We start from the raw sequence: 385,094 nt of genomic DNA on the forward strand, positions 1-385,094 counted from the left end.
CGCAAAGCAGAAAGCTGCACCTAAGTCAACTTGTCCAAAAATCCAAGCCCGGGATTTCCGGCCAAGTTAACTTAGGCTCCGCTTTCTAAGCGCTTTGCTCCGCTCACTTTATATTTGGAGGTATTATCTTGACTGAAACTTATTTGATTGGAACCTATACCAGAAGAATTAGTAAGGGTGTTTATCAGCTTGAATTAGATCCTGATAACCAGAAATTACAAAATTTGGAATTTGTGGGGGAGGCCATCGACCCAACTTACATAGCCGAATCAAAGAATAAACGGATTTATGCGATTACTAAAGTTAAGGATGAAAAGACCGGTGATGTGTCTGGCGGTTTCTATGAGTGGGATGGCACTCAAACGACGTATCCGCTGGCACCCATTGCGGGTATCCATGATCAAGAAACGTCACCGGCTTATATTGCCGTCGATGACAATCGAAAGCTGGTCTTTACCGCCAATTATCATGCTGGAATCGTCAGCACTTACAAAATCGCGGAAAATGGGGCAATTTCGCTTGCTGATCGGATTATGGACAAAGGGACACTAGGCTTTCGGCCAGAACAACAAGATGGCCCACATCCTCATTACATCAATTTGACACCTGATAACCGGCTTGTCGTTGTTGACTTAGGCGTTGATAAAGTCTATCTCTACGATGTGGATGATAGCGGCAAATTAACCCCCGTAAGTGAATTACAAATGGAGGACGGCTATGGCCCTCGCCACATTACTTTTGATGCAAAAAAGAACGTTGCTTATTTAGTGGGTGAACTTAGCAGCAATGTTGCCGTTTTGGATTATGATGCACAAGCTGGCAAACTCTCATTGAGAAATATTTTATCAACTATCCCTGATGATTGGACGGAACACAATGGCGCTGCAGCGATTAGACTATCAAGCGACGGCCGGTTCGTTTACGTTTCAAACCGGGGTAATAACACGATTGCCGTCTTTAGCTCAGATACCGCTGGCAATTTAACGCTTGTGCAACGAATTGCGACGGAAGGTGACTTTCCTCGCGACTTTAACTTCAGCGATGATGAGTCATTTGTGATTTGCCTAAATCAAAATTCAGATAATGCGACATTATACGCGCGAGATGCCCAATCTGGCAAATTGACGATGGTTCAAAAAGACTTCGCGGTACCAGAAGGCGTCAGTGTATTGCGCCGCCTGTAAACCATTACTTAGATAACTCACAATAAAGGTCGGGACAAAACGAATTGTTTTGCGCCGACCTTTATTGTGCTAAATATGAGCTAGCAGCTGAGCAACCCCAAGAATCGCTGATCCCCTGCGTTTTGCTAATTACTATCAACTAGTTCACATGCGTGGTAATGGTGCCAAGCCCCTCAATTTCGCTTGTCAACACATCACCGGATTTTAAGAAGATCTGTGGATCACGACCAACCCCAGTGCCACTAGGTGTCCCCGTGAAGATTAAGTCCCCTGGATATAACTCAATCACACTCGAAATATATGAAACCAGCGTTTGAATATCAAAAATCATTTGGCTAATGGATGCTTGCTGCATTACGTCACCATTTACTTTAGTGACGACTTGCTTGGAAACAATGTCATCGGTATCGGCAATCGTTGTTATGTAAGGGCCGATTGGCGAATAATTCTTAAATGATTTACCGAGGTCAAACTGCGTATTGGCGCCATCGATCGTTTGAAGACGACGGTCTGAGATATCTTGGCCGACCGTATAGCCAGCAATGGCATCTTCGGCGTCCTCGCGGCTAATATTGCGGCCGCCGCGGCCAATGACGACAACTAGTTCTGATTCCCAATCGACGGTCTCACTGCTTAAGTGAATTGCGTTTTTAGGTCCGGCCAACGAACTGACAAATTTGTTAAAGACATTTGGCCGTTTGGGTTTAGCCGTAGCCATTTCCTTCATATGATCGAGATAGTTAAAGCCGATTGCTGGGATTTGTTTTGGAAACTGGACTGGCTGTTCGAACTTGTTAGCATCTAGGATTTTAGAATGGTCGTTACTGATGATTCTTTCATCATTCACATCGATTAGTACGTTTGAAACAAAGTTCTGCCAGTCATTTAGAATACTGTCAATCGAATTGTAGCCGGTAATTGGGACGCCCCAGAATTGATCATTTTGGAGCGCCACCAACATTGGCTGATTTTCGTACATCGCTAATTTCAATCTAACCCCTCCTGACTTAGTGAGCGAAACAAAGACAATTAAAAAGCGGCATCTAAGCTGTTGTAAACGAGAAGCTCGGCTTGCTGCCGGCAGCCTAGAGATAACTTTTCACTTTACATAACTGTCCTAGTCCAATTAACGAACAGCGATATCAGTATACACCCAATCCTGCTAAAAGTAACGGGAACGCTTAATCGTTGCTGTTTTTCCAGAACTGTTGGAGGATCGTTGCTAATTGGTGGTCACTATTTGTAACTTTGATTGCCTGCCAATTGGTTGGAAAAATTTGGCGATACCTGGTTTGATTAAAGCGCTGATCCATCAAGACAATGACGCCCTTATCCGTTTTTGTCCTGATTAACCGGCCAGCGGCTTGAGAAACGTTGTTAAAGCCGGGAAGTTGGTAAGCAAACGAGAAGCCTTGGCCGTTTAGCTGGTCAAAATAATCACGAATCAAATCAGACTCTTCATTGATCCCGGGCAACCCAACACTGACGATTCCCACGCCAATTAAAGCATCATTTTTTAGGTCGATACCTTCAGAAAAGATCCCGCCTAGCAAGGCAAAGCCAACTTTGGTTTGGTGGTCCGATTGACGAAATTCAGCTAAAAATGCTTCTCTGGCTTCTTGGGACATCTCAGGCGTTTGGTTAATTACGTGGACATCAGGATAAGTTTCAACAAAGTGGTTGAGTACCAAATTTAAATAAGTCATTGACGGAAAGAAAACCAGATAGTGTCCGGCTTTTTGGGCAATTAGCGTGGCAATCGTGTTACAGATTGGCTGGATGCTATTCTGCCGGTTGGCGTAAACCGTATTAATGTTGTTTGCGACAATTACTTGGCAGTTTTTGGGCGGAAACGCGGAGGTGGAGATCATTGCTAAACTATCGGGTTCGTTGCCTAAAACTTGTTGGTAATAATTAATGGGACTTAGCGTTGCCGAAAACAAAATGGCTGCCCGCCCCAGATTAAGGCTGTCTTTGAGATGCTTGCTGGGATCCAAACAAAATTGGCGAAACGTGATGCGATCGTCGTTAACGATGATTCGGGTTCGGTAGGTTTCATCATAAAACTGACTAATCAAGTAATAGCTACGGCACTGAAAGTAATAATCGACGACGCTATCCACGACATCGCTAGGAGACTGGGCCGCCAACCATTGGTGAATGACTTCAATTAGGTCACCAAGTGTTTTATCAAAATTTGTCAGTGGCGCTAGTTGGGATACCTGTTTGGCAACGGTCGCCGCGGCAGGCTTACTGTAACGTTTAAATGACCGTTTAAGTGATTTGAGTTTACTGATGATTTTGGCATTGGTAGCTGGTTTTTGGTTTAAGGAATGAATTAAAGGATCGATTGGCGTCGACGCCAGTGTTGCCGAATACATTTCTCGAGAACGCTGCACTAAGTTATGAACTTCATCAATTAAGAAGCAGTTTGTTTTATCAGGAACTGAAAAGAAGCGTTGTAAGTGGACTTGGGGGTCAAACAAATAATTGTAATCACAAATAATGACATCACAGAACAAGCTAACGTCTAGGGAATATTCAAACGGGTCCACTTGGTGCTTTCTGGCGTATGTTTGAATCGTTTGTTTGGTGATTTGATCGACGTGGGTAATGAGATCCTTGATGGCTGGCCGCACGCGATCATAATAGCCAACCATGTAAGGATTTTCCTCTGGCAAAACGTTTTCTTCTTCTGGAAAGGTGATTTTGTCTTTAGCTGTTAGGGTGATTGATTTTAAGGCCAATCCTTTGGTACTCATGAGGCTGATCGTGTTTTCAGCTACGTGGCGGGTACTTTGCTTGGCTGTGAAATAAAAGACCCGCTTGATGAGTTCTTCACCCATTGATTTAATAGCGGGGAAAAGGGTGGAAATGGTTTTGCCTGTACCAGTTGGAGCTTCAACGAACAAGTGCTTTTCAAGCATAATTGCTTTGTAGACATTGGTGGCTAATTGGTGTTGGCCGGGTCGATACGTTTTAAAAGGAAACGCCAATTTTTTGGCAGTGGTAACCCGCTGTTCGTCCAAATCACGGCGCAACTTGAGCCATTCCTGGTATTCCTTGATGAGGTCATTAAAGAAGTCAATGGCTTTTGAACGCGTGATTAACTGTTGTTTAGTCGTAATGATTTCATCGGGCGTTTGAACGTACGTGAGTTGCATTGTGACCGAATCAATGTCTCGGTCTTGCATGACAATATAAGCATAGACTTTTACCTGTGCCCAATATAGCGCCAATGTTGAATCGGGAAGATTGGCATATTCCAAGTCAGATGTTTTGATTTCTTCAAGTAATAATTTGTCATCTTGAACATCAATCCCATCGGCACGCCCGGAGATAACGTAGTCGTCGCCAAGGTAATTAATGGTTGTTTTTAAAGCCACTTCAGATTGATAAGATGCAGGCCGGCTGTGTTGGAGTTTGCGATGGATTCGACTGCCTTCTTGGGGGGTGTTTTCGCTGCTGATGACCGGACTTAAGTCGCCAGTCCGCAATAAAAATTCAACTAATTCTCGAATGCCAATTTGATGGGTTGCCATGTGTTCCTCCTTTCAAGTGCGCGGAGCAAAGCGTTTAGAAAGCGGAGCCTAAGCCACTCCAGCCATAAATCCCGGGTTTGGATTTGTGGCTGGAGTGGCTTAGGTGCAGCTTTCTGCTTTGCGTAGCGGTCCTCGGCAAAGTAGTGGCGGGCAAATCATAAATCCCGGGTTTGGATTTGTGGCTGGAGTGGCTTAGGTGCAGCTTTCTGCTTTGCGTAGCGGTCCTCGGCAAAGTAGTGGCGGGTAAACCAGAAATCCCGGGCCTGGATTTTTGGCTGAGTGGCCTTAGGTGCAGCTTTCTGCTTTGCGCAGCGATCCTCGACTAGGTAGTAGCGAAGCTCGGGAATCCCCGGGCTTGGGATTTTCGTTAGAGGTGCTTACACGCAGATCCCTGCTTTGCTCCGCGGTCCTCGGCAAAGTAGTGGCGGGCAAATCATAAATCCCGGGCTTGGATTTTTGCTTGGGGGTATCTAGGGTTTCCTGCTTTGCGAAACAGTCCCATTCCCTGTAAAAGGGGATAGTCACCTAAACTTTGGCAAGACAGCCTGCTGACGTATGCTTCTATTTGATAAAACTGTTCTAAATCTAACCGCATTCTATTATACTAGAGAATAGCTTGTTCTTCAGCATTTGGCTGATATGTACAGAAGGAACCAATCATTATCCAATTAAATCATGACATATTAAAGGAGGAGGCCGCCATGAATCCCCAATTTGGTCAGATACTTAAAAGAAAACATGATCGCTATATTGCCCTTGGACGGGTGATTACCAATAACCCGCAATTAATCCTAGACAACGTTAATTATATTGGCAAAAAGAACTTTGTCATCCACATTAAATTCGGTGGCGGCATTACCAGAGTAGCCCATTTACTGGTTAAGCTTCCCAACAATGACTTGCCATCATACTTGAGCCAAACGAAGGTCACTAGTTTTAAGTCGGCGGTTGAGAATCATGAATTGGAACTGCTCAATATTGAAGCAAGTGAACTGGCAGATTTTCAATTGGTTGAAACGTTGGAAATTGAAGACCCAAAAGATGAACAAATTGCTTACCTTGCCAGCATTCGGGAAAATACAATTCAATTAGTAACGGCTTATTTAAAGGACTTACAGGCCAAAATTGATAAGCTTTCACAACGAAAGGCTAATCACTATTTTTCCAGTAAGGCGCACTATGAGCAGGTAAAGGACTTTTTATTGTCGGTCGCGCCTTATCTGGATTTACGATTAAACAAAAGCCAAGTTCGTCAAGATGAATGGCGACTAAAGTTAAAGTTGGGAGGCCAATAGTATGTTAAATGAACAGAAGTTGGCGATCATCGTTAAAACCTTTGCCCACTATCGCGTCGATATTCAAACCAACAAAATGACCCTCACTAAGATTAACGGTCAGCCAGTTAACTTTGATGCCACCAAGTATATGCAGGATCAATTAATTAACCTAATTTGCAAGGTGTTGGCCAATCAGTTAGTGGCAGAGGTGTGGCAGAACGAGCAGGCAGCGTTAGGCGACTAGAAAAATCAATCAGTTAAGTGGATGACCCTTAAGACTTGATTATCGAGAGTTCCTTTTGAAATCGATACTTTGAATGGATACGCTGAGATAGAAGCTTGCTTACTTTTATATGCTGATGGGGTTCACTTATAACAAAAAAGACGTCCTTGCACTGCGGGGCGTCTTTTTGTGCGTCATTATAATAAGTCATAGCTAAAACCGGCCGTTATCCAAGCTCCCTACAAATTCATCATAGGCATCTTGCTCGTCAGTTGCCGTCACAGAAGCACGGGTCAGGTCGTTTGCGTGTAGATCGGCTTCCGGGATTTCAATTTCATGGGTAAAGGTTGCGTTGCCAATCAAATCAACGGTATACTCACCGTCATTGTTATGAACGCGAGTCTTAACCATGCCACCGGGGTTATAGACGGTAATGGTTTTTTCAAATTCAGCCAACTCCGGCCGGTTCAGGCAAAACGCGATGCTGGCAGCTGACATGCCGGTACCACAGGCGTTAGTTAGCCCAACACCGCGTTCAAAGGTTTGAACAAACAACGTGTCGGGGCCCTGAATTTCAGCGAAACTCACATTAACACCATCTGGGAAGTAAGGGTTCCTTTGATTAAGCATGGTTCCCAAAACTTTCAGTCCGTCCGGCTTCATTGTCTTAAAGTTACCAAACCCAATCAAGTGGGGATTAGGAACCGCTAAAGCTGTAAAACGGACGCCAACACCGAATTCTGGAATTGGTTGATCAATAATTTGGTCAGCACCCAAATGGTCGAACGGTAGGGATTCTTTATTAAAAGTAACCGGCGAAATCTCAACGCTAAAGGTTGGCACACCAGCTGCTAAATCAGTTTCTTTGTGAACTGCTAAATCACTATCTTGGGTCGCTACCTTGAATGCGTCTTGACCGGTTTTCTCAGCCAAGTAACGCGAAACCGTTCTTAAGCCGTTGCCACACATTGAGGCGATACTGCCATCGGTGTTGATGACTTCCATGCTGCCAAGAGCGCCGTCATGGTCCGAGTCATCAATTACCAACAAGCCGTCAGCGCCGTGAAGCAAGCCGTCAGCGCCGTGAAGCAAGCCGTCATTTGAATCGGTGATGTGTTTGGCGAGGGCCACTCGTTCTTGACTTGATAATTTATGGGTTAACTGGGTTTGATCGAGAATAAAAAATTTGTTTTGTGAGCCGTGGACCTTTAGTAACTGCACCATCGTGGGTTCCTCCAATTTAGAAACTGATTTGAGCTAAATGGTTAATTTAGCTTTACTGAAAAAATGCTGATAAATGTACCTAACGGCATTATCGGCGTCGGATTCACGGGTACCCAGCATGATTGAGATGCGAGAAGCACCTTGGTTAATCATGTGAACAGCAATTCCGTGGTCAGCGAGTGGTCGAATAATGTTCTCAATAGTACCAATTTTAGCACGCATTCCTTCACCGACAACCATAATGATCGCATAATCATCAATCCACTCTAAAGTGTCGGGATGCAGTGTGTTGTTAATATCGGCACACATCTTGTGGATGGTGTCATTATCCAGTTGATTGCGGTCAAAAATAATCGTTAAATCATCGATTCCAGATGGCATATGTTCGTAAGAAACCCCGTATTTATAAAGAATTTGTAGGATTTTTAACGTAAAGCCAACTTGTTTGTTGAGCAGATATCGGTGAAGATAGAGAGCCGCAAACCGATTGGAGCCGGCAATGCCTGTGACTGGTTTTTTCGTGGTGACGTCTTTTTCAGGGACAATAAGGGTGCCGGGAAGATCGGGATGATTCGTGTTTTTGACATTGATAGGGACTTGGCCTTGGATGGCTGGGATGATGGCTTCGTCGTTAAAAACTGAAAAGCCGGCGTATGACAGTTCACGCATTTCCCTGAAAGTCATTTTGGTAATGGGTTCGGGATCGTCAACAATTTTAGGGTTAGCTGCAAAAATGGCATCGACGTCCGTGAAGTTTTCGTACAAAGAAGCCCCTAATCCCCTTGCCAAAATGGATCCGGTAATATCAGAACCACCGCGGGCAAAGGTGGCAATTTGGCCATTTTTAGTAAAACCAAAAAAGCCAGGGAAGACTAATTTCTCATTGCCAACGGTGAAATGATTGAGGTTATCATAAGTTTCTTCCAAAACGGAGGCCTGATTGGGATCGTCGCTTAGTAAAATGCCAGCTTCTTTAGGATCCACAAACCGAGCCTTAGTGCCTGCTTGAGTTAAACAAGCGGCAAAAAGTTCGGCGTTTAAGCGTTCACCGTGAGCTTTAAACGCCGCCATGAGGTAGTCATCGTTAGGGTACGTCTGAGTTGGTAGTGCGACTAACTTAGCTTTAATGTCTTGGAGAACCGTAGCAGGAACGTGAAAGGCATTGCCAATTTCTTGATAGCGGGAAAAGATGTCATCAACGTATTTAGGACTTTGATCATGAGCAAGCGTTGCGTTGGCATACTTGATTAACAGATCAGTTACCTTGATGTCACCTGAAAAACGTTTCCCTGGCGCGGAAGTCACGATCACTTGACGATCCGGATCCTCTTGGACGATTTGAACAACTTTTTCAACATGGGCGGCATCCGCAAGAGAACTGCCCCCAAACTTAACAACTTTCATCAATAAAATTTCACTCCCTGGCTACTCCCATTAATTAACAATTCGATTAGAAATTGTTAAAACGAATTTTAGCATTTTGGAGGAATTTTGCAAGTGCGCGGAGCAAAGCGGTTAGAAAGCGGAGCCTAAGGCCACTTGGCCAGAAATCCCGGGCTTGGATTTGTGGCCAAGTGGCCTTAGGTGCAGCTTTCTGCTTTGCGTAGCGGTCCTCAGCAAAGTAGTGGCGGACAAACCATAAATCCCGGGCTTGGATTTGTGACCAAGTGGTTTTAGGTGCAGCTTTCTGCTTTGTGTAGCGGTCCTCGGCAAAGTAGCGGTAGACAAACCATAAATCCCGGGCTTGGATTTGTGGCTGGAGTGGCTTAGGTGCAGCTTTCTGCTTTGCGGAGCGGTCCTCGGCAAAATAGAGCAGCCTAAAGATTCTGGGTTTTGATTTAGGGACGAAGCAGCTTAGCTACCTGTTTTTTACATTTATATCAAGATGGCTGACCGTTTGTACGGTTAGCGAGTAACTGCCCTTCAAAAGCAAATCCTTAAAAGCGCCATAGCGGTCAGCAATCCTATCTCCTAACAAACTATTGACACTTTATGAGAAACATTATAAAATTATGTCAATTAAATCATTAGAGGTTGCGACCAACATCAGTAACCAGTGGAGTTCCTACCTGAACTTTGAAGCTGGCGAAAGGGGCGGTCGCCGAAGCACCATAGGAGGTAGCCTGTGGCGCGCTGGGACATAGCTTAAGAGGCTATGGACTGTCGCCGTAGAAATCTACGGCGGGGCGCTAACGACAATTGATAAAGAATATTTATTGAAACTATAAAATTCTGAATCTCTTTGTTTGGCTAGCGCTGAATGAAGAGATTTTTTTGTAGCATGCTAAATCAAGTGCTGATGAAATCACCCTCTTTTCTAGGCGATTAATGCACATCAACCCTAGCCTGATGCTATACCAGTACTTAATCTAATCAGTTAAAAGGAGAACCCACCATGAGCCATCAACTCGATCAGTTACCAACCAATCAAGCCGGACACTTAGAAATTGGCGGTGTCGATAGTCTCGACTTGGTTAAGCAATACCACACGCCGTTGGTTGTTTACGACGTTAAAGCGATCCGAGATCAAATTCATCATTTTCAAAAGGTTTTTAATGATAACGGAGTTGATTACGCGGTCAGTTACGCCAGTAAAGCCTTTGCTTGTATCGCCATGTTTCAACTGGTTAATCAGGAAAACGCGCATATTGACGTTGTTTCCGGCGGCGAATTATATACGGCAATTAAAGCCGGCTTTCCAATGGATCATGTTAGTTTCCATGGTAATGATAAATCGGTTGAAGAATTGGAAATGGCTGTTGACCACCAGATTGGTGTGATTATTCTAGACAACTTTCACGAAATTGAGTTACTGAAGCAGATTTTAGCTGCCAAAGATGCCCACATGAACGTGATGCTCCGAGTGACCCCAGGAATTTCCGCGCATACCCATGAATATGATCAGACCGGTCAAGTCGATAGTAAATTTGGCTTTGACCTTCAAAGCGGCCAAGCACGAAAAGCATTGGATCTGGTTCTGGCCGACGATCGGATGAATATGTTGGGGATTCATTGCCATATCGGTTCACAAATTTTTGAAGTCAAGGGGTTTGAAATGGCCGCTACCAAATTAATTGACACGCTTGGCCAATGGCATAAAGAGGTTGGCTATGTTGCAAAGGTAGTCAACGTTGGCGGCGGATTTGGGATTCGTTATACCGAAGAAGACGATCCAATTGCCCCGGAGATGTTTGTTGATGCGATTGTTAAAGCCATCAAAAAACGGGTGAGTGACTTATCCTTACCAATGCCAGCCATTTGGATTGAACCGGGCCGCTCAATCGCTGGGCCGGCTGGTTATAATCTCTATACCGTTGGTAGCCGCAAAGATGTCCCTGGCATTCGCTCGTACGTTACTGTTGATGGTGGCATGGGCGATAACATTCGGCCAGCGCTTTACCAAGCCAAGTACGAAGCCGTTTTAGCTAGCAATCCCAAGGCGCCGATTAAAGAAACGGTTCGGATAGCTGGCAAATATTGTGAATCCGGCGACATTTTGATTCAAAAGCAAGCCTTGCCTGCTACCAAGCCAGGTGACGTGCTGGCAATGCTTTCAACCGGTGCTTATGGGTATGCAATGGCTTCTAACTACAATCGCAATCCAAGACCAGCAGTTGTATTTGTTGAAAATGGCCATTCGCAACTGGCGATTAAACGAGAAACGTTTGAGGATTTGATTTCATTAGATCAAACGTTTTCGTTAGGGGATTAGTAGGACAGCTGCGCAAAGCAGAAACTTCCGCATAAAACATCTTGTCCAAAAATCCAAGCCCGGGATTTCCGGCCAAGCTACCTTATGCTCCAGTTTCTAACCGCTTTGCTCCGCTCACTATTCTAGGACAGCTGCGCAAAGCAGGGATCTGCGCGTAAGCACCTCTAACGAAAATCCCAAGCCCGGGGATTTCCGTTAGAGGAGCCTTACACTCCGATCCCTAACCGCTTTGCTTCGCTCACTCATTTTAAGGAGAATTCAGCATGACACAGTTAAACGCAAGAGAAATTATTGATTTTATTGGTAACGCAAAAAAGAAGACCCCCGTTAAGGCTTACATCAAAGGCGCCGTAAATGATATCGCCTTTCCTGACACCATTAAAGCCTTTGCCGAGACCCATACAGCAACGTTATTTGGTGATTGGGCGGAGGTTAAGCCCTTCTTGACGAAATATCAAGACCAAATTGAGGATTATCAAATTGAGGCGAATGCCAGAAATTCGGCAGTTCCATTACTGGACCTCAAAGACATCAATGCCCGAATTGAACCGGGTGTCATTATTCGCGATCACGTGACAATTGGCAATAACGCCGTCATTATGATGGGAGCAATTATCAACATCGGCGCTGAAATTGGTGATAACAGCATGATTGATATGGGCGTTGTCATGGGTGGCCGCGCCATTGTCGGCAAGCACACCCATATCGGTGCTGGCGCCGTGTTAGCCGGGGTTGTGGAACCAGCTTCTGCCAAGCCGGTTCAAGTTGACGATAACGTCTTGGTTGGCGCCAATGCGGTTCTTATTGAAGGCGTTCATGTGGGCGAAGGCGCGGTTGTGGCCGCCGGATCAATTGTTACCAAAGACGTTGCTCCCCACACGGTGGTTGCTGGCGTTCCTGCCCGCAAAGTAAAGGACGTCGATGACAAGACAACTTCAGAAACTGGTTTGGAAGACGATTTAAGAAAGCTGTGATGAAATGGCTCAACTTAATAAGGAAGCATTAATTGATATTCGCCGTCATTTGCATGAATATCCTGAATTGGCGATGCATGAATTTGACACCCACGATTATCTGTTGGCAACAATTAAAGCAATGAATCAACAGTTTCTCGAAATTAGAGAAATTAAAGAATTGCCAACGGCTCTTTTGGTCTATGTTCACGGTAGCGATCCCAAGCGGACGATTGGTTATCGAACTGACATCGATGCGCTGCCCGTTACTGAGGAAACCGGCTTGCCGTTTGCATCAAAAAATGTCGGGGTCATGCACGCTTGTGGTCACGATATTCATATGACAACGGCATTAGGGGTTCTCAGCCACTTTACCGAACAGCAGCCAAAAGATAACTTGATCTTTTTCTTCCAGCCGGCTGAGGAAAGTGAAAATGGTGGCAAAGTCGCTTATGAGTTGGGTGTTTTTGAAGGTAAGTGGCGGCCGGATGAGTTCTATGGTCTCCATGATAATCCTGATTTACCTGCTGGCGCGATTGGCTGTCGAATGGGGACATTATTTGCCGGAACCACCGAGGTCAACGTTGATTTGATCGGTAAAAGTGGGCACGCAGCTTACCCGCAGAACGCCAACGATATGATTGTGGCCGCTGCCCAATTTATTAATCAAGTTCAAACGATTGTGTCACGAAGCGTTAACCCAATCGAAGGCGGCGTGATCACGTTTGGTAAATTGGATGCCGGCACGATTCGAAACGTGATTGCTGGTCAAGCTAGAATCGAAGGGACCATCCGCGGTTTAACTCAAAAGATGATTGAACATATTGTGGACCGCCTAAAGCAGGTCGCCAATGGAGTGGCCACCAGTTATGGCGCCAAGGTGGAAATTCAATTTAACCAAGGCGGCTATTTACCGGTAGAAAATAATGACGATCTAACTAGGCGATTCATTGAATTTGCCAAACAAGACTCACAAACGGATTTTGTTGAAACCGAACCGGCGATGACCGGCGAAGACTTTGGCTACTTATTATCTAAGATTCCCGGTACGATGTTTTGGCTGGGAGTTGACGATGATTCACAGTTGCATTCCGCCACATTGAATCCTAAGGAATCAGCCATCCCAAAGGGCGTTCATTCAATTGTGCGGTTCTTGGAATATCGAATGGCGAATGAGTAATCGAATCTGAAAAGACATTTAAAGAAAGCTGGGATTTTTATGATTAACGCAGACATTATAACAGCAATCATTACCCCGTTTGGAGCAGATGGCAGCATTAACTTTGACGCACTGGAACAATTGACAAATCATTGTATTGAAACCGGCAGCAAAGGCTTTGTGATTGGCGGTACCACCGGTGAAACCCCAACGTTGAGCCACGACGAGAAGATTGCGTTATATACCCGCTTTGCCAAAATTGTGAATGGAAGAGGCACGATTATTGCCGGCACTGGCAGCAATAACACGCGGCAAACCGTGGAACTGACCGCAGAAGTTGGTCGAATTCCTGGGATTGATTACGCGCTGGTAGTTGTGCCATACTATAATAAACCGAATCAGCGCGGAATGATTGCCCATTTTACGGCAGTTGCTGAACAGTCGCCAGTTCCAATTATTATGTATAATATTCCTGGAAGAACCGGCGTTGTGATGACACCGGAAACGATTGTTGAACTTTCCAAGAATCCAAACATTGCTGGCGTTAAGCAGTGTGGCTCAATGGCTGATCTGGAATATTTAGTTCAACATACCGCCGATGATTTTAACGTTTATACTGGTGAGGATGCTCAAGCATTGTTCGCCAAAGCGGTAGGGGCTAACGGTGTCATTTCAGTGGCCAGCCATATATATGGTCGCCAAATGCGTGAGATGTATGACGACCTTGCTGCTGGCAACGTTGAGGCTGCCGGACAACTCATGCGGGACCTAACGCCCAAAATGGCCGCACTGTTTATGTACCCGTCACCATCGCCCGTTAAGGCCGTTTTGAATGCCAATGGCTTTAACGTCGGTGATTGCCGGCTGCCAATCCTGTCATTAAACGCCGAAGAAGAAGCCAACTTAGCTGAGGCGCTAGGCGTTACCAGTTTGGCCGATATTAACTTGCGTGAAGCCAGAGTTTAACTAAATAAATAAACGAAAAAGGAGTTTTTTCGATGATCAAAGTGCTAGTTGCTGGATTTAGAGGATCAATGGGCCAAAAGACCGTTCAAATGGTTAATGATAATGAGGCGTTTGAATTGGTTGGCGCTTATAATCCTGGCGTGGATACCGCTCATCTGCAAGGCATGCAGCTAAGTGACAACGTGAAGGTATTTGGCAAATTGAGTGATATTCAAACTGATGCGGACGTCTGGATTGATTTTACCGTGCCAGCTGCCGCCTATGAGAACACCCGATTTGCAATTGAGCACGGGATCCATCCGGTTGTTGGGACTTCTGGTCTGAGTGAAGAACAGGTTAAACAATTACAACAATTAGCGGCCGAAAAGCAGATAGGTGGCATCATCGCGCCAAACTTCGGCATCTCGGCAGTCCTGTTAATGAAGTTTGCCAAGGAAGCAGCCAAGTATATGCCGGACGCCGAAATTATTGAAATGCACCATGAAGATAAACTAGACGCGCCATCAGGAACTGCTCTGTCAACCGCTCAAATGATTAGTGAAGCTAGGGGCGACCGTAAAGCCCCTGCCGCAGAAGAAACGCTAAAAGGGGTTCGCGGCGGCGACTTCCACGGCGTCAAGATCCACTCGGTTCGCTTACCCGGCTATGTTGCCCACGAACAGGTTCTTTTCGGCAGCAAGGGGGAGGCCCTAACGATTCGCCAAGATTCATTTGATCGGGCGTCGTTTATGAGTGGTGTCAAAATCGCGGTGCCATACGCGGCTAAAGCGACACAATTAATTTTTGGGTTAGAAAATATTCTATAATTAATTAAATGGAGGATAACAATGCCACAGTTAGATAGTAGACTTTCAGGAATCGTCAACGAGAACGTTGCTTCGGTCGCACCTTCCGGCATCCGGGAGTTCGACCAGGAAATTTCATCGGTTCCAGGAATTGTTAAGTTAACAATCGGTGAACCGGATTTTGACGTGCCGGAACATGCCAAACAGGCAGCAATCGAGAGTATTAAAGAAAACCAATCCCACTATTCCGCTCAAAAGGGAATCATTGAGTTGCGGGAAGGCATTAGTCATTATCTACAAAAACGGACTGGTGTCAACTATGATCCGGAATCTGAAATTATCGTAACTGTAGGAGCGACCGAAGCCATTTATTCTGCCTTGACGACCTTGCTTAATCCTGGTGACAAAGTCATCGTCCCAACCCCGGCCTTTGCGCTGTATTTCCCGATTATCAAGGTGGCGGGTGCTGAGTTGATCACCATTGATACTTCTAGCGATGGGTTTGTTTTAACTCCCGAAAAACTACAAGCAGCGCTTGATGAAAATGGCGATCGGGTCAAAGCGATTATCTTGAATTACCCGACTAACCCGACTGGGGTTGAGTATACTGAAGAGCAGCTTCAAGCATTAGCGGATATCATTGCGCAGCACAAGCTATTTGTCTTGGCTGACGAAATTTACTGTGAATTAACCTATGGCATTGAACACCATTCGATTGCCAGCATGTTGCCAGAACAAACCATTTTAATTAATGGCTTATCCAAATCCCATGCCATGACTGGCTATCGAATTGGCTATCTGGCGGCTCCAGCAGCTTTTGTTACCAATGCCTCAAAGATGCACGCTTTTGTCGTTACTGCCCCTTCCAATCCAGCACAATATGCGGCTGCGGAAGCTTTGAAGAATGGTTTGGACGATCCAATTCCGATGCGGGCAACTTACGAGAAGCGACGGAATTATATTGCTGATCGGCTCAAAAAAATGGGCATGCGGATTGCTTTTCCACAAGGTGCATTTTACATCTTCGCTAAGATTCCTGATACAATAAACGAAACGTCGGTCGAATTTGCGACTCGGTTGGCTAAAGAGGCTAAGGTCGGCGTTACGCCTGGTTCGGCATTTGGGCCAGGTGGTGAAGGCTGGATTCGAATGTCTTATGCCGCTTCTGATACAGATATCACCAAGGCAATGGACCGGATGAATCAATATTTATTGGAGTTAGCTGAATAATTAGGATAGCTGCGCAAAGCAACAATCTACGTGTAAGCACCTCGAAGAGAAATCCCAAGCCCGGGGATTTCCGTTAGAGGAGCCTTACACTCCGATCCCTAACCGCTTTGCTCCGCTCACTAGAAAAGGAGATTTGAGGATGAAAGAGTTTAACGTTGCAATTTTAGGTGCTACGGGTGCTGTTGGAACCCGGATGATTCAACAATTAGCGCAATCAACCATTCCGGTTAAAAGTGTTAAGTTGTTGGCGTCATCGCGTTCTGCGGGAAAGGTATTACAATTCAAGGGTCAAGACATAACCGTTGAAGAAACGACCCCGGACTCATTTGAAGGGATTGACTTGGTCTTATCGTCTGCTGGTGGTTCAACTTCTAAGAAATTTTTACCGGAAGCAGTCAAGCGTGGGGCTGTTTGTGTCGATAATACCAGTGCTTTTCGGATGGAAAAAGAAGTCCCGCTGGTTATCCCAGAAGTTAACGAAAAAGCGCTTTATCGTCATCGAGGCATCATTGCCAACCCTAACTGCTCAACCATTCAAATGGTCGTGTGCTTGGAGCCAATTTATAAGAAATTTGGCTTGAAGCAAGTTATCGTGTCAACTTACCAAGCCGTCTCCGGTGCCGGTCAATCCGCGTTAAATGAATTGATGGAAGAATCCCAACAAGTTTTAAACGGCGAGCCGACTGATCCCAAAATTTTGCCAACTAAAGGTGATAAGAAGCACTATCAAATGGCGTTTAACCTCTTACCTCAAATTGACGTTTTTGAAAAAGACGGCTATTACACCCACGAAGAGTGGAAGATGATTCATGAAACTAAGAAAATCATGCTAGATGACATGGACGCCAAAGATATCAAGGTAACGGCTACTTGTGTCCGGGTGCCGGTTCGAATTGCTCATGGCGAGACAGTTTACTTTGAAGTCGCTGACGAATCGGCAACGACCGACCAGATTAAATCGGTTTTGGCTGATGCTGATGGTGTGGTTCTCCAAGATGACACGGCTCACCAGATTTATCCGCAATCCATCGAAGCAGAAGGCAAACGAGAGACCTTTGTTGGCCGGGTTCGACCAGATTATGAAAACCAAGGCGCCTTTCATATGTGGGTCGTTTCTGACAACCTCTTGAAAGGGGCTGCATGGAATGCGGTTCAGATTGCGGAACGATTGGTTGCCGACGATTTGGTTCGGGTACCAGACAATCCATATTTGGGATTTAATCAATAAGATAGATTGATTTATGGGTCAAAGTCAAATCGTATTGATGGCGACTTATTAGAGAGCTTACCGCGGTGATGGTAGGCTTTTTTTGTTTTGAAAAAATGATTGCGCTACCCCGTGCAAATGACTAGCACAGGGCGTTTGGGCGTGATAGGATATAAACAAGTTCATGTGATTGAAAGCGCTTGTCCTTTTTGGGATCGACTAAGCGTTTGATGATCACTATTGGGTGCTAAGTATTGGAAGGGAGTGCTGGTTATGCAACCATTGGCAGAGCGATTAAAGCAACTATCCCCCGAGGAACTCGTTCAATTAACTTCTGGAGCGAACTTTTGGCAGTCGGCCGCCTTGCCGAACCACCAGATTCCGAGTTTTCGAATGAGCGATGGGCCAAACGGCTTGCGGTATCAAGCTGGTGAAGGCGACGCGCTGGGCATCAACGACAGCGTGATTAGCACGTGTTTTCCGACGGCTAGCGCGGTTGCCTGTACATGGGATCCAGAATTGGTTACTAAAATGGGTCAGGCAATTGGACTTGAAGCCCGTAGTTTAAACGTTGATATGGTTTTGGGCCCCGGTATTAATATCAAGCGTAATCCACTGTGTGGGCGAAACTTTGAGTATTTCAGCGAAGACCCGTATTTAGCTGGGATGATTGGCGCGGCTTGGATTAAAGGGGTGCAGTCAGAAGGAGCGGCCGCCTGTTTAAAGCATTTTGCCGGCAACAATCAAGAGAATGATCGGCTATTATCAGATTCACTGATTGATGCGACGGCCCTCCACGAAAATTATCTGGAAGCCTTTCGAATTGCTGTGCAAACTGCGCAGCCCGAAGGCGTGATGTGTTCGTATAATAAAATCAATGGGACTTACTCCAGTGACAACGCTTATCTGTTAACCGATGTGTTACGGCATCAATGGGGATTTAAAGGCGCGGTTGTGACCGACTGGGGGGCCTTAAACGATAAAGTTGCCAGTATCAACGCTGGCGGTGATTTAGAAATGCCATCAAGCCATAACATGTTTGACCAAGAAGCATTGGCTGCCCTAAAGGATGGGCAGCTGAAGTCGGCGGCACTTTTGCGGGCGGCTGAAAATGTTGTCCGGATAGCCGAAAAGCACCGGCCGGAATTTAAGGGAGACCGCCAGGATTTACTGAGCCAGAATGGTCAATTGGCTCAAACAATTGAAGAAAATGCGGCCGTCCTTTTGAAAAATGATGATCAGATTTTACCAATCGATCCAGCGAAAAAAATTTTGGTGGTTGGCCAAATGGCTGCTGAAACCCGCTATCAAGGTGCCGGTTCCTCTCACATCAATCCACCCGTGCAAACGTCGATTTTACAGGGGTTGACTAATGCAAAAATTGCCTACGATTACCAGCAGGGTTACGCGTTTTCAGATGAAAATAGCGGCCAGTTAACTAATGCGGCCGTTCAAGCAGTCAAAAATGCTGAAACGGTGGTGATCGTTGTCGGGCTACCGGAAAGCGCTGAATCAGAAGGCTTTGATCGGCAAACGATGCAGTTGCCGGCTAACCAAAACGCATTGATTGAGCGATTGGCGGCCGTTAACCCCAACTTAATTGTCCTATTAGTCGCTGGGGCGCCGGTTGAGTTGCCTTGGCGATCGAAAGTTAGGGGATTGCTCAACTTATATTTGGGCGGCCAACTAGTTGGCGACGCTGCCGCTCATCTCTTAACAGGTCAGGTGAACCCATCCGGAAAATTAGCTGAAAGTTATCCGATTGCCTATCAAGATGTGCCTTCAGCCGATATTTATGATAAGAATCCTCGGTCAGCTGCTTATGCAGAGAGTGTTTACGTTGGCTATCGGTATTACGATAAAGCTAACCAACCGGTGGCGTTCCCGTTCGGCTTTGGTTTGAGTTATACAACCTTTAAGCTAAGTGGGCTAAAAATAAGCCAACATCAAATTCAAGCCGGCCAATCCATTGAAGTGGCAGTGACACTCGAAAATACTGGTAAGCGCGATGGCGCTGAGGTGGTGGCGGTTTATGTGGGCAATTCTCCCAAGCGACCACTAAAACCGCTAAAGGAACTAAAAGGGTTTAAAAAAGTCTATTTGAAGGCCGGCCAAAGCAAACTGGTCACGATTGATTTACCCGCTCAGGCCTTTAGTGAGTGGGATGAACAGCAGCAGACTTGGCAGCTGCCCGCAGTTGATAAGTTTGTCACGGTCAATCTTGGCTCTGATCAAGAAGCGCTGTCTACACCGGTTAACGTCGCTGGCCAAGCCCTTTCGACTAAAGATGTACCAGAGTGGTATGTAACGCCGATCGAAAAACCTAATTTGAATGATTTTACAGAAATGAGTGGGTTGAAGATTCAACCGCCAATGACGATCCAGCCAGGTCAATACACCCGATTGAGCACGCCAAGAGAGTTAAGTGCGCACTCGATGATCATTCGTAAAATTGCGTCCGTGTTGAAAAATAGTCAGTCCAAAGGAATTTCCGATCCAAATAGTCCGGAAGCTAAGTTCATGGATGCCATTATTATGGATACGCCGCTGATTCGTTTGGCTCAACAGTCCGACGGTAAGCTGTCGCTTGGCATGGTTGATCGACTGGTTGCGCTTGCTAACCGGCATTATTTGAAACTGATTTGGGGGCAGCACTAACGGTGTTGGGGGCGAGGACAGCTGCGCAAAGCAGAAACCTGCGTGTAAGCCACCTCAGCCGCAAATTCCAAGCCCGGGAATTTCCGTCTGAGGAACCTTACACTCCGGTTTCTAAGCGCTTTGCTCCGCTCACTGTTTGAGGACAGCTGTGCCAGGCAGAAAGCTACACGTAAGCACCTTGGCGAAAAATTCCAAAACCGGGAATTTCCCGCCAAGGAGCCTTACGTTCCGCTTTCTAAGCGCCTGGCTCCGCTCACTGATTTTAGGACAGCTGCGCAAAGCAGAAACTTCCGCATAAAACATCTTGGCCAAAAATCCAAGCCCGGGATTTTCGGCCAAGATGCCTTATGCTACAGTTTCTAAGCGCTTTGCTTCGCTCACTGATTGAGGACAGCTGCGCAAAGCAGAAATCTCCGTATAAGCACCTCGGACAGAAATTCCAAACCCGGGAATTTCTGTCCGAGGAGACTTATACTCCGATTTCTAAGCGCTTTGCTTCGCTCACTATAAAAAGGGGGGATGCATCATGACACAAAGTCGGAGATGGCGGCTTGCGGTTGCCTTATTATCGATTTCGGTGCTATTAACCAGTGCTAACGCAATTGCGGGCACGATTCCGTTGATGGCGGCGAGATTTCAGTCAGTACCGCTAAGCCAAATTGAAAGTTTAACCACGGTTCCCAGTTTTAGTATCTTGATTTTTGTGGTTTTGAGTAATCCGATTGCCAACAAAATCGGCAATAAAGCAACGGTTTTGTTGGGGGTTTTGATTGTTTTGATTGCTGGCTTAATACCAATGGTGGTCAATTCATTCTGGCTGATTTTGGGATCTAGATTTTTGCTAGGAGCCGGTATCGGGTTATTTAATGCGATGGCCTACAGTTTGATCAGTACCTATTACGAAGGCACTCAGCGCCAAACCATGATGGGTTATCAAGGGTCAGTTAGTTCACTCGGCAATATCTTAATGTTTTTGATTTCGTCATTTTTGATTGGGTTTGGCTGGCGGCAGGTCTATTTGTATTATCTGATTGCGATTCCAGTCTTCCTATTATTTTGGTGGGGCACGCCAAATGATCGCGCAAAAAGCACGACCGAAGAAGCGCAGTCAGCCCCGCAATCTCCAATTAGTTTGGGGCAGCTACTCAAGGGACGATTGATGATTTATGCGTTATTAGTACTCTTTAGTATGATGATCGCTCAAACGGTGGTCGTTAAGATCTCGGGGTTGATCTTAGCTGCTGGCTATGGCAAAATCGCCGACGGCAGTATTGCCCTTGCCCTGTTAGGAATTGCAACGATGATTGGTGGCATGCTTTACGGCCAGATCTTTAAATTAATTCACCGATTAATTTTGCCAGCAGGATTATTGATTGCCGCAGTTGCACTGTTTGCATTGTCGCGATCGCAATCCCTAGCGCTTACCTATACGCTGACCATCATTGCCGGGTTAAGTACCTCACTGGTTGGCCCATATCTATTTGCCGGCTCGGCTGAAATTGCTGGTAAGGGAAACGAAACGCTGGCATCATCTATTTTGATTGTCGGCATTAATATCGGCGTGTTTATTACGCCCTATACGTTATCGGGACTCAGCCACTTAATTGGCAGTGATCAGCCAGCTCCCATTTTGGCAGCCGTCAGTGTCATCTTGGCAGTGATTGGTGGGTTGACATTCTTACTGAAGGAGCCGGAGTTGGCAGAGCATCGGCAATAGTATTTGGATATTTACGCAGGCACATTGATATATGTCAAAGCCGGGCAGATGCAAAAAGGATCAATCATATAGATATATAGATTAGTTTCCATTAAAAGATATTCAGAACTCACATCGTGGCTACTAGGATCCCGCCAGTAGCCACTTTATTTATGTAGTATTCCAGATGCCTGTGTAAGAATGGTTTAATCCCTTCGTCTATTAAATACGCTGGTAATAAGCAAAATTTTGCCAATATTAAACCTCACTAATGCGCTAAAATAAAGACAAACACAGAAATGAAGGGATTCATGATGCGCATCGGCTTTATTTCAGATCTTCACACTGATTTTAACCGGCAATATAACTTTGTGGCGGTCTTGAACCAGCTCATCTATACTAAGCAACTTGATCAGCTGGTGATCATGGGGGATTCGGCAAATGGGCTGCACCGTAACTTACAGTTTTATGACCAATTGGCTCACACATTACCCGTTTCGTTTCGGACGTTGATTGGCAACCACGATTGCTATGTCAACCAACCCCGTAAACGTTCGGTTGCCAGTATCCAAACCGAGTCTCATCAAACTTATCAGCGACTGGATCGCTTGGCAACATCGCTGACCCAATCACCGATTATGACCAAGCACTGGGTCATTACCGGGATTAACGGTTGGTACGATTACACGTTTGCAAAGCATTTTCAGGAACAAAAAGGGCAGGCTTACGCAACTAATTTGGTCGCCAAGCACATCTGGCCGGATCAGCTTTATATTAATGGTAATCAAATTGACTACCAACGGGATCGAGCGTGGGTAACGCGGCAAATTTTGGCGTGGCAGCACCAAATTAATCAACTCCAGCTCGGCTCGCGCAAATTACTTGTGGCGAGTCATATGCTGCCGACAAAGCGATTAGCTCGGCAACTGCCAATACCGTTCTATGACCGCTTTTTATACCCTTTGGGCAGCGAACGCTACCGGCAAATTTTTGAACAAAATAGCGTGGCGCTTGCAATCAGTGGTCACTCCCACATGCCAAATCGATTAACGTACCGGGGCGTCCAATACGTCAATGTGTCATTGGGCTATGATTTTCAGTGGCAAAATGCTGGTGATGCGTTAGGCGAGCTTGAACGGGTAATGTTCGTGTTAGAAGATTGAGGATGATGACATGATGAAACACTTAGAAACTTGGTTGTGCGATTTGGCGTTTTTCTTGGCGCGAGACTTGCACGTGCATCGGCGACGGCATTATTGAAGAATAGCCACAGGGTTAGCAGAGAGAATGCTAATCTTGTGGCGATTTGTTTGGCGTTATTTTTTGAGGTATTCAAAGTTGAAAAGGTTCTGGTTCGAAAATCGAGGTCATCAATTGAAGTGGCGACTCCCGCCAGAAATTGATTGGTCAGATCTTAGATACGACCTATTTGCCGAAATGGCACTATATGTCGTGTGTCAAATGGCGAATGAGTGATTTTGCCGATTCAGTTTTTCGTTATAAGTTTGACCTGTTCGGGCACATATCAAAATTATTGAATAATGGGGGAATTGATTCATTTCAATGGCACTTTTCTAGGCCGTCTGTCCTCCGTAAAAAGGATTAAAACAGCTTATGAAACACCAAGTTTTTGCTTCAAAGCATCAGTGAGCGTGGCAGAAAAGTTAATGTGATTCTGGTTACCTAAATCATTGAGATATTTGGGAATTGTAAGCGTTTTTTTGATGCTCCGGTTTTCTTCACGTTCTCTAGCAATTTTGGTATCCACCTCAATTGGAACCAGCAATTGATCCTTATCATGGACAATTGCTTTTGGACTAGCTGGTCTCGGCAACTCATCATGGCCATCTTCGGCGGTGAGCAAGTAGCCCTCTAACGCATCATGGGCCATGTGCAGCGCATCGGCGATACTTTCTCCAAAGGTCGCAACGTAAGGTTCAAAGTCTGGAAACGTCACTTCAATTTGGCCGTTTGAGTTTTGGGTGAACAATGCAAAATATAGATAGGTCATTTCTTTGCCTCCATTTTGATTATTTAGGTTAGTCGTTATTTAAGACCGGCTTGCTTCAAGATGCTATTGACTGTCCCTTTTGGAATATCTTTTTTCGGATAAGGAACGGTGACAATACCAGGAGGATTGTGATTGCGAAACTGCCAATGGTCGCCATGAATTCTGACATGGTACCAACCGTTGTTTTTAAGCAGTTTAATAATTTCTCGAGAATCTATGATAGGCTACCTCATAGATACCAATTTATTTTAGAACATATATTTGTACGTGTCATTAAATGAAGCGACTTAATAATGACGAGCTATTAAATTATTTAAATCAATAAAAAGCTTTGATGATTGCCACCTAAGTTTATACATATGGTTGATATATTGAAAAATTTTAAAATTCTCATTGGAGAAGGGGCGATGATTAACTTAGATATTTTCTTCAAAGAATTGATATAAAAAAATAAGCCCCGCAAGATCATTGGGAAAATGAACTTGTGAGACTTAATTAAATGGGAAGGTTATTTAAGGTTGAAGCTATCAAAAGCATGTAGCTGGGAGCGATCGGCGCTATGGTCATACGTGACTAAGAAAATGGCTGTGACGGTGAAAAAAGCTCCCCAGACAATGAAGAAAGGAAGCCATGAAGCAGCACCGTCAAAGTGGGTATTAACTGAGATACCAGCTTGCCAGTCAAAAAGAAAATGGGTCAGGACCGGCCACATCATTGTATTGGTGGTGATCCTGACGCTCCCCAACATTATCCCGAGCACGAAGGCGTAAATAACTTGCTGGAGAGTTGGTGTAAGTAATTGACCCCCAATCAGATTAACCAGATGGATTGAACCAAAACAAAGAGCAGAAGCGCAGACGCTAAACGTATACTTGAGGGCATTATTTTTGAAAAGCTGTATAAAGATTGACAACAGGATCCCCCGGAACAAGAATTCTTCAGCGAAGCCTGCCGACAAGGCCATCATAGTGTCAGCGATAAACGTATGAGAATGAAAAACCGCCCAAATATGTTGTGGAATTGGATCGAGAAGTAGAAATAAAATTAAAAAAGCAGCCAGAAAAATGATCCCCCAGATTTTGGTGGCTCTTGAGTAGGTAACGCGGCCCGTGCGAACCTTAGCTGTTCTTAATATGTAATAAATGATCCCAGAAGCAATTAGAGCGTATAACAGCCTGAAACCAGCGTGAACAAATGGGGTAGTTCCCTTTAGGACAACATCGGTCCCTAAGTAACAAATGATTAGCCCAATGGTAACGAGCAACGCCATTGGAATTGATAATCGACTTTTTGACATGATCTGTTCCTCCTAAAATGAATGATTCCATTATGACACTCTGGGGGGGGCAGAACAAGGGGACAAAAAAGGCCGGAACCTGATTAAACAGATGTTCCGGCACTCATGAGTCAATGATTAATGAACAAGCATATGGATAAAGATTGGCGTAATGTAAGTCTCAACAATCGCGGCGACAAACAATAATGGCGTCACGATTACTAATGTATCTGTAGCGGTCTGTTTGATTAGTTCACCGTACTGGAGGTCCTGCTTTTTTCGTCTAAAGAAGCGGTTCATTCCGTACCAAGCCAATCGGGCACTGATTGCAGCAGCGATTAGTTGGGCAGGAATTTCAAAAATGCCATGAGGCAAAATGCCAAGGGCAAATGTGGCAAAGGGATTGCCCATCACGGAGATAACTAACCCAACGCTGTATGCATTTGTCCAAATGTAGAACCAGTAAATCGGCAGTGGAATGAGGCCCAAGGCGATGGTGAGCAAGGCGCCGCTTTCATTCCAAAAGAATAGTGGTAGGAAGTTATGAGTGACGTTACCCTTCCCCAAAGTGGGGGCGAAGGTGTGCACCATTTGCTGAGGAGTCATCGTCATTTTGGCATAAATAACCACGCCAATCCAAATTAAGACCATGATTCCCAGGTACAGTAAAATGTGCTTAAGGTAGTTAGTTTTGAAACGCTCTTTGATAGCTGGTAACATAAATTTTTCTCCCCCTTTTTATGAAATAATCCTATCTTTTATTTGGCCGTTTAGCAATTAATTGCACGGGAGAGACTAACGATAGTTCACAAATTGATGAAATTAACTAAACAGGATTCGCCGATACTTATAAATGGGAGCGAGTAGCTTAATTCCACATCGATTGCTAAATTTCACAAAATATTCACTTATGATTGCGTATCTTCATTGAAGCTTCATAGAAGATTCAAATTATATATCTATTATATTATTGATTAATTATCTTTAACTGGCATTTTGCGGTTATTAGATTCTAAAGGAGCGATCGAAGTTGAAACTATTTGGTCGAATTAATAAAGCACAGGTAAGTAGTTTTGGGCTATTTTTTATCTGTAATTTACTTGCTTTTATACTGTATTTCAACTTTTTAAAGGAACAAATAAGGATTCTCGCAAGCAATTTTTTGGTTGGATTAGTGGTTTATGTACTAATCTATTTACTGTTTTTCTACTTCGCTAAGGTTGTTACTTATTTATTTAAAAAGGATTTAAGCAAGAAATGAACATTCTTAACCAAGGATGAGCTATGTACTAATTTATTTGAAGGAAAATCTGTACTTTTTACATAGAGTTCCAAATTATAAAAATTGAAATTGCGTTGAAACGTGTGAATTTTCTAAAAAGAAGATTAAATATACACTAGTCTGGCTAATACATTGCTTTAAAACAATGGTTGGTTCTAAATGTAACACCACCACAGGAGGGTATTAAAATGAATGACCCAATAATAAAAGCACAACATCTAGCTAAATCATTTGGAAAGCAATTAGTAATCAAAGATGTTTCATTAGAACTTAAGCAAGGCGATATTTATGGCTTCTTAGGAACAAATGGATCTGGTAAATCAACTACTATGAAGCTATTACTGGGATTACTTAAACCTGATGGTGGGGATATTAAAATCTTTGGAAAAGAACTTAGAAGTTATCGTGATACTATCCTAAGAAACACGGGGGCATTGATTGAGGAACCGTCCTTTTATCCTAACTTAACAGGCAATGAAAATCTTCAGATAATGAAAGATTTGCTTGGCTTGCCTCCGCGCAATGTAACTGAGGCACTGAGGATCGTTGATTTAGTTGATGCTAAAGATAAATTGGTTCAGAACTATTCATTAGGCATGAAGCAACGGTTAGGGATCGCATTAGCGTTGGTTAAGTTTCCGAAACTACTAATTCTTGATGAACCTACCAATGGTTTAGATCCAGAAGGAATGCACCAAATTAGGGAACTCATTAAAACTTTGCCGAAAGAATATGGGATGACTGTCTTAATCTCTAGTCATCTATTATCAGAGATGGAGCAGATGGCCCAGACAGTGGGAATTATTCAGAATGGTCAATTGATTTATCAAGGGAATATTCATGAATTAACCAAGTCACAACGATATTTCTTAACTACCAGTGATCCACGGCGTTCACAAGCAATTGTGAATAAAAGTGGTGGGACTAATATTTTAAATCAAGGTGCCAATGTCATTAGTTTCAACCTGTCAGACAAGCTAGAAGTTCCCGTAGTTGTTAAAAGGTTAGTGGCAGAGAATATCGACATTTTCTCTCTATACGGGAAGCATAAATCACTTGAAGATGTATTTTTAGAGCTAACAGGGGGTGATTGATATGCAAATTGTTGCGCTGGAGTTTAGAAAAAGTAAGCGGCGTAATTTTTGGTTCGCGATTATTGGCTTGTTTGTATTTACGTTAATTTGGTGTGTGGTCTCAACTAATACCCAACTAGCTAAAAATTCCTCACCGCTGATGAGAACAATCATTTTTAATATGATGACAATTGATAATTTAATATTCCCGTTCTTAATTGCGCTTTTAACCGTTAGGCTGGTTCAGCCAGAACATGACAACCGAATGGTTCAAGTTTTAATGACCAATGGTGAACGTCCTTGGACTCTTTTTCTTGCTAAATTTCTTACTTCATCAATTGTGTTGCTGATTGGTGAGTTGCTGCAGGCAATTACGATAATTATTTTTGGCATTTTAAAGGGCAACCAAGTCGAGCAAATGGGCAATATCCTGTTCTTTATAGCCGCTGTCTTTTTAAGTGGGTTGGTCATCACTTTAGTTCAATTAATAATTACTTTTTATGTCAAAAGGCCTAGTATGCCATTGTGCATTGGCTTGGCTGGTAGCTTTCTTAGTTTGGTGACATCAGGATTCTTACCAAAGCCACTGGAAATTTTCATTCCCTGGCAATATGTTGCATTGTTAAATCCCTTTCTCCTTCAAAAAATGGGGCTTGTATATAATAATTTGTGGCCAATATACATGTTATTAGCTGTTGGGATCATCGGGATATTGTTCATACTTGTGAAACATGAAATAGAAACTAGAGAGAAGGTGCCAGTATGATTTCACAGCTAAATCGTCGTCTAGGCAGTGAACTTATAAAACTGCGTCACTTACACTTATTACCAATAATCCTTGGCATTAATATCTTAGCTTTTTTCTTGGGATCGTTATTGTATTTTGAAAATCAGAATGTTTTCAAGGCGTATCATACGCAATGGTTTGCACTTTGGAGCGAAGTAGGGCTGTTTTACGCCCAGGTATTTTTTCCACTTTTGATAGCCCTCATTGTTGCTGCCACTATCAATTCCGAAAAAGAACGCAAAAATTTTTTACGAATGGCAATTGTACCAATAAGCGCCAAGAAGTTGGTGATTAATAAGCTTTTATCACTGATGGTGCTTTCTGCTCTGAGCCTTATCTGTTTTATGGCTTTATTTTATATGACTGCCTTTACGGCTCATTTGCCGATTAATACTAATATTACTAATTTCTTTTTATGGGGCATATTGGGGTGGCTTGGAACATTTCCGATCGTCGCGATCCAACTTTGGCTTTCAATTAAATTTGAACGTTTTACAACGCCAATTATTGTTGCGTTGGGGGCAAGTTTGTTAAGCTTTATTTTAATGACAATGAATGAATCGTTCTTAAAAGTTTACCCATACTCACAAATAATGGTGGGAATGCACGTTAGAACAGTGACTCAGTTTTCTATTAGTGAACTAATGGTTTTTCTGGTTATCGATATTATGTTCACTGGGTTGGGAATGTTTTGGAGTGTTCGTAATCTAAAGAAAAGAGGATTTGAATAAATGAAAAAAGTATTGATTCCTAATTTGTACCTCAGTAGTTTGGTTATGTTGATCCCATTATTGATATTATTAGCGGAGTTAGTTCATTTGTTGGTTACTTCGTCAGTGTTCATTTGGATAAATATGATTGTTGTCTTGTATACATTGGCTTGTTTAGGCATACAGTTGAGGAATAAATCAGAAAATAATAAATATTTTAGAACGTTTGTGACTCTGCTGAGTGTTGTCTATGGCTTGTCAGTTATCTTCACAATAGTTTGGATAGCTGTTGGTTGCTTTGGATTATGACAAATATGGCGTATTTGGGTTAAAAGAGTATATGTCCAACTTTACAAAGAATAAGGGAATCCGGTTACTATCATTCATAATCATTGAAAAAGCATTAGAAAATGGCGTTTTAGTGCCCTTAATTCTTAAAACTTCACTTTCAGATTATATTGGTAATTTGGTTTATAAAAGCGTTGAAGTATTGTTGGTATGTATCCTTAATATTTTGTTGACAAGGCAGTGCATCAACCTGAAAATCAAATTAACCGCAAAAACAGGGGCATGGCTTCTAATCATGATTTTATGCCTGGTACCTTTCATGAACTTCAAGCCAATCAACAATTTTTTGAGAGCATTAGTTTGGACACTCTTAGTCGCCATAGCCGAGGAGCTACTTTTTAGAGGTGTCATTCTTAAGGACCTCCTCAACTTACTGATAAGAAGTGGCCACTTAAAAAGCCATGGTGTTTTTATCGCAATTACCATATCGAGTCTGCTCTTTAGTGTGGAGCATCTAACAAACATCACCAATCAGTCTGGGGTAGCAACAATTTGTCAGATGATTCAGACCTTTGGAATGGGAACATTGTTTGCGGCGCTTTATATCCGAACGGGTTCTTTATTTTACCCGATTAGTTTGCATTTTCTAATTGATTTTCCGAGTCTTTACTTTGCACAATCATATTTGGCTAAACCTTCTGTTGCTTAGCCAAACGAATCAGGCGCCATTTCGCCAGCCGCCTATATTATCACGGCGATGATTGTGAGTGTTATTTATATGTTTGTGGCAGTGAGGGCTTTGCGGTCTCGGCACAATAAAAATCGATTGGTTGAAATTAGTTTGAAGGAAAATGAGTGAGGGTGAATTGCAGGTTTTAAAGTGTTGCGTGTCGGCCAAATCTGATTTTATTTGAACTTGAAAATAGTTGGAGAAGTTGTTTGAAATTGTTGAGGAATCAGGATACACTATCATTAAAATAGTTTAGGATTCTCCGTTCGTGGGGTGCTAATATGGATAAAGTCAAGAACAAAACGATTGAGCAAAAGCGAAATGCATTAGTTCTGAAAAAAGCGTTAAAAAATATGAATAAGCCAATGCCTAAAGTCGTTGATGGAAAAATGATTATTAATATTGACAATCAATGGCAGGAAGAAGTATTTGGTGATGGTAAGAAAATGTGATAATTGAGAACCGTATTTATCACTGGTATAGTGAGTATCAATCAGAAAAACAGCGCAATCATACATGGGGCGAGGTTCGTCCCTTTTTTGTTCTCAATGTTCAGCCAAAATATGTTTACTATTTGCCAATTGTAGGTCTGGAGCATCTAAAATACAAAAAGCAATCTATTCAGTCCATGGCTCTAAAGATTTTTGATTATCACAGGGCAGGGTTATCTAAAGCTTCATATATTGACGTTGGCCACGGGATTTTGAGAATTCCAACACAAGATTTGGAAGAAATTGTTGAAGAAGAACATAACGTGGGACTGGGGAAGCTAGATGAGCATCAATTGGATCAGCTATATGATTTGATTGCAAAGCTTTAATAGATGCTGCGGATGTAAGCTGCAAGGTTATATAAATGAAAATTGAAGAAGTACAGCAGTGGTGAAATGATTTAACCGTCCCCACTGCTCTTTGGTCTGTTCCGCTCACTCTGCAAGCCCAAAGATTTTAATCTACCATTTTAGGTGATTAATATATTATAATGTTGTTAACCACAAACTAATTTTTTAAAAAAGAAAGGTGATTCATTTAATGGCAGATAAGATAAATGAGGTTCCTCCCGACCAAAAGCTTTGGCAGTTAACCGCCGAGCAGCTGGCAGCCAAGTATCATACCAGCACTGAAGACGGCATTAGTGATCAAGAGGCGGAAAAGCGGCTCGCTAAAGATGGTTACAACGAATTGACCGCTAAAAAGAAGAGCAAGTTGGTGCAATTCCTGCTGCAATTCAATAACAGCATCATCTACATTTTGATTGCGGCGTTCATCATTACGTTTTTCATGCATCACTACTCCGACTCCGCGGTTATTGGAATTGTGATTATTGCCAATGCCTTTATTGGCTTTTTCCAAGAAATGCAAGCTGATAACGCCTTAACCAAGATCAAGGAATTACTTGTTAGTCAAAATTATGTCATTCGGGATGGTCACAAGATTGAAGTACCCGCCAGAGAATTGGTGGTTGGTGATTTGGTCAATTTGGAAGCCGGCGATGCGGTGCCAGCTGATTTGCGGTTGATTTCAGCCGATAATATGCGGATTCAAGAATCGACGCTAACCGGGGAAAGTAACTCCATCGAAAAGATTGAAGAGCCAATTGCCGCCGACTCAGTGCCTTTAGCAGAGCGGGCGAACATGGCCTTTGCTTCAACCGCCGTTACTCAAGGATCTGGAATCGGGATTGTCGTGGCAGTCGGTGAAGACACTCAGATTGGCCAAATTCAACGGAGCGTGTCGGAAGTTAAAGCGCAAGTAACGCCGTTGATGAAGAATCTCAACAAATTAGGCGTGAACTTATCGATTCTGATTGTGGCAATTGCCTTGGTGCTGTTCTTCTTGGGCCTCTATACCAAGATTTACAGTTTGCCAACGCTGACGATCGCCATTATTACGATGGTGGTCGGCTCGATTCCAGAAGGCTTGCCGGCGTCAACCTCGGTTGTACTAGCTCGGGGTGTCCAAGTGATGACCAAACACGGGGCCATTGTCAAAACCTTGCCAGCGGTTGAAACGTTGGGCGCTGTGGACATTGTTGACACGGATAAGACTGGAACGTTAACTAAAAATGAAATGACCGTTACCGACGTGATTACTGATAAAAACCACTATGAAGTCACCGGGGTGGGCTTTGTCGACAATCAAAAAGGAGTCGCTGGCGATGTTACCTTAAACGGCCAAAAATATGATTGGCAGCACGATCAGGATTTTCGCGAGTTAGTTGACATTGCCGGAACAACAACTGATGCCGAACTCGTTCAAACTGATGGCGAGTGGCAATTAACCGGCGAACCGACCGATGGCGCCTTGACAACGCTGTTTCATAAGTTAATTGGCCGCGAACCGGAAGTTGATGAATTAGATACCTTGCCATTTGATTCTGCCTATCGGTACAGTGCCCGTTTGATCAAAGAAACTGACCACAATGAGTTGATGGTCAAAGGGGCGCCGGGAACCATTTTTGACATGGTTAAGCAGTCTGATCCAAGCTTTGACAGTGACCGCTGGTATCAGCGAGTCGCCGAACTAACTGCTAAGGGCTTGCGAGTAGTGGCATTAGGCTCAAAGGATGTCTCATCAAGGATAGTAGAAATTCAACAGGACCAAATTGGCCAAGGCATCCAGCTGAGTGGCGTCGTGGGGATTATTGACCCGCCCCGTGAAGAAGTGATCCCGGCGATTCAAAGTCTCCGCCGGGCTGGCGTCCGGGTTAACATGATTACGGGTGATCATCCGGATACTGCCACGGCGATTGCCAAGAAGTTGGATTTGGACGAAAGTGTTCACGCCATCACTGGGCCTGAAATTGATGAGATGAGCGATGAGGACCTGATTAAAAATATTGGCCGTTATAATGTTTTTGCCCGAACAACGCCCGCTAACAAGTTGCGAATCGTTAAAGCCCAGCAGGCTAACGCCAAAATTGTCGCAATGACCGGTGATGGGGTTAATGACGCGCCGGCATTAAAACAAGCAAACATTGGCATTGCCATGGGGATTAAAGGAACCGATGTTGCCAAGGAATCCGCTGACATGGTTTTGGTCAACGATAGTTTTACGACGATTGTTGACGCCGTGGCAGAAGGGCGGCACGTCTTTGATAACATTCAAAAAACCATTCGCTTCTTGCTGCCGACTAGTTTTGCGGAAGGCTTAGTTGTCCTCATCAGTATGATTATGGGACAAGAATTGCCGCTTTATCCCACTCAGTTACTTTGGATCAACACGGTGTCGGCCCTGACCATTCAGTTCGCGTTTATCTTTGAGCCAGCCGAAGAATCAATTATGATTCGAGGACCGCGAGATGTTCGCAAGGGGATCCTTGGCAAGATGGATGTCTTTGAGATTGTTTACGTGTCGGTCTTGATTTCGGCACTGGGCATCTTCACTTTCGACCGATTTGTTGAAGGTGGCGTCTTAAGCGTTGTCCTTGGCAGCACCATGGCCGTTAACATTATCATCTTTGGTAAGATTTTCTATCTGTTTAACATTCGAAATTCCTACCCGATTATTTCCAAACACTTCTTTGAAAACAAGATGGCGTTTATCATCATTGCAATTCTGTTGGTCCTGCAGGCCGCAATGATTTATATTCCATTTATGCAAGACGTCTTCCACACTGGCAACGTGAACTTCTTCTATGGCTGGGTTGTGCCAACCATTGCTGGGTTCATCGTGCTAGTCGTTACCGAAGTGATTAAGCTTGGTAGAATCGAGTACCGGAAACGTAACGGACAAGCAACAAAGCTAAAATCGTAAGCACCGAACTAAAATAAGATTCAAAACTAGGGAACCCCAGCCGTGAGTAATCCGCACAGCTGGGGTTCCCTAGTTTTGAGTTATCAATAAAAAAGATAGTGGCCAACCTGATGAATAAGCAACTAACGATCAGAATCATGAATTTTGTTTCTCGTTGAGAATTAAGCAATCAATATAAGCTTTAAGAATCGGCGAGTTTAAGTGACTCGTTCATGCTAATTGTTAAGTTGGGATAACTGCTGACCACTGCCCTTTAACGATGATCATTATTAGTTATCAGCTTGAAGATTCTTAATTAAGAGGTTGCCCACTGCTTTAGCTGAAAAGGGGTTTTGACCAGTAATCAAATGGCCATCTTGAAGCGCGTATTCACGATAGAATCGCTTATGAAGAAAGTGCCCACCCCGTTGTTCAACTGCTGCTTTATTTAGAAATGGGACAACTGATTTTTTCCCAGCGATTATTTCTTCGGCGGTTGTAAAGCCGGTAACTGATTTGTTGGCAATTAAATAATGACCAGTGGCATTCTTAATGTTTAATAACCCGGCGATGCCATGGCAGACTGAAGTTATAAAACCGCCCTGTTGATAAATTGTCAAAGCAATTTGCTGGAGTGCTTGATTATCGGGGAAGTCCCACATGACACCATGGCCACCTGTATAATAAATCGCCGCATAATCTTTTGGCGATACTTGGTCAGGTTTCAATGACTGGCTTAATGCCCGCTTTTGAAAATCAGCCGTTCGTAAGTTTTCATAATTGCTTGATCGGTATATTTCATACTGCGCGGATCTAATGGGACAAATCCACCCATTGGGCTAACGTAATCGACTTGAATGTTGGCGGTGTGCATTGCATCGACAAACTCCGTGGCCTCGCCCAGCCATAACCCAGTCGCGTCATCAGTTCCTTTATACCGGGTTGTATTGGTAAGGACAACTAAAACTTTTTTCATTATTCGTTTCTCCCACTGGCATTAATAATTGCCGTAACGTGATCTAACAGTGTTTTAAGTTCATCAATTTCTTGAATATTGTGGGACAGATAATAGTAATTCTTGGTCCCTTCGCTTCTTGAACGAATTAAATGAGCCTGTTTGAGGATTTTGAGATGGTGTGAAACCGCCGGTCGTGACAGGTTGGTAGCATCAGTCAAGTCAGTCACGCGAAGCCCATTGCAAGTATTAGCCAGCAAAGCAATGATGATTGCTTGGCGCTTTTCGTCACCCAAAGCAATTAGGAAATCACTTAAATTAGTAAATTCCGTTTGTAATTCTTGAAGATTAGCCATTAGTTCAATCAGCTGCTTTCGTTTATATTTTTAAACCATTAAACCATTGATAGTCGGGCGTGTCAATTGATTAGCTCAAAGTCAATGAGTTGACGGATCCAGCTAAAGCGATTATGATACGGTTCATTAATCGTTTAAAAATTTAAACCAAGCAATCTAATGAACTTCAAAAGGAGTGTCCTCAATGACGCAACAAATGAAAGCCGCAGTGATTAACCATTATGGGCAATCGATTCCCAAGATTACCAGTGTCCCCATTCCCCAAGTAGGCGCAGGAGATATCTTAGTAAAAATAATTGCGGCCAGCGTGAACCCGATTGATTTGAAAACCCAAGCTGGTCAATTAAAGATGCTGCTCCATTATCAAATGCCACTGATTCTTGGCAGTGACTTTGCTGGCATTGTTGTTAAAGTCGGCAAAGGCGTGCGTCATTTTCAAGTTGGTGATCAGGTCTATGGCCGGGTTCCTAAAGATCGAATTGGCACGTTTGCCGAATACGTTGCTGTTGATGAAACGGCAGTTGCGATGAAGCCGGCTAATCTGACGTTTGCACAGGCAGCTGCGGTTCCCTTGGTGGGGTTGACCAGCTATCAGGCGTTGGTTGATATTATGCGGATTAGGCCTGGCGATAAAGTACTGATTCAAGCGGGGTCAGGCGGGATTGGGACAGTGGCGATTCAACTTGCCAAGCTCAAAGGGGCGTTTGTCACCACAACGACCAGTGCCAAGAACAGTGATTGGGTGCGCCAGCTGGGAGCCGATCAGATAATTGATTACCATCAAGAGAACTTTGCCGAGGTGTTGCGTGATTATGACGCGGTGTTTGATACGCTGGGTGGCCAAGCATTGGCCGATGCGTTTCGAATTGTTAAGCCGGGTGGTCAGGTGGTATCGTTATCGGGGATGCCAGATGAACGCTTTGCTAGGGCATATGGCCTGCCTCGGTGGAAACAATGGTTGTTTAGATTGGCAGCTCGAAAGTTCCATCGGTTAGAAAACCAAACCGGCGCTAGGTACCACTTCTTATTTATGACCCCCAGCGGCCGTGAGTTGACTGAGTTAACCAGCTTGATTGAACAGGGGAAGCTTCACCCAGTTATTGATCGGCAGTTTTCACTAACGGACATTCAAGCGGCGTTTGAGTATTCCCGATCACATCGAGCAAAAGGGAAAATTGTGATTGAAGTGGACACATCTAAAAACTAAAAGCCGACGTCTGATCTGACTAAAATCAAACGCCGACTGGCTTTTTCTGAAATCGGAACCAATTTATTTCAAATCCCCAGGTTTAACGTTCCTCCCTTGTAAGATAGACAAAATCAAGGCACCGATAATGATAATCAGTGAAATTGCGAAGGCGACGTGCATGCCAAAAATGAATGTTTCTGGCTGCTTGGGTAGATAAGTGGTGACATGAAAACCAGCTTTGATGCTCATCCCGATAAACAACGAACTGGTCGACAAGGCAGTACCGGAAATCATCCCAATATTTCGGGCAAGGGCGTTTAAGCTCCCGGCACTTCCCAGCGAATCCTTTGGTACGACTGACATGACGATATCACTATTGGGCGACTGGAAAAGGCCAGTGCCAATTGCCATGATGATTGTGATGACGATATAAACCCAAATTGGGCTGGTAAGTGTCAAGAAAATATATAATGATTGAGCGATAGCAACGATGAGCAATCCTAGTGAAGCGACGGTAGCCGGTGAAAATCGGTCGGCAAACCAGCCGCCCAGAGGACCGGCAAACACCATCACAACCGGAAAGATAATCAGCAACGTTCCCGCTTGACCCGCGGATAGTTGGCGAGCGTCTTCCAAGTAAAACGGGATAATTACTACCGTAAAGAAATTGGATAAGAAGATTAAGACAGCTGCCCCTAGGCCATAGGTGAATGGTTTAATTTTAAATAGTGATAGGGGCATCAAAGGGTTTTGGACGCGTTTTTCAGTCCGGTAAAAGCCGACTAAGGCAATGAGGGCAATCAAAAATAAAATAAGGGGAACCGGTGCGCCGTAACCAATTTCTTGGGCAATAAAGACGCCCAAAAATAGGCCGACGATCAGAACCGCAAAGTTGGTAAAGCCCAGCCAATCGATTGTCCCAGGCGTTGTTTGAAACTTTTTGGGCATCACAATTGCCCCTAAAATAATTGCAAAAATGCCAAATGGGAGGTTAACCCAGAAGATATACCCCCAGGAAAAGTGTGAGAGAATTAAGCCGCCGAGGCCAGGACCAGCGATTGCCCCCAGCGCTACAAACGTTCCGACAAATCCCATGGCCCGGCCACGTTCTTTAATTCCAAAGGTCGAGGTTGTAATGCCATACGTGTTGGAGAGCGTCATTGCCGCGCCAATGCCTTGGACGACTCTGCCAACTAATAGGAATGGAAAGTTAATCTGCAGGCCGGACAAAAATGATCCCAGTAAAAAGACGCCGGTGCCAATCCGAAAGACTTTGACCTTACCGTAAATGTCGCCTAATTTGCCAAAGAATAGTAGCAATGCGGTTAAGACAATGAGGTATGAGGAGACCACCCATTCAATCTCGTTCATTGGCACGCTTAACTGCTTAGCCATGATCGGCATCGCGATATTAACAATACTAGAATCTAGGTTAGACATAAATGCGAATGTCCCAATTGATACTAAAATCCACCAGCCATTCTTTTGAGTGGTTGAATTTTGTGCGGGTGTGTTCATGAAATCCCTTCTCTCTATAAGTGAGCGAAGCAAAGCGGTTAGAAAGCGCCAAGTAGGCTAGGCATTTGACGGCCGTCGGAGTGTAAGGCTCCTTGGCAGAAAATTCCCGGGCTTGGAATTTTTCGCCAAGGTGCTTACACGGAGCTTTCTGCTTTGCCCAGCTATCCTTGCTTAATGCATAAGCCCATTATGAAACAAGCATGATAAAAATGGTGAAATTTAGCTTGTTGAAAAGTAAACAAAGACCAAAGCATGCCAATAAAAAAGCAGCCCTGACACAATTCTTTAAAAACCTGTGTCAAGGCTGCTTAGTTTTTGATGAGGCGTTGCTGGTTCTTTTGGAGATAAGTAGATAACCAACCAGAAATGGACGCTTTAATCCCTTCTAATCAGTTCGCCAGCGTTCAAAAAAGCTGACATTTTTGCCTAGATAGTCAATGGCTTCGGTTGCTAGCTGATCGGCCTGTTTTTGGGCTTCTTCTGCGTCTAAATTGTCATAGTCGCGCAAAAAGCCTTCGCCGATGTTATAAAATTTGTTCTTGCGGCCAAACCCATTGTCCTTGAACAGGTCGTCCAGCTTGGTAATATCTTCTTTAGCTGTATCATAAACCAATTGGGAAAGATTCTTGTTTGGATCTAGGAGGGTTGCTGCATATGTGACGATAAATTCGTCCATATCGATGATGATTTCATTTCTCATTTGCTTCTTTGACGTTTTTGCCATTATTTTCACCTCAAGTAATAGTTTAATGCTTTTAGCCGATTATGACCAATCAATCTTGGTAATTAGTGGTGCATCTTAAACTCTAGATAAAGATCGTTATACTCCTGAACCTTTTCAGGGCTTAAGTTACTGTAAACCTGGAGCCGCTTTAAAACGGTTTGAGGCGGGTAGAACTGCTGGTCATCTCGAACTGATTTTGGCAGCAATTTTAAAGCTTGATTATTTGGGGTTGAATAACCGATGTAAGCAGCATTTTGCGCGGCGTTTTTAGGCTGGTTCATGAAGTTTAAAAAAGCGTAGATTGCTTTGAAATGTTTTGCTGTTTTGGGGATGACCAAATTGTCAAACCACATGTTGCTGCCTTCAGTTGGCACGACATAGTGTAAATGCGAATTTTGTGACATCATTTCGGAAGCTTCACCGGACCAATCGACAGCAACTGGTGCTTCTCCTTCTGCCATATACATTTTAATTTCATCAGCGACGACGGCCTTAACGTTTGGGGACAATTGAAAGAGCTTGTTGCGGGCTGCCAATAAATCAGCGGAGTTGGTGGTATTGACAGATTTATTGAGGGAAATGAGTGAAAAGCCCATAATATCCCGTGCCGAATCAATCAGCATAATGCCATCTTTATATTTAGGGTTCCAAAGTTGATTCCAGTGCGTTAAAGTGCCTGGTTTGACATCCTGGTCATTATAAATAATTCCAAGTGTTCCCCAGAAATATGGAATCGAGTAACGGTTGTTCGGGTCAAAAGACTTGTTTAAAAAGGCTGAACCATAATTGTTCATTCCAGTTAGCTTTGACTTATCCAGTGGAATCAGCATGTGATCGGCTTTCATCTTTTGGACCATATAATCGCTGGGAACGGTCAGATCGTAACTGGTGCCACCCTGTTTAATTTTGGTATACATAGCTTCGTTGCTGTCAAAGGTTTCGACGTTGACGTGATAGCCAGTCTCTTTTTGAAACTTGGTCAATAAGGCCGGGTCAATGTAGTCGCCCCAGTTATACAGATTTAAGACTTTATCACCAGAGTCTCCAGTTGACTTAGTAAGTTCATGGCTGCCATAACCCAGGCCGGCACAGAGAAGTAAAATCGTGATCATTGTGATAACAAATTTTTTCATCGATCAGGCACCTCCACTCTGTCTAAATCACGACCATTGGAAAGGTTGTGGTTTTCAATGAGGTAGTAAATCCCGACCAAAATCAGTGAGAAGATAAACATAATCCCAGCTAAGGCGTTAATTTCAAGGCTAATTCCCTGCCGAGCTCGTGAGTAGATTTCCACTGATAGGGTTGTAAAGCCGTTACCAGTGACAAAGAAGGTGACCGCGAAGTCGTCTAGTGAATAGGTAATTGCCATAAAGAAGCCGGCAATGATGCCTGGTTGAATGAATGGCAGGGTGATTTTACTAAGGACTTGCGCCGATGTAGCGCCTAAATCCAGGGCTGCGTTGACTAACGATGGGCTCATTTCATCAAGACGGGGTAGTACCATTAACAAGACAATCGGGATTTCAAAAGCAATGTGGCTGAGTAGGACCGACCAAAATCCCAGCGGTAGTTTGAGAGCGGTAAAGAAGATCAAAAAGCTGGCACCAATAATAACATCCGGGGAGACCAATAGAATGCTATTCAGTGACAATAATGTTTCCCGCTGGTGGCGGCGTTTCGTATTATGAACCGCGATGGCGCCCATTGTCCCGATGATGGTCGAAACCAGTGATGACAGCAGGGCAATCAAGATGGTATCTAAGAAAATTGCCAACATTCGTTTGTCAGCGAACAACTCACCATAATGGCTTAAGGTAAACCCATCAAAGTTCGCCATGGTTGTGCCCTTACTGAATGAATAGATAATGAGGTAAAAGATGGGTAGATACATTAACAAAAAGACAAAAATAATATAAAGTTTACCAAGCTTTGAAGCACGATTTGCCATTAAGCTCGCCTCCCTTTACGCTTGGTGCTGGTGAATAACATGACGACAACCATTGATACAATCAAGACGACGCCAATGGTTGAGCCCATTCCCCAGTTCATGGTCGTTAAGAAATGTTCCTCGACGGCCGTTCCCAGCGTAATGATTTTGTTGCCACCGATTAAACGGGACAGCATGAAGAGCGATAGTGACGGGATAAAGACAATTTGGATGCCGGATTTAATCCCTGGCATTGTCATCGGAATAATAATTTTGGTTAACGTTTGCCATTTGGTGGCGCCCAGATCACTGCTGGCCCGAAGATACGAGTCGCTAATATCCGTCAACGAATTATAGATTGGCAAAATCATAAACGGAATCTGAATGTAAGCGGCGACCAAGATAAAACTGGTATCCGTAAAGAGCATTTGTTGGGCGGGAATGCCAAAGAACGAAAACAGGCTGTTAACCAAGCCATCCCGGCTTAAAAGTCCAATAAATGCGTAGGCCTTAAGCAATAAGTTAATCCAAGTCGGTAAGATAACCAATAAAATCCACAGGTTGCGGTGTTGCAGCCGACTAATGACTAACGCCATCGGGTAACTGATTAATATCGAGATCAGGGTAATCAAAAACGCATATAAAACAGAGTTTGCCGTCATTGTCAGGTAAGTGCCGGATTCAAAGAAATCTTGGTAGTTTCTCAGGGTAAATTGGTGGTGAATATCAAAAAATGAATAATAAATAATCAGTGCAACCGGCGCAATCACGAATAGCGCCAGCCAAAGGAGATAAGGCGCGTAAAATAAACCCTTGTAGCTTTTCTTCATTGCCATTTTCACCCCTAATCTTCATAGCTTTCAAGGCGGCTATTAAATTTAGTTTCCGATTCGTTATAACGCATGACGTGCATGTCGGTGGGACCAAACGCTAGGCCGACCACCGCATTATCCTTGGTGGCGTTGGTGGAATGAATCAGCCATTCATTGTGCTGGTCATCGTAAGCCAGAATCTCATAATAATCACCGCGGAAAAGCTGGGTGTCGACTTTAACTTGGATTTTCCCTTTTTGTGGGGTGGTAATGACCAGGTCTTCTGGGCGAATGACGACTTCAACCGGCTCGTTTGGCCGCATACCGGCATCGGCACATTCGAATTGATGCCCTAAAAAGGCCACTTGGTAGTCGGCGATCATTTTGCCGGGGATAATATTGCTTTCGCCAATAAAATCGGCAACAAAGTGGTTAATTGGCTCGTCGTAAATGTCGACCGGGTCGCCTTTTTGCAAAATTTGCCCCTTGTTCATGACAAAGATTTCGTCACTCATTGCCAAAGCTTCCTCTTGGTCGTGGGTAACAAACAAAAAGGTGATGCCGAGTTGCTGTTGAAGTTCGCGGAGTTCATACTGCATGTCTTTGCGTAATTTAGCATCTAGGGCTGATAGTGGTTCATCTAGGAGTAGGACCTTTGGGCGGTTAACAATTGCCCGGGCGATTGCGATCCGCTGTTGTTGGCCGCCGGAAAGTTCAGAAATTTCGCGGTTGGCATAGGCTTCCAACTGGACGAGTTTGAGGGCATCGTGAACCCGTTGGTCAATTTCGTCTTTGTTAACGTTATGAACGACCAAGCCAAACGCGACGTTTTGAAAGACATTCATATTTGGAAATAGGGCGTAATCTTGAAAGACGGTGTTTAATTGGCGCTTGTTAGCGGGAATATCGTTAATGCGTTTGCCATCAAATAAGACTTCGCCGGATGTAACTTCGGTAAAGCCGGCAATTGATTGTAAAATGGTCGTTTTTCCACAACCGGAAGGCCCCAACAACGTATAAAATTCCCCTTGATTTAAGGTAAAGCTAATATCTTTGAGAGCCGTAAAGCCGTCATCGAAAGTTTTGTAGACATTTTTTAATTCAATAATGGTATTGCTCAACGGTTAGTTCCTCCTAAAGTAAGTGAGCGGAGCAAAGCGGTTAGAAAGCGGAGCCTAAGGCCACTTGGCCGAAAATCCCGGTTTTGGATTTTTGGCCAAGTGGCCTTAGGTGCAGCTTTCTGCTTTGCGCAGCTGTCCTAAAATAAGTGAGCGAAGCCAGGCGTTTAGAAAGCGGAACGTAAGGCTCCTTGGCGGGAAATTCCCGGGCTTGGAATTTTTCGCCAAGGTGCTTACGTGTAGCTTTCTGCCTGGCGCAGCTGTCCTGGTAAAGTGAGCGAAGCAAAGCGCCTAGAAACTGGAACATAAGTCTCCTCAACCAGAAATTCCCGGGTTTGGAATTTTTGGTTGAGGTGCTTATGGGGAAGTTTCTGCTTTGCGTAGCTGTCCTCAGTCAAAGTTTGAACATGTCAATTATACCGATTGTTTTACCTACTGGACAGCGAAACGATTAATGACCACTTGCTCGGTGGTTGCTAGTACCTTTCATCTTATGAATTTGGCGTTTGAAATGAGGGTTAGCGTTACTGGCTACAAATTTGAAGTGGGCCATTTTACCGTTGTAAGGCTGGCCGCTTAACCGAATTTGGAGCCACTTAGTCATGACGCTGATCATTGAATGGATAGAATCGATCCGTTCAGCGACGCCTTCTTTAACTGCGGCGGCTAAAATGTCGGTTTGCAGCCGGTTAACCAAGTTCTGATGGTAATCAACCAGCTCTTGGGTGATTGGTGCGTCTTTATATTTGTTAAATAGTTTTTCAATTTCTCTCATGGCATCTTTTGAATTTTGTGGTTGATAATATCTTTGTGATTTTGGCATGGGCGGGCTCCTTTTTTAATACGAAAATTAAGTTTCGACTGCTATTTTACGGTACAATAGTATGGATTAACAGGCTAATGGAGGATTAAGCAATATTATGAAAACAATTCTGGCAATTCATACGGGCGGCACAATTTCGATGTCGCAAAACGAAAAGGGCGAAGTGGTCCCAAACGATGATAATCCAATTGCGGATCAACAGGTAATTTTACAAGGACAGATTAATTTGATTACCGACGAGATGTTTAACTTACCGTCCCCGCACGTGACACCTGCTGTGATGCTTGCGATTAAGCAGCGGATTATGAAGGCCATTGATGAGGGCATTGACGGCGTGGTGATTACTCATGGAACGGATACGCTGGAAGAAACGGCATATTTTTTGGATTTAACGCTACCCAACACCATTCCGGTTGTAGTGACTGGTGCCATGCGCTCATCAAATGAAATCGGCTCTGATGGCCTGTACAATTTTAGAAATGCGATTCTAGTGGCTGCTACCGATGAATCGTATGGCAAGGGCGTTTTGGTGGTGATGAACGATGAAATCCATACAGCCAGGTATGTGACCAAAACGCATACAACCAATGTGGCAACGTTTCGGACACCAACTTTTGGCCCGATAGGTATTGTAACCCAAAATAAAGCAAAATACTTCCAAGAATTAATTAGAACGGAAGTCGCTGACATTAATCGGGTGGTCAAAGGGGTCTTTTTAATTAAGGCGTATGCGGGAATGGATGGCGAGTTATTTGATGCGATCAACCAGCCAACGACAAATGGGTTGGTCATTGAAGGCTTGGGAGCGGGTAATCTGCCACCGCAAACTTTACCGGCAATCCAGCGCTTGTTAGCCAAGCACATTCCAATCGTCTTAGTATCCAGATGTTATAATGGCGTTGCGCAAGCAATCTATGATTACGAGGGCGGCGGAATTCAGTTAAAGAAAATGGGCATGATTTTGTGTCAGGGATTAAATGGCCAAAAGGCAAGAATTAAGTTGTTAGTCGGATTGAGCGATGGCAAGCACGGTGAGAAGCTGGCGGAGTTTGTGAGGAATGCTATTTCGTAGAGAGCGTGAGACCAAGCGGTTAGAAACTGGAGCATAAGTCTCCTTGGCCAGAAATTCCCGGGCTTGGAATTTTTGGCCAAGGTGCTTATGCGGAAGTTTCTGCTTGGCGAGCGCGTTTCAGCAAAGTAGCCTAATCCATCCACCAAAGTAAAAGCATCCAAACACAAGATGCTTATGCGGAGGCTTCTGCTTAGCGGAGCGCGTTTCAGCAAAGTAGCCTAATCCATCCACCAAAGTAAAAGTATATAGACCTAGGGTGTCCATGCCCCATCCCCACCCAGTAAAACAATACCGCCACTTAGCACAACCAAGAAAGAAGGGACAACCGTGAAAACCATTTATGACAAGCTGCGAGCCGCACAGATCGATGAGGTATTGATCAATGCGTTTCAAAACGACAGTGATATTGTTTACACTGGCATTATCCAATATTTGAGTTCTAAGGATTTTATTATGGTCACTTATAACGACTATGGTCTCCAAGACGGAGAAGTTTACTTGAAGATTAGTTCAGTTAAGCGAATCGAGACTGACAGCTACGACTTGGCAAGTATGAAGGAGCGGATTGCCTTTGATGAGATGCATCATATGACGGTTAATCCATCGTTTGATATGCCGATTAAAATGAGCGATTCGCTCTTTGATCGAGTAATCAAAACCCTCCATGACGATCAGCGAGTGGCCCTGATTATAACGAAAGACACGGATAACTTGAAATATAACGAAGGTTTAATTGATTCAGTTCAGCCAGATGGCGTTATTTTTCAAAATATCAATAAGTATGATTTTTCAAAACGCCCTAAATACGTCATTAAATTTAATGATATTAGAGGAATTGAGTTTGGTGGAACAGAATTACAATTACTACAAGAAGCCAGGTCACTGATCACGCCAGCTAACCACGTTGATGAAACCATTATTTCTGATCCTGATGAGTTCAGAACCCAGGCCACTCAGTTTCGAAATAACCAACAATGGCTGATTATCGATACCAATGATCAGCGTCGATATTTTTACGTTGGCCAGATCATTGCCAGCAATCATAGCGAATTGGTAATGTTGGTTGTCGATATGAATGGTCGCTTTGGCGGCTACGTTTGGATCCGCTATGACGATATTCGGCGAATGATTGTGGCGGCCGATTATTTACAAGTTGTAAAAAACTTTGTTCAGGCTAATCAGGCGGCTAAACATTTCTCATTGCCAGTTTTAAATGCCGACCGGGCGTTTGATGACGCGGACAACATGATGGTGAACATTATCAGCCAAGCAATTAACTATCAAAAAATTATTCGGTTTGAAACCAATGATGAAGAAAATTTTGTGGGTTATCCATTATCACTGGACTTTCAAACCGGGTTGTTGACAGTGGCGCTGTTGGATGTTGACGATGAAGGCGAGGAGCAGACAAGACAAGTCGGGATTGAAACAATTCGTGAAATGGCTTTTGATTACTTAAAAGCTTATCTGGCTGAAAATGAAGTGGATTAATGTGTTCCATCAACTGTCCTGATAGCATCCTTAACATGTTAATGTTGTAATCGAGGTAATATTATGACGCGGACACAATTTGCCTTTTGCCCTTACTGTGGGGCTAAATTAACTGGTCATGAAACGGTTTGTCCTAACTGCGGCAAGCCTTTGTCACAAGCGACGACTTCTAAGCCATCATATAACCAACTATTTAGTAATCCCTATAAAGAAGGGATGAAACGGTATCAACAGCAGCGCGGCGGCAAAAAATCGCTCAAAGCTGCTAAACCATCGCTGTGGCAGCGGTGGTTCCATAAAAGGTGACAATCATGTGGGACAGGCTCATTTTGCATATATGCAAGTGATGCTTGGCCCACATTTTTAATTGGGACTTATAATGATTACGTTCTAAATTTTTGGTCAAAATAATTATATTAAAGATAAGTATCTTATATAATAGAGATGGATAAAATGTTGTCTGTGATAAGGAGGTATATGATGGCTAAGTTAGATGGTAAAGTTGCAATTATTACTGGGGCATCCCAAGGAATGGGTGCCAGTCATGCTAGGCTCTTTGTAAGTGAGGGAGCCAAAGTTGTCATTACGGATATCAACGAGGAAAAAGGACGGGCATTAGCTGATGATTTAGGGGACAACGCAGTCTTTATCAAGCAAGACGTTGCCAGCGAAGATGATTGGCAAAAAGTTGTTGACCAAACAGTTGATAAATTTGGTAAAATCGACATTTTAGTTAACAATGCAGGAATTAGTTTTAATAAATCGCTTGCTGAAATCACGACGGCGGATTACCTGAAGATTTTCCAAATCAATCAACTGTCTGTCTTCTTAGGAATGAAGACAGTTGCGCCAGTTATGGAAAAGAATGGTGCCGGCAGTATCGTCAACGTTTCATCAATGAATGGCTTAGTTGGTGGGGCAATTGGTTATACGGATACGAAGTTTGCGGTCCGGGGAATGACTAAAGCGGCTGCTTTGCAGTTAGCACATTCCGGGATTCGGGTAAATTCCGTGCATCCAGGGGTCATTTCGACGCCGATGATTCACCAAGGCGATAGCGAGGCTGTAATTAAAGAATTTGCCAAAGCCATTCCGCTTCAGCGAGTTGCGGAACCGGAAGAAGTTTCTAAGATGGTCCTCTTCTTAGCATCAGACGACGCCAGTTACTCAACTGGATCAGAATTTGTGGTAGATGGCGGCTTAACGGCTCAATAAGCGTGAGTCGTTCTCAAAAGGTGTTTTCTGATGAAGGGGCTTTGACCCCAGCACTAAAAAATAACTAGCCTAACCATTTGAAGTTTTTCTCAAAGGTGGTTAGGCTAGGTGTTTTTGTGTTGGGGTCAGTTTATATCAGGCAAATGCATTTTTTGATAAATAAGGCCGGGTAGTCCGAATCGTGATTAACAGTTATCCCAGCAATGCACCACCTAAAATTACCCCAAAATCATCGTAATCAACTGGGGCCAGCTTAACATGGAAACCAACTGCCAGTATGAGCGCAATTAACACCATTAAAATGAACACTAAGAAAAATAGTACATCATCCACCACTCATTCCCCCGTTCTCAATCTGTTATTGGTGACGCATCCACACAATAATTGATAATGAGTAATTAGTAAATCGTTTAATCTAACGCTTAAGGTTATTTTAAGTTAACTTACGTTTTGCTTATTTTCTTGATTTTATAATAAGAAAATCATAACTTTGGGTAAATTTATAAATAAAAGGCATAAAAGTAGTGCGTGGGTTATGATATTATGATGACTACCGGTTGATCGATCAATGGTAATTATTTAGGGAATGGAGTTGTTTGATATGAAACAATGGCTAATTGGTTTAGTCTGTGTTTTAGTGGGGTTGGTTCTTGTAGGTTGTAGTTGGCAGGCAATTGCAACAATTAATGGGGATTATATTTCAAAAGAAGCTTATTATAATCGAATGAAGAATAGCGCGGCTGGTAGGCAAACACTTCAAGAGATGATTCTTGAAAAAGCCCTTAACCAACAATATGGCAAGCAAGTGACGACTTCGGAAGTGAAGCGGCAATATCAACGCTATCAAAACCAATCAGGGATGTCGTTTAAAGCCTTTTTAACGCAAAATGATTTGACAGCCACTCAGCTGAAGAACCGGATTCGGGAAAGTTTGCTGCTAAAAGCGGCTGTTCAAGTCAATACTAAGTTGACACCTAAACTATTAAGACATCATTTTAAGACTTATCATCCCAAAGTTTCGGTTGCTCAAATTCTAACCAGTAGCCGAGCAACGGCTGAAAAAGCAATTCAACAATTGGCGGCTGGCAAATCGTTTGCCAGCTTGGCTAAGAAGTATTCAATCGATGCGGCTACTAAAGACAAAGGCGGGGAAATGGCATCGTTTGACAGCACTAATTCATCTTTGGACACTAACTTTAAGGCGGCTGCCTTTAAGCTAAAAGATGGCCAGTATACGACGACCCCAGTTAAAACGTCCTATGGATATGAAGTCATCAAAATGCGGCACCAGGCACGGAAAGGGACCGTTTCGGATCACAAAAAAGAGCTGACGGATCAAGTTGTTTCAGCAAAGATGAATGATCCAGAAGCATTGCGGGGGATTGTTACCAAAGTGTTGCGTCAAGCAAAAATCACCATCCATGATAAGGGAATGCAGCACGCTTTGGCCGGCTATATCAATCAATCTGCTAAAATGATGTAATGTGCTGGCTGTCGGCTAAGGAGCCCGTTAATAAATGGTCAAATAAGCGAGTCTAGTTGATGAACAACCAAACGGAAGAAGCAAACCACCCGTAATTACAACCTAAATCGCCGCCCATACTTGGCTTAAAGCTGGGCCAAATGGCAGCTGTCGGTCATTTAACAAAAGCCTCCAACCATTTCAAAACCGAAAATGGTTGGAGGCTTTTGTTAAATTCTGGGAGCAAAACGCTTTTTGTCCCAGTCGCTTTTATGTCAATTATTGAGTGTCTTTGCCACACAAATTATCAATGAGTGCTAAAAATGAGTGCTTGGCTTGGACAGTTGAGAGCGGATCAATTTCACGGGCAAGCTAACAATCGTGAGCAAGTGTTAAATCGGAGTTTATTGGTAAAGCGCCAATTGAATGCTAGATTATCTGACAAATGCTTCAATCACGCGCTTTTCGTCTGGAGTCGGTTCGGATTCCATCGATTTGATATCGTGGAGGCGTTCAACGGAAATGTGCAGGTTAAATGCTAACGCAGTATCAGGCATGTCATTTTTCTTTTGATAATTGATAATTTCTTCAGCAAGGGTACTAAATTGTTCTGCCATTATAATTCCTCCATTTGATAAACCTCATGTTGCCATATCTCTATTATAGCAATAAAACCCAAATGGCACACATATTAACGATGCTTTAGTCCATATTCCATCACAGCCGTGATAATGGCCACAATAATCAGCGCGACCCACGGATTGTTAGTTTGAATATAGAAGTAATACAGTAAGCCAAGGGAAACTACTGCTTCACCAAGGTATCGTTCAATACGGTTGGGCAATGACAAGAATGCTAACCCTAATAAGAAAGTAATACTACCAACTAAAACGGTCTTGCCGCTATCCAGCGACAAAAACTGATTAAATAACCCATACAGGTCAATAACAGCGCCTACGACTAACGCGAAGATCCCAAATACAAATGCAAACATGTTTGCCCGCAATTTAACCGCCTTCTTCCACTCTTTCTGTCTTAACATTATTATAATGCAAAACAGTTATTTCAGGAATATAAGCCGTTAATATCTAATGAAGAATAACAACCCCTGGACGATCGCGAATAAGCCGATAAACCAGCTCCAATCCAAGCCGGTAATGCGGATGACTCGGTAGTGGGTTCGTTTTTGATCTTCGACGAACCCATGAGAAGTCATCGCTTCGGCTAGATTCTGTGACCACTGAATGGACGATAAGATCGCCTTGAAATAAAGTTTAGGTGACCAAAAATGAAGGGCTTCGCCACGCATTAGCGCCGATGTTTTGATGATTTTAACCTCTTCGTTAATCTTGGGCATCAGATTAAAAGCTGCCAAGACACCGTAGGCAAACTTAGATGGCAAGCGAAAGTCCTGCTCCAAGGTGAGAGCCAAATCAGTAATACTACTGGTAAGCGTAAAGGTTGCCCCTAAGAAAACATAAGCATAGATCCGGGTGAACAGAATCCAGGCAAAATGAATGCCGGCAGTCCCGTACAGCCATTGGGAGACAAATAACCCAAGCGCTGGGAAGAACGGCCAAAGAATCAACCCTAGCAGTGCTTTGAAGCTGATTCGATGAATAAGAATGTAGCCAAAGCTGGCAATAATTAAAATCACGTTAACAATCAGCGATTGCGTAAATGAAATCTCCAAAGCAATCGCCATGACAAGGAGTAGTTTTAATCCAGGATTCATTTGATAACCTCCTGGTAAGTTAAGTTTTGATCAGCGAAATGAGCGTGGTAGTCAATCAGCGGGTCTAAGCCGGACAATTGATGCGAAATAATAATTTGGGTTTGGTGAAATTGGGATTTGGCCCGGTTTAAAAAGCCGACGACGACTTCCAGTGAATGATAATCCAACCCTTTAAATGGTTCATCCAGTAACAGGACGGGCGGATTCATGATTAACATTTCAATGATCTGAAGCTTCTTTTTTTGCCCTTCACTCAAAGAATAAACGACTTGATCTTCTCGTCCTTCAATGTTGAGCTGCTTGAGCATGCTAGCAACATCGTCATTGGTATAAGCTTGATTAGTCCGGTTCTTGAGGGATAAATCAAGTTCTTCTTTAACGGTGATGTTTAGAAATTGGTTTTCGGCATCTTGAAATAAAAGTGTGACGTTTTTAGCATATGACAAGGGACGAATCTTTTGAATATTTTTCCCCGAATATTCAATCGTTCCTTCGTATGGTAATAGTTTGGTCAGTGCGTTAAATAATGTCGACTTGCCAATCCCATTAGCCCCCGTGATTAAGGTTGTTTTCCCCTGGTAGAATTTGAATTTGCCAAGCGCAAGTAGCAGTGAATGGTGCGGCTGCAATTTAAAATCATTGATATCAATAACTGACGGCGTCCCTTTGGCTGGGATCTCAACTTGTTTATTAATTGTCTGCGTAGTCTTGAATTGATCGAAGAAGTGTTGAGCAGCTGGTGCAGCTAATAAATTAATCTGGTGAGAATCCGGGTCAAGATAGTAAAACTCGTCAATGACACCTTGATAATCGTTTAGGTCGTGGTCAGCCAGGATAATCGTTTTCCCGTGTTCTTGTTGGAGGAGTTTGAGTTTTTTGATCAAGTCCAGCCGCGAATCCGGGTCGATACTGGCAAACGGTTCGTCTAAGACAATCACTGGCGGGTCCATTGCAACGATGCAGGCCAATGCGACGCGTTGCTTTTCGCCGCCAGAAAGTGTGTTAATGACTCGTGACCGTAACTTTTCGATGCCGCAAAAGGCAAGGGCGTGGTTGATAATCTCGTCCATTTTGCTGGGATCAACCAGCATATTTTCCAACACAAAAGTTAGCTCGTGGATGACAGTGTCCATGGCGAACTGTTGGTTGGGGTTTTGAAACATCATGGCAACCGAATGGCTGATTTGATTCCTGGGGATTTGTTTGACGTCGACTTCACCAAATTTGATGCTTCCCAGCGCATCGTTGCCGATGAAGTGCGGATAAAGCCCCGCAATAAAATACAGCAAAGTAGATTTCCCACTGCCGGACGGGCCGGTTAATAGGGAAAAGTGGTTGTGCTTAAAAGTGATGGTCACGTCATTTAGAACCTTGACTTCGCTTTTAGGGTATTCGTAAGTGAAATGATTAATTGAAACGTCAGTCATGATTAGCTGTCCTTTTATAGTAGTGAGCGGAGCCAGGCGCTTAGAAATCGGAGTATAAGTCTCCTCGGACAGGAATTCCCGGGCTTGGAATTTCTGTCCGAGGTGCTTATACGGAGATTTCTGCCTGGCGCAGCTGTCCTTTACAACGAAAATGCGTTACTACGGTCCAAAAGTTTAACGATCATCTTGGTTAAAACGCCACCGAAGATGAAAGTTGAAATGTAGCGGGTAACAAAAAGCGCCAATAACAATGGGATCCCAAACTTGTTATAGCCGTTCTTAATCATATCCCAAGCAAAGGTGACGATAACGGTCGTAAAGATCGAAGCGTTCAAGCTGACCCAGTCATAGCGCTTATAACCGGTAAAGGCGAAACCTAACTCTGAACCGATTCCTTGGACGATCCCGGAAATAAAGGCGCCAGCACCCCATTGACCGCCTAAAAAGACTTCAACGGCAGCACCAAGAAATTCGCCAACAAACGCTGAGCCAAATGTCCGAACGACAAAGCCGGTTAAAGGACCTGCCATACACCAGAGCCCCATTAATAGGTCATTTGCAAATGGCGCGCCGCCAATTGGTGTAAGGGCAACGGTCAATGCAGTATATAGGAAACCGGCGCCCCAGAAAATAATTCCAGTAAAAATTGCGATCAAAGCAATCAAGATAATGTTTCGAAGAGTCCATTTGCTTTGATGATGACGATTCATGCTGGCTTGTGTTTTATTATCCATCAACAATACCTCCCAAATACAGATTTCATACAAAATTCAAAGGCTGTCCAAGCGGGCTGACTCCAACAACAGTCAATGTGTGCCGCTTATCAAAGCAATCAAAAAAGCCAGCGCAAAACGTGAAGTTTTACCCTGGCTGAAAAGTCATCTAAATGCAATTAATCCATTTAAATACAACGGAAGTATGCTCCCTTCGCTGGTACTAACCAGATCAGGTTCGATGGGTTTTTCTCAGCCGTTAGGCACCCCAGATAAGTTGTATGATCAAGTTCAGTATACTAAATTTAAAATCAATTTACAAACCATTTTCAGGCATTGTAGAATGGAAGAGGATAGTTGCTAAAGCAGAAACAGGAGGATTTAACGTGGTTAAAGTTATTGCAAGTGACATGGATGGCACCTTCTTAAATGATCAGGGGACCTTCGACAAGGTGGCCTTTCAACAACAATTAAATCAAATGACCCAAAAAAACATGCATTTTGTATGTGCCAGAAGTAATCAATATCAGCATTTGCTTGGGCTGTTTAAAGGAATTTCTGGGCCAATTTCTTATCTTTGTAATAACGGCGCTTTGGTGGTTGATGAGCGGGGCGTGATTGTCCAAGAAGAAGTGATTGACCATTTGGTATTGCGCAAAGCATTGGATTATTTGGAAAGCGATCCTCTTTTTGCCGGCGCAGAAATTATTTTGGCTGGGAGAAACGGGACTTATTGTAACTTGCCAGCTGACTCCAAGCGGTTTCAAGCTTCCCGGTATTTTTATGAGAATATGCAGGCGATGCCAGACTTGCGGCTCGTATTTGATTCGATTTATAAGATTGACATTACTTGGGAAGCCGGCGGGGTCACGAAGCGCCAAGATGAATTCAATCACCATTTCAGTGGCCGGCTGGCGGCTACGTCCAGCGGCATGAACGGCTTGGACGTCATGAACGACGGTGTCAATAAGACTAGTGGTCTTCAGCGATTATTAGACGATTGGCAGCTATCCTTTGATGACGTTGTGGCATTTGGTGATAACGGCAACGATTACGAAATGCTTCAAGCGGCTGGCATTGGTTTTGCGATGAAAAATGCGGCGGCTGATTTACTCGCAAAGGTTGATACAGTAACGGATGCGACTAATAATGAACAGGGCGTCCAAAAGCAGCTGGCCAAATATCTAAGCTAAAAATTGGTTTGTCCGTGGATATTGTTTAATTAACTGTGTCAATGAAAAGCTAAAGACCTGGTTGGAATCGTGATATCGAAAGAAATAGGTCTGATTGGTTGCATCCAGAATTGAGATATAGTGCGTATAGTTAAAACTGGGATGGTTGTTCATGGATGGTGTGTAAGGGATGGCCACAGCATTTAACGTGTTGAAGAGTCGATTTCTAGCCGCAAACTGATTAGGGGCATCGGCATTTCCCAATTTAATGATTGCCGCTTCTAGAAATCGCGACGTTGGCGTGTTGGTGGCTGCAGGAATTCGTTGGGTTAATACCAGTTGATTGGCTTTGCGACTCATCGCGGCCGATGTTGAATTAACAGCTAAAGTTTGCGCGAATCGCTTAATATGGTCTGAATAAGTCGGCGAGTTTGTCAGGACACCAATCGAGTCACTAATGACTTCAAGGCCATTGATGGTTGGCTCAACAATGAGTGTTTGACCAGTTTTATCAGCGAGAATCCAGTGAAAAGCAAAGACTTCGTTGCCTGCTAACCAATTTTTACCAATTAAAGCAATGTGGTTTAGGTCAGACTTGAGCGCTTGAATTGAATCGTGTTCGCCGAGAACCCAAGGGAGAAAATCCTGAGGTGTTAGGTTGAGCTTGTCAGCTACTTGGTGATCTTGATAGTGGGCCTTAATTGGAAACATCAATTCCGCGCAGATAAGGCCGGCAGTGTTTACGCCGTCGGCAACTAATAGTTCATGATCACCTTCGTGGCGGGCGCCGCCAATGTATGGATAGTTCAGCGGGCGCCTGCCAGCCAAAGCGGTCGGATAAGTTGTTGCGTTGACAATCGTTGGATGCCAGGCTGCTCGAACCGGGAAGTCCATGGTGCGACCGAGCAACATATGATGGTTGGTTGTTTGCAAAGTTAAACTGGTACACATATTGATCGCCTCTTTAGTTAAATTAAGCACTAAAACGTATGTTTAAGTTGTTATAATTGACATTTGTTTATTATAATTTATTTTACCGCTTACATTTTAGACCGAAGCGCCTTTTTTCGCACTTGATTAAAAAATAGTGTAAACTGAGAATAATGAACGGTTTTTAAGCGCATTGCACTGCTTAGGACAGCTGCGCCAGGCAGAAATCTCCGTATAAGCACCTCGGGCAGAAATTCCAAGCCCGGGAATTCCTGCCCGAGGAGACTTATACTCCGCTTTCTAAGCGCCTGGCTCCGCTCACTTTATTAGGACAGCTGCGCCAGGCAGAAAGCTACACGTAAGAACCTTGGCGAAAAATTCCAAGCCCGGGAATTTCCCGCCAAGGAGACTTACGCTCCGCTTTCTAAACGCCTGGCTCCGCTCACTTTATTTAGGACAGCTACGCAAAGCAGAAGCTTGCACCTAAGGTATCTTGCCCAAAAATCCAAGCCCGGGATTTCCGGCCAAGATACCTTAGGTTCCAGCTTCTAACCGCTTTGCTCCGCTCACTTTACTAAAAAGGGGAATGATTATGAAATCCGCCTGGAACCTTATCGGTATGGGAATGTGGCTCTTATTGTTAATCTATCTTGTTTGGATGATTCACGATATGCGAGCTCGCCGACTTAAATTAATTGTGACAACTAAAAAGTCATTTACATGGCATAACTTCAGCATTTCATGCGCAGAATTAATTGCCTTTTTATTGGTACTATGGGGGATGTCTTACGCGACATTTTTCCAAGATGTTGCCAAAATGAACAAGAGCCGCGTCACAACCAGTTATCAGTATAAGCCGTTGATTATTCAGTATCAAAACGACCAGTCTGATTACGTCCGGGTTAAAAATGGCGTCGGGAGAAATCCTATCCAACACTATACATATTATGTTGAAGGCCGTAAGTATCAGGTTGATAGCCTAAGTGCCACTGTGGTTTACGGTAAAAGCAATCTAAACTTGCAAGCCGAGACTTACAAGTGGAACAAAGAGTGGCTCAATCATTTAGACGACCGTTATCAAAAAGCTTGGGTAGCGACAGTCACGACAACTTACAAGAAGAATTGGTTTAACGGCATTGGTCTTCATGCTGGCCGGCAAGCTAATCGGTTTAGTTTGATCCGGATTCCGGACAAAACGTTTATGGCAGTTGAACCGACTAAGGCTGATGATTAGTGGTATTTAAAGATCACAACAAACCGGCCTTCACTCGAATTCAATGGAGTGGAGGCCGGTTTGTTGTGATTTGATGTTAAACTGTATTAATTCATTGCCACGTTATCGGCGGGCTTTAATCCTAAGATGGTTGCCGCAATTTTATCGGCAGTTTGGAGATTAATGTCATTGACGCCGGGGCGTGGGCTGGCATTTGTTGCGAACCGTAACCCTTCAAGTGGGACGCCCCAGATATAGAGGCTTTCTTGGCGCGCACCTTCCTGATTGACGAGTTGATCTGAATTAACTTGAACATCAACAGCTGCCAAACCAACGTCTTGGTTATCGACTCTCAAGGTTTTGATTCGGGCGAGGCCTTGATCAACTAAGCTCTCAAGCAATGGGTTAGCCGTTATATCCAAATCAGGCTTTGGCACGCGGGCCTCTAGCAAGGAAGCCGATTTGAAAACATCGGTATTACGTTTAGGCGCGGCGGTTACGTACCAACCATTTTGAGTTTTTAACTGCATCCCAGGCGCTAAGATGGTGACTACGCCGCTTCTGATGAGGGCGGATAGTTGCTCGCTTCGAAGAACTGGTGCGCCAACTGACAGGAAGCTAATGACCGAATTAAATTGACCAAGAAATTCATTGACATAATCCGCATTAGAGAACCGGTTATCGGCAATTAACTTTCGAAAAACTGGGCGAAAATCCCGTAGTAATTCAAGCGCAGAAGATGTTGGCCCGGTTTTGGATCCGGCTTCAGCGTCCGGCATGATTCGGGCTAGCCAATTAACTAGTACGGTTTGGTAATCTTCAGTACGGATAATTTGGACGTCTTTAAATGGATTGACAATGTAATCCCAGTCAAAGATATCTTCTTCTTGAAAGCCAAATGCGGCTAGCAAAGCAGGCCGATTATCGGATTTAACGAAGCGTTCTTGAAACTCACTAGCATTTTCATTAGGAAATTTTTGATTAATTAAAAGACGGTAATAAACCAATTCCAAATCTAATTGTAATAACCGCAAAAATTCTGAAAACGGTAATTTACCATCAATGGAAGCTTTGTCCATGTTTTCATCGGTTAAAAAGACGGGTTGAGTTTGTTCGCCGTAGCCCTTTTCACTAATCGCCTTTGGATAATAAGGAATCCCCCGACGAGAGCCAGCGATGATTCGGGGTTCACGTCCGCTGGGCTGGTAGGATAAACTTCCGTCGCTATTCTTCATATAGCTGCCGCCACGGCCAAGCGTGAGTTCTGAGACATAATCATAAAAGCTTAGCCCCAGCCCCCTAATGATAATTGGTTCGCCAGCTGGCAGCTTGCTGAGGTCGGCATCGCCCGGATGAGTGGGGGAAATATAGGTCAGATTGTTATCTTGAGCATAGGTTGCTAATTGCTGTTCCTCATCATTAAGGTAATTGTCTTGTTGGCCGAGGCTCATCACGACGCTATCAAATTGATACCGTTGTTCGTCAGTTTTAACAAGTAACTGTTGGTTGGAATCATATTTAAGATCGATTACTTCCGACTTCACCAGCTCAATGCTGGCTTGAACCGGGCACTGGCTTTGGAGTTCACCGTAAAACCAGTTAATGTAGGCGCCGTATAGAATCCGTGGTGCGTAGTCGTTGCCGGAAAGGTTGTCAGCCGCAGTCATAATTTCTTCTGGGTAGTTGTTATCCTTGAGATAGGTTTGCGCTTCGGCACTCGATGACCACTCAAATAAGGAAGGGCCGTCGAATACTTTGGCCGACATATTGACCGATGCATCGGTAAATAGCGTGATTTGGTCTGCCGGAGTGTTCATAATTAATCCTGACCACTGGTCTTTGCGCCAGACCCGGCCGCCAATGCCATAAGGATCAAACAAAGTGACGGTTAAATCGTTTGTCTGACTAGATTTGTACTTATACTGATTTAATAGCTGGGACGCTAAGATAACCCCCCGAGGGCCCGCCCCAATGATTCCAACGTTCATAATTCATACTCCTAGTTTTCTATAGAATTAGTAGTCTTTAGGATCCACTTGCAGCGGGCCGAATTCATCGGCGTCTGCGTCTCGGAAATCCCACCATTCATTTTCATAGCCATTAAAGCCGGCGTTTGTCATTGCGTCATTTAAAATATCGTAGTGCTTTTGGGCAGCCGGCGTCCACGAGTCGTATTGTTGCCGTTTTGCCAAACCGGTAAAATCATCAAACGGGGTTGGCATCTCAACATTTTCACCGGCTAGATCAGTCAGCGTTAAATCAAAGGTAATTCCCTTTTGGTGACTGAAGTTTGGATCAGGTTCGGCAACCCAGACTGGATCAGGGTAAACTTCAAATAACTTCTTCTGTGCGTAAATCGGTCGATAAGCGTCCCAAATTCGCAAGCGGTATCCTTGTGGCTTAAGCGCCTTGCTTGCGGCGGCTAGCTTATGGACTGTGTCAATTCTGGCAATTGCTTGATCAAAGTCATAAATGACCTGATGAGTGAAATTATCAGTGGTTGCGTACTTTAAGTCAACAATAATGCTTGGATCAACGTCGTGAACATTGATGTATCCCTGGTCCTTTTTACTTGCCATAATGGCACCTCCTAAAAATCAGTGAGCGGAGCAAAGCGACTAGAAAGCGGAGTGTAAGGCTCCTCAGCCAGAAATCCCCGGGCTTGGGATTTTTGGCTGAGGTGCTTACACGGAGCTTTCTGCTTTGCGCAGCTGTCCTAAAAAAGTGAGCGGAGCAAAGCGGTTAGGGATCGGAGCGTAAGTCTCCTTTGCGGGAAATCCCCGGGCTTGGGATTTTTCGCAAAGGTGCTTACGTGCAGATCCCTGCTTTGCGCAGCTGTCCTAAAAAAGTAAAGCGACAACAAGTTACTACCATAATAGGTTAATATTTATTCATTATCAAATGTATCGCCCTTGTAAATACCAATGTCATCAACAAAGAGCTTGCCGGTGTATGCGTTGGCGCCAGCCTTGACCATTCCTTGCTTGGCGTAAGCGATAGTAGAAGTGGACGTGGCTTTGATTGCCGTTCCCATTACTTCGCCGGTATCGCCGTTTAGGCCAGATGGAATATCAATGGCGTGAATTTTAGCGGTTGCGGCATTGGCCTTGTCAATGACGGTCGCAAAATCGCCGCCAACATTTCTGGAAAGACCGCTGCCGAATAAGGCATCTACCAAAGTCGTGTATTGATTGAAATCAGCATTCATGAAGACTTTGGGGATTTGGTAGTAATCACAGATCTTCTGCTGGTTGACGTGGTCTGGACTGGCATGATCTGGATTGCCAACTGTGAGAATTGACACGTTATAGTTATGGGTAGCCAGCAGGCGGGCCACCACTAGGCCATCGCCGCCATTGTTACCGGTGCCGGCCAAAATTAAAACGCGACTTAAATCAAGATCGGCGTTATGAACCATATCTTCATAGATTTTAAGGCCAGCGCGTTCCATTAAGACCATGGATGGGATACCAATTTGATTGATCGTTTTATCATCTAATTGACGAGATTCTGCTACTGAAACTGTTTGCATGATGACTATGCCTCCTTGTAAAATGAGCGGATCCAAGCGGTTTAGAAGCATTAGGTGGACTAAATATTTCATAGCCATTGGATTGTAAGTTTAATGGGGAGAAAGCACTCAGTTTGCAATGCTTTCTACCAGACTGATGCATAGCTTGCTGCTTGGATGAGTTGTTCTAAAAATAAGAGCAGTGTAAGGTGATTAGAACTCGGTACATAAACGCTACCGGTTGAAATTTTCAGCCTTAGGACTTTACCAGTGACGGTATGCACAATAATCGGCCTTGCACAGTTATCTGATAAAGGTGTAACAATATTATCCAACTATATGTTCATCTAAATGAGCGTGAATTGCAAGAAATAAACTGTTATCATAATTAATGGTAGACTAATGAGATGGGCGATGGAAAGCTTGAATCGATTAGCCGCTGTAGCAAGTGGCTCATCAGATATTGTCAGTCGAAAATAAAATGAGGTGATCAAATGTCGTTAGATTATCCAGAAAACATGCGTGAATTTGAAGATAAGTTCGCAATTGAAAAAGCCCGTCACCCGGAAACAACCAGGGAAGGGCTGATGAAGCAAGTAATTGAGGATGCCTTTCAGGGATATTTGGATGAAGCCGAAGAGGGTCACTACGATACTGGTAAATTAGTGGGCAACCAGATCCAAGTTATTGGCTTGAACAACCAGTTACTCAAAACAATCCAACCAATCGGCGATTCTTTCCAAACAGATTTTGAAAAGGATGGCAGCAAGTTAATGTGGTACTTAGAAGATCAGGCTGACCGGGTCGCCAGGGAATTTTCATAAAGTTGATGGTTGTATTAATATGCAAAATCAACTATAATAAATGTTTGTAAGGCGTCCTTAGTGTAATGGATAGCACATGAGATTTCGGTCCTCATGATCCGAGTTCGACTCTCGGGGGACGCATTGGTGTAGAACGTTGATATGCCGGGTAGTCAGAGACTATCCGAAGCATTTAAAAAGTAAAGATTGATTGGTTCTTGTCTAAATTCATGACGAGAATCATGACGAGTTTATGAGAATACCTTTATTGGTCAGCAAAGCCGCTTGGACTTGCTGGCTTATTTTGAAGGACTTTATCTTTAGTCTGATTTCTTTCTTTGCATTTTTAGTGACATTTTCTATACGCCCGTCATGGCTTTTGCAAACTCACTAATCTTAGTTGAATCAAGAGTGTTTGTATATTCTGTCAGCTTAGCCACCTTTTTAATAGCGACTCTGGCAAAGAATCCACATTTGTTCGGGTCGTAAATTCCTCCGACACATGATTTCGTTTTCGCATGAGCTAAGAGATCTTTAGGGAAATTTTGTTCTAGATATTCTTCCTCGTTATCCGTTTGTAATCCACATAAATAGATTCCTAAAGGTTTTGTCATAAGTTCATTTTTATTAGCGTTGATGAAATCTTTTATACTGGCCTTTACCATCCCAGCCGTCACTGGACTACCAATAATAACTGCATCAAACATACTCACGTCTGGAATTTTCTCTGTCTTTATATTTATGACGTCTGTTTCATCCAAAAGAGAATCTAATTTCTCTGCAACTTCTTTTGTTGCACCATATTTTGTTGCATATAATATTAAGTATTTCATTATCCTGTCCTTTCTCTTACCAAGACATATCTACTTTCTTCTTTAGGTTTCTTAGTTTTTGGATGCCTTTACAACACAATGTCATAATTTCCATTAATCCAGAAGCGATTATTAAGCCGACTATAACTTGTATCACTCCTGAAGCTTTTAGTAATCCAATAAGAAATGATGCATCTGTTATCCCTAGAAGATTTAGTATTGATGCCCCAGTATAGCAATAGCAGATACAAAGAGCATGATTTGACAATCCTAATATAATCATTTCTGATATTCTCATGAATCTAGAAACCCCTAGTTTAACACTATATTATCATTGTTCTTTTCTCTTTCTATTTCAAACCTTAATGAGATGTTAACTGAACGTTATTAGGCCTAACACCTCTAATCGCAAAAACTATATTTGCAAACGCAATGAGGTTAAACGTACCAAAAGCAATGATTTCGACTATGGTTGGCGGTACATTGTTTGCTGTCATTCCAATCATCATAGCAGTGATAGACACAAGCAGTGTCAGAGCTTTGACAGACAGAACTACGGAAAGAAAGTACCCAAGTGGATTCTTTTTTAGTGTAAGAATCCCACCTACTAACATTGCTGGTATCACAATTCCCAAGTCCATCGCCTGTATAATTAAGGTAGTATAATGTTCCAAACTTTCAGGTGTTGTTCCCGAAAGTAATGGCGGTACAATTTTTGCAAGCCACATTAACCCTACAAGGGTACCCATAACAATCATAAATCCTGCTGTGAAATTCAACTTTGTAACAGCGTTAAAACAATTCTTTAATCCGTAGCTTGTAATATCAATACATACAGAAATAAAAGTTACCAAACTACACGTCATCAGCAAAATGTAAACAAGAAACAGATTATTGAAATTTGCTGCAAATGAATAAGACATGTAAGTATATAGAAAGAATGCGAGGGTGCCAGCAAGTAGAAACATTCCTCTTAGTGATTTATTTGCATATAGTAACGAAAACAGAAGCCCAGGAATTCCTAATATCAAAATGACATAATCTTGAGCTATCACCTGAGATGCCATGGAAAGTGACTCATGTTTATATAATCCTAGCCCATAAAGGGTAACAGCTTGACCATCTATGGATGTGATGGTGTATCTACCGTTTCCATCATTTGAAAACACTCCGATTAAAGCGCATAGTGCTGAACCTATTAGTAAGGTTACAACTAGAATCGTTATCATCTTCTTGTTTTTCATGTTGTACCCCTTTCTCCATCCAAGATGCTGTTACCTTACCTAATTTTCCATCTTCTTTTGTTGATTACGTTAAACTATTTCCTGTGCTTGAATATAGAGATAAAAAAGAGGCTCTGCACCATTCGTTTTAAGGGCACGTCCACTCTTTGGAGCCACCCGAATAATCGCTCCCTCCACAACAGTAAATTCCTCATTGTCCACCATAAATTCGCCTGCATCACTTAAAATGATATATACCTCTTTATTAAATTTGTGGCTATGGACAAACGGAGTTGATTCACTCAACGGGACATAATTAAATGATATTTCACAACCAATTAATGCCGGCTGTTCACCAACCATTATTCGTTTATTCTTAACGAACCCAGTTGACAAATCACCAACGGTTATCACTGTATAATTTTTAGCCGTTCTAAGTCCTCATCATTTCGTGGCATTAGTATATCAAATTCAATGTTTACTGAATAGTAATATTTTTTCTATTTTTCCTGTTTTTACCGGTTTAGGGGTAGTGCAAAAATCTATTCTTGTAACTGAGGCTGCTGAAAAACTAAGAAAGCTTCAGGAAGGCCCCATCGAAAGCCTTTGTGTAATTATTTAAGAACTTAGGGATTGTTTTGACTTATAGTTAATCAAATACCGTATTATCCGAATAACAACATCTTGGAGATTGTCAAAAATGCAAAGAATATTTATGGTTGATTTGACGTTGCTAATATCATACAAGATGATGTTCTTCGGAGTTCTAAGATAATAGACTCTGGTCAAACCGATGTCTGTTCCAAATGTTTCGATATGCTTACCGACCTTCGTAAGTTTTTGAGCTGATCGAATAATTCTGATAGCACTTTACCGCTGATAGACCTGGCAAATGTATCATCTAAATAAGCTGCTATTAACCGGACATCATCCCTTGCCTCATACATAGAGGCTTGGAATGTAAATCATCGATTCATGATTTCCTTTTTAACATCGTTTAATGAATGCAAATTACCCTTTCGAGCGTGATCGACAATTTGGACTAATTTATTGGCGATTTGAGTTCGTTCGCATTTTTCGTACTCGGAAATATCAATAATGGCATACTTACCATAGCCGTTTTTGGTGAGAATGACAGGATTTTCAGGGGTTACTTTGTCTAATAGTTTATTATAGGAGCGCAATTCAGAAATTGGTTTAATATTGTTAATTCCAGAACTTGGTAATTTCATTTTGACCACCTCTCACGTAAAAGTACATAGAAACTGCTTAAAGTTTACAACAATTCATTAACGGGATCTTCAATTATTGTCTTGAGGAATTATCTTCCTTGAAGAAGCGTAATGATCTAATTGTCTCTTTTTACAAATGCTTAACACCTATTCAAAGCTCTTTTCAACAATTTCACTATTCCTTAGTGCTGTAATAAGTGTAAGTATAAAGTTTACGGAGTAAAAGCTGGTAATATTGTAATTTCCATTTAGGCTAGCACTAACAGTCCAATTCGATTTCATACTTTCGTTTTTAACTGGTTGAATTTGTTTATCATATTCATACGCGGCTAATTGGGTAGTATACAAAAAGTTACCTGAATCAAAATTGATAACAATACCGTGATCATTACTGCGAACCATTTTACATTTTGGATGATTGAGTTAATTTCAGAAGTATCGGTTATCTGTTGCTTACGCATTTGATCAAGGATCTGAGTGGACATTGATTCAACGGAGTTTACAATTTGTATCGTTTGATAATCTTTTGAGAGTAGTTAAAAATGAGGTGAAGTGAATTATGGAAGCCATTGAGTTTTCATCTGTCGATTTTTTAAATCCTGTAGAGGATATACGAATTGAATATAAGACTGCAAATTATAGTCTACCAAAAACCTTTTGGGAAACGTACAGTTCCTTTGCTAATACGGAAGGTGGCACTATAATTCTAGGAATCTCGGAAAATCCAAAGGGTCATTATCATGTTGTGGGAGTTGATGATCTCCAAGCGATACTAACTGAATTTTGGAATCAGTTACATAATCGAGAAAAGGTTAGTGCCGAGTTGATCAGGGATAACGGAGAAAATGTTCTTAAATATAAGCAATTCGGAAAAGTTATTGTTTGTATTTATGTTCCCAAGGCTACGAGCTATAGTAGGCCTGTGTATTTAAATGGTACTAAGGAAAATGCATTCGTGAGAACAGACGATGGCGATCGGCGAGTAACTGATGAGCAATTTAAGTACTTTATTGTTGATTCCCAAAACTCTATTGATGACCAATTATTATACAACTATACAATTGATGATTTGAACCTAGATGATGTCCATAAGTACAAGGAGGAGTTTGCTAAGAAGAGTAATAATCCTGATAAGATTAATACAAGTGATTTGGATTTTTTGAAAGATATTGGTGTGTTTAAAATTGATCGTACAAATAGTAATAGAGATTATTTTATGACCGTAGGCGGCCTCTTATTTTTTGGAAAATTAAATGCCATCACATCTCGTTTCCCGTTTTTTAAACTTGATTATTTTCGGTATCGAAATGATAGCGATAATGATTGGGAGGATAGGGTGTCTAGTGGTGATATGAATTTTCCGTCCCTCAATATTTATTCTTTTTATAATATCATATCGTGATAGAAAAGCTTCCTTTAGGAATACGTGATTACTTTTCCCAGGACGAAAAATTAACTCGTGGCTCATATATAGCTGATTTGAGACAAGCTGTAAAGGAAGCTCTTGTAAATTCCTTGATGCATCCATACTATGATTCGCACTCACCAATTCGAATTGTCGATCGTAAGAGTTACTTCGAATTTTATAATCCCGGAGACACGCGAATAAGCATTGATTCCTTTATAAGAGGAAATGACCCTCAACCACGGAACACAATCATTTCTACTCTTTTTAGAAAAGTAGGGATATCTGAAAAGGCGGGTAGTGGTGGACCGAGAATTTTTGAATCAGCTGCCCGTAATCATTTACATGTTCCGGATGTGGATCTTGGCTCATTGTCTACTAAAATAAGAATATGGAAAATTGATTTACTCTCAAGTTTAGAGGACGGATTGGATCTGACTGATGATGAAGCCTCGGTAATAAAAATAGTTGCTGATAGTAATAGTATCACCGTAAAAAAACTGGCAAAAATATTCGAGACAAAGTCAGAATACCAAATTCGCCAGTTAATTAACACTTTAATGGGTTATGGGGTTTGCAGAAAGTTGGGAATGGCCCTGCAACGCGGTACATGCTTAAAACAACTCCAGAACAAAACACGCTTGAAGCAACTAGAATGTTTAAGCAACTTGAAGATCGTATGTTTAAACGATGATAAAAATTTGATATGAAAACTAAGTGAGTCACCACCTGTTTAAAAAGTAACCAATATAATCAATTATTGCCGATAGATTCTATACTTAATTTTACGGATAATCATTTCAAACAGCTATTTTTCAGGTGAACTGAAGGAATAGCTGCTTTTATTTGGGCTTGAGGGGCTAACCAATATTGATTCTTTATGGATAGGCAGAGTAAGTATGATCTGAAAATAACTTATAAAATGGTTAAATCCGGCCTTCAAAAAAGTAAAATGAGAGGCTGCAAAATGGTAAAACACAAAATATGATTTTGGTTAAATCCAACCTTTGAATAAGAAAAACTGAAACTTGTTTACAATTAGCAAAGACAACATACAGCTTGGACAATGAAACAATTCGATTAATGTTAAAGGGCGATCCAGATGTCATATTGAAGGATGAAAAGCCAGTCCTATTAGATGAGTGGCAACTTGCCCCGGAACTTTGGTCCTTTGTTCGTCATCAAGTTGATGGGGGATTACCAAGCGGTAGTGTTCTCTTTACGGGAAGTAGTATTCGTGTTAATTCACGAATTCATAGTGGAGCTGGGCGAATTATCAGAATGAAGCTACGGCCATATACGATTGAAGAACGAAGAATGTCTAGTCAATATATCTCCATTCAGAATTTATTTGAGTTATCTAAAAAGGATAAAGTTTCTGGGCAAACCCATAATAATATTAACAATTATTTGGATGAAATCTTTAAGTCAGGTTTTCCAGGTATTCGAACGAAAGCGCCACACGCTAGAGAATTATTACTACAGAGCTATATTGATAATATTATTGAGCATGATTTCGAAGAAAATGGGTTTAAAATACAAAAGCCTGAAAGCTTGGTGGCTTGGCTGAAAGCATATGCGGCTGCCATTGGGACAACGACAAAGTTTCAGACAATTATTAGCACAGCAATGGCTAATAGTGGTGAGGCGCCAAGTAAACCAACAGCAATGAGTTATCGAGAAGCTTTAGAAATTCTCTATATTATTGACGAAATTCCACCATTTTTAGCTGCCGGTAAAATCTATCCTAATTTAGCGAAAGCACCAAAGCATTATATGCTTGATCCCGCCATTGTGCTAAAATTGTTAGGAGTAAACCGTGAGCAATTGGAAACCTATCAGATTCCGAAATATGTCGGTAAATTCAATCAAACTTTAATTGGTCAGCTGTTGGAATCTTTAGTTTATCAGAGCTTAGTAGTATACGCAGATGCTAATGACGTCAAGTTATCTCAGTTTAGAAATCACCAAGGAACCCGGAAAATTGACTTTATTTTGCAAAGAGGTAAATCTCTTGTTTTATTTGAGGTCAAAGCAGATCCAGAAGCGAAGGACAGCTATGTTCGTCACTTGAATTGGTTTGAGAATTTAGTCAAGGATGAATTTAATGTGACTAAGGTTCTTTTAAACACAGGCCATTTTGCATATACACGACAAGACCGAGTACATGTATTACCGATTGCGATGTTGGGAGTATGAGCTTTGTGCAGTCGATACTGAAATCGTGTATTTATTGGATTACGAAGGCCATGGTAAAAAAAGAGATGTGGCCGTCAAGTTCAATTGACCAAAGAGCACACATTAGTTTAGCAGTCACAAAAATAAAAAAGCAAGGCTCTTAGTCTTCGCTTTCATATGTATCTGCCCCGCCCGGACAATTGATTATTTGCGGCATTCTTGCGGCACTATTATTCAAGATAAGTGAAATTATGAATGCACAAGCTAGCAAGAATACTGTTATATCAATCATTCATGAAACTATGTGAATGTACGAAACCTGTCATTTAGTCCTCGGGGGACGCATCGATGTAGAACGTTGATATGCCAGGTAGTCAGAGACTATCCGAAGCATCTAAAAATACAGATTGATGGTTTCTTGTCTAAATTCATGACGAGAATCATGACGAGTTTATGAGAATACCATTCATTGGTCAGTAAAGCTGTTTGGATTTGCTGGCTTTTCTTTCTTTTGCCTTCATCAACTGGCTTTCAAATTTATTAAAAGTTGATAACGTGACAACGGCTGGAGTATCAACATAATCCCTAGTGGTCTTCGCATTAGAGTGGGTAAGCGCCTTTGAAATCTCTTCCATTTTTTGAGATCATTGAATAAATCAATAATTTATCAAAAGGTACGAAGAAATGAAATATCTACTACTAAAGTAATGTTTTAGTGCTGATAGAGCCAACAGCGGCGTCAAGATGAGCGACACCACTGGGATCGTAAAAGGATTAACCCGGTAGATTCACATATTGGAATCTGGACCAGCTACAGTGTTGGCAATGGGCATTTTAGTGCTTTTAGATTGATTTTCTGTGTTGTATGGCAGTCATAAGCGTGCCCATCTGAGGCTGGTATAATTAGTTTTTAAAAATCGGTCAAGCAAGGAGAACTCAATGACAATCGTTTATAAACAGATCACACCTAAGGATTTAAATGCTGCCCGCCAATTTGCCATTAAAGGAATGCACCTTAGTTGGTATGTTAACAATCAAATCGAACTATATTTTTACAGTTGGTATTTCCTGTATTCGGAAATTTTGCAAGCGACCATCGCGATTGGGGCGTTTGTAAATGGAGAACTGGTAGGAATGATATTGGGTAACATGGACAAAGCGCCTAAGTTGTTTAAATCAAGGCGGTGGAAATGTTTTGTGAAAGTTGTTGGATTTATCGTTCGTTATGGCTTCGAAGAGTCTTCAAACCCATACAATGAGGCTAATCAAAAGATGCTGGCGAACTATCAAAATTTATCTAAAATTGATGGCGAGCTAAATTTTTTTGCAGTGAATCCCGATGTGGTTGGCAAAGGAATCGGAACTAATCTGCTTAATGAGTTTGAACGACAAATTCCGGGTAAAACAATTTATTTATACACGGATTCTGGATCCACATATCAATTTTATGAGCATCGAGGATTCAACCAGGTAGGGCAGATGGAGATTGAATTGCCCATTAAAGGTAAGAAGACAGCAATGACGTGTATGTTATTTGCAAAAACAATCCGGTGACTGTAACTGATTTTTTCGAGATTATCTTTTATGAGTCTGCAAATTGCCTAATTAATGATTTTTCTTTTGTTCTCATTAATTGATCTTATGTGCCGTTATGCCGCCAATGGATCGCACTTCTGTGGTCATTGGAGGTAGTATTGGGATCACTTATCTATCCTTGACAAGTAGCATGCTATGTATTAGATTAGATAGCATGCTATTTTTTATTTGGAGGGAAAATATTTGAATACATTAACCAGACGGCTGTTGGTGGTCACAATCTTACTTGGCGGCTTTTTGTCCACATTAACCGAAACGATATTGAATAATGCTTTGCCTACAATCATGCAAGTATTTAAAGTTAGTCAGTCGATGGCCCAGTGGCTAAGTACTGGATATATTATGATTGTTGGCATCATTCTGCCAGTGTCAGGCTACTTTTTTAATCGTTTTCCATTGCGGCCACTATTTTTATCAACACTGGGTGTCTTTTTGGCGGGGACAACGCTCTCAGCTTTTGCACCAAATTTCTTCTGTTTGCTTATTGGACGGATGATTCAGGCAATTTCAGTGGGAATTAGCATGCCCTTAACTCAAAATGTCATGACACTGATTTATCCACCTGAAAAAAGAGGGGCCGCAATGGGGATGGCTGCTGTTGTGATTATTCTAGGACCTGCGATTGGACCAACACTTTCTGGCTGGATAGTGGATCATTATTCATGGCGCGTCTTATTTGCATCCCTCCTACCCGTTACGCTAATCATTATTGTATTGGGATTGTTTGCGTTACATAATATTAATAAGAGGCGTAAGTCACAGCTTGACGGTCTTTCCTTGTTTCTTTCAACCTTAGGATTTGGCTTGCTTTTGTACGGGTTTTCAAATATTGGCTCGATCGGCGGCATTGATTTAACAACAATTATCTCTATCCTAGCGGGGATTATTGGGGTGGCACTTTTTGTGTGGCACCAGCTTAAGTTACAGATGCCAATGCTTGAAATGCGCGTGTTTGCTTCTCCATCATTTACGAAAACAACAATTCTTGCTGGTCTTATTAATATTGCGATGTTAGGAACCGAACTGATTATCCCGCTTTATTTACAGTCGGTTCGTGGTATTTCGGCATTGGTGTCAGGGATTATGTTACTTCCTGGAGCAATTTTAATGGGGATGCTGACGCCAATTGCTGGTCGGCTATTCGATCAGCATGGAATTAAAAATTTGGCTATCGTCGGGTTTGGCATTCTATCTGCGGCGACTTTGCCAATGCTTCAATTTAATGCCACAACTAACATTGTTTGGATTGTGGTGTTGTACGCCCTTCGGATGGGAGCCATTTCTTTAGTGATGATGCCAGTGACGACGTCGGGGATAAATGCCTTGCCGCCAAGATTAATTGTCGATGGTAATACTGTGGTAGCAACGTTTAGACAAATTGCCAGCTCCTTGGGGACGGCTGCTTTAGTGACAATTTCGGCAATCGTATCACAAGGCCAGACAATGCGGACGGGTCTTACTCAGGGGTATCAAGTTGCTTTTGGTGTGACGTTAGCAATTTCACTGATTGGTTGGGGAATTGCCTTTACGCTTAAGAACCGAACCGTAGCCGAACTAGAATAAAAAGGAGTCGGATTACTAGTGATACACGAATATGGACGCAAAGTTAAAGCGCTGGATCTATTGTTATCTAAGCGTTTATCTCAAACCCTCACTGATCTAAAAGTACCATTTACAGACGCGCAAAGTGCACTTTTGATGGTGCTGTTTCATCATCAAGATAAGCCAGTTTACCAGCGTGATTTACCCCGAATTCTTGGTGTCAGTGGCCCCACAGGTAACGGGCTTGTAAAAAGATTAGTTCAAAAGAAAGCGATTCGGATGATTCCTGATGATCAGGACTCAAGACTCAAAAGATTAGTTTTGAGTGATAATATTCGAGTTGATATTGTTGCTCAACAGACGCAGTTTGAACTTGCATTCCAACGTACTGAATCGGAAATGACGAAGAATTTCTCGGATGCTGAAAAGCTGGCATTTGATGAACTTTTACGAAAAGCAATTCAAAATTTAAAAAGTAGTTTTTAAAAGTTGACAAATTAATGTTACATGGGGCAAAGATTGTCCAGCCGAGGTCGTCTGAAGTTCAAGCGGAATTCTTGAAAGTAGCGTCATTCAAATAAATAATTCGGTTAAAGCTATCAGTTATGGCTTTATCAATCCCTTGACTATTATCAATTTTCCTGATAATGGTCTTATTTATTCTGCTTGATTTTCCTTAAGATTCATATCAAGTGAATCGAATTTTGGTTGACCAAGTTTTACTGCGAGTTCGCCAAGTCGACATTCGCTGACGTTTCGCGGATTTTTAAATTGATTTTAAAAGCGAGACGCCCACTTAGGACGCTACTTTTAAAATCATAGCGGCTAAGCGCCTTAATATTGGAATGTCTTTGAGACTTCCACGAAATTATATCAATCTCGATAGCGTTAAAAGCCGGTCAATTTAACTAAAATCAGGCTGACCTTTGTTGAGGGATTAATAATTCGGGTTTGATATTGATCTTGAATTGGCCTTCAAGATCCTTTTGGAGGAGGGCTCGCCTGGTTGTATGACTTTAGAAATTGCTGCAAAGGGAGAACTTTTCGTTGCTTTAATATCCAATAATGCTCTAATTAGATTTTAATAATCACTGCTAGGTATTAAATGATAAAAGGCGAAGCAATTAGCTCAACAATATTCGTATTCATTCATGATAATGCGCCGATTTTTATCACGTTGTGGACTTATTTGTGCAACTACCGCATTATAATAATGAATTATAATGTATATTAAATTTACATATTTACAATTTTTACGTAGACATAGGCACTATAATTAAGCTATAATCATATTCACAAAAGAGGAAGATTCTCATTATAATATCATTTAATTCACATAAATAATGATTCGATTTTCATTTAAAGTTATCATTTTGGGGATCGTCACTTTGTTAGTTGTATACGATGATGGTGCTGTAGCACGGGCAATCTCAAACCAGATTTTGAGTTTTTTATATTATTAAATGTCCATATCAATGATGGTGATCAAATGAAAAACAAATTTAATTGGGTGAAATTATTAAAATTGTTTTTATTGGTAATCATAATAATGATCGTTTATGTGTGTTTGTATTGGTACGGTCGAAACTGGTAGATAGTCATTAAAGCTTATTTACTTGTTGAGCAATTAAGAGAAAACTCAGAAGCTAATCGTCTGGAATGCCGATGTTGTTTACTGCATCGAAGAGAAAGTAATGGGGGGATAAAGCCAAAGACATTGAGACAAAGGGGTAATATTTTTTAGGAAAAGCTGAAGATAAATTGTTAAATATTAACCTGAATCATTTATATCATCTCGTACATCAACGATAGTTACTGGTGTATCGACATTATATGATATTTCCTTTTTCACCATTGAGGGAAAAGAAAATGCGGTGATAGCCCAAGGATCACTTGCGATCGCTTTGTTGACATATTTGTTATTTAATGATGCCAATACTGTTAAAGGGGTTGGGGTTTATGAAATCAGTTTATTGTAATAAGGCATACCGAAAGTGGATAATAGCCATTGTGCTGTGGGTGTTAGCTATTTTGTTCTTAACCGAAACGTCAGCAGCTAGCGCCCAGGCGGTCAATCGGCTAACCACGATTCCGGCAATTCAAAATACACTATCAAAGGCTGTTAGCCATCAATATCAAACGGGATTAACCAGCTCAACGTTAAATAGTCCAGTGTCAGCTTCGTCAGCTATAGATTTGACCAACAGTACAGTTGAGTTCGATCCAACGGTCATTACAGATTCGAATCCCAGCTTTTATCCGAACCAAACCATTAATCTGATGGCCCTAATTGAGGCTCAAGGAACTGGGGAAGCCTATGTAAATGGAAATGTGAAAATTTTTCTCAATAAAGATATTTTTAAGCCTGTCAGTGCCAGTGACGTCTCGTCGAGTGAATTTCTAAGAGGGCAAGTAACAATTTCCGAGACAGACACTGATTATGTTATTAACCTTCCGATTGGGATAGTTCCAAGCGGGGCACACATTGGAATTCCATTTTTGGCAACCCTCAAGCCTGGCAAGATCCATCATAATCAGAATTATCAGATCCCCAGCGAATATTATGATGCCGATAATAACTTGCTGTTTAAGACAAATAAATTTGCGGTTCATACAGTGACTGATCCGCCAACCGCATCTGGGCCCGGAAAAGTTGATTCATTAAATGAGTCGTATTGGGACAATGAGAATAAACTTAAGACACCTCAGAAAATAAGTATTAATCAAGATAGTTCATATTACTACGATGCCAAAACCGAACCGGGGGACTATACTTTCACGGTTCAATTGCCAACAGGATATACGGTTCCCGATGGTGGTAGTGGGGGATGGACCTATCACCCAGACACCAACCAGCTAATTCAGCAGGTAACCATTAATACCAAGTCGGGGTTAGCCACTAACGGGTCGTTAGGAAGCTTTACGTTAACAATTCCTGCCGGATATGTTGCCGGGACTTCAACAAAATTGTTGATGACGGTGACAGGACCGAATGGAGAAGCTTCGGCAACTAGTAAAAGCGTCAGTATTTTTAAGGCACCGACCCCAACTAATTATTTCAGTATAACTGGTTCGAAACGAATTGCATTTGGCACTGGAAGTTGGCAGTCAGATGTTAACAAAATTTCGACTGATACATCTATCATCTCCACGATCACACCATTATCATCAATGACGGTTGGCAAATACGGTGGTCATGATACGATTGATTCGGCTGCGTTAGCCAGCGTAACCGATATACCACAATTTGATTATCCAATCTCCCAGATTGCGTTTAATAATACGACTTCGTTGAGTTCAGATCTCAAGCAAAAACTTGATCAGAATGAAATTGAAGGAGTATACAGCGAAAATGGTATAAGTAAAACTGTTAACTTGGGAAGTGTATCGTTTGATGACCCCCTAGAAATCAATGAAGCGAATCAGCGGGCATATTCAAGTATCAAAATAACATTTGCTTCGCCAGTCCAACTTAGCAAAGCAGGTACTGGTCAATTCTCAATTAAGACTACGGGTCACCTCACTCACGCTACAATTGACCAGTTTAAGGAGAGTCAAAGTTCTTCTCAATCCTATTATAACCGCATGTCCGCTCAGTTTTCTCCTTCAGGTTCATCAGTCTACACAGGAACAACTTCAAGCAGTGATTATATTAGTCTGACGAAGGACATGCCAAGCGTTGGTAGTCCTCGATTGACACTTCACGGTCAAAATGGCACGCAAATGCTGGGTGGGAAACCATTGTTGGTTAATTTTGACTTGAATGCATACAATAATGGAAATGATAAAATTCTCCCTCAAAATGGTAAGGTCATCTATTTGGTTCCGGATGGGGTTTCGTTGGATTCAACCGATACTGGCGACATTAAGAATCTGAAGAACTTAACCGTTCAAAAAAACTATGCTGGCTCTGGTAAGACGGCCATCATCGGCGAAATTACGAACGCGGCAGTTTTTGGGACCAGTAATGGATCGGTAAACTATCAAATTCCCCTCACCGCAGACGCTTCTGTGTACTCTGGTTCATATAATGTCGAGGCCTTCTTCGTTTTCACTAATAATAACGGCAAAGCTGGCAATAAAACTGATCTCAGTGTCGATGAGAACGCCGCTCGTATACCTGACCAATATGGACTGTATGCTTCTACTAATAACCCAAAGAGAATTATTTCTAATGAAGCTTCGTTTACCTACTTACCAGACCGAAAACTAGTTAATGCTAATAAGGTTAAGGTGTTTAATCCGGAAACCAACCAGTGGAGTGAGCCAGTTTCAGATACCGGGGATAACGCATTTACTAACGACAAACTGGAGTACGACAATTCAATTAAAAATGATGGCTTATCACCTTATACGTATCTTGATATTATTGGTGTTTTGCCGTATCCGGATGATGTGAAAATTAACGGGACTAGAGGTTCTAACGTTGCAATTCATCTCACCGGGCCAATCAGTCTTGATAATGACAGGTATACGGTGTCATATTCTACCGCGACTCCAAACAAGGACTTAGTCAAAAATTATGATGCTAAATTTGAGACCACTGAATCCGATTGGTCTAAAGCCACGATGATTCGAATTAAGTCAAAAACCGGAACCACTTTAGGGATTGGAGATTTAATCAACTTTACCTACCCAGCCCAAGTACCAAATATCAGTAAGGAGGCGCCTGATGCAAATAAGGCCCAGGGAATTAACACTTTCATTATCCGAACCAGTGACAATGACGTTAATTTGCTGGAGTCGACTCCAGCCACGGTTCGCGTTAAGCAGCCTTACGTTCCAGTTAGCCTACAGTTTTGGACCAAAGATCAGGATGGAACAGCGCATCAGATTAAGGATCCCCAGACAGTTACGGATCAAAAGATTGGCAGCACGTTTACCAAGAATGCTGCCGATTACCCGGTTGACCACTATGTTCCGGCCGATAGCAGTGATCACTCGATTAAAGTGAGTCGAGCAGCAAATAACAACGTTCTTAAATTGTGGTATAACCCAAAGTCAAGTGATGCGACGGTTAATGGCGTTGTTAAGTTCCAAGATAGCGCTGGCAATTCTCTAGATAAGGACATTTCTTTTAGTGGAGTAAGCGGCTACCGGTACGATGTAACGGCCATTTCCGCCGTGAAAGCTGCTCAAAAGAAAATTCAAGACGACGGTTATCAGCTGCAAAGCACGGTTGGTGATCCAAAGGGGATTTTTATTTTTGAGAAACCGGTAACGGTGATTTACAAATATGAAAAGCCAGTTACTTCACCAACCCCATCCCCTACACCAACCCCAATAACGGGCCCTAACCCGAATCCAATAACGTCCCCAAACCTAACGCCAACTCTACAGCCAACATCTCAACCGATCCTGAATCCTAACAAGTCAATCGCCGCAAAGAATGAAGCTGTTTATGCGTTGAAGAAGATTTATCTCTATCAAAAACCAACCTTCAAGAAATCACAACGCCAAGCTGGCTACGTGTCTAAGCCGCGAGTTCATCGCCCGATGTTTGTCGTGACTGGCTATGCCCGCTCAGCAAATGGGATTTTGCGTTACAAAGTTAGAGACGTGAACCATCTTACCAAAAATCGCCATAAGACTGGTTATATTACGGCAAGGTGGGCTTATATCCGGCCAGTCTATTATCAAAGTACGCACAAAACACTGACGGTTATTAATCCACGCGGTGTTAATGAGTATCGAGCCGTTAATCTAACGGGAAAGGTTCACAATTTTAAGCAGGGGCAAGTTCTTCAGGTGAAAAAATTTGTCCACCATAACTTGACTACCCGCTACGTGTTAGCGAATGGTCACTACATCACAGGGAACCGAAAACTGGTTCAAATGGGGGAAAAAGAATTCCCTAAGTATGTAAAAGCGAAGACTTCGATTAATCGTTATCGAACCGTTAACCTGACACAAAAAAATAAGCACTATAAGAAGAATAAGGTCTTCAAGGTGCGCGCGGTTGACTACTCATATGAAAATAGCGTGATAAATCACGGTACGATGCGTTACAAAGTTGCTGGTGGATACATTACGGCTAACGCTCACTTGGTTAAAGCCGTGAAGTAGCGCCAATCTAACAAATCCGCGAACCGAAAAGTCCGTGGATTTTGTTCTGTTCTTTTTACCGAACAAACGTAGGTCCCACGAACCAACCGGAAATCACTCATTTTAAACGGTTGGATAGATGTTACCCAGGAAGTGCAGCTGTAGCATGCAAGGATTATCAATTATTTCTAGAAAAATATGAGGTTATAACGGGGCGCTAATTAAAAACCGATCATTTTGTGATGGCTTAATGGGGGGGGACTGCAATGACAAAATTTGACTTAATGATGCAACTGCAGTTAACTTTTTTACAGTTTAATAGTTTTGCTATACAAACAAATCAGCCGGCATTTTTTACAAAGGAATTTAATGATACCGTGATCGTCTACACCGTGCCAAATGCTTGCGATTATTTCATACCGACTCACTTTTATGATTTGATCCAAGAGATAAAACGTTACGATGGTTCCAATTTATACTATGCCGACACGCTGTTTGATTTGGTGGAAATTGATATTCAGATAAGAAAAGAAGGTTTATCCGAGTGTAATTAATTTAACTAAACAAGAGATGAAAATATCAAAAGACTCATGGCACGCAATTGAAATGAATAGCGTGATAAATGGACTACGGCTTAATAATAGAAGAGCAATGGGCTTTATATTCGTAAAATGTTTCAGATAAAAAATGCCTCAGATCAATAGCGTTAAAATTCTATATCCGAGGCATATGCCAACAAGTATTTTATTTTGAAATCAGTCATTTACTGGTTTATTTTCAATTTCAATCCCAGCGTTTTTCCCGGCATCCAGGCTAACAGTCCGATCAACGGAGATGACCACGGCAGCGATTGCTTTGGGGAGTTTGTTCACCGATGCATATTCCTGCGCGTCGTCAAATATTTGATCATCTTGGTGAATCGTCGCCCGACCTTCTACACGAAACCCTTTTAAGCCAGGGTAAGGATGAAAGGCAGCCGCAATTTTAGGATTAACTTGAACGTTGTGCCATGACTGATGTCCGGTTTCTTCATTGTATATCAGGTGTTCATCATCAAAAACTCGCAGAGTCCCTTTAGGACCAATTTGGGGATTGCCATTTTCATCAACGGTTGCTACAAAACCAAAGGCATCATTAACTAATTGTTTTTGTTCGTCACTCAAAGTTGCCATTACGTAAACCTCCTATTTTGGATAAAGTAATAGTAGTCAAAATCCGGTCTTTCTTCATCAGGATATGGTCATGAACCAGTGGATTATTTGGCCTTATCGGATTAAGAAGCTACCACCTCCTTAATGTACAGCGCCTGTTAACAATTTGTAAAATACATTATTGGCTCATTTTTAGTAAGTGTCAATAAAAAAGTTTCTAAAGTTATCTTATCGCCGTCAGATTTACTAAAATAAATGTGTGGTAGTTTTATACACTTACACAGGAGAGGGTTACAAAATGGAACGCGAAGAAATTTTTGCATACGTTAATCAAAAATATCATTCCCAACCAGAGTATTTATGGAAAAAGTATCCCAGTTACGCGGTGTTAAGGCATCAAGATAATCGTAAGTGGTATGGGTTAGTGATGGAAGTGGCCAGGAAAAACTTGGCCCTTGGAGAAAGTGGTTCAGAAGACGTGATGGATATCAAAATGATGCCAGACGAAATTGACGCCTTGCAAAAGATGAACGGATTTCTGCCAGCCTATCATATGAATAAAGACAATTGGCTGTCTGTGAGGATTAGCCAAGTGCCAACGTCAGAAAATCACCAACTGATTGACGCCAGTTATCAATTGACTAACAAATAGTTTTAAATAATCAACAGGCCTCATTGCTTCCGGAAGTTTCTCGGAGAAGCAATGGGGCCTATTTGTCTAAAGGATTTTAACTTTTGCTAATAAAACTCATCTGAATCGTCATTGGCTAAGATGTGTTCAATTGATACTTGGTTGATAGTGGTCAAAAATGCCAGTTTCTGTTGCTGCAACTGCTGGATTTCAGGGTTAGCTTGGCGGGTTTTAAGTAGATGACCAAGGAAGGGGGATGTGAAGGACGCAAAAAGCGTCTTTTGTTTAAACAGCGTAAGGCCTCCTAGAGCATGTAGAAGATACGGAGCAGTTTTAGGGAAACCGGTTTCCAAAATGAAATTCAATAAGCGATTCTTTTATATGAGGGCTCATTACCTTGAGCCAAATTGTTTGACAACTTTTAGGAAAGCGTTTACCATACACGGTAATTAGAAACGATTATGTCGACAAATCAAAATCAGTTCTAATCCAATTCTCGTTGTTGCTGTTTCATTTATTGGAGGAATTTATCATGACATTAATTTTAAATACCTGGATTTTTGAAGATGATGTTCAAAATGGTGTCAAACAGGCTGACTTAGTGGATCGGGTTGCCAAGCTTGGCGCAGATGGCATTGAAGTCCGTCGCGAGTACTTTAAGGATTTTGATAGTGAACTATCAGCGGTTAAGAATCGAGCAAACGCTCACAATTTGATTGTGAATTATAGTGTACCAGATGTTGTCTTTGAGCCGGACGGTGCTGTTAATCCAAAGCTTGGTCAGTACTTCGAAGAGGGAAAAGCCATGGGGATTAGCAAAATTAAGTTCAACACTGGAAATTTTGATCACTTTGATGGGGATCTGAAGGAAGCATTAGGCCAGTTCCCAATCGATGATATTGAGATGAACGTTGAAAACGATCAGACAGCAGTTTCAGGCACGGTGGAGGCCATCAAGGCGTTCCTAACAGCTGCGCAAGCGGCCGGCCTTAGTCAACTGGGGTACGTGTATGACTTAGGCAACTGGGCCTTTACGCATGGCGACGCGGTTCTTGCCGCTAAGCAGTTAGCGCCGTTTACACACTACATTCACCTTAAGAATACGATTGATCATAATGGTGAATTAACCACTTCAGATGATTTAGATACTGGCATTTTTGATTGGCGCCAGCTGCTCACATACTTACCGACAGACGTCGCCTTCGCGCTCGAATATCCGATGAAATCTGATGAGCAAATCAAAAAACAAGTTAAGCTACTCAAATCAGAAATAGGGGATTAACTCATGACATCAACAATTATTTCAATCCTACTTTTAATCACGTTTGTTGGGTTTATCTGGTATATCGTCAGAGGCGGCAACCTAATGATTGGGTTCTTCGTGATGGCAATTCTTTGGTCGGTTATTGGCTTGGTACCTTTTAATACCGCCATTCAGAAAGTCTTTGCCGAACCGGCTTTAAATTATGGGCCAACGATTATCTACATCGTCTTTGGATCCTGGTTTGGCCGGGTATTAGTTGATAGCGGAATTGCCCCGGCAATTTCTGAGGAAACAAACGCGGTTGGCAAAAAGAAACCGTTAATTGCGGCAATCCTAGTTATTTTAGTGACAACACTTATTTTTGTTAGCGCTTACGGTGTTGGCTCCGTGATTGCAATTGGCGTTATTCTGCTGCCGATTCTACTTTCAGTTGGATTGCCGCGTGACCTTGCGCTTTCGGTTTTTTCCTTGGCAATTGGCGCGCCAATGTATATCAACGTTGTGCTGTTTAATCAGATTAAAGTTTTCTTTCCTAAAGACGTTTATGGCGGCAAATACCTTGAATTTGGGATAATTGCGACCCTTGTTCAGCTAGTTGCTGTGATCATCATGCTGATTATTCACAGAAAACGGATTAATCCGGCCAACGCGGAAGAAAATCTAAAAATTATCGGTGCGGCAGACGCTACCGAAGAGCAAATTAAACGAGTACCTAAGATTGCATACGTCGTGCCAATTATTCCGGTATTTATGAACATGGTGTTTGGCTGGGATGCAATCCCGGCCTTGACGCTCGCAACTTTAATTGCCATTTTTATTACTGGCAATGGCACAACCTTCAAAAAGTTCACTGATTTTTTGAATGACACGATTAAACAATCGATTGGTGACATTGCTGGCTTAATTATGTTTTTGATGGCATTAATTATGTTTGCCGGCGCCGCTCAAATTAACGCACCACGATTCCGACCAATCTTTGAAGCAATTTTGCCGAATAGTCATTTAATTTTAGCGCTCATGATTGGTGTCCTGGCACCACTCGCACTGTTCCGGGGCCCTTTGCATGTTTGGGGTGCTGGTGCTGCAACGGCTGCCGTACTTTCTGGTACGGGGTTGTTCAGCGATGCCTTCTTATTGCCCCTACTTTATGTACCATCTCTCATGGCGGTTTCAACTGATATTACCCAGTCTTGGAACGTTTGGGGGCTTGATTATATGAAGGTTGGTACCAAGAACTTCTTAAAATTGGGAATTCCGGTGATGTGGCTTGTTTCGATTATTAATGAAGTGTTGGTATTTTACTTCTTTGGTCGCTAAGATGAATTGAAAAATGATTAATGAATAACTTAATGAAAAGAGGAAATGAAAATGAGTGAAGTTATTACAGTTGGCGAGCCCGTTGTGACGTTTGCGTCCACTGATCCAGACGCATCCCTTTCAGATGCAGAACACTGGGTCAAAATCTTGGGTGGCGCGGAATTAAACGTGGCGATTGGTGTTAAGCGGCTAGGACATTCAGTTGAATATATTTCTCGAGTGGGTCAGGATCCACTGGGTGACTACGCGATTAAAACCATTCAAAGCCATCAAGTCGGTAGCCAATATATTTCAACAGACCCAACTTACTGGACTGGGCATCAGTTGAAGCAGTTAGTAACGAAGGGTGATCCGTTAACCTACAACTATCGGACCAATTCAGCTGCTGCTCATCTATCTGCCGAAATCATGGATCAAGTTGATTTGAATGGCGTCAAGATTGCGCATATGTCAGGGATCTTTCCAGCTATTTCAAGCGTTGCTGAAAAGTCGTTTCGTTCGTTGCTTAAGCGCTTGGTTGCCAAAGACATTTTGACCACTTTTGACCCTAACCTGCGGCCATCGCTTTGGAGCAGTCAAGAGAAGATGATTAAGACGATTAATGAACTAGCGGGTGCCGCTACGATTGTTTTGCCAGGCGTAGAGGAAGGTCGAATTTTAATGGGATCGGCTGACCCGGAAGCGATTGCGGACTTTTATCTGCAAGGCGAGCGGACTAAGACTGTCGTTGTGAAGCTCGGGCCAGCTGGTGTCTATGTTAAGAATCAGGATGGATCAGCTTATACGGTTAATGGCTTTAAGGTTGATCAAGTTGTTGATACGGTTGGTGCCGGCGATGGGTTTGCGCTTGGCGTCATTACCGCGCTGTTGGAAGGCAAATCGTTCAAGTCAGCGGTCTTAAGGGGAAATGCGGTCGGGGCTTTGCAAGTCCAAACACCGGGTGACAACGATGGGTACCCAACCCCAGCTGAACTAAACGCTTTTTACCAAAAAGAAGGAGTGTCTGAAGACTAATGAAATTACAAGTTGCAATTGATCGTGTATCATTGGGCGAAGCAATTACTTTGGCTCACAAGTTGGATGGGATCGCGGACGTAATTGAGTTTGGGACATCGTTGGTTAAGGATTATGGCCTGCTAATGATTAAAGAAAATCCCTTGAATCTCAAACAGGCTAAGTTACTGTTGGATTTAAAAACCATCGATGAAGGCCCCTATGAGTTTGAGCGTGGCTTTGAAGCCCATGGCGATATTTTAACCGTGATGGCTGGGTCTTCAGTCGATACCATTAGCAAAGTTTATGAGATTACCGAACAGCATCAAAAAGAGATGCTAATTGATTTGTTGGCAGTCGGTGACGATAAAGTCAACCAAATCGCTAATTTCGCCAACGCCATCTATGGACTACACCATTCAAGAGATGCCGCGGGTCATTTTGACGCAGTAAGCGCGAGTGCTGATTTTCATGAAAAATTCCCGGCGATTAAGCGAATTGCCGTTGCTGGGGGCATCGATCTTGAACAGGCTGAAGGGTTGGCTAAGCAGGGAGTGGTCGATACCGTGATTGTCGGCAGTAAGATTATCGGCACCGTCGACCCAGTTCAAGCGGCTAAGGAATTTAAGGAGGCAATGACGTTATCATGACATTAATTAATGATGTAATGCACGAAGTAAATGAGGTCATGGACTTAGTTAAAGAAGACCAAATTGACGATGCTGAAGGGCTGATTCAAATGGACCGGCGCATCTTTGTTTTGGGGGCCGGCCGCTCTGGGTTAATGGCCAAGGGGTTTGCAATGCGCTTGATGCACATTGGCTATACGGTCTTTGTGATTGGTGAAACCATTACGCCAGCTATCAAAGCCGGCGATGTCCTGGTTGCGGTATCCGGTTCTGGAAAGACTGGCAGCGTGGTTGAGCCAACTGAAAAGGCCAAGCAGGACGGCGTCAAGATCGTTGCCGTTACAAGTAATGCAGACTCGCCATTAGCTCAGCTAGGAGATGCGGTGATCATAGTACCCGGCGCAACCAAAGCTGGTGATGGGGTTCAATCGATTCAATTATTAAGTACGCTATTCGATCAAAGCGTGCACATTACCTTGGACATTCTTTGCCTCAAGCTCAGTCGAAGAGATCACGTTTCAAATGGGATGGCTAAAAGTACCCATAGTAATTTGGAATAAACTCGGGGTGATGAAAAGCTCATACCATGTCACGCCAGACCATTAGATTATGGTAAAATCAAGCTATAATTATTAAATGGGTGAAGGCTGATCGTACTTTTCACTAACGATCGTTGAATTGGGGAAAAGAGAAATGGAAAAGAATCGTCAAGAAAAAGGTCAATCGACTGTTAAGATGCGGGATGTTGCAGCCCTTGCCGGCGTTTCGATTGCAACGGTGTCGCGCTATTTAAATGGCAACTTGGATCGAATGTCGAAAGCCACCGCTGAACGCGTAGCGGATGCAATTAACAAGTTGAATTACGTGCCCAACTCGGCAGCAAGGCAGATGATCACCAAATCATCCGGTCTGGTGGCGGTTATTGCTGGAAATATTGACGATTTTTTTTCGACTGAGATGTTTAAGGGAATTAATGCCATGCTGGAAAGTGAAGGCTACATTGGTGTTTTATTTGATTCTAATTCCGACATGGCACGTGAACGCCACCTGATGCAAATTGTCAGCAACCAAATTTTTGATGGCGTTATCTTACAGCCTTATAACTCCGTTCAGGTAATCCAAGAAACAATTAAGCGGCCAATGCCAATTGTTTTGGCTGATCGAGAAATCGACCAGTCACCTTGGCCACAGATTGTCACCAATAATTATGAAATCTCTCGGAAAACAACGCAATATTATAAGGATCGGGGCTTTGAACGGGTGATTATGATTACGTCGAGCTTGTCCATGGCCGCTAATCGCCGGGATCGATATTATGGCATTCAGTCAGTGATTAATCATATTGATGTTTTAGAAGTTTCAGAAAACTCCTATAATCATCGGAAGGTCTTACAAGAATTAATGGCACTGATCAATGGGTCAAAGGAAAATACGTTGATTTTTGCGTTAAAGGAACGATGGTTAACGGAATTTATTCCACGATTATTTTATAAGGGATTGATTGATAATCAGCACGTGGCGGTAACTGGCTTTTCTGATACTGGGACAGCTCAATATATTGACCCGCAAACCAAGTTAATTGCCCAAAATCCGTATTTAATTGGTGCCAGTTCGGGAGAAGTGATGGCAAATTTGCTTCAAGGTAAACCACAAAAGCCCGAAAAGATTGTGGTTCCGGCAAAATTTGGCTAATAAAGGGTTATAAAAGGCTTGTTAATGGTTGAAGTGAAATAAGCTAAGGATTCATTTGGCTGGATTATGTGTTATGAACAGTTGCGTATCGCAAAAAACAGCACTTGGTTAGCGATCGTTTTGATTGCTTAATCAAGTGCTGTTTATTGTTATGTTATCAATAGAAGTGATGCGTGGAATTTTGCATTGATAGAAGATTACCCAAAATTCTTACTCCAAATTAGCATGTCGCGCTGACATTTCATGTTCACTAATCTGCCACTCTGAAATTAACCGCAAAACAACGGCTTCCAAATAGAGAAAGACGATTTGTTCAAAGGCCGCCCCCAACGGCTGGGAGCTAGTTGAATGGGTTGCGTATTTTTCCTTTCCACCAAGTGGGATGGTCTGATCTGCAATTTCAGCGATTGGGCTGACTGACTTTGTACTCAAAAGAATGGTTCTAGCACCAGTCGCTGCAGCTGTTTGAACAAAGGCATTTGTTTGCGCCGTCTTGCCAGAGCCTGATGCGACTAACAATAAATCATCCTTTTGAATGGGCGGGGCAGTTATTTGGCCAACCACCACGACAGGTTTGCCAAGTTGGGCCAAGCGCATTGCAAACATTTTTAATGCTAACCCAGAACGGCCAGCACCGTAGACAAAGATGCGATGAGCAATGGTTAGCTGATTGATTAATTGATCGTCAATTGTTAGTTGTTGGCTCATTTGTGAAAGTTCATCAATGATTTGTTTTAATGGCGCCAATTTGATTCACCTCGAATTTAGTGAGCTTGCTATTACTTAGGCATCATTTCTTTGATTTTTCGAGCCGCTTGCGTTGGGTTATCAACGGTTGAAATGCCGCCGCCAACAATTAAGAGGTCTGGGCCGGCCTCAATTATTTGAGCAGCTGTATCGACTTTAATACCACCAGCAACAGCCGTCTTGGTATGTTTAACCGCTTGCTTGATGGTGTTAAACGTTTCAAATGGTGTTTCACCAAGCGCCTGGAGATCATATCCCGTATGGGTACCAATATAATCGGGCCCCATTGCATCAATTGCTTGGGCACGGGCGGCAATGTCGTGAATGCCAATCATGTCAACTAACAGCTGCTTGTTAGCATCCCGAGCAGCTTTGACGGCATCTTTAATTGACTGGTCTTCCGCCGCCGCTAAAATTGTGGTAATATCTGCACCATATTGGTAAGCTTGGTTAACCTCATATGACGCCACGTCCATAATTTTAAGGTCCGCAAGCAAAGTAATATCAGGAAAAGCTTGTCTCACCTTAGCAAGGCCTTCCAAGCCAAAATTAATTACAAGCGGTGTCCCGTATTCAAAAATATCGACGTAGTCTTTTGTCTTGTCGATTAATCGAATGGCACCGTCAATGTCTTCGAGGTCAATTGCAAGTTGTAATTTCATCGTTAATGGTCTCCTTTATACTTTGTGAAGTGTCATTATTATGGCGGCTGAATGAAAAGTTGTAAATAAGTATCTTTAAAGTAACCTGGTTAGACCCCATGGCCGACAGGAATAGAAGGGAAGAATTAATTTGACAGATCCAATTAGACAAACGGTGTTAAAAAAATTAACGAACGGGGATTTTAACTGTGAAAAGGAATTTACCCTTTCAATGTTTAGTGGCAAATACAAGCTAGTGATTCTCTGGGAATTAGGGCATGTGAGCGAGATGCACTTCAACGAACTTTATCGATTGATTGATCATGTAACCAAAAAGGTATTGGCCAATCAATTGCGTGAATTGGTAAGCGATCAATTAATTAAACGAACGGCTTATGAACGAAACAATCAAAAATTGGTGATTTATCAGATGACTGAAATTGGGGAATCGTTACTGCCAATTATCGATCAGATGTACGAGTGGGGGAAACAGCGACTTAATGCTTACCAAATTCCAGCAGCCTTTAAGCTGGATGTTGCAGGTGATATCTCAAAGGACGCTTAATAAGGTTGATTGCCGCCGCAAAGCGATAACGCTGGGTAGATTGGAAAAGTTCTTAATAGCTATCTGGCTTCTTGCTCAATAATAGGTGTACAATACAATCAATTATCGTAGTCAAATTTAATAATCCGTTGAGAAGCTCTCTCAAACAGCTAACATTCAGTCGGCCTGAATTGTTGGCTGCTTTTGTTTGCACTTGTTTCGGGGGCTTGATTGATGGTTATTCGAGGGTGGTCGTCATGTTGATGTTTATGTTAATGGCATTAATTGCCGGTTTTTTATTGTCGAACCAGAGTCCAATTAATACTGATTTAAGCCGGATCGTGAACTCGCCGTTTATTGCCGGGTCAATTTCGTTTGTTGTTGGGACCCTCTTTCTAGGAATTTTAGCGTTAACCATGAGTGGGCGGCTTACTCCAAGCATTGGATTTATCCAAACCCAGCCAATGTGGATTTGGCTCGGTGGGGTTTTAGGGGTTATTTATTTGACTTCTAATATTTTATTATTCCCTAAGATTGGCGCAATTCAAACGACAATTTTACCTATTTTGGGCCAAATTGTGATGGGGTCGATTATTGATTGGCTTGGTTGGTTTGGAACGGCTAAAGTTGCGATGACACCATGGCGACTAACGGGGATTATGGTGTTGGTAGTGGGCGTTTTGGTCGCGGTGGTGTTGCCAAACAGCAGAAATCGAGATATACGGCAGTTTGACTCGGCCGTGACTCACAACCAGCGAACGGCTGTGGCTGGTTGGCAAATTTGGGGTGTCATCGTTGGCGTATTTGCCGCGATGCAACAGGCAATTAACGGCCATTTGGGGGCGCTGCTCAACTCCACCAGCCAAGCGGCGTTTATATCTTTTTTCATTGGGACGATTTTGATTATCATTGTGGCCCTTTTAATTGATAGACGGCTGCCAACGATTCGTGAGCTTAAAACCACGCAGCCATGGAACTGGCTTGGCGGCCTATTAGGTAGCTCATTTCTTTTCGTAACCGTTGTGGCAGTTCCACAAATTGGCACGGGGCTAACCATCATGATGGGGTTGATTGGCCAAATAATTGGCTCAATCCTAATTCAGCAGTTCGGCTGGTGGCGGTCAATCAAGCAGCAGATGGTACCGGCCCAAGTATTGGGGATTGTATTAATGCTAGTTGGCGTGGGCTTGATTAAGATGATTTAGCGGTGTTTGGCAGCTATTAATTGATAATTGCTTGGGTTAACCAGACTGCAGGATAGGCTTATAAATTGCTACCTTTCCTCATTAATGATTAAATGAGAAACGATCAATTAAGCGTTTCAAACTTAACTCATCCACTAGAATTAAAAGCGAGGTGCTCATAATGGACTACCAAGAATTAGTTGCCCAGTTGAATCAAAAGCAATTAACGATTACCTGTGCCGAAAGTCTCACGGGCGGTGAATTTCAAAGTAATCTATCACGGCAACCCGAAGCCGGGAATGTCTATGTGGGGGGCTTTATCACGTATGCAACGGCATCCAAAAATAAACTGCTGGGTGTTCCTAAATCGGTCATCGATAAGGCAGGCGTGGTTAGCTCCCTAGCAGCAAAGCAAATGGCTGAACGGGCCAGAACAATTGCTGAAACGGATATTGGCATCAGCTTTACGGGCGTCGCGGGGCCAGATCAATTGGAAGGCAACCCCGTTGGGACGGTTTATATCGGCTTATCAACTGTCAATCTTGAACAAGCCAAACAGTATCGATTCAGTGGCGATAGTCCGCAAATTGTCCAGCAAACGTGTGAAAAGGGCATTGAGTTGTTACATCGTTTATTGACAGCCGATGAGTGAGTTTGTTCTATACAAATTAAGAAGTGGTCTAATGTTCATGTATCAGCAACTTCTTTTGAAGCCAGCTGATAGTCAAACTTAGTCATTAAGTCGGCGCGAATGAAAAGCGGTTCTTCGAAGAAAATGTTCGAAGAGCCTTTTTTTAACCACAGTTCATTCGTAAACCTTAAATCGAAATGATGCGGCCGTAATGGTTGATTTTTTCTAAAGAGCGGTACTATCTAATGGCAGTCTTGTCGGCATGAGAGTACAATTCGGCTAAATTAAAATCAAATGACTATGAAAGGCTGGCGAGCTGACTTCATGCGAAAATTAATTGGCTATTTGTTGTCAATTGCCGTTGCTTTGGCAGTAGTGATTGACAGCTACATTGTATTTTTTAACGGTCATCGAAATAGCTCTGAGGCGAGTGAACCATCTGCTACGACTTCAACAACTGCAACGACTTCTTCAAAGCAATCAGGCGGTCAGTATCGAAACGGTACGTATACCGGCAAAAGTGTTCAAACACAATGGGGGATTGTCCAAGTGCGGGCAGTTATCCAAAATGGCAAGCTCACAAAAGTCAATGTTCTCAAATACCCTGATTCAGAAAATCGCTCCAGGCAAATTAATAGCCAGGCACTACCAGTTTATAAAGCTGAATCAATTAAAGCGCAGAGTGCTAACATTCAACATGTTTCTGGTGCTACCGAAACATACAACGGCTTTAAAGGTTCACTTCAAGACGCCTTAAATCAAGCACAAAAAGATAGTCAACAGAAAGAGAGCAGTAGGTGAAAAGCATGAGAACAATTAACTATCTCTTGAGGACAACTGTCATTGACAAAATGACGATTCCATTCACGATTAGAATTGCCTTAACGCAAGAGCCGGCTTTCTTTGCTGACTTATTTCAAAGGGTGCGAAAAGACATCGACCGTGACTTAACCAGAATTGATGATGAGTTTTCCCCCTTTAAGGCCACATCACTGCTTTCTCAATTTCGAGCCGGCGATTTAAGCCTGCTTGAATCATCCGCGAGGTTTGCGGAAGTTTTTACTTTGGCTCAAGCAGCTCAAGTTGAAACGGCCGGGTATTTCGACCCTAATTTTGATGGCGACTATAACCCAACCGGGCTGGTTAAAGGTTGGGCAATTAATCGAATTTTTGATCAGCGATTGCGGCCGCTGCTTCGCACACCGGAGATTGTTGGTGTCTCATTGAATGGCGGTGGCGATATCATGACCGCTATTAAGGCCACCACAGACTTTCGCTGGGGAGTCGGCATTGCCAATCCCTTGAATGATAGCGAGATTCTTGGCAAATATGACCTGGCAAATAACGGCATTGCGACTTCTGGGCTCAGCCGGCGCGGAGAACACATTCGCCGGCAGGCCAGTTCACTTCAACAGGTGACGATTGTGGATGAAAGTTTACTTTTCGCAGATATTTGGGCGACGGCTGGGATGGCTGCTGGAACGAAGACTTTGTTGAATCTTGCGGCCCGTCATCAGTTGAATGGCGTTCTCGTTGATGAGCAACTTGGGGTTGTTCATTTCTCAAAAGGGGTGAGCCAGCCATGATGAAGCATTATAATTATGCGCTTGGACTTACGTGGACAATCATCTTATTCGTGGTGCCGCTTCCGCTTATCCAAACGCTTGCGGCTGGGTTGCCACTAGCTTATTCTGATGAGTTTCAGGCGATTTACTTTGGTGCCATCGCATACGCTTGGATGTTAGCCGCCATCTATCTCAGTACGCGGCCTAAATGGCTGGATCGATTGATTGGGCTGCCGGATATGTATCTCATTCACGGCGTTATCAGCATTGCAGCGATTTTCTTAGCTTACCTGCATCAAAGCCAAACCCAGTCAGTCGGCTGGATCAAAACAACGGGTGATTGGGCCTACTGGTTATTGTTAGGCCTACTTGGTTATTCGCTGCTTTTTATGGCGGGATGGTTAACAAGTCGAATATCGGTTATCAAACGCATTAAAGCTTGGTTTGAACCAATATTTCGACATGAAGTTTCGGTTTGGATCCATCGGCTTAATTTAGTCGCAACGGTTCTGGTATTTATCCATGTTATTTTGATCAACTACGTTACGGCAATTAAACCGTTTATGATTTGGTTTTACCTATACAGCGTCCTGACGCTTGTCACTTATGTTTGGGCCAAGTATCGAGATTCAATGACGTACCCTCGAGCAACCCTCATTAAAAATACGGAAATTGCGGAAAATGTGCATGAACTAAGGCTTAAATTAACAACCAACTTAGAATTATTGCCGGGGGACTTCGTTTTTATTTCGTTTCCAACGATTCAAGGCCTAAAAGAATTACATCCCTTTTCCCTCGTGAATTCACCCACGAATAATAATGTCATTCAATTAGCAATAAGGGGTGATGGTGATTTTACCAAGGCGTTGGCTAATATCCCCGAGGGGACGCCGGTTCGGGTGGTTGGGGGCTATGGCCGCTACCAGCAGTTTTTAAATGAACGGTCTGAGTTCACAAATATCGTGATTATTGCTGGCGGAGTTGGAATCGTGCCGTTGCTTTCAATGATGGAAGCTAACGCCAATCGTGTGATTTCTTTGTTTTACACGGCTCATCGCGCTGAAGATCTATTGTACCCAGAAAAGATCATGGATTGGCAGCGTCGGGGTAAATTTCAAGCTTATCAGCAAGTTGGCCGCTTTGTAGATTCTGAAGTGTTGCGGCGGCTGCCTAAGGATTTTCAAACCAACTCACTATTTCTCATTGGCGGCCCCAGTGGCATGATGCGTCATTGGAAACGCGTCTTCAAAAAGTACGGGGTTCCAGCAGGCCATCTTTATGCGGAAGAATTTAATTGGTGAGGTTAACCCAATGAATGACCAAGTTGGCGGGTGGCTTGAAGGTAAAAATGCTTTAGTGTGAACCACGTCCTTTCGATATAATCGTTTTGGCTACCAACCAAAATGACAGTCGAAAGGGCGTTTTTGGCTTACCCAAAGTGCGCACCAGACACAGACAAAGCAGTGGATATGCAGTTTTAATTAGCACCGTTTTGCTTACCGGAATCGCGGTAATACTGATAGGGTTGGTTAGGGCGGCGTGGTGAAAAGATACTGTAGGTATCTGGTTTTGTTAAAGATCTAAGCATTGATACAAATATCTGTTGATTAATAACGCTCAAGTTAAATGGGCAAAGTTATAAACAAAATCACAAATATTTACTCTAGTAATATATATTTAGTTTTATTATGGTGCTATAATAATGGAGTGCTTTTGAGCATGTTAAACATATTTGAGGAGGTATTATTTTATGATAGAAAAGGTTCATGATGTGCATCGGCACGTCGTTCGAGGGGCGCTTACGTTTGCCGGAGCCCTCGCACTTGGTCTAGCTGTTGGGGGCGTCACAAATGCTTCTGCTGCAAGTTCGGTTAATCCTGTAATGTCATCTACGGGAACACTTGCTCAACAGCAAGCAACCATGGAAGCTAAAGATTTCACTGTTGCTTATGGCAGTGATTGGTATAAGCAAATGTATAATGGCATTACCAAACTATTAGATGCAAATGGTAAAGCGGTCGATCCAGCAGCTGCTAACGTTGATGTATCATTGGTTGATGCAAAGTACAAGCCGGCTGACAAAGTTGACACCAAGGATGCAGGTGCAGTCTACACAGTTACATACGCCTATCAGGGGATTTCCAAACAGGTTAAAGTAACGGTTGGGTCACGACTCACTGTTAAGGACTTCACTGTTGACTATGGCAGTGATTGGTATAAGCAAATGTATAATGGCATTACGGCGCTGTTGGACGTAGATGGTAAGACAATCGATCCAGCTGCCGCTAATGTTGATGTATCATTGACTGATGCAAATTATAAGCACGCTGATAAAGTTGATACCAAGGATGCAGGTGCGGCCTACACGGTTACATACGCCTATGATGGTCTTTCCGAACAGGCTAAGGTAACGGTTGGTCAAAAGCCAACGCCAGCGCCAACACCAAATAATGGCGGGACTGTAATTAATGGCACTGGCACTAATAGTACAAGCACTAATAGTTCAAGTACTAGCTCAAGTACTAATAATGCTACTACCAGCACAACACCGACAACCAACAGTTCCAATAATTCCGTAACGACGCCAAGTCAAACGAATAAAGCTGCGGCATCAACCGGAACAGTTACCAAAGGTTCTGTCGTATACGCTGTTAAGCCGGTTTACCTGTACAAGACTGCTAACTTCAAGAAGACACAACGCTTAGCTACTTATCCCAAAGCTAAGCGCGTTAACCGGCCAATGTTCGTGGTTCTTGGAACTAAGCGAGCCAGCAACGGGGCATTAAGATACAAAGTTCGCGATGTTAACCACGGCAAAAAGACGGCTAATAAGGTTGGCTACATTACCGCCAACAGTAAGTATGTTGTTAGCGTTTATTACCAGACCATGCCTAAAAACAAAAAAGTTACTGTGATCTCTACCAAAGGGGTTCACGCATACAAAAATACGAATTTAACCGGCAAAGCCAAGACTTACAAGAAAGGGACCCGACTTACGGTTAAGAAGATTGTTAAGCATAATCTAACCACTCGTTATCAATTGAGCAACGGTTATTATATGACAGCTAATAAAAAACTAGTTATTCAAGGTAACTACTAATTCAATAGTGAATTAAAGAACCCTCGGTGTTGATTCAATGCCGAGGGTTCTTTAATAAGCTCAGTTCAACTGTAAAAGCAAGGGGTAGTTTTGCCTAATCTTCATCCATAATGTCAATTAGCTTCATAAAAGCATCAATCAATCGATCTCGCTTTGTGTCCTCTATCGCATGTAATTTTTTCAAAAGCAGTTGCTCTTGAGAGGACTGCTTAGTCCCAATTACCGTTGGAACGCCTTTCAGTAAGTCGATCGGCTCCAACCTTAAGGCATCAGCGAGTTTAAGCAAAGTGGTGACACTAATATTTTGCTTACCTCTATTTTCAAATTTTGAGAGAAAGTTGATTGATAGTTCACTTAATTCTGCTAATTGATCCTGGGTCATTCCTAGTTGCTTGCGTCGTTGCTTAACAATGTCGCCGATACTAAATTTATTCATCGTATAATCTCCTCTATCGTTGTCTACAAGCGACTTTAGAGGAATTTTGGGCTTTGCAGAAGTGCTTCTTGTAAAAGTTTACACATTGTACTAGAGTATAAGTTAAGGCTAACATGAGGGTTAGAATCCTCAAAAACCATTGAGATAGAAGTCATGAGCAGGGGCGATTTGGGCAGCTGTTTTTGTGATGGGGTGTTGCCGGAGTGGTTGATAGTTAGTGCTCGCAAGATGCTTATGTAGCGTATAGCGAGTGCTACGGCGACCATATATCTAAGCATCACAGTCATTATGCTTATTAGTTGAGACGGAAATTGAAATGATTAACTGAAGCTATTGGCACTAAATTAAGTCGGTGGCGTGGTTGGTATTATCATATCAATCGGATAATTACGCGCCCCCTTAAAAGGCTTAGCTAACTATGATACATAACATTCATACGAGGAGTTTACGATGGAAAAAAGAAAAAGTTGGGTTAGTATTTTAGCACTAATCATTACAATAATTAGTTTGGCCGGTTGTGATAATGGCGGTGATCGCGCTAACAATGATACCAATGAGACGCCGCCACAGTCCTATAAAGGTATCGATGATGCGGTTTCAACTGTAAAAGAATCCCAGTCTGTGGTAAATGCACTTGGCGGGACTGGTACGTCCAAGGTTAAGGTTTATCTACTTGGAAATACCGATAACGATTCAACAACCTTTAGATTGAAAATGGACGATGGGAATACTTACTGGTTTTATCTGTACAAGATGTATTGGGAAAATGAATTGGATAATCAAAGCTACTCCAAGTATTTTATATGTATTACTTTCAAAAAAATGCCGGGATATGACAAGCAGAATGTTGGTGGGTTACTTGTCAAGCCAATTGATACGGCGACAGTGGAAAACTATTTGAATTATAAAACAATCCAGAAAATTGATGGCTGGCGTTCGGCGTGAGGAACTGACCATTTTTGGGGAGGGCAATGTAATGAATGGATGGGTGAAGTTCGGAATAGTTTGGCTTATTTATATGATGATGCCGGATTATGGTTTTGTTATGAAAACCGTTGTTGGAATGGTCGCTTTTTTAATCTTAGATGTGCTGTTTCCTGACAAAGCTAAGAAGAGTGAACAATCTTCTAATCAAGTTATGCCATCTTCTTCAACTCACAAGCCCCAATCTGAGCAACTTATTGTTGATGGGAAACACATGAAGGTCTGTCCATCATGTAATGCTAAAGTGAGCGCAGATGCTAATTGGTGTCCCCAATGTGGTCATCAGTTCAAGAAATGAGGGAGAAGCAATGTTTAAGAATTTAAGTACGGGGTGGAAAACCATTATTGTTGTTGCCTTGATTGGGGCTTTCTTTATTATCAAGGAGCGGCCATGGCAACCACGGGGGTATCAGGATGCTGATTCAGTGATGGGTTATGCGCTGGTAAATGACGATAGTATTCCAGCTGATATGGAACTTGCTTCCGTTCGTGAAGATAATAACGGTGACTACACGGACACTAATGTTGAGCGAGTATTCGTCATGAAAAACAAACGTCATGGCAATTATGTGTTCAGGTTCAAAAATCATTACGTGTACATAATTAAGACTGATGATTTTTCCAATAGCTCGTATTGGTTAGAGGCAATTGGAGTGCATAAGGATGACAACGGCAACATATATCAGCACACCCTAGACTCGAAATCTGATAGTGCCATGTTGAAATATTGTACCGAAGATAAGGGGTACAGTATTGATGACCTCAAATCTAATTACAGTGGAGCTCAAGCTGCTTTCGATAGGGGACAGCGAGCTGTCGTAAATGGCGACTTTAATTAGCTATGATGTCCGATGTTTTAAATGTTTAATTGAAAGGGGTAATCACATGAAAACTAAGACAATTATTGCAACAGCTTTATTGACCGCCGGACTTGGATTGGGAGCTTCTAGCGCAGCTGCTAATGCATCAAGTTGGCATAAAGGAACTCCTGGATTTTTACGAAATACATTTTATAGGACTAAGTTGGGTCCTAAATATGTAAAAATTGGTAATCAGTGGGGTAAAAATGGTCTGCATCGGTATGAGGGCTTTAAAACTTATCGGACTCAGGTAAAATTTTACGGTTATCAGTATAATTTGAAATTGAAAAGTTGCCATTATAAGCATTCTGGGCATACCTATGTAGTTCGAGGAAAGTATGGCTATGCACTTAAGATTGTTAGGACTTCTAAGAACCACCTTTATGCAAATACCGGAAACATTGATAGCTCTGGGAAAGGATATTTCACTAAGCTAGAACATATGGTTCGAATTTACTAAATTGTTAACTTGTTGGAGGATAAATCACATGAGAGGACTTAAAACAGGAATAGCAACACTGGCAGCAGTGTCAGGATTGGCAATGATTGGATTAGCGCCCAAGCCGGCCTATGCATATTGGGAAGAACATTATGTTGGTCACGAATACAAAGTTCGAATAGTTAAGCCAACAGAAGTTAACATGGTAGTCTTTGGCAAGTATTCTTATCAGAATCGTGAGTACCCATATTCAACCTTACACAAAGGTCAGGTCGTTAGGATTTTATATGGCGGTACGAGTGGCTTTGATTGGCACGTGATGGGTGGCAGATATGGTCATTATGGACAGCCTTATTACCAATTTAGTGCCAAGTTCAAATCACACAAATCCTTTAAGATTTTGAAAACTTATCACGGGACGAATTGGTTCTAGGAGGTATCAGTCGGGCAGATAGCACCGCAATTTTTGAACCTGATTTACCGCAAGGGCTGAGTACACCTTATGCGTCAGATGAAACGCCAGTTGGTACAACCGCGGAAATTACTCAAACTTATGAAAGGGAAACTGGGGGCGAAGACGATTCGGATGAAGAAGATGGCGTAGAAATTATTCAGAATCCCCAAACTAAGCGATACGTTTTTAATTACAAATTTAGAGGCCAATATCTACCAGTTTATGTCGTTTATGCCAGGAATTCCCCTAATACGACATATTTAGTTTACCTCGTTCCGGTTGGAGGCAAAACTAAATATCAGTGCTTAACGACGTTTCATCCAAGCCTAGTTGAGGATCAGTTAAGTTTCAGTAGATACGTGGGCTTTACGCAACAGGAGTCCATCGATGTTAGTGATTTTCAGCCTAAAAAAGGTCACATAAAGCAATATGGCAAGTGGTTTGCAGCATATCGATAGAACTTGAAAGTCTTAGAAACTTTGGATTTGAGGTAGTCAAAAGCAATTTGAAGGGGGTTACAAGATGAAAAGCTTAAAACTAGTATTAGCAACGGTAGCATTAACCTTAGGGTTGGGATGGGGATTTGCCAGCACGCCTGCAACTGCGGCAACTGAATTAGCAACGGTTCCCAAAAATATGCGGGGCGCGTGGAAGGAATATTCAGCAAATGGCCGCCAATATTATGACACAATTCATTACACGGCAACGACATCTTACTACTATTATCACAATAAGCATCACCAGTTAAAAAGAAAGTTGTACAATTTGGCAACTTGGGCACCGACAACTAAGCGGGTTCGGATTTCGAATCCAATTTATAGCGCTGGCCATGGTCGTTATTCAATTTGGTGGCAACTACATGGGGCAGCTGGTGCGACAATGCATCCAAATTATTATCGAATAACAACTAGAAATGTTTTGGGACATAGGCATAAGGTGCTAATTAGTTACAGCGGACCGCAATTTGGCGGACTTTATTCTATTGCGATCAAAAAATAAATAACGAGGGTCTAATGCAATGAAGATACTTAATTTGAAAGCAACACTAGTTACAGGGGTAATGATGACATTTGGAGTTGGCTTGATGATATTAGGTGATAGCACTCAAGTACAAGCTAGTACTTATACAACTGCCAAGAATATTAGAGGGCGTTGGTATCAATATCAGGGGAGCTATGGATATTTAGTTATGAATATTTGTGCGCATTCAGTTTCAACCTATCATGAAAGTTTAGCTAGAAAAATTGATAGTTATCGAGTCTACGCGCCACATATGAACGGATGGCATCAATTAGCAATAAAAATTGTAAAAAAAGGTCGCAAGGGTTCTCATAATGTTTATTGGTTGAATAGTAAATCCAAGTACGATTACTTATCAATTCCACAAGTTTGGTCAGCACATCTATACATTTTTGGTAAGAAAACCCATGTATTGAAAACCTATTACAATGGTGGCAATTTCCAGGTTTATTTGCATCAAAAGATGAGACACAGCTATGATTACACTCGAATTAAGCACTGGGAATATTTTTTGGGTAGGTAACTAATTTTAAAATCTCAATTGTCAGATTAAAATAAATAATTAATAGGCCCATCAGAGCTTTTGCTGACTTGGTAGCTTAACGTTCCACTCATTGACCAAGAAAAAACTTACGGATAGTGTGAATGAAATGTTGAATTGTGAAGGAGGGGTTAGGTTGGACAAGAGAATTCGAGAGTGTCCTCGATGCAACGCACAAGTTGATAGCAGTGCCAATTTTTGTCCGCGATGTGGGTTTAAATTTAGCGATAATTTTCAATCTAAAGGTGAACGGCATGTTGAAAAGGATGTGAAGATGAAAAATGCAGATGATGTAAAGCAATCAATGGATGAGAAACCTAACGTTTCGAAAAAAGATCAATCTATCTTTCAAGGTGAAAGCAAGGGGAAAGTCCCATATCGTGTGGTATCAGGGCCCCGGATCAATTTTTCAACGCTTGGCATGATTTTTGTTGAGCTTATCGTTAGTTACTTTGTAGTTATAATACTTGTTACAATTCTTGGCTTTTTCCCCGGAGACTTGTTCTATGACTTGACCAGTGGAAATTTTATGATGTTTAGTATAGTTGCCATAACCGTATTTCTTGAATATAAACGTGAAGTTTGGCTGAATAATAGCGATACTGAAAACAATCGTAATAGGTATTACTATGGAGCTCAAAATTATTCAAAATATGAAGATGTCATTGATCGATATGTGTATGATAATGAGATTATCAATATGAATGATCCTCTGTTTTCATTGAACAGTCACGTTAATATGGATGGTGAAGAAACTGCATATTTGCAACCTGATGAAGTTGTTTTATATTGTCAAACAAACGTTTTATATTATTCAATTCGCGAGTGGCAAGAAGATCCCGTATATATGACCCAACAGTCGGGAAATACAGCCGTGACTTTTAATGTTTCAGACGATGAGATTCATAAGGACTGGTCAATATTTGGAAACGGAACTCTTTATGTCACAAACCATCATATCTTCTATTACTCTCCTGCACGAGGTAAATATAATCGTAATATGATTGCAATGTCTCTGAACCGAATTAGTTTCATTAAAGGTCATGATGACTTAGGAAATGCCGTGAACTGTATTCATGTTCGTTGGAACGGAAATATTAATGAAAATATTCGCGATATGTATTTCGGCCCTGCAGAGTCTAATGATTCTGACACTCAACTCGTTGATATCTCCTTGGGACAAGAATTTGTTAAAGCGGTTCGGCAGGCGATTGCAAATGATATGCATTTTAATTCGAACAATTTGGCTTACATTTAATGCTTTTCATAAGGACAGTGTACTTGTGAAAAAAAGCACTAATTTGCTTTTAGACAAGTAAATTATGGATTAACTCACCAAAATATGTGACAGGAGATTGGGATCTTAAGGTTAGTATAAGTTTGAGCACTAAAATAGTGAAGCTAGCCTTTAAGGGAGATGAGCTTTAATCCTAAATCATTGAAAGTATTAGATCGTTGTACTAGAAGAAGTTAGTTGTGAAAAAACTTTTCGGAGGGGTAACAATGACAAAATCAACAAATTCAAAAATGACATACATAGGACTATTAGCTGCATCAATGGCGGTAGGGATGTTTGTGTCTCCTAATGGCTCAAATGCTCAAGCGGCCAGCAAAGTCAAAATCGTCTCGTCAAAAAAGATGGATAATACGCAACCTTACAATATTACCCAAGGGTATCTTTACAGTTCACCGAAGCTAAAAGTTCGTCTTCACAACGGCAAAAATTATATCCATACAACCTTTTACACCAATAAGGCGACGACCGTTAAGAAATCCTATGGAGTTAAATCTGTTTATTACTACGTCTTTAACAAATCCAAGACTGTATCTGGTTGGACATGGCATGGGAATTTGACTAAGGCTAAAACTTATGATCAAGAAAAATCAGACATTAGTGCCATGATTGGCATTATTAATACGATGGATTCGACTTCTAGAGGGGAATATTTATCGAAAATGAATGACGTAAGTGTACAAAATGCATACCGCGATATTAGTTCGATTATTAGAGAAATTGGTAACGATTATGTAGATCCGGATGATCTGAGTTTAACGGATGAAGCGACAATCGGAAAATTCTATGATTTGTTTAAGGATCGTTTCAGTTCATTTGATAGAGAAAAATTGGATTCCCTATACGATAATTATCAAGATACAATGAATAAGGCCGTTGCTGCAAGCAACAACCCTGATGATACCCAAGATATGCATGTTGGAAGTGATGATTGGTTGTATGGGTTGAATAATAATCCGAGTGAGCAGGATAACGTTGATCTGCATTTTGCGGCTTCTAATTTTGCCGATACATTAGCTAAAGATATCACTAAATTACAGGAGTAATTATGGTAAAAAAGGTGAAAAGAGTTTTAGAAGCTTTTACACTTAGCGCGGTGATCCTTTTTACGAATAGCATCCCTAATAATGCAAGGGCCGCAACATGGCACAACGGCACCCCTAAATGTTTCAGGGGAAATTGGCACGAAAAGCGGGTTCATTTTCCCTTTGGCCAAAATGACCCGAAAGAATATTGGCACTATGGGACTTATTCGTTTACCAGGTCCACGTTTCGATATGATATGAACACTGCATATCACTCAGGTAGGGTTTCTTGGACAACTAAGAAACATCGAATTACAGGCGATGGCGGCTATCATGCTCAGTATAAGAAGCAAAATGGTTTGTACTATTTTCGAGCTAAGGCAATTGGCCAAAAGGGATGGATCTATAGTTATTTCAAGTATCAAGGATATCGTTTGCAGCCTTGGTCGACGCCGACTGAATCTACTACTGCCTACGTTTATCGATATGGTATTCACTCGACGTTTCCTTCTTATGCACTGGGGTACTGGCACACACAAAAAAAGCATGGCGTAACGCTTTGGCTCCATGGAAAGTATTTTGAAATGCGTAACAGTGGTTGGCAAAACCATGGTGGTAAAAAGACTCGTTACGACTGGTACTATGGTCCAATTAAAAGAAAGCGATTCAGTAATCGTGATGTGGTTTGGGTTGCAGGGCGTAAAGGTGTCAACTCAATATCATTCGCCCTTCATTGGTCTAATAAAAAACATGCGCTTTATTCTGGTCATTCGAATGGTAGTAAATGGGAACGACTGTATCCAGGCGTGGGATAGAAAGTTTGGGCGGTGGCTATTCTTTCATTCTAAATCTGAGATTAAGTAAGAAAAAGTTCTAACTGAGGAGAGAGTGATGGTGAAAGTCAAAAAAGCATTATTTACAATATTAGTCACACTCGGCCTACTAACGGGTTTTGCGACCACTTTTCAAGACCCGGTAATGGCAAGTTCTTGGCGTACTGGCACCCCGGCAAAAATCAGAGGTCACTACATCACGACCAACCAATACCCTAACTTGCCAATGAAAATTACCAAGTACACTATTCAATGGAAATCTTCTTTGCGAGTTTGGCATGGCAGCGATCGGGGCAAATATAGAGTTATTAAGCCTAACTGGTACCAGTTAAAATTCATCTTTTCACAGACTGGTCAACCAGATTATTATATTGTGCATTATGTGAACAAACATCGACTGCATTTTAAAGAGCGCCAATCGTTTGAAAAGCACTATGCCCGGATGACAATTCTGGCGAGATAGGTTAATGCTGCTGAAGTCTCAGAGGAGATTAGCGGCATACATATAAGAAAATTTTCAGTGAAAATGGGGGATACTGATGAATTTTAACAAAGTTTGTACGCTATTATGTATTTCCACAGGAATCGGTTTAATTGGGCCTGCTGTTAAAAGCATTCCTGCGGCTGCCAAAATTTACACCAATCCGAAAGTATTGCGGGCTCAACAATTGGTATTCTAGGCATACTGGTCCGTTTGGTGGTGAGTACTACTACAAGCTGCATTTCACGTTGCACTCGGTTTATGAGTATAGTCGCAAGGTTGGTAGCCGGTACTGGTATCGCCAAGACTTTGTGAATGACAATTATTTCATTCGGCCAGCAAATGTGAAAGGGGCTTACACCTTTGGGCCGCAAGGAGAGGCTAATCTGTTGAAAGTTGAGACAGTCAGGCCGCGACATTTCGTCCTCTCTAATCATAAACGGTATTGGGGATTGGAATATTTTGATCATACCGATCATCAAGGCGGCATCGATAAAACGCCGCCATTTCGGACTTGGTGTTACTTTACCAAGATGAAATATGTGACAGGGGATTGGGGTTCGCAGGTTGATAAGTGGGTGTATTAAAAATGACCACCGATTTTGATTGAACGGCCAATCTTTCATAGGTAACCCGGAATATTTCAGTCATCACACGTTAGGAGGCGTCAGCCATGAAAAATACAGAAGAGTTAACCGGGACAATATTTTGTCCTCACTGTGGTCAAAAAGTATCAGTTGAGACAAAGTTCTGCCCTAATTGCGGGGCTCCGTTAAACACTACTCGGTTTGCCCAAAAACGCGATTCATCTACCGATCACACTGATTCAGGCTCAAAGTCATCGCCACAGCAATCCAGTAGCCGCAGCCAAACAAATGATGGCAATCCACAGACCACAAAGGCGCCGTTAGATCATTTTGCCCTCCTCGGAGTCATTTTCGGCGGCATTTCTTGGCTGTTGAACTTCTGGGGGGTTGTTGGCATTTTAGCGGTCGTATTCTCAATTTTGGCACTCAATCGTCATTTGGAAGGAACTAACAAAACAATTGCCATCATTGGGTTGGTTTCTGGGGTGATTAATATTCTTTATGCATTGTCGATTATAGGTAGCTATTAGCTAAAAAAATGCGCTGAATTGCGGCACCACTAAGATAATTCTTAATAATTAATCTATCAATCAAGGATAAATCTCTTTCTTAATAATGCAAGCAGCTTTCGATTGCAATCAACCTCCGCATATACTTTCGATTGCAATCAACCTCCGCATATAATAGTTACAATATTGATTCAATTCTTTCTTATGTTTTCAACCTGCTCCCAAAATATTTTCACTATTTTTACGAATTTTCAACACCAACTTTACATCCGTGCAGTAGCCTTATTGGTGAATAAGAAAGCATTGATGCGTTCTTATATCACTTGACTACATTAGGAGGTAGATTCATGTTGAAGAAAAGGTTGGGTTTTAGGATCTTTCATCGGTTATCATACTGGTTGATGGTTTCAACTTCGTTATTAGTAATGGGGTTCGTGAGTTATCAGCCGGCGTTCGCCGATGGCACTGCTACGGCAACCCAAACTGCAAAGACTAATTTACCATCAGTTGCCGATATTCTAAAACAAACTAACCAAAACAATCCGCTCATTTTTTCGCACCGTGGCAGTCCGTCAACCAGCCCGGAGCACAGCTTTGATGGCTACGATGAAGCAATTAAAGACGGCACGAAATTTATCGAACAAGATGTTTGGTTAAGCAAAGATGGCCAGCTCTATGTCTCTCACGACGATAATTTGGAGAGAACAACCGGCGATTCGATTAATATTAGTGATTCGACCAGCAGCCAATTGGACCAAGTTAAGCTGTTAAATGGTGAAAAGTTACATACTTTGGATGAAGTTTTTCAGCATTACGGCCGCAATATTCATTACATTATTGAAACGAAGAAGGATACAAACGACTGGTCAACGAATACTGAACAAGCTTTGAGTGACAAGCTGCGTCAGTATCATATGGAAGACAATGTCATTATCCAAGATGTGGATCTGTTTGGCCTCAAGAAGATTCATAGCTTAGATGGTGACGCTAATATTCCGCTGCTCTGGCTGGTTCCTGGTACGGATGACACCTCTTATGAATCTCAAATTAACTTAGCCCCAAATTACATTACGTTCTTATCGTTTAATGTCGCTAAAGTATCTCCAGCTGTCATTAATCTGGCGCACAGTCATGGTTTCTTGACGGATGTTTATACGTTAGATGGGTATACGGATAATTATGACGCTTTTAATAAATTACACGTGGATAGCGCCTTTACAAACAATACTGCCTTTACGAAGAAGTATCTTAGCAATAACTTGTCTTCGGGAAGCCAAGATTCAGCTAACCAGACAAGTACCGATTCAACAACCACAGCAAGTTCTAGCGTAAGTTCAGCTGCTTCATCAACTACGAAATAGGCTGCGAGATAACGCTAGGCTGCTTAATTGCCGATTAATTAAACAATTTCTATGACAGAGGGTCAACCACAATTAACGGTTGGCCTTTTTCGATTAGCTAAATTAAGAGCTAACCCGCTAGGCTTCCTAAATAAAGCCCAATGACAATCGCTGATAGTCCTAAGCCAATAGTTCCCAGGTAATAAATAATCGCTAATCGCCAACGCTTATTTCTCAGCAAAACGAAGGTATCAGTCGTAAAGGTTGAAAATGTGGTAAAGCCACCACAAACACCAGTTAACCAAAATAATGACCAGTTGCCGCTAACCTGGGTGCCTGCTAAGAAACCGGCAAATAAGGAGCCGATAACGTTAATGATCATGGTAGCAAAGGGCAGCTTGGGCCAATAATGTTTGCCAATCATGGTCATTAAATAACGCATGACCGCGCCGACGCCAGCTCCTAATGCAACTTCTAAGATTACCATATGCCTTTACCTCGATCCATGAGTCGGGCGGCCAGGTAACCAATTAGCGCGGTTATGAAGCCGCCAACCAGGTTAAGAAGTAAAAACAACCAAGTTTGAGTGGGATGTTGGAAAACCTGTTGCATGAATAAGAGTGCAAACGTTGAAAAAGTTGTGAAGGCGCCTACTACGCCGGTTCCAAATCCCAAAATCAACCACTCGGGCAGGTCGATCACCAAGTCCAAACCATAAATTGTGAAAGTTAAACAAAAGCAGCCGATAACGTTAGCTAACGTCGTGCTGGTCAAGGTATTCACATTTAACCAATTACCAACTTCATAACGCAGTCCGCCACCAAGCATGCCGCCGCTAAAAACGGCAGTCACTTGGCTAAGTTTATTCCAATTTAAATGCATCAAATGACTCCTTTTTGTATAAAGTGTGTGGCTCCGAGGACTTAGAAATTGCCGTATCAGTCTTGGCAAACATGCACTTCCAAGCTTAGCCAATTGACTGTAACGCTTATTCGATGGCCTAAGCCCAATAGAAAAGACGCCTACCCCAGATTGAATAGAGGTAGACGTCATCAACTCATTCGTTATGCGAGTATTAGGCGAACGTCATCGCCAAATTATTAATTTTAAGTATATCAAAAACAATGAAAATCAGCAATCAATTTCTCGAGGGGAGGTTCATTAGTTAATAAGAGGGTTCCAACACCAACCCATAACTTTTCTATGATAATATTAAATTGAAGATATGGATGGGGGGGTCATCGTGATGGTTAGTAACAAAAAGTTAATTGTTGGTCTACTGGCAAGCATGCTGCCGCTTTTTTCGATGGCAGTAGCTGGTATTGATACGCGTTATCCGGTGGCAATCATTGCCCGAGCGAACACGGCCGCTGACCAGCAGGCAATCAACGAGATAATGCCTAATCAGAAATTACAATTGTTGGTATTGCTAAATTTAAAGCGTGAGGGGATTGTCTCGAATGCTTTTCAACTGAGTGATTTTACGCTTGAGAGTTTTAAAGCGGATCTGGCGCAATTGAAAGCACTCCAGTGGCCGATTGGGACAAAAGCAGACAGCGACGCCACTGAACCGGTTGACGGCGGTAATGGCACCTTGGGACCAATCAATCCCGGCAACTATTCGCTAAGGGGAATCGAATACGCCACTAACTTAACCAAGCTAAGCATCAGCGTCAATTATGGCTATGGTCATCGATTTTATCACAACGATATTACTGACCTTTCACCGCTCAAAAACCTAACGAAGCTCACTTACATCGACTTAGTCGGCAATCGAATTTCGGATATTTCGCCAATCGCGGAGTTGCCAAACGTGACAACTTTATACATTAACGAAAATTGCATTACAAACCTGAATGTCTTGAACGCTAAGCAATATACCAATGGCTTTAATTATTTGAATCAAGTGGTCGTGTTACCGGCCGTGGATTTGCCAGACAATTCATACACTTGGCAAGCACCGTTCAAAAACGCACTGCCACAAAATACTGAAACTACTAATATCAAGCCGTACCAACCCTATGATCCAAAATGGATTGGCACGGGCACGACTGCCAGTGGGTTTCCCGTGGAAGCAAGCTCGCCTTACCAGCATATTCAGGTATTTCGCAATGGTATCTTTGGCAAAAACGTTCCTCCGGGCAAAGCGACTATAAATGGTGATGATATCGACTACAGTGGCTTGGCGCCGCAAATTCAGCCCAGTATGGACACGACTGATCCCTGGGGGTCATCGGCCACGGTTGTCCGTAATCCAGATACCTATTATATGATTGGTCAGTACCGTTATTTCTTGGGCAACAATGAAAGTAATCCGTTCCCAGTATTGACGTACTTTCTGCCGTACACAATCACACCGCGGGTAGCCAAATCGGTGACTGTCAATTATGTAGATGAGCAAGGTAATCAAATTCATGCGCCGCAAACGATTACCGGCTCGCTGGGACAAGCGTTTGATTTGTCAACCAGTCAATACAAACTCGCAATTGCGGGCTATACGTTTAAGGGATATGAACCAGCAGCGGTCGGTACGATTAGCGATCAAGCGCAAACGTTCAGATTGATTTATACTAAAAACGCCATCCCGGAAAACCCAACTGGTGAGATGACGACTACTGAATCAGGAACCCAGCCAACCGTCTCAAGTCAACCGCAAATACCGTTGACGCCAGCTCAACTTGGGGAAACGACGACTCAAGGTGCTGCGGCAACCAAAACGGCGGTGTATGCGTTAAAAAAGATTTACTTATATCAAAATGCTGATTTTAAAAAGTCTGAGCGAAAGGTTGGCTACGTTAAAAAGCCAAGAGTCTTTCGGCCGATGTTTGTCATCGATGGCGTACAGTATTCAAAAGCTGGTCGGCTGCGTTACCAAGTTCGTGACGTGAACCATGACAGTTCAAGCGCGGGAATGACCGGCTTGATTACCGCTAACGCTAAATACGTTCGCCCAGTTTATTATCAGACAAGCCATTCACGGCTGACGGTCATTAATCCAAAGGGCATTAATGCCTACCAGGACCAGAATCTAACCCGCAAAGTGAAGCATTTCAAGCAAGGACAAGTTCTCAAGGTTAAGGGAATTGTTAAGCATCGTTTAACCACGCGCTATCGACTAGCTGACGGCAATTACATCACTGGCAACCGTAAGCTGGTCCAGATGGGGCGCCAAAAGATGCCTAAACAAGTTGTCGTTAAACGGCCGATTAACCGGTATCAGGACGCTAATTTGACTAAGCGGAACGGTTCATTCAAAAAGGGTAGCCGAATAAAAGTGACCGGCTATACGTACAGCCACCCAACATCACTGAGCCAGTCAGGGACGAAACGCTTGCAGGTGGCGGGCGGCTACATGACCGCCAATAAGCAATTCGTGAAGGTTACTTATAAATGAAGCAGGGTTTCTTGATCGCTGCCAGTGAATCTTGGTTGAATAAACATTAATAACTAACGTAATAAAAACGCACGTAACTTGGACTAAGTCAGTTAACCAAAACATTAGTCCTAATTTTACTATGGAGGCAGCACATGAATGAGCGACAACGAATGCTAGCTGGAAAGCTTACCAATCCTCGCGACCCGGAATTATTAGATCGTCAGCGATTAGCCCACCGGCTGTGCAAGCAATATAATGATACGTTTGATGATGAGGATGATAAGCGCCATGCGTTACTGAAACAATTGTTGCCACATACGACTGGCCGTATTTATTTTCAAGGACCGATCTTTTTTGATTATGGCGACCACACAACGATTGGTGAACGTTTTTACGGCAATACCAATATTACAATTCTTGATAGCGGGCCGGTCACGATTGGGCACGATGTTTTGTTTGGCCCCAATGTCACGTTGGTAACCCCGATGCACCCACTGCGGTATCAGGATCGTAATTTTGTTCCCGACCCAACGTTGCCCGGCAAAGAGTATGCGAAGGCGATTACGATCGAAAGCAATTGTTGGCTTGCCAGCAACGTAACCGTGATTGGCGGCGTGACCATTGGTAATGGTTCGGTTATCGGAGCTGGTAGTGTTGTCACACGCGACATTCCAGCGAATTCGTTGGCAGTAGGCAATCCTTGTCGGGTAATTCGCCAGATTACGGCGGCCGATGATATTCGGCTGAAGCGGGAACTGTTTTGAAGTACAGTGCGAGGCTTTTTAAATTCAGGCAAGAATGGTGCTTCTTTTAAGCGTGGCGCTTCCTGCCTGAATCTAGTTATCTCTCAAGTACGGCATGACATTGGTTTATTGGCAAATTGTCTTGGGACTTGTACACTATGTATCAAAGGAGTGGTCAACAATGTGTACAAGTGTCACATTTTTATCAGAAACTGGCGACAATTTCTTAGCCCGGACGATGGATTTTGGGTTTGAATTAAAGGGGCGTCCCGTTGTGATGCCCCGTCATCAAACGGTTCCAAGTGATGTGGACGGTTTTGAGTATTCAATGAAGTATGGTTTTGTGGGGGCTGGTCGAGCGCTTGGTAACTACATATTAGTCGACGGCGTAAATGAAAAAGGGGTGAGCGCCGCTGCCCTTTATTTCAGCGATGAAGCAAAGTTTGCTGACAAACCTCAAGCCGGTAAAGTTAACATTGCCCCTCATGAAGTCCTTAATTGGATTTTAGGGAATGCAGAGAGTTGTGGTTCTTTAGCAAGGCTGGTTGAGCAACTGAATATTGTTGCTGTATCGGTCAAGGGGCTAGGGATAAACGGACCCGTGCCGCTTCATTGGATTATTACCGATAGAAGTGGTGACAGCTACGTGTTGGAAGTGATGGCCGATGGGGTTCACTATATGAAGAATCCAGTAGGCGTGATGACGAATAGTCCAGACTTTGGTTGGCATTTGAAGAATCTAAGTAACTACACCGAACTTCAGCCAACCCCACATCCGGCTAGAAGTTTTGATGGCTATCAGGTATCTTCGTTTGGCCCCGGTAGTGGTGCGCTTGGGATGCCAGGCGATTATACGTCCGTTTCACGGTTCGTCCGAACAGTGTATATGCGAGAATATACGGATCAAACATCAACTGACCAAACCGTCACGGAATTAAGCCACGTGCTAAACGCCGTTGAAATTCCCAAAGGTGTTAAAATTAAGCAAGATGGCAGCGAAGATTATACGCAATACCGGGGCTATATGGATACCCAAAACCTGACTTACTACATGCAGCCATATCATGATCAAACGATGTACCAAGTGACGTTGACTGAAGAGTTGATGAATCGGCCAAAGCCAACGGAGTTCCCACTTGCCGATCAGCAGCAGTTTCAGCAGTTGAATTAATTCATGAAGGCCTACCGTAAAATTAATTAGGCAATCTTAAAACGCCAATTTTCTGAAAATTATACAGAATGATTGGCGTTTATCAGTATCAATGTGGTAATAATTGTTTAGAAGTGGGAGATTATCATGACCAGATCAAATTAAGTTTCCGATTTTCGTGGGTCATTAAATTCCGTATCAGGTGACTCATCATTCCAAGCCGGTGACTTTTCTTGATCGTCATCCGTTGCTTCTTGGTTAGGAACGTCAATTGATTCTGGTTTGTGGCGAGGTTCTTCTTGAACTTGCTTTTGGTCTTCTTGGTTATTCAAAGCCTTCTTTGAGTTGTCAGATGTCATTGGGTTTCCTCCTTGTCGTAAGTAAAGTGGATAGCGACGTCTGCTTTGCGTAGCTACCGTTTCTTCTTAAACGGGTTATCTTTGCCCTTAGGATGGCGATCCTTATACCATTGCTTGGCCTTATCAGTTGCAATGGCAATCGCTTTTTGATCAGAAGCGCCTTCATCTTTTAAGGCATTAGCAATGGCGATTGCTTTATTTCGAACGACTTTTTTGAGATTCTTGAGCGATTCGGGATAATTGGTTTCAGTCCATGGCATTGAAAACCTCCTTTATACTCCTTTATAATTGAAGCGATCAATTGGTAAAACTTTCGCCGAGACACCAAGGGACGATCATTATACTGAATAAAATCGACCACCTTAATTTAGGCTTGATGATGTTAAAGCAAAATCATCTCAAAAAGGATCGAATTCGAAGCTTCTGGGATGATTTTCATTTAGTATATAATCACTTAGTTGCCTTGGTCAAAATTAATGATTGCTATTTAGTTATGATTTAAAGCGATTAGTTAACAATTATGATGTAATGGCATTCATATTTGAAATACGGATCGCTTTAGTTGAATAAATTTGGTAAACTTTACCGTATCTAATTGATATAGCGAGTATTTAGAAAGGTAGATTCAAGCATGACCCCTCAACAACTTCTAAAAACAAAATTTGGCTACGACAGCTTTCGGCCGGGACAAGAAACCGTCATTAACGATATTTTGGCTCATCGAAATGTGTTGACAATCATGCCGACCGGTGGCGGAAAGTCCTTGTGTTACCAGATTCCAGCTTTATTATTACCCGGTGTCACGCTGGTAGTCTCGCCATTGATTGCCTTAATGAAGGATCAAGTTGATGCGCTAAATGAAAATGGTATTGCGGCGACCTTCATTAATAGTAGCTTGGATTATGACGAAATTGACGAACGGTTCGCAAAAGCCGCAAGCGGTGAGGTGAAGCTTCTCTATGTTTCACCGGAACGACTAGATTCGGGGGCCTTTTTTAAGCTGGCCCAGCTACCGATTGATTTAGTGGCGGTTGATGAGGCTCATTGCATTTCACAGTGGGGCCATGATTTTCGTCCGAGCTATTTGGCCCTCACCGATCATTTGAATCAATTACCTTCAAAGCCGACGGTAGTTGCGTTAACGGCGACGGCTACCCCGCGAGTTGCTGCGGACATCAAGCAGCGCTTAGGAATGAGCGAAGAGGTTAAAACTGGTTTTGAGCGCGATAATTTATCCTTTAAGGTCGTTAAAGATCAAGATAGTGACCGATATTTGCTGGACTATTTAAAGCTCAACGCTAATGAATCAGGAATCATTTACGCTAGCACGCGCAAAGAGGTGGAGCGGCTAACTCATTTACTTGAGAAACACCATTTTTCGGTCACGATGTATCATGGCGGTTTATCAAAGGAAAAGCGACGGCAAAACCAAGACGATTTCTTATATGATCGAAAATTAGTGATGGCCGCAACTAATGCGTTCGGCATGGGGATTGATAAGAGTAACGTCCGGTTTGTCATTCATGACTCAGTTCCTGGTAGCTTGGAAGCTTACTATCAAGAGGCTGGCCGGGCTGGTCGAGACGGCCTTCCCAGTGAAGCAATTTTATTGTTTAAGATTGGTGACGTTCAAACGCAACGGTTCTTTATTGATCAATCGGAACGTGATGAGCAAAGTAAGCGCCGGGAATATGAGAAGTTACAGGTGATGACAGAATATGCCAACACGGAACAATGCTTGCAGCAATTTATTCTCAATTATTTTGGCGAAGAAGGACCCAAATGCGGTCGTTGCAGTAATTGCTTGGACACCCGCGAGTCGCAAGATATTACGATTGATACGCAAAAAGTGCTGTCGTGTGTTTACCGGATGCATGAACGCTTCGGCAAAAGCTTGGTCGCCCAAGTCTTGACTGGCTCTCAGGGACAAAAGGTGCGAAGCTTTCACTTTGATCAACTTTCTACGTACGGCCTGATGAAAGGACAATCGCAACGGGCAATTGTTGGACTGATTGATTATCTCACGGCGGCTGGGTATTTACTGGCGACAGGTGGCCAATTCCCGGTTTTGAAAGTATCCTCACTTGGCTTAGCCGTTTTGAAGGGCCAACAGAAGGTTTCTCGGAAAACGTCGGTTAAGGCAACCAAGAACCTTCCTGAAAATGACGATTTGTTTGAAGCGCTTCGAAAGCTGCGACGACAATTTGCCGAGGATCAAAGCGTCCCACCGTTTGTTATTTTTTCCGATAAAACCCTTCACGAGATGAGTGCGGTAATGCCAACAACGGCTGCTGAAATGTTGGATGTGAAAGGCGTTGGCGAAAATAAGATGGAGAAATATGGACAGGCATTTCTGCAGGAAATTGCGACGTTTAAGGAGAAGGCACTTAGTTCGACGACATCGAATGAGCGTTGATGATTGTCCAATGTCAAAAACCGGTTTGACAAGATGACTTTTTTGCAAATTAAAGAATCGCATTAAATTTTCTATTTTAACAAAACGGTACTTTGTTAAAATAAGCGTTAAGATAGATAGTCACAAGACCTTAAAGTGCTATTGGGGACGATCATTGACTAACACAAAATTAACTGTTACCAGTAATTTCCAACTAATTTTCGTGTATAATAAAAAGGCAGTTTTAATTAAATATAGATAACATTAGGGGAGCCATTTGGCTGAGACAGAGATTTCTGGACCCTTCGAACCTGATCTGGTTAGCGCCAGCGTAGGAAAGATGTTAGAAGCCAACTAGGCCTCCTGTTGTTATCTCAACAAATTGGAGGCTTTTCTTAATGAGAAAGAGTTCGACTTATCGGTTAGTATTAACAGCAGTACTATCAGCTGTTGGGGTTGTCGGCGGTAGTTTGTTTGAATTTACAATTGGGGTTGCCAAGGTAGCCCCAATGCAGCATTTGATTAACTTGATTTCAGGGGTCTTGGTTGGGCCTTGGTGGGCCCTGACGCAAGCATTCATCACTTCTTTGATTCGTAATTTGCTGGGAACCGGTACTATCTTGGCATTTCCCGGCAGCATGATTGGGGCATTTTGCGTTGGTTGGATTTTCCAAAAAACGCAGAAGCTGATCTTAGCCGCCTTTGGTGAATTGATTGGCACTGGCATCATTGGGGCAATTGTGGCTTATCCAATTGCAAAATGGCTGATGGGCGCTACTGGGGCGATTTTTCTGTTCATCCCAAGTTTCTTCATGAGTGCCTTAGTAGGGGTTGTTTTTGGTTACATTATTCTACAAAGCATCTGGAAGCGAGTTGTTGTACCCCAAAAAGAAAAATTGGGTATCGGCAATCAATCCGATCATGAGTGACTTTTTTAGCCATAAGCGTCGTTACTAACTTTTATCCCGTTTGGTGTTATAAATAAACGTGTAAAGAGTTAGGAGGGGTATCATGGATGCAAGTAGGGGGAAAAATCTGTCAATCATTTTTGTATTGGGTATGTTCTCGTTTCTGACATCTTTGTCAGGGTCGAGTACTAATTTGGCTATTCCCAAAATTGCGATTTCAATGGATATTTCAAGTAGCATGGCAACTTGGATTGTCCAAATCGGCTTGATTACAACGGCCATTTTATTGGTGATGTTTGGCCATATTGGTGATATTTTATCCAAAGATGCTGTTTTTATGGCTGGCGGGATTGGTTTTTTAATCGGTTCAGCAATCACCGGGTTTGCGCCTGATTTTGCGATTATCTTAGTTGGCCGGGTCATTCAAGCAATTGGTGCTGCGATGATTATGGCTAATTCAATGGGGATTGTGACCGAATACTTCCCGGATAAGCGCCGGGCTGAAGCACTAGCGATGATCTCAATGTTTATTTCAGTTGGCTCAATTTCTGGACCCGGAATCGGTGGGTTTATCATTTCAGTTTCTAGTTGGCGCTGGATTTATTGGATTAATATTCCACTGGGCATTTTGGTACTATGGTTGGGGTTTAAATTTTTGCCCGTGCCCCGTGAATCATGGGGGCACATTCGGCAAGTGACCAAAGGGGCCAATTGGACAGGTCAAAACTTGTTTACAGTTGGCATTATTATCTTCTTCTTAAGTGGTTCGTTCTTTCAAAGTGGCCGATCCCAATTACTAATGGGGTTGTTATTCTTTGCCATTGGAGGTGCTATTACGGTTTATTCATTTATCCAAGATGATAAAGCCAATTTACCGTGGATTGCGCCAGAAGTGCTTCATAACCGTGGCTTTATGACATCAATTCTTGCTCTGATGCTGGTTATGATGGTTAATTCATTTTCTAATATTTTATTGCCATTTTATTTGCAAAGCTATAATGGCATGAGCCCGTTTACCAGCGGGTTGGTGATTATGCTGCAATCCGTTACAATGTTGATGACAACGCCATTTGCTGGGGTCTTAGCTGACCGAATTAATCGAGAACTCATGACGGTGGTGGGGTTATTAATTTTGATGATCTCCCAAGTGGGGTATGCCTTTTTTCCCCAGGGACTTGATATGTGGAAAATTATTCCGCCAATCATTTTAAACGGGATTGGGATGGCGATCTTCCTGTCACCGAATAACGCGTTAACGATGGGCATGGTCGATAAAAAGATGTCGGGGATTGCCGGTTCACTGAACTCGTTTGCCCGGACACTGGGCATGACGGTCGGCATTAGTTTTGCTTCATCAATGTTATTCTTCCAGCTGCCAGGGGTCACGCGAATTAGCCCAGCGGTCGGGGATCGATTTGTTCGTGCATTTTATAACGTTTTTTGGTTGGCAACGGTCATATCAGCGATTGCCCTCATTGTTGTTTTAGTCAGGTATTTAGGCTCAAAAAAGAATTCGAATAAGGCTACTGTAAAGGAGTCCAATTAACGGATTCCTTTTTTCGTTTGCTTATTTTTTCGTATTTAAAGCTGAATTTGATGTATGATAACTAAGGGGAGGTGATGATAATGCCCACGACTTCCACTGAAGATCTGATTCTTTATAAACAGCTGCAAAAGGATAAGCAAGCTGAACAGAAACAAGCTACCGTGAAGCTGTACGGAATGATTTCGCTGATGTATATGTATTTAGGGGCATAGAAATGATTATTAATTATATTGTGGTAAATCACAAGTTTGTTTGTGGCTAGAATAAAATTAATAATCGGATCGTTGTGAAATGGGGATACCAAGTCGGTATTCCTTTTTTTGCTGCTGATTTCCTAATCCACTATTGTAATCAGTATGGGAACCCGTTTTGATTCCTGATCAAGTTTAGAAGGGCATGGTGGTGTAGCTGGTGAGAAATGGTAATTTTGATTAACCTCAATAATCTATCAGGTAAGCGACATAACTGCTACTAAAATAGCCAGGCCAAATCGCGCCACAAAGTGAAGCGGCATGTTAAAATCAAGCCAATAAATGAAACCGATTACAATTCATCGAGTGAAAGAAGTCCTTTCTATGGCCCGCCACACAACTACTAAACAACTTAATTTTCTCGGCGTTTTCCTATTAGGCGTTGATGGAATTATCGGCTCGGGGATTTTTCTGATGCCTAGTCGGATCTACGCTAAGCTTGGGGATTTGAGCATGGTTCTCATGCCACTGGCGGGGATTGCAGTGCTTATGATTGCACTATGCTTTGCGAATCTTGCCAGCAGGATTCCAGGTGATGGCGGTGCGTGGCTGTACACATATACAGCGTTTGGCCGGTTTGCCGGTTTTGAAATCGGGATTGATACTTGGTTGCTCGGCATTATCACGATGGCGACCGAAATTTCTGCGTTTGTGACGAGTTTGCGAAGTGTTTTTCCAAGCCTGAATAATCACACGGATTACCTGTTAGCGGCGCTTGGCATTCTAGTTGGGTTGACTGGTCTTAATTTAGCTGGCACGAACTTTATGGATTGGGTGGATAACATTTCAACCATTGCTAAAGTTGGCGTGTTAGTTTTATTCGTTGCCCTCGGGATTTTTTTCATTCATCCTGCCCAGTTTAGTGACGTGAGCGGCGGCCTTACCAACCAGTCGCCATTGTTCGGTAGATTTAACGATGGTTTTGGGATGGTCTTTTACATGTTTACCGGTTTTTCGTTCTTACCAATTGCGGCGTCTAAGATGAAGAATCCAGAAAAGACGCTGCCCAAAGCGCTGGTTAGTGTATTGTTAACCTCGGCGACACTATATTTAATCGTGCAGTTGACGGCAATTGGAGTAGCTGGAACCAAATTGGCAACGGCTAACGTGCCGGTTGCCACGGCTTTTTATCAGATTGCCGGGAACCTAGGCTATGATTTGGCTTTGGCCGGGATGTTAGTTTCGATTCTGGGAGTTGCATTATCAGTCTCGTTTTCAACCCCGACGATTGCCGCTTCACTGGCCTCCGAACATCAATTATTACCGCGAATGCTAGGACATCAAAATAAGCGAGGCGTTCCGCTGGCTGCTTTATTGATTTCGTCAGCGGTGTGTGCGTTGATGCTCTTTTCGGGGAATTATCTTTTCTTGGCATCCTGCATTGTTTTTACGTCATTTGTTCAGTACGTTCCCACCATCATGGCAACGATCAAACTACGACACCACAGTAAATTACCTCAAGGATTTAAATTGCCAGGCGGCCTTACCATCCCGGTCATTGCTTTATTGGTAACAGCGTACTTAATCCTAAGTTTTTCTATTAAGCTGATTATTGCCGGCATGGTTGTTTTTAGTTTAAGCGGCCTTTGGTATGTCTATGACGATCGCGATCGTCAAGCCAATGGGCTGGAACGCGACATTGCGGCTAAAGATCGACCATTTTAATCAATTGGTTAGGAATAATCAAAACTATTTTAATCATCGATCCTAAGCCAAGATAATTCAAGTAGACGACTATTATGATTTTATATTAGTCGTTCCTTTGTGAAGGCCAATAGAAATAGAAATCAAATTGATGAGGACGACGCCAATCAAGTAAATAAAGGCCAATTGGGCGCCATTAGTAGTGTTGGCTGCGTAATTGCCAGCGTTTCTTTGAAACAGACCGAAAATGACTGAAACAATCGAAGTCCCGACCGCGCCGGCAAATTGTTGGAGAGTGTTAAATAAGGCGTTGCCATCTGCATTTTGCTGCTTGGATAGTTGATTGCCGTTGGTCATGATATTTCCAGCAGCAAAGCCAATCCCAAGCATTGTCAAGGTGTAAGCAATCAGAATTAAAATAGTTGTCGCGTGGTCAGCAACAATTGCTAGGAGAACGACTGAAAGTAATTGAAGCACTAAGCCGAGTAAAATGGGCTTTTTAGGACCGAGCTGATCATAGATTTTACCGCCAATTGGCGCGAGGCAAGCGCCGATTAACGCTCCTGGCAATAATACCAAGCTAGCAACAATCGCCGTCGTGTGACTCACAATTTGCATGTAGTTGGGGAGAACAAAGGCAACCCCGACGACTAAAACTTGAATTAAGAAAAAGCTAAACAGATGGGCATTAAATTTTTCAGCGTGACGTGGAGCATGAATTTAACATTCAAAAATCTTCGGCGACAACGTTATTGGAAATGAGTTGCGTAGACGCCAACTCATTTCTGGATTATGATAAAAGTTATCTATGGATAAAGAGATGATGTGCGTTGCTGACGGAATTTTTAGTAGTATGTCCACTGGTCTTTTTGGCTGGGTTTGTCGATGCAATTGGTGGTGGGGGCGGGCTGATTTCACTGCCGGCGTACTTGATGGCTGGCATTCCAGCGCATTTTGCAGTTGGCACCAACAAGCTCTCTTCGGCAATGGGGACGACGATTTCGACGCTTGAATTTGCTCGCAGTGGTTATATTCGCCTTAAGCTGGCGGCATTTTCCGTGTTCGCCGCAATTTTTGGGTCATCACTTGGTGCACGCCTAGCATTACATATTGCCAACCATGTGTTTCATCTCATCTTATTGATCATTTTACCGGCAACCGCGCTGTATCTGCTGCTCAATCGACACGCCCTGAAGTCGCCGTTAGTTGAAAAATCGGTGTCATCATCCCAATTTATCATGACGCTGGCTATCTCCCTCAGCTTAGGGGCTTACGATGGCTTTTATGGGCCGGGAACCGGGACGTTCTTATTGATTACGTTGACTGGGATTGCCCATTTGCCGATTAACTTAGCTGCTGGCAATACCAAGATGATTAACTTGGCGACCAACGTCACTGCACTGGTCGTTTTCTTAATGAACAGCAAAGTTTTGATGTTGCTGGGATTAGTCGCCGGTTTATTTAGTATTGTCGGTAATTTCTTGGGAGCTCTATACTATAAGCGCTTCGGCAGCCGAATTGCCAGGCCGATCATTATTATTGTTCTGCTTATTTTTTTAGCCAAAACCATTTGGGATTTAGTTGGCTGAACCGCTAAATTGGCGTATGATAAGGGTACCTTGGCAGGGGCACTGATGTGTTCGTGGCGGCTGAAATAGGCAATTATTAAGCCTGTTTTTAGCCGCCTTTTTAAGTAAGGTGCTAGGGATAAATGGCGTTTGTAAACGCCGGCTATCTAATTTACAAGCTAATTCTTTGCTGGTATGATTTAGGAGAATAAAATAATTTGGGGTGCCAATTTTGGCTGAGATGATACTCATTGAACCTGATCTGGTTAGGACCAGCGCAGGGAAATTATTGCAGCAAAGAGCCGGATTACGCTGGTTATGCTGATTGCAATTATTGATGGCTAATTAATTTCACGACCTTGGTACCCCCAAATACATGGAGGGCTTTTTTTATGCGTAAATTTACGTTGAGAAACATCATCACGCTGACGTTAATTGCCCTGTTTTTTGGGGTGATTTATTGGATTATTGGACCAATTTATACGGCGTTAACGGCTGCTTTGACGCCATTTGGATTAGCGCCGGCAGCTAACGATATTCTAGAGGGTATCTGGGTAATGGCCGGGCCGCTTGCTGGATTGCTGTTTCGAATCCCCGGCTCTGCCACGCTGGTTGAAACGTTGGCATCAATTGTCGAAATGTTTATTGGCGGCCAATTTGGTGCGGCAGCGGTTATTGCCGGTATCGTCCAAGGTGCTGGCGCTGAGCTTGGATATCTAGTAACCGGCTATAAAGTTTGGAATTGGTTGAGCTTAAGCCTTAGTGTGGTTTTTGTAACCGTTGTGACGTTCATTCGGGAAATGATTTTCTATGGTTATTCGAAGTATTCGCCAACGCTTTTGATTGGCCTATTTTTGATTCGATTAGTTTCAACCTTTATTTTTAGCGGTGTCATTAACATGCTGATTATAAAGATGCTGCAAAGAAGTCACGCGGTTGATTAGGACAGTTACACGTACAAGCACCTCGAACAAAAAATCCAAGCCCGGGATTTCTGGCCAAGTTAACTTAGGCTCCGCTTTCTAACCGCTTTGCTCCGCTCACTGATGTGGGACAGCTGCGCAAAGCAGGGATCTGCGCGTAAGCACCTCAGCCACAAATTCCAAGCCCGGGAATTTCTGTCTGAGGAGCCTTACACTCCGATCCCTAACCGCTTTGCTCCGCTCACTTGTATTACAAAAGGAGAATTAACATGACAAAAAATATTCGTCTCGCCTTGGAATGGATTCCTAACACCAATCACACCGGTTTTTACACAGCAATTGATAACGGTTATTATGCCGATGAAGGTCTGAACTTGTCAGTCTTTATGCCAGATGATCACGGCGATGGTCGCGACTGGCTGCTCTCCGGGAAAGCTGATTTTGCAATCACCGAACAAATGTCGCTATCTGATATGTTTGTAAAGGACCAACAGACGCCATTAATTGCAATTGCGGCGTTGAGCGATCACAACCTATCAGGACTATTGACAAATCATAAAATTAACCGGCCTAAGGACTTCACTGGTCAAACTTACGCAACTTTTGGCTATCCAACTGAGCAGGCAATTATCCGCGACACGATTAATGCCGATGGCGGTGATTTCAATCAGGTCACGATTGTCCCTAATGACATGATTTTTGATCCAGTCAAGGATCTGGCGACTGGTAAATATGATGGGATCTTCGTTTACCATCACTGGGAAGGACTAATGGCTAAATTAAGTGATGAAGATGAAGACTACCATTTCTTTTATGTAAAAGATTATGTCCCGGAATTTGATTACTACACGCCGGTTCTGGCGGCTAACACCCACTTTTTGAATGAACATGGCGAGATTGCCCGCAAGTTCTTGCGAGCAACGCGGAAGGGGTTTGCGTTTGCCGAACAATTTCCGACAGCGGCCGCTCAGATATTGATGCGTTACGTTCCTGATCGGCGCCTGCAAGAAAAATTGGTGCTAACCAGCCAAGCTGAGATTAGTCAGCATTATCGGTTACCAAACGCGCTTTGGGGAGCGATTGATCAAACACGATGGCAGCAGTTTTATGAATGGCTCAATCAACAGCAGATGGGCAAGCCCATTCCAACTGAGATTGGGTTTACAAATCAGTATTTAGATTTATGAAAATAAATGAGCCTCAAGAAATCATTTAATGAAATAGCTGCTTAAAGGCCCCGCCGACTGTAATGTTGACGAGGCCTTTAAGCAGCTAACTGACTTTTGAATTAAATGGTGCCTACGTTCAGAAATCGCTTAAAGCTCTGGCGTGATTAATTCAACTGGACAATGGTCTGAACCAAACACGTCAGTCAAAATCTTAGCATCATTAAGCTTATCAACCAATTGATTACCGGTAATAAAGTAATCGATTCGCCAACCAGCATTGCGATCGCGGGCGTGGAACCGATAACTCCACCAAGAATAAATGTTGGTCATGTCCGGGTAAAAATGACGGAAGGTGTCGGTAAAGCCCATGCGCAAGAAGCGGCTGAATGATTGACGCTCTTCGTCGGTGAAGCCAGCATTATGGTGATTGGATTGGGGATTCTTAAGATCAATTTCTTGGTGAGCCACATTTAAGTCACCACAAAGAATGACCGGCTTGTCTTGATTGAGACGAGTCAAATAATCTTGGAAGGCCGCATCCCAACCCAGCCGAAAGTCCAGCCGTTTTAGTTTGGCTCCCGAGTTTGGCACATAGCTATTAACCAGGTAAAAATGCGGGTATTCCAAAGTAATTGCCCGGCCTTCATGGTCAAATTCAGCCGATTGAATCCCGTAGGAAACGGTTAGGGGGACCCGTTTGGTAAAAATTGCTGTCCCAGAGTAACCTTTACGTTCGGCATAGTCGAAATATTGGTGGTAGCCGGGCAATGCTAATTCGAGCTGGCCGGCTTGCATTTTGGTTTCTTGAATACAAAAGAAATCAGCGTCCAAGTCGTTAAACGTTTGTACAAAGTTCTTCTTAACGACGGCTCTTAAGCCATTTACGTTCCATGATATGAATTTCATCCTATCAGTCATCCCTTACTGTTTGTTCATACTCTAATCATACATGATTATGCGAAAATGTGGTCCATCATGACAATAAAAAGAGCTGGAACCGGCCTGACTTATATCTATGGCTGTAGCCTAGACTGCTACCCATGTTTGGAGAAAAAACGACGATGGTTGCCAAACAGCTAGCTTTCTTGGTAAATAGGCGCTGATGCTTACCACGGTGTCAGTCTGGCTAGCGAGTGCGGACTAGTCCTCAATTTTGACAGTATCGTTTAATTCCTTGGCTTGATAAAAGTCGGGGAAAATCCGGGCTGTCTTAATTCCCCAATAATAAAAGCCCAGGGAAGCAATAATGATAATTCCAAAATCATAGGGATAGTGAATCCAGTTGATTCCCTTAAATTGTTCACTGCCGATGTAAGACATGATCGAAATAAAAATCAGATAAACAATCATCCACATGCTTGAAAAGAACGCTTTTCGGGTATCCACAAAGCCGGCTTGGTACTCGTAATAAAAGTAAAATGGTAAGCCAAGTAAAATGACTAAAATGACTTCAACGGTGGTCGGCCACATTGCCCAATAAACGGCTAATGAGGCCAAAACAAATGATAATGGCGCCATCCAGCCCAAATTTTTCAATCTAACCGGCCGCTTGAAGTTGGGCGCCATCTTGCGAAAGGCAACGGCAGTCACTGGGCCAGTGAGGTAAGCAATTAAAGTTGAAGTGGAAATAACGGTCGCTAAAGTTGACCAAGATCTGAATACCGAAACCATTAGCATACTTAAAAGTAAATTAACAACCATCGCAACCCGCGGGATGCCATACTTTTCATTTACTTTACCAATAAAGCTGGGAATGTGCTGGTTGCTTTGCATCGCATACAAAGCACGACCGGTTGAGGCAGCGAAAGAGACACCAGTCCCAACCGGTGATACAAAGGCATCCATGTATAGTAAGACGGATAACCAGCGAATGCCCAACATGATGGCCAAGTCGGCAAACGGCGAATTAAAGTTAATGCCGCTCCAACCATATTGAGCCAGCATCGAAGGCTTTAACGCCGTAATATAGGTGCTTTGGATCAGAATATAGATAATGCCACTAATGAGTAATGAAATAAAAATTCCCCGGCCAATATTACGACGGGAATTCTTGATTTCACTTCCCATGTTAATGACAGTTTGAAAGGCGTTAAATGAAAAAATAATTCCGGCCGCAGACGTTGCCGCAAAAATGGGGGCTGTTCCATATGGCATAAATTCGTGAAGCGTGTGACCGTAATTTTGAGGTGAAAATCCTGAAACCGTCAGCATGATAATTGTCAGTGCTGGTACCCCAATTTTGAGGATCGAGATTAAACTGGTAAAGCTGGTTAACAGTTTCACTGACCAGAAGTTTAACAGCGTAAAAAGGATGATAAAGATGAAAACAACTAATAGTCCAAGTGTCGTAATCGTGCCGTTTTTCAAGAAAACGTGTGTCCAGTTGGCCCATGCCCAAGGCCAAGAACTCATGTATTGAACAGCCGCGACTGCTTCAATCGGAATTAAAGTAATTAAAGAAATCCAGTTCGCCCAAGATGCAATGAAGCCAAGCAAAGGGCCGTGAGAGTACTGTGCGTATCGGCTCATCCCCCCGGCTTCCGGGAACATGGCACCAATCTCGACATAATCATAAGCGACTGCCGCAATGACGGCGCCACCAATGACCCATGAAATAATGGCGGCTGGTCCGGCAATCTTGGTGGCTTCCCAAGAACCAAATAACCACCCGGAGCCAATCAACGACCCCAGTGTCAGCATAATCAGTTGAAAAAGTCCAATCTTTGTTGTGTTTTCTGAATCCATTGTGACCTCCTGTTTAGCGTTGACAACTAGTTTAACAAAGATAGCAATGAATGCAACTAAAATGGGGCGCATCGATTGGCCGTATTTCCCAGTATGGCGGTGCTAGTCAATTAATTTAATCATTTATAAGATACCGCTTGCAAAATGGCTAGCTTTCTTTTAAGATAATGAGTGAGAACTCACTTATTAAATGAAAAAAGGTGATCAGAATGACCAATACAATTCAAGTTTCGAATCTCGAACAGGGTTATGGGAGGACCGTTGTGTTAAAGGATATTAATTTAACGGTAACCAGCGGTGAAATTTTGGCGCTAATCGGTCCAAGTGGTGCAGGAAAGACCACCTTGGTCAGTACGATTATGGGGATGTTAAGACCAATGAGGGGACAAGTAGCAGTTTTAAATACGCCGATGCCCAATCGACCGTTACTTGCCAAGATTGGGTTTATGGCACAAACTGACGCGCTATATAGCAGTTTAACTGCTCAAGAGAATTTACTATTTTTCGGTGCGATGCAGGGAATTTCACGAAAAAAATTACGAGAACAAATCCCTCATGCGGCCGGGATTGTTAACTTAGTTTCAGACCTTACAAAACAGGTGAGTGATTATTCCGGTGGGATGAAACGGCGGTTGTCGCTAGCAATCGCGCTGGTATCTGATCCGGAAATCTTAATTTTAGATGAACCAACGGTCGGAATTGACCCGGAATTGCGCCAACAGATTTGGCATGAACTTCATCAATTGGCGGCAGCTGGGCGAACGATTTTGTTAACCACGCATGTAATGGAGGACGCAGAAGAAGCCGATGAAGTCATGATGATTCGAAACGGCGAAGCAATCGCGCAGGGGACACCAGCCGAGTTAATTGCTAATTATGGCGTCAGTTCCGTGGAAGAAGTCTTTTTAAAGGCAGGGAGGCAGCAAGATGCGACTACTCACAATGATTAAACGAATTCTAATTGAAATGCTGCGAGATAAGCGAACGTTAGCATTGATGTTTATTGCACCGCTGTTTATTTTGTCGTTGTTGTACTTTTTGTTTCAGTCCAATACCAACCAAACGGCAACTTTAGGGGTGCGAAACGTTAACTCAGCTTTGGTCAAAGCCATTGATAATAAGCATGTTAAGATTCGTCAAGTAACTTCTGATACAAGTGCCAAGTCAATTATTCGTGACGATGATTATGCTGGAGTGCTGACGCAAAAAGGTAACCACTTGACCCTAACGCTTCAAAATAGTGACCAGAGCAAGAGTGCCATTCTCAAGCAAAGTTTACAAAAGGGACAGATTCAATTAAAGTCAAAAGCAGCTGCCACTACCATCAAGGCCCAGGCCGCAGCGCTCAACAAAATGCAAAAAAGTCTTGCGGCCGTCACTCGACAAATGGGTGGTGCCAGCAAAGCAATCCAGCCAATTCGTGGTGAACAGAAACTAGCAGCACCAAATTATCACTTAGTAACCCACTATTTATATGGCAGCCAAGATTCCACGTATTTTGATACACTGTTGCCCATCCTCATTGGCTTTGTCGTCTTTTTCTTTGTTTTCCTGATTTCTGGAATCGCACTGTTGCGGGAACGGACGACTGGGACGTTGAACCGATTGCTGGCGACGCCGATTAAGCGAAGTGAAGTGATTGTCGGCTATTTGTTGGGCTATGGCATTTTTGCTCTAATTCAAACGATGCTGGTTGTTTTATTTACGATTTACGTGTTCAATATTCAGATCATAGGGAGTATTTGGAACATCTTTTTGATTAACATTATGCTGGCGGTAGTGGCTTTAACCCTGGGGCTATTAATTTCCACCTTTGCGTCATCGGAATTTCAAATGGTTCAGTTTATCCCGATTGTCGTGATTCCCCAGATCTTTTTTTCGGGCATTATTCCGGTTAACCAAATGGCCGATTGGCTACAGCCGGTTGCTAAAATAATGCCATTGTATTATGGTGCTCAATCGATGAGCAATGTGATTGAAAAGGGCGCCACATTTGTTAATATTGCGCCTAGTTTGGGAGTCCTATTGTTGTTTATGATCGTCTTTTTGGCGCTCAATCTATTGGCAATGCGCCGTTATCGACAGGTTTAGGTTCTAAAGCCTGCCCGATAAGCATCAGCAACTAATATGCCCCATCCGGAAATTACGGTTGATGGCGATTGGTTTACTGATTTTATGGGATGGGCCGGTTGGTGTAGGACAGCTGCGCAAAGCAGAAAGTTGCACCTAAGTCAGCTTGGCCAAAAATCCAAGCCTGGGATTTCTGCCCGAGATGGCTTAGGCTCCAGTTTCTAAGCGCTTTGCTTTGCTCACTGTTATTAGGACAGCTGCGCAAAGCAGGGATCTGCGCGTAAGCACCTCTGGAAAAAATTCCAAACCCGGGAATTTCCTCCAGAGGAGCCTTACACTCCGATCCCTAAGCGCTTTGCTTCGCTCACTGTTATTAGGACAGCTGCGCAAAGCAGAAAGCTGCACCTAAGTCAACTTGTCCAAAAATCCAGGCCCGGGATTTTTGGACAAGTTAACTTAGGCTCCGCTTTCTAACCGCTTTGCTCCGCTCACTTATTTTGGAGGTAACTTAATGGCAAATAAAGATTTTCAGACACTATTTTCAGAAAGCTTGGGACAATCCGATTTATCCGTAAAGCAACAAGCTGTTTTGCGGGCGAGCCTAGAGCTATTTTCAGAAAAAGGGTTTGATCGGACGAACACTCGGGATATCGCTGATCGCGCGAATGTTTCCGAGGGAACGGTTTATAAGCAATTTAAAACTAAAGAGGGGATTTTATCCGCCATCTTGGATCCCTTCATTCATCAGGTTATTCCTAAAGCGATTGCTGAGTTTTTAGAGGACATGTCAAAAACGGCGACGCCGACGATTGAGGATTTTTTATTAGTTGCCGTGCAAAATCGAATGAAATTTGCATTAGCCAATCGGCTTCAGTTAAGGATATTTTTACAAGAGGCTACCCGAGACCCCAGCTTGTTAAATGATTTGGGGGCAGAAGCCGTCAAAATTCTAGATAGCCCGATTGTAGATTTTTTGAGAAACTATCAACGAGAAGGACAATTGATTGACTGGCCGCTGCCACGAATTGTTCAGTACATGCTTGGGACGGTTTTAACGTATATCTTGCCTAAAGTTCTCAATGGCGGCGACTTAGATGTTAATAAAGCAAGCCACGAGACTGTTGAATTTGTTTTAAACGGATTAAAGCCAAGGAAATAAAAAAAGCGCGGCAAAACGACCTCACGACGGTCATTTTTGCTGCGCTTTGTGTGATTATTTCAAGATCTCATCAATTCGAGCTAATTCTTCTTTGGTAAATGTTAAGTTGGCTAACGCCTTTACGTTGTCAACAACTTGTGCTGGTCGGCTGGCCCCGACTAGGACACAAGCTACCTCCGGATCTCTTAGGTTCCACGCTAAGGCCATTTCGGCCAAAGATTGGTGCCTGGATTGGGCAACTTGGTTCAATTTTTTGACGGTGGCTAGGGTTTGCTCAACCTGATCTTCATGTAAAAACGGGCTGGTTGATTTATGAGCACGAGAGTCTGCTGGGATGCCGTTCAAATAACGGTCACTCAACAATCCCTGAGCGAGTGAGCTATAACTAACAGCCGCTTTGTGTTCTGCCCGAAGCACTGGGAATAAATCCTTTTCAGCTGTTCGATCAAACATATTATATCGCGGTTGATGAATGACAAATGGTGTCTTCAAATCGTTAAACACCTGCGTAATCGCCTTGGTTTGTTCGCCATTATAATTTGAAATGCCAATGTAGAGAGCTTTTCCTTCGTGAACCAATTCGTCAAGGGCAAGGGCAGTTTCTTCAATTGGCGTATTTGGGTCTGGCCGATGGGAATAAAAAATATCAAAGTAATCTAAGCCAGTTCGCTTAAGGCTTTGGTCGGCACTAGCAATAATATACTTTCGAGAACCCCAATCACCGTAAGGGCCAGGCCACATCGTGTAGCCGGCTTTGCTTGCGATAATCATTTCATCCCGGTAAGGCTTCATATCACCAGCCATAATTTGACCAAAGTTTTCTTCGGCGCTTCCCGGAATTGGCCCATAATTATTGGCAAGATCATAATAAGTAATACCGAGGTCGAAGGCTTGGTGAATAATAGCTTTTTGCGTTTCAAACGAATCAACGCTGCCAAAGTTATGCCAGAGTCCAAGACCGATTGCCGAAAGCTTCAAACCGCTTCGACCCACACGTTTGTAAAGCATTTTGTCATATCTTGTTTCTAAGGCTTGATACATATATAATAATCTCCTTTACGACTTCAATTAAGGCACACTTATAGAATAACACCTCAAGTGCACTAGAGGTAAAGGAATCAGCGACATGTCACAATCGGTATTTAGTTGTGGACAAACTAGCTGACTAATTCACGGTTGGCGGCTAGGGGATGGTTAATGGCGTTATGATTCATCAATGATTGTCACATCGTAACCCTTGCCCGCTAAAATTCTTGAAGCATTGTAAGGGGCGATGCCTTTTCTAAAAGTGATGTAAATTTTTCGATCCTTAGGAACTTCATTGATTCGCTCCCGCAATTGCGATAACGGAATATTAGCAGTCGGGGCGATAGAACCCGCTGTTGGACTATTGGGTTCTCGAACGTCTAGGAAAAAGGCGGTTTGTCGATCGGCGGCAGAAATATCGGCAGCCTTAATGGTTTTAGTGGTATTGGTGAGTTCTCGAATGGCAACGTAACCGGCAATGTTTAAAACGTCTCGAGTAGATGAATAGGGCGGTGAATAAGGAATTTCCAGGGATGGTAAGTCAAAGGCAGATAAATTACCGGTAATGGCGACCGAAAGTTCCGCAATGCGTTTATCGATACCAGAACGACCAACTGCTTGACCGCCGAGGATCTTTCCAGTTTTTTCTTCATAAATTAATTTAAAATTAACCCGGTCAGCGTTTGGAAAGAAGTAAGCTTTGTCATATGGCGTGATGAACACTGTTTGATAATTAGTAATGCTAGCCTGTCGGAGCATGCTCTCTGTATAGCCAACGTAGCTAGCAGTGAGGTCAAAGAACTTGGCAACCCCTGCACCAATAAATCCTTTGTATCTTACTGGAGCACCGGTCATGATGTCTGCCAATAAATGGCCTTGCCGGTTAGCAGGGCTTGACAACACACTTGGAATTGGCCTGCCAGTTATTAAACTGGTTGTTTCAATAACGTCTCCAATTGCATAAATATCGGCAAGGCTGGTTTGTAGCTGATCGTTAACAATAATGTGGTGATCAGCTGATAAGGCAATCCCGGCCCTTTCAGCAAGCTCGCTATTAGGATTGACCCCGGTACCCAAAAAGAGCATCGCGGTTTGGTGGAGGCTACCGTCTGCAAGAACCAAAGTGTGCCCATTATTGCGAACTTCTTTGATCCCGTTGTTTAAAATTAGGTGAATTCGCTGATTTTCTAGTTCTTTGGCGATAATTTTGGCAATTTCTGGATCGTATGGAGAAGCAACTTGAGGGGCTTGATCGATAATAGTAACGTCCATTTGTCGTCTGGCAAAAGCTTCGGCAACTTCGATTCCGATAGCTCCGGCGCCTAGAATAGTAACGGTTTTGGGGTGCTTGTCGTCTAAATAAGCTTTAATTTTGTCAGCGTCTGTGATTGCCCGCAAAACAAACGCGTTAGAAGCACTTTTAATCCCCTTGATTTGTGGGATGGCGGGGCTGGCACCAGTCGCAATCACAAGCTTATCATAGGTTTCTTGATAGATGTTATTGGTTTGGAGGTTTTTAACGGTGACCACCTTTTGGTCAGGATTAATATCGGTAACTTCATTGAATAAGCGAACATCAATGTTGTTTCGTTGTTTAAGTACTTCCGGGGTCCTTTCAATTAGTTTAGACCGATCGTCAATAACGCCGCCAAGATAATAGGGCATTGCACAGCTGGCAACTGAAATAGCTGCTCCCCGTTCAAACAGAATAATTTCGTCATCTTCATTAATCCGACGAAGACGCGTCGCAAATGACGGTCCCCCGGCAATACCACCAATTACTAAAACTTTCATTTTGTGTCCTCCTTGTTATAAGTGAGCGGAGCCAGGCGCTTAAAAATCGCCAGATAGGCTAGGCGCGTAAACACGGCCGTCGGAGTATAAGTCTCCTCTAACAGAAATCCCCGGGCTTGGGATTTTTGTTAGAGGTGCTTATACGGAGATTTCTGCCTGGCATAGCTGTCCTAGAAAAGTGAGCGGAGCAAAGCGTTAGAAACCGGAGTGTAAGGCTCCTCAGCCGGAAATTCCCGGGCTTGGAATTTTTGGCTGAGGTGCTTACACGGAGGTTTCTGCTTTGCGCAGCTGTCCTAAACCGCCATTTCACAACATTCAACTAATAGTATAACGCTTTCATTCGCGCTTTTAGTTTACCATAATCTGGGCGGCTAGGTTAGTAAGTCCAACAAGCATCTAACAATAAACGTTTTCAAGATTCAAAATACAAAAATGCCACCAAAACTCAATGATGAGTTCTAGTGGCAATTGTGTTATTGATAGCTTAGTCTTTAGGGAATGGCATATATGGCTTGTTCTCTTTGTTTGTTCGAACGACCATCACGTCACAGTGAGCACTGCGGTTCACAAACGATGACACGGATCCTTCCAATACCCGTTGTAAGCGACTCATTCCAGTAGCTCCCATCACAATTAAATCCGATTTGTGATCTTTGGGGAATTCGAATGCGATAACCGTTTTGGGGTTGCCAAACCGAATGTGAATTTGAACATCGTCAATTTCGGCTTCTTTTTTAATCTTTTCAACCAGTTTGTTCAAATAATCTGTGGTATCTTCAACCAAGTTATTAATGACGTCGCCGTCAACCATACCACCATAGTTATAGCCGTATTGTTGAGTACTCAGAACGTGAAGGACGTCTAGGTGGGCATTATTATTGTGAGCGATGAGTGCTCCCTTGGCTAAAGCGTCCTCTGATTGGGCTGACCCATCGACTGGGACCAAGATATTTTGATAGTTGGATTCCATGAAGCTGCCTCCCTTGTGGTAATTATGTGTTCATTATATCACTAATTAAAAATCAAAACTTGCCCCTTCCGGCATATTAAGCTTATGCTCTGGACGGAACGATAAATTCTGCAGTTTCTAGAATATGACCACGCATGGCGTCTTGTAATTCGTTTAGCCAAAAACCATCTTTTAATGGTAACTTGGAATCCAGTGCAAATACTGATAAATGGTAATTATGAGTTCTGTCAGGTGGGTTAGGGCCGTTATAATGCCAGGCAGTCTGGGGATCGCTGTTGCCGATTAAACCGCCAGCAGTACTATTGCGGCCTTGGATCATCTCAACCTTTAAGCTTTGACTGTTGTTTTCGGGAATTTCGGTAATTGTTGGGGAAATGTTGGCAGCGGTCCAGTGAATCCACATAAACCCACTAACGGGAATTGCATCCCAATCAAGCAGGGTTAAGGCAAGTGACTCGGCGCCTGTAGGAGCGCCAGTAATTTGAACCGGAAACGAAATGAGTGGTTTATCGCCTTTTTTATCCTCGGGTGCCGCATATTTACTGTATTTATCTGCTAATAAACCCTTTGTTAATGGTACTTGAACCTTCATATTGATCCCTCCTCGTTAATGAAAAGTGAGCGGAGCAAAGCGGTCAGAAAACACTCAGCAGGCCAGGGCTTTCACGGCCGCCGTAGCTAAGCATTTATTTGAAGCCTTCTACCTACTACAACTCTCTAAACTCAATCATAATATCTTTTAACTGCATAATAAATCAAAAACACGAGCTTACTTAATAAACTTTAAAATATAATAGCCTTGGCCGTTAGAGGTAATCGTGTAATTGACGTAACCGTCTTTGAGCCATTGCTGTTTGGTTGCATTAGCCCAATTTTTGGCGTCGTTAATTGATGAAAAGGTATGGGTCGTTGCAAACGGGTCAGTGGTTTTAGGCTTGGCGGGCTTAGTTTGTTGGCTTGCCTGATCAAGGAGTTTTTGCTGCCGGGATTTAACGGTTTGATTTTTTTCGGAATTAATCGCAGCTTGAAGTTTGTTGCGTTCCTGTAAGGTAAACCCATTGGATTTGGCTTGCTTGAGCTTGTCATTAAAGGCAGTCACTCGGTTGTCTTCAACCTTTTTAGTGAGGCTGCCTTTTTTTGTATGATCTTCAATTGCTTGCTTAGACTTGTTAATCGTTTTGCTAATGGAAGCCGTCGACGAGCTCGACTTATGGTCATTTCGGGTAACCAACCAATTAATTGAGACGGCCAGACCAATTGCGACAATTAAAATGAGCAGGGCAAACCACCAGCCGCTATACTGTTTTTTATGCCGGCTGCGGCGACTTTGCTCGGAATTAAAGTCATATTTTTTATATTTTGGTTCATCGTCATGCCTGTTCACATTAATACCCCATTTAAATCGGATGATTGCATATTAACCTGATTAAATATATTATAACAGAAAGCAATCAGGTTGTATTTTTGAAAAAGGTGGATTTCAATGACCCAAGTGGACGTGAAAAAGTTTTCAGAGTTGTCGACGCAGGAATTATTCATGATTTATAAGTTGCGGGTGGCCGTTTTTGTCGTTGAACAAAAATGCTACTATCGGGAGGTGGATGATGACGATTTGATATCAGTCCACGTGATGTTTAAAGGCGAGGATGGTCACCTCATGGCTTATGCCAGAATTATTCCGGAGCCAAGCAATCATGCGGTACGGATTGGCAGGGTGGTGGTTAATCCAGCCGACCGCGGGAATGGTCTAGGGCGGAAATTAGTCCAAACGACGATGGAAAAAGCCCAACAGCGATTTCCCAAGGCAGGCAAGATTGTCTTGGCTGGTCAAGAATATTTAAAAGATTTTTACCATTCATTTGGTTTTGTCGACGTATCAGCCGTTTATTTGGAAGATAACATTCCCCACATTGATATGGAATTGACGCTTTGAAATAAGATTGACATGCTTGTTCAATTCATTATACTTAATAGCAATGAAATGAATCTTTAAATCTGGTCCAGAGAGGCTGACAAGACGACGATATTGAACTGGGAGAACCCGGGAAAAGAAAGCTCGCCGATTGTTGGCGGGCTTTCTTGCGCTGTGCAGCAAATGTTTAGATAGATTAGATGGTTGTCGTTGTCAGAACACTAGCTGGTTCGACTGCTCACTAAAGTCGACTCTAAGATTAGTCAGTTGCGCTCTTGCCAAATTGGGATTCAAAAAGGAGTACACATATGGCAGACAGAAACGAGTTTCATGACGATCGGGCAATTTTGGATATTCATGATATGCCTAAATTTTTCCCATGGGTTGGCTTATCACTGCAGCACATGTTTTCAATGTTTGGGTCCACGGTGATTGTGCCGTTGTTGGTTGGTTTAAGTCCTAGTATTGCGTTGTTTGCTTCCGGAGTCGGTACGTTGTTACATATTATGATTACCCAACGGAAAATCCCGGCGTATATGGGCTCTAGTTTTGCATTTATCACGCCAATGCTGGCACTGATGAAAACAACGGGTTATCCGGGAATCGCCCAGGGCGTTATTGGTGTCGGGATTGTCTATATGATTGTAGCCGCAATTATTTGGGGGATTGGTTCGGCTTGGGTAGATAAGATATTGCCGCCAATTGTGGTCGGGCCAATTGTGATGGTGATTGGCTTATCGTTGGCCGGCAGTGCGGCTCAAGATGCAATGATGAAAAATGGTAAATATAGTTTATTGTACTTTAGTATTGCTTTAGCGACTTTATTTTTAGCCATTATTTTTAACATGTTATTTAAAGGTTTCATTGGCTTAATTCCGGTTTTACTCGCCATTGTTTGCGGCTACATTATTTCGGTTTTTTGCGGAATTGTCGATCTTCACACGATTGCTTCGGCACCCTGGTTTAAGATTCCGGCATTTGATATTCCCGGGATTGATTACCCCTTTAAGATTGACTGGGCAGCGATTTTTGCGATCACACCAATTGCTTTTGTTACGATGACGGAACACATGGGCCATATTATGGTTCTAGACGAACTGACCGGCCGAGACTTTTTCCGTGATCCTGGATTGAATCGGACATTGGCCGGCGATGGAGCCGCTTCGCTGTTTGCCGGCTTAGTTGGTGCACCAGCGATGACTAGTTATGGTGAAAATATCGGCGTTATGGCGATTACCAAGATTCACAGTGTTTATGTTTTGATGGGCGCGGCCATGTTTGCGATTTTATTTGCCTTTGTAAATAAATTAAACGTTTTAATTATGCAAATGCCGATGCCGGTCATCGGCGGGATTAGTTTCCTATTGTTTGGTACGATTGCAACGGCAGGAATCCAGGTTATGGTTGAAAATAAGGTGGATATGAATCTCAAACGGAATTTGATGATTGCTTCAACGGTTATGGTGATTGGGGTTGGGAATGCTTATCTGCAAATCAAGAGTTTTCAATTTACCGGCTTGGCTTTTGCAACGATCATCGGGATTGTCCTGAACCTGGTTTTACCGCAAAAAGCTGCCAGTGAAAGGGAACACGAAGCACAATTAGCCGATGAAAGAGCCGAAGAAGCCGAAAAACAGCGACTGTTGCACCAAAAACATTTGCGCGACAAAAAATAGCGGGTACAATAGTTGGTAACAAATTAGACGGGAGGGATTTGATGCAAGCACAAGTGGATCATAATTCGAAGGTTTGTTATCAGCATGCCAATAGTCAAGCGGATTTTCAAGCTGCTAAACAGCTCTTCATGGAATACGCACATTCACTTGACTTTGAGTTAACCTTTCAAGATTTTGCGGACGAATTGAACGATTTGGCAACCCGCTATCATCAACCTAAAGGAGATCTGATTTTAGCAGTCGTTGACCATCAACTAGCGGGCGTTGTGACTGTTCACGAATTTGAACCAGGAATTGCTGAAATGAAGCGGCTGTACGTGAGGGATGCCTACCGTCGATTAGGAATTGGCCAAGAATTAGTTGCCCGCATTTTAGCGAGTGCTAAGGCGTTGGGGTATCAGGCCATTCGCCTTGATACCCTCAAATCAATGCAAGGGGCCTTAAAAATTTATCGGGCAGCCGGGTTTCAACCGATTGCTCCGTACCGGTTTAATCCGCTCAAAGGGGCAATGTATTTTGAGTTGAAATTTCGTTAGCATTTAAATAAGAATCAATAACATTAAAATGATATATGAGATTGCGTTTCCCAAAAAGGCTTGACATCGAATTTGGATGTCAAGCCTTTTTGAGAAATGCAGTTAAACGGATGAACAAACTTTAAGCTGGGTAGTCGTCAAGATAAACACCTTGCCGGGAGTTTAAAGCTGTTCGGACTGGTTTTTCTAAAGTGACTAGAATGAGGGGAATTAAAACGGTGATGACAATTTGAGAAACCACGTTTGTAATTCCGGCTCGTTCAGTCAAGTCTAAAAGTGCATTGTTCAAGTACATAATAATCATGGTGTGTTTGCCAATCATTGATAAAATGAAGCCTGAAGCCATTTGCGTGGTGAGATATGAAAGACCCATGACTGTGAAAGACAAAATCAGTGGGATGGTTGCCAACATTAACACCTTGGGACCTGATGCTTGAATAAGATGTGACTTCATTGATAATTCAAAATTGAACTGGTGATTCAAGTACAGGCCAATGATGGTAATGGATGAAAGCGTGAGGCCAATAATTGGCAGCGGCTTTTCGATCCATTTCCAGTTAGTGTGGAAGAATAGGTAGCCCACATACGTGAAGAACGCGGCAATCAGGACAATATCGACATTCCACGGGAGGCCTTGATAATGATAAAGCGTTGACCACTCAATTTTGTCGTAACAAGTGGCAATGAAGAGTCCGCCTGAGACAATCCCCAGTTGTAAGAGCCGGGATTTCACGGCTGAAACTAATAGGGTCACAGCGGTAATCGATAACAGGTAAACGTTAACGAACCAAAAGGTGCTGGTATAAAGGTTGAGCGTTCGGCCACCGACAATCAAGCGAGACAAGTGGTTGACGACATAATCCCAGTCTTTGCTATAAAGAATGCTGTAAGCCAAGATAAGAAGAATGCCGGCGATAAAGTAAATTCGTAAGTCTTTATAAATTCGCTTATTGAAGAACTTTTTCCATTCGGATATCTTTTTTGAGTTGATCGGCTTCAAGAAAAAACCACCAATGATAAAGAATAACGGCATATGCCACCAGTAGATAATATTAGTTGAACTACCGCTAGCCAGGGCATGGCCAACTACAACGGCGATAATTCCATAGGCTTTAGCAATATCGATCCATTCAATTCTCTTCTTTAGCATAATAGTTCCACGATCACCTTCCATTATTGTTTATAGCATGATTGAGTGGGTTAATAAAATAAAATACCCATGTTTAGTTGTACAGGAGCAACCTTAAAACAGACTTAAGTGAGTGTTCAAAGTAAAGACATACGGTTTAGCCGGCGTACAGTTGTTAAGCTACGGCCTGGTTTGGCGGCCATTAAACGCAAATTGTTAATTTTAATTTAAGCTGGCAAAGTGCTCTTGTCATGAAGATACTGTAACTGATCGGCGTTAATTGACGCAATTTTGATGCTTTTGTCCTAGTGATAGTTTCGTGGGCTCATACTGACTAAATACGGCAGTTACGCATTATTTTGTTAGACAACAAAAAAAGGCTGCATACAATTTGTATGCAGGCCAATTGGTGACTAATGATTAGAAACTTTTGGGGCCATGAAAGCCACGATGCGGGCCGCCAAATGGGCCGTGATGGAAACCGTGGTGGTGACCACCAAAACCGTGAGGGCCAAATTCTCTGTCAGGCAGCTTGTCTTTGAGTGATGCATTGAGCTTATCAAATAGTTGACTTAACTCAGTAATTTCATCGTCGGATAAGCCGGCGAACAAAGTATCCAGCATTTTATCGGCTGAGTCATCGTCGTTTTCGATGATTTTTCGGCCGTCATCAGTAATCGAAACGTTAGTCACTCGCTTATCGTCTTCATCAGCAGCACGGGAGATCAAGCCGCGATCTTCTAATTTAGACAATAATTCAGTCATTGAAGCAGGGCGAATATCCAAGATTTCAGCCAGTTGTGACTGTGTCAAAGTGCCTTCTTTTGCCAAAACAACCAAGGCACGATGCTGGCCATGCATGTGATAGGGCCGATCTTGCATCTGAGCGAGCCGCTGGGTTCCGTGGATGTAACGGAAAATTTTTCTAAGAACTTCTGCTTTAGGATTGTTTGTCATCTTAATTCTCCTTTAAATTCTAAAAAATATAATTAGGTACCTAACGACAAGAAGTATACACCGTTTTTAATTGAAGGCAAGCAAAATGATTCGGTACCTAAATATGCTTGGCCAGCAGTCAGAACAATCCGTATTAAATGGGTTCAAAACTAAAAATGTAAATCCTTGAATAATTATTCTAATATTTTTACACTTAAAACGATAACTCAAGTAATAAAAAGAAGCTGATGGTTGTTTAGACTAAGCAATTAGGAAATGGTGGGCGGCTTGATTAAGTGAACGGGCCAACGATAAACTATTTCCTTTGCAAATTGCATTTTCAGGGGAGGGATTATTTTGAGAGCAAGACATTTAAGTACTTTCTTTATTTTCTTCTTTGGTGCATTAGGTGGCCTTCTTTTTGGTTTTGATACAGGGATTATTTCAGGCGCCTCACCACTGATCGAAAGTAATTTTAATTTGGGAACTGAGCAGACTGGTTTTATTGTGTCATCGGTTCTAATTGGGTCATCGGTTGGTGCATTGTCAATTGGCTCATTGTCGGATAGGTTCGGGCGAAAACGGTTGTTAGTTTTGGCCTCGATTCTCTTTTTAATTGGTTCCAGCCTGTCGATGTTTGCGGTTGGGTTTATCTCAATGGTCATTGCCAGAATCATTTTAGGCTTTGCCGTTGGGTCGGCTTCCGCGCTAACGCCCGCTTACTTGGCTGAATTAGCCGACGCGCCTCATCGAGGGTCTCTGGGTACCATGTTTCAGTTGATGATTACCCTCGGCATTTTATTGGCATACGTATCTAACTTATCATTTTTACATCATAATCTATTAGGATTGCGTGACTGGCGTTGGATGCTTGGATCTGCTTTGATTCCAGCATTACTGCTATTTATTGGTTCAATTATTTTGCCCGAATCACCTCGTTATTTGGTTGAAAAAGGCAACGTTGATGAAGCCCGGGATGTGCTGCATGAGTTGAGAAAGAATACCGATCAAGATCCTGATAAGGAATTGGCCGGTATTCAAGAAGTTGCCAATCAGCCGCGAGGTGGCCTCAAGGAGTTATTTACCTTCGCTCGGCCAGCAGTGATTGTCGCAATTTTATTGATGCTGTTACAGCAATTAGTTGGGATTAATTCTGTCATTTATTTCTTACCGCAAGTCTTTATCAAAGGCTTTAATTTCCCAGAAAGCAACGCCATTTGGATTTCCGTTGGTATTGGGATTGTTAACTTTGTCTGCACGATTTTGGCCTATAATATTATGGACAAATTCAATCGAAAGACGATTTTACTTTTTGGGTCGATTGTGATGTCAATTTCAATTGGCGTGTTATCCGTTCTAAACTTTACGCTGAACGTTCAGGCAGCAGCCGTGCCGACCATGATTTTGATCGGATTTTATATTTTTGGCTTCGCGGTTTCCTGGGGGCCGATTTGCTGGTTGATGATCGGCGAAATCTTCCCACTAAATGTTCGTGGTGTCGGTAACTCAATTGGCTCAGCTGCCAACTGGATTGGTAATTTCATTGTTTCACAATTCTTCTTGGAGTTACTGCACATGTTTAATAACAACGTTGGCGGACCATTTGCGGTCTTTACATTTTTCGCAATTGTGTCAATCTTCTTTGTCATTTACATGGTTCCAGAAACTCGAGGTAAATCACTGGAAGAAATTGAAATGGAAATGCGACAAAAGGCAGCGCTTAAAGCCGCAGCCAAAAACGCACCAAATGCAAAGTAACTTGTGATAGTTATCAACAGTTGCTTTAAATCGTATGAAAGGGACCTGATAGCCACAATTCAGCTGTCAGGCCCCTTTCATACGATTATTTTAATCTGTGCAGAGTCGTTTAATTGCTTCGGCGTAAATATCCATTGCTTTGAACATGCTCTTTAATTCCCAATTCTCATTAACCTGGTGCATGAAATCAGGTACTCCCGGCAGCATGGCACCATAAGCCACGCATTGATTCATCGTCCGAGCATAAGTTGCGCCACCAGAAATTTGGGGCTGCGTGTCATCGCCAGTTAGCTCTTGATAAACGGCCATTAAGGTTTTAACCAAATGACTGTCAGTTGGGACATAGAGTGGGGCAAGGTAATCAAATGCTTCATAATGAAGGTCGTAAGGCGCTACCGCCTGTTTGAGTTTTTCGATTAAGTCATCGCGATCAACGGTGACTGGAATTCGCATATCAATCTGCATCCGGGTTTCATTTTGATCAATCTTCAGGCTGGAAATATTGAAGGTCAGGTGACCGGATTGTTGGTCGCTCACATCTCCCAAGACATTGGTTCCGGTGGCGTCTTCTTTGAATAACTTGCCGATAAAGTCGAGCGGCTTACCTGCAAACACATCGTCTAATGCCATTGCAAGGCGCAACACGGCATTGGTTCCCTCTGGCGCGTTCATAGCGTGAACGGATTTGCCGACTACGGTAATGCCATCCTCGCCGTGGTCTTCATAAGCAAAACCGTGGTTATCTAAAGCCTGTTTGACCGCTGCTAGCTTAGGACCGTTGTAGGGCGCCTTGGCTGGGACGGCGTTAAAAGCATTTGCCAAATCAATTGATAAATCTGTCCTACCAGGCCCGACCAAATAAGCTTGCTCAAGTCCCTTTTCGGCATAGATTAGGGGAAATTCAGCATCCGGGGCAATCCCAAAATCGATTGGCGCTTCTTTTTTATTGTAAACGGCAATACCTCGCCAAAGCGTTTCCTCGTCGGTTCCAAAGATGAAGCGGATCCGGCAGTTAAACTGATAACCTTGATCAATCAAGGCTTTAACGGCAAACATCGCTGCCATGGATGGCCCCTTGTCGTCTTGGGTTCCACGGCCGTAAATGTAGCCATCCTTGACAGTCGCGGTAAACGGATCGGATTGCCAATCATTAGGGTCACCAGCTGGAACAACGTCTACGTGGCCGATGATGCCAAAGATTTTATCGCCCGAACCGACTTCGGCATAGCCATAATGACCTTCAGGATCTTTGTAAGTTTGAAAACCATTTTCTTCAGCGATTTTCAAAACTTCAGTTAAAGCATCGTCAATTCCCTTCCCAAACGGGGTGGTAGCTGATTGAGTAGCTTCATCGTTGACAGAAGGCTTACTGACAAGGCGTTTAAGGGCCTCAACCGCTTCATTCTGTTGCTTTTCAGTTACAATTTTGGTCATGATTGAAATTCCTCCCTTTAGATAATGAGTTGCTTTGTTAACATTATAACAAAGGACAATTATTGATGGGCATGAGCACGCAATCTCCCTTAGTGCAACCCATCGTTTAAAGTTGGCACTAAGGGAGACTTTGAGATGGCAACTAGTCACTTGGAGACGCAGGCTTTACATAAGTGCCAACGCTCCCAAGAAAATGGCTGTTGCTAAGAACAGGTAAATCATGAGTTTGAACATGAATTTCCACCAAGTCGTAATGTTGACATGGGCAATTGCTAATGCGCCCATTACAACGCCAGAGGTTGGGGTGATAAGGTTTACCCATCCGGATGCACTTTGATAAGCTGTGACAACCAGGCTTGGGTCAACGCCAGCGAACTTGCCCATTGGTCCAATAATCCCCATTGTGGCTGCGGCCAGACCTGACGTTGATGGAATCAGGAATGACATTGGGATGTAGAAGATATAAGCCAAAATAATGAACACAACGGAGCCTAAGTTTGACAAGCCCATTTCGCCCCAGTGAAGAACGGTTGCGGTGATGTTACCATCATTCATGATGACTTGAATCCCACGGGCGACTGCCACGATAATGGCAACACCCAAGAAATCGCTCATACCGTTTAAGAATGACTCGACGAAGGTTGATTCCTTCATCTTGAAAGCAAACATAATAATGACGGCCATCAAGAAGAATAGCGTGGTAATTTCAGTGAAGTACCAAGAACCAAATGGTATCAAATTAGAACCGAGTAGACTGCCTAAGAATGGGATGTTCTGAGCCCACTTTGTAAAGCTAACGAAAAATGTCCACTTGGAATTGATTTGATCCCATGGAATCAGCCCCATAATCATGATGAGGAAGGTTAAGCCAAACATCCAAAGAACGGCTTTTTGACGTCCAGACATTTTGGTACCCGGTTTGTCTTCGTGGTTTAATGCAAATCGCTTCAGATCAGCTTCTCGTTGTTCGAAAACGTAAGATTTAGCTGGGTCCTTTTCAATCTTAGCTGCGTAACTATAAACGAACCAGATACTAATTGCGACAACAATGACAAATAGGACAGCTCGTGAAAGAATACCATCACCTGGTGAGATGTTCAGTGTTTGAGAAGCCACCCCGGTTGCAAACGGGTTAACGGTTGAAGCCAGGCACCCAACTTGTGATCCCACTAAGACAATGGCAACCGCAACGAGTGAGTCAAAGCCGACACCAATCATCACTGGGATAAGCAATGGATAAAAGGCGATGGTTTCTTCGGCCATCCCATAAGTTGAACCGCCTAAGGCAAATAGAATCATCAGCAACGGAATGAGCACTTTTTCTTTTCCTTTGTAACGCGAAACAACGCTGGCGATCCCGTCATCTAGCGCTTTGGTTTGGTTGACAACGCCTAAGAAACCACCGATAACTAAGATAAACAGCGAAATTGAAATGGCGCCTTCAGTTGTGTCGTTACCAATCATGCCATAAATTGGGGCAGAAAAGACGTCCCAAATTCCTTGTGGATTGGAGGCAACGGCCTTATAAGTATGGGCAATAATGTTGCCCGCCTTATCCGTCGAATACTGACCAGCTGGAATAATCCAAGTTAAAATTGCAACGAAGATGATAATCAAAAATAGGATTGTATACGCGGAAGGCATCCTAAATTTCTTTTTTGGAGTTGTTTGCTGATTTTGCATGATGTTCACTTCCTTTTCTTTTTCTGATTAAATTTTACAAAACATCTATAAATTTTCCGTGAATAATTAGCGAAGAATTATATTAATCTTCACAATACGAAAACGATATAAACGTTTTGCATACCCTTAGTATAAATATAACGGCATGATTTTTAAAATGAATGCACTTATTAATCAATAAAAAATAGTTAGTTATTTGTTAAAGGTATTGTGGCAGTTGACATTCAGCACCTTGATCAAGTTATTAAACTAAAAGAAAAACGCCTTAATTGAGATGATTTTTCTCAGTTAAGGCGTTAAAGTTAAAATTCACAAGCGAGAAATAGCTTAACCGTCAAGATCGTTAAAAAAGCTGAGTAATTCTTCCTTGGTTAGGTTGTCCTTTTCATCGCCGGCAATATCATAAGTGATTTTCCCGTTGTCTAACACAATCAAGCGATTGCCATACTTTAATGCATCATCTAAATGATGCGTGATCATAAGACAAGTTAAGTGGTTACGAGTGATTTGATCGTTGGTGGCCTGCATCAATTCCTGTGATGTTTGCGGATCTAGTGCGGCGGTATGTTCATCCAAAAGCAGAATCTCAGGTCGCTTGATAGTGGCCATTAAAAAACTAAGCGCCTGTCGCTGGCCGCCGGATAGTTTACCAGTCGCCGTATTTAATCGCTCTTCCAAACCGTTATTCATAACCGACGTAATTTGCTTAAACTTAGCCATGTGCGTCTTGAGGTGGCGAGAACCCAAGCCACGATTTTGGCCGCGCTTTTCTGATAGCAGGAGATTTTCGGCTACCGTCATTCTTGGCGCAGTTCCCATTTTGGGATCTTGAAAGACCCGGCTAAGAAATCGAGTTCGCCGTTCGACTGACATGCTGGTAATATCTTTTCCGTGTAATAGGATCTGGCCGCTGGTGACTGGAATGTTGCCACCGATTACGTTGAATAGGGTCGATTTACCGGCACCATTGGAACCTAGAATCGTAATAAAGTCCCCGGGGTAGATGGCCAAGTTCACGTGATCCATAATGTTGATTTGCTCCGGAGTGCCGTGATTAACAGTGACAACGATATCGTTTAGTTCAAAGATTGGCTCAGTCATGTTTGGTCATCCCCTTTGCTAAGGTGTGGCGGATTCGGAAGCGATTTTCTAGTACCGGCAGCATCATAAAGATGGCCAGGACAATGGCCGAAATCAAGTTTAAATCATTAGCGTTGAAGCCTAATTTAAGGACAATCAAGATAACAAATCGGTAGAAAATACTCCCGATGGTCACGGCAATGAGTCGTTGATTCATCGTTAAATCGCCGAAGACAACTTCACCAATGATGATGGAAGCCAAGGCGACAACGATAACACCAATGCCCATATTGACGTCCGCAAAGCCATTGTTTTGAGCAACCAGTGCACCGCCTAACCCAATTAAGCCGTTGGAAACGCCAAGTCCCATAATTTGCATACCATCAGTACTAATACCTAGTGAGCGGGCCATGTTAGGGTTGTCGCCGGTTGCGATAAAGGCTTGCCCTAAGTTGGTCTGCAAGAAGTAAATAATGAGGGCAGTAACGATGATGACAACCACGATACCGAGCACGACACTGTCAAAATAAGGTGGCAGTGACGCCAAAAAATGATTTTTTAGCATTGTCGGTTTGCCAAATAAGGATAGGTTGGCGCGGCCCATAATTCTTAAATTAATTGAGTAAGCGGCGGTCATCACTAAGATGCCAGCTAATAAAACCGGAATTTTGCCTTTAGTGTATAGCAGGCCGGTTACCAAGCCAGCCAACATGCCAGCTAAAAAGGCGATTAGAGTGGCGACTAGCGGCGAGGCACCCGAATAAATCGCGGCAACACAGGCCGCCGCCCCCATTGGAAAAGTGCCCTCAACGGTCATATCAGGAAAGTCGAGGATTCTAAAGGTTAAAAATAGGCCGATGCCAACGATTCCCCAAGTGAGGCCTTGGCCGATGGCTGATACAATAATACTCATTTAATCAATTCTCCTTTTTGCTGGGCTTCTCTCAACAGAGTCGCTGGAATACGGATCCCAAGGTAGCTAGCTTGCTTTTCGTTGATAATCAATTTTCCATGACGGAAGAATTTAATTGGGGTTGTCGCTGGCTTGCGTTTACCTTTTAAGATTTGCGCACTCATTTTGCCAGTGGCAACGCCTAGTTGATACTGATCAACGCCATAAGTTGCGAGGCCACCTGCTTTGACCATCGTGTCAACGGCTGGGAAAACGGGAACCTTAGATTTATTGGCTGCACCGACTAAGGTTTGCATCGCCCCGGCAATGGTGTTATCGGTTGGGACATAAATTGCGTCAACTGAACGAACGGCTTGTTCGGCGACTTGGGTTAAATCGTTAGTGTTAGCGATTGAATAGGCTTTAAGTGGAATCCGTTCTTGTTGACATAATTTAGCAAATTTCTTGTATTGAGCAACGGCCGAATCATCGCTTGACGTGTAAATAATCCCAAGGGTCTTGAGCTTGGGCATTATTTGTTTAATTAAGCCCAGCTGTTCTTTTAGCGGTGCTTGATCTGAAACGCCGGTGATGTTGCCACCCGGCTTTTGATTGTTTTTAACCAGGCCAGCGCCCTTGGGATCGGTGATTGCGCCTAGGATAACCGGCTTTTTGTTGATAGTGTTGGCTAATGCTTGAGCTGATGGTGTCGCAATGCCAATCGACAGGTCGGCATCTTCATTGGCAAACTTAGTACTCATTGTTTTGAGGTTGCTTTGATCGTTTTGAGCGTTTTGAAAATCAATTTGAATGTTCTTGCCAGGCCGATAGCCCTCTTCTTCTAGGCCGTGAATAATGCCGCGATGAATTGCGTCCAAAGCCGGATGAGACATTAACTGTAAAATGCCAACGGTGGGTTTGGCAGGCGGCTTTTGGGCTTGTTTTTCTTGGAAAAAGGCGACGCCTAAAATGGCGACAAGGACCAGGATAACACCGGAAATTAAATAATTTTTCTTCATATCTATAGCTAACTCCCTCGATAATCAAATAAATGAATTAAATCAACGACCACAAGTAAAAACGCACACCCGGCTTTGACCGAAGCGTGCGTTTTTAAGTCGGCCTGTCGAGATGCTCTGTCCAGGCCGTTTCTTCGTGAAAAGATTGCCAGTCCAGATGCGTTCATGATCGCATACTGAAGATCAAGTCGCATCTGTCTGAGACAATGTGACTTGTTACCGGCTTTGCCAACTTCTAATAACAAGTGAATTCATTGCAATCTTTCCCTTCGTTTTGAATACTTTTAATTTTAAGGGATTGGTGGGAGTTCGTCAAGATGGGGGATTTAAAAAATGATTGATGACTACCTCGGATTTGGTGGGAAAAGTTTTGTGAACGCAAGGGGAAAGGTAATATGTTGACTAACTTAGGGAAACCAAAGGACAGTTTAACAGCACAAAGTAAGGCGTATTTGAACGTAATGAGGCTTTTGCCACGGGTTAGAAGGCATCACGTCACTTGCTCAATTCCTTCGCCAGCGCATACCCAAGCTTCTGGGCGGTTTGCGCCGTCGGGTGGATTTCGGCATCTTGCAAAGTGAGATCTTTATTTTGGGCGGTGATAATGTTTGGCGCAAATCGCTGGAAGTTGATCACCGTAGCGCCTAATTTACGATAAACAGCCGCCTCGGCAGTTCTTAGCTGGCCATAAGTATAGCCATACTGGTTATACATGTGTTCTCTGCTGGCACCTAGTTCATCATATCTAGAAATTGGTAAAACACCATAAATATGGGCGGTTGGGTTGATCTTCTTAATGAGTTTCACGTCTTGATACAAATGGCGGGTGACATTCTGCAAACTACCCGAGCCAGAAAGATTCGTGTAATCATTTGTACCCATGTGAATGAAAATCATGTTCATCTTTTTAATCTGAGCTTCATGATATTTAATCGCAACTGGCAAATCTTGGGCAACCCGTTTAGTACCCACATAGGCAAATCGGTGACCCACAATCTTAGCACTGGGAACGGCGTAATTCATCACCCGGTTATTCATCCCGAGGTATTTAGCAACCCAATCGAAATAGGAATTATTCAAGTAGAAGTGATAACCATCCCAACCGGATGGAATGGAATCGCCGAAAACGCCAAGCTGTTTGTTAGCAAAGCGGTTTCCTGCTTGTGGAAGTTTGACATTAAAGGACTTGCTTAAAATCCCTTTGATTTGGGAGTGAAGCACCCAATAAGTGTGGCGGTCGTTGGCACTGGTTAGCCGATAAATAATGACATTTTTACCATTGACGGTAATGTCGGCGACTTTATTACGATACCAAGTGGTGGTTTGAAAGGGCTTGCTGGAGACGGATTTTGTTAATTGTGGTGTCGTGTAAAGGACAGCACCCCTTTTTAGTGCATAGGCATGGGAATGGATTGGAAACTGAAAACGGATACTAACTTTGGCAGCGCCATCATTAGATGAAGTGTTGGCAGTTGAATGGCAGCCAGCACCAAAGCCTAAGGTGGCGACTACAAAAGCCCCCACTAAAATTGTTAAGCGTTTGTTGATTGAAACCATGTTATTTCCCCCGATTAATAAAGTGAGCGGAACGGAGCGTTTAGAAAGCACCAAGTAGACATAGGGGTGTCCTAAAAATAAGCATGTCATTGTTTTAAGAAGTGTTTTAAAACAATGAACAAACCGCTTACGCTTAGCCAGCTTACTTTTAAAATATTGATACATGTGAATTTCAAATCTATAGATAGCAAATTAACCTTTACCAATTGGTTACTATACGACAAAAAGCTAAAGAAAGTCATAAAAAATTGCTATAAGAGTATAAATTAATCAAATAAATGCGGTTAAGGCCGGATTAACAAGGCTTGATTTGAAAATTACTTAAATTGATAATGGTAATTTCTTCTTGACCAACTTATGATAGTAAGTGAGGTGATCGTATGGATTTCAAACAAGTTGTACTAGATGAAGCAAACGGCACTAAATTAGACATTTATAATAGTGCTACTGACGTTGATTTACCTGGAATTGTGATTTTGCCTGGTGGCAGTTACAAGCCATTCAAGCAACGGGACTCCGAACGCGTAGCTCTGACGTTCTTAACGCAAAGTTACCAAGCATTTGTTCTCGAATATCCAATTAATGAAAAGAAAAACTATCAAGTGGCCAAGCAAAGCATTACGACGGCGTTTGACTACATTATTAAACATGCAAACGATTTGAAAGTCAATCCTCAAAATATTGGCATCATCGGCTTTTCAGCTGGTGGTCAACTTGCAGCAGCTTATTCTTGTGAAGCTAACAACCATGCTCGCTTCGCTATCTTGGGTTACCCAGTGATCAATCAAGCTTTGGATGAAAAAATTGGCATTCAAAGTGAGGATGTTTCAAAGCTCGTCACCACAGATACTGCGCCAACCTTCATTTTTGGTGCCAGAGAAGATGGGCTGGCACCGTATGTTGATCACATTCAACCATACACAACGGCGCTGTTTGAAAATGAAGTGCCATTTGAACTGCATGTCTTCGGCTCAGGTGGCCACGGCTTTAGCTTAGGCAATCAATATACGGCAATCGTGAACCGCGACCGGGCGGATAAGCATTTTGCCAAGTGGTTCCCACTTTGCTTAGAGTGGTTGAAACAATTCAAATAAATCGTCATAAACCTGAAAATGCCCCCGACAAAAAATCATTTTTGCCGAGGGTATTTTGTTCTCCAAATAAAAGTGGCGTTTTTATAATGATCGTCAGTATTCAGGCATCGTAATTCTTATCAAACAAGAATCGCCGGGATAGTTCCATAAAAATAGGGGTCATCGGCGTTGAGAGTTCTTGCCAATTACGTTGAACAAATGGTGAGAATTTATTGAGGGCGCCACGTTCGAGCTTCTTGTTATCAGTGAGTAAATGGCGAAGGTCTAATGAAAATTCTTGAAGGGTAACTTGGTCCGCCTCAGTTTGCATTGCCGTCTTTGCAGAAATCAATTGAGCAAGGTAGCCATCGTATTTTTGCGCAGCCCGATTTTTATTGTTGGTAGATAGCTGGATAGTCGGTTGGCTGGCGGAGCCGTGTTTCAATTCTTGAAGATAGTTGATTCCCTTAGGGGTCAGCCAACGAGTAGCCTTGTTATTGAATAATTTAACCCCATCTACAAAATCAACGTCAAAAGTCGCAGTGAGAATGGCTTCATGCTTTTGATCCATCACCAACAGTTCATTTAAGATATTTGGCGCGCCATAATCATTATTCTTGCCATATCCAATTAGTTTACGGACGGTTGCAAGATTAACTTGATTCGGTTGGGTCTCCAAATAGCTTAAAATGAATTCTCGCATTTTATCAGTTTGACTCATGAGTTCTACCCTCTTTACGTAATTTATCGATTAACTATGAAATAACTTCATTTGGATATCCTGATCATAATTGCCAAAGCCAGCGCCAAAGATCGTGCAGCCCCCCTTATGCTTAGCATCTGCCTTAATGGCAAACCGAACGGTGATTGTGGGATCGTGCCAATTAATATCATTGATCGAAACGTCGGTAAACGGTTGGCCATCTAAATAGCTGCCGTGGTCGGTTAAACGAACGACTTTTAATTGGCCGTACTGATTGACGTTATCAGGCACCCAAGCTGGCGTGTACTTACCTCGAATATCTGAAAAATCGCCGGGACTCGTCCACGTGCCAATTTCAACGTTATTGATATAAAAAGTAATGTCGGATGGCCAAACGTTGTTAGAAAAGGGAAATTCGGAGCCAAGTTCCATTGAAAGATCCAGCATCTCCAAGGTATCTTTTTCTTCTAAATAATTAGGAAATTGATATTCGACAAACCCCTCGGTCCACCAAATCATGCCAGCCTTAATTCTATCTGGACTCATAAAGTAGGTTGGGTTATCGACCTTGCCAATGTAATCATTTTTGCCAGCCAAGCCACAAGATGGCGTTACCGAGTAGTTGGTAAATTGACCAACTGGCACGGCCGTATCATATTCGGCAAATGCCGGATAAATGGTACTTGGAAAATGAACATTAATGTTGTCGACTTTAAGGTAAGATACTTTTTGGTGCCCATGACGTTCAAAGCCGATAATGCCGGCTTCGGCAAGTTTACTTAGGTGCATCAAAACAATTGTACTGCTTAAATGCAATTGCTTTGATAGCTCCTGAACGCTGGTTCGCTTAGTTGACAATGCTTGAATAATCTTAATTCTGACGGGGCTGGCTAACGCTTTATAAACTTTTAGAGAATCTTGAGAGATATCTAGTTCCATAATTTTTAACTCCTAAAAAGTGAGCAGTTCAAAGTGGTTAAAACTACCATTGGTTAGATGTATGTGCGGCGTTACCAAGTAAAATTGCAAACGAATATCTAATGTGATTTATCCACAAACTCTGGTTTGGCACTACTCTCTAACAATAAGATAGCACTTCTTGTATAAACATTCACTACTAGAGTTGATATTAAAGCAATGAAAACACTTTAATCAACATCTTTATTGATCTTTAAAATTGTAACCGTTTTATTGACCCACTAATATTAGCAAAAATGTTTATTTAAGTCAAAAATATCCAAACCACTCACAAAAACCATTGTAATCGGTTTCCGTAAGCCATAATATAAAACACGTGCACAAGGACATAATAAAGCTACGTAGTGGAAAAGGAGCGTTTACATTGACTGAATATATTAACCCGTTGATCGTTCAGCGGGCCGATCCGTTCATTTATAAGCACACGGACGGTTACTATTATTTTACTGCTTCAGTGCCAGCATATAACCTAATTGAAATTCGGCGGGCCAAAACATTAGCCGGCTTAGCTCATGCAGCCCCGCGGACAGTTTGGCACAAGCATGAAAGCGGTCCCATGAGCCAACTCATTTGGGCCCCGGAAATTCATTACATTGACGGTAAATGGTTTATTTACTTTGCGGCAGCCGAAACCACTGCTTTGGATGAAAATGGGATGTTCCAACACCGAATGTTCTGTATTGAATGCGATAATGCTGATCCAATGAGAAGCGAAGACGATTGGTTTGAACATGGTCAAGTTGAAACAGGGATGGATAGTTTCTCACTTGATGCCACTTGTTTTGAGGCCAATGACACGCTTTATTACGTTTGGGCACAAAAGGATCCAGCCATTCGCGGTAACTCTAATATTTATATTGCTGAAATGGCAAATCCATGGACGTTAAAAACTAAACCAGTAATGCTAACAAAGCCAGAATTTGATTGGGAAACGATTGGTTTTTGGGTTAATGAAGGGCCGGCAGTGATTCACCGCAATGGTCGTTACTTCTTAACTTATTCAGCAAGCGCGACCGACGAGCATTATGCGATGGGGATGTTGAGCGTTTCGGATAACGCTGATTTATTGGACACTGCTAACTGGACAAAATCAAAGGAGCCAGTCTTTAAGAGTGACATGGCGACTCATCAATACGGCCCCGGTCACAATTCATTTACGGTAGCAGAAGATAATAAAACCGATATCTTGGTTTACCACTGTCGTGATTATACCGAGATTAAGGGCGATCCATTGTATGATCCAAACCGTCATACAAAAGTTCAAGCCTTTACCTGGAATGAAGATGGCACGCCTCACTTTGGCAAGCCGGTACCATATAATTACGATTAAAAATTTAATAGGACAGCACCGCAAAGCAGAAGCCTACGTATAAGCATCTCTGTTCAATTTCCAAATCTGGAAATTTGAGGCAAAAAAGATGTATCCTAGAACTTCTAATCGCTTTGCTGTGCTGACTTACTTGGAGGCATATTATTATGCAAAATGATGCACAAGCACCACAAAAGGAGAGCAAGCATTTCTGGGGATTCCCGTTTACCCACTTTACTTACTTCTTTATGTGGCAAATTATTTTTGGGTATTTAACCCTTTGGATGGAACAAGTTGGCCACATGAATGGTGCCGAAGCCGGGATTGTGTTCTCAGCTATGTCCGGATTATCACTTTTGTTCCAACCTGCATTTGGTGTTTGGTCAGATAAATTAGTCTTTAAAAAGAATTTGTTATTAATGATTTCCGTCGCTGCCATGTTAATTGGACCATATTTCCAGTGGGTCTTTCTACCGTTGATGAACATCAACTCAATGTTGGTTGCCGTCGTAACTGGAATTTATCTTTGCTTCATCTTCAATGGTGGGGTTTCAGTTATTGAACAGTACGTTCAACGGGCCAGCTTAGCCAATGGCTTTGAATATGGTCACTCACGAATGGGTGGTTCATTAGCTGGGATGGTTGCTTCATTTGTTGGTGGTCAGATTTTCTTGTGGCAGCCAAATTCAATCTTTTGGGCATGTACAATTTCAGCAACAATCTTAACTGGCTTAATTCTATTCAGCGATAAAATTGATATGGATAATGCCGCTGCTGCCGGTGATACTTCTAACTCACTTGACCTGAGTATGATTGGCAAAATCTTCAAAATGAAGAACTTCTGGTATCTTTCAATTTTCTATATTGGTACTTCAGCTATTTATGATGTTTTTGATCAACAATTCATTATCTTCTTCAAGTCATTCTTTGATACAGCCGCTGCTGGAACTCAGGCTTATAGTTATATGACAACTGCCCAAATTGGGTTGGAATTCTTACTGATGTTCCCAATGCCATGGATCATCAACCGAATTGGTTCACGAAATGGTTTGATTGCTTATGGGGTCATCTTGGCAATCCGGATCATTGGATCAGCATTATCGCCAAGTTTAATCTGGGTCATCTTTTTACGTTTATTAGCCGGATTCGAAATGCCTTTGGTACTTGTTTCAATCATGAAATACATTGCCGGCGCCTTCGATGTTCGGGTTTATGCCACAGTTTACGCACTGGCGTCGAACTTTGCTAAACAGATATCTGTCTTCATCTTCTCAGCATTTGCAGGTAGCATGTACGATTCCATCGGTTTCCACCACACATACTTGATTCTTGGTGCAATCGTTGCGGTTGTGACTATCTTTGCTGCACTTGTTTTGAAGAAAGAAAATCCACTTCAAGCTGGTGAACGTGACGAAGCAGGTAAGCCGAAAGCATAGCGATTAGACTAACCATTTGGGATTTAATGGCAACTAAATAGGGGGATGGACTTGTCATGATGAAGTGGCGGGTTGCATTCCCTTTTGTTGTGAAGAAAATGTAAGCGTTTGTTATAGTTGAGGAGGGATTTAATGAGCCTGTTAATTGAAAGAATTATTCAAATAGTAATTGGAACCGTTGGAATCGCAGTTCTTGGATTAAGCGTGGCGTCAACACTATTCACCAAAGTAAATGCGGCTGCAAATAGTGACAATCAAGTGGTGACTATCGCAACTAAAGATCAATTACCTGGGACTAAAGGACCTAATTTTTTGTACGGTCGTGGGATGGTTACGACTCATCAAAGTGATTCGTCATATAACGGTCGCCTGTACGCAACTTCAGAAAATTACGTTACTGGTACTCCTACTTTTAAAATTTTTGAAAGTACTAATCACGGCGCAACTTGGAGTAAAGTAAGTGAGGTTCAAGATACCCAGCATGGTTGGGGAATGCGATACCAACCGTATTTGTACGAATTACCCGAACAAATTGGCGATATGCCAGCAGGGACACTCATTTGTGCTGGAAATGCGATTCCAAGTGATATGAGTAAGACGTCAATTGATTTATACAAGAGTACTGATCATGGTCGGACATGGCGTTATTTGAGTACAGTTGCTCAAGGTGGGACGGCAACGACGACTACAAAAGGGAATGGTCCGGTTTGGGAACCATTTGTTAAAGTGATTGATCACCAACTTGTAACCTTCTACTCGGATGAGCGGGACAAACCAGCGCACAGTCAATTGCTGGCTCATGAGACTTCCACTGATGGCATCCATTGGAGCAGCCAAGTAAATGATGTCGTTGATTCCAATCCCGCAGGAAGGCCCGGGATGGCTACCGTTGCCCAAATGGCTAATGGCAAATATATAATGACTTATGAAGTAGCTGGTGAAGGTGGTAATCATTCAAACTTTAAAATTTCAAATGATGGACTGAACTGGAATGCTTCAGATATGGGCACCAAATTTGCGGACGGCGGTTCACCATATGTGACAACGCTAAACGATGGCACGGTGGTTGCCAACAGTACAGGTGGCAATGTTTATGTCAATACAAACAACGGGGTTGGTAATTGGACAAGCGTTAATACGCCAATGGCCGGTGCGTATTCTCGTTCACTGACACCATTAGCAAATGGTCAACTATTGATGGTAAGCGGTGGTGGTTATGCAGGCCCAACGTCTAACGCTAACCATACGTTGACTTCCATGGTGTGGGATCTGCCAATGCAATATCATCGTGCAACGGTTCAGTTTGCCAACCAGCCAGCATCTTTGGCCGCCGGTGAAACAGCCAATTTTACAGTTAAATTGTCCAATAACAGTGCTGGCGACTTTGATGTTACGACAGATGATCTTCAAAATGTCACCGTTGAAAAGCAATCGGATGGTAGTTACCGGCTAAGGGTCAATGCAAACTTTGTTGGCCAAAAAGAGGTAACTGTGACGGCGACAAAGAAGGGGGATTCATCGCTTAGTGCTAACTTTAAAGTTAACATTACTGGTCAAGCACCAACACCTGATCGCAATTCAACCAACGCGGCTGCGACTGGTTCAATTACCCCGCCAAGTTCAAATGAACAAGGGGCAACAACGACTTCAAGTGCGCCTGAATCAAACAAGACGAAGCAACCGACGACTAAGAAATTCAAATCCTTCAAAGTTTATGCCAAGCGCGCAATTCGCGTTTATCAAGACGTTAACTTAAAACGGGTTGTTAAAAGTTATCATCAACAAGTTCGGATGTATGCGCCGGTCTTTACGGTTATTGGCCAAGCAACTGCTAAAAATGGTGCCTTGAGATATCGAACAACTGCTGGTTATATAACCGCTAATCGGCGATACGTTGCGAAGCTTTATTACCAAGCTACTCCAAAAAAGGTAACTATTTTGGCAAAAGCGGGGGCCTATGAATACCCCAAACCAACTTTTAGTAAAGCCAGTCGAACAACTCATCTTAAAAAAGGTATGACGGTTAAAGTAAAGAAATTGGTTAAATTAGGCTCTGTGACTAAGCTTGTTTTGAACAATGGTCATTATCTAACAGCTAATAAAAAACTAGTCCTTGCTAAACCATAATTAATGATTCAGTTTGCTAAAACGACACCCGACCTATAGAAAAATAGGTTAGGTGTCGTTTTGATGGTTACAATCATTTTACTGTTAGTTAACCCAAGAGATAGCAAGGGGCGTTGTGAAATTGGTTATTTTCTTATCAGTTGTTTCAAAATTAAAGCTTACCCAAAAGCTTTTTGACCATTTAGCCAGGTTTCTTTGATTCTGACATCCTTGAGTTCTACTGCCGGAATTGAAAAGATATCTCTGTCCAAAACGACAAAATCTGCTGCCTTTCCGGGTTGCAAGGTGCCGTTATGAGTGAAGCCGCCAATTTCTGCTGGCCATTTTGTATAGGCCAAAACCGCTTCTGGAATCGTGAGCGCTTCTTCAGGATTAACGACATCACCATTAGCCGCTTTTCTAGTAACTGCCGCATAAATGTTGACAAATGGGTTATCAGGTTCGGCCCATGGGGTGCATGGCGCGTCTGAACTTAGCGCAAAGGCTGCGTTGGTTGCCAGCATTGATTTATCACGGTAAATCAGTTTAAACTGGTCAGGCGATAGATACTTACGATAAGATTCGTCTTCAGCAAAAAAGAAAATCGGTTGGGTAACCAATGCATAGGTCATCGTGGCATCGTTAATTTCTTTCAGCATCTGATCACTTAAAATCGAAGCGTGTTCGATTCGAATTGATGGCCGATCGGCTAACCAGGGAGTCAAATCATGGCTGACAGCTAAAACAAGTTGAATGGCCGCGTCCCCCATTGCATGAGCGGCGACTTGGAGCTGGTGCTGACGGGCATAATCGATGGCTTGGCGGAGTTTGGCGGCATCTGTCAGTGCCACCCCGCGGTTTCCACTGGGGTAGGGGGCTTGGTTATAGGCGGTTTCACCAGAGATACTACCGTCCATGAACACCTTGATGCCAGCAATGCGGAGCTGGTCATCATTTGTTGGCTTGAGAGTGGCATTGTTAGCCACTTCATCATAAACGTAATAAATGGCCACTTTGGGCTTAAAACCTTCCTTAGCGGCGGCTTGGTAAAGATGATAGGAGTCAGCAGGTTTCATTCGGCCCATTAACTCACCAATTGCGACAATGCCGTTTTCGAGATAATGAGTGGAGCTAGTAGCCATGTTTGAAACGTCGCCAGCGAAGCTTTGAGCTGACTTGGCCCGAATTAATAGTTGAGTGGCCGCGACTTCCTTCATGTAACCGTTTGGCCGGCCGTCAGCAAAGTGGCCAATAAAGCCGCCTTTGGGATCTGGGGTTGTTTGATCAATGCCGGCTAGTTCAAGCGCTTTGGAATTGCCGACCGAGGAGTGACAATCAGAACGGTAAATGAAAATTGGCTGGGTAGTTGAAACCGCATCTAAGTCATCAATTGTCGGCGTTCGATGTTCAGCGAGTTTAGTTTCGTCAAAGCCCCAGCCTTCAATCCAAGTTGTTTCGCCCTTCCCAAATTGAGGGGATTGGCGCAGGGCGGCTTTCATTTCTGTAATGCTATTCACATTCGGTGGCGTGCAGGCCACCCCATGCAACGCATCGGCAATGTATTTTGGATGGGTATGAACGTCAATTAGTCCGGGTAAGACAGTACGACCGTGTAAATTAATAGCGGCAGGATCGGTGACGTCATTTGCTGAACCGACCCAAGTAACTTGACCATTCGACGTTGTCATGGCTGTCGCAAAGCTATTGGCATCCGTTCCTAAAAATATTTTGGCGTTTGTAAATGTTGGCATTCGCTTGGCTCCTTTAGACTTTTGATTATATAGTAGCTGGTGGCGGGGCTAGAAGCAACTGTTCGTTGCAAGCACATTGAGTTATGATAAAAGTACGACTTTTTACCTTGGAGGTTAACGATGCAATCATTGGAATCCCACACGTTAAATGCGTTTTCAAAAAATGTGCAGCTCACGCAAAAGCAAGAGCAGGTGTTACAGACCATTAAAGCCTTTACCCGCGAACATTTAGAAAAGGCTGACCACGCGGTATTTGTCCTGATGGGGGATGCCGGAACCGGCAAAAGCCTTATTCTCAATCAATTGTTTACGGATTTGGCGCAACAGGTAGCCGATGCTTATTTTTTAGTCAATCATCCTGAATTGCTGAAAGTATACCGAGAATTGGCTGGCCAGACACCACATATGCTTAAAAAGTATTATCAGCGGCCAACGAGCTTCATTAATCAATTACATAAGTTGAATAAAAAGGTCAATTTGACGGTCGTTGATGAAGCCCACTTATTATTAAGCAAACCAGATCATTACAACAATTACTATGGCAACAATCAACTTGAAGATATCGTGAATTTAAGCAAGGTCACGATTGTCGTGTTCGACCCGCATCAAGTCTTGCGCACTAAAAGCTTTTGGAATAAGCAGCGGCTGCTAGACCTGATTGCCCCGCACCCCCATCAAGTGGTTCACCTCAAGCAACAGTTTCGAATGCAGGCCAGCCCTCAATTGATGGCTTGGCTGGATCGACTAGTTGATGGAGAAGTTATTCAACCGCTTCCCGAAGACATTGGTGACTATGATTTGCAGGTGTTTGCGGATGCTCAGCAAATGTTTCAACTGATTATCAAGAAAAACAATCGGGATGGGCTGGCCAGAATGACGTCGACCAGCGGCTATCCTTCAACTCTAGATGGTGGTAAGCACTTGGTAAACGAAGGCAACTTTCATCTGCCTTGGGATCAGTATAATTTTACCAGTACGCCATGGGCTGAACAGCCTCAAACAATCAATGAAGTGGGGAGCATTTACACTGTTCAGGGATTCGATCTGAATTATATTGGGATTATTATTGGCCCGCCATTTTATTTGACTAGTGACCATCGCTTGGGTGTTGATCCTAGTAAAGTGACTGATGTTGAAATTTTCAAGCATCGTGCGGATATGGATGAAAAAGCCTTTGAGCAAAGTAAAGAAGTATTATTACGTAATTCGCTGAATGTGTTGTTGCGCCGCGGGATTAAGGGGATGTATTTGCACGCCCATGATCAAAAGCTGGAGGCTTATTTGGAGCAAGTATTTGCCAAAGCGCGTATAAATCATTGACTTATCGTAGTTAACAAGATATAGTTACTTACATGAGTAACTAACCAAATAACAGGGGAGCGTAAGTCATGAAAAAGGGAACAATTATTACATTAATCGTGGTTGTGGTGCTAGCGGTTGCTGGCGGTGTGTGGTATCAATATGCTTACGGGAAGACTTGGTATTATGGTCAGGTTGGCAATATGGAACGTTACGAAAAGCAACCCGATGGTAATCCAACGACTTACTATTACATTATTAATGGTTGGAATAAGGATGGCCAGCATAAACGAATGGAAGTTGGCTCCGTTGGCGGTCATCGATTCGTAAAGGGCCGCTATATTAGAGTGGGTTGGTCAAAGGCCAAAGACGTTGTAACCTACGAACAGGTGCAGAGAAATGAAATCCCCAAGAAAGCACTTCGGCACATCGATCAACAAGCCAATCGTTAGCGCACATTGAACCAGGGATTAAAGATCGTATCAACCAATAGAAGCCCGTCATCCGAGTCAATTCGAATGGCGGGCTTCTATCATTAAATAATCGAGATTAAATTATTCATCATGTGTAAGGCAATGCTGTAACGGATGTCTCGAAAATGCATGTAGGTATACGCTAATAAGCTACCCAAGGCGGAATACATGAGCCAATTGACATCAAAGTTCATATCATGTAGGAAGCCAAATACTAATCCACTGGCAAGAATTGCCAACCAATTGTTCAACCGAGTGTCCCGATTAAAAAAATAATTCATGAAGATCCCGCGACAAATTAGTTCCTCAAAGATTGGGGCAAGAAAGACGGCAAAGAGATTATTCCAAAGTGGTAGGCGAGTGATTGCTTCATTAACTGCCTGCTGGTTGGCGGGCAAATCCAGGTAGTGGTGGATGACCAGCCAACCCCAAGTTGATTGAACCGCTAAAATAATGGCGAAAATGATGATTAATTGACCAACTCGCTTTAAGGTAAATGGCAATCTGCCAAATCGCCGGGGATTCGATAAGGTTAATTGGCGACCATAGCGCCAGCCGATAAAGCCTAACGTCGTGGCAATCATTAGCAACGAAATGCCAAGGACTTTTTGCAACTGGCTTAGGGCAATATAGCTGCCGGCAACGTCTAAAGTGCCGGATGCAACTAAGTAAATGAATAAAAAGCCGATCCACTTGATGATTTGAAGAAGTTTTTGGGCACCGTAACGGATAATATGAGTGGATTTCATCTTATCTAAATTCGTTGACTTCAATTCGATTCTGATCAGGGTCTAAAATCGTAATTGAGTTAACTTTTCTCCTTACTTCAGTTTTGGTTGTGGGTTCATCGACAATATCGACAAAGTAATTGATGAGGTGGGCCTTAATTGCCGCCATTGAATCTTTGGCAATCAACCCAAATGAAATCGGGTGGTCAACTCGATCCTCTAAGTGGAAGTCCAAAAACATTTTACGCAAGTCGGCTCCTTTATCACCATTTGGCAGATCAACGATTCTAAGGTCGAAGACTTCGTGGTAAAAACGTAAGCTGACCTCTAAATTAGATACGGGAATCGTAATATATTCTATTTCTCTGATATTCATTTCAACGACATCCTTTAAAAAGTAATGGGTATATTATATACCATTAGCTGGATTTGCAAACGGGTGATTGACTTGACCAAGGCTTTAATTAAGAGTAACGTAACAAAATGTATGTGTTATTCGAATGGGAGGACTGCTACGCAAAGCAGAAAGCTGCGTGTAAGGCGCCTTGCTCCGCACACTGATTAGGACTGCTGCGCAAAGCAGAAAGCTTCGTGTAAGCACCTCAGACAGAAATTCCAAGCCCGGGAATTCCTGTCTGAGGAGCCTTACACTCCGACGGCCGTGAAACGCCTAGCCTACTTGGCGCTTTCTAAGCGCTTTGCTCCGCACACTTATTTAGGACTGCTGCGCAAAGCAACAATCTGCGCGTAAACACCTTTGTGAAAAATTCCAAGCCCGGGAATTTTCCCCAAAGGCGCCTTACGCTCCGATTGTTAACCGCTTTGCTCCGCACACTTATTTAGAATAGGAAGTGAATTTTTTTGCCATTACTATCTGTTTCAGACCTTTCGATGAGTTTTGCTGAAAAGGATCTGTACAAAGACGCCGAATTTACCTTAGAAAAAGGCGAACACATGGGGGTTGTCGGCCAAAATGGGGTCGGTAAGTCAACGCTCATTAAAATTATTACGGGAAGCGAACTGCCATTATCTGGAAACGTTAAGTGGCAGAAAAATATTAAAATTGGTTACTTGGATCAGTACGCTGATATTGAAGATGATTTAACGCTTACGCAATTTTTACGGACAGCGTTTGCGGATCTTTATCAAAAAAGTGAACAATTAAATAAACTATACGCCGATTATGCCAATAATGGCGATGACAAATTGATGGAACGTGCCGGTCAATTGCAAGATGAGCTGGATTCTAATGATTTTTACGAAATTGATACGCGAATTGAGCAGACAATTACCGGTTTGGGACTGGATAATATTGGCCGGGATCATCTAGTCGGTAAGATGTCTGGTGGTCAACGCTCCAAGATTATTTTGGCAAAAATGTTATTGGCCGATCCTGATGTCATTTTACTTGATGAACCAACGAACTATCTTGATACGGCTCAGATTAACTGGCTCATTGACTATCTAAATGGCTTTTCCGGCTCTGCGTTAGTGGTTTCCCATGACTATGACTTTTTGGAAAAGATTACCAACTGTATTATTAACATTGCCTTTGGGAAAATTACGAAATACCGGGGCAGTTTCAAGCAAGCGATGCGTCAACGAGCTGAGCGCGAAGAATTTCAGCAACGGGAGTACGATAAACAACAAATTGAAATTGACAAAGCCGAGCGGTTTATCAGAAAGAATAAAGCCGGCTCCAAAGCAACGATGGCTAAATCGCGGGAGAAAAAGCTGGCCCATATGGATAAGATTGACCCGCCTTCGACTAACATCAAAGCTAGTTTTAACTTTCCGTATGAAGAAACTGGCTCTCATGAAGCCTTAACGGTTGATCATTTATCAGTTGGCTACAATAAGCCGTTATTAAAACCGGTTACCTTTACGATCTCAATGGGTGAGAAATTTGGCTTTGCGGGCTTTAACGGCGTTGGTAAGTCAACTTTGATCAAGTCGATTTTAGGTCAATTACCAGCTAAGGGTGGAACCGCAAAGTTCTCGCCGTCTTCTAGGGTGAGTTACTTTAGTCAGGAATTGGAATGGGATAATAACCGGATGACGCCGATGCAAATTATTTCTGACAAATTTACCAAACTGAATCAAAAGACAATTCGAACGAAGCTGGCAAAATGTGGCTTGGATTCGGCTAATGCCATGAAACCAATTGGCCAACTTTCCGGTGGTGAACAAACCAAAGTTAAATTGGCCATGATGGAATTTACGCCATCTAACTTTTTAATCATGGATGAGCCAACCAATCATTTAGACGAAGAGACCAAGGAAGCTTTAAAGCGGGCCTTGGATCGGTTCCCAGGCAATTTGATTATCGTCAGTCACGAGGATAGTTTTTATGATGGCTTGGTTGATAAGGTATTAAACGTTGAGCAATTGAGTTTAAGAGAAAAGCCCGTTATTAGAGAAGAACCTTAGGAAACGGGATCAAGCAAAGAACGTTTGAAACATAAGGTTTCATCGATAGCAATTCTCTGGCTTTTATTGTGCATTCTTGCCTTCAAATATTTTTGAAGCCTAGCAGGTTTTGGATGTTAGGCTTTTTGTCTGCGCTAAATTTAAAACTAGCTCTTGACATAATTATTCGAAGTGGTATTCTAACACCATCAACAAATTAAAAAACAATAATAAATATGAAGTTATGATTAGAAAAGTAATTGTTTGTATCACATAAAGAGAGCTTCGCTGGTGAGAAGAGGCTGTGATCAATGATGAAAACACATCTATGAACTGAGTGATTGAACCAAGTAGGTCACTCCGCTAGTGAGCGTTACCACGGCTACTATAACTGTTCTCTAATTTATTGGACGACTAGTTATTAGCAGCGTAAGGTCGTTTCATCGTGAGGTGGCGACGAAGATGAGGTGGAACCGCGACAGATCGTCCTCAGCTATTACAGATTGTAATAGCTGAGGACGATTTTTTGCGCTCAATCACAATTTTAATCATAAGCAACACATTTATAGAAATGGAGCGTGGCATTTATGCAAATTATTGAAGATTCATTAGATCAATTATTAAAGCAGGTTGCGATTCGAACCAACAAGGTGGCTAATCGCGCTGAGGTTGAACAAGCTGTCGACGAAATTATTGCCAACGTGATTGAAAATGGGGATCAGGCAGTTAAAGATTATGAGAAAAAGTTTGACGGTATTGATTTACAAGAACTCCGAGTTGGCCAAGCAGAAATTGAAGCGGCTTATCAGCAAACAGACCAAAAAGTTATCGATGCCTTGGAGCTTGCTAAAGAAAACATTACTTCCTTTCAACAAATGGCGGTTGAAGAAAGTTTCATTGACGCCAAGAAAAAAGGCGTTATTCGTGGTGAAAAAATTCAACCACTGGCTGCCGTGGGTCTCTACGTTCCTGGAGGGACTGCCGCTTATCCGTCGTCGATTTTGATGAACGTGATTCCAGCTAAGATCGCGGGGGTTGGTCGAATTGTCATGGTAACGCCGCCGCAAAAGGAAGGCTTAAGCAAAGCCGTTTTAGCTGCCGCCAAGATTGCCGGTGTTGATGAAATTTACACGGTTGGTGGTGCCCAAGCAATTGCCAGCTTGGCGTATGGTACTGAGACCATTCCCCGCGTAGACAAAATTACTGGCCCCGGTAACGTTTTTGTTGCCACTGCTAAAAAGAAGGTCTTTGGTCAAGTTGATATCGATATGATTGCTGGCCCTTCAGAAATCGGTGTCATCGCCAGTTCTCAGTCAGAGCCTAGCCAAGTGGCAGCCGATTTACTTTCACAAGCAGAACATGATAAATTAGCCCGCCCTATGTTGATAACGGATGATCGTCAGCTGGCCGAAGCGGTTAACCAAGAATTAGCTCGCCAAGTGGCCTTATTGCCGCGTCAAGCAATTGCCCAAGCAGCAATGGATAATGAAGGTTTCATTGCTGTAGTTGATGATATTGATGATGCCTTTACGTTGATGAACGCGGTTGCCCCCGAGCATTTGGAAGTTCAACTACCGGATGCAATCGATTACTTGAGCCAGATTAAAAATGCCGGCTCGGTCTTCTTAGGTTTTTCGGCATCTGAGCCGGTGGGTGATTATGTTGCCGGGCCTAACCATATTTTACCAACTGGCGGAACTGCCCGGTTCTTCTCACCGTTGGGCGTCCAAGATTTTGTTAAACGCACCCAGTTTGTTTCTTATACGAAAGAGGCGTTGGCAAAAGAAAAAGAAGCAATTACAACCTTAGCAAGGGTGGAAGGCTTAGAAGCCCACGCAAGGGCAATTGAGAGCCGGTTTAAGTAATAGTGAGCGGAGCAAAGCGGTTAGAAGCTGGAGCCTAAGCCATCTCGGCCGGAAATCCCGGTTTTGGATTTTTGGCCGAGATGACTTAGGTGCAAGCTTCTGCTTTGCGTAGCTGTCCTAAGAATAGTGAGCGGAGCAAAGCGGTTAGAAAGCGGAGCCTAAGGCGACTTGCCCGGAAATCCCGGGTTTGGATTTTTGGACAAGTCGCCTTAGGTGCAGCTTTCTGCTTTGCGTAGCTGTCCTAAGAAAAAGTGAGCGGAGCAAAGCCCTAGAAAGCGCCAGGTAGGCTAGGCGTTTCACGGCCGTCGGAGTGTAAGGCTCCTTGGCGGGAAATTCCCGGGTTTGAAATTTTTCGCCAAGGTGCTTACACGGAGCTTTCTGCTTTGCACAGCTATCCTACCCTACGTAAAAAGCCCCAAAATAAGAAAACAATGCTCAAGGAGACAATCCAATTACAGGTCTCCAAACCAATATTGCAGCAAACTAGAAATTTTGGACTTGCTGATTCATGGAAAGTTTTACAGAAGGAGCGTGGCTTATGAAGAAAATTGCAACCAATAAATTAACTTTAATGAGTGTCATGTTGATGATCTTTACTTCAACGTTTGCCTTTGATAATACATCGATTGCTTATTACACCATGGGGTATGCAGGAATTATTTGGTACGTCTTGGCCGCGCTGCTGTTTTTTGTGCCATCATCACTCATGTTCTCGGAGTATGGCGCGTCCTTACGGAATGAAGCCGGTGGCGTTTTTTCGTGGTTATCCAATTCACTTGGTACCAAATGGGCGTTTGTTGGCGGTTTTGTTTGGATTGCGTCATGGATTATTTTGATTGTGTCGACCGTTTCTAAAATTTGGATCATGTTATCCACAACGATTAGTGGTTCTGACCAGACGGGGCAATGGCGATTGGGGAGCCTAGATTCAACGGAGACAATTGGTTTGCTAAGTATTGGCTTCTTTTGCATCGTCACGTTGGTTGCCACTAAGGGGTTGACTAAGGTTGCAAAGTTGGCTGCTGTCGGTGGCATTGCTGCGGTTGTTTTGACCGTTTTCTTCTGCATTGCCAGCCTCATCTTGCTGAGCCTAAATGGGTTTCGGCTTGCAGAACCAATGAACTTGCCGACGAGCTTATTGAAATCGCCACGATCAAGTTATCAATCCTTAAGTTCAATTGTGTCGTTTCTAGTATTTGCGATTTATGCTTATGCCGGCATTGAGGCGATGGGCGGCGTTTCTGACAAGATGAAGAATGCCAAACGAAACTTTCCGTTGGCGATGGCACTGGGGGCGTTCTTAATTACGATGATTTATGCCTTATTTATCTTCCTCTGGGGAGCTTCAGCTAATTGGTCAAAGGTATTTAACGGTGCCGGGGTTAATTTGGGAAACACGACCTATGTCTTGATGAGTAACTTGGGTTATAGCTTGGGTCAGCAATTTTCACTGGGGGCAGCCGGTTCGCAGGCGTTAAGTTTTGGGTTTGCCCGGTTCGGTTCGTTTACGATGCTGATTAGTTACCTTGGCTCGTTTTTCGTGATTGTCTACATGCCAATTAAATCATTTATTTTAGGAACGCCCAAGGAATTGTGGCCAAAAGCATTACCAAAGCTAAATGCGTATGGGATGCCAGCCAATGCCATGTGGATGCAGGCTGGCGTTGTCAGTGCGCTAATTGCTATGACCTCGTTTGGTGGCAAGTCGGCCGTTGACTTCTACAATGTGTTGACGCTGATGGATAACTTGTCGTCAACGCTGCCTTACCTGTTCTTAGTGACGGCCTTTCCATTCTTTAAGGCCAACTCGACATTGGAAAAGCCGGTTGTCATTTTCAAACGTAAGTGGGTTTACCTGACAATGACCGTTGTCGTGGATTTGCTTTTAATGATTGGCGTGTTTTCAACGGCGATTTCAGCTATTTCTGAGAATCAATATTGGAACTTGACACTAGAATTAATTGGCCCCATCTTCTTTGGGCTGGTTGGTTATGTCTTGTTTAGGTTATATGAAAAACGAAGTGAACGGCTACTCGCGAACAGTGATGTTTCTGGGAGCTTGATGAAGTAAAGGAAAAGGCCGCTGGGAATTCATTTTCTCAGCGGCCTTTGTTAGGACGGACTATTGATTCGATTTTTGCTGCGGCACATCGATTTGATGACGAATACGGCCCTAAAGTGGTGTTTGGGGCCGTTAATTTGGGTATGACTTAACTGAGCAATGATCTAACGAAAAGCAGGAAATGGACAGCCAATTACTTGGCATGGCGGGGGGACACAGTCACTTAAAGAACAGGACGTTTATCCTAAGACGGATTATGGTGGCAGCAAAGCCTAAAAGAAAGATGCTGCAAGCGGACTATTGTTTCAATGACGGTAGCTGGGATTGCTGTACCAGCGCTTTCACAAACTGTTAGTGCCAAAGCAACGACTCCTTGGTGGGACAAAGTAGGTAACGAAAATGCCAAAGATTGGTAATAAGCAGGCAAAACGAGACGGCTTTATGGCCAAACATCCTGCTACCAAGCTTGGCAAGAAGAAGGCTGCCAAACTCACTTCTAATCAAAAAATGGACCCTAAAACAGTTCGGCTGATCAATAACGGCTATATTTATCGCAATCGTAATTTATCTTATGCCAGCCATTTTATTGTTAGTTTTAATGGCGATAAGTTTACGGCTAATCGCAAAACAACGGTCATTAGCCGCAATGGGAAAAGAGCTGTGTACTATCATGTTACCAATTCTAAACTTTCTGGATGGGTCTGGCATGGCAATACTGATAAGTATTAATCATAGTTAGATTCAAATAAATAACCGTCAAAGCATAAAAGCTAAGACGGTTATTTTTACCCTTATAAGAGCGGTTGTGAGATAATAATCTTTGTGGGAGTGATGACATGAATGCTGAACGAATAGAAAAACGTTTCTTGGAAGAATGTTTGTTAGTACGGCGGGCATAATTAAAGCGTTAAACCAATTACTTCACAAAATATCATGCGATCCAGTATCAATTAGGGTGAGTACGATCACTTCTTCATCATTCACCGTATAAATGACAATCCAGTTGTCCAAAACTTGATGGTTCCCCTTCGCTAACCGTCCGGGGTGAAAAGCCCGATAACCTTGCCAGTTATTTTTCAAAGGATGGTCGTTGGCCTTTTTTAGGAGCCGTTTATCCTGAGCTTCAATGGCATCGACAACTTTTCCGATAAGCTCAATTGGATAATGCCTTTTTGCCAACCTCTTTAAGGAATGCTTGAACCGGTTAGTTTGTTTCCTAATCATCAGAAGTTTCACTTTCTAATTTTTTGAGATATTTTTCAAAATCGGTGGCCGAACCATCACCGATCGTTTCAACTTCACCGTGTTCAGCTTGATATTTGGCTTCCAAGGCACTGGGAGAATTTAAGAAATCACTTTCGCCAGCAGCTAAGTTAGCTAACGCCATCTGAATATAATCAGATAAATTCAAGCCCACCTTAGCGAGTTGTTCTTTAGCGGCAAGTTTTACTTCTGGCGCAACCCGGACACTAATTCGATCAATCTTCTGCTTAGTCTTTGGCATGTTGCATCCTCCTCGTCATACGTATGTCACCCATAAAATCTACAACCTAAGTATATTTAAATGATTCGAGGTTGTCAACACTGCCAGTTTTTAACTTGCTGTGTTTAGAGTTGAATGGTACAATTTTCTTTGCAAAGAATGTCAATGATAACTCACCGTTCGTTTGACCTAGTCAATCAAATGAGCATTTCTGATTCATGAAGATCTTCAATCAGATAAAAAGCTGCTAGCCTTCGGATTGGCAGCTTTTTTGTACTCAAAAAGTAAAGCAGTCTTGCTAGAAACTATTCTATGGATTATTGGATGATTGTGAGATAATGCTCTTGAAAGGAATGATGTTATGAATGCTGAACAAGAGGAAAAACATTTTCTTAAACAATGCTCGTTAGATGATTCAACCATTATGGGCATTCAATTTAGCAGTGCTAATCATTTCTGGGAAACCAGAGATAGCATTATCTCCAGTATCTACGAAGGTGACCATCCTACCAAGGCTGATGTTAACGATGCTTATCAACAGTTGGAAGAACATGTTCCAACTGAAAAATTAATTGACCAGTTAGTCCATGAATATGGTGGTCATCAGTGAACACAAAAAAAGAGAGCTGCATTTTTGCTCCCTTAGTAAAAAAATATCTGCTGTGCTGAAATACGTTTGCTGATACTCATACTGAATGAATTATATATCATAATGAACTGATCACAGAATATAATTTAATCAGGTAAAAGAAATCAGTTTGCGTGCAATTGTACCACGTTATACATATATCAGAATTCGTAAAATAAATTGTGCCGTTTTTTGAATTCAAAATAGAATTGGTTATGTTCAAAAATATATTTTTCTTCCATATACTAATCACCTCAGTATAAATATACGTGAGAATGTATGGTAATTGTTCAAGTGCTTTTTTGTGAGTGTTCTCAGTTTATTTATTTTCTAGTGTTTTTTAATACTTTCTATGAAGCAGAATGCTGGTATATCGGTAATTGTTGTATCTTATTTATACTTGTTAATCTTATGTTGGGATTTACGGATCACCGAACCTAAGGACAAATCATTTCATAAAAAGGCCAGTGCCACAAGACGTCTAGTAATCTCATGGTACTGGCCCTTTTGCTATGGTAGGAAAGTGTCGCGGGGTCTCCCCCGCGTGAATCTATGAAACATTCAATCGAAGAAGTGATCTTACAAGTTATGCTTTGGGGCCATTTTATCATCATGAATTTTATATGGTTCTCGGTTAAGCAATGACTCATCGGCAGCCACTACAATCGCGGTGGTGGTATCGCCAACCACGTTAAGGACCGTTCGAAACATTCCCGAGAACCAATCGATTCCAGCCAAAATGGCAATACTTTGCAATGGCAGTCCCAGAGTTGGGACAACAATTGTCAGGGCTACCAGGCCGCCGCCAGGAACAACCACCGTTCCTAGGCAAGCGATGACCGATAGTAAGACAATTTTTACCATCGACATTGGCGAAACAGACATTCCATACAGTTGAGTGAGCGTCAGGCATGACAGCGACAAATACATTGCCAGGCCGTTACTATTTAACGCCATTCCCAAAGGTAAGACCAGTTGGCTGATTGATTTTTCAACACCCAGCCGGTTTTCTGCATCTGCCATTTCAATTGGTAATGAGATGGCAGAAGAAGTCGTTGTAAATGCAACTAAAATAATTCTTGAAAAGCCACGGACCAATCCTTTCAGCGGTACTTTGGCGTACCAGCTGATAAAACCAAACAGGACAACTAAGAAAATTACCGACCCGAAACCAAATGCCGTTAGAAACTTGAGCAGGGGTAAAATGACTTTAATTCCGCTGGTCGCGGTGACCCAGGCCATCAAGGCAGCAATTCCAATTGGGGCGAGCTTCATCACCAGCATCACCAGCTTGACAGTTAGCTGGTTCATCTGTTTAACAAAGCTCAATACCAAATTGAATTTACCGTCAGAATTGGCACGGTTTAAAACAATCCCGAACAGAATCGCAAAAATAATGACCTGAATAACATTCCCTTTGGCGAGGGCATCAAAGATATTTGTCGGGAAGAAGTCCAAAATAGTTTGGCTGAAACTAGTTCCCGCCTTGGCGACCGTTGTCGATGTACTAACCGAAGCTAGCTTGATGCCACTGCCCGGATTGACCGCGTAGCCAATTGCCAGCCCGAGGATCGCTGCAATTAACGTTGTGATCAAGAACCACATGGCAGTTTTGCCACCCAATCTTCCCAGTTGATCGGATTTGAGACTACCGAGGGCCTCGATAACAGCGCCGAAGATTAGCAGAACGACGGCCATTTGAATCAGACGGAGAAAAATATTTCCCAATAATTGGACGCCGGCAATTTTGGGACCAAATGCCAATCCAAGAAGTGCCCCGCCAAGCATGCCAATTCCGATTTGTGAAGTGATACTAATGTGTCTCACAAGGGTTCCTCCAGACTTAATAAGCTTGTTGATGGAGGCTTGCTGATAATAATTCAACGCCACGAAGTAAATCCGCTTGACTTGTGTTTTCTTCTGGCGCGTGACTAATACCGTTAATACTCGGCACAAAAATCATTGTTGTCCGAGTTACCTTGGCCATAATTTGGCTGTCGTGACCGGCACCCGAGGCAAGCTGAACTGATTTGAGGCCAAGCTGGTCAGCAAGCAGTTGATTATTCTGGGCCAATTGGTCATCTAAATGGGTGACATTGCTTTTAGCCCAACGGTTCACTGAACTTGATATCTTGGCGGCCGCTGGCGTTTCAACGATTTGATGAATGATGTGTTCAAAGCGATCCAATACAGCTTCATCGTTATTTCGGCAGTCAATGGTAAACGTGACCAGGCCCGGAACAACGTTAGACGTGTTGGGTGAAATGTGCATTTCACCAACCGTGAAGGTTAAATCTGGCTTTAACTGGTGAGCTGCATTTCGAAGCGCCAAGATGAGGTCAACTGCTTGTTGAAGGGCGTCTGCCCGGTCATTCATTGGCGTTGTGCCCGCATGATTGGCAATTCCTTTGACGGTGACCGTATACCGGCGCTGACCGACAATAGCGGTGACTAGGCCGATTTGAAGGCCTTGATTAATTAATCTTGGTCCCTGTTCGATATGCAGTTCGGTAAAGGTAGCCGGCAGTTGCGGCAATTCATGATTAGTCCCCGGAAGCATTAAGTTAGCAATGGCCGACTTTCTGGCATCGTCAAAATGGATGCCAGCAGGGTCTTGCATGTTCAGGTCAACGGGCTGACCCGTATAGTGTTTCGAGCCAGTAAAGGTGTCCGGGAAGCGGCTGCCTTCTTCTTCGCTAAATGAGATTAGTCGAAGGGTTTTCTTCGGCTGGCCGAATGCTGCTACCAGATTCTCAATTGATTGAAGGCCACCGAGAACCCCGTATAAGCCGTCATATTTACCGCCTTGAGCGACAGTGTCAATGTGGGAGCCCGTCGCAATGACATTTTTGGGCTCAGTTGTTCCCGGAATATCCAGATAAGTGGTGCCAAAATCATCAACGTTTACTTGAAACCTAAGCTCGAGCCCCCACTTGATGAGTTGCTTTTGGGCGTCAATCCAAGTTGGCGAATAAACGAACCGATTCTGACCAACCTCATTCGTCTTAAATTGATTGATCGTTCCCAATCGATAAGCTAGCTGTGTTAATTGGGGTGTTATCATATGACCGCCTCTATTTCACCGCGCTGACACCGGTAAGTGGGGATGAGGCAACCGCCCCGTGTTCGATAACCCGGCCTGGTTTTGCCAAATAGGCTTTGCGGCCGGCTTCAACTGCCAGTTTGAAGGCTTCGGCCATTAGAGGAATGTTTCCGGCAGTGGCCATTGAAGTGTTAGCCATGACGGCCGCAGCACCCATTTCCATCGCTTCAGCAGCTTGGCTTGGCCGGCCAATCCCGGCGTCGACAATGATTGGCAGGTCGATCTCATCGATTAAAATTTGGATGAGATCCTTAGTTGACAATCCCTTATTGGTCCCAATCGGGGCACCTAAAGGCATCACGGTTGCGGCACCGGCGTCCACTAACTGGTGAGCAACATTTAAATCCGGCAGCATGTATGGCATGACGATGAAGCCTTCATTAGCTAAGACCTCGGTTGCCTTGAGGGTTTCATAGTTATCCGGCATCAAATATTTCTTGTCGGGAACGACTTCCAGCTTGATAAAATCGCTGCCGCTGAGTTCACGGGCGATTCGAGCTGTCCGAATGGCTTCTTCAGCGTTGGTTGATCCGGAAGTGTTAGGTAAAATCGTAATGCCCTCAGGAATGTAGTTTAAGATATTTTCCTTACCGGTTTTATTCCGACGGAGCGCCATCGTGATGATTTGGGCCTTGGCATTGTTAATGGCTGAATCAATTAAATCGTATGAATATTTTCCTGAGCCTAAAATAAATCGAGATGTGAAGGCGTGACCGCCAATCATTAACGCATCTTTTTCATTTGCCATGAATAAATCCTCCTCAGATTTCTGTATCTCCTAAAATCAGCCGGGTAATCATATTGGCTTCGTGGCCGGCTGCAATCATAACCCGAGGGGCCATCAAACCTTCAGCCCCCATGGATTCGCCGTCACCTGCGATGTATAAATTCTCGCGGGGATGCTTGGTGGTAATCGTGTTGGAACTGTGAACACCGGCCATCCCGGTACCCATCACAATGGGTTTATCGGGATAGAACTCGGAGGCAGCATCCAGTAGCATGGCCTTGGCAGCCGGATTATCAAATGCTTCTGTGATGATGTCAGCGTCCGCAAACAACTCCTTCACGTTGTCATGGGTGACTTTTACCTGGTGAATTTTAATTTCTACAAATGGGTTGAATTCCTGCAGATTTTGCTTCAAAGCAACCACTTTTGGCATATCTACCTGGCTAAGCTTAAACTGTTGACGATTGAGATTGCTTAACTCAACCGTGTCAAAGTCCACTAGTGTCAAATGCCCAATCCCAATCCGAGTTAAAGCAATCGCAATGTTGGACCCCAAGCCACCAGCTCCAGCAATGGTGACATGAGCTGCCGTCAATTTATCAGCTGACCCTTTGACGTTCCGCTCTTTCATACCAAGATAAACGTCATCGTAACTCATTCCTTGAATCTCTGGTTCTTGCATGTTGTTAATCGACTCCTTTATAAAAGTGAGCGGAGCAAAGCGGTTAGAAAGCGAAACCTAAGTTAACTTGACCGGAAATCTCAGGCTTGGATTTTTGGGCAAGTTGACTTAGGTGCAGCTTTCTGCTTTGCGCAGCTGTCCTAGAAAGTGAGCGGATCCAAGCGGTTAAAAGTCGGAGTGTAAGGCTCCTTGGAAGGAAATCCCTGGGTTTGGGGATTTTCTTCCAAGGTGCTTGCACGCAGACTTTTGCTTGGAGGAGCTGTCCTAGAAAAGTGAGCGGAGCCAGGACGTTCCTAGCCACCACCAACAAACGAGATTAACTCCAATTTGTCGTTCTCACCAATTTTGGTTGTGTCAAATTCGGAGCGGTGGACGATCGTGCCGTTCTGTTCGACGACGATGTTGTCAATTGGTGCGTTTCGTTGCTTTAAAAACTCGGCGATTGTTTGACCAATCACACCGGATTCTTGTTCACCGTTAACCATTACCATACAAAAAGCCCCCTTTCTTCAGATTCCGAAGAAAGAGGGCATTAGCTGTCACTTCAACGTTAAGTTCCATTTACAGAAAAGAAAAGCCTTCTTTTCTGCAAAAAGAAGGTTTAAAGTCAAAATAAATTTAACAATAAATTCGCTCTTCCTTCGGCAGTACAAACTACATCAGGTTCGATGGGTATAATCTCAGCCATTTCAGGCACCCCAGACGAAATATTTAATTAGGCTTGAAACTTTGCTCAAGCTCGTAACCTATTTATAACTGCTTACAATCTGAAAGTCAAGTCAGAAATACGACTATACTTTTTTTCGAGGTTCATTTACACTGATGGCAAATGAAAAAATATTGGGGGAAATCATTGTGAAACTGACAAATCGACCACTATATTTGGTGACTGATCATACTGGCTTAACGGACAAACAATTTTTTGACGCGATTGAAGCCGGCTGCCAAAATGGGGTTGGCTTCGTTCAACTCAGGCAAAAAGAGGGCAGCAGTCGCGAAATCTTTGAACTAGCTCAAAAAGTGAAAGCGATCACCGATCGGTATAAGATTCCTTTGATTATCGATGATCGATTAGATATTGCTCAAGCTGTTGATGCAGCTGGGGTCCATCTGGGGCAAAGTGATTTGCCGGTGGCCGTTGCTCGGCAAATCTTAGGGCCAAAGAAGATTGTTGGTGCAACGGCTAAGACACTGAAGCAGGCCAAAGCAGCCGAAGAGATGGGAGCAGACTATTTGGGAACGGGCGCCATTTTCCCAACCACGACCCATGTTAAGACCGTTCATACCTCTGTTGAAACCCTTGGTAAGATCAAACGGCTGGTGGGGATTCCCGTGTATGCGATTGGCGGCTTGACGGCTGATAATGTTGAGGCAATTGATGGTGCGCACGTTGACGGGGTGGCCGTGGTTTCTGCGATTATGAAAGCTGAGGATCCAGCGGGGGCTACTCGGGCGTTGCGGGCGGCAGTTGAGGAAGTGATTGGGTAAAAATGCGAGGCAAGGTAATGGTTGATAAAGAGCTACTTGAAAGTAATGAAGCACTTAACAAATTTGATCATGGTGATGATTCTGAAGTTGAAGTTCAAAAAGTGTCCCTGGAAGTCCCGCAGACTAAGTAAAGTAATGTTAAGGAGCTTAGAAAAAGAGAGGCTCTTATCTAACAGTCATTCATTGCTTTTCTGGGAGTTGTCCAAAAATTATTAATGAATCTGAGATTAAGCGTTAATAAAAGCTCTCGACATTTCGCCGGGAGCTTTTATTAACGCTTAAGTTCTATTCATTATAATCCATCCGAATAATAACCGGATCCTGGGTCAAGAAATCACCAACGCCAGAAAGGAAGGCTTGAAAATGCGGGGTATTGTTGTGAAACGCAATCGCATCCGCGTCCTGCCAATGTTCAATAATCTCATACTCATTGTCGGAGCCGAGCTTTTTGTAATGATTGTAGCTCAGGTTGCCTGCTTCTTGGCGGGAGCCTTGAACTAATTGATCGATGAATCGTTCGTAATCCGCTTGTTTTCCTGGCTTCACCGTTAACTCAACGTTGATAACTTTCATGCATATCATTCCCCTTTTGTCCATTGCTTATAACCACTTTTAGTATAAGCGTTAGCGAAAGGGGAGACAATCGAAATTTCAAGTTGATTGACCGATTAGCAATGACAGGAAGGTGATTATTTATTATCCGCCACTTTTAATCGTTGTCTGAATCAGCGATTATTGGTTGAACGTCCCAGCTTCCACTTCGCGAATAAAGGTTGCCAAGTGATCGTAATAAACATCCGGGTTGTCAACCATATGATGGTGGCCGCCTTCAGGAGTTGAAACGAATTGCGCATTTGGAATCATTTTGGCCATTCGCTTACCAGTTTCCACTGGCATCGTTTCATGCTCACCAAAGGTTACTAAGGTTGGCACCTTAATGTCCTTTAAATGATCAGTAAAGTTCCACTCGGCTAATTTACCAGTGATGACAAATTCGTTGTCACCTTGAAAGGCACCATAAATATCCGTGTTAGTAACGTCGATTAAATGCGATAACTTGGAAGGTTGTTTGCGGTCAATATAGCCTTTGTTCAAAATGTCCACGTAGGATTGATACTGATCATTGTCATAGTCGTTGTTGGCTTCACATTTCTTCATGTAAGCCACTTGTTCAGGGGTTAAAGCTGCTTCACGAACCTTTTCGAGATGTTCCGTGTAGTCGTCAATTCGATCAACCATGGATGAGACGATGGCGCCCTTTAAATGCTTGCCGTATTTGGCCGCGTATTCTTGAACTAACAGACCACCCCAAGATTGGCCAATCAAGTAGAAGTTATCTAAGCCCAGCTTGTCTCTGACTTCATCGACTTCATCCAAGAAGTAGTCGTAGTTCAAAATGTCCTTTCGAACTTGCGGGTCACTGAAGTCAGGGCTGTCTGAGTACCAAGAACCTAATTGGTCGTACATGGTTACTTGAACGTCTAAGCCCTGCTTTTTTAGTTGTTGAGCTGCGTCTTCCCAGTATTCATGTTCGCCACCAGGGCCACCATGAAGGGCCAACAAATGGATATCGCCGACACCTTGGGTATTGGTCCACAAATGATAACCGTTATCCAGGGTAATGATCTTTGTTCCTTGTCGCATGTAATCACCTATCCTTATACGTATTTGTAAATAATGATACCACTTTTATTCATGATTGGCATCGGCACGCAACAACGGTAATTCAATGTTGGAAGCGCCTAAGTCAATTGCGTAAGTAATGTTTTGGTTGCCACGAATGGTGTAATCCATATCGGTTGCGTAAATGACGATCCCAAATTGATGACCAGCTAATAGCCGCCAAAAAGTTGGTTGAAAAAGCATTTCAAACGTGTATTTTTGGCTTGGCTGTAAGTCGTCGACTTTATAACTATTGGTTCGATTCTGCATATTCATGTGGGCATCGGTGAATTTCTTATAAGCCGACGCCTTTTTTTCAGGCAAAAATTCCTTGAGATCGTCTTTGCGCCACTGGTAGCCAGTAATGATTTTTTGTGCTTCAAGGACTTGGGGAACCGCGGTTAATCGTTTGGCCTTGCCATAATCGACCAGCGCAACGCTTAACAAGCCGACGTTAGCGCTGCTGGCAGCTCGCAGCGAAATCTTGGCCCGGCCGTCAACGATGAGGTCATGGCTGAGCGGCTCGGAAACCAGTTTGATGCAGTGTTGATCCATCTTGGTATGCCCCTTGGTTAATAAATCGTGGCGCCACTTGGCAGTGTTGGCCGTGTAATGTTTGAATAGATCGTCATCGAGATGATCGGAGAAACTGTTGTTTTCGTTTAGATCCGTGAAGCGTTTATCTGCCAAGGAAATCTTTTGGGCAGCGGCATCGCCCCAATCTTGATAAGGGTGCCATGTTTCTGGCGTTGCGTTATCTTGGACTAATACATCTGGGATAATTTGATTGGCTTGATTGTTAGTTCCTAGTAATTTATTAGTGAGCCAGAGGTTGACGATATCAGTAAAATCTACTGAACGAAAGTTGTTAAGGTACTCATGTTGACCTTGGTGAAGGACTAGTTTTTGAGTAATTGGTTCTTTTTTAAGCCGATTTCTAAGGTTATAGACATGGGAGAGCTTAACGTTCCAATCGTTTAAGCCATGGACGAGCAACATGTCGGCTTTAATGTTGACTTCTTTGAGCAGATTTCTGGCATCCCAAAACGAATTATAGTTACCGGACTTTCGGTCTTGACCACTGGTTAATTTCTTAAGTTGGGCCAACCAAGTGTCTTTGATTTTAAGATAGTCGGCAGCCGTTTGTTCCCGGCTGAAAGTCAATTCGCCAAGGACATCAGTGTCTTCGCCCTGAAAGCCGCCGGGGGCAACGACCAGGCCATTTTCTCGATAATACTCGTAATAGTTGGAAATGCCGGCTTCGACAACGGCAGTTTTTAATCCGTCAACCCCAGTTAGCGCGGCGGCCGTCGATAAAGTGCCCAGATATGAGCGACCAGTCATGCCAACGTTGCCGTTGCTCCACCACGCGCGAATAGCAATCTGGTCGTGTCGATTGGTGAAGGCTTGACGATCACCGTGCAGCCACTCAATGATTGCCGTAGCGCTGATTGTTTCATCTGGCGTGCCAGTTGTGCGAACACCATCAGAATCTTGAGTACCAATTCCCGATGAGTAAACCACGGCAAAGCCCCTGGCTAAAAAGTAGTCATTTAATGAATACGTCCAGTTCTTAACAAAGGTTTCCTCAGCAACTTCCGTAGTGCTTTTGGCTGACCGGGGGTTGGGTAAGTGATCGTTATGGTAAGTCACTTTCACGTCGTCATATGTAAGGTCATTTGGCGTCTTGCGGGCTAAGGGTTGATTGACTTGATGGGTCAAATCGTCGGCCTGCTTGTCATTGACGCCTTGATCGTAAGGGCTTTCGGTGAAAACAACTGGTACCTTTAGCCCAGCTTCGGTTTCAGCAGGGCGGATGATTTCGGCTTTTAGCAGGTCACGCTGGCCATCGTGGTCAGTATCCAGAGGTGCTTCAACGTAGACAACTTCGCGGATGAGTTTGCTGGTATCAAAGACAGCCTGGGCCTTGCCATTGAAGATTAATGGCCGTTTGAAAGACGTGTCTTCGATGAATTGATGGTAATAACCTTGCCCGGCCAGATAATCAATGAGTGTTTGCCCATATTTGGTCCGGGTGTTTAAAAGCCGATACCAAGCATCAATTAAGTGATCGCGGTCGAGAGTCCCGTCAATATCTGTCTTCGGTAAGTGATACTTAGTAATTGCTGCCAATGGCTGGTCAAGTTCAAAGTCTAAGCCAACTTGAAAGCCTAACAGCTGCAGGCCAACGTTATAGAACGCAACTTTAGTGACAGTGCTTTGGGTTGCCGTATAGTCGTAAGCGTTGAGATCCTTGGTTGCCATTAAGTTGGCAACTTTTTGAGTTCGGGTTGAGAGTCCCTGCTTTTCTAAATAGAACTTCAGTAAAAACTGGCGAAACAACATCACTGGGTCAGAAATCTTGGCTGTCCGTGAAGATAAAAAGCGGATATCCGCGAGTTCTTTGACAATTTGTTGGTGATTCGTTGGCACGTATGCGAATTGATTGATTTTCATTTAAGTACCTCCTGTTGATAAAGTGAGCGGAGCCAGGCGGTTAGAAAGCGCCAGATAGGCTTAGGTGCAGCTTTCTGCCTGGACTTGCTAACCTAAAAAGATTAGTTACAGGTATTATACATTAATTTGTGGGCATGAATGGGCTTAGACAAAATTAACAATCAGCTGGTTGGTTATTTTAGTCTTTGCCTTGGCCCACCTCGTTTCGATAATGCAGCGGCGTTTTACCAACCAATTTTTTAAACACCTTAATAAAGTAAGGGACGTTATTAAACCCGGTCATAAAGGCAATCTCAGTAATTGATAACGTTGGCCTTGCCAGATATTTTTTAGCTTCCGATATCCGACGCCGGTTCATATAATCGGTCACACTCATACCTACCTCCTCACTAAACTTTCGGGATAAATAAGAAGGGTTCGTCCCAACTTGATTAGCTAATTGGGAGAGCGACATTGCGTGGCCCAGATTTAGTAAAATCGTGTCAATCGTTCGCTTAATCATCGGCTGGTAACCGCTAGTTGAAACGGCGATAACAAGCTCGCAGTATTCTAACGCCATTGTGGCCGTTAATGTTCTTAAACCAGCCAGGGTAGTTTGCCGTTCGATTAATAGTGCATACTTTTCTGAAATGTCATTTAAATAAACCGGCTGGACGCCACCACGGTGAGCAGCAATTCGACACAATGTATTATAGACAAAACAGATGTTTTTTGTGGAGCGTAACGGTTGACCAGGGATGCGGCTGGAAAATAAGTCGGTGATTTTTGCAATGGCAGCAAATTGCTGCTTGACGCCGGTTTTATCTCCGGCGGCGATGGCGGCCATCAAGGCCTGTTCTTCTTCATAGCGCTTTTCAATTGCCGCTTGGCTAGCCGCGTGAATGCTCGTCACGGGTCGGCTGACAGCAACTTGCTGGTGGTCATGAACTTCGACTAGTGTCGGCGAAATGGGTGGTTGGTGGCAGAGGTTCACCAGTAAGGAGCCAAGGGCGGCCATTTTTTCGGTCGATAACATGGGGAGGCCTTGATAAAACTGCTTGAGATAGTGGCTGTCACTAACCGTTAACGATTGGTTAATCAAAATGGCGTTTAAGTCATCTGGCGTTAACGCCGCAGTTAAAAACGGACCAACAATGACGATGCCAGTCATTTGAGCATTACTGATTAAGTTAGCTGCCAAGTATTCAAGCTTTGTGGTGGTGACATAGTGAAAGCAGTCAGCAGCTTTTGCAGTTGCTAACTTGTTAATTAGTGACGACATTTCCAATGGATTGATGATCCCGGTAGTTGGTGGGGTGTTGTCGACACTGGCGATCCTTTGACCAGCGCGATCAAAAGCAGTGGTGTCGATGCCAGTGGCTGAATGAAATAAATGGGCAATTGCTTTAATTGAATGAGGTTGCAAGAAGCTCAACTCCTTTGGATGGGTGTTAGCGGTTACATAAAAGTAATCATACAACAATTTATGTAAAAATAGTAGAAGAAGGCAGGAAAGAATTCCGCTATTCTGTAACTAACTTAATGAATGATAACTTTGAATGGAGGAATTAATCGATGCTATACCCAATTACAACCCCTAGTCGGACGATTTTAGATTTATCTGGTCTTTGGAAATTTATGATTGATAAAGAAGTGGTCCCAATCGATGTCACGAAGCCGTTGCCAACTGAGAACGTCTTATCGGTGCCGGCATCGTTTAATGACCAAACGGCTTCTCAAGAAATTCGTGATCATTCCGGCTATGTTTGGTATGAAACGACTTTTAATATTGCCAAAGCTTTGCGCAACCAGCGGCTGGTTTTGCGGTTTGGCTCTGCAACCCACGAAGCTTGGGTTTACTTGAATGGCGTTGAAATTACGCATCATAAGGGTGGCTTTACACCATTTGAGGTTCAAATTAATGATTACTTGCAGGATGCCGATAACCGCTTAACGGTTAAACTCAGTAATTTGCTCGATTATACGACACTGCCGGTGGGCCATTACAGTGAATCAAAAGATGACGCTGGCCACATTGTTCGCAAAGTTGATGAAAACTTTGACTTTTTTAACTATGCGGGCTTACAGCGCCCAGTTAAGATTTATTCAACCCCTGATGCACATATCGAGGACATTACGCTTGTCCCCGATGTTGATTTGGCAACTCAGGCAGCAACTGTAAAAACGACCGTGAAGGCAACTGGTGAATTTGATGAAGTCAGAGTAGCCATTTTGGATCAAGCTGGCAAAGAAGTTGTCAGGGGGACAGGTGCTAATCAGGAGTTACAAATAGAGCAGGTTCATTTATGGCAGCCGCTGAATGCCTACCTATATGTTGCAAAGGTTGAGATCGTTAACGACGGTAAAGTGATTGATACTTATTCTGAGCCGTTTGGGGTTAGAAAGATTGAGGTCAAGCACGGCCAGTTCTTATTTAACGGTGAGCCGTTTTATTTTAAAGGCTTTGGCAAGCATGAAGACACCTATGTGCATGGCCGTGGATATAATGAGCCGGTAAACGTATTGGATCTCAATATCATGAAAGATATGGGTGCCAACTCATTTAGAACTTCCCATTATCCTTATTCAGAAGAAATGATGCGGTTGTGTGATCGAGAAGGCATTGTGGTGATTGATGAAACGACGGCCGTTGGCTTGATGGTCACGTTTGGCTTTGACGTGAATATGTTTGCTGACGATGATTATGAAGACAGTACGTGGAAAGAATTGAAGACGCAAGCCGCTCATCGGCAAGTCATTCGGGAATTAATTGATCGTGATAAGAATCATGCCTGTGTGGCAATGTGGTCGATTGCAAACGAAGCGGCAACTTTTTCGAAGGGCGCTCATGAATACTTTGAACCGCTATTTGAAGAAGCAAGAAAATTGGATCCGCAGAAGCGGCCATGCACGTATACCAGCATTATGATGGCAACCCCGAAGACGGATAACTGCATTGACTTGGTAGATGTTATTGCTTTGAATCGTTATTACGGCTGGTATATTGGTAATGGCGATTTAAAGACTGCTGAAAAAGCAACGCGTGATGAGTTGAAGACTTATCAAGATAAGTATCCCGATAAGCCAATCATGTACACAGAATATGGCGCTGATACGGTTGCGGGCCTTCATAGCAAATACGGTGAGCCATTCTCAGAAGAGTTTCAAGAGGACTACTATCGAATGGCCAGCAAGGTCTTTGATGAAATTCCAAATTTTGTCGGCGAACAATTATGGAATTTCGCTGATTTCCAAACCAAGTTCGGTATCCAACGGGTTCAGGGCAATAAGAAGGGAATCTTCACGAGAGCCAGAGAACCTAAGATGGTTGTGCGCTATCTAAAGCGAAGATGGACGAAGATTCCGGATTTGGGGTACAAAAAATAGAGTGCAAACCTAAGCGTTTAGAAAGCTGCACATAAGCGGCCCCACCAGAAATCCCCGGGCCTGGGATTTTTGGTGGGGCCGTTATGTGCAGCATTCTGCTTAGGTTTGCACGTTTTTAAATGGTCGACTGCCGCTTTTAGTACCAAGGACCACGCTGCCTATGGTAAACTAATGACAATATGATAGTTGATTTTAATGACTTAGAGACACGATAGATAGGAAGAGTTGAATGGGGTTTATTGGACAAATTGCACTAATTTTGATTGCGACATTGTTTGCGGCCGCGATCAGTCAGCGACTGGGGATGCCAGCAGTCATCGGCCAATTGGTTGCGGGCGTCATTCTTGGGCCGGGGATTTTTGATGTACTCCAAAATACCCACTTGATGCAAGCTGGTTCGGAAATCGGCGTCATTATTTTAATGTTTATTGCCGGAATCGAAAGTGACTTGGATCTCTTGAAGAAATATTTTAAGCCAGCGATTAGTGTTGCGGCCATTGGGGTTTTATTCCCGATGATTATTTTTTATGGTTATGGGGAGTTAATGGGTCAGGGATTTGAGCGATCGATTTTTTGGGGTGTCATTTTTGCGGCAACTTCGGTTTCAATTAGCGTGGAAGTTCTAAGAGAATTTAAAAAGTTAAATACAAAAGAAGGCGCAACGATTCTTGGCGCTGCGGTCGTTGATGATATTATTGCCGTTATTTTATTGAGTATTTTTGTTAGCTCGTTTGGTGTCGGTGAAACTCAAGGACCGAATTTGCTGGTTGCAACTATTTTCCAATTGTTATACTTTTTAGGTGTTGTAATTTTGGTTAAATGGGTTGCCCCGGTTATTTTACGATTTGCTGAAAGAATTCCGTTCACGGCTCGGTTGCGATTACCTCGTTATTTCTTTGTCTCTCGATGGCTTGGTTGGCCGATGTGATTGGGTTGAGTTCGGTCGTGGGGGCATTTTTTGCCGGGGTAGCCGTTTCGCAAACCAAGTTTCAAGATGAAGTTTCCAGTAGTGTAAGTTCAGTCGGCTACACGTTTTTTATTCCAATCTTTTTTGTAAGTATCGGCCTTGACATGGAATTTGGTGGCGTCATCAAAAACTTGGGGTTTATTGTCATCATGACGTTGCTGGCAATTGCAACCAAACTGTTTGGCGGCGCGGTGGGCGCGGCAGTTGCCAAGCTCGACTGGCCCAGTGCGTTTGTTGTGGGGTCCGGGATGGTTTCTCGAGGAGAGATGGCCCTCATTATTGCTCAAATTGGGCTTTCGGCTAATTTGATGGCCAAAAACCTCTACTCAGAAATTATTATTGTCATTGTATTGTCAACGATTGTCGCCCCCTTATTATTGAAACGGACGTTAAAGGTATAATGATTATAGGAGCAAAAGGAGCTTAACGATGATTACAGAATATGCAAGTGGTGCAGTTGTTTATGAAGTTAAGGATGGCGGCATTCGTTATCTATTATTAAGAAGTGCAACTGATGACTTTTGGGGATTTCCCAAAGGGCACGTTGAAAAAAATGAAAATTTAATTCAAACAGCGGTTCGAGAAATTCGCGAAGAAACCAATTTGAAGACGATTATTGACAGTAACTTCAAAGATAAGCTGGAATATGATATGAAAAATGGCCACCATAAAGACGTGACCCTATTTGTCAGCAAGGTTCACCCAGATGTTAAGGTTACCAAACAAGATGAAGAGATTAATCAGTACGGCTGGTTTACTTATCAAGAAGCACTTGCCACCTTAACCTATGACAACTTAAAGCAGCTCTTAAAACGGGCAGACGACTATATTCGCAATAAAGAAAATATTGGAGAATAGTTCATGACAAATCGAATCTTTGTAATTACCGGTGCAGCTGGTAGCGGCAAGACGACCGTTCGTAATTATTTGCATGATAAATTTCATATGACCCAAGTGATTACCCACACGACGCGAAAGCCGCGTGAAAACGAGCGAGATGGGGTTGATTACTACTTTGAAACGCAGGAATCATTCCCTAAGAATCACTATTTGGAGTCAGTTGTTTACGCGGGTAATCGCTACGGGTCATCTTATGAAGGGCTGCAGACGGCCTGGAAGAAGTCCCCGTTTGCCTGTATTGTACTGGACACGGCAGGAGCCATTACATATAAGCACCAGCTTGGTGATCAGGCAGTGGTCATTTATTTGAAGGTTGGCGATGTGTACGAATTGCAGAAACGAATGGCGACTCGCGGTGATAATTCAGCTTTAGTAACGGAGCGAATTCACAGCAAAGAATATTTACGCGATTTGGAAATGCCGGAGGAACTCGCTGGGCAAGCCTATGAAATTGTCAATACGGACTGGCAGAAAACAAAGCGAAAAGTAGACAAGGTCGTTACTCAATACCTTGTTTGATGGTGATTAGTTGTTGCAGCATACTAAGTGTGGTAGCATACATTTAAATAGTAATAGTTACTAATGTTGATTAACGAATTTTCGAGGTGAAGAATATGCCGTCAACAGTTGAAGAAGCAACAAGCGTATTAAAAAATAATCATCTAAAGATCACAAAGCAACGAACGGCGATGCTGGAGTTCTTGTATAATACTGCGACCAGAAAGTTTGTAGACGTGACCAGTATTGATAATTTTATGCGTAAAACATTTCCCAACATGAGCCATAACACCATCTATCGCAACATTTCAGAATTTGCCGATTTGGGAATTGTTGAGCGTCAAGTTCAAGGGGACCGGGCATCGGTTAAGTTTCAATGCGATTTTGAACATGAGCACCATCACCACTTTATTTGTAGTAATTGTGGTAAAGTGATTGAATTAAAGGATTGTCCACTGAGTAAAGAAATTACTGACCAGCTCAAGGGCTGTGAAGTCAGTGGCCACTTATTTCAAATTTATGGCTTGTGTCCAGAGTGCGCTCAACTTAACAAATAATTAATTAAAAATTTACCAATCGTTCAAATTAATGTGCGATAATTGGTCTACCAAATCTCAATAAGGAAGTTTTTGTGAATGGATAATAGAATTCCGCCATTAATAACACCGTTTGCGATTTTGTCAATTTCTTTAGCACTCGGAGCTACAAATGTTGTGGTTAACAAAGTAACGTCCACGAATGAAGGAACGCCTACTACCACTCAGACAACAAATCAAAAAAATACATCCAATCGAATATTTGGTACACCTAATAAGAAGAGCAGTTCAGATACTGACAAGCAAAAAGAAAAAGCCAAAGCCTCATCTGAAAAAGCTGCTAAGGAATCTTCTGAAAAGAAGGCTGAAGAGGAATCTAAGAAGAAGGCATCTTCGGCAAAGGATGCGTCATCCGACAACTCAACAGATGATACTGATACAGATACGACTACTACTAATAAAACGACTGGAACTAAAAAGTCAACTGGCACGGGGACTTCCAAATCGAAGAGTACTGCAAATAAGTCGACAACCAGTGGGACAACCAATAATAATTCGCAAACTAACACCAACGATGATACTCAAACCGACACGAACGACGATAATTCCGATACGACGGCTGGTAACCAAACAACCGGTACGACTGGGACGACAGGCAACACCGGTACCACTGGTAACACGAATCAAACCGGCAGTCCGACAACCACGCAAGGTGGCGGGCAAGGAGGTAATCAATAGTGTTTAGTTTTTTGGACATGATTAATCACTACCTTGGCTATTTTAATATTAACGTCAAGCTCAAAAGCCGAATTTATACGATTTTAGGAGCGCTTGGCGTCCTATACTTGATTTATATTAGTTTTCGTTTCTTAAAAAATGGCTATCTTAAACAGGGATCGCTAATTTTAGCGGTTGCGATTATTTTGTTGTACTTTACGGTCTGCAACTTCTTTTATTACTTCACTAAGCACCAGCCCTGGTTTGATATTTCGCCTAAGCTGGCTAAGTGGCTGCATATTCAAGAGCATACCCAAGAGACCCAGGTTAATTCCAAGATGGGTTCGACAGTGATTCAAGAACCCAGAAATAACATCGCGGCCAATGGATTATTTGACGATCAGCATTTATTGCCAGCTAAGATTGAGGTAACGGCCTCGGAGCAACAAAATATTAATCGACTGGCAGCTCAAATGGAGCACGAGGGCTTATTTAGAAGTGATTACGATGGTTTGGATGACCGCAAGCTTTATGAGCTGCTAAAAGTCAATGATGGCAACCCGATTTATGCGATTGGTAAGGGCATGACGTTACCTTATTTCGAAATGCGTCAACAGGGATTATCGTTGATTGTTTATTGTGGCATGAATCAGGCAGAAGTTTTTCCAGTAGGTGAAATTAAGCGAGTGGGTTTACAGTCAGTCAGGTCACTTGACCTCTCAGAGTTAAAACTGTATCTGGCATCGGTAACGTTAGTTGGTGGCGCCTATAAGCAAGTTGGCAGAGCTAGTGTTATTGAAGAGCAACAGCCTTATACGGTGCGGGCAATGGTGGCGTACAAACGAAAGTAAGGAACAAACCAAAAGGGCTTCTAAGTGACTATCTTACAATTAAATTATCAGTAGATACCAATTCAAAATAATGGGTTGGTATTTTTGTTTGCGTTTTATAATTATTCACTTATGTCAATAAACTTGATTACATTAGGGACTAATTTGAATTATCATGAATTATTAGATATAATTATTCAATCGATATTTAAATTATTTGCCAATTGAACGGGTTGACAGAAAACATGACATTACGATAAAATTTTTGTTACATTTTTTTGACCAATTAAACTTTTTAACATAGTATGGAATTAGTATTATTCTAAGACTTTTTTAATTTAAGCCTAGATATTGGAGGAAAATGATATGGCAATGATCGAATTTCAAGATGTCCAAAAGTACTATGGTGATTTCCACGCGCTTAAAGATATCAACTTAAAAATTGAAGCTGGCGAAACGGTTGTGTTAATCGGGCCTTCTGGTTCCGGTAAGTCAACACTGATTCGAACTGTTAACGGCTTGGAAACAATTCAGGAAGGCAAGTTGATTGTAAATGGCCAAGACCTAGCTGATCGTAAAACGGACATTAACCGAATTCGTAAGAACGTTGGCATGGTGTTCCAGCATTTTAATTTGTATGCGAATAAGACGGTTCTGGAAAATATTATGCTGGCCCCTCGAATCGTATTACACCGGCCTGAAGATGAGAATAAGCAAGTGGCAATGCAGTTATTGGATCAAGTTGGCCTTCAAAGCCAAGCTAATAAGTTGCCGGCGCAGCTTTCTGGTGGGCAGCAACAACGAATCGCCATTGCCCGATCACTGGCAATGAAGCCTAAATGCCTATTATTTGACGAACCAACCAGTGCTTTGGATCCTGAAATGATTGATGATGTGCTCAATGTTATGAAAGAAATTGCCACGGATTCAGATATGACCATGCTGGTCGTTACCCACGAAATGGGATTTGCGCGTGAAGTGGCCAACCGAGTTGTCTTTATGGATGACGGCCGCATTTTGGAAGATGACACCAGCGAGAAATTCTTTGATGGTGAGCCCACTAATGAACGTGCCCGACAATTTCTGGGTAAAATCATTACGCACTAATAAATTGGCTATTGGAGGGTCACATCATGAAAAAAATCTTTTCGAGGATTGGGTTATTAGTAGCCCTGGTCGTCATGGTCGTCTCACTAGGTGCTTGCAGCAGCTCGGCATCAAAGAAAAACGTATTGCGTGATGATCAACAGTCAAAAACCATTACTTGGGGTGTTAAAGCCGACACCAAATTGTTTGGTTTGATGGATGTGAAAGACAATCAGATTAAGGGATTTGAAATTGATTTAGCCAAAGCAATGACGAAGCAAATCTTGGGTAAAAACGGGAAAGCCCGTTTTATCCAAGTTACTAGCCAAACTCGGATGCCGCTCTTGCGAAACGGCAATATTGATGCCATCATGGCTACCATGACCATCACGCCTGAACGGGCCAAACAGGTCGATTTTTCACGATCTTATTTTGATGCCGGTCAAGCAATCCTGGTTAAGAATGGCAGCCCAATTAAAAACGTTCGTGATTTAAATAAAAAGGGTGCCGTGGTTCTGGGTGTCGTTGGCTCTAACTCCGTTCAAAACATTAAGAAGTTTGCGCCAAAAGCGAGGGTGCTGCAATTATCAGATTATTCACAAGCTTTAACGGCTTTGAAGTCTGGCCAAGGGGATGCCTTAACAACTGATAACGGGATTCTTTATGGGATGTCCATTGAAAATCCTGGCTATTCCGTTGTGGGCGGCACGTTTACTAACGAACCTTATGGGATTGCGGTCGATAAGGGTCAAGTCGGCATGCGAAACGCGATGAACAGCGCGTTAACCAAGGTTGAGAACTCGGGCGAGTATAACAAGCTTTTATATAAATGGTTCCACAAAGTTAAAGGCTTTGACTTGAAGGGGGCAGAACGATGATTAGTATCTTTCAAAATTACGGTGGCGAGCTCCTATACGGTTTGGGGCAAACCCTCTTGTGCAGTATTATCGCGTTGTTTTTTGCGTTGATTATTGGATCCGGGTTTGCCATCTTAGAAGTTGTACCGAACAAGTTTTTTAGAATTATTGCCAGAATCTACATTGAAGTCTTTCGAAACATTCCCCTGCTGGTTATCACGATGTTTTTCTATGTCGTGATTCCAATGTACATTGTCGAAATTAGTGGCTTTGTTTCCGGAACAATTGGGCTAACCCTTTATTCATCGGCGTTTATCGCTGAAACTGTTCGATCAGGTATTCAGTCAGTGGATCCTGGTCAAATGGAAGGGGCCCGCTCCACGGGATTAAGTTTTTGGCAGTCGATGAGATACATTGTGTTACCGCAAGCTTTTAGGTATGTCATTCCACCATTGGGCAATCAATTTATCAATTTGGTTAAGAATTCATCAGTTCTGGCCTTTGTTGCTGGCTTTGATTTGATGTATCAAGGCAATGTAATTGCGTCCGATTCATTACAAAGTATGAGTACGTATCTATGCGTCGGTGTTTTATATTTAATCTTAACCTTGCCGCTTAGTTACTATATGAGATATCTTGAAAAGCGGTTGGCTTAAAGGAGGAATTTAATATGTTAACAATTTTGGGTGCATATTCGTGGATTAACATCCGGTTCCTTCTTGAGGGTGCTTGGGTAACGATTCTAGTATCTGTTCTTTCGATCATTCTCAGTTACATATTTGGCGTGATTTTGGGAGTGATTCGATATGTTCAAATTAAGTACTTCTCAGCGATTGTTGGTTTCTTGATTGATATTATCAGGAACTTGCCGTTAATCCTCATTATCTTCTTTACGTATTTTGGTCTGCCGAATATCGGATTTAAACCAGACCCAATTTGGGCTTCGGTCATTGCGATGGCGGTCTTTGAATCGGCGATGGTGGCCGAAATTGTCCGGGCCGGGATTGCGTCAATTCCGGTTGGTCAAATGGAAGGCGCCCGAGCTAACGGCTTGTCCTATTGGCAGGCATTGCGTTATATCATCTTGCCACAAGCCATTAAAAACATGATCCCGGCGATTGTCAGTCAGTTTATTTCATTGGTCAAGGATACGTCGTTGGCAACCATCATTGTTTTGCCGGACTTAATGAACCATGCACAGATTATTTACGGGCAAAATACAAATTATACAATTCCGATGTTCATTGCACTGGCGGTGATGTACTTCATCGTTTGCTATTCGCTGTCGCTTTTATCGCGGTACCTCGAACATCGATTAGGAACTGCGAAGAACAAAGGAGCCGAAGAGGCCGAAATTGTGGCGCAAGAAACGCAACGGTAAAAAGCCGATTGTGTGAATACTAAAAAGAGCGAGCAACCTTCAGTGAGGCTGCTCGCTCTTTTTAGTATTTAAATTAAGCAGTAATTGAAATGATAAATTATCAGTCAGTTTTTGAAAGTTTATTATAAACGCAATTAACGCAAACGCCGCCAAGCTGACAAACGAATTACGCGTTTATCGGTTTGGCGGCTACCAGCGCATCCGAAGATTTTCCAGATGAACTTATTATTGATTCTAAATAGGATAGGGTCACTTGAAATTATTGAAAAGCGTATCCGTTTCCTCTTGAGAAGATACTCAAAAGTTGCCCAAAGGAAACTATGGCTTTAAGGATCAATTGTATTGTTGATTACAAAAGCGCTAAATTCAGGTCATCATTCATCAATTGGACCTCATATAATTCATCGGCTTTTTACGCCTTCAATCCAACACATCAATTTGCTTTACATCTGCCAAATTACTCATCTTCATAATAAAATCATCTGGATCAGCTCGGCGGACTAGTTTGATTTGCATTTCCAATGAAAATGAGTCCGGTTTATATGCAAGAATCCGCATTTTAACACTACTACTACCAATAATCTTGAGCCGATCAGGGAGGGCATCCATGTCGTTTAATTTACCTGTTAAAGTGACTTGCAGGCGAATCATCGATCGATTGGGATACCGTTTGAGCGCCCTGATTCTCCTGACAATGGTTTGGGTAATCAGGATGCACAGCGTCCCAGCGATGCCGATGACATACATGGCCGCGCCAATTGCCAAGCCAATCGCCGCAGTTGCCCACAAACCGGCTGCGGTGGTCAGGCCATCAATTTTATGGTTGCGGGTCATAATTGCCCCAGCGCCAATGAACCCAATTCCGGTAACAACTTGTGACGCCACCCGTGATGGGTCAAGGCTAATAGCGGTTGCGTGACTGGTTAAATCAAAGAAACCGTACTTCGAGATAATCATGAAGAGAGCGGCGCCGACCGCAACCAGCATGTGGGTTCGAATGCCAGCCGTCTTTAAGCGGACTTTGCGTTCGTAGCCAACCATACCACCACAGATAGCGGCCACGAATAGCCGTAATACCCATTCTAATTGATATAACCAGTAGTCCATTGGCAAACACTTCCTTAGTCGAATAATGATACATTCCTCATTATACCGCGGGAAATTTTGTGAGTAAAAATTCAACTTTTAACAACAATAAAACGCCCTATTATCCAGCTTTTACTGAATAGTAGGGCGCTTCGTTAAAAATGTGATTCAGTTAAACAGATATACTTTGCTTTCATATGGCCTTAATGTAACACCTTGGTCATTATCATAATTGCTAAGTACCAATTTAGCGGCCCTTGCCTGCCTATAATTGCGGGTAAGCGTCTTATCAGTAAAATTACTCATAACTAACAGCGTATCACCTTGATAATGACGGCGATAAGCAAACACCTCAGCATCATCCGGGTCAATTTCGTCGTAATTACCAAATTTGACTAAATCCGAATCATGCCGTAGTTGAATGAGTTTTTGATAATGATAGAAAACCGAATCTTTATCAGCCACCGCTGCCTTGGCATTAATCTGTTGGTAGGTTGGATTTAACGCAAACCAAGGCGTTGCATCTGAGAAACCAGCATTTTGGCTATCGTCCCACGGCATTGGCGTTCGGGCATTATCCCGGGAAATATTGGCTAAATATTTCAGCATTGTTGGCCCATCAACCAATTTCTTTTCATCGACTAATTCATGATAGGCGTTGATTGATTCCAAATCCTCATATTGATCAAGGTGGGTGTAATGAACGTTAGCCATTCCCAGTTCTTCGCCTTCAAAGACAAACGGCGTTCCCTGCATCATATGGAGGGTAGTGCCCAACATCTTAGCGGCCCGGACCCGATATTTTGGGTCATCGTTAGCGAAGCGTGAGACGGCTCGTGGTTGGTCATGATTGTTCCAGTATAAACTATTCCAACCTTTACCATCTAGCGCCTTTTGCCACCGGGACAGCGCCTTTTTGAGCTCTGGTAGCTTGACTGGCTGGTCGTTCCATTTGCCCAACCGCTTGTCTGGATTAGGTTCCAAGGCAACGTGCTGGAATTGAAAGACCATGTTAAGTTCGTGACTGTTGAGGCCGGTATAGTTGATCGCATCTTCCGGCTTGGAACTTGGCATTTCACCAACCGTCATGACATCGTAATGTGAGAGGACTTTCTCGTTCATTTCCCGCAGATAGTCGTCTAGCTTTGGGCCGTCTGCAACCAACCCTTCTGTTAATGGATAAGTACCGGGCTCGGGAGCGTCAGGTAATCCGGCTGGTTTGGAAATCAGGTTGATGACGTCCATCCGAAACCCATCGATCCCTTTGTCCAACCAGAAGCGCATGATGTTCCAAACGGATTCGCGGACGGCTGGATTTTCCCAATTCAAGTCCGGCTGGCCAGGAGCAAATAAGTGCAGGTAGTATTGCCCGCGTTCCGGAACAAATGTCCAAGCACTGCCGCCAAAAGCCGCGTGCCAGTTGTTGGGTTCATGGCCGTTAACTGGATCACGCCAAATATAGTAATCAGCGTATTGATTATCTTTAGACTGCTTGCTTTCTTGGAACCAGCGATGTTGGTCGGAGGTGTGGTTGACAACCAAATCCATCAGCAATTTCATTCCATGAGCATGGATTTGCTTGAGTAAATTGTCAAAGTCAGCCATCGAGCCATAAACGGGTAAAATCTTTTTGTAATCGGCAATATCATAACCGTTATCTTTGAGTGGAGATTGGTAGATTGGATTAAGCCAAAGGACGTCAACCCCTAATTTTTGAAGGTAGGGGAGTCGCTTGACAATCCCAGGCAAGTCACCAATACCATCGTTGTTGCTATCTTGGAAGCTTTGTGGGTAAATTTGATAAATTACGGCATTTTGCCACCATTTGTGTGTCAATGAAATTTCCTCTTTTCTAAAATTAAAGTGAGCGGAGCAAAGCGGTTAGAAAGCGCCAAGTAGGCTAGGCGTTTCACGGCCGTCGGAGTGTAAGTCTCCTTGGCGGGAAATTCCCGGGCTTGGAATTTTTTGCCAAGGTGCTTACACGGAGCTTTCTGCTTTGCACAGCTGTCCTAATAACAGTGAGCGGAGCCAGGCGGTTAGAAACCGGAACATAAGTCTCCTCTAACAAGAATTCCCGGGTTTGGAATTTTTGTTAGAGGTGCTTATGTGTAGGTTTCTGCCTGGCGTAGCTGTCCTAATTTCGCTTACATCTATTACCATACACTAAAGAACTTGTTGACTTAATTTCGAATGAATAAACCGAACTGAAAACGCCCCTAAAACAAGGGAAACGCCGCCGACTAAGAACATTGCTGGCATCGAGTGACCAACCATCGGGAAGATGAAGAAGCTGCAGAGCGAGGCAGCAATTTGGGGCAAGCAAATAGCGCAGTTGAATAGCCCTAAGTAGGCACCTTCGTTTTCACCGTTCAAAGCTTCGGTTAATAGTGAGAATGGTTGCGTGTTCATCGTAATGTAGGTAATCCCAATCAAACAGAATGGCAGAACTAACAACCACTTGCTGTGGATGAAGAAGATCAGGATGAACCCAAGGGCTCCAGCCAGGAGGCCAAAAACGTACCAAGCTTTTCGGTGTTCTGGCTTAGTTCGGGCTTGAACTAAGAGACCAAAGAGAACGGAAGCAACGGCTTGAATGCAGGTCAAAACGCCATACCAGTTGCCAGCAGCTTGATAACCGGCAGAAGAGGGGTTGGCTGTGTGCCAAACGTTTAGAGCAATGGCACCGGTTGCATATGTCCAGGAATAAAGAATGGCAAACCACGTAAAGAATTGAACAATCGAAATTTCCCAGAATACGCGAGGGGCTTTTTTAGTCAACGTCCACAAACTCGGCTGCTTCTTTTGGTCAGCTAAATCAATATTGTGATACGTCGCATATTCTTCTGGATTATACTCGTGAACCTTTGCAATCGTGTAAAACGATGTTAGTAGAAGAATAGCGGCTGCTAAATAGTAAGCTAATTTAACGGTAATTGGCACTTCGCCTTTTTGAGCGACGTTTGAAAGACCAAGAAAGGCCAAGAAGAAGGGGACTAGGCTAGCTAACACACCACCTAGATTAGAGAAGGATTGTTGCCAAGACCAAGCCATATCCTTTTGATCTTCGTTGACCATGTCGCCGATAACCATCTTGAACGGCTGCATGCAAACGTTGGATGAGAGGTCCATAAATAAAGTGGCGACCGCCGCGAACCACAGCGCGGCCGCAGAACCATAACCGAAACCGAATGACCCGGCATTTGGCAATAGTACCAGTACGATGGCAGCGACTGGCGCGCCGATGAACAAATATGGCATTCGGCGACCAAATCGTGTCCAAGTACGATCTGAATATTTGCCAATTAATGGCTGAATTACCATCCCGGCCAGTGGCGGTAGGATGAAGAAAAAGCCTAAATTATTGGGGTTGGCCCCAATTGTCTGAAAAATCCGCCCCATTTGCGATTGTTGCAATGAAAATGCCATGTTAACCCCGAAAAAACCAAATGTCATGGCAAAAATGGTGCTAACTTTCAACGTTGGTAGGTGTGAACCAAAACTTTTTGGTTCGGCTTGGGTGCCAACGTTGTCAGGTTTTGCTTTTGCGTCCATAAGTATTCCTCCTCGAAAAAAGTGAGCGGAGCCAGGCGCTTAGAAAGCGGAGCGTAAGTCTCCTCTAACGGAAATTCCCGGTTCTGGAATTTTTGTTAGAGGTGCTTACGTGGAGCTTTCTGCCTGGCGCAGCTGTCCTAATAACAATGAGCGGAGCCAAGCGCTTAGGAACCGGAACGTAAGCCTCCTTCAATAGAAATCCCCAGGTTTGGAATTTTTGCTGAAGGTGCTTATGTGGAAGTTTCTGCCTGGCAGAGCTGTCCTAAAACAAGCAAAACAACTACCAACTCCCAAAAGTGAACGATCCCCATAATCTTGGCCAAGAAATATTCTAAGGAAACGTTTACATCGATGATGATAACACTATAAAAAATCGCTTGCAATCCCTTTATAACGCAATCACAAACGTTTGTGTATTTTAGTAAAACTAAATATGGTAATATTAAAGGTAATAATCACTTTGTGAACGCTAATTGATGGACAAGTTTTTGTAGGCTGTATAAATTAAACTAAAAAACGGTCGTTGACATGTTCAGCTATATGTTATTGAGATTGAACTCAAACCAATTACTTGGAAAAGGGGTGAGTAAATGGCCGCAACTATTAAAGACATCGCCAAAAAGGCGGGAGTTTCGCCGGCAACCGTTTCTCGTGTTTTATCCAACCAAACGGCTTTTTATTCGGAAAAAACAGCTAAAAAGGTCAAAAAAGCGGCTAAGGAACTGGGTTATCAGCGAAACACCGCTGCCGTCGAACTAGTAACTCAACGGAGTAAAGTTATTGCAGCGATTGTCAGTTCAACCCAGACTAACTTTTCCGATCAGATTATCGATGGGATTCAACAAGTCGCCAACCAAAATAACTTGAATGTGATTATTTTGTACGCCGGCGAAAAAGATACCCAGATGCAACGAAAGGCACTTGAGACTGTGATTGAACGGTCAGTGATGGGCATTTTACTGATTGCTGTGGACCTTGATCCCAGTAACGAAGGCCTGTTGACATCCGCAAACATTCCCTATCTCTTTTTATCGATCACGTTGAAAAATCGTGAGTTACCATTCATTACTTCCGATGATTTTCAAATTGGTTATCAGGCAACCCATTATTTGATTCAAAAGGGGCATTCAAGAATTGGTCTGGTAGCCGCTGATTTGGAGTCGGTAACCGGCCATCTTCGACTGGAAGGCTACAACCAAGCAATGCATGATCATGGGCTGGTTATTCATCCCGAATGGGTTTGCGATGGCGACTTTGCATATGAAGACGGCGTGGTCGCGATGAAACAATACGGGCACAATCCCCCTGTCACCGCGGTCGTTGCTTCAAGTGATTTGGCTGCGATTGGCGTGATGAACCAGGCTCAAGAATTTGGTCTGAAGATTCCTGATGATTTGGCGGTTATCAGCGTTGATGGCACCAAACTCTGCCAGATCGTGCGCCCACAGATAACGAGCGTGACCCAAGCATTCTTTGAGATGGGCGTCCGCGGGATGAACCGGCTGATTAATTGGCCAGCGGCAGATGAAAAGCCCCTCTATACGCCGATTAAGATTGTCGAACGCCAAAGTGTTTAACTAAAAATGAAAGTAAGTTAATAAAAACCATTGGGCACATTGATTAAATGGATGAATTAATTGTCATTAAAGCCAGACAAAACGGGCACCATTATCCCAGCTGAGATAGTGGTGCCCGTTAACATGCCAACTAAATTGATTGTTTAATTTTCATCTTTTAACTCAGAGGAGTTTTTTAGTTCAGCCTGAACTTTAAAAGCTTCCCGGTTCTTCTTAGTTTCATAATAAAAGATTGGAATTCCAACACCAACCAACACAAATGACGTTAAAACGCCTGGCAGGTCTGATAAAATTTCACTGACAATCACGAACAATGAGCCGCCGATGGCGAGGATTGGTGTGATTGGGAAAAGTGGTGTTGAGAAGACCCGTTTTTGGTTCGGGTTGCGTTTTCTCAGCAAGAAGACGCCGACAAACGCCATCACATAGAAGCAGTAAACTGTGAAGATACATAATTCTGACAACCGATCAGCGTTGGAGAAAATAATCATCAACGCAACAATGATAAGTTCAGCGATTGTTGAAAAAATCGGGGTGTGTGACTTGGGATGTAAGTATGACAATGTCTTTGAGAACGGCAATTGACCACGCTTAGCCATTGCGTACATGATCCGAGGGAACGTCATAATTTTGCCGTTCATACAGCCGACGATAGAAATAATAATGCCAATACTAAGAATTTTACCGCCAATTTCACCGAATGCTTGGTTGGCAATGTATGGAATTGCGCTGGTGCCGAGCTTATGGATTTGTTCGGCAGGTACAGAACGGTACACGCCAAAGGAAACCAGCAGGTAAATGGCCATTACGGCGAGAATTCCAAACGTGATTGCTTGGGGCAGCCGTTTACGCGGATTCTTAATTTCACCACCCAAGTTGGCAACTAAAATCCAACCATCAAAAGCAAACAGAGTAGCCAAGATTGCCACTCCAAAATTGCCAGCGGTTTGATGAACGGTGACTAAGCTTTGGCCAAAGGCACGTTCATTGCCAAAGAAGAGGCCGAAGATAATCAAGGCTGCAACTGGTACTAACTTACAAATGGTCGTCACAATGGCAAAAGTTGCTCCGTAGCGGTTGGAAAAGAGGTTTAAGACGCCGACGGCCACAATGGTTCCAATGGCAATATAAACGTTATATTTACTGGAAAAACCAAAAAAGTCAGAAAGTAAAATAGCTAAATAAGCACCCAATGAGGCAATCATTGCTGGACCATAAAAAATAATCTGCATCCAACCTGATAAAAAGCCCCACATTTTGCCGTAAATCTTTTCCATGTAAACATAAAGCCCACCGGTTTCTGGCATCTGGGAAGCAATTTCTGCGATTGTTAAACCAGCTGTAATGGTTAAGAGACCACCGGCGAACCAAGCCAATAAGCCCATTGTGGTTGAGCCGGCGTCATCTAATACGGCTGATTGACGGACGAAGACACCGGCACCAATTATCGTTCCGATAACCAGCGCAAGTGCCGACCAAAGACCAAGATCGCGGTCAAGTGACACTTCTTTTTGTTGTTTCATAATTTTCAATTCTCCTTCTTGTAGTGAGCGAAGCAAAGCGGTTGGGATTTTTGTTAGAGGTGCTTACGCGCAGATCCCTGCTTTGCGCAGCTGTCCTAAAAATAGTGAGTGGAGCCAGGCGCTTAGAAAGCGGAGCGTAAGTCTCCTTGAACAGAAATTCCCGGGCTTGGAATTTTTGTTCAAGGTGCTTACGTGTAGCTTTCTGCCTGGCGCAGCTGTCCTAGACGTAATAGCCTATAAACACCTAAGCCAAAGTGATAACTAACTTACACGCGATACTTCGCTAAGCGTTTGACATCAGTTTCGTTCAATTCACTGGTAATGAGGGTCCCGTCGTCTTGGTACTCAGTCTTTAAGATGTTCGTGTTGTCATTGAGGTAAGAGACGACGTTTCCTTTACTAAACGGGATTAGCAACGAGACAGTTTGATAGTTTTTGAAAACTTTTTCTTTAATCATTTCAACGAGTTCGTTGAGGGAAGCTTCATCCATTGCTGACATGACCAAGTTATCGCCTTCTCTGGCAGGATAAGAAACGTCCAGCTTATCAGCTTTGTTCAACGCAACGATCATCGGCATGCCAGCAACTCCAATTTCGTTTAAGGTAGTCTCAGTTGTCTTCATCATTAGTTCACGATGGGGATCAGAATCGTCGACAACTTGAATTAACAAATCGGCGTTGGCAGCTTCAGCCAAAGTTGACTTAAAGGCTTGAACTAATTGGTGGGGTAATTGGCTAACGAAGCCGACGGTGTCACTTAATAGGAACGTTTTTTGATCAGGGAGGGTTAGTCGCCTAATCGACGTATCCAACGTGGCAAATAACATATTCTTGACCAAGACTTGTTTATCCGCGTCTTCGCCAAGCAGTTTGATCAACCCGTTCATCACCGTGGATTTGCCTGCATTTGTATAACCAACCAAAGCAACCGTGGGGATGTCACTGCGATCACGTTGCTTGCGTTTGGTTTGATCCGCCTTAGCGGCTTCCTTTAACTCTTGGTTAACGTGAGTGATTCGCTTTTCAAGGGTCCGACGGTTTAATTCATACTGAGATTCACCGGCCCCTCGGTTAGTGGCACCACCAGCCCCACTGGCAGTGCCCGTTTGCTGGTCAAGGCGTTGGCTGGCGCTGGTATGCAGCCGGGGCAGTTGGTACTTGAGCTTAGCCAGCTCGACTTGGAGCTTGGCTTCCCTTGATTGAGCCCGGTTGGCAAAAATCTCTAAGATCAAGCCGGTTCGGTCAATGATCCGGGCGTTGGTCGCTTTTTCAATGTTTCTGATTTGGCTGGGTGATAATTCATCATTAGCCACGATGGTGTCAACACCATCATCGATAACAACTTGTTTTAATTCTTCAATTTTTCCCTTGCCAAAGTAGGTGGCAGGATCTGGCTTGTCGAGCTTTTGAACCAGTGTCTCTGCGACCTGCATGTTGTTAGCTTCAACCAGGTTATTGAGTTCAGTCATTGAATAATCAAAACTGTTTGAGTTCCGGTTGAGTCCAATCGTGACAACAGGAGTGAGTTCGTCTGTTAAGTTCATAAGTACCTCCAAAGTGAGCGGAGCAAAGCGACTAGAAAGCGAAGGGTAAGTCTCCTTGGCGGGAAATTCCCAGGTTTGGAATTTTTCGCCAAGGTGCTTACACACAACTTTCTGCTTTGCGCAGCTGTCCTAAAAAGTGAACAGAGCCAGACAGTTAGAAACCATAGTCTAAGGCTTCTTAGCCAGAAATTCCTGGGCTTGGAATTTCTAGCTGAGGTGCCTATATGGGGATTTCTGTCTGGTACAGCTGCCCGCTTAAAATTACGTGTTCAAGTATAACACACAAGTGTAAAAAAATAATAAACAAATACTCTTTCGTTCAATTTAGCTTAAGTTGGACATGAAGGTTAAAATGATAAAAATACAAACTAAACTCATTGTTTATTAATGAATGTAATCGTTACTACAAAAGCAATGCAATGCAACGTGCAATAAACGAAGACTTTTCGATTATAAAAATTATGTTGATTTTAATCAAAATTTAATCTAAAATCTATCTGTTGCTGCGTTAAAGATCAAACACATTATTGAAGGGATGAATTCAAACATGAAGTTAAGCTCATTAATTAAGATTGGTGGCGTTGGACTGTTGTCGGCTGTCGTTCTGGCGGGTTGTGGCAGTAAGTCCTCACAATCGGGAGCCAAGAAGCAGACAGCTAATTGGATGGTCAATGCAAATATCAACACGATGGATGTCTCCAAGATGACAGATTTGATTTCCAGTCAAAATGTCAATGCGACCAATGAAGGGTTACTGCGGATGACAAAGAATAATGCCGTAATTCCCGGAGTGGCAAAGAATTATACCGTTTCAAAGGATGGCAAGACGTGGACGTTTAATCTGCGACAGTCAAAATGGAACGATGGCAAGCCAGTAACTGCTAAAGATTTTGTTTATTCATGGCAGCGAACGGTTAACCCCAAGACGGCTTCGCAATACTCTTACATCTTTTCAAATATTCAAAACGCCAACAAAATCATTGCGGGCAAATTGGCACCAACTAAGCTGGGTGTCAAAGCCGATGGCAACTATAAATTGGTTGTTCACTTAGTGAAGCCCCAAAGTTACTTCAAATATATGGTTTCGCAAAGCTATTACTTCCCAGAAGAAATCTCGATGGTTCAAAAGTATGGCTCGTCGTATGGGACGGACGCCAACAAGATTGGCTTTAACGGGCCATTTGTGTTGAAGGGCTGGAACGGCACCAATGATACTTGGAAGTTGGTTAAGAATGCTAAGTATTGGAATGCCAAGAACATTAAGTTGGATACGCTGAATATGCAAGCAGTTAAGGATCCCGCAACGGCGTTGAACAGTTATAACAGTGGCAAGCTTGACTTCACGACGTTAAGTGGCACTCAGGTGAAGAACTACAAGAATAGTAAGAACTATCATGTTTATAAACAAGCGTCAATCTACTACCTAGAAATGAACGAAAAGAAGTTCCCGATGTTTAAGAACCGAAACATCCGCAAAGCCTTCTCACTGGCAATTGATAAACAACAGTTAGTCAATAAGGTGCTGGCAGATGGCTCGCAGGCACCTAAAGGGTTTGTGGCCGATGATATGTCGAAACGTAACGGCAAGGACTTTGCTGACCAGTCTTATGTGAAGTCAGCAGTGGCTTACAATTTAGCCGAAGCCAAGAAGTATTGGGCAAAGGGCTTGAAGGAAACTGGCAAGAAATCCGTTAACCTAACGTTATTGTCTGATGATACGGACATTGCTAAACGCACGACCGAATTTGTTCAAAGCCAATTGACGAAACTGCCGGGCGTTAAGATTACCAATCAAAATGTCCCGTATAAGACCCGGTTATCCCGATCAGCAAGTGGCCAGTTTGATCTGGTAATTACTGCTTGGAACGCTGATTAACCAGACCCAAGCAACTTCTTGGATATTTTGACATCCAAGAATTCCTATAATAACGGTAAGTGGGCAAACGCAAAGTACGATGCATTGGTTAAGAAGTCAGAAAGTACGGATGCTGCCAATGAAAATGCGCGTTGGAATGACATGGTTCAAGCTGAAAAGATTTTGATGAATGATCAAGGCATTGTGCCATTGTATCAACCAGCCATTTCAACATTGATGAAGCCAAAAATTCATGGTGTCGAATTCTTCCCGACCGCACCACAATGGGACTGGAGCAAGATTTCGGTAAAATAAAGCTGCGTCTGCTAGCTCGACTCATCTAAAAATAGAATCTCAAAAGGTGGCTCAAATTACTGTGAAGCCACTTTTTTATACATAAAAAGGTGCATAAATCAAACTGACACTAACTTCTTATTATGTTAATAGGCTATGTGAGTCATTCGTAAATCGCCTTAACGAATTTTAAACTTAGCTCATTTATAATCAAGTATGTAAAAAATCGAAATATAATTTGTAATGAATCGGTAAGTGAACAAAAGTAAGCAAAAGCTGATGCTGCAGGTGATTACTGTTCACAAATCTGTTTCAACCAGTTAACTTCAACCCGTCAACTTCAAAAAAGTTGGACTGTGCATTGCTTTTAATCAAATTTTAATTTAAAATAGGTGCATCACAAAGGTTAGTAATTATTTTGAGGAAGGAAGTATTGCGACATGAAATTAAATTCATTAGCAAAACTTGGCGGGGTTGCTCTCTTATCGGCAGTTGTCCTCGCTGGGTGTGGTAGTAAATCTTCACAATCGGGTAGTAAGAAGCAAGAGATTAGTTGGATGACACCACAAAGTATTTCGACGATGGATACATCTAAAATGATTGATTTGTATTCAGCTCAAGTTGCCAACGGTACTAATGAGGGATTACTCCGAATGGCTAAGAACAACAAAGTTGACCCCGGAGTTGCCAAGAGTTATAGCGTTTCAAAAGATGGTTTGACATGGACATTCAACTTGCGTCATTCTAAGTGGAATGATGGGACTCCAGTTACTGCCAAAGACTTTGTATTTTCTTGGCAACGAACTGTTAAACCAAAGACTGCTTCACAATACGCTTACATATTCGCTAATATTAAAAATGCCAACCAAATCAACAAAGGAAAGATGTCTCCTTCAAAACTAGGGGTTAAAGCAGAGGGAAATTACAAGTTCGTTGTGACCCTTGATAAACCTCAAAGTTACTTTAAGTATATGGTTACCCAGCCTGAATTCTTCCCACAAAATTCTAAAGTGGTTAACAAGTATGGTGGCGATTACGGTGGTAATTCTACTAAGAATAGTTACAATGGACCGTTTATTCTTAAGGGATGGAACGGAACTAATGATACTTGGAAGCTTGTAAAGAACACCAAATATTGGAATGCTAAGAAAGTTAAGTTACAAACAATTAACTTCCAAGCTGTTAAAACACCGTCAACCGCTTTAAACAGTTATAACAGTAATAAACTTGACTATACGACATTAAGTGGTACATTGGCTGCCAATAATAAGAATAACAAGGCATATACGGTGTTCCCACAAGCTTCTACCACGTACTTGGAGTTTAATCAGAAAAAGATTCCTGCACTTAGAAATGTCAACATCCGTAAAGGTATGGCTTTAGCGATCGATAAGAAGCAAATGGTTAATAAAGTTATGCAAGGTGGTGATATTCTTCCTAAGGGGTTCGTACCTGCAAGCATGTCTAAACGCAATGGCAAGGATTTTGCCGATCAAGCGTATGTAAAATCAGGAACTGATTCGAACTTAACTGAAGCAAAGAAATACTTTGCAAAAGGCTTAAAGCAAGTCGGTAAGAAATCATTGTCACTTACTTTAATGGGAGCGGATGATGATGATAGTAAGCGAGCAACTGAATTTGTTCAGAGTCAGCTTACTAAACTTCCAGGGTTGAAAGTTACTAACCAAAACATTCCATTTAAGACGAAACTGACCAGAATGGAAAATCAACAATTTGACATTGGCCTTTCCGCATGGATTGCTGATTACCCAGATCCAAGTAACTTCCTTGATTTGATGGTTACCAACAACTCCTATAATGATGGCCGTTGGTCAAACAAGAAGTACGATGCATTGGTTAAGAAGTCTGAAAATCAAGATGCCAACAACGAAACTGCTCGTTGGAATGATATGGTTCAAGCAGAAAAGATTTTGATGAATGATCAAGGACTCGTTCCACTTTATCAACAAGGCCAAGCTGCATTACTTCGACCTTCTGTTAAGGGAGTTCAAGCCTTTACGACTTCACCACAATATGATTGGGCTAAGGCTTCAGTTAAGTAGTAATTTAATTTTACAGTTCAAAGTATTTGAGGCTGGTTATTGAATTCCAGTCTCTTTTACATTATTATGGACTTTATGAGAAAACAGTAACAACATAATTAGAATGTGAGGAACTCATATGGTAAAGTACTTGGGAAAGAGAATATTTTATATTATTTTGACCCTGTTTATCGTTAGTACGATCACCTTTTTTCTGATGAAGTTCATGCCAGGGACGCCCTTGACTAACCAAGCCAAGCTGACTCCTAGCCAAATTCATCAGATCTATAAGCAGTACGGACTTGATAAACCAGTCTGGCAGCAGTACCTCGTTTACTTAGCCGGTGTTGTTCACGGTAATTTCGGGGTATCCTTCCAATTTAGTAATCAAGCTGTTTCTTATTTGATCGGTAGCAGAATGGGGCCATCATTGATCATTGGTGGCCAGGGAATGATTGTCGGTGTCCTTTTGGGATTAGTTCTTGGATCTCTTGGTGCCGTCAAAGCTAATACATGGATTGATACGACTTCAACGATTGTTTCAATTTTGTTAGTGTCTATTCCATCCTTCGTTTTGGCAGTGCTTTTGCAATATTATCTGGGATTAAAACTGCGGTGGTTCCCAATTGCCGATTGGGGCGGATTTATATACACAGTCTTACCGACCATGGCACTAGCGGCTTCTCCTTTAGCTGAAACTGCACGATTTATGCGAACTGAAATGGTTGATGTGTTAAGCTCAGACTACATTGAGCTTGCAAAAGCTAAAGGACTAGGCAAAGTGGGAATAATCTATCACCATGCTCTACGAAACAGTTTGATTCCAATTATTACTATAATTGGACCGCTGACTGTTAATATCATGACCGGTTCAATGGTTGTTGAAAACATCTTCTCAGTGCCAGGAATTGGTGAACAATTTGTTAAGTCGGTTTTGACTAACGATTACCCAACGATCATGGGGCTCACAATTGTTTACTGTGCAATGCTTTGCGTTGTGCTGTTAATCACCGATATTTTGTACGGATTGATTGATCCACGAATCCGACTTAGCGGCCAAAGTAATTAGGAAGGAGAATAATAATGGCAGATAATGCAAAACCAATTTCGACTGGTGATTTTAAACCAGTCACGGCAGCTGACCGTAGTCATTTAGACAGTGAAAAAATTTCAGCGCCATCATTAACTTTCCTACAAGATTCGTGGCGCCGATTACGAAAAAATAAAGCAGCGATGATTGCTTTGATCGTTTTGATCATTTTATTTATCTTGGCGTTTGGGTCTGGCTTCTTTGAGACCCATAATCCTAACGCCACTAACCCCAACTTGGCAAACTTACCGCCAAAAATTCCGGGGATTGATATTAACGGGTTTAACGGGACGATCATGCAGTCCGGCACCCGAGTGAATGCTTATGCCCAAGCGCATGCTGGCAACGCCTATTATCTTTTAGGAACCGACTACCTTGGCCGGGACCTCTTCTCCAGAATCCTTTATGGAACTCGGATTTCGCTTGAAATTGCCTTGATTGCCAGTTTCTTTGACTTGGCATTTGGTGTGGTTTACGGCATTGTTTCCGGCTGGATGGGTGGTCGAGTAGATACCATCATGCAACGGATTATTGAAATTATGTTGTCAATTCCAAACTTGGTTGTCATGGTCCTATTAATCTTGGTCTTAAAACCAGGAATGTCTGCGATCATTTATTCCATTGCGATTACCAGTTGGATTAATATGGCCCGGCTGGTTCGAGCGCAAACCTTGGAGCTCAAGAACCAAGAGTTTATCTTGGCGGCCCGAGCGCTAGGCGAAAGTTCGCTGAAGATTTCGTTTAAGCACTTGCTGCCGAACTTAAGTAGTGTCATCATCATTAACTTGATGTTTACGATTCCAACGGCGATCTTCTTTGAAGCCTTCCTGTCTTATATCGGAATTGGGATTAGTGCCCCGCAAGCTTCCCTTGGTACTTTGATTAACGATGGGCAAAAGAACTTCCAATTCTTACCATATCAGATGTGGTATCCAGCCATCGTGTTGTCAGTCTTAATGATTGCATTTAATATCTTGGGTGATGGATTACGTGATTCATTCGACCCCAAGAGTAGAGAGTAGGTGTTTTGAGATGGAAAACAATCAAAATGTGCTTGAAGTCAGAAATCTCAAAATCAACTTCAATACTTATGCGGGTACTGTTAAGGCAATTCGAGATGTTTCCTTTGACCTTCGCAAGGGCGAAACCTTAGCGATTGTTGGGGAATCTGGCTCCGGCAAAACCGTTACCACTCGCAGCATTATGGGATTGAATTCACCAAATGCCGTGATTGCTGGTGGTAGCATCATGTTTAAGAACCAAGATTTACTCAAAAAGAGCAGAAAACAAATGGACGCAATTCGGGGCAACAACATTGCCGAAATTTTCCAAGACCCAATGACGTCACTAGATCCAACGATGAAAATCGGCAAGCAGATTGCTGAACCCCTAATCATTCATAAAGGAATGAAACGGGAAAAAGCCTATGCTCAGGCTTTGGAAATGATGAAGCTAGTTGGGATTGAAAATGCCGAACAGCGAATCAATAATTATCCGCACCAATTTTCAGGCGGGATGCGGCAACGAATCGTGATTGCGATTGCCTTGGTTAACTATCCGGAAATCCTGATTGCTGATGAACCAACTACGGCGCTGGATGTGACGATTCAAGCCCAGATCTTGGACTTAATGAAGGAATTGCAAACTAAAACCAACACGTCAATCATTTTTATCACCCATGACCTGGGTGTCGTTGCCGGAATGGCGGACCGAGTGGCGGTCATGTATGCCGGCAAGATTGTCGAATACGGGACGGTTGACGAAATCTTCTATAATCCAAAGCACCCTTATACTTGGGGGCTATTGAATTCAATGCCGACGATGGATACTTCCGGAACCGAATTGCCTTCGATTCCGGGAACACCACCAGATTTACTGGATCCACCAAAGGGTGATGCCTTCGCGGCCAGAAATAAGTATGCCTTGGAGATTGATACCAAGCAGCAGCCACCGTTCTTTAAAGTATCTGACACGCATTATGCGGCCACTTGGTTGCTTGATCCAAGAGCGCCAAAGATGACGCCTCCTGAACAAATCATTGAGCGCCAGAAACATTACGCTAAATTGACGCACGAAGCGATCGATGAGCACAAGGACAAACATGTCGAAGAACAGGAGGAACAGCTGTGATTGACTATTCCGATGAAAATAAAGTTTTACAAGTTGAGCATTTAAAACAGTATTTTAATATGGGAAAGCCCAATGAGGTTCGCGCCGTTGATGACATTTCCTTTGACGTTTATCGCGGTGAAACCTTTGGCCTAGTTGGTGAATCTGGTTCTGGGAAAACCACGGTTGGCCGGGCAATCATTCATTTGTATGAGCCAACTTCTGGCAAAATTATCTTTGATGGTGATGATGTTTCCAAGTTAAAAACCAAACAGCAGAAGCAACACTTCCGACGAGAGATGCAGATGATCTTTCAAGATCCCTATGCCTCATTGAATCCTCGGATGAAGGTTAAAGATATTGTGGCCGAAGGAATCGACATTAACCATTTAGCCAAAGATGACGCTGATCGAACGAATCAAGTTGAAGAATTGTTGGAGACCGTTGGTTTGAATAAGGATCACTCGAGTCGGTACCCCCACGAATTCTCTGGTGGGCAGCGACAACGAATCGGAATTGCCCGAGCACTCGCGGTTCAACCGCAATTTATCATCGCTGACGAACCGATTTCCGCGTTGGATGTGTCGATTCAAGCGCAAGTGGTTAATTTATTAAAGAAACTGCAGCGTGATCGAAATTTGACCTATCTGTTTATCGCCCATGACCTATCAATGGTGAAGTATATCAGTGATCGGATTGGCGTGATGCACTATGGCCGAATGCTAGAGATTGCCAGCTCAGATGAGATTTATGCCCACCCGCTGCATGATTACACGGCCAGCCTATTATCAGCTGTACCGGTGCCGGATCCTGAATACGAACGGGCTCGGGTTCAAATTCCCTACGATGCCAGCCAAGAATTTGATGGCAAATCGCGCCAACTAGTTGAAATCACGCCACATCACTGGGTAAGAGCCAGTGAAGATGAGATCCCGATGTATCAGAAACGGGCGCAGGAAAAGTCGCGGCTGAAGCAATAGGAAAGGTTAGAAGGTTTAATCAGTAGTTAAACCAGTTACAAATAATTTAAAATTAATTTTTAAGCTTTGGATGATTAAATGCATCTAAAGCTTTTTTTAGTAAATTAATTTGAGAAAATAAGTTGTGATTTTCTTTTCCTTACCGCCATCCACTAAGCCCCTTCTGGTAACCAAATACAAAATAAAAGTTAATTTTACGTAGTTAATATTTATCAGAAGTAATCATCAACAGTTCTGAAATAAGTCACAATACGAGGAGTAAGGAAATGGTCACTCAAGTTATATACCATGCGACGACTAGTATTAACTGGATGAAGATAAAAAGAAGTGGGTTTAAGCTTCCTATTTACAATCTCGGTGATTTCTATTTAGGGCAGCCTCAAAAGAAGCCTGGAAGTTTAGGGTATGGAATATACGGTTTTTTGGAGGATGCTCAATTAGCAAGTGAGTTTATAACCAAAACCACAAATGTACGAAAATATGCTACTATAATGCTAATTATCGAAGTAACTGAAGAACACTCATTGAATTTTATAGATAACTTAGCTGATATGAAGCTATTTAAAAGATTTTTGACGAGATTGAACATTCAAAATCGAATTGATACCTTCAACAGGGTTTACCATAACAGTTTCAAGCAGCACGCGCTTGATGGTGCATTACTTGAGTATTTTATTTTACAACTTCAGAAAAGTAATCAATTTTCTCGGATTGATTGTGTGTAGTGTGTGACGGCAACGAATATATACGGAAGAATTCATGTGTTTATTCCTAATGGCGTTGAATACTGTATTCGCAATGAACAAATAATTAGTAATTATGGACTGGGGTGATAAGTATGGTAAAGATTATTGGTTCTAAAAAAGAAGCATATGCCTATATTGATAAGATCGCTGACAATTTGACAGTAGACGATTTAGCTAAAATTATGGGATTACCACCAATTGCTGAGATGGAAAAACGGACGAAAACTAGAAATGAGCCACGAGTAGTATCGAATAAGAAAATTAAAGAATAATGTGCGAAAACACCCATTAATGATTTAGAAAGCTAATCAACATTTCTGAATCACTAATGGGTGTTTTGTCATAAATAGTCTGTTTGACTATCCGCCATAAGTATCACTCACGACGGTCCAATTGCCGGTCGTCGGGTTCATCTCTTCTAATTGGCCAGTTGAATTGACTCTGAAACTGGCAACTTTTGGATTAGTGTTTGGATCAACTTGATGGTTTTTAAAGATCGTCGCACTGTGATTTTCTAAAACGTCAAGGTACAGCATCCCAGCTCGTTTTTGTGGTAAGTAAGTGAAGTCCGTTGATTGGACGTTGGTATTTGGATACAATGCTTTTACTTCGGGCCAAACCCAATTAACCAGTTGCTGGTCGGTTAATTGAGCTGAATGACTGCTAGTTGTAGCGGCTTGCGATGATGAACTGCTGCTGTTAGCGGCACTTGACTGTGAACGGGTAGTAGAATTTGAATTCTGGTCAGTAGTCGGCATCGTGGCTGATTTAGAGAGGGTTAAAGGTGTGGAAGTCAAACCGGACACGCGAATTTGATTGCTGCTTAAAAGGGTCAATTGATAAACCGTTGGCGTGTGGCCGCTCGAATAGGATTTCAGCAGGTAAGTGTCTTGGCCGGCCAGCTGGTATGAAACTTGGTCGTTGTTAAGGTCGGTGCTGGAATTGTATAAGCGATGGTTTTGATCATACTGGTTGGTGACACTGCTAGTTGTCGATTCGGTGATCATCAAGAACCGTTTGGTATACGGTGTTTGCGAACTGCCAGTAGTCGTGTAAGCGGTTGCCCAAGTGCCTTGGAGTACTTGGGGAGCTCCGTCTTGCCAAGCATCAGTTCGCTGATTGGCATCAGCTAGAATAAAATTGGCATGGAAGTTGTGGTAGTTTGAATCAATGGTATAAGCTTGGTGGCCGCCGTTAATCCAGTTGAATTTGAGGGTATAATGTTTGTTTTGATGACTCTTTAACTTAAGTTGATAAACGTACTTAGTGCCAGTTGATTTGAGTGAGTTAACCTGGCTGTCGTCAATGGTGCCAGATTGGCTTGAAGACAGTTTCCAGTGCCAACGGCCGCCGGATTGATAAAATTGTGAAATTAATGATGACTGATTGCTTGAATCATCAGCCGGCACTTTCTTTTCTGCCGGAGAAAGTAATTGGTCGAGTTTTTGAGACGAATTGTTGCTCTTTTTCGGGGTATTATTTAAATCAGCTTGGTTACCCTTGCAGCCGGCAAGCAGCATTAAGCCGGCAAATGAGACACTGATAGCGATTAGTAATTTCTTCATTTTAAAGGCCCTCCTGGGAAGTGAGCGAAACAGCTTATTGCTTTGCACGGCTGTCCTAACAATTTTATTATACCAGAATGGTTCGTGGGGGAGCTCAAAAGAAGACATGAATTGTTTAGATAATTTTTATATTTTTATCACATTTTCTTCAAACTCAAGTTGTTATAATAAATAAGACGATTAAAAAAGAACTTGTGAGGCGACTATTACGAACGTTAAAAGATCTTATTGGAAATATTCTGTTTTAAGCTTAATCTCTTGTGCCTGTTTAATAGCGATTGAGGTGATGCTGTTTAAAACCACGACATTCGTGGACCGCATTGCCTTTGCCCTAAGCTTAATGGCGATTCCAGGCTTTTGGTATGATTTTGTATTTCGGTTTGCGGACACCAAACAACATTTGATTAGCGTAACGGAGCTGTTTCTGGCGGTCACGGCCCTTGTCGGCGTTTTGTATGCCGGAACAGCGGTGATGGTGCATTTGTCGTGAACGAAGGACAGTCATTATAAAGTTGGCGGTGGTTCCAATCGATCAATTTTGGATAAAGTTAAGCCGGTTCCCTCGGTTGAACATTTGGCTGTTTTTTACCGTGGCCTTTCTGGTTGGGAACTTTATTTGGACGACTATAATTCAGGGAGATTATCTTAATCAATTTTTAGGAGAGAGTGTTTTTGAGAGTGCAGTCATTGGACTGTTGCTGCTTGTGGAGTGGGGGTGGCAGGTTAAAAAATCCCGGAAGCAAAAATAAAATAGATTATGAAAATTGTCCTAAGGGTTGATGAACTTTTAGGGCATTTTTGCTGGACACATCTATTTATTGTCTAATCTTTCAATTACGCCTAAGATAAAGGTGTTCTTAGAATACGATCCAATTAGACCAACCCAAAAGGAAGTTATCGTCATGGCAGACCCATTGAATATCCTCCATACCATTGATTTAGAGACGTTGTACCCAATTGTTCGTTGCGAAATCACGTTAGCCCATCAGCTTGACGAGCATCGATTAGAAATGGCAGTGAAGCTTGCCGGTGAAGTGGTGCCAGAAATTTTTGCCAAGTATCGAATCGCTGATAATCACTTTGTATCATTGGTACATGATCCCAAACTGATTGTGATGCATGCCAATTCAGTTGACGAGAATCAAGTATCAAATTTTGATTTACTGATCGGTCCTCAATTAAGAATCATGGTCGTTGGCAATCAACTCATCATTTATTTGAGCCATATTTTGACAGATGGCGCCGGCAGTAAGCAGTTTCTCTATCTGTTGGCGGCTTGTTATAATCAATTGAAAGTCCCGGATGGGCTGGTCAACCATCAGGATATCGAAGAGATTAAGGCGCTCATTCACCAAACACCCGAACCAGCGTTAACCAATGTTGATCACCCCAGTCGGCCATTGTTTCTGCCTCAATTAGCGGATCACCAGCCAGCAGCCTACGAAGTGATTAAGATATCATTGGAGCCGGCGGTATTTGTCCAGCTTCACGAAGATACTCAAAAACTGGGATTCACTTTAAACGACTGGTTCATGGCCGCTTTTGGCAAAACGATCCAGCAATATTGCGGTGTGGCAACGATTGCGCTGGCTTGTCCGACCGATATGCGCCAATTTTTATCATTAACCGCAAGCAGCCAACTGCGAATCCAAAATCTTACGGCCCGGTATAATTTTGAGGTAACGTCTGACCCAGCCGAGTCGGTTAAGCAAACAGCCCAAAAAGTTCACAAGCAAATGCAGGCCAATAAACAAAATAAGCAATTCTTGCAATCAATTCGAGCGCTGGTGAAGGGGGTTGACCAGGGCAAATCGATTGAACAATTACAAGCGACCGTTGAAAGTAACTATCACGTTCGCCCGATTGCTTACACAAACTTTGGCGTTATCAGTACGAAACGACTGAAGTTTGTTAATAACATCGTTCAAAGCTGTGTGATGACCGGTTCGTTTAGACGGTTCCCGATGTACCAAGTAGCGGTTAGTACGTTTGGTGGTCAATTAACTTTAGCTGCCAATATGATTGGGAGCCCGGCTGAGCGTCAGTTTGGTAGGGCTGTGTTGAATCATTTGAAGTTGGCGCTATTAGCAACGTTGGATAGAAGTTAGCGATAAAGAATTTGTATCATTGTAAGGCTAAAGCATGGCTGAAATGGTTGTAGTTCGGATGACTATAAGTGCTTGTCTTGTCAGAAAAAATGAACGCATTATGGCGTTAAGTAGAAAATAAAGCCATCGCGGCAACTACCATCCTTGTAAGAGAGTAATGGCCACAATGGCTTTTTAATTTTTAGAGTTTATCGCTAACGTTATTATAATAGTCAATTGAAAACTGACCGTTATCGTAGTTCAACTTGGTGACACTACCGTTCTTGGTAGACACATTCACCGGGATATCACTCCATTTGCTGACGACGTTTCGAATGAGCGTCCCATGGGTTGCCATGAGAATTTGATCACCGTCGCTTGCGTTGGCAATTACTTTGTCGATTCCCGGTTGTAGGCGACCCCAAAAAGTTGCGCTGCTTTCCGCATCACCGTACGGGTCGGCTTTTGAAAACATGTCTTCGGCTTTATCAATTCCGTATTCGCCGATTAAACCGTGAAAGGAATTGACCCCAATTGGCCCGCCAATCGTATGCCAAGTTTTAACGTCGTCTTCGCCTTCATAATAGCCAAAGTTAAGTTCACGAAAGGCTGGATCGGGCGTCACTTCGTTAACCGTGCCCGAATTGGCCTTGAGAATCAAATTGCCAGTTTGGACGGCTCGGGAAGTATCACTTGAATAAGCAGCGGCAAACGGAATTTGGGCGAGTCGTTTACCAGCATCAACGGCATCGGCAATCCCTTTGTCAGTAAGCGGTGAATCCGACCAGCCTTGAATTCGATGGTACTTATTTAAGTAGGTTTGACCGTGGCGAACAAAGTAAAGTGAAATTGTCATGTGAATCCTCCTAAATATAGTGAGCGGAGCAAAGCGGTTAGAGTCTGCCAAGTAAACTAGGCATTTTATGACTGTTGGAACTATCCTAATCCAGATAACTAAGTAATTCCAGTCTTAACTTTTTAGTCGGCCAACACCACCCGCAAATTTCCACACACTCTAAGTATACAATTCTTAAAAACAACCCAATTATACCATATGATACCCAATTATTTGAACCTATACCAATTACAAATTTAAAAATAATTATCTTTTTATAGCCAAATTAACAGGCACATTTTTGAATTGATAACCGTTTTATGCTAAACTGTTAAGTCAAGTTGTAGGGGGTAAAATATGGCTGATAATATCAAAGTACAAGAGCAGCGCCATTTAGACGGCGTTATTAAAAAAATCAAGGTTGCCGAAAATAGCCTTCAAAAGAAGATTCAAGCAACCAAACGAGATGTTAAAGACATTAACGCCAATTTCAGCAACGATGTCCGCTTAAAGACCGAGACGTATAGCGGCATGATGGAAACGGCCATGTCAATTCGGCAGCAGCAACAGATGCTCTCTGAACGGGAAAACCGCCAAGAACATGCTGCCAGAGAATTAGGGACCCTGCAAAAGCTGGAGGTGAACCCTTATTTCGCGCGGATTGATTTTCGTGAAGGCGATGAAAAGCGTGATGAAACCATTTATATTGGCATGGCATCATTTACCGACCGACCTGATCACTACTTAATTTATGACTGGCGGGCACCAATTTCTAGTATTTACTACAACGGTGGCATTGGCGATGTCACTTACCAAACACCAGATGGCGAACAGACGGTTGACGTTAAATTAAAGCGCCAGTTCCAAATTGAACATGCCAAGATCAAAACGGTCTTTGATACTGAAGAAGTTGTCGGTGATCAAATGTTGCTGGATGCACTGAGCAACCGTTCAGATACTAAGATGAAGAGTATCGTAACAACGATTCAAAAAGAGCAAAACCAAATCATTCGCGATACGGATTCGGAATTGCTGTTTGTCCAAGGAGCTGCTGGTTCTGGAAAAACGGCCGCCGTTTTGCAGCGAGTTGCTTTCTTGCTTTATCAGTACCGGGGCAATCTGCATTCTGGCCAAATTATCTTATTCTCACCGAACCAACTTTTTAATGATTATATTAACCAGGTGTTACCAGAACTTGGGGAACAAAATATGGTTCAGATGACTTTTTATCAGTACAGTTCTCACCGACTGCCAAGTATTCAGGTTGAGACCCTGGCTCAGCGTTTTGACGAACAGTTCGAACCCCATGCTCAAAAAATTAACGATATTAAGGGTAGCCTGGATTATTTCAAGGCCGTTAGCGCGTATGCCAACCACTTAAATACCGAAGATATGCGTTTTCGAAATCTGATGTTCAACGGATCCGTTTTAATTCCAAAAGAAAAAGTTGAAGATATTTATTATAGTTTTAACGAGAACTACAACTTGAGGAATCGACTGGATGCCACCAAGGAACAGCTCTTAAAGATTTTAAACCGCAAGATTCATGTGGAAATGCGTAAAAAGTGGGTTGAGGATGCAGTCCAAAACCTGTCACGAGAAGAAATCCAACAAATGCACAAAGCGGGCGAAGAAGAAATCTTGAACTCTGATAAGGAATTTAAGTTCTTAGCCCGTCAAATCGTGGTTAAATCATTCCGGAAAGTGCAGCGCCAGATTGTTCGTAATCATTTTTTGAGCATCAATAATCAGTTTGTTCACATGCTGCGAAACATTCCTAACATTATTCAGCTTAAAGATTTTAACATTGATGATCAGGATTGGAACGCTGATATTAAGGCAACCGTTGGCCGACTTAAAGAGGGCCGGCTGTCTTTAGCCGATGCTTCGGCTTACATTTACTTATATGATTTAATGACCGGCAAGCGTGGTGATCGTGATATTCGCTATCTCTTTATCGATGAAGTACAAGATTACTCCGCGTTCCAATTAGCCTTTTTGAAATTTAGTTTCCCCCGGGCAAAGTTTACTCTATTGGGCGACTTAAACCAGGCCATTTTTACCCACGAGAATAGTCGTAAGTTATTGGGCGAATTAGGCAGCATGTTCCCACAAGACAAAACGCGGGTTGTTCAATTGACTAAGTCGTATCGTTCAACTGCCCAGATCACCAATTTTACCAAGCACCTGCTGACGAATGGCGAAGAGATTATTCCGTTTACCAGACAGGGTGATTTGCCACAGGTTTACGTTGAGGCGGGAATTGACTCAGCGGTTGAAGTTGTTAAACACCAAGCAGAGACAAACCTGCAAGATCATGAAACCACGGCGATTATCGGCAAAACACTTACTGAGTGTCAAGAATTGACCGATAAGCTGGGCGAAGCAGGAATTTCCGCGACCCTCATTAGGACTGAAAACCAACGTTTGGTCAAGGGGGTCATTGTGGTGCCGTCTTATCTGGCAAAGGGGCTGGAGTTTGATAGCGTCATTATGTGGGATGCGTCCAAGGCATGTTACGGTGAAGAACGTGACCGGCAACTGGTTTATACTATTTGTACCCGGGCAATGCATCGACTAACAATTGTGGCCACTAAGGAATTATCACCAATTTTTGATACGGTTCCAACAGAAGAGTATGAAATGTGTGAAACACCACAAAACAATTAAGTAAGTTTGATTGGCTGGGATAAAAGCGTCTCAGCCTTTTTAGTAGTCAGAATGCTGGAACGGTTTTGATGAGGGCGATAACGACTAGTTATAATGACGGTGAGCCAAACGAGCGCCTTGATGGTATAATAACGGAGACATTGATATTTTTGGAGATAAAATGGTAATCATGGATGATTTAATTAACTACTATTCGTTCACTAAGGAAGAATGGAGACATTTCCATAACGAGAGCGAAGCAAATTTGCCGCTAACCCCCAGTGAATTGAAGCACATCAAGGCTTTTAACGATCAAATTTCGATTCAAGACGTCGCTGACATTTACAAACCGTTGGTGCATATGATTCGCTTACAAAAAAATAACTTTGATGAGTGGCAAACCACGAAGGCAAGGTTTTTGCGCAAGCAAGTTCGAGCAGTGCCCTTCATTATTGGAATTTCTGGCAGTGTGGCGGTTGGTAAGTCAACGACCGCCCGAGTGTTGAAAGAATTACTGACTAACTATTTTACTGGCGAGCACATTCAATTAATCACCACCGATGGCTTCTTATATTCCAATGCCGAATTAAAGCAACGAGGTCTTTATAATAAAAAAGGGTTCCCGGAAAGTTACAACATGCGGGAATTGATCGCTTTTTTGAACGAAGTTAAGTCCGGCGTGGCGGTAACCAAATCGCCCGTCTATTCTCATCAAAGTTATGACATCATCCCTAACCGTTATGATATTGTCGACCGGCCGGATGTACTCATTATTGAGGGAATTAATACGCTACAGCTGCCAAGTAACGAACAAATTTATGTCAGTGACTTCACGGACTTTTCGATCTACATGGATGCCGATGTTCATTTAATTGAAAAATGGTACTTGGAGCGGTTTGGCCGCTTGATGGATACGGCCTTTCAAGATCCGGATAACTATTACTATGACTATGCGATGGGCGATCGGGACGAAGCATTTGCAATGGCACGGAATGTATGGAATACTGTTGACTTACCGAACCTTAAGGAAAATATTTTACCGACCCGGTCCCGGGCAGATATGGTGATGCATAAAACCGATCACCATTTAATTGATCGACTGTACCTTAGAAAGTATTAAATGTTTGGCTTTTCAAGAAAATGTTGACCAATGGCAGTTGAATCGTTTATTATTTAGGTAGTAACTTTGAAAGGGTGTATGATTTGGCAAACGTTGACTTATCAAGCTTTGATAAGATTTTGGTGCTGGATTTTGGTAGTCAGTACAACCAACTGATTACCAGACGAATTCGCGATTTAGGCGTATATTCCGAACTAAAGTCCCACGCATTGTCCGCAAATGAGATCAAAGCGATGAACCCCAAGGGAATTATTTTCTCAGGTGGTCCAAATAGTGTTTACGAAGATGGCGCGCTTAAGGTTGATCCAGACATCTTCAAGTTAGGAATTCCAATCCTGGGAATTTGCTATGGTATGCAAATCATGGCCTATACTCTGGACGGCGAAGTCGAGAAGGCAGATGATTCTGAGTATGGACATGCTGATATCCAAATCACCTCAGATGATGCGGTGTTGTTCAAGGGCACCCCAAAAGAGCAGCCGGTTTGGATGAGCCATGGTGACTTGGTCAACAAGGTACCATCAGGATTTACAACGGTGGCTACCAGTCGGAATTGCCCAATTTCGGCCATGCAAGACGTTGACCGCAACTTTTATGGGATCCAATTTCACGCAGAAGTTCGCAACACTAAGTATGGCAATGAGATTTTGAAGAACTTTGCCTTTAACGTTTGTCATGCGAAAGCTAACTGGTCAATGGATGATTTCATTGATTTGCAAATTGAACATATTCGAAAAGAAGTCGGTGACAAAAAGGTTCTGTTGGGCTTGTCCGGCGGAGTTGATTCCAGTGTCGTTGGAGTGTTATTGCACAAGGCAATTGGCAAACAGTTAACCAGTATTTTTGTTGACCACGGCTTGTTGCGGAAGAATGAAGCCCAACAAGTCATGGATAGCCTGGTTGGCAAGTTTGGTTTGAACATTATCAAGGTAGACGCGCAGGATCGCTTCTTATCTAAGCTAAAGGGCGTTGTCGATCCAGAGAAAAAGCGTAAGATTATTGGTAACGAATTTATCCAGGTCTTTAACGATGAGGCTCGCAAACTAGATGGCATTGACTTCTTAGCCCAAGGGACACTGTATACCGATGTGGTTGAGAGTGGGACAGATACGGCGCAAACGATTAAGTCTCATCATAATGTTGGTGGTTTGCCAGAAGACATGAAGTTCAAGCTGATTGAGCCTTTGAACACATTATTCAAGGATGAAGCCCGAGAAATTGGTGAAAAACTAGGGATGCCTGAACAGCTTGTTTGGCGCCAACCGTTCCCAGGCCCCGGTTTAGGCATTCGAGTTCTTGGTGAAGTAACCCCCGAAAAGTTACGGATTGTCCGTGATAGTGACTGGGTGCTTCGAGACGAAATTGCCAAGGCCGGCCTAGATCATGACATTTGGCAATACTTCACCGTTTTACCAGGCTTTAGAAGTGTTGGTGTCATGGGAGACGGCAGAACGTATGATTATACCATCGCCATTCGCGCCGTTAATTCGGTCGACGGGATGACCGCCGATTTCGCCAAGATTCCGTGGAACGTCTTACAAGATGTTTCAACTAGAATCGTCAACGAAGTTGATGGCATTAATCGCGTTGTGTATGACGTAACGAGCAAGCCGCCGGCAACGATCGAGTGGGAGTAAAGAGACATTGTTAGTTAGTATTGGAACACGTTCAACAGGAATAAAATTTACATGAAAAGGCATTAATTGACATGAAAGTATGCCAAAAAGAGAGCTCTCAGTTATGTTAAACTGGGGGCTTTTTTTTAAATAAATATAGATTATTGATTTAATGAATTTCTGAGTTTTTCTAGGAATAGATTACCTAAATTAGAAAGTTTGCGATTCTTTTTCCAAATAACGATATTAGGATCAGTAATCTTAGGTGAAAGGGGACGAGCAGTTAAGTTTTCTAAATCTTTATCATATAAGTTATTGTAAGTAACTTGAATGGCATGCCCTTCACTTGCTAGAAGAGAAGCAGTATATGATAGATTGCAATTAGCTATATTATTAACTTGATCATATAAGTTGCCCCACCAATCCCTAAATTTATTGTTGACTTGACCTTGTGCAGAAAAGATAACTGGATACTTAATTAGGTCCGCAGGGATTATTTTATCTTTTTTAGCTAAAGGCAAAGCCCGGTTAAAGATAGCATAGAATTGATTTCTTTCAGGCAAAATCAAGCTTTCAAAATCTTTTATTGGACGATTACCCATAATAATTCCAAAGTCAAGTGAACCGTCATTTACCTTAGCTTCGATATCATCGGCATAACCATCGTAAAAGTTAAAATGAACGTGAGAATTATTTTGAATAATTTGATCAATGATTTTAACTACTGGTCTAATCTCAAAGGACTGTCCCGTTCCAATGTTTAGATTTCCAATGACAATTTTGGAGCCGGTTAAAGCTTGTGTTGTTTGCTGCTCCATATCAATCATTTCCTGAGCACGGTCGCGTAAAAAATAGCCTTCTTCAGTTAAGGAAATTTGTCGATGACCACGAGTAAATAAGGTAACGCCAAGTTCATCTTCTAGATCTTTCATTTGCTTAGATAGAGATGGCTGAGCTATGTGTAGTCTTTCGGCGGCTTTAGAAATATTTTTTTCTTGGCAGACAGCTAAAAAATAGCGTAATACTCTAAATTCCATAATTACTTCCTTCCATAGGTGATAACTATACTTCGGTATATTTATTTAGTCTTTCACATAGCTAATCTTTTTGTTTATATTATAAATGTAAGTTAACTTACGAAAAGGGATGGTGAAGTAATTGAGTCTAAAAGATAAAGTAGTTATTATTATGGGTGCTTCAAGCGGTATTGGAGCAGCAACAGCTAAATATTTAGCAAGTCATGGAGCCAAATTAATGATAACTGCTAGAAGAAAAGACCGCTTAGATGAAATAAAAGATTCAATGCCTGAGAGTTGCATTAGTACACTTAAGGCAGATGTGACAAATTTTGAAGATGTTCAAGCAGTTGTTGATTACACTGTTGATAAGTTTGGCCATATCGATGTCATGTATAACAACGCTGGGGTAATGCCAGTTAATTCATTAATTAAAGGACAAAGACAAGAATGGCAACGCATCTTAGAGGTTAATGTTATGGGAGTTTTGAATGGAATCGCAGCTGTTTTACCAGTCATGGTTAAACAAAAGTCTGGTCATATCATTGCAACTGATTCAGTGGCAGGGCATGTTGTGGTGCCTAACTTGGCTGTTTATAACGGTTCTAAGTTTGCTGTTCGAGCAATTATGGAGGGTCTGCGCCAAGAACAACGCGTTAATGGCATTAAGACGTCAATTGTTTCACCCGGTGCGGTTCATACTGAATTATACAATACAATCAATGATCCTAAGAATAAAAAAGCAGAAATTGAAACTGAAAAATCCATCGGTCTTAATCCAAATCAAATTGCTAGGGCTGTTGCTTTTGCAATCGATACGCCAAAAGATACTGATGTCAATGAAATCATTGTTCGTCCAATGAAACAAACTGTCTAAGAAAGGAAAAATTAATGAGTAAATTAGCTAACGATACTAGAGTATTTAAAATAAATCCAGAAGTAAAAGTCCAAAATGTTCGCTTTGAAAACCGCTATGGTTTTATCCTAGCTGGTCATTTATATTTGCCTAAAAATTTTGAGGAAGGTAAAAAATATGCGGCTATTGCAATTTCAGGGCCCTTTGGTGCTGTAAAAGAACAAGCGAGTGGCCTTTATGCCCAAACATTAGCGGAACGAGGCTTTATTAGCGTAGCCTTTGATCAATCAATGACCGGTGAAAGTTCCGGTGATCGTCGTAATGTTGCCTCACCAGATATTTTTGTTGAGGACTTTAGTGCTGCAGTTGACTTCTTAGGTTCACAAAGATTTGTTGACCGTGAAAGAATTGGTGCCCTGGGCATCTGCGGGTTAGGATCACATGTATTAACTGCTGCTTCAATCGATGTCAGAATCAAGGCAGTCGCTACCTCAGTTATGTATGACATGGCCGAATCTATGTGGAAGGGCTTGAATAATTCTAAGACCGAAGCAGAACGCAATAAGGAAAAAGAATATCTGGCTCAAATGCGTTGGGAAGAAGTAGATAAGGGCAAGCAAGTCGGCGGCTTCCACGAATTGCCATTTGATGAAAATGATAATCCAGTTAGAGCTAACAAGTTGTTCCCTGACAAATTGCCAGCAGATGCCGATCCCGTTACTACCGAATTCTTTAACTACTATGTTGGTCGTGCTTACCATCCAAATTCAATTAATTCGACTGCAATCTGGGATGCAACTTCACCATGGGGTTACTACAACTTTCCACTGGAACAAAGAATTGAAAAGATTAAGCAACCTAAGTTGATTGTTGCCGGTGAAAAGGCTCACTCACGTTACATGTCAGAAGATGCCTTTGAACGCATGACCGATCCTAAGAAATTAGTCATTGTTCCGGATGCAACTCATACTGATTTGTATGATCAAATGGATAAGATTCCATTTGATAAGTTTGACGAATTCTTCAAGGAAAACTTATAAGATACTTAATGAGGTAAGAGATGAAACGTGCAAAGTTTATCGTTCATATGTATGTTTCAATCGATGGACCATATGGTGAAAATGCGTCGGGTGATTAAGATAATTAAGAAATTTTTAGGTTTAGTCGTGCCAATGCTAATGGGGCCACGACAGTAATTGGCTATGCGGCTAAAGGTAAACCAGATTTATCTAAATTCGATGACACCGGTACTAACTATGAGTTTTTTAATGATTTGGCAGCCTAAGCACCAACTAAAGCCATCAATAGTCGAAAGTGTCGTCAATTAAAAATTAACATTTGATTAATTTTTTCTTCATTTTTGTTAATTAAGAGAGTAAGCTTAGTGGTAACAAATTTGAATAGTGGGTGATTTTATGAAGAGGCGAGGAACTTTTTTATCTGTCATTATTTTCTCATTTTTACTTTTATTTTGTTTTAATATCAAAGCAAAGGGTGATACGGCCGGTGATTTACAGTCTGACTTCTCTCAGGCCGCAGCCAAGTATCAAGTCCCAGAAGCGATTTTAATGGCGGTTGCTTACAACGAAACCGTTTGGAATAATCATCAGTTTGAGCCCAGCATGAACGCTGGTTATGGGATGATGCACTTGACCGATGCCAAGGGGCTGGGCGATGACACAGACTCAGCGGCGTTGGAGACGGCCGTTGATGCTGCTAATTTAAGTGGGGAAAGCCTGACAGCAGTGAAGTCAACCGATGCCGGTAATATCAATGCCGGAGCGGCCTTACTTGCCAAATACCAAGCGGCGCTGGGCTTACCTTTAAGTTCGGATATTAATCAGTGGTACGGATCAGTGGCTAAATACAGTCAAAATACCGAACAAAGCGCCGCAGAACAATTTGCCAACAGTGTTTATGCAACCATCAAATCTGGTGCGAGTGAAAAGTTTACGGATGGCACAACTTTAACATTGACCAAGCAAGATACAGATCCCGACGTTACTCAAATTACGAAGTTGAATTTACAAAATACCGGGACTCAGGACCCTAACTACCCCAGTGGATTAAACGTCCAATATATTCCTGGCCTACACGCCGCGTTTGATGATAAAGGTGACTATGGTAACTTTGACCGGTCTAATCGACCCCAAAACGGGCTGGATATTCGCTATATCGTTATTCATAACACTGAAACGACATATGAGGACGCCCTCAAACTCTTTCAAGGTAAGAGTTATGCAGCAGCGAATTTTTTAATCCGCTCCAATGACGGGCAAATTGCTGAAGTTATTCGCCCAGAAAACGTTGCTTGGCATGCTGGGAACTGGTTTGTTAATTCCCATTCAGTTGGAATCGAGCATGAAGGCTTTGCCGTCGAGGGCGGTAAGTGGTTTACTGAGCCAATGTACGAACAATCGGCTAAGCTCGTTAAGCTGCTTGCTAAACGCTATAACGTCCCCCTTGATCGCCAACACATTATTGGCCACGATAATGTGCCGGGACTCGAGGCAAAGAATCAATCTGGGATGCACTGGGATCCGGGTTCGTATTGGGACTGGAATCACTATTTCAAGCTTCTTGGCGTGGACCTCAAGCACCCAACGGCTAAAAAGTCGAACATTGTGACAATTACGCCGAACGCCAAATATAATCTAAAGGGGAAAACAGAAAAACTTACTAATCAAGGGCATGAACTGACCGAGGTGGGGGCTAATTTTGTTTATCTTCATCAATCGCCTTCATTTTCGGCTAAGTTGATGACTGATCCTAACTTTAAAAAAGGTAAGTCTGGCACGACTGAAGAGGATGATTGGTCTGATAAGGCAGTGGCTGGTCAGCAATTTGTCAAAGCTGGTCAAAAGGGTTCTTGGACTGCGATTTACTACGACGGCAAACAAGCCTGGTTTTATAATCCAGCCAATCGGAACACAACTGTTGCAGATGGGGCAGAGGTCACTGCCAAAGGGAAAACGGCTAGCGTTTACGGTGCCGCTTATCCGTCCGCTTCAGAACTAACCAGCCATGGATTTAAAAACGCGGCTATTAAACCATTTGCTACGATTAAGTCTGGACAAAAGTACGTCGTTGGGGGGATCTATCTCGCTGATTATTACAACTCGACCTTTAGTGATCAGACACAGGAGCAATTTTTCACTGGCAAAGACCACTATGTGCAAATTCAATTTAACCATCGAATTGCTTACGTTAAGCAGAGCGAAGTTGAATTTACTAAGTGATCTTAAACTGTTAGTTATATCATCGGGTTTAGTAAATAGTGTGAAAGGCGTTTTGAGACTTTGTGATTAATAATTGGCTGCCGAGTTTACAGTTAAATATAATTAAACAACACTGACCTGTCTGGTAATCAGTGTTGTTTTTAATTTGAACTCTATAGAATTGAGGCGCAGGTCGAAATTCGAATCGTTATCAAGATGAGATAGCTAAATTATGCCCTTTTGAAAAAAGTAGCCCCAAAATTTGAATTACCGGTATAGTTGCCCTTCAAATGCCAGAAATGTTGATGCACTAGCCAGATGGTGTTTTTCGACCGTAATTGGATTTTTACGGGGTATTTTTTACCGTGATTGGTGGTCCTAAAATTAGCGTAATATGTGTGCGCGTTGGTCTTTCTTAAATTGTAAAAACGCCAAGTTTGAGTTCCTAAATATTTATTGTGAATAGTTGCCGTGCGATTTGTGAACGTAGTTTTATCGTGGTAGCCGCCTTGGGTGCCATCGGTAATTCTAACCCATTTATGACTTTGAATGTAGCGCGAGAATGTAGCTGCCTGGCTGGGACCAGATTTGGAAATTCCTAATATTAACCCTAATGTTAACGCAATCGTGCTAATTAAAAATGATTTTCTTAATGTCATGATTCCCTCCTGAAATTGAGTTTTTGTCGAGTTACCTAATTATTTTTTTGGGGGTATACAATGAAGCCCTACAACCTCATTTACGGCCGCGCATACTGGTTTCCCCGCGCTGCCCGAGTCGCACCGCTAGCCTCGGCCTTTGTTTGGCTCATGTATTGGTAATTACCCGGATTAATGACCTCTGAATAGAATTTATTACTGTCGGACACGAACACCATGCCAGCCCCGGCAACTGTCCATTGACCCTGCTTGGTTTGCGAATTGACTGTTTGATGAGCGGTTGACTGATGTTGATGGCGGCTGCTGGTAACGTTAGTGGTTGAATGATGGTAGGCTACCGAGTGATGGGTAATTGGTTTGGCATCGCTCGTCCCAGTTTGATAGTTAATTTTGATGCCTTCAACTGAGTTAAGCACAACAATTTCTGTGTTAATGGCGTCATCAGATGACTTAATATTCACCACGGAGCCACGCGGGATGGTTTCGGCCCCTTTATAAAGAGGGGTAGTTTCGTAGTCAATCGTGTGCTGGGTGCCGGGGTGGGCTTCCCAGTAGTTTTCGGCGGTTTCTTCAGCGTAGCGCATGCCGCCATCCTGGTTGGCGCCAACGTTTTGCGGCCGGGTGCCGGTAGTGAAGTTATATTCTGAAGTATACGACTTGGCTCCCAGTAAGCTGTCCGCAATCGAGTGACTGCGATTAAACAAATAACCATGGTACGTGCGACCGGTTAAACTGTAATGAATGGCGACTTCTGGATTGGTGGCTGGCCAAGCAGGCGGCGCAAGTGGCTCACCTTGGCGAGACCCCTGCGATGATTGATACTCTGAATAAGTCAAAACGGCGCGGGCAGTTGCCGATCGACCCTGACTGTCGCTAGAAAAGTGATAGTGACCTGCTTTGAGGTGGCGAAAGCCGGAAAGCTTTGCGCGGCCATTGACATAATAATAGTTCTGGGTTGGTCCGGCAGACTCGTGGTTCGTGTAATAAACGAGCCTGCTTAAGATTGTTCGACTACGTTGCGTTGCGGCCGCTTTATGGGCGGTCGCTTTTTTGCTTGGTTGTAATGATGTCGTACTGGATTTTTTAAACTTGCTGGTTTGGCTTGAGGCAACTTTTTGTGAGTGATGCTGCGATGCTTTTTGATGACTACCACTGCCGCAGGCTGCCAAACTTAAAGTGGTGAGCAAGGTGATGCCGATAGTCGCTATTTTTTTGAATGTCATGAATATCCCCCAATGATGAGACGTTACTCCATATCTGGTGCGGAGTCGTAGGTGTTAAAATGAGTTCACTTACGGTTCTCAAATATGTATACTTTAAATCTATCATGCTATTAGAAAAGTTCAATAGAAATAATTGGTAATGGTCATCATATTAGGACTGGATCGTTATGGTTTGCCCGGTGACTGATTTTGAGAGTCAGAGGAAGTAATGCTGTCTGCCATACTTTCAAAATGATTCGCGTAATCAAATAAAACGAGCCCTCGACATTGTAAAGTCAGGACTCGTTGCGTTTTGTTCAATTTTTCAGTTTCGTTTAGGGCGCGCCAGGTTGTTATGATGAGCCTATGCCTGGGAATGCTGATAAATGACGTAGATGATGTAGCCGATGACTAAAAGAATAAGTGGTGAAAACGCCACAGCAACGGTCATCGTCATGATAATCAGCAGAATTGTTGAAAGAATACCAACGACTAGCTTAACTAAGAACCAACTGGTTTTGAAGATGGCTGCCCCAAACAGGATCAAAATTAGCAATAACAAAATCATTTTTAATTTCCTCTCCATTGAAATTATCAGCAAACTTGGCCGGTAATTACGTGATTGAGTTCATCATACTAACAAAACGCGTTTGGCACAATTGTTTTTTTAAGTTGTGATTCAATCAGTCATCATCTATTCAAGTTAGTTTAGAACCGCGACGCCGGCAGCTAGGTAAGTGGCAAATGCTAACCAAAGTAAATAGGGAACTAGTAACCATGCGGCTACCGGATTGACTGGATGGACCTTGATCATCAACATGGAGACAATGATATCCATTATCACGATGATAATCAGCCCAGTTATTAATAAACTTCCCGAGAAGAAAACGATTGTCCAAATGAAGTTCAAAAAAAGCTGGGTTAAAAAAAGCCATAGCAGCTCTGGGTGAGCCTTTCGCGAATTCCAAATGGCGTATCCGGAAATACCAATTAGCACATATAAGATTGGCCAAACGATCCCGAACACGACTCCAGGTGGCGAAAATGCTGGCAGGCTGAGTGATTGATAAACTGCCCGAATATCGCCTGATAGCTGCGATGACAAAAAGCCAATTGCTTCGACGAGAATAACCCAGAACACTAATTTGACATAATTAATCCTTGTTTGAATTGCCATTGGTTAGAACCTCCCAGTATTAAATGAATTGATAATCGGCTGGGTAAAAGAATTGTTAAGTTACCGACAGATTATCATTACATTTATGTTAACAAAGCAATTCGAAAAAAATTAAGCTAATGCTTGAAAGTTTTATGAAGAGGTTTAAAAAACTGATTGTAATCAAAAGATTAATCTTTGGATCAGAGAAATCATCTGTGTTTATTCATCTGATGACCGTGAAACTGGACGATATTTTAAAAAAGGCGCGATAGGTACAAGAAGATTGATGATCGTGATGCCAACAAAAAGTATTAGAGCTGCCAAATGGACATGTTTTGGTCGTTAACGGATAAAAACAAACTAGTTAAAACTAAAGCCACGCCAGAATCTAATTAACTGGAGTGGCTTTAGCTTTAAAGTGGATCATTGTTAAGGTAACCATTGGGAAAACTAAGGTTACTGCTCGTGAAAATTGTGAATATTGAGAGCGAGTGTCATGACGTTTAAAAATAGTGAAAGTAGTGAGAGACTTAAAATAAGATGAGACATTGAATGCCGCATTGCTAATCGCCTTCCTTTAGAGGTGAGTTTGCTAAACTAACAACTAATACCAACATTAATTTATCACACTAATGACAAAATGTAACGTTAATTGTCGGGGAAGATAGGCTTACTTCATAGGGCATCCGCTAATTATTTATTAAGCGACAAGTCCGATAATTTGATTGTTCTTATTTATGGATATTTTCTGCCAATTCCGGCATATTATTTAAGTTTAATTAACGCAAACTGTATAATAAAGTTAGGTCTAGTTAAATGCGAATGATTGCCTTTTTTGAAAGGGGAGTTGGCCATGGCGATGTACGATAATATTTTGGTTCCACTGGATGGTAGTGCAAACTCCAAGAAAGCCTTGGATGTTGCGATCGAATACTCTAAGGTGTTTCACGCGCAAATCATTGCGCTGTCGGTAGTTCATCATATTAAATATGATTCTGATGCATTGTCGTCCGATATCTATAAGGGCCTATCAACAAATGCACATAAAATTGTTGAAAGCTGTCGGGATCGAGCTTGGAATCAGGGAATTACTATCAAGGGGGTCGTGGAAGACGGCAATCCCAAACAACGGATCGTTGAATTTGCCAAGGAAAATGACGTTGATTTAATTATCATGGGTAAGTCGGGGATGAACGCGTTTAACCGGCTCGTTTTAGGATCGACGACTAACCATGTTGTGAGGGATTCAGGCACCCAAGTGTTGGTTGTCAATGCTTGAAAACGATGATTATTTGCAAGACTTAGACAAAATTAGGTTGTCTGGGTCTTTTTTTGGTTGTAAATAGTATAATGTAGATAATTGTATGTTTTAGGACAGCTGCGCCAGGCAGAAAGCTGCGCCTAAGCTTACTTGCCCAAAAATCCAAGCCCGGGATTTCCGGTCAAGTAAACTTAGACTCCGACGGCCGTGAAACGCCTAGCCTATTTGGCGCTTTCTAAACGCCTGGCTCCGCTCACTTTAACAGGACAGCTGCGCAAAGCAGAAAGCTACACCTAAGCTCCTTTGTCCAAAAATCCAAGCCCGGGATTTCCGGCCAAAGAAACTTAGGCTCCGCTTTCTAAGCGCTTTGCTCCGCTCACTTTATTTTTAGGAGGCAATTCAATCAATGGCAGAATTAACCCATTTCTACGAAAAATTCCAACCAACTCATTATGACATTTATCTAGATATTAACCGCCAAACCAAGCAATTTTTTGGTAAATCAACGATTACCGGGAATGCTAAACAGCAGACCGTTTCAATTCACCAGAAATTTTTGACGATTGAAGCCGTTCAGGCTGATGGTAAGGATGTTTCGTTTCAAGTCGATAACGATAACGAGGCAATTAATATTGATTTGCCTAAAACTGGTGAAACCACGTTGGCTATCACCTTTAATGCCAAGTTGACTGATACGATGATGGGCATTTATCCGTCCTACTATGAGGTTGATGGTGTTAAAAAGCAACTCATTGGAACACAATTTGAAACTACTGCTGCTCGCCAAGCGTTTCCGTGCATTGACGAACCAGAAGCTAAGGCCACCTTTGATTTGGCAATCAAATTTGATGAACACCCCGGCGAAACCATTATCAGTAACATGCCTGAAATTCGAAGCGAAAATGGCGTTCACTATTTTGACACAACGCTACGGATGTCAACTTATCTCATCGCCTTTGGTTTCGGCGAACTACAAAGTAAGCAAACTGAAACTAAGAGTGGCGTTAAGATCGGCGTGTTTGCGACTAAAGCCCATAAAGCTGATGAATTAGACTTTGCTTTAGACATTGCCAAGCGCTCAATTGAATTTTATGAGGACTTTTATGATACGCCATATCCGCTGCCGCACTCTTGGCAACTGGCATTGCCAGACTTCTCAGCTGGTGCCATGGAGAACTGGGGCCTAGTTACCTATCGGGAAGCCTACCTATTATTAGATCCAAAGAATACGTCATTTGAAATGAAGCAATTGGTTGCCACGGTCATTGCCCATGAACTGGCGCATCAATGGTTTGGTGATTTAGTCACGATGAAGTGGTGGGACGATCTTTGGTTAAACGAAAGTTTTGCCAACATGATGGAATACGTTGCCGTTGATGCGATTCAACCAGATTGGCACATCTGGGAGGTCTTTCAAACTTCCGAGTCACCGGCGGCCCTGCAGCGGGATGCAACCGATGGCGTTCAACCGGTTCACGTGCAAGTTGAAAACCCGGCTGAAATTGATTCAATCTTTGATTCAGCGATCGTCTATGCTAAGGGAGCACGGATGTTGGTCATGGCCCGAGCGTTGGTTGGCGATGACGCACTTAAAAAGGGGTTGAAGCACTACTTTGACGCCCATAAATTCCATAACGCTACTGGGGCTGACTTGTGGGCCGCATTGGGCGATGCTTCCGGTATGGACGTTGGCGCAATTATGAATTCCTGGTTGGAACAGCCGGGCTATCCGGTTGTGACCGCTAAAGTTGTTGATGGCAAGCTGACGTTGTCCCAGCAGCAGTTCTTCATTGGTGAGGGCAAAGACGTTAACCGAAAGTGGCAGGCCCCACTGAACAGCAATTATGATGCCGTCCCAGAAATTATGGCTGATAAAGAACTCATCATTGGCGATTATGCCGAACTGCGGCAAAAGGCCGGCAAGCCATTCTTGCTTAACGTAGGTAATAATTCCCATTTCATCGTTCAATATGATGAAACGTTAATGACGGATATTTTAAATCATGTCAAGTCATTGGACGCCATCTCCCAGTTGCAAATTCTCCAAGACTTGCGCTTATTAGCGGACGGGCGTCAAAATTCTTACGCCACCCTAGTGCCACTGTTGCCGAAATTTGCGGGTAGTCAGTCAAACATTGTCAATGCGGCCTTATATCGGGTAGCCAATAATCTGAAGAAATTTGTGACGCCAAAGTCGGCTGAAGAAAAGCACTTACAGGCTTTCTTTGATCAATTGAGTGCTGATCAAGTTAACCGATTGGGCTTTGAGCCAATACCTGGCGAGTCAAATGATGATCAATTGACTCGACCATACGTTTTGAGTGCGGCGTTGTATGCTAAAAACGCAACCGCCATTCAGTCGGCCCATGATTTATTTGTCAAGAACCAAGACCACTTAGCTGCTTTATCAGCTGATATCCGGGTGTTTGTCTTGCGCAATGAAGTTAAAAACTTTGGAAGCGCGGACCTATTTAATCAACTACTGGCCGCTTATCGACAAACCAGCGATGCCAGCTATAAAGCTGATATTTGCGCTGCTTTGACCAGTACGACCGACTCCAAGCTGATTGCCCAACTAGTAGCTCAATTCGAAGATGCTGATACGATTAAGCCACAGGATCTGCGAGCTTGGTTCCGGGGCGTCCTGGCTAACGACGATGGGCAACAAGCTGCCTGGGATTGGATTCGCAAGGAATGGCAATGGCTGGAAAAGACTGTCGGCGGCGACATGGAGTTTGCCACCTATATTACCGTGATTGCTAACATTTTCCATACTGCCGATCGACTGGCAGAATTCAAAGCCTTCTTTGAACCAAAAATTAACACGCCAGGTTTAACCCGTGAAATCAAGATGGACATTAGCGTCATTGAAAGTCGGGTTCATTTGGTTGGAGATGAGAAGTCAGCGGTTAATGAAGCGGTTGAAAAGGTCGTTCAATAAATGAATCGGATTAGTTAAAACAAACAAAGAGCATGAACAGAGTTGAATCTGCACATGCTCTTTTTTGTTAGGACATGGCGTTATCAATGGAGTCGACTTTGATAACGTGACTGAAAAGGGGGTCGATACTATTCTAAGTAAACAGAGAATTAAAAAAATCATCATTGCCAGTATGATTGCCGATGCTTGTGGTGTTCCAGTGGAATCGATGAAACGAGGGACTTTTCAAGTAACGGGGATGACTGGTGGGGGAACTTATGATCAACCGGCTGGTAGTTGGTCAGACGACTCGTCGCTAACCTTGTGTCTAATGGATAATTTGGTAACCGGCGGCTCCTTGGCCGATTTATTTCAGAAAATGATTGCTTACATGATGAACGGTCGTTATACGCCGAGTGGCCAATTATTTGATATTGGCAATGCTACCCGTAAAGCGGTTTTTAACTTTGCTAAAGGAAGGCCACCCTTAAAATGTGGTGATCAGTCAATTTATGCCAATGGTAATGGCGCACTGATGCGAATTGCGCCCTTGGCAATGACACTGCTTGATGAAGCTAATTCAGCAGTTCGAATCCAAACAATCGTGCAATATACGCAAATGACACATGCCCACAACATTTCAATTGTTGGAAGTATCTTATACGTCGAATTATTACGAGCACTTTTAGGTGGTGCTGACTTGCGATCGGCTCTGGAGCCACTTTACCAAAAGGTTGCTGAAATGCCGGCTTATGCAAAGGATAGTCGTCAATACAAGCATTTGGCCGATCCTAATTTTGACCAGCAGCCGATTTCAGCAGTCAAATCAACGGGTTACGTGGTTGATTCACTTGAGGCTGCCGTTTGGGTTAATGAGCAAGCAAAGACATACCAAGAAGTCGTGCTTACCGCTGTTAATCTTGATGATGACACGGATACGATCGCCCAGCTGGCGGCATTTATGTTTGCTTGCAGCCATGAAATGATTGATATTCCAGCCGACTGGCAGCAGACATTGGTAATGACGGCTGAGGCTCGCCAAATTATGACTGCTTTTGCTGAGAAATTTGGCGAATAGGCAACCAATCGCATAAGTTGATTAGTAGACTAGGCAAAAATTGCTTGTTACAAAAACATAACACACTTGAAAAGAAACGCGTGAGGGACTATCTTGGCAGACTTTTGAAATGTAATATTTTTTGAGCCAGTGCCACCTCGTATTGTAACCTGAGCTAATTTATCGTAAGTTAGTACAGTGTTAGATCAACATGAACTTGATATGCGGAATTGCTGATTCAAAATGGTGAGTAATTGAATACATATCGCACGGAATAAACAATTAATATGAGGTGGCTTTTAAATGCAGACAGGAAAAGGTAAATTTAGAGTTGTTTTGCTATCGATACTGACGGTGATTCTTTCGTTCACATTATTTGGACAACTTAAGGCGTCAGCCAGTTCGACAATTATCCCTGATATTTCTGAATGGCAGGGAAAGCTAACAGACTCGCAGGTATCTCAGCTTAAGGGCCAAGTACCCTTCATTATCAATCGACGTCAATATGGCGCCAACTATGTTGATAAGTACGCTACTAGCAACACGAACTTATACGTAAAGTATGGAATTCCGTTTGGGGAATATGATTATGCGACCTTTACCAGTGCTGCCAGTGCTAAGAACGAAGCTAAATTGTTCTACCAACGATCCAATAAGAATGCCAAATTTTATGTACTGGATTATGAAGAAAATGACGTAACTTCTGGATCAACTAATTCAGCTGTTAAAGCATGGTATAATGAGATGCGGTCGTTGACTAGTAAAAAGTTAGTCTTTTATTCTTATCAATCATTTGCAACAACTTATGCTAATTCAGCTAGGAAGTCCTTTGATGCGCAGTGGATTGCCAATTATTCATCGAAGCCGACCATTCAAACTGATTTATGGCAATATACTAATAAGAAGTATATTCCTGCCCTTAAGGAATCCGTTGATGCCAGCACCATCCTAAATTCCAGCAAGCCAATTACTTGGTGGGTGGGGGGAACCCAATCCACAGCTGTAAAAGCCACGTACTTCTCTAGTGCGGTGACGTCGGTTACAACGACTAAGAAGATTTATCTATACGATTCAACTTCCTTTAAGAAGGCCAACCGGGTTACGGAAGTTGAGCCGGGCACCACTATTCAAGTGAGCGACTTAAAGCAACGCTCAACTGGTTCGTATTATTTTGTAACGGCTGATGGCAAATACCTAACTGCCAACAAGAATTACGTTGAATAGGCTCAACAGAGAAATGAACGACGGAGGTAAACAATGAAGTTATACAAATTAGGTGGCGTTTTATTACTCAGTCTCATCCTCGTAGGTTGCGGCAATAGCAGTAGTTCCAGCAAAGGAAATAATAGTGAGTCCAAAACGGATATGCAAAACAGCAGCTCTAAAAGTGCCAGCAGTTCTACTTCCACTCAGAGTAGTTCAAGCTCAAGCAGCCAGGCCAGCACGGCTTCAAGTACCATCCAATCCAAAACAGGTCAAAACCCGCAGACAACTAACGGCCGTTATGACTTTGCTTCATTAACGAAGCAGTTGGCTGCTAAATTGCCAAATACGTTGTTACCACAATCAACTGGTCTTGGGCAAACTGCTAAGGCGGTCCATATTCGTTATGAAGGGAACGCTACTAACAGTACCATTTATTATAGTTTAGGCAACAAGCCGCTCCAGTTAAATGATTCAAGCCTCAAGTCAGAGCAGCCTTACGCAACGTTAACTAAGAAGTCGTATGCCTCATCAAGTTCGGCTCAAAGTAACCTAGACTATACAAGCGCTAAGGAAAATGCCAGCTTGCCAAAGATTGACCTTGGTCACTCGATTACCGGCCATACCCAAGGTGGTGCTGGTCAGCAATACATTTCTTGGAATGAAGGTAACTGGTCGATCAATGTTCACGGCAGCAAGCTTAACAATACGTCACCGAAGCAACTGGCAACGTCAATGGTAACGATGTTTGAGAGCTATTCATTACCAGCGCCAAAGACTCAAGGAAGCATTAAGTTTAGCGTGGGAACGGGTCAAGACCAAACCATCTCATGGCAAGATAATAATGTGATTTACACGTTGAAGACTAATGACCATGCGGTTGGCATTCGAATGGCCGCAAGTATGAAATAACAATGATTGTTGAAAAATACTGGTAGATTGCCAGTATTTTTTTATAAGCTTCTGGTTTACATTTGTAACTTGATGGTTTACAATCGTAGCCGATAAGTGAAATTAATATTATTGAGTGAACAACAAAGATGGTATCCGATATGTGCCGATAATTAAAGGAGCATAATAATATGATTGATGCAAAAAACGTGACAATTTCAGATTCTGAATGGGAAGTGATGAGAGCCCTTTGGACAATGGGTAAGCCCACCAGCCGAGAGTTAATTGACGCGATGGCTGGATTAAAGGGCTGGTCTGCATCAACAACTAAAACGCTCCTTCACCGGTTGATTGAAAAGGGAGCGGTTAATAAAATTGGGGCGGCCCGTCCGTTTGTTTATCAAGCTGAAGTAGGGGAAGCACCCTCAATGGTTGCAGCTGCTAACGACTTGTTCGACCACATGTGCGCAATGCGGGCCGGCGCGACCATTGCCAGTGTCATTGAAAGTCGAGAGTTATCGAAAAACGACATTGCAAAGTTGCAGTCGATCCTAGCTGAAAAAGCCAAAACGGCACCGGAAAAAGTTGAATGTAATTGTTTGCCTGGACATCACATGTGTAAGGAGGTTGATGACGATGGCTAATAAGAAAGATCAACACAATCAGATGAAGATGAAGCATCCAAATCAAGATGCCGATGACCATGAGATGGCCGATGAAATGAAGCGTTCGAAATTAGAAAAACCGGTTCATCATCAGGCTGACCAGATGCGCCAAGGTGGTATGGATATGAACCATGCTCATATGCAGATGCATTCGGAAATGAATATGTCCCATGACGGCCAAATGCAAACAAAAGATCATCACCAAATGCAGATGGCTCACCATGATATGCAGATGACCGGAATGGATCACTCAATGAACATGGATGATAAGATGGACATGAGTAACGACATGATGATGCATGGCGGCTCGATGATGCATATGGGGAATTTGAAGCAAAAATTTTGGATTTCGGTTGTCTTGGCAATTCCAGTTTTGCTGTTAGCCCCCATTATGGGATTGAATGTTTCCCTACTAAACTTTAACGCGCCGCTTATTGAAGGGATCATCATTATTGCGTTTGATTCCGCCCTTTACTTTTATGGTGGCATGCCGTTTCTAAAGGGAGCTAAAGCAGAGATTCAAGATAAATCACCTGAAATGATGACTTTGGTAACTCTTGGCATTTCTGTTTCTTATTTTTATAGTTTATACGCATTTATCGCAAATAATTTCTTGAGTCCAACTAACCACGTCATGGACTTCTCGTTTGAATTAGCCACCTTGATCCTGATTATGCTGTTGGGACATTGGTTGGAAATGAATGCATTAATGGGCGCCGGCGATGCTTTACAAAAGATGGCGGCACTGTTGCCTAAAACGGCTCATTTGGTAACCGAAAATGGTCAAACTAGAGATGTTAAGGTGTCAGACCTTCAAGTTGGCCAATCCTTTCAAGTTCGTTCGGGCGAAAGCATTCCAGCCGATGGGACCATTACCGAGGGGCAGTCAACCGTCAACGAAGCGTTAGTGACCGGAGAATCTGCGGCAGTCGTTAAAAACGTTGGTGATCAGGTAATTGGTGGTGCCACTAATAACAATGGCACCCTGACTGTCAAAATTAGTGGTACGGGGGATTCCGGTTATTTGTCTCAAGTCATGAAGATGGTGCAAAGCGCCCAACAATCTAAATCTAAAGCGGAAGATAAAGCCGATCTAGTCGCCAAATATCTGTTTTACGCGGCCTTTCTGATTGGCATCGTGGCCTTCTTTGGCTGGCTGCCGCAAGGACTTGAAACGGCAATGACACGAATGGTGACGGTATTTGTGATTGCTTGTCCCCATGCACTGGGGTTGGCGATCCCCCTGGTCGTTTCACGATCAACATCAATTGGTGCCCAAAATGGCCTATTGGTTCGTAATCGACAAGCCATTGAAGCCAGTCAGCACATTAGTCATGTGTTATTGGATAAAACGGGCACGTTAACGGAGGGCAAATTTACCGTTAACGCATTGATACCAGCCCATGATGTTGACGAAAAGACGTTACTCGGTCAATTGGCAGCTCTGGAAAGCAACTCAACTCATCCGCTGGCCCAGGCAATTATTGCAAAAGCCCAGGAGGAGTCAATCACGTTTGCGGCGGCTGCCAACTCGAAAAACATCCCTGGAGTTGGAATTGCCGGGGACATTGACGGGCAAACTTATCTGATTGCTAATGGTAATTATTTGACCAAGCAAGGGATTGCGTTTGACCAGGCCGCCGCTGACCAGTGGGCTGAAAAAGGCAATTCGGTCAGTTTCTTACTACGCGATCAACAAGTTCGAGGGATGGTAGCTGAAGGTGACACTATCAAAGACAGTGCTAAAGCCTTAATTAATGGGCTTAAGCAGCGTGGTATTACCCCGGTGATGCTAACTGGAGATAATCAAAAGGCGGCGGATCATGTTGCGGCTTTACTGGGCTTAAGTGACTTTCACGCTGGCTTATTGCCGAATGATAAACAAAAAATTGTGGCCGACTACCAAGCCAAAGGTAATCGGGTCATGATGGTTGGCGATGGTGTGAACGATGCGCCAAGCCTAGCTGCCGCTAATATTGGTGTCGCGATTGGTGCCGGCACTGATGTTGCCATTGATTCTGCCGATGTCATTTTGGTTAAATCAGAGCCGAGTGATATTTTACACTTTTTGGACCTCGCCAAATTAACGAATCGTAAAATGGTTCAAAATCTTTGGTGGGGAGCTGGTTACAATATCGTGGCAATTCCGCTGGCTGCTGGAATCTTAGCCTTTGCAGGAATTGTTCTTGACCCAGCAGTGGGCGCTGCCGTGATGGCAATGTCAACGATTATTGTGGCGATCAACGCAATGGGTCTGACGGCAAAGAAGGTAACGACGGCCTAAAAAAGTGAGCGAAGCAAAGCGGTTAGAAAGCGGAGCCTAAGGCGACTTGGCCGGAAATCCCGGGCTTGGATTTTTGGGCAAGTGGCCTTAGGTGCAGCTTTCTGCTTTGCGCAGCTGTCCTAGAAAAAGTAAGTGAAGCAAAAGCCCAAAAATTGGACGAGACTCCAAGGATTAAATTATTTCGATCCTAGGCGGCCATTAACCATGTAATATTGCGGACAATTATGGACGCACAAAATCTGCGATCTGCTGTATCAAGAAATTGATCACAATTTAAAGCGGGACTATAAAGTTGATGATTTTAACTTTATAGCCCCGCTTTAACTCAAGCATTTTCCTGCTTCTTGGAAGTCTGCTGTGACTGTTTCTTCAACTTTTGGTGCAAACGAACGTCATATAGTCTGGTGATAGGCATTAAGGTGGCGATGATTCCACAAACCGCGGCGCCAATCCCAGCAATGACAAATAAGCGTTCAATTCCAATGATGTCCGCCAATGGGCCGGCGAAGACTAAGCCAATTGGTCCCGCCAGGTTTAAGAGAGAATTTAGAACACCAAGGACCCGCCCCAATTCTTTTGGCGGATAACTCTGCTGAATCATCGCCATCAAGAGGGTAGTGAAAAATGGGGTCGCGATTCCTTCAATCACGTTTAGCAGGGCGAACCATAAAAAGCCAGTTTGATTGCCCGGGAGAATCCCACTGATTCCAGTTGGAATGCCCACTAAGAAAAAGGCGATAATAACTGGTTTCATTCGGTTCTGCCACTTGCCAAAGACGCCAATAATTGCACCGCCAATAAACATGCCGCTAGAGTAAATGGCCTCAATCAGACCGGCTTGGCTGACGGTACCTTGGAAGTATTTCATCGTCATAAGTGGATACATGCTGGCTGCTGGCATGTAGGTGAGGGTAAATACCGCCCCAATCAACGTAATGTACCAAAGCCCCTTATTACCGGTTAGCTGTCGAATCCCCAATTTGGTGTTATGCAGTATTTCCATCGGCTGATCAATTTTTTCGTTATTGGGAATCTGAACCCAAACCAAAATGCAAATCCCGATGAAGGCGCCTAATACGTCGAGTAAAATTAAATATTGAATTGGGATAAGCGCAAATAAGAACGCGCCAAACGCCGGAGCGATAATCATATTGGCGGATTGAACCATCCCCAGCTGACCATTCATGCGGGTGAGTTCTTTGTCCGGGACCATGGTGGGCATGACTGATTGAATCGTTGGCATTTGAAAAGTTTGGGCACAGGAGCGCATTAATAGGGAAATAAAAATCAGCCAGATTGGAAAAACGTGAAAAACCGTTGCCGAAACTGACAGGATGATCGCAAAACAGGCAGCGAATACATCAGGAAAAATCAGTAAGCCCTTTTTGTTCCAGCGGTCAACTAACGGACCCACAAATGGGCTTAGAATAACCATTGGCAGCATGCCTAAAATGGTTGCGATGCTTAGAATTGTAGCGGAGCCGGTCTTTTTAGTGAGATACCAGATAATTGCGTATTGGACAATCATACTGGTGATTCCAGTTAGGAACTGGCTAGCTAAAAACAAATAGATATTACGTCGCCAATGTGCTTGATTGACTTTCATTTTAATGTTACCCCATCTTCGTGAAAATTTATACAAGTCAATTCTAACGTAATTGCGATCAAAATTGTTGATAAATCACTTCTTTTTCGCTGACTTTCCAAGGCAGGTATGATAAGCTTTGTCAGTATGTAAGAATGAACCAACAAAGGAGAAAAATAATGACGTTACCTCAATTAGACTTAGAACATGCGAAGGGCCCCAAAGCAACAATTGTCACCAACCATGGTGAAATTGTGGTGCAGTTATTTCCGGAACAAGCCCCCAAAACCGTTGAGAACTTTGTTGCCTTAGCTGAAAAGGGCTACTATAACGGTGTTACTTTCCACCGGGTAATTCCTGATTTTATGATCCAAGGCGGCGATCCAACCGGAACTGGCGCTGGCGGCCAAAGCAGTTTTGGCGGCAATTTTGCTGACGAATTTTCGCCCGAGTTATTTAATATTAATGGCGCTTTATCAATGGCCAATGCAGGTCCTGATACGAACGGCAGCCAGTTCTTTATTGTAACGAATGAACACGTTGACGATGGCATGGTTCAGCAAATGAAAACAGCCGGTTATCCAGAAGCGATTATTGATGCGTATAAGAATGGTGGCACGCCATGGCTTGATTTTAGACACACGGTCTTTGGCCAAGTGATTAGTGGCATGGATGTTGTTAAAGCAATTAGCCAAGTTGATCGCAATGACGCTGATAAGCCAAAAGAAGATGTGGTAATGGAAACTGTAACAATTGAAAAATAACCTGCAGTTTAAGTAGTTGCATTAACTCAATAATCCTAAGGTAACCTTGAAATTAATGAGGTTGTCAAAATGGCTCTCCTGACTATTGGGAGAGCCATTTTGTGTCCATCTGTCCCTAATCGCGTTACGATAAGAACATGGAATGGGGGAAGTTTGATGGCAAAATTTGATAAAGCATTCAGAAAAGAAGTTAACGAGGTCCATCCATATATTCAAGGAGAAACCGAGGCTGAGGTTAAACGGCGATACGGCTTAAAGGCAGTGATTAAGTTAGGCTCTAATGAAAATCCCTATGGCCCGTATTACCACGCCAAGCAGGCAATGATTAGAAGCGTGACGACATCAAATCGTTATCCAGAAGACGATTTTATTCAAATGAAAGCAGTGATCGCCCAACATGTCGGCTTGCAGCCAGAAAACGTCGCGTTGGGAAGTGGCGCGGGTAACCTGATTGAAAATATTGCCAAGATGGTCTTGAATACTGGCGATGAAGTTTTGATTGCCAAGCAGTCGTATCGTTTGTATCGAGAAGCTTCTAAATTAATGGGGGCCAAAGTGATTGAAATTCCATTAACCAATCACTTTCAATTTGATTTGGACCAATTTGCTGCTAAAGTGACTAAGCAAACCAAATTAATTTGGTTATGCAATCCCAATAACCCAACGGCGACAGTGGTTAATGCCCAAGAGCTTCGACAATTCATTGACCAATTACCCGATCACGTGTGGGTAGTGGTTGATGAAGCATACGCGGAGTTTGCCGACGAGGGGGCCATTCCAGATCTCACGAAATTGATTGGCAACAAACGCCTAGTTGTGCTGCGAACCTTTTCGAAATTCTATGGTTTGGCAGGGGCACGGCTGGCTTATCTGTTAGCGGCGCCGAAGGTCATCCAAGCTTACGATACTGTGACGGAACCGTTTAATACGAGCCGAATTGCGCTAGCAGGCGCCATTGCTTCGCTCCAGTTTGATCAGGCTCAGGCGCAATCAACGCTGGCAAAAATTCAAGGTGATCGCGAAGGGTTGATTGAGTCACTTGAAATCTTGGGATGCTCAGTAGCGCCTTCGCAAGCAAACTTTATCTTCGCCAAGCTGCCAGATGATGTGCCAAGTGCGACCGAAATCTGTGAAGAACTCATGAAGCGCGGCGTGATCGTGCGTGATTGTACGCCATGGGGCTATCCAAATCATATTCGAATTACGATTGGCAAGCACGCTGAATTGGAACGTTTTTTGAACGTATTTGCCGAAACGTTAGCCCGGGAATAACTAGAATCGGCTGAGCGGATAATCTTGCCAATCGGGATGGGGCTGATGATTAATCTGGGCGTCACGAATATCTGTGTAGTATTGAAGTTTTCGGCGAATGTGCCGCTGATTGTCCCTCAACAAAACTAATTGGTCATCTATTCGTTGGCAGTGAGTTCGTAATAAATCGATGACGTCATTGAGGTCGTGGTCCTGATCTTCGTATTGAAATAAGGTTTGTAGGTCTTTTAAGGTCATGCCAGTATTTTTGAAACAACAAATGGCCGCTAGTCGGTCAAAATTGGTTTGGCTGTACGCCCGGTTTTTACCATTCCGGGCAACGTTAGGGAGTAGGCCGATTGCTTCGTAATACCTTAAAGTAGGGATCGACAAATTAAATTTAGCAGCGGTTTGCGCGATTGTATAAGTTTTCATAGTAAGCTCCTTAAAGAATGGCTTTACCTCAAGTATACTTGAGGTGCTAGGGTAAGGTAAACAAGGACTGATTATCGTCCTTAGTGAATATGAGGAGGAGCAATTAAGATGAACTATCGGCATTTAGGTAAACAAGGATTGCAAGTCAGCGAGTTGGCATTAGGAAGTTGGATGACGGATGTCAGCGAACCGGCTAAGCAGGATTTGGCGGCTCAAAGTATTCGATTAGCATACGAAAATGGGATTAACTTTTTTGATTGCGCGGATGCGTATAGTGGTGGTGCTGCGGAACAATTTCTTGGTAAAACACTCAAGCAGTTCCCCAGAAAAGAACTGGTTTTATCTAGTAAGGTCTTTTTCCCAACCGGTGATGGGGTAAACGATCGGGGGTTATCCCGCAAGCACATCATGGAATCCATCGACACATCGTTAACAAACATGCAGACAGATTACTTGGATTTGTATTTTTGTCATCGATTTGATCCCCAAACACCACTGGCAGAAACGTTGCAGGCCTTAAGTGATTTAGTGGACCAGGGCAAAGTTCTCTATTATGGCGTCAGTGAGTGGCGGCCGGTACAGATTTTAGAAGCGCAATTAATTATTCAAGAGCGTGGTTTGCATCCAATGGCAGTCGTTCAACCACAATACAATATGTTTGATCGCTACATTGAGCATGAATTGTTGGATGTTTGCGGTAAGCTTGGCCTGGGCGTGGTGCCATTTTCGCCGCTTTCCCAAGGCTTGCTGACGGGGAAATATCGTAAGGGTCACCAAATTCCAGCCGGCTCGCGAGCAACTTATCAGGGCCAGATTAAGGCGCTTTTAACAGCAGATAATCTAGACAAGGTTGAAGCTTTAATTAAAATGGCCGCTGAATTGGGAACCGATCTATCAACGTTTGCGTTGGCTTGGGCATTAAGGGACCCGAGAATTTCAAGTTTGATCACTGGCGCCAGTAAACCGGCCCAATTAAAAAACAACCTTAAAGCGATTGATCTAAATATTCCAGCTGAGTATTATCCGCGGATTGACAAGTTATTTGGATTCAAGAAGTTTTCAAGAAAAATCGGCTAACTAAAAAAACATCTTCAAAGTGTCGTTATCAAAAACTCACAGCTTTGAAGATGTTTTTTGGTGGCTTAAAATATTGCTGATTGATTAGTCAAGCCCCAGGGCAGCCTTAATGGCCGGCTCAATTTTCTCCGGTTTAGTCGTTGGGGCAAACCGCGCAAGCACATTGCCGTCCTTGCCAATCAGGAACTTGGTATAGTTCCATTTGATTCGGCCGTGGCCAGCTGTTTTTTTGAGGTAGGTAAATAGGGGGTCTTCGCCGTCACCGTTGACTTTTACGTGGGTGGTCATTGGGAAGGTGACCCCGTAGTGTAATTTGCAATAGTCACTAGTTGCCTCATCACTATCAAGTTCTTGATGAAATTGGTTAGATGGTAGGCCAAGGACCTCTAAGCCTTGTTCATGATAATCTTTATACAATTTTTCCAAGCCTTCAAGCTGGGGAGCTAAGCCACATTTGCTGGCGGTGTTCACAATGAGGAGTACTTTTCCCTTGTATTGGTCAAAGTTAATGGGATTGCCGCTCATTTCAGTTTCGGTAAAATCGTAAATTGTTGCCATTTTATGCACTTCCTTTAAGTTTGAAACATTTAAGAAATAGTTGAAATTTAGTCAAGTGATCGCCGATAAATCGATTGTGTACAATCATTAAACTGACTATAGCACGGCATTGGGGGTAGCCGCAACTCTGAAATAAGAAAAAAAGACCTGAAGATTTCAGATCTTTTTTGGTAAAAGCATTATTTAAGCTGGCTAATTAGTTGTTTAATAGCTTGAGCTTGGAACTGCGCTTGAGCTTGTTTGGCAATCTTAGCACGTTGGTTAGCTGTCATCGTTGGAGCTTTCTTCATGGCAGCCATCACTTGCTTTTCGACAAAGGCCTTTCCAGCTGCTTTTAATTTAGCTTGATAAGTTTTGTCCGCCATTTTCTTTTGGAGCGCTTTGGCTTGCGTTGTTGAGAGAACTAGCCAGTTTTGATTGATGTAGAACGTATTCTTTTGTTTAATCAAATGATGACCTTCATCGGCAATTCCAAACCATAATTTAGCCGTGTTATCTTTGTATTGCCAACGGGTTGTCTTGGTAACGAGCCGTGATTGGCCACTGGTGCGGACAACCTTGTTGGAGGTATCGTCTTTAGCTCTTGTATGGGACTTTTTCTTGGTATCTGCCGATTTTTGATAGATGTAAACCTGCTTTTTATTAGCTGAGCCGACAGGTTGATACAAAATCATTTGCATCTGTTTAGACTGACCAACTGAATAAATTCGGCGACTCGTCGTTTGGGTAACTTGTTTCATACCGTAATGGTCGTGATCATTTTTAACAATGTAGAAGGTTGACAACACGGCCCCAATAATGGCGATGGCCGTTAAAAGATTACTCCAGGTTTTATTCTCAATATAAACAAAGAAAACAAAGCCAAGGATGACACTGATTGAAAGAGCTGCTAATATCATTAATCTTCGCCTCCTGCCTTGGTGTAGTCAGTTGAATGACCGCGATTTTTCAAGAAGAACGCGGTGATAAGTGCCAACAAGCAGAAGATCAGCGAAATCAAAAAGGCCGCGTGATAACCACTCAAGGTTGCGTTGATGGCGTTGGTTTGGTAATGAAGGGGATTTGTGCTTAGCAAATGTTTGGCAGGCATATTGTTATTGGTGACGTTGGTTAAAATACTAATCAAAACCGCCGTCCCAACTGAGCTGGCAATTTGGCGCTGGGTGTTGTTTACCGCCGTTCCGTGACTTAACAAGTTCAGAGGTAAAGAATTCATCCCAACAGTCGTTGCCGGCATCATTGACATTGAAATCCCAAACATCCGAACAGCGTAGAAGAACACAATGTAGATCGTTGAGGTGTTCTTGGTGATGAAAATAAAGGGTACTGAACCCAAAGTTAAGAAGAACATGCCAATAATTGACAGTCGTTTAGCACCAAATCGGTCAACTGCCCGGCCGGTGATGGGACTCATAATTCCCATCATTAAAGCACCAGCCAGTAACGTTAATCCAGATTCAAACGCTGACATGCCTTTGACGATCTGCAAATACAATGGGATCACCATTTCAACGCCCACCATGGCCATCATCGTTACCGAACTGAGAATAGCTGAGATGGTAAAGGGAACAGAGCGATAAACTCGGAATTCCAAAAATGGCTTTTCCATTTTAAATTGACGCCAGATAAATAAACTGATGAAAATGACGCCGATAATTAAAGTGCTGATAACAGAAGTGCTGCCCCAGCCGTCTTCACCAACGGATGAAAAACCGTAAAGCAAGCTTCCAAAGCCAACCGTTGACATAACGATTGATGCCAAGTCAGTGCCAACCTTTCTGTTGGGAAGGACGCTCTTAACAAAGAAGAAGCTAGCCAAGATGACGAGTAATAAAAGTGGCAAAATCATGCCAAATAAATCCCGCCACGTCCAATTGTCAATCACCCAGCCTGAAAGGGTCGGGCCAATGGCTGGTGCCAAGCCAATGACGATTCCGGCTAGGCCCATGGCTGTCCCGCGTTTTGCTGGCGGAAAGATTGACAGCATAATGGTTTGAAGCAATGGCATGGTGACACCAACGCCCAACGCTTGAATTAATCGCCCAATGAGTAGCATAGCGAAAGTCGGCGCAGTGTAGCAGACAATCGTGCCAATAAAGAACGTTGTCATTGCCGTAATATAGAGCATTTTAGAATTGAACCTTGTGCTTAACCAAGCACTAATTGGGATCATAATCCCATTGACCATCATAAAACCGGTGGTGAGCCACTGAACAGTTGAAGTTGAAACATCAAATGCCTTCATAATGGTTGGAAAAGCCGTTGACAGGATGGTCTGATTCAGAACAGTACAAAATGTGCCGATCAAAATGACAACGATCATTAATCCTCGATTATATGACTTCCCGTTTTCGTCTACCGCGTTTGCCACGAGTTATTACCTTCTTTACTTCAAAATTAAATTTCCTTCAAAAACGATTCCTGACTAATATAAGATTATTTGAAACGATTGTCAACTATCTTGACAACGATATTTAAGAATATATACTTAGTGTTAATAAATAGTCGATGCATTATAGACAATCTTATAATTAGAATGCCGATTTAAGGCCAATGAAACCAATTACAGGTTCCGATCATTAGAAATGAGGAATTGAAGTGGATAAAGAATTCAAACGAAAATTAGCTGAAATTGTAAAAGATAACGCTTGGTATATGGGATTGGGAGATGTTTCCCGAGCAACCGGTATTTCCCAAACCAAGTTACGTTATTGGGAGCGCAAAGGCTATATCACCAGTAAGCAAGGTAAGAACCAAAACCGAAAGTTTAGTTATAGTATGTTGATTAAGGCTTATCAGATTAAGTTGTTTTTAGATCAAGGGTATACGCTGGCAGTCGCCGCAGAAAAAGCCGCGGCCAAAAACAACGTGTTGAAATTGGTTCGAGAGATCATTTTTGATCGATTCGAAGACGTGGATACTTATGACAACCATCCCGCGATTAATTTAGGCTACTTTGATGAAGACAAAGATAAATTATTATACGCGGTTGTCTATGATGATGGAACGCAATTTAAGCTTGTTCCAGCTAAAATTAATAAGGATGATCAAGATTCTAAATAGTTAACGGTCGCTTTTTAGTTGAACGGGTGTAGAATATTTTTGGACAAAGTGTTTTTTGATATTTATTTTTAATTTGGGGTTGCTTTTATAACCCCTATAAGCGTTACACTGTATCTATTATCATATTTTGCTGGAGGTTATTTGATGTTAGAAAAAACGGTTTATCGGGAATTATTAAGTCGAGCGTTCGACATTCCAGTTTCGGTTACCTACTGGAATGGCAAGACTGAATCGTATGGCGATGGGGAGCCCGAGGTTAAAATTGAAATCAAAAAGGAAATCCCAATTAAAGAAATGACGTCAAAGCCGACTTTAGTATTGGCTGAAGCTTATATGAACGGTGATATTGAAATTGAGGGCAGCATTCAAGAATTAGTCGCTTCCGCCTTTCGCCAATCGGGTAGCTTTTTGACAAACAATCCATTCCTCAAACACTTGCCAAAAATTTCCCATTCCGAAAAGGAAAGCGAAAAGGATATCCAAAGCCACTATGATATTGGCAATGATTTCTACCAAATGTGGTTGGATAAATCAATGACTTATTCCTGTGCTTATTTCGAACACGACGATGATACCCTGGAACAAGCTCAGATCAATAAAGATCGTCATATCCTGCACAAATTAAATCCCATCGCTGGTAAACGCCTGCTAGATATTGGCAGCGGCTGGGGAACCTTATTGTTCATGGCAGCCGAAGAATTTGGCTTGAACGCAACTGGAATTACTTTGAGCCAAGAACAATACGATTATACAAAAGACCAGATCCAAAAGCGTCACTTGGAAGGTAAAGTGGACGTTTTACTGGAAGACTATCGAGAAGTTAACGATAAATTTGACTACGTGACATCTGTTGGGATGTTTGAACACGTTGGCAAGGAAAACTTAGGCTTATACTTCAAGAAAGTTAAAGATTTCTTGAAGCCGGATGGCCGCGCCCTCATTCATGGAATCACTGGTCAACACGTTGGCGCCGGCGTTGACCCATTCTTGAACAAGTATATTTTCCCCGGTGGCTATATTCCAAACGTTGCTGAAAACCTGACGCATATTATGGATGCCCAACTGCAATTAACTGACTTGGAACCACTCCGCCGCCATTATCAAAAGACTTTGGAGATGTGGTATGCCAACTACGTCAAGGTGATTGACAAGGTTCAAAAGAAGTACGGCGTGCCGTTCTCTCGAATGTGGTCGATGTATCTGCAAGCAAGCGCAGCGTCGTTTGAGGCTGGCAACATTGATGTCATGCAGTATTTGCTGACAAACGCGCCAAGCGGCACTGGGCTGCCGATGACCCGCCAGTATGTCTATAAACAAGAGCAGTAAGTGTCGTAAAGTGAGGAAGCCCAAAGCGTTTTTTGACTGATGGTTTTCTCATATTTGGAAAAGCTAAAAGCTGCGACGATGGCTAATTTTTGCCATTTAACTCAGAAAACCAACCATTCCAGAACTGAACCCCTTGAATTGGAGAAATCTAATTCAAGGGGTTTTACTGTGTTCTCTTATAAAGATAGGTTGGGCTGGTTGGCTTTTTTGGTTAAATTATGGGATCAAAGTGGTAATTATCCCCATTTTTTGTTAACTAAATTTTATATAAGGTAAATAATACTTTACTTTTATAAAACTAAGATGTACGATAGGGCTGTAAGGTGAGGTGGGGAAATGAGTAGAAAGAAATTTGACGATGATCAAATCATCAATAAGGTATATGAATACCGAGTGTTGAGCCACCTATCCCAAAAGGAATTGGCGGATGCGGTTGGTGTCAGCAAGCAGACCATTTTAGTGATGGAGAAGGGCAATTATTCGCCGTCGCTCAAGTTGGCCTTTAGGATTGCCAATTACTTTGATGTCCCAATCACGGACATTTTTAGTTACGCAAAAGGAGATGAAACCGATGAACATTAAATCAATTTCAGATATTCCAGCCTGGCTATTTTATCCGATTAAGTTATGGGCTGATAAGGATAGCGATAATTTTAATATTTTGGTTGGCACCGGAATGATTCTCCTTGTGTTGTCGCTCATCATGGTCTGGGTATTGGTTCGACGGCTTGGTGATTCAGATGAGCGAACAACGGGCGTGTATTTAAAAGCAACCTCAATTGCGTTTGTGGTAGTCATCATTTGTGAGATTATCTTTCCGTCAACGTATCTGGTAAATCAGTTTAAGCTATATAAATACGCCTTTGCGATGATTGCTGCGGCGATTTATTTGTTTGGAGAGTATCGAAAGGAGACGAAGTAAATGATGAAAGTCAAAACATTTACAGCAATGGGGCAAAAGGGATTAGATAAAAAAGTCAATCATTTTTTAGATGATCCAAGTCTCCACGTGGTCAGTATTAAATTTTCTAATTCATTTGGATATTTGGGAGCGATGGTTGTTTATCAATAATGACCAATCGTAAACGGGCCTAAAAGCATGATGTTAATTGCTTTTAGGCCCGTTTACGATTGGTATTTAAGATACGGCTAGAATTTGACTTACTCTGTATGACCCCGGTCCTTCACGTACTGTGAAAAGGGTTCATTGCCAACGGATTCGCCGGATTCTTTGGCTTGATACCAAGCAATCCGATCGTCAACAACTTGGAGATGCTGTAAGATTCGTTGATTTTTTTTGATAAACTCGTCCCGGGTTCGCTCTAATAAGGAGACCCGGTTTGGAATGGTTTGATCACCGAGATCCTGCCAAGCAACATACTCTTGAATATCTTTTAGGCTCATGCCGGCGGCTTTTAGATGAACCAGACACTTAACCCAATCGACGTCTTCGTCGGTAAAAACCCGCCGACCACTTTGACTATCGTGAGCTTTGATAATTCGCTGACGCTCATAAGCATGAATAGTGGGAATCGGTAAGTCAACGATTCTTGAGAATTCACTTAATGTATAGCCATGATCTGAATTGGTATTTGCCATGCCTCTGTCTCCAATCCTGTTAATAAACCTCTTTAAGTATACTTTAAAGTTACTGAAAGCGTTTGTAAAGAAAAAGTTGGCGGTCACTATTCTTCGTGACCCAGTTTCTCTAGGTAATCGGCAAATGGCTCTCGACCAGCTGTTTTGCCAGCTTCTTTTTGCCGATACCAGTTAATTTTGTCAGTTAAAATTTCTAAGTGATGCTGGACTTCTCGGTATTTTTTCGTGAAATCGGCTTGAGTTTTTTCCAAGAGGGCTAATCTGTTTGGAATGGTCCCGTCACCCATTGCCCGCCAGGTCACATATTGTTTCAGGTCACTAATGCTCATGCCAGTTCCCTTGAGATGTAATAGAAATTTGACCCATTTGATATCTGCGGTAGTAAAGTAGCGGCGGCCATTCGTGGTCCTTCTGGCTTTCAGGAGGCCTTGGCTTTCGTAATAACGAATTGTGGGTGCAGATAAATGGACTAAATCGGCAAATTCGCCGATGGAATAGCTTGGTTCAATTTTAATTGCTGGCATCTGGATTCCCTCCAATTTTTTTGAAATAAGTGATTGACTTAAAGTCCACTTTAAGTTGTAACCTGATGTTTGTAAAGTTAAATTTGACATTAAGAATCCAAGGAGGAATTTAAATGAGTGTTCAAGGCAAAGTAGTTATCATTACAGGCGCTTCATCAGGAATTGGGGAAGCTTCAGCTAAATTACTTGCGAAAAATGGGGCTAAGGTTGTCATCGGCGCTCGACGAGAAGCCCGATTAAAAGAGATCACTGACCAAATTATTGCCGGCGGCGGTCAAGCGGCATACCAGGTTACGGATGTCACTCAACCAGAGCAAATGCAGGCGTTGGTACAACTAGCAAAAGATCGGTTTGGTGGCCTTGATGTCATCTTTAACAATGCCGGAATTATGCCAAGTTCTCCAATCAGTGCGCTTCACATTAATGAGTGGCAGGCCATGATCGATATTAATTTGAAAGGGGTATTAAATGGCATTGCTGCAGTGATGCCAATCTTTACCAGTCAAAAGCACGGCCAAATTATCACGACTTCTTCAGTCGCCGGCCTCAAAAGCTTTCCGGGGGCGGGCATTTATGGCGCGACTAAGTTTGCAGTCCGAAACTTAATGGAAGTTATTCGGATGGAAAGTGCCCAAGAAGGCACCAATATTCGCACGGTAACCCTTTATCCGGCAGCCATTAACACGGAATTGCTGCACACAATTACTGATCAAAAGACACGGGCTGGAATGGATAGCTTGTACAATTCGGTTGGCATCAGTCCAGCAGCGGTTGCTCGGGTAGTTAATTTTGCGGTTGACCAACCAGAAGATGTTAATGTAAATGAGTTTACGATTTATCCAACCAAGCAAGCCTAGAAAGGAACGCATTATATGACGAAGAACGCAAACGTTCAAAACGGAATTATTTTTCCAGCAGGTAAACAAAATGACGCCTATGCAAAGTATTTTGTAGGTCAAAGTTATCTCCAGTCTTTAGTTAACGATCCCGATGTCACGGTCGGCGTCAGTAACGTTACCTTTGAGCCGGGGTGTCGAAATAACTGGCATATTCACCATGATGGCTTTCAAATTTTATTGGTAACGGGTGGTGAAGGTTGGTATCAAGAAGCCGGCATGCCGGCACGACATTTAGTCCCCGGCGACGTCGTAGTCACCCATGACGGGGTTAAACATTGGCACGGGGCGACCAAGGACAGTTGGTTCTCGCATATCGCAATTACGGCGGGAACTCCAGAATGGTTGGAACCAGTTTCAGATGAACTTTATGATCAATTGGAGGTAACAAAATAATGGCAAAGAAACAAACAGCGGGTCGAGACAACTTAGGGGATTTTGCCCCGAAGTTCGCTGAGTTAAATGATGATGTTTTGTTTGGCGAGGTTTGGTCACGAGAATCCAAGCTATCTGCCCGTGATCGCAGTATGATTACTTGTGCGAGCTTGATGTCTCAAGGGTTATTTCCTCAGTTGAAATCACATATGAAGATTGCCAAGCAAAATGGCGTTACCAAAGATGAAATGGTTGAATTGATTACGCACTTAGCTTTTTATGCTGGTTGGCCCAAAGCGTGGTCAGCATTTAGTCTGGCCAAAGAGCTCTTTGATGATTAGTAATCATGGTTAATAATCATTCTTGATTTTAAAATGCACTTACTGCCGATCAAATATAAATTGGTGACCTACTTGATGTTTCGTAAACGAAAGCTTTAATATAACATCACAGCAAAATATAGTGTGTAATAATCAGTATTACTTTAGAATCGTTATTGAAAACGTTGCGAGAATATCTTACACTGGAATTGGATCATTAATACACATAGTGGAGGGATCGCAAAATGAATTTTATTGGCAAAGAGATTGACGATTTTAAGGTTAATGCTTATCAAGATGGCGAGGTCAAACCAGTTACTAAAAAAGACCTATTGGGCCATTGGTCGATTATATTTTTCTATCCAGCAGACTTTTCGTTTGTTTGCCCAACCGAACTAGGTGATTTGGCGGATAATTATGATGCGTTTAAAAAGGCCGGGGCCGAAATTTATTCGGTTTCAGAGGATACCGAATTTGTTCATCAGGCTTGGCACGAACAAAGCGAAGAAGTTGGTAAAGTTCAATATCCAATGTTAGCTGACCCGGCCGGTAAATTAGCTCGGTTCTTTGAAGTGTTGGATGAAGATGCCGGCCAAGCTTACCGCGGGGTCTTTATCATCGATCCTGATGGTGCGGTTCGTTCTTACACGATTAATGATATGGGAATTGGTCGCAATGCCCAAGAAGTATTGCGAACCTTAGAAGCGGCTCAATTTGTTGCCGAACATGGTGATCGGGTTTGCCCAGCTAATTGGCAGCCGGGTGAAAAGACATTGAAGCCTGGGACAAAGTTGGTTGGTAAAATTTAAAATCGTGATTTGAAATTAATATAAGTCAATAAATGCTCCTTCAAGCGCCTTACTTTGGTTGGAAGAATCAAGGCCGCTTTGAAGGAGCACTTTTTGCGTTTAAAGCCAATTAGTGCGGATAAAGTCAAAAGAATGGCGATTTGGCGGTATCGTGTAACTTGTTAACAAGGGTGGAACAAAATACATCGTTGTTCTGTCAACGTCTATCAAGCCTCAAACTATATATTTTAGCGCTTACATCCGTTATATTGGGAGGCGTAAGGAAATCCTCGAGAATTTCTTAAAGATTCACGACAAACAAATTATAGGAGATGCCAATTATGAAACGAGACTTTATCGACACAAACACTTACACACGAGACGAAATTCAATATTTGATCAACTTAGGGTTGCAAATCAAGCGCGACATTAAGAACGGCAATTATCCAGAGTTATTATCACACCGCACACTAGGGATGATTTTTGAAGAATCATCCACTAGAACACGGGTTTCATTTGAAACTGCTATGACACAACTCGGAGGCCACGCCCAATATTTAGCCCCGGGCCAAATCCATCTAGGTTCCGCTGAAAGCGAATCTCTCGGTGACACCGCCATTGTTTTGTCCCGATTGGTTGATATCTTGATGGCTCGGGTCGCAAAACATGCAACTGTTCAAAAGTTGGCTGAGACTGCAACCGTGCCGGTGCTAAACGGGATGAGCGATTACAATCACCCAACTCAAGAAATTGGTGACATCATTACGATGGCCGAACATTTACCAGCTGGGAAGAAATTGAGTGACTGCAAGGTTGTCTTTGTTGGCGACGCGACTCAAGTTTGTGTTTCATTGATGTTTATTGCAACTAAGATGGGCATGCAATTTGTTCAATTTGGCCCTAAAGGTTATCAAATTAAGCCAGAGACGTTGGCAATTGGTCAAAAGAACGCCGAAGTATCTGGTGGTAGCGTTGAAATTACTGAAGACGCGGATGCCGCTATGAAGGATGCGGACTTTGTTTATACTGATGTTTGGTATGGATTGTATGAATCACCATTATCATATGATGAACGAATGAAGATTTTCTACCCTAAGTACCAGGTTAACGATGATTTAATGGCTAAAGGAACTAGTCATACGATGTTTATGCATTGCCTACCAGCTAACCGGGGCGAAGAAGTGACGGATAGTGTCATTGATTCGCCACATTCAATTGCCTGGGATGAAGCTGAGAATCGGTTGACGGCAATGAGAGCGCTACTTGTGTACTTAATGGCACCGCGAATGAATTACACTGAAAAACAATTGGATGATCTAAACGATCCGAAGTTAAAGTCAATGATCTTAAACTTAGTTGATGACACGACTCATTAATTGAGTTGACGTAACCGGTTAGCGAAGGTGAATGAAATGCAAAAAGAGAAAAAATTTAGGTTATTTGATGCCGTATTAATGTCGGTAGTGGTGGTTCTGGTGGTTGAGTCAGTTGCGCCGGCCGCAGCTATTGGACCATCGCAATTCTTTTGGTGGGGGATTCTCTTAGTCTTCTTCTTTCTACCTTATGGATTAATTTCTGCCGAACTTGGTACGACCTATGATGAAGACGGTGGCATCTATGACTGGGTTCGAAAAGCATTTGGACGGCGTTGGGGTGGTCGGGCCGCTTGGCTGTACTGGATTAACTTTCCAATTTGGATGGCCAGCTTGGCCGTACTGTTTACCGGCGTCATTGGGCAAGTCTTTCCAACCCACTTTGGTACGTGGACCAATGTTTTAATTCAACTGGTATTTATCGGGATCGTTACCTTGATTTCTTCTTATCCGGTTGCCGATAGCAAATGGATCTTGAATCTGGCAGCTATTGCCAAAGTGATCATCATGGTTAGTTTAGGGGCCCTTGGTATCTACGTTGCCTTCACAAAAGGCGTTGCAAGTAACTTTACCGTTAAGACGATGTTGCCACAAATGGATGTGAAGAGTCTTGGATATATTTCAGTGATTCTGTTTAATTTCCTTGGGTTTGAAGTGGTCACTTCGATGGCTAGCGAAATGCCAAATCCCAAAAAGCAGATTCCTCAAGCAATTATTTGGGGCGGGATCTTAATCGCGGTATTCTATGTATTTGCCGCCTTTGGGATGGGCGTTGCAATTCCAAGCAATGAATTGTCAACCTCAAGTGGTTTAATGGAAAGCATTCTCCTGCTAATTGGGGGTAACAACTGGTTTGTTATTTTGATTGCCCTGTTATTCATGTATACTTTAGCTGCAAACCTCATTTCTTGGTCGGCTGGGGTGAACTACGTTGCTTCTTATGCCGCTAAGAACCATGACTTACCAAAAATATTTGGAATTGAAAGTAAGAAAACTGGAATGCCGGTTGGGGCTAATCTCTTAAATGGTGGCATTGCCGCAATTTTAGTTGTTATTTCACCATTGATTCCTAACCAAAATATTTTCTGGGCCTTCTTCTCGCTGAATGTTGTCGCTTTGCTAGGTTCATATCTGTTGATGTTTCCATCATTTTGGCGGTTACGCAAAGTGGACCCAGATACTGAGCGGCCATTCAAAGTGCCGGGTAATCCGTTGATGATTAATTTGATGACTTGGATTCCCGTTGCTTTACTGGGGATTACTACGATCTTATCGGCCTTCCCACTTAATGGCAGTGCTGAGGAAATGAGCACTAAGATTCCGATTCTAATTGGCACGATTATCACGATTTTACTTGGCGAGGTCTGCATTAGAGCAGCAGAAAAGCACCACCCTTTAAAGAAAACCGTGAAAGCGAGCAGTCACCACACCGCGGAAGCCTTAAGTAAAAATTAGTACGAAGTTCGAAAATAAAAGGAGCAAACTATGATGAAAACTTTACAATCATCACCTAAAAAAGACGGCTATCGAATGCCTGGTGAATTTGAACATCACAAGGGTGTCTATATGCTTTGGCCGCAACGGCCCGATAACTGGCGGAATGGCGCTAAACCAGCTCAGCATACCTTTGCCAAGGTTGCTCAAGCCATTTCCCAATTTGAGCACGTGACCGTTGGGGTTTCAGATGCACAATATGCCAATGCACGACATTTGTTAGCCGATGAAGTTGAGGTTGTCGAAATTTCCAACGATGATTCTTGGATTCGCGACTGTGGGCCGACCTTTGTCGTAAATGATGAAGGGGATCTTCGCGGCGTTGATTGGACTTTCAATGCGTGGGGTGGCCTGGTTGATGGCCTTTATTTCCCTTGGGACAAGGATGATCGGGTCGCTCAAAAGGTGACTGAGCTTGAACACGCTGATCGCTATCGACTGGATGACTTCATCCTAGAAGGTGGCTCGATCCATGTTGATGGTGAAGGGACGTTAATTACGACCGAAGAATGCCTGCTGTCTAAAGGACGCAATTCGCAACTATCAAAGGAACAAATTGAAAATGTCTTGAAGGAATACCTCAATTTGGATAAGGTTATTTGGCTGAAGCGCGGTATTTACTTAGATGAGACTAATGGTCATGTGGATAATATCGCCAACTTCGTCAAACCTGGGGTCGTTGCATTGGCTTGGACCGATGATCAATCCGATCCTCAATATGAAATTTCAAAAGAAAATTATGAAATTTTAAGTCATGCGACTGACGCAAAGGGCCGTCAGATTCAAGTTGAAAAGCTCTATGTTCCTAAGCCGGTTACCATCACCAAGGAAGAAAGCGAAGGCGTCGACGCCGTGGATGGCACACTACCGCGTAAGGAAGGGGACCGTTTAGCCGCCAGTTATGTGAACTATTACACTGCAAACGGTGGTATTGTCTTCCCAACGTTTGATGATCCAAATGATCAAAAAGCTAAAGAGACTCTCCAACGTTTGTATCCAGATCGCAAGATTGTTGGCGTACCCGCTCGTGAGATTTTGCTTGGCGGCGGTAACATTCACTGCATTACACAGCAGGTACCATCAGGGAGGTAAGATACATTTGGCTAAAATTGTTGTTGCATTAGGCGGCAATGCGATTCTATCAAAAGACGCATCCGCCGAAGCTCAAATGAAGGCCGTTAAAAAGACGGCCCAGGAATTAATTAAATTTATTAAAAACGGTGATCAATTGATCATCACTCATGGTAACGGTCCGCAAGTTGGCAATTTGTTGCTCCAACAGAGTGCCGCAGACAGTAAGGAAAATCCAGCGATGCCATTAGACACCTGTGGGGCAATGACCCAAGGCAGTATTGGCTATTGGTTCCAAAATGCGATGAAGGAAGCCCTTCTTAATAATGGGATTGACAAAGACGTGATGGCGATTATTACCCAGACAATTGTCGATGAAAATGATCCCGCCTTTTTAAATCCATCAAAGCCAATTGGCCCCTTCTATAAGGAAGCCGAAGTACCCGAAATCAAAGCGCAGCATCCAGATTGGCAGATTATCGAAGATGCCGGCCGGGGGTATCGGCGAGTGGTTCCGTCCCCGAAGCCGTTAGTAATTAATGAGTACCCGGCCATTCAAAAAGTAGTCGACGCCGGGATTATCCCCATTGTTTCCGGTGGTGGCGGTATTCCAGTCGTTCGCAAAGGCAACCAGTTGATTGGTAAAGAAGCGGTCATCGACAAAGATTTCAGCGCTTCCAAAATTGCCCAATTAATTGATGCTGATAAGCTCATTATTCTCACGTCTGCCGGTGGCGTCTTTTATAACTACGGTAAGTCTAACCAAGTTGAGTTAAAAGAAGTTGGGGTTAATGAGATTCAACAGCACATTGATGCCAATGAATTTGCTAAAGGAAGTATGATGCCTAAAGTCCAAGCGGCCGTTTCGTTTGTCAAAACGACTGGCAACCCCGCAGTCATTGGTGACTTGGCCGACGTTCAAGAAATTATTGCCGGCAATAAAGGGACAACGATTGTCAAAGAAGCGATCGAGTCAGTTGTAAAGTAGTATTAAGCGAGGCTTGTTAATCTCTAGTTGAGATTTAACAGCCTCGTTTTTGCTAAAAATGAGGGTCATTGGAATAGATGATCGTGCTAACAAAGGGATCATGATATGATTGAATATAATAGAGGGGGAGCTAAATGAAGATTAAGGATACAACACCACAACAGGATCAGTTTAAGATCGTGCCCGAATGGCATCATCAGCGGCAAGCTTATTTGATGTGGCCTGAGCGAACTGATAACTGGCGGGAAGGGGCCAAACCTGCGCAGCGCGTTTTTGCGGAGGTGGCAATCAAGCTTCACCAATATGAACCGGTGACGATGTTAGTCTCGCGCGATCAATATAAACATGCCCGACAGGCACTGCCCCAAGCGATTCGAGTGGTTGAAATGAGTTATAACGATTCATGGATGCGCGATGTTGGCCCGGCTTATTTGATGAATGAGCATCAAGATGTTCGCGGGGTTAATTGGCAATTTAATGCTTGGGGCGGGCTAGTTGACGGTCTGTACTTTCCGTGGGACCAAGATAATTTAGTAGCGGAAAAGATGTGCGACCTCGATGGGCTGGATTATTATGACGTTAACTTTGTCCTAGAAGGATCCGCTTACCAAACGGATGGTGAAGGCACCTTGATTGCCACGAAAGAATCCGTTCTTTCCGAAGGCCGCAATGGCCAAGTTAGCCAAGAAGCCGTCGAGCAAGTGCTCAAGAAATATTTGAATGTTTCAAAAATTATCTGGTTAAATCAGGGCTACTTTATGGATGAAACCAATGGCGATGTTGATAACATGGTTAACTTTGTTCGTCCGGGAGAGGTTGCGTTAACGTGGACGGATGATCAATCTGATCCGATGTATGAGATTTGCCACGAGGGGCTTGCCATCTTGCAGTCGGCGACTGATGCGGCCAATCGTCATTTGGTGATTCATAAGGTCCAGATGCCAAGGCCGCTATTAATCACTCGAGAAGAGAGTGAAGGCGTTGACCCAGTCAATGGCCGCTTGCCACGCTATGAAGGTGATCGGCTAATGGCCACTTATATTAATTGCTACTTGGCTAACGGTGCGGTTATTTTGCCAGTCTTTGGCGATCCGCAAGATACTGTTGCCATTCAGCAGTATCAAGAAATTTTCCCGGATCGAAAGATTGAACCGGTGAATGCTCGCGAGTTGCTTCTTGGGGGCGGCGATATCCACTCGATCGTCCTTGGCGTTCCGGATTAGAGGGTCGATATGAATTTTTTTGAAATTATCAAACCATACGTTGAAAAATTGAATAAAAACGAATATGGCTTACTCGATTATGTCATTAAAAATATGGATCAACTACAAAATAAAAGTATTCGTGAGGTCGCAGCTTCTTGTTATGTTTCCACCACAACTTTTTTACGGTTTGTCAGAAAAATTGGGTTTGCCGGCTATAGTGAGTTTAGTACCGTTATTAAATACACCGTTTTAAATAGTGATAAACAAGAAGATAAGGCAGCCCCATTTGTCGTTGAACAATCAAAATATCGCGATGAGTACCTTAAAAATATTGAAGAAACGGTTCGGGTCCTTGACGAGCGAAAACTATTGAAAATTTGCAGCGCACTGGCTAGTAAACCGAACCTGTATTTTTTTGCCAAGGGGTTTAGCAAGTATTCAGCCGAGTATATTGAATATCTTTATACGTTAAACGGCTTCATTGTGATTTTCCCAAAGAATCATGAGCAGCGACGACTGGCCTATCGGAATATCAAGCGCGATGACGTGGTTTTTGTCTTTGACTATGAAGGCGAAGATGATGAGTTGATTTCGATTGTGCAAACCTTGCAGAGTAAGAAAACGTACGCCTTGTTGGTTTCAATCACGGGAGCCAATAATAATACGATTCAAAACATGAGTGACGAGAATCTGTATTTATTTACCGATGAGTTAAAAGTGAACGGGGTTGACATCACGTCGCATGTCTCACTAATTGTCATTATGGAGTTGTTGCTTTATCAGTTTATGGAGTATCAAAAGAAGTAAGTGGCTAAATGAGTTTGATTGAGTAAACGAATCAAAGCATCGTTAAAAAGCGCCGGTCCCAGTCGGTGATCAGTTGATCAGCGATGGATCGGCGCTTTAGTTGTTTGACAATAAATTGTTAATAAAACGATGGTTTATCCCAGTTGGTATTCGGTTCATTAACCCCCAAGCTCTTCCGGGCATACTTCCGAGAGTTATCGGTTAAGATGTCGATAATTAATTGGGCAACCGCTTGGCGAGTCACTTGGGTGCCGCCAAATGGCTGGTCGCTATCAGTGAGTTCATAGTTGGTGTTGCCATCCTGATTGTATAGCCAAGCCAAGCGCAGCAGGGTGTATGTCAAATCAGAATCCTTGATAACCGTTGCGGTTTTAATCCGCTTCGTAATCGAACTTTCAATCATGCTGGTATTCCACTGACCAAAGGCCCCCTTAACTTCGTTTTCGATGCCCAAAACGGTAGCGCCAATAAATTGACGAACGTGGTTGGCATCCATGGCGGCGACAATGTGTTTGACCGAATCCAGGTCACGCATTTCGTTTAGGTAAACTGCATCGACGCCATCCATTGCCTTGTTTAAGGTGTCAGTATCGTTAAAATCACCATCAATCACGGTTTCGCGGTTGGGATCACTAACTTTAATCCGCTGGTTTGCGTTCCGAGCGTATAGTTTCAAGTTAAAGTCAGTTTGTTTTAATAGTGCTGGAATCAAGTAGCTTGAAATTTGACCGGCTGCGCCAAGAATTAATATTGTTTTCAAATGATAACCTCCTTGTGAGCAAAGCGGTTGAAACTTTGTCTATAAGTCTTCTTGGATAGAAATTACCCCCAAGATGCTTATGGGCAAACTTTTGCTTTGTGTAGTTGTCCTACATATTTATACTATCTTAACTATAACGCATTCGGTTAAGAAACGACACGTCCAGTCAAGCAATAGCAAAATATTAGAGGGGGTTAGGTACCTCAACGTGGCTATCCTTGCCAATTGTTTCAAGTTCTTTAGCGGTCTTATCATCAATGACGACCCCTTGTTTCAAATTTTCATCATAGTGGCGATACTCTCGATCACCCGGAATCATAATGGTTGTGCCAGGAACTCGCTTGAGGTGGCGGATTCGGTCAAACATTTTTTCCGCTCGCTTTTCTAAGTCCGCCAGGTTGCCAAAAAGACCGGGGTTAATGGTCAAGAAGAATTGACTAAAGTCGTGATGCCCTGGTTTATTAGTATCCGCAGAAATTGACCCTTGGGCTAGAATACCGGTTAATAATTCAACGACTAATGAGTTGCCAAAGCCTTTGTAGTTGGAATTTTGCTCTAACAGGCCACCCAAGGTCAAGACGCCACCACCTGGTTCTTCTTCAGTGAAGGCCACTTTAGCTAAATTATCTTCAACCTTTTGGGCATCACTAACCACGTGGCGGTGATCATCGACAGCCCAGTCGCCAGGAATGGGTTTGTTATTTTTAGCGAGGACTTGAATCTTGCCACTGGAAACAATCGAAGTGGCCCCATCAAAAACGAAGGGATGTGGATCAGCCGGGAAGGTGAAGGCAAACGCATTTGAGCCTAAAAAGGCTTCGGTGGCGTTCGTTGGAACTACTAGTGGCCGGGTGTTGGTAAGAGCAATGCCAATTAAGCCTTGTTTGGCGGCTAGGCGGGCATAGTAGCCGGCAGTCCCAAAGTGATTGGAATTGCGAATGACCGCCAAAGAAACGCCCAGCTGTTTGGTCTTTTTAATTAAGCTATTCATGGCAAACGCTGACGCAATTTGGCCCATGTTCTTATTAGCATCGAGTAAAAGACTGGTGGGGGTCTCTTTTAAGACTTTAACCTTATTTTGGGGTTCGATAATGTGTTCCTTAATCATTCGGGTATACCAAGCCAGCCGCTGAATTCCGTGAGAGGAAATCCCCCGTAAGTCGGCATCGACTAGTGTGTCGGCCAAAAGGGCCCCGTCGTGTTTTGAAAAACCGTCGACGGCAAACACCTTCTCTAAAAATGTTTTTTCTGCTGAAGAACTGATCCGCATCAGATCCGCTTCCTTTCAATAATTGATTATTAGACGAAAAAATCCCTGTACAAAAATGAATTTGTACAGGGACGAATGGTTTCGCGGTGCCACCCATGTTCACTACTCAATGAAAATTGAATAGCCTTAAAATACGATTAATTGAACTCAATCATATCTAGGACGGTATCGGAGCCACCCGTGTAGCAAGCTTTCACTGACTACAAGCTTTCGAGTTCATCTTCACCAATCGTTTCAGCCCGTCTTTTCAGCTCCTGGCGGTCTCTTGTAGGAGAAACAAATTGGCTACTCTTCTCATTAACGCCTAATGTTTATTTAATATTGACGATAGTCCCGCTTTGCCACTTTGTCAATAACTGATTGGCCACTTTTAATTATTTTGCTATTAATAAATAATCGACGACAATTGCCCCAACAGCTTTGGCGCAATTAACAGGCACTTTTCGATGGATTGGGTCGTCTGCTTCTCTTTAAATGACAGTTCCGGATATTCATGAAGGTGACGGCGAATCCAAATCATTTCATCTTCATCGTTTTTTTACGGTGTATTAATTCTGGGTAAACATTATCCATGAAGAACATTCTTTTGAAATTATTTAGTGGGATCGGGTTGGACCAATCGCTTGATCAGTGGCTTAAGTCGGTAAAAAATAACTTCAGCAACCACAAAACCCACGGCCAGTGAAATGGCGATCGTTAGGGTGTTAAACAGATATTGAGATGTAAGCTGCTCGTGGCCGAGTGTGAAACTGCGCATGCATAGATACAAGATGCCGCCGGGAACCAATGAAACTAAGCTTGGCACGTAAATAATGTTTACTGGTACCCGAAACATCATGGCAGAAATGTTCCCTAAAATGCCGATGACAACGGCTGCCGTGAAGTTCGGCAAAATTAGACCGGGATCAACTTGAAGGACCAAATAGTAAGCGACCCAGGCAAGCGAGCCGGTAATCCCTGCTGGCAATAAGGACCGGCGGGGAACGTTAGTAATGAGGCCGAAGCCAACTGTTGAAAGAAAGCTAACAACGAATTCAACTAGAAGATGCATCAAAAGCCCCCAATCCAGTGAAATGCGATGCTGCACAGAGACGTGCCCAATACGACGCCAGCACCAATTGAGCCAGCAATAATGATGGCATCGACAGCGCGAACAACACCTGAAATGGTATTTTGGTCAATAACCTCTCTAAAGGCATTGGTGATTGCTACGCCTGGAACCAGCGGCATTAAGGCACTAACAATGATACTGCCAGAACTGGTTGCAATGCCGAGCAGTTCTAATCCCGCGGCTAATAAGCCAACGACAAAGCCACCACAGCCCGCTGCAACGTAGGGCGTTTTAATTCGGCGGCTGGCAAGTTGAGCAGCTAAATAGCCAAAGGTGCCGACAAAAAAGGCTAATCCCAAGTCGCCCCAAGTCGCCTTGAATAGTAACATTGGGGCAACGGAAACAACCGCGGCGCCAAAAATCTTTTGTGGCCAAGTGAAGTCAATTACTTTCTGGTCAATTTGGTTGATCGTTTCTTTAAGTTGCTCAAACGAGATTTTTCCTTCAACAAAGTTTCGTGAAGCGGTATTGATTTCGTCAACTTTTTCCAAATTAAAATCCCCGAGACGAACTTTAACCAAATGGGTATCGCTTTGCCGATTAGTGCCGACAAATAGGGCGGTAATTGTGGCATGGCAGCTGATATCAAAGTGCGCAGCTTTGCCAATATACTCAACCGTGCTTTCAACCCGAGCGGTTTCGGCCCCAGCGGTCAGTAAAATTTTGCCGACTTTTCCGCAAACAGCAATTAATTCATTTTCAGAAATGGATTGCGTCATAAGAACCTCCTATGAATAGCGGAGCCAGACCGTTTAGAAAGTGGCACATAAACTTCCTTGAACAGAAAGTCTAGGATTGGATTTTTGTCAAAAAGGTTTAGGCACAAATTTTTGATTTGCCCACGCCCCGCATCGTTAATAGATTTATTATAAACTCATTTTGTGTTAGATAACGTCAAAATTCTTTGAAAAACCTCCTTGACAATGTGGCAGTACGATGATATTGTTATGAGCAATTATTAAAGATAAATGAGACGTTGAAGAGAAGAGTAACATTTATGCCGGCAGTACAGAGAGCTTCGGTTGATGAGAGAAGTGCCTGGTAGCGATGCGAAGATGAGCTCGGAGTCAGACATCCGGTTGAAAGGCGGGGTGTTCGGTAGCCACCGATATATAGCAGGGTATTTTTAGAGCGTGCAGCTATGGCTTTTACGTTAAAGTTGGAGTGGATTACTTACGCATACTTTTTAAGTACTTATTGAGGCTGTTGTTGTGAAGCGACAGTAAATTAGGGTGGCATCGCGAAGCTTTCGTCCCGTAGTTATAAATGACTACGTGGGCGAAAGCTTTTTTATTTTGGGGATTTTTGTGCCGTGCCGTATTTTAGGACAGCTGCGCCAGGCAGAAACCTCCATATAAGCACCTCTAACAAAAATCCCAGACCCGGGGATTTCTGTTAGAGGAGCCTTATATTCCGGTTTCTAAACGCCTGGCTCCGCTCACTTTCTTAGGACAGCTGCGCAAAGCAGAAAGCTGCGTGTAAGCACCTCAGCCACAAATCCCAAGCCCGGGGATTTCTGTCTGAGGAGCCTTACACTCCGCTTTCTAATCGCTTTGCCTCGCTCACTTATTTTTTAGGAGATGAGTAACATGACGGTAAATGCATTAAATGGATTTAATCTCGCAAACGGTAAATGGCAGAATCAACCATTGAAGAACTCATTATCAATTTTGGTATTGAATTTGATGCCTAATAAGCAAATCACGGAGTTGCAATTTTTATCCGGGTTCAATGATTGCCAACGGGATATTCAATTAACATTTATGTATCCCGCTACTCACCACTTTAAAGGAGTCCCCAAGAAGTTGGTTGCAAAAAATTATGTCAATTTAGATCAAGTAGCCAATCAACATTTTGATGGCCTGATTATAACTGGTGCGCCAATTGAGACATTGCCATTTGAACAGGTTGATTATTGGCCAGAATTATTAAAGATTATTGATTGGGCTAAAAGTCATGTAAGCGAACAGCTATACGAATGTTGGGCGGCGCAAGCAGGGCTATACCATGATTTTAGAATTACCAAACATTTGCTACCGACTAAATTATTTGGCATCTACCAAGCCACTAAAGTAGACCACGAGTCACCACTTGCCCGTGGCTTTAGTGCCGGGGGTGTGATCAGGATGCCCCAGTCAAGACATACGGAAAGCAGCTTGGATGAAGCCCATCTGCCGGCCGGCTTAACAGTGATCGCCAGTTCAGCTGAAACCGGGGCGATGATTCTAACTGCTTCTGAAAAGCATACGACCTATGTAACTGGGCATCCCGAATATCAAGCACGAACCCTTGCTGACGAATATGAACGGGATCTTAACAAACATCTGCCGATTCAACTTCCTTCAAATTATTTTAAAGACCCGCTTGTAGGTGAAATCGACTATTCGTGGCGGGATGCCAGTACACGGTTTTACGATAATTGGACGCAACTTTTGGCTATTAAGAAAGTAGGTTTATCAATATGACAGAAAGCAATCATCAATTACATTTTGAAACGCTCCAAGTTCACGCCGGGCAAGTTGTCGACGAAACGGGTTCACGAGCAGTGCCAATTTATCAAACAACTTCATATGTCTTTGACAGTCCTGAACAGGCGGCCGGCCGGTTTGGCTTGACCGATCCCGGTAATATTTATACTCGGTTAACTAATCCGACAACGGATGTGGTGGACAAGCGGGTTGCCGCACTTGAAAATGGGACTGCTGGCGTGACTTTGGCAACCGGTTCGGCTGCTATTACGGCTGCAATCTTAAATGTGGCAAATAAGGGCGACGAAATCGTTTCTGCAAGTACGTTGTATGGCGGGACTTTTAACTTATTTAACGTGACTTTACCCAAATTAGGCATTAAAACTCACTTTGTAGATCCCGACGACCCCGAAAATTTTGAAACGCCCATTAATGAGCATACCAAAGCGTTATACGTTGAAAGTATTGGCAATCCAGGCATTAATCTAGTTGACTTTGAAGCAATTGCCCAGATTGCCCATCGCCACGGGATTATCTTGATTGTTGATAACACGTTTGGGACGCCCTATCTGGTTAAACCATTGGATCACGGTGCCGATGTTGTGGTTCATTCGGCAACTAAGTTTATCGGGGGCCATGGCACCACAATGGGCGGCGTCATTGTTGAAAATGGCAAGTTTGATTGGAAAGCGAGCGGGCGCTACCCTGGTTTTACCGAACCGAATGCGCAATATAATGGATTGGTATTTGCCGATCTAGGTGGTAGCGCGTTTACAACTAAAGTGCGGGCTGAGTCGTTAAGAGATCTTGGGGCAACCATTAGTCCGTTTAACTCATTCCTGCTACTGCAAGGATTAGAGTCGCTTTCGCTGAGGGTTGAACGACACGTTGAAAATACAGAAAAGATTGTCAACTTTTTAGCTCATCATCAAAAGGTAGCTTGGATCAATTACCCAGGCCTCAAAGATAGTCGCTATCATGCTTTAGCCGAAAAATACTTCCCCAAAGGCGTGGGTTCAATCTTTACCTTGGGGTTAAAGGGGGGCGAAAAAGCTGGCAAACAGTTAATTCAAAATTTGAAGCTGTTCTCATTGTTGGCAAACGTTGCCGATGCCAAATCCCTCATTATCCATCCAGCTTCAACAACGCATGCCCAACTTAATGAAGAAGAGCTCAAGGAAGCCGGGATTACTCCAGACCTCATCAGAGTTTCCGTTGGCGTGGAAAACGTGGATGACTTAATCGCTGACTTGAGCCAGGCATTGGATAAAATTCCGGTTGAAGCTGATCAACCAATCAGCGTACCAAAATAACCAGCACTGTTTATAACTATGTAAAGAGTCGCAGACAAGGTCGAGAAAATCTTGCCTGCGACTTTTATTTTCATGATATTATTCTTAAATTGAGATATTTATTCATATATGAATCGTTGATTTTTAAGGCCACCATCAAAGGACAATTTAAAATTATTGCATAAAAATTTTATAACTTGTGATTATATTGAATAATTTTAAAAATAAGTTGCATTTAATGAGCTGACGTTGTAAGATGTTTTCAATTCATTAATATTCGTGTAAATGAATATTAAGTGTGAGGCGATTAGATGCAAGTTGCGTTAGTAGGAATTACCGGTTACGCGGGAATGGTTCTTTATCAACTCCTGCAAAACCATCCGGCGGTTAGCGGGATTAATCTGTATGATCACAAATTGACCAAAGCGAGTGAATTAGACCAAGTTGTCCCGATTTTTAATGGCAATCAGACACCAGTTTGGCCATATGATGACGATGCAATCATCAAAGATAACCAAGTGGTTTTCTTTGCCACCTCGGCTGGGGTGACAGCTAAAGTGGCACCTAAATATCTGGCGGCCGGTTTTCCGGTCATTGATCTATCAGGAGACATGCGCTTGAAAAACGAGCGGCAATATCTTAAATGGTATAACAAACCAGCTGCTCCGGCTAAGTTCCTGCGGCAATCCCACTATGGCCTCGCTGATTTGGTGTCTGCCAAGGCCCAAACTTATGTTGCCAACCCTGGCTGTTATGCGACGGCTACACTATTGGGATTGGCGCCGCTGGTTCAAAATAATTTGATTGAACCAGATAGTATCATTGTTGATGCTAAGTCGGGCACGACTGGCGCTGGTAAAACACCGACGCCCAGTACGCATTTTACTCAAGTAGACGAAAACCTTCAGATTTATAAGGCAAATCGACATCAACACATTCCAGAAATGATGCAGGCGTTGAAACGTTGGAACGAACAAATTCCGGCCATTCAATTCATGACGACTTTAGTACCAATCAGACGCGGAATTATGAGCACGATATACGCCAAAGTTCGCGCGGATATCACTGAACAGATGCTGACTGAAGCATTCACCCAGACCTATCAGGATAAGCCATTTGTCAGTTACACGGGCAATCAACTGCCAGACATCAAGCAAACGGTTGGCACTAATCAATGTGCAATCGGGACGGTTTATAACCCCGTTACTAACACCGTGATGGTTGATAGTGTCATCGATAATCTATTAAAAGGGGCAGCCGGCCAAGCAGTTCAAAATTTTAATCAACTGTTCGATTTTAAAGAAACTCAAGGACTGAAATTACAACCGTTTTTACCTTAACCAAAGGAGCTTAAAAAGGATGCAGATGACAAGTGAAAATTCAATTCTAACGACTAAGTTTGCCTGGCCGTTGGGCTATTATTCTGATTCAGTTCATGTTGGTTTGAAACCCAATCAAGATGATATGGGGTGGCTTTATTCCAAGGTGCCGGCAGCAGCGGCCGGCGTCTACACGACCAATCAGTTCCAAGCAGCACCAACTAAACTCACTAAGCAAACGATTAATAGCCACCATCAGATTCAAGCAGTGGTAATGAATAGTGGCAATGCCAATTCATGTAATGGCCCGAGTGGTTGGGCTGATGCAATGACAATGCAAAAAATCGCTGCCAAAAAATTAGCCATCGATCCCAACCTAGTGGCGATTGCATCAACTGGTGTCATTGGCGAACCGCTGCCAATGGCCAAAATTCAAGCAGGAATCAATCACTTGGCCTTATCGCAATCAAAGGGCATCACTAAAGCAATTTTGACGACTGATACCCATCCCAAAACCATTACGCTTAAATGTGTCATTAATAATCGACCGGTCACGCTTACTGGTTTTTGCAAAGGATCTGGGATGATTCATCCTAACATGGCAACGATGTTGGGCTTCGTCGTCACTGACGCGGCAATCGAGGGATCCCAATTGCAAAAATTATTACGGACAACGGTGGATGAGACGTTTAATCAAATTACGGTTGACGGCGATACGTCGACTAATGACATGGTGATGGTGATGGCAAACGGATTGGCTGGCAATGAATCACTCAACGAGACTAATGAAGATTATCCAACGTTTGTAACCGCCTTTAAGCAAGTTTTGACCAAGCTGGCCCAAGAAATTGCCGGAGATGGTGAAGGTGCTTCCAAGTTAGTCGAAGTTAATGTTACTGGCGCTTACAATCATACGGAAGGCCAACAGGTTGCTAAGGCCGTTGTGGGATCTAATTTGGTGAAGGCAATGATTTTTGGCGCTGATGCCAATTGGGGTCGGGTCATGCAAGCGATTGGGCAGACAACGGCCCACGTGGATGTGAACGGCGTTCGGGTAGCCATTAATGGTACCCAGCTGGTGAAGAATAGTGTTGCCACTGAATTTGATGAGGCTAAAGTTGCCGCCAGTTTAAAAAACAGCCAAGTCACAATCGAGGTTGATTTAAATGCCGGCTCGGCAGCTGGGACAGCGTGGGGCTGTGATCTCACCTACAAGTACGTTCAAATCAACGCGTCGTATCGAAGTTAGGAGGTAGTTGGATGAGTTCAACGATTGTCATTAAAGTTGGGGGTCACGCAACGAATCAGTTATCGCCGACCTTTTATCAACAATTAACCGCTTGGCACCAGGCTGGCAAGCACATTTTGATTATTCATGGTGGCGGACCGCAGATATCTGAATGGAGTTCGCAGCTTCATTTACCAATCAATCAAGTTGACGGAATTCGAGTGACAGATTCAAAAACCTTGAAAGTCACCCAAGCAGTGCTACTGGGATTAGTGCAGCCAATGCTTTGTAAACAATTAGCAGATCATGGGCTGCCAGTTATGGGGTTAAACGCGTCAGGACTGCCGGTTATTTACGGTGACTATCTTGACCAAGCTGTTTACGGAGAAGTTGGTCAAGTGATAGGGGTTAACCGTCAGTACATAGATGATGCCTTGAGCGGCGGCCGCATCGGGGTGTGCGCACCGTTGGCGGTTAATGCTAGTGACCAACTATTGAACGTTAACGGTGATGCGGCCGCGGCTGGGGTTGCTAAATTGTTAAACGCTGAGAAGCTGGTTTTGCTGACCGATGTTCCGGGTGTGATGCTGGCTGACCACGTTGTTTCTCACTTAACGCAGGAAAAAGCGCAGCAACTTGTTGCCCAAAAACAGATTAAAGCTGGGATGCAGCCCAAATTAGCGGCAGCTTTTGAGGCCTTTAAAAGTGGTGTTAAAGAGGTTGCCATCACTAACGAATTAAAGCAACCAGGCACCAATTTGGTGAGTAAACAGATTGTGATGTAAAGGAGATTAAAAGAATGAATCATATTTTTCCCACGTATCAACAGTACCCAATGGAAATTGTCTCGGGCCACGATTGGCATTTGACGGATAATAACGGCCAAACCTATTTAGACTTTACCAGTGGCATCGGCGTTTGCAGCTTTGGTTATAGCAATACCTGGATTGAGCAGCGGGTTATTAATCAGTTAGGCAAAATTTGGCATACGTCCAATTTATATCCCAGCCAGCTTCAAGATGAAGTGGCTAGCCTACTTTGCCCGAAAGACATGTTGGCATTTTTTTGCAATTCAGGAACCGAAGCTAACGAAGCGGCGTTTAAGTTGGCAAGAAAATATACTGGTAAGCAACAAGTTTTAGCATTTAAGAATGGGTTTCATGGCCGGACGTTTGGCTCAATGTCGTTAACGGGGAATCCCTCAATTCAGACGGGCTATACGCCACTTGTTCCTGGGGTTCAGTTTGCGGATTACAATGATGATCAAGCCATCAAGCAAATTAACGAGAATTTGGCGGCCGTCATCCTAGAAGTCATTCAAGGAGAAGGCGGCGTTTACGCGGGAGATCCTGATTGGCTGCACGCAGTTTCGCAGAAATGCCAGCAAGAAGGGGTCTTATTAATTGTTGACGAAGTCCAAACCGGTATCGGTCGGACTGGGACCAAATTTGCTTATGAACAGTTTGAGATGAAGCCAGACATCATTACCAGCGCGAAGGCCTTGGGAAATGGCTTGCCGATTGGCGCCATGATTGGCAAAAAAGAACTTGCGACCGCGTTTGGTCCTGGGGCTCACGGCACTACTTTTGGTGGCAACAAATTGGCACTGGCAGCAGCTAAGGCAGTATTAGAACAACTAACACCGACCTTCTTAGCAACCGTTCAGCAAAAAAGCCAAGTGGTGTTCAAAGAAATTACGACTAAGCTGACGCCACTGGAAGCAGTCGCCAGTGTAAGCGGTCAGGGCTTGATGATTGGGATTCATTTAAAGGATCAAGTTAAAGTCGCCGACGTGATTGCTAAGTTACAAGCAGCGGGACTACTAACCCTACCGGCTAATCACAATACGCTGCGGTTGTTGCCACCCTTGGTTATGAGTGAAGCGGATTTACTTTTGGGAATTGATAAAATTGCAATTATCCTTGAAAAAATGGGCTCAAAGGTTCACTCAGAAGCTGAGTAGTTTTTAAAAAGTTATGTGTGAAGGCCACCGAAATATTGAGTCGCCTGTTGACAATCATTTTCAGTCACTATAAAAAAACGAAGCAATCAATGAAAAAATTGACTGCTTCGTTTTTGTTATGATCAATTAGAATTTAGTTATCAAGGGAAAAAGTCAACAAGCGTTAGCTGATCGTTCCCCAGATTCTTTGCATTATTTGAATTTAACGGCTGTTCCATAAGCGGCGACCGACTGCATATCAGCGCCAATTGAGCCGGAATCAAACCGCATCATGACAACGGCATCCGCGCCCATCTCTTTGGCATTAGCCTTTAAGCGGTCTACCGAGACGTTTCGAGCTTCGTCAAGCATCTTAGTATAATCCTTGATTTCCCCGCCAACAATGTTTTTCAAACCGGCACCGATATTTCTGACAACGTTTTTGGATTGGGTGGTCAAGCCAAAGACTTCACCAATCACTTCATAATCTTTTCCGGGAATATGTTCCGTCGTTGTTACAATAAATTGGTTGTTTGTGTCTGCCATGAGTTTCTCCACCTTTACAATTTAATTGAGTCAAGTATAACTCATCGCCAATCTGTCGCAAGTAAAGTGTGCCTGTGACAAAGCTGGGATTAATGACTAACCAGTTGTTTTCACTGGCTGAAGTAGTTGTTTTTTAACATAGAAGTAACCCAATCATTCCAAAAACGGCATGGTTGGGTCGCCCTTAAACACCGGCCCAGTCATTGCTGGAACCTGCATTGTGAGACTTAATGTGGTTTAGAAAGACCGTCATCACGATGCAACTATATTATAACGTGGTTATTTTGGTTTTACAAAGAACTGATTGGGCAATTTAGCCTCTCGGATTATGACCCAAGTGGCTGCTTATGCTAAGATGGTCAAGTAGCTAAGAGATGACCGAATCATGGTTAAGCGTCCATAATAAACGTAGTGATTGTATTTTCATTTTTGCTGCAAATAGATAAATCGTTAGCCAGCTGGACAATGTTCGTCACTGCAAAAATTGTTTGGACATTTGGGTTAAGCTTGTTAAAGTTTACTGGACTAGCATCAATAATCGTTATGGTTTGTTGATACGGTCGTCCAAATATAACGCAAAGCCACATGACAAAAAATGAGAGACGATCGTTTTTTCATAAGATGTCATTTGGATGGCCGGATATTTTGATCGGAATTGTTTGAATTTAGACAAATTAGGAGAGAATTGTGAAATTTACTTGGAAAAAAGTGGCTGCCGACCCTGAAACCCTTCGGAAATTTTTGAGCGTTCATGGAATTAGCCATCGAATGTATAAACGGATTAAAACGGGGGGCGGTGAAGTCAAAATCAATGGTCACCAGGTTGGTAACGCACAGCCATTGCGAACTGGTGATGAAGTCGTTGTTAATTTGCCAGATGAGGTCAGTGATCCCAACGTGGCAGTTAGTAACCAGCCAATTGAAGTGGTTTATGAAGATGATCATTGGTTGGTCGTTGATAAGCCAGCAGGATTAACGGTGGTGCCTGGGCCGAGCAATCATGATGATACGCTAGTCAATCGGATTAAGTATCATTGGGTACAGGAACACGCCAGAAATCTAGTTCCCCATATTATTACGCGGCTGGATCGATTTACTAGTGGTTTAGTTCTAGTTGCCAAACACCAGCTGGCCAACAGCTTAGCAAATGATATGTTGGCCGCAAAGACGCTTCATAAGAACTATTTGGCAGTCGTCGCTGGCAGTGGCTTGACGCAACACGGGTTCATTGATCGGCCAATTGCCAAAGACCCGGATGGCTTTGGTCAGATAATTGCCGCTGATGGGAAAAGTGCCCAAACTGAATACTGGGTGAAACGTGAATTTCGTGATCGGACAGTGGTAGAGGTCATTTTACACACGGGCCGAACCCATCAAATTAGGGTGCATTTCGCGTCAATTGGCCACCCGTTGTTGGGGGATGCGCTGTATCATGGCCCCCTTAATTTAGGAATTGATCGTCAGGCCCTTCATGCGGCTTCTTTAGCCTTTAACGACCCATTTTCAAAGCAGTTGTTTAAGTTCACGAGCCCGCTGCCTCAAGATATTTTGTCAATTATTGATTAGAAAAGAACTCATTTTATGTATAAGCAACCGTTGTTATAACAATAAGTCGTTGACCAGATCGATTAATCATTAGAATTCAATGAAAGCGGCACCATATCGGTTGCCTTTTCCCTGCTGCATGTTATGATTACGGTATCAAATTAAGGAGGAGACTAGATATGTCTACCAATGGTGAATCGGATCAGACGATTCAAAAAATTATTGCTGAAATGGAAACAAATTTAGCCGTATTATCATGGATGAAAGGGACGGCGGATAATGAGGAAGCCCAAGCACATATTCGTGCGTTAAAGGCTGAATTGTTAAAGACCAAGACCGACTTGATTAAGGCTTAATTGAACGTTGCTTTTGGATAGGCACTAGTTTTAGACGACTGTTATCAAATATATTTCGTGAATGAAAGTATCTTCTTGATATAATATTGAGGAGATACTTTTTATTATTGTCCAGTGGTCTGGCATCCGAGTTCTTAACCCAGCAATCACGAATCTCGGAAATTGTCGGTCCCAAAACAGTGTTGTCATTTTAAGTTGAAATGATTGGCTAATAACTATCCTGGAGGGGTGTCCATGATTGAAGAAAAAACTGCAATTTGTTTCATTGACCACAAACGACACATGGAAATTGATGGCCGTTATTTAAAGGATCTTGAGCCAGCAATTCGAAACTTGATTAAGGGAGATTATCCAAACGCAAAGGTGACTGACTTTATTTGTGATCATGATTTGCTGAAATATCAATTGATGAGAGTGGACGGTATGGTCAATGCGGATGTTAAGCAGACCAGAAAGATCAATCGCCGGCTGACCAAAGCGATGCAAAGTGATGATTATGACATTGTTGATGTCAATGATAATTTGGCCAAGAGTTTAACGTTTGGTCAGCGGGTTTCGGATGCCGTAGCTCGGTTTGGCGGTAGTTGGGGGTTCATCTTTGTTTTCAGTTTGGTTTTAGTTGCTTGGATGCTGATTAATGGCTTACAATTATTCGGCGTTCACTTTGATCCGTTTCCATTTATTTTGTTAAACCTTGGGTTAAGCTGTATCGCCGCGATTCAAGCCCCCATCATTATGATGAGTCAAAACCGGGCGGCAGATCGTGATCGAATGAATTCTGAAAATGATTATCATGTTAATTTGAAATCTGAACATGAATTAAGAATCTTGCATGCCAAGCTAGATAATCTGACCCAAAATCAATTGCCACATTCTTTAGAGATTCAGAAGTTGGAAATTGAGATCTTAGGCCAGATTAGAACGGAATTGGATTTAATTCAGCGAAGTCAGCCGGGTAACGTCAAAAGTAATTTAGATGAAAGTGAAACAAGAAATATTGAAAATTCATCTGAGAATAAGGGCTGATTTTTCATCCTTTTTGACAATTAATGAAAGTTTCAGTAGTATAAGGTGATGATGTAGTAGGATAGCTGCGCAAAGCAGAAAGCTGCACCTAAGTCAACTTGTCCAAAGATCCAAGCCCGGGATTTCCGGCCAAGATGCCTTATGCTCCAGTTTCTAACCGCTTTGTTTCGCTCACTTTATTAGGACAGCTGCGCAAAGCAGAAGCTTGCACCTAAGTTATCTCGTCCAAAAATCCAAGCCCGTGATTTCTGGACGAGATAACTTAGGCTCCAGCTTCTAACCGCTTTGCTCCGCTCACTATTTTAGGACAGCTGCGCCAGGCAGAAATCTCCGTATAAGCACCTCTAACAAAAATCCCAAGCCTGGGGATTTCTGTTAGAGGAGACTTATACTCCGATTTCTAAACGCCTGGCTCCGCTCACTTTATTTTTTAGGAGGATTTTTGTGATAACCGTAAGAGAAGCCCAACAAGATGACGCTGGGCAGATAGCCCCGTTGATTGATCTTATTTTTGATGAAATGGAACTTGACGAATTAGATGACGTTCCCGAACCTGGATTAGCCAAGGTCATCACGAGGGCTTACCAGACAAAAACATATTTGTCTAGTAAAGCATCTACCGTGGTGGCCGAGGCCGATGGTCAAGTTGTTGGCGTAGTGTTTGGCTACCCCAGCGAAAACGAGGACGACATTAATCGAGTTCTCATTAACCTATCAAAAAAGAGTACCGATTTTAAAGAGCCATACATTCCAGATTCAGAAACGCATTCGGACGAATGGTATCTGGATTCAATTGCTGTTGATCCGAAGTTTCAAGGTCGCGGGATTGGCAGCAAGCTGTTAGCAGCAGTTCCACGAATGGCGATGAACGATGGTAAATCGGTAATTGGGCTAAACGTTGATTTCGAAAATCCCGCAGCGAAAAAATTATATGCACGCAAAGGGTTCAAGACCGTGGGCACGAATACAATTGGTAATCATTTGTATGACCATATGCAAAAAGCGGTTGATCAACCAAGTTTACTTTATGTTTAATCAATAGATTAAATTGGGGAGCTGGAATTTTTTAATTCCGGCTCCTATTTTTCTTATCAAAATGATAACATCGATTTCTATGGGCGTAATAAGCGGCTAGACAGGATGGGGCTCTATTAAATTAAAATTGTGATCCACGTGATGGCCGTCATCGTTAAACCAATTGCCTTTAACTTGTTTTTTGAAGAGAAACCACCACTTTTCTGATAAACGACTAGGATAAATATTGATAAAACACCCAAGATATCTGGGGTGATCCCCAACCAAATGTTCGTGTCAGGGAATACGTTTATAAACAATAATATCTTCCAAACGAGCACGACAATCATTATTATAAAAAGGGATAGAAATGGAACTTTCCAGTTTTCTTTCACCATAACATCATTCCAGTCAATTAATATTAATTCTTTTGATATGATTATATCATCTAATTATACTAATAAAATAAGTAACAAATAAGGTTTGAAACGTTTACAAGATGATATAAAGGAAATGACTACATCACTAACACTACGCATTAATTAAGTAGCGATTGAATGAAAGATTGGGAATTTAATTTCAATCCCATTTGTCACATATAATTGACATTGTGTGCCAACTATTTTATATTATGGATGACACATATATATGACAATTTGAATTTGGAGGCCGGCTAAGTGAATAGAGTCAGGGAATATCGAAAACACGCAGGGGTTTCTCAGTTTGCTTTGGCAGAAAAAGTGGGGGTCGCCAGGCAAACAATTAATTTAATTGAGAATGATAAGTATAATCCGTCTTTGAAGCTTTGCATTCGTTTGGCCGAAGAGTTGGGGACCGATTTAAATACCTTATTTTGGAAAGTAGATGATATAAATTGAGAGAAGGATTCTTGATCAAAATCATGCGTTATTTCTTCAGTATTCGGGGCGTGCTAGACGAGCGTAATCGTCGAGAAATCAATCGAATTGCTACAAATGCGTTTATGTTTTTGTGGCTTTATACAGCAATTGCCAATATTGCATTTATCTTTTTACCACAAACCAAGCTCCCTAAATCTGCTTTTATAGGTTTTGCATTTCTTAATTTAGTGATTGGCTGGTATGGCGTGAGCGTTTATGTATCACACGGGATTTCTAAATTAAAGCTTAATTACCAGGAGGTATCAGTTGATGATTATCCTCGAGCTGTCCGAAAAGCTTGGCAACATGGCGCCTGGGTTGGCGTTGTGTCAGGGATTGTTGTGTATGTGATGGTTGCTAATATAAGTGGTTTTATTTCTTGGACGGCAATCGGGCTTAGCCTTTTAATCGTCTTAATCAATTGGACAATGGACGCGCAACGAGAAATTGGGCACATTGTGAAGGTTAAATGAGCAAAATTGAGGTACTGTGATAATTAATCAGCTAGGCTTGCACGAATGACAAAATCCAAGTAAGATGGTCTCTGCATGATTTTACCGAAATGATTAATCAAAGGGGACCGCTATGGAAGACAATATTAAATTGGGCGACAAAGTATTCGACAAGATGCTGTTTGTGCTGGACAAGCCCGTCAATGACAAAAATCACCGGGATTATCGGTTTGAAAACGAAGAATTGATTCAAATTAGTGATGGCATTTGGGCAATGCCAGCTTATATGAAGGAGGCTGATGACTTTAGCCTGTTCTTTATTATTACCGAAATCGATGATGGTCATACGGTGATGGCTTTTTCAACCGGGAATAAAAAGGGAGAGCAATTTTCGCTCAGCGAGCCAATGGTAACGGGTAAAGGGTTGAATTTACTGGTCAACCACGACCAAGATCGAGCTGCCTCAATTCTGCATTTTATCAATCAGATTTCAAAGGCCAACGAGGGTAACTGGCGAATGGTTGAATAGGGGTTGCATTTAATGAGAGAGCTGGTAAACTGGCTGTAATTTGAATTAGGACAGCTGCGCAAAGCAGAAAGCTGCGTGTAAGCACCTCAGCCACAAATCCCAAGCCCGGGGATTTCTGTCTGAGGAGCCTTACACTCCGCTTTCTAGGCGCTTTGCTCCGCTCACTATTTTAGGACAGCTGCGCAAAGCAGAAAGCTGCACTTAAGACCACTTGGTCAAAAATCCAAACCCGGGATTTCCGACCAAGTGGACTTAGGCTCCGCTTTCTAAGCGCTTTGCTCCGCTCACTTATTTTTAGGACAGCTGCGCAAAGCAGAAACTTCCGCATAAAACATCTTGGCCAAAAATCCAAGCCCGGGATTTCCGGCCAAGATGCCTTATGCTCCAGTTTCTAAGCGCTTTGCTCCGCTCACTTATTTTAGGACAGCTGTGCAAAGCAGAAAGCTGCACCTAAGACCACTTGGCCAAAAATCCAAACCCGGGATTTCCGGCCAAGTGGACTTAGGCTCCGCTTTCTAAGCGCTTTGCTTCGCTCACTTACTAGGAGAAGTCATCATGAAATTTACATTGAACGAATCTGCTCAGAAAATTAATTGTCAGCCTGGCGTTATTGCTGACTATATTAACCACGGCCTCATCCCGACAAAATCACAATTTGAGCCTGAGCCGATGCTTGACGATACGGACATGTACTGGCTGGACTTGGTACATTGTTTTATTCAAAATGGTTCATCGATAGAAGAAGTTAAACAATTGATTAAACACTGCAATATCTAGACAAAACGATTGTTAAATCGATAATCCAATGATATTCTAGGCATAGGGGAAGACTGGCATCCTATATCTTAATTAGATGATCGTTTGTATAACTGTTAGATTGCACAAGTAATGTGACAAAAGAGTTCCATCGTGCGAACAAAAGCACTTTGAGTATCCAATTAAAAATTGGATCAGTATTCGAGTATGAACGAAATGAAATTTGATTAAAACCGATAGGATGCCGGAATTTCTCTAATGGGTCGCAGCGAGCTATGCTTTGTTGCGGCCCTTTTAGTATCTGGGTACTTACTACCATAACTTTCAGTATCCCTAAAAATAATGTTAAACTTGTATGGAGTTTTTAAGGATGAAATGTAATAATAAGAGGTAGATTGGAGTGATTAATTCATGGCAGAACATAATCACGAAGAGTTAGCCGGTAATCGTTTCTTCTGGGTGACCATCTTGAATGTGGTGATTACAATTGCTGAATTTGTTGGTGGCTTTTTGTCAGGAAGTCTTTCTTTAATTTCGGATGCCTTTCATAATTTGGGCGATTCGTTTTCAATTGTGTTTAGTTATATTGCCAGTCGAGTTAGTAAACGTCGGCAAAACGCGCGGAATACGTTTGGCTACAAACGAGCGGAAATCATTACAGCTTTTTTGAATTCAATCGTTTTAGGGGTCGTTTGTTTGATTTTGATGATTGAAGCTGCTAAACGCATTAGCCAACCAGAACCTATTAACGGTAATTTGATGTTAACGATTGCTGTAATTGGGTTAGTTGCTAACTTGTTATCGGCGTACTTATTGAATGCTGGGTCGAAAAGCAATTTAAATATGAAGGCAACTTATCTACATATTTTAAGTGATGCGTTATCGTCGATCGCAATTATTATCGGGGGGATCTTAATTGATTTATTTAACTGGACCTTAGTTGATCCGGTTGTGACCATTTTAGTTGCCGCCTACATTATTTATGAGGCGATACCAATTGTGCGACAAACATTTAGAATTCTCATGCAAGGGGCGCCCAATATCGATTATGAAGCGATTAAACATGATTTATTGCAATTGGATGGTGTTTTTTCTGTCCATCACGTGCATGCTTGGTTAATTGATGAAAACAACATTATTTTCTCGGCGCATGTTAATATGCATGATATGAAGATTAGTCAAGTTCAACCGATTTATTTGGAAATTACAAAAATTTTGAAGAATAAATATCATATTTGTCACGTGACGATTCAAGCCGAAACTACTCGTGGAGAAGATGAAGATATCATTTATGATCGCGGCAATGATATTCCGTAAATTAGATTAGGAGATTTTCGTTTAAATGACGCCAATGAAGGAAGATTATTTAAAGATTATTTTTGAACTTGGTGGTGCCAGTAAGTTAGTTAGCAACAAACAAATTGCGATTAGCTTAAACGTGGCGGCCGGTTCGGTAACAGAAATGGTCAATAAGATGGTTGCCGAAAAGCTGGTAGAACACGAACCGTATTCAGGAATGCGATTAACAGCCAAGGGAACCAAATATGCTGAAGAATTAGTTCGTAAACACCGAATTTGGGAAACCTTTTTGATTCAAACGCTACACTTCGACTTACCGGATGTTCATGATGAAGCGGAGCGCTTAGAACACGTTACCAGCGATAAGATGATCGACCACTTAGATGATTTCTTGGGTCATCCAGAACGTTGCCCTCACGGTGGAATTATTCCGGATCGCAATGGCCATTACAAAAAAGATCATGACAAGATTTTGACAGAAGCAAAGGATGGGCAAACGGTCGTGGTTAATCGATTTATCGATAACCATGATTTGTTGACGCTTCTAGGAGATATCAAGTTGGATATTGGCGATAAACTCAAGATTATCTCTCATGACCCGTTTGAAGGCTCAGTAACTGTCGAAAACCTAACGGATAATAAGCGACTTGTGATTGGTTATAAGACCGCCCATTATGTGTTTGTAAAGTCGCAGTAGGTGTCGGAGTGCGCTGGCGGATGCTTTCTTGGCGGCTTTTTGTGAGCCATCGTGAGCTTATTTGTCGCTTAAAAATTTGAAATTGAGCTCCCTGTGCCTAACGATTGTTTAGTGTTAAGTAGCAAAGCTTGCGGCTAGGAGTGATTAGAACAAACCACTCCGCCACTGCCAAATTGATTATTAGCAGCTTATAATTAACGTAAAATTCATTCCTAAACACCGTATTTAACGAATGAGGTGATGACATGGCCGACCAACAGAATAATTACGATCATCTAGTGATTAATACATGCGTGCTTGCCGGTACGATTATGATTGAATCTGGATCGGAAATGACTCGAGTCAATGATACCGTATTGAGGATTGCCCGAAATGCCGGCTTGAAGGATGCCAATATTTATGCCACTTTGACCGGAATTATCGTCTCTGGAGGTACCCAAGATGTCGGTGCCCAAGTAGGGTCAATCGACAAGCGGGTTTTGGACATGGAAAAAGTCGCCAAGGTCAATGAACTTTCTCGTGAATATGAAGCGCAAAAAATCAGTATTAACGAATTTTATGATGACCTGCTGCATATTGATGAGCAGGTTGCAATGTTTCCCTTATGGGTCCAATTAATCGGTGCTGGGTTGGTTAGCGGTTCACTGGTAGTGGTTTTTCAAAATAATTTGCCTGATTTTGGCATTACGTTTTTAGTTGGTATGATTGGCTGGGCAGTACTTTACTTTCTAAATATTTACGTTCAAATTCGCTTTTTAAGTGAGTTTATCGCCGCCGCGGTGGTTGCGAGCTTGGCAATTTTGGCCGTTAAAGTTGGCTTGGGGATTAAGGCGGATGACGTCATTATTGGTGCCTTAATGCCACTGGTGCCCGGAATTCCGCTTACCAATGCGGTTCGAGACGCCTTATCTGGCAACTTGATCAGCGGCCCGGCGAGAGGAATTGAGGCGTTGATTAGTGCTTGTGCCTTGGGATTTGGTGTCGCGATCGCCCTACACTTCTTTTGAGGTAATGACATGACGTTTTTTATGATTAAGTGTGCCTGTGTTTATTTATCCGGAATTGGGTTTGGTTTAATTGTTAACTTGCCTCACCGGGCATTAAATATTGCGGGGATTAATGCAACAATTGGTTGGCTGGTTTATTACTGGATCTTTACCACTTGGGGTGGCTTAGGAGCTCCTAATTTCTTTGGGGGACTCGTTATCGGGATTCTATCGGTAATGATTGCTCGCTGGAAAAAAATGCCGAGTATTCTCTTTGATGTTCCCGGACTGGTACCACTAGTTCCCGGTGGTCAAGCGTATAATTCAATTAAAAACTTTGCTTTGGGTGACTATCAAACGGCTTTTAACTACCTCTCAGAAGTTGTCTGGATCGCCGGTTCTATTGCGTTAGGATTTATTGTGGCAGAGTTAGTTAATAAAATTAATCAGCGAATTCGGCGGGCCCAAGAAAAAGATGAATAAAGTAATGTAGCGACGGATTTCCTTTTTGTGGAAGGCCGTCGTTTTTAATTGACAAAAAATCTGATTGCGCTAATATGTATATGGAATCATATTATATGAAATATAATATTGTGGAGGTGACAATATGGCGATTCAAATAAGTTCCGAATTACTTGATGGTTGCGTCTTGGGGCTTTTGAGTAAAGAGGATTATTATGGTTACGCGTTAACCCAAAAAGTCCAAGAGTCCATTTCAGTCTCAGAATCGACGATGTACCCAGTGTTAAGAAGATTAAAAAAGAACCACTTGTTAACGACTTACGATGAGCCATATCAGGGGCGAAACCGCCGGTATTATAAAATTACTGCCGAGGGGAAGCGACAGTATCAAATTATCCAAAAAGAGTGGGCTGCTTTCAAAAAAGGAATTGAAAATATGTTAGGAGATGGGATGGCAAATGGATGATTATATTGAAGAGTTCAGGACGCTATTGGGTCAGCTTGATCAAGAGGAACGCGATGAAGCCGTTAACTTTTATGAAGAATATTTAGAGGATGGCCATTTTACCTCTTACAATGACTGTGTCCGTGAATTGGGGACGCCCAGGCAGCTGGCCAGAAAAGTGCTGGCGGATTATTCGATTAAGACGTTGGAGAACCCCCAGCCAAATGCAACGAGAAGCCAGCGCTCTAAAAATGACGTGAAGACAATTTGGTTAATCTTATTGGCATTGTTGTCGACGCCAGTAACGATTCCATTGGCAATCGTTGCCGCGGCGCTATTTATTGCCGGCATCGCTGTTACTGGCGCCCTGATTATTTCTATTGCAGCAGTCTTTTTCGCAGCAATTTTGACCGGTGTTGTATCCTTTGCTGTTGGTATTGGTATTATTATTAATTCGTTTTGGACGGGGCTCTTTTATTTGGGAATTGGCTTATTTGTCATCGGCTTTCTAATTATTTTAACGCCCATGTTTAAAGCTGTTGTAAATGGATTGATTCGCGGCGTTACGCTGTTTTCGAAATGGATTTATAACAAACTGGTGCCTAAAAATCGGGCTGAACGAAGAGAAAGGAAGGGTCAACGATGAAAAGGACAGTGATCATTGGGGTTTCAACCATGATAATAGGCCTCATCTGCTTTGCTCTCGGCCTGGGAAACGGTGGTAATCGTCCGGTTTATTGGGACCATGGCTTAAGTGTTGAAAGTAGTAGCCGATCGGTGGACAAGACCCCTCATAGCCAGCAATTTAATAAGGTTAAACGAATTAAATTAACCGCCGCTCATGCAGTTAAAATTCAGCGTGGCGATGTATCTAGCGTCCACGTCGACTACCATGGTAAAACTAAAGTTACGCAAACCGGCAGCCAATTGGTTGTTGCTGGTCCACAAGTACACACGCGTTGGCGAATTGCGATCTTTGGTGGTAGTGGCGGCTTTGAAGCAGTTGCACCCAAGACTGCTGGAACTGTTATTACCATCCCTAAGAGTACTAAACTTGATGCCATTGATGCTCATAGTGATGAGGACGGTCACAATGATAATGATGATTACTTTAATTTAACCGGTTTAACGGTCGGGAAAGTTTCCTATTCGGGTGATGGTGATCTTTCGATTCAACGAGTTCATGTGACCGATACCCTCACGACTTCTGGAATTGGCGATGTTAATCTCAGCAAAAGCCAGTTTGACAAAGCAAATTTATCAAGCGATGTTGGGGATGTCGATTTAAAATCGAATACGTTTAATAAATTAGATATTAAGAGTGATACTGGCGATATTTCATTCAATCCACAGGTCATCAAGCAAAGCTTTAGGGCTTATAGTGACGTTGGCGATATTGACGGCAGAATCTACGTCGATAAGCGAACCCATGTGACGTTGAATACCGATGTGGGGGATAAGTCCTTATTTGGCCATTCCAACAGTGAGTATGGGTTGGAAAACGGCTCCCACCCAGTTAATTATCGTTTTTCCACCGATGTTGGGGATATTACAATTAACAAAGCTTCGTAAAAGTAAGTTTGGTTATAAAAGCAGGCATCCTTTGAGGCGAGAACGTTCAAAGGATGCCTGCTTTAAGTTATGTTAATTGATTACCTCAAAATGCCAAAGACGAAACTAATCATCAAGATCACTAAAACAATGCTGGTAATGACAACGTATAGCAGATCGTGTTCTTTATAAAACGAATAAATCGATACAACAACTCGTAAAATTGGCGTTAAAATTAAACAAAAAATGCCTAACATCATGATTGAATAAGATTTAAATGAAAGCAATCCCTTGCCGATTTCTGTAAAATCAGTTGGATAAATACCAGCCGGATAGCCAGTAGATTGCGTAACTATTAGCAAGATGAGGCCGATCAACATAATGGCCGCTGAAATCAAAACGCCTAATTGAAGGATTTTGCCAATAATTATTTCAACGTCAGCCATTTCTTGATTAACCGGTTCATTTGACTTCTTCATTTTCTAAATTCCTTTCATAAACATCTGAATGCCAATATAAAGCAGAATTGGCACGAATACCATTCGAATTGCTCGAGCTGAAAGGTGTTGCATGACCCGAGAACCAATTGTGGCGCCTACCAAGATTCCCAGTGCAAGCGGAACGGCGATTTGTGGTTTAATTGACCCATTGAAGAAATAAACGGTCGCACTAGCAGCGGCTGTGACGCCCATCATCAAATTACTGGTAGAAGTTGATGCTTTCAATGGCATTTTCATGACGGTGTCCATGGCAATGACTTTAAAGGCTCCCGAACCAATGCCTAATAGGCCACTGGCAATTCCGGCGCCATACATCACGGCCAAGCCGCCTGGAATGTGTTCAACTTGGTAGTCCACCCGCTTCATCATTTGTTTATCATAATAAGCACTATCAAGTTTAAATTTGGCTGCTAGTCGATCAGGTTTGGCTCGCTGGAGCAGTTCATTGTGAGTTATTAATTTACGAATCATATTGTAACCGGAGAATAATAGCAGGAGCCCAAATAAAATATATAAATATTTAGGATTGATAACGCCCGTGAGCAGGGCACCGCTTAAGGCCCCTAAAGTGGTCGCAATTTCTAAAAACATTGCGACGCGAAGATTCAAAACTTCATCACGCAGATAGGCAATCGTCGCGCCTGAACTTGTCGCAATGACGGCAATAATGCTAGCGCCGATTGCGTATTTAATATTAACGCCCATCAACAACGTCAAGATCGGGGTTAAAATGATACCGCCCCCAAGGCCAAGAATGGCTCCGGCAATTCCGGCAAAGCAGCCAATGGCCATCATGAGTAATGCATAACTTATCAACTTTAGTCACTTCCTCTAATTTGTTAAACTAACGTCCCAAATTATACTCCCTAAAATGGCGGACACCAACTGAATCTGACTTTAGAAGCATGTCGTGATTGTGATATACTCAGTCTTGAGTTGATATTGAGGACAGCTGCGCCAAGTAGAGAGCTACTATAAGCGTCGCTAATAGAATTTTGGGTCCAGAGATTTCTGTTAGAGGAGACTTACGCTCCGCTTTCTAAGCGCTTTGCTGCGCTCACTTTACATTAGAGAGGATTGTTTAAAATGTATGGGAATGAGGATTATATGCTGATGCAAAGAGACCCCAATCGAATTATCAAATTGATTGTTAGCCTTTGTATGACGACGATCCTATCTTTGTCAGTCGCATTTAATTTTGATTATTTGCAATTTTTAGATTCAATTTTCACAACTGCCATTCAAGGATCCACGATAAATCAAGGAGTTGAAAAATTTTACTTAGTGGTCTCCTTTTTTGCCGCGCCCAAGTTAGACGTTTTTTGGATATTTATCATTGCCTTTTTCTTATGGGGATTCAAGTACAAAGTTCCCGCGTTGTGGGCGCTTTTCACAGTTGGCGGCGGTGACATCTTAGGGTTTGTTATAAAACACTTAGTCAGAAGACATCGCCCTCCGCTACATTTGGGTGTTGACAGTGGTTACAGTTTTCCGAGCGGGCATGTTTTGGGAATTTTTTTGGTAATTGCTGTTATTTGGATTGTCATCGTGCCATTAGTCGATCATGCGGCTGTTCGAGTTCTTATTCGAACGCTTTTGGTGGCCGGTTTGATTTTAGTGATGTTTTCTCGCGTTTACTTAAATGCCCACTACCCAACGGATACTTTAGGGGCAGCCTTAGTGGCTTATTCTTGGCTGCTGGTGTCAGAGATTCTTTACGTGAACTATGCACCCCAAATTGCTCGTTATCGATTCGTCGTCAACACGAAGATTTAGGAGGATCCAAGAATGAGCTTAGCTACTCATCGACTCACGATTAAGCAGCTCACAATGCAGGACTTTGACCGTTATTACCAGCTGATTTCTGATCCTCGGGTCGCAGAAGGCGCGGGATTTAATCTTTTAAGCAATCGCCAAATGTTGATGGAAGTTGCTAAGCGACAAATTGAAGATCCCGGTTCACTGGGTGTTTATCGTCAAGGAAAGTTGATTGGTGCCATCTTATTATTTCCAACGGTCGGGGCAACAGGAGGGCCAGATCAAAAACGGTTGGAAATGAGCTACTTTTTAGATCCAACCGTTTGGCGCCAAGGCTTGATGAGTGAAGCGGTTCGAGGGGTGGTTAAGGAGTTGCTTAACCAGCATAAGGTAGTGATTGCCGAAGCTTTTGCTGATAATGCAGCTTCCATTGCGTTATTAAAAAAAGTGGATTTCAAGCGAGTTGGTCAAACAAAAGACCCAATTGTTGGTAGAGAAAAGCTGATATTTACTGCTATGTAAGAGCTTTGAGCACTCAGTTTGTTATTTATACCAAATTGAGTTACACTTTTTACAGTTTAAAAGTTAAATCAATTGATATATTCGAATAGAGGCGCGTTCATAATGAGTCTATTTCAGGAACTTGAAAAGAAGTGATGACTGGGATAAAAAGGGATGAATGCCGAAATGGCTGACTGCTTTTCAAGTCAGCTGTTGGGTCTTAACTCAATAAGTTAAGGACTGTCGCGATTACTCGCGGAGCGCTATGCAGATGTTGATAACCAACACCCACTGAACGTCTCTTTCAATGTATATTGAGAGGGGCGTTTTATTTTGTTGATAACTTTTGAACTAAAGGAGTATTAGGACGGCTATGCAAAGCAGAAACTTCCACATAATCACCTCAATCAAAAATTCCAAGCTCGGGAGTTTTTGGTTGAGGAGACTTATGTTCCAGCTTCTAAGCGCTTTGCTTCGCTCACTTTGGTAGGACAGCTGCGCAAAGCAGAAAGCTGCGTGTAAGCACCTTGGCGAAAAATTCCAAGCCCGGGAATTTCCCGCCAAGGCGCCTTACACTCCGCTTTCTAAGCGCTTTGCTTCGCTCACTTATTTTAGGACAGCTACGCAAAGCAGAAGCTTGCACCTAAGCCATCTCGGCCAAAAATCCAAGCCCGGGATTTCTGTCCGAGATGGCTTAGGCTCCAGCTTCTAACCGCTTTGCTTCGCTCACTTTATTTTTAGGACAGCTACGCCAGGCAGAAAGCTGCACCTAAGCCCACTTGCCCAAAAATCCAAACCCGGGATTTCCGGTCAAGTGACCTTAGGCTCCGCTTTCTAAACGCCTGGCTCCGCTCACTTTATTTTTAGGAGACGAAATAGATGAAGGAAAATTCAAACGAAGAATCCACCGGTCAGGTACAGCGGGGCCTAAAAGCCCGTCACGTGTCAATGATTGCCTTGGGCGGCTGTATCGGGACTGGCTTATTCGTTGCCAGTGGTTCGGCGATTAGTCAAGCTGGACCTGCTGGCGCGTTGACTGCTTACACGTTAATGGGCCTGATGGTTTACTTTTTAATGACTAGTTTGGGCGAGATGGCCACGAACATGCCAATCTCTGGTTCATTTGCGGCATATTCAGCTAAATATGTTGATCCAGCGCTTGGCTTTGCAATGGGTTGGAACTACTGGTTTAACTGGGCCATTACCGTCGCTGTTGATATTAGCACGGCTGCTTTAGTGATGAAATTTTGGCTGCCTAACGTGCCTGCTTGGATTTGGAGTGCGATTGCGCTACTGCTCATTTTCTTGATTAACGCAATGTCAGTTAGTACCTTTGGTGAAACCGAGTTTTGGATGTCAGCCATTAAAGTAACGACAATCATTATCTTCTTGGCAGTAGGCGCCCTAACGATTTTTGGCATCATGGGTGGCCATTTTATTGGAATGCGCAATTTTACGATTAAACAGGCCCCGTTTGTTGGCGGGTTTCCAGCCATTTTAAGCGTTTTTGTCGTTGCCGGCTTTTCGTTTCAAGGAACTGAGTTAGTGGGGATTACCGCTGGTGAGTCTCAAGACCCACAACATAGTGTACCAAAAGCGATTAATGAAGTGTTTTGGCGGATTATCTTATTTTATATCTTGACGATATTTGTGATCGCGGCGATCATTCCTTACACTAGTCACTCATTATTGGGATCAAGTGCAACCGATATTGCCATTAGCCCATTTACCTTGGTCTTTCAACGGGCGGGTTTGGCTGCTGCGGCCAGTGTCATGAATGCCGTTATTTTAACTTCGGTCATTTCTTCAGCCAACTCTGGTATGTACGCATCAACCCGGATGTTGTATTCGCTGTCTAATAGCGGATACGCGCCTAAGAAGCTTGGAGAAACAGCTGCAAACGGGATTCCGTACTACTCGTTGCTTGCAACGACGGTGGTCTCGCTATTAACCTTTATTTCAAGTATTGCTGGCCCACAGATTTATATGTGGCTTGTGGCAGCTTCTGGGCTGACGGGCTTTATTGCCTGGTTCGGGATTGCCATTTCGCACTATCGATTTAGGCGGGCGTTTGTAAAGCAGGGGCATAATCTAAATGAACTTAAGTATCATGCCAAACTATTTCCGTTTGGTCCGGTTCTTTGCTTAATCTTGTGTATCTTAGTAATCGTTGGACAGAATCCAAGTGCCTTTGCCAACTTTGACTGGAAACAAATATTGGTAACGTACATGAGTGTGCCACTGGTATTGATCCTGTACATTGTTTATAAGTTAAAGCATCATACGAAAATCATTCCACTTGAAAAAGTAGATGTTTCCCCAGCTCATGAGGAAGAAAATTTGTCAAAATTAAATGAAAAATAATCGCATTTTTTAAAATTGGTCTATCCCTTAAGGTAGGCTTTTTTTTATTTATTTAAGCGTAAGTCTTGCAAAACCACCTCGCGAGTTGTTAGAATTGGAACAATTGGTATATTTAATAATTGAGGTGGAAAATATGACAAAAAAGTTTATGTCAAAAGAGAAGTATCATAGAATGATGGCTTTATCAGATGATCATGGCGTTATCAATGCGATGGCGCTAGATCAACGTGGATCGCTTGTGAAGGGCATGAAAACAGCTGCCGAAAAATACGGGAAAGTTTTCAAAATGGATATGGTTTATGACTTCAAAGAAATCGTTTCAAAGGAATTAAGCCAGTTAAGTTCAGCTATTTTGCTCGATGATCAAATGGGCTTTAAAGGCATTAAAGCTAAAAGTGAAGATACTGGGTTAATTATGTCGTATGAAAAAACGGGATATGATGCTGATACACCTGGACGGTTACCTAGCTTGATTCCAGATCAGTCTGCGCAAATTATGGTTCAACGCGGTGCGGATGCTTTAAAGGTACTGGTTTACTATAATCCCAATGACCCAGATGAAATTAATGACGTCAAAAAGGCCTTTGCGCAACGCTACGGAACGGAAGGACTTGGCGCACAGACCCCGACGTTCTTTGAAATTGTCACTTATGATGACAAATTGGACAGTAAATCTTTTGAATTTGCAAAAATCAAGCCGGAGCTCGTCTTGAAGTCTGTTCAAGAATTCACTCAAGATAAGTATCACATTGATGTCTTAAAAGTTGAAGTGCCTTTTAACCCAACCTTTGTAAAGGGCTGGTCAGATAGTGATAACTATGCTTATACAGAAGATCAGGCCAAGGATTACTTTAAACAACTTGATGACGAGATGACCCGACCATACATCTTCTTAAGCGGTGGCGTGCCAACCCCTATTTTTCAGCGTCAATTAAAATTGGCTGGTCAAGCCGGTGCCAAGTTTAACGGCGTCCTTAGTGGCCGAGCAACCTGGTTAGAGAGTGTTGATATCTGGATTAAGGATGGCAAGGATGGATTAGTTGATTGGTTGAGAAATAAAGGGGTTCAAAACGTAAAGGAACTTACTGAAATCTTATCTGAGAATGCAACCCCATGGTTTGAAGCATATGGGGGGATGGACAACATTGAAGTAGTAGATACGTCAGATTTAAAATAAAACGATACTAGATGTTGAACCTAAGCTGGCTAACTAGTACAATATGTTGAGTGTTACTCAATTATTTCACTTTAGTTAGGGGATTAAACATGCTTGTATTAGCTGGAACTATTGGCGCAGGGAAGACGTCGTTAACTCAAATGCTGTCAAAACACTTGGGGACACCTGCTTACTACGAATCTGTCGAGCATAATCGGATTTTGCCGCTTTTTTACAAAGATCCCAAAAAATATGCGTTTTTACTGCAAATTGATTTTTTGAATCGCCGCATGGATGACATTAAAAAGGCTTGGCAGAATGATGAAAGTGTCCTTGACCGCTCAATCTTTGAAGACTCGTTATTGTTTCATTTGAATGCCGATTTAGGCCGGGCGACCGAAACGGAAGTCACCATTTATGATTCTTTGCTTCAAAACATGATGCAAGAGCTTCCAGAGACACCCCATAGTAAGAATCCAGACTTACTGATTCATATCAATATTTCATTTGAAACGATGCTTAGAAGAATTAAAAAGCGTGGCCGAACGTATGAACAAGTTGACAAGGATCCTAGCCTTTATCAGTATTATAAAGACCTCAATGAACGCTATCAGCAGTGGTTTGCGGACTATGATAAATCTCCTAAAATTCAAATTGATGGTGATCAATATGATTTTGTCGAAAATGACCAAGATAAGGCTCGGGTGATTCAGATAATTGATCATAAAATAGCTCAGCTAGCGATTTAACGACTTGTAGTTTGGCCGCTGGTTAGTTATAATCAAATTAGATTAAAACGTTTCGTGCCTATTTAAGTAGACTTTAGAGAGACAATGGTTGGTGAAAATTGCCGTCGAACATTCCAGCATGAATAAACGGGCGGGTAATGCCGCACGGAGTATGCCGTTACCATACTAGAGAGCTCAGCGATTAGGTTAGCTGAGAACTTGGGTGGTACCGCGAAAAGGATCCTTCGTCCCAGTGACGTTGGGTCTTTCTTTGTGTTTTAGGACAGCTGTGCAAAGCAGAAAGCTGCACCTAGATCCTCTTGGTCAGAAATCCAAGCCCGTGATTTCCAATCAAGAGGACTTATGCTCCGCTTTCTAGACGCTTTGCTCCGCTCACTTTATTAGGACAGCTTCGTCAGGCAGAAAGCTACACATAAGCCTACTTGTCCAAAAATCCAAGCCCGGGATTTCTGGGCAAGTAAACTTATGCTCCGCTTTCTAAGTGCCTGACTCCGCTCACTTTATTCTTTGGAGGAATTTAGATGCTAGATATTAAACAAATTAGAAAAGATCCAGACTTTACAAAGAAAAAATTAGCAACCAGAGGTATTAAACCAGAAACAATTGATGAATTACTGGATTATGATGCAAAGCGTCGAGACTTAATTGTTCAGTCAGAATCACTAAAGGCGACAAGAAATGATGTCTCTGAGAAAATTTCACAGCTTAAACGTAATAAAGCGGATGCTAGTGATGCAATTGAACAAATGAAGCAGACTGGCCAAAAAATTAAGGCGTTAGATGATCAACTTCGCCAAATTGAAGAACAAGAACATGATTTAGCTGCTCACCTGCCAAATATTCCAGCTGATGGGGTACCAGTTTCGTTGACTGAGGAGGGTGCTGTTGAGCTTCGCAAAGTTGGTCAGATCCCATCATTTGGGTTTAAGCCCAAGCACCACTGGGAGATTGGTGAAGATCTTGGTATTTTAGATTTTGAACGGGCTGCAAAAGTTTCCGGCAGTCGGTTTGTTTATTACATCGGTGACGGGGCTTTACTCGAAAGGGCGGTTTATAATTTTTATTTGGATCAAAATACGGCTGCTGGCTACCAAGAAGTGATTCCGCCTTACATGGTGAATGATGATTCGATGTATGGAACTGGCCAATTTCCGAAGTTTTTGGAAACTAAAGCCGGCTATGAACTGGCAGGCACCGATTTAACGATGATTCCAACCGCAGAAGTGCCGTTGGTTAACTATTATCGAAATGAAGTTATCCCGGAAGAAAAACTGCCAGTATCCTTTACGGCTTTGTCACCAGCGTTCCGTTCCGAAGCCGGAAGCGCTGGTCGAGACACTAAGGGGCTTATTCGTCTCCATCAATTTAACAAGGTTGAAATGGTGAAGTTTACCAAACCGGAAGATTCTTGGAAGGCGTTGGAACAAATTACCCATCAAGCCGAAGAGAACTTGCAAAAATTGGGCTTGGCTTACCATGTCATCACGCTTACCACCAGTGACATGAGCTTCACAGCCGCGATGACTCATGATCTAGAAGTTTGGTTCCCAGCCCAAGACAAGTATCGAGAAATTTCGAGCTGTTCCAACACTACCGATTTTCAAGCCCGTCGTTCGCACATTCAGTATCGTGATGAAGATGGCAAACTTCACTTTGTGCATACTTTGAATGGTTCTGGCTTGGCAGTTGGCCGAACGGTTGCTGCGATTTTGGAAAATTATCAAAATGAAGATGGTTCGGTAACAATTCCAGAAGTATTGCGGCCGTACATGCACGGGAAAACTAAAATTGAAAAACAAAAATAATCACTGCAGAAATTGGCGTAGTTAATAGATGTAACCGGGAATGAGTTTTTCCGGTTACGCGGTCTTACTTAGATCCCCCATCTTTGTATATTCCGTTACCGTTTCCCAGTATCCCTTCTCTAGGATCATTGCTTAGAGAAGCTGAGCGGAGAGCAGAAATGTTCTTCGCTTTTTATTTTGTCAGAAAAGTTTCAAAAAAATGCAAATTGGACTAGCATTGTTTTCCAGGATAGGATATAATATTTTTTGTCGGAAAATGACTAGATCAACTAACTATTGTGCCAGTTAAAATTTTTAAAATAGTTCTTGACTTGTTTGAACTGGTAATGGTAAAATTTAATAGTTGTGTTGATGGTGTTGCTACCAACATGTTTCAATTAGTTTCATGGAGGATTAGCTCAGCTGGGAGAGCATCTGCCTTACAAGCAGGAGGTCACAGGTTCGATCCCTGTATCCTCCATTGAGCCGTTAGCTCAGTTGGTAGAGCATCTGACTTTTAATCAGAGGGTCGGCAGTTCGAGACTGCCACGGCTCATTGCCAGTTTTTTTGAACAATGCGGGCGTGGCGGAACTGGCAGACGCGCTAGATTTAGGTTCTAGTGTCTTATGACGTGGGGGTTCGAATCCCTTCGCCCGCATAGGTACTGGTTACCTAATAACATCATTATGCCGACTTAGCTCAGTTGGTTAGAGCGCTTCACTAGTAATGAAGAGGTCGGGCGTTCGAATCGTCTAGTCGGCATTTTGCGGAAGTAGTTCAGTGGTAGAACATCACCTTGCCATGGTGGGGGTCGCGGGTTCGAATCCCGTCTTCCGCTTCAATCAGCAAGTACATATATTGATTGAGGTTTAATTGAATAGTTTATTATGCACCCATAGCGCAACTGGATAGAGTGTCTGACTACGAATCAGAAGGTTGTAGGTTCGACTCCTACTGGGTGCATTTTTTGTTGCATTGTTTTCGGGAAGTAGCTCAGCTTGGTAGAGCACCTGGTTTGGGACCAGGGGGTCGCAGGTTCGAATCCTGTCTTCCCGACTTTTTTACCAGAATTATTTGTGGTATATTGGTGGTATTAGTTGAATATTGTTAATCATCGGGAAGTAGCTCAGCTTGGTAGAGCACTACGTTCGGGACGTAGGGGTCGCAAGTTCAAATCTTGTTTTCCCGATTTTTTTGTCCCCTCAATTATGATACGGCTTGCTGTTAGTAATCCAAAATAGATTATCAATGGGCACTTACTGAGGCCGCTGGATCAAAAAGATGTGCCATTAGGTAAAGTTTGATACCTAACTGCTGTTAGGGCTTAAGTTGTTAAACCAAGACGGGTAAACCAGCATAGAAACTTCTTTCTTTTATATAGAAGAAAGAATAAAGATATCAAGAATCCAAGCGCCCAGAGGCTGAGTAATTAAATCGAAGTGTGCCAAATCAGACAGAACCTGCGACATCAATCTTCTGTGGCGGGAATTCAGACTTGGGAATCGGGTGATTCAGCCTACCCAGGCAGGCCCGAGTAGAAAGCGATCCTTAAACTGTCGACCTAAAAGTTCAATTTAGGAATTTTCGACTAAGGTATTTAAGCGCCGTTTTTAACCACTTGAGTTTGTCCACTGAATCCTTTTCCTTGCACTTTCCTCATACATTCGTATAATAATAGTCAATATTAGTCAAAGAATGGGTGATGAAATGGCCGACGAAAATATTTCAGATTTAATTGAACGTTACTTAAAAGAAATACTTGCCGATAATGAACAGGTCAAGATTCGTCGTTCTGAAATTGCTGGTTTGTTTGACGTTGTTCCTTCCCAAATTAACTATGTGATTAATACGAGATTTACCATTCAAAATGGCTATATCGTGGAAAGCAAGCGTGGTGGCGGTGGGTACATTAGAATAGAAAAAGTCCGCTTATTAGATGATATTGACGTTTTAGACTCATTAATAGCCGCGATTGGAAACAAGTTATCCAAAAGAGATAGTGAAACAATCGTTCAAACGTTATATAATAATGACTTAATTAATCGTCGGGAAGCCAGCATTATTTTAGCGGCGATTGATAAAGATGCGATTGACCTGAACAATAGCGATTTAACAGATATTATGAGAGCGAATATAATGATCTCAATACTGAATCGTTTACGTTACGAAGGATAGAAAGTGAGGGTGTCTATGAATAATTTGTTTACTCCAAGCGCTAAGAATGTTTTGACCATCGCTCAGGAACAAGCCAAAAAGTTTAAGCATCAGGCTATCGGTACTGAACACCTTTTACTAGGCCTTTTGATCGAAACAAACGGAATCGCTTATAAAGCACTTCAGCAATTTTCAGTAACTGCAGAAGACATTACAGAAGAGGTCGAGCGCTTTGCCGGCTATGGCAATTTGAAGAATCTTTCAAGTAGCGATTATCTACCGTACTCACCAAAGGCAAAAGAAGTCTTGGCACAGGCGGGAGAATTTGCGAAAAAAAATGGTGTTCCTAAAGTAGGAACTGAGCACATTTTACTTTCACTTTTAACCGACGAAACAATCTTATCTTCAAGAATTTTAATTAACTTAGGCCTTGATTTATCACAAATCCGCAAGGTAACTTTGAGAAAAATGGGGATTAGTGGTGGCTCAATGGCTTCTAATATGGCTGCAAAGCAACGCGGTGGCCGTCAGTCGAAGCGAAATGAGTCTAAAACCCCAACGATTGATTCACTGGCCCGAGATTTAACTGAGCTGGCCCGCCAAGATCGACTTGACCCAACAATTGGCCGTGATTTGGAAGTTAAGCGGGTTGTTCAAATTTTGGCTCGCCGGACTAAGAATAATCCAGTTTTAATTGGTGAACCCGGCGTCGGAAAAACGGCGATTGCTGAAGGGTTGGCTGAAAGAATCGTGAAGGGCGAAGTCCCCGGCGACATGGTCAACAAACGCTTGATGATGCTCGATATGGGATCATTGGTTGCCGGCACTAAGTATCGTGGTGAATTTGAAGACCGGCTCAAAAAAGTCATTGATGAGATTTATCAAGATGGCAATATTATTCTGTTCATTGATGAATTGCATACGCTGATTGGCGCTGGTGGCGCAGAAGGGGCCATTGATGCCTCGAATATCTTAAAACCAGCTTTGGCCCGTGGTGAGCTTCAATTAATTGGGGCTACTACTTTAGACGAGTACCAAAAGTACATTGAATCAGATGCCGCATTGGAACGTCGTTTTGCCAAAGTAATGGTTGACGAACCAACCGCCGACGAAACTGTTCAAATTCTCAAGGGATTGCGGCCGAAGTATGAACAGCATCATCACGTTGAGATTACGGATGATGCTGTTGAAACGGCGGTTAACCTTTCGAACCGCTACATTAGCGATCGCTTCTTACCAGATAAGGCGATTGACCTAATGGATGAGGCAGCTGCCAAAGTTCGAATTGATCATTTACAGAATTCAGATGCCGTTGATGATCATAAGCAACTATCAGAATTGTTGTCACAACTAAATGAAGCATTGGTTGCCCAGGATTACGATAAAGCAGCTGAGCTTCGTAAAAAGGCCAACGCATTGCAAGATGAATTAGCCAAGGATAACCAAGTGGATGATGGTGACGAAACCCATTATCCTGTTAAGGAAACCAGCCAAGATGTTGCCCAAATTGTCGCTGAATGGACAGGTATTCCGGTTACCCGACTAAGCAGAAGTGAAGCAGATCGCTTAGTTAATTTGGAAAAAGTGCTTCATAAGCGCGTTGTTGGTCAAGAAGAAGCAATTTCAGCGGTATCGCGGTCAATTAGACGAGCTCGTAGTGGGCTAAAAGATCCTAATCGACCAATTGGTTCGTTCATGTTCCTAGGACCGACCGGAGTTGGAAAAACCGAATTGGCTAAGGCCGTGGCCGAAGCAGTCTTTGGTTCTGAAGACGATATGATCAGAGTTGATATGAGTGAATTCATGGAGAAGTACTCAACGAGTCGATTGATTGGGTCCGCCCCAGGTTACGTTGGCTACGATGAAGGTGGCCAATTGACTGAGAAAGTCCGTCAAAAGCCATACTCGGTTGTACTATTTGATGAAGTTGAAAAGGCACACCCAGATGTCTTTAACCTGTTACTACAAGTACTCGATGACGGGTACTTAACGGATTCAAAGGGACGCAAAATTGATTTTAGAAACACCGTTATCATCATGACTTCCAACTTGGGCGCCACGACCTTGCGAGACAAAAAGACCGTTGGGTTTGGTCAAGAGGACGCCAAGGAAGGCTACGATGAAATGAAAGACACGATTCAAGCAGCTTTGCGCAAGCAATTTAGGCCAGAATTCTTGAACCGAATTGACGAAGTCGTTGTCTTCCATTCATTAACCAAGGCGGAGTTGGGCCAGATCGTTCACTTAATGACCAAGCCGGTGGTCAAGCGCATTCATGACCAGGGGATTGATATTAAGGTGACTAAAACAGCGATTGGCATCATTGCGGATCGCGGCTATGATCCACAATACGGCGCACGGCCAATTCGGCGGGCAATTCAGACCGAACTTGAAGATAAGCTAAGCGCTAAGCTGCTCGCCAAAGAAATTGTTCCTGGTGATTCAGTAACCGTTGGTGGTCGCAACAAACAAATTACGATTTCGGTTAAAAAGCCGGATCGAAAGACACTGGTTAATAATAAAAAATAATTGTGGTTCAAAACAATATCAGTTGACATTTATGAAGTAAGTTGGTATATTGTTAGTTGTATTTGTTGTGAATCGAAATGGTCGATGCGATCTATTGTCCGGATTGGCCTGCATAAAAAACCAAAAGCAAGTTGAGCTTGTTTTTGGATTTTTTTTGCTCAAAATCAACCAAAAAGGGCATTTGTAATCAAACTGTAACATTTCGATTCCGGAATTTTTTGGAGAGGTGAAAAACTTGGCAGGACACTTAGTTAAATACGGAAAACACCGTACCCGACGAAGTTACGCACGGATTAAAGAAGTGCTTGATTTACCGAACCTTATCGAAATCCAGACTAATTCTTACAACTGGTTTTTAGATGAGGGACTTAAAGAAACTTTTGAAGGCATTATGCCAATCGATGATTTTCAGGGAAAGTTATCGTTAGAGTTTGTTGATTATCAATTATTAGAGCCAAAGTACACGGTTGATGAGGCTCGTGAACATGAAGCCAATTATTCAGCCCCACTTCACATTACCTTAAAATTAACCAATCACGAAACTGGCGAAATTAAGACACAGGATGTATTCTTTGGTGATTTCCCACTTATGACGGATCAAGGAACATTCATCATTAATGGTGCGGAGCGAGTAATCGTTTCCCAATTAGTTCGTTCTCCTGGTGTTTATTATCATGAAGATTCTGACAAGAACGGTCGAGTTTCTTATGGGACAACTGTGATCCCTAACAGAGGTGCTTGGCTGGAGTTTGAAACCGATGCAAAAAACATTGCCTATGTTCGAATTGACCGGACACGAAAAATTCCTTTGACCGAATTAATCAGAGCCCTCGGATTTGGTTCTGATCAAGAAATTAGTGATATGTTGGGTGACAGCGAAAGCCTTGGCCTAACGTTGGAAAAAGATGTTCATAAAGATACGGATGATTCTCGAGTTGAAGAATCACTGAAAGATATTTATGAACGTTTGCGGCCAGGTGAACCTAAAACGGCTGACTCTTCAAGAAGCTTGCTGACAGCACGTTTCTTTGACCCGAAACGTTACGATATGGCTCCAGTTGGCCGTTACAAGACTAACAAGAAGCTCAGCTTGAAGACCCGTTTATTAGGTTTAACGTTAGCTGAAACGCTAGCTGATCCAGATACTGGTGAAGTGATTGCACAAAAGGGGACCGTTGTGACCAAGGATGTCATGAAGGATTTGGCTCCATACCTGGATAATAAAGATTTTAAGGCCTATACCTTTAATCCATCAGACGAAGCGGTTGTTACTAAGCCAATGACCGTTCAAATCGTGAAAGTTCAATCAGTGAACGACCCGGATCGAGTTGTGCCAATTATTGGCAATGATAATATTCCGCTGAGCTTTAAGCACATTACGCCAGCTGATATCATTGCTTCTATGAATTACTTCTTTAATTTACAAGAAGGTATTGGCAGCATTGATGATATTGACCATTTGGGTAACCGTCGAATTCGTTCAGTTGGTGAGTTGTTACAAAATCAATTCCGAATTGGTTTATCACGAATGGAACGGGTTGTTCGCGAACGGATGTCAATTCAAGACACTTCAACCGTGACCCCACAACAATTGATTAATATTCGACCAGTAGTTGCCTCAATCAAGGAATTCTTTGGGTCATCACAGCTATCACAATTTATGGATCAAACCAACCCCCTTGGTGAATTAACCCATAAGCGGCGTCTGTCTGCCCTGGGACCTGGTGGCTTGACTCGTGACCGGGCTGGCTATGAAGTGCGAGACGTTCACTATACCCACTACGGCCGGATGTGTCCGATTGAAACACCTGAAGGCCCTAACATTGGACTAATCAACAGTTTGTCTAGTTATGCGCGGGTGAATAAGTATGGCTTTATCGAAACCCCATACCGTAGAGTTGATTGGACAACGCATAAAGTAACTGATCGAATTGATTATTTAACTGCTGATGAAGAAGATAACTTTGTTATTGCCCAGGCTAACTCACCATTGAACGATGATGGCTCCTTCGTGAATAACATTGTTATGGCACGTCATAAGTCCAATAACATTGAAATTAGCATTGATAAGGTTGATTACATGGACGTTTCGCCTAAGCAAGTTGTTGCCGTAGCGACTGCATGTATTCCATTCTTGGAAAATGATGATTCCAACCGGGCTTTAATGGGTGCTAATATGCAACGACAAGCTGTTCCGTTGGTTGATCCTCATGCGCCACTTGTTGGAACTGGGATCGAATACAAGGCAGCTCATGATTCCGGGGTTGCGCTTATCTGCAAGTACCCTGGAACCGTTGAATACGTTGACGCTCGAGAAATCCGCGTTCGCCGTGATGATAAATCACTCGATAAGTACAAATTAATGAAATTCCGTCGTTCAAATGGCGGCAAGAACTACAATCAACGTCCAATCGTCAAAGTTGGTGATCACGTCGATGCTGATGAAATTTTGGCTGACGGGCCATCAATGGAAGGCGGGGAATTAGCACTCGGCCAAAACCCAGTTGTTGCATTTATGACTTGGCAAGGCTACAACTTTGAAGATGCGATCGCCATTTCTGAACGATTAGTTAAAGACGATGTGTACACGTCAATTCATATTGAAGAATATGAATCAGAAACTCGGGATACGAAGTTAGGCCCTGAGGAAATGACTCGAGAAATTCCAAACGTTGGTGAGGACGCTTTAAAGAACCTTGATGAAGACGGGACTGTTCGCATTGGTGCCGAAGTTCATGATGGGGATATCTTGGTTGGTAAGGTAACACCCAAGGGAGTTACTGAATTATCTGCCGAGGAACGTTTACTTCACGCTATCTTTGGTGAGAAATCTCGAGAAGTTCGGGATACGTCACTGAGAGTCCCTCATGGTGGCGGCGGCATTATCCAAGATGTTAAGATCTTTACCCGTGAGAATGGTGATGAGTTATCACCTGGAGTTAATCGGATGGTTCGGGTTTATATCGCCCAAAAGCGAAAGATCCAAGTTGGCGACAAGATGTCTGGCCGTCACGGTAACAAAGGAACGGTTTCCGTTGTTATTCCAGAAGAAGATATGCCATTCTTGCCAGATGGAACGCCGGTTGACATTATGTTGAGCCCAATGGGTGTGCCATCACGAATGAACATTGGTCAAGTTTTGGAACTTCATTTGGGAATGGCTGCTAGAAGATTAGGAATCCACGTTGCGACGCCTGTTTTTGATGGCGCTCGGGACAAAGATATCTGGGATGCTGTAAAAGAAGCCGGGATGCCATCTGATGGTAAGTATATTTTGTATGATGGTCGAACTGGTGAACCATTTGATAAGAAGATCGCCGTTGGGGTCATGCATTACCTGAAGTTGGCCCACATGGTTGACGATAAGATTCATGCCCGTTCAATCGGTCCTTACTCACTCGTAACGCAACAGCCTTTAGGTGGTAAAGCGCAATTTGGTGGTCAGCGTTTTGGTGAAATGGAAGTTTGGGCACTTGAAGCTTACGGTGCAGCTTACACACTCCAAGAAATCCTAACTTATAAGTCTGACGATGTTGTTGGCCGGGTTAAAACCTACGAAGCCATCGTAAAAGGTGAGCCAATTCCAAAGCCAGGTGTTCCAGAATCCTTCCGGGTGCTAGTTAAAGAATTACAATCACTTGGACTTGACATGAAGGTTCTAGATTCCAGCCATAAGGAAATCGAATTAAGAGACCTTGATGATGACGATGATGTCGTTAATGTTGATGCTTTGAGTAAGCTAGCTCAAAAGAAAGATCAAGAGGCCAAAGACAAAAAGGCCGCTGTCGATCAACAAGAAGAAACAAAGTCAACCAACGTTAACAACAGTAATGACTAAGGGAGGTCAAATTAGTGGTCGATGTTAATAAATTCGAGAGCATGCAAATTGGCTTAGCCTCTCCCGATAAGATCCGTAGTTGGTCATATGGCGAAGTTAAAAAACCAGAAACGATCAACTATAGAACCTTAAAGCCTGAAAAAGACGGCTTGTTCGATGAGCGGATTTTCGGTCCAACTAAGGACTGGGAATGTGCTTGTGGTAAGTACAAGCGAATCCGCTACAAGGGGATCGTTTGTGACCGTTGTGGGGTTGAAGTAACCCGTTCCAAGGTTCGTCGTGAACGAATGGGCCATATTGAATTGGCTGCTCCAGTTACGCATATTTGGTACTTCAAGGGAATCCCAAGTCGAATGGGTCTTGTCCTAGACATGAGCCCACGGGCACTTGAAGAAATTATTTACTTTGCTTCATACGTGGTTACTGAATCAGGTAACACACCAATGGAGAAAAAGCAATTACTGTCAGAACGTGAGTACCGGGAAAAGAAGCAGGAATATGGGCCACGCTTTGAGGCCCAAATTGGTGCTGAAGCAATTAAAACCTTGTTAAATGATGTTGACGTTGATAAGGAAGTTGCCGAACTAAAGGACGAATTAAAGAATGCCACCGGCCAAAAGCGGACTCGAGCCGTTCGTCGCTTGGATATTCTTGAAGCGTTTGTTCAATCTGGTAATCAACTGTCATGGATGGTTATGGATGCAATCCCAGTTATCCCACCTGACTTGCGGCCAATGGTTCAATTGGAAGGCGGCCGATTTGCTACTTCTGATTTGAACGATTTGTATCGTCGGGTTATCAACCGGAACAACCGACTTAAACGCTTGCTTGATTTAAACGCCCCTGGCATTATCGTTCAAAACGAAAAACGGATGTTACAAGAAGCCGTTGATGCTTTGATCGATAATGGTCGACGGGGCCGCCCGGTAGCTGGTCCTGGTAATCGGCCATTGAAGTCCCTTTCACACATGTTGAAAGGAAAACAAGGCCGCTTCCGTCAAAACTTACTTGGTAAGCGGGTTGACTACTCCGGCCGTTCCGTTATCGATGTGGGTCCTCATTTGCGGATGAATCAAATGGGATTACCAGTTCCGATGGCAATGGAATTATTTAAGCCATTCATTATGAAGGAACTGGTTGGCCGCAACTTAGCTTCTAATATTAAGAACGCTAAGCGTAAGATTGAGCGTCAAGATGACGATGTCTTCAGTGTTTTGGAAGACGTTATTAAGGAACATCCAGTATTGCTAAACCGAGCACCTACGCTTCATCGACTTGGGATTCAAGCCTTTGAACCTGTTTTGGTGAGTGGAAAGTCAATGCGGTTGCATCCGTTGGTTTGTGAAGCTTATAATGCCGACTTTGACGGTGATCAAATGGCGATTCACGTGCCTTTATCGGATGAAGCTCAGGCCGAATCACGACTGTTAATGCTAGCTGCTGGTCATATCCTTGCCCCTAAGGACGGAAAGCCAGTTGTAACTCCATCTCAAGATATGGTTATTGGTAACTACTATCTCACGATGGAAGAAGCTGGTCGAGAAGGTGAAGGCATGATCTTCAACTCTCCCGACGAAGCCCAGTTAGCTTATAAGAACGGGATTGTGCATTGGCATACCCGGGTTGGAATTAAGGCAGACGCTTATCCTAAGAAGACCTTTACTAAAGATCAATTAGGTAAGATTTTGGTCACCTCAGTTGGTAAAATTATCTTTAACAAGATTTTGCCGGCAGATTTTCCTTATATTAACGAGCCAACTGAAACTAACATTAATGATTATGTTGATGATAAATATTTCCTTGAACCCGGTGAAGATATCCATGAGCATTTAAAGAATGCCCAATTGGTACCACCATTCAAGAAGGGCTTCTTGAGTGATGTTATTGCTGAGGTTTATAAGCGTTATAAGGTAACCGAAACGTCTTTGTTCCTTGACCGGATGAAGGATTTAGGCTACAACGAGTCAACCAAGTCTGGCTTAACCGTTGGAATTACCGATATCACTCAATTACCTGATAAACAGTCGATCATCGACGGCGCTCATAAAAAGGTTGATATGGTCACTAAGCAGTTCCGTCGTGGGTTAATTACGGACCACGAACGCTACGAACGAGTGATCGGTATTTGGAATGATGCCAAAGATGATATTCAAAAGCGTCTGATGGATGAACAAGATCCCCAAAATCCAATTTACATGATGAGTGATTCTGGTGCTCGTGGTAACATTTCTAACTTTACGCAGTTAGCCGGGATGCGTGGCTTGATGGCCGCTCCTAACGGTGAAATCATGGAGTTGCCAATTACGTCAAACTTCCGTGAAGGCCTATCTGTGTTGGAAATGTTTATTTCAACCCATGGTGCTCGTAAGGGAATGACTGATACCGCTCTTAAGACTGCCAACTCAGGTTACTTGACGCGTCGTTTGGTTGATGTTGCGCAAGATGTTATCGTTCGTGAAAAAGATTGTGGGACTGATCGTGGCTTAACCATCAGTGCAATTACTGAAGGAAATGAAATGATCGAACCACTTTATGATCGAATTGTTGGCCGATATGCGCACAAGACTGTTAAGAATCCTAAGACTGGTGACGTCATTGTGCCAGCCAATACGATGATTAATGAAGACCAGGCACAACAAATTGATGATCTTGGCATCAAAGAAGTAACAATCCGTTCTGCCTTTACTTGCAACACGGTTCACGGTGTCTGCGAGAAATGCTACGGCCGTAACTTGGCTACCGGTGATGAGGTTGAAGTTGGTGAAGCTGTTGGAACGGTTGCTGCTCAGTCAATCGGTGAACCAGGTACGCAGTTGACGATGCGAAACTTCCATACCGGTGGTGTTGCTGGTAACGCTGATATCACCCAAGGATTGCCTCGAGTTCAAGAAATCTTTGAAGCTCGTAATCCAAAAGGTAAAGCTGAGATTAGTGAAGTAACTGGTACGGTTGAATCAATCGAAGAAAATCCAGCTGAAAGAACTAAGGAAGTTACCATTAAAGGTGAATCTGATACGAGAACTTACACTGTTCCAATTACGGCTCAGATGAAGGTTGCGGAGGGCGACTTTATTCACCGGGGTTCTGCATTGAACGAAGGTTCTGTAGATCCTAAGGAATTACTGAAAGTTCGAGATGTTCTTTCAACTGAAAACTACCTCTTGCATGAAGTTCAAAAAGTTTACCGAATGCAAGGTGTGGAAGTGTCTGATAAACACGTGGAAATCATGATTCGACAGATGCTTCGAAAAGTTCGAATTATGGATCCTGGTGACACAGACGTTCTTCCTGGTACCTTAATGGACATCTTTGACTTTAAGAATAGTAACGCTGATACGGTTGTTTCAGGCGGGATTCCAGCAACGGCTCGTCCAGTTCTTCTTGGAATCACGAAGGCTGCTCTTGAAACGAATAGTTTCTTGTCTGCTGCGTCATTCCAGGAAACGACTCGAGTTCTGACCGATGCTGCTATTCGGGGCAAGAATGATCCATTAGTTGGTTTGAAAGAAAATGTTATCATTGGTAAATTAATTCCAGCTGGTACTGGAATGCCTGATTATCGTGGTATTAAACCACAAGAAATCGGCAATTCTTCTACAGACGGCGTTTATTCTATCAGTGAGCTTGAAGAAAAAATGAAAGCTGAAGACGCAAACAAGAGTAAAACAACGAAGTAATTCGTTAGTTTGAATTGTCTTTAGTAAGAGAAAAGAGACGTTAACCGATGTGGATAGCGTCTCTTTTTGTATACATAAGCTGATGATCATCATTAGCAAATCAGTGTTAACAACGGAACTTGATATTGATTAGTTATCATGTAGCCAACCATGATAAAGGGGACAAATGGAATTTGATTATTGCTTGGCCAAGGAAAGACTAATAGATAGAAAATCGCACTAACGCATGCGATACAAGTCGTCCAAAGCATTAGACTAATATTGGTTGCTAACCAAAGGCAAAACAAGATATCAATGTCACCATTACCGATAATCGATTGATTTTTATTAATAAATTGGCTAATTAAATATAGGATAAGGAAGATGCCAATTTGGAAGGGCGGATGGTGACTTGACAAGCCGCAACTTATCGCTAACGACCAAATACCTAAGCGTGGAATTTGTTGGGTAGCGATATCAAATCGGCTTAATCCCATTAGAATGGTTACGTTTGCTAAAAAAGAAAGGTTGGCTAGTCCCCACGATGTTTCAGCAAAAATCAACCCTAAAATAAGTTCCGTCAAAAAAAGCGCTTGAGGAATTTTACCTTTACAGTAGCGACATCTTCCCTTTAATAAAAGAAAGCTGACGACAGGAACAAGGTCATAATAAGTTAAAAAGTGACCACAAATGCCGCAGTGGGACCGCGGCTTAACAATGGATTGACCGATTAGGCCGCGATCAACGACGACGTCAATAAATGAAGCGAGACTAGCGCCAAGCATAAATTGTATAAATATCATTTCGTCACCTCTTTAATTTAAATACGAAATGAAAGGAGGCGTTATTTTTGCGCAGAGTTATTGACACAACCTGATAGGCATGATAAATTAGACAAGGTGCTTTTTGTGACAGATTCCTGAATCAAGTAATCAGACATGCTGACTGTTACTGACAAAAAGTGTTGGGCGGTACACATTTATTTTTACATAAAAAAGAACCGCCTGGATGTGTGGACTTACATTGAAACTCGAAAGGAGAACTTTTTAGATGCCTACAATTAACCAATTGGTCCGTAAAGGACGTCATTCTAGAACTTCAAAATCAAAGTCACCAGCTTTAAACTATGCTTACAATAGTTTTAAGAAGAAGGCCGTTACCGTTCCTGCTCCCCAAAAACGTGGGGTTGCAACCCGTGTTGGAACGATGACACCAAAGAAGCCTAACTCTGCTTTACGTAAGTATGCCCGTGTTCGTTTGTCTAACTTAATTGAAGTGACAGCTTATATTCCAGGGATTGGTCATAACTTGCAAGAGCATAGTGTTGTGTTGATCCGTGGTGGCCGTGTAAAGGATTTACCTGGTGTTCGTTATCACGTTATTCGTGGTGCTCTTGATACTGCCGGTGTTCAAGATCGTCGTCAAGGTCGTTCTAAGTACGGTACTAAGAAGCCTAAAGAATAATCTCACTAATGGAATCTAAATATTAGTTTTATAGAATCATGAGGAGGATAACGAAATGCCTAGAAAAGGAAATGTTCAAAAGCGGGAAGTACTTCCCGATCCAATTTATAACTCAAAATTGGTAACCCGTTTGATTAACCGTTTAATGTTAGACGGTAAGCGTGGAACCGCATCACAAATTTTATATGGTGCGTTTGATTTAATTAAAAAAGAAACAAACAACGAACCAGTTGACGTTTTTGAAGAAGCAATGAAGAATGTCATGCCAGTTCTTGAAGTTAAGGCTCGTCGAGTTGGTGGTTCTAACTACCAAGTACCGATCGAAGTGCGACCGGATCGTCGAACGACTTTGGGCTTACGATGGATTGTTAACTACGCTCGTTCACGTGGGGAACATACCATGACTGAGCGTCTTGCTAGAGAAATTATGGACGCTGCTAACAACACAGGCGCTGCTGTTAAGAAGCGCGAAGATACTCATAGAATGGCTGAAGCCAACCGTGCTTTTGCACATTATCGTTGGTAATAAAGGCATTTTAAACAGCTCAAACTAATAAGTGGCTGATTTAGCCACTTTTTGTACGAATCGGAAGGAGTTACACAATGGCTAACACACGAGAATTTCCGCTAGAAAAAACTCGTAATATTGGGATTATGGCCCATATCGATGCTGGTAAGACAACGACCACTGAACGGATCTTGTACTATACTGGTAAAATTCACAAGATTGGTGAAACTCATGAAGGAGCTTCCCAAATGGACTGGATGCCCCAAGAGCAGGAACGTGGGATTACGATCACGTCAGCTGCTACCACTGCTCAGTGGAAGGATCACCGGATTAACATCATTGATACCCCAGGACACGTGGACTTCACGGTTGAAGTTGAACGATCACTTCGGGTTCTAGATGGCGCCATTGCTGTCTTGGATGGCCAAGCCGGTGTTGAGCCTCAAACTGAAACAGTTTGGCGGCAAGCATCTGATTATGATGTTCCACGGATTGTCTTTGTTAATAAGATGGATAAGGTTGGTGCTAACTTTGACTTCTCAGTTAACTCAATTCAGGATCGTTTGAATGCTAAGCCTTTAGCAATTCAAATGCCAATTGGTGCTGAGGATAGCTTTGAAGGGGTTATTGACCTGATCGAAATGAAGGCTGACCTTTACGATGAAGATCAACTTGGGACTGAATGGGATACGGTTGACGTTCCTGACAAGTATAAAGAAGAAGCTCAAAAGCGTCGGGATCAGTTAATTGAAACCCTTGCTGACGTTGATGATGACATTATGGAAAAGTACCTTGAGGGTGAAGAAATTTCAATTCCTGAAATCAAGGCCGCTATTCGTAAAGCCACATTGAATTTGGAATTATTCCCAGTACTTGCTGGTTCAGCATTTAAAAACAAGGGTGTTCAGATGTTGATGGATGCCGTTATTGATTACTTGCCATCACCACTTGATGTTAAGCCATACAATGCGACCGACCCAGAGACAGGCGATAAAGTTGAATTAAAAGCTAACGACGATGCTAGTTTTGCGGCTTTGGCATTTAAAGTGGCAACTGACCCATTCGTTGGTCGTTTAACTTATATCCGGGTATATTCTGGTACTCTTGAATCAGGTTCATACATTTTGAATGCAACCAAAGACAAGCGTGAGCGGGTTGGTCGTTTGCTTCAAATGCATGCGAACCATCGACAAGAAATTCCAGAAGTCTTCTCAGGTGATATTGCGGCTGCCATTGGGTTGAAGAACACCACTACCGGTGATTCATTAACCGATGTTGACCACCCACTTCACTTGGAATCAATGGAATTTCCTGACCCAGTTATTCAAGTTGCCGTTGAGCCAAAAACTAAGGCTGACCAGGACAAGATGAACGTTGCTTTGCAAAAGCTTTCTGAAGAAGATCCAACCTTTAAAGCAACAACGAACCCTGAAACTGGTGAAACGTTAATTGCTGGAATGGGCGAGTTGCATTTGGATATCATCATTGACCGAATGAAGCGTGAATTCCACGTTGAAGCAACGGTTGGTGCGCCTCAAGTTTCTTACCGTGAAGCATTTACCAAGCCAACGAAGGCCCAAGGTAAGTTCATTCGCCAGTCAGGTGGTAAAGGTCAATATGGTGATGTTTGGATTGAATTTACGCCTAATGAAGAAGGTAAAGGATTCGAATTCGAAGATGCGATTGTTGGTGGGGTTGTTCCTCGTGAATATATCCCAGCCGTTGAACAAGGTTTGAAAGAATCTTTGGCAAACGGTGTTCTTGCCGGCTATCCGTTGGTTGACTTGAAAGCTAAGTTGTACGATGGTAGTTACCACGAAGTCGATTCTAGTGAAGCTGCATTTAAGGTAGCTGCTTCAATCGCTTTGAAGAATGCTGCTAAAAATGCTGCTCCAGTTATTTTGGAACCAATCATGAAAGTTGATATCAACGTTCCAGAAGAATACATGGGTGATATCATGGGTCAAGTTACCGCACGACGTGGCCGGGTTGATGGTATGGAAAGTCGTAGTGGTGCTGAAGTCATTCATTCATACGTTCCGTTAGCTGAAATGTTTGGTTACGCTACTACTCTTCGTTCTGCATCACAAGGCCGTGGTACGTTTACGATGACCTTTGATCATTACGAGCCAGTACCAAAGAGTATTCAAGAAGAAATTATTAAGAAAAACGGTGGCAATCCATCTGCCGATTAATCGTATAAAAGAGCTGACAGCTTAAAAAGTTGCCGGCTTTTTTTATTGTTCAATAATTAGATTCCCCAAGTGAAGGCATCATTGACGATATAAAGGAATGATTTTAAAATAAACTAGGGCTTTATAGACAAAGAAGATGCGTGGCTTTATATCAAAAGTATTACAGATTGAATTTATTCGTCATTGCCCTTGTTTTATGGGGCTTTTTTTAGTACAATACTTGAGTACTTGTTTTTAGGGATTAGTTTGCCTAAAAACTGTTACGTATTAGCTTTGATGTGAAAGGTTGCGACACACCCGGATGCTTTGCCATGGGTTTGGCGGTAATTTTCACGGAGTTAGTCATATTTTCAAAATAGACGAAGGAGGGAATACAATGGCAAAACAAAAAATTCGTATCCGTTTGAAGGCATACGAACACCGCATTTTAGATCAATCTGCAGACAAGATCGTTGCAACTGCACAACGGACGGGCGCCACAATCTCGGGTCCAATTCCGTTACCAACTGACCGAACAATTTATACGGTGCTCGCATCACCACATAAATTTAAGGATTCACGTGAGCAATTTGAAATTTTGACTCACAAGCGATTGATTGATATTTTAAATCCGACCCCAAAGACAGTCGATTCATTAATGAAACTCGACTTGCCTAGCGGTGTGGATATCGAAATTAAATTATAATAAAACAATATATTGGAGGTGTACTCATGACCAGAAAAGGAATCTTAGGAAAGAAAGTTGGAATGACACAGGTCTTTACTGAAAACGGCGAATTAGTTCCAGTGACCGTCGTTGAAGTAACACCTAATGTTATTATGCAAATCAAGACCGTTGAAAATGACGGTTACGAGGCTGTTCAATTAGGCTATGCTGATAAGCGCGCCGTACTTAGTAACAAGCCGGAACAAGGTCACGCAAACAAAGCAAAAACTACTCCTAAGCGCTTCATTAAAGAAATCAAAGATGTTGAGCTGGGAGATTATAAAGTGTCTGATGAAGTTAAGGCAGATGTCTTTAAACCAGGCGACATTGTTGATGTAACGGGTACAACAAAAGGTCATGGATACCAAGGAAACATTCATAAAGATGGTCAATCACGTGGACCAGAAACTCACGGTTCTCGTTATCACCGTCGTCCAGGTTCACTTGGGGTTATTATTAACCGAGTTGTTCCAGGGATGAAGTTACCAGGTCGAATGGGTAACAAGACAGTGACAATTCAAAATCTTGAAGTTGTCAGCACCGATTTAGATAACAACGTCATCCTAATTAAGGGGAACGTTCCTGGTGCAAACAAATCATATCTGACAATTAGATCAGCCGTTAGCGGCAAAACAAAAAAGTAGAAGGGAGGCAACCATAGATGACTGACGTAGCATTATATAAACAAGATGGTAGTAAAAATGGCACGGTTGCATTAAATGATGGTATTTTTGGGATTGAGCCTAACAATAACGTTGTCTTTGACGCAATTTTGATGCAACGCGCTTCTTTACGTCAAGGAACGCATGCCGTAAAAAACCGTTCAGCAGTTCGTGGCGGTGGCAAGAAGCCTTGGCGGCAAAAAGGAACTGGTAGAGCTCGACAAGGCTCAATTCGCTCACCTCAATGGCGAGGCGGTGGAATTGTCTTTGGCCCAACACCACGTTCGTATTCCTATCATTTGCCAAAGAAAGTTTCACGTTTAGCATTGAAGTCAGTATTATCTGAAAAAGTTTCAGATGATAAGTTGGTTGTTGTCGATTCATTGGTATTTGATACACCAAAGACAAAAGCATTTGCTGAGATGTTAACCAAATTGAATGTTTCAACTAAGACACTAGTAGTTTTGGAAGATGACAACGAAAAAGCATTGTTGTCAGCACGTAACTTGGAAAATGTAAAAGTTGTTCCTGCAAAGGGCATTAACACATTGGATGTTGCTGATCACGATAAAGTTATCATAACAAAAGCTGCTCTTTCTCAAGTAGAGGAGGTGCTCGCATAATGGAATCACGCGATATTATTTTACGTCCAGTTATTACTGAAGAGACAACCAGTAAGATGGATAACAAAACATACACATTTGATGTTGATTTACGAGCAACTAAGACCCAAGTTAAAAAGGCTATTGAAGACATTTTTGACGTTAAGGTTGTTAGAGTTAACATTATGAACGTTAGAGGAAAGTTAAAACGTCAAGGTAGATATGAAGGGTATACCCGCAAGCGTCGAAAGGCCATTGTTACCTTGTCCGAAGATTCAAAAGAAATTGAATTATTCAGTGAAGAATAATTATCATCTTACAAATTAGGAGGGAAACGTTGTGGCCATTAAAACATATAAGCCAACCAGTAACGGTCGACGTAATATGACGAGTTTGGACTACAGTGGCATTACGAAAACTAAGCCAGAAAAGTCCTTACTTGAATCAAAAAGCAAAACTGCCGGCCGTAATAACTATGGTCGAATGACTGTTCGTCATCGTGGCGGCGGAAACAAGAATCAATATCGAGTTATTGATTTTAAGCGAAACAAAGATAACGTTGAAGCAACTGTCAAAGCAATCGAATATGATCCAAACCGGACCGCCAATATTGCTTTATTAGTTTATGTAGATGGTGTTAAATCATACATTATTGCACCTAAAGGACTAAAGGTTGGGGATAAAGTTGAATCAGGAAGCGATGCTGATATTAAAGTCGGTAACGCCTTACCCCTTGCCAATATTCCTGTTGGTACAATTATTCATAACATTGAAATCAAGCCTGGAAAGGGTGGCCAACTTGCTCGTTCAGCTGGTGCCTCAGCTCAATTGCTTGGTCGCGATGGCAAGTATTCATTAGTTCGTCTTTCATCTGGTGAAGTTCGTTTGGTTTTGAGCACAAACCGGGCTTCAATTGGCTCTGTTGGTAATGAAGAGCATGAATTGATCAATGTTGGTAAAGCTGGCCGGACTCGTTACAAAGGTCAACGTCCACATGTTCGTGGATCTGTTATGAACCCTAACGATCACCCTCATGGTGGTGGTGAAGGTAAAGCACCAGTTGGTCTTCCATCACCATTATCACCATGGGGCAAGAAGACAGTTGGTAAGAAGACCCGTTCTAAGAAGGCACGTTCAAACAAATTTATTGTGCGTCGTCGTAAGGGTTCAAAGATGTAATTTAATTAATCATAATTAATACTGATACAGAGGAGGTTGCAAAATGAGTCGTAGTTTAAAAAAGGGACCATTTGCCGACGAGTATTTGCTTAAAAAGGTAGATGCTCAAAAAGATCAAGACAAAAAGTCCGTTATTAAGACTTGGTCACGTCGTTCAACGATTTTTCCAAGCTTCATCGGGTATACGTTTGCTGTTTATGATGGAAGAAAGCATGTTCCAGTTTATATCCAAGAAGACATGGTAGGCCATAAGCTTGGAGAATTTGTGCCGACCCGGACGTTCCATGGTCATAATACTGACGATAAGAAGACTGTTTAAAGCAAGGAGGATAACAAATGGCTGAACAAGTTACATCAGCAAAAGCAACTGCTAAAACTGTTCGCATTGCCGCACGAAAGGTCCGTCTTGTAGTTGATCTTATCCGGGGCAAAAGCGTTGCCGAAGCTGCCGCAATCTTAGATTTCACACCCCGCGGTGCTTCTCCAGTAGTTTCAAAAGTACTTAAATCTGCTGTTGCAAATGCAGAAAACAATTTTGATTTAGATAGCGAAAATTTGTTTGTAAGTGAAGCCTTCGTTAATGAAGGTGCAACTCTTAAGCGATTCAGACCACGGGCGAAAGGTTCTGCATCACCAATTAACAAACGAACAAGCCACATTACAATTGTCGTATCCGAAAAAGAGGAGGGGTAACGCGTGGGTAATAAAGTAAATCCTAATGGTTTACGAGTTGGAATCATTCGCGACTGGGAAGCAAAATGGTATGCAGGTAAGAACTATGCTGCATATTTACGCGAAGATTTGCAAATTCGTAAATATATTGAAAAACGACTTGCTAGCGCGTCAGTTTCTACTGTTGAAATTGAACGGGCTGCAAACCGTGTCAACGTTTCAATTCATACTGCTAAGCCTGGAATGGTAATTGGTAAAGGTGGATCTGAAGTTGAAAGTCTTAGAAAAGAACTCAACGACCTGACTGGCAAGCGTGTTCACATCAACATCATTGAAATCAAAAAGCCTGATTTGGATGCTAAATTAGTTGGTGAAAACATTGCTCGTCAGTTGGAAGGCCGAGTTGCATTCCGTCGGGCAATGAGACAAGCAATGCAGCGGACAATGCGTGCCGGTGCTCAGGGTATCAAGACTCAGGTTGCCGGCCGACTTAACGGTGCTGACATGGCTCGAGTTGAAAGTTATTCTGATGGTACTGTTCCATTGCATACTTTGAGAGCAGATATTGACTACTCATGGGTTGAAGCCTTTACGACATATGGTTCAATTGGTGTCAAGACTTGGATCTATCGTGGTGAAATTCTCCCTGAAAAGCCAAAGAACAGTGACGCTGATAAAGGAGGGAAATAAACATGTTAGTACCTAAACGTGTTAAGCATCGTCGTGAACATCGTGGCAAGCTTCGTGGTGCTGCCAAGGGCGGTAAGACGGTTACTTTCGGTGACTACGGATTACAAGCACTTGATTCTCATTGGATTACCAACCGTCAAATCGAAGCATGCCGTATTGCGATGACCCGTCATATGAAACGTGGAGGAAAGGTTTGGATCAAGATTTTCCCTCACAAGTCATATACTGAAAAAGGTGTCGGCGTTCGAATGGGGAATGGTAAAGGAACACCTGCTGGCTGGGTATCACCAGTTAAGCGTGGTAAAGTATTGTTTGAAATTGGTGGCGTTGATAAAGCAACGGCCCATGAAGCATTACGTCTTGCATCAAACAAGCTTCCTGTTCGGACAAAGATCATAGAACGTGAGGAAGTAGGTGGCGAATCAAATGAAGGCTAAAGATATTAGTAAGTTAACCACTGCTCAAATGATTGATAAAGAAAAAGATTACAAAGATGAATTGTTCAATCTTCGTTTCCAACTAGCCACTGGTCAATTGGAAAATACTGCACGATTAAAGCAAGTTCGAAAAAATATCGCGCGAATCAAGACGGCACTTCGTCAACAAGAATTAAACAAGTAGAATACGATAAGGGAGGTATAATTAATGGCTGAAGAACGCAACGAGCGTAAAGTTTATCAGGGACGGGTTGTTTCTGACAAGAGTAATAAGACCATTACGGTTGAAGTTTCGACTTACAAGACTCATCCGCGATATGGCAAACGTGTTCGTTACTCAAAGAAATTCACCGCTCATGATGAAAATAATGAAGCTAAAATCGGCGATACGGTTCAGATTATGGAAACTCGTCCATTGTCAAAGACAAAACGATTCCGTCTGGTCAAAATTGTTGAAAAAGCGGTTATCATTTAACTTAATTAATTATCAGTTAATTATCGTATTCTATATTTAACGATGAAGGGAGGATATACCTGTGATTCAACAAGAAAGTCGATTAAAAGTTGCCGACAACTCAGGTGCAAGAGAATTGCTTACTATTAAAGTTTTAGGTGGCTCAACTAGAAGGTATGCCGGAATCGGCGATACCATTGTTGCTACGGTAAAACAAGCAACACCAGGTGGCGTTGTCAAAAAGGGTGATGTTGTCAAGGCCGTTATTGTCCGTACCAAGGCAGTTACCCGCCGTACTGATGGTTCATATATTCGTTTTGACGAAAATGCTGCAGTTTTAATTCGTGATGACAAGAGTCCCCAAGGCACTCGTATCTTTGGCCCGGTTGCTCGTGAATTACGTGATAACAACTTCATGAAGATTGTTTCATTAGCCCCAGAAGTACTTTAATCACAACCAGGATATAAGGAGGTGCCATAAATGTTCATTAAAACTGGTGACAAAGTTCGTGTTATTAGTGGCAAGGACAAGGGTAAGGAAGGAACAGTTACCAAAACGATCACTTCAAAGGATCGTGTGATTGTTGAAGGCGTTAATAAGGTTAAAAAGCATACTAAAGCCTCTTCTACAAACCCACAAGGTGGAATTGTGGATGCTGAAGCACCAATCCACGTTTCAAAAGTCATGCTAATTGATCCATCAACAAATGAACCAACTCGGGTTGGTATCAAAATTGAAGATGGCAAAAAAATCCGTTACTCAAAGAAATCGCAAAAGGCGATTGATTAATCTATAACGAAAGGAGGATCCCCTTTAAATGACAAGTCGTTTACGAGAAAAATTCAATAGTGAAATCACTCCACATATGGTGGAAAAATTCAATTATAAATCAGTAATGCAAGCGCCAAAGATTGATAAGATCGTATTGAACATGGGTGTTGGTGACGCGGTTACTAATGCTAAAAACCTTGACGAAGCCGTTTCTGAACTTGCTTTGATTTCAGGCCAAAAGCCTTTGATTACCAAAGCCAAAAAGTCAATTGCCGGTTTTAGATTACGTGAAGGAAACGCTATTGGTGCCAAAGTGACACTTCGAGGAGACCGGATGTACGACTTTTTAGACAAGTTGATCAACGTTTCCTTGCCACGTGTTCGTGACTTCCATGGTGTTAGCACTCGGGCCTTCGATGGTCGGGGTAACTATACATTAGGTGTTCGGGAACAATTAATTTTTCCAGAAATTGATTATGATAACGTTAATCGCGTTAGAGGAATGGATATCGTAATCGTAACTACTGCAAACACTGATGAAGAGTCACATGAATTGTTGGCTCAATTCGGTATGCCATTCGCTAGATAATGAGGAGGTTTCACATTGGCTAAAAAATCATTAATTGTAAAAAGTGAACGCCCTGCAAAGTTCTCAACTCAGAACTACACGCGTTGTGAGCGCTGTGGACGACCTCGTTCAGTATATAAGAAATTTCATTTATGCCGTCTTTGCATTCGTGAACTTGCCCATAAAGGTCAAATTCCCGGCATGAAGAAAGCTAGTTGGTAATATATAAAAAGGAGGTTGTGCGCTGATGTCTATGACTGATCCAATTGCGGACTTTTTAACTCGCATTCGGAATGCGAACATGGTTTACCATGAAACAGTTGAAGTTCCCGCATCAAAAATCAAACGAGACATTGCTGAAATTCTCAAACGTGAGGGTTTTGTTCGCGATGTTGAATATATCGAAGATGACAAGCAAGGCGTTATCCGGGTTTTCCTGAAATATGGAAAGGATAAGCAACGTGTCATCACTGGATTGAAAAGAATCTCTAAGCCAGGTCTGCGTTCATACGTTAAAGCAGATGCTGTTCCTAAGGTTTTAAATGGCCTTGGAATTGCGATTATTTCTACGTCAAACGGTGTCATTACTGATAAACAAGCTCGCGCCCAAAAAATTGGCGGCGAAGTACTAGCATACGTTTGGTAATCATTTCATTAAATTGGAGGTGTGATTAATGAGTCGAATTGGTTATAAAACCGTTGTCTTGCCTAAAGGTGTTGAAATTAAGACCGATGGTAACGTTGTTACTGTTAAGGGTTCTAAAGGAACTTTAAGTCGTGAAATGACGCCACATGTCAAGATGAATGTTAAGGACAACGAAGTTAACTTCGAACCTGTTGGCGATTACAACGATAAAGTTCGGGCTTTACACGGAACTGCTCGTGCCAACTTCAACAACATGGTTGAAGGAGTTACCAACGGATTTAAGAAAACATTGAAACTTGTCGGTGTTGGATACCGTGCGCAACTTAAGGGTAAAACCTTAACGTTAAACGTTGGTTATTCAAACCCAGTTGAGATGCAGGTACCTGATAACATTACTGTTGAAGTACCTGACAATACAACAATTCATATTAGTGGTATCAGCAAACAGTATGTTGGCGATTTTGCTGCAGCTGTTCGTGATGTTCGTTCACCTGAACCATACAAAGGCAAGGGGATTCGTTACGAGAATGAACATATTATTCGTAAGGAAGGTAAGACTGGTAAGTAAACTATCAGCCTAATAAAATTTTGAGGTGACTATTTTGATTTCTAAACCAGATAAAAATAAGAGTCGGAAACGCCGTCATAATCGTGTCCGCAACAAAATTTCTGGTACTGCCGAGCGCCCACGCTTAAATGTTTATCGTTCTAATAAAAACATCTACGCTCAAGTAATTGATGACGTAGCGGGTGTAACGCTTGTTAGTGCCTCAACACTTGATTCTGCAGTCAGTGGTGAAAACAAGACTGAACAGGCAGCCAGTGTTGGTAAACTAGTAGCTCAACGTGCAAGCGAAAAGAATATCAAGACGGTTGTTTTTGACCGTGGTGGCTATTTGTATCATGGCCGGGTTCAAGCTCTTGCCGATGCAGCTCGTGAAAACGGGCTAGAATTCTAAAAAGGAGGAATAACCGCACATGAAGAAATTTATTGATCCCGAAAAGTTAGAGCTTGAAGATAACGTCGTATCAATTAACCGGATCACTAAAGTTGTTAAAGGTGGTCGTCGTCTTCGTTTTGCTGCCTTAGTAGTTGTAGGCGATAAGCACGGTCATGTTGGTTTTGGAACTGGTAAAGCCCAAGAAGTTCCAGAAGCCATTCGTAAAGCAGTTGAAGCAGCTCGCAAAAACTTGATTGAGGTTCCGATTGTTGGTACAACAATTCCTCACGAAGTTTTGGGAACTTTTGGTGGTGGCCGCATTATGTTGAAACCCGCTGAAGAAGGTTCTGGAGTTGCAGCCGGTGGTGCTGTTCGTTCCGTTATGGAATTAGCTGGCATTGATGATGTTACTAGTAAACGTTTAGGCTCCAACACACCAATTAACGTTATTCGGGCAACATTCCAAGGCTTAGTTGAACTGAAGAGTGCTGAAGAAGTTTCAGCTCTACGTGGTGTTTCGACCCAACATTTAGCTGAATAAGGAGGGTGTTTTAAATGGCTCAATTAAAAATTACTTTAAAACGTAGCGTAACTCACCGCCTCCCTAAGCAACGTAAAATTGTGAAGGCACTTGGCCTTGGCCGAGTTAATAGTACCGTTGTCAAACCAGATAACGAATCTATTCGTGGGGCTTTGTTCCAAATCGCTCATTTAATTGAAGTTGAACAAGTTAAAGACTAAATCATTTGTAAGGAGGTGCCAATTTCATGAAATTACATGAATTGAAAGCTGCAGAAGGTTCTCGTTCATTGCGGACTCGTAAAGGTCGTGGCCGTTCAGCAGGAAAGGGAAAGACTGCTGGTCGTGGTCAAAAGGGTCAAAAGGCTCGAAGTAAGACCCGGGTAGGATTCGAAGGTGGCCAAATGCCATTGTATCGTCGAACTCCTAAGCGCGGCTTCAATAATATTAATCGAAAAGAATATGCGGTCGTTAATGTTGCCAAATTAGAGAGTTTCGATGATGGTACTGAAGTAACGCCAGAATTGCTTCAAACTTCTGGAATTGTTAAAAATGTTAAATCAGGAATCAAAATTCTTGGTGACGGCAAACTTAGCAAGAAGTTAACTGTTAAAGCTAATAAATTTTCGAAAGCTGCACAATCCGTTATTGAAAATGCAGGCGGTAAAATCGAGGTGGTTTAATGCTCTCGACTTTGGCAGGTGCGTTCAAGGTTAAGGAAATTCGAAACAAAATTCTCTTTACGCTTTTTGTTTTAGTTATATTCCGATTGGGAGCATACATAACTGTTCCCGGTATTAACGCGAAAGCACTTCAATCGGTCGCTTCTTCAGGGCTTGTTAGCATTCTGAATACATTCAGTGGTGGTGGTCTTACCAACTATTCGATTTTTGCAATGGGGGTATCACCATACATTACTGCTCAAATTATCATCCAATTGCTCCAAATGGATATTGTTCCACGGTACGTTGAATGGGGTAAGCAAGGAGAGGTTGGTAGGCGGAAGCTAAATCAGCACACCCGGTACTTAACCGTTATCTTGGCCTTCTTCCAATCCGTTGGAATTACTGCTGGGTTTAACCAATTGAGTAGTTTGAATTTGGTTAATAATCCAAGTATTAAAACATTTGTGATCATTGGCTTGATTTTGACTGGTGGAACAATGTTGACCACTTGGATGGGTGATATGATTACCGAACGGGGAATTGGAAATGGTATTTCCATGATTATCTTCGCCGGTATCGTTGCTAGAATTCCAGTTGGACTGCAATCATTATGGCAACAATATTTTGTTGGCGTTAGTGGTTCGGATTTATGGCAACCGATTCTTTTTGCCATTGCACTCTTGATTATTGTTTTGGTAATTGTAACGTTTGTGACTTGGGTTCAACAAGCAGAACGGCGAGTGCCAATTCAATATACTAGAAGAGTTTCTGGTTCACCTGGTAGCAGTTACCTACCTTTGAAGGTTAACGTTGCTGGAGTTATTCCAGTTATCTTTGCAAGTTCATTTATTGCAACGCCACAAACCATTTTGATGGCATTTCAAAATAATTACTCAACTGCAACTTGGTTTCAAATATTAAACAACGTGTTTAATATGCAAACACCGACCGGAGCTGCATTTTATACGATCCTGATTGTCATGTTTACGTTCTTCTATGCTTTTGTTCAAGTAAACCCAGAGAAGTTATCTGAAAACTTGCAAAAGCAAGGAAGTTACATTCCGGGTGTTTGGCCGGGACATGAAACACAATCATACGTTTCCGATTTGTTGATGAAATTAAGTACAGTTGGTGCATTGTTCTTAGGGGTCGTGTCATTAATTCCATTGATTGCTCAAAACTTGTGGAATTTAGATGAGTCAATTGGCCTTGGTGGAACAAGTTTGCTAATCGTTGTCGGAGTTGCAATTGAAACCATTCGTCAGATTCGTGGTTTAATGATGAAGCGTGAGTATGTTGGCTTCATCCACGGGCCACGCCCAACTGATGAATAATTTAATCGGGGATAGTTGCAGGCAACGAGGAGGAAATGTCGCATGTCATTAAACTTAATCTTGATGGGCTTGCCAGGTGCTGGTAAAGGCACGCAGGCTCAATATATTGTCGATAAATATCAGATTCCACACATTTCGACTGGCGATATGTTTCGAGAAGCGATTTCTAACGAAACACCACTCGGTCTTAAAGCGAAGGAATATACTGATAAAGGTAATCTAGTTCCAGATGAAGTGACAAACGGTATCGTCAAAGAACGATTAGCAAAGGATGATACGAAGCCGGGATTCCTTTTGGATGGGTATCCACGGACTTTGGAGCAAGCTGATGCATTGGCTAAGATGGCGGATGAACTTGGTAAGCCGTTGTCAGCAGTCATTAATATCGACGTTGATCCCAAGCTGTTGACTGATCGATTAACCGGTCGCTTCATTTGTAAGAACTGTGGAGCAACTTATCATAAGTTGTACCACATGCCAAAGGTTCCGGGAACTTGTGACGTTTGTGGTGGTCATGAATTTTATCAACGTGAAGACGATAAGCCTGAAGCAGTTAAAAATCGGCTTAAGGTGAACATTAAGATGAATACCCCACTTATTTCATACTACAAGGATCGTAACTTACTATTCAACGTTGACGGCAGTCAATCAATTGAAGATGTTTGGCAAAATGTTAATCAGATCCTTAGCACTCTTTAATCACAATTCATCAGGTGTTGAGACTATTAGATTGATGAAATATGATGGATGTGTTAGACTATCAAAGGTTTGTCAAGTTAATTTATATGAATTCAATCTAATTTAACATTGGAGGTGTTATTGAGTGGCTAAAGATAATGTTATTGAAGTTGAAGGAAAAGTGGTAGAAACATTGCCAAATGCAATGTTTCGTGTCGAGCTTGAAAACGGACACGAAATTCTAGCCCATGTTTCTGGGAAAATTAGGATGCATTATATTCGAATTCTCCCTGGAGATAAGGTTACGGTTGAAATGTCTCCTTACGATTTGAGTAAGGGTAGAATCACTTATCGATTTAAGTAATTCTTGTCTTCATCATTTTTCGAGGAGGATTAAAAATGAAAGTACGACCATCAGTTAAACCAATGTGTGAACATTGTAAAGTAATCAAGCGAAAAGGCCGAGTAATGATTATTTGCTCAGCAAATCCAAAGCATAAACAACGCCAAGGTAAATAAACGTAAACAGGAGGTGTATGCTCAATGGCTCGTATTGCCGGAATTGATTTACCCCGTGACAAACGAATTGTTATCGGATTAACGTATATATTTGGTATTGGTACCTCTACTTCTGAAAAGATCCTAGCTCAAGCTGGCGTTTCAGAAGATGTTCGTGTGCGCGATTTAACACCAGATCAAGAAGACAAGATTCGAGAGATTGTCAGCAATCTTAAAATTGAAGGTGACTTACGTCGTGAAGTCAGCATGAATATCAAGCGCCTTCAAGAAATTGGTTCATATCGTGGAATGCGTCATCGTCGTGGCCTTCCAGTTCGTGGTCAACATACCAAGAACAATGCCCGTACCAGAAAAGGCAGCAAAGTTGCTGCAGGCAGAAGAAAATAATTAATAAAGGAGGTCATCTGTTTTTATGGTAAACAAAAAGACAAGTCGCAAGCGCCGGGCTAAAAAGAATATTGCGGCAGGAATTGCCCATATTCATTCAACTTTTAATAATACTTTAGTTATGATTACTGACGCCCAAGGGAATGCTGTTTCCTGGTCATCAGCTGGTGCATTGGGCTTCCGTGGAAGTCGTAAGTCAACACCATTTGCTGCTCAAATGGCTGCTGAAGCTGCTGCCAAGGCTTCAATGGAGCATGGCATGAAGTCCGTTGAAGTAGCAGTCAAAGGGCCAGGCTCTGGTCGTGAAGCTGCTATTCGTGCACTACAAGCTACTGGTTTGGAAGTCACTGCTATTCGTGATGTTACTCCGGTACCTCACAATGGATCTCGTCCTCCAAAGCGTCGTCGAGTTTAATTAGAGACATTCAATATAGTGAAGTTTATTTTGTTTGGGTATATTGATATTTTGCATGTAGACTCACGCGTTTTGAAAGGGGTTAATGATAAGAATGATTGAATTTGAAAAGCCTAACATTCATAAGATAGAAGAGACTAAGAACTATGGTGAAGTCGTTGTTGAACCACTTGAACGTGGCTATGGGACTACCCTTGGTAATTCACTACGACGAACCCTATTGTCATCACTCCCTGGTGCTGCAGTTACGAGTATTCAAATTGATGATGTTCTTCATGAATTTTCAACCATTAAGGGTGTCGTTGAAGATGTTACCCAGATTATCTTGAATGTTAAGAAAATTTCTTTGAAATTAGATGGGCCAGAAGATGAAGAAGAGAATTTAGAAATTGACGTCATTGGTCCTGCTGATGTTACTGCCGGTGATATCCAAGGTGATAGTGATGTAACTGTTTTGAATCCAGATTTACACATCGCTACTGTTGCCGATGGTGCTACCTTTCACATGCGCTTAACTGCCAATAAGGGTCGAGGTTACGTTTCAGCTGTCGAAAATAAGAAGCGTAGTTCTGAGATGCCGATTGGCGTTCTTCCGGTTGATTCAATTTATACCCCAATCGAACGTGTCAACTATCAAGTTGAAAGCACCCGGGTTGGCCAACGTGATGATTTCGATAAGCTTACTTTGGATGTTTGGACTGATGGGTCTATAACGCCAAGCGAAGCGGTTAGTTTAGCAGCTAAGATTTTAACTGAACATCTTGAAATGTTCGTTGATTTAACTGATGAAGCTAAAAACACCGAAATTATGGTTGAAAAAGAAGAGACCCACAAAGAAAAAATGCTGGAAATGACAATTGAAGAATTGGACTTATCTGTTCGTTCATATAATTGTCTTAAGCGTGCCGGTATTAACACTGTTCAAGAACTGACTGAAAAGACTGAAGCGGACATGATGAAAGTTCGTAATTTAGGTCGTAAGTCACTTGAAGAGGTCAAAGAAAAATTAGCTGCATTAGGCCTTTCACTTCGTAAAGAAGACTAATAAATTAAAAAGGAGGACATCTAAATTATGAGTTATCGGAAATTACAGCGTAGCAGCGCTCATCGGCGTTCATTGCTTCGTAATTTAACCACTGATTTGTTAATTCATGGTCAAATTGTAACAACGGAAGCAAAGGCTAAAGAAGTTCGTTCCACTGCCGATAAGATGATTTCACTTGGTAAGCGCGGTGACTTGCATGCTCGTCGTCAAGCTGCTGCATTTATTCGAGACGTTGTTGCTGATGTTAAAGAAGACGGTGATGATATTACCGTTACTACTGCATTGCAAAAAACTTTCGGTGAATTAGCTACTAAGTATGCTGATCGTAATGGTGGCTACACTCGCATTTTAAAGACCATGCCTCGTCGTGGTGATGGTGCACCAATGGTTATCCTTGAATTAGTTGACTAACCGTCTTTAGTTCAATCACATATTTTCACGAGAATCACTCAGGTTATTGGTATAGAACGCTATGATGGTGGAATCTTTCCTAGTCTAGTTTGAATGTGAGGTTTCGCTCACGCACTGATCTCCTGTAAGTGATTTTTTTGTACATAAATCTATTGAGTTGAGCAGTTAAATCATGAGGAACGCATCAATGAAAGACATTATTCAAATTCAAAACATTTCATTCAATTATTCCAACCAGCCACGCTTATTTGATGGGCTATCACTCGATGTTCATCAAGGCGAGTGGCTGGCACTTATTGGGCAAAACGGTAGCGGTAAAAGCACGCTGGCTAGGTTAATTGATGGCCTCAACGTCTTAACCAAAGGTCAAATTTTGGTAGCTGGGATGCCAGTTAATGATGCCAATGTTCTGAAAATTCGTAATAAGATTGGCATGGTCTTTCAAAATCCAGAAGACCAATTTGTTGGGGCCACGGTTGAGGACGACGTTGCGTTTGGGCTGGAAAATCGACAAGTTGATCGCCAAAAGATGCATGATATTGTTAAGCAAAGTTTAAAGAGTGTAAATATGTGGGAATTTCGAGACCGAATCCCGGCTAATTTATCTGGTGGTCAAAAGCAACGAGTAGCGATTGCCGGTATTATTGCGTTAAGTCCAGAAATTATTATTTTGGATGAAGCAACGAGTATGCTGGATCCACGTGGACGCCAGGATATCTTAAACTTAGTTCGGCAGATCAAGGAGAAGAATCACTTGACGGTTATTTCGATTACCCATGATATTGACGAAGCCGCTGGCGCAGACCGGGTTGTTATTATCAATAAGGGGCAAAAAATTGATGAGGATACGCCAGCCCAAATTTTCAAACATCCCAAACGACTTGAACAAATTGGCTTGGATGTTCCTTACACTTCCCAATTGATTGCGGCATTATCGAAGCGAAGCGTTCATGCAGCTAAGGAATACTTGAATAGCGAGGAGTTAATCACATGGATCAAGCAATTAGTTTCGACCACGTAACCCATACGTACCAAGCCAAAACCCCTTATGCCCAAGACGCACTTAATGATGTTTCGGTGACGATTGCCGAAAATTCATTTACGGCCATCATTGGGCACACAGGGAGTGGTAAGTCGACACTGGTCCAACACATTAATGCCTTGTTAAAGCCAACTCAAGGAACAATTAAAGTGCATGATAAGCTGATCACGCCGACAACTACTAACAAAAATTTGAAAGAATTTCGCCGCCATGTTGGCATGGTTTTTCAATTTCCTGAAAAGCAATTATTTGAAGAGACGGTGATTAAGGATATTATGTTTGGCCCAAAGAATTATGGGGTGAGCGAGGCGGATGCCAAGCATGCTGCTGTTGATGCAATGAATCTAGTTGGCTTAGATCAATCATTAGCTGAAAAGTCCCCGTTCGACCTTTCGGGTGGGCAAATGCGGCGGGTTGCCATTGCTGGGGTTTTGGCGATGAGACCAGAAATCCTAATCTTAGATGAACCAACTGCTGGATTAGATCCTCAGGGTCACAAAGAAATGATGACCTTGGCTCAGCGCCTGCATGATCACGATCAAATGACGATCATTCTAGTAACACATCAGATGGATGACGTTGTGAATTACGCTTCTCAAGTCATTGTCATGGATCGGGGCAAAATTGTAAAGACTGGATCGCCGGCTCAAATTTTTGCAGATCCTGAATGGGTATATGAGAGGCAATTAAACTTACCAAGCAGTACTGAATTTGCGCAAAGATTAATTGACGCTGGCATCCCTATGGGTAAGCTGCCGTTAACGGTCAATCAACTTGCTGATCGGATTGCTGAACTTGTAGCGAAGGGAGACAGTATGAATGAATAACTTCCTTTTTGGCCGCTATTTACCTGGGAATTCATGGATTCATCAGATGAGTCCGCAGTCAAAACTAACCCTGAGTTTCTACTTTGTGGTAGTCATCTTTTTTGCAAACAATTTAGCTTCCTATGGCGCTTTAGCTGCGCTGATTATAGTCGTTGTCTTACTTTCAGGAGTATCAATCACATTTTTTCTTAAAGGAATTCGGCCGCTAATTTGGCTGATCATTTTTACAGTTAGTCTGCAGATCCTTTTTAGTGCGGGCGGTCATGTTTTTTGGCAATGGGGGCCGTTTTCAATCTCTGATTTAAGCTTGATTAACGGTGGCTATATCTTTATTAGATTTTTGCTAATCATCATGATTTCAACGGTTTTGACACTCACAACGACCCCTTTAGCAATTGCCGATGGTGTTCAAACGGTTCTTAAGCCGCTTAAGAAGATCCATTTTCCTGTTGATACGCTTGCCCTGATGTTATCAATCGCGCTGCGGTTTGTCCCGACCCTAATGGACGAAATGGGAACAATTTTGAATGCCCAGCGGTCTCGAGGGGTTGACTTTGGGTCTGGCAGTTTAAAGCATCGGGTTCAAGCTGCTGTCCCGCTTTTGGTACCTTTATTTACAGGTGCCATCAATCACGCGGAAAACCTGTCAACGGCCATGGAAGCGCGGGGATTTTCAGATAGTGAGCACCGAAGCAAATATCGGGTCTACCGTTGGCAAGGAAAAGATACCATCAGCTGGCTTGCATTTTTAGCGGTTGGCGGGTTGGTTTTATGGATTAGAAAACATTGAGGTGATCACAATTCGGTATAAAGTTACACTGGCATATGATGGAACACTATTTAGCGGCTTTGAGCGCCAGCCAAACCAACGAACGATTGAAGGCGTTTTGACCCAAAAAGTGAATCTGATGGCTAAAAAGCCAAAGCCACCGATTGTTGTTTATGGATCGGGTCGAACTGATGCTGGCGTCCATGCATTAGGGCAAGTGGTCCACTTTGATTTTCCGTTTGATTTGCCAACCCAAGCTATTTACCGCGGCCTTAACAGCCTATTGCCACTTGACATGGAGATTAAAAAAGTTGAAATTGTGCCGGATACATTTCATGCCCGCTATGATGTTTCCGGCAAGCGCTACGTTTATCGATTGGATCTCGGTGAGTTTAGAGACCCTTTCAAGCGGAATTATACGGGTAATTGGCGCTTCCCGATTGACATTAACAAAGTTCAATCAGCCATGACTGATTTTATTGGTGAACATGATTTCACCAGTTTTGTTGCCTCTGGCTCGACTGCTCGTTCTAATTTTCGAACGATTTATGAAGCCAATGCAACCTTTGACAAGGCGGCCAATGAGATTCAACTTGTCTTTTATGGCAACGGCTTCTTATATAATATGGTTCGAATCATGGTGGGGGTGGTCGTTGAAATTGGTTCTGGAATGCGACCTGAAGGTGATATTCGCCGACTATACAAGGTACGGGATCGAAACCAAGCTCGTCGGACAATGCCCGCTTCAGGGTTGTATCTAAAGCGGGTCTATTATGAAGGTGATGATCCTGAACACCCGACAAAGTTACCAAAGCATCAGCGATAATTTGTGAAATCGATTGACTTTCGCGAAAATAATTTGTATTATGTTAGTTGGTATTGTTTGCCCCACGATAAGCCCCGGAATCTTATTTGGTGTCGAACAAACACAGGAACATGGAGGAATATAACGTGCGTACAACATATATGGCAAAACCTGGTGAAGTAGAACGCAAATGGTACGTTGTTGATGCAGACGGCGTTTCATTAGGACGACTTTCATCAGTTGTTGCATCAATTTTACGAGGCAAGAATAAGCCGACTTTTACCCCGAACGTCGATACAGGGGATAACGTTATCGTCATTAACGCAAGTAAAGTTAAACTGACTGGTCATAAAGATACTCGAAAAATCTATTATCATCACTCACGCTTTATTGGCGGCTTGAAGCAAAAGACAGCTGGACAATTTCGTGAAAAGAACCCAGAAAAATTAATCGAAACTTCAGTTAAAGGCATGCTTCCTCATGGAACATTAGGTCATAAGATTGGTTTGAAGTTACATGTCTATGCAGGTCCTGAACATGATCATCAAGCTCAAAAGCCGGAAGCATTTGACATCACTAACCTAATTTAAGGAGGAACTCGCATTGGCTCAAGTACAATATAGCGGCACAGGCCGTCGTAAAGATTCAGTCGCCCGAGTACGTTTAGTACCCGGCACTGGCAAAATTATTATGAACGATAAAGCAATTGAGGATTACATTCCATTTGCGAACTTGCGTGAAGTTGTTGTGCAACCATTTAACGTGACTGAGACTTTAGGTAACTATGATACGTTAGTTAACGTTAATGGTGGCGGATTCTCTGGTCAAGCTGGCGCAACTCGTCACGGAATTGCCCGAGCATTATTGGCTGTTGATCCTGACTTTCGTGGTCCATTGAAGCGAGCCGGATTATTAACCCGGGACGCTCGAATGAAGGAACGAAAGAAGCCAGGACTTAAGAAAGCTCGTAAGGCTTCACAATTTTCAAAGCGTTAATATTTACGTTGCATTCAAGGCACTTCTTATCGGGAAGTGTTTTTTTGTATTCTGAAGTTTACCTTAAAATTTGGCTGAAAAGGTACTTTAAAGCACATCAGTAAACTAGAATAGAACATGTTATTGTATAATAAACCCAATAAATTTAAAGGAGCGAGAAAATTGCCCAAACGAAACAATACCCTGAGACTTAATTTATTGGCAATGTTTATTGCAATTATTATTTTACAAACGTCTATTCCTCTTATTGGTTATATTCCAATTGGGCCACTTGCAATCACAATCATTCCAACCACCGTTGTCATTGCGACCGTTCTGTTGGGAACGGTGGATGGCGCAATTATTGGTGGTGTGTGGGGTATCATTACCTTCATTCGCGCTTACATCTGGCCAACCAGCCCACTGGCGACAATCGTGTTTGTTAACCCGATTATTTCAGTCTTCCCCCGAATTATGATTGGACTGGTGGCCGGGTGGGCATACGTTGCTTTAAAAAAACGCCTCAAACGCCAGTCAGTAAGTATTTCGATTGCAGCGGTCCTCGGGTCGCTAACAAATACCGTCTTAGTGCTTGGTCTCATTTATCTGTTTTATAAATCAAAAGCGCCACAGCTGTATCAAATTAACATGGAGAAGCTGTTGCCTTACTTGATTGGAGTGGTTGGCACAAACGGGGTGCCCGAAGCCATTTTTAGTGGCATCGTCACGCCCTTGATTGCCACGCCGCTTGATCGAATCATTAAGCGGCGGACGTAACAATTGTCAGCAATAAAAAGAGGATGAAACAAATCAAAATTTGTCTCATCCTCATGCTAACTGATCAGGATTTTTTATTAGACTTCTTTGTGTCCTTGGGATCCTTTTCGTCATCTTCATCTGAGTCATCTTCAACGCGAGGCGCCGCTTTAATCAGCTTCAGGTGGCGATTGTTAATCACAACTTTCTTGTGGTACTTATCAATGATTTCGGGATCATCTGATTCGAATGTAATCAGAAATGAATTGGTATATCCCTTATCGATATAACCTTTAAACGTTTTTCTTTCGATCTTGAATGAAACCTCATCACCAACGTGAAACTTAGATTGGGCTTCTGATACTTCGGTGTTTTTAGCCATTGGTTTCCATCTCCATAATTAAGTGTCAAGTGATAACATAACTGATATTGAGCCATTTGTCAATTATCCTTACTCAGATAGACGGGAATTCTGAAATAGTAATTGCTCTTATGAACATTTATCGTTAAAATTAATTAAAGTTAGAAAGTTTGAGGTTGGATTGGCTAAATACGGAAAACGACGGCGGGTGAAACGGTCTAATACGATTGTCATGTTGGTACTCATCTTTTTTGGCCTCATGATTATCTTAGGATTTAGATCATTATCGAATCCTTATCCTAATACTGGTAAACTTGATAACAACAATACTGAAATGGCCGTCGAACATCAAAAATTCATCAAGAAACTTGCCCCAGAGGCTCAACGACTTCAAGGACAGTACAATGTTTTGCCAAGCGTCACTTTGGCACAGGCAATCCTCGAATCGGATTGGGGAACTAGCAAACTTGCAAGCGAGTATCACAATCTATTTGGTGTCAAAGCTCAAGGGACTGGCGCCAGTAGCGATTCGGTCTATTTAGATACGCAGGAATTTGTTAACGGCCGATACGTGACTGTTAAAGCCCATTTTCAGGTTTATCAAGATTGGAACGATTCTTTGGCTGATCACGCCAGATTGTTAGCGTATGGCACCAAATGGAATCCAAATCAGTATCAGGATGTAACAGCTGCGACCAACTATATGCAAGCGGCTGATGCGCTTCAAAAGGATGGTTATGCAACCGATCCGACCTATACCCAAAAACTGGTTTCGATTATTAAGAAGTATCAGTTGTATCAATATGATGATTAGAAAGGAATTTTGTAATGGAGTTACTTAAGAAGCGAATTGTCGAGGACGGTACCGTTTTACCTGGAAACGTCTTGAAAGTGGATAACTTTTTGAATCACCAGGTAGATACGAAATTAATGGATCAAATTGGTGAGGAATTTGCCGAACTGTTTAAGCATGAAACGATCACTAAAGTCGTGACCGTCGAATCATCAGGGATCGCACCAGCTTTAATGACCGCCCTGCATCTAGGGGTTCCGTTAATTTTTGCTCGGAAGCATAAGAGCTTAACCTTGACGGATAATCTTTATACAGCTAACGTTTATTCTTACACCAAGCAGGTGAGCAACGATATCAGTGTCGACAAACGGTTTCTACAACCAGATGATCATATTTTAATCATCGATGACTTTTTGGCAAATGGTCAAGCAGTTCAGGGACTGCTTGAAATTGCGAAGCTTGCTCACGTTGAAGTTGCGGGTGTTGGCATTGTGATTGAGAAAAGTTTCCAAAAAGGCCGCTCAATGATTGAAAAAACGGGTGTCCGCCTAGAATCTTTGGCAAGGATTGCCTCATTGGATAATCAGAAAGTGACTTTTGTCGAATAGGGAAGTTGTAGTACAATCAATTCGGAGTGATTTGTGAATAAGAATAATAGGATGAAAGTAGTGAAGTAATTGGCAGAAGCAAGTGTTCTTTATCCAGGGCAGACAATTGGAATTCTAGGCGAGCGCGCAAGTACGCCGATTCTTTTAATGACTGCTAAAAAAATGGGCTTTAAAGTTGGGATGTATAGTGCAGATGAGAATAGTAAGGCGATGGTCCTTGCTGATTATCAATACATTGGCCCACTCGACGACAAACAAACTTTAAAGATGTTTGCTGAGCGTTGTGATGCGGTTATCTATGACGACGATTTCATCGATTCAGAAATTATTCGGTATATTTCTCAATTTACTTCGGTGCCGCAAAAAGATGGGTTATTAGATATTATTCAAGATCGTGTCATTGAGCGGAGCTTCTTTGAAACCCTCAACATTAACATGGTGCCATATTCAACAATCGTCACCTTGGAAGATATTTATCAGGCGATTAATTCGATTGGGTACCCGGCAATCTTAAAGCCCATTCAGCGGGGACTGTTGAATGGTAAAGAGTTATTGATCAAAAACCAGGCAGATATCGTTTTGGCATCCGGCTTTTTGGACGCCGGGACCTATATTTTAGAGTCATACGTTGAACACGATATTGATTATTCGATGATCGTCACCAGAACAGCCGATGGGAAGCAAGCTATTTTTCCCAGTGTTGAAGTGATGTATCACCAGAATCAACTCATGACGGCTTATACCCCGCCCCAGTTAGATCCCAGTGTCGATAAAGAAATGAAGCGGATTACCAAAGAGATCACCCATAATTTGGATTACGTGGGGACGTTTGAAGTGAGTCTCTTCTTGGCTAAGAGCGGCTCAATTTATGTAAGCCGAGTGGCCCCGTTGCTAAGTCCAGCTGGCTTTGTCTTTAACTATGCTGCCAATGTGGACGAATTTGAGCAGCATATACGGGCGATTGCCGGTTTGCCGCTCACAAAGATCGAAGCAGCAACCCCGACCGTTTATCAAACGATTCGCAAAAAAGATTATCAACGGGTCAAAACCCAGTGGGTGATTAAGGGCAATTGGCATTTTACCATTTACGGCAATCAGCCTAACGATGATGATCAACCAGTTGGCAATGTTTTAATTCCAACAACCTCACTTTCTGAAACACTGATGCAGCTGGAAGCGACTGGCATTTGGCAGGATATTGACTATCAAACTAAATATCAAAAAAAATAATTGTCGGATTTTCCGGCTTTTTTTATTGTTTTTCGTGGGGAGCCAAAGCCGCTAATCTTTGGTATAATTGACGAGATAAATATGAGAGGATGAAATTTTTAGTGGCAGAAGAAAATTTATTAAAAGGGTTAAATAAAGACCAAAAAGACGCCGTTGTTCATACTGAAGGGCCGGTTTTAATCATGGCTGGTGCTGGTAGTGGCAAAACACGCGTTTTGACACACCGAATTGCCTATATTATTGAGCATGATCACGTAATGCCGTGGCATATTTTGGCAATTACATTTACTAATAAAGCCGCTAAAGAAATGCGTGAGCGAGTTTCTAAACTATTAGACGAAAGCGGTAACGATGTTTGGGTTTCAACTTTCCACGCTTTGTGTGTGCGGATTTTAAGACGAAACATTGATTTGCTAGGTTATAATCGGGCATTCACCATTGCGGATACAAGTGAGCAGCGAACGTTGGTCAAGCGGGTGTTGCGTGACCTCAATATTGATCCCAAAAAATTTGACCCACGGGCGATTCTCTCCTCAATTTCAAACGCTAAGAATGATTTGCTAACACCAAAGGACTACAAAGCCCAGGCAGTGAGTGCCTTCGATCAAATTGTGGCTGACGTTTACGAACGTTATCAATCGGAGTTAAGGCAAAATGAATCCTTGGATTTTGATGATTTGATTATGATGACCATTCAGTTGTTTGAGCAGCATCAAGATGTTTTAGCCTACTATCAAGACAAGTTCCACTACATTCACGTTGATGAGTATCAAGATACCAATGAAGCCCAGTATCAATTAGTGAATACTTTAGCTCAGAAAAGTCAAAATATTTGCGTTGTTGGTGACGCTGATCAAAGCATTTATGGTTGGCGGGGCGCTAACATGCAAAATATTTTGAACTTTAAAAAAGATTACCCAGCTGCCCACGTAACGCTATTAGAGCAAAACTATCGGTCAACTAAGACAGTCTTAGATGCCGCTAATTCGGTCATTGCCCATAATGATAATCGGGCAGACAAAAATCTTTGGACTGAAAATGCGCAGGGAGATCAAATTTCCTATTATCGTGGCCAAACCGAAACTGACGAGGCGAGGTACGTTGTTGCCAAAATTCAAGAGGAAATGAGAAAGGCCAACCGCAATTATGGCAGCTTTGCGATCCTATACCGAACGAACGCGCAATCTCGAGTGATTGAAGAAACGTTGTTAAAGTCGAATATTCCATACACGATGGTTGGCGGGCACAAGTTTTATGATCGAAAAGAAATTCGAGACATTTTATCGTACTTAACCCTACTTGCCAATCCCAATGACTCAATGAGCTTTGAGCGGGTGATTAATGAACCTAAGCGAGGAATTGGTCAAACCAGCCTTGAAAAGCTTCGATTATTTGCGAACGATCATGGCTGGAGCTTGCTTGACGCTGCGCAAAATGTTGATTTAGCGAATGAAATTTCTGCGCGGGCTAAAAACTCGATTTCAACATTTGAACAAATGATTCGTAAAATTTATAACCAAATGGCGTCGATGACCATCACGGAACTCACGGAAGAATTACTTGATAAAAGTGGTTATTCAAGTAGCTTAAAGGCTTCTAAGTCGCTAGAATCCCAAACGCGGTTAGAAAACCTGGAAGAGTTTATTTCCGTTACTCAAAAGTACGATGAAGATAATACTGAGGCCACTGGTCAAGATAATTTAGTCAATTTCTTAAGCGACTTGGCCTTGGTCTCTGATCAAGATGATTTACAAGAAGATAATGCCCAAGTGACTTTGATGACCTTACATGCTGCTAAAGGACTCGAATTTCCAGTTGTCTTTTTGATGGGAATGGAAGAAGGTCTGTTTCCATTGTCACGGGCGAGCGAAGATGAGGATGAACTCCAAGAAGAACGTCGGCTTGCCTACGTTGGTATTACGCGAGCAAAGGAAAAACTATATCTCACGAATGCTTATTCACGAATGTTATATGGTCGGCGGCAAAATAACCCGGAATCGCGCTTTGTGAATGAAATCAAGCCGGAATTAATCCATTACGATAATCCACAACAAGCAAACACCCCACTTAGTACCCCCTTTGATCGGCGAACGGCCAGAGCAACGGCAACAACCTATCATCGACCGGATCAAATTGTCCAAAAACCAAAGGGAACTGGTGCTGATAAGAAGGCTTGGGAAGTTGGCGACAAAGTTTCTCATAAGGCTTGGGGAACGGGAACGGTTGTTAAAGTCAGCGGGACTGGCGAAGACATGGAATTAGACATTGCCTTTCAACAACAGGGGATCAAGCGGCTGTTAGCGGCGTTCGCCCCCATTAAAAAGCAGGAATCTTAATGAAATCAATTAACAGAAGGTGTTATCGTGGCTTTTGAAGGACTTAATGAAAAGCAGGCTGCTGATCAAGCAGCCCAATTACGGTCCCAATTAAATCAATGGGCGGATGAATATTATACTTATGATTCACCGAGTGTTGAAGATGCGGTTTACGATCGTACTTATCAACAATTAGTTGAACTGGAAACCAAATTTCCTCAAATTGTGACGCCTGATTCCCCAACCCAAAAGGTGGGGGATCACACGCTACCGGGATTCACCAAGGTTCAACATGACATTGCAATGTTATCTCTAGGCGATGTTTTTTCTAAAGAAGAGCTCGGTGACTTTGTTGATCGCCTGACGAGTACAGAATCAGTGCCGTTTGAGTACAATTGTGAGCTAAAAATTGATGGCTTGGCAGTCTCATTGAGGTATGAAAATGGCATTTTTGTTCAGGGATCAACGCGGGGAAATGGACAGATCGGCGAAGACATTACTCGTAACTTAAAGACCATCAAATCAATTCCTCGAAAGCTCAGCCGACCGATTAACATTGAAGTTCGAGGCGAATGTTACATGCCAAAAGCGTCATTTGCAGCACTAAACGAAGAACGGCAAAATAACGGGCAAGCGCCGTTTGCCAATCCGAGAAACGCGGCGGCGGGCAGTTTGCGCCAATTGGATCCTAAAGTAACGGCGCGGCGAAAATTAAGTACATTTATGTACAACGTGGCCGATTATGATGATCTAAAGGCCGATACCCAAAGTGGTTTGTTAGAGGAACTCAAAGCGCTGGGCTTTACGATTAATCCCAGTTATCAAGTTGCTCATTCAATGACGGAAATTGATACTTACGTTGATAAATACCAACAGCTTCGAGATGGATTGGCCTATGGGATCGATGGGATTGTGATTAAAGTTAATTCATTGCCATTACAACGCTCGCTTGGGGCAACCGTTAAAGTTCCTCGCTGGGCAATTGCTTTTAAGTTTCCACCCGAAGAAGTCCAGACGGTTGTCCGAGACATCGAATGGACCGTTGGGCGAACCGGGGTTGTGACGCCGACAGCTGTTATGGACGCGGTGACATTGGCTGGTTCAACGGTGAGCCGGGCTTCACTTCATAATCCGGATTATCTTGAAGCAAAGGATATTCGAGTTGGTGACACCGTTAAGTTACATAAAGCTGGCGATATTATTCCAGAAATCTCTCAATATATTGCTGAAAAACGGCCAAAGGATAGCCAGCCTTATCCCATTCCAACTCAGTGCCCTTCGTGTGGCTCTGAGCTCGTCCATTTAGACGAAGAAGTTGCTTTAAGGTGTATTAATCCACAATGCCCAGCCCAATTACAGGAAGGGCTTACCCACTTTGCTTCTCGGGATGCAATGGATATTGACGGCCTCGGGCCAAAGATTATTGCCCAATTGTTTAAAAAGCACATGCTAACCGATGTTGCCGGGTTATATGACCTGTCCTTTGATCAGTTGTTAACCTTAGACAAGTTTGGTGAAAAGTCGGCTACTAACCTACTTTCTGCAATTGATACCAGTCGAAACAATTCTTTTGAACGCCTCTTATATGGCCTTGGTATTCGCCACGTTGGCGTTAAAGCTGCTCGCCTAATTGCCCAACGTTTTAAAAATATTGATAAGCTTATGGAAGCTTCTGCCCCAGAGATTGCAGAAATTGATACAATGGGAATGATCATTGCCGATAGCGTGGTAACTTATTTTTCAATGCCGCAGTCAAAAGCACTGATTCAACAACTCAAGCAAGCTGGCGTTAACATGGATTATTTAGGGGTTAGCGATGAGCAACTAGAAAATAGTGACTCGTTTTTTAACGGTAAAAGGGTCGTCTTGACAGGTAAGCTGCAAGAAATCACGCGGCCAGATGCTACTGAGTGGCTGGAAAATCAGGGAGCTTCGGTCAGCAGTTCGGTGTCTAAAAAAACCGACATTGTGGTGGTTGGCCAAGATCCTGGCAGCAAATATGATAAGGCTAAGGATCTTGGAATTGAAATTTGGGATGAGACGCGTTTTCGAGAAGCAATGGCAAATGAGACGTAACAGTGGAGGAGAATCATGTTAAAAAAAGCACTTGTGGGCATTTCAATCATCTTGTCTGGATTCATGTTGGCGGCTTGTGGCAGCGTCGATAACCTCTCAAATGATACAAATAGCTCAGGTTCAAAGGCTAAAACGCAATTAACTGGCCAAACCAACAGTGATTACTATCAAGGTGTCATTAAGAATGGTCGTTATCGGACCAGCAAATCAAGGGGTGTTAGCGTCTCCCAGGAATCTAATCAGTTTAATATCAAGGGTTTCGAAAATGGTTTGCTTAATATTTCTAAGAAAGAATTTTCGACTAAAAAATATGTCTTTCAAGAAGGGCAGTATCTATCAACTTCCCAAGTTGAAAATTGGTTAGCCAGAAAATCCAAATCTAACCCAACGGGGCTTAACCCGGTCAAATCAAAGTCGACCAGCCCGACTCGGCGGAATCCAATTTATCTCTCTCAGATTGATGAACAGGACTTCATGGTCCAAAACGGGAAATCATTGAAATTATCGGCAATGACTATTGGGTTAGCGATTAATTCAGTGGATTATTATAAAAAGACCCAGTATGGACCGACTTATCAGACATCGATTTCTAGCGCTGAAGCTGAACAGCATGGTAAACAAATTGCCAATCAAGTTTTGCAGCGGTTACGTAAAAAGAAAGCCCTGAAGAACATTCCAATTGTGATTGCGCTTTATCGATCAGCCTCAGATGATAGTTTGGTTGGCGGGAATTTCTTTGCGTACTCGCTTAACGATGATTCAGCGACTAAAATTTCCAAGTGGACCAAAGTGAACCAAAAGAATTACGTTTTCCCATTGCAGTCAAACAAAAAGGGGCCAAGCACCAATGATGAGGATTCCTTTGATAACTTTAAATCAACCATTCAAGGCTTCTTCCCTAATTTGAGTGGGGTAACCGCTCAGGCACAGTATACGGATGGTTCATTGAGTGGGATGAACGTTGATATTACTACCCAGTTCTATAGTCAAACAGAAATTATCAGCTTTACTCAGTATATTCAAAATGCAGCTCAAAAATATTTGCCGGCCAATGCACCAATCGATATTACCGTTCAATCTACGGAAGGCATTCAAAGCTTCTTGAGCCGAAAAGCGAATGAAAAGAAATTTTCTGCCCACATATTCAATAGTTATTAATTTTACAAAAATGGCCAGATTTATATGGTAAAATGACTGTTGTGATTAAATTAAGTAATTCAGAAGAGAGAAGGATTTCAATGACTGAAAAGATCTCTGAAGATCAAGTAAAACACGTTGCTGAATTAGCAAAGTTAAAGATTGATGATACGCAATTGCCGTACTTTACAACCCAATTGGATCAGATCATCGGCTTGTTTGAAACGCTGAGTGAAGTTGACACCGATGGAGTTGAACCAACTAGCAGTGTTTCCGATCAGGTCAACGTTATGCGAGAAGACGTTGCTGAAAATTGGCATCAACAAAAGGCTTTGTTGGAAAACGCCCCCGACACCCAAGATGGCTATATCCGCGTTCCTACGATTATTGATGAAAGTGGGGAAAACGAATAATGAATTATTTCAATGAGTCATTGACCACCATTCACAGTAGACTTGTTAACAAAGAAATAACTGCTAAGGAGTTAACTCAGCAGACTTTGGCAAACATTCAAAACGTCGATGGCGACATCAATGCTTTTCTAACGGTAGCAGACGAAGCAGCTGAAAAACAAGCTGCTCAAATTGATGAGGCGGGAATTGATGCTGACAACCCATTATCTGGGGTCCCGGTTGCCATTAAAGATAACATGCTAACTAAAGGGATGAAGACAACTGCCGCTTCAAAAATTTTGGAGAACTTCACGCCAATGTTTGACGCCACAGCGGTTGAAAAATTGCGGAACTTAGGCACCATCAACGTTGGTAAGACGAACATGGACGAATTTGCCATGGGTGGGTCAACTGAAAATTCGGCGTTCAAGATTACTCATAATCCTTGGGATACGACAAAAGTGCCCGGCGGTTCATCAGGTGGTTCCGCTGCTGCGGTTGCCGCAGGAGAAGTATTGGCAGCTTTAGGATCAGATACGGGTGGTTCAATTCGCCAACCCGCTTCGTTTAACGGTGTTGTCGGCATGAAGCCCACGTATGGTCGGGTTTCTCGTTGGGGCCTGATTGCCTTTGGTTCTAGCTTGGATCAAATCGGCCCAATTACGCGAAACGTTCAGGATAACGCGACGGTTCTAAACGCCATTGCGGGTCATGATAGTCACGATTTGACGTCTTCGACCAAGGAAGTTCCCGACTTTACCAGTTCCCTTAATAAGGGCGTTAGCGGCATGAGAATCGGGATTCCATCAGAATTTATGGCGCAAGGATTGGATGACGGTGTTAAACAGACGGTTTTAGCTGCTGCCGACGAGTTTAAAAAATTAGGCGCAACGGTGGAAGAAGTTTCCTTGCCACATACTAAATATGGGGTTGCGGCATACTACATTATTTCATCTTCTGAGGCATCATCTAACCTACAACGATTTGATGGGATTCGTTATGGTCGAAGGGCTAAGGATGTTAAGAATCTCGAAGAGTTATATGTAAAGTCTCGTTCAGAAGGATTTGGCGACGAGGTTAAGCGCCGGATTATGTTGGGAACCTTCTCGCTGTCAGCAGGATTTTACGATGCCTATTTCAAAAAGGCTGCGCAAGTTAGAACGTTGATGAACAACGACTTTGCCAAGGTATTCAAAGACTTTGACTTAATTTTGGCACCAACTGCCCCAACCCCTGCTTATGGGATTGGTGAGGACGTTTCTGATCCAATGACGATGTACATGAATGATGTCTTGACATTGCCGGTTAACTTGGCTGGCCTGCCTGGGATGTCGATTCCTGCCGGCTTTTCAAAGGGCCTGCCAGTCGGTGTTCAATTGATTGGCCGCCCATACGATGAGTTAACGGTTTACCAAGCGGGTAACGCTTTTGAACAAGACACTGATTTTAATCAACAAACACCAAAGTTGGGAGGTAACAACTAATGAATTTTGAAACAACAATTGGGCTTGAAGTACACGTTGAGTTAAAGACACATTCAAAAATTTTTAGTCCGTCTCCCGTAGAATTTGGTGATACCCCTAACGCTAATACAAACGTGATTGATTGGGGTTACCCGGGGGTTTTGCCCACTACTAATAAGGGGGTTGTCCACGATGGCATTATGGCTGGATTAGCGCTGCATGCTCAGATCGAACCCACCCCTCACTTTGATCGAAAGAATTATTTCTACCCTGATAACCCAAAAGCTTACCAGATTACACAGTCTGAGACACCAATTGCCCATGATGGCTGGGTTGAAATTGAGGTTGATGGTCAAAAGAAAAAAATCGGGATTGCTGAAATGCATATTGAAGAAGATGCGGGTAAAAATACCCACGAGGCTGAGCATTCTTTCGTTGATTTAAACCGTCAAGGAACGCCGCTGATTGAAATTGTTTCTAAACCCGATATTGCTTCGGCTGACGAAGCCTATGCTTATTTGGAACAATTACGACAAATTATTCAATTTACGGGGATTTCAGACGTCAAAATGGAGGAGGGCTCCATGCGGGTTGATACAAACATTTCGATTCGCCCAGTTGGCCAAAAGGAATATGGTACTAAGGTCGAAATGAAAAACATCAACTCCTTTACTTACGTGAAGAAGAGCCTCCAGTATGAAGAACAACGTCAGCAACGAGAAATTATGTCTGGTGGCCGCATTCAACAGGAAACGCGTCGGTTTGATGAAACAACTGGTAAGACCGAACTGATGCGGGTTAAGGAAGGCTCTGATGATTATCGTTACTTCCCAGAACCAGATCTGCCTGTTTTGACAATTTCTCAAGATTGGATTGATCAGATCCAAAAGGAATTGCCAAAGCCACCTGCTGAGCGGCGGAAAGATTATGTCAATGAGTTGGGAATTACCGATTATGATGCCATGGTGATCACCCAGACCAAGGAAATGTCTGATTTCTTTGATGAGATGGTTCAAGCAGGTGCGGATGCTAAATTAGCTGCCAATTATCTTCAAGGGGACGTAAATGCCTACTTAAACGACAATCAAGTCGATTTGCAAAATACCAAGATTACCCCAGATCATTTAGCAACAATGATCAAATTGATTAGCGACGGGACAATTTCTTCCAAGATGGCTAAGAAAGTCTTCAAAGCCATTACCAAGGGCGAAGAACCTAAGAAGTTTGTCGAAGAAAAGGGCATGATTCAATTATCAGACCCTGCTAAGCTGCAGCCAATCGTTGATGATGTTGTAGCCGCCAATCCCCAATCGGTTGAAGATTTCCATAATGGTAAGGATCGGGCAATCGGTTTCTTGGTTGGTCAAATTATGAAACAGACGCATGGGAAAGCTAATCCTCAAGTGATTAACAAAATGCTAAAGGAATCAATGAGTAAGTAAATAGAAAGTCAGGATTGTAATGCGAAAACGGGCTAGGGTCATTTATAACCCCACTTCTGGAAGAGAGATTCTCAAACAGAAGATGGTGGATATTTTAAATATTTTTGAACAAGCTGGTTATGAAACCAGCGCCTATGCGACGACCCCTGCAAAGGATTCCGCAAAAAATGAAGCAAAACGGGCGGCTGAAGAGGGCTTTGATTTGGTTGTCGCGGCTGGCGGTGATGGCACCATTAATGAAGTTGTGAATGGCATTGCTCCGCTTAAACGGCGACCAAAGATGGCGATCATTCCGGCGGGAACAACGAATGATTATGCTCGGGCACTGCACATCCCGCGTGAAGATCCGGTTGAAGCGGCTAAAATGGTGTTTAAAAAGCAAACGATTCGAATGGATATTGGCAAAGCCGGCGATAATTATTTTATTAATATTGCTGCCGGTGGGCTGCTCACGGAACTAACTTATGATGTCCCATCCGATCTTAAAACGATCTTCGGTTATTTGGCTTATTTGGTTAAAGGCGCCGAACTATTACCACGAATCAAACCAATTGAGATGGATTTAAAATATGATGGTGGTGAGTTTAAGGGAAAGGCGTCCATGTTCTTTTTGGCCCTGACAAATTCCGTTGGTGGCTTTGAACAGATTGTACCGGACGCTTCCTTAGATGACGGTAAGTTTACGTTGATTATTGTCAAAACAAGTAACTTGGTCGAAATTCTCCACCTAGCTTCTAAAGTTTTAAATGGTGGCAAACACGTTGATGATCCACGGATTATTTATAAGAAGGTTCGTAAAGTGACTGCTAAGCCAGTTAATGATCGGATGCAGATTAATCTTGACGGGGAATATGGTGGTGACGCGCCGATGACCTTTGTGGATTTAAAACAGCATATCGAGATTTTTGCGAATACGGATGAAATTCCGGATCGGGCATACTCGGATGCTAACGATGAAATTCGTGAGGTCGAAGAAAACTTCGTCAAAGGCGTTGACAAACTGCCTGATAAGGAATAAGTTTATATGATATGTATGAATTGCGTTACGATGCTTTCGTTTCGCAATTTTTATTTCTATTGATATAATGAATCAAGCAAAGTAGTGGCGTTCGCCAAATAGGCGGGCCTTTTATGGTTGTTGAAATGTAGGCGTACTGGTGTAACGCCCTGACTGAGGGGGTTGCTTAGGTAATGCTGGGATTGCTTTGTCTGACGGTTTGAGAATTAATAAGGGTGACTAAATGAAAACAATTGCACCAGTAACTAAGAATGAAACTTATACAGTTGATATTTCGGATTTAACTTATCAGGGATTGGGCGTCGCTAAAATTGATGATTTTCCAATCTTTATTGAAGATGCCTTACCAACTGAGAATATTGTGATGAAAGTCATTAAGGTGAAGAAGAACTTTGCCTTTGGCCGCGTCATCAAAATCAATCAAAAGAGCCCGGATCGAGTTGAGTTGGTTGATAAGTCCTATACGCAAACGGGGATTGCCCCGCTACAACATCTAAAATATGATGCGCAACTTGAATTTAAGCGGCATCAAATTGAAGAAGACTTTAAGAAATTAAAGCTTGACGTTGAAGTGGCGCCAACGATTGGCATGCAGAAGCCTTATCAATATCGCAATAAGGCTCAAATCCCCGTTCGGCTGGTGAATGGGGAACTGCAGACCGGTTTCTACCGGAAGCACTCCCATGACTTGATCCCCATTGAGGATTTCTATATTCAAGATCCTAAAATTGATCAAGCTATTGTGCTTATTCGTGATATTCTTCGCAAGTATCGACTAAAGCCTTACGATGAACGTACTAATGGTGGCGTTATTCGAAACATTATGGTTCGCCGTGGCCATTACTCACACCAAATGATGGTGGTTTTAATCACTCGGACGGAAAAACTACCAAGTCGTCAAGAGATTGTTGCCGAAATCACAAAAGCCTTACCTGAAGTGAAGAGTATTGTCCAAAATATTAATCCCAAGAAGACAAATGCCTTGATGGGAAAAGAAAATAAAGTTTTAGCTGGTCAAGAGACGATTGAAGATACCTTGCTGGGCTTAAAGTTTGACATTTCGGCCAATTCATTTTATCAAGTAAATCCAATCCAAACGGAGAAGCTCTATGAGTTAGCAATTAAGAAAGCCGAGTTGTCTGCGGACGATATTGTGATTGACGCCTACTGTGGGATTGGCACGATTTCACTGCCAATGGCTAAGGTTGCTAAACGGGTCTATGGAGTTGAAGTGGTCGCAGAAGCGGTTGAAGATGCCAAGCGAAATGCCCAAATCAACCATTTGGATAACGTTGACTTTGTGGCCGGATACGCTGAAGATCAGATGGCCAAATGGCAGGCAGACGGTCTAAAGCCGGATGTTATTGTTGTTGACCCGCCAAGAAAGGGGCTGGCCGCTTCTTTAATTGAGAGTGTTGTCAAAATGCAGCCGAAACGGGTGGTTTACGTTTCTTGTAACCCGGCAACGCTGGCTAGGGATGCCAAGTTATTTAGTGAGCAAGGCTATCAAATTAATCAGCCAATTCAACCGGTTGACCAGTTCCCACAAACGGTTCACGTTGAATCAGTTACGGTATTCAATCAACAGTAGCGCCTGAAAGGCAATCCGTCTTGAACAAATGAGATCGGATTGCTTTTTTCGTATCGCTGTCATGGATTGTCGAATTAGCTTAACCTAACTAAGCCATTAGCTTCAATTATTATTAGAAATGGAGTAACTTGCATGACGCAAATTAAATTTGAATATGCGCAGCCAAATGATTTACCCAAAATTGTTGAAATTTATAACGAAATTATTCCCAGTCGATTGGCAACTGCTGATTTGGTGCCAGTTTCAGTCGCTTCAAGACAAGCGTGGTTTCAGGCTTTTAATCATGATCGACGACCAATTTGGGTGATCAAAGCTGACCAAACAATTGTCGGCTGGGTCGGCCTGGAATCCTTTTATGGGCGGCCTGCTTATCAGCACACTGCTGAAATTAGCATTTACCTTGATAAGAATTATCGCCGCCATCAATTGGGTCAACAAGCACTTGAATACGTTCGCACGCAATTAAGAAGGCTCAACCTTGATACGCTGGTTGCTTTTGTATTTAGCCATAACCTCCCCAGCCAAAAACTGTTTAAGAAAAATGGCTTTGAAAAATGGGGCCATCTACCTGACGTGGCGTTGATGGATGACCAGCGCCGTAGTTTGGATATTCTTGGCCGCCACTTTGGCAACTTAATAAACGATGCCGAGCCAGTGGTTAAATAATTTGTCAAAAAAATAATTTTAGAGCTGCTAGTGCCCGTGCTTATAGGGGTTAGTCGAATTTAGCCAATAAAATTGGCCACGGTCGTCAGTAGTTGACCCAATCCTTATAATGACAATGATTGGTCGTTAAAATAATTGGTAAACTTCAAATTTGCAATCATTCAACTTATTTGAAACAAGTCAATATTTTTGTTATGGTTTTAAGAGTAATTTTTTTATTAGATGGCACGGCCTTTCGGAAGTGTCATTTTTAATTTCTTGAACGATTAACGGAAACAATTGATAAGGAGGGGCACATGACAGCAAAATTACAAGTGCGACATCTTACCAAAATCTTTGGTCGCAGAATTGCGCGGGCTGAGGAATTAATCAAGGCAGGTAGGACAAAGGCCGAAATCCTAAAATCGGCAGGCGCCACGGTTGGTGTAAGTGATGCTAACTTTGAAGTTAATGACGGAGAAATCTTTGTGATTATGGGATTATCGGGTAGCGGCAAATCAACGATGATTCGAATGATTAACCGGCTGATTGAACCCACTTCAGGAGAGATCCTCATTGATGGTAAAAATCTTACGTCACTGAACAAAAAAGAATTATTAAACGTTCGGCGAAATAAAATGAGCATGGTATTTCAAAATTTTGCACTATTTCCTAACCGAACGATTATTGAAAACACGGCTTATGGATTGGAGATCAAAGGTGTTGATAAAGATGAGCGCCATCAAAAAGCTCACGAAGCCTTGGAATTAGTTGGTCTTCACGGATATGATAATCAATACCCAACCCAATTATCTGGTGGTATGCAGCAACGGGTTGGCTTGGCACGAGCGTTAGCCAATAATTCGGAGATTCTCCTCATGGATGAAGCGTTTTCTGCTTTGGATCCTTTGAATCGAAAGGATATGCAGGATGAGTTGTTGGATTTACAAGAAAACCTGCACAAAACGATTGTCTTTATTTCTCATGATCTAAACGAAGCCCTAAGAATTGGTGATCGGATTATGATTATGAAAGATGGGGTTATCGTCCAGACTGGGACACCAGAAGAAATCTTGACGCAACCAGCCGATGACTATGTCGAGAAATTTATTGAAGACGTGGATCGAACCAAGGTCTTAACGGCAGCTAACGTGATGATCCGACCAAGTTATGTCAACATCGACAAGGATGGTCCACGGATCGCGATGCGCCGGATGGTCGAAAACGAAATTTCATCACTGTACGTGGTCAATAGCAAGCGCGAATTTGTTGGCGTTGTGGATGCCAGCCACGTGATGGGCTTAATCAAGAAGAAAGAGCGCCAATTAAACTCGGTTATTCAAACAAACGTCCCAACGACGGCTCCTGATACGCCGATTACTGAAATTATGGATAAAATTTCATCGACGCCAATTCCATATGCGGTTATTGATGATCAAAATCATTTATTGGGAATTATTATTAGGGGTGCTGTTCTTGGTGCCATTTCTGGAAATGAGGTGAACGAAGATGCCTAACATACCACAATTGCCAGTTTCAAGCTGGATTGATAAGTTAGTTGATTGGCTTGCCAGCTTTGAAGGCTTCTTTAATGGTGTTACCAACTTTATTGGTGGCATTATCAATGGCTTTCAGTGGGTCTTTGATTTATTGCCAATTTGGTTATTTATGATTTTGGTCGTTGGCGGCACTTACTGGCTGAATCGAAAAACTAAGCACTGGGGCCTGATTGCGTTTGAAATTGTGGGGCTCCTCTATATTTGGAACCAAGGATTTTGGCGTGATATGACTCAAACGTTGACCCTGGTGTTAACGTCGAGTTTAATTGCTTTGGTGATTGGCGTGCCCCTTGGAATTTGGATGGGCAAGTCAAAGGTCTTCGAAACAATTAACAAGCCGGTTTTGGACTTTATGCAGACGATGCCAGCCTTTGTTTATTTGATTCCTGCAGTCGCTTTTTTTGGTATCGGCATGGTTCCTGGGGTGATTGCGTCAGTTATTTTCGCAATGCCACCAACTATTCGAATGACTGATTTGGGGATCCGCCAAGTACCCGCCGATTTGATTGAAGCGGCTGATTCGTACGGGTCAACTTCTTGGCAAAAATTGTTTAAAGTTCAATTGCCGCTGGCTAAGTCGACGTTAATGGCCGGCGTTAACCAAAGTATGATGTTATCGTTATCAATGGTTGTGATTGCTTCGATGATCGGCGCGATGGGGCTTGGAAATAAGGTCTACTTTGCGGTTGGTCGAAATGACGCTGGTGGTGGCTTTGCTGCTGGCTTGGCAATTGTGATCTTAGCGATTATCTTAGATCGAATTACGCAAGCAATTAATCGCAGCAAGATCCCTAAGTCATAGAAGGGGGTTCCTATGAAAAAACGAATAACCCAAGTGATACTGCTTGTTTCGATGGTTCTGTCGGTCTTCATTCTGTCTGGCTGTTCTAGTCAGATGGCTAAGTACAATCCTAAGCAAAGCGTTGGTAAACAAATTAACTATACAATTACTGGTGTCGAAGCTGGGGCTGGAATCATGTCAAGCACGCAAAAAGCGATGAAAGCATATGGTCTCACTAATGCGAAGTGGCAGTTACAGACTAGTTCAACGGCAGCGATGACCAGTACTCTTGGTAAGGCAATTAAGAATCGGCAACCGATTGTTGTGACCGGCTGGACACCTCACTGGATGTTTACGAAATACAAATTAAAGTTTTTAAAAGATCCTAAGAACGTCTATGGTGGTGCCGAGAATATTCATACGATCGTGCGTAAAGGGCTCAAGAAAGATAAGCCGCAAGCTTATGACTTATTGAACCGGTTTAACTGGCGGCCAGACCAAATGTCAAATGTGATGCTAAAGGTTAATAACGGCGAGGACCCGCACCAAGCTGCTAACGACTGGATTAAACAAAATCAAAAGCAGGTTGATTCATGGACCAAAGGAATTAAACACGTTCATGGCCAATCTATCAAATTAACCTACGTTGCTTGGGACTCAGAGATTGCCTCTACTAACGTGGTGGCCAATGTTTTACGATCCCTAGGCTACAAGGTGACCATTCAGGCTATGGAAGTTCAGCCATTGTGGGCCTCGATTGCCACTAAAGCCGCTGATGGGATGGTAAGTGCTTGGTTGCCCAATACTCAAGGGCTATATTATAAAGATTATAAAGGTAAGTTTGATGATCTGGGTGTCAATCTTAAGGGCGCTAAAGTTGGCTTAGCTGTGCCAACCTATATGAAGAACGTCAACTCAATTGATGATTTGAAAAAGTGAGTAAAACCAGCTCCCAAAAAGCGTAATTTGACTTTTTGGAGCCATCAAAATAGCAACTTGCTCAAGCAGAAATTCTTGGAATGTGAAGATTTTTGCGTAGTATGCTTCAACGGATTTTTTGCCGGACGCAATTGGCTTATCGTTAGAGGCTGCTAGGTTACTAAATTACAATAGACCAACCAAACGAATGTGTTGTTAAAGCAGGCACAGATCAGTTTAGTTGGTCTATTTATTATGTACATTTTTTCACATTGATGAACATTATTTCATCAAATATCTTTACATATGTTCTGGTTTCCTGTAAGATGTAGCTGTAAACAAATGAAAGGGGTTACATGATTATGACGAAGGATTTAACCACAGCACAACTCGCTAAGTATTTGGATCATACAAATTTGAAACCTGACGCAACGGCCGAAAGCATCAAACAGACTTGCCAAGAGGCAATTGAGTACAATACGGCTTCGGTTTGTGTGAATTCACACTGGATGCCATTAGTTGCCGAAGAACTTAAGAATTCATCTGTCAACCCAATTACGGTTGTTGGCTTCCCACTTGGAGCAACTAATACAGAAACCAAGGTATATGAAGCAATTACGGCGATTGATCAAGGCGCCGAAGAAGTTGATATGGTATTAAATGTGGGTGAACTGCTTGGCGGAAATGACGATTTTGTGACAGCAGATATTCAAAAAGTAGCTGAGGCGGTCCACGCTAAAGGGAAATTGCTTAAAGTCATTTTGGAGACGTCTTATTTGAATAACGATCAAATCGTCAGTGGCTGCCAGGACGCTGAAAAGGCCGGTGCCGATTACGTGAAGACCTCAACTGGTTTTAGCTCGGCGGGTGCTAAGCTCGATGACGTTGCGTTAATGAGAAAGACCGTTGGCGATCGGCTAGGTGTTAAAGCTTCTGGCGGAATCCATTCACGAGAAGAAGCACTAGCAATGATTGATGCCGGTGCGAGTCGTCTTGGGGTGAGCGCTACCGTTAAAATTTTATCTTAAGAGTGAGCGAAGCAAAGCGCTTAGAAAGCGGAGTGTAAGTTTACTTGCCCAGAAATCCCGGGTTTGGATTTTTGGGCAAGTAGGCTTACACGCAGCTTTCTGCTTTGCGCAGCTGTCCTAAAATCAGTGAGCGAAGCCAGGCGGTTAGAAAGCGCTAGGTAGGCTAGGCGTTTCACGGCCGTCGGAACATAAGGCTCCTTGAACAGAAATTCCCGAGTTTGGAATTTTTGTTCAAGATGCTTATGAGTAGCTTTCTGCCTGATGCAGCTGTCCTTTAGAAAGTGCCGAGAATTAGGTGCTTTCCCTGCCCGCTTTGAGTAAAGCAGAACTGAGGGGCCGCCCACTATTTAAGGCGTCCTCGGCGTTGCTTAGACACCAATTTAATTGTTCTATAAGGAGACTTTTTCATGAGTACAAAAAAATATAACCGGATTTTTGGAATTGTGTTGGACTCTGTTGGTACTGGGGCTGCTCCTGATGCCGCCAAATTTGACGACGTGGGTTCGGATACACTGGGTCATGTCGGTGAAGCTTATAAAGGCAAACTGCATATTCCCAATTTGCAAAAGCTTGGGATTTCTAACTTACGAGATCAACCGATTGAGGGCGTTGATAAAGTTAACTCCCCAATTGGTTATTACGGCAAAATGCAAGAAATTTCAGCCGGCAAAGATAGTATGGATGGTCACTGGGAAATGATGGGTTTACCGGTTGAAAAATCGCTGAACACTTTTCCAAATGGGTTTCCAGCAGATATTATCCAAAAATTGGAAGAATTTTCTGGTCGTAAGGTCATTGGTAATCGGCCAGAGTCTGGTACGAAGATTATTGCTGAACTGGGCGAACAACAGATGAAGACCGGTGACCTGATTGTTTATACATCTGGAGATTCAGTCCTTCAAATTGCCGCGCACGAAGACGTTATTCCGTTGAAGGAACTTTATCGAATTTGTGAGTATGCTCGTACACTGGTTAATGGTCCTCAATACACGGTTGGTCGAATTATTGCTCGACCATACGTTGGCCCAGATAAGGATCATTTTACCAGAACAGCCAATCGCCATGACTTTACCCTGGAGCCAACTGGCAAGACGGACTTAGATTATTTACAAGAAGCTGGTGTCCACACGGTTGGAATTGGTAAAATCAACGACATCTTTTCTGGCCATGGGATTAAAGAAGGCTATCATAATGAGAGCAACATGGATGGCATGGATCACGTTGATCACGTGATGCAAGAAGATTTTAGCGGCTTTGCGTTTACTAATTTAGTTGATTTTGATGCGATGTATGGGCATCGGCGTAATCCAATCGGCTTTGGCCAAGCTTTAATGGATTTTGATGAGCGCCTGGGAACAGTCTTGAAAAATTTGAAGGATGACGACCTGTTAATGATTACTGCCGATCACGGTAATGATCCAGGATTCAAAGGAACAGATCATACCAGAGAGCAAGTGCCACTGTTAGTTTATTCACCATCGATGGCAACTGGCGGCCGCTTGGGAACTCGCCAGACATTTGCGGACTTTGGTGCGACTGTCTTGGACAATTTTGATGTTAGTGGCAGCGACGTCGGCACAAGTTATTTAAGTGAACTATAGAAATTGGAGGTTATCATATGAGTACACATATTGGTGCGAAACCAGGCGAAATTGCTGATACAGTTTTGATGCCGGGCGATCCGCTGCGAGCAAAGTTTATTGCTGAAACTTATTTGGACCAACCAGTTCAATATAGTCACGTTCGAAACATGTTCGGCTACACGGGGACCTACAAGGGGAAACGAATTTCTGTTCAAGGCTCTGGCATGGGGATTCCATCATTAGCAATTTATACGACCGAGTTAATTAAAGAATATGGCGTTAAAACGATCTATCGGGTTGGCAGTTGTGGTGGCATGAGCCCGGATGTCAAAATCCGTGATGTGATTTTAGGTCAGGCGGGCACAACGGATTCGTCGATTATCCAAAATACCTTTGGCCCCGGGATGTACTACTCACCGATTGCTGATTTTGGCTTGCTGGATTCTGCTTATCATACGGCTCAAGAGATGAATATTAAAACGAAAGTTGGCAATATTTTTGCGGCCGATCGGTTCTATAACGATGAGTTGGATATTCATAAACTCATTGACTATGGGGTTTTGGCAACTGAAATGGAAACTTCGGGCCTTTATTTATTGGCCGCTAAGCATCACATTCGCGCGCTCACGATTTTAACCGTTAGCGATCACCTGTTAACTGGTGAAGCCTTGTCAGCCAAAGAACGAGAGACTTCTTTTGATGAAATGGCCAGATTATCGTTGGCGACTGCGGTTAAGAATATGGCATAAGTGGCTGTGATTAAAAGGCAAGTTGCAAGGATCACTTAATAGCGAGGAGAAGGATGATGAGCGAAATTAAAGACGTGATCAAGCTCGAACAAAGCCTGCAAGTTGCCGAGATGTATTTTCAAGATAATTTGAGCCAACTGGCGATCGCCAAAAAGCTAGGGGTTTCACGGCCGACGGTTTCGCGATTGATTCAATATGCCAAAGAAAATGGTCTCGTCAAAATTCAAATTATTAATCCATTAGTCGATTCCAAAGTTTTGGCCCATCAACTTGAAGATAAGTATGACATTGAATGCCACGTCGTACCTAACAATTATGGTGGCATGACAACCATCGGCGATAGTGTTGGTAAATATGCTGCCGATTATTTGACGTCGATTGTTCGAGCTGGCGATATCATCGGAATTGGTTGGGGAAACACAGTCCATGCTGTTACTAAACAAGTTGAAGTCCAAGATACAGCTGGTATTCAGGTTGTCCAGTTAAAGGGAAGTATCAGCCATTCTCAAGAAAAGACTTGGGCGTATGAAAGTATGAATGAATTAGCCCGGGCTTACCACACCCAGCCAGAGTATTTACCGTTGCCAGTCATTTTTGATAATCAAGTAACCAAAGAAATGGTTGAAAGTGATCGGCATATTAAAGGAATTTTAGATCTTGGTAAAAAAGCTAATGTTGCGTTATTTACGGTCGGAACGGTCAGGTCAGAAGCGTTAGTTTTCCAACTAGGCTATTTTACGCCAAAAGAAAAGGCTCAGTTGCAAAAAAGTGCAATTGGCGACGTGTTTTCTCGGTTTATTGATCGAAATGGTCACATTGTTAGTAAGCAAATTGATGATCGAACCATTGGCATTCAGCTTGACGACTTAAGAAAAAAGCAACATGCAATCTTGGTCGCTGTTGGTAATCGTAAAGTGGCGGGCGTACACGCAGTTTTAAAAGCTAAGTATGCTAATTGTGCGATTGTGGATCAAAGTTTAGCGCAATTATTATTGGATTATCAGTGAAATGGATTAGGTTGAAATGCGGTATCGGTTAAGGAAGCAGCTTTTAAGAGAGGGGCATTTGCAATGCGTATGGTTGACATTATTCACACAAAACGGTCGGGAGAGGCGCTAAGTGACGAACAAATTCAATATTTTGTGGATGGCGTCGTTTCTGGTGATATTCCTGATTATCAAACGAGTGCCTTGTTAATGGCGATCTTCTTTCAAGGGATGACTAAAGAAGAACAGTCGACGTTAACAATGAAGATGATGGCATCTGGCGATCATCTTGATTTGAGTGGGATTCCGGGGGTTAAAGTTGATAAACATTCAACTGGCGGTGTTGGCGATAAAACCAGCATTCCATTAGCAGCAGTCGTTGCCGCGTTGGGAATTCCAGTGCCGATGATTTCTGGTCGCGGGTTGGGACACACCGGCGGCACACTTGATAAGCTTGAAGCAATTCCCGGTTATCAAGTTGAGATTAGCGAACAGGATTTTATTAATCAGGTAAAAAAGGATAAGTTAGCTATCATCGGGGCAACTGGCAACATTGCTCCGGCTGATAAAAAAATTTATGCACTAAGAGACGTAACTGATACGGTTGATTCGATTCCCTTGATTGCCGGGTCAATTATGAGCAAGAAAATTGCTTCTGGAACCGATGCGTTGGTGATTGACGTTAAAACCGGTGCTGGCGCATTTATGAAAACGCTAGCAGATTCACGGGCGCTAGCCAAAGCTTTGGTTGATATTGGCAAAGACGTGGGGATGCAGTGTATGGCCCTCATCACTGATATGAATCAGCCGCTTGGCAACGCGATTGGGAATGCCCTTGAGATTGAAGAATCGATTGCGTTGTTGAAGGGCAAAGGCCCCGCCGATCTTGAAAAATTGATCGTCACAATTGGTGGCTATATGGCTGTCATGGGCGGCAAAGCCAAAACAACTGAGCAAGGCCAAGCACAATGCCTAGAAGTGATTCATAATGGTAAGGCATTAGCAAGCTTTAAAGCAATGGTACAAGATCAAGGTGGTGACCCCAAGGTTGTCGACGATCCGAAGGGGGTATTGCCACAGGCAACTTACCGGATTGATTTGCCGGCCAAACAATCCGGGGTAGTTTCTAAAATCGTTGCTGATGAAGTTGGGATTGCAAGTATGCTACTTGGCGGTGGCCGCCAAAAGGCTGATGACAAGTTAGATTACTCAGTTGGCATTGTTTTGCGTAAAAAGATTGGTGACAGCGTGCAAGCCGGTGATGCGCTTTTGACAATTTATAGTAATCGAAAGAACGTTGAAGATATTCAAAAATTATTGTATGACAACATTGAGATTTCAGATGCCGCTCAAGCGCCGACACTGATTTATGAAACAATTGAGTAATCAAGCAGTAACTCGTCTATTTAACCGTTTAATGATTAGGCGATGTAAGCAGTAATTGAAAAATTAAGCACCCCTAAAATGTGGTTATTTTTTGGGGGTGCTTTTTGCTAGTTGCTTGCGGATTGGCGAGGACTGTTTAAGATGATTCATCAAAAAAATCTTTACGGGTTAAACTGATGCGTGTACAATGACGTTTATCGGCATGGCGTTAACCAGAATAGTTTGAAAATCAAACTAAATTGGGTTATGATGTGTGGTGTTCAAAAATTAGTGCCAATGACGCTCGTTTTTATGAAGTCGTTGTCAGTAATTAGTTTGAATTTCAAACTAATTACTGACTATCGAGCGCGGATGTCTGTAACTGAAAGGAAGAAACCAATGAGTGTATTAGATGCAACCGAAATTATGGAATTAATTCCAAACCGTTACCCAATTCTTTTTATGGATAAAGTGGATGAATTAAATCCTGGTGAATCAATCGTTTGTACGAAAAATGTCACAATTAACGAAGAATTTTTCCAGGGCCATTTTCCTGGCAATCCGGTAATGCCTGGCGTGTTAATTATAGAATCGCTCGCCCAAGCAGCTTCAATCTTGATTTTGAAAACTGAAAAGTATCATGGTAAAACAGCCTATCTTGGGGCGATTGATGACGCTAAGTTTCGAAAGGTTGTCCGCCCTGGAGATGTTTTGAAGTTGCATGTTAACATGGAAAAGCAACGTGACAACATGGGTAAGGTTAAGTGTGAAGCAAAAGTTGATGACAAGGTTGCGTGCTCTGCTGAGTTGACATTTATTGTTCCTGATCCTAAGAAGAAAATCTAGTGAGCGCCAGCGAGTGGGAGAATTAATGAATGAATGCAATAAGTGATGAAATTAAAGAAGACTATAACTTCATCAGCGACGCCTTGGTAGATATTTATGATCAGATCATGCGAATCGAAGAAAGTGAAATCAAGAAGAGTCGTTTTAAGGACATCACTGCAAAAGAGCTTCATTTGGTCCACACAATCGGCCTCCATGATCATAAGACGACGTCCGAAGTTGCCCGAATTCTCAGATTAAGTAAGGGGACTTTGACGGCCAACTTGAACAATTTAGAGCGTAAAGGGTATATTTCTCGGATGACAAATCAAAAGGATCGGCGAATTATCAACTTAATGTTAACCAGTAAAGGACGATTGCTTTACCGAGCCCATTATGCATTTCATCGAAAGTTAGTTGAGCAATGTCTTAAAGGGTTTGACGGTGCGGATATCAAAAAGATGAAGCAGGCGTTGATTAACGTAGAAGATTTTATTGGTGAGGTTTCGGCTAGATGAAATTTGAAGGATTTAAAATTGTGGCAACGGCCAGCGCTTCTCCAAAGCGCATTGTTGATAATGATGAGCTGGCAACCATGATGGACACATCAGATGAGTGGATTACGCAGCGAACTGGCATTAAGCGGCGCCACATTGCGGTGACTGAAACCACTAGTTCACTTTGTTTGAAAGTCGCGACGCAATTACTTAAACAAAGTGGCCTGGCTGCCAACGACATTGATTTGATTGTCGTGGCAACGATGTCACCGGATTATTTAACGCCATCGACCAGTGCGATGGTTCAAGGGGCCCTTCAAGCTGATAATGCGGTGGCCTTTGATATTGATGCCGCCTGTTCCGGGTTCGTTTATGGGATGCACCTGGTTAAGCAGTTGTTAATTGCAAACCAGAAGAAAAATGCTATTTTAATTGGCGGCGAGACTCTTAGTAAACTCATTGATTGGCAAGACCGTTCCACGGCTGTTTTATTTGGTGATGGGGCTGGCGGTGTTCTCATTAGTAACACCCCTGACGCTGGTTCCTTTGTTTCAGAGCAATTGAGGACGCTGGGGAACTTGGGACAGTACCTAACGGCGGGCCAAACCGGGGCACCTTCGCCGTTCGCCGCTGATCAAACCGCCCTTTCGCCGTTCTTTAAAATGAATGGGCGAAGAGTTTATCAATTTGCGGTTAACAACGTACCAAAATCAATTAACGGTGCTTTGAAGCAGGCAAATCTGTCTGCAAAAGAAGTTGATCATTTTATTTTGCACCAAGCAAATCGTCGGATTGTCGAACGGATTGCCAGAGAATTAAACGTTTCCATGGCGAAGTTTCCGATGAATATCGACGAATACGGCAATACTGCCGCCGCTAGCGAACCAATTTTATTGGCGGAATTAGTGAAGCAAAAGCTCATTAAAAGGGGGGATGTCATCGCACTATCTGGCTTTGGCGGCGGGTTAACTGTCGGAACAATGATTTTAAAATATTAATGATTAGATCAAAATAATATATCACCTAATAAGATATTTAAATGAAAATTTGGAGGAAATTAACAATGACTAAAGAAGAAGTATTTAACAAGGTAAAAGAAATTATCGTGGACCAATTGGATGTTGATGCTGACAAAATTAAAGAAGACACTAATTTTAAGAACGACTTAGACTTAGATAGTTTGGACATCTTTGAAGTGATCGATAAAATTGAAGATACTTACGATATTGAAATTGAAACGGATGAAGGCATGGAGACAGTTGGCGAACTTGTTGATTATGTGATCAAGCAAACCGCTGATAAGTAGGTCGATATCTTGAAATTAGGCTATTTATTTAGTGGGCAAGGCAAACAATTTGCAAACATGGGCCAAGACTTGTATCAACAAGAACCTAAGTACCGGCAAGCAATTGATGAGGCTTCCGAAGCTTTAAACATGGATATGAGTGCTACCGATGTCTTTGATGACCCTAACAATACCCAAACAGCGATCGTTGCGATGAGTACTGGGATCGATCGAATTCTTACGGCAGATGGCCTGAAGCCAATTGGTGCTACGGGCTTAAGCTTGGGTGAATACAGCGCTTTGGTTGCGGCCGGCGGACTAGAGTTTGCCGAAGCACTGCGATTGGTTCAAGATCGTAGTCACTATATGGCAAAGGCGGGAATGGACCATCCAGGCAAAATGGCGGCAGTCTTAAAAGCCAATTCAACTTTAGTTCACCAAGCCATTGAGGTTGGTGCTCAACAAGGTGAAATTTATCCAGCTAATTACAATACAGATTCTCAAATTGTAATTGGCGGATCACCAGCAGGCCTGCAGGCAGCCACCGAGTATTTGCATGAGCACGGGATTAAGCGGGTGGTACCACTTAAAATGTCAGTGGCCTCTCATACCCCATTTATGCAAACGGCGGCTGATCAATTAGCCAACCGGATCAAGGACGTTTCCATCTCACCACTGAAGTTTCCAGTTGTCAGCAATACGACCGCGCAGCCGTTTGAGGTGGCTAACCTCAAGCAAACGTTAGTGGATCAGTTGGTCAACCCAACCCACTTTTATGATTGCTTGCAGCAACTGATCAAGTTGTCGGCAACGACTTTTGTGGAACTGGGGCCTGGCGATACCCTCATGAAGTTTGCGAAAAAAGCGGTTGGTAGCGAGGCAGTTTTCCATATTGACAGTCTTGACACTTTAAATGATTTTAGAGCAAAAATGAAGTTGGTGAAATGATGAGTGATAACAAACAGGTTGCATTGGTAACGGGTGCGGCTAAGGGAATCGGCTTAGCAATTGCCAAACGGCTTTCAAACGATGGGATGACCGTGGTTATTAACAGTCACCATGAATTAACCGATACCGAAAAGCAGGAATATGCAGCCCAGGGATTTGAATTTGATAATCTGGTAGGTGACGTTAGTAACGAAACTGATGCTGAAAAGATGATCAACGATGTTGTTGAAAAATATGGTCGGATTGACGTATTGGTGAATAACGCTGGCATTACTAGAGATAAATTGTTAAGTCGCTTGAAGTTAGCAGATTTTAAGGCGGTCATTGACACAAACCTAGTGGGCGCGTTTAATATGACCAAATTCGCCATGAAAGTCATGCAAAAAGCCCGTACCGGTGCCATTGTAAATATCTCGAGTATTTCAGGTCTTCACGGCAATCTTGGCCAAGCAAACTACTCAGCTAGCAAGGCTGGCTTAGTGGGGTTAACCAAGACGGCTGCCCGTGAAGGGGCGTTGCGTGGCATTCGTTGTAATGCCGTTGCCCCTGGTATGATTGCGACTGATATGACTGGTAAGATGAGTGAGCGTAGGCAAAAAGAGTTTACCGACCAAATCCCATTGAAGCGATTTGGACAGCCTGATGAAGTTGCGGATACCGTCGCTTTTTTAGTGCACAATCACTATATTACCGGCCAAGTTGTCACGGTTGATGGCGGTTTAACCATCTAAAGCGGTGTGTAACCGAGTAATTACGGATTGCCAAATCGGGCAGGCATTTTATGGCTGTTGGAATGTAAGCCCCCTCGAAAGATACTCAGGTTTGGGATTTTTTCGGAGGTGCTTGTCCTGCAATCTTGGTGCGTAGAGTTGGCTTAAGAATGATTGAAGGAGTAAATGAATGAGCAGAGTAGTAATTACCGGAATGGGGATTGTATCCCCAATTGGAAATGATATCGATAGCTTCTTAAAAAACTTGTTTGCCTCGAAGGTTGGGATCAATCCGATTACCAAGTTTGATGCAACCCCAACTGGGATTACCGTTGCTGGCGAAGTGAAAGATTTTGATCCCTTAAAACGGGTCGATAAGAAGTTTGCCAAACGAAATGATTTGTTCTGTACATATGCCTTGTACAGTGCCAAAGAAGCAATGGAAATGGCTGGCTTATCTGAGGATTCAATTGATCCAGAAGATTTGGGAGTCATCTATGGTTCTGGAATTGGTGGTTTGACAACAATTCAAGAACAAGTCATCAAGATGCATGATAAGAGTCCTAAACGGGTGTCGCCTTTATTCGTACCAGACTCCATTATTAACATGGCTGCCGGCAATATTTCAATTGCCTTCAATGCCAGAAATACGAGTCAAGGAATTGTGACGGCTTGTTCATCTGGGACTAACGCAATTGGCAATGCCTTTGAATATATCAAACAGGGCAAGGCCAAAGCAATCATCGCTGGAGGCACTGAAGCTTCAGTGAACGAAATTGGGATTGCCGGTTTTGCGGCTTTAACCGCACTTTCTAAGACCGAAGATCCAATGCGGGCTTCAATTCCATTTGACCGGGATCGAAATGGTTTTGTGATGGGCGAAGGTTCAGGAACGGTGATTTTAGAAGATTACGATCATGCCAAGGCTCGTGGCGCCAATATTTTGGCTGAAATTGTTGGTTATGGCACGACGAGTGATGCCTATCATATGACCGCACCTGATCCAGAAGGTAAAGGAGCGATGCGGGCAATGCAGCAGGCGATTGATGAAGCTGGGGTTGACGAAACCCAAGTAGATTATATTAACGCTCATGGAACAAGTACGCATGCCAACGATAGTGCCGAATCCAAAGCGATTAAGCAAGTGTTTGCCAAAAATGACCATGTCAAAGTCAGCAGCACAAAAGGCATGACTGGCCATGCTTTAGGAGCTGCCGGCGCAATTGAAGCAGTGGCAACGATTGGCGCTATTCAGCACAACCAAATGCCAGTGAATGTTGGGGTTGTTAATCAAGACGACGAATGTGATATTGAGTTGGTTAACGATGAAAACAAGCAAGCACCAGTTAATGTCGCCATCAGTAATTCCTTTGGTTTTGGAGGCCACAACGCAGTCATTGCATTTAAGGGATGTGATTAAAGATGGATGAAAAAGAAATTGAACGGTTGTTAGATAAATTTGATCAATCATCGCTTAAAGACTTTGAATTAACGCAAGACAACTTTAAGCTGTCACTTAGTAAGCGGGAGCAAGCAGACAAGGTTGTCGCCGCGCAACCAGCGCCGAGTCTTGAACAGCCGCAAGCTCACGAAACAAAACAAGCGAGTCTAAAAGACAGTGGTGAAGCTCAAGCGCCTGTTGACAACAACGTGGTTGAAATTAAAGCCCCCTTAGTTGGCGTCGTTTATTTTGCGCCAAGTCCAGATAAGCCGGTCTTTAAGAAACAGGGTGATCACGTTGAAAAGGGCGAAGTTGTCTGTGTAATTGAAGCGATGAAAATGATTAATGAAGTTAAAAGTGACGTGACCGGCACCATCGCCAACGTGTTAGTTGAAGATGGCAGCATGGTCGAATACGATCAACCTATTTTTCAAGTGACAAAGGGGTAATTAAATGAAACCAGCAGTTAATGATGTGATTCCACAACGCTATCCCTTTGAAATGATCGATCGGTTTGTGGATGTTGAGCCGGGAATTTCAGCGTCCGCAATTAAGCTGATTTCAGTTAACGAGTGGTTCTTTGCGAACCAATCGGCCAAACAATTGGTCGTTCCCCGGCCGATTATGATTGAAGCCATGGCCCAAACTGGGGTAGCAGCCATTTTGTCCATACCGGAAAACAAAGGTAAAAATGTCTTCTTCGGCGGAATCAAAAATGCGGTTTTCCAAGCAGATTTTAAGCCTGGTGACAAGCTTGAATTTAAAGTGGTCATGAAAAAGTTGAAGCGAAATATCGGGTTAGGGCACGGAACGATTCGCCGGGATGGCCAATCGATTTGTGAAGCTGACTTGATATTTGCGGTTGAATGATAGAGGTGAGCAAATGTTTAAAAAGGTATTGGTAGCTAACCGAGGTGAGATTGCGGTTCAAATCATTCGAGCCCTGCATGATATGGGGATTACTGCGGTCGCCGTTTATTCCAGTGCTGATAAGAACAGTCTATTTGTTCACTTAGCTGATGAGGCGATTTGCATTGGTGGACCACAGCCAAGTGATTCTTATTTGAACATGGCTCAAATTATTAGTGCGGCCAACTTAACCGGTTGTGAGGCTATTCACCCCGGTTACGGGTTTTTATCAGAGAACGCTGAATTTGCTGAACTCTGCGAAACTTGTCATATTAAATTTATTGGGCCAAGCCACGATTTGATTTCGTTGATGGGCGACAAAGCTAACGCCCGCCGAGCAATGAAAAATGCAGGCGTGCCAGTCATTCCTGGTAGTGAAGGCGTCGTTAAGACGGTCACGCAAGCCAAGGAGGTTGCCGAAAGAATTGGTTTTCCAGTTCTATTAAAGTCGGCAGCTGGCGGTGGCGGTAAAGGGATTCGAGAAGTTGATCGCCCACAGGATCTGCAGAGCGCGTTTGAGCAAACTCAGCGGGAAGCTCAAGTTTCTTATGATGACGACGACGTTTACGTTGAAAAGCTCATCCGAAATGCCAAACACGTGGAAATGCAAGTGGTCGCAGACGATTTTAATCACGCCGTTTACTTACCGGAGCGTGATTGTTCGCTACAACGAAATCATCAAAAGGTTATTGAAGAAAGCCCGTGCGTCTTAATTTCACCCACTGAACGAAAAAAGTTGGGGGAAATTGTGGCTAAGGCGACGCTGCAATTAGGTTATACCAACACGGGGACTTATGAATTCTTGATGGGCGAGGATCACCACTTTTACTTTATGGAAATGAATACTCGCCTGCAGGTTGAACACACAATCACCGAGGAAGTGACCGGCATCGAACTGGTAAAGGCGCAATTGCTGGTAGCTAACCATCAGCCATTACCGTTTACCCAGGCAGACGCAACCGTAAAGGGTCATGCGCTTGAGTGCCGGTTAAATGCCGAAGACCCCCGTCATCATTTTGCGCCACAACCTGGGCGGATTAATCACTTATTTTTTCCGGCTGGATCGCTTGGGGTACGAATTGATTCCGGGGTTGCTCAAGGAAGCTTTATTTCACCGTTTTATGATTCGATGATCGCCAAATTAATTGTTCATTTGAATGATCGGGAGGCAGTGATTGCTAAAATGAAGCGGCTCTTGGGAGAATTAGAAATCAACGGTGTGGTCACTAACCAGGCCTTTTTGAAGTATTTGATTGGGACGGAAGCTTTTCGGACCGGAAACTATTCAACCAGCTTCATTGAAAATGCTGTGTTAGCTGAAAAGGAGGATTTCCATGCTGCAGAGTCGGTTTAAGATGCCTAGCCATGATGAGCTAGTTAAGCGAATGGATGCCATTCCTGATCATGTATTAAAGGAATGTCCACATTGCCACTACAAGTTCTTGTCAGTTAGGGCTGGGCGAAATAACATCTGCCCCAAATGTGGTTATGGGTTTCGGCTAATGGCTAAACGGCGGGTTAAAATAACGTTTGACAAATTTACTGAGATGGATCAAACCGTAACGGTACCAGAACGTTATACTGACCCCAAATATCGGGCTAAAATTGCCAAAGCCAAAAAGATCACGGGACTAAACGAAAGTGTGCTTACCGGTACGGCGATGCTTGGCAAACAACAGCTAGCCGTTGGTGTCATGGATCCGTTTTGGATTATGGGTAGCTTGGGAAGTGCGACTGGCGAAAAGATCACCCGGTTATTTGAAATGGCGACTAGAAAGCGGCTGCCAGTGGTGATGTTTACCGCTTCTGGCGGTGCCCGGATGCAAGAAGGCCTTAATTCGCTAATGCAGATGGCCAAAATTTCAAATGCCGTAGCTGCTCATAGTCAAGCTGGCTTACTGTACGTTGTCGTGTTATGTGATCCAACTACCGGCGGGGTAACGGCCAGCTTTGCAATGCAGGGGGATATCATTTTGGCTGAACCTTATGCACTGGTTGGCTTTGCTGGCCGGCGGGTCATTGAACAAACGATTATGCAAAAGCCACCCAAGGATTTTCAAAGTGCCGAAGTTGTGATGCAACATGGCTTCATTGACCAAATTGTCGCCCGAGCTGAAATGAAGCAAACTTTAGCAAAAATCCTGCGCCTACATACGAAGGAGAATGCTTATGACAAATAAAACAGCTTACCAACGTGTTGTCGGCGCCCGCAGTAAAGACAAAATTTCAACAGCTGAATTAATTCACGGCCTGACAACGGATTTCTTTGAATGTCACGGTGATCGGCTTGAAGCAGATGACCATGCGCTAATTGGAGGAATTGGCCTGTTAAATGACCAACCAATTACGGTCGTTGGGATTCAAAAGGGAAACGATACCGACGAAAATATTGACCGTCATTTTGGTAGCCCAACGCCGCAAGGATATCGTAAGGCGTTACGTTTGATGAAACAGGCAGAAAAGTTTGGGCGGCCTATCTTGGCACTTATTAATACCCCAGGCGCTTGGCCGGATGTTGATTCTGAATATCATGGCCAGGGTTCTGCGGTCGCTCAGTGTATTATCCAGGGGATGCAGCTCAAGGTACCTTATATCAGTATCATTGTTGGTGAAGGTGGCAGCGGGGGCGCGCTTGCGTTAGCGTGCGGTGACCGGGTCTTTATGTTTGAGGATAGTATCTATTCGATACTATCTCCTGAAGGCTATGCCAGCATTATGTGGAAAGATTCGGCTAAAGTGCAACAAGCTGCCGAAGAACTTGGTCTCACACCGGAAAGTTTACTTAAAGATGGTATTATTAATAAGATTATTCATGAATATAAGCCCGGTGAGGAATTAAGCAACTTGCGCGACTTTTTGGCTGCCGAATTTGCCGAATTAGGGAAATTACCAGTTGATCAATTAATTGAACAGCGACAAAGACGATTTAGAAATTTTTAATAGAGAAGAATTTGGAGGCCAAAAAATGAGCGGCTTTTTAGATGGCAAAACAATCGTAATCATGGGGGTTGCGAATAAACGAAGTATTGCGTGGGGATGTACCCAAGCAATCTTGAATCAAGGCGCCAAAGTTATTTTGACGTATCAAAATGATCGGATCAAAAAGAGCCTGGAACGGTTCGTACCCGATAATTTAGACTTAATTGAGTGCGATGTTTCTGAAGATGATAATGTCAAAGAAGCATTTGCAAAAATTGGTGATCAGTATGGGAAGATCGATGGTGTGATTCACGCAATTGCGTATGCTGATAAAGAGACCCTGACTTCAGGCTTGGTTCATACTACTAAAGAGGGTTATGACTTAGCACAAAATATTAGTGCTTACTCTTTGATCTCAGTTGCCAGATATGCACAACCAGTTCTCAATAATCCGGCAAGTATTTTGACGTTAACTTACTTTGGCTCGACACGGGCAATTCCTAATTACAATATGATGGGTGTTGCCAAAGCAGCTTTGGAAGCTAACGTTCGTTACTTAGCTTCTGACCTGGGTGAAGCCGGTGTGCGGGTGAACGCCATTTCTGCTGGTGCGGTTAAAACCCTGGCAGTGACGGGCATTAAGCACCATGGTGAATTGCTGAAAGAATCAGAATCACGAACGGTTGATCAAAAGAGTGTCACAACGGCAGAAATTGGTAATGTGGCGGCCTTCTTAATGAGTGATTTGTCAACTGGGATGACTGGTGACGTTGTTTACGTTGACAAAGGGGTCCACCTTATTTAAGACAACGGCTTTAGTTGGTTATTTGGTTATGATAATGAGGGAGTAATATGGCGGATCATCAATCACAAATTCTACAGGCGCTGCTGGCAGCTGAAAATCGTTATGTTTCAGGCAATGAATTAGCCAAGCGCTTCAATATTAGTCGACCAGCAGTTTACCATAATATCTTAAAGCTTGAGCAAAATGGTCATATCATTGAGACTAAAAAAGGTTTGGGGTATTGTTATCAAAAGTCGCATTGCTTTGATCCTCAGGTGATCGTTCATTACCGAGTCACTAGCTATCCCGTGAAAATTCACGTTTTTGATAAGTTGACGTCAACCAATGATTATGCCAAGCAATATAGCACTGAAAGAACCGTCTTTAAACCGCAACTTTTTTTGACGGATACGCAAACCAAAGGTCGGGGGCGATTGGGTCGGCGGTTTTATTCACCGAGTAACACAGGCATTTATATGAGCTTATTGATTCCAATTCAAACCAGACAATCGATTCATTCCGGCTTAATTACGACGGGGACGGCCGTGTGCGTAATCCGATCGCTTAAGCAGTTTTTTCCCCACGTTGATTTTCGGGTAAAGTGGGTCAATGATATTTTGGCGCATGATAAGAAGTGTGGCGGAATTCTGACTGAAACGACCGCGAGTTTAGAAGATGGTTCCCATGAAAATGTGATTATTGGCATTGGTCTCAATATTGATTCCAACGGGTTTCCGGCGGCAATTAGTCACAAAGCTGGATCAATTGTTGAGCACAGCCAAGTAGATCGAAATAAGATTGTTGCCCGAATTATTGATAACTTTTTCTATATGTATCAAACGTATCAAACAGGCAATTTTTTGCCAGAATATGCTGAATTATCAGAGATTTTAGGTAAAAAGGTTAAAGTTGTGATGGGAAATCGCGTCTACACTGGCATCGCGGATCATTTTAACAACGAAGGCGCACTGGTAATGATGTTGGCTGATGGCCAGTTGATTACCATGGCCAGTGGTGAAGTAACGAAGGTCTATTTACCGGAGAACAGGTATCAAGGATAAAACTGTTCTCTTAGTTTAATGGTTAACCACTTCGACGTTATTAATTAACCAGTAATTGGAGATAATTTAATGAAAATTCGAGAAATTGTTCAGACAGCGCTAATCACCGCCGTGATCATTATTTTAGGACTCATTCCACCGCTGCCGCTTGGCATAATTCCAGTTCCAATTGTGATGCAGAATTTGGGGATTATGTTAGCTGCGCTAATCTTGGGGCCGAAAAAGGGAACTTTAGCCATTTTAATGTTTTTAGGGCTTGCCTTGTTAGGGCTGCCGGTTTTAAGTGGTGGTCAAGCAGGACCAGCCGTATTCATTGGGCCAACTGGCGGTTACTTGTTGGGGTGGTTATTAACGCCGTGGGTGATGGGCTATGGGCTTAATTTGTCATTTGTAAACCGGCGTTTTCAGCGCTTAACGATCATTTGGCTGTTTGGCGTCTTATTTGTAGATGTTTTAGGAGCGCTGTGGTTATGGGCGATAACACCAATTTCACTCATTGGCGCCTTAGCGACGAATCTGGCGTTCATCTCAGGAGACACCCTCAAAGCCATCGCAGCTTATTTGGTGGCTGATCGGCTTCGGATCTGGGATAGGGAACCAACTAGCATGTAAGCCTCGATTGACCAGAGAGGATAAAAGAAAAGGCGTGATCATCATCGATATGTCAATGATGATCACGCCTTTTGAAATAATACATCGCGAGAAAATAATGAGTGAAGCTAACGGCCTTGTTGACTCCATAGCCGAATGGCGCTTTCTAAGTGACCAGCATCAAGTGCCGTGATGGTGCCATCGTGGTTAATTCGGCCCAATGTTGGCAAGACTGTGACCCCAGCGGCCCTTAATGCTGGTTCGTAAGGAGTGGCAGTTAATTGCGCAATCTCAAAATAATGAATTTTGACGCTATTTACCTTTAAAGCATAAAGTAGCCGTGTCGCAATCAGCCGGCTCGTCACATCAGTTGGACTGCCGATAAAAACTAATCCTGAGTGACCACTGTGAAGTAACCTGCTTAATCCTTGAAATGATGTTTGGATGACAAACTTTGAATGCACCATTTCTGAGTGGTAATGATAACGTTGAAATGCCTTGATGAGCCGTTCAGCTAGCTGCCAATTAAACACCTTGGAAAGTAACAGTAAACCAAATAAAGGGACCGAAAGTAAGTAAATGATTAAGTTGGCAGCAAATTTAGCCATGAGTTTGAAAATAACTGAATCAAAGCCACCAGGGATTAGCACGGTGGCATCACTAGCCGCTACTGCAAGAAAGTATGACGAATTGTCAGCGCCTCGATTTAAGGCGCTATGGGATTGATGAGCTTGATCACGTGTTTTTTGAAAAATCCTTTTAAGCCAGTAAGCCGTGACTGGGAAAAAGACGAGACCGTTAACAAGATTGCCATAGTCAAAGTTGGTGAACGCCAAATCTAATGAATAGGTTTTGGATAGGTGACTAAAAAAGAAGACGATAAAAAAGTAAATCAAACTCAATATGTACATACCAATCATTGAAAAAGCTTTTTTCAAGCTGACCATGCCTCCTTAAAAGTTAACTGATATTGATTAAGTAGCCCTGCGTTAAACGCATGAGTTAATAAGGATCATGATTTCGATTTTAGCCGGTTAAGCTGAGTTACGGTTGTCCGTAGCGCCAGGCCGATCACGATAACGACCAGAAAGTAGTGGGGGACTAAGTAAGCAACGATTAAATAAAGAACACTAACCCCAAGCATGACATCGGCTGAACGTTTCTCTTCGCGATCGTGAGGAGACAGTTTAATACCATCTCGGGCAGCTAATTGGCTGACTTCCGTAAACATCAATGCCTGAGTGATATTAACCAAAATGATAACGACTGAATAGGCCACCGCGCTGTTTCGACTGAGAAAACTATTATTGAGCCAAGCGGTGGCAAATGGTGTCAAACTAATAAAGCACAGGTAATAAAGATTTGTAATGGTCAGCATGGGGGTCGCCTTTTTGATGCCGCTCAGTAATTCCTGATGAAAAACCCAGTATTGGGACACAATCCCAAAACTGATGAAGTAGATGATTAAATGTTTAAACAACTCAGTCATCGATCCCGTAGATTCACTGACGGGTGATTGGATGTCTAGCACCATAATCGTCAAAACAACAGCAAAGATGCCATCAGAGATACCGACGAGCCGCGACTTTGAGTAGTGAAACATGACAGAAATCCTCCTTATATTTGGCACCAATTGTACACCAATTATCTAAGAAGTGGTCAGCCAGTTTGATTTTGATAAATACGGAGATGCCGGTAATTAATTGCTTAAAAGGATGACCGAGTTGATGGCCAGTAAGCTTTTGATTGCCTAAACGGCCAAAAAACGTGGCGGGAACCAACTTCAATGGCCCAACCACGTTTTTTAAGAACGCTAATATTGATTTAAATTAATGGAATAATAAATCTAATCCCATGACCATGACAATTCCGACAACGGAAATAACTGATTCAAGAACCGTCCAAGTCTGCAAAGTTTGCTTAACTGTCAAATCGAAATATTCTCTAAACATCCAAAAGCCAGCATCGTTAACGTGAGAAGCGGCTAAGGAACCAGCCCCAATTGCCAAAACCATGAGTGCTGGGTCAACGCCGGCCTGCGTCATTAACGGTGCTACAATTCCGGCAGCGGTTAATGAGGCAACGGTAGCTGAACCAAGTGCAATTCGTAAAACAACGGCAACCAACCAGCCAAGGATCAGTGGTGAAATTGATGACCCTAAGAACAATTGAGCAACTGCTTTACCAACCCCACCGTCGATGAGGACCTGCTTGAATGCACCGCCGCCACCAATAACTAATAGCAGCATGGCAATTGACTTAACGGCATTTTCCAATGATTCCATAATTTGGGCAGTTGTCCGCTTGCGGGCCCAACCCATTGTATACATTGCAAAGAAAAGTGAAATTAACATTGCAATACTTGGTGAACCGATGAAAGCAACGATTGAATCCAGCAAGTTTGGGTGCTTAGGATCAACCCCACCGTTAACCGTCATTTTATAAATCGTTGAAATAGCTAATAAGATAACAGGGAATAAGGCGGTTAAAACGGAAAGGCCAAACGAAGGTGATTCTTCTGGAGTGAATTCTTTAACTTCACCGATAGACGACAAATTACCTTTTCGTTCAAAGGCAGCTGGCGCATATTTTCTGGCTAATTTTGAAAAGAGTGGCCCAGCAATGTAAGCGGCAATAATTGCGATGAAGAAACCAAATAAGAGAACTTTGCCATCGTTAGCCCCCAAGACTTGGGCAATGGCAACTGGTGCTGGGTGAGGTGGCAAAAATCCGTGGGTTACTGATAAAGCAGCGGCCATTGGAATCCCAAGATAAAGAATTGGCACACCGGCTTCAACGGCGATTGCAAAGACGATTGGGACTAACAAAACCATCCCAACTTCAAAGAATAATGCAATTCCTAGGATGAAGGAAGCTACCATGACGGCAATTTGTAGCCGAGCTTTACCAAACCGTTTGATTAACGTTTCGGCAATAATATAGGCCCCACCGGAATCAGAAACCAGCCGGCCAAGCATGGCCCCAAAACCAAAGACCATCGATAATTCGCCAAGTTGGCTACCAATCCCATTTGAAACAGATGTCGCAACGTTTCCAAGCGGCATTCCTAACATAACCGCTGTAATGACGGCAGTTAGGACCAGCGAAACGAACGTATTGATTTTAAACCTAATAATCAGGACTAGCAAAATAATAATCCCGATTAAAAGTGCTAGTAATTTTAGTAACATAATTTTCCCCTTTCATTAACCTGGGCGACGCAAAGTGCTCAAAAAGCGATAAGCAAGCCTACAGTTGCCCGTTGGCACCATTATTCTTTTTTGGTGGCATCGGCATCTTCGTGCTCATGACGGCGCTGATAATCCGCAATGTTTTTGTATTCAGGTTCCAATGAGCGGCTAAGTCGAATATAAATTGGAATAAGTTCTCGATAGGCAGTGAAGTTCTTCGGATCCGGATGATGAACGACGGTTGTACCGACAAAGTTTGAAACATCATCAAGACTGTCGATTAAGCCGAGGCTATACATCCCGAGCGTGGCAGCACCAAGGGCAGTACTTTCAAAGCTCTCTGGGATGGCAACGTCTTGCTCAAAAATATCTGTCAACATTTGGCGCCAAAGAGCGGATCTGGCAAAGCCGCCGCTTGCTTGAATGCTCTTTGGTTGACCCACAACTTCTTCTAGGGCCAACATAACAGTATAGAGGTTATAAACAATGCCTTCCAAAACGGCTCGAATCATGTGAGCTCTCGTATGGGTCCGGTTTAAGCCGAAGAATGAGCCCCGGGCGTTTGCGTCCCAGATAGGTGCTCGCTCGCCGCCTAGGAATGGGAAGAAAAGCAACCCATCCGAACCAGCCGGAATTTTAGCCGCAATCTCAGTTAGCAGGTCATATGGATCGATGTGCATCTGTTCAGCAGTTACTTTTTCTGGGGCACAGAGTTGATCTCTAACCCACCGAAAGACGACACCACCATTATTAACAGGGCCACCGACTACCCACATATTCTTAGCTAGGTAATAACAGAATACCCGGGCTTTTGGATCAGTTTTAGGCTTATCGGTGACAACCCGAACGGCACCGGATGTTCCGATTGTAACGGCCACGACGCCAGGCTGGATGGCATTAACCCCGAGATTGGCAAGCGGTCCGTCTGATGCACCAATGATAAATGGTGTATCGATGTCAATTCCTAAAACCTTGGCGTATTCTTCATGCATCCCTCTCAATTGATAAGTCGTGTCGACTAATTCAGGAAGCTGATCGCGAGTGACCCCAGCGACTTTTAACGCCTGTTCGTCCCAATCCAGATTGTAAATGTTGAACATGCCAGTAGCGTTGGCGATGGAATAATCTTCCTTTAAGACGCCAAAGAGTTTGTAGAGGATGTATTCTTTGATGCCAACAAACCAGCGCGCTTTTTTAAACAAATCCGGATGATCGTTTCGAAGCCAAATTAATTTGGTGAGCGGCGTCATTGGATGAATTGGCGTTCCGGTATGCTGATAGATTTCCATTCCTTCCGGGCGATGTTTTAGGTCGTCGGCATATTTGACCGCCCGATTATCGCCCCAAGTAATTGCTCGAGTGAGGGGCTTGTGATTTTCATCTAAAAGGATGAGACTATGCATGGCACAAGAAAAAGCAACGCCCTTTAATTCTTCTGGGTTCAAATTAGCTTTCCGAAGAATCTCAGTAATCCCATCTGACATTGCCGAAAAGATTTCTTCTGGATCTTCTTCAGCCATATCCGGTGTATCTTGATAAAGTGGGTAGCCGTCGTTTGAATAGCCAAAAACCTTGCCATGAACGTCATAAAGTACGGTTTTGACACTGGTTGTGCCGATGTCGACTCCTAGTGTGTAATCCATTATTGATAACTCCCTTTCTTAATAATGAGGAAAAACGGTTTTAGATGGGCCAAGTTTAGGATAGAATAATAGCGGAAGCCTCATTAAAAGCATAATTAGAAGGTCTTGAATCCGGTACCACCTCGCACTAAACTTAGCATTTTCGCCGCGATACTTCAAACAATGTGTCTCTCAAATTAGAGAGACGAAAGCGCCACCATGCCATTATATGGAAAACAATTTCACAACGCAACTATTTTGATGTAAAATATTTACAAATAGTTTTTATTTCTTTTCAAGTTGTCGATATAGTTTAAAAAATAGTCTAAAAATGAAAGGTGATCACGATGAGCTCGCCAGTTCAACTATTAAAACAATCATTTGATGATTTAAGCAGAACCAATAAAAAAATTGCCCGTTACGTGATTGATAATCCGCAAGCTGCTTCTGAGGCCAATATTGAAGACTTAGCGACGGTAACGGAAACCTCGACTGCCTCGGTCTCTCGGTTGGTTAAGACACTAGGATACGGTAATTTTCGAGAATTTACACTTTCGTTGGCTTATACCCAGCTGCGACCGCAAAATTTACCAATTTTTAAAGATATTGATGCGAATGATTCACTCTCAACCATTGCTGATAAGATCTTCACCAGTTCTCAACGAGCGATTCGAGACACGCGGGAGGGGATTGACGAGAATGATTTTGCCCGGGCGGTGCTGCGTATTATTCACTGCAGACGACTGGGATTGTTTGGCTTAGGCGGTTCATCCGTAATTGCCTTAGACGGCTATCACAAATTTTTGCGAACCTCGATCGATTGTTTTTATTATCCAGACTTTGACGTTCAGCTGATGCAAGCTGTAAAATTGAGTGAAGATGATTGCGCAATTGTGGTTTCTCACTCAGGGAAGAATCGGCAAACGTTAAAAATTGCAGAGACGCTTAAGCAGCGAAAAGTGCCGGTGATCGGCATTACCGGCTATCCAGATTCCCCCTTGGCTAATCACAGTGACATTACGTTTGTATCTTCAAGTGATGAGTCCAATTATCGATCAGAAGGGATGTATTCTTTGATTGCCCAGATGACCGTAGTGGACACGTTATTCATGATGGCCACGGTTAGAATGGGCCCAGCAACGGAAGACACTATTCAAAATGTTCAAAATATTATTGAAAGTACCCGCAGCTAATTTAGCGGCGTTAACTGAGATGATCATTTTATGAAGCGTAGAGACATTCAACCAATATATGCTGAAACGTACCGGCGGCGGCAAACAACCAAGAAGGTCGTGTTCGGCATTTTTTTGTTAATTTTGATTGTCATTTTAGGCTTATTTATTGCGCGCTGGCACGAAAAACAACAGTTGTCAAAATATCCCATCAAAGGGGTTAGTATCAATCAGACAAACGGGTACATTGATTTTGAAAGTTTAAAAAATGATGGCATTAGCTTTGTTTATTTAAAAGCGACGCAGGGGGCGACGTATACCGACGACAGCTTTCAAAGTAATTTTGAACGCAGTCAGGGTTCCCAATTGCCAATTGGGGTGTATCATTACTTTAGCTTCACGAGTTCACCGACTGCTCAATTTAAGAACTTTGTCCGAACTGTTCAGGATAATACGGGTAGTCTGCCAATTTGTGTGACGGTTCAATATTATGGTACTTATGGTGAAGATAATGTGCATTGGAAATCAGTACGGCACGATTTAACCGTACTTATCAAGCGACTACACAGCTATTACAAGCGGCCGATAGTCATTTCAGCATCCCGTAGTATATTGGATCATCTCCACTTCCAAGCGACAGCTAAACGCCAATTCTGGCCAACAGATGCCCCCTTGGGGACGCCAAATGGTGATGCCACTTTCATTCAGGTAACCCAAAAACAGGATTTCAAGTTGGATAAACAAATTGTCTTCTTGCCGATGTCGGTTTTTAATGGCGATCGGGTGAAGTGGCATCGGTATTTGGATTAGAGAGTGCAAAACCAAGCGTTTAGAAAGCGGAGCCTAACCTACTCCAGCCAGAAATCCCGGGTTTGGATTTCTGGCTGGAGTAGGTTAGGTGCAGCTTTCTGCTTGGTTTTGCACGTTTCGGCCAAGTAGCCGAGAACAGAAATCCCGGGTTTGGATTTCTGGCTGGAGTAGGTCAGGTGCAGCTTTCTGCTTGGTTTTGCCCGTTTCGGCCAAGTAGCCGAGAACAGAAATCCCGGGTTTGGATTTCTGGCTGGAGTGGGTTAGGTGCAGCTTTCTGCTTGGTTTTGCCCGTTTCGGCCAAGTAGCCGAGAACAGAAATCCCAGGTTTGGATTTCTGGCTGGAGTAGGTCGGGTGCAGCTTTCTGCTTGGTTTTGCCCATTTCGGTAGTTAAAGATATATTTTGCAAAATCAACAATTTAAATTCACAAAAAAAGCAACTTGATCAAAAAGGATGCAAGTTGCTGCTAATTACCAAATCAGTTAAGATCAAGCAAGTCGTAAGTGCAATTCTCGGACTCATCATAGAATTTGACCGGCCTAGCTTCGTTCCCCCGAATTTCGAGCTTATAGCCGTACTTATCGATGTATGATAGCTCATATCTTGTAATTGACGAGACTTTTGCTGACATATCATGATTATCAATTGTCAGTCTTAAGTCCGGATCGATCACAATTTTATGATCCCGATCCCGCCGATCTTTGAAATGCCAGCTGCCAACAAAAAATCTTGGATCAACTTTTGGCAGCTGCTTTCTCGAAGCTCTGGGGGTATGAAAGAGGCCCAGAACTAATGAGATTAAAAACAGCAGAACGCTTCTTTTCCGCATGGTCAACCATCCCCTAGTTTGTATTCATTTAGAATTATAACCGATTATTATAACAGACTTGCTGAAATTCGTTTTCATTGCGTTAAAACCTTGTTACAATTTAATTAAGAAGAGGTGGATAAAATGATAAAGTTAGGGACAATCGGCACAAACTGGATTACGCAGCAGTTCGTTGAGGCCGTTAAATTATCGAAGGTATATGACTTAACAAGCATTTACTCACGACATGAACAAACGGCAAAAGCCTTTGCTGATAAGAATGATGCTAAAGAATATTTTACTGATTTGGATGCATTCTTTGATAACGGCAATTTTGATACAGTTTATATTGCGTCACCCAACAGCTTACATTTTGATCAGGCTAAGATGGCTATCTTACATGGCAAAAATGTGATCGTTGAAAAGCCGGCATTTAGTAACCAAAAACAAATGGCTCAGATTCAAGAATTACTCGACGACCATCCTGACGTTCTTTACTTTGAAGGTGCCCGCAATATTCATACGGCGAATTTTCACGCAATTGAAAGTAAGCTTGCTCAAATGCAAACGCTACAAGGTGCTGAGTTTACGTATTCCAAGTATTCTTCTCGCTATGATAACGTGTTAGCTGGTGAGGAGCCGAACGTTTTCTCACTTAAATATGCCGGCGGTGCGCTTCAAGACCTCGGTGTTTATACAGTTTATGATGCAGTAGCGCTGTTTGGAATGCCACAAGAGGTCGCTTATTTCCCACAACTGGTTAGAACCGGAGTCGATGGTAAAGGGACTGCGATTTTAAGCTATCCAGAATATACGGTTACGCTTAATTTTTCGAAGGTTTCAAATTCATATATGACTTCCGAAATTTATGGGCTTAAAGACCTCATTTCAATTGATGATGCGGGTGAGTTGAGAAAGATTACTTACATCGATGAGAATCAACATCAACAGGTAATTGGCAGCACCGTTGATCAAAATCCCATGTTGCCAGAAGCAGTGGACTTCGCTCGAGTGATTAATGACCCAACTAATGAACAGAATCGAAAGGATTACGCATACTGGCGTCAGCTAAGTATGTACGTCAATAAATTATTGTATAATTTGCGTCAAGATGCGCACTTATATTTTGTTGGTGAACAAGACTAGGAGAACATCGTGATAACCCAATTTGTAGAACATGCAAAACAATTAGGCTATAAGGAGCCAACCGCAATTCAGCAGGCGGTTTATCAGCCATTAAAAGAAGGTCAAAGTGTCTTGGGACTGGCGCCAACGGGATCTGGGAAAACGGTGGCTTTTGCGCTACCACTGTTAGAGAATATTCAACCGGCAGATGGTTTGTCATTGTTAGTGATTGAACCTTCGGCTGAATTGGCGATGCAAACCCAACAAACACTTTTAGAATGGGGCCGCTTAGTTGGTTTGTCTGTTGAAGGCGTGGTCGGCGGCGCTAATATTAAGCGCCAAATTGATAAGTTAAAAGATCATCCAAACGTTGTTGTCGGGACAACTGGCCGGATAATGAACTTAATTGACCTGGGAAAGCTGAAACTAGATTCGCTTAATGCAATTGTCATTGATGAAGCGGATAATTTATTAAGCGAAGAGACGCTTGATCCAATTCGAACACTAGTTGACTTAGCACCAAAGACGGTTTCGTTGGGATTTTTTTCGGCAACCAAAAGTGATTTATTGGATCATTTGAATCGCTGGTTTACCCAAGAAATTCAAACGTTCGATGTTTCGGCGATTGATGATACCAGGGGCGCGGTTAAGCATACGTTACTGACGGTTTCTAATCATAAAAAAGAACAGATGTTACTACGGTTTTTACATTTAAAAGATTTTAAAGCATTGGTCTTTTTTAACCAACTAGAAACCCTTAAGAAAGTTGGTGGCTTCTTAACCCATCGCCACGTCAACGAGGCTGCTGAATTAACTAGTGAGCAACGCCAAACCAGTAGGCAAAAAGCCCTTAAAGATTTTCGTGAAGGGCGAATTCGTTTGCTGTTGACAACGGATGTTGCCGCGAGGGGAATTGACATTCCCAAATTACCGGCAGTTGTGAATTACGATTTGCCGCAAGATGTCAAGACGTATATTCACCGAGTTGGGCGGACCGGTCGGATGCATCAAGATGGCTTAGTGATTAATCTGGGGGATGACCATGATTTACGTGATCTCAAACGATTGATTCGGGGAACAGACTATCAACCAACCCACATTTATTTTGACGGTAACCAGCTTTCTGATACTCGGCCGACGCGGTCAGAAACAGTCACTCAATTAGCTGGCAAGCAAAAGCAAAAACCAGGCAAAACTAACGCGCGTCAAGAAAAGGCAGATAGTCAAGAACCAAAGGCAACGATTGCCGTTCAGTCACGGAATCGTAAGAAAAAACACAAGCATTCCAAGCGCAAAGGAATGCATCACAAACGAACGACAAAATAATCTCTTTACACAACGCGTATAAAATGAGAAAATTAATACGTGTTGTTTTGGCCTCATAGCACAACTGGATAGGGCACCCGCCTCCTAAGCGGTTGATCCCGGTTCGAGTCCGGGTGAGGTCATAGTTGATAAAGTGTCATCCAAGCATCCCACTGAATTCTTAATTTGGTGGGATTTTAATTTTAAATAAAGGAAAAGTTACTTTTTTTGATTTACAATTTGATTAAATTAATATGGATTTTTGCTTACAAAGCCGTTTTTATGTTATATGATCTGACAATTGTGATAAGCTATTATATGAACCATAGAAACTATTAAGGGGTTTTGCAATTGAATCTACAGAAAACAGTTATCATGTCGGCAACTTTTTTGAGCTTTTTTATCATAAATTCCGTGGATGCTCATGGGAGTGCCTATCACGTTGGGACACCAAAAGCATTGCAAGGATGCTGGTATTTAGGTAAGACTAGCTATTTAGAATATTGGGCACACCACACGGGCACTAATACGCTGAAATATTCATCAACTTATTGGGGTTACTATAAACCCGAACCCTATGGTCTAACTTATGTTAAGTATAGATATTTAGGAGCACGAACTTATCGAATTACTGGCTGGAATTATGCCACGAACCAAGACTTCCGCATTATTTTACCGAACAGTCAGCGATATACTTACGATGTTCGTTTACTCAATGATCATTACCTATATTTATTTGATAGAAAGCAGGTATATCAAAAATATGCCAAAACTCCTAGTTGGATTGTTGAATAAAAATAACTTTATTTACTGAAAAATTTGATCAGGTAAAATAGTCGTGTCAGTTTTCTGACATCTAATGCGTCACTTAATCAGGAGGTTATCTTTAAAGAGAAACAAATTCCAATAGTGATACAAATAGCGTATCCATGCCAAAAGTTGGGATGAATACGCTATTTGTTTAACTACTGGGAGAAGCATTGGTTCCAATCCCCCTTTAGTGAGAGGGGGGCTCACAACAAATTAATTACATCAAGGCTCGGGCACAGGCAACCAAAACGATTATCATAATTACCGCCATCGCAAGCAGTTTAAAGCCATCGTTTCTAGTGTAGTAACCATCGGGAAATTCTTGGCGTTTCTTTCTGAGAATTTGTCGGTTAATATGTTGATTCATAGATAAGCCCACCTCATTCTTTTTCGCTGGTAGATTTTTGATTTTGACTGTTCCGAAAGACTAGCCACTTTGACCAAAAATAATTGATCGCAATGACAATGACGTTTTCAACAATTTTAACTAAAATTTGATTTTGATGCATTAATGTAATCCCGATCCAAAGCATTAGGAATTCTAAAAATAGCGTTGCCAATCGGCCACCAAAAAACGAAATCATTTCCAAGAAATCACTCATTAGTGATTCGGAGGGTGAATGAAAAACATAGGCCTTATTGGTGAGATAGGAAAACAAGACGCTTAAAATCCACGCAATTGTCGCGTTAATAATGTAGTTCCAACTAGTAAAATTGTGTAAGAGCCAAAAAACAACCACGTTAATGACGGTCGTAGCGACGCCCCAAAACGCGTAGGCAATTAACTCTTGGTATTGGTAGTAGAGGCTTTTTAACTTATTGAACATTTTAACGTTTCTCCGCAATCACAAATTTAGGCCGGTGCTTGGTTTCTAAATAAATCTTGCCAATATAAGTTCCCAAAATTCCCAAACTAAATAATTGAACACCGCTTAGCAATAGAATAATTGAGACCATTGACGCCCAGCCATTAACTGAGCCGCCAAAAAACATTGCCCTAATCACAACAAAAAATAAGCCAATAATCGATAAAAAGCTGATGAAGCCGCCGATTACGGTGGCCATCTTTAAAGGAACGTCTGAAAAGTCAACGATTGCTTCCATAGAATATTCAAATAACTGAAATAACGACCAGGAAGTTTTACCGGCCGCTCGGGGGACACCTTCATATTCTAAGTATTTAGTTTTAAAGCCAACCCAAGAAAAAATCCCCTTACTAAATCGGTTGTATTCTGGTAAGGATAAAACCGCATCAACGTACTTTCGAGTCATTAATCGATAATCACGGACATTTTGCTTCATCTCAACTTTAGACATCTTGTTGATGACTTTGTAGAAACTGGCTGATAAAAAGGCTCGAATGGGATTTTGCTTTCGACTAGTTTGAACGCAGCCAACGACATCATAATCTTGATTGGGATCTTCTAAGATATCAACCATTTGTAATAGCAATTCTGGTGGGTCTTGTAAGTCAACGTCCATGACAGCGACAAAGTCTCCATGAGCATGGCTTAAGCCAGCCGCAAAGGCTGACTCTTTGCCGAAGTTTCTAGAAAAGGAAATGTAGTGAACTTCATCTGGATGCTCAGAATTAAGTTGGCGCATGACCTCCAAGGTTTTATCTGCTGAACCATCGTTAATAAATAAATAATCCGGCTTGTATTGGCCTTGATGGGTTGCGTTTAGTTTTGCAAACACTTTTTCGGTCGTATCATAAAATAATTTAACCGTTGGTTCTTCGTTAAAGCAAGGAACAATTAGACTGATCGTCTTCAAAATAAACCTCCAAAAATAACTAGTTTTAATTCTCGCGTAATCCCATCAGATTCGGCTTTGATTTTAAGCAAAATTGTTGGTAAGCTTAAGACTGCTTGGCTGAATTTTGCTAACGTCGAAACGCTGGAACAATTATGTAACAAGATACTAACCCGCCATTAATGGGTAATCGTTAATTTAGATTAGCATTTAAATATTTCCATCAACAGATTATAACATATGAGAAACTCAGAAAAAATAAGTCGGGATTAAGTTTAATACCGGATTTGATATAATAAGGGCATTATAAGGGAGCGTTAGAGGATGAAACCAGTTAAAGTTATGACAATCTTTGGAACTCGGCCTGAGGCCATTAAAATGGCGCCGATTATTTTGCTGATGCAACAGCACCAGGTAGAGTTTCAGCCGATTACCGTTGTTTCAGCGCAGCATCGCGAAATGTTGGATCAAGTTTTAAAGGTCTTTCATATTCAGCCGGACTATGACCTCAACATTATGAAACGCAACCAAACACTCAGCGAGATTACCACCCGGGTGATTACAGCACTGGATGCGATTATTAGTGATGTTCAGCCAGACGTTATTTTGGTCCACGGTGATACAACCACGACCTTTGCGGCTAGCGTCAGTGCCTTCTATCACAAAATTAAAATTGGCCATGTTGAAGCGGGGTTGCGGACTTGGAATAAGTTGTCGCCTTATCCAGAAGAAATGAATCGCCAACTTACCGATGTGCTTTCGGACTTATATTTTGCACCAACGCAGTTAAGCAGGCATAATTTATTGAAAGAAAATCATCCGGATAACGCAATTTTTGTAACGGGAAATACCGCAATTGACGCGCTTAAGCAGACGGTTACGCCAGATTATAAGCATGCGGTTCTGGATGAAATTAACGCTCAGTCCAAAATGATCCTGCTAACGATGCATCGCCGGGAAAACCAAGGCGAGCCGATGATTCGCACCTTCAAAGCAATTAGGGAAGTCTTGGCTGCCCATCCAGGGGTTGAAGTCGTTTACCCGGTTCATTTAAGCCCGGCTGTCCAAAAAGCAGCCCATGAGATGTTTGATGGCGTCAAGGCTGTTCACTTAATTGAGCCATTAGATGTCTTGGACTTTCATAATATGGCTGCCCGAAGCTACTTTATTATGACAGATTCTGGCGGTGTTCAAGAAGAGGCGCCATCACTTGGTAAACCGGTACTTGTATTACGGGATACAACCGAGCGGCCAGAAGGAATCAAGGCAGGAACTTTAAGATTGGTAGGAACTGATCCCGAAGTGATTAAAAAGGCGATGACAACGTTGTTAGATGATCCGGCAGCGTATCAAAAAATGGCCGAAGCCAAAAACCCATACGGGGATGGCAAAGCTTCTATTCGGATTTTAAACGCAATCAAAACACAATTAGGTGAGTAAGTGATGAGTGATGTATGAAAAAGCCAAAAAATTTATCAAGGTTCTCATTGGGAGATATTCATCAGGTAACGTTTCCGATTCAGCAGCGGTTCTAGCGTTTTATTCACTGCTATCAATTTTTCCAATCTTTTTTGTGATCGGTAGTTTATTGAATTTATTTCATATTCACACCAGTGAGATTTCGACTTATTTGCAGCCGATTTTTCCAGAACGGGTTTATTCATTGCTAGAGCCAGTTATTGAATCCACTTTACAAAGTGGCGGGGCCAGTCAGTTATCGGTTGGATTAATTGTCACGATTTGGTCGGCTAGTCGAGCCGTCGCGGCCTTTCAACGAAGTATCAATAAAACATACGACGTGGCCGAGAACCAAACGGCTATTGCAAATCGGATCATTTCATTTATCTGGATGCTGGTGTTGATTCTGGCAGTGATGGTCATGATGCTGTTGTTTGCGTTTAGTCAAATGATTTTTAATTGGTTAAGCCCAATCGTGCACGTCCCAGGATGGATTATTAATTTGGTTGCAACGGTTAAATGGCCGATTACTATTCTGGTTGCTTGGTTCCTGTTAAGCCTGTTATTTTATTTTGTCCCCACAGCTAAAGTTAAATTTAGATATGTTTGGGTTGGGGCTTTGGTGGCCACAATTGGCTTAATGCTGCTAGCTCAAGGATTTACCTATTATCTACGTTTTTTTGCCAGAAGAATTGATACATACAAAACCATTGGCACCTTTATTGTGTTAATGTTTTGGCTAGATTTTTCGGGTGTTATTTTGCTTTTTGGTGGTGTTTTGAACGCAACAATTCAGCAAATATTACTTGGCGACATCCAAGAACAACCCGATGCTTTTCAACAGGTAATGAAACGAGCGCAACGATTTGGCAAACGTGGCAAAAGCAAAGGGCGGCATCGATCATAGCTAGGGAGGATAATAAAAAGACTGACCATTTTATTGCGTTGGCCAGCCCTAAATATCCAAGTTGTTTAATTAGTTTGCCTTGGCTTTTTCAATTAAGTCTTGGGCAAAGGCGTCTAGTTTGGTAATATCGTCTTCGTCAGGTTCTAGGTTAATCTTAACGCCATCTGAGCCTCTCGTGGCACCCGTTTTTTGGAATGCTTCATCAAACTTATCAACGGAGACATTATAGTAATCTTCGTAAAAGGTATCACCAGAGCCGGCAACGCCGTAAACTTTACCTGTTAAGTCTAATTCAGCCAAGTCATCATAAAAATCCATTCCTTCTTCAGGCAAAGCGCCTTCGTCATAGGTGTAAGGACAAACAACGCAAATATCAACGTCTTCAAAGACTGCTGGATCCGTTTGAGAAATTTCGGTTTCTTCAACATCGACACCATGGTCTTCAAAATATTCAGTCACAATATCGGCAATGTCTTCGTTGTTTCCAGTTATTGTTGCATAAACTACGTGAGCAGTAATCATCGCATGTCTTCCTTTGTTTTAATTTAGTCTTAGTATAGCAAATTGGCCTGTCAAAGTGAATTTAACTTATTAGGGTGGTGAATTTGGTGGATAAAAAAATTACTAAAATTGAAGCTCAAAAGCGCAAAGGCCGGTTTAACGTTTATGTTAACGGGCAATATGCTTTTCCAATTAGTGAGGAAGTGTTGATTAAGTTTCGAGTTTTTAAAGGGATGGCAGTTGATCAGCAACTGGTTACTCAATTGAAGCAAGCCGACGACTTATCCAAGTTATATAACCGCGCGCTAACTTACTTGGCGCATCAATTGCGAACGGCCTATGAGGTTAAAAGCAAGCTGGCAGAGTCATCTGAGGACGCAAAGGCAATTGAACAGGTGATTGATAAATTAGCGGATCAGCGATTAATTGATGATCACAAATATGCGGCCAGCTATGTGAGGACAGTAGTCAAAGAGCAAAAGAATGGTCCTGATTGGATCCGCAAGCGCCTTAAAGCTAAACACGTTGACGACGATATCATTGAAGCGGCCATCACCCATTACTTCCCAGATGACGAAGTAATTCGAATTGGGGCGCAAGTCGCGCAAAAGCAACTTGATTCTCATCGGCGGGATTCGGCGAAGATGGCAGTTAACAAAACGAAGAACCTGCTCATGCGCCGTGGTTTTCCTTATAGTGATCTTGACCAGATGATGAGCCAAATTGATACGACGATGTTAACAAATCAGGATCAAAACTTGATTGACAAAGTGGCTGGCAAGTATTGGCAAAAATATGCAAAACTCGATAATTACGAACAAAGTCAAAAGACCAAGCAGGCACTCTTTCGAAAAGGGTTCTTAATGGACGACATTACAATTGCTTTGGAGAAGCTGACGAAAAGTTAATTTCATTCGGCAAATATCCCCGATTCTGATATAATTATAAACGGATTGGTAACAATCGATGCTAATAGCTTAATCAGAAAGTAGGTAGCACAAATGCCACGCAGCCAAAGACTACCAAAAGAAGGGGACTTCATTGCGATTCAAAGCTATAAGCATGATGGTAGTTTGCATCGTATTTGGCGAGATACGATGATATTAAAAACCAGCGAAAATTCACTTATTGGCTGTAACAATCATACACTTGTTACAGAAGATGATGGCCGCCACTGGGTTACACGAGAGCCCGCTTTAGTTTATTTTCATAAACATTATTGGTTTAACGTGGTTGCAATGATTCGCGATGATGGGATTGCTTATTATTGTAATTTAGCTTCTCCTTATATTTTGGATAAAGAAGCACTGAAATATATTGATTATGATCTAGATGTTAAAGTCTTTCCTGACGGAAGGCGTAAGCTCCTTGACGTGGATGAATACTTAGCATTTAGTAAGCGTTGGAATTACGGGCCGGAAATTGACCATATTTTGAAGCGTAACGTTAGGATCATTGTGGACTGGATCAATAACGAAAAGGGACCATTTTCAAAAGAATTTGTGGCAATTTGGTATCAACGCTATTTGGAATTATCTCGTCAATCAAAATGAAGATCACCAAAAGTTCGAATGACGAGTTGCGCGTTCGAACTTTTTATTTGGGGTCGTTGATGAGTTGAAACTACTAAAGTCTCGGCAGCAGTTATATCGTAAATTGATCCCGTCTGGCGATGGGACTCTGTGTTACAATTGTTTCAACAGACTAAACGAGGAGGCGATGATTTGCTTGAACGACTTAAAAACTCATCACTGATGTTTTGGTCCATCGAGATTTTAATTGTGGTTGCAATTATTTGGGTGTGCACCAAAATCAGTTTCTTTTTCTCACCAATCGGTGTTTTCTTCTCAACCATTTTTATGCCGCTATTGTTAGCGGGTATTTTGTTTTATATGTTAAACCCGATCGTTAATTTGATTACTAAAATTAAGTTAGGCAAACATCAAATTTCTCGGACCTGGGCGACAACGCTGGTCTTTTTACTATTGATTGGCATTATTGTGCTGGTCGCGACGGTTTTTATTCCTAAAATTGTTGACCAACTGGTGACTTTAGCTAATCAGATTCCAGGGGCCGTGAATGATGGGCAGGATTTATTGGAAAAGATGTTTAAGCAGATGAATTCGCAAACATACTTAAAGCAGATTGATTTTACCCAAATTACGGATAAGTTTTCTAAAAATATTAGTGGGTATGTCAATACAATCTTTACTGGCTTAACCAACGGAATTGGTGGTTTGATTTCAGCGGCGGCTAATGCAGTTATTATTGCGATCACCGTTCCAGTTGTCTTGTTTTATATGTTAAAGGATGGGTATCGGCTAGCACCCACGTTAAAAAAATTCTTTCCTGAAAAGCACCGTGAACAGACAATGGCACTGCTTTATGAGATGAGCCATACGATTTCTAAATACATTTCAGGACAAATGATTGAATGCTTATTTGTTGGCACATTTACTGCAATCGGTTATTTGATTATTGGAACACCTTATGCATTGCTGCTGGGAGTCATTGCTGGAATTTGCAACATCATTCCTTACCTAGGGCCGTATATTGGGATTGCCCCGGCGTTGGTGGTATCATATTCTCATGCTGGTATTTGGGGCGTCATTTACAATATCATTGTTGTCTTAATTGTTCAGCAAATTGATGGTAATTTAGTTTATCCAAACGTCATTGGCAAATCATTGGAAATTCATCCGCTCACAATCATCATTATTTTATTAGCAGCTGGAAATATTGCCGGACTAATGGGGATGATTTTGGCAATTCCACTATATGCAATTGTTAAGGTAATTGTCATGCATCTTTATAACATTTATCAGTTGGACTAGCAGCCAAAACATTTAATAATCCTTAATAATTATTGACGTTGGCGATGATTATGCTACTATTTAAGTTGTGTTTATTTACAATTTAACTAACTTTAAAGTAATGATTAAGTAGGAGATTTTATGAAAAAAGTAATTACGTATGGAACGTTTGACTTGCTTCACAAGGGTCATGTCCGCTTGTTGAAGCGGGCCAAAGCACTTGGTGATCATCTCACAGTGTGCTTATCATCGGATGAGTTTAACGCTGAAAAGGGTAAAAAGGCCTACACGTCATACGAAGATCGCAAATATATTTTAGAAGCCATCAAATACGTCGATGAAGTGATTCCAGAAACTAATTGGGATCAAAAAATTCACGACGTTCAGGACCGGAATATTGATGTTTTTGTGATGGGCGACGATTGGAAGGGTAAGTTTGATTTTCTAAAAGATTATTGTGAGGTTGTTTATTTGCCTCGGACTGAGGGTATTTCAACCACCAAGATTAAAGAAGACTTAGGCCTTACAGATACCAAGGATTGGCAAGCTTAATTTAAACGATTTATGATGAGGCTGTAGCAAAACGAGAGGTTTTGTACCAGCCCCATTTTAGTATGAAGTTAGGATAGCTGTGCAAAGCAGGGATCTCCGCGTAAGCACCTCAGCCAAAAATCCCAAGCCCGGGGATTTCTGTCTGAGGAGCCTACACTCCGATCCCTAACCGCTTTGCTTCGCTCACTTACTAGGAGGACATTATGCAACGAGCAATTTTTTTGGTCAGGTCAATTCAAGGGATTAGAAAGCCAACGTTTCGCAGCCGGCTTGTTGGGCTGATTAACGGTGGGTATCAAATTGTTGTATTACTTGCTATGACCAACTTTGATGAAGTTTGGCAAGCTAAGCAAGAATTTCAATCAATTAATTTATCGGCAGAAAAGATGCCGGTGCGGCTCATTGATTTGGGCAATATTTATGCAGACCATGAGGGCATTGAGGTCGGAACTGATGAGTTTTTAACACCAGATTTAGCAAGTTTAAAGAATTATGATTCTCATTCCGGCAAATTAAAAGTAACGAGATTTGTTGATAAATCTGGCAAAATCGTTGCCGAAACCTTGTTCGACCAGGATGGCAGCCGGCTACATACAATTTTATTTGACGAGAAGAGCCGCATTATTCAAATTAATAACTATGATACGGCTGATCATTTGTTTGGCATTGAAAAATTTGCGAATGACTTTCTTGAGGAAAGCTTACTTTTAAACGCGAAGGGACAGTTAGTCTTTCGCTTTACTAATTATGTTCAGCCACAAAAAACAACTTATAGTGTGACTGATTCATCCGTGGTGCCGTTACCACTGGAGTTAGTGGAAGTTCAAGGGCAAAAAAATGATCAAATGCTGAAGAATTATGAAGCAACTGGTGTTTCAACCATTACCAAAGCAACTTCGTACACAAACTATCGGCGTTATGATGATATTAACGCGTTTTACCATCAGGTGTTGCTCAATATGAACCTTGAAAATGCTGACACATACATTGACATTAATAACCTGGTTGAAGCCGCTAAGTACCTACCGGGCAAACGAATTTTTAATTATTAAGGGGAAATTAAATTGCGAGCAATACTTTCTGGAGTTCATCAAAAAAAAGGCCTCCAAGTTTTAGAATTTGAATTATTGGATGTGGCCGGTTCTTTGGAACAGGCTTATGTGTTATTTGTTGAGAAGAATAGTCTGGCTTCAATTATGAAGCCGATTACGAAGATTTTGAACCATAATATTATTCGGGTAAATATCGACGCCCAAGATTTTCACTTTGATATTGCTGACCAAACTGAGTTTGAGTGGCAAATCTTTTTAGTTGATAACGGAATTGACCATACAAATGTGATTCAAGTTGAAAGTGAGTATTTAAGTGATCGCCATCAACTAGAACTGACTAGTTATTATCAGTTTAATAGTGATGCCCAAGGGATGGCACTATTTAATCTTCGGACCCATCAATCTGATGAAGACTTTATGATTAATTCGGTTAACTTGACGGATAATGCGCTAGAATTAACCGGTTACAATAAGATTAACGGCATCCGAATTAAGAATCAACGTATTATTTTGAGAAACAAAACGAATGACGGTAAGCTGGAATACCCTGTGTCCAAAAAGATGTTTCAAGGGATGTTTACCGTCTCAATTCCGCTAACCGATATCCCTCAAAATTCGGTTGGGGAATTATATATTAATTATGACCTTGAATCCAATTCAATTACCCAACGACTGATCATTTCGAAATCGTTAAGTGGGCAGTCAACCATCGCCCAACTCCCTGGTAATCGGGTGATTACGTTGGAGAAGCGATTTGATAATGGCATTTTGGTTAAGGAATTTATGGGCGCGTCACTACTCCAAAAGCTTGGAGCAGCTGGTGGTAAGGCTCATAGCGTCATTGATGTATGGCGGCTGATCCAAGACAAACTGAATTTGGCGAGAATGCGGTTCTTATTTCGAGCCGGTCACTCACCTTATGAAAATACCACAATTATCTTTGAAAGTTTTGGCGGCAGGCAAGTGAGCGATAGCCCTTACGCAATTTACAAAGTCTTCAAAACCCTATACCCAGGGATTAACATGATCTGGTCGATTGATCGCTCACAAAAGGCATTTTGCAAGCAACATGATATTGCTTATGTCATTCGCCGGACAAATAAATGGGTGCGGCTTTTAGAAAAATCACAATTTTGGATTAGTAACGCCCGTTTTCCATCATGGGTCAAAAAGCCCAATTACGTGACCTATATCCAAACTTGGCATGGAACCCCGTTAAAAAAGCTGGGCTTAGATATTGAGAACGTTTCGATGCCAGGGACGACGACCGCTAAATACCATAAAAACTTTGTGAGGGAAGCTAATCGTTGGGATGCCTTAGTGTCGCCAAATGATTATTCAACGCAAATTTTCCGATCGGCGTTTGGCTTTAATAATCAGATTTTAAAGATTGGTTACCCAAGAAATGATGAACTTATTAATACCAGTAAGGATGAAATCACGGCGATTAAAGAACAACTAGGGATTCCGCTAGACAAAAAGGTGGTCATGTACGCGCCAACCTATCGGGATAATCAATTTGCCGAAAAAGGAAAGTACACATTTGAATTGCCATTTAATCTCGATGATTTCAGAAAATCCTTTGGCAATGATACTGTTTTGATTTTGCGGATGCATTATCTCATTTCAAACGCGTTAGATATTTCCAATTATTCGGATTTTGTTTATGACTTTTCTAACTATCCAAATATTAGTGATCTATACTTAGTGTCTGATTTGCTGATTACGGATTATTCATCCGTGTTCTTTGATTATGCCTATCTGAAGCGGCCAATCCTGTTTTATCCATATGATTATCACCTCTACAAAGAAGAATTACGGGGCTTTTATTTGAACTACGAAAAGGATCTGCCAGGAAAAATTGCCAACAATTCACGAGAATTATTGGCAGAAATCAACCATGCGTTGGCTCATCCAGATATGAGTGCCAACCAAAAATTTATGGACTTTTATAACCGCTTTTGTGCGATTAATGATGGCTTGAGTTCACTTAAAGTAGTAAATTATGTCATGCACCAAATTGAAAGCGGCGTATAGCACGCATTGCTTATTGCAAAAATGAAGCTCGCATCCACTCGTTATTGAAAAGGGACGCCAACGTTGAAGGATACCCTTAAAGCGGTGAACAGCGAGTTTTTTCTAGATGGCGCGAAATCGATCTTGATCGATGACGTGCTTTTTTCATACTGAAATCTAGGAGAGTTTGCCAAAACGTGTTAAAATTAATTAGTTATTGACTTGTTTGAAAGGAAGTTAACATGAATAGCCAACAATTAATGAAAGCAGATAGCACCCGGCGAACGTTTGCCATCATTTCACACCCTGATGCTGGTAAAACGACAATCACCGAACAACTCTTACTATTTGGTGGGGTTGTGCGAACCGCAGGGACGGTTAAGGGACGAAAAACCGGTAATTTTGCCAAATCTGACTGGATGGAAATTGAACAAAAGCGGGGCATCTCCGTCACGAGTTCCGTCATGCAGTTTGATTATGCCGGTAAACGAATTAATATTTTGGATACCCCTGGACACCAAGATTTTTCTGAAGATACGTATCGAACGCTTATGGCGGTTGATTCAGCCGTTATGGTGATTGATTCAGCTAAAGGAATCGAACCACAAACCAAAAAATTATTTCAGATTTGTAAGATGCGTGGAATTCCGATCTTTACCTTTATGAACAAGCTTGATCGGGATGGTCGCGATCCTATGGATTTAGTGGATGAATTAGAGAATGTTTTGGGCATTCAAGCTTATCCAATGAACTGGCCAATTGGAATGGGAAAAACCTTGGATGGCATTTTTGACCGTTACAACCATCGCGTTGAATTATATAACCATGATCATGCTCAAAAAACGACCATGGTCGAATTAGACGATCACAATCAACCAGTTGGGAACCAAAAATTGGCTGAAAACGAGCAGTTCCAAGAAACTAAAGAAAGCATTGATTTACTTGATATGGCTGGCAACCAGTTTGATGAACAAAAAATTGCCACCGGTGATTTAACCCCGGTATTTTTTGGCTCAGCATTGGTTAACTTTGGGGTTAAGACATTTTTCGACGCTTACCTCAAATATGCCCCGGCACCAAGTTCACACAAAACCCAGGAAGGGGCCGTTGTTAAGCCTGACGCCGATCGATTCTCTGGATTTGTTTTCAAAATTCAGGCGAACATGAATCCTAACCATCGTGATCGCATTGCATTTGTCCGCATTTGTTCGGGTGAATTTGAAAAGGGAATGGATGTCAATTTGTTTAGAACTCAAAAGAAATTGCGACTTTCAAATGTCACCGAATTTATGGCAAATACTCGAGAAAATGTGAAGACAGCGGTGGCTGGTGATATCATCGGACTTTATGATACCGGCAATTTTCAAATTGGCGATACGATATATACCGGCAAATCGCCAATTGCGTTTGAAAAGCTGCCACAGTTTACCCCTGAATTATTTGTGCGCGTTTCGGCCAAGAACGTTATGAAACAAAAATCCTTTCATAAAGGAATCGATCAATTAGTCCAGGAAGGGGCTGTTCAGCTCTATACATCATATACCACAAATGATTATATCTTGGGTGCCGTGGGTCAGCTGCAGTTCGAAGTGTTCCAGTTTCGGATGAAGAACGAATATAATTCTGAAGTAAATATGGAGCCACTGGGACATAAGATTGCTCGGTGGATTGACCCTGATCAATTAGATGAAAAAATGTCCTCTTCACGAAACTTGTTGGTTAAGGATCGGGCTGGCAGTCCATTGTTCTTATTTGAAAATGAATTTGCACTGCGGTGGTTCAAAGACAAGTATCCAGATGTAACTTTAACTGCAAAATTATAATATTTGAAAGAAGCGATTAATATTGGTTTCAAAACACTTATCAGCTTGTACAACAGTCTTAGTTGGCAAACAGGCATCTATTGACGGCTCAACGATGATTGCCAGAAATGATGACACATTTTTGCCGCTAACGCCCCAGCGGTTTTACGTTGAGCCCGCTGTCTCAAATCGCGATGAGACTTGGATCTCAAATCAAAATGGGTTTAAAGCGCCGCTGCCAAAGAGCGGCTATCGTTATTCATTAACGCCTAACGCCGATGTGGCCAAAGAAGGCGTTTATGCCGAGAGCGGCTTTAATGAAAAAAACGTTGCGATGAGTGCTACAGAGAGTGTTTATGGTAACGAACGGGCCTTAGCATACGATCCCTTGGTCAAAGACGGGTTAGCTGAGGATTCTTTGCAGTCGATGGTGTTACCGTACATTGATTCCGCACGAGATGGCGTGACATACTTAGGCAATTTAATCAAAAAATACGGTTCACCAGAAGGCAATGGCGTTATTTTTAGTGACAAGAATGAAGTTTGGTATATGGAGATTGTGACAGGGCACCATTGGGTAGCACAACGAATTCCTGACGATGCTTATGCGGTAGTTGCTAACCAAGTTGCCATTCAGCAAGTTGACTTTGAGGATCCAGATAATTTTATGTATTCAGATGGAATTCAAGCGTTTGTTGAGCAGTATCATCTTAATAATCATCAATCCGGATTTGACTTTCGACGCATTTTTGGGACGGATAACGAAAAAGACCGTCACTATAATACGCCACGGGTTTGGTATGGGCAACGTTACTTTAATCCTGAAATTGAACAGGATCCGACTTCTTCTGACCTGCCATTTATTTGCCGGACAGATAAAAAGATTACAGTTGAAGATATTGAGTTTGTTTTGGGATCCCATTACAATGAGACCAAATATGACCCACTTGCGCCAGGCAATGAGGCAACGAAGACCCTCTTTCGGCCAATTTCAATGAATCGAACTCAGAATTCACACGTTCTCCAAATTCGTAACGATGTTGATGAGGGATGTTCTGCGATCATGTGGCTTTGTTTTGGAGTACCGGCCTTTTCACCCTACGTGCCATTCTTTGGGAATGCCAATGATACCGATGACAGCTATGCCAATACGCCGCTTCATTGCGACGATCAAAGTGCTTATTGGATGTATCGAAAGTTATCGATGCTAGTGGAATCACATTATCAAGATTTTGCACAAGACGATGTTGACTTCTTAACGGCTTCTAAAGAAAAGCTTCGACGCCACGTGCAATCAGCAATCGAAGAGGCCAAGGGGCTTACTGGCGAGGAATTAACAACTTATTTAACGGAACAAAATCATCAGGTTGTTAAAATGATGCGGTTGGCAACTGAGCACTTCAATCATGAGTTGATTGAAAAAGGGTTAAACCTTTCGAAACTGACGTTTGATTACGATAAAAATTTATAAATTGTTAACAAAATAGCGTAAATTCTCATCGTTAGCTGGTGAGGATTTACGCTATTTTTGAGGGTGAAAAAATTAGGTGGGCTAACTAATAATAACTTATGTTGGCTCGTCCACGTTCACATAATTTCTGGGAAGCACTGAATGATCGGGCAGTTCATACCAAATCAAATTTTGATCATCAACGATTGTGGCGACAATTGAAATCCGACTGCCATCCGTTAATGTCCCAACTTGGTCACCATAAGGCTTGCGGTAAGTGGCAATTGTTTGCCCCGGAATAAAACTAATGGTGCCAAATAGGCGAACGGGATTCCTGGAAGTTTTAGTGATTAGCCCGGCAACTGGATGAGTCGGTGGGTCACTAGGTTGAAGCTGCTTGTTTTGAATCCACTCAAAGCCGCCAATATTCAGCCAATCTTGACCATCGGTGGTTGTAACCCGCCCAAAAATCTTAATCACCAAATTTTGGGGCAAACCAGTTCGAAGAGGCGTACCGTTGGGCGCATCGAAGACATCGTGATGCGCGGTTAATTTGACATAGTATTCAACGGCTTGAACCGTTTGCCAGTCGGCCTTGCGATACGCAAAGACAATATGTTGAATGCGGTTGCTAAACGACCCTAGTGACTGACCCAAGCGACTAATTAAACGATAATTTGGGATAGTGGGGGGTGTCGCTTCATAGTTGGTACCCAGCTTATTAGTTAAAACCTTGATGGAATTTAAAACGGCCCCAGTATCCGTATCGATGGTATTGACGAATACCGGTTTGCCCTGCTTGAGCTCATAGTGGACAGTGATTTCTTGGTCATCATCTTCAAAATGGCTGGTAAAATCATCAATTGCCGTGACATAATATTGATCGAAGCTTGGAAAGCGAAAATCAATTCGTTCACCACTGACACCGTTTAAAATGTCGGCCGGTCTAATTTCGTGATCATTTTCGTCTAAATAAAAGATAACGACCTGTGATTTGACCTGATGTTCGATCGAAGAAGTAGCCGCTTTGACAGGTGTAACGGGAGCTGATTTAGCATCGTCAAACTGAACTGGTTGAGGTTGTTTGTCAGGTTGAGCTGATGGGTGAGGCTTTGAATCAGCAACAGTTGGGTTTGCTCGGTTGAGTCTTTGCTTTCGCTTGTGATAATCTGGTTGGCGCCTCACACGATTCTTGATCGGCGATCGTAATGGCGAATGAAAATTATTTAGTTTTCGTCTAAGCCAATTAATCAGCGTCATTTCTTATCTCCTAAAAAGGTTCTAAAAAAATTATATCATAATTTGATGAGCGACCAACCGATTGTAAGCGAAAAGTTATGCGAGTTAGTTTCGGATTAGCAGGTCGTTAAATCATTTGTTACCGACTTTTTTAAGGGCACAAAACGCTAAAGATATAAAAA

General features: G+C 42.7%; 377 protein-coding genes, 10 tRNA genes, 3 pseudogenes, 7 riboswitches and 1 other annotated feature. Of the genes and pseudogenes, 278 read left to right on the forward strand and 112 right to left on the reverse strand.

Going from position 1 to position 385,094, the window contains the following annotated elements; genetic code table 11:
* Window positions 1–128: 128 nt before the first annotated feature.
* Entirely contained in the window at window positions 129–1,184 is a 1,056-nt protein-coding gene (locus YK48G_RS08895) for a lactonase family protein (RefSeq protein WP_203630379.1), read from the forward strand.
* Window positions 1,185–1,323: 139 nt separating this feature from the next.
* Here the strand turns inward: YK48G_RS08895 and YK48G_RS08900 are convergent, their stop codons facing one another.
* Together YK48G_RS08900 and YK48G_RS08905 are read right to left on the reverse strand one after the other, a co-directional pair.
* Entirely contained in the window at window positions 1,324–2,175 is an 852-nt protein-coding gene (locus tag YK48G_RS08900) for a fumarylacetoacetate hydrolase family protein (RefSeq protein ID WP_203630380.1), read from the reverse strand.
* 190 nt (window positions 2,176–2,365) lie between these two features.
* Window positions 2,366–4,726 carry an ATP-dependent DNA helicase gene (locus tag YK48G_RS08905; protein ID WP_203630381.1) on the reverse strand — a complete coding sequence of 787 codons (2,361 nt, stop codon included), beginning with the start codon at window positions 4,724–4,726 and terminating at the stop codon, window positions 2,366–2,368.
* 701 nt (window positions 4,727–5,427) lie between these two features.
* On the opposite strand from YK48G_RS08905, the gene YK48G_RS08910 reads away from it, so the two are divergent.
* The gene (locus tag YK48G_RS08910) at window positions 5,428–6,021 is read left to right on the forward strand and encodes a hypothetical protein (RefSeq protein ID WP_203630382.1); all 594 of its coding nucleotides are present in this window, start codon (window positions 5,428–5,430) and stop codon (window positions 6,019–6,021) included.
* A gap of 1 nt (window position 6,022) precedes the next feature.
* Window positions 6,023–6,247 (forward strand): hypothetical protein, encoded by a 225-nt coding sequence (locus YK48G_RS08915; RefSeq protein ID WP_203630383.1) that lies wholly within the window; start codon window positions 6,023–6,025, stop codon window positions 6,245–6,247.
* A gap of 192 nt (window positions 6,248–6,439) precedes the next feature.
* On the opposite strand, the gene dapF is transcribed toward YK48G_RS08915, so the two are convergent.
* Together dapF and YK48G_RS08925 are read right to left on the reverse strand one after the other, a co-directional pair.
* The gene (gene dapF / locus YK48G_RS08920) at window positions 6,440–7,450 is read right to left on the reverse strand and encodes a diaminopimelate epimerase (RefSeq protein ID WP_203630384.1); all 1,011 of its coding nucleotides are present in this window, start codon (window positions 7,448–7,450) and stop codon (window positions 6,440–6,442) included.
* 33 nt (window positions 7,451–7,483) lie between these two features.
* On the reverse strand, window positions 7,484–8,854 hold the full coding sequence (locus tag YK48G_RS08925) for an aspartate kinase (RefSeq protein WP_203630708.1): 1,371 nt from the start codon (window positions 8,852–8,854) through the stop codon (window positions 7,484–7,486).
* Window positions 8,855–9,470: 616 nt separating this feature from the next.
* Window positions 9,471–9,650: riboswitch (Lysine riboswitch) on the forward strand.
* 195 nt (window positions 9,651–9,845) lie between these two features.
* Here YK48G_RS08925 and lysA point away from each other — a divergent pair.
* The 10 genes from lysA (at window position 9,846) to YK48G_RS08975 (ending at window position 22,979) form a co-directional block, all read left to right on the forward strand.
* On the forward strand, window positions 9,846–11,162 hold the full coding sequence (gene lysA / locus YK48G_RS08930; protein WP_203630385.1) for a diaminopimelate decarboxylase: 1,317 nt from the start codon (window positions 9,846–9,848) through the stop codon (window positions 11,160–11,162).
* Window positions 11,163–11,425: 263 nt separating this feature from the next.
* The gene (gene dapD / locus YK48G_RS08935; RefSeq protein ID WP_203630386.1) at window positions 11,426–12,136 is read left to right on the forward strand and encodes a 2,3,4,5-tetrahydropyridine-2,6-dicarboxylate N-acetyltransferase; all 711 of its coding nucleotides are present in this window, start codon (window positions 11,426–11,428) and stop codon (window positions 12,134–12,136) included.
* Between the two features lie 4 nt (window positions 12,137–12,140).
* Window positions 12,141–13,295 carry an N-acetyldiaminopimelate deacetylase gene (locus YK48G_RS08940; RefSeq protein WP_203630387.1) on the forward strand — a complete coding sequence of 385 codons (1,155 nt, stop codon included), beginning with the start codon at window positions 12,141–12,143 and terminating at the stop codon, window positions 13,293–13,295.
* Window positions 13,296–13,334: 39 nt separating this feature from the next.
* On the forward strand, window positions 13,335–14,240 hold the full coding sequence (dapA, locus tag YK48G_RS08945) for a 4-hydroxy-tetrahydrodipicolinate synthase (RefSeq protein ID WP_203630388.1): 906 nt from the start codon (window positions 13,335–13,337) through the stop codon (window positions 14,238–14,240).
* A gap of 32 nt (window positions 14,241–14,272) precedes the next feature.
* Window positions 14,273–15,046, forward strand: coding sequence for a 4-hydroxy-tetrahydrodipicolinate reductase (gene dapB, locus YK48G_RS08950; protein ID WP_203630389.1), 774 nt, complete (start codon window positions 14,273–14,275; stop codon window positions 15,044–15,046).
* 21 nt (window positions 15,047–15,067) lie between these two features.
* Complete coding sequence (locus tag YK48G_RS08955; protein WP_203630390.1) at window positions 15,068–16,255, forward strand: aminotransferase class I/II-fold pyridoxal phosphate-dependent enzyme; 1,188 nt, start codon at window positions 15,068–15,070, stop codon at window positions 16,253–16,255.
* A 139-nt stretch (window positions 16,256–16,394) separates the two neighbouring features.
* Entirely contained in the window at window positions 16,395–17,483 is a 1,089-nt protein-coding gene (locus tag YK48G_RS08960) for an aspartate-semialdehyde dehydrogenase (RefSeq protein ID WP_203630391.1), read from the forward strand.
* 252 nt (window positions 17,484–17,735) lie between these two features.
* Entirely contained in the window at window positions 17,736–20,120 is a 2,385-nt protein-coding gene (locus YK48G_RS08965; RefSeq protein ID WP_203630392.1) for a glycoside hydrolase family 3 C-terminal domain-containing protein, read from the forward strand.
* Between the two features lie 526 nt (window positions 20,121–20,646).
* Window positions 20,647–21,837 (forward strand): MFS transporter, encoded by a 1,191-nt coding sequence (locus YK48G_RS08970; protein ID WP_203630393.1) that lies wholly within the window; start codon window positions 20,647–20,649, stop codon window positions 21,835–21,837.
* A gap of 290 nt (window positions 21,838–22,127) precedes the next feature.
* Complete coding sequence (locus YK48G_RS08975) at window positions 22,128–22,979, forward strand: metallophosphoesterase (RefSeq protein WP_232365336.1); 852 nt, start codon at window positions 22,128–22,130, stop codon at window positions 22,977–22,979.
* A gap of 449 nt (window positions 22,980–23,428) precedes the next feature.
* Here the strand turns inward: YK48G_RS08975 and YK48G_RS08980 are convergent, their stop codons facing one another.
* The 4 genes from YK48G_RS08980 to YK48G_RS08995 form a co-directional block, all read right to left on the reverse strand.
* Window positions 23,429–23,827: a type II toxin-antitoxin system HicB family antitoxin gene (locus tag YK48G_RS08980; RefSeq protein ID WP_203630394.1), complete on the reverse strand. Its 399-nt coding sequence runs from the start codon at window positions 23,825–23,827 to the stop codon at window positions 23,429–23,431.
* Between the two features lie 35 nt (window positions 23,828–23,862).
* Complete coding sequence (locus YK48G_RS08985; protein ID WP_308440180.1) at window positions 23,863–24,048, reverse strand: type II toxin-antitoxin system HicA family toxin; 186 nt, start codon at window positions 24,046–24,048, stop codon at window positions 23,863–23,865.
* Window positions 24,049–24,335: 287 nt separating this feature from the next.
* A complete protein-coding gene (locus YK48G_RS08990) occupies window positions 24,336–25,124 on the reverse strand; it encodes a CPBP family intramembrane glutamic endopeptidase (protein WP_203630395.1) in 789 nt (262 codons plus the stop codon).
* Window positions 25,125–25,241: 117 nt separating this feature from the next.
* Window positions 25,242–25,823 (reverse strand): stage II sporulation protein M, encoded by a 582-nt coding sequence (locus YK48G_RS08995; RefSeq protein ID WP_203630396.1) that lies wholly within the window; start codon window positions 25,821–25,823, stop codon window positions 25,242–25,244.
* A gap of 750 nt (window positions 25,824–26,573) precedes the next feature.
* Here YK48G_RS08995 and YK48G_RS09000 point away from each other — a divergent pair.
* The 7 genes from YK48G_RS09000 to YK48G_RS09030 all read left to right on the forward strand — a co-directional run bounded on the left by YK48G_RS09000 (window position 26,574) and on the right by YK48G_RS09030 (window position 33,728).
* The gene (locus tag YK48G_RS09000; RefSeq protein ID WP_203630397.1) at window positions 26,574–27,479 is read left to right on the forward strand and encodes an ABC transporter ATP-binding protein; all 906 of its coding nucleotides are present in this window, start codon (window positions 26,574–26,576) and stop codon (window positions 27,477–27,479) included.
* A 1-nt stretch (window position 27,480) separates the two neighbouring features.
* Window positions 27,481–28,224, forward strand: a complete 744-nt coding sequence (locus tag YK48G_RS09005; protein ID WP_203630398.1) for an ABC transporter permease — start codon at window positions 27,481–27,483, stop codon at window positions 28,222–28,224.
* Window positions 28,221–28,976, forward strand: coding sequence for an ABC transporter permease (locus YK48G_RS09010; protein ID WP_203630399.1), 756 nt, complete (start codon window positions 28,221–28,223; stop codon window positions 28,974–28,976). Before YK48G_RS09005 ends, YK48G_RS09010 begins: the two co-directional genes overlap by 4 nt.
* Before the next feature lie 277 nt (window positions 28,977–29,253).
* Window positions 29,254–29,952 (forward strand): CPBP family intramembrane glutamic endopeptidase, encoded by a 699-nt coding sequence (locus YK48G_RS09015; RefSeq protein WP_203630400.1) that lies wholly within the window; start codon window positions 29,254–29,256, stop codon window positions 29,950–29,952.
* A 302-nt stretch (window positions 29,953–30,254) separates the two neighbouring features.
* Window positions 30,255–30,425, forward strand: coding sequence for a hypothetical protein (locus tag YK48G_RS09020; protein WP_203630401.1), 171 nt, complete (start codon window positions 30,255–30,257; stop codon window positions 30,423–30,425).
* Entirely contained in the window at window positions 30,422–30,793 is a 372-nt protein-coding gene (locus YK48G_RS09025; RefSeq protein WP_203630402.1) for a hypothetical protein, read from the forward strand. Before YK48G_RS09020 ends, YK48G_RS09025 begins: the two co-directional genes overlap by 4 nt.
* Before the next feature lie 211 nt (window positions 30,794–31,004).
* On the forward strand, window positions 31,005–33,728 hold the full coding sequence (locus tag YK48G_RS09030; protein ID WP_203630403.1) for an HAD-IC family P-type ATPase: 2,724 nt from the start codon (window positions 31,005–31,007) through the stop codon (window positions 33,726–33,728).
* A gap of 269 nt (window positions 33,729–33,997) precedes the next feature.
* On the opposite strand, the pseudogene YK48G_RS09035 reads toward YK48G_RS09030, so the two are convergent.
* Window positions 33,998–34,683, reverse strand: a pseudogene (locus YK48G_RS09035) (type 1 glutamine amidotransferase domain-containing protein).
* On the reverse strand, window positions 34,683–35,018 hold the full coding sequence (locus YK48G_RS09040; protein ID WP_203630404.1) for an ArsR/SmtB family transcription factor: 336 nt from the start codon (window positions 35,016–35,018) through the stop codon (window positions 34,683–34,685). Before YK48G_RS09040 ends, YK48G_RS09035 begins: the two are co-directional and overlap by 1 nt.
* Before the next feature lie 196 nt (window positions 35,019–35,214).
* Between YK48G_RS09040 and YK48G_RS09045 the strand changes: the two genes are divergently transcribed.
* Entirely contained in the window at window positions 35,215–36,225 is a 1,011-nt protein-coding gene (locus YK48G_RS09045; RefSeq protein ID WP_203630711.1) for an NADP-dependent oxidoreductase, read from the forward strand.
* A 63-nt stretch (window positions 36,226–36,288) separates the two neighbouring features.
* On the opposite strand, the gene YK48G_RS09050 is transcribed toward YK48G_RS09045, so the two are convergent.
* From YK48G_RS09050 to YK48G_RS09080, 7 genes are all read right to left on the reverse strand, one after another.
* Window positions 36,289–37,725 (reverse strand): MFS transporter, encoded by a 1,437-nt coding sequence (locus YK48G_RS09050; protein WP_203630405.1) that lies wholly within the window; start codon window positions 37,723–37,725, stop codon window positions 36,289–36,291.
* Window positions 37,726–38,110: 385 nt separating this feature from the next.
* Entirely contained in the window at window positions 38,111–38,449 is a 339-nt protein-coding gene (locus tag YK48G_RS09055) for a hypothetical protein (protein WP_203630406.1), read from the reverse strand.
* Between the two features lie 62 nt (window positions 38,450–38,511).
* On the reverse strand, window positions 38,512–39,582 hold the full coding sequence (locus YK48G_RS09060) for an ABC transporter substrate-binding protein (protein ID WP_203630407.1): 1,071 nt from the start codon (window positions 39,580–39,582) through the stop codon (window positions 38,512–38,514).
* Window positions 39,579–40,400: an ABC transporter permease gene (locus YK48G_RS09065; protein WP_203630408.1), complete on the reverse strand. Its 822-nt coding sequence runs from the start codon at window positions 40,398–40,400 to the stop codon at window positions 39,579–39,581. The genes YK48G_RS09060 and YK48G_RS09065 overlap by 4 nt, the downstream gene beginning before the upstream one ends.
* The gene (locus YK48G_RS09070; protein WP_203630712.1) at window positions 40,400–41,209 is read right to left on the reverse strand and encodes an ABC transporter permease; all 810 of its coding nucleotides are present in this window, start codon (window positions 41,207–41,209) and stop codon (window positions 40,400–40,402) included. The genes YK48G_RS09065 and YK48G_RS09070 overlap by 1 nt, the downstream gene beginning before the upstream one ends.
* A 14-nt stretch (window positions 41,210–41,223) precedes the next feature.
* Window positions 41,224–42,312 carry an ABC transporter ATP-binding protein gene (locus YK48G_RS09075; protein ID WP_203630409.1) on the reverse strand — a complete coding sequence of 363 codons (1,089 nt, stop codon included), beginning with the start codon at window positions 42,310–42,312 and terminating at the stop codon, window positions 41,224–41,226.
* 448 nt (window positions 42,313–42,760) lie between these two features.
* Window positions 42,761–43,132, reverse strand: a complete 372-nt coding sequence (locus YK48G_RS09080) for a hypothetical protein (protein WP_203630410.1) — start codon at window positions 43,130–43,132, stop codon at window positions 42,761–42,763.
* Between the two features lie 97 nt (window positions 43,133–43,229).
* On the opposite strand from YK48G_RS09080, the gene YK48G_RS09085 reads away from it, so the two are divergent.
* From YK48G_RS09085 to YK48G_RS09100, 4 genes are all read left to right on the forward strand, one after another.
* Entirely contained in the window at window positions 43,230–44,204 is a 975-nt protein-coding gene (locus tag YK48G_RS09085; protein ID WP_203630411.1) for an asparaginase, read from the forward strand.
* A 327-nt stretch (window positions 44,205–44,531) separates the two neighbouring features.
* A complete protein-coding gene (locus tag YK48G_RS09090; RefSeq protein ID WP_203630412.1) occupies window positions 44,532–45,695 on the forward strand; it encodes a hypothetical protein in 1,164 nt (387 codons plus the stop codon).
* Between the two features lie 63 nt (window positions 45,696–45,758).
* The gene (locus tag YK48G_RS09095) at window positions 45,759–46,001 is read left to right on the forward strand and encodes a zinc-ribbon domain-containing protein (protein ID WP_203630413.1); all 243 of its coding nucleotides are present in this window, start codon (window positions 45,759–45,761) and stop codon (window positions 45,999–46,001) included.
* Between the two features lie 174 nt (window positions 46,002–46,175).
* Window positions 46,176–46,910, forward strand: a complete 735-nt coding sequence (locus tag YK48G_RS09100; protein WP_203630414.1) for an SDR family NAD(P)-dependent oxidoreductase — start codon at window positions 46,176–46,178, stop codon at window positions 46,908–46,910.
* A gap of 192 nt (window positions 46,911–47,102) precedes the next feature.
* On the opposite strand, the gene YK48G_RS09105 is transcribed toward YK48G_RS09100, so the two are convergent.
* Window positions 47,103–47,243 carry a hypothetical protein gene (locus YK48G_RS09105; RefSeq protein WP_203630415.1) on the reverse strand — a complete coding sequence of 47 codons (141 nt, stop codon included), beginning with the start codon at window positions 47,241–47,243 and terminating at the stop codon, window positions 47,103–47,105.
* A gap of 268 nt (window positions 47,244–47,511) precedes the next feature.
* Between YK48G_RS09105 and YK48G_RS09110 the strand changes: the two genes are divergently transcribed.
* On the forward strand, window positions 47,512–48,393 hold the full coding sequence (locus YK48G_RS09110) for a peptidylprolyl isomerase (protein WP_203630416.1): 882 nt from the start codon (window positions 47,512–47,514) through the stop codon (window positions 48,391–48,393).
* 413 nt (window positions 48,394–48,806) lie between these two features.
* Here YK48G_RS09110 and YK48G_RS09115 read toward each other — a convergent pair whose 3' ends face one another.
* The 5 genes from YK48G_RS09115 to YK48G_RS09135 form a co-directional block, all read right to left on the reverse strand.
* The gene (locus YK48G_RS09115; protein ID WP_203630417.1) at window positions 48,807–48,989 is read right to left on the reverse strand and encodes an LBP_cg2779 family protein; all 183 of its coding nucleotides are present in this window, start codon (window positions 48,987–48,989) and stop codon (window positions 48,807–48,809) included.
* 74 nt (window positions 48,990–49,063) lie between these two features.
* Window positions 49,064–49,414: a hypothetical protein gene (locus YK48G_RS09120; RefSeq protein ID WP_232365337.1), complete on the reverse strand. Its 351-nt coding sequence runs from the start codon at window positions 49,412–49,414 to the stop codon at window positions 49,064–49,066.
* A 39-nt stretch (window positions 49,415–49,453) separates the two neighbouring features.
* Entirely contained in the window at window positions 49,454–50,107 is a 654-nt protein-coding gene (locus YK48G_RS09125; protein WP_203630418.1) for an energy-coupling factor transporter transmembrane component T family protein, read from the reverse strand.
* A complete protein-coding gene (locus tag YK48G_RS09130; protein ID WP_203630419.1) occupies window positions 50,104–51,534 on the reverse strand; it encodes an ABC transporter ATP-binding protein in 1,431 nt (476 codons plus the stop codon). Before YK48G_RS09130 ends, YK48G_RS09125 begins: the two co-directional genes overlap by 4 nt.
* A gap of 140 nt (window positions 51,535–51,674) precedes the next feature.
* Window positions 51,675–52,268 (reverse strand): ECF transporter S component, encoded by a 594-nt coding sequence (locus YK48G_RS09135; protein ID WP_203630420.1) that lies wholly within the window; start codon window positions 52,266–52,268, stop codon window positions 51,675–51,677.
* A gap of 170 nt (window positions 52,269–52,438) precedes the next feature.
* Window positions 52,439–52,528, reverse strand: a riboswitch (TPP riboswitch).
* Window positions 52,529–52,633: 105 nt separating this feature from the next.
* On the opposite strand from YK48G_RS09135, the gene YK48G_RS09140 reads away from it, so the two are divergent.
* Window positions 52,634–53,440 (forward strand): Cof-type HAD-IIB family hydrolase, encoded by an 807-nt coding sequence (locus YK48G_RS09140; protein WP_232365338.1) that lies wholly within the window; start codon window positions 52,634–52,636, stop codon window positions 53,438–53,440.
* On the opposite strand, the gene YK48G_RS09145 is transcribed toward YK48G_RS09140, so the two are convergent.
* The gene (locus YK48G_RS09145) at window positions 53,432–54,370 is read right to left on the reverse strand and encodes a linear amide C-N hydrolase (RefSeq protein WP_203630421.1); all 939 of its coding nucleotides are present in this window, start codon (window positions 54,368–54,370) and stop codon (window positions 53,432–53,434) included. The two genes, YK48G_RS09140 and YK48G_RS09145, sit on opposite strands and share 9 nt — an antisense overlap.
* A gap of 571 nt (window positions 54,371–54,941) precedes the next feature.
* On the opposite strand from YK48G_RS09145, the gene YK48G_RS09150 reads away from it, so the two are divergent.
* Window positions 54,942–55,583 (forward strand): LVIS_2131 family protein, encoded by a 642-nt coding sequence (locus tag YK48G_RS09150; RefSeq protein ID WP_203630422.1) that lies wholly within the window; start codon window positions 54,942–54,944, stop codon window positions 55,581–55,583.
* Window positions 55,584–55,669: 86 nt separating this feature from the next.
* On the opposite strand, the gene YK48G_RS09155 is transcribed toward YK48G_RS09150, so the two are convergent.
* The 3 genes from YK48G_RS09155 to YK48G_RS09165 form a co-directional block, all read right to left on the reverse strand.
* Window positions 55,670–57,550: an FAD/NAD(P)-binding protein gene (locus YK48G_RS09155; RefSeq protein WP_203630423.1), complete on the reverse strand. Its 1,881-nt coding sequence runs from the start codon at window positions 57,548–57,550 to the stop codon at window positions 55,670–55,672.
* A 27-nt stretch (window positions 57,551–57,577) separates the two neighbouring features.
* On the reverse strand, window positions 57,578–58,141 hold the full coding sequence (locus tag YK48G_RS09160; RefSeq protein ID WP_203630424.1) for a M15 family metallopeptidase: 564 nt from the start codon (window positions 58,139–58,141) through the stop codon (window positions 57,578–57,580).
* A gap of 308 nt (window positions 58,142–58,449) precedes the next feature.
* Entirely contained in the window at window positions 58,450–59,094 is a 645-nt protein-coding gene (locus tag YK48G_RS09165) for an NAD(P)H-hydrate epimerase (protein ID WP_373300200.1), read from the reverse strand.
* Between the two features lie 473 nt (window positions 59,095–59,567).
* Between YK48G_RS09165 and YK48G_RS09170 the strand changes: the two genes are divergently transcribed.
* Entirely contained in the window at window positions 59,568–59,897 is a 330-nt protein-coding gene (locus YK48G_RS09170) for a hypothetical protein (protein ID WP_203630425.1), read from the forward strand.
* 51 nt (window positions 59,898–59,948) lie between these two features.
* A tRNA-Arg gene (locus tag YK48G_RS09175) sits at window positions 59,949–60,020 on the forward strand.
* Between the two features lie 215 nt (window positions 60,021–60,235).
* On the opposite strand, the gene YK48G_RS09180 is transcribed toward YK48G_RS09175, so the two are convergent.
* The 4 genes from YK48G_RS09180 to YK48G_RS09195 form a co-directional block, all read right to left on the reverse strand.
* Window positions 60,236–60,709, reverse strand: a complete 474-nt coding sequence (locus YK48G_RS09180; protein WP_203630426.1) for a flavodoxin domain-containing protein — start codon at window positions 60,707–60,709, stop codon at window positions 60,236–60,238.
* A gap of 341 nt (window positions 60,710–61,050) precedes the next feature.
* Complete coding sequence (locus YK48G_RS09185) at window positions 61,051–61,932, reverse strand: hypothetical protein (protein ID WP_203630427.1); 882 nt, start codon at window positions 61,930–61,932, stop codon at window positions 61,051–61,053.
* Window positions 61,933–62,001: 69 nt separating this feature from the next.
* Window positions 62,002–62,274: a cupin domain-containing protein gene (locus tag YK48G_RS09190; RefSeq protein ID WP_203630428.1), complete on the reverse strand. Its 273-nt coding sequence runs from the start codon at window positions 62,272–62,274 to the stop codon at window positions 62,002–62,004.
* Window positions 62,275–62,876: 602 nt separating this feature from the next.
* Window positions 62,877–63,143, reverse strand: a complete 267-nt coding sequence (locus tag YK48G_RS09195; RefSeq protein ID WP_203630429.1) for a type II toxin-antitoxin system prevent-host-death family antitoxin — start codon at window positions 63,141–63,143, stop codon at window positions 62,877–62,879.
* Between the two features lie 559 nt (window positions 63,144–63,702).
* Here YK48G_RS09195 and YK48G_RS13545 point away from each other — a divergent pair.
* The 8 genes from YK48G_RS13545 (at window position 63,703) to YK48G_RS09230 (ending at window position 76,463) form a co-directional block, all read left to right on the forward strand.
* Entirely contained in the window at window positions 63,703–64,545 is an 843-nt protein-coding gene (locus YK48G_RS13545; RefSeq protein WP_232365339.1) for an AlbA family DNA-binding domain-containing protein, read from the forward strand.
* On the forward strand, window positions 64,542–65,258 hold the full coding sequence (locus YK48G_RS13550) for an ATP-binding protein (protein ID WP_232365340.1): 717 nt from the start codon (window positions 64,542–64,544) through the stop codon (window positions 65,256–65,258). Before YK48G_RS13545 ends, YK48G_RS13550 begins: the two co-directional genes overlap by 4 nt.
* Window positions 65,259–65,607: 349 nt before the next feature.
* Window positions 65,608–66,747, forward strand: a complete 1,140-nt coding sequence (locus YK48G_RS09205; RefSeq protein ID WP_373300201.1) for an ATP-binding protein — start codon at window positions 65,608–65,610, stop codon at window positions 66,745–66,747.
* A 918-nt stretch (window positions 66,748–67,665) separates the two neighbouring features.
* Complete coding sequence (locus YK48G_RS09210; protein WP_203630431.1) at window positions 67,666–68,280, forward strand: GNAT family N-acetyltransferase; 615 nt, start codon at window positions 67,666–67,668, stop codon at window positions 68,278–68,280.
* 225 nt (window positions 68,281–68,505) lie between these two features.
* Window positions 68,506–69,885, forward strand: a complete 1,380-nt coding sequence (locus tag YK48G_RS09215; protein WP_232365341.1) for an MDR family MFS transporter — start codon at window positions 68,506–68,508, stop codon at window positions 69,883–69,885.
* An 18-nt stretch (window positions 69,886–69,903) separates the two neighbouring features.
* Window positions 69,904–70,350, forward strand: a complete 447-nt coding sequence (locus YK48G_RS09220; RefSeq protein WP_203630432.1) for a MarR family winged helix-turn-helix transcriptional regulator — start codon at window positions 69,904–69,906, stop codon at window positions 70,348–70,350.
* Window positions 70,351–71,823: 1,473 nt separating this feature from the next.
* Window positions 71,824–75,930 (forward strand): DUF5776 domain-containing protein, encoded by a 4,107-nt coding sequence (locus YK48G_RS13555; RefSeq protein WP_232365342.1) that lies wholly within the window; start codon window positions 71,824–71,826, stop codon window positions 75,928–75,930.
* A gap of 245 nt (window positions 75,931–76,175) precedes the next feature.
* The gene (locus tag YK48G_RS09230) at window positions 76,176–76,463 is read left to right on the forward strand and encodes a hypothetical protein (protein ID WP_203630433.1); all 288 of its coding nucleotides are present in this window, start codon (window positions 76,176–76,178) and stop codon (window positions 76,461–76,463) included.
* Between the two features lie 201 nt (window positions 76,464–76,664).
* Here YK48G_RS09230 and YK48G_RS09235 read toward each other — a convergent pair whose 3' ends face one another.
* Window positions 76,665–77,081 (reverse strand): pyridoxamine 5'-phosphate oxidase family protein, encoded by a 417-nt coding sequence (locus YK48G_RS09235; protein ID WP_203630434.1) that lies wholly within the window; start codon window positions 77,079–77,081, stop codon window positions 76,665–76,667.
* Window positions 77,082–77,358: 277 nt separating this feature from the next.
* Here YK48G_RS09235 and YK48G_RS09240 point away from each other — a divergent pair, with 277 nt between their 5' ends.
* The 7 genes from YK48G_RS09240 (at window position 77,359) to YK48G_RS09270 (ending at window position 83,586) form a co-directional block, all read left to right on the forward strand.
* Window positions 77,359–77,712 (forward strand): MmcQ/YjbR family DNA-binding protein, encoded by a 354-nt coding sequence (locus YK48G_RS09240; RefSeq protein ID WP_203630435.1) that lies wholly within the window; start codon window positions 77,359–77,361, stop codon window positions 77,710–77,712.
* 511 nt (window positions 77,713–78,223) lie between these two features.
* Window positions 78,224–78,973, forward strand: coding sequence for a sugar phosphate isomerase/epimerase family protein (locus tag YK48G_RS09245; RefSeq protein WP_203630436.1), 750 nt, complete (start codon window positions 78,224–78,226; stop codon window positions 78,971–78,973).
* 3 nt (window positions 78,974–78,976) lie between these two features.
* On the forward strand, window positions 78,977–80,272 hold the full coding sequence (locus YK48G_RS09250; RefSeq protein WP_203630437.1) for a gluconate:proton symporter: 1,296 nt from the start codon (window positions 78,977–78,979) through the stop codon (window positions 80,270–80,272).
* 51 nt (window positions 80,273–80,323) lie between these two features.
* Window positions 80,324–81,286: a sugar kinase gene (locus YK48G_RS09255; protein ID WP_203630438.1), complete on the forward strand. Its 963-nt coding sequence runs from the start codon at window positions 80,324–80,326 to the stop codon at window positions 81,284–81,286.
* The gene (locus YK48G_RS09260) at window positions 81,286–81,915 is read left to right on the forward strand and encodes an orotidine 5'-phosphate decarboxylase / HUMPS family protein (RefSeq protein WP_203630439.1); all 630 of its coding nucleotides are present in this window, start codon (window positions 81,286–81,288) and stop codon (window positions 81,913–81,915) included. The genes YK48G_RS09255 and YK48G_RS09260 overlap by 1 nt, the downstream gene beginning before the upstream one ends.
* Window positions 81,912–82,454 (forward strand): 6-phospho-3-hexuloisomerase, encoded by a 543-nt coding sequence (hxlB, locus tag YK48G_RS09265; RefSeq protein WP_203630440.1) that lies wholly within the window; start codon window positions 81,912–81,914, stop codon window positions 82,452–82,454. Before YK48G_RS09260 ends, hxlB (YK48G_RS09265) begins: the two co-directional genes overlap by 4 nt.
* A 133-nt stretch (window positions 82,455–82,587) precedes the next feature.
* Entirely contained in the window at window positions 82,588–83,586 is a 999-nt protein-coding gene (locus YK48G_RS09270) for a LacI family DNA-binding transcriptional regulator (protein ID WP_203630441.1), read from the forward strand.
* 210 nt (window positions 83,587–83,796) lie between these two features.
* On the opposite strand, the gene hxlB (YK48G_RS09275) is transcribed toward YK48G_RS09270, so the two are convergent.
* Both hxlB (YK48G_RS09275) and hxlA read right to left on the reverse strand, forming a co-directional pair.
* A complete protein-coding gene (hxlB, locus tag YK48G_RS09275) occupies window positions 83,797–84,333 on the reverse strand; it encodes a 6-phospho-3-hexuloisomerase (protein WP_203630442.1) in 537 nt (178 codons plus the stop codon).
* A 32-nt stretch (window positions 84,334–84,365) separates the two neighbouring features.
* Window positions 84,366–84,995 (reverse strand): 3-hexulose-6-phosphate synthase, encoded by a 630-nt coding sequence (hxlA, locus tag YK48G_RS09280; protein WP_203630443.1) that lies wholly within the window; start codon window positions 84,993–84,995, stop codon window positions 84,366–84,368.
* 130 nt (window positions 84,996–85,125) lie between these two features.
* Between hxlA and YK48G_RS09285 the strand changes: the two genes are divergently transcribed.
* The 7 genes from YK48G_RS09285 to YK48G_RS13560 all read left to right on the forward strand — a co-directional run bounded on the left by YK48G_RS09285 (window position 85,126) and on the right by YK48G_RS13560 (window position 91,998).
* Window positions 85,126–85,539 (forward strand): winged helix-turn-helix transcriptional regulator, encoded by a 414-nt coding sequence (locus tag YK48G_RS09285; protein ID WP_203630444.1) that lies wholly within the window; start codon window positions 85,126–85,128, stop codon window positions 85,537–85,539.
* 236 nt (window positions 85,540–85,775) lie between these two features.
* Window positions 85,776–86,723 carry a DMT family transporter gene (locus YK48G_RS09290; protein ID WP_203630445.1) on the forward strand — a complete coding sequence of 316 codons (948 nt, stop codon included), beginning with the start codon at window positions 85,776–85,778 and terminating at the stop codon, window positions 86,721–86,723.
* Between the two features lie 160 nt (window positions 86,724–86,883).
* A complete protein-coding gene (locus YK48G_RS09295) occupies window positions 86,884–87,354 on the forward strand; it encodes a CinA family protein (protein ID WP_203630446.1) in 471 nt (156 codons plus the stop codon).
* 303 nt (window positions 87,355–87,657) lie between these two features.
* Window positions 87,658–88,134 carry an FMN-binding protein gene (locus YK48G_RS09300; RefSeq protein ID WP_203630447.1) on the forward strand — a complete coding sequence of 159 codons (477 nt, stop codon included), beginning with the start codon at window positions 87,658–87,660 and terminating at the stop codon, window positions 88,132–88,134.
* 5 nt (window positions 88,135–88,139) lie between these two features.
* Window positions 88,140–88,919: an FAD:protein FMN transferase gene (locus tag YK48G_RS09305; protein WP_203630448.1), complete on the forward strand. Its 780-nt coding sequence runs from the start codon at window positions 88,140–88,142 to the stop codon at window positions 88,917–88,919.
* Window positions 88,916–90,199: an FAD-binding oxidoreductase gene (locus YK48G_RS09310; RefSeq protein ID WP_203630449.1), complete on the forward strand. Its 1,284-nt coding sequence runs from the start codon at window positions 88,916–88,918 to the stop codon at window positions 90,197–90,199. The genes YK48G_RS09305 and YK48G_RS09310 overlap by 4 nt, the downstream gene beginning before the upstream one ends.
* 449 nt (window positions 90,200–90,648) lie before the next feature.
* Window positions 90,649–91,998, forward strand: coding sequence for a DUF5776 domain-containing protein (locus YK48G_RS13560; protein WP_232365343.1), 1,350 nt, complete (start codon window positions 90,649–90,651; stop codon window positions 91,996–91,998).
* Window positions 91,999–92,092: 94 nt separating this feature from the next.
* Here YK48G_RS13560 and YK48G_RS09320 read toward each other — a convergent pair whose 3' ends face one another.
* Window positions 92,093–92,434 carry a helix-turn-helix domain-containing protein gene (locus YK48G_RS09320; protein WP_203630450.1) on the reverse strand — a complete coding sequence of 114 codons (342 nt, stop codon included), beginning with the start codon at window positions 92,432–92,434 and terminating at the stop codon, window positions 92,093–92,095.
* A 450-nt stretch (window positions 92,435–92,884) separates the two neighbouring features.
* On the opposite strand from YK48G_RS09320, the gene YK48G_RS09325 reads away from it, so the two are divergent.
* The 15 genes from YK48G_RS09325 to YK48G_RS09395 all read left to right on the forward strand — a co-directional run bounded on the left by YK48G_RS09325 (window position 92,885) and on the right by YK48G_RS09395 (window position 102,822).
* A complete protein-coding gene (locus tag YK48G_RS09325; protein WP_203630451.1) occupies window positions 92,885–93,379 on the forward strand; it encodes a hypothetical protein in 495 nt (164 codons plus the stop codon).
* 31 nt (window positions 93,380–93,410) lie between these two features.
* Window positions 93,411–93,716 carry a zinc ribbon domain-containing protein gene (locus tag YK48G_RS09330; protein WP_203630452.1) on the forward strand — a complete coding sequence of 102 codons (306 nt, stop codon included), beginning with the start codon at window positions 93,411–93,413 and terminating at the stop codon, window positions 93,714–93,716.
* A gap of 10 nt (window positions 93,717–93,726) precedes the next feature.
* Window positions 93,727–94,257: a hypothetical protein gene (locus YK48G_RS09335; RefSeq protein WP_203630453.1), complete on the forward strand. Its 531-nt coding sequence runs from the start codon at window positions 93,727–93,729 to the stop codon at window positions 94,255–94,257.
* 46 nt (window positions 94,258–94,303) lie between these two features.
* On the forward strand, window positions 94,304–94,738 hold the full coding sequence (locus YK48G_RS09340) for a hypothetical protein (RefSeq protein WP_203630454.1): 435 nt from the start codon (window positions 94,304–94,306) through the stop codon (window positions 94,736–94,738).
* Window positions 94,739–94,766: 28 nt separating this feature from the next.
* Complete coding sequence (locus YK48G_RS09345) at window positions 94,767–95,150, forward strand: hypothetical protein (protein ID WP_203630455.1); 384 nt, start codon at window positions 94,767–94,769, stop codon at window positions 95,148–95,150.
* Complete coding sequence (locus YK48G_RS09350) at window positions 95,141–95,629, forward strand: hypothetical protein (protein WP_203630456.1); 489 nt, start codon at window positions 95,141–95,143, stop codon at window positions 95,627–95,629. The genes YK48G_RS09345 and YK48G_RS09350 overlap by 10 nt, the downstream gene beginning before the upstream one ends.
* 64 nt (window positions 95,630–95,693) lie before the next feature.
* Entirely contained in the window at window positions 95,694–96,170 is a 477-nt protein-coding gene (locus tag YK48G_RS09355) for a hypothetical protein (RefSeq protein WP_203630457.1), read from the forward strand.
* Between the two features lie 19 nt (window positions 96,171–96,189).
* A complete protein-coding gene (locus tag YK48G_RS09360; protein WP_203630458.1) occupies window positions 96,190–96,714 on the forward strand; it encodes a hypothetical protein in 525 nt (174 codons plus the stop codon).
* Between the two features lie 154 nt (window positions 96,715–96,868).
* Entirely contained in the window at window positions 96,869–97,990 is a 1,122-nt protein-coding gene (locus YK48G_RS09365; protein ID WP_203630459.1) for a zinc ribbon domain-containing protein, read from the forward strand.
* Between the two features lie 245 nt (window positions 97,991–98,235).
* The gene (locus YK48G_RS09370) at window positions 98,236–99,072 is read left to right on the forward strand and encodes a hypothetical protein (protein WP_203630460.1); all 837 of its coding nucleotides are present in this window, start codon (window positions 98,236–98,238) and stop codon (window positions 99,070–99,072) included.
* A 2-nt stretch (window positions 99,073–99,074) separates the two neighbouring features.
* Window positions 99,075–99,866, forward strand: a complete 792-nt coding sequence (locus YK48G_RS09375) for a hypothetical protein (protein WP_203630461.1) — start codon at window positions 99,075–99,077, stop codon at window positions 99,864–99,866.
* 76 nt (window positions 99,867–99,942) lie between these two features.
* On the forward strand, window positions 99,943–100,347 hold the full coding sequence (locus YK48G_RS09380; protein WP_203630462.1) for a hypothetical protein: 405 nt from the start codon (window positions 99,943–99,945) through the stop codon (window positions 100,345–100,347).
* Between the two features lie 131 nt (window positions 100,348–100,478).
* Complete coding sequence (locus YK48G_RS09385; protein ID WP_203630463.1) at window positions 100,479–100,952, forward strand: hypothetical protein; 474 nt, start codon at window positions 100,479–100,481, stop codon at window positions 100,950–100,952.
* An 86-nt stretch (window positions 100,953–101,038) separates the two neighbouring features.
* Window positions 101,039–101,482 (forward strand): zinc ribbon domain-containing protein, encoded by a 444-nt coding sequence (locus tag YK48G_RS09390; RefSeq protein ID WP_203630464.1) that lies wholly within the window; start codon window positions 101,039–101,041, stop codon window positions 101,480–101,482.
* Window positions 101,483–101,808: 326 nt separating this feature from the next.
* A complete protein-coding gene (locus YK48G_RS09395) occupies window positions 101,809–102,822 on the forward strand; it encodes a glycerophosphodiester phosphodiesterase (protein WP_203630465.1) in 1,014 nt (337 codons plus the stop codon).
* A gap of 109 nt (window positions 102,823–102,931) precedes the next feature.
* Here YK48G_RS09395 and crcB read toward each other — a convergent pair whose 3' ends face one another.
* A complete protein-coding gene (crcB, locus tag YK48G_RS09400; protein ID WP_203630466.1) occupies window positions 102,932–103,288 on the reverse strand; it encodes a fluoride efflux transporter CrcB in 357 nt (118 codons plus the stop codon).
* Window positions 103,282–103,683, reverse strand: coding sequence for a fluoride efflux transporter FluC (locus YK48G_RS09405; RefSeq protein ID WP_203630467.1), 402 nt, complete (start codon window positions 103,681–103,683; stop codon window positions 103,282–103,284). Before YK48G_RS09405 ends, crcB begins: the two co-directional genes overlap by 7 nt.
* 154 nt (window positions 103,684–103,837) lie before the next feature.
* Window positions 103,838–103,904, reverse strand: a riboswitch (Fluoride riboswitch).
* Between the two features lie 143 nt (window positions 103,905–104,047).
* On the opposite strand from YK48G_RS09405, the gene YK48G_RS09410 reads away from it, so the two are divergent.
* From YK48G_RS09410 to YK48G_RS09420, 3 genes are all read left to right on the forward strand, one after another.
* Entirely contained in the window at window positions 104,048–106,195 is a 2,148-nt protein-coding gene (locus YK48G_RS09410; RefSeq protein WP_203630468.1) for a DUF5776 domain-containing protein, read from the forward strand.
* A gap of 134 nt (window positions 106,196–106,329) precedes the next feature.
* A complete protein-coding gene (locus tag YK48G_RS09415) occupies window positions 106,330–106,941 on the forward strand; it encodes a sugar O-acetyltransferase (protein WP_203630469.1) in 612 nt (203 codons plus the stop codon).
* A 160-nt stretch (window positions 106,942–107,101) separates the two neighbouring features.
* The gene (locus tag YK48G_RS09420; protein ID WP_203630470.1) at window positions 107,102–108,091 is read left to right on the forward strand and encodes a choloylglycine hydrolase family protein; all 990 of its coding nucleotides are present in this window, start codon (window positions 107,102–107,104) and stop codon (window positions 108,089–108,091) included.
* 140 nt (window positions 108,092–108,231) lie between these two features.
* On the opposite strand, the gene YK48G_RS09425 is transcribed toward YK48G_RS09420, so the two are convergent.
* A complete protein-coding gene (locus YK48G_RS09425; RefSeq protein ID WP_203630471.1) occupies window positions 108,232–108,429 on the reverse strand; it encodes a hypothetical protein in 198 nt (65 codons plus the stop codon).
* Window positions 108,430–108,482: 53 nt separating this feature from the next.
* Window positions 108,483–108,689 (reverse strand): DUF2188 domain-containing protein, encoded by a 207-nt coding sequence (locus YK48G_RS09430; RefSeq protein ID WP_203630472.1) that lies wholly within the window; start codon window positions 108,687–108,689, stop codon window positions 108,483–108,485.
* A gap of 371 nt (window positions 108,690–109,060) precedes the next feature.
* Between YK48G_RS09430 and recQ the strand changes: the two genes are divergently transcribed.
* The 5 genes from recQ to YK48G_RS09450 all read left to right on the forward strand — a co-directional run bounded on the left by recQ (window position 109,061) and on the right by YK48G_RS09450 (window position 115,194).
* Entirely contained in the window at window positions 109,061–110,845 is a 1,785-nt protein-coding gene (recQ, locus tag YK48G_RS09435; RefSeq protein ID WP_203630473.1) for a DNA helicase RecQ, read from the forward strand.
* A gap of 235 nt (window positions 110,846–111,080) precedes the next feature.
* Window positions 111,081–111,180, forward strand: a riboswitch (TPP riboswitch).
* A 42-nt stretch (window positions 111,181–111,222) separates the two neighbouring features.
* A complete protein-coding gene (gene thiW / locus YK48G_RS09440) occupies window positions 111,223–111,753 on the forward strand; it encodes an energy coupling factor transporter S component ThiW (RefSeq protein ID WP_203630474.1) in 531 nt (176 codons plus the stop codon).
* A gap of 82 nt (window positions 111,754–111,835) precedes the next feature.
* Window positions 111,836–113,278 carry an MFS transporter gene (locus tag YK48G_RS09445; protein WP_203630475.1) on the forward strand — a complete coding sequence of 481 codons (1,443 nt, stop codon included), beginning with the start codon at window positions 111,836–111,838 and terminating at the stop codon, window positions 113,276–113,278.
* 80 nt (window positions 113,279–113,358) lie between these two features.
* A complete protein-coding gene (locus tag YK48G_RS13625) occupies window positions 113,359–113,490 on the forward strand; it encodes a hypothetical protein (RefSeq protein ID WP_284692033.1) in 132 nt (43 codons plus the stop codon).
* A gap of 363 nt (window positions 113,491–113,853) precedes the next feature.
* The gene (locus YK48G_RS09450) at window positions 113,854–115,194 is read left to right on the forward strand and encodes an APC family permease (RefSeq protein ID WP_203630718.1); all 1,341 of its coding nucleotides are present in this window, start codon (window positions 113,854–113,856) and stop codon (window positions 115,192–115,194) included.
* A 72-nt stretch (window positions 115,195–115,266) separates the two neighbouring features.
* On the opposite strand, the gene YK48G_RS09455 is transcribed toward YK48G_RS09450, so the two are convergent.
* A complete protein-coding gene (locus YK48G_RS09455; protein ID WP_203630719.1) occupies window positions 115,267–115,893 on the reverse strand; it encodes an MFS transporter in 627 nt (208 codons plus the stop codon).
* 110 nt (window positions 115,894–116,003) lie between these two features.
* Between YK48G_RS09455 and YK48G_RS09460 the strand changes: the two genes are divergently transcribed.
* From YK48G_RS09460 to YK48G_RS09470, 3 genes are all read left to right on the forward strand, one after another.
* Complete coding sequence (locus YK48G_RS09460) at window positions 116,004–116,762, forward strand: sulfite exporter TauE/SafE family protein (RefSeq protein WP_203630476.1); 759 nt, start codon at window positions 116,004–116,006, stop codon at window positions 116,760–116,762.
* A gap of 188 nt (window positions 116,763–116,950) precedes the next feature.
* Window positions 116,951–117,042: riboswitch (TPP riboswitch) on the forward strand.
* A gap of 91 nt (window positions 117,043–117,133) precedes the next feature.
* Window positions 117,134–117,685 (forward strand): ECF transporter S component, encoded by a 552-nt coding sequence (locus YK48G_RS09465; RefSeq protein WP_203630477.1) that lies wholly within the window; start codon window positions 117,134–117,136, stop codon window positions 117,683–117,685.
* A 248-nt stretch (window positions 117,686–117,933) separates the two neighbouring features.
* Entirely contained in the window at window positions 117,934–118,851 is a 918-nt protein-coding gene (locus YK48G_RS09470; protein WP_203630478.1) for an ABC transporter substrate-binding protein, read from the forward strand.
* A gap of 129 nt (window positions 118,852–118,980) precedes the next feature.
* Here YK48G_RS09470 and YK48G_RS09475 read toward each other — a convergent pair whose 3' ends face one another.
* Both YK48G_RS09475 and YK48G_RS09480 read right to left on the reverse strand, forming a co-directional pair.
* On the reverse strand, window positions 118,981–119,739 hold the full coding sequence (locus YK48G_RS09475) for an exodeoxyribonuclease III (protein WP_203630479.1): 759 nt from the start codon (window positions 119,737–119,739) through the stop codon (window positions 118,981–118,983).
* A gap of 234 nt (window positions 119,740–119,973) precedes the next feature.
* Window positions 119,974–121,578, reverse strand: a complete 1,605-nt coding sequence (locus tag YK48G_RS09480; RefSeq protein WP_203630480.1) for an APC family permease — start codon at window positions 121,576–121,578, stop codon at window positions 119,974–119,976.
* 203 nt (window positions 121,579–121,781) lie between these two features.
* On the opposite strand from YK48G_RS09480, the gene YK48G_RS09485 reads away from it, so the two are divergent.
* The 3 genes from YK48G_RS09485 (at window position 121,782) to YK48G_RS09495 (ending at window position 124,807) form a co-directional block, all read left to right on the forward strand.
* Complete coding sequence (locus YK48G_RS09485; RefSeq protein ID WP_373300212.1) at window positions 121,782–122,528, forward strand: ABC transporter ATP-binding protein; 747 nt, start codon at window positions 121,782–121,784, stop codon at window positions 122,526–122,528.
* A complete protein-coding gene (locus YK48G_RS09490; protein WP_203630482.1) occupies window positions 122,506–123,669 on the forward strand; it encodes an ABC transporter permease in 1,164 nt (387 codons plus the stop codon). The genes YK48G_RS09485 and YK48G_RS09490 overlap by 23 nt, the downstream gene beginning before the upstream one ends.
* A gap of 490 nt (window positions 123,670–124,159) precedes the next feature.
* Window positions 124,160–124,807: a TetR/AcrR family transcriptional regulator gene (locus YK48G_RS09495; protein ID WP_203630483.1), complete on the forward strand. Its 648-nt coding sequence runs from the start codon at window positions 124,160–124,162 to the stop codon at window positions 124,805–124,807.
* Window positions 124,808–124,861: 54 nt separating this feature from the next.
* Here the strand turns inward: YK48G_RS09495 and YK48G_RS09500 are convergent, their stop codons facing one another.
* From YK48G_RS09500 to YK48G_RS09520, 5 genes are all read right to left on the reverse strand, one after another.
* On the reverse strand, window positions 124,862–125,848 hold the full coding sequence (locus YK48G_RS09500; protein WP_203630484.1) for an aldo/keto reductase: 987 nt from the start codon (window positions 125,846–125,848) through the stop codon (window positions 124,862–124,864).
* Between the two features lie 162 nt (window positions 125,849–126,010).
* Complete coding sequence (locus tag YK48G_RS09505; protein ID WP_203630485.1) at window positions 126,011–127,627, reverse strand: FAD-dependent oxidoreductase; 1,617 nt, start codon at window positions 127,625–127,627, stop codon at window positions 126,011–126,013.
* A gap of 484 nt (window positions 127,628–128,111) precedes the next feature.
* Window positions 128,112–128,597, reverse strand: a complete 486-nt coding sequence (locus tag YK48G_RS09510) for a universal stress protein (protein ID WP_203630486.1) — start codon at window positions 128,595–128,597, stop codon at window positions 128,112–128,114.
* Window positions 128,598–128,679: 82 nt separating this feature from the next.
* Window positions 128,680–129,189 carry a YbhB/YbcL family Raf kinase inhibitor-like protein gene (locus YK48G_RS09515; protein WP_203630487.1) on the reverse strand — a complete coding sequence of 170 codons (510 nt, stop codon included), beginning with the start codon at window positions 129,187–129,189 and terminating at the stop codon, window positions 128,680–128,682.
* Window positions 129,190–129,366: 177 nt separating this feature from the next.
* Window positions 129,367–129,981: a hypothetical protein gene (locus YK48G_RS09520; protein ID WP_203630488.1), complete on the reverse strand. Its 615-nt coding sequence runs from the start codon at window positions 129,979–129,981 to the stop codon at window positions 129,367–129,369.
* A gap of 99 nt (window positions 129,982–130,080) precedes the next feature.
* On the opposite strand from YK48G_RS09520, the gene YK48G_RS09525 reads away from it, so the two are divergent.
* The 3 genes from YK48G_RS09525 to YK48G_RS09535 all read left to right on the forward strand — a co-directional run bounded on the left by YK48G_RS09525 (window position 130,081) and on the right by YK48G_RS09535 (window position 132,721).
* Window positions 130,081–130,530 carry a GNAT family N-acetyltransferase gene (locus YK48G_RS09525; protein ID WP_203630489.1) on the forward strand — a complete coding sequence of 150 codons (450 nt, stop codon included), beginning with the start codon at window positions 130,081–130,083 and terminating at the stop codon, window positions 130,528–130,530.
* A 287-nt stretch (window positions 130,531–130,817) separates the two neighbouring features.
* Window positions 130,818–132,185, forward strand: coding sequence for a uracil-xanthine permease family protein (locus YK48G_RS09530; protein ID WP_203630490.1), 1,368 nt, complete (start codon window positions 130,818–130,820; stop codon window positions 132,183–132,185).
* A 41-nt stretch (window positions 132,186–132,226) separates the two neighbouring features.
* On the forward strand, window positions 132,227–132,721 hold the full coding sequence (locus tag YK48G_RS09535) for a GNAT family N-acetyltransferase (RefSeq protein WP_203630491.1): 495 nt from the start codon (window positions 132,227–132,229) through the stop codon (window positions 132,719–132,721).
* A gap of 121 nt (window positions 132,722–132,842) precedes the next feature.
* Here the strand turns inward: YK48G_RS09535 and YK48G_RS09540 are convergent, their stop codons facing one another.
* Together YK48G_RS09540 and YK48G_RS09545 are read right to left on the reverse strand one after the other, a co-directional pair.
* On the reverse strand, window positions 132,843–133,871 hold the full coding sequence (locus YK48G_RS09540) for an acyltransferase family protein (RefSeq protein WP_203630492.1): 1,029 nt from the start codon (window positions 133,869–133,871) through the stop codon (window positions 132,843–132,845).
* Between the two features lie 399 nt (window positions 133,872–134,270).
* Window positions 134,271–134,807 (reverse strand): MarR family winged helix-turn-helix transcriptional regulator, encoded by a 537-nt coding sequence (locus YK48G_RS09545; protein ID WP_203630493.1) that lies wholly within the window; start codon window positions 134,805–134,807, stop codon window positions 134,271–134,273.
* Between the two features lie 336 nt (window positions 134,808–135,143).
* Between YK48G_RS09545 and YK48G_RS09550 the strand changes: the two genes are divergently transcribed.
* Window positions 135,144–136,544 (forward strand): sugar porter family MFS transporter, encoded by a 1,401-nt coding sequence (locus tag YK48G_RS09550; protein ID WP_203630494.1) that lies wholly within the window; start codon window positions 135,144–135,146, stop codon window positions 136,542–136,544.
* A 90-nt stretch (window positions 136,545–136,634) separates the two neighbouring features.
* Here the strand turns inward: YK48G_RS09550 and YK48G_RS09555 are convergent, their stop codons facing one another.
* The 7 genes from YK48G_RS09555 to YK48G_RS09585 form a co-directional block, all read right to left on the reverse strand.
* Complete coding sequence (locus tag YK48G_RS09555) at window positions 136,635–137,978, reverse strand: M20 family metallopeptidase (protein ID WP_203630495.1); 1,344 nt, start codon at window positions 137,976–137,978, stop codon at window positions 136,635–136,637.
* A gap of 165 nt (window positions 137,979–138,143) precedes the next feature.
* Window positions 138,144–139,661, reverse strand: a complete 1,518-nt coding sequence (locus YK48G_RS09560) for a YfcC family protein (RefSeq protein WP_203630496.1) — start codon at window positions 139,659–139,661, stop codon at window positions 138,144–138,146.
* 327 nt (window positions 139,662–139,988) lie between these two features.
* The gene (locus YK48G_RS09565; protein ID WP_203630497.1) at window positions 139,989–140,762 is read right to left on the reverse strand and encodes an ABC transporter ATP-binding protein; all 774 of its coding nucleotides are present in this window, start codon (window positions 140,760–140,762) and stop codon (window positions 139,989–139,991) included.
* Entirely contained in the window at window positions 140,755–141,654 is a 900-nt protein-coding gene (locus YK48G_RS09570; protein WP_203630498.1) for an ABC transporter permease, read from the reverse strand. Before YK48G_RS09570 ends, YK48G_RS09565 begins: the two co-directional genes overlap by 8 nt.
* On the reverse strand, window positions 141,651–142,652 hold the full coding sequence (trpX, locus tag YK48G_RS09575; RefSeq protein WP_203630499.1) for a tryptophan ABC transporter substrate-binding protein: 1,002 nt from the start codon (window positions 142,650–142,652) through the stop codon (window positions 141,651–141,653). The genes YK48G_RS09570 and trpX overlap by 4 nt, the downstream gene beginning before the upstream one ends.
* A gap of 8 nt (window positions 142,653–142,660) precedes the next feature.
* Window positions 142,661–142,897 carry a hypothetical protein gene (locus YK48G_RS09580; protein ID WP_203630500.1) on the reverse strand — a complete coding sequence of 79 codons (237 nt, stop codon included), beginning with the start codon at window positions 142,895–142,897 and terminating at the stop codon, window positions 142,661–142,663.
* Window positions 142,898–143,147: 250 nt separating this feature from the next.
* Window positions 143,148–144,209 carry an SGNH/GDSL hydrolase family protein gene (locus YK48G_RS09585; protein ID WP_203630501.1) on the reverse strand — a complete coding sequence of 354 codons (1,062 nt, stop codon included), beginning with the start codon at window positions 144,207–144,209 and terminating at the stop codon, window positions 143,148–143,150.
* Window positions 144,210–144,589: 380 nt separating this feature from the next.
* Here YK48G_RS09585 and YK48G_RS09590 point away from each other — a divergent pair, with 380 nt between their 5' ends.
* The gene (locus tag YK48G_RS09590; RefSeq protein ID WP_203630502.1) at window positions 144,590–145,303 is read left to right on the forward strand and encodes an alpha/beta hydrolase; all 714 of its coding nucleotides are present in this window, start codon (window positions 144,590–144,592) and stop codon (window positions 145,301–145,303) included.
* 100 nt (window positions 145,304–145,403) lie between these two features.
* Here the strand turns inward: YK48G_RS09590 and YK48G_RS09595 are convergent, their stop codons facing one another.
* Both YK48G_RS09595 and YK48G_RS09600 read right to left on the reverse strand, forming a co-directional pair.
* Window positions 145,404–146,003 carry a hypothetical protein gene (locus tag YK48G_RS09595; RefSeq protein WP_203630503.1) on the reverse strand — a complete coding sequence of 200 codons (600 nt, stop codon included), beginning with the start codon at window positions 146,001–146,003 and terminating at the stop codon, window positions 145,404–145,406.
* A gap of 30 nt (window positions 146,004–146,033) precedes the next feature.
* Entirely contained in the window at window positions 146,034–146,924 is an 891-nt protein-coding gene (locus YK48G_RS09600) for an ArsR/SmtB family transcription factor (protein ID WP_203630504.1), read from the reverse strand.
* A 403-nt stretch (window positions 146,925–147,327) separates the two neighbouring features.
* On the opposite strand from YK48G_RS09600, the gene YK48G_RS09605 reads away from it, so the two are divergent.
* The 3 genes from YK48G_RS09605 to YK48G_RS09615 all read left to right on the forward strand — a co-directional run bounded on the left by YK48G_RS09605 (window position 147,328) and on the right by YK48G_RS09615 (window position 151,835).
* Window positions 147,328–148,293 carry a glycoside hydrolase family 43 protein gene (locus tag YK48G_RS09605; protein WP_203630505.1) on the forward strand — a complete coding sequence of 322 codons (966 nt, stop codon included), beginning with the start codon at window positions 147,328–147,330 and terminating at the stop codon, window positions 148,291–148,293.
* A 146-nt stretch (window positions 148,294–148,439) separates the two neighbouring features.
* Entirely contained in the window at window positions 148,440–149,708 is a 1,269-nt protein-coding gene (locus YK48G_RS09610) for an oligosaccharide MFS transporter (RefSeq protein ID WP_203630506.1), read from the forward strand.
* 132 nt (window positions 149,709–149,840) lie between these two features.
* Entirely contained in the window at window positions 149,841–151,835 is a 1,995-nt protein-coding gene (locus YK48G_RS09615; RefSeq protein ID WP_203630507.1) for a DUF5776 domain-containing protein, read from the forward strand.
* A 158-nt stretch (window positions 151,836–151,993) separates the two neighbouring features.
* Here YK48G_RS09615 and YK48G_RS09620 read toward each other — a convergent pair whose 3' ends face one another.
* Window positions 151,994–153,565 (reverse strand): amidohydrolase, encoded by a 1,572-nt coding sequence (locus YK48G_RS09620; RefSeq protein ID WP_203630508.1) that lies wholly within the window; start codon window positions 153,563–153,565, stop codon window positions 151,994–151,996.
* Window positions 153,566–153,685: 120 nt separating this feature from the next.
* Between YK48G_RS09620 and YK48G_RS09625 the strand changes: the two genes are divergently transcribed.
* Both YK48G_RS09625 and YK48G_RS09630 read left to right on the forward strand, forming a co-directional pair.
* Window positions 153,686–154,885, forward strand: coding sequence for a DUF2075 domain-containing protein (locus YK48G_RS09625; protein ID WP_203630509.1), 1,200 nt, complete (start codon window positions 153,686–153,688; stop codon window positions 154,883–154,885).
* A 68-nt stretch (window positions 154,886–154,953) separates the two neighbouring features.
* On the forward strand, window positions 154,954–155,316 hold the full coding sequence (locus tag YK48G_RS09630; protein ID WP_203630510.1) for a YxeA family protein: 363 nt from the start codon (window positions 154,954–154,956) through the stop codon (window positions 155,314–155,316).
* Window positions 155,317–155,399: 83 nt separating this feature from the next.
* Here YK48G_RS09630 and YK48G_RS09635 read toward each other — a convergent pair whose 3' ends face one another.
* Complete coding sequence (locus YK48G_RS09635) at window positions 155,400–156,086, reverse strand: CPBP family intramembrane glutamic endopeptidase (RefSeq protein WP_203630511.1); 687 nt, start codon at window positions 156,084–156,086, stop codon at window positions 155,400–155,402.
* Between the two features lies 1 nt (window position 156,087).
* Complete coding sequence (locus YK48G_RS09640) at window positions 156,088–156,441, reverse strand: VOC family protein (RefSeq protein ID WP_203630512.1); 354 nt, start codon at window positions 156,439–156,441, stop codon at window positions 156,088–156,090.
* 485 nt (window positions 156,442–156,926) lie between these two features.
* Between YK48G_RS09640 and YK48G_RS09645 the strand changes: the two genes are divergently transcribed.
* The 4 genes from YK48G_RS09645 to YK48G_RS09660 all read left to right on the forward strand — a co-directional run bounded on the left by YK48G_RS09645 (window position 156,927) and on the right by YK48G_RS09660 (window position 163,130).
* A complete protein-coding gene (locus tag YK48G_RS09645; RefSeq protein WP_505744174.1) occupies window positions 156,927–158,495 on the forward strand; it encodes an ABC-F family ATP-binding cassette domain-containing protein in 1,569 nt (522 codons plus the stop codon).
* Between the two features lie 214 nt (window positions 158,496–158,709).
* Window positions 158,710–158,968, forward strand: a binding site (T-box leader).
* 93 nt (window positions 158,969–159,061) lie between these two features.
* Entirely contained in the window at window positions 159,062–160,339 is a 1,278-nt protein-coding gene (gene hisD / locus YK48G_RS09650; protein ID WP_203630513.1) for a histidinol dehydrogenase, read from the forward strand.
* 538 nt (window positions 160,340–160,877) lie between these two features.
* Window positions 160,878–162,410 (forward strand): glutamate/gamma-aminobutyrate family transporter YjeM, encoded by a 1,533-nt coding sequence (gene yjeM / locus YK48G_RS09655; protein WP_203630514.1) that lies wholly within the window; start codon window positions 160,878–160,880, stop codon window positions 162,408–162,410.
* Between the two features lie 390 nt (window positions 162,411–162,800).
* On the forward strand, window positions 162,801–163,130 hold the full coding sequence (locus tag YK48G_RS09660) for a hypothetical protein (protein ID WP_203630515.1): 330 nt from the start codon (window positions 162,801–162,803) through the stop codon (window positions 163,128–163,130).
* A gap of 192 nt (window positions 163,131–163,322) precedes the next feature.
* On the opposite strand, the gene YK48G_RS09665 is transcribed toward YK48G_RS09660, so the two are convergent.
* Together YK48G_RS09665 and YK48G_RS09670 are read right to left on the reverse strand one after the other, a co-directional pair.
* On the reverse strand, window positions 163,323–163,625 hold the full coding sequence (locus tag YK48G_RS09665) for a type II toxin-antitoxin system YafQ family toxin (protein WP_203630516.1): 303 nt from the start codon (window positions 163,623–163,625) through the stop codon (window positions 163,323–163,325).
* Complete coding sequence (locus YK48G_RS09670; RefSeq protein ID WP_203630517.1) at window positions 163,618–163,905, reverse strand: type II toxin-antitoxin system RelB/DinJ family antitoxin; 288 nt, start codon at window positions 163,903–163,905, stop codon at window positions 163,618–163,620. The genes YK48G_RS09665 and YK48G_RS09670 overlap by 8 nt, the downstream gene beginning before the upstream one ends.
* Window positions 163,906–164,245: 340 nt before the next feature.
* Here YK48G_RS09670 and YK48G_RS09675 point away from each other — a divergent pair, with 340 nt between their 5' ends.
* On the forward strand, window positions 164,246–164,494 hold the full coding sequence (locus YK48G_RS09675; RefSeq protein ID WP_232365345.1) for a hypothetical protein: 249 nt from the start codon (window positions 164,246–164,248) through the stop codon (window positions 164,492–164,494).
* Between the two features lie 597 nt (window positions 164,495–165,091).
* Here the strand turns inward: YK48G_RS09675 and YK48G_RS09680 are convergent.
* From YK48G_RS09680 to thiS, 5 genes are all read right to left on the reverse strand, one after another.
* Window positions 165,092–166,339, reverse strand: coding sequence for a dicarboxylate/amino acid:cation symporter (locus tag YK48G_RS09680; RefSeq protein ID WP_203630518.1), 1,248 nt, complete (start codon window positions 166,337–166,339; stop codon window positions 165,092–165,094).
* Between the two features lie 16 nt (window positions 166,340–166,355).
* Window positions 166,356–167,576 carry a Zn-dependent hydrolase gene (locus YK48G_RS09685; RefSeq protein WP_203630519.1) on the reverse strand — a complete coding sequence of 407 codons (1,221 nt, stop codon included), beginning with the start codon at window positions 167,574–167,576 and terminating at the stop codon, window positions 166,356–166,358.
* 10 nt (window positions 167,577–167,586) lie between these two features.
* Window positions 167,587–168,363 carry a thiazole synthase gene (locus YK48G_RS09690; RefSeq protein ID WP_203630520.1) on the reverse strand — a complete coding sequence of 259 codons (777 nt, stop codon included), beginning with the start codon at window positions 168,361–168,363 and terminating at the stop codon, window positions 167,587–167,589.
* Between the two features lie 13 nt (window positions 168,364–168,376).
* On the reverse strand, window positions 168,377–169,024 hold the full coding sequence (gene thiF, locus YK48G_RS09695) for a sulfur carrier protein ThiS adenylyltransferase ThiF (protein WP_203630521.1): 648 nt from the start codon (window positions 169,022–169,024) through the stop codon (window positions 168,377–168,379).
* A 293-nt stretch (window positions 169,025–169,317) separates the two neighbouring features.
* Complete coding sequence (thiS, locus tag YK48G_RS09700; protein WP_203630522.1) at window positions 169,318–169,515, reverse strand: sulfur carrier protein ThiS; 198 nt, start codon at window positions 169,513–169,515, stop codon at window positions 169,318–169,320.
* A gap of 127 nt (window positions 169,516–169,642) precedes the next feature.
* Window positions 169,643–169,735: riboswitch (TPP riboswitch) on the reverse strand.
* A 144-nt stretch (window positions 169,736–169,879) separates the two neighbouring features.
* Here thiS and thiE point away from each other — a divergent pair.
* Window positions 169,880–170,512 (forward strand): thiamine phosphate synthase, encoded by a 633-nt coding sequence (gene thiE / locus YK48G_RS09705; protein ID WP_203630523.1) that lies wholly within the window; start codon window positions 169,880–169,882, stop codon window positions 170,510–170,512.
* A gap of 285 nt (window positions 170,513–170,797) precedes the next feature.
* On the opposite strand, the gene YK48G_RS09710 is transcribed toward thiE, so the two are convergent.
* From YK48G_RS09710 to YK48G_RS09725, 4 genes are all read right to left on the reverse strand, one after another.
* Window positions 170,798–171,085: a putative quinol monooxygenase gene (locus YK48G_RS09710; RefSeq protein WP_203630524.1), complete on the reverse strand. Its 288-nt coding sequence runs from the start codon at window positions 171,083–171,085 to the stop codon at window positions 170,798–170,800.
* A gap of 159 nt (window positions 171,086–171,244) precedes the next feature.
* On the reverse strand, window positions 171,245–172,156 hold the full coding sequence (locus tag YK48G_RS09715) for a proline iminopeptidase-family hydrolase (protein ID WP_203630525.1): 912 nt from the start codon (window positions 172,154–172,156) through the stop codon (window positions 171,245–171,247).
* Window positions 172,157–172,201: 45 nt separating this feature from the next.
* Window positions 172,202–174,631 carry a Xaa-Pro dipeptidyl-peptidase gene (locus YK48G_RS09720; RefSeq protein WP_203630526.1) on the reverse strand — a complete coding sequence of 810 codons (2,430 nt, stop codon included), beginning with the start codon at window positions 174,629–174,631 and terminating at the stop codon, window positions 172,202–172,204.
* A 178-nt stretch (window positions 174,632–174,809) separates the two neighbouring features.
* On the reverse strand, window positions 174,810–176,036 hold the full coding sequence (locus YK48G_RS09725; protein ID WP_203630527.1) for a helix-turn-helix transcriptional regulator: 1,227 nt from the start codon (window positions 176,034–176,036) through the stop codon (window positions 174,810–174,812).
* Window positions 176,037–176,185: 149 nt separating this feature from the next.
* Here YK48G_RS09725 and uidA point away from each other — a divergent pair, with 149 nt between their 5' ends.
* The 11 genes and pseudogenes from uidA to YK48G_RS09780 all read left to right on the forward strand — a co-directional run bounded on the left by uidA (window position 176,186) and on the right by YK48G_RS09780 (window position 185,769).
* Window positions 176,186–177,997: a beta-glucuronidase gene (uidA, locus tag YK48G_RS09730; RefSeq protein WP_203630528.1), complete on the forward strand. Its 1,812-nt coding sequence runs from the start codon at window positions 176,186–176,188 to the stop codon at window positions 177,995–177,997.
* A gap of 229 nt (window positions 177,998–178,226) precedes the next feature.
* Window positions 178,227–179,365, forward strand: a pseudogene (locus YK48G_RS09735) (cation:proton antiporter).
* Between the two features lie 28 nt (window positions 179,366–179,393).
* Entirely contained in the window at window positions 179,394–179,822 is a 429-nt protein-coding gene (locus YK48G_RS09740) for a bis(5'-nucleosyl)-tetraphosphatase (RefSeq protein ID WP_203630529.1), read from the forward strand.
* A gap of 3 nt (window positions 179,823–179,825) precedes the next feature.
* Window positions 179,826–180,383 (forward strand): guanylate kinase, encoded by a 558-nt coding sequence (locus YK48G_RS09745; protein WP_203630530.1) that lies wholly within the window; start codon window positions 179,826–179,828, stop codon window positions 180,381–180,383.
* A 95-nt stretch (window positions 180,384–180,478) separates the two neighbouring features.
* Window positions 180,479–180,919 (forward strand): Fur family transcriptional regulator, encoded by a 441-nt coding sequence (locus YK48G_RS09750; protein WP_203630531.1) that lies wholly within the window; start codon window positions 180,479–180,481, stop codon window positions 180,917–180,919.
* 78 nt (window positions 180,920–180,997) lie between these two features.
* Entirely contained in the window at window positions 180,998–181,636 is a 639-nt protein-coding gene (locus YK48G_RS09755) for a hypothetical protein (protein ID WP_203630532.1), read from the forward strand.
* On the forward strand, window positions 181,636–182,466 hold the full coding sequence (locus tag YK48G_RS09760; protein ID WP_203630533.1) for a DUF6681 family protein: 831 nt from the start codon (window positions 181,636–181,638) through the stop codon (window positions 182,464–182,466). The genes YK48G_RS09755 and YK48G_RS09760 overlap by 1 nt, the downstream gene beginning before the upstream one ends.
* 345 nt (window positions 182,467–182,811) lie before the next feature.
* Window positions 182,812–183,552, forward strand: coding sequence for an amino acid ABC transporter ATP-binding protein (locus YK48G_RS09765; protein ID WP_284692034.1), 741 nt, complete (start codon window positions 182,812–182,814; stop codon window positions 183,550–183,552).
* Window positions 183,553–183,578: 26 nt separating this feature from the next.
* A complete protein-coding gene (locus YK48G_RS09770) occupies window positions 183,579–184,409 on the forward strand; it encodes a transporter substrate-binding domain-containing protein (RefSeq protein ID WP_203630534.1) in 831 nt (276 codons plus the stop codon).
* Entirely contained in the window at window positions 184,406–185,044 is a 639-nt protein-coding gene (locus tag YK48G_RS09775; RefSeq protein WP_203630535.1) for an amino acid ABC transporter permease, read from the forward strand. The genes YK48G_RS09770 and YK48G_RS09775 overlap by 4 nt, the downstream gene beginning before the upstream one ends.
* 14 nt (window positions 185,045–185,058) lie before the next feature.
* Window positions 185,059–185,769 carry an amino acid ABC transporter permease gene (locus YK48G_RS09780; protein ID WP_203630536.1) on the forward strand — a complete coding sequence of 237 codons (711 nt, stop codon included), beginning with the start codon at window positions 185,059–185,061 and terminating at the stop codon, window positions 185,767–185,769.
* 420 nt (window positions 185,770–186,189) lie between these two features.
* Here YK48G_RS09780 and YK48G_RS09785 read toward each other — a convergent pair whose 3' ends face one another.
* The 3 genes from YK48G_RS09785 to YK48G_RS09795 all read right to left on the reverse strand — a co-directional run bounded on the left by YK48G_RS09785 (window position 186,190) and on the right by YK48G_RS09795 (window position 190,407).
* Entirely contained in the window at window positions 186,190–186,876 is a 687-nt protein-coding gene (locus YK48G_RS09785) for an MgtC/SapB family protein (protein ID WP_203630537.1), read from the reverse strand.
* A 147-nt stretch (window positions 186,877–187,023) separates the two neighbouring features.
* The gene (locus YK48G_RS09790) at window positions 187,024–188,691 is read right to left on the reverse strand and encodes a glycoside hydrolase family 13 protein (RefSeq protein WP_203630538.1); all 1,668 of its coding nucleotides are present in this window, start codon (window positions 188,689–188,691) and stop codon (window positions 187,024–187,026) included.
* A 327-nt stretch (window positions 188,692–189,018) separates the two neighbouring features.
* The gene (locus YK48G_RS09795) at window positions 189,019–190,407 is read right to left on the reverse strand and encodes an SLC45 family MFS transporter (RefSeq protein WP_203630539.1); all 1,389 of its coding nucleotides are present in this window, start codon (window positions 190,405–190,407) and stop codon (window positions 189,019–189,021) included.
* A 590-nt stretch (window positions 190,408–190,997) separates the two neighbouring features.
* Here YK48G_RS09795 and YK48G_RS09800 point away from each other — a divergent pair.
* Window positions 190,998–191,984: a LacI family DNA-binding transcriptional regulator gene (locus tag YK48G_RS09800; protein ID WP_203630540.1), complete on the forward strand. Its 987-nt coding sequence runs from the start codon at window positions 190,998–191,000 to the stop codon at window positions 191,982–191,984.
* Between the two features lie 143 nt (window positions 191,985–192,127).
* Here YK48G_RS09800 and YK48G_RS09805 read toward each other — a convergent pair whose 3' ends face one another.
* On the reverse strand, window positions 192,128–193,507 hold the full coding sequence (locus tag YK48G_RS09805) for an APC family permease (RefSeq protein WP_203630541.1): 1,380 nt from the start codon (window positions 193,505–193,507) through the stop codon (window positions 192,128–192,130).
* A 266-nt stretch (window positions 193,508–193,773) separates the two neighbouring features.
* Entirely contained in the window at window positions 193,774–195,051 is a 1,278-nt protein-coding gene (gene hflX / locus YK48G_RS09810) for a GTPase HflX (RefSeq protein ID WP_203630542.1), read from the reverse strand.
* 547 nt (window positions 195,052–195,598) lie between these two features.
* Here hflX and YK48G_RS09815 point away from each other — a divergent pair.
* From YK48G_RS09815 to YK48G_RS09850, 8 genes and pseudogenes are all read left to right on the forward strand, one after another.
* Window positions 195,599–197,221: pseudogene (locus tag YK48G_RS09815) on the forward strand (peptide ABC transporter substrate-binding protein).
* A gap of 419 nt (window positions 197,222–197,640) precedes the next feature.
* A complete protein-coding gene (locus YK48G_RS09820) occupies window positions 197,641–199,263 on the forward strand; it encodes a peptide ABC transporter substrate-binding protein (RefSeq protein ID WP_203630543.1) in 1,623 nt (540 codons plus the stop codon).
* Between the two features lie 118 nt (window positions 199,264–199,381).
* Window positions 199,382–200,311 (forward strand): oligopeptide ABC transporter permease, encoded by a 930-nt coding sequence (opp3b, locus tag YK48G_RS09825; RefSeq protein WP_203630544.1) that lies wholly within the window; start codon window positions 199,382–199,384, stop codon window positions 200,309–200,311.
* Window positions 200,312–200,325: 14 nt separating this feature from the next.
* Entirely contained in the window at window positions 200,326–201,354 is a 1,029-nt protein-coding gene (locus tag YK48G_RS09830; protein ID WP_203630545.1) for an ABC transporter permease, read from the forward strand.
* A gap of 10 nt (window positions 201,355–201,364) precedes the next feature.
* Entirely contained in the window at window positions 201,365–202,462 is a 1,098-nt protein-coding gene (locus YK48G_RS09835; protein ID WP_203630546.1) for an ABC transporter ATP-binding protein, read from the forward strand.
* Window positions 202,459–203,421 carry an ABC transporter ATP-binding protein gene (locus tag YK48G_RS09840; protein WP_284692035.1) on the forward strand — a complete coding sequence of 321 codons (963 nt, stop codon included), beginning with the start codon at window positions 202,459–202,461 and terminating at the stop codon, window positions 203,419–203,421. The genes YK48G_RS09835 and YK48G_RS09840 overlap by 4 nt, the downstream gene beginning before the upstream one ends.
* Window positions 203,422–203,687: 266 nt before the next feature.
* Window positions 203,688–204,146: a hypothetical protein gene (locus YK48G_RS09845; protein WP_232365346.1), complete on the forward strand. Its 459-nt coding sequence runs from the start codon at window positions 203,688–203,690 to the stop codon at window positions 204,144–204,146.
* Window positions 204,147–204,259: 113 nt separating this feature from the next.
* On the forward strand, window positions 204,260–204,439 hold the full coding sequence (locus YK48G_RS09850; RefSeq protein WP_203630547.1) for a hypothetical protein: 180 nt from the start codon (window positions 204,260–204,262) through the stop codon (window positions 204,437–204,439).
* A gap of 87 nt (window positions 204,440–204,526) precedes the next feature.
* Here the strand turns inward: YK48G_RS09850 and YK48G_RS09855 are convergent, their stop codons facing one another.
* Window positions 204,527–205,732, reverse strand: coding sequence for a hypothetical protein (locus YK48G_RS09855; protein ID WP_203630548.1), 1,206 nt, complete (start codon window positions 205,730–205,732; stop codon window positions 204,527–204,529).
* A 902-nt stretch (window positions 205,733–206,634) separates the two neighbouring features.
* On the opposite strand from YK48G_RS09855, the gene YK48G_RS09860 reads away from it, so the two are divergent.
* Window positions 206,635–207,840: a hypothetical protein gene (locus YK48G_RS09860; RefSeq protein ID WP_203630549.1), complete on the forward strand. Its 1,206-nt coding sequence runs from the start codon at window positions 206,635–206,637 to the stop codon at window positions 207,838–207,840.
* 181 nt (window positions 207,841–208,021) lie between these two features.
* On the opposite strand, the gene YK48G_RS09865 is transcribed toward YK48G_RS09860, so the two are convergent.
* On the reverse strand, window positions 208,022–208,675 hold the full coding sequence (locus YK48G_RS09865; protein ID WP_203630550.1) for a histidine phosphatase family protein: 654 nt from the start codon (window positions 208,673–208,675) through the stop codon (window positions 208,022–208,024).
* A gap of 336 nt (window positions 208,676–209,011) precedes the next feature.
* On the opposite strand from YK48G_RS09865, the gene helD reads away from it, so the two are divergent.
* The 3 genes from helD (at window position 209,012) to guaA (ending at window position 214,060) form a co-directional block, all read left to right on the forward strand.
* On the forward strand, window positions 209,012–211,324 hold the full coding sequence (helD, locus tag YK48G_RS09870; protein WP_203630551.1) for an RNA polymerase recycling motor HelD: 2,313 nt from the start codon (window positions 209,012–209,014) through the stop codon (window positions 211,322–211,324).
* Window positions 211,325–211,493: 169 nt separating this feature from the next.
* Window positions 211,494–212,423, forward strand: a complete 930-nt coding sequence (gene coaA / locus YK48G_RS09875) for a type I pantothenate kinase (RefSeq protein WP_203630552.1) — start codon at window positions 211,494–211,496, stop codon at window positions 212,421–212,423.
* 83 nt (window positions 212,424–212,506) lie between these two features.
* Window positions 212,507–214,060, forward strand: a complete 1,554-nt coding sequence (gene guaA / locus YK48G_RS09880) for a glutamine-hydrolyzing GMP synthase (RefSeq protein ID WP_203630553.1) — start codon at window positions 212,507–212,509, stop codon at window positions 214,058–214,060.
* A gap of 140 nt (window positions 214,061–214,200) precedes the next feature.
* On the opposite strand, the gene YK48G_RS09885 is transcribed toward guaA, so the two are convergent.
* Window positions 214,201–215,076 (reverse strand): LysR family transcriptional regulator, encoded by an 876-nt coding sequence (locus tag YK48G_RS09885; protein ID WP_203630554.1) that lies wholly within the window; start codon window positions 215,074–215,076, stop codon window positions 214,201–214,203.
* Between the two features lie 121 nt (window positions 215,077–215,197).
* Between YK48G_RS09885 and YK48G_RS09890 the strand changes: the two genes are divergently transcribed.
* The 3 genes from YK48G_RS09890 to YK48G_RS09900 all read left to right on the forward strand — a co-directional run bounded on the left by YK48G_RS09890 (window position 215,198) and on the right by YK48G_RS09900 (window position 219,150).
* The gene (locus YK48G_RS09890; protein WP_284692036.1) at window positions 215,198–215,932 is read left to right on the forward strand and encodes an SDR family oxidoreductase; all 735 of its coding nucleotides are present in this window, start codon (window positions 215,198–215,200) and stop codon (window positions 215,930–215,932) included.
* A gap of 14 nt (window positions 215,933–215,946) precedes the next feature.
* Window positions 215,947–216,951 carry an alpha/beta hydrolase gene (locus YK48G_RS09895; protein ID WP_203630555.1) on the forward strand — a complete coding sequence of 335 codons (1,005 nt, stop codon included), beginning with the start codon at window positions 215,947–215,949 and terminating at the stop codon, window positions 216,949–216,951.
* Between the two features lie 375 nt (window positions 216,952–217,326).
* Entirely contained in the window at window positions 217,327–219,150 is a 1,824-nt protein-coding gene (locus YK48G_RS09900; protein ID WP_203630556.1) for an N-acetylmuramoyl-L-alanine amidase, read from the forward strand.
* A 209-nt stretch (window positions 219,151–219,359) separates the two neighbouring features.
* Here the strand turns inward: YK48G_RS09900 and YK48G_RS09905 are convergent, their stop codons facing one another.
* From YK48G_RS09905 to YK48G_RS09920, 4 genes are all read right to left on the reverse strand, one after another.
* The gene (locus YK48G_RS09905; protein WP_203630557.1) at window positions 219,360–219,788 is read right to left on the reverse strand and encodes a hypothetical protein; all 429 of its coding nucleotides are present in this window, start codon (window positions 219,786–219,788) and stop codon (window positions 219,360–219,362) included.
* 80 nt (window positions 219,789–219,868) lie between these two features.
* Window positions 219,869–221,011, reverse strand: coding sequence for a DNA/RNA non-specific endonuclease (locus YK48G_RS09910; RefSeq protein ID WP_203630558.1), 1,143 nt, complete (start codon window positions 221,009–221,011; stop codon window positions 219,869–219,871).
* A gap of 343 nt (window positions 221,012–221,354) precedes the next feature.
* On the reverse strand, window positions 221,355–221,558 hold the full coding sequence (locus YK48G_RS09915) for a hypothetical protein (RefSeq protein ID WP_203630559.1): 204 nt from the start codon (window positions 221,556–221,558) through the stop codon (window positions 221,355–221,357).
* Between the two features lie 135 nt (window positions 221,559–221,693).
* Complete coding sequence (locus tag YK48G_RS09920; RefSeq protein WP_203630560.1) at window positions 221,694–222,167, reverse strand: TspO/MBR family protein; 474 nt, start codon at window positions 222,165–222,167, stop codon at window positions 221,694–221,696.
* Window positions 222,168–223,002: 835 nt separating this feature from the next.
* On the opposite strand from YK48G_RS09920, the gene YK48G_RS09925 reads away from it, so the two are divergent.
* The 7 genes from YK48G_RS09925 to YK48G_RS09955 all read left to right on the forward strand — a co-directional run bounded on the left by YK48G_RS09925 (window position 223,003) and on the right by YK48G_RS09955 (window position 232,430).
* The gene (locus YK48G_RS09925) at window positions 223,003–223,428 is read left to right on the forward strand and encodes a universal stress protein (RefSeq protein ID WP_308440178.1); all 426 of its coding nucleotides are present in this window, start codon (window positions 223,003–223,005) and stop codon (window positions 223,426–223,428) included.
* A 388-nt stretch (window positions 223,429–223,816) separates the two neighbouring features.
* Complete coding sequence (locus YK48G_RS09930) at window positions 223,817–226,351, forward strand: M1 family metallopeptidase (protein WP_203630561.1); 2,535 nt, start codon at window positions 223,817–223,819, stop codon at window positions 226,349–226,351.
* Window positions 226,352–226,457: 106 nt separating this feature from the next.
* Complete coding sequence (locus YK48G_RS09935; RefSeq protein ID WP_203630562.1) at window positions 226,458–227,408, forward strand: ADP-ribosylglycohydrolase family protein; 951 nt, start codon at window positions 226,458–226,460, stop codon at window positions 227,406–227,408.
* A 282-nt stretch (window positions 227,409–227,690) separates the two neighbouring features.
* Window positions 227,691–228,611 (forward strand): GH25 family lysozyme, encoded by a 921-nt coding sequence (locus tag YK48G_RS09940; RefSeq protein WP_203630563.1) that lies wholly within the window; start codon window positions 227,691–227,693, stop codon window positions 228,609–228,611.
* A 33-nt stretch (window positions 228,612–228,644) separates the two neighbouring features.
* Window positions 228,645–229,502: a hypothetical protein gene (locus YK48G_RS09945; RefSeq protein WP_203630564.1), complete on the forward strand. Its 858-nt coding sequence runs from the start codon at window positions 228,645–228,647 to the stop codon at window positions 229,500–229,502.
* A gap of 170 nt (window positions 229,503–229,672) precedes the next feature.
* A complete protein-coding gene (locus YK48G_RS09950) occupies window positions 229,673–230,125 on the forward strand; it encodes a CopY/TcrY family copper transport repressor (protein ID WP_203630565.1) in 453 nt (150 codons plus the stop codon).
* Between the two features lie 124 nt (window positions 230,126–230,249).
* The gene (locus YK48G_RS09955) at window positions 230,250–232,430 is read left to right on the forward strand and encodes a heavy metal translocating P-type ATPase (protein ID WP_232365354.1); all 2,181 of its coding nucleotides are present in this window, start codon (window positions 230,250–230,252) and stop codon (window positions 232,428–232,430) included.
* 325 nt (window positions 232,431–232,755) lie between these two features.
* On the opposite strand, the gene YK48G_RS09960 is transcribed toward YK48G_RS09955, so the two are convergent.
* The gene (locus YK48G_RS09960) at window positions 232,756–234,036 is read right to left on the reverse strand and encodes an MFS transporter (RefSeq protein WP_203630566.1); all 1,281 of its coding nucleotides are present in this window, start codon (window positions 234,034–234,036) and stop codon (window positions 232,756–232,758) included.
* A gap of 158 nt (window positions 234,037–234,194) precedes the next feature.
* On the opposite strand from YK48G_RS09960, the gene YK48G_RS09965 reads away from it, so the two are divergent.
* On the forward strand, window positions 234,195–234,779 hold the full coding sequence (locus YK48G_RS09965; RefSeq protein WP_203630567.1) for a peptidylprolyl isomerase: 585 nt from the start codon (window positions 234,195–234,197) through the stop codon (window positions 234,777–234,779).
* Between the two features lie 156 nt (window positions 234,780–234,935).
* Window positions 234,936–236,051: a histidinol-phosphate transaminase gene (gene hisC, locus YK48G_RS09970; protein WP_203630568.1), complete on the forward strand. Its 1,116-nt coding sequence runs from the start codon at window positions 234,936–234,938 to the stop codon at window positions 236,049–236,051.
* Here the strand turns inward: hisC and YK48G_RS09975 are convergent, their stop codons facing one another.
* Window positions 236,052–236,465 carry a MerR family transcriptional regulator gene (locus YK48G_RS09975; RefSeq protein ID WP_203630569.1) on the reverse strand — a complete coding sequence of 138 codons (414 nt, stop codon included), beginning with the start codon at window positions 236,463–236,465 and terminating at the stop codon, window positions 236,052–236,054.
* Window positions 236,466–236,573: 108 nt separating this feature from the next.
* Between YK48G_RS09975 and YK48G_RS09980 the strand changes: the two genes are divergently transcribed.
* The gene (locus tag YK48G_RS09980; RefSeq protein WP_203630570.1) at window positions 236,574–237,542 is read left to right on the forward strand and encodes an aldo/keto reductase family protein; all 969 of its coding nucleotides are present in this window, start codon (window positions 236,574–236,576) and stop codon (window positions 237,540–237,542) included.
* An 84-nt stretch (window positions 237,543–237,626) separates the two neighbouring features.
* Here YK48G_RS09980 and YK48G_RS09985 read toward each other — a convergent pair whose 3' ends face one another.
* From YK48G_RS09985 to YK48G_RS09995, 3 genes are all read right to left on the reverse strand, one after another.
* Entirely contained in the window at window positions 237,627–238,100 is a 474-nt protein-coding gene (locus YK48G_RS09985; protein WP_203630571.1) for a glutathione peroxidase, read from the reverse strand.
* Window positions 238,101–238,279: 179 nt separating this feature from the next.
* A complete protein-coding gene (locus YK48G_RS09990; protein WP_203630572.1) occupies window positions 238,280–238,999 on the reverse strand; it encodes a DUF4811 domain-containing protein in 720 nt (239 codons plus the stop codon).
* Window positions 238,999–240,471, reverse strand: coding sequence for an MDR family MFS transporter (locus YK48G_RS09995; RefSeq protein ID WP_203630573.1), 1,473 nt, complete (start codon window positions 240,469–240,471; stop codon window positions 238,999–239,001). The genes YK48G_RS09990 and YK48G_RS09995 overlap by 1 nt, the downstream gene beginning before the upstream one ends.
* 227 nt (window positions 240,472–240,698) lie before the next feature.
* Here YK48G_RS09995 and YK48G_RS10000 point away from each other — a divergent pair, with 227 nt between their 5' ends.
* The 5 genes from YK48G_RS10000 (at window position 240,699) to YK48G_RS10020 (ending at window position 243,561) form a co-directional block, all read left to right on the forward strand.
* A complete protein-coding gene (locus YK48G_RS10000; protein WP_232365347.1) occupies window positions 240,699–241,163 on the forward strand; it encodes a MerR family transcriptional regulator in 465 nt (154 codons plus the stop codon).
* 144 nt (window positions 241,164–241,307) lie between these two features.
* The gene (locus YK48G_RS10005) at window positions 241,308–242,489 is read left to right on the forward strand and encodes an SAM-dependent methyltransferase (protein ID WP_203630574.1); all 1,182 of its coding nucleotides are present in this window, start codon (window positions 241,308–241,310) and stop codon (window positions 242,487–242,489) included.
* A gap of 336 nt (window positions 242,490–242,825) precedes the next feature.
* Window positions 242,826–243,071 carry a helix-turn-helix transcriptional regulator gene (locus YK48G_RS10010; protein ID WP_203630575.1) on the forward strand — a complete coding sequence of 82 codons (246 nt, stop codon included), beginning with the start codon at window positions 242,826–242,828 and terminating at the stop codon, window positions 243,069–243,071.
* On the forward strand, window positions 243,061–243,411 hold the full coding sequence (locus YK48G_RS10015; RefSeq protein WP_203630576.1) for a DUF2178 domain-containing protein: 351 nt from the start codon (window positions 243,061–243,063) through the stop codon (window positions 243,409–243,411). Before YK48G_RS10010 ends, YK48G_RS10015 begins: the two co-directional genes overlap by 11 nt.
* Window positions 243,412–243,561, forward strand: a complete 150-nt coding sequence (locus tag YK48G_RS10020) for a hypothetical protein (protein ID WP_203630577.1) — start codon at window positions 243,412–243,414, stop codon at window positions 243,559–243,561. It abuts the gene before it with no gap.
* A gap of 89 nt (window positions 243,562–243,650) precedes the next feature.
* Here YK48G_RS10020 and YK48G_RS10025 read toward each other — a convergent pair whose 3' ends face one another.
* Together YK48G_RS10025 and YK48G_RS10030 are read right to left on the reverse strand one after the other, a co-directional pair.
* Window positions 243,651–244,088, reverse strand: a complete 438-nt coding sequence (locus tag YK48G_RS10025; protein ID WP_203630578.1) for a MerR family transcriptional regulator — start codon at window positions 244,086–244,088, stop codon at window positions 243,651–243,653.
* Window positions 244,089–244,174: 86 nt separating this feature from the next.
* On the reverse strand, window positions 244,175–244,612 hold the full coding sequence (locus YK48G_RS10030) for a MerR family transcriptional regulator (RefSeq protein WP_203630579.1): 438 nt from the start codon (window positions 244,610–244,612) through the stop codon (window positions 244,175–244,177).
* 113 nt (window positions 244,613–244,725) lie between these two features.
* Between YK48G_RS10030 and YK48G_RS10035 the strand changes: the two genes are divergently transcribed.
* The 10 genes from YK48G_RS10035 (at window position 244,726) to YK48G_RS10080 (ending at window position 253,929) form a co-directional block, all read left to right on the forward strand.
* Complete coding sequence (locus tag YK48G_RS10035; protein WP_203630580.1) at window positions 244,726–245,469, forward strand: SDR family oxidoreductase; 744 nt, start codon at window positions 244,726–244,728, stop codon at window positions 245,467–245,469.
* 15 nt (window positions 245,470–245,484) lie between these two features.
* Window positions 245,485–245,904: a cupin domain-containing protein gene (locus tag YK48G_RS10040; protein WP_203630581.1), complete on the forward strand. Its 420-nt coding sequence runs from the start codon at window positions 245,485–245,487 to the stop codon at window positions 245,902–245,904.
* Window positions 245,904–246,224, forward strand: coding sequence for a carboxymuconolactone decarboxylase family protein (locus YK48G_RS10045; RefSeq protein WP_203630582.1), 321 nt, complete (start codon window positions 245,904–245,906; stop codon window positions 246,222–246,224). The genes YK48G_RS10040 and YK48G_RS10045 overlap by 1 nt, the downstream gene beginning before the upstream one ends.
* Before the next feature lie 224 nt (window positions 246,225–246,448).
* A complete protein-coding gene (gene ahpC / locus YK48G_RS10050; RefSeq protein WP_203630583.1) occupies window positions 246,449–247,012 on the forward strand; it encodes an alkyl hydroperoxide reductase subunit C in 564 nt (187 codons plus the stop codon).
* Window positions 247,013–247,332: 320 nt separating this feature from the next.
* Window positions 247,333–248,367, forward strand: coding sequence for a putrescine carbamoyltransferase (ptcA, locus tag YK48G_RS10055; RefSeq protein ID WP_203630584.1), 1,035 nt, complete (start codon window positions 247,333–247,335; stop codon window positions 248,365–248,367).
* A gap of 36 nt (window positions 248,368–248,403) precedes the next feature.
* Window positions 248,404–249,819 (forward strand): APC family permease, encoded by a 1,416-nt coding sequence (locus tag YK48G_RS10060; RefSeq protein WP_203630585.1) that lies wholly within the window; start codon window positions 248,404–248,406, stop codon window positions 249,817–249,819.
* 33 nt (window positions 249,820–249,852) lie between these two features.
* The gene (gene aguA / locus YK48G_RS10065; RefSeq protein ID WP_203630727.1) at window positions 249,853–250,950 is read left to right on the forward strand and encodes an agmatine deiminase; all 1,098 of its coding nucleotides are present in this window, start codon (window positions 249,853–249,855) and stop codon (window positions 250,948–250,950) included.
* A 7-nt stretch (window positions 250,951–250,957) separates the two neighbouring features.
* Complete coding sequence (gene arcC / locus YK48G_RS10070; protein WP_203630586.1) at window positions 250,958–251,917, forward strand: carbamate kinase; 960 nt, start codon at window positions 250,958–250,960, stop codon at window positions 251,915–251,917.
* A 134-nt stretch (window positions 251,918–252,051) separates the two neighbouring features.
* Window positions 252,052–253,140, forward strand: coding sequence for an agmatine deiminase (gene aguA, locus YK48G_RS10075; RefSeq protein ID WP_203630587.1), 1,089 nt, complete (start codon window positions 252,052–252,054; stop codon window positions 253,138–253,140).
* A 9-nt stretch (window positions 253,141–253,149) separates the two neighbouring features.
* Window positions 253,150–253,929 (forward strand): MurR/RpiR family transcriptional regulator, encoded by a 780-nt coding sequence (locus tag YK48G_RS10080; RefSeq protein WP_203630588.1) that lies wholly within the window; start codon window positions 253,150–253,152, stop codon window positions 253,927–253,929.
* A gap of 118 nt (window positions 253,930–254,047) precedes the next feature.
* On the opposite strand, the gene YK48G_RS10085 is transcribed toward YK48G_RS10080, so the two are convergent.
* The 5 genes from YK48G_RS10085 to YK48G_RS10100 all read right to left on the reverse strand — a co-directional run bounded on the left by YK48G_RS10085 (window position 254,048) and on the right by YK48G_RS10100 (window position 257,789).
* Window positions 254,048–254,689 (reverse strand): NAD(P)H-binding protein, encoded by a 642-nt coding sequence (locus YK48G_RS10085; RefSeq protein ID WP_203630589.1) that lies wholly within the window; start codon window positions 254,687–254,689, stop codon window positions 254,048–254,050.
* A gap of 184 nt (window positions 254,690–254,873) precedes the next feature.
* Entirely contained in the window at window positions 254,874–255,959 is a 1,086-nt protein-coding gene (locus YK48G_RS10090; protein WP_203630590.1) for an Ldh family oxidoreductase, read from the reverse strand.
* Between the two features lie 385 nt (window positions 255,960–256,344).
* Window positions 256,345–256,479 carry a hypothetical protein gene (locus YK48G_RS13630; protein ID WP_284692041.1) on the reverse strand — a complete coding sequence of 45 codons (135 nt, stop codon included), beginning with the start codon at window positions 256,477–256,479 and terminating at the stop codon, window positions 256,345–256,347.
* A gap of 72 nt (window positions 256,480–256,551) precedes the next feature.
* Window positions 256,552–257,010 carry a threonine/serine exporter family protein gene (locus YK48G_RS10095; RefSeq protein WP_203630591.1) on the reverse strand — a complete coding sequence of 153 codons (459 nt, stop codon included), beginning with the start codon at window positions 257,008–257,010 and terminating at the stop codon, window positions 256,552–256,554.
* Window positions 257,010–257,789, reverse strand: coding sequence for a threonine/serine exporter family protein (locus YK48G_RS10100; RefSeq protein ID WP_203630592.1), 780 nt, complete (start codon window positions 257,787–257,789; stop codon window positions 257,010–257,012). The genes YK48G_RS10095 and YK48G_RS10100 overlap by 1 nt, the downstream gene beginning before the upstream one ends.
* Before the next feature lie 870 nt (window positions 257,790–258,659).
* Between YK48G_RS10100 and YK48G_RS10105 the strand changes: the two genes are divergently transcribed.
* The 6 genes from YK48G_RS10105 (at window position 258,660) to argD (ending at window position 265,340) form a co-directional block, all read left to right on the forward strand.
* Entirely contained in the window at window positions 258,660–259,535 is an 876-nt protein-coding gene (locus YK48G_RS10105; RefSeq protein ID WP_203630593.1) for a homoserine O-acetyltransferase/O-succinyltransferase family protein, read from the forward strand.
* Window positions 259,532–260,851: an O-acetylhomoserine aminocarboxypropyltransferase/cysteine synthase family protein gene (locus tag YK48G_RS10110; RefSeq protein ID WP_203630594.1), complete on the forward strand. Its 1,320-nt coding sequence runs from the start codon at window positions 259,532–259,534 to the stop codon at window positions 260,849–260,851. Before YK48G_RS10105 ends, YK48G_RS10110 begins: the two co-directional genes overlap by 4 nt.
* Window positions 260,852–261,141: 290 nt before the next feature.
* Window positions 261,142–262,170, forward strand: a complete 1,029-nt coding sequence (gene argC, locus YK48G_RS10115) for an N-acetyl-gamma-glutamyl-phosphate reductase (protein WP_203630595.1) — start codon at window positions 261,142–261,144, stop codon at window positions 262,168–262,170.
* A gap of 19 nt (window positions 262,171–262,189) precedes the next feature.
* The gene (gene argJ, locus YK48G_RS10120) at window positions 262,190–263,398 is read left to right on the forward strand and encodes a bifunctional glutamate N-acetyltransferase/amino-acid acetyltransferase ArgJ (RefSeq protein ID WP_203630596.1); all 1,209 of its coding nucleotides are present in this window, start codon (window positions 262,190–262,192) and stop codon (window positions 263,396–263,398) included.
* 11 nt (window positions 263,399–263,409) lie between these two features.
* Window positions 263,410–264,162 (forward strand): acetylglutamate kinase, encoded by a 753-nt coding sequence (argB, locus tag YK48G_RS10125; protein ID WP_203630597.1) that lies wholly within the window; start codon window positions 263,410–263,412, stop codon window positions 264,160–264,162.
* A gap of 14 nt (window positions 264,163–264,176) precedes the next feature.
* Window positions 264,177–265,340 carry an acetylornithine transaminase gene (gene argD / locus YK48G_RS10130; protein WP_203630598.1) on the forward strand — a complete coding sequence of 388 codons (1,164 nt, stop codon included), beginning with the start codon at window positions 264,177–264,179 and terminating at the stop codon, window positions 265,338–265,340.
* Window positions 265,341–265,532: 192 nt separating this feature from the next.
* On the opposite strand, the gene YK48G_RS10135 is transcribed toward argD, so the two are convergent.
* Window positions 265,533–265,865, reverse strand: coding sequence for a heavy metal-binding domain-containing protein (locus tag YK48G_RS10135; protein WP_203630599.1), 333 nt, complete (start codon window positions 265,863–265,865; stop codon window positions 265,533–265,535).
* A 687-nt stretch (window positions 265,866–266,552) separates the two neighbouring features.
* Here YK48G_RS10135 and YK48G_RS10140 point away from each other — a divergent pair.
* The 4 genes from YK48G_RS10140 to YK48G_RS10155 all read left to right on the forward strand — a co-directional run bounded on the left by YK48G_RS10140 (window position 266,553) and on the right by YK48G_RS10155 (window position 269,827).
* Window positions 266,553–267,431 carry an RluA family pseudouridine synthase gene (locus YK48G_RS10140; RefSeq protein ID WP_232365348.1) on the forward strand — a complete coding sequence of 293 codons (879 nt, stop codon included), beginning with the start codon at window positions 266,553–266,555 and terminating at the stop codon, window positions 267,429–267,431.
* A gap of 158 nt (window positions 267,432–267,589) precedes the next feature.
* Window positions 267,590–267,766, forward strand: a complete 177-nt coding sequence (locus YK48G_RS10145; protein ID WP_203630600.1) for a hypothetical protein — start codon at window positions 267,590–267,592, stop codon at window positions 267,764–267,766.
* A 234-nt stretch (window positions 267,767–268,000) separates the two neighbouring features.
* Window positions 268,001–268,792 carry a DUF1003 domain-containing protein gene (locus YK48G_RS10150; RefSeq protein WP_203630601.1) on the forward strand — a complete coding sequence of 264 codons (792 nt, stop codon included), beginning with the start codon at window positions 268,001–268,003 and terminating at the stop codon, window positions 268,790–268,792.
* Between the two features lie 444 nt (window positions 268,793–269,236).
* Window positions 269,237–269,827 carry a GNAT family N-acetyltransferase gene (locus YK48G_RS10155; RefSeq protein ID WP_203630602.1) on the forward strand — a complete coding sequence of 197 codons (591 nt, stop codon included), beginning with the start codon at window positions 269,237–269,239 and terminating at the stop codon, window positions 269,825–269,827.
* Between the two features lie 116 nt (window positions 269,828–269,943).
* Here the strand turns inward: YK48G_RS10155 and YK48G_RS10160 are convergent, their stop codons facing one another.
* The gene (locus YK48G_RS10160) at window positions 269,944–270,126 is read right to left on the reverse strand and encodes a hypothetical protein (protein ID WP_203630603.1); all 183 of its coding nucleotides are present in this window, start codon (window positions 270,124–270,126) and stop codon (window positions 269,944–269,946) included.
* 357 nt (window positions 270,127–270,483) lie between these two features.
* Between YK48G_RS10160 and YK48G_RS10165 the strand changes: the two genes are divergently transcribed.
* The 11 genes from YK48G_RS10165 (at window position 270,484) to YK48G_RS10215 (ending at window position 277,903) form a co-directional block, all read left to right on the forward strand.
* Window positions 270,484–270,684, forward strand: coding sequence for a helix-turn-helix transcriptional regulator (locus YK48G_RS10165; RefSeq protein ID WP_203630604.1), 201 nt, complete (start codon window positions 270,484–270,486; stop codon window positions 270,682–270,684).
* Window positions 270,685–270,695: 11 nt separating this feature from the next.
* On the forward strand, window positions 270,696–271,178 hold the full coding sequence (locus tag YK48G_RS10170; protein ID WP_232365349.1) for a DUF3278 domain-containing protein: 483 nt from the start codon (window positions 270,696–270,698) through the stop codon (window positions 271,176–271,178).
* 112 nt (window positions 271,179–271,290) lie between these two features.
* Complete coding sequence (locus tag YK48G_RS10175; protein ID WP_203630606.1) at window positions 271,291–271,686, forward strand: hypothetical protein; 396 nt, start codon at window positions 271,291–271,293, stop codon at window positions 271,684–271,686.
* A 555-nt stretch (window positions 271,687–272,241) separates the two neighbouring features.
* Entirely contained in the window at window positions 272,242–272,463 is a 222-nt protein-coding gene (locus YK48G_RS10180; RefSeq protein ID WP_203630607.1) for a MerR family transcriptional regulator, read from the forward strand.
* Window positions 272,464–272,853: 390 nt separating this feature from the next.
* Complete coding sequence (locus YK48G_RS10185; protein ID WP_203630608.1) at window positions 272,854–273,759, forward strand: cation diffusion facilitator family transporter; 906 nt, start codon at window positions 272,854–272,856, stop codon at window positions 273,757–273,759.
* A 25-nt stretch (window positions 273,760–273,784) separates the two neighbouring features.
* Window positions 273,785–274,438, forward strand: coding sequence for a metal-dependent transcriptional regulator (locus tag YK48G_RS10190; RefSeq protein ID WP_203630609.1), 654 nt, complete (start codon window positions 273,785–273,787; stop codon window positions 274,436–274,438).
* A gap of 245 nt (window positions 274,439–274,683) precedes the next feature.
* Window positions 274,684–275,445 carry a threonine/serine exporter family protein gene (locus YK48G_RS10195; RefSeq protein WP_203630610.1) on the forward strand — a complete coding sequence of 254 codons (762 nt, stop codon included), beginning with the start codon at window positions 274,684–274,686 and terminating at the stop codon, window positions 275,443–275,445.
* A gap of 9 nt (window positions 275,446–275,454) precedes the next feature.
* Window positions 275,455–275,907, forward strand: a complete 453-nt coding sequence (locus YK48G_RS10200) for a threonine/serine exporter family protein (RefSeq protein WP_203630611.1) — start codon at window positions 275,455–275,457, stop codon at window positions 275,905–275,907.
* Between the two features lie 124 nt (window positions 275,908–276,031).
* Window positions 276,032–276,352, forward strand: a complete 321-nt coding sequence (locus tag YK48G_RS10205; RefSeq protein ID WP_203630612.1) for a PadR family transcriptional regulator — start codon at window positions 276,032–276,034, stop codon at window positions 276,350–276,352.
* A complete protein-coding gene (locus tag YK48G_RS10210; RefSeq protein WP_203630613.1) occupies window positions 276,345–276,977 on the forward strand; it encodes a DUF1700 domain-containing protein in 633 nt (210 codons plus the stop codon). The genes YK48G_RS10205 and YK48G_RS10210 overlap by 8 nt, the downstream gene beginning before the upstream one ends.
* Entirely contained in the window at window positions 276,974–277,903 is a 930-nt protein-coding gene (locus tag YK48G_RS10215; protein WP_203630614.1) for a DUF4097 family beta strand repeat-containing protein, read from the forward strand. Before YK48G_RS10210 ends, YK48G_RS10215 begins: the two co-directional genes overlap by 4 nt.
* 80 nt (window positions 277,904–277,983) lie before the next feature.
* On the opposite strand, the gene YK48G_RS10220 is transcribed toward YK48G_RS10215, so the two are convergent.
* Both YK48G_RS10220 and YK48G_RS10225 read right to left on the reverse strand, forming a co-directional pair.
* A complete protein-coding gene (locus tag YK48G_RS10220) occupies window positions 277,984–278,361 on the reverse strand; it encodes a DUF1634 domain-containing protein (RefSeq protein ID WP_203630615.1) in 378 nt (125 codons plus the stop codon).
* Between the two features lie 3 nt (window positions 278,362–278,364).
* Window positions 278,365–279,198 carry a sulfite exporter TauE/SafE family protein gene (locus YK48G_RS10225; RefSeq protein ID WP_203630616.1) on the reverse strand — a complete coding sequence of 278 codons (834 nt, stop codon included), beginning with the start codon at window positions 279,196–279,198 and terminating at the stop codon, window positions 278,365–278,367.
* A 291-nt stretch (window positions 279,199–279,489) separates the two neighbouring features.
* Here YK48G_RS10225 and YK48G_RS10230 point away from each other — a divergent pair, with 291 nt between their 5' ends.
* The 18 genes from YK48G_RS10230 to rpoC all read left to right on the forward strand — a co-directional run bounded on the left by YK48G_RS10230 (window position 279,490) and on the right by rpoC (window position 298,893).
* Entirely contained in the window at window positions 279,490–280,158 is a 669-nt protein-coding gene (locus YK48G_RS10230; protein WP_373300207.1) for a phosphatase PAP2 family protein, read from the forward strand.
* Window positions 280,159–280,170: 12 nt separating this feature from the next.
* Entirely contained in the window at window positions 280,171–280,662 is a 492-nt protein-coding gene (locus YK48G_RS10235; protein ID WP_203630618.1) for a GNAT family N-acetyltransferase, read from the forward strand.
* 78 nt (window positions 280,663–280,740) lie between these two features.
* Window positions 280,741–280,915, forward strand: a riboswitch (Lysine riboswitch).
* A 605-nt stretch (window positions 280,916–281,520) separates the two neighbouring features.
* Window positions 281,521–283,005, forward strand: a complete 1,485-nt coding sequence (locus YK48G_RS10240; protein WP_203630619.1) for an amino acid permease — start codon at window positions 281,521–281,523, stop codon at window positions 283,003–283,005.
* Window positions 283,006–283,138: 133 nt separating this feature from the next.
* On the forward strand, window positions 283,139–284,182 hold the full coding sequence (locus YK48G_RS10245; protein ID WP_203630620.1) for a tagatose 1,6-diphosphate aldolase: 1,044 nt from the start codon (window positions 283,139–283,141) through the stop codon (window positions 284,180–284,182).
* Window positions 284,183–284,271: 89 nt separating this feature from the next.
* The gene (locus tag YK48G_RS10250; protein ID WP_203630621.1) at window positions 284,272–284,910 is read left to right on the forward strand and encodes a deoxynucleoside kinase; all 639 of its coding nucleotides are present in this window, start codon (window positions 284,272–284,274) and stop codon (window positions 284,908–284,910) included.
* Between the two features lie 521 nt (window positions 284,911–285,431).
* Window positions 285,432–286,715 (forward strand): serine--tRNA ligase, encoded by a 1,284-nt coding sequence (gene serS / locus YK48G_RS10255; RefSeq protein ID WP_203630622.1) that lies wholly within the window; start codon window positions 285,432–285,434, stop codon window positions 286,713–286,715.
* Between the two features lie 387 nt (window positions 286,716–287,102).
* Window positions 287,103–287,175: transfer RNA gene (locus tag YK48G_RS10260), tRNA-Val, on the forward strand.
* Between the two features lie 2 nt (window positions 287,176–287,177).
* Window positions 287,178–287,250: transfer RNA gene (locus tag YK48G_RS10265), tRNA-Lys, on the forward strand.
* Window positions 287,251–287,271: 21 nt separating this feature from the next.
* A tRNA-Leu gene (locus YK48G_RS10270) sits at window positions 287,272–287,353 on the forward strand.
* 30 nt (window positions 287,354–287,383) lie between these two features.
* Window positions 287,384–287,457 (forward strand) — tRNA-Thr (locus tag YK48G_RS10275).
* Between the two features lie 4 nt (window positions 287,458–287,461).
* Window positions 287,462–287,533: transfer RNA gene (locus YK48G_RS10280), tRNA-Gly, on the forward strand.
* Window positions 287,534–287,584: 51 nt separating this feature from the next.
* Window positions 287,585–287,658 (forward strand) — tRNA-Arg (locus YK48G_RS10285).
* Window positions 287,659–287,677: 19 nt separating this feature from the next.
* A tRNA-Pro gene (locus YK48G_RS10290) sits at window positions 287,678–287,751 on the forward strand.
* A gap of 59 nt (window positions 287,752–287,810) precedes the next feature.
* Window positions 287,811–287,884, forward strand: a tRNA-Pro gene (locus tag YK48G_RS10295).
* Between the two features lie 518 nt (window positions 287,885–288,402).
* Complete coding sequence (locus YK48G_RS10300; protein ID WP_203630623.1) at window positions 288,403–288,870, forward strand: CtsR family transcriptional regulator; 468 nt, start codon at window positions 288,403–288,405, stop codon at window positions 288,868–288,870.
* A 15-nt stretch (window positions 288,871–288,885) separates the two neighbouring features.
* A complete protein-coding gene (locus YK48G_RS10305) occupies window positions 288,886–291,378 on the forward strand; it encodes an ATP-dependent Clp protease ATP-binding subunit (protein WP_203630624.1) in 2,493 nt (830 codons plus the stop codon).
* A gap of 226 nt (window positions 291,379–291,604) precedes the next feature.
* On the forward strand, window positions 291,605–295,216 hold the full coding sequence (gene rpoB, locus YK48G_RS10310; RefSeq protein ID WP_203630625.1) for a DNA-directed RNA polymerase subunit beta: 3,612 nt from the start codon (window positions 291,605–291,607) through the stop codon (window positions 295,214–295,216).
* Between the two features lie 14 nt (window positions 295,217–295,230).
* The gene (gene rpoC, locus YK48G_RS10315) at window positions 295,231–298,893 is read left to right on the forward strand and encodes a DNA-directed RNA polymerase subunit beta' (RefSeq protein ID WP_203630626.1); all 3,663 of its coding nucleotides are present in this window, start codon (window positions 295,231–295,233) and stop codon (window positions 298,891–298,893) included.
* 92 nt (window positions 298,894–298,985) lie between these two features.
* Here rpoC and YK48G_RS10320 read toward each other — a convergent pair whose 3' ends face one another.
* Complete coding sequence (locus YK48G_RS10320) at window positions 298,986–299,675, reverse strand: prepilin peptidase (RefSeq protein WP_203630627.1); 690 nt, start codon at window positions 299,673–299,675, stop codon at window positions 298,986–298,988.
* A gap of 247 nt (window positions 299,676–299,922) precedes the next feature.
* Here YK48G_RS10320 and rpsL point away from each other — a divergent pair, with 247 nt between their 5' ends.
* From rpsL to YK48G_RS10515, 39 genes are all read left to right on the forward strand, one after another.
* Window positions 299,923–300,336, forward strand: a complete 414-nt coding sequence (gene rpsL, locus YK48G_RS10325) for a 30S ribosomal protein S12 (protein ID WP_054747207.1) — start codon at window positions 299,923–299,925, stop codon at window positions 300,334–300,336.
* A 55-nt stretch (window positions 300,337–300,391) separates the two neighbouring features.
* Window positions 300,392–300,862, forward strand: a complete 471-nt coding sequence (gene rpsG, locus YK48G_RS10330) for a 30S ribosomal protein S7 (RefSeq protein ID WP_008855807.1) — start codon at window positions 300,392–300,394, stop codon at window positions 300,860–300,862.
* A gap of 77 nt (window positions 300,863–300,939) precedes the next feature.
* On the forward strand, window positions 300,940–303,039 hold the full coding sequence (gene fusA / locus YK48G_RS10335) for an elongation factor G (RefSeq protein ID WP_203630628.1): 2,100 nt from the start codon (window positions 300,940–300,942) through the stop codon (window positions 303,037–303,039).
* A 376-nt stretch (window positions 303,040–303,415) separates the two neighbouring features.
* Window positions 303,416–303,724: a 30S ribosomal protein S10 gene (rpsJ, locus tag YK48G_RS10340; protein ID WP_013728505.1), complete on the forward strand. Its 309-nt coding sequence runs from the start codon at window positions 303,416–303,418 to the stop codon at window positions 303,722–303,724.
* Window positions 303,725–303,750: 26 nt separating this feature from the next.
* Window positions 303,751–304,389: a 50S ribosomal protein L3 gene (rplC, locus tag YK48G_RS10345; protein ID WP_203630629.1), complete on the forward strand. Its 639-nt coding sequence runs from the start codon at window positions 303,751–303,753 to the stop codon at window positions 304,387–304,389.
* Window positions 304,390–304,406: 17 nt separating this feature from the next.
* Window positions 304,407–305,030: a 50S ribosomal protein L4 gene (gene rplD / locus YK48G_RS10350; protein WP_203630630.1), complete on the forward strand. Its 624-nt coding sequence runs from the start codon at window positions 304,407–304,409 to the stop codon at window positions 305,028–305,030.
* Window positions 305,030–305,317, forward strand: a complete 288-nt coding sequence (gene rplW, locus YK48G_RS10355) for a 50S ribosomal protein L23 (protein ID WP_203630631.1) — start codon at window positions 305,030–305,032, stop codon at window positions 305,315–305,317. Before rplD ends, rplW begins: the two co-directional genes overlap by 1 nt.
* Window positions 305,318–305,348: 31 nt before the next feature.
* Complete coding sequence (gene rplB / locus YK48G_RS10360; RefSeq protein ID WP_203630632.1) at window positions 305,349–306,188, forward strand: 50S ribosomal protein L2; 840 nt, start codon at window positions 305,349–305,351, stop codon at window positions 306,186–306,188.
* A gap of 43 nt (window positions 306,189–306,231) precedes the next feature.
* Window positions 306,232–306,507, forward strand: a complete 276-nt coding sequence (gene rpsS / locus YK48G_RS10365) for a 30S ribosomal protein S19 (protein ID WP_056983216.1) — start codon at window positions 306,232–306,234, stop codon at window positions 306,505–306,507.
* A gap of 17 nt (window positions 306,508–306,524) precedes the next feature.
* On the forward strand, window positions 306,525–306,881 hold the full coding sequence (rplV, locus tag YK48G_RS10370) for a 50S ribosomal protein L22 (protein ID WP_054747196.1): 357 nt from the start codon (window positions 306,525–306,527) through the stop codon (window positions 306,879–306,881).
* 3 nt (window positions 306,882–306,884) lie between these two features.
* The gene (rpsC, locus tag YK48G_RS10375; RefSeq protein ID WP_203630633.1) at window positions 306,885–307,550 is read left to right on the forward strand and encodes a 30S ribosomal protein S3; all 666 of its coding nucleotides are present in this window, start codon (window positions 306,885–306,887) and stop codon (window positions 307,548–307,550) included.
* A gap of 2 nt (window positions 307,551–307,552) precedes the next feature.
* Window positions 307,553–307,987 carry a 50S ribosomal protein L16 gene (rplP, locus tag YK48G_RS10380; RefSeq protein WP_203630634.1) on the forward strand — a complete coding sequence of 145 codons (435 nt, stop codon included), beginning with the start codon at window positions 307,553–307,555 and terminating at the stop codon, window positions 307,985–307,987.
* Window positions 307,977–308,171 (forward strand): 50S ribosomal protein L29, encoded by a 195-nt coding sequence (gene rpmC / locus YK48G_RS10385; RefSeq protein WP_008855795.1) that lies wholly within the window; start codon window positions 307,977–307,979, stop codon window positions 308,169–308,171. The genes rplP and rpmC overlap by 11 nt, the downstream gene beginning before the upstream one ends.
* A gap of 24 nt (window positions 308,172–308,195) precedes the next feature.
* Entirely contained in the window at window positions 308,196–308,462 is a 267-nt protein-coding gene (rpsQ, locus tag YK48G_RS10390) for a 30S ribosomal protein S17 (RefSeq protein WP_203630635.1), read from the forward strand.
* A gap of 61 nt (window positions 308,463–308,523) precedes the next feature.
* Complete coding sequence (rplN, locus tag YK48G_RS10395; protein WP_203630636.1) at window positions 308,524–308,892, forward strand: 50S ribosomal protein L14; 369 nt, start codon at window positions 308,524–308,526, stop codon at window positions 308,890–308,892.
* Between the two features lie 30 nt (window positions 308,893–308,922).
* The gene (rplX, locus tag YK48G_RS10400) at window positions 308,923–309,231 is read left to right on the forward strand and encodes a 50S ribosomal protein L24 (protein WP_203630637.1); all 309 of its coding nucleotides are present in this window, start codon (window positions 308,923–308,925) and stop codon (window positions 309,229–309,231) included.
* 28 nt (window positions 309,232–309,259) lie between these two features.
* Window positions 309,260–309,802 (forward strand): 50S ribosomal protein L5, encoded by a 543-nt coding sequence (gene rplE, locus YK48G_RS10405; RefSeq protein ID WP_203630638.1) that lies wholly within the window; start codon window positions 309,260–309,262, stop codon window positions 309,800–309,802.
* Window positions 309,803–309,817: 15 nt separating this feature from the next.
* Complete coding sequence (locus tag YK48G_RS10410; protein ID WP_003635667.1) at window positions 309,818–310,003, forward strand: type Z 30S ribosomal protein S14; 186 nt, start codon at window positions 309,818–309,820, stop codon at window positions 310,001–310,003.
* 25 nt (window positions 310,004–310,028) lie between these two features.
* A complete protein-coding gene (rpsH, locus tag YK48G_RS10415; RefSeq protein WP_008855790.1) occupies window positions 310,029–310,427 on the forward strand; it encodes a 30S ribosomal protein S8 in 399 nt (132 codons plus the stop codon).
* Between the two features lie 28 nt (window positions 310,428–310,455).
* A complete protein-coding gene (rplF, locus tag YK48G_RS10420; RefSeq protein WP_203630639.1) occupies window positions 310,456–310,995 on the forward strand; it encodes a 50S ribosomal protein L6 in 540 nt (179 codons plus the stop codon).
* Between the two features lie 25 nt (window positions 310,996–311,020).
* A complete protein-coding gene (gene rplR, locus YK48G_RS10425) occupies window positions 311,021–311,386 on the forward strand; it encodes a 50S ribosomal protein L18 (protein WP_284692038.1) in 366 nt (121 codons plus the stop codon).
* Between the two features lie 19 nt (window positions 311,387–311,405).
* On the forward strand, window positions 311,406–311,909 hold the full coding sequence (gene rpsE / locus YK48G_RS10430) for a 30S ribosomal protein S5 (protein ID WP_203630641.1): 504 nt from the start codon (window positions 311,406–311,408) through the stop codon (window positions 311,907–311,909).
* A 14-nt stretch (window positions 311,910–311,923) separates the two neighbouring features.
* Entirely contained in the window at window positions 311,924–312,109 is a 186-nt protein-coding gene (gene rpmD / locus YK48G_RS10435) for a 50S ribosomal protein L30 (protein WP_013728487.1), read from the forward strand.
* 26 nt (window positions 312,110–312,135) lie between these two features.
* Complete coding sequence (gene rplO / locus YK48G_RS10440; protein ID WP_203630642.1) at window positions 312,136–312,570, forward strand: 50S ribosomal protein L15; 435 nt, start codon at window positions 312,136–312,138, stop codon at window positions 312,568–312,570.
* Window positions 312,570–313,886 carry a preprotein translocase subunit SecY gene (gene secY, locus YK48G_RS10445; protein WP_203630643.1) on the forward strand — a complete coding sequence of 439 codons (1,317 nt, stop codon included), beginning with the start codon at window positions 312,570–312,572 and terminating at the stop codon, window positions 313,884–313,886. Before rplO ends, secY begins: the two co-directional genes overlap by 1 nt.
* Window positions 313,887–313,928: 42 nt before the next feature.
* The gene (locus YK48G_RS10450; protein WP_203630644.1) at window positions 313,929–314,585 is read left to right on the forward strand and encodes an adenylate kinase; all 657 of its coding nucleotides are present in this window, start codon (window positions 313,929–313,931) and stop codon (window positions 314,583–314,585) included.
* A 124-nt stretch (window positions 314,586–314,709) separates the two neighbouring features.
* On the forward strand, window positions 314,710–314,928 hold the full coding sequence (gene infA / locus YK48G_RS10455; RefSeq protein ID WP_008855782.1) for a translation initiation factor IF-1: 219 nt from the start codon (window positions 314,710–314,712) through the stop codon (window positions 314,926–314,928).
* A gap of 35 nt (window positions 314,929–314,963) precedes the next feature.
* A complete protein-coding gene (gene rpmJ / locus YK48G_RS10460) occupies window positions 314,964–315,083 on the forward strand; it encodes a 50S ribosomal protein L36 (protein ID WP_008855781.1) in 120 nt (39 codons plus the stop codon).
* Between the two features lie 24 nt (window positions 315,084–315,107).
* Window positions 315,108–315,470, forward strand: coding sequence for a 30S ribosomal protein S13 (gene rpsM / locus YK48G_RS10465; protein ID WP_008855780.1), 363 nt, complete (start codon window positions 315,108–315,110; stop codon window positions 315,468–315,470).
* 25 nt (window positions 315,471–315,495) lie between these two features.
* Entirely contained in the window at window positions 315,496–315,885 is a 390-nt protein-coding gene (gene rpsK, locus YK48G_RS10470; RefSeq protein ID WP_203630645.1) for a 30S ribosomal protein S11, read from the forward strand.
* Window positions 315,886–315,979: 94 nt separating this feature from the next.
* A complete protein-coding gene (locus YK48G_RS10475; RefSeq protein ID WP_056949308.1) occupies window positions 315,980–316,930 on the forward strand; it encodes a DNA-directed RNA polymerase subunit alpha in 951 nt (316 codons plus the stop codon).
* A gap of 27 nt (window positions 316,931–316,957) precedes the next feature.
* The gene (gene rplQ, locus YK48G_RS10480) at window positions 316,958–317,341 is read left to right on the forward strand and encodes a 50S ribosomal protein L17 (protein ID WP_203630646.1); all 384 of its coding nucleotides are present in this window, start codon (window positions 316,958–316,960) and stop codon (window positions 317,339–317,341) included.
* 187 nt (window positions 317,342–317,528) lie between these two features.
* On the forward strand, window positions 317,529–318,362 hold the full coding sequence (locus YK48G_RS10485) for an energy-coupling factor transporter ATPase (protein WP_203630647.1): 834 nt from the start codon (window positions 317,529–317,531) through the stop codon (window positions 318,360–318,362).
* The gene (locus YK48G_RS10490; RefSeq protein WP_203630648.1) at window positions 318,332–319,210 is read left to right on the forward strand and encodes an energy-coupling factor ABC transporter ATP-binding protein; all 879 of its coding nucleotides are present in this window, start codon (window positions 318,332–318,334) and stop codon (window positions 319,208–319,210) included. The genes YK48G_RS10485 and YK48G_RS10490 overlap by 31 nt, the downstream gene beginning before the upstream one ends.
* Complete coding sequence (locus tag YK48G_RS10495) at window positions 319,203–320,000, forward strand: energy-coupling factor transporter transmembrane component T family protein (protein WP_203630649.1); 798 nt, start codon at window positions 319,203–319,205, stop codon at window positions 319,998–320,000. The genes YK48G_RS10490 and YK48G_RS10495 overlap by 8 nt, the downstream gene beginning before the upstream one ends.
* Window positions 320,001–320,010: 10 nt before the next feature.
* Window positions 320,011–320,805: a tRNA pseudouridine(38-40) synthase TruA gene (gene truA / locus YK48G_RS10500; protein ID WP_308440181.1), complete on the forward strand. Its 795-nt coding sequence runs from the start codon at window positions 320,011–320,013 to the stop codon at window positions 320,803–320,805.
* A 125-nt stretch (window positions 320,806–320,930) separates the two neighbouring features.
* Window positions 320,931–321,374, forward strand: coding sequence for a 50S ribosomal protein L13 (gene rplM, locus YK48G_RS10505; RefSeq protein ID WP_203630651.1), 444 nt, complete (start codon window positions 320,931–320,933; stop codon window positions 321,372–321,374).
* A gap of 13 nt (window positions 321,375–321,387) precedes the next feature.
* A complete protein-coding gene (gene rpsI, locus YK48G_RS10510; protein ID WP_008855771.1) occupies window positions 321,388–321,780 on the forward strand; it encodes a 30S ribosomal protein S9 in 393 nt (130 codons plus the stop codon).
* A gap of 162 nt (window positions 321,781–321,942) precedes the next feature.
* Entirely contained in the window at window positions 321,943–322,536 is a 594-nt protein-coding gene (locus YK48G_RS10515; protein ID WP_203630652.1) for an ECF transporter S component, read from the forward strand.
* 64 nt (window positions 322,537–322,600) lie between these two features.
* On the opposite strand, the gene YK48G_RS10520 is transcribed toward YK48G_RS10515, so the two are convergent.
* The gene (locus YK48G_RS10520; protein WP_203630653.1) at window positions 322,601–322,897 is read right to left on the reverse strand and encodes a DUF2187 domain-containing protein; all 297 of its coding nucleotides are present in this window, start codon (window positions 322,895–322,897) and stop codon (window positions 322,601–322,603) included.
* 160 nt (window positions 322,898–323,057) lie between these two features.
* Between YK48G_RS10520 and YK48G_RS10525 the strand changes: the two genes are divergently transcribed.
* The 35 genes from YK48G_RS10525 to YK48G_RS10695 all read left to right on the forward strand — a co-directional run bounded on the left by YK48G_RS10525 (window position 323,058) and on the right by YK48G_RS10695 (window position 358,546).
* Window positions 323,058–323,690 carry a glycoside hydrolase family 73 protein gene (locus tag YK48G_RS10525; protein WP_505744175.1) on the forward strand — a complete coding sequence of 211 codons (633 nt, stop codon included), beginning with the start codon at window positions 323,058–323,060 and terminating at the stop codon, window positions 323,688–323,690.
* 14 nt (window positions 323,691–323,704) lie between these two features.
* Window positions 323,705–324,277: a xanthine phosphoribosyltransferase gene (locus YK48G_RS10530; protein ID WP_203630654.1), complete on the forward strand. Its 573-nt coding sequence runs from the start codon at window positions 323,705–323,707 to the stop codon at window positions 324,275–324,277.
* 69 nt (window positions 324,278–324,346) lie between these two features.
* Window positions 324,347–325,507, forward strand: a complete 1,161-nt coding sequence (locus YK48G_RS10535; protein WP_203630655.1) for an ATP-grasp domain-containing protein — start codon at window positions 324,347–324,349, stop codon at window positions 325,505–325,507.
* A gap of 101 nt (window positions 325,508–325,608) precedes the next feature.
* Window positions 325,609–327,843, forward strand: coding sequence for a DNA helicase PcrA (gene pcrA / locus YK48G_RS10540; protein ID WP_203630656.1), 2,235 nt, complete (start codon window positions 325,609–325,611; stop codon window positions 327,841–327,843).
* Window positions 327,844–327,870: 27 nt separating this feature from the next.
* The gene (ligA, locus tag YK48G_RS10545) at window positions 327,871–329,898 is read left to right on the forward strand and encodes an NAD-dependent DNA ligase LigA (RefSeq protein WP_203630657.1); all 2,028 of its coding nucleotides are present in this window, start codon (window positions 327,871–327,873) and stop codon (window positions 329,896–329,898) included.
* A 15-nt stretch (window positions 329,899–329,913) separates the two neighbouring features.
* Window positions 329,914–331,056, forward strand: coding sequence for a CamS family sex pheromone protein (locus tag YK48G_RS10550; RefSeq protein ID WP_203630658.1), 1,143 nt, complete (start codon window positions 329,914–329,916; stop codon window positions 331,054–331,056).
* An 80-nt stretch (window positions 331,057–331,136) separates the two neighbouring features.
* Window positions 331,137–331,448 (forward strand): Asp-tRNA(Asn)/Glu-tRNA(Gln) amidotransferase subunit GatC, encoded by a 312-nt coding sequence (gene gatC, locus YK48G_RS10555; RefSeq protein ID WP_203630659.1) that lies wholly within the window; start codon window positions 331,137–331,139, stop codon window positions 331,446–331,448.
* Complete coding sequence (gene gatA, locus YK48G_RS10560) at window positions 331,448–332,911, forward strand: Asp-tRNA(Asn)/Glu-tRNA(Gln) amidotransferase subunit GatA (protein ID WP_203630660.1); 1,464 nt, start codon at window positions 331,448–331,450, stop codon at window positions 332,909–332,911. The genes gatC and gatA overlap by 1 nt, the downstream gene beginning before the upstream one ends.
* Window positions 332,911–334,332, forward strand: coding sequence for an Asp-tRNA(Asn)/Glu-tRNA(Gln) amidotransferase subunit GatB (gene gatB, locus YK48G_RS10565; RefSeq protein ID WP_203630661.1), 1,422 nt, complete (start codon window positions 332,911–332,913; stop codon window positions 334,330–334,332). The genes gatA and gatB overlap by 1 nt, the downstream gene beginning before the upstream one ends.
* A 19-nt stretch (window positions 334,333–334,351) precedes the next feature.
* Window positions 334,352–335,350, forward strand: coding sequence for a diacylglycerol kinase (locus YK48G_RS10570; RefSeq protein ID WP_203630662.1), 999 nt, complete (start codon window positions 334,352–334,354; stop codon window positions 335,348–335,350).
* A gap of 223 nt (window positions 335,351–335,573) precedes the next feature.
* Window positions 335,574–336,941: a 23S rRNA (uracil(1939)-C(5))-methyltransferase RlmD gene (gene rlmD / locus YK48G_RS10575; protein ID WP_203630663.1), complete on the forward strand. Its 1,368-nt coding sequence runs from the start codon at window positions 335,574–335,576 to the stop codon at window positions 336,939–336,941.
* Window positions 336,942–337,073: 132 nt separating this feature from the next.
* A complete protein-coding gene (locus YK48G_RS10580; RefSeq protein WP_203630664.1) occupies window positions 337,074–337,607 on the forward strand; it encodes a GNAT family N-acetyltransferase in 534 nt (177 codons plus the stop codon).
* A gap of 296 nt (window positions 337,608–337,903) precedes the next feature.
* The gene (locus YK48G_RS10585) at window positions 337,904–339,103 is read left to right on the forward strand and encodes a quaternary amine ABC transporter ATP-binding protein (protein ID WP_203630665.1); all 1,200 of its coding nucleotides are present in this window, start codon (window positions 337,904–337,906) and stop codon (window positions 339,101–339,103) included.
* The gene (locus YK48G_RS10590) at window positions 339,096–339,947 is read left to right on the forward strand and encodes an ABC transporter permease (protein ID WP_203630666.1); all 852 of its coding nucleotides are present in this window, start codon (window positions 339,096–339,098) and stop codon (window positions 339,945–339,947) included. Before YK48G_RS10585 ends, YK48G_RS10590 begins: the two co-directional genes overlap by 8 nt.
* 12 nt (window positions 339,948–339,959) lie before the next feature.
* A complete protein-coding gene (locus YK48G_RS10595; protein WP_203630667.1) occupies window positions 339,960–340,865 on the forward strand; it encodes a glycine betaine ABC transporter substrate-binding protein in 906 nt (301 codons plus the stop codon).
* Between the two features lie 335 nt (window positions 340,866–341,200).
* Window positions 341,201–341,872 (forward strand): deoxyribose-phosphate aldolase, encoded by a 672-nt coding sequence (gene deoC / locus YK48G_RS10600; RefSeq protein WP_203630668.1) that lies wholly within the window; start codon window positions 341,201–341,203, stop codon window positions 341,870–341,872.
* 407 nt (window positions 341,873–342,279) lie between these two features.
* Window positions 342,280–343,473 carry a phosphopentomutase gene (locus YK48G_RS10605; protein WP_203630669.1) on the forward strand — a complete coding sequence of 398 codons (1,194 nt, stop codon included), beginning with the start codon at window positions 342,280–342,282 and terminating at the stop codon, window positions 343,471–343,473.
* Window positions 343,474–343,490: 17 nt separating this feature from the next.
* Window positions 343,491–344,204, forward strand: a complete 714-nt coding sequence (deoD, locus tag YK48G_RS10610) for a purine-nucleoside phosphorylase (protein ID WP_203630670.1) — start codon at window positions 343,491–343,493, stop codon at window positions 344,202–344,204.
* Window positions 344,205–344,260: 56 nt separating this feature from the next.
* On the forward strand, window positions 344,261–345,211 hold the full coding sequence (locus tag YK48G_RS10615) for a sugar-binding transcriptional regulator (protein WP_203630671.1): 951 nt from the start codon (window positions 344,261–344,263) through the stop codon (window positions 345,209–345,211).
* Window positions 345,212–345,274: 63 nt separating this feature from the next.
* Window positions 345,275–346,576, forward strand: a complete 1,302-nt coding sequence (locus YK48G_RS10620) for a pyrimidine-nucleoside phosphorylase (RefSeq protein WP_203630672.1) — start codon at window positions 345,275–345,277, stop codon at window positions 346,574–346,576.
* Between the two features lie 378 nt (window positions 346,577–346,954).
* Entirely contained in the window at window positions 346,955–347,401 is a 447-nt protein-coding gene (fabZ, locus tag YK48G_RS10625; protein ID WP_203630673.1) for a 3-hydroxyacyl-ACP dehydratase FabZ, read from the forward strand.
* Window positions 347,402–347,430: 29 nt separating this feature from the next.
* A complete protein-coding gene (locus YK48G_RS10630) occupies window positions 347,431–347,898 on the forward strand; it encodes a MarR family winged helix-turn-helix transcriptional regulator (protein ID WP_203630674.1) in 468 nt (155 codons plus the stop codon).
* Window positions 347,895–348,875 (forward strand): beta-ketoacyl-ACP synthase III, encoded by a 981-nt coding sequence (locus YK48G_RS10635; RefSeq protein ID WP_203630675.1) that lies wholly within the window; start codon window positions 347,895–347,897, stop codon window positions 348,873–348,875. Before YK48G_RS10630 ends, YK48G_RS10635 begins: the two co-directional genes overlap by 4 nt.
* Before the next feature lie 65 nt (window positions 348,876–348,940).
* Complete coding sequence (locus tag YK48G_RS10640) at window positions 348,941–349,183, forward strand: acyl carrier protein (protein WP_203630676.1); 243 nt, start codon at window positions 348,941–348,943, stop codon at window positions 349,181–349,183.
* A gap of 9 nt (window positions 349,184–349,192) precedes the next feature.
* Window positions 349,193–350,110, forward strand: coding sequence for an ACP S-malonyltransferase (locus YK48G_RS10645; RefSeq protein ID WP_203630677.1), 918 nt, complete (start codon window positions 349,193–349,195; stop codon window positions 350,108–350,110).
* Entirely contained in the window at window positions 350,110–350,841 is a 732-nt protein-coding gene (fabG, locus tag YK48G_RS10650; RefSeq protein ID WP_203630730.1) for a 3-oxoacyl-[acyl-carrier-protein] reductase, read from the forward strand. The genes YK48G_RS10645 and fabG overlap by 1 nt, the downstream gene beginning before the upstream one ends.
* Window positions 350,842–351,010: 169 nt before the next feature.
* On the forward strand, window positions 351,011–352,240 hold the full coding sequence (gene fabF / locus YK48G_RS10655; RefSeq protein ID WP_203630678.1) for a beta-ketoacyl-ACP synthase II: 1,230 nt from the start codon (window positions 351,011–351,013) through the stop codon (window positions 352,238–352,240).
* A 2-nt stretch (window positions 352,241–352,242) separates the two neighbouring features.
* A complete protein-coding gene (gene accB, locus YK48G_RS10660) occupies window positions 352,243–352,710 on the forward strand; it encodes an acetyl-CoA carboxylase biotin carboxyl carrier protein (protein WP_203630679.1) in 468 nt (155 codons plus the stop codon).
* A 4-nt stretch (window positions 352,711–352,714) separates the two neighbouring features.
* Window positions 352,715–353,131 (forward strand): 3-hydroxyacyl-ACP dehydratase FabZ family protein, encoded by a 417-nt coding sequence (locus YK48G_RS10665; protein ID WP_203630680.1) that lies wholly within the window; start codon window positions 352,715–352,717, stop codon window positions 353,129–353,131.
* Window positions 353,132–353,144: 13 nt separating this feature from the next.
* Window positions 353,145–354,524 (forward strand): acetyl-CoA carboxylase biotin carboxylase subunit, encoded by a 1,380-nt coding sequence (locus tag YK48G_RS10670; RefSeq protein WP_203630681.1) that lies wholly within the window; start codon window positions 353,145–353,147, stop codon window positions 354,522–354,524.
* Window positions 354,505–355,350: an acetyl-CoA carboxylase carboxyltransferase subunit beta gene (locus YK48G_RS10675; RefSeq protein WP_203630682.1), complete on the forward strand. Its 846-nt coding sequence runs from the start codon at window positions 354,505–354,507 to the stop codon at window positions 355,348–355,350. The genes YK48G_RS10670 and YK48G_RS10675 overlap by 20 nt, the downstream gene beginning before the upstream one ends.
* Complete coding sequence (gene accA, locus YK48G_RS10680) at window positions 355,340–356,110, forward strand: carboxyltransferase subunit alpha (protein WP_203630683.1); 771 nt, start codon at window positions 355,340–355,342, stop codon at window positions 356,108–356,110. Before YK48G_RS10675 ends, accA begins: the two co-directional genes overlap by 11 nt.
* A gap of 25 nt (window positions 356,111–356,135) precedes the next feature.
* Window positions 356,136–356,894 carry an enoyl-ACP reductase FabI gene (gene fabI / locus YK48G_RS10685; RefSeq protein ID WP_203630684.1) on the forward strand — a complete coding sequence of 253 codons (759 nt, stop codon included), beginning with the start codon at window positions 356,136–356,138 and terminating at the stop codon, window positions 356,892–356,894.
* 47 nt (window positions 356,895–356,941) lie between these two features.
* On the forward strand, window positions 356,942–357,934 hold the full coding sequence (locus YK48G_RS10690; RefSeq protein WP_203630685.1) for a biotin--[acetyl-CoA-carboxylase] ligase: 993 nt from the start codon (window positions 356,942–356,944) through the stop codon (window positions 357,932–357,934).
* 69 nt (window positions 357,935–358,003) lie between these two features.
* Entirely contained in the window at window positions 358,004–358,546 is a 543-nt protein-coding gene (locus YK48G_RS10695) for a biotin transporter BioY (RefSeq protein ID WP_203630686.1), read from the forward strand.
* Window positions 358,547–358,653: 107 nt separating this feature from the next.
* Here YK48G_RS10695 and YK48G_RS10700 read toward each other — a convergent pair whose 3' ends face one another.
* The 4 genes from YK48G_RS10700 to gntK form a co-directional block, all read right to left on the reverse strand.
* On the reverse strand, window positions 358,654–359,463 hold the full coding sequence (locus tag YK48G_RS10700; protein WP_203630687.1) for a hypothetical protein: 810 nt from the start codon (window positions 359,461–359,463) through the stop codon (window positions 358,654–358,656).
* Between the two features lie 74 nt (window positions 359,464–359,537).
* Window positions 359,538–360,128 carry a TMEM175 family protein gene (locus YK48G_RS10705; RefSeq protein WP_203630688.1) on the reverse strand — a complete coding sequence of 197 codons (591 nt, stop codon included), beginning with the start codon at window positions 360,126–360,128 and terminating at the stop codon, window positions 359,538–359,540.
* Window positions 360,129–360,354: 226 nt separating this feature from the next.
* Window positions 360,355–361,716: a gluconate:H+ symporter gene (locus YK48G_RS10710; protein ID WP_203630689.1), complete on the reverse strand. Its 1,362-nt coding sequence runs from the start codon at window positions 361,714–361,716 to the stop codon at window positions 360,355–360,357.
* An 80-nt stretch (window positions 361,717–361,796) separates the two neighbouring features.
* Window positions 361,797–363,359 (reverse strand): gluconokinase, encoded by a 1,563-nt coding sequence (gene gntK / locus YK48G_RS10715; protein ID WP_203630690.1) that lies wholly within the window; start codon window positions 363,357–363,359, stop codon window positions 361,797–361,799.
* A gap of 326 nt (window positions 363,360–363,685) precedes the next feature.
* Here gntK and YK48G_RS10720 point away from each other — a divergent pair, with 326 nt between their 5' ends.
* Both YK48G_RS10720 and YK48G_RS10725 read left to right on the forward strand, forming a co-directional pair.
* Complete coding sequence (locus tag YK48G_RS10720) at window positions 363,686–364,531, forward strand: MurR/RpiR family transcriptional regulator (protein WP_203630691.1); 846 nt, start codon at window positions 363,686–363,688, stop codon at window positions 364,529–364,531.
* 30 nt (window positions 364,532–364,561) lie between these two features.
* Window positions 364,562–365,320 (forward strand): GH25 family lysozyme, encoded by a 759-nt coding sequence (locus tag YK48G_RS10725; RefSeq protein WP_203630692.1) that lies wholly within the window; start codon window positions 364,562–364,564, stop codon window positions 365,318–365,320.
* A gap of 477 nt (window positions 365,321–365,797) precedes the next feature.
* Here YK48G_RS10725 and YK48G_RS10730 read toward each other — a convergent pair whose 3' ends face one another.
* A complete protein-coding gene (locus tag YK48G_RS10730) occupies window positions 365,798–366,148 on the reverse strand; it encodes a DUF4828 domain-containing protein (protein ID WP_203630693.1) in 351 nt (116 codons plus the stop codon).
* A 123-nt stretch (window positions 366,149–366,271) separates the two neighbouring features.
* Here YK48G_RS10730 and YK48G_RS10735 point away from each other — a divergent pair, with 123 nt between their 5' ends.
* From YK48G_RS10735 to YK48G_RS10750, 4 genes are all read left to right on the forward strand, one after another.
* Complete coding sequence (locus YK48G_RS10735; RefSeq protein ID WP_203630694.1) at window positions 366,272–367,273, forward strand: Gfo/Idh/MocA family protein; 1,002 nt, start codon at window positions 366,272–366,274, stop codon at window positions 367,271–367,273.
* 9 nt (window positions 367,274–367,282) lie between these two features.
* Window positions 367,283–368,578 (forward strand): DEAD/DEAH box helicase, encoded by a 1,296-nt coding sequence (locus YK48G_RS10740; RefSeq protein ID WP_203630695.1) that lies wholly within the window; start codon window positions 367,283–367,285, stop codon window positions 368,576–368,578.
* Window positions 368,579–368,627: 49 nt separating this feature from the next.
* Window positions 368,628–368,700 (forward strand) — tRNA-Arg (locus YK48G_RS10745).
* A 208-nt stretch (window positions 368,701–368,908) separates the two neighbouring features.
* The gene (locus YK48G_RS10750) at window positions 368,909–369,352 is read left to right on the forward strand and encodes a hypothetical protein (RefSeq protein ID WP_232365350.1); all 444 of its coding nucleotides are present in this window, start codon (window positions 368,909–368,911) and stop codon (window positions 369,350–369,352) included.
* Window positions 369,353–369,584: 232 nt separating this feature from the next.
* Here YK48G_RS10750 and YK48G_RS10755 read toward each other — a convergent pair whose 3' ends face one another.
* The 3 genes from YK48G_RS10755 to YK48G_RS10765 are packed head-to-tail and all read right to left on the reverse strand — an operon-like array spanning window position 369,585 to window position 371,143.
* Window positions 369,585–369,734: a hypothetical protein gene (locus tag YK48G_RS10755; RefSeq protein ID WP_203630696.1), complete on the reverse strand. Its 150-nt coding sequence runs from the start codon at window positions 369,732–369,734 to the stop codon at window positions 369,585–369,587.
* Window positions 369,735–369,747: 13 nt separating this feature from the next.
* A complete protein-coding gene (locus YK48G_RS10760) occupies window positions 369,748–370,194 on the reverse strand; it encodes a GtrA family protein (protein ID WP_203630697.1) in 447 nt (148 codons plus the stop codon).
* A 1-nt stretch (window position 370,195) separates the two neighbouring features.
* The gene (locus tag YK48G_RS10765; protein ID WP_203630698.1) at window positions 370,196–371,143 is read right to left on the reverse strand and encodes a glycosyltransferase family 2 protein; all 948 of its coding nucleotides are present in this window, start codon (window positions 371,141–371,143) and stop codon (window positions 370,196–370,198) included.
* Window positions 371,144–371,446: 303 nt separating this feature from the next.
* Between YK48G_RS10765 and wecB the strand changes: the two genes are divergently transcribed.
* Both wecB and YK48G_RS10775 read left to right on the forward strand, forming a co-directional pair.
* A complete protein-coding gene (gene wecB / locus YK48G_RS10770) occupies window positions 371,447–372,562 on the forward strand; it encodes a non-hydrolyzing UDP-N-acetylglucosamine 2-epimerase (protein ID WP_203630699.1) in 1,116 nt (371 codons plus the stop codon).
* Window positions 372,563–372,572: 10 nt separating this feature from the next.
* A complete protein-coding gene (locus YK48G_RS10775; RefSeq protein WP_203630732.1) occupies window positions 372,573–373,487 on the forward strand; it encodes a YihY/virulence factor BrkB family protein in 915 nt (304 codons plus the stop codon).
* A gap of 69 nt (window positions 373,488–373,556) precedes the next feature.
* On the opposite strand, the gene YK48G_RS10780 is transcribed toward YK48G_RS10775, so the two are convergent.
* Window positions 373,557–374,009, reverse strand: coding sequence for a flavodoxin (locus YK48G_RS10780; RefSeq protein WP_203630700.1), 453 nt, complete (start codon window positions 374,007–374,009; stop codon window positions 373,557–373,559).
* Between the two features lie 86 nt (window positions 374,010–374,095).
* Here YK48G_RS10780 and YK48G_RS10785 point away from each other — a divergent pair, with 86 nt between their 5' ends.
* From YK48G_RS10785 to YK48G_RS10820, 8 genes are all read left to right on the forward strand, one after another.
* The gene (locus tag YK48G_RS10785; RefSeq protein ID WP_203630701.1) at window positions 374,096–374,896 is read left to right on the forward strand and encodes a RecX family transcriptional regulator; all 801 of its coding nucleotides are present in this window, start codon (window positions 374,096–374,098) and stop codon (window positions 374,894–374,896) included.
* A gap of 93 nt (window positions 374,897–374,989) precedes the next feature.
* A complete protein-coding gene (ntdP, locus tag YK48G_RS10790; RefSeq protein ID WP_203630702.1) occupies window positions 374,990–375,541 on the forward strand; it encodes a nucleoside tri-diphosphate phosphatase in 552 nt (183 codons plus the stop codon).
* A 171-nt stretch (window positions 375,542–375,712) separates the two neighbouring features.
* On the forward strand, window positions 375,713–376,822 hold the full coding sequence (locus YK48G_RS10795; protein ID WP_373300211.1) for an AI-2E family transporter: 1,110 nt from the start codon (window positions 375,713–375,715) through the stop codon (window positions 376,820–376,822).
* Window positions 376,823–376,942: 120 nt separating this feature from the next.
* Window positions 376,943–377,353: a glycerol-3-phosphate cytidylyltransferase gene (tagD, locus tag YK48G_RS10800; RefSeq protein ID WP_203630703.1), complete on the forward strand. Its 411-nt coding sequence runs from the start codon at window positions 376,943–376,945 to the stop codon at window positions 377,351–377,353.
* Window positions 377,354–377,556: 203 nt separating this feature from the next.
* On the forward strand, window positions 377,557–378,405 hold the full coding sequence (locus tag YK48G_RS10805) for a hypothetical protein (RefSeq protein WP_203630704.1): 849 nt from the start codon (window positions 377,557–377,559) through the stop codon (window positions 378,403–378,405).
* A gap of 12 nt (window positions 378,406–378,417) precedes the next feature.
* Window positions 378,418–380,442 carry a CDP-glycerol glycerophosphotransferase family protein gene (locus YK48G_RS10810; protein WP_203630705.1) on the forward strand — a complete coding sequence of 675 codons (2,025 nt, stop codon included), beginning with the start codon at window positions 378,418–378,420 and terminating at the stop codon, window positions 380,440–380,442.
* A 221-nt stretch (window positions 380,443–380,663) separates the two neighbouring features.
* The gene (locus YK48G_RS10815) at window positions 380,664–382,244 is read left to right on the forward strand and encodes a peptide chain release factor 3 (RefSeq protein WP_203630706.1); all 1,581 of its coding nucleotides are present in this window, start codon (window positions 380,664–380,666) and stop codon (window positions 382,242–382,244) included.
* Between the two features lie 19 nt (window positions 382,245–382,263).
* The gene (locus tag YK48G_RS10820) at window positions 382,264–383,694 is read left to right on the forward strand and encodes a C69 family dipeptidase (protein ID WP_203630734.1); all 1,431 of its coding nucleotides are present in this window, start codon (window positions 382,264–382,266) and stop codon (window positions 383,692–383,694) included.
* A 96-nt stretch (window positions 383,695–383,790) separates the two neighbouring features.
* Here the strand turns inward: YK48G_RS10820 and YK48G_RS10825 are convergent, their stop codons facing one another.
* Window positions 383,791–384,933 carry a MucBP domain-containing protein gene (locus tag YK48G_RS10825; protein WP_203630707.1) on the reverse strand — a complete coding sequence of 381 codons (1,143 nt, stop codon included), beginning with the start codon at window positions 384,931–384,933 and terminating at the stop codon, window positions 383,791–383,793.
* Between the last annotated feature and the right edge of the window lie 161 nt (window positions 384,934–385,094).

This window comes from Lentilactobacillus fungorum (assembly GCF_016860605.1).
GTDB lineage: Bacteria > Bacillota > Bacilli > Lactobacillales > Lactobacillaceae > Lentilactobacillus > Lentilactobacillus fungorum.

Excerpts from the sequence above, each read along its gene's own strand:
- hxlB (WP_203630440.1), top strand. The coding sequence starts at position 81,912 with ATGACATTAATTAATGATGTAATGCACGAAGTAAATGAGGTCATGGAC.
- tagD (WP_203630703.1), top strand. The coding sequence starts at position 376,943 with ATGAAAAAAGTAATTACGTATGGAACGTTTGACTTGCTTCACAAGGGT.
- YK48G_RS10520 (WP_203630653.1), bottom strand. The coding sequence starts at position 322,897 with ATGGCTAAAAACACCGAAGTATCAGAAGCCCAATCTAAGTTTCACGTT.
- YK48G_RS09180 (WP_203630426.1), bottom strand. The coding sequence starts at position 60,709 with ATGAAATACTTAATATTATATGCAACAAAATATGGTGCAACAAAAGAA.
- hflX (WP_203630542.1), bottom strand. The coding sequence starts at position 195,051 with ATGAACTTAACAGACGAACTCACTCCTGTTGTCACGATTGGACTCAAC.
- YK48G_RS10035 (WP_203630580.1), top strand. The coding sequence starts at position 244,726 with ATGAGTGTTCAAGGCAAAGTAGTTATCATTACAGGCGCTTCATCAGGA.
- YK48G_RS09125 (WP_203630418.1), bottom strand. The coding sequence starts at position 50,107 with ATGAATCCTGGATTAAAACTACTCCTTGTCATGGCGATTGCTTTGGAG.
- YK48G_RS09490 (WP_203630482.1), top strand. The coding sequence starts at position 122,506 with ATGCGACTACTCACAATGATTAAACGAATTCTAATTGAAATGCTGCGA.
- YK48G_RS08925 (WP_203630708.1), bottom strand. The coding sequence starts at position 8,854 with ATGAAAGTTGTTAAGTTTGGGGGCAGTTCTCTTGCGGATGCCGCCCAT.
- YK48G_RS09885 (WP_203630554.1), bottom strand. The coding sequence starts at position 215,076 with ATGGAATTTAGAGTATTACGCTATTTTTTAGCTGTCTGCCAAGAAAAA.
- YK48G_RS09195 (WP_203630429.1), bottom strand. The coding sequence starts at position 63,143 with ATGAAATTACCAAGTTCTGGAATTAACAATATTAAACCAATTTCTGAA.
- rpmJ (WP_008855781.1), top strand. The coding sequence starts at position 314,964 with ATGAAAGTACGACCATCAGTTAAACCAATGTGTGAACATTGTAAAGTA.
- YK48G_RS10720 (WP_203630691.1), top strand. The coding sequence starts at position 363,686 with ATGAGCTCGCCAGTTCAACTATTAAAACAATCATTTGATGATTTAAGC.
- YK48G_RS10775 (WP_203630732.1), top strand. The coding sequence starts at position 372,573 with ATGTATGAAAAAGCCAAAAAATTTATCAAGGTTCTCATTGGGAGATAT.
- YK48G_RS09245 (WP_203630436.1), top strand. The coding sequence starts at position 78,224 with ATGACATTAATTTTAAATACCTGGATTTTTGAAGATGATGTTCAAAAT.
- rplD (WP_203630630.1), top strand. The coding sequence starts at position 304,407 with ATGACTGACGTAGCATTATATAAACAAGATGGTAGTAAAAATGGCACG.
- YK48G_RS10095 (WP_203630591.1), bottom strand. The coding sequence starts at position 257,010 with ATGCATCTTCTAGTTGAATTCGTTGTTAGCTTTCTTTCAACAGTTGGC.
- YK48G_RS09505 (WP_203630485.1), bottom strand. The coding sequence starts at position 127,627 with ATGAAAGTTTTAGTAATTGGTGGTATTGCCGGGGGACCGTCATTTGCG.
- rplV (WP_054747196.1), top strand. The coding sequence starts at position 306,525 with ATGGCTGAACAAGTTACATCAGCAAAAGCAACTGCTAAAACTGTTCGC.
- aguA (WP_203630727.1), top strand. The coding sequence starts at position 249,853 with ATGAAAACTTTACAATCATCACCTAAAAAAGACGGCTATCGAATGCCT.
- YK48G_RS10195 (WP_203630610.1), top strand. The coding sequence starts at position 274,684 with ATGGCCGACCAACAGAATAATTACGATCATCTAGTGATTAATACATGC.
- uidA (WP_203630528.1), top strand. The coding sequence starts at position 176,186 with ATGCTATACCCAATTACAACCCCTAGTCGGACGATTTTAGATTTATCT.
- YK48G_RS10475 (WP_056949308.1), top strand. The coding sequence starts at position 315,980 with ATGATTGAATTTGAAAAGCCTAACATTCATAAGATAGAAGAGACTAAG.
- gatA (WP_203630660.1), top strand. The coding sequence starts at position 331,448 with ATGAATTATTTCAATGAGTCATTGACCACCATTCACAGTAGACTTGTT.
- YK48G_RS09570 (WP_203630498.1), bottom strand. The coding sequence starts at position 141,654 with ATGAGTATTATTGTATCAGCCATCGGCCAAGGCCTCACTTGGGGAATC.
- YK48G_RS10090 (WP_203630590.1), bottom strand. The coding sequence starts at position 255,959 with ATGCGGATCAGTTCTTCAGCAGAAAAAACATTTTTAGAGAAGGTGTTT.
- YK48G_RS09960 (WP_203630566.1), bottom strand. The coding sequence starts at position 234,036 with ATGAAAGTCAATCAAGCACATTGGCGACGTAATATCTATTTGTTTTTA.
- YK48G_RS09945 (WP_203630564.1), top strand. The coding sequence starts at position 228,645 with ATGAAGTTATACAAATTAGGTGGCGTTTTATTACTCAGTCTCATCCTC.
- YK48G_RS10615 (WP_203630671.1), top strand. The coding sequence starts at position 344,261 with ATGAGCGAAATTAAAGACGTGATCAAGCTCGAACAAAGCCTGCAAGTT.
- YK48G_RS09375 (WP_203630461.1), top strand. The coding sequence starts at position 99,075 with ATGGTAAAAAAGGTGAAAAGAGTTTTAGAAGCTTTTACACTTAGCGCG.
- YK48G_RS10620 (WP_203630672.1), top strand. The coding sequence starts at position 345,275 with ATGCGTATGGTTGACATTATTCACACAAAACGGTCGGGAGAGGCGCTA.
- YK48G_RS10030 (WP_203630579.1), bottom strand. The coding sequence starts at position 244,612 with ATGCCAGCAATTAAAATTGAACCAAGCTATTCCATCGGCGAATTTGCC.
- YK48G_RS09750 (WP_203630531.1), top strand. The coding sequence starts at position 180,479 with ATGCCGTCAACAGTTGAAGAAGCAACAAGCGTATTAAAAAATAATCAT.
- accA (WP_203630683.1), top strand. The coding sequence starts at position 355,340 with ATGACAAATAAAACAGCTTACCAACGTGTTGTCGGCGCCCGCAGTAAA.
- YK48G_RS09305 (WP_203630448.1), top strand. The coding sequence starts at position 88,140 with ATGAGAACAATTAACTATCTCTTGAGGACAACTGTCATTGACAAAATG.
- YK48G_RS10570 (WP_203630662.1), top strand. The coding sequence starts at position 334,352 with ATGCGAAAACGGGCTAGGGTCATTTATAACCCCACTTCTGGAAGAGAG.
- dapA (WP_203630388.1), top strand. The coding sequence starts at position 13,335 with ATGATTAACGCAGACATTATAACAGCAATCATTACCCCGTTTGGAGCA.
- YK48G_RS09855 (WP_203630548.1), bottom strand. The coding sequence starts at position 205,732 with ATGAAGAAATTACTAATCGCTATCAGTGTCTCATTTGCCGGCTTAATG.
- YK48G_RS09095 (WP_203630413.1), top strand. The coding sequence starts at position 45,759 with ATGACGCGGACACAATTTGCCTTTTGCCCTTACTGTGGGGCTAAATTA.
- YK48G_RS10110 (WP_203630594.1), top strand. The coding sequence starts at position 259,532 with ATGACAGAAAGCAATCATCAATTACATTTTGAAACGCTCCAAGTTCAC.
- trpX (WP_203630499.1), bottom strand. The coding sequence starts at position 142,652 with ATGAAGAAAAATTATTTAATTTCCGGTGTTATCCTGGTCCTTGTCGCC.
- recQ (WP_203630473.1), top strand. The coding sequence starts at position 109,061 with ATGACCCCTCAACAACTTCTAAAAACAAAATTTGGCTACGACAGCTTT.
- YK48G_RS09685 (WP_203630519.1), bottom strand. The coding sequence starts at position 167,576 with ATGATAACACCCCAATTAACACAGCTAGCTTATCGATTGGGAACGATC.
- YK48G_RS09000 (WP_203630397.1), top strand. The coding sequence starts at position 26,574 with ATGAATGACCCAATAATAAAAGCACAACATCTAGCTAAATCATTTGGA.
- YK48G_RS09425 (WP_203630471.1), bottom strand. The coding sequence starts at position 108,429 with ATGACATCTGACAACTCAAAGAAGGCTTTGAATAACCAAGAAGACCAA.
- YK48G_RS09120 (WP_232365337.1), bottom strand. The coding sequence starts at position 49,414 with ATGTTAAGACAGAAAGAGTGGAAGAAGGCGGTTAAATTGCGGGCAAAC.
- YK48G_RS09540 (WP_203630492.1), bottom strand. The coding sequence starts at position 133,871 with ATGCTAAAGAAGAGAATTGAATGGATCGATATTGCTAAAGCCTATGGA.
- YK48G_RS09300 (WP_203630447.1), top strand. The coding sequence starts at position 87,658 with ATGCGAAAATTAATTGGCTATTTGTTGTCAATTGCCGTTGCTTTGGCA.
- YK48G_RS09495 (WP_203630483.1), top strand. The coding sequence starts at position 124,160 with ATGGCAAATAAAGATTTTCAGACACTATTTTCAGAAAGCTTGGGACAA.
- YK48G_RS09905 (WP_203630557.1), bottom strand. The coding sequence starts at position 219,788 with ATGACATTAAGAAAATCATTTTTAATTAGCACGATTGCGTTAACATTA.
- YK48G_RS09290 (WP_203630445.1), top strand. The coding sequence starts at position 85,776 with ATGTTGATGTTTATGTTAATGGCATTAATTGCCGGTTTTTTATTGTCG.
- YK48G_RS09925 (WP_308440178.1), top strand. The coding sequence starts at position 223,003 with ATGGCGATGTACGATAATATTTTGGTTCCACTGGATGGTAGTGCAAAC.
- YK48G_RS09470 (WP_203630478.1), top strand. The coding sequence starts at position 117,934 with ATGACAAAAAATATTCGTCTCGCCTTGGAATGGATTCCTAACACCAAT.
- YK48G_RS09670 (WP_203630517.1), bottom strand. The coding sequence starts at position 163,905 with ATGCCAAAGACTAAGCAGAAGATTGATCGAATTAGTGTCCGGGTTGCG.
- YK48G_RS08975 (WP_232365336.1), top strand. The coding sequence starts at position 22,128 with ATGATGCGCATCGGCTTTATTTCAGATCTTCACACTGATTTTAACCGG.
- YK48G_RS10815 (WP_203630706.1), top strand. The coding sequence starts at position 380,664 with ATGAATAGCCAACAATTAATGAAAGCAGATAGCACCCGGCGAACGTTT.
- YK48G_RS09665 (WP_203630516.1), bottom strand. The coding sequence starts at position 163,625 with ATGATTAGGAAACAAACTAACCGGTTCAAGCATTCCTTAAAGAGGTTG.
- YK48G_RS09060 (WP_203630407.1), bottom strand. The coding sequence starts at position 39,582 with ATGAAAAAATTTGTTATCACAATGATCACGATTTTACTTCTCTGTGCC.
- rpmC (WP_008855795.1), top strand. The coding sequence starts at position 307,977 with ATGAAGGCTAAAGATATTAGTAAGTTAACCACTGCTCAAATGATTGAT.
- coaA (WP_203630552.1), top strand. The coding sequence starts at position 211,494 with ATGGATGATTTAATTAACTACTATTCGTTCACTAAGGAAGAATGGAGA.
- YK48G_RS10175 (WP_203630606.1), top strand. The coding sequence starts at position 271,291 with ATGGAAGACAATATTAAATTGGGCGACAAAGTATTCGACAAGATGCTG.
- YK48G_RS09850 (WP_203630547.1), top strand. The coding sequence starts at position 204,260 with ATGGTAAAGATTATTGGTTCTAAAAAAGAAGCATATGCCTATATTGAT.
- YK48G_RS09080 (WP_203630410.1), bottom strand. The coding sequence starts at position 43,132 with ATGCCAAAATCACAAAGATATTATCAACCACAAAATTCAAAAGATGCC.
- gntK (WP_203630690.1), bottom strand. The coding sequence starts at position 363,359 with ATGGATTACACACTAGGAGTCGACATCGGCACAACCAGTGTCAAAACC.
- YK48G_RS09640 (WP_203630512.1), bottom strand. The coding sequence starts at position 156,441 with ATGAATATCAGAGAAATAGAATATATTACGATTCCCGTATCTAATTTA.
- YK48G_RS09030 (WP_203630403.1), top strand. The coding sequence starts at position 31,005 with ATGGCAGATAAGATAAATGAGGTTCCTCCCGACCAAAAGCTTTGGCAG.
- YK48G_RS09740 (WP_203630529.1), top strand. The coding sequence starts at position 179,394 with ATGATTACAGAATATGCAAGTGGTGCAGTTGTTTATGAAGTTAAGGAT.
- YK48G_RS10630 (WP_203630674.1), top strand. The coding sequence starts at position 347,431 with ATGAATGCAATAAGTGATGAAATTAAAGAAGACTATAACTTCATCAGC.
- YK48G_RS10300 (WP_203630623.1), top strand. The coding sequence starts at position 288,403 with ATGGCCGACGAAAATATTTCAGATTTAATTGAACGTTACTTAAAAGAA.
- YK48G_RS10780 (WP_203630700.1), bottom strand. The coding sequence starts at position 374,009 with ATGATTACTGCTCACGTAGTTTATGCAACAATAACTGGAAACAACGAA.
- rpsG (WP_008855807.1), top strand. The coding sequence starts at position 300,392 with ATGCCTAGAAAAGGAAATGTTCAAAAGCGGGAAGTACTTCCCGATCCA.
- YK48G_RS09330 (WP_203630452.1), top strand. The coding sequence starts at position 93,411 with ATGAATGGATGGGTGAAGTTCGGAATAGTTTGGCTTATTTATATGATG.
- fabG (WP_203630730.1), top strand. The coding sequence starts at position 350,110 with ATGAGTGATAACAAACAGGTTGCATTGGTAACGGGTGCGGCTAAGGGA.
- YK48G_RS09965 (WP_203630567.1), top strand. The coding sequence starts at position 234,195 with ATGACGTTACCTCAATTAGACTTAGAACATGCGAAGGGCCCCAAAGCA.
- YK48G_RS09555 (WP_203630495.1), bottom strand. The coding sequence starts at position 137,978 with ATGACCAAAATTGTAACTGAAAAGCAACAGAATGAAGCGGTTGAGGCC.
- rplW (WP_203630631.1), top strand. The coding sequence starts at position 305,030 with ATGGAATCACGCGATATTATTTTACGTCCAGTTATTACTGAAGAGACA.
- YK48G_RS08960 (WP_203630391.1), top strand. The coding sequence starts at position 16,395 with ATGAAAGAGTTTAACGTTGCAATTTTAGGTGCTACGGGTGCTGTTGGA.
- YK48G_RS09895 (WP_203630555.1), top strand. The coding sequence starts at position 215,947 with ATGAGTAAATTAGCTAACGATACTAGAGTATTTAAAATAAATCCAGAA.
- serS (WP_203630622.1), top strand. The coding sequence starts at position 285,432 with ATGCTAGATATTAAACAAATTAGAAAAGATCCAGACTTTACAAAGAAA.
- YK48G_RS10010 (WP_203630575.1), top strand. The coding sequence starts at position 242,826 with ATGAGTAGAAAGAAATTTGACGATGATCAAATCATCAATAAGGTATAT.
- secY (WP_203630643.1), top strand. The coding sequence starts at position 312,570 with ATGCTCTCGACTTTGGCAGGTGCGTTCAAGGTTAAGGAAATTCGAAAC.
- YK48G_RS09635 (WP_203630511.1), bottom strand. The coding sequence starts at position 156,086 with ATGAAATCCACTCATATTATCCGTTACGGTGCCCAAAAACTTCTTCAA.
- rpsS (WP_056983216.1), top strand. The coding sequence starts at position 306,232 with ATGAGTCGTAGTTTAAAAAAGGGACCATTTGCCGACGAGTATTTGCTT.
- YK48G_RS09510 (WP_203630486.1), bottom strand. The coding sequence starts at position 128,597 with ATGGAATCCAACTATCAAAATATCTTGGTCCCAGTCGATGGGTCAGCC.
- rpsH (WP_008855790.1), top strand. The coding sequence starts at position 310,029 with ATGTCTATGACTGATCCAATTGCGGACTTTTTAACTCGCATTCGGAAT.
- YK48G_RS09055 (WP_203630406.1), bottom strand. The coding sequence starts at position 38,449 with ATGGCAAAAACGTCAAAGAAGCAAATGAGAAATGAAATCATCATCGAT.
- wecB (WP_203630699.1), top strand. The coding sequence starts at position 371,447 with ATGAAACCAGTTAAAGTTATGACAATCTTTGGAACTCGGCCTGAGGCC.
- ntdP (WP_203630702.1), top strand. The coding sequence starts at position 374,990 with ATGCCACGCAGCCAAAGACTACCAAAAGAAGGGGACTTCATTGCGATT.
- YK48G_RS08970 (WP_203630393.1), top strand. The coding sequence starts at position 20,647 with ATGACACAAAGTCGGAGATGGCGGCTTGCGGTTGCCTTATTATCGATT.
- YK48G_RS10320 (WP_203630627.1), bottom strand. The coding sequence starts at position 299,675 with ATGATATTTATACAATTTATGCTTGGCGCTAGTCTCGCTTCATTTATT.
- YK48G_RS13545 (WP_232365339.1), top strand. The coding sequence starts at position 63,703 with ATGGAAGCCATTGAGTTTTCATCTGTCGATTTTTTAAATCCTGTAGAG.
- YK48G_RS09525 (WP_203630489.1), top strand. The coding sequence starts at position 130,081 with ATGACCCAAGTGGACGTGAAAAAGTTTTCAGAGTTGTCGACGCAGGAA.
- YK48G_RS09345 (WP_203630455.1), top strand. The coding sequence starts at position 94,767 with ATGAGAGGACTTAAAACAGGAATAGCAACACTGGCAGCAGTGTCAGGA.
- rpsL (WP_054747207.1), top strand. The coding sequence starts at position 299,923 with ATGCCTACAATTAACCAATTGGTCCGTAAAGGACGTCATTCTAGAACT.
- YK48G_RS09710 (WP_203630524.1), bottom strand. The coding sequence starts at position 171,085 with ATGAAAGTTATCAACGTTGAGTTAACGGTGAAGCCAGGAAAACAAGCG.
- YK48G_RS10585 (WP_203630665.1), top strand. The coding sequence starts at position 337,904 with ATGACAGCAAAATTACAAGTGCGACATCTTACCAAAATCTTTGGTCGC.
- YK48G_RS09415 (WP_203630469.1), top strand. The coding sequence starts at position 106,330 with ATGAATGAGCGACAACGAATGCTAGCTGGAAAGCTTACCAATCCTCGC.
- YK48G_RS09975 (WP_203630569.1), bottom strand. The coding sequence starts at position 236,465 with ATGAAAACTTATACAATCGCGCAAACCGCTGCTAAATTTAATTTGTCG.
- rplE (WP_203630638.1), top strand. The coding sequence starts at position 309,260 with ATGACAAGTCGTTTACGAGAAAAATTCAATAGTGAAATCACTCCACAT.
- YK48G_RS09585 (WP_203630501.1), bottom strand. The coding sequence starts at position 144,209 with ATGGTTTCAATCAACAAACGCTTAACAATTTTAGTGGGGGCTTTTGTA.
- YK48G_RS09620 (WP_203630508.1), bottom strand. The coding sequence starts at position 153,565 with ATGCCAACATTTACAAACGCCAAAATATTTTTAGGAACGGATGCCAAT.
- YK48G_RS09070 (WP_203630712.1), bottom strand. The coding sequence starts at position 41,209 with ATGAAGAAAAGCTACAAGGGTTTATTTTACGCGCCTTATCTCCTTTGG.
- YK48G_RS09805 (WP_203630541.1), bottom strand. The coding sequence starts at position 193,507 with ATGAAACAACAAAAAGAAGTGTCACTTGACCGCGATCTTGGTCTTTGG.
- YK48G_RS09845 (WP_232365346.1), top strand. The coding sequence starts at position 203,688 with ATGGTCACTCAAGTTATATACCATGCGACGACTAGTATTAACTGGATG.
- YK48G_RS10230 (WP_373300207.1), top strand. The coding sequence starts at position 279,490 with ATGCTGATGCAAAGAGACCCCAATCGAATTATCAAATTGATTGTTAGC.
- helD (WP_203630551.1), top strand. The coding sequence starts at position 209,012 with ATGGCTGATAATATCAAAGTACAAGAGCAGCGCCATTTAGACGGCGTT.
- dapF (WP_203630384.1), bottom strand. The coding sequence starts at position 7,450 with ATGGTGCAGTTACTAAAGGTCCACGGCTCACAAAACAAATTTTTTATT.
- YK48G_RS10595 (WP_203630667.1), top strand. The coding sequence starts at position 339,960 with ATGAAAAAACGAATAACCCAAGTGATACTGCTTGTTTCGATGGTTCTG.
- thiS (WP_203630522.1), bottom strand. The coding sequence starts at position 169,515 with ATGGTAATGGTTAACGGTGAACAAGAATCCGGTGTGATTGGTCAAACA.
- YK48G_RS09535 (WP_203630491.1), top strand. The coding sequence starts at position 132,227 with ATGCAAGCACAAGTGGATCATAATTCGAAGGTTTGTTATCAGCATGCC.
- YK48G_RS09340 (WP_203630454.1), top strand. The coding sequence starts at position 94,304 with ATGAAAACTAAGACAATTATTGCAACAGCTTTATTGACCGCCGGACTT.
- YK48G_RS10640 (WP_203630676.1), top strand. The coding sequence starts at position 348,941 with ATGACTAAAGAAGAAGTATTTAACAAGGTAAAAGAAATTATCGTGGAC.
- YK48G_RS10220 (WP_203630615.1), bottom strand. The coding sequence starts at position 278,361 with ATGAAGAAGTCAAATGAACCGGTTAATCAAGAAATGGCTGACGTTGAA.
- argD (WP_203630598.1), top strand. The coding sequence starts at position 264,177 with ATGAATCATATTTTTCCCACGTATCAACAGTACCCAATGGAAATTGTC.
- YK48G_RS10485 (WP_203630647.1), top strand. The coding sequence starts at position 317,529 with ATGAAAGACATTATTCAAATTCAAAACATTTCATTCAATTATTCCAAC.
- argC (WP_203630595.1), top strand. The coding sequence starts at position 261,142 with ATGCAAGTTGCGTTAGTAGGAATTACCGGTTACGCGGGAATGGTTCTT.
- YK48G_RS08910 (WP_203630382.1), top strand. The coding sequence starts at position 5,428 with ATGAATCCCCAATTTGGTCAGATACTTAAAAGAAAACATGATCGCTAT.
- YK48G_RS09820 (WP_203630543.1), top strand. The coding sequence starts at position 197,641 with ATGAAATTAAATTCATTAGCAAAACTTGGCGGGGTTGCTCTCTTATCG.
- YK48G_RS10665 (WP_203630680.1), top strand. The coding sequence starts at position 352,715 with ATGAAACCAGCAGTTAATGATGTGATTCCACAACGCTATCCCTTTGAA.
- YK48G_RS10020 (WP_203630577.1), top strand. The coding sequence starts at position 243,412 with ATGATGAAAGTCAAAACATTTACAGCAATGGGGCAAAAGGGATTAGAT.
- dapB (WP_203630389.1), top strand. The coding sequence starts at position 14,273 with ATGATCAAAGTGCTAGTTGCTGGATTTAGAGGATCAATGGGCCAAAAG.
- YK48G_RS09865 (WP_203630550.1), bottom strand. The coding sequence starts at position 208,675 with ATGACAATTTCACTTTACTTTGTTCGCCACGGTCAAACCTACTTAAAT.
- YK48G_RS10695 (WP_203630686.1), top strand. The coding sequence starts at position 358,004 with ATGAAAATTCGAGAAATTGTTCAGACAGCGCTAATCACCGCCGTGATC.
- YK48G_RS09050 (WP_203630405.1), bottom strand. The coding sequence starts at position 37,725 with ATGAACACACCCGCACAAAATTCAACCACTCAAAAGAATGGCTGGTGG.
- fabI (WP_203630684.1), top strand. The coding sequence starts at position 356,136 with ATGAGCGGCTTTTTAGATGGCAAAACAATCGTAATCATGGGGGTTGCG.
- rplC (WP_203630629.1), top strand. The coding sequence starts at position 303,751 with ATGACCAGAAAAGGAATCTTAGGAAAGAAAGTTGGAATGACACAGGTC.
- YK48G_RS10145 (WP_203630600.1), top strand. The coding sequence starts at position 267,590 with ATGTCTACCAATGGTGAATCGGATCAGACGATTCAAAAAATTATTGCT.
- aguA (WP_203630587.1), top strand. The coding sequence starts at position 252,052 with ATGAAGATTAAGGATACAACACCACAACAGGATCAGTTTAAGATCGTG.
- YK48G_RS09260 (WP_203630439.1), top strand. The coding sequence starts at position 81,286 with ATGAAATTACAAGTTGCAATTGATCGTGTATCATTGGGCGAAGCAATT.
- YK48G_RS10105 (WP_203630593.1), top strand. The coding sequence starts at position 258,660 with ATGACGGTAAATGCATTAAATGGATTTAATCTCGCAAACGGTAAATGG.
- rplF (WP_203630639.1), top strand. The coding sequence starts at position 310,456 with ATGAGTCGAATTGGTTATAAAACCGTTGTCTTGCCTAAAGGTGTTGAA.
- YK48G_RS10530 (WP_203630654.1), top strand. The coding sequence starts at position 323,705 with ATGGAGTTACTTAAGAAGCGAATTGTCGAGGACGGTACCGTTTTACCT.
- YK48G_RS10495 (WP_203630649.1), top strand. The coding sequence starts at position 319,203 with ATGAATAACTTCCTTTTTGGCCGCTATTTACCTGGGAATTCATGGATT.
- YK48G_RS09660 (WP_203630515.1), top strand. The coding sequence starts at position 162,801 with ATGCCAAAGATTGGTAATAAGCAGGCAAAACGAGACGGCTTTATGGCC.
- YK48G_RS09405 (WP_203630467.1), bottom strand. The coding sequence starts at position 103,683 with ATGCATTTAAATTGGAATAAACTTAGCCAAGTGACTGCCGTTTTTAGC.
- YK48G_RS09085 (WP_203630411.1), top strand. The coding sequence starts at position 43,230 with ATGAAAACAATTCTGGCAATTCATACGGGCGGCACAATTTCGATGTCG.
- YK48G_RS09910 (WP_203630558.1), bottom strand. The coding sequence starts at position 221,011 with ATGACATTCAAAAAAATAGCGACTATCGGCATCACCTTGCTCACCACT.
- YK48G_RS09230 (WP_203630433.1), top strand. The coding sequence starts at position 76,176 with ATGACAAAATTTGACTTAATGATGCAACTGCAGTTAACTTTTTTACAG.
- YK48G_RS09915 (WP_203630559.1), bottom strand. The coding sequence starts at position 221,558 with ATGATTTTGTTATTGCTAATTTTGATCCTGTTTGGGGCAGCCATCTTC.
- YK48G_RS10825 (WP_203630707.1), bottom strand. The coding sequence starts at position 384,933 with ATGACGCTGATTAATTGGCTTAGACGAAAACTAAATAATTTTCATTCG.
- YK48G_RS09560 (WP_203630496.1), bottom strand. The coding sequence starts at position 139,661 with ATGCAAAATCAGCAAACAACTCCAAAAAAGAAATTTAGGATGCCTTCC.
- YK48G_RS09595 (WP_203630503.1), bottom strand. The coding sequence starts at position 146,003 with ATGAGTCAAACTGATAAAATGCGAGAATTCATTTTAAGCTATTTGGAG.
- YK48G_RS09020 (WP_203630401.1), top strand. The coding sequence starts at position 30,255 with ATGGATAAAGTCAAGAACAAAACGATTGAGCAAAAGCGAAATGCATTA.
- YK48G_RS09065 (WP_203630408.1), bottom strand. The coding sequence starts at position 40,400 with ATGGCAAATCGTGCTTCAAAGCTTGGTAAACTTTATATTATTTTTGTC.
- YK48G_RS09775 (WP_203630535.1), top strand. The coding sequence starts at position 184,406 with ATGATTAGTATCTTTCAAAATTACGGTGGCGAGCTCCTATACGGTTTG.
- YK48G_RS09295 (WP_203630446.1), top strand. The coding sequence starts at position 86,884 with ATGGACTACCAAGAATTAGTTGCCCAGTTGAATCAAAAGCAATTAACG.
- YK48G_RS10240 (WP_203630619.1), top strand. The coding sequence starts at position 281,521 with ATGAAGGAAAATTCAAACGAAGAATCCACCGGTCAGGTACAGCGGGGC.
- YK48G_RS09165 (WP_373300200.1), bottom strand. The coding sequence starts at position 59,094 with ATGCAAACAGTTTCAGTAGCAGAATCTCGTCAATTAGATGATAAAACG.
- argB (WP_203630597.1), top strand. The coding sequence starts at position 263,410 with ATGAGTTCAACGATTGTCATTAAAGTTGGGGGTCACGCAACGAATCAG.
- YK48G_RS09860 (WP_203630549.1), top strand. The coding sequence starts at position 206,635 with ATGGCAGACCCATTGAATATCCTCCATACCATTGATTTAGAGACGTTG.
- YK48G_RS09335 (WP_203630453.1), top strand. The coding sequence starts at position 93,727 with ATGTTTAAGAATTTAAGTACGGGGTGGAAAACCATTATTGTTGTTGCC.
- YK48G_RS09610 (WP_203630506.1), top strand. The coding sequence starts at position 148,440 with ATGCAAAATGATGCACAAGCACCACAAAAGGAGAGCAAGCATTTCTGG.
- YK48G_RS10215 (WP_203630614.1), top strand. The coding sequence starts at position 276,974 with ATGAAAAGGACAGTGATCATTGGGGTTTCAACCATGATAATAGGCCTC.
- YK48G_RS10635 (WP_203630675.1), top strand. The coding sequence starts at position 347,895 with ATGAAATTTGAAGGATTTAAAATTGTGGCAACGGCCAGCGCTTCTCCA.
- YK48G_RS10190 (WP_203630609.1), top strand. The coding sequence starts at position 273,785 with ATGACGCCAATGAAGGAAGATTATTTAAAGATTATTTTTGAACTTGGT.
- YK48G_RS09800 (WP_203630540.1), top strand. The coding sequence starts at position 190,998 with ATGGCCGCAACTATTAAAGACATCGCCAAAAAGGCGGGAGTTTCGCCG.
- YK48G_RS08995 (WP_203630396.1), bottom strand. The coding sequence starts at position 25,823 with ATGTTACCAGCTATCAAAGAGCGTTTCAAAACTAACTACCTTAAGCAC.
- YK48G_RS08965 (WP_203630392.1), top strand. The coding sequence starts at position 17,736 with ATGCAACCATTGGCAGAGCGATTAAAGCAACTATCCCCCGAGGAACTC.
- YK48G_RS13630 (WP_284692041.1), bottom strand. The coding sequence starts at position 256,479 with ATGATTTGGATTCGCCGTCACCTTCATGAATATCCGGAACTGTCATTT.
- rpsK (WP_203630645.1), top strand. The coding sequence starts at position 315,496 with ATGGTAAACAAAAAGACAAGTCGCAAGCGCCGGGCTAAAAAGAATATT.
- YK48G_RS09450 (WP_203630718.1), top strand. The coding sequence starts at position 113,854 with ATGGCCCGCCACACAACTACTAAACAACTTAATTTTCTCGGCGTTTTC.
- YK48G_RS10015 (WP_203630576.1), top strand. The coding sequence starts at position 243,061 with ATGAACATTAAATCAATTTCAGATATTCCAGCCTGGCTATTTTATCCG.
- YK48G_RS10730 (WP_203630693.1), bottom strand. The coding sequence starts at position 366,148 with ATGCGGAAAAGAAGCGTTCTGCTGTTTTTAATCTCATTAGTTCTGGGC.
- YK48G_RS10590 (WP_203630666.1), top strand. The coding sequence starts at position 339,096 with ATGCCTAACATACCACAATTGCCAGTTTCAAGCTGGATTGATAAGTTA.
- YK48G_RS09920 (WP_203630560.1), bottom strand. The coding sequence starts at position 222,167 with ATGGCAATTCAAACAAGGATTAATTATGTCAAATTAGTGTTCTGGGTT.
- YK48G_RS09005 (WP_203630398.1), top strand. The coding sequence starts at position 27,481 with ATGCAAATTGTTGCGCTGGAGTTTAGAAAAAGTAAGCGGCGTAATTTT.
- YK48G_RS10755 (WP_203630696.1), bottom strand. The coding sequence starts at position 369,734 with ATGAATCAACATATTAACCGACAAATTCTCAGAAAGAAACGCCAAGAA.
- YK48G_RS09745 (WP_203630530.1), top strand. The coding sequence starts at position 179,826 with ATGACAAATCGAATCTTTGTAATTACCGGTGCAGCTGGTAGCGGCAAG.
- YK48G_RS09135 (WP_203630420.1), bottom strand. The coding sequence starts at position 52,268 with ATGGATAATAAAACACAAGCCAGCATGAATCGTCATCATCAAAGCAAA.
- YK48G_RS09675 (WP_232365345.1), top strand. The coding sequence starts at position 164,246 with ATGAATGCTGAACAAGAGGAAAAACATTTTCTTAAACAATGCTCGTTA.
- YK48G_RS09770 (WP_203630534.1), top strand. The coding sequence starts at position 183,579 with ATGAAAAAAATCTTTTCGAGGATTGGGTTATTAGTAGCCCTGGTCGTC.
- YK48G_RS09545 (WP_203630493.1), bottom strand. The coding sequence starts at position 134,807 with ATGACAAACAATCCTAAAGCAGAAGTTCTTAGAAAAATTTTCCGTTAC.
- YK48G_RS09515 (WP_203630487.1), bottom strand. The coding sequence starts at position 129,189 with ATGAAGGTTCAAGTACCATTAACAAAGGGTTTATTAGCAGATAAATAC.
- YK48G_RS09325 (WP_203630451.1), top strand. The coding sequence starts at position 92,885 with ATGGAAAAAAGAAAAAGTTGGGTTAGTATTTTAGCACTAATCATTACA.
- thiF (WP_203630521.1), bottom strand. The coding sequence starts at position 169,024 with ATGCAAGAACCAGAGATTCAAGGAATGAGTTACGATGACGTTTATCTT.
- YK48G_RS09145 (WP_203630421.1), bottom strand. The coding sequence starts at position 54,370 with ATGTGTACCAGTTTAACTTTGCAAACAACCAACCATCATATGTTGCTC.
- argJ (WP_203630596.1), top strand. The coding sequence starts at position 262,190 with ATGCAGATGACAAGTGAAAATTCAATTCTAACGACTAAGTTTGCCTGG.
- YK48G_RS09110 (WP_203630416.1), top strand. The coding sequence starts at position 47,512 with ATGAAACAATGGCTAATTGGTTTAGTCTGTGTTTTAGTGGGGTTGGTT.
- YK48G_RS09395 (WP_203630465.1), top strand. The coding sequence starts at position 101,809 with ATGTTGAAGAAAAGGTTGGGTTTTAGGATCTTTCATCGGTTATCATAC.
- YK48G_RS10185 (WP_203630608.1), top strand. The coding sequence starts at position 272,854 with ATGGCAGAACATAATCACGAAGAGTTAGCCGGTAATCGTTTCTTCTGG.
- YK48G_RS10250 (WP_203630621.1), top strand. The coding sequence starts at position 284,272 with ATGCTTGTATTAGCTGGAACTATTGGCGCAGGGAAGACGTCGTTAACT.
- YK48G_RS09235 (WP_203630434.1), bottom strand. The coding sequence starts at position 77,081 with ATGGCAACTTTGAGTGACGAACAAAAACAATTAGTTAATGATGCCTTT.
- accB (WP_203630679.1), top strand. The coding sequence starts at position 352,243 with ATGGATGAAAAAGAAATTGAACGGTTGTTAGATAAATTTGATCAATCA.
- YK48G_RS09780 (WP_203630536.1), top strand. The coding sequence starts at position 185,059 with ATGTTAACAATTTTGGGTGCATATTCGTGGATTAACATCCGGTTCCTT.
- YK48G_RS09625 (WP_203630509.1), top strand. The coding sequence starts at position 153,686 with ATGCAATCATTGGAATCCCACACGTTAAATGCGTTTTCAAAAAATGTG.
- YK48G_RS09830 (WP_203630545.1), top strand. The coding sequence starts at position 200,326 with ATGGCAGATAATGCAAAACCAATTTCGACTGGTGATTTTAAACCAGTC.
- YK48G_RS09270 (WP_203630441.1), top strand. The coding sequence starts at position 82,588 with ATGGAAAAGAATCGTCAAGAAAAAGGTCAATCGACTGTTAAGATGCGG.
- YK48G_RS08940 (WP_203630387.1), top strand. The coding sequence starts at position 12,141 with ATGGCTCAACTTAATAAGGAAGCATTAATTGATATTCGCCGTCATTTG.
- YK48G_RS09720 (WP_203630526.1), bottom strand. The coding sequence starts at position 174,631 with ATGAAAATCAATCAATTCGCATACGTGCCAACGAATCACCAACAAATT.
- rpsQ (WP_203630635.1), top strand. The coding sequence starts at position 308,196 with ATGGCTGAAGAACGCAACGAGCGTAAAGTTTATCAGGGACGGGTTGTT.
- ahpC (WP_203630583.1), top strand. The coding sequence starts at position 246,449 with ATGAATTTTATTGGCAAAGAGATTGACGATTTTAAGGTTAATGCTTAT.
- YK48G_RS09795 (WP_203630539.1), bottom strand. The coding sequence starts at position 190,407 with ATGGACGCAAAAGCAAAACCTGACAACGTTGGCACCCAAGCCGAACCA.
- rpsJ (WP_013728505.1), top strand. The coding sequence starts at position 303,416 with ATGGCAAAACAAAAAATTCGTATCCGTTTGAAGGCATACGAACACCGC.
- YK48G_RS09210 (WP_203630431.1), top strand. The coding sequence starts at position 67,666 with ATGACAATCGTTTATAAACAGATCACACCTAAGGATTTAAATGCTGCC.
- thiW (WP_203630474.1), top strand. The coding sequence starts at position 111,223 with ATGAGAAAGAGTTCGACTTATCGGTTAGTATTAACAGCAGTACTATCA.
- YK48G_RS10490 (WP_203630648.1), top strand. The coding sequence starts at position 318,332 with ATGGATCAAGCAATTAGTTTCGACCACGTAACCCATACGTACCAAGCC.
- YK48G_RS09980 (WP_203630570.1), top strand. The coding sequence starts at position 236,574 with ATGAACTATCGGCATTTAGGTAAACAAGGATTGCAAGTCAGCGAGTTG.
- rpsE (WP_203630641.1), top strand. The coding sequence starts at position 311,406 with ATGAAGAAATTTATTGATCCCGAAAAGTTAGAGCTTGAAGATAACGTC.
- YK48G_RS09690 (WP_203630520.1), bottom strand. The coding sequence starts at position 168,363 with ATGGCAAATGAAAAAGATGCGTTAATGATTGGCGGTCACGCCTTCACA.
- YK48G_RS09170 (WP_203630425.1), top strand. The coding sequence starts at position 59,568 with ATGTCGTTAGATTATCCAGAAAACATGCGTGAATTTGAAGATAAGTTC.
- YK48G_RS09320 (WP_203630450.1), bottom strand. The coding sequence starts at position 92,434 with ATGAATAAATTTAGTATCGGCGACATTGTTAAGCAACGACGCAAGCAA.
- YK48G_RS10690 (WP_203630685.1), top strand. The coding sequence starts at position 356,942 with ATGGCGGATCATCAATCACAAATTCTACAGGCGCTGCTGGCAGCTGAA.
- YK48G_RS09040 (WP_203630404.1), bottom strand. The coding sequence starts at position 35,018 with ATGGCTAATCTTCAAGAATTACAAACGGAATTTACTAATTTAAGTGAT.
- YK48G_RS08905 (WP_203630381.1), bottom strand. The coding sequence starts at position 4,726 with ATGGCAACCCATCAAATTGGCATTCGAGAATTAGTTGAATTTTTATTG.
- lysA (WP_203630385.1), top strand. The coding sequence starts at position 9,846 with ATGAGCCATCAACTCGATCAGTTACCAACCAATCAAGCCGGACACTTA.
- rlmD (WP_203630663.1), top strand. The coding sequence starts at position 335,574 with ATGAAAACAATTGCACCAGTAACTAAGAATGAAACTTATACAGTTGAT.
- YK48G_RS08980 (WP_203630394.1), bottom strand. The coding sequence starts at position 23,827 with ATGACCTATCTATATTTTGCATTGTTCACCCAAAACTCAAACGGCCAA.
- YK48G_RS13560 (WP_232365343.1), top strand. The coding sequence starts at position 90,649 with ATGATAGAAAAGGTTCATGATGTGCATCGGCACGTCGTTCGAGGGGCG.
- YK48G_RS10550 (WP_203630658.1), top strand. The coding sequence starts at position 329,914 with ATGTTAAAAAAAGCACTTGTGGGCATTTCAATCATCTTGTCTGGATTC.
- YK48G_RS09475 (WP_203630479.1), bottom strand. The coding sequence starts at position 119,739 with ATGAAATTCATATCATGGAACGTAAATGGCTTAAGAGCCGTCGTTAAG.
- YK48G_RS09445 (WP_203630475.1), top strand. The coding sequence starts at position 111,836 with ATGGATGCAAGTAGGGGGAAAAATCTGTCAATCATTTTTGTATTGGGT.
- YK48G_RS10025 (WP_203630578.1), bottom strand. The coding sequence starts at position 244,088 with ATGGCAAATACCAATTCAGATCATGGCTATACATTAAGTGAATTCTCA.
- YK48G_RS09390 (WP_203630464.1), top strand. The coding sequence starts at position 101,039 with ATGAAAAATACAGAAGAGTTAACCGGGACAATATTTTGTCCTCACTGT.
- fabZ (WP_203630673.1), top strand. The coding sequence starts at position 346,955 with ATGAGTGTATTAGATGCAACCGAAATTATGGAATTAATTCCAAACCGT.
- YK48G_RS10580 (WP_203630664.1), top strand. The coding sequence starts at position 337,074 with ATGACGCAAATTAAATTTGAATATGCGCAGCCAAATGATTTACCCAAA.
- YK48G_RS09600 (WP_203630504.1), bottom strand. The coding sequence starts at position 146,924 with ATGGAACTAGATATCTCTCAAGATTCTCTAAAAGTTTATAAAGCGTTA.
- YK48G_RS10060 (WP_203630585.1), top strand. The coding sequence starts at position 248,404 with ATGCAAAAAGAGAAAAAATTTAGGTTATTTGATGCCGTATTAATGTCG.
- YK48G_RS09765 (WP_284692034.1), top strand. The coding sequence starts at position 182,812 with ATGGCAATGATCGAATTTCAAGATGTCCAAAAGTACTATGGTGATTTC.
- rplO (WP_203630642.1), top strand. The coding sequence starts at position 312,136 with ATGAAATTACATGAATTGAAAGCTGCAGAAGGTTCTCGTTCATTGCGG.
- YK48G_RS10080 (WP_203630588.1), top strand. The coding sequence starts at position 253,150 with ATGAATTTTTTTGAAATTATCAAACCATACGTTGAAAAATTGAATAAA.
- YK48G_RS10205 (WP_203630612.1), top strand. The coding sequence starts at position 276,032 with ATGGCGATTCAAATAAGTTCCGAATTACTTGATGGTTGCGTCTTGGGG.
- rplP (WP_203630634.1), top strand. The coding sequence starts at position 307,553 with ATGTTAGTACCTAAACGTGTTAAGCATCGTCGTGAACATCGTGGCAAG.
- YK48G_RS09930 (WP_203630561.1), top strand. The coding sequence starts at position 223,817 with ATGGCAGAATTAACCCATTTCTACGAAAAATTCCAACCAACTCATTAT.
- YK48G_RS10245 (WP_203630620.1), top strand. The coding sequence starts at position 283,139 with ATGACAAAAAAGTTTATGTCAAAAGAGAAGTATCATAGAATGATGGCT.
- YK48G_RS09160 (WP_203630424.1), bottom strand. The coding sequence starts at position 58,141 with ATGGCAAGTAAAAAGGACCAGGGATACATCAATGTTCACGACGTTGAT.
- YK48G_RS09500 (WP_203630484.1), bottom strand. The coding sequence starts at position 125,848 with ATGTATCAAGCCTTAGAAACAAGATATGACAAAATGCTTTACAAACGT.
- YK48G_RS09045 (WP_203630711.1), top strand. The coding sequence starts at position 35,215 with ATGAAAGCCGCAGTGATTAACCATTATGGGCAATCGATTCCCAAGATT.
- YK48G_RS10710 (WP_203630689.1), bottom strand. The coding sequence starts at position 361,716 with ATGTTACTAAAATTACTAGCACTTTTAATCGGGATTATTATTTTGCTA.
- gatB (WP_203630661.1), top strand. The coding sequence starts at position 332,911 with ATGAATTTTGAAACAACAATTGGGCTTGAAGTACACGTTGAGTTAAAG.
- YK48G_RS10210 (WP_203630613.1), top strand. The coding sequence starts at position 276,345 with ATGGATGATTATATTGAAGAGTTCAGGACGCTATTGGGTCAGCTTGAT.
- YK48G_RS09130 (WP_203630419.1), bottom strand. The coding sequence starts at position 51,534 with ATGACTGACGTTTCAATTAATCATTTCACTTACGAATACCCTAAAAGC.
- ptcA (WP_203630584.1), top strand. The coding sequence starts at position 247,333 with ATGAAACGAGACTTTATCGACACAAACACTTACACACGAGACGAAATT.
- YK48G_RS10150 (WP_203630601.1), top strand. The coding sequence starts at position 268,001 with ATGATTGAAGAAAAAACTGCAATTTGTTTCATTGACCACAAACGACAC.
- YK48G_RS10605 (WP_203630669.1), top strand. The coding sequence starts at position 342,280 with ATGAGTACAAAAAAATATAACCGGATTTTTGGAATTGTGTTGGACTCT.
- YK48G_RS10670 (WP_203630681.1), top strand. The coding sequence starts at position 353,145 with ATGTTTAAAAAGGTATTGGTAGCTAACCGAGGTGAGATTGCGGTTCAA.
- YK48G_RS09010 (WP_203630399.1), top strand. The coding sequence starts at position 28,221 with ATGATTTCACAGCTAAATCGTCGTCTAGGCAGTGAACTTATAAAACTG.
- hisD (WP_203630513.1), top strand. The coding sequence starts at position 159,062 with ATGCAAATTATTGAAGATTCATTAGATCAATTATTAAAGCAGGTTGCG.
- YK48G_RS09190 (WP_203630428.1), bottom strand. The coding sequence starts at position 62,274 with ATGGTTGGTGAACAGCCGGCATTAATTGGTTGTGAAATATCATTTAAT.
- YK48G_RS08955 (WP_203630390.1), top strand. The coding sequence starts at position 15,068 with ATGCCACAGTTAGATAGTAGACTTTCAGGAATCGTCAACGAGAACGTT.
- YK48G_RS09255 (WP_203630438.1), top strand. The coding sequence starts at position 80,324 with ATGAGTGAAGTTATTACAGTTGGCGAGCCCGTTGTGACGTTTGCGTCC.
- YK48G_RS09410 (WP_203630468.1), top strand. The coding sequence starts at position 104,048 with ATGGTTAGTAACAAAAAGTTAATTGTTGGTCTACTGGCAAGCATGCTG.
- YK48G_RS09100 (WP_203630414.1), top strand. The coding sequence starts at position 46,176 with ATGGCTAAGTTAGATGGTAAAGTTGCAATTATTACTGGGGCATCCCAA.
- YK48G_RS10180 (WP_203630607.1), top strand. The coding sequence starts at position 272,242 with ATGAAATTTACATTGAACGAATCTGCTCAGAAAATTAATTGTCAGCCT.
- YK48G_RS10135 (WP_203630599.1), bottom strand. The coding sequence starts at position 265,865 with ATGGCAGACACAAACAACCAATTTATTGTAACAACGACGGAACATATT.
- rplX (WP_203630637.1), top strand. The coding sequence starts at position 308,923 with ATGTTCATTAAAACTGGTGACAAAGTTCGTGTTATTAGTGGCAAGGAC.
- rplQ (WP_203630646.1), top strand. The coding sequence starts at position 316,958 with ATGAGTTATCGGAAATTACAGCGTAGCAGCGCTCATCGGCGTTCATTG.
- YK48G_RS10735 (WP_203630694.1), top strand. The coding sequence starts at position 366,272 with ATGATAAAGTTAGGGACAATCGGCACAAACTGGATTACGCAGCAGTTC.
- YK48G_RS09240 (WP_203630435.1), top strand. The coding sequence starts at position 77,359 with ATGGAACGCGAAGAAATTTTTGCATACGTTAATCAAAAATATCATTCC.
- fabF (WP_203630678.1), top strand. The coding sequence starts at position 351,011 with ATGAGCAGAGTAGTAATTACCGGAATGGGGATTGTATCCCCAATTGGA.
- hxlA (WP_203630443.1), bottom strand. The coding sequence starts at position 84,995 with ATGAAATTACAACTTGCAATTGACCTCGAAGACATTGACGGTGCCATT.
- YK48G_RS09785 (WP_203630537.1), bottom strand. The coding sequence starts at position 186,876 with ATGGACTACTGGTTATATCAATTAGAATGGGTATTACGGCTATTCGTG.
- rpsM (WP_008855780.1), top strand. The coding sequence starts at position 315,108 with ATGGCTCGTATTGCCGGAATTGATTTACCCCGTGACAAACGAATTGTT.
- YK48G_RS10235 (WP_203630618.1), top strand. The coding sequence starts at position 280,171 with ATGAGCTTAGCTACTCATCGACTCACGATTAAGCAGCTCACAATGCAG.
- YK48G_RS09940 (WP_203630563.1), top strand. The coding sequence starts at position 227,691 with ATGCAGACAGGAAAAGGTAAATTTAGAGTTGTTTTGCTATCGATACTG.
- YK48G_RS09250 (WP_203630437.1), top strand. The coding sequence starts at position 78,977 with ATGACATCAACAATTATTTCAATCCTACTTTTAATCACGTTTGTTGGG.
- YK48G_RS10705 (WP_203630688.1), bottom strand. The coding sequence starts at position 360,128 with ATGTTTCACTACTCAAAGTCGCGGCTCGTCGGTATCTCTGATGGCATC.
- YK48G_RS10100 (WP_203630592.1), bottom strand. The coding sequence starts at position 257,789 with ATGACGCAATCCATTTCTGAAAATGAATTAATTGCTGTTTGCGGAAAA.
- YK48G_RS10040 (WP_203630581.1), top strand. The coding sequence starts at position 245,485 with ATGACGAAGAACGCAAACGTTCAAAACGGAATTATTTTTCCAGCAGGT.
- YK48G_RS09355 (WP_203630457.1), top strand. The coding sequence starts at position 95,694 with ATGAAAAGCTTAAAACTAGTATTAGCAACGGTAGCATTAACCTTAGGG.
- YK48G_RS10005 (WP_203630574.1), top strand. The coding sequence starts at position 241,308 with ATGTTAGAAAAAACGGTTTATCGGGAATTATTAAGTCGAGCGTTCGAC.
- YK48G_RS09530 (WP_203630490.1), top strand. The coding sequence starts at position 130,818 with ATGGCAGACAGAAACGAGTTTCATGACGATCGGGCAATTTTGGATATT.
- YK48G_RS09115 (WP_203630417.1), bottom strand. The coding sequence starts at position 48,989 with ATGGCAGAACAATTTAGTACCCTTGCTGAAGAAATTATCAATTATCAA.
- YK48G_RS09310 (WP_203630449.1), top strand. The coding sequence starts at position 88,916 with ATGATGAAGCATTATAATTATGCGCTTGGACTTACGTGGACAATCATC.
- YK48G_RS10450 (WP_203630644.1), top strand. The coding sequence starts at position 313,929 with ATGTCATTAAACTTAATCTTGATGGGCTTGCCAGGTGCTGGTAAAGGC.
- YK48G_RS09755 (WP_203630532.1), top strand. The coding sequence starts at position 180,998 with ATGGATAATAGAATTCCGCCATTAATAACACCGTTTGCGATTTTGTCA.
- YK48G_RS10200 (WP_203630611.1), top strand. The coding sequence starts at position 275,455 with ATGACGTTTTTTATGATTAAGTGTGCCTGTGTTTATTTATCCGGAATT.
- deoC (WP_203630668.1), top strand. The coding sequence starts at position 341,201 with ATGATTATGACGAAGGATTTAACCACAGCACAACTCGCTAAGTATTTG.
- YK48G_RS13555 (WP_232365342.1), top strand. The coding sequence starts at position 71,824 with ATGAAATCAGTTTATTGTAATAAGGCATACCGAAAGTGGATAATAGCC.
- yjeM (WP_203630514.1), top strand. The coding sequence starts at position 160,878 with ATGAAGAAAATTGCAACCAATAAATTAACTTTAATGAGTGTCATGTTG.
- YK48G_RS09715 (WP_203630525.1), bottom strand. The coding sequence starts at position 172,156 with ATGCGACAAGGAACAAAGATCATTACCCTGGATAACGGTTATCATTTG.
- crcB (WP_203630466.1), bottom strand. The coding sequence starts at position 103,288 with ATGGTAATCTTAGAAGTTGCATTAGGAGCTGGCGTCGGCGCGGTCATG.
- YK48G_RS08990 (WP_203630395.1), bottom strand. The coding sequence starts at position 25,124 with ATGTCAAAAAGTCGATTATCAATTCCAATGGCGTTGCTCGTTACCATT.
- YK48G_RS09430 (WP_203630472.1), bottom strand. The coding sequence starts at position 108,689 with ATGCCATGGACTGAAACCAATTATCCCGAATCGCTCAAGAATCTCAAA.
- YK48G_RS09615 (WP_203630507.1), top strand. The coding sequence starts at position 149,841 with ATGAGCCTGTTAATTGAAAGAATTATTCAAATAGTAATTGGAACCGTT.
- YK48G_RS09420 (WP_203630470.1), top strand. The coding sequence starts at position 107,102 with ATGTGTACAAGTGTCACATTTTTATCAGAAACTGGCGACAATTTCTTA.
- hisC (WP_203630568.1), top strand. The coding sequence starts at position 234,936 with ATGGCAAAATTTGATAAAGCATTCAGAAAAGAAGTTAACGAGGTCCAT.
- opp3b (WP_203630544.1), top strand. The coding sequence starts at position 199,382 with ATGGTAAAGTACTTGGGAAAGAGAATATTTTATATTATTTTGACCCTG.
- YK48G_RS09185 (WP_203630427.1), bottom strand. The coding sequence starts at position 61,932 with ATGAAAAACAAGAAGATGATAACGATTCTAGTTGTAACCTTACTAATA.
- YK48G_RS09990 (WP_203630572.1), bottom strand. The coding sequence starts at position 238,999 with ATGATATTAGCAGCTCTTTCAATCAGTGTCATCCTTGGCTTTGTTTTC.
- YK48G_RS09370 (WP_203630460.1), top strand. The coding sequence starts at position 98,236 with ATGACAAAATCAACAAATTCAAAAATGACATACATAGGACTATTAGCT.
- YK48G_RS10725 (WP_203630692.1), top strand. The coding sequence starts at position 364,562 with ATGAAGCGTAGAGACATTCAACCAATATATGCTGAAACGTACCGGCGG.
- YK48G_RS09565 (WP_203630497.1), bottom strand. The coding sequence starts at position 140,762 with ATGACTGAGCCAATCTTTGAACTAAACGATATCGTTGTCACTGTTAAT.
- deoD (WP_203630670.1), top strand. The coding sequence starts at position 343,491 with ATGAGTACACATATTGGTGCGAAACCAGGCGAAATTGCTGATACAGTT.
- dapD (WP_203630386.1), top strand. The coding sequence starts at position 11,426 with ATGACACAGTTAAACGCAAGAGAAATTATTGATTTTATTGGTAACGCA.
- YK48G_RS10675 (WP_203630682.1), top strand. The coding sequence starts at position 354,505 with ATGCTGCAGAGTCGGTTTAAGATGCCTAGCCATGATGAGCTAGTTAAG.
- YK48G_RS09465 (WP_203630477.1), top strand. The coding sequence starts at position 117,134 with ATGCGTAAATTTACGTTGAGAAACATCATCACGCTGACGTTAATTGCC.
- YK48G_RS09985 (WP_203630571.1), bottom strand. The coding sequence starts at position 238,100 with ATGGCAACAATTTACGATTTTACCGAAACTGAAATGAGCGGCAATCCC.
- YK48G_RS09150 (WP_203630422.1), top strand. The coding sequence starts at position 54,942 with ATGAAATCCGCCTGGAACCTTATCGGTATGGGAATGTGGCTCTTATTG.
- YK48G_RS09590 (WP_203630502.1), top strand. The coding sequence starts at position 144,590 with ATGGATTTCAAACAAGTTGTACTAGATGAAGCAAACGGCACTAAATTA.
- YK48G_RS09950 (WP_203630565.1), top strand. The coding sequence starts at position 229,673 with ATGATTGATGCAAAAAACGTGACAATTTCAGATTCTGAATGGGAAGTG.
- rpmD (WP_013728487.1), top strand. The coding sequence starts at position 311,924 with ATGGCTCAATTAAAAATTACTTTAAAACGTAGCGTAACTCACCGCCTC.
- YK48G_RS10305 (WP_203630624.1), top strand. The coding sequence starts at position 288,886 with ATGAATAATTTGTTTACTCCAAGCGCTAAGAATGTTTTGACCATCGCT.
- YK48G_RS09380 (WP_203630462.1), top strand. The coding sequence starts at position 99,943 with ATGGTGAAAGTCAAAAAAGCATTATTTACAATATTAGTCACACTCGGC.
- YK48G_RS09480 (WP_203630480.1), bottom strand. The coding sequence starts at position 121,578 with ATGGATTCAGAAAACACAACAAAGATTGGACTTTTTCAACTGATTATG.
- YK48G_RS09155 (WP_203630423.1), bottom strand. The coding sequence starts at position 57,550 with ATGAACGTTGGAATCATTGGGGCGGGCCCTCGGGGGGTTATCTTAGCG.
- YK48G_RS08915 (WP_203630383.1), top strand. The coding sequence starts at position 6,023 with ATGTTAAATGAACAGAAGTTGGCGATCATCGTTAAAACCTTTGCCCAC.
- YK48G_RS10045 (WP_203630582.1), top strand. The coding sequence starts at position 245,904 with ATGGCAAAGAAACAAACAGCGGGTCGAGACAACTTAGGGGATTTTGCC.
- YK48G_RS09360 (WP_203630458.1), top strand. The coding sequence starts at position 96,190 with ATGAAGATACTTAATTTGAAAGCAACACTAGTTACAGGGGTAATGATG.
- YK48G_RS09955 (WP_232365354.1), top strand. The coding sequence starts at position 230,250 with ATGCGCCAAGGTGGTATGGATATGAACCATGCTCATATGCAGATGCAT.
- YK48G_RS09835 (WP_203630546.1), top strand. The coding sequence starts at position 201,365 with ATGGAAAACAATCAAAATGTGCTTGAAGTCAGAAATCTCAAAATCAAC.
- YK48G_RS10805 (WP_203630704.1), top strand. The coding sequence starts at position 377,557 with ATGCAACGAGCAATTTTTTTGGTCAGGTCAATTCAAGGGATTAGAAAG.
- YK48G_RS09900 (WP_203630556.1), top strand. The coding sequence starts at position 217,327 with ATGAAGAGGCGAGGAACTTTTTTATCTGTCATTATTTTCTCATTTTTA.
- YK48G_RS10760 (WP_203630697.1), bottom strand. The coding sequence starts at position 370,194 with ATGTTCAATAAGTTAAAAAGCCTCTACTACCAATACCAAGAGTTAATT.
- YK48G_RS09630 (WP_203630510.1), top strand. The coding sequence starts at position 154,954 with ATGAAAAAGGGAACAATTATTACATTAATCGTGGTTGTGGTGCTAGCG.
- fusA (WP_203630628.1), top strand. The coding sequence starts at position 300,940 with ATGGCTAACACACGAGAATTTCCGCTAGAAAAAACTCGTAATATTGGG.
- YK48G_RS13625 (WP_284692033.1), top strand. The coding sequence starts at position 113,359 with ATGCCCACGACTTCCACTGAAGATCTGATTCTTTATAAACAGCTGCAA.
- gatC (WP_203630659.1), top strand. The coding sequence starts at position 331,137 with ATGACTGAAAAGATCTCTGAAGATCAAGTAAAACACGTTGCTGAATTA.